Annotated in this window: 410 protein-coding genes, 5 tRNA genes, 3 rRNA genes, 8 pseudogenes, 1 riboswitch and 1 other annotated feature (2 of these 428 only partly in view); of the genes and pseudogenes, 223 read left to right on the forward strand and 203 right to left on the reverse strand. The window is 58.3% G+C overall.

The annotated features are described in order from the left end of the window. Window positions 1-150 carry the 5' portion of a 30S ribosomal protein S2 gene (rpsB, locus tag MMW58_RS23970; protein ID WP_041144128.1) on the reverse strand. Its footprint begins 576 nt before the window's first position, so the window shows 150 of its 726 coding nt (coding positions 1-150); it begins with the start codon at window positions 148-150; its stop codon lies beyond the left edge, outside the window. Between the two features lie 323 nt (window positions 151-473). Between rpsB and map the strand changes: the two genes are divergently transcribed. The 4 genes from map (at window position 474) to MMW58_RS23990 (ending at window position 5491) form a co-directional block, all read left to right on the forward strand. Further along, window positions 474-1268 (forward strand): type I methionyl aminopeptidase, encoded by a 795-nt coding sequence (map, locus tag MMW58_RS23975; RefSeq protein ID WP_041144127.1) that lies wholly within the window; start codon window positions 474-476, stop codon window positions 1266-1268. 203 nt (window positions 1269-1471) lie between these two features. Then, on the forward strand, window positions 1472-4135 hold the full coding sequence (gene glnD, locus MMW58_RS23980) for a bifunctional uridylyltransferase/uridylyl-removing protein GlnD (RefSeq protein WP_241722252.1): 2664 nt from the start codon (window positions 1472-1474) through the stop codon (window positions 4133-4135). A gap of 34 nt (window positions 4136-4169) precedes the next feature. Continuing rightward, a complete protein-coding gene (gene dapD, locus MMW58_RS23985; RefSeq protein ID WP_004872026.1) occupies window positions 4170-4994 on the forward strand; it encodes a 2,3,4,5-tetrahydropyridine-2,6-dicarboxylate N-succinyltransferase in 825 nt (274 codons plus the stop codon). A 107-nt stretch (window positions 4995-5101) separates the two neighbouring features. Continuing rightward, window positions 5102-5491, forward strand: coding sequence for a DUF3461 family protein (locus tag MMW58_RS23990; RefSeq protein WP_004858100.1), 390 nt, complete (start codon window positions 5102-5104; stop codon window positions 5489-5491). A gap of 91 nt (window positions 5492-5582) precedes the next feature. On the opposite strand, the gene MMW58_RS23995 is transcribed toward MMW58_RS23990, so the two are convergent. The 3 genes from MMW58_RS23995 to dgt form a co-directional block, all read right to left on the reverse strand. Beyond that, window positions 5583-6740: a CdaR family transcriptional regulator gene (locus MMW58_RS23995; protein WP_041144125.1), complete on the reverse strand. Its 1158-nt coding sequence runs from the start codon at window positions 6738-6740 to the stop codon at window positions 5583-5585. Between the two features lie 190 nt (window positions 6741-6930). Beyond that, window positions 6931-8370 carry a serine endoprotease DegP gene (degP, locus tag MMW58_RS24000; protein ID WP_123710056.1) on the reverse strand — a complete coding sequence of 480 codons (1440 nt, stop codon included), beginning with the start codon at window positions 8368-8370 and terminating at the stop codon, window positions 6931-6933. A 136-nt stretch (window positions 8371-8506) separates the two neighbouring features. After that, window positions 8507-10021, reverse strand: coding sequence for a dGTPase (gene dgt, locus MMW58_RS24005; RefSeq protein WP_241722253.1), 1515 nt, complete (start codon window positions 10019-10021; stop codon window positions 8507-8509). 86 nt (window positions 10022-10107) lie between these two features. Here dgt and mtnN point away from each other — a divergent pair, with 86 nt between their 5' ends. The 3 genes from mtnN to MMW58_RS24020 are packed head-to-tail and all read left to right on the forward strand — an operon-like array spanning window position 10108 to window position 12258. Continuing rightward, complete coding sequence (gene mtnN / locus MMW58_RS24010) at window positions 10108-10806, forward strand: 5'-methylthioadenosine/S-adenosylhomocysteine nucleosidase (protein WP_128879034.1); 699 nt, start codon at window positions 10108-10110, stop codon at window positions 10804-10806. After that, entirely contained in the window at window positions 10799-11599 is an 801-nt protein-coding gene (gene btuF, locus MMW58_RS24015; protein WP_241722254.1) for a vitamin B12 ABC transporter substrate-binding protein BtuF, read from the forward strand. The genes mtnN and btuF overlap by 8 nt, the downstream gene beginning before the upstream one ends. 35 nt (window positions 11600-11634) lie before the next feature. After that, window positions 11635-12258, forward strand: coding sequence for a TRIC cation channel family protein (locus MMW58_RS24020; RefSeq protein WP_041144120.1), 624 nt, complete (start codon window positions 11635-11637; stop codon window positions 12256-12258). A 101-nt stretch (window positions 12259-12359) separates the two neighbouring features. Here the strand turns inward: MMW58_RS24020 and erpA are convergent, their stop codons facing one another. Together erpA and clcA are read right to left on the reverse strand one after the other, a co-directional pair. Continuing rightward, entirely contained in the window at window positions 12360-12704 is a 345-nt protein-coding gene (gene erpA, locus MMW58_RS24025; protein ID WP_041144119.1) for an iron-sulfur cluster insertion protein ErpA, read from the reverse strand. Window positions 12705-12786: 82 nt separating this feature from the next. Further along, window positions 12787-14205, reverse strand: coding sequence for a H(+)/Cl(-) exchange transporter ClcA (gene clcA / locus MMW58_RS24030; protein WP_128879036.1), 1419 nt, complete (start codon window positions 14203-14205; stop codon window positions 12787-12789). 180 nt (window positions 14206-14385) lie between these two features. Between clcA and hemL the strand changes: the two genes are divergently transcribed. Beyond that, window positions 14386-15666, forward strand: coding sequence for a glutamate-1-semialdehyde 2,1-aminomutase (gene hemL / locus MMW58_RS24035; protein WP_241722255.1), 1281 nt, complete (start codon window positions 14386-14388; stop codon window positions 15664-15666). Window positions 15667-15727: 61 nt separating this feature from the next. On the opposite strand, the gene fhuB is transcribed toward hemL, so the two are convergent. The 5 genes from fhuB to mrcB form a co-directional block, all read right to left on the reverse strand. Then, on the reverse strand, window positions 15728-17710 hold the full coding sequence (fhuB, locus tag MMW58_RS24040; RefSeq protein WP_133600608.1) for a Fe(3+)-hydroxamate ABC transporter permease FhuB: 1983 nt from the start codon (window positions 17708-17710) through the stop codon (window positions 15728-15730). Then, the gene (fhuD, locus tag MMW58_RS24045; protein WP_241722256.1) at window positions 17707-18597 is read right to left on the reverse strand and encodes a Fe(3+)-hydroxamate ABC transporter substrate-binding protein FhuD; all 891 of its coding nucleotides are present in this window, start codon (window positions 18595-18597) and stop codon (window positions 17707-17709) included. The genes fhuB and fhuD overlap by 4 nt, the downstream gene beginning before the upstream one ends. Further along, window positions 18597-19394: a Fe3+-hydroxamate ABC transporter ATP-binding protein FhuC gene (gene fhuC, locus MMW58_RS24050; protein WP_133600610.1), complete on the reverse strand. Its 798-nt coding sequence runs from the start codon at window positions 19392-19394 to the stop codon at window positions 18597-18599. Before fhuC ends, fhuD begins: the two co-directional genes overlap by 1 nt. A gap of 47 nt (window positions 19395-19441) precedes the next feature. Further along, window positions 19442-21694 (reverse strand): ferrichrome porin FhuA, encoded by a 2253-nt coding sequence (gene fhuA / locus MMW58_RS24055; RefSeq protein ID WP_241722257.1) that lies wholly within the window; start codon window positions 21692-21694, stop codon window positions 19442-19444. A gap of 286 nt (window positions 21695-21980) precedes the next feature. Continuing rightward, window positions 21981-24527 carry a bifunctional glycosyl transferase/transpeptidase gene (gene mrcB / locus MMW58_RS24060; protein ID WP_241722258.1) on the reverse strand — a complete coding sequence of 849 codons (2547 nt, stop codon included), beginning with the start codon at window positions 24525-24527 and terminating at the stop codon, window positions 21981-21983. 614 nt (window positions 24528-25141) lie between these two features. Here mrcB and gspS point away from each other — a divergent pair. Next, window positions 25142-25516 carry a type II secretion system pilot lipoprotein GspS gene (gene gspS, locus MMW58_RS24065; protein WP_133600614.1) on the forward strand — a complete coding sequence of 125 codons (375 nt, stop codon included), beginning with the start codon at window positions 25142-25144 and terminating at the stop codon, window positions 25514-25516. A 41-nt stretch (window positions 25517-25557) separates the two neighbouring features. Here the strand turns inward: gspS and gspB are convergent, their stop codons facing one another. After that, window positions 25558-26118 (reverse strand): type II secretion system assembly factor GspB, encoded by a 561-nt coding sequence (gspB, locus tag MMW58_RS24070; protein WP_371822946.1) that lies wholly within the window; start codon window positions 26116-26118, stop codon window positions 25558-25560. A gap of 90 nt (window positions 26119-26208) precedes the next feature. Beyond that, the gene (gene pulA / locus MMW58_RS24075; protein WP_241722259.1) at window positions 26209-29481 is read right to left on the reverse strand and encodes a pullulanase-type alpha-1,6-glucosidase; all 3273 of its coding nucleotides are present in this window, start codon (window positions 29479-29481) and stop codon (window positions 26209-26211) included. Window positions 29482-29788: 307 nt separating this feature from the next. Between pulA and gspC the strand changes: the two genes are divergently transcribed. From gspC to MMW58_RS24140, 13 genes are read left to right on the forward strand one after another with little or no spacing between them, the layout of a single operon-like run. Then, window positions 29789-30640: a type II secretion system protein GspC gene (gene gspC, locus MMW58_RS24080; RefSeq protein ID WP_241723777.1), complete on the forward strand. Its 852-nt coding sequence runs from the start codon at window positions 29789-29791 to the stop codon at window positions 30638-30640. A gap of 42 nt (window positions 30641-30682) precedes the next feature. Beyond that, window positions 30683-32623: a GspD family T2SS secretin variant PulD gene (gene pulD, locus MMW58_RS24085; RefSeq protein ID WP_133600800.1), complete on the forward strand. Its 1941-nt coding sequence runs from the start codon at window positions 30683-30685 to the stop codon at window positions 32621-32623. Next, window positions 32620-34128: a type II secretion system ATPase GspE gene (gene gspE / locus MMW58_RS24090; RefSeq protein WP_159237404.1), complete on the forward strand. Its 1509-nt coding sequence runs from the start codon at window positions 32620-32622 to the stop codon at window positions 34126-34128. Before pulD ends, gspE (MMW58_RS24090) begins: the two co-directional genes overlap by 4 nt. Further along, window positions 34115-35329: a type II secretion system inner membrane protein GspF gene (gene gspF, locus MMW58_RS24095; RefSeq protein ID WP_241722260.1), complete on the forward strand. Its 1215-nt coding sequence runs from the start codon at window positions 34115-34117 to the stop codon at window positions 35327-35329. Before gspE (MMW58_RS24090) ends, gspF begins: the two co-directional genes overlap by 14 nt. 20 nt (window positions 35330-35349) lie before the next feature. Continuing rightward, complete coding sequence (gene gspG, locus MMW58_RS24100) at window positions 35350-35772, forward strand: type II secretion system major pseudopilin GspG (protein ID WP_041144105.1); 423 nt, start codon at window positions 35350-35352, stop codon at window positions 35770-35772. Next, window positions 35772-36290, forward strand: a complete 519-nt coding sequence (gene gspH / locus MMW58_RS24105) for a type II secretion system minor pseudopilin GspH (RefSeq protein ID WP_133600618.1) — start codon at window positions 35772-35774, stop codon at window positions 36288-36290. The genes gspG and gspH overlap by 1 nt, the downstream gene beginning before the upstream one ends. Beyond that, on the forward strand, window positions 36287-36652 hold the full coding sequence (gene gspI / locus MMW58_RS24110) for a type II secretion system minor pseudopilin GspI (protein ID WP_041144103.1): 366 nt from the start codon (window positions 36287-36289) through the stop codon (window positions 36650-36652). The genes gspH and gspI overlap by 4 nt, the downstream gene beginning before the upstream one ends. Window positions 36653-36663: 11 nt before the next feature. Continuing rightward, window positions 36664-37248, forward strand: a complete 585-nt coding sequence (gspJ, locus tag MMW58_RS24115) for a type II secretion system minor pseudopilin GspJ (RefSeq protein ID WP_241723778.1) — start codon at window positions 36664-36666, stop codon at window positions 37246-37248. Next, the gene (gene gspK / locus MMW58_RS24120) at window positions 37245-38225 is read left to right on the forward strand and encodes a type II secretion system minor pseudopilin GspK (protein ID WP_241722261.1); all 981 of its coding nucleotides are present in this window, start codon (window positions 37245-37247) and stop codon (window positions 38223-38225) included. The genes gspJ and gspK overlap by 4 nt, the downstream gene beginning before the upstream one ends. Further along, window positions 38218-39414, forward strand: coding sequence for a type II secretion system protein GspL (gene gspL, locus MMW58_RS24125; protein WP_241722262.1), 1197 nt, complete (start codon window positions 38218-38220; stop codon window positions 39412-39414). The genes gspK and gspL overlap by 8 nt, the downstream gene beginning before the upstream one ends. Beyond that, a complete protein-coding gene (gene gspM, locus MMW58_RS24130) occupies window positions 39407-39898 on the forward strand; it encodes a type II secretion system protein GspM (protein WP_241722263.1) in 492 nt (163 codons plus the stop codon). Before gspL ends, gspM begins: the two co-directional genes overlap by 8 nt. Beyond that, window positions 39888-40643, forward strand: coding sequence for a type II secretion system protein N (locus tag MMW58_RS24135; protein ID WP_241722264.1), 756 nt, complete (start codon window positions 39888-39890; stop codon window positions 40641-40643). Before gspM ends, MMW58_RS24135 begins: the two co-directional genes overlap by 11 nt. Next, window positions 40640-41440, forward strand: a complete 801-nt coding sequence (locus MMW58_RS24140; protein WP_241722265.1) for a prepilin peptidase — start codon at window positions 40640-40642, stop codon at window positions 41438-41440. The genes MMW58_RS24135 and MMW58_RS24140 overlap by 4 nt, the downstream gene beginning before the upstream one ends. Before the next feature lie 7 nt (window positions 41441-41447). On the opposite strand, the gene hrpB is transcribed toward MMW58_RS24140, so the two are convergent. Continuing rightward, entirely contained in the window at window positions 41448-43892 is a 2445-nt protein-coding gene (gene hrpB / locus MMW58_RS24145; RefSeq protein WP_241722266.1) for an ATP-dependent helicase HrpB, read from the reverse strand. 127 nt (window positions 43893-44019) lie between these two features. On the opposite strand from hrpB, the gene thpR reads away from it, so the two are divergent. The 9 genes from thpR to panD all read left to right on the forward strand — a co-directional run bounded on the left by thpR (window position 44020) and on the right by panD (window position 51187). Then, window positions 44020-44556, forward strand: coding sequence for an RNA 2',3'-cyclic phosphodiesterase (gene thpR, locus MMW58_RS24150; protein WP_045859802.1), 537 nt, complete (start codon window positions 44020-44022; stop codon window positions 44554-44556). Continuing rightward, window positions 44556-45284: a DNA/RNA nuclease SfsA gene (gene sfsA, locus MMW58_RS24155; RefSeq protein ID WP_241722267.1), complete on the forward strand. Its 729-nt coding sequence runs from the start codon at window positions 44556-44558 to the stop codon at window positions 45282-45284. Before thpR ends, sfsA begins: the two co-directional genes overlap by 1 nt. Before the next feature lie 152 nt (window positions 45285-45436). Beyond that, a complete protein-coding gene (gene dksA, locus MMW58_RS24160) occupies window positions 45437-45892 on the forward strand; it encodes an RNA polymerase-binding protein DksA (RefSeq protein WP_007373199.1) in 456 nt (151 codons plus the stop codon). Window positions 45893-45950: 58 nt separating this feature from the next. Next, window positions 45951-46832 (forward strand): tRNA glutamyl-Q(34) synthetase GluQRS, encoded by an 882-nt coding sequence (gene gluQRS / locus MMW58_RS24165; RefSeq protein WP_241722268.1) that lies wholly within the window; start codon window positions 45951-45953, stop codon window positions 46830-46832. A 179-nt stretch (window positions 46833-47011) separates the two neighbouring features. Next, complete coding sequence (gene pcnB, locus MMW58_RS24170; RefSeq protein ID WP_133600627.1) at window positions 47012-48406, forward strand: polynucleotide adenylyltransferase PcnB; 1395 nt, start codon at window positions 47012-47014, stop codon at window positions 48404-48406. After that, the gene (gene folK, locus MMW58_RS24175) at window positions 48403-48882 is read left to right on the forward strand and encodes a 2-amino-4-hydroxy-6-hydroxymethyldihydropteridine diphosphokinase (RefSeq protein WP_159237414.1); all 480 of its coding nucleotides are present in this window, start codon (window positions 48403-48405) and stop codon (window positions 48880-48882) included. The genes pcnB and folK overlap by 4 nt, the downstream gene beginning before the upstream one ends. A 117-nt stretch (window positions 48883-48999) precedes the next feature. Then, a complete protein-coding gene (gene panB / locus MMW58_RS24180; RefSeq protein ID WP_241722269.1) occupies window positions 49000-49791 on the forward strand; it encodes a 3-methyl-2-oxobutanoate hydroxymethyltransferase in 792 nt (263 codons plus the stop codon). Between the two features lie 11 nt (window positions 49792-49802). Then, window positions 49803-50657, forward strand: a complete 855-nt coding sequence (gene panC, locus MMW58_RS24185) for a pantoate--beta-alanine ligase (RefSeq protein WP_041144089.1) — start codon at window positions 49803-49805, stop codon at window positions 50655-50657. Window positions 50658-50806: 149 nt separating this feature from the next. After that, on the forward strand, window positions 50807-51187 hold the full coding sequence (gene panD / locus MMW58_RS24190) for an aspartate 1-decarboxylase (protein WP_095103716.1): 381 nt from the start codon (window positions 50807-50809) through the stop codon (window positions 51185-51187). Between the two features lie 36 nt (window positions 51188-51223). Here panD and MMW58_RS24195 read toward each other — a convergent pair whose 3' ends face one another. From MMW58_RS24195 to MMW58_RS24210, 4 genes are all read right to left on the reverse strand, one after another. Continuing rightward, window positions 51224-52471 carry a polysaccharide deacetylase family protein gene (locus tag MMW58_RS24195; RefSeq protein WP_241722270.1) on the reverse strand — a complete coding sequence of 416 codons (1248 nt, stop codon included), beginning with the start codon at window positions 52469-52471 and terminating at the stop codon, window positions 51224-51226. Between the two features lie 63 nt (window positions 52472-52534). Next, window positions 52535-52975, reverse strand: a complete 441-nt coding sequence (locus MMW58_RS24200; protein ID WP_133600631.1) for a PTS sugar transporter subunit IIA — start codon at window positions 52973-52975, stop codon at window positions 52535-52537. A 120-nt stretch (window positions 52976-53095) separates the two neighbouring features. After that, entirely contained in the window at window positions 53096-53866 is a 771-nt protein-coding gene (locus MMW58_RS24205) for an ABC transporter permease (RefSeq protein ID WP_045859825.1), read from the reverse strand. Next, window positions 53863-54789 carry an ABC transporter ATP-binding protein gene (locus MMW58_RS24210; RefSeq protein WP_041144085.1) on the reverse strand — a complete coding sequence of 309 codons (927 nt, stop codon included), beginning with the start codon at window positions 54787-54789 and terminating at the stop codon, window positions 53863-53865. Before MMW58_RS24210 ends, MMW58_RS24205 begins: the two co-directional genes overlap by 4 nt. A 106-nt stretch (window positions 54790-54895) precedes the next feature. Here MMW58_RS24210 and can point away from each other — a divergent pair, with 106 nt between their 5' ends. Further along, window positions 54896-55558, forward strand: a complete 663-nt coding sequence (gene can, locus MMW58_RS24215; RefSeq protein WP_045859826.1) for a carbonate dehydratase — start codon at window positions 54896-54898, stop codon at window positions 55556-55558. A gap of 95 nt (window positions 55559-55653) precedes the next feature. On the opposite strand, the gene hpt is transcribed toward can, so the two are convergent. After that, on the reverse strand, window positions 55654-56190 hold the full coding sequence (gene hpt, locus MMW58_RS24220; RefSeq protein ID WP_041147520.1) for a hypoxanthine phosphoribosyltransferase: 537 nt from the start codon (window positions 56188-56190) through the stop codon (window positions 55654-55656). A gap of 204 nt (window positions 56191-56394) precedes the next feature. On the opposite strand from hpt, the gene MMW58_RS24230 reads away from it, so the two are divergent. After that, window positions 56395-58788 (forward strand): glucose/quinate/shikimate family membrane-bound PQQ-dependent dehydrogenase, encoded by a 2394-nt coding sequence (locus tag MMW58_RS24230; protein WP_159237419.1) that lies wholly within the window; start codon window positions 56395-56397, stop codon window positions 58786-58788. A 74-nt stretch (window positions 58789-58862) separates the two neighbouring features. On the opposite strand, the gene cueO is transcribed toward MMW58_RS24230, so the two are convergent. Continuing rightward, entirely contained in the window at window positions 58863-60455 is a 1593-nt protein-coding gene (gene cueO, locus MMW58_RS24235; RefSeq protein WP_241722271.1) for a multicopper oxidase CueO, read from the reverse strand. Between the two features lie 144 nt (window positions 60456-60599). On the opposite strand from cueO, the gene MMW58_RS24240 reads away from it, so the two are divergent. The 3 genes from MMW58_RS24240 (at window position 60600) to speD (ending at window position 62791) form a co-directional block, all read left to right on the forward strand. After that, entirely contained in the window at window positions 60600-60947 is a 348-nt protein-coding gene (locus MMW58_RS24240; protein WP_095104103.1) for a YacC family pilotin-like protein, read from the forward strand. Window positions 60948-61112: 165 nt separating this feature from the next. Further along, the gene (speE, locus tag MMW58_RS24245) at window positions 61113-61982 is read left to right on the forward strand and encodes a polyamine aminopropyltransferase (RefSeq protein WP_241722272.1); all 870 of its coding nucleotides are present in this window, start codon (window positions 61113-61115) and stop codon (window positions 61980-61982) included. Window positions 61983-61996: 14 nt separating this feature from the next. Continuing rightward, window positions 61997-62791 carry an adenosylmethionine decarboxylase gene (speD, locus tag MMW58_RS24250; RefSeq protein ID WP_045859836.1) on the forward strand — a complete coding sequence of 265 codons (795 nt, stop codon included), beginning with the start codon at window positions 61997-61999 and terminating at the stop codon, window positions 62789-62791. A 37-nt stretch (window positions 62792-62828) separates the two neighbouring features. On the opposite strand, the gene MMW58_RS24255 is transcribed toward speD, so the two are convergent. The 11 genes from MMW58_RS24255 to pdhR all read right to left on the reverse strand — a co-directional run bounded on the left by MMW58_RS24255 (window position 62829) and on the right by pdhR (window position 78397). Then, complete coding sequence (locus tag MMW58_RS24255) at window positions 62829-63587, reverse strand: DeoR/GlpR family DNA-binding transcription regulator (protein WP_095103729.1); 759 nt, start codon at window positions 63585-63587, stop codon at window positions 62829-62831. Between the two features lie 127 nt (window positions 63588-63714). After that, on the reverse strand, window positions 63715-64728 hold the full coding sequence (locus MMW58_RS24260) for a D-threonate 4-phosphate dehydrogenase (RefSeq protein ID WP_371823019.1): 1014 nt from the start codon (window positions 64726-64728) through the stop codon (window positions 63715-63717). Continuing rightward, entirely contained in the window at window positions 64688-65962 is a 1275-nt protein-coding gene (gene dtnK / locus MMW58_RS24265) for a D-threonate kinase (RefSeq protein ID WP_241722274.1), read from the reverse strand. The genes MMW58_RS24260 and dtnK overlap by 41 nt, the downstream gene beginning before the upstream one ends. Then, window positions 65962-66921: a 2-keto-3-deoxygluconate permease gene (locus MMW58_RS24270; protein ID WP_045859844.1), complete on the reverse strand. Its 960-nt coding sequence runs from the start codon at window positions 66919-66921 to the stop codon at window positions 65962-65964. Before MMW58_RS24270 ends, dtnK begins: the two co-directional genes overlap by 1 nt. 174 nt (window positions 66922-67095) lie before the next feature. After that, window positions 67096-67458 (reverse strand): protein YacL, encoded by a 363-nt coding sequence (yacL, locus tag MMW58_RS24275; RefSeq protein WP_095103735.1) that lies wholly within the window; start codon window positions 67456-67458, stop codon window positions 67096-67098. A 184-nt stretch (window positions 67459-67642) separates the two neighbouring features. Continuing rightward, window positions 67643-70240, reverse strand: coding sequence for a bifunctional aconitate hydratase 2/2-methylisocitrate dehydratase (acnB, locus tag MMW58_RS24280; RefSeq protein WP_241722275.1), 2598 nt, complete (start codon window positions 70238-70240; stop codon window positions 67643-67645). Window positions 70241-70604: 364 nt separating this feature from the next. Continuing rightward, window positions 70605-70889 (reverse strand): hypothetical protein, encoded by a 285-nt coding sequence (locus tag MMW58_RS24285; protein ID WP_159237421.1) that lies wholly within the window; start codon window positions 70887-70889, stop codon window positions 70605-70607. A gap of 162 nt (window positions 70890-71051) precedes the next feature. Beyond that, a complete protein-coding gene (gene lpdA, locus MMW58_RS24290; protein WP_045859854.1) occupies window positions 71052-72476 on the reverse strand; it encodes a dihydrolipoyl dehydrogenase in 1425 nt (474 codons plus the stop codon). Window positions 72477-72801: 325 nt separating this feature from the next. Beyond that, window positions 72802-74691 (reverse strand): pyruvate dehydrogenase complex dihydrolipoyllysine-residue acetyltransferase, encoded by a 1890-nt coding sequence (gene aceF, locus MMW58_RS24295; RefSeq protein WP_241722276.1) that lies wholly within the window; start codon window positions 74689-74691, stop codon window positions 72802-72804. A 14-nt stretch (window positions 74692-74705) separates the two neighbouring features. Continuing rightward, on the reverse strand, window positions 74706-77369 hold the full coding sequence (gene aceE / locus MMW58_RS24300) for a pyruvate dehydrogenase (acetyl-transferring), homodimeric type (protein ID WP_133600641.1): 2664 nt from the start codon (window positions 77367-77369) through the stop codon (window positions 74706-74708). A 248-nt stretch (window positions 77370-77617) separates the two neighbouring features. Beyond that, a complete protein-coding gene (pdhR, locus tag MMW58_RS24305) occupies window positions 77618-78397 on the reverse strand; it encodes a pyruvate dehydrogenase complex transcriptional repressor PdhR (RefSeq protein ID WP_004857919.1) in 780 nt (259 codons plus the stop codon). 649 nt (window positions 78398-79046) lie between these two features. Here pdhR and aroP point away from each other — a divergent pair. The 3 genes from aroP to MMW58_RS24320 all read left to right on the forward strand — a co-directional run bounded on the left by aroP (window position 79047) and on the right by MMW58_RS24320 (window position 82949). Further along, on the forward strand, window positions 79047-80420 hold the full coding sequence (gene aroP / locus MMW58_RS24310) for an aromatic amino acid transporter AroP (RefSeq protein WP_159237423.1): 1374 nt from the start codon (window positions 79047-79049) through the stop codon (window positions 80418-80420). 172 nt (window positions 80421-80592) lie between these two features. Beyond that, on the forward strand, window positions 80593-81999 hold the full coding sequence (locus tag MMW58_RS24315) for a glycoside-pentoside-hexuronide (GPH):cation symporter (protein ID WP_123710096.1): 1407 nt from the start codon (window positions 80593-80595) through the stop codon (window positions 81997-81999). Next, window positions 81999-82949: a glycoside hydrolase family 43 protein gene (locus MMW58_RS24320; RefSeq protein WP_241722277.1), complete on the forward strand. Its 951-nt coding sequence runs from the start codon at window positions 81999-82001 to the stop codon at window positions 82947-82949. Before MMW58_RS24315 ends, MMW58_RS24320 begins: the two co-directional genes overlap by 1 nt. Window positions 82950-82976: 27 nt before the next feature. Here MMW58_RS24320 and ampE read toward each other — a convergent pair whose 3' ends face one another. Together ampE and ampD are read right to left on the reverse strand one after the other, a co-directional pair. After that, complete coding sequence (ampE, locus tag MMW58_RS24325; protein ID WP_133600644.1) at window positions 82977-83831, reverse strand: beta-lactamase regulator AmpE; 855 nt, start codon at window positions 83829-83831, stop codon at window positions 82977-82979. After that, entirely contained in the window at window positions 83828-84391 is a 564-nt protein-coding gene (gene ampD / locus MMW58_RS24330) for a 1,6-anhydro-N-acetylmuramyl-L-alanine amidase AmpD (RefSeq protein WP_133600645.1), read from the reverse strand. Before ampD ends, ampE begins: the two co-directional genes overlap by 4 nt. 293 nt (window positions 84392-84684) lie before the next feature. On the opposite strand from ampD, the gene nadC reads away from it, so the two are divergent. From nadC to hofC, 4 genes are all read left to right on the forward strand, one after another. Continuing rightward, window positions 84685-85578 (forward strand): carboxylating nicotinate-nucleotide diphosphorylase, encoded by an 894-nt coding sequence (nadC, locus tag MMW58_RS24335; protein WP_133600646.1) that lies wholly within the window; start codon window positions 84685-84687, stop codon window positions 85576-85578. 183 nt (window positions 85579-85761) lie between these two features. Continuing rightward, window positions 85762-86193 (forward strand): prepilin peptidase-dependent pilin, encoded by a 432-nt coding sequence (ppdD, locus tag MMW58_RS24340; RefSeq protein ID WP_133600647.1) that lies wholly within the window; start codon window positions 85762-85764, stop codon window positions 86191-86193. 10 nt (window positions 86194-86203) lie between these two features. Beyond that, entirely contained in the window at window positions 86204-87592 is a 1389-nt protein-coding gene (gene gspE, locus MMW58_RS24345) for a type II secretion system protein GspE (RefSeq protein WP_159237426.1), read from the forward strand. Further along, window positions 87582-88787: a protein transport protein HofC gene (gene hofC, locus MMW58_RS24350; RefSeq protein ID WP_133600649.1), complete on the forward strand. Its 1206-nt coding sequence runs from the start codon at window positions 87582-87584 to the stop codon at window positions 88785-88787. Before gspE (MMW58_RS24345) ends, hofC begins: the two co-directional genes overlap by 11 nt. Window positions 88788-88821: 34 nt before the next feature. Here the strand turns inward: hofC and MMW58_RS24355 are convergent, their stop codons facing one another. After that, a complete protein-coding gene (locus MMW58_RS24355; protein WP_133600650.1) occupies window positions 88822-89865 on the reverse strand; it encodes a GMP reductase in 1044 nt (347 codons plus the stop codon). Window positions 89866-90210: 345 nt separating this feature from the next. On the opposite strand from MMW58_RS24355, the gene coaE reads away from it, so the two are divergent. From coaE to yacG, 3 genes are read left to right on the forward strand one after another with little or no spacing between them, the layout of a single operon-like run. After that, complete coding sequence (gene coaE, locus MMW58_RS24360) at window positions 90211-90831, forward strand: dephospho-CoA kinase (protein WP_133600651.1); 621 nt, start codon at window positions 90211-90213, stop codon at window positions 90829-90831. After that, window positions 90831-91574 carry a cell division protein ZapD gene (gene zapD, locus MMW58_RS24365; RefSeq protein ID WP_045859881.1) on the forward strand — a complete coding sequence of 248 codons (744 nt, stop codon included), beginning with the start codon at window positions 90831-90833 and terminating at the stop codon, window positions 91572-91574. The genes coaE and zapD overlap by 1 nt, the downstream gene beginning before the upstream one ends. Window positions 91575-91583: 9 nt before the next feature. Continuing rightward, window positions 91584-91778, forward strand: a complete 195-nt coding sequence (gene yacG, locus MMW58_RS24370) for a DNA gyrase inhibitor YacG (protein ID WP_133600652.1) — start codon at window positions 91584-91586, stop codon at window positions 91776-91778. Between the two features lie 56 nt (window positions 91779-91834). Here the strand turns inward: yacG and mutT are convergent, their stop codons facing one another. The 24 genes from mutT to MMW58_RS24490 all read right to left on the reverse strand — a co-directional run bounded on the left by mutT (window position 91835) and on the right by MMW58_RS24490 (window position 119722). Next, the gene (gene mutT, locus MMW58_RS24375; RefSeq protein WP_076946387.1) at window positions 91835-92230 is read right to left on the reverse strand and encodes an 8-oxo-dGTP diphosphatase MutT; all 396 of its coding nucleotides are present in this window, start codon (window positions 92228-92230) and stop codon (window positions 91835-91837) included. A 58-nt stretch (window positions 92231-92288) separates the two neighbouring features. After that, the gene (gene secA / locus MMW58_RS24380; RefSeq protein WP_133600653.1) at window positions 92289-94994 is read right to left on the reverse strand and encodes a preprotein translocase subunit SecA; all 2706 of its coding nucleotides are present in this window, start codon (window positions 94992-94994) and stop codon (window positions 92289-92291) included. 61 nt (window positions 94995-95055) lie between these two features. Beyond that, complete coding sequence (gene secM / locus MMW58_RS24385; protein WP_200851438.1) at window positions 95056-95550, reverse strand: secA translation cis-regulator SecM; 495 nt, start codon at window positions 95548-95550, stop codon at window positions 95056-95058. Window positions 95551-95800: 250 nt separating this feature from the next. Further along, entirely contained in the window at window positions 95801-96718 is a 918-nt protein-coding gene (gene lpxC, locus MMW58_RS24390) for a UDP-3-O-acyl-N-acetylglucosamine deacetylase (RefSeq protein ID WP_041144054.1), read from the reverse strand. Between the two features lie 100 nt (window positions 96719-96818). After that, window positions 96819-97970 (reverse strand): cell division protein FtsZ, encoded by a 1152-nt coding sequence (ftsZ, locus tag MMW58_RS24395; protein WP_041144053.1) that lies wholly within the window; start codon window positions 97968-97970, stop codon window positions 96819-96821. A 62-nt stretch (window positions 97971-98032) separates the two neighbouring features. Next, window positions 98033-99295: a cell division protein FtsA gene (ftsA, locus tag MMW58_RS24400; RefSeq protein WP_004857881.1), complete on the reverse strand. Its 1263-nt coding sequence runs from the start codon at window positions 99293-99295 to the stop codon at window positions 98033-98035. Beyond that, complete coding sequence (gene ftsQ / locus MMW58_RS24405) at window positions 99292-100128, reverse strand: cell division protein FtsQ (protein ID WP_041144052.1); 837 nt, start codon at window positions 100126-100128, stop codon at window positions 99292-99294. The genes ftsA and ftsQ overlap by 4 nt, the downstream gene beginning before the upstream one ends. 1 nt (window position 100129) lies before the next feature. Next, window positions 100130-101050 (reverse strand): D-alanine--D-alanine ligase, encoded by a 921-nt coding sequence (locus MMW58_RS24410; RefSeq protein ID WP_133600655.1) that lies wholly within the window; start codon window positions 101048-101050, stop codon window positions 100130-100132. Then, window positions 101043-102518: a UDP-N-acetylmuramate--L-alanine ligase gene (gene murC, locus MMW58_RS24415; RefSeq protein WP_123710108.1), complete on the reverse strand. Its 1476-nt coding sequence runs from the start codon at window positions 102516-102518 to the stop codon at window positions 101043-101045. The genes MMW58_RS24410 and murC overlap by 8 nt, the downstream gene beginning before the upstream one ends. Window positions 102519-102565: 47 nt before the next feature. Next, complete coding sequence (murG, locus tag MMW58_RS24420) at window positions 102566-103636, reverse strand: undecaprenyldiphospho-muramoylpentapeptide beta-N-acetylglucosaminyltransferase (protein ID WP_241722278.1); 1071 nt, start codon at window positions 103634-103636, stop codon at window positions 102566-102568. Then, window positions 103633-104892: a cell division protein FtsW gene (gene ftsW, locus MMW58_RS24425; RefSeq protein ID WP_133600656.1), complete on the reverse strand. Its 1260-nt coding sequence runs from the start codon at window positions 104890-104892 to the stop codon at window positions 103633-103635. Before ftsW ends, murG begins: the two co-directional genes overlap by 4 nt. Then, a complete protein-coding gene (gene murD / locus MMW58_RS24430) occupies window positions 104892-106208 on the reverse strand; it encodes a UDP-N-acetylmuramoyl-L-alanine--D-glutamate ligase (RefSeq protein ID WP_241722279.1) in 1317 nt (438 codons plus the stop codon). Before murD ends, ftsW begins: the two co-directional genes overlap by 1 nt. 2 nt (window positions 106209-106210) lie before the next feature. After that, a complete protein-coding gene (gene mraY / locus MMW58_RS24435; protein WP_041144046.1) occupies window positions 106211-107293 on the reverse strand; it encodes a phospho-N-acetylmuramoyl-pentapeptide-transferase in 1083 nt (360 codons plus the stop codon). Further along, complete coding sequence (gene murF / locus MMW58_RS24440; protein ID WP_133600658.1) at window positions 107287-108645, reverse strand: UDP-N-acetylmuramoyl-tripeptide--D-alanyl-D-alanine ligase; 1359 nt, start codon at window positions 108643-108645, stop codon at window positions 107287-107289. The genes mraY and murF overlap by 7 nt, the downstream gene beginning before the upstream one ends. Continuing rightward, on the reverse strand, window positions 108642-110129 hold the full coding sequence (murE, locus tag MMW58_RS24445; RefSeq protein WP_133600659.1) for a UDP-N-acetylmuramoyl-L-alanyl-D-glutamate--2,6-diaminopimelate ligase: 1488 nt from the start codon (window positions 110127-110129) through the stop codon (window positions 108642-108644). Before murE ends, murF begins: the two co-directional genes overlap by 4 nt. Beyond that, the gene (locus MMW58_RS24450; RefSeq protein WP_041144043.1) at window positions 110116-111882 is read right to left on the reverse strand and encodes a peptidoglycan glycosyltransferase FtsI; all 1767 of its coding nucleotides are present in this window, start codon (window positions 111880-111882) and stop codon (window positions 110116-110118) included. The genes murE and MMW58_RS24450 overlap by 14 nt, the downstream gene beginning before the upstream one ends. A 15-nt stretch (window positions 111883-111897) precedes the next feature. Continuing rightward, on the reverse strand, window positions 111898-112263 hold the full coding sequence (ftsL, locus tag MMW58_RS24455; protein ID WP_002888550.1) for a cell division protein FtsL: 366 nt from the start codon (window positions 112261-112263) through the stop codon (window positions 111898-111900). After that, complete coding sequence (rsmH, locus tag MMW58_RS24460; protein ID WP_133600660.1) at window positions 112260-113201, reverse strand: 16S rRNA (cytosine(1402)-N(4))-methyltransferase RsmH; 942 nt, start codon at window positions 113199-113201, stop codon at window positions 112260-112262. Before rsmH ends, ftsL begins: the two co-directional genes overlap by 4 nt. A 1-nt stretch (window position 113202) precedes the next feature. Beyond that, window positions 113203-113661 (reverse strand): division/cell wall cluster transcriptional repressor MraZ, encoded by a 459-nt coding sequence (gene mraZ, locus MMW58_RS24465; protein WP_041144041.1) that lies wholly within the window; start codon window positions 113659-113661, stop codon window positions 113203-113205. A gap of 640 nt (window positions 113662-114301) precedes the next feature. Then, a complete protein-coding gene (gene cra, locus MMW58_RS24470; protein WP_041144040.1) occupies window positions 114302-115306 on the reverse strand; it encodes a catabolite repressor/activator in 1005 nt (334 codons plus the stop codon). 181 nt (window positions 115307-115487) lie between these two features. Further along, the gene (gene ilvN, locus MMW58_RS24475) at window positions 115488-115979 is read right to left on the reverse strand and encodes an acetolactate synthase small subunit (protein ID WP_041144039.1); all 492 of its coding nucleotides are present in this window, start codon (window positions 115977-115979) and stop codon (window positions 115488-115490) included. A 2-nt stretch (window positions 115980-115981) separates the two neighbouring features. After that, window positions 115982-117706, reverse strand: a complete 1725-nt coding sequence (ilvI, locus tag MMW58_RS24480) for an acetolactate synthase 3 large subunit (protein WP_133600661.1) — start codon at window positions 117704-117706, stop codon at window positions 115982-115984. A gap of 470 nt (window positions 117707-118176) precedes the next feature. After that, on the reverse strand, window positions 118177-119145 hold the full coding sequence (gene leuO / locus MMW58_RS24485) for a transcriptional regulator LeuO (RefSeq protein ID WP_133600802.1): 969 nt from the start codon (window positions 119143-119145) through the stop codon (window positions 118177-118179). 325 nt (window positions 119146-119470) lie between these two features. Next, entirely contained in the window at window positions 119471-119722 is a 252-nt protein-coding gene (locus MMW58_RS24490) for a hypothetical protein (protein ID WP_133600663.1), read from the reverse strand. A gap of 26 nt (window positions 119723-119748) precedes the next feature. On the opposite strand from MMW58_RS24490, the gene leuL reads away from it, so the two are divergent. The 6 genes from leuL (at window position 119749) to aroD (ending at window position 125461) form a co-directional block, all read left to right on the forward strand. After that, complete coding sequence (gene leuL, locus MMW58_RS24495) at window positions 119749-119835, forward strand: leu operon leader peptide (RefSeq protein ID WP_115193567.1); 87 nt, start codon at window positions 119749-119751, stop codon at window positions 119833-119835. Window positions 119836-119929: 94 nt separating this feature from the next. Beyond that, window positions 119930-121501, forward strand: a complete 1572-nt coding sequence (gene leuA, locus MMW58_RS24500) for a 2-isopropylmalate synthase (RefSeq protein ID WP_045859921.1) — start codon at window positions 119930-119932, stop codon at window positions 121499-121501. Next, window positions 121501-122592 carry a 3-isopropylmalate dehydrogenase gene (leuB, locus tag MMW58_RS24505; RefSeq protein WP_041144036.1) on the forward strand — a complete coding sequence of 364 codons (1092 nt, stop codon included), beginning with the start codon at window positions 121501-121503 and terminating at the stop codon, window positions 122590-122592. Before leuA ends, leuB begins: the two co-directional genes overlap by 1 nt. 2 nt (window positions 122593-122594) lie before the next feature. Then, window positions 122595-123995, forward strand: coding sequence for a 3-isopropylmalate dehydratase large subunit (gene leuC / locus MMW58_RS24510; RefSeq protein ID WP_045859923.1), 1401 nt, complete (start codon window positions 122595-122597; stop codon window positions 123993-123995). 10 nt (window positions 123996-124005) lie between these two features. Beyond that, entirely contained in the window at window positions 124006-124611 is a 606-nt protein-coding gene (gene leuD / locus MMW58_RS24515) for a 3-isopropylmalate dehydratase small subunit (protein WP_123710118.1), read from the forward strand. 94 nt (window positions 124612-124705) lie between these two features. After that, entirely contained in the window at window positions 124706-125461 is a 756-nt protein-coding gene (aroD, locus tag MMW58_RS24520) for a type I 3-dehydroquinate dehydratase (RefSeq protein WP_241722280.1), read from the forward strand. Window positions 125462-125499: 38 nt separating this feature from the next. Here the strand turns inward: aroD and MMW58_RS24525 are convergent, their stop codons facing one another. Both MMW58_RS24525 and sgrT read right to left on the reverse strand, forming a co-directional pair. After that, window positions 125500-126684, reverse strand: a complete 1185-nt coding sequence (locus MMW58_RS24525) for a sugar efflux transporter (protein ID WP_123710120.1) — start codon at window positions 126682-126684, stop codon at window positions 125500-125502. A gap of 185 nt (window positions 126685-126869) precedes the next feature. Next, window positions 126870-127022 (reverse strand): glucose uptake inhibitor SgrT, encoded by a 153-nt coding sequence (gene sgrT, locus MMW58_RS24530; RefSeq protein ID WP_072051895.1) that lies wholly within the window; start codon window positions 127020-127022, stop codon window positions 126870-126872. Window positions 127023-127109: 87 nt separating this feature from the next. On the opposite strand from sgrT, the gene sgrR reads away from it, so the two are divergent. The 4 genes from sgrR (at window position 127110) to thiQ (ending at window position 132260) form a co-directional block, all read left to right on the forward strand. Beyond that, on the forward strand, window positions 127110-128765 hold the full coding sequence (gene sgrR, locus MMW58_RS24535) for an HTH-type transcriptional regulator SgrR (RefSeq protein ID WP_241722281.1): 1656 nt from the start codon (window positions 127110-127112) through the stop codon (window positions 128763-128765). Window positions 128766-128826: 61 nt separating this feature from the next. Next, a riboswitch (TPP riboswitch) is annotated at window positions 128827-128973 on the forward strand. Between the two features lie 32 nt (window positions 128974-129005). After that, the gene (gene thiB / locus MMW58_RS24540; RefSeq protein ID WP_241722282.1) at window positions 129006-129989 is read left to right on the forward strand and encodes a thiamine ABC transporter substrate binding subunit; all 984 of its coding nucleotides are present in this window, start codon (window positions 129006-129008) and stop codon (window positions 129987-129989) included. Continuing rightward, on the forward strand, window positions 129965-131575 hold the full coding sequence (gene thiP, locus MMW58_RS24545; protein ID WP_241722283.1) for a thiamine/thiamine pyrophosphate ABC transporter permease ThiP: 1611 nt from the start codon (window positions 129965-129967) through the stop codon (window positions 131573-131575). The genes thiB and thiP overlap by 25 nt, the downstream gene beginning before the upstream one ends. After that, complete coding sequence (thiQ, locus tag MMW58_RS24550) at window positions 131559-132260, forward strand: thiamine ABC transporter ATP-binding protein ThiQ (RefSeq protein WP_241722284.1); 702 nt, start codon at window positions 131559-131561, stop codon at window positions 132258-132260. The genes thiP and thiQ overlap by 17 nt, the downstream gene beginning before the upstream one ends. Here thiQ and MMW58_RS24555 read toward each other — a convergent pair. Next, window positions 132247-133011 (reverse strand): DedA family protein, encoded by a 765-nt coding sequence (locus tag MMW58_RS24555; protein WP_133600670.1) that lies wholly within the window; start codon window positions 133009-133011, stop codon window positions 132247-132249. The genes thiQ and MMW58_RS24555 overlap by 14 nt on opposite strands. A 128-nt stretch (window positions 133012-133139) precedes the next feature. Continuing rightward, window positions 133140-133985, reverse strand: coding sequence for an arabinose operon transcriptional regulator AraC (gene araC, locus MMW58_RS24560; protein WP_133600671.1), 846 nt, complete (start codon window positions 133983-133985; stop codon window positions 133140-133142). A gap of 337 nt (window positions 133986-134322) precedes the next feature. On the opposite strand from araC, the gene araB reads away from it, so the two are divergent. The 6 genes from araB (at window position 134323) to rluA (ending at window position 144477) form a co-directional block, all read left to right on the forward strand. Beyond that, the gene (gene araB, locus MMW58_RS24565) at window positions 134323-136032 is read left to right on the forward strand and encodes a ribulokinase (protein WP_241722285.1); all 1710 of its coding nucleotides are present in this window, start codon (window positions 134323-134325) and stop codon (window positions 136030-136032) included. 10 nt (window positions 136033-136042) lie between these two features. After that, window positions 136043-137545: an L-arabinose isomerase gene (gene araA / locus MMW58_RS24570; RefSeq protein ID WP_241722286.1), complete on the forward strand. Its 1503-nt coding sequence runs from the start codon at window positions 136043-136045 to the stop codon at window positions 137543-137545. 83 nt (window positions 137546-137628) lie between these two features. Then, a complete protein-coding gene (gene araD, locus MMW58_RS24575) occupies window positions 137629-138324 on the forward strand; it encodes an L-ribulose-5-phosphate 4-epimerase (RefSeq protein ID WP_241722287.1) in 696 nt (231 codons plus the stop codon). Between the two features lie 83 nt (window positions 138325-138407). Beyond that, window positions 138408-140765 (forward strand): DNA polymerase II, encoded by a 2358-nt coding sequence (gene polB / locus MMW58_RS24580; protein WP_241722288.1) that lies wholly within the window; start codon window positions 138408-138410, stop codon window positions 140763-140765. Between the two features lie 133 nt (window positions 140766-140898). After that, on the forward strand, window positions 140899-143805 hold the full coding sequence (gene rapA / locus MMW58_RS24585; protein WP_241722289.1) for an RNA polymerase-associated protein RapA: 2907 nt from the start codon (window positions 140899-140901) through the stop codon (window positions 143803-143805). Window positions 143806-143817: 12 nt separating this feature from the next. Continuing rightward, entirely contained in the window at window positions 143818-144477 is a 660-nt protein-coding gene (gene rluA, locus MMW58_RS24590) for a bifunctional tRNA pseudouridine(32) synthase/23S rRNA pseudouridine(746) synthase RluA (protein ID WP_241722290.1), read from the forward strand. 109 nt (window positions 144478-144586) lie between these two features. On the opposite strand, the gene citX is transcribed toward rluA, so the two are convergent. Next, complete coding sequence (citX, locus tag MMW58_RS24595) at window positions 144587-145075, reverse strand: citrate lyase holo-[acyl-carrier protein] synthase (RefSeq protein ID WP_159237439.1); 489 nt, start codon at window positions 145073-145075, stop codon at window positions 144587-144589. Between the two features lie 168 nt (window positions 145076-145243). Continuing rightward, window positions 145244-146611, reverse strand: coding sequence for a 2-hydroxycarboxylate transporter family protein (locus tag MMW58_RS24600; protein WP_045859954.1), 1368 nt, complete (start codon window positions 146609-146611; stop codon window positions 145244-145246). 286 nt (window positions 146612-146897) lie between these two features. On the opposite strand from MMW58_RS24600, the gene MMW58_RS24605 reads away from it, so the two are divergent. Next, window positions 146898-148523, forward strand: coding sequence for an ATP-binding protein (locus MMW58_RS24605; RefSeq protein ID WP_159237440.1), 1626 nt, complete (start codon window positions 146898-146900; stop codon window positions 148521-148523). Continuing rightward, window positions 148513-149211, forward strand: a complete 699-nt coding sequence (locus tag MMW58_RS24610; protein WP_133600680.1) for a response regulator — start codon at window positions 148513-148515, stop codon at window positions 149209-149211. Before MMW58_RS24605 ends, MMW58_RS24610 begins: the two co-directional genes overlap by 11 nt. 30 nt (window positions 149212-149241) lie before the next feature. Here the strand turns inward: MMW58_RS24610 and djlA are convergent, their stop codons facing one another. Then, window positions 149242-150069 carry a co-chaperone DjlA gene (gene djlA / locus MMW58_RS24615; protein WP_133600681.1) on the reverse strand — a complete coding sequence of 276 codons (828 nt, stop codon included), beginning with the start codon at window positions 150067-150069 and terminating at the stop codon, window positions 149242-149244. 244 nt (window positions 150070-150313) lie between these two features. Between djlA and lptD the strand changes: the two genes are divergently transcribed. The 6 genes from lptD to apaH all read left to right on the forward strand — a co-directional run bounded on the left by lptD (window position 150314) and on the right by apaH (window position 157227). Beyond that, on the forward strand, window positions 150314-152659 hold the full coding sequence (lptD, locus tag MMW58_RS24620; protein ID WP_133600682.1) for an LPS assembly protein LptD: 2346 nt from the start codon (window positions 150314-150316) through the stop codon (window positions 152657-152659). A gap of 54 nt (window positions 152660-152713) precedes the next feature. Continuing rightward, window positions 152714-154000: a peptidylprolyl isomerase SurA gene (gene surA / locus MMW58_RS24625; RefSeq protein WP_128879090.1), complete on the forward strand. Its 1287-nt coding sequence runs from the start codon at window positions 152714-152716 to the stop codon at window positions 153998-154000. Between the two features lie 186 nt (window positions 154001-154186). After that, window positions 154187-155176, forward strand: a complete 990-nt coding sequence (gene pdxA / locus MMW58_RS24630; RefSeq protein ID WP_241722291.1) for a 4-hydroxythreonine-4-phosphate dehydrogenase PdxA — start codon at window positions 154187-154189, stop codon at window positions 155174-155176. Further along, window positions 155173-155994, forward strand: a complete 822-nt coding sequence (rsmA, locus tag MMW58_RS24635; protein WP_041144011.1) for a 16S rRNA (adenine(1518)-N(6)/adenine(1519)-N(6))-dimethyltransferase RsmA — start codon at window positions 155173-155175, stop codon at window positions 155992-155994. Before pdxA ends, rsmA begins: the two co-directional genes overlap by 4 nt. A 2-nt stretch (window positions 155995-155996) precedes the next feature. Then, on the forward strand, window positions 155997-156374 hold the full coding sequence (gene apaG, locus MMW58_RS24640; RefSeq protein ID WP_041144010.1) for a Co2+/Mg2+ efflux protein ApaG: 378 nt from the start codon (window positions 155997-155999) through the stop codon (window positions 156372-156374). 4 nt (window positions 156375-156378) lie between these two features. Beyond that, a complete protein-coding gene (gene apaH / locus MMW58_RS24645; protein ID WP_241722292.1) occupies window positions 156379-157227 on the forward strand; it encodes a bis(5'-nucleosyl)-tetraphosphatase (symmetrical) ApaH in 849 nt (282 codons plus the stop codon). Window positions 157228-157308: 81 nt separating this feature from the next. Here the strand turns inward: apaH and folA are convergent, their stop codons facing one another. The 6 genes from folA to MMW58_RS24675 form a co-directional block, all read right to left on the reverse strand. Further along, window positions 157309-157788, reverse strand: a complete 480-nt coding sequence (gene folA / locus MMW58_RS24650; RefSeq protein WP_041144008.1) for a type 3 dihydrofolate reductase — start codon at window positions 157786-157788, stop codon at window positions 157309-157311. Between the two features lie 155 nt (window positions 157789-157943). Further along, entirely contained in the window at window positions 157944-159809 is a 1866-nt protein-coding gene (kefC, locus tag MMW58_RS24655) for a glutathione-regulated potassium-efflux system protein KefC (protein WP_241722293.1), read from the reverse strand. Beyond that, window positions 159802-160332 (reverse strand): glutathione-regulated potassium-efflux system oxidoreductase KefF, encoded by a 531-nt coding sequence (gene kefF / locus MMW58_RS24660; protein WP_159237445.1) that lies wholly within the window; start codon window positions 160330-160332, stop codon window positions 159802-159804. Before kefF ends, kefC begins: the two co-directional genes overlap by 8 nt. 97 nt (window positions 160333-160429) lie before the next feature. Beyond that, entirely contained in the window at window positions 160430-161734 is a 1305-nt protein-coding gene (locus tag MMW58_RS24665; protein WP_133600688.1) for an MFS transporter, read from the reverse strand. Window positions 161735-161828: 94 nt separating this feature from the next. Further along, window positions 161829-162779 (reverse strand): 2-hydroxyacid dehydrogenase, encoded by a 951-nt coding sequence (locus tag MMW58_RS24670; protein ID WP_241722294.1) that lies wholly within the window; start codon window positions 162777-162779, stop codon window positions 161829-161831. Between the two features lie 210 nt (window positions 162780-162989). Then, on the reverse strand, window positions 162990-163982 hold the full coding sequence (locus tag MMW58_RS24675) for a LacI family DNA-binding transcriptional regulator (protein WP_045859976.1): 993 nt from the start codon (window positions 163980-163982) through the stop codon (window positions 162990-162992). A gap of 288 nt (window positions 163983-164270) precedes the next feature. Here MMW58_RS24675 and idnO point away from each other — a divergent pair, with 288 nt between their 5' ends. The 3 genes from idnO to MMW58_RS24690 are packed head-to-tail and all read left to right on the forward strand — an operon-like array spanning window position 164271 to window position 166044. Next, window positions 164271-165035 carry a gluconate 5-dehydrogenase gene (gene idnO / locus MMW58_RS24680; protein WP_123710145.1) on the forward strand — a complete coding sequence of 255 codons (765 nt, stop codon included), beginning with the start codon at window positions 164271-164273 and terminating at the stop codon, window positions 165033-165035. Between the two features lie 14 nt (window positions 165036-165049). Next, window positions 165050-165580 carry a gluconokinase gene (locus MMW58_RS24685; RefSeq protein ID WP_133600691.1) on the forward strand — a complete coding sequence of 177 codons (531 nt, stop codon included), beginning with the start codon at window positions 165050-165052 and terminating at the stop codon, window positions 165578-165580. Further along, window positions 165577-166044, forward strand: a complete 468-nt coding sequence (locus MMW58_RS24690; RefSeq protein WP_241722295.1) for a NanQ anomerase/TabA/YiaL family protein — start codon at window positions 165577-165579, stop codon at window positions 166042-166044. The genes MMW58_RS24685 and MMW58_RS24690 overlap by 4 nt, the downstream gene beginning before the upstream one ends. A 54-nt stretch (window positions 166045-166098) precedes the next feature. Here MMW58_RS24690 and MMW58_RS24695 read toward each other — a convergent pair whose 3' ends face one another. The 5 genes from MMW58_RS24695 to MMW58_RS24715 form a co-directional block, all read right to left on the reverse strand. After that, window positions 166099-166332, reverse strand: coding sequence for a YgdI/YgdR family lipoprotein (locus MMW58_RS24695; protein ID WP_041143999.1), 234 nt, complete (start codon window positions 166330-166332; stop codon window positions 166099-166101). A 167-nt stretch (window positions 166333-166499) separates the two neighbouring features. Continuing rightward, complete coding sequence (carB, locus tag MMW58_RS24700; protein ID WP_123710148.1) at window positions 166500-169724, reverse strand: carbamoyl-phosphate synthase large subunit; 3225 nt, start codon at window positions 169722-169724, stop codon at window positions 166500-166502. 16 nt (window positions 169725-169740) lie between these two features. Beyond that, window positions 169741-170889: a glutamine-hydrolyzing carbamoyl-phosphate synthase small subunit gene (carA, locus tag MMW58_RS24705; protein WP_128879095.1), complete on the reverse strand. Its 1149-nt coding sequence runs from the start codon at window positions 170887-170889 to the stop codon at window positions 169741-169743. A gap of 458 nt (window positions 170890-171347) precedes the next feature. Next, window positions 171348-172169, reverse strand: a complete 822-nt coding sequence (gene dapB, locus MMW58_RS24710) for a 4-hydroxy-tetrahydrodipicolinate reductase (RefSeq protein WP_241722296.1) — start codon at window positions 172167-172169, stop codon at window positions 171348-171350. Window positions 172170-172376: 207 nt separating this feature from the next. Further along, on the reverse strand, window positions 172377-173411 hold the full coding sequence (locus MMW58_RS24715; protein ID WP_133600803.1) for a LacI family DNA-binding transcriptional regulator: 1035 nt from the start codon (window positions 173409-173411) through the stop codon (window positions 172377-172379). 189 nt (window positions 173412-173600) lie between these two features. Here MMW58_RS24715 and MMW58_RS24720 point away from each other — a divergent pair, with 189 nt between their 5' ends. From MMW58_RS24720 to MMW58_RS24740, 5 genes are read left to right on the forward strand one after another with little or no spacing between them, the layout of a single operon-like run. Next, complete coding sequence (locus MMW58_RS24720; RefSeq protein ID WP_241722297.1) at window positions 173601-175346, forward strand: class I mannose-6-phosphate isomerase; 1746 nt, start codon at window positions 173601-173603, stop codon at window positions 175344-175346. Between the two features lie 3 nt (window positions 175347-175349). Next, window positions 175350-175778, forward strand: coding sequence for a PTS sugar transporter subunit IIA (locus MMW58_RS24725; protein ID WP_241722298.1), 429 nt, complete (start codon window positions 175350-175352; stop codon window positions 175776-175778). Window positions 175779-175790: 12 nt separating this feature from the next. Then, window positions 175791-176285, forward strand: a complete 495-nt coding sequence (locus MMW58_RS24730; protein ID WP_095103865.1) for a PTS sugar transporter subunit IIB — start codon at window positions 175791-175793, stop codon at window positions 176283-176285. Window positions 176286-176295: 10 nt separating this feature from the next. After that, window positions 176296-177093 carry a PTS mannose/fructose/sorbose/N-acetylgalactosamine transporter subunit IIC gene (locus MMW58_RS24735; RefSeq protein ID WP_152644044.1) on the forward strand — a complete coding sequence of 266 codons (798 nt, stop codon included), beginning with the start codon at window positions 176296-176298 and terminating at the stop codon, window positions 177091-177093. Then, window positions 177093-177911 (forward strand): PTS system mannose/fructose/sorbose family transporter subunit IID, encoded by an 819-nt coding sequence (locus tag MMW58_RS24740; protein WP_045859999.1) that lies wholly within the window; start codon window positions 177093-177095, stop codon window positions 177909-177911. Before MMW58_RS24735 ends, MMW58_RS24740 begins: the two co-directional genes overlap by 1 nt. Window positions 177912-177991: 80 nt before the next feature. Here the strand turns inward: MMW58_RS24740 and MMW58_RS24745 are convergent, their stop codons facing one another. The 3 genes from MMW58_RS24745 to MMW58_RS24755 form a co-directional block, all read right to left on the reverse strand. Beyond that, window positions 177992-178774 carry a glucose-6-phosphate isomerase family protein gene (locus tag MMW58_RS24745; RefSeq protein ID WP_241722299.1) on the reverse strand — a complete coding sequence of 261 codons (783 nt, stop codon included), beginning with the start codon at window positions 178772-178774 and terminating at the stop codon, window positions 177992-177994. Next, entirely contained in the window at window positions 178767-179330 is a 564-nt protein-coding gene (locus tag MMW58_RS24750) for a glucose-6-phosphate isomerase family protein (protein ID WP_241722300.1), read from the reverse strand. The genes MMW58_RS24745 and MMW58_RS24750 overlap by 8 nt, the downstream gene beginning before the upstream one ends. Window positions 179331-179445: 115 nt before the next feature. Then, entirely contained in the window at window positions 179446-180075 is a 630-nt protein-coding gene (locus MMW58_RS24755; protein WP_241722301.1) for an alanyl-tRNA editing protein, read from the reverse strand. 92 nt (window positions 180076-180167) lie between these two features. Between MMW58_RS24755 and MMW58_RS24760 the strand changes: the two genes are divergently transcribed. Then, the gene (locus MMW58_RS24760) at window positions 180168-181070 is read left to right on the forward strand and encodes a LysR family transcriptional regulator (protein ID WP_241722302.1); all 903 of its coding nucleotides are present in this window, start codon (window positions 180168-180170) and stop codon (window positions 181068-181070) included. A gap of 5 nt (window positions 181071-181075) precedes the next feature. On the opposite strand, the gene rihC is transcribed toward MMW58_RS24760, so the two are convergent. The 6 genes from rihC to ribF all read right to left on the reverse strand — a co-directional run bounded on the left by rihC (window position 181076) and on the right by ribF (window position 187852). Continuing rightward, window positions 181076-181990 (reverse strand): ribonucleoside hydrolase RihC, encoded by a 915-nt coding sequence (rihC, locus tag MMW58_RS24765; protein ID WP_095103879.1) that lies wholly within the window; start codon window positions 181988-181990, stop codon window positions 181076-181078. 66 nt (window positions 181991-182056) lie between these two features. Next, window positions 182057-183007 (reverse strand): 4-hydroxy-3-methylbut-2-enyl diphosphate reductase, encoded by a 951-nt coding sequence (gene ispH / locus MMW58_RS24770; protein WP_133600703.1) that lies wholly within the window; start codon window positions 183005-183007, stop codon window positions 182057-182059. A gap of 1 nt (window position 183008) precedes the next feature. Then, window positions 183009-183458 carry an FKBP-type peptidyl-prolyl cis-trans isomerase gene (gene fkpB / locus MMW58_RS24775; protein ID WP_045860016.1) on the reverse strand — a complete coding sequence of 150 codons (450 nt, stop codon included), beginning with the start codon at window positions 183456-183458 and terminating at the stop codon, window positions 183009-183011. Window positions 183459-183555: 97 nt separating this feature from the next. After that, on the reverse strand, window positions 183556-184053 hold the full coding sequence (gene lspA, locus MMW58_RS24780) for a signal peptidase II (protein ID WP_045860018.1): 498 nt from the start codon (window positions 184051-184053) through the stop codon (window positions 183556-183558). Beyond that, window positions 184053-186869 (reverse strand): isoleucine--tRNA ligase, encoded by a 2817-nt coding sequence (gene ileS / locus MMW58_RS24785; protein WP_241722303.1) that lies wholly within the window; start codon window positions 186867-186869, stop codon window positions 184053-184055. Before ileS ends, lspA begins: the two co-directional genes overlap by 1 nt. A 44-nt stretch (window positions 186870-186913) precedes the next feature. After that, entirely contained in the window at window positions 186914-187852 is a 939-nt protein-coding gene (gene ribF, locus MMW58_RS24790; RefSeq protein ID WP_095103883.1) for a bifunctional riboflavin kinase/FAD synthetase, read from the reverse strand. Window positions 187853-188182: 330 nt separating this feature from the next. On the opposite strand from ribF, the gene rpsT reads away from it, so the two are divergent. Further along, window positions 188183-188446, forward strand: coding sequence for a 30S ribosomal protein S20 (gene rpsT / locus MMW58_RS24795; protein ID WP_003018940.1), 264 nt, complete (start codon window positions 188183-188185; stop codon window positions 188444-188446). A gap of 72 nt (window positions 188447-188518) precedes the next feature. On the opposite strand, the gene nhaR is transcribed toward rpsT, so the two are convergent. The 4 genes from nhaR to dnaK form a co-directional block, all read right to left on the reverse strand. After that, window positions 188519-189418: a transcriptional activator NhaR gene (gene nhaR / locus MMW58_RS24800; RefSeq protein ID WP_241722304.1), complete on the reverse strand. Its 900-nt coding sequence runs from the start codon at window positions 189416-189418 to the stop codon at window positions 188519-188521. 52 nt (window positions 189419-189470) lie between these two features. Continuing rightward, a complete protein-coding gene (gene nhaA / locus MMW58_RS24805) occupies window positions 189471-190646 on the reverse strand; it encodes a Na+/H+ antiporter NhaA (protein WP_241722305.1) in 1176 nt (391 codons plus the stop codon). Window positions 190647-190869: 223 nt separating this feature from the next. After that, the gene (dnaJ, locus tag MMW58_RS24810; RefSeq protein ID WP_045860025.1) at window positions 190870-192006 is read right to left on the reverse strand and encodes a molecular chaperone DnaJ; all 1137 of its coding nucleotides are present in this window, start codon (window positions 192004-192006) and stop codon (window positions 190870-190872) included. Between the two features lie 87 nt (window positions 192007-192093). Then, window positions 192094-194010 carry a molecular chaperone DnaK gene (gene dnaK / locus MMW58_RS24815; protein ID WP_041143977.1) on the reverse strand — a complete coding sequence of 639 codons (1917 nt, stop codon included), beginning with the start codon at window positions 194008-194010 and terminating at the stop codon, window positions 192094-192096. A 522-nt stretch (window positions 194011-194532) separates the two neighbouring features. Between dnaK and satP the strand changes: the two genes are divergently transcribed. Then, window positions 194533-195099: an acetate uptake transporter gene (satP, locus tag MMW58_RS24820; RefSeq protein ID WP_041143976.1), complete on the forward strand. Its 567-nt coding sequence runs from the start codon at window positions 194533-194535 to the stop codon at window positions 195097-195099. A 44-nt stretch (window positions 195100-195143) separates the two neighbouring features. Here the strand turns inward: satP and MMW58_RS24825 are convergent, their stop codons facing one another. The 3 genes from MMW58_RS24825 to tal all read right to left on the reverse strand — a co-directional run bounded on the left by MMW58_RS24825 (window position 195144) and on the right by tal (window position 198227). Beyond that, window positions 195144-196454 carry an MFS transporter gene (locus MMW58_RS24825; protein WP_133600706.1) on the reverse strand — a complete coding sequence of 437 codons (1311 nt, stop codon included), beginning with the start codon at window positions 196452-196454 and terminating at the stop codon, window positions 195144-195146. Window positions 196455-196576: 122 nt separating this feature from the next. Further along, window positions 196577-197164 carry a molybdopterin adenylyltransferase gene (gene mog, locus MMW58_RS24830; RefSeq protein WP_041143974.1) on the reverse strand — a complete coding sequence of 196 codons (588 nt, stop codon included), beginning with the start codon at window positions 197162-197164 and terminating at the stop codon, window positions 196577-196579. A 109-nt stretch (window positions 197165-197273) separates the two neighbouring features. Further along, complete coding sequence (gene tal / locus MMW58_RS24835) at window positions 197274-198227, reverse strand: transaldolase (RefSeq protein WP_045860032.1); 954 nt, start codon at window positions 198225-198227, stop codon at window positions 197274-197276. A gap of 202 nt (window positions 198228-198429) precedes the next feature. Here tal and MMW58_RS24840 point away from each other — a divergent pair, with 202 nt between their 5' ends. Together MMW58_RS24840 and yaaA are read left to right on the forward strand one after the other, a co-directional pair. After that, entirely contained in the window at window positions 198430-199860 is a 1431-nt protein-coding gene (locus MMW58_RS24840) for an alanine/glycine:cation symporter family protein (RefSeq protein WP_241722306.1), read from the forward strand. Between the two features lie 77 nt (window positions 199861-199937). Beyond that, complete coding sequence (gene yaaA, locus MMW58_RS24845) at window positions 199938-200711, forward strand: peroxide stress protein YaaA (RefSeq protein WP_241722307.1); 774 nt, start codon at window positions 199938-199940, stop codon at window positions 200709-200711. A 40-nt stretch (window positions 200712-200751) separates the two neighbouring features. On the opposite strand, the gene MMW58_RS24850 is transcribed toward yaaA, so the two are convergent. From MMW58_RS24850 to yjjY, 7 genes are all read right to left on the reverse strand, one after another. Then, complete coding sequence (locus MMW58_RS24850) at window positions 200752-201036, reverse strand: DUF2502 domain-containing protein (RefSeq protein ID WP_159237542.1); 285 nt, start codon at window positions 201034-201036, stop codon at window positions 200752-200754. A gap of 203 nt (window positions 201037-201239) precedes the next feature. Further along, window positions 201240-202526, reverse strand: coding sequence for a threonine synthase (gene thrC, locus MMW58_RS24855; protein WP_241722308.1), 1287 nt, complete (start codon window positions 202524-202526; stop codon window positions 201240-201242). 3 nt (window positions 202527-202529) lie between these two features. Further along, window positions 202530-203459: a homoserine kinase gene (gene thrB / locus MMW58_RS24860; protein ID WP_041143968.1), complete on the reverse strand. Its 930-nt coding sequence runs from the start codon at window positions 203457-203459 to the stop codon at window positions 202530-202532. A 1-nt stretch (window position 203460) separates the two neighbouring features. Then, entirely contained in the window at window positions 203461-205923 is a 2463-nt protein-coding gene (gene thrA, locus MMW58_RS24865; protein WP_241722309.1) for a bifunctional aspartate kinase/homoserine dehydrogenase I, read from the reverse strand. A 25-nt stretch (window positions 205924-205948) separates the two neighbouring features. Continuing rightward, window positions 205949-206066, reverse strand: a sequence feature (Thr leader region). Then, the gene (thrL, locus tag MMW58_RS24870) at window positions 206005-206073 is read right to left on the reverse strand and encodes a thr operon leader peptide (RefSeq protein ID WP_071845000.1); all 69 of its coding nucleotides are present in this window, start codon (window positions 206071-206073) and stop codon (window positions 206005-206007) included. (Overlaps the previous feature by 62 nt.) A 212-nt stretch (window positions 206074-206285) precedes the next feature. After that, window positions 206286-206972 (reverse strand): tRNA/rRNA methyltransferase, encoded by a 687-nt coding sequence (locus MMW58_RS24875; protein ID WP_133600712.1) that lies wholly within the window; start codon window positions 206970-206972, stop codon window positions 206286-206288. Between the two features lie 397 nt (window positions 206973-207369). After that, on the reverse strand, window positions 207370-207510 hold the full coding sequence (yjjY, locus tag MMW58_RS24880; protein ID WP_049268126.1) for a YjjY family protein: 141 nt from the start codon (window positions 207508-207510) through the stop codon (window positions 207370-207372). A gap of 95 nt (window positions 207511-207605) precedes the next feature. On the opposite strand from yjjY, the gene arcA reads away from it, so the two are divergent. Next, window positions 207606-208322 (forward strand): two-component system response regulator ArcA, encoded by a 717-nt coding sequence (gene arcA, locus MMW58_RS24885; protein ID WP_002887843.1) that lies wholly within the window; start codon window positions 207606-207608, stop codon window positions 208320-208322. Between the two features lie 51 nt (window positions 208323-208373). Here arcA and creD read toward each other — a convergent pair whose 3' ends face one another. The 4 genes from creD to creA are packed head-to-tail and all read right to left on the reverse strand — an operon-like array spanning window position 208374 to window position 212389. Beyond that, a complete protein-coding gene (gene creD, locus MMW58_RS24890; protein WP_241722310.1) occupies window positions 208374-209732 on the reverse strand; it encodes a cell envelope integrity protein CreD in 1359 nt (452 codons plus the stop codon). A 57-nt stretch (window positions 209733-209789) separates the two neighbouring features. Then, on the reverse strand, window positions 209790-211214 hold the full coding sequence (creC, locus tag MMW58_RS24895; protein ID WP_241722311.1) for a two-component system sensor histidine kinase CreC: 1425 nt from the start codon (window positions 211212-211214) through the stop codon (window positions 209790-209792). Continuing rightward, window positions 211214-211903: a two-component system response regulator CreB gene (creB, locus tag MMW58_RS24900; RefSeq protein WP_045860053.1), complete on the reverse strand. Its 690-nt coding sequence runs from the start codon at window positions 211901-211903 to the stop codon at window positions 211214-211216. Before creB ends, creC begins: the two co-directional genes overlap by 1 nt. A 12-nt stretch (window positions 211904-211915) precedes the next feature. Beyond that, entirely contained in the window at window positions 211916-212389 is a 474-nt protein-coding gene (gene creA, locus MMW58_RS24905) for a protein CreA (RefSeq protein WP_041143962.1), read from the reverse strand. Between the two features lie 209 nt (window positions 212390-212598). On the opposite strand from creA, the gene robA reads away from it, so the two are divergent. After that, a complete protein-coding gene (gene robA, locus MMW58_RS24910; protein WP_241722312.1) occupies window positions 212599-213468 on the forward strand; it encodes an MDR efflux pump AcrAB transcriptional activator RobA in 870 nt (289 codons plus the stop codon). Here the strand turns inward: robA and gpmB are convergent. After that, entirely contained in the window at window positions 213465-214112 is a 648-nt protein-coding gene (gene gpmB / locus MMW58_RS24915) for a 2,3-diphosphoglycerate-dependent phosphoglycerate mutase GpmB (protein WP_128879110.1), read from the reverse strand. The genes robA and gpmB overlap by 4 nt on opposite strands. Window positions 214113-214225: 113 nt before the next feature. Between gpmB and yjjX the strand changes: the two genes are divergently transcribed. After that, window positions 214226-214741 (forward strand): inosine/xanthosine triphosphatase, encoded by a 516-nt coding sequence (gene yjjX, locus MMW58_RS24920; RefSeq protein ID WP_133600716.1) that lies wholly within the window; start codon window positions 214226-214228, stop codon window positions 214739-214741. Here yjjX and trpR read toward each other — a convergent pair. Both trpR and sltY read right to left on the reverse strand, forming a co-directional pair. Then, the gene (gene trpR, locus MMW58_RS24925) at window positions 214728-215060 is read right to left on the reverse strand and encodes a trp operon repressor (RefSeq protein ID WP_041143958.1); all 333 of its coding nucleotides are present in this window, start codon (window positions 215058-215060) and stop codon (window positions 214728-214730) included. The genes yjjX and trpR overlap by 14 nt on opposite strands. 145 nt (window positions 215061-215205) lie before the next feature. After that, window positions 215206-217143, reverse strand: coding sequence for a murein transglycosylase (gene sltY / locus MMW58_RS24930; RefSeq protein WP_133600717.1), 1938 nt, complete (start codon window positions 217141-217143; stop codon window positions 215206-215208). 269 nt (window positions 217144-217412) lie between these two features. On the opposite strand from sltY, the gene ettA reads away from it, so the two are divergent. Beyond that, window positions 217413-219080, forward strand: coding sequence for an energy-dependent translational throttle protein EttA (ettA, locus tag MMW58_RS24935; RefSeq protein WP_241722313.1), 1668 nt, complete (start codon window positions 217413-217415; stop codon window positions 219078-219080). Window positions 219081-219163: 83 nt separating this feature from the next. Here the strand turns inward: ettA and nadR are convergent, their stop codons facing one another. From nadR to serB, 3 genes are all read right to left on the reverse strand, one after another. Further along, entirely contained in the window at window positions 219164-220396 is a 1233-nt protein-coding gene (gene nadR, locus MMW58_RS24940) for a multifunctional transcriptional regulator/nicotinamide-nucleotide adenylyltransferase/ribosylnicotinamide kinase NadR (RefSeq protein ID WP_241722314.1), read from the reverse strand. A gap of 107 nt (window positions 220397-220503) precedes the next feature. Beyond that, a complete protein-coding gene (gene radA / locus MMW58_RS24945) occupies window positions 220504-221886 on the reverse strand; it encodes a DNA repair protein RadA (protein WP_133600718.1) in 1383 nt (460 codons plus the stop codon). 9 nt (window positions 221887-221895) lie between these two features. Next, window positions 221896-222867 carry a phosphoserine phosphatase gene (gene serB, locus MMW58_RS24950; RefSeq protein WP_159237545.1) on the reverse strand — a complete coding sequence of 324 codons (972 nt, stop codon included), beginning with the start codon at window positions 222865-222867 and terminating at the stop codon, window positions 221896-221898. Between the two features lie 103 nt (window positions 222868-222970). Here serB and MMW58_RS24955 point away from each other — a divergent pair, with 103 nt between their 5' ends. Beyond that, a complete protein-coding gene (locus MMW58_RS24955; RefSeq protein ID WP_241722315.1) occupies window positions 222971-223606 on the forward strand; it encodes a YtjB family periplasmic protein in 636 nt (211 codons plus the stop codon). 11 nt (window positions 223607-223617) lie between these two features. Beyond that, entirely contained in the window at window positions 223618-224634 is a 1017-nt protein-coding gene (lplA, locus tag MMW58_RS24960) for a lipoate--protein ligase LplA (RefSeq protein WP_241722316.1), read from the forward strand. Between the two features lie 86 nt (window positions 224635-224720). Here lplA and deoD read toward each other — a convergent pair whose 3' ends face one another. The 12 genes from deoD to MMW58_RS25020 all read right to left on the reverse strand — a co-directional run bounded on the left by deoD (window position 224721) and on the right by MMW58_RS25020 (window position 235778). Further along, window positions 224721-225440 carry a purine-nucleoside phosphorylase gene (gene deoD, locus MMW58_RS24965; protein WP_041143950.1) on the reverse strand — a complete coding sequence of 240 codons (720 nt, stop codon included), beginning with the start codon at window positions 225438-225440 and terminating at the stop codon, window positions 224721-224723. Window positions 225441-225497: 57 nt separating this feature from the next. After that, window positions 225498-226721 (reverse strand): phosphopentomutase, encoded by a 1224-nt coding sequence (deoB, locus tag MMW58_RS24970; protein ID WP_133600722.1) that lies wholly within the window; start codon window positions 226719-226721, stop codon window positions 225498-225500. 52 nt (window positions 226722-226773) lie between these two features. Beyond that, window positions 226774-228096 (reverse strand): thymidine phosphorylase, encoded by a 1323-nt coding sequence (gene deoA, locus MMW58_RS24975; RefSeq protein WP_241722317.1) that lies wholly within the window; start codon window positions 228094-228096, stop codon window positions 226774-226776. 156 nt (window positions 228097-228252) lie between these two features. Then, on the reverse strand, window positions 228253-229032 hold the full coding sequence (deoC, locus tag MMW58_RS24980; protein ID WP_159237547.1) for a deoxyribose-phosphate aldolase: 780 nt from the start codon (window positions 229030-229032) through the stop codon (window positions 228253-228255). 439 nt (window positions 229033-229471) lie between these two features. After that, complete coding sequence (locus tag MMW58_RS24985; protein WP_133600725.1) at window positions 229472-230248, reverse strand: TatD family hydrolase; 777 nt, start codon at window positions 230246-230248, stop codon at window positions 229472-229474. Beyond that, on the reverse strand, window positions 230248-231321 hold the full coding sequence (locus tag MMW58_RS24990) for a patatin-like phospholipase family protein (RefSeq protein ID WP_133600726.1): 1074 nt from the start codon (window positions 231319-231321) through the stop codon (window positions 230248-230250). The genes MMW58_RS24985 and MMW58_RS24990 overlap by 1 nt, the downstream gene beginning before the upstream one ends. A gap of 142 nt (window positions 231322-231463) precedes the next feature. Continuing rightward, window positions 231464-231625 (reverse strand): DUF1328 domain-containing protein, encoded by a 162-nt coding sequence (locus MMW58_RS24995; protein WP_004857650.1) that lies wholly within the window; start codon window positions 231623-231625, stop codon window positions 231464-231466. Between the two features lie 121 nt (window positions 231626-231746). Beyond that, window positions 231747-232358, reverse strand: a complete 612-nt coding sequence (gene osmY, locus MMW58_RS25000; RefSeq protein ID WP_133600727.1) for a molecular chaperone OsmY — start codon at window positions 232356-232358, stop codon at window positions 231747-231749. A 218-nt stretch (window positions 232359-232576) separates the two neighbouring features. Then, the gene (gene prfC / locus MMW58_RS25005; RefSeq protein WP_041143943.1) at window positions 232577-234166 is read right to left on the reverse strand and encodes a peptide chain release factor 3; all 1590 of its coding nucleotides are present in this window, start codon (window positions 234164-234166) and stop codon (window positions 232577-232579) included. A 91-nt stretch (window positions 234167-234257) separates the two neighbouring features. Then, a complete protein-coding gene (gene yjjG / locus MMW58_RS25010) occupies window positions 234258-234935 on the reverse strand; it encodes a pyrimidine 5'-nucleotidase (protein WP_159237548.1) in 678 nt (225 codons plus the stop codon). A gap of 14 nt (window positions 234936-234949) precedes the next feature. Continuing rightward, window positions 234950-235396: a ribosomal protein S18-alanine N-acetyltransferase gene (gene rimI, locus MMW58_RS25015; protein ID WP_159237549.1), complete on the reverse strand. Its 447-nt coding sequence runs from the start codon at window positions 235394-235396 to the stop codon at window positions 234950-234952. Next, the gene (locus tag MMW58_RS25020; RefSeq protein ID WP_041143940.1) at window positions 235365-235778 is read right to left on the reverse strand and encodes a DNA polymerase III subunit psi; all 414 of its coding nucleotides are present in this window, start codon (window positions 235776-235778) and stop codon (window positions 235365-235367) included. The genes rimI and MMW58_RS25020 overlap by 32 nt, the downstream gene beginning before the upstream one ends. A 174-nt stretch (window positions 235779-235952) precedes the next feature. On the opposite strand from MMW58_RS25020, the gene rsmC reads away from it, so the two are divergent. The 4 genes from rsmC to MMW58_RS25040 all read left to right on the forward strand — a co-directional run bounded on the left by rsmC (window position 235953) and on the right by MMW58_RS25040 (window position 237467). Beyond that, entirely contained in the window at window positions 235953-236981 is a 1029-nt protein-coding gene (gene rsmC, locus MMW58_RS25025) for a 16S rRNA (guanine(1207)-N(2))-methyltransferase RsmC (RefSeq protein WP_241722318.1), read from the forward strand. A gap of 170 nt (window positions 236982-237151) precedes the next feature. Continuing rightward, window positions 237152-237237 (forward strand) — tRNA-Leu (locus MMW58_RS25030). Between the two features lie 28 nt (window positions 237238-237265). Continuing rightward, window positions 237266-237351 (forward strand) — tRNA-Leu (locus tag MMW58_RS25035). Between the two features lie 30 nt (window positions 237352-237381). Then, window positions 237382-237467, forward strand: a tRNA-Leu gene (locus MMW58_RS25040). A 22-nt stretch (window positions 237468-237489) separates the two neighbouring features. Here MMW58_RS25040 and MMW58_RS25045 read toward each other — a convergent pair. Next, on the reverse strand, window positions 237490-237729 hold the full coding sequence (locus tag MMW58_RS25045; RefSeq protein ID WP_045860323.1) for a DUF1435 domain-containing protein: 240 nt from the start codon (window positions 237727-237729) through the stop codon (window positions 237490-237492). Between the two features lie 262 nt (window positions 237730-237991). Between MMW58_RS25045 and MMW58_RS25050 the strand changes: the two genes are divergently transcribed. Both MMW58_RS25050 and fhuF read left to right on the forward strand, forming a co-directional pair. Then, window positions 237992-239038: a GGDEF domain-containing protein gene (locus MMW58_RS25050; RefSeq protein ID WP_241722319.1), complete on the forward strand. Its 1047-nt coding sequence runs from the start codon at window positions 237992-237994 to the stop codon at window positions 239036-239038. A gap of 112 nt (window positions 239039-239150) precedes the next feature. Next, on the forward strand, window positions 239151-239939 hold the full coding sequence (gene fhuF, locus MMW58_RS25055) for a siderophore-iron reductase FhuF (protein ID WP_133600732.1): 789 nt from the start codon (window positions 239151-239153) through the stop codon (window positions 239937-239939). A 43-nt stretch (window positions 239940-239982) separates the two neighbouring features. Here the strand turns inward: fhuF and MMW58_RS25060 are convergent, their stop codons facing one another. Continuing rightward, window positions 239983-241326: a PTS sugar transporter subunit IIC gene (locus MMW58_RS25060; RefSeq protein WP_241722320.1), complete on the reverse strand. Its 1344-nt coding sequence runs from the start codon at window positions 241324-241326 to the stop codon at window positions 239983-239985. A gap of 338 nt (window positions 241327-241664) precedes the next feature. Here MMW58_RS25060 and MMW58_RS25065 point away from each other — a divergent pair, with 338 nt between their 5' ends. Next, window positions 241665-242123 carry a YbaK/EbsC family protein gene (locus tag MMW58_RS25065; protein WP_041143935.1) on the forward strand — a complete coding sequence of 153 codons (459 nt, stop codon included), beginning with the start codon at window positions 241665-241667 and terminating at the stop codon, window positions 242121-242123. 14 nt (window positions 242124-242137) lie between these two features. On the opposite strand, the gene bglJ is transcribed toward MMW58_RS25065, so the two are convergent. The 4 genes from bglJ to pobA all read right to left on the reverse strand — a co-directional run bounded on the left by bglJ (window position 242138) and on the right by pobA (window position 245801). Continuing rightward, on the reverse strand, window positions 242138-242815 hold the full coding sequence (gene bglJ / locus MMW58_RS25070; protein ID WP_241722321.1) for a DNA-binding transcriptional activator BglJ: 678 nt from the start codon (window positions 242813-242815) through the stop codon (window positions 242138-242140). Continuing rightward, entirely contained in the window at window positions 242776-243498 is a 723-nt protein-coding gene (locus MMW58_RS25075) for a helix-turn-helix domain-containing protein (RefSeq protein WP_241722322.1), read from the reverse strand. The genes bglJ and MMW58_RS25075 overlap by 40 nt, the downstream gene beginning before the upstream one ends. A 225-nt stretch (window positions 243499-243723) precedes the next feature. Continuing rightward, complete coding sequence (locus tag MMW58_RS25080; protein WP_241722323.1) at window positions 243724-244593, reverse strand: helix-turn-helix domain-containing protein; 870 nt, start codon at window positions 244591-244593, stop codon at window positions 243724-243726. 23 nt (window positions 244594-244616) lie between these two features. Next, window positions 244617-245801 (reverse strand): 4-hydroxybenzoate 3-monooxygenase, encoded by a 1185-nt coding sequence (pobA, locus tag MMW58_RS25085; protein ID WP_133600736.1) that lies wholly within the window; start codon window positions 245799-245801, stop codon window positions 244617-244619. 288 nt (window positions 245802-246089) lie between these two features. On the opposite strand from pobA, the gene MMW58_RS25090 reads away from it, so the two are divergent. The 6 genes from MMW58_RS25090 to opgB all read left to right on the forward strand — a co-directional run bounded on the left by MMW58_RS25090 (window position 246090) and on the right by opgB (window position 251826). Next, a complete protein-coding gene (locus MMW58_RS25090; protein WP_241722324.1) occupies window positions 246090-246866 on the forward strand; it encodes a threonine/serine exporter family protein in 777 nt (258 codons plus the stop codon). Then, window positions 246857-247330, forward strand: a complete 474-nt coding sequence (locus MMW58_RS25095; RefSeq protein ID WP_041143930.1) for a threonine/serine exporter — start codon at window positions 246857-246859, stop codon at window positions 247328-247330. The genes MMW58_RS25090 and MMW58_RS25095 overlap by 10 nt, the downstream gene beginning before the upstream one ends. A gap of 106 nt (window positions 247331-247436) precedes the next feature. Further along, window positions 247437-247976, forward strand: a complete 540-nt coding sequence (dnaT, locus tag MMW58_RS25100) for a primosomal protein DnaT (protein WP_133600737.1) — start codon at window positions 247437-247439, stop codon at window positions 247974-247976. A gap of 2 nt (window positions 247977-247978) precedes the next feature. After that, entirely contained in the window at window positions 247979-248716 is a 738-nt protein-coding gene (gene dnaC / locus MMW58_RS25105; RefSeq protein ID WP_095103971.1) for a DNA replication protein DnaC, read from the forward strand. Window positions 248717-248782: 66 nt separating this feature from the next. After that, the gene (locus MMW58_RS25110) at window positions 248783-249277 is read left to right on the forward strand and encodes a YjjA family protein (protein WP_133600739.1); all 495 of its coding nucleotides are present in this window, start codon (window positions 248783-248785) and stop codon (window positions 249275-249277) included. 257 nt (window positions 249278-249534) lie between these two features. Next, complete coding sequence (gene opgB, locus MMW58_RS25115) at window positions 249535-251826, forward strand: phosphatidylglycerol--membrane-oligosaccharide glycerophosphotransferase (protein ID WP_133600740.1); 2292 nt, start codon at window positions 249535-249537, stop codon at window positions 251824-251826. 62 nt (window positions 251827-251888) lie between these two features. On the opposite strand, the gene MMW58_RS25120 is transcribed toward opgB, so the two are convergent. Continuing rightward, window positions 251889-252725 (reverse strand): GNAT family N-acetyltransferase, encoded by an 837-nt coding sequence (locus MMW58_RS25120; RefSeq protein ID WP_241722325.1) that lies wholly within the window; start codon window positions 252723-252725, stop codon window positions 251889-251891. Window positions 252726-252756: 31 nt separating this feature from the next. Here MMW58_RS25120 and MMW58_RS25125 point away from each other — a divergent pair, with 31 nt between their 5' ends. Both MMW58_RS25125 and MMW58_RS25130 read left to right on the forward strand, forming a co-directional pair. Continuing rightward, window positions 252757-253290: a GNAT family N-acetyltransferase gene (locus tag MMW58_RS25125; RefSeq protein WP_241722326.1), complete on the forward strand. Its 534-nt coding sequence runs from the start codon at window positions 252757-252759 to the stop codon at window positions 253288-253290. Between the two features lie 82 nt (window positions 253291-253372). After that, the gene (locus MMW58_RS25130; RefSeq protein WP_045860118.1) at window positions 253373-254236 is read left to right on the forward strand and encodes a MurR/RpiR family transcriptional regulator; all 864 of its coding nucleotides are present in this window, start codon (window positions 253373-253375) and stop codon (window positions 254234-254236) included. On the opposite strand, the gene MMW58_RS25135 is transcribed toward MMW58_RS25130, so the two are convergent. The 5 genes from MMW58_RS25135 to MMW58_RS25155 form a co-directional block, all read right to left on the reverse strand. Beyond that, window positions 254225-254833 (reverse strand): 2-dehydro-3-deoxy-6-phosphogalactonate aldolase, encoded by a 609-nt coding sequence (locus tag MMW58_RS25135; RefSeq protein WP_241722327.1) that lies wholly within the window; start codon window positions 254831-254833, stop codon window positions 254225-254227. The genes MMW58_RS25130 and MMW58_RS25135 overlap by 12 nt on opposite strands. Next, window positions 254820-255689 carry a 2-dehydro-3-deoxygalactonokinase gene (locus tag MMW58_RS25140; protein ID WP_241722328.1) on the reverse strand — a complete coding sequence of 290 codons (870 nt, stop codon included), beginning with the start codon at window positions 255687-255689 and terminating at the stop codon, window positions 254820-254822. The genes MMW58_RS25135 and MMW58_RS25140 overlap by 14 nt, the downstream gene beginning before the upstream one ends. A gap of 10 nt (window positions 255690-255699) precedes the next feature. Further along, entirely contained in the window at window positions 255700-257187 is a 1488-nt protein-coding gene (locus MMW58_RS25145; RefSeq protein WP_241722329.1) for a sodium:solute symporter family protein, read from the reverse strand. A 173-nt stretch (window positions 257188-257360) separates the two neighbouring features. Next, window positions 257361-257753 carry a RidA family protein gene (locus MMW58_RS25150; RefSeq protein ID WP_045860126.1) on the reverse strand — a complete coding sequence of 131 codons (393 nt, stop codon included), beginning with the start codon at window positions 257751-257753 and terminating at the stop codon, window positions 257361-257363. Between the two features lie 10 nt (window positions 257754-257763). Further along, window positions 257764-259203 (reverse strand): N-acyl-D-amino-acid deacylase family protein, encoded by a 1440-nt coding sequence (locus MMW58_RS25155; RefSeq protein WP_241722330.1) that lies wholly within the window; start codon window positions 259201-259203, stop codon window positions 257764-257766. Between MMW58_RS25155 and MMW58_RS25160 the strand changes: the two are divergent. Further along, a pseudogene (locus MMW58_RS25160) lies at window positions 259166-259325 on the forward strand (hypothetical protein). The gene MMW58_RS25155 and the pseudogene MMW58_RS25160 overlap by 38 nt on opposite strands. Window positions 259326-259404: 79 nt before the next feature. Further along, window positions 259405-260625, forward strand: a complete 1221-nt coding sequence (locus tag MMW58_RS25165; protein WP_241722331.1) for an amino acid deaminase — start codon at window positions 259405-259407, stop codon at window positions 260623-260625. 61 nt (window positions 260626-260686) lie between these two features. On the opposite strand, the gene MMW58_RS25170 is transcribed toward MMW58_RS25165, so the two are convergent. From MMW58_RS25170 to MMW58_RS25190, 5 genes are all read right to left on the reverse strand, one after another. Then, entirely contained in the window at window positions 260687-261697 is a 1011-nt protein-coding gene (locus MMW58_RS25170; RefSeq protein WP_241722332.1) for an Ldh family oxidoreductase, read from the reverse strand. Between the two features lie 22 nt (window positions 261698-261719). After that, a complete protein-coding gene (locus MMW58_RS25175) occupies window positions 261720-263321 on the reverse strand; it encodes an APC family permease (protein ID WP_132513430.1) in 1602 nt (533 codons plus the stop codon). A gap of 19 nt (window positions 263322-263340) precedes the next feature. Beyond that, window positions 263341-264942, reverse strand: a complete 1602-nt coding sequence (locus MMW58_RS25180; protein WP_241723780.1) for an aldehyde dehydrogenase (NADP(+)) — start codon at window positions 264940-264942, stop codon at window positions 263341-263343. A gap of 14 nt (window positions 264943-264956) precedes the next feature. After that, complete coding sequence (locus MMW58_RS25185) at window positions 264957-265877, reverse strand: dihydrodipicolinate synthase family protein (RefSeq protein ID WP_241722333.1); 921 nt, start codon at window positions 265875-265877, stop codon at window positions 264957-264959. 151 nt (window positions 265878-266028) lie between these two features. Beyond that, on the reverse strand, window positions 266029-266856 hold the full coding sequence (locus tag MMW58_RS25190; protein WP_133600750.1) for an AraC family transcriptional regulator: 828 nt from the start codon (window positions 266854-266856) through the stop codon (window positions 266029-266031). Between the two features lie 310 nt (window positions 266857-267166). On the opposite strand from MMW58_RS25190, the gene MMW58_RS25195 reads away from it, so the two are divergent. From MMW58_RS25195 to MMW58_RS25210, 4 genes are read left to right on the forward strand one after another with little or no spacing between them, the layout of a single operon-like run. Beyond that, window positions 267167-268114, forward strand: coding sequence for a 4-hydroxyproline epimerase (locus MMW58_RS25195; RefSeq protein WP_241722334.1), 948 nt, complete (start codon window positions 267167-267169; stop codon window positions 268112-268114). After that, window positions 268111-269220 carry an NAD(P)/FAD-dependent oxidoreductase gene (locus MMW58_RS25200; protein ID WP_241722335.1) on the forward strand — a complete coding sequence of 370 codons (1110 nt, stop codon included), beginning with the start codon at window positions 268111-268113 and terminating at the stop codon, window positions 269218-269220. The genes MMW58_RS25195 and MMW58_RS25200 overlap by 4 nt, the downstream gene beginning before the upstream one ends. Continuing rightward, the gene (locus MMW58_RS25205; RefSeq protein WP_045860148.1) at window positions 269220-269480 is read left to right on the forward strand and encodes a (2Fe-2S)-binding protein; all 261 of its coding nucleotides are present in this window, start codon (window positions 269220-269222) and stop codon (window positions 269478-269480) included. Before MMW58_RS25200 ends, MMW58_RS25205 begins: the two co-directional genes overlap by 1 nt. Then, entirely contained in the window at window positions 269461-270726 is a 1266-nt protein-coding gene (locus MMW58_RS25210) for an FAD-dependent oxidoreductase (protein ID WP_241722336.1), read from the forward strand. The genes MMW58_RS25205 and MMW58_RS25210 overlap by 20 nt, the downstream gene beginning before the upstream one ends. 1 nt (window position 270727) lies before the next feature. Here the strand turns inward: MMW58_RS25210 and hpaR are convergent, their stop codons facing one another. Continuing rightward, on the reverse strand, window positions 270728-271177 hold the full coding sequence (gene hpaR / locus MMW58_RS25215; protein WP_133600754.1) for a homoprotocatechuate degradation operon regulator HpaR: 450 nt from the start codon (window positions 271175-271177) through the stop codon (window positions 270728-270730). Window positions 271178-271466: 289 nt separating this feature from the next. On the opposite strand from hpaR, the gene MMW58_RS25220 reads away from it, so the two are divergent. The 14 genes from MMW58_RS25220 to yjiA all read left to right on the forward strand — a co-directional run bounded on the left by MMW58_RS25220 (window position 271467) and on the right by yjiA (window position 285690). Further along, the gene (locus MMW58_RS25220) at window positions 271467-272099 is read left to right on the forward strand and encodes a fumarylacetoacetate hydrolase family protein (RefSeq protein WP_241722337.1); all 633 of its coding nucleotides are present in this window, start codon (window positions 271467-271469) and stop codon (window positions 272097-272099) included. After that, window positions 272096-272860, forward strand: a complete 765-nt coding sequence (locus MMW58_RS25225) for a fumarylacetoacetate hydrolase family protein (RefSeq protein WP_133600756.1) — start codon at window positions 272096-272098, stop codon at window positions 272858-272860. The genes MMW58_RS25220 and MMW58_RS25225 overlap by 4 nt, the downstream gene beginning before the upstream one ends. Continuing rightward, window positions 272857-274323: a 5-carboxymethyl-2-hydroxymuconate semialdehyde dehydrogenase gene (gene hpaE / locus MMW58_RS25230; protein WP_095103997.1), complete on the forward strand. Its 1467-nt coding sequence runs from the start codon at window positions 272857-272859 to the stop codon at window positions 274321-274323. The genes MMW58_RS25225 and hpaE overlap by 4 nt, the downstream gene beginning before the upstream one ends. 10 nt (window positions 274324-274333) lie before the next feature. Next, the gene (hpaD, locus tag MMW58_RS25235; protein ID WP_123710214.1) at window positions 274334-275191 is read left to right on the forward strand and encodes a 3,4-dihydroxyphenylacetate 2,3-dioxygenase; all 858 of its coding nucleotides are present in this window, start codon (window positions 274334-274336) and stop codon (window positions 275189-275191) included. Window positions 275192-275201: 10 nt separating this feature from the next. Beyond that, complete coding sequence (locus MMW58_RS25240; RefSeq protein WP_159237569.1) at window positions 275202-275582, forward strand: 5-carboxymethyl-2-hydroxymuconate Delta-isomerase; 381 nt, start codon at window positions 275202-275204, stop codon at window positions 275580-275582. 93 nt (window positions 275583-275675) lie between these two features. Next, on the forward strand, window positions 275676-276479 hold the full coding sequence (hpaH, locus tag MMW58_RS25245; RefSeq protein ID WP_045860163.1) for a 2-oxo-hept-4-ene-1,7-dioate hydratase: 804 nt from the start codon (window positions 275676-275678) through the stop codon (window positions 276477-276479). 13 nt (window positions 276480-276492) lie between these two features. Then, window positions 276493-277281 (forward strand): 4-hydroxy-2-oxoheptanedioate aldolase, encoded by a 789-nt coding sequence (gene hpaI / locus MMW58_RS25250; protein WP_159237570.1) that lies wholly within the window; start codon window positions 276493-276495, stop codon window positions 277279-277281. A 47-nt stretch (window positions 277282-277328) separates the two neighbouring features. After that, window positions 277329-278705, forward strand: coding sequence for a 4-hydroxyphenylacetate permease (gene hpaX / locus MMW58_RS25255; protein ID WP_133600760.1), 1377 nt, complete (start codon window positions 277329-277331; stop codon window positions 278703-278705). Between the two features lie 9 nt (window positions 278706-278714). Then, window positions 278715-279605 carry a 4-hydroxyphenylacetate catabolism regulatory protein HpaA gene (gene hpaA, locus MMW58_RS25260; RefSeq protein ID WP_241722338.1) on the forward strand — a complete coding sequence of 297 codons (891 nt, stop codon included), beginning with the start codon at window positions 278715-278717 and terminating at the stop codon, window positions 279603-279605. A gap of 300 nt (window positions 279606-279905) precedes the next feature. Then, window positions 279906-281468, forward strand: a complete 1563-nt coding sequence (hpaB, locus tag MMW58_RS25265) for a 4-hydroxyphenylacetate 3-monooxygenase, oxygenase component (RefSeq protein WP_159237572.1) — start codon at window positions 279906-279908, stop codon at window positions 281466-281468. 19 nt (window positions 281469-281487) lie between these two features. After that, complete coding sequence (locus tag MMW58_RS25270) at window positions 281488-282000, forward strand: 4-hydroxyphenylacetate 3-monooxygenase reductase subunit (protein ID WP_041143905.1); 513 nt, start codon at window positions 281488-281490, stop codon at window positions 281998-282000. Window positions 282001-282263: 263 nt separating this feature from the next. Next, window positions 282264-284414, forward strand: coding sequence for a carbon starvation CstA family protein (locus tag MMW58_RS25275; protein WP_159237573.1), 2151 nt, complete (start codon window positions 282264-282266; stop codon window positions 284412-284414). A 104-nt stretch (window positions 284415-284518) separates the two neighbouring features. Next, a complete protein-coding gene (locus MMW58_RS25280; protein ID WP_095104015.1) occupies window positions 284519-284722 on the forward strand; it encodes a YbdD/YjiX family protein in 204 nt (67 codons plus the stop codon). Window positions 284723-284733: 11 nt separating this feature from the next. Further along, a complete protein-coding gene (gene yjiA / locus MMW58_RS25285) occupies window positions 284734-285690 on the forward strand; it encodes a GTPase (RefSeq protein ID WP_041143902.1) in 957 nt (318 codons plus the stop codon). 48 nt (window positions 285691-285738) lie between these two features. On the opposite strand, the pseudogene MMW58_RS25290 reads toward yjiA, so the two are convergent. Further along, window positions 285739-285834, reverse strand: a pseudogene (locus tag MMW58_RS25290) (type VI secretion system tube protein Hcp); the annotation flags it as partial. A gap of 335 nt (window positions 285835-286169) precedes the next feature. Here MMW58_RS25290 and MMW58_RS25295 point away from each other — a divergent pair. After that, the gene (locus tag MMW58_RS25295) at window positions 286170-286715 is read left to right on the forward strand and encodes a YfaZ family outer membrane protein (RefSeq protein ID WP_241722339.1); all 546 of its coding nucleotides are present in this window, start codon (window positions 286170-286172) and stop codon (window positions 286713-286715) included. A 223-nt stretch (window positions 286716-286938) separates the two neighbouring features. Here MMW58_RS25295 and MMW58_RS25300 read toward each other — a convergent pair whose 3' ends face one another. From MMW58_RS25300 to MMW58_RS25315, 4 genes are all read right to left on the reverse strand, one after another. After that, the gene (locus MMW58_RS25300) at window positions 286939-287163 is read right to left on the reverse strand and encodes an Hcp family type VI secretion system effector (protein WP_241722340.1); all 225 of its coding nucleotides are present in this window, start codon (window positions 287161-287163) and stop codon (window positions 286939-286941) included. A 9-nt stretch (window positions 287164-287172) separates the two neighbouring features. Continuing rightward, window positions 287173-287412 carry a hypothetical protein gene (locus MMW58_RS25305; RefSeq protein ID WP_241722341.1) on the reverse strand — a complete coding sequence of 80 codons (240 nt, stop codon included), beginning with the start codon at window positions 287410-287412 and terminating at the stop codon, window positions 287173-287175. An 836-nt stretch (window positions 287413-288248) separates the two neighbouring features. Then, window positions 288249-289619, reverse strand: a complete 1371-nt coding sequence (locus MMW58_RS25310) for an NAD-dependent succinate-semialdehyde dehydrogenase (RefSeq protein WP_123710226.1) — start codon at window positions 289617-289619, stop codon at window positions 288249-288251. 210 nt (window positions 289620-289829) lie between these two features. Then, window positions 289830-290747, reverse strand: coding sequence for an Rpn family recombination-promoting nuclease/putative transposase (locus MMW58_RS25315; protein ID WP_241722342.1), 918 nt, complete (start codon window positions 290745-290747; stop codon window positions 289830-289832). Between the two features lie 218 nt (window positions 290748-290965). On the opposite strand from MMW58_RS25315, the gene MMW58_RS25320 reads away from it, so the two are divergent. The 7 genes from MMW58_RS25320 (at window position 290966) to MMW58_RS25355 (ending at window position 296551) form a co-directional block, all read left to right on the forward strand. Next, window positions 290966-291781, forward strand: coding sequence for an AraC family transcriptional regulator (locus tag MMW58_RS25320; RefSeq protein ID WP_241722343.1), 816 nt, complete (start codon window positions 290966-290968; stop codon window positions 291779-291781). A gap of 46 nt (window positions 291782-291827) precedes the next feature. Next, window positions 291828-292508 carry a LysE family translocator gene (locus MMW58_RS25325; RefSeq protein WP_241722344.1) on the forward strand — a complete coding sequence of 227 codons (681 nt, stop codon included), beginning with the start codon at window positions 291828-291830 and terminating at the stop codon, window positions 292506-292508. Then, a complete protein-coding gene (locus tag MMW58_RS25330; protein WP_241722345.1) occupies window positions 292501-293784 on the forward strand; it encodes a DUF445 domain-containing protein in 1284 nt (427 codons plus the stop codon). The genes MMW58_RS25325 and MMW58_RS25330 overlap by 8 nt, the downstream gene beginning before the upstream one ends. A gap of 244 nt (window positions 293785-294028) precedes the next feature. Then, the gene (locus MMW58_RS25340; protein ID WP_041143893.1) at window positions 294029-294268 is read left to right on the forward strand and encodes a DUF2164 domain-containing protein; all 240 of its coding nucleotides are present in this window, start codon (window positions 294029-294031) and stop codon (window positions 294266-294268) included. A gap of 109 nt (window positions 294269-294377) precedes the next feature. Further along, window positions 294378-295529, forward strand: coding sequence for a double-cubane-cluster-containing anaerobic reductase (locus tag MMW58_RS25345; protein WP_241722346.1), 1152 nt, complete (start codon window positions 294378-294380; stop codon window positions 295527-295529). Window positions 295530-295538: 9 nt separating this feature from the next. Next, complete coding sequence (yjiL, locus tag MMW58_RS25350) at window positions 295539-296306, forward strand: putative 2-hydroxyacyl-CoA dehydratase activator YjiL (RefSeq protein WP_241722347.1); 768 nt, start codon at window positions 295539-295541, stop codon at window positions 296304-296306. After that, a complete protein-coding gene (locus tag MMW58_RS25355) occupies window positions 296303-296551 on the forward strand; it encodes a putative Se/S carrier protein (protein WP_241722348.1) in 249 nt (82 codons plus the stop codon). Before yjiL ends, MMW58_RS25355 begins: the two co-directional genes overlap by 4 nt. A 2-nt stretch (window positions 296552-296553) precedes the next feature. Here the strand turns inward: MMW58_RS25355 and MMW58_RS25360 are convergent, their stop codons facing one another. The 4 genes from MMW58_RS25360 to MMW58_RS25375 form a co-directional block, all read right to left on the reverse strand. Further along, the gene (locus tag MMW58_RS25360) at window positions 296554-297618 is read right to left on the reverse strand and encodes a DUF2955 domain-containing protein (RefSeq protein ID WP_159237584.1); all 1065 of its coding nucleotides are present in this window, start codon (window positions 297616-297618) and stop codon (window positions 296554-296556) included. Then, window positions 297608-298675, reverse strand: a complete 1068-nt coding sequence (locus MMW58_RS25365) for an HlyD family secretion protein (RefSeq protein WP_241722349.1) — start codon at window positions 298673-298675, stop codon at window positions 297608-297610. The genes MMW58_RS25360 and MMW58_RS25365 overlap by 11 nt, the downstream gene beginning before the upstream one ends. A 6-nt stretch (window positions 298676-298681) precedes the next feature. Continuing rightward, the gene (locus MMW58_RS25370) at window positions 298682-299146 is read right to left on the reverse strand and encodes a MarR family transcriptional regulator (RefSeq protein ID WP_241722350.1); all 465 of its coding nucleotides are present in this window, start codon (window positions 299144-299146) and stop codon (window positions 298682-298684) included. A 452-nt stretch (window positions 299147-299598) separates the two neighbouring features. After that, window positions 299599-299763, reverse strand: a complete 165-nt coding sequence (locus MMW58_RS25375; RefSeq protein ID WP_071844881.1) for a DUF1127 domain-containing protein — start codon at window positions 299761-299763, stop codon at window positions 299599-299601. Between the two features lie 177 nt (window positions 299764-299940). Between MMW58_RS25375 and MMW58_RS25380 the strand changes: the two genes are divergently transcribed. From MMW58_RS25380 to MMW58_RS25390, 3 genes are all read left to right on the forward strand, one after another. Then, the gene (locus MMW58_RS25380; RefSeq protein ID WP_241722351.1) at window positions 299941-301353 is read left to right on the forward strand and encodes an aminotransferase-like domain-containing protein; all 1413 of its coding nucleotides are present in this window, start codon (window positions 299941-299943) and stop codon (window positions 301351-301353) included. 235 nt (window positions 301354-301588) lie between these two features. Continuing rightward, window positions 301589-303661: an McrB family protein gene (locus tag MMW58_RS25385; RefSeq protein WP_241722352.1), complete on the forward strand. Its 2073-nt coding sequence runs from the start codon at window positions 301589-301591 to the stop codon at window positions 303659-303661. Then, on the forward strand, window positions 303658-304983 hold the full coding sequence (locus tag MMW58_RS25390; RefSeq protein ID WP_371823020.1) for an McrC family protein: 1326 nt from the start codon (window positions 303658-303660) through the stop codon (window positions 304981-304983). Before MMW58_RS25385 ends, MMW58_RS25390 begins: the two co-directional genes overlap by 4 nt. 100 nt (window positions 304984-305083) lie before the next feature. Here the strand turns inward: MMW58_RS25390 and MMW58_RS25395 are convergent, their stop codons facing one another. The 4 genes from MMW58_RS25395 to MMW58_RS25410 all read right to left on the reverse strand — a co-directional run bounded on the left by MMW58_RS25395 (window position 305084) and on the right by MMW58_RS25410 (window position 307100). Next, the gene (locus tag MMW58_RS25395; RefSeq protein ID WP_241722354.1) at window positions 305084-305386 is read right to left on the reverse strand and encodes a BrnA antitoxin family protein; all 303 of its coding nucleotides are present in this window, start codon (window positions 305384-305386) and stop codon (window positions 305084-305086) included. Beyond that, complete coding sequence (locus MMW58_RS25400) at window positions 305373-305660, reverse strand: BrnT family toxin (RefSeq protein ID WP_241722355.1); 288 nt, start codon at window positions 305658-305660, stop codon at window positions 305373-305375. The genes MMW58_RS25395 and MMW58_RS25400 overlap by 14 nt, the downstream gene beginning before the upstream one ends. Window positions 305661-305777: 117 nt before the next feature. Next, the gene (locus MMW58_RS25405) at window positions 305778-306197 is read right to left on the reverse strand and encodes a FosA family fosfomycin resistance glutathione transferase (protein WP_133600779.1); all 420 of its coding nucleotides are present in this window, start codon (window positions 306195-306197) and stop codon (window positions 305778-305780) included. A 3-nt stretch (window positions 306198-306200) separates the two neighbouring features. Beyond that, complete coding sequence (locus tag MMW58_RS25410; RefSeq protein WP_133600780.1) at window positions 306201-307100, reverse strand: LysR family transcriptional regulator; 900 nt, start codon at window positions 307098-307100, stop codon at window positions 306201-306203. 87 nt (window positions 307101-307187) lie between these two features. Here MMW58_RS25410 and MMW58_RS25415 point away from each other — a divergent pair, with 87 nt between their 5' ends. From MMW58_RS25415 to trpS, 25 genes are all read left to right on the forward strand, one after another. Continuing rightward, entirely contained in the window at window positions 307188-307970 is a 783-nt protein-coding gene (locus MMW58_RS25415) for an NAD(P)H-dependent oxidoreductase (RefSeq protein ID WP_241722356.1), read from the forward strand. 191 nt (window positions 307971-308161) lie between these two features. Then, entirely contained in the window at window positions 308162-310963 is a 2802-nt protein-coding gene (gene dagR / locus MMW58_RS25420) for a transcriptional regulator DagR (RefSeq protein WP_241723781.1), read from the forward strand. 120 nt (window positions 310964-311083) lie between these two features. Further along, window positions 311084-311512, forward strand: a complete 429-nt coding sequence (locus MMW58_RS25425; protein WP_133600783.1) for a PTS sugar transporter subunit IIA — start codon at window positions 311084-311086, stop codon at window positions 311510-311512. Window positions 311513-311522: 10 nt separating this feature from the next. After that, entirely contained in the window at window positions 311523-312008 is a 486-nt protein-coding gene (locus MMW58_RS25430) for a PTS sugar transporter subunit IIB (RefSeq protein ID WP_099842683.1), read from the forward strand. 24 nt (window positions 312009-312032) lie between these two features. Then, window positions 312033-312782 (forward strand): PTS mannose/fructose/sorbose/N-acetylgalactosamine transporter subunit IIC, encoded by a 750-nt coding sequence (locus MMW58_RS25435; protein ID WP_045860234.1) that lies wholly within the window; start codon window positions 312033-312035, stop codon window positions 312780-312782. Continuing rightward, window positions 312779-313639 carry a PTS system mannose/fructose/sorbose family transporter subunit IID gene (locus tag MMW58_RS25440; protein WP_161795728.1) on the forward strand — a complete coding sequence of 287 codons (861 nt, stop codon included), beginning with the start codon at window positions 312779-312781 and terminating at the stop codon, window positions 313637-313639. The genes MMW58_RS25435 and MMW58_RS25440 overlap by 4 nt, the downstream gene beginning before the upstream one ends. Before the next feature lie 3 nt (window positions 313640-313642). Next, a complete protein-coding gene (dgaE, locus tag MMW58_RS25445; RefSeq protein WP_241722357.1) occupies window positions 313643-314752 on the forward strand; it encodes a D-glucosaminate-6-phosphate ammonia lyase in 1110 nt (369 codons plus the stop codon). Next, complete coding sequence (gene dagF / locus MMW58_RS25450) at window positions 314739-315485, forward strand: 2-dehydro-3-deoxy-phosphogluconate aldolase (RefSeq protein WP_241722358.1); 747 nt, start codon at window positions 314739-314741, stop codon at window positions 315483-315485. Before dgaE ends, dagF begins: the two co-directional genes overlap by 14 nt. 149 nt (window positions 315486-315634) lie before the next feature. After that, the gene (locus MMW58_RS25455; RefSeq protein WP_133600787.1) at window positions 315635-316219 is read left to right on the forward strand and encodes a TetR/AcrR family transcriptional regulator; all 585 of its coding nucleotides are present in this window, start codon (window positions 315635-315637) and stop codon (window positions 316217-316219) included. Between the two features lie 44 nt (window positions 316220-316263). Further along, window positions 316264-317076 carry a transcriptional regulator gene (locus MMW58_RS25460; protein ID WP_241722359.1) on the forward strand — a complete coding sequence of 271 codons (813 nt, stop codon included), beginning with the start codon at window positions 316264-316266 and terminating at the stop codon, window positions 317074-317076. Beyond that, entirely contained in the window at window positions 317073-317591 is a 519-nt protein-coding gene (locus tag MMW58_RS25465; protein ID WP_076946504.1) for a FidL-like protein, read from the forward strand. The genes MMW58_RS25460 and MMW58_RS25465 overlap by 4 nt, the downstream gene beginning before the upstream one ends. Window positions 317592-318016: 425 nt before the next feature. Further along, window positions 318017-318295: a BMC domain-containing protein gene (locus MMW58_RS25470; protein ID WP_010634659.1), complete on the forward strand. Its 279-nt coding sequence runs from the start codon at window positions 318017-318019 to the stop codon at window positions 318293-318295. 16 nt (window positions 318296-318311) lie between these two features. Further along, on the forward strand, window positions 318312-318596 hold the full coding sequence (locus MMW58_RS25475) for a BMC domain-containing protein (RefSeq protein ID WP_041143877.1): 285 nt from the start codon (window positions 318312-318314) through the stop codon (window positions 318594-318596). A gap of 14 nt (window positions 318597-318610) precedes the next feature. Next, a complete protein-coding gene (locus tag MMW58_RS25480; RefSeq protein ID WP_015585230.1) occupies window positions 318611-318889 on the forward strand; it encodes a BMC domain-containing protein in 279 nt (92 codons plus the stop codon). Between the two features lie 53 nt (window positions 318890-318942). Then, complete coding sequence (locus MMW58_RS25485) at window positions 318943-320544, forward strand: acetaldehyde dehydrogenase (acetylating) (RefSeq protein ID WP_241722360.1); 1602 nt, start codon at window positions 318943-318945, stop codon at window positions 320542-320544. Between the two features lie 26 nt (window positions 320545-320570). After that, on the forward strand, window positions 320571-320828 hold the full coding sequence (locus MMW58_RS25490) for a EutN/CcmL family microcompartment protein (RefSeq protein ID WP_045860276.1): 258 nt from the start codon (window positions 320571-320573) through the stop codon (window positions 320826-320828). Window positions 320829-320843: 15 nt separating this feature from the next. Further along, window positions 320844-321998 (forward strand): 1-propanol dehydrogenase PduQ, encoded by a 1155-nt coding sequence (locus MMW58_RS25495; protein WP_241722361.1) that lies wholly within the window; start codon window positions 320844-320846, stop codon window positions 321996-321998. A gap of 25 nt (window positions 321999-322023) precedes the next feature. Further along, complete coding sequence (cutC, locus tag MMW58_RS25500) at window positions 322024-325410, forward strand: choline trimethylamine-lyase (protein WP_133600791.1); 3387 nt, start codon at window positions 322024-322026, stop codon at window positions 325408-325410. Window positions 325411-325524: 114 nt separating this feature from the next. Further along, a complete protein-coding gene (gene cutD / locus MMW58_RS25505) occupies window positions 325525-326472 on the forward strand; it encodes a choline TMA-lyase-activating enzyme (RefSeq protein ID WP_133600792.1) in 948 nt (315 codons plus the stop codon). A 12-nt stretch (window positions 326473-326484) separates the two neighbouring features. Beyond that, the gene (locus tag MMW58_RS25510; protein ID WP_241722362.1) at window positions 326485-326916 is read left to right on the forward strand and encodes a BMC domain-containing protein; all 432 of its coding nucleotides are present in this window, start codon (window positions 326485-326487) and stop codon (window positions 326914-326916) included. Further along, window positions 326913-327539, forward strand: a complete 627-nt coding sequence (locus MMW58_RS25515) for a phosphate propanoyltransferase (RefSeq protein WP_241722363.1) — start codon at window positions 326913-326915, stop codon at window positions 327537-327539. Before MMW58_RS25510 ends, MMW58_RS25515 begins: the two co-directional genes overlap by 4 nt. Window positions 327540-327551: 12 nt before the next feature. Beyond that, the gene (locus MMW58_RS25520) at window positions 327552-328238 is read left to right on the forward strand and encodes a hypothetical protein (protein ID WP_241722364.1); all 687 of its coding nucleotides are present in this window, start codon (window positions 327552-327554) and stop codon (window positions 328236-328238) included. A gap of 14 nt (window positions 328239-328252) precedes the next feature. After that, entirely contained in the window at window positions 328253-328663 is a 411-nt protein-coding gene (locus tag MMW58_RS25525) for a DMT family transporter (RefSeq protein WP_095104079.1), read from the forward strand. A gap of 16 nt (window positions 328664-328679) precedes the next feature. Then, complete coding sequence (locus MMW58_RS25530) at window positions 328680-329009, forward strand: DMT family transporter (RefSeq protein WP_041143869.1); 330 nt, start codon at window positions 328680-328682, stop codon at window positions 329007-329009. 219 nt (window positions 329010-329228) lie between these two features. Next, entirely contained in the window at window positions 329229-330236 is a 1008-nt protein-coding gene (gene trpS, locus MMW58_RS25535; RefSeq protein ID WP_241722365.1) for a tryptophan--tRNA ligase, read from the forward strand. 52 nt (window positions 330237-330288) lie between these two features. Here trpS and MMW58_RS25540 read toward each other — a convergent pair whose 3' ends face one another. Next, window positions 330289-331689 (reverse strand): diguanylate cyclase, encoded by a 1401-nt coding sequence (locus tag MMW58_RS25540; protein WP_241722366.1) that lies wholly within the window; start codon window positions 331687-331689, stop codon window positions 330289-330291. A 408-nt stretch (window positions 331690-332097) separates the two neighbouring features. Between MMW58_RS25540 and MMW58_RS25545 the strand changes: the two genes are divergently transcribed. From MMW58_RS25545 to MMW58_RS25555, 3 genes are read left to right on the forward strand one after another with little or no spacing between them, the layout of a single operon-like run. Then, window positions 332098-333165, forward strand: coding sequence for an HlyD family secretion protein (locus tag MMW58_RS25545; protein ID WP_241722367.1), 1068 nt, complete (start codon window positions 332098-332100; stop codon window positions 333163-333165). Beyond that, entirely contained in the window at window positions 333162-335903 is a 2742-nt protein-coding gene (gene rbbA / locus MMW58_RS25550; RefSeq protein ID WP_241722368.1) for a ribosome-associated ATPase/putative transporter RbbA, read from the forward strand. Before MMW58_RS25545 ends, rbbA begins: the two co-directional genes overlap by 4 nt. Next, window positions 335903-337027: an ABC transporter permease gene (locus tag MMW58_RS25555; RefSeq protein WP_133600807.1), complete on the forward strand. Its 1125-nt coding sequence runs from the start codon at window positions 335903-335905 to the stop codon at window positions 337025-337027. Before rbbA ends, MMW58_RS25555 begins: the two co-directional genes overlap by 1 nt. A 38-nt stretch (window positions 337028-337065) precedes the next feature. On the opposite strand, the gene MMW58_RS25560 is transcribed toward MMW58_RS25555, so the two are convergent. The 5 genes from MMW58_RS25560 to MMW58_RS25580 all read right to left on the reverse strand — a co-directional run bounded on the left by MMW58_RS25560 (window position 337066) and on the right by MMW58_RS25580 (window position 343222). Next, window positions 337066-337383, reverse strand: coding sequence for a hypothetical protein (locus tag MMW58_RS25560; RefSeq protein WP_041143863.1), 318 nt, complete (start codon window positions 337381-337383; stop codon window positions 337066-337068). An 803-nt stretch (window positions 337384-338186) separates the two neighbouring features. Further along, window positions 338187-338302: ribosomal RNA gene (rrf, locus tag MMW58_RS25565) — 5S ribosomal RNA — on the reverse strand. Window positions 338303-338398: 96 nt separating this feature from the next. Beyond that, window positions 338399-341306: ribosomal RNA gene (locus tag MMW58_RS25570) — 23S ribosomal RNA — on the reverse strand. A 216-nt stretch (window positions 341307-341522) separates the two neighbouring features. Continuing rightward, window positions 341523-341598: transfer RNA gene (locus MMW58_RS25575), tRNA-Glu, on the reverse strand. Between the two features lie 84 nt (window positions 341599-341682). After that, a 16S ribosomal RNA gene (locus tag MMW58_RS25580) occupies window positions 341683-343222 on the reverse strand. Together the 16S, 23S and 5S rRNA genes with 1 tRNA gene alongside form the textbook arrangement of a ribosomal RNA operon. 603 nt (window positions 343223-343825) lie before the next feature. Here MMW58_RS25580 and MMW58_RS25585 point away from each other — a divergent pair. Next, window positions 343826-344947 (forward strand): ribosomal protein uL16 3-hydroxylase, encoded by a 1122-nt coding sequence (locus MMW58_RS25585; RefSeq protein ID WP_133600988.1) that lies wholly within the window; start codon window positions 343826-343828, stop codon window positions 344945-344947. A 62-nt stretch (window positions 344948-345009) separates the two neighbouring features. Here the strand turns inward: MMW58_RS25585 and MMW58_RS25590 are convergent, their stop codons facing one another. Together MMW58_RS25590 and MMW58_RS25595 are read right to left on the reverse strand one after the other, a co-directional pair. Beyond that, on the reverse strand, window positions 345010-346458 hold the full coding sequence (locus MMW58_RS25590; protein WP_241722369.1) for a Cu(+)/Ag(+) sensor histidine kinase: 1449 nt from the start codon (window positions 346456-346458) through the stop codon (window positions 345010-345012). Further along, window positions 346448-347131, reverse strand: a complete 684-nt coding sequence (locus tag MMW58_RS25595; RefSeq protein ID WP_045853224.1) for a copper/silver response regulator transcription factor — start codon at window positions 347129-347131, stop codon at window positions 346448-346450. The genes MMW58_RS25590 and MMW58_RS25595 overlap by 11 nt, the downstream gene beginning before the upstream one ends. Window positions 347132-347301: 170 nt before the next feature. On the opposite strand from MMW58_RS25595, the gene MMW58_RS25600 reads away from it, so the two are divergent. Genes MMW58_RS25600 through MMW58_RS25615 form a run of 4 tightly spaced genes read left to right on the forward strand, consistent with a single transcriptional unit; the run spans window position 347302 to window position 353528 of the window. Next, the gene (locus MMW58_RS25600; RefSeq protein WP_241722370.1) at window positions 347302-348687 is read left to right on the forward strand and encodes a Cu(I)/Ag(I) efflux RND transporter outer membrane protein; all 1386 of its coding nucleotides are present in this window, start codon (window positions 347302-347304) and stop codon (window positions 348685-348687) included. 29 nt (window positions 348688-348716) lie between these two features. Then, complete coding sequence (gene cusF, locus MMW58_RS25605; protein ID WP_133600991.1) at window positions 348717-349055, forward strand: cation efflux system protein CusF; 339 nt, start codon at window positions 348717-348719, stop codon at window positions 349053-349055. Window positions 349056-349080: 25 nt separating this feature from the next. Further along, window positions 349081-350364 carry an efflux RND transporter periplasmic adaptor subunit gene (locus tag MMW58_RS25610; RefSeq protein ID WP_159237940.1) on the forward strand — a complete coding sequence of 428 codons (1284 nt, stop codon included), beginning with the start codon at window positions 349081-349083 and terminating at the stop codon, window positions 350362-350364. An 11-nt stretch (window positions 350365-350375) separates the two neighbouring features. Then, on the forward strand, window positions 350376-353528 hold the full coding sequence (locus MMW58_RS25615) for a CusA/CzcA family heavy metal efflux RND transporter (RefSeq protein ID WP_241722371.1): 3153 nt from the start codon (window positions 350376-350378) through the stop codon (window positions 353526-353528). A gap of 65 nt (window positions 353529-353593) precedes the next feature. Here MMW58_RS25615 and yjeJ read toward each other — a convergent pair whose 3' ends face one another. The 4 genes from yjeJ to MMW58_RS25635 all read right to left on the reverse strand — a co-directional run bounded on the left by yjeJ (window position 353594) and on the right by MMW58_RS25635 (window position 358263). Beyond that, window positions 353594-354442, reverse strand: a complete 849-nt coding sequence (gene yjeJ / locus MMW58_RS25620) for a YjeJ family protein (RefSeq protein WP_133600994.1) — start codon at window positions 354440-354442, stop codon at window positions 353594-353596. Further along, window positions 354442-356583 carry a peptidase domain-containing ABC transporter gene (locus MMW58_RS25625; protein ID WP_241722372.1) on the reverse strand — a complete coding sequence of 714 codons (2142 nt, stop codon included), beginning with the start codon at window positions 356581-356583 and terminating at the stop codon, window positions 354442-354444. Before MMW58_RS25625 ends, yjeJ begins: the two co-directional genes overlap by 1 nt. Further along, complete coding sequence (locus MMW58_RS25630) at window positions 356576-357859, reverse strand: HlyD family secretion protein (protein ID WP_133600996.1); 1284 nt, start codon at window positions 357857-357859, stop codon at window positions 356576-356578. The genes MMW58_RS25625 and MMW58_RS25630 overlap by 8 nt, the downstream gene beginning before the upstream one ends. Before the next feature lie 62 nt (window positions 357860-357921). After that, window positions 357922-358263, reverse strand: a complete 342-nt coding sequence (locus MMW58_RS25635) for a hypothetical protein (RefSeq protein WP_133600997.1) — start codon at window positions 358261-358263, stop codon at window positions 357922-357924. A 997-nt stretch (window positions 358264-359260) separates the two neighbouring features. Between MMW58_RS25635 and MMW58_RS25640 the strand changes: the two genes are divergently transcribed. The 7 genes from MMW58_RS25640 to MMW58_RS25670 all read left to right on the forward strand — a co-directional run bounded on the left by MMW58_RS25640 (window position 359261) and on the right by MMW58_RS25670 (window position 367292). Beyond that, window positions 359261-359833 (forward strand): fimbrial protein, encoded by a 573-nt coding sequence (locus MMW58_RS25640; RefSeq protein WP_133600998.1) that lies wholly within the window; start codon window positions 359261-359263, stop codon window positions 359831-359833. 61 nt (window positions 359834-359894) lie between these two features. Further along, complete coding sequence (locus tag MMW58_RS25645) at window positions 359895-360584, forward strand: fimbrial biogenesis chaperone (RefSeq protein ID WP_133600999.1); 690 nt, start codon at window positions 359895-359897, stop codon at window positions 360582-360584. Window positions 360585-360613: 29 nt separating this feature from the next. Then, window positions 360614-363157 carry a fimbria/pilus outer membrane usher protein gene (locus MMW58_RS25650; RefSeq protein WP_241722373.1) on the forward strand — a complete coding sequence of 848 codons (2544 nt, stop codon included), beginning with the start codon at window positions 360614-360616 and terminating at the stop codon, window positions 363155-363157. Between the two features lie 22 nt (window positions 363158-363179). After that, window positions 363180-364238, forward strand: a complete 1059-nt coding sequence (locus MMW58_RS25655) for a fimbrial protein (RefSeq protein WP_166646232.1) — start codon at window positions 363180-363182, stop codon at window positions 364236-364238. A 397-nt stretch (window positions 364239-364635) separates the two neighbouring features. Beyond that, complete coding sequence (locus tag MMW58_RS25660; protein WP_241722374.1) at window positions 364636-365559, forward strand: winged helix-turn-helix domain-containing protein; 924 nt, start codon at window positions 364636-364638, stop codon at window positions 365557-365559. 364 nt (window positions 365560-365923) lie between these two features. After that, complete coding sequence (locus tag MMW58_RS25665; RefSeq protein ID WP_463351430.1) at window positions 365924-366814, forward strand: winged helix-turn-helix domain-containing protein; 891 nt, start codon at window positions 365924-365926, stop codon at window positions 366812-366814. A 1-nt stretch (window position 366815) separates the two neighbouring features. Further along, window positions 366816-367292: a hypothetical protein gene (locus MMW58_RS25670; protein ID WP_159237931.1), complete on the forward strand. Its 477-nt coding sequence runs from the start codon at window positions 366816-366818 to the stop codon at window positions 367290-367292. A gap of 71 nt (window positions 367293-367363) precedes the next feature. On the opposite strand, the gene MMW58_RS25675 is transcribed toward MMW58_RS25670, so the two are convergent. Together MMW58_RS25675 and MMW58_RS25680 are read right to left on the reverse strand one after the other, a co-directional pair. Further along, window positions 367364-367837 (reverse strand): hypothetical protein, encoded by a 474-nt coding sequence (locus MMW58_RS25675; RefSeq protein WP_241722376.1) that lies wholly within the window; start codon window positions 367835-367837, stop codon window positions 367364-367366. 86 nt (window positions 367838-367923) lie between these two features. After that, window positions 367924-368751 (reverse strand): winged helix-turn-helix domain-containing protein, encoded by an 828-nt coding sequence (locus MMW58_RS25680; protein WP_241722377.1) that lies wholly within the window; start codon window positions 368749-368751, stop codon window positions 367924-367926. A 1112-nt stretch (window positions 368752-369863) separates the two neighbouring features. Between MMW58_RS25680 and MMW58_RS25685 the strand changes: the two genes are divergently transcribed. Then, a complete protein-coding gene (locus MMW58_RS25685; protein WP_045853240.1) occupies window positions 369864-370022 on the forward strand; it encodes a YqaE/Pmp3 family membrane protein in 159 nt (52 codons plus the stop codon). Between the two features lie 63 nt (window positions 370023-370085). Here the strand turns inward: MMW58_RS25685 and MMW58_RS25690 are convergent, their stop codons facing one another. The 3 genes from MMW58_RS25690 to MMW58_RS30220 all read right to left on the reverse strand — a co-directional run bounded on the left by MMW58_RS25690 (window position 370086) and on the right by MMW58_RS30220 (window position 372061). After that, complete coding sequence (locus MMW58_RS25690) at window positions 370086-370523, reverse strand: hypothetical protein (protein ID WP_241722378.1); 438 nt, start codon at window positions 370521-370523, stop codon at window positions 370086-370088. Window positions 370524-370639: 116 nt separating this feature from the next. Next, window positions 370640-371851: an FAD-dependent oxidoreductase gene (locus MMW58_RS25695; RefSeq protein WP_241722379.1), complete on the reverse strand. Its 1212-nt coding sequence runs from the start codon at window positions 371849-371851 to the stop codon at window positions 370640-370642. Window positions 371852-371926: 75 nt separating this feature from the next. Further along, window positions 371927-372061, reverse strand: a complete 135-nt coding sequence (locus MMW58_RS30220; RefSeq protein ID WP_256464588.1) for a hypothetical protein — start codon at window positions 372059-372061, stop codon at window positions 371927-371929. Window positions 372062-372138: 77 nt separating this feature from the next. Here MMW58_RS30220 and MMW58_RS25700 point away from each other — a divergent pair, with 77 nt between their 5' ends. From MMW58_RS25700 to MMW58_RS25740, 9 genes and pseudogenes are all read left to right on the forward strand, one after another. After that, window positions 372139-374667, forward strand: coding sequence for a TonB-dependent receptor (locus tag MMW58_RS25700; RefSeq protein WP_241722380.1), 2529 nt, complete (start codon window positions 372139-372141; stop codon window positions 374665-374667). 158 nt (window positions 374668-374825) lie between these two features. Further along, entirely contained in the window at window positions 374826-375338 is a 513-nt protein-coding gene (locus MMW58_RS25705) for a sigma-70 family RNA polymerase sigma factor (protein ID WP_241722381.1), read from the forward strand. A 7-nt stretch (window positions 375339-375345) separates the two neighbouring features. Beyond that, window positions 375346-376281, forward strand: a complete 936-nt coding sequence (locus MMW58_RS25710) for a FecR domain-containing protein (RefSeq protein WP_241722382.1) — start codon at window positions 375346-375348, stop codon at window positions 376279-376281. 167 nt (window positions 376282-376448) lie between these two features. Beyond that, a complete protein-coding gene (locus MMW58_RS25715) occupies window positions 376449-377291 on the forward strand; it encodes an energy transducer TonB (protein WP_241722383.1) in 843 nt (280 codons plus the stop codon). Between the two features lie 421 nt (window positions 377292-377712). Continuing rightward, the gene (locus MMW58_RS25720) at window positions 377713-378486 is read left to right on the forward strand and encodes a type IV toxin-antitoxin system AbiEi family antitoxin (protein ID WP_241722384.1); all 774 of its coding nucleotides are present in this window, start codon (window positions 377713-377715) and stop codon (window positions 378484-378486) included. Beyond that, window positions 378479-378868 (forward strand): annotated as a pseudogene (locus tag MMW58_RS25725) (nucleotidyl transferase AbiEii/AbiGii toxin family protein); the annotation flags it as partial. The gene MMW58_RS25720 and the pseudogene MMW58_RS25725, both read left to right, overlap by 8 nt. A 71-nt stretch (window positions 378869-378939) precedes the next feature. Beyond that, window positions 378940-380060 (forward strand): IS3 family transposase gene (locus tag MMW58_RS25730; protein WP_241722119.1). Its coding sequence is split into 2 segments (ribosomal slippage): window positions 378940-379198 and window positions 379198-380060, totalling 1122 coding nucleotides; the frame shifts between segments, so codons are not numbered across the junction. 24 nt (window positions 380061-380084) lie between these two features. Beyond that, window positions 380085-380621, forward strand: a pseudogene (locus tag MMW58_RS25735) (nucleotidyl transferase AbiEii/AbiGii toxin family protein); the annotation flags it as partial. Between the two features lie 134 nt (window positions 380622-380755). Then, a pseudogene (locus MMW58_RS25740) lies at window positions 380756-380954 on the forward strand (IncC plasmid conjugative DNA transfer DtrJ family protein); the annotation flags it as partial. Here the strand turns inward: MMW58_RS25740 and MMW58_RS25745 are convergent. The 4 genes and pseudogenes from MMW58_RS25745 to MMW58_RS25760 all read right to left on the reverse strand — a co-directional run. Further along, a pseudogene (locus MMW58_RS25745) lies at window positions 380889-381227 on the reverse strand (integrase core domain-containing protein); the annotation flags it as partial. The pseudogenes MMW58_RS25740 and MMW58_RS25745 overlap by 66 nt on opposite strands. 186 nt (window positions 381228-381413) lie before the next feature. Further along, window positions 381414-381902: pseudogene (locus tag MMW58_RS25750) on the reverse strand (Hcp family type VI secretion system effector). A gap of 1 nt (window position 381903) precedes the next feature. Beyond that, window positions 381904-382182: a hypothetical protein gene (locus MMW58_RS25755; protein ID WP_241722385.1), complete on the reverse strand. Its 279-nt coding sequence runs from the start codon at window positions 382180-382182 to the stop codon at window positions 381904-381906. Then, entirely contained in the window at window positions 382157-382678 is a 522-nt protein-coding gene (locus MMW58_RS25760) for a DUF2778 domain-containing protein (RefSeq protein WP_241722386.1), read from the reverse strand. The genes MMW58_RS25755 and MMW58_RS25760 overlap by 26 nt, the downstream gene beginning before the upstream one ends. Window positions 382679-383115: 437 nt before the next feature. Here MMW58_RS25760 and MMW58_RS25765 point away from each other — a divergent pair, with 437 nt between their 5' ends. The 9 genes from MMW58_RS25765 (at window position 383116) to MMW58_RS25805 (ending at window position 395833) form a co-directional block, all read left to right on the forward strand. After that, entirely contained in the window at window positions 383116-383949 is an 834-nt protein-coding gene (locus tag MMW58_RS25765) for a TerY-P anti-phage system-associated VWA domain-containing protein (RefSeq protein ID WP_241722387.1), read from the forward strand. A gap of 7 nt (window positions 383950-383956) precedes the next feature. Beyond that, window positions 383957-384676, forward strand: coding sequence for a TerY-P anti-phage system serine/threonine phosphatase (locus MMW58_RS25770; RefSeq protein ID WP_241722388.1), 720 nt, complete (start codon window positions 383957-383959; stop codon window positions 384674-384676). A gap of 98 nt (window positions 384677-384774) precedes the next feature. Continuing rightward, window positions 384775-385922, forward strand: a protein-coding gene (locus MMW58_RS25775) for an IS3 family transposase (RefSeq protein ID WP_241722389.1) whose coding sequence is annotated in 2 segments (ribosomal slippage) — window positions 384775-385012 and window positions 385012-385922 — 1149 coding nt in all. Because the reading frame shifts where the segments join, the coding sequence is not laid out codon by codon here. Between the two features lie 41 nt (window positions 385923-385963). Beyond that, window positions 385964-387625 carry a serine/threonine protein kinase gene (locus MMW58_RS25780; protein ID WP_371823022.1) on the forward strand — a complete coding sequence of 554 codons (1662 nt, stop codon included), beginning with the start codon at window positions 385964-385966 and terminating at the stop codon, window positions 387623-387625. A gap of 65 nt (window positions 387626-387690) precedes the next feature. Next, window positions 387691-388233: a hypothetical protein gene (locus MMW58_RS25785; protein WP_241722391.1), complete on the forward strand. Its 543-nt coding sequence runs from the start codon at window positions 387691-387693 to the stop codon at window positions 388231-388233. After that, on the forward strand, window positions 388230-388511 hold the full coding sequence (locus MMW58_RS25790; protein ID WP_241722392.1) for a hypothetical protein: 282 nt from the start codon (window positions 388230-388232) through the stop codon (window positions 388509-388511). Before MMW58_RS25785 ends, MMW58_RS25790 begins: the two co-directional genes overlap by 4 nt. A 355-nt stretch (window positions 388512-388866) precedes the next feature. After that, entirely contained in the window at window positions 388867-391227 is a 2361-nt protein-coding gene (locus MMW58_RS25795) for a type I restriction-modification system subunit M (protein ID WP_241722393.1), read from the forward strand. Then, a complete protein-coding gene (locus MMW58_RS25800; RefSeq protein WP_241722394.1) occupies window positions 391227-392588 on the forward strand; it encodes a restriction endonuclease subunit S in 1362 nt (453 codons plus the stop codon). Before MMW58_RS25795 ends, MMW58_RS25800 begins: the two co-directional genes overlap by 1 nt. Then, on the forward strand, window positions 392585-395833 hold the full coding sequence (locus MMW58_RS25805) for a type I restriction endonuclease subunit R (RefSeq protein WP_241722395.1): 3249 nt from the start codon (window positions 392585-392587) through the stop codon (window positions 395831-395833). The genes MMW58_RS25800 and MMW58_RS25805 overlap by 4 nt, the downstream gene beginning before the upstream one ends. A 165-nt stretch (window positions 395834-395998) precedes the next feature. Here the strand turns inward: MMW58_RS25805 and MMW58_RS25810 are convergent. Together MMW58_RS25810 and MMW58_RS25815 are read right to left on the reverse strand one after the other, a co-directional pair. Further along, window positions 395999-396160 (reverse strand): annotated as a pseudogene (locus MMW58_RS25810) (Arm DNA-binding domain-containing protein); the annotation flags it as partial. 198 nt (window positions 396161-396358) lie between these two features. Beyond that, window positions 396359-396443: transfer RNA gene (locus MMW58_RS25815), tRNA-Leu, on the reverse strand. Between the two features lie 281 nt (window positions 396444-396724). On the opposite strand from MMW58_RS25815, the gene MMW58_RS25820 reads away from it, so the two are divergent. From MMW58_RS25820 to MMW58_RS25860, 9 genes are all read left to right on the forward strand, one after another. After that, on the forward strand, window positions 396725-397738 hold the full coding sequence (locus tag MMW58_RS25820) for an HNH endonuclease (protein WP_159237948.1): 1014 nt from the start codon (window positions 396725-396727) through the stop codon (window positions 397736-397738). Then, entirely contained in the window at window positions 397738-398316 is a 579-nt protein-coding gene (locus tag MMW58_RS25825) for a class I SAM-dependent methyltransferase (RefSeq protein WP_241722396.1), read from the forward strand. Before MMW58_RS25820 ends, MMW58_RS25825 begins: the two co-directional genes overlap by 1 nt. A 146-nt stretch (window positions 398317-398462) precedes the next feature. After that, entirely contained in the window at window positions 398463-399482 is a 1020-nt protein-coding gene (gene ahr, locus MMW58_RS25830) for an NADPH-dependent aldehyde reductase Ahr (RefSeq protein ID WP_133601026.1), read from the forward strand. 187 nt (window positions 399483-399669) lie between these two features. Continuing rightward, complete coding sequence (locus MMW58_RS25835; protein ID WP_241722397.1) at window positions 399670-400542, forward strand: carbohydrate ABC transporter permease; 873 nt, start codon at window positions 399670-399672, stop codon at window positions 400540-400542. Continuing rightward, window positions 400532-401419 carry a carbohydrate ABC transporter permease gene (locus MMW58_RS25840; protein WP_133601028.1) on the forward strand — a complete coding sequence of 296 codons (888 nt, stop codon included), beginning with the start codon at window positions 400532-400534 and terminating at the stop codon, window positions 401417-401419. The genes MMW58_RS25835 and MMW58_RS25840 overlap by 11 nt, the downstream gene beginning before the upstream one ends. 10 nt (window positions 401420-401429) lie before the next feature. After that, window positions 401430-402254: a phosphodiesterase gene (locus tag MMW58_RS25845; protein WP_241722398.1), complete on the forward strand. Its 825-nt coding sequence runs from the start codon at window positions 401430-401432 to the stop codon at window positions 402252-402254. Window positions 402255-402259: 5 nt separating this feature from the next. Continuing rightward, window positions 402260-403333: an ABC transporter ATP-binding protein gene (locus MMW58_RS25850; RefSeq protein ID WP_241722399.1), complete on the forward strand. Its 1074-nt coding sequence runs from the start codon at window positions 402260-402262 to the stop codon at window positions 403331-403333. Continuing rightward, entirely contained in the window at window positions 403326-404636 is a 1311-nt protein-coding gene (locus MMW58_RS25855; RefSeq protein WP_159237953.1) for an ABC transporter substrate-binding protein, read from the forward strand. Before MMW58_RS25850 ends, MMW58_RS25855 begins: the two co-directional genes overlap by 8 nt. Before the next feature lie 132 nt (window positions 404637-404768). Then, window positions 404769-405527 (forward strand): IclR family transcriptional regulator, encoded by a 759-nt coding sequence (locus MMW58_RS25860; RefSeq protein WP_241722400.1) that lies wholly within the window; start codon window positions 404769-404771, stop codon window positions 405525-405527. A gap of 12 nt (window positions 405528-405539) precedes the next feature. Here MMW58_RS25860 and MMW58_RS25865 read toward each other — a convergent pair whose 3' ends face one another. The 9 genes from MMW58_RS25865 to iolD all read right to left on the reverse strand — a co-directional run bounded on the left by MMW58_RS25865 (window position 405540) and on the right by iolD (window position 418647). Beyond that, entirely contained in the window at window positions 405540-407156 is a 1617-nt protein-coding gene (locus tag MMW58_RS25865; RefSeq protein ID WP_241722401.1) for a glycoside hydrolase family 43 protein, read from the reverse strand. Between the two features lie 12 nt (window positions 407157-407168). After that, window positions 407169-408548, reverse strand: a complete 1380-nt coding sequence (locus MMW58_RS25870; protein WP_241722402.1) for a glycoside-pentoside-hexuronide (GPH):cation symporter — start codon at window positions 408546-408548, stop codon at window positions 407169-407171. A 359-nt stretch (window positions 408549-408907) separates the two neighbouring features. Continuing rightward, window positions 408908-410875, reverse strand: coding sequence for a YjhG/YagF family D-xylonate dehydratase (locus MMW58_RS25875; protein ID WP_241722403.1), 1968 nt, complete (start codon window positions 410873-410875; stop codon window positions 408908-408910). A 14-nt stretch (window positions 410876-410889) separates the two neighbouring features. Next, complete coding sequence (locus MMW58_RS25880) at window positions 410890-411798, reverse strand: dihydrodipicolinate synthase family protein (protein WP_241722404.1); 909 nt, start codon at window positions 411796-411798, stop codon at window positions 410890-410892. Window positions 411799-412152: 354 nt separating this feature from the next. After that, entirely contained in the window at window positions 412153-413646 is a 1494-nt protein-coding gene (locus MMW58_RS25885; protein ID WP_159237959.1) for a sugar porter family MFS transporter, read from the reverse strand. Between the two features lie 148 nt (window positions 413647-413794). Beyond that, window positions 413795-414694, reverse strand: a complete 900-nt coding sequence (gene iolE, locus MMW58_RS25890) for a myo-inosose-2 dehydratase (protein ID WP_045853276.1) — start codon at window positions 414692-414694, stop codon at window positions 413795-413797. Between the two features lie 23 nt (window positions 414695-414717). Beyond that, on the reverse strand, window positions 414718-415602 hold the full coding sequence (locus MMW58_RS25895) for a sugar phosphate isomerase/epimerase family protein (RefSeq protein WP_045853277.1): 885 nt from the start codon (window positions 415600-415602) through the stop codon (window positions 414718-414720). Window positions 415603-415644: 42 nt separating this feature from the next. Further along, window positions 415645-416658: a bifunctional inositol 2-dehydrogenase/D-chiro-inositol 1-dehydrogenase gene (iolG, locus tag MMW58_RS25900; protein WP_133601038.1), complete on the reverse strand. Its 1014-nt coding sequence runs from the start codon at window positions 416656-416658 to the stop codon at window positions 415645-415647. 48 nt (window positions 416659-416706) lie between these two features. Continuing rightward, window positions 416707-418647, reverse strand: coding sequence for a 3D-(3,5/4)-trihydroxycyclohexane-1,2-dione acylhydrolase (decyclizing) (gene iolD, locus MMW58_RS25905; RefSeq protein ID WP_133601039.1), 1941 nt, complete (start codon window positions 418645-418647; stop codon window positions 416707-416709). 526 nt (window positions 418648-419173) lie between these two features. On the opposite strand from iolD, the gene MMW58_RS25910 reads away from it, so the two are divergent. Further along, window positions 419174-421087, forward strand: a complete 1914-nt coding sequence (locus tag MMW58_RS25910) for a bifunctional 5-dehydro-2-deoxygluconokinase/5-dehydro-2-deoxyphosphogluconate aldolase (RefSeq protein ID WP_133601040.1) — start codon at window positions 419174-419176, stop codon at window positions 421085-421087. A 149-nt stretch (window positions 421088-421236) separates the two neighbouring features. After that, a complete protein-coding gene (locus MMW58_RS25915; protein ID WP_045853281.1) occupies window positions 421237-422094 on the forward strand; it encodes a MurR/RpiR family transcriptional regulator in 858 nt (285 codons plus the stop codon). 267 nt (window positions 422095-422361) lie between these two features. Here the strand turns inward: MMW58_RS25915 and iolB are convergent, their stop codons facing one another. Both iolB and MMW58_RS25925 read right to left on the reverse strand, forming a co-directional pair. Beyond that, window positions 422362-423171, reverse strand: coding sequence for a 5-deoxy-glucuronate isomerase (iolB, locus tag MMW58_RS25920; protein WP_159237536.1), 810 nt, complete (start codon window positions 423169-423171; stop codon window positions 422362-422364). 18 nt (window positions 423172-423189) lie between these two features. Beyond that, entirely contained in the window at window positions 423190-424695 is a 1506-nt protein-coding gene (locus MMW58_RS25925) for a CoA-acylating methylmalonate-semialdehyde dehydrogenase (protein ID WP_045853283.1), read from the reverse strand. Window positions 424696-425046: 351 nt separating this feature from the next. Between MMW58_RS25925 and MMW58_RS25930 the strand changes: the two genes are divergently transcribed. Both MMW58_RS25930 and MMW58_RS25935 read left to right on the forward strand, forming a co-directional pair. Further along, complete coding sequence (locus tag MMW58_RS25930) at window positions 425047-425868, forward strand: TIM barrel protein (RefSeq protein WP_241722405.1); 822 nt, start codon at window positions 425047-425049, stop codon at window positions 425866-425868. Window positions 425869-425967: 99 nt separating this feature from the next. Then, a complete protein-coding gene (locus tag MMW58_RS25935; RefSeq protein WP_241722406.1) occupies window positions 425968-427470 on the forward strand; it encodes a helicase HerA-like C-terminal domain-containing protein in 1503 nt (500 codons plus the stop codon). Window positions 427471-427509: 39 nt separating this feature from the next. Here MMW58_RS25935 and lptG read toward each other — a convergent pair whose 3' ends face one another. Both lptG and lptF read right to left on the reverse strand, forming a co-directional pair. Further along, window positions 427510-428592, reverse strand: a complete 1083-nt coding sequence (gene lptG, locus MMW58_RS25940; RefSeq protein ID WP_095104269.1) for an LPS export ABC transporter permease LptG — start codon at window positions 428590-428592, stop codon at window positions 427510-427512. Next, the gene (lptF, locus tag MMW58_RS25945; RefSeq protein ID WP_133601043.1) at window positions 428592-429689 is read right to left on the reverse strand and encodes an LPS export ABC transporter permease LptF; all 1098 of its coding nucleotides are present in this window, start codon (window positions 429687-429689) and stop codon (window positions 428592-428594) included. The genes lptG and lptF overlap by 1 nt, the downstream gene beginning before the upstream one ends. Window positions 429690-429956: 267 nt before the next feature. Here lptF and pepA point away from each other — a divergent pair, with 267 nt between their 5' ends. The 4 genes from pepA (at window position 429957) to MMW58_RS25965 (ending at window position 435633) form a co-directional block, all read left to right on the forward strand. Beyond that, a complete protein-coding gene (pepA, locus tag MMW58_RS25950) occupies window positions 429957-431468 on the forward strand; it encodes a leucyl aminopeptidase (RefSeq protein ID WP_123709847.1) in 1512 nt (503 codons plus the stop codon). Window positions 431469-431660: 192 nt separating this feature from the next. Next, a complete protein-coding gene (gene holC, locus MMW58_RS25955) occupies window positions 431661-432104 on the forward strand; it encodes a DNA polymerase III subunit chi (RefSeq protein ID WP_041143792.1) in 444 nt (147 codons plus the stop codon). Further along, the gene (locus MMW58_RS25960) at window positions 432104-434959 is read left to right on the forward strand and encodes a valine--tRNA ligase (protein WP_241722407.1); all 2856 of its coding nucleotides are present in this window, start codon (window positions 432104-432106) and stop codon (window positions 434957-434959) included. Before holC ends, MMW58_RS25960 begins: the two co-directional genes overlap by 1 nt. A gap of 170 nt (window positions 434960-435129) precedes the next feature. Then, a complete protein-coding gene (locus MMW58_RS25965; RefSeq protein ID WP_133601045.1) occupies window positions 435130-435633 on the forward strand; it encodes a GNAT family N-acetyltransferase in 504 nt (167 codons plus the stop codon). 89 nt (window positions 435634-435722) lie between these two features. Here MMW58_RS25965 and miaE read toward each other — a convergent pair whose 3' ends face one another. Together miaE and rraB are read right to left on the reverse strand one after the other, a co-directional pair. Further along, the gene (miaE, locus tag MMW58_RS25970) at window positions 435723-436487 is read right to left on the reverse strand and encodes a tRNA isopentenyl-2-thiomethyl-A-37 hydroxylase MiaE (RefSeq protein WP_045853290.1); all 765 of its coding nucleotides are present in this window, start codon (window positions 436485-436487) and stop codon (window positions 435723-435725) included. Between the two features lie 49 nt (window positions 436488-436536). After that, window positions 436537-436962 carry a ribonuclease E inhibitor RraB gene (gene rraB / locus MMW58_RS25975; RefSeq protein ID WP_133601046.1) on the reverse strand — a complete coding sequence of 142 codons (426 nt, stop codon included), beginning with the start codon at window positions 436960-436962 and terminating at the stop codon, window positions 436537-436539. A gap of 98 nt (window positions 436963-437060) precedes the next feature. Between rraB and argL the strand changes: the two genes are divergently transcribed. After that, window positions 437061-437156, forward strand: a complete 96-nt coding sequence (gene argL / locus MMW58_RS30370; RefSeq protein ID WP_371823023.1) for a putative translational regulatory protein ArgL — start codon at window positions 437061-437063, stop codon at window positions 437154-437156. After that, window positions 437126-438130 (forward strand): ornithine carbamoyltransferase, encoded by a 1005-nt coding sequence (gene argF, locus MMW58_RS25980; protein ID WP_241722408.1) that lies wholly within the window; start codon window positions 437126-437128, stop codon window positions 438128-438130. The genes argL and argF overlap by 31 nt, the downstream gene beginning before the upstream one ends. 84 nt (window positions 438131-438214) lie before the next feature. On the opposite strand, the gene MMW58_RS25985 is transcribed toward argF, so the two are convergent. Further along, window positions 438215-438667 carry a NanQ anomerase/TabA/YiaL family protein gene (locus MMW58_RS25985; protein ID WP_133601048.1) on the reverse strand — a complete coding sequence of 151 codons (453 nt, stop codon included), beginning with the start codon at window positions 438665-438667 and terminating at the stop codon, window positions 438215-438217. Window positions 438668-438861: 194 nt separating this feature from the next. Between MMW58_RS25985 and MMW58_RS25990 the strand changes: the two genes are divergently transcribed. The 5 genes from MMW58_RS25990 (at window position 438862) to ridA (ending at window position 440957) form a co-directional block, all read left to right on the forward strand. After that, entirely contained in the window at window positions 438862-438966 is a 105-nt protein-coding gene (locus MMW58_RS25990; protein WP_080773194.1) for a pyrBI operon leader peptide, read from the forward strand. Then, window positions 438941-439000: a pyrBI operon leader peptide gene (locus tag MMW58_RS30225; protein ID WP_112150686.1), complete on the forward strand. Its 60-nt coding sequence runs from the start codon at window positions 438941-438943 to the stop codon at window positions 438998-439000. The genes MMW58_RS25990 and MMW58_RS30225 overlap by 26 nt, the downstream gene beginning before the upstream one ends. 2 nt (window positions 439001-439002) lie before the next feature. Continuing rightward, window positions 439003-439938, forward strand: a complete 936-nt coding sequence (gene pyrB, locus MMW58_RS25995) for an aspartate carbamoyltransferase (protein ID WP_045853294.1) — start codon at window positions 439003-439005, stop codon at window positions 439936-439938. Between the two features lie 12 nt (window positions 439939-439950). Continuing rightward, window positions 439951-440412: an aspartate carbamoyltransferase regulatory subunit gene (pyrI, locus tag MMW58_RS26000; protein ID WP_241722409.1), complete on the forward strand. Its 462-nt coding sequence runs from the start codon at window positions 439951-439953 to the stop codon at window positions 440410-440412. Window positions 440413-440570: 158 nt separating this feature from the next. Next, on the forward strand, window positions 440571-440957 hold the full coding sequence (gene ridA, locus MMW58_RS26005) for a 2-iminobutanoate/2-iminopropanoate deaminase (RefSeq protein WP_041143783.1): 387 nt from the start codon (window positions 440571-440573) through the stop codon (window positions 440955-440957). Between the two features lie 48 nt (window positions 440958-441005). On the opposite strand, the gene MMW58_RS26010 is transcribed toward ridA, so the two are convergent. Continuing rightward, window positions 441006-441914: a LysR family transcriptional regulator gene (locus tag MMW58_RS26010; RefSeq protein ID WP_159237530.1), complete on the reverse strand. Its 909-nt coding sequence runs from the start codon at window positions 441912-441914 to the stop codon at window positions 441006-441008. 95 nt (window positions 441915-442009) lie between these two features. Here MMW58_RS26010 and MMW58_RS26015 point away from each other — a divergent pair, with 95 nt between their 5' ends. Continuing rightward, window positions 442010-442870: an aldo/keto reductase family oxidoreductase gene (locus MMW58_RS26015; RefSeq protein ID WP_241722410.1), complete on the forward strand. Its 861-nt coding sequence runs from the start codon at window positions 442010-442012 to the stop codon at window positions 442868-442870. Window positions 442871-442941: 71 nt separating this feature from the next. Here MMW58_RS26015 and MMW58_RS26020 read toward each other — a convergent pair whose 3' ends face one another. The 8 genes from MMW58_RS26020 to MMW58_RS26050 all read right to left on the reverse strand — a co-directional run bounded on the left by MMW58_RS26020 (window position 442942) and on the right by MMW58_RS26050 (window position 453594). Continuing rightward, entirely contained in the window at window positions 442942-445335 is a 2394-nt protein-coding gene (locus MMW58_RS26020; protein WP_241722411.1) for a beta-N-acetylhexosaminidase, read from the reverse strand. A gap of 159 nt (window positions 445336-445494) precedes the next feature. Beyond that, window positions 445495-448203 (reverse strand): magnesium-translocating P-type ATPase, encoded by a 2709-nt coding sequence (gene mgtA, locus MMW58_RS26025; RefSeq protein ID WP_133601053.1) that lies wholly within the window; start codon window positions 448201-448203, stop codon window positions 445495-445497. A gap of 143 nt (window positions 448204-448346) precedes the next feature. Beyond that, a complete protein-coding gene (mgtL, locus tag MMW58_RS30375; RefSeq protein WP_220432789.1) occupies window positions 448347-448400 on the reverse strand; it encodes a mgtA regulatory leader peptide MgtL in 54 nt (17 codons plus the stop codon). A gap of 140 nt (window positions 448401-448540) precedes the next feature. After that, window positions 448541-449293, reverse strand: a complete 753-nt coding sequence (locus tag MMW58_RS26030) for an IclR family transcriptional regulator (protein ID WP_133601054.1) — start codon at window positions 449291-449293, stop codon at window positions 448541-448543. After that, window positions 449290-450627, reverse strand: coding sequence for an MFS transporter (locus MMW58_RS26035; RefSeq protein WP_159237528.1), 1338 nt, complete (start codon window positions 450625-450627; stop codon window positions 449290-449292). Before MMW58_RS26035 ends, MMW58_RS26030 begins: the two co-directional genes overlap by 4 nt. A gap of 90 nt (window positions 450628-450717) precedes the next feature. Beyond that, a complete protein-coding gene (locus tag MMW58_RS26040) occupies window positions 450718-451410 on the reverse strand; it encodes an RraA family protein (protein WP_133601056.1) in 693 nt (230 codons plus the stop codon). A gap of 17 nt (window positions 451411-451427) precedes the next feature. Further along, window positions 451428-453146 carry an IlvD/Edd family dehydratase gene (locus tag MMW58_RS26045; RefSeq protein WP_133601057.1) on the reverse strand — a complete coding sequence of 573 codons (1719 nt, stop codon included), beginning with the start codon at window positions 453144-453146 and terminating at the stop codon, window positions 451428-451430. Window positions 453147-453156: 10 nt separating this feature from the next. After that, window positions 453157-453594, reverse strand: a complete 438-nt coding sequence (locus tag MMW58_RS26050) for a hypothetical protein (RefSeq protein ID WP_241722412.1) — start codon at window positions 453592-453594, stop codon at window positions 453157-453159. On the opposite strand from MMW58_RS26050, the gene treR reads away from it, so the two are divergent. The 3 genes from treR (at window position 453593) to treC (ending at window position 457799) form a co-directional block, all read left to right on the forward strand. Further along, window positions 453593-454540, forward strand: coding sequence for a trehalose operon repressor TreR (gene treR / locus MMW58_RS26055; RefSeq protein ID WP_159237526.1), 948 nt, complete (start codon window positions 453593-453595; stop codon window positions 454538-454540). The two genes, MMW58_RS26050 and treR, sit on opposite strands and share 2 nt — an antisense overlap. A 129-nt stretch (window positions 454541-454669) precedes the next feature. Continuing rightward, a complete protein-coding gene (gene treB, locus MMW58_RS26060) occupies window positions 454670-456088 on the forward strand; it encodes a PTS trehalose transporter subunit IIBC (RefSeq protein ID WP_045853310.1) in 1419 nt (472 codons plus the stop codon). A 55-nt stretch (window positions 456089-456143) separates the two neighbouring features. After that, complete coding sequence (gene treC, locus MMW58_RS26065) at window positions 456144-457799, forward strand: alpha,alpha-phosphotrehalase (protein WP_241722413.1); 1656 nt, start codon at window positions 456144-456146, stop codon at window positions 457797-457799. A 62-nt stretch (window positions 457800-457861) separates the two neighbouring features. Here the strand turns inward: treC and celB are convergent, their stop codons facing one another. The 3 genes from celB to MMW58_RS26080 form a co-directional block, all read right to left on the reverse strand. Next, on the reverse strand, window positions 457862-459214 hold the full coding sequence (gene celB, locus MMW58_RS26070) for a PTS cellobiose transporter subunit IIC (RefSeq protein ID WP_241722414.1): 1353 nt from the start codon (window positions 459212-459214) through the stop codon (window positions 457862-457864). A 26-nt stretch (window positions 459215-459240) separates the two neighbouring features. After that, window positions 459241-460548: a 6-phospho-beta-glucosidase gene (locus tag MMW58_RS26075; RefSeq protein WP_159237524.1), complete on the reverse strand. Its 1308-nt coding sequence runs from the start codon at window positions 460546-460548 to the stop codon at window positions 459241-459243. A gap of 79 nt (window positions 460549-460627) precedes the next feature. Continuing rightward, a complete protein-coding gene (locus tag MMW58_RS26080; RefSeq protein ID WP_041143771.1) occupies window positions 460628-460936 on the reverse strand; it encodes a PTS sugar transporter subunit IIB in 309 nt (102 codons plus the stop codon). Between the two features lie 262 nt (window positions 460937-461198). Here MMW58_RS26080 and MMW58_RS26085 point away from each other — a divergent pair, with 262 nt between their 5' ends. After that, window positions 461199-461373: the beginning of a MurR/RpiR family transcriptional regulator gene (locus MMW58_RS26085; RefSeq protein WP_045853313.1), read on the forward strand. Its footprint extends 569 nt past the window's final position; the window shows 175 of its 744 coding nt (coding positions 1-175); its start codon is at window positions 461199-461201; its stop codon lies beyond the right edge, outside the window.

Here is a 461373-nt window from a genome sequence, read left to right on the forward strand (position 1 = left end):
GAACATCGGTACAGTTTTCTCAAGGTTGATGATGTGAACTTTGTTACGCGCGCCGAAGATGAAAGGCTTCATTTTCGGGTTCCAGTAACGGGTCTGGTGACCAAAGTGAACACCAGCCTTGAGCATGTCGCGCATGGAAACAGTTGCCATGTTTAAAACCTCTATAGATAAAGTTGGGGTTATGCCTCCACGTATCCCATATTACCGACCCCAAAGGGCACCCCGGAATATGTGTCGATACGTGTGTGTTATATACACAAAGTGAGATTTGTCGCTTCAGTCCATCCTGTGTAGTACGAAATGGAACGGAAGTCCGGCGCGCTTTATACCACAAAACAGGACTGGACACCAACTCTTGTTGACGCTGAGTGCTGTTAATGATTCTCAATTTGGCACCAGGTCGCCCGGACTGTTAACATTGGCGGGACTTACTCTATTATTGTCGAAAAAATCGACACAGCTGGACACAATCCATGGCTATTTCTATCAAGACATCTGAAGACATCGAAAAAATGCGCGTCGCGGGCCGCCTGGCCGCCGAAGTGCTCGAAATGATTGAACCCTATGTAAAACCGGGCGTCAGCACCGGCGAGCTGGACCGCATCTGCAACGATTACATCGTCAACGAGCAGAAAGCGATCTCCGCCTGCCTCGGCTACCACGGCTTCCCGAAATCGGTGTGTATCTCGATTAACGAAGTGGTATGCCACGGTATCCCGGACGATGAAAAACGGCTGAAAGACGGCGATATCGTCAACGTTGACGTCACGGTCATTAAGGATGAGTTCCACGGCGACACCTCCAAAATGTTTATCGTCGGCAAACCGACGATCCTCGGCGAGCGTCTGTGCCGCGTCACTCAGGAGAGCCTCTATCTGGCCCTGAAGATGGTCAAACCCGGCATCAACCTGCGGGCCATCGGTGCGGCGATTCAGAAGTTTGTCGAAGCGGAAGGTTTTTCCGTGGTGCGTGAATACTGCGGGCACGGCATTGGCCGCGGCTTCCATGAAGAGCCGCAGGTGCTGCACTACGACTCGCCGGAGACCAACGTGGTGCTCAAGCCGGGAATGACCTTTACCATCGAGCCGATGGTCAACGCCGGCAAGAAAGAGATCCGCAGCATGAAAGACGGCTGGACGGTGAAAACGAAAGACCGGAGCTTGTCTGCCCAGTACGAGCATACTATTGTGGTGACGGATAACGGCTGCGAAATTCTGACGTTACGCAAGGATGACACCATCCCGGCGATAATCTCGCATAACGAATAACGAAAAGCCGGCGCCCGCCGGCTTTTTTATGACGGGCTTCCTGCCCGTCACCCTACGGGCCGCCGCGGGCGACGTTAAAAATCGCTCCCGGCGATTTTTTATGACGGGCTTCCTGCCCGTCACCCTACGGGCCGCCGCGGGCGACGTTAAAAATCGCTCCCGGCGATTTTTTATAGGCGATATTTTTTTCTTATGGTGGCGCGATGAGCAACTCTTTACCTGACACTCTCCCCCCTGCCCTCTCGGGCCAACCTGAGAATCCGGGCGCCTGGCCGCAGGATGATTTGAACTGCGCGGCGATTAAGACCCATCTCGAGCTTTTCCAGCGCTGGCTGGGTGAGGCTTTCGATGCCGGCACCGCCGCCGAGCGGCTGATTGAAGCCCGCACCGAGTTTATCGACCAGCTGCTGCAGCGCCTGTGGGTGGAGTACGGCTTCGGCTCGGTTTGCGACACGGCTCTGGTGGCGGTAGGCGGCTACGGTCGCGGTGAACTGCACCCGCTCTCCGACGTCGACCTGCTGATCTTAAGCCGCAAAAAACTCTCCGACGAACGGGCGCAGAAGGTCGGCGAGCTGCTGACGCTGCTGTGGGACGTCAAGCTGGAGGTCGGGCACAGCGTGCGCACCCTCGAAGAGTGCCTGCTGGAAGGCTTATCCGACCTCACCGTCGCCACCAACCTGATCGAATCGCGCCTGCTGATCGGCGACGTCGCGCTGTTTCTTGAGCTGCAAAAGCACATTTTTAGCGACGGCTTCTGGCCGTCGGAGAAATTCTTCGCCGCCAAGGTAGAAGAACAGAACGAACGCCATCAGCGCTACCACGGCACCAGCTATAACCTCGAGCCGGACGTGAAAAGCAGCCCCGGCGGCCTGCGGGATATCCATACCCTGCAGTGGGTCGCCCGCCGCCACTTCGGCGCCACCTCGATGGATGAGATGGTCGGCTTCGGCTTCCTGACGGAGGCGGAGCGCAACGAGCTTAACGAATGCCTGCACCAGCTGTGGCGAATTCGATTCGCCCTGCACCTGGAGCTAACCCGCTACGATAACCGCCTGCTCTTCGACCGCCAGCTCAGCGTTGCCCGTCGCTTAGGTTATGAAGGCGAAAGAAACCAGCCCATCGAGCACATGATGAAGGATTTCTTCCGCGTCACCCGGCGAGTCAGCGAGCTGAACCATATGCTGCTGCAGCTGTTTGATGAGGCCATCCTGGCGCTGACCGAAGATGAAAAGCCGCGGCCGATTGACGATGATTTCCAGCTGCGCGGCTCGCTTATCGATCTGCGCGACGATACGCTGTTCATCCGCGAGCCGCAGGCTATTCTGCGCATGTTCTATATTATGGTGCGCAACAGCAGCATCACCGGCATCTACTCCACGACGCTGCGCCACCTGCGCCACGCGCGCCGCCACCTGACGCAGCCGCTGTGCTATATCCCGGAAGCGCGAACCATTTTTCTCAGCATGCTGCGCCACCAGGGTGCGGTGAGCCGCGGGCTGCTGCCGATGCATCGCCACAGCGTGCTGTGGGCATATATGCCGCAGTGGTCGCATATCGTCGGCCAGATGCAGTTCGATCTGTTCCACGCCTACACCGTGGACGAGCACACAATCCGCGTGCTGCTGAAGCTGGAGAGTTTTGCCAAAGAGGAAACCCGCAGCCGCCACCCGCTGTGCGTTGAGCTGTGGCCGCGCCTGACCCATCCTGAGCTGATTCTGATTGCCGCCCTGTTCCACGACATTGCTAAAGGCCGCGGCGGCGATCACTCGGTGCTGGGTGCTCAGGACGTCCTGAAGTTTGCCGAACTGCACGGCCTGAACTCGCGAGAAACTCAGATGGTCGCCTGGCTGGTTCGCCATCATCTGTTAATGTCCGTCACCGCCCAGCGCCGTGATATTCAGGATCCCGAGGTCATCAAACAGTTCGCCGAAGAGGTGCAGACGGAAAACCGCCTGCGCTACCTGGTGTGCCTGACCGTGGCCGACATCTGCGCTACCAACGAAACCCTGTGGAACAGCTGGAAGCAGAGCCTGCTGCGCGAGCTCTATTTCGCCACCGAAAAACAGCTGCGCCGCGGAATGCAAAGCACGCCGGATATGCGCGAACGGGTTCGCCATCATCAGCTGCAGGCGCTGGCGCTGCTGCGGATGGAAAACATCAATGAAGAGGCCCTGCATCAAATCTGGAACCGCTGCCGGGCCAACTACTTCGTGCGCCACACGCCAAATCAGCTCGCCTGGCACGCGCGTAATTTGCTCCGGCACGATCTCAATAAACCGATGATCCTGCTCAGCTCGCAGGCCACGCGCGGCGGTACCGAAATCTTTATCTGGAGCCCGGACCGCCCGTATCTCTTCGCCGCCGTCTGCGGTGAACTTGACCGCCGAAATCTGAGCGTGCACGACGCCCAGGTCTTTACCACCCGCGACGGGATGGCGATGGACACCTTTATCGTGCTCGAACCGGACGGCAGTCCGCTCTCCGCCGATCGCCATGAGATGATCCGCCTCGGGCTCGAGCAGACCATTACCCAGCGCAGCTGGCAGCCGCCGGCCCCGCGTCGGCAGGCGGCAAAATTACGCCATTTTTCCGTCGCCACCGAGGTCAATTTCCTGCCCACGCATACCGACCGAAAATCGTTTCTTGAGCTGATTGCGCTCGATCAGCCCGGCCTGCTGGCCCGAGTCGGCCAGGTCTTCGCCGACCTCAATATTTCCCTGCACGGGGCCAGAATTACGACAATTGGTGAGCGAGTAGAAGATTTATTTATAATCGCCACGGCAGACCGGCGTGCGCTTAATAATGAGCTGCAACAAGAAGTACAACAACGGTTGACAGAGGCCCTCAATCCAAACGATAAAGGGTAACGAACTTTTATGTGTAATAGAGAAAGAGTAAACAATGCAGCAATTACAGAATGTTATTGAGTCCGCCTTTGAGCGTCGCGCCGACATCACGCCGGCAAATGTGGATACCGTAACCCGCGAAGCGGTTAACCAGGTCATTTCCCTGCTTGATTCCGGCGCTCTGCGTGTCGCTGAAAAGATCGATGGCCAGTGGGTCACCCACCAGTGGCTGAAGAAAGCGGTTCTGCTCTCTTTCCGTATTAACGATAACCAGGTTATCGACGGTGCGGAAAGCCGCTACTTCGATAAAGTACCGATGAAATTCGCCGACTACGATGAAGCGCGTTTCCAGAAAGAGGGCTTCCGCGTGGTTCCGCCGGCAGCCGTTCGCCAGGGCGCGTTCATTGCCCGCAACACCGTGCTGATGCCGTCCTACGTCAACATCGGCGCCTACGTTGACGAAGGCAGCATGGTTGATACCTGGGCTACCGTCGGCTCCTGCGCGCAGATCGGTAAAAACGTGCACCTCTCCGGCGGCGTGGGTATCGGCGGCGTGCTGGAACCGCTGCAGGCTAACCCAACCATCATCGAAGATAACTGCTTTATCGGCGCGCGTTCTGAAGTTGTCGAAGGCGTTATCGTCGAAGAGGGCTCCGTTATCTCCATGGGCGTGTACCTGGGCCAGAGCACCAAAATCTACGACCGCGAAACCGGCGAAGTCTTCTACGGCCGCGTACCGGCCGGCTCGGTGGTGGTTTCAGGCAACCTGCCGTCGAAAGATGGCAAGTACAGCCTGTACTGCGCGGTGATCGTGAAGAAGGTTGATGCGAAAACTCGCGGCAAGGTCGGCATTAACGAACTGCTGCGTACCATCGACTAAGCAGTATAAAAAGCGGGAGATATCCCGCTTTTTTTATATTTGACGCTGGCGAAGATTGGTTTTTTCGTTAATTATTCAAAGGTTATGATGATATCAAAGGTACCGTTATGTACGATAATCTGAAAAGTCTTGGCATTACCAATCCTGATGAGATCGATCGCTATAGCCTGCGCCAGGAAGCTAACAACGACATTCTGAAAATCTATTTTCAGAAGGACAAAGGCGAGTTCTTCGCCAAAAGCGTTAAGTTTAAGTATCCGCGTCAGCGTAAGACCGTGGTCGCCGATGGCGTAGGCCAGGGCTATAAAGAAGTGCAGGAGATCAGTCCCAACCTGCGCTACGTTATCGATGAACTCGATCAGATCTGCCAGCGCGATCGCACTGAAGTCGATCTGAAGCGTAAGATCCTTGACGATCTGCGTCATCTGGAAAGCGTCGTCACCCATAAGATCAGCGAAATTGAAGCCGATCTGGAAAAACTGACCCGCAACAAGTAAGTCTGCCCCCTTCCCTGGCCGGCGATGCCCGTCGGGGCTATGTGTACAGCCGCCCGGATAAGGCGTTCTCGCCATCATCCGGGATTATTCCCTACCTCTGTTCATCCAGCTGCAGCGCAATATAGAGCAGCAGCCGATCGTCAAAACTGCCCAGATCCAGCCCCGTCAGCTCTGAAATACGATTCAGCCGATACTCCAGCGTATTACGATGAATAAACAGCGCCTTCGAGGTCGCCAGCGGCTGAACGTTATGGCGAAACCAGGCCTGCAGCGTGCGTCTCAGCAGGCCGTTATTGTCCATCGCCTTCAGGCGAACCAGCGGACGGGCCAGCTCGTTGGCCTGCCAGCCGCCGCGCAGGCTATCGAGCAGCACCGGCAGCATCAAATCCTGATAAAAATAGCTCCGGCTCTCCGGCATGCGCTCCTTGCCGACCATCATGGTGGTGCGGGCGGTACGATACGAACGCGCGATGCTCCCGGGCCCGGTAAAGAAGTTGCCTAACGCCACGCGGAAACGCAGCTGGCCGTTTTCCTTCATTCTGGCGATAAGCTGATCAACCCGTTTACAGTGATCTTCCGCATCCCAGCGGCCAAAGGCGTTGAGCGCGGGCTTAAGAACCACCATCTCCGTTAATGATACAATCGCCACCAGGTTATTGCGATCCGGGGTGGTCAGAGCCGTCTGCAGCTGCTGCAGCTCCGCCATGGCGCTATCCACGCCCAGCTGGCCGCTATCGACCTCAATCATTGCCACCACCCGCGGCTGATTCAGGTCGATTCCCAGGCGCTGCGCCCATTCGGTGAGCGCCGGGGTGTTCTCTTCCGCCTGAATCAGGTTCATCACCAGCTCTTCACGCAGGCGGCTGTCCTGAGCCAGCAGGTGCATCAGCCGGGACTGCTCCAGCATCATCTCTGCGGTCATGCATACCAGCTCGCCATACTTGCGCAGCGTTTCAGGCTCGCCGGTCAGGCCGATGACGCCGACGATTTCCCCTTCCAGACGCAGCGGCAGGTTGATCCCCTGGCGTACCCCGTGCAGGTGACGGGCCACCGCATCATCGATATCGACAATACGTCCCTGCGAGAGGACCAGCAGCGCGCCTTCGTGCAATTCACCAATACGCTCACGATCGCCGCTGCCAATAATGCGCCCACGGGCATCCATTACGTTGATATTGGTATCAATGATGCGCATGGTACGCGCCACAATATCCTGCGCCATTTTGGTATCAAGATGCCAGCCAGCCATGTAACCCTCCCGTGAGCAGGGCATCAGCATAAAAGAGTTGGGTTAGCGCTGCATTGTGCGTATGCACAAAGCGCGGGAGAGAAGTATGGAGTTGTGGAAGGAATCACAGAATGACGGTTCGCCAGCGGTACAGGGTAAAAAAAGCCCCTTCCCTCGGGCGAGGAGAAGGGGCCGGTGTAGCCGACAGAGATTACTGCATCAACAGGTAGATAGTGCTATCACCGCGCTGAATATTCAGCGCCAGCACCGACGGTTTAGCGTCGAAGATTTTGCGCAGGTCGGCAATATTCTTCACCGGCTGCTGGTTAGCGCCGACGATAATATCGCCTTTCTTCAGGCCAATCTGCGCCGCAGGGGTCCCGGCCTTGACGTTATTGACCGTCACGCCTTTATCCTGGCCCTTGTTGCTCATTTCAGCCCCTTCGATACCGTTGAAGATGCTGCTGGAGTCAACCTGGGTCTGATTGCTCTGCTGCAGCTCAACGGTCGCGGTGACCGGTTTGCCATCGCGCACCAGGCCAAGCTCGACCTTGCTGCCGATAGGCATCGTTCCGACCTGCGCACGCAGTGCGGCAAAGCTGCTGATCGGCTTACCGTTCAGCGAGGTAATCACGTCCCCGGCCTTGATACCGGCTTTCGCCGCGGCAGAGCCCGGCATCACCTGGCTGACGAAGGCACCGCGCTGGGCATCGACCTTCATCGCTTTTGCCAGCTCAGAGTTCAGCTCGGTCCCCATGATCCCCAGCTCACCGCGTTTCACCTGGCCATATTTGACCATCTGCTCGGTCAGGTTTTTCACCATGTTGCTCGGGATAGCAAAGCCGATGCCGATGTTGCCGCCGTCCGGCGCGAGGATCGCGGTATTGATACCGATCAGCTCGCCGTTCAGGTTCACCAGCGCGCCGCCGGAGTTACCGCGGTTAATCGCCGCATCGGTCTGGATAAAGTTTTCGTAGTTTTCCACGTTCAGGCCGCTGCGGCCGAGAGCGGAAACAATACCGGAGGTCACGGTTTCACCCAGACCGAACGGGTTACCGATCGCCACGGTGTAGTCGCCGACGCGCAGGGCGTCGGAGTCAGCCAGCTTGATTGCCGACAGGTTTTTCGGATCCTGAATCTGAATCAGCGCGATATCGGAACGCGGGTCTTTACCCACCACTTTGGCGTCAAACTTGCGCCCGTCGCTGAGCTGCACTTTGATGGTCGTCGCATTGTCCACAACGTGGTTATTGGTGACGACATAGCCTTTCGCCGCATCAATAATGACCCCGGAGCCCAGCGCCATAAATTTCTGCTGCTGGCCGCCGTCAGCCGGCGCGCCGCCGCCCTGCCCGCCGCCCTGACAGAACGGAGAGCTTTGGAACGGTGAACCGTCCTGGCAGAACGGCGAGTTGTCGCCGAAGAACTGCTGGAAGTTACGCGGCATCCGCGGCGTGTTCACGGTGGTGCTGCCTTCAACGTTGATGCTGACGACCGACGGCATGACTTTTTCCAGCATCGGGGCCAGACTTGGCATCTGCTGCGCATTGGTCGCCGAAGAAGCTGTTTCTGCCGCGCTCGCAGAGAGCGGGGATAACGCCAGACCTAAACTCAGAGCCAGTGCACTCATTGCTAACGTGGTTTTTTTCATATGTCTCATATCTCGATTTTAGATAACGCAGAATTGCTATGTAAGTGACTATCAGAGTCATTTTATCGCGCTAAGTTCCGGAATTAAGCACTGCCAAAAAGTAAAAAATTATTGTCCGTCTTTACAAAACCTGTACCTATTCTACCGCCATCAGCCGCCGATATTCATCCCATGCATACAGGTCCGTCATCCCGCTAATATAGTCCTGGATCAGGCGGCAGCGATAATAGTATTCCATCAGCGGAAACTCTGCGGAATCTGCCGGAATTTTGTTTACTGCCTCCACGTAGGCCAGCCGATGTCGCGTGGAAAGTTTCTGAAATAGTCGCGAAGCGATAGGCAGACTTCTCACTCTCTCTTTTTCGACTAATAAGCTGAACTCCTCCAGCGACAATTTCAGAAGCGGCTTATAGATGTCTAACAGCCCGCTAATAACGCGATAGCCCTGCAATTCCAGCTGCTCAACATCCGGATGGCTAAACACATGTTTTATCGCCACGTTTTTATATAGCTCCAGCAGCTGACTGCAGTCGCTATCATCCTCAAGCAGCGCGTGATTAAAATCACCGGTAAAAATCTTCGCGATGTTATCTATAAAGCGTCGGGCCGCATACGGCACCAGTTTATTTAGCGTATTCACCCGTAAATACATAAAGAACTGATCTTCTGTACTCCGACTTAGGGAATTAGAACGTGATTTTTCCCACGCATTTTCTACCACCTGGGAAAATAACGAACCTTTTTCATGCTGCCCCCACGCGTCGTACAGATGCTGATAGAGTTGCTCTACGCTGAAAATTCGTTTTTCTACCGCATCTTCAAGATCGGCGACGCAATATGAGATATCGTCCGCCGCTTCCATAATCCACGTTAAAGGAAAGCGATTGTAAGGAGCCAGATCCAGTTCTTTACGTAACCTCGCAATATAGCCTTCTTCGGCTAAATAATAACCAGGCTTCTTCATTAAATAGCTGTGGCTGGCAGGCGCGTCACCGCGCCACCAGGCCGGGCGGGTATATTTAAGAATACAGCCAACCTGCGCCCAGGTAAGATTCATTCGCATTAGCGTATGTACTAAACGAATCCCCTGCGCGTTGCCCTCAAACCAGCATAGATCCTGGCGGATCTTACCGCGCAGCGCGTTCAGTGACTCCTCGTCCGGCCGCAGGCGCAGCACCTCCACCGTGCAGCGATCGTTGGGCAGCGCTTCGTTAGCCGCATCCTCCGGCGCGAGGCGCTGGCTGAACCAGTCATTGATTGCCGCCTCGCCAAAATGGCCAAACGGCGGGTTGCCGATGTCGTGCATCAGGCACGCCATCTCGACGATGCTCTCGAACGGCCCGCCGAGCTCATCCAGGCCGTAGGCCGTCAGCAGCTGCTGCTCCTTCAGCCGGCTCAGCACCTCTTTGGCAATGTAGCGTCCAACCTGCTGCACTTCGAGAGAGTGGGTAAGCCGGGTGCGCACCGCCGCGTTGCGCTCCAGCGGAAAGACCTGGGTTTTCTGCTGTAAACGGCGAATGGCCGGGGAGTTAATAATGCGCCCGCGATCGCTTTCGAAAATACGCAGGATTTCACGCTCAGTTTCGACGCCCTGCGGCGAGCGATAGCGTCGGCGCCAGTTAATCTTGTTGCGAAAATCAATCTTTGCCATAGCCTCTCCCGCTCGCGAGCAATAACGTTTCCCTTTGAGTGCATGATAGACTATGCAACTAAACCTGACACATCGCGAGTAAATCTATGAAAATCGGCATTATTGGCGCTATGGAAGAAGAAGTTACCCTTCTGCGCGACAAAATCGAAAACCGCCAGACTATCACCCTTGGCGGCAGCGAAATTTATACCGGCCAGCTTCACGGTACCGACGTCGCCCTGTTGAAATCGGGGATCGGTAAAGTTGCCGCGGCGATGGGCGCGGCGCTGCTGCTGGAAGTCTGCAAGCCGGACGTGATTATCAACACCGGCTCCGCGGGCGGTCTTGAGCCAACGCTAAAAGTCGGTGATATCGTTATCTCCGACGAAACCCGCTACCATGACGCCGACGTGACCGCATTCGGCTACGAATACGGCCAGCTGCCGGGCTGCCCGGCGGGCTTCAAAGCCGACGATAAGCTGATTGCCGCCGCGCAAAGCAGCATCGAAGCGCTGAATCTTAACGCGGTACGCGGTCTGATCGTCAGCGGCGACGCGTTCATCAACGGCTCCGTCGGGCTGGCGAAAATCCGCCATAACTTCCCGCAGGCCGTAGCGGTCGAAATGGAAGCCACCGCCATCGCGCACGTCTGCCATAACTTCGGCGTCCCGTTCGTGGTGGTTCGCGCCATTTCCGACGTTGCCGATCAGCAGTCCCATCTGAGCTTCGACGAGTTCCTCGCCGTCGCCGCCAGGCAGTCCACCCTGATGGTGGAAAATCTGGTGCAGAACCTGACGCGTGGCTAAATCGCTAAAACAGGCGCTTGCCGCCCTGCTGCTGCTGGCCCCGGCGTGGCTGTTTGCCGCGCCGCGGGTGATTACGCTATCCCCGGCCAATACCGAGCTGGCGTTTGCGGCCGGCATCACGCCGGTTGGCGTCAGCAGCTATTCCGACTACCCGCCGGAGGCCGCCGGCATCGAGCAGGTTTCCAGCTGGCAGGGGATGAATCTGGAGCGCATTGTCGCCCTCAGGCCCGATCTGGTCCTGGCGTGGCGCGGAGGCAACGCCGAGCGGCAGGTTAATCAGCTAAGCGCCCTCGGTATCAAGGTCATCTGGGTCGATACCGCCACCATCGAAGAGATTATCACCACCCTGCGACAGCTGGCGCAGTGGAGCCCTCAGCCGGAAAAGGCCCGCCAGGCGGCGCAGCAGATGCAGGACGACTATCGCGCGCTGAAGGACCGCTACGCCCACCTTCCGAAGAAGCGCGTCTTTCTCCAGTTTGGCAGCAACCCTCTTTTTACCAGCAGCCAGGGATCGATTCAGGATCAGGTTCTGACGCTGTGCGGCGGGGAGAATATTTTCGCTGCCAGTAAAGCGCCCTGGCCCCAGGTCAGCCGCGAGCAGGTTCTCGCCAGGCAGCCGCAGGCTATTGTCATCACCGGCGATGCCCGCAAAATTCCCGAAGTCGAACGCTACTGGCATAATCAGTTAAAAATTTCGCTGATTGCGCTGCATAGCGACTGGTTTGAACGCGCGAGCCCACGTATTATCCTCGCCGCAAAACAACTCTGTACTGCGCTCGAGCAGGTAAAATAATCGCCTGTTAACCAGGCGCTAAGCGGGAACTGACGATGCTTGTCTATTGGCTGGATATTATTGGCACCGCCGTATTTGCGATCTCCGGCGTGTTGCTGGCCGGCAAACTGCGGATGGACCCTTTCGGCGTGCTGGTGCTGGGAGTGGTGACCGCCGTGGGCGGCGGGACGATCCGCGATATGGCGCTCGCCAACGGCCCGGTGTTCTGGGTTAAAGACCCAACGGACCTGGTGGTGGCCATGGTGACCAGCATGCTGACGATCCTGCTGGTACGCCAACCGCGCCGGCTGCCTAAATGGATACTGCCGGTGCTCGACGCCGTCGGCCTGGCGGTATTTGTCGGCATCGGCGTCAATAAGGCCTTTATCGCCCACAGCGGTCCGCTGGTTGCGGTCTGCATGGGGGTAGTTACCGGCGTCGGCGGCGGCATTATTCGCGACGTGCTGGCGCGTGAAATCCCGATGATTTTACGTACCGAAATCTATGCGACGGCCTGCATTGTCGGCGGTATCGTGCACGCAACGGCCTACGATACTTTTCACGTGTCGCTGCAAAATTCGGCGATGATGGGCATGGCCGTGACGCTGGTCATTCGGCTGGCGGCAATCCGCTGGCACCTGAAGCTGCCGACGTTTGCGCTGGATGATAACGGGCGTTAGAAAGCGGCTTCATGGCGTAAACCAGCGTCCTGCAGGCCGCAGTCGGGCAAGTTGCGCCGGCTGCGCGGCCCGTCCATGGGCCCCACTTCGGCGGGATCGAATCAAACGCTAAATGAAGATCCGCAGCCGCAGGTGCTTTTCGCATTCGGGTTGGTCACGATAAAACGTGAACCTTCGAGGCCTTCGGTGTAATCGACGGCGCCGCCGACCAGATACTGCAGGCTCATTGGGTCAACCACCAGGCCAACGCCCTGTTTCTCGATGGTCATATCCCCTTCGTTAACCTGATCGTCGAAGGTGAAGCCGTACTGGAAACCGCTGCAGCCGCCGCCGGTGATATAAACGCGCAGCTTCAGGTTCGGGTTGTCTTCATCAGAAATCAGGAATTTTACTTTTTTGGCTGCGGCTTCGGTAAACTCCAGCGGCAACACGACATCATCACTCATTTTATGCTCCCATTAATACTGCCGATCCGCTTAAAGAATAACCGGACCTTTTGAGCCATTATCTAATACCCTGGTAAATCGTTCAAGTATTCTCCCCGGCAACCGCACGCGCTTTTGCCTCCTGTTCAGCGGCCTGTTTCGCCAGCGTTCTTTCAAGGATAGTTGAATACAAGGGTTTACCCCCCAGAAATTGAGCCAGTAGTGTTGCGCCGAGGCAGGTAATAATCATTGGCAAAATGAGCTGATAGTTATCGGTCATCTCCAGCACCAGCACAATTCCGGTCAGCGGCGCGCGCACCGAGGCGGCGAGCAGCGCGCCCATTCCGGCGATGGCAAAGGTGCCCGGATCGAGATGATAGCCCGGAAACAGCGGCGTTGCCGCCATACCGAACGCCGTGCCCAGCAGGGTTCCCAGCGCCAGCATCGGCGCAAAAATCCCGCCGGGCGCGCCGGAGGAGAAGCACAGCAGCGTGGTTATCACCCTGGCGATAAAAATAAACAGCAGCAGGCCAACGGAGAAGTTACCCGCCGCGGCAATCGGAATGAGGTTAAACCCACCCCCGGCAGCCGCAGGCTGGATCAGCCCGAGAATACCGCAGCTGCCGCCGATCAGGCCGCCAATCAGCACCCACTTTTTGAGATCGCCGCCGTGAAGACGCTGGAACATATCCTGGGTACGCAGCACCAGGGTGTTAAAAAGCGGGCCAATCGCGCCGAAAATCATCCCCAGAATCAGATACAGCCACAGGGTGTTGACCGGCGCATTGCTCAGCCTACCGACCTCGATAATCGCCCCTTCCCCGTTAAAGATGCGAAATACGATGCTCGACATAATCACGCCGGTAAATACGGCCTTAATAGAGATCAGGTTGTAGCGGAACTGCGGGCGCATCTCTTCAATAATAAACAGGATCCCCGCCAGCGGCGCGTTGAACGCGGCGGAGAGGCCCGCGGCGGCGCCGGTTGCCAGCAGCGTATGGCGCGCTTCGGGGCTGCGCATGCGGAATACGTCCACCACCATGCGCCCAAGATTCCCGCCGAGCTGCACCATCGGCCCTTCACGGCCCAGCACCATGCCGGCGCCCAGGGTTCCCATCCCGCCGATAAACTTCACCGGCAGCACCCGCCACCAGCGAACCGGCCGCAGCTCTTCCAGCGCCCCTTCGATTTCCGGGATCCCGGAGCCGCCCGCCTCAGGCGCAAAGCGACGCACCAGAAAGTAGCCGACCATCGCCAGCAGCGCGGAGGTGATAAAGGCCAGCGGCCAGACCAGGAAACGGTAGTCCGCCACCTGCACCAGGGTTTCGATGCGCTGGTTCTGCACCCAGTTGACGCTTTTTTCAAAAGCGACGCCCACCAGCCCGGCCAGGGTTCCGACGACGGCGGCCATTAACAGCACCGCCAGCGGCGTTTTATCCCGCTGAACCAGGCGGCGAACGACGTCGCCGCGACGCAGGCGCACGATTTGTTTTGCTTCAAAAGAGGAGGCTTGTGCTTTCATACTCTCGTCGGTTAATAGTCATACAAATAGTACAGCGGGCATTTTAACTGCCAGAACGCCCCCCGTCGCGGAAAAAATTCACCGCTGGCGCTTTGTTTCAATTGGGCAAAACTTTCATAACTATCCTGGAATAACTTAGAATAACCGGCAAAACATTTTTCACGAATCAGGAACCAGGCAATGAGCAAATCTGAAACTCTCTATAGCGCCGCGCGTGAGCTTATCCCCGGCGGCGTTAACTCGCCGGTACGAGCCTTTAGCGGCGTTGGCGGCACGCCGCTGTTTATCGAACGTGCGGACGGCGCCTATCTGTACGACGTCGACGGTAAAGCCTATATCGATTATGTCGGTTCCTGGGGCCCGATGGTACTCGGTCACAACCATCCGGCCATTCGTAATGCGGTCATTGAAGCGGCGCAGCGCGGCCTGAGCTTCGGCGCGCCGACGGAAATGGAAGTGAAAATGGCGGCGCTGGTGACGGAGCTGGTGCCGACGATGGATATGGTGCGGATGGTTAACTCCGGCACCGAGGCTACCATGAGCGCCATTCGCCTGGCGCGTGGTTTTACCGGCCGCGATAAAATCATCAAATTTGAAGGCTGCTACCACGGCCACGCCGACTGCCTGCTGGTCAAAGCGGGCTCCGGCGCCCTGACCCTCGGCCAGCCGAACTCCCCGGGCGTACCGGCCGATTTCGCCAAACACACCCTGACCTGCACCTATAACGACCTGGCGTCGGTCCGCGCGGCGTTCGAGCAGTATCCGCACGACGTTGCCTGCATTATCGTTGAACCGGTAGCCGGTAATATGAACTGCATCCCGCCGCAGCCGGAGTTCCTGCCGGGCCTGCGCGCACTGTGCGACGAATTTGGCGCCCTGCTGATTATTGACGAAGTGATGACCGGCTTCCGCGTTGCCCTCGCCGGCGCCCAGTCTTACTACGATGTGGTCCCTGACCTGACCTGCCTGGGCAAAATCATCGGCGGCGGCATGCCGGTGGGCGCCTTCGGCGGCCGTCGCGAGGTGATGGATGCGCTGGCGCCGACCGGCCCGGTCTATCAGGCGGGCACCCTGTCCGGCAACCCGATCGCCATGGCGGCGGGCTTCGCCTGCTTAACCGAAGTGGCGCAGCCGGGAGTTCACGAGACGCTGACGGATTTAACCAACCAGCTGGCCCAGGGGCTGCTGGACGCCGCGCGCGACGCGGGTATTCCGCTGGTGGTGAATAACGTTGGCGGCATGTTCGGTATCTTCTTCACCGACGCCGAAAGCGTCACCTGCTATCAGGACGTGGTGAAGTGCGACGTTGAGCGCTTCAAGCGCTTCTTCCACCTGATGCTGGAAGAGGGCGTGTATCTGGCGCCTTCGGCGTTTGAAGCCGGATTTATGTCCGTTGCCCACGGCGAAGACGATATCAACGATACCATCGCCGCCGCGCGCCGCGCGTTCGCCAAACTGTAGCCCACGCGCTCCCGGGCGGGCATCACGCCTCGCCCGGAATAACGACCATCGCCGCGATAAGCTAGCGGCTCTGCTTCCTCAGCAAATAGATAAAGTACGGCGCGCCGATAAAGGTCGACAGCAGCCCTGCCGGGATCTGATACGGGAACATGATCATCCGCCCGCACCAGTCGGCAAACACCAGCAGCAGGCCGCCAATCAGCCCGGACATCACCATATGCGGTATCGTGCGGCGGAACCCCATCATGCGCGCAATATGCGGCGCCATCAGACCGACAAAGCTTAGCGGACCGATGGTCAGCGTTGCCGTGGCCGTCAGGCAGGCGGCCAGCAGCAGCAGGCCGATGCGCGACGGCGTCAGCGCAACCCCGACCGCACGCGCCGCCTCGCCGCCGAGCGGCAGGATCGTCAGCCAGCGGCGGCACAGCGGCGCCAGGGCCAACAGCACCAGCATCGCACAGCCGCTGTACGCCACCATCTGCGGCGTCGCGCCGTAGGTTGAGCCGGAGATCCACGTCAGAATCTGCGCCATCCGCGGATCGCCGCTGGCCTGCAGCATCATCAGCAGCATGGTGAAAGCGGTGCTCAACGCCATGCCCGCCAGCAGCATCCGGTGCGGCGAAAAGCCGCCGCGACCGGCGGCAATCAGGATCACCAGCAGCGTCGCCGCCGCGCCGAGGCTGCCGGCTGGCAGCAGCCAGCCAAAGGCGTTGCCGGGGACAAAGAACAGCATCACGACCACGCCAAACGCCGCGCCGGAGCTGATCCCCAACACTTCAGGGCTGGCCATTGGGTTACCGGTCAGGCGCTGAATAATGCAGCCCGCCACCGCCAGCATCACCCCGGCAAACAGGGCCGCCAGGATCCGCGGCCAGCGCCACGGCATCAGCTGATCCAGCAGCGTACCGCTGGCCCAGTGCCAGCTCTGCGCATCGCGGCCAAAGGCCAGCGCCGCAATCACCGCCAGCAGCAGAATTACCAGCCCGCCGAGGGCGAACCACAGCACGTTCTGCCGCTCCGCCAGCACCTTATCGCCGGCGTTCATCACCGGGGCGCTAATACTGCGCAGGCGCGGCAGCAGCCACAGCAGCAGCGGCGCGCCGACCAGCGCGGTCACCGATCCGGTTGACACCTCCATCCAGACGCGGGCAAGCCACAGAATGATTTGATCGGAGAGCCAGAGGATCAGCGCGCCAATCAGCGCCGCCAGCAGCAGGCGCGAGAGCAGGCGGCGGGCGCCGAGCATTTTTGCCAGCAGCGGGGCAAACAGGCCGATAAAGCCGATAATCCCCACCGCATTCACCAGCATCGCGCTGAGAACAATCGCCAGAGAGAGCGCCCCGAGGCGCGCCAGGGAGAGCGCCAGGCCGAGGTTGCGCGCCACGCCGTCGTCCAGCCCCATCAGGGTGAGAGGCCGCAGCAGCAGCAGCGTGAGCATCGCCCCGCCGAGCAGCTGCGGCCACAGCCGCTGCGCCACGCTCCAGTCGGTTTGCGTCAGGGTGCCGGTGCTCCACAGGAACATGCTCTGCAGCTGGTCGTGGTGGAAAATGACCATCAGCTGATTGAGCGCCCCGCAGTAAAGGCTGACCACCAGGCCGGCGAGGATCAGGGTCACCGGCGAGAGTCGTTTGCCCCAGGAGACGCCAAACACCAGCGCGCCGACCAGGCACGCGCCCGCCAGAGCGGCAAACTGCGATGCCAGCACACCGGGGATCGCCCACAGCGCGGTAACCGTCATCCCCAGCTGGGCGCCTGTGGCGACGCCAAGGGTCGTCGGCTCCGCCAGCGGGTTGCGCAGCACCTGCTGGAACAGGACGCCGACCAGCCCCAGGCCCGCTCCCACCAGCAGCGACACCGCCAGCCTCGGCAGCAGGCTGTAGTGAAACAGCATCTGGGCGATATTATCGATATCCGGCTGCCACAGCGCCTGACGCCACTCGTTCTGCGGCAGCGCGATCCTGAGATTGAAAAGGCTGAGCGCGAAGGCGGCAATCAGCAGTATGGCCAGCAGCAGGGCCGCCAGGGGAGAAATTCGCGATCTCACGCCGGGCCTCCCTGCGCTTCCGCCAGCACGCGGGCAAAGTGCATCGCCGAGAGCGTAGCGCCGTAAAACCACACCGCCGGAACGCGCTGGAAGCGCCCTTCGCGGACAAACGGCATCGCCCGCCACAGCGGGGAGCGCATCAGCTGCGCCATTTCGCTATCGTTGCCGTGGTCGAAGCAGATCACGTCTACATCCTTATAGGCCGCCAGCCGGTCGATGCCGACGGTCACGCTGCCCCAGAAGGTGCTCTCCCCGCGCCAGGCGTTTTTTATACCAAAGCGCTCAAGGATTTCCTGAAACAGGCAGTTATCACCGAAAACCAGGACGTGACGCGGGTCGAGCAGGCTAATCATCAGCAGCGGCCGATCGCCGCGGCGGGCGAAGCGCGGGCGCAGTTCGTCCATCAGCGCGTCGAACTCCGCCAGATGGCGCTTCGCGGCCTGCTGCTTGCCGATAAGCTCGGCCATCTCGTTGAGCGACTGCTGCGCCATCATCAGCGGCCGCTTACCGTCGCTGAAGGTAAATCCGCGCCCCGGCGCAATACGCGCCAGCTTCTCTGACGACGGGCCGTAGCCTGCCGACCAGACGATATATGAAGGGTTCATCTGCGTCAGCAGTTCAAGATTGGGTTCCGTGCGCAGCCCGACGTCAATGACCGAGTCCGGCAGCGCCGGTTCATTCACCCACAGGCGATAGTTCGGGATATCGGCGACGCCGTACGGCACGACGCCCAGCGCCAGCAGAAGCTCTACCGGCAGCCACTCCAGCGCCACGATGCGCTGCGGATCGACGGTCGCCGCCCGCGCGCCGCGCATCTGCCACAGCAGCGGCGATAGCGCCATCGCCGTCAGTAAACGCCGACGGGTGATCACGTTGTTTTTATCCATTAATAGACGAAGCTTACCGGCGCACTGCCCGCCGGATGCGGCAGAATTCCCATCGGGATACCGTAAATTTGTTCCAGCGTTTCGCTACGCATCAGCTCAGTCGACGTGCCCTGAGCAATCATCTCGCCGCCGCGAAGGGCCACCAGATAGTCGCAGTAGCGGGCCGCCATATTGATATCGTGCAGCACGGCAATCACCGTCAGGCCGCGCTGCTGGCTCAGGCGATGCACCAGCGCCAGCACGTCAACCTGGTGGGCGATATCCAGCGCCGAGGTGGGCTCATCCAGCAGCAGACAGCGGCTGTCCTGGGCCACCAGCATGGCAATCCACGCGCGCTGGCGCTCGCCGCCGGAGAGGCTATCAACCAGCCGATGCGCCAACGGTTTCAGTCCGACCAGCGCAATGGCCTCCTCGACCTTCTGCCGATCGGTCGCGCCAAAGCGCCCCAGCGCCCCGTGCCACGGGTAGCGTCCAATCGCCACCAGCTCGCGCACCGTCATCCCCTCCGCCGCGGGCAGCTGCTGCGGCAGATAGGCCACCTTGCGGGCAAACGCCTTGCTGCTCCAGCTATCGAGAGGCTGACCGTCGAGCAGCACCTCGCCGTCTGACGGCGGCTGATGGCGACCGAGCATTTTCAACAGCGTCGATTTGCCGGAGCCGTTATGACCAATCAGGCCGGTCACTTTTCCTGCCGGGAAGGTTAACGAAAGCGGATGCAGCAGCGTACGACCAGGTACGCGAAAGGTCACGCGATTCAACGAAAACGTGGTATCGGATTGCGGAGTGTTTTCCTGCATAGCGGCCAACTTGTTTAACGGCGCGGCGAACCGCGCCCGGTGAGTGATTAGAAACGGAAGGTTGCTGTTGCAACGACCTGACGCTCTGCGCCCCAGAAGCAGCCATAGGTGTTAAAGCAGCTTGCGACGTATTCACGATCAAACAGGTTGTTCACATGAAGCGCTACGTTGGAACCCGCCATACCGACGCGAGCCAGATCGTAACGAACTAACGCATCCACTACCGTGTAGCTACCCACCTTGAAGGAGTTCGCCGGATCGCCATAGCTGGAGCCGGTGAAACGACCGCCGGTACCCAGAGTCAGACCGGACAGCGGGCCGTCAAAGATGGTGTAATCGCCCCACAGCGCCGCCATATGTTTTGGCACCTGTGCCGGCGTATTGCCTTTGTAGTTGGTATCCGTGGTGTATTGCGCGTCGGTGTAGGTATACGAACCGACCACGTTAACGCTCGCAGAGAGCGCCGCTTTCGCTTCGATTTCGACGCCGCGTGAACGAATTTCACCCCCTTCAACCGAGAAGAACGAACCCGCAGGATCGGCCATCAGGTTGTTGGTTTTGGTCAACTGGTAGACGGCACCGGTAATCACGATTGGACGATCGTTCGGTACATATTTCACGCCGGCTTCGTACTGCTTACCCTTAGACGGAGCGAAAATATTGCCGCTTGCGCCCGTCTGTGAGGCCGGTTCAAACGATTCGCTATAGCTGAAATAAGGCGTTACGCCATTATCGAACAGATAGTTAACGCCGCCACGCCAGGTAAACTCTTTATCATTTCTGGAGTCCTGGGTTGAGGTCACGCGGTTCAGAGAGTCCTGTTTAGCCCAATCGTAACGACCGCCCAGGGTAACCAGCACTTTGTCCCACTGCATCTGATCCTGCGCGTACAGGCCGGTTTGTTTCTGTTTGTTCAGCACCTGATAGGCGCCTGACGGGCCAGGGTGCGAACCAAAGTCAAAGTCGCTGCGATCGAGGTTATAGATGTCGGACGGCGGAACGGAACCGGCATAGCCAAACCAGGAGTCGATATCGTTACGCATACGCATAAAATCAACGCCGGTCAGCAGCGTATGCTCTACGGAACCCGTATCAAACTTGCTTTGCAGCTGAGTATCGACGGAGAAGTTCTGTAATTTTTCATTATCGATAACGTACTGACGGGTCAAATAGTGACCCCAATCAGACGGTGCGACGCTGGCGCAAGGGCTGGTGCTCGGGTTGCTCGAATAGATCGGATCGGAGCACATGCCGTAGCCGTAGACGCTGTTCTGCGAGACTTTATTTTGCGCGTAACGCAGGTTCTGACGCACGGTAAAGGTATCGTTGAATGCGTGGTCGAAGCTGTAGCCAACCATTTTCTCGTTACGAGAATAGGTATTGTTGTTAGCGCCTTCATTGAAATCGGTAGAGAGACGTTTGCCGTTCGGCAACGGCGTCACCGTCCCCTCCTTCGGCAGCCAGCCGTAGTAGCCCGTCTCCGGCTCATTCTGGAAGTAGGACAGGAACGTAAAGTTGGTTTTGTCATCCGGACGCCAGGTGAAAGCTGGAGCAATAGCGTAACGCTGCTCCTCAGCCCCCTTCTGCTGGGCGTTAGCTGAACGCGCCAGACCGGTTAAGCGATAAGAGTAAACGCCGTCATCATCCAGCGAATCGCTGAAGTCAAAGCCAGTCTGGAACAGGCTGTCGGTGCCCATTTTGAACTGAATCTCTTTCAGCGGCTCCGTCGTCGGACGCTTGCTGACCATATTAAGCAGGCCGCCCGGGTTGCTCTTTCCGTAGAGAACGGAAATCGGACCGCGCATCAGTTCCGCGCGCTCCAGCATATAGGGATCGACCACCGCGTCATTGTAGAAGTTGCCCTGCATCTTCAGGCCATTCAGATAGTTATTCTGACTTTGGCCGTCGGCAGCGAAACCGCGGATAATCAGGTAGTCGTAGGTGTTAGACGCGCCACGAGTCCCGACGGCAACGCCCGGAGTGTAGCTCAGCGCTTCTTTAACCGATTTCGGCTGATGCAGCGCCATCTCCTCGGCGGTCACCACGGAAATAGACTGTGGAACCTTTTGAATAGGCGTATCCGTTTTGGTCGCCGTGGCGGACTGTCTGGCGGCGATAGTCGCTGCCGGACCCCAGGCGCTCTCCAGCGGGGCAGCCGCTGCGGTAACGGTAATGGTTTCTTCTTTTTTCGGTTCAACTGCCGCCTGTGCATAGACAGACATGCCGCTAACCGCCGTGGCTACTACGACTGCGATTTTACGCAGCGAGTGATTTGGCTGAGCAGTTTTTAGACGCGCCATTGGTAGATCTCTGATAAAGGTGAATGATAACGTAAACGAGAATTATTATTATGACGGCTGACATAATAGGCGAAACGCGAAATGCAAGGCAAGCAATATGCCCCTGCTGAGATGCTAAAGGCTGAATAAATAACCAGACGGTAATTGTGGGGTTAAGTGACTGTTAAGTAATCTACAGAAATGAAAAAGCCCTCTAATACTGAAGTATCAAAGGGCTAATGTTGTAACAACCTATTCGCACTGCTTGCAGGCCGCAGCGAGGCGGCCTGCAGAAGCTGGCGGGTCGTTAGTTACTGCCGAACATATCCTTAATCCAGCCCGCTACGCCGTCGCTTTTTTCCTGCTTCGGCGGCTGCTGGGTCGCCGGCTGCTGCTGCTGAGGCTGCTGGCCGGACTGATTAAACGGATTGTTCTGCTGCTGTTGCTCCAGCTGCTGCTGCTGCATCTGTTCGCCCTGGCGACAGAGCGCATCCGGCGCGGTGGTCCATACCGGCAGCGTACGCACTCCGCCGCTGCAGACGAAGTTGCCGCTGCCGTCGACGCCCATATCCACCACGTCTTCCGGCGCCGTCAGCACCAGCGGCGTTGGCGTCTGGTTAGCCAGATAGCGCTGATAAATCGACATCGCGCCGCTGGCACCGTACAGCTTCGTCGGCTGGTTGTTATCGCGACCCACCCAGGTAATCGTCACCTGGCTTCCGTCAATACCGGCGAACCACGTATCGACGTTGTTGTTGGTGGTCCCGGTTTTCCCTGCCAGATGCAGGCCCGGATATTTCGCCCCAAGCTGGCGACCGGTGCCGCGCTGCACAACCTGCTGCATGGTCCACAGCGTCATGTACGCGGCCTGCGCAGGAACCGCCCGCTCCGCCTGCGGATAGCTCTGATACAGAACGGTGCCATCTTCGGCGATCACCGAACGCAGCGCCGACAGCGTAGCGCGGTTACCGCCGCTGGCGATGGTCTGGAACGCCTGCGCCACTTCAATCGGCGTCAGGTTCAGCGCCCCAAGGATCATCGCCGGGACCGGGCTGAGCTGGTCTTTCGGCGCCCCCAGTTTAACCCAGGTATCGATCACCGCCGGCAGGCCCAGCGCCATCCCGAGGTTGACCGTCGGCACGTTCATCGAACGCGTCAGCGCGTCAACCAGCATCACCTGGCCGCTAAAGCGACGATCGTCGTTCTGCGGGGACCAGGTCTGGCCGTTGGAGAGGCGAATCGTCACCGGCGCATCGGCAATGGCGGTATTCAGGCGGTACTGGTTCGGCTGGCTTAACGCGGTCAGATAGGTCGCCGGCTTGGCCAGAGAACCAATCGAACGGCGGGCCTGCATCGCGCGGTTATAGCCCGCAAACTGCGGCTCCGCGCCGCCGACCATGGCCCGCACCTCGCCGGTATAGCGGTCAACCACCACCATCGCGGTTTCCAGATCCGCCAGCTTACGCTGCTTCTTCAGCGCCGGGATCCCTTCGGTGGCCGCCTTTTCCGCCGCGTCCTGCGCCACGGAATCGAAGGTCGTAAAGATCTTCACGCCGGAGAGATCTTTCACCTTATCGCCCAGCTTCGCCTGCAGCTCCTGACGCACCATCTGCATAAACGCCGGCTGCGGAGAAATGACGCCGCCGCGCGGCTGCACGCCCAGAGGACGGGCGCTCAGCATGTCGTACAGCTCCTGGTCGATAACGTTCTGCTGCTGCAGCAGGCGCAGAACCAGGTTACGACGCTCCAGCGAGAGCTTCGGATTACGCCACGGGTTGTAAATCGATGCGCCTTTTACCATCCCCACCAGCAGAGCCTGCTGGTCAAGGCTCAGCTCTTCCACCGGACGGCCAAAGTAGTAAAGGCTGGCCAGCGGGAAGCCGCGAATTTCGTTATCGCCGCTCTGGCCGAGGTAGACCTCGTTCATATACAGCTCGAGGATCCGATCCTTGCTGTAACGGGCGTCAACGATCAGCGCCATATAGGCTTCGTTGGCCTTACGCCAGTAGGAGCGCTCGCTGGAGAGGAACAGGTTTTTCACCAGCTGCTGGGTCAGGGTACTGGCGCCCTGCACCGTGCGCCCCGCCGTCAGGTTGGCCAGCACCGCACGACCGATCGAGTACAGGCTGATGCCGTCATGCTCGTAGAAGTGGCGGTCTTCGGTAGCCAGCAGGGTATCAACCAGCAGGTCCGGGAAGCCGCTGCGCTTAACGAACAGGCGCTGCTCGCCGTTGGCCGACTGCAGCATGGTGATCAGCCGCGGATCGAGGCGGAAGAAGCCAAACTGGCGGTTATTCTCCATGTTCTCGATCGTTTCCAGACGATCGCCATCAAAGGTCAGACGCGCGCGCACCTGCCCTTCTTTACTGTCCGGGAAATCAAACGGACGGCGAATCATCTCGATGCTGTTGGCCTGCACGGTATATTCGCCCGGGCGCGTCATCGCGCTCACCTGACGATACTGCGTGGCGTTCAGCAGGCGCACCATTTCGTTTTTGCTGACCTGCATATCGGGCTCAAGGTTGACCATCCGGCCATACACCGCCGCCGGAAGCTCCCAAACCTTGCCGTCAATGCGGCTGCGGATCTTCTGATCGAGGTAGACGCCATAGGCAGCAACCAGCACCGCGACAACGATACCCAGCTTGATCAACAGCCACAGCCAGGTACGTTTACGCCGAGGCTTGTTACCTTTGCCTTTCGCTTTCTTCGGCATCGGCTCTTCGTCCTCATAATCGTCGTCGTAATCATCGTCATAGTCCTCGTCCCGAACCCGACGACGAGTCACTTTTTGTTTTGCCGGACGGGAGGGTTTACCCTTACGTCCGATAGGCTCGCGGTCATCTCCCGCCATGCTTTTTCTCCGCAACTTTCAGGCGTAAAAGCCTGATTCTCAATGCTTCCCCCTGCCAGAGGAAGAAGATATCTCTCAAATTCACGCCCTTGGGGTCTTATTCCTGCAGGCGACCTTCTATTGACCGTACTTCACGCGGTCAGCGTCTCACGGCGCAGCTATGATCGATTCTCATGAGTTTAGTTAAAAAAATCATAAAATAAATCATCACCTTACATACTTCACCTGCAGAGAATTTTGGGACATAGCACGAATCGTCCAGGGAACACAGGATAGCACTAAACCAGGATATGCTTAACCAGCATTTTACCCCGTCAAAGCGTAACAAAAGAGAAAATATTATGTTTTTTAATAACATAAAAAATGCTCCCCGCCGCCCCGTGCGCTTCACACTTTTCGGCCCCCGCGCTGCGGATAAAAACGGAAGCTTCCCGCCGAACGAAATATTATATTCGGACTGTGACAATAAATATTTTTCTCGTAAGTAAAGATAAATCTTAAACCATCCGTGGATAAAAGTGAGAGGCGCTTAACTATATATAATAATATTTACTGATGACAGCGGGGAAATATTTGTTAAACTAGCCTTCAGTTAACCATTCCAGCTTAATATTATGCGAACTTTCGTTATATTTCCGCTTATCATGATCGCCGCGCTTTCAGGCTGTCAGCAGAATCGCTCCTCAACGTTAAGCCCTGGCGTCAGCAGCGAGGCGCAGCTTGAGCAGCTCTCGTCGGTGGCCGCAGGCGCCCGCTACCTGAAGAACAAATGCAATCGCAGCGATCTGCCCGCAGATGAAGCCCTCACCCAGGCCGCGTGGAATGTCGGGAAAAAAAGAGGATGGGGAAATATCGATTACGCAACCCTGGCGCAGCGCAGCGCGCAGATGTATCAACAGCTGCAGCAGGACAGCACTCCGGAAACAACCAAATGCAGTCAGTTTAATCGCCAGCTGGCACCCTTTATTGCCGGATTAGGTCGCGAATAAAATGTCGCGGCCGGTTATTTTGCGTTTTATTGGCGCCTAATTTATTGCCCCTGTGGACTATCCGCAATAATACCTCCCGGCCAGTCATCCAGCGCCGCCAGAGTAAACGTATTGCCCTTAAAGCTAAACACGGTTAAATCCTGCTGAATCTGCTCAATCACCAGATTCGGCAGCGGCGATTGCCCCTCCTGCCAGCTTTGACCGTTGATAACAATCGTGCGCTTATCCTCGCTCGAGGCGTAGATATGCGCGCTGTAGCGTAATGCCGGTAAATAATCCTCCTCCAGCAGGTTCTCCTCCTCGACCCTAGCCTGCGCCTTTTGCCTGGGCGGAGCAGATACCGGTGCGGAGGCCGCCTGCTGCGGTGCTGGCTGGCTAAGCGGCACCAGCGCCGCGTGCGCCACCGGCACCAGCGGCTTTTGCGCGACCGGCGCATTTCGCCACTGCTCGCCGCCAAACCAGCCCAGCGCGATAAATAGCGCGGCGTAGAGCGGAACGGTAAGCCAGGGAACCTGCACCATTGTACCAACCATCACCGGCGATCCCGCGTCCCGGACGCTCACTGCGGGCATCGGGCACTCTTCATCATGGCGAATCATCACACCCTTTCTCCTGATAGCGAAAGAATCGCAGCCCGACGCCGAGCGCCGGGCTGCCTGACCCCGTTAGTGCAGGTCAGCTAAAGAGATGCTTTATTTGCTGCTTACCGGCAGGCCCGCGCCCTGCACGTCGCCCTGCGGTTTTTCCAGCACCGCGACGGACCAGGCCGGCAGCGTAATCGCGCCATCGGCAGCGATCTCGACGCCGTTCGCCAGCGATCCCTCTCCCGCCGCCTGCTGAATGGCGCTCAGCTGCAGGTTTTCACCATTGAAATCATGGAGGGTCCGGCTCTCAGGCGCCGCGTTGATCGCCACGACCAGGCCATCCACCCGGCCATCGAGGCTTGCGCCCGCCTGGACGCCGTCATCGATGGTCATGATCAGCAGGCCAGCCAGCGAGTCGGCGCCGGTATTGCGGAAATCGACGCGCTTCATCACCGCGCTGCCGTCACCTAAGGTGAAGAGCGGGGATGATTTGCGCAGCTGGGTCAGCTCCTGGTAGAACGCGGTCATCTGCTGCAGCTCCGGCTCACCGGGCGTCGCCACCATCTCCTTAACGCGGGAAATCAGATCGTAATTGCTGCCGTCATCGCTGCTGCGCGGCATCCCGACGTTAAAGTTGTTGTCCTGCATGGCGTAATCGACGCGGTTAAACCAGTCACCGGAATCATAGGAGTCGCGGGTGAAGGATTTAGAGCGCAGCAGCTCCGAACCCTGCTGATCGAAGGCGATCCCCTGGCCCAGCATCACCGTCGCCAGCGATACCGCCTGCATCCGCACGCGGGTATTGAGGTCGGCCTCCTGCGCGGCTTTGTAGCTGATCATGTCCCACAGGGTCTGGTTATCGTGCTTCGACACGTAGTTAACAACCTCCGTCGGGTCAGCCGCATAGCCCCCCGGCGCGCCGTTGTAGTCGATCTCGCTGCCCTTTTTCACCGCGCCGTCTTTATCGATCATCACAAAGTCGGCAAGGTTGCCGGCCATGCCCAGACGCGTCAGATCGGCAAGGTGGCGCACCGTATCTTCGTTCTGGCTGGTGAGCTCGTTAGGCAATACGCCGGCGCCGCTGCCGATCCCCTGGTTCTGACGCAGCGCGTCGCCGGAGTCAAACGGACCGCCGCCGCGCACCGAGTCGCGCAGACGATCGGAGAAGGTCCCGATCCCGCTGCCCTTGAGATTGATCTGCGAAGCGATTTCAAAACGGTCGCTCTGCCCGGAGTCCCAGCCTTCACCGAAGAAGTAGATATCCGGATTTAAGCTCTTCATCCGCTCCCACGCCGAGAGGATCTGCGCTTTCGGGTGATAGCCCATCAGGTCGAAACGGAAGCCGTCAATTTTGTAATCGGTGGTCCATACCGCCAGCGAGTCGGCGATAAGCTTGGCGAACATCCGATGCTCCGGCGCGGAGTCCGAGCAGCAGGTCGCCGATTCCACGCTTCCGGTGGTTTCGTTCAGACGCTGATAGTACCAGGGGACGATTTTATCCAGCACCGAAGTCCGGTCAGTTGGTCCGGCGGCGTTGGTGTGGTTGTACACCACGTCCATGATCACGTTCATTCCCAGATCCTGCTTAATCGCCTGGATCATGGTCCGGAACTCTTTGATCCGCGCGGTACCTTCCGGGTTAGTGGCGTAAGAGCCTTCCGGCACCGTGTAGTGGAACGGATCGTAGCCCCAGTTGTAGGAATCGGTCTGCGCCACCAGGCTATTCAGCGCCTGAACCTGCGGGTTATCCTGGCTATCGCTTTGCTTCAGCTGATTAAGCACCTCTTCCACCGTCGAACCGCTGGCGCAGTAGGCGGCAAATTCGCTGCTCTTCACCGCGCTGTTGACTTCGCAGAGGTGGCTGAACGGCTGCTGGATGTCGGCAACTTTATCGCTGAACTCGTTGACCGTCGCCAGATCGAACACCGGCAGCAGCTCAACGTGGGTCACCCCGGAGGCGGAGAGCTTTTTCAGGTGCTGCACCATATTGCTGTCCTGAGCGGTGAGCGCCAGATACTTACCGCGCAGCTCGGCCGGAACGGTGCTGTCCCAGGCAGAAAGGTCGCGAATATGCGATTCATGAATGGTCATCTTCGCCAGATCGGCTTTGGTTTTCTGCGCGTGAGGCATCGCCAGGCTATCCCAGCCGTCGGGCTTGAGCGCGCTGTCGTTCAGATCGACAACCTGGCTGTACTCCGAATTGGTGGAGAGGCTATGGGCGTACGGGTCGGTCACTTCGTACTGTTCAACCTTGCGCGACTGCGGGTGGTAAACCGTCAGCGCATAGCGGTAGAAGGCCCCCTTCAGATCGCTTCCGCCCTGCCATGCCCAGGCGCCCGAGGCCGCGTCGCGGGTCATCGGATGGCTGGCAAGCACCTTTTTATCGGCGCTATACAGCACCAGATCGACCTGCTGCGCGGTCGGCGCCCACAGGCGGAAATTAACCCCGCCATCGCTCACCTGCGCCCCGTAGCTGAGGGCCTCCGCCGGCGGCGCGTAGACGTCGTCCAGCACGCCCGCCGTCTGCACCTGGGTGGCGGAGATCAGAATGCCGTCCTTCTCGGCGGCGATCGCCACCGTTTCGCCCTGCAGCAGCTCGTCAACCGGCGCATTATCCGGAAGCTTAAACGCGGCGTAGCTGGAGAGCTGCGGGAAGCGCATGCTCACCTGCTGGCTGACGGTGGTGGGAGTCAGGTTCAGATAGCGGTCGGTAAATTTGCCCTCGCTATCGGCGGCCACTTTGCTGCTGTGGCTGTAGTACAGGCGAACGATCGGTTTGCCCTCACCACCCGGCCACAGCAGAGTGGTCTTGTCGACCCAGTGGGCCTCGGCAAGCGCCACGCCAAACGCGGCGCGAAACGCATCCGCGCGGGTATCATACAGCGAGCTGCTGCCGGCGATAACCGAGACCGTGCGGTCGGTAAAGTCGCCGAACGACACGCGCAGATCGCTATCGATCAGCTTGTTGGTGCCGTCTCTGACGATGACGTTAATACAGCCGCTCTCTTTATTGAGCGGAATCACCCAGTACGGGCCGTATTTATCGCTGCCGCTCGGCGTGGTGCTGACATCATTCCAGTCCGCCACCGGGGCGCTTAGCGCGTCGCAGGTTTCGTTATTCCACAGATAGAGATTGCGGGTGCTGTAATCGGCGGGTGTCGTGCCGGTTATGCCAGCAATATCAACCAGATGAATGACCGCCTGCTGAGAGGAAGCCGTGGCAGCTTCACCGGGAACCGCCACATCGGGTAAACGAACGACGACGTCCTGATTATCGGGCGTGTCGGGTGAGCCAGAGGAAGAAGATGAAGAACTATTATCGCAGCCGCTAAGTAAAACCAACGAGCCAAGGAATAGGGCATTACAGGTATATCTGAGCATTCGATAGTCCCTAATATGCTTAATAAATTATGAAAGGTAAGAAAAGATGTTTATCTGTAAAGCGCCGCAATTAGATATTTTTGTTTTCAGCGATTCAATCATCCATTAGCAATTAATGGGGGGGCGTAGGCGGCCGGGGGAGTAAAAATAAAAAGGGAATGACGACCCGGATAGCGAAACTCATTATGCTTTGCGGCGACTCACCGAGAATTTCGCAATAAAAGATTTAAATATAAAAAGCCACCCACCAATACAGGTAGGGGATCGCGACCGCCCCGGGGAAAACAGGATGAGAAAAAGAATTAAAATACCTTTTTCTGTGATGAGGTTAACACTAACAAATAAAACGATAATTAACAACGCGCCTCATATTGTGATGTTCGTCATGTTATTACCTATTGCTCAGCAGCTCGCCAAATTAAGCTGGCGAATTATATTCCCTGTAGACTCTGCGGCTATGACGATTAACGCCGCGGCGGTTTTACCTTCCCCGGCGGCTATTCGGCCTGACGAATTAGCGCCGTTTACGCTATTTGGCAATGCGCAAAAAGCGCCGCCGCCAGCGGGCGGTTCAGCCGACGGTAAAACCCTGGCCGAGGCGCCACTCTCCGCCCTCAAGCTGCGGATCACCGGCCTGCTCGCCAGCAGCGATGCCGCACGTTCAATTGCCATCGTAGCGAAAGGGAATCAACAGGTTAGCCTGGGCGTTGGCGACAGCACTCCGGGTAACGAAGCCAAAATAGTCGCCATTCTTAACGATCGCCTGATCGTTAACTATCGCGGCAGGAACGAAGCGATACCGCTCTTTGACGACGCTGGCGCAGCGGTGAAATCCGCTCCGACGCCGCCGGCGAAAGAGTGGGTTAAGCAGGTACGCGAGCGGCCGCAAAATATTCTCAACTATCTCAATATTTCCCCGATTATGGTCAATGAGCAGCTCAGCGGATATCGACTTAATCCGGGAAAAGACCCCACTCTTTTTCGCCAGGCCGGATTACAGGAAAACGATCTGGCGGTCGCTCTGAACGGTCTCGATCTCCGCGATCGGCAGCAGGCTCAGCAAGCATTAAAACAGCTCCCCGAGCTTAGCGAAATAACGCTGACCGTCGAACGCGACGGCCAGCGGCAGGATATCTATTTAGCCTTGAGGGATGAATAATTGCGCAGCACCCTAATTTTCCGCCTGCTTTTTACGCTGCTGATGATATTCAGCGCGCTGTTATTCAAACCCGCCGCTGCGGAAGAATTCTCCGCCAGCTTCAAGGGTACGGATATTCAGGAATTTATTAATACCGTCAGCAAAAACCTCAATAAGACGGTCATTATCGACCCCAGCGTACGCGGCACAATTACCGTTCGCAGCTACGATATGCTCAATGAAGAACAATATTATCAGTTCTTCCTCAGCGTGCTGGACGTCTACGGCTTTGCGGTTATCAATATGAATAACGGCGTGCTGAAGGTGGTGCGCTCAAAAGATGCCAAAACCGCGGCGGTGCCGGTGGCCAGCGACGCCTCCCCGGGCGTGGGCGATGAGGTGGTGACCCGCGTGGTGCCGCTAACCAACGTTGCCGCTCGCGACCTCGCGCCGCTGCTGCGACAGCTCAACGACAACGCCGGGGCCGGCAGCGTGGTGCACTACGAGCCGTCCAACGTGCTGCTGATGACCGGGCGCGCGGCGGTGATTAAGCGCCTGCTGACCATCGTCGAGCGGGTTGATAACGCCGGCGATCGCAGCGTGGTGACGGTCCCGCTCTCCTGGGCCTCCGCCGCCGACGTGGTCAAGCTGGTGAATGAGCTGAACAAAGACACCAGCAAATCCGCGCTCCCCGGTTCGATGGTGGCGAACGTGGTCGCCGACGAGCGGACCAATTCGGTGCTGGTGAGCGGTGAACCGAACTCCCGCCAGCGCATCATCACCATGATCCGCCAGCTCGACCGCCAGCAGGCGGTGCAGGGAAACACCAAGGTTATCTACCTCAAGTATGCCAAAGCCGCCGATCTGGTGGAGGTGCTAACCGGCATCAGCAGCAGCATGCAGAGCGAAAAGCAGAGCGCAAAGCCGGTGGCGGCGCTGGATAAAAACATCATCATCAAAGCCCACGGCCAGACCAACGCGCTGATCGTGACCGCCGCCCCGGACGTCATGAACGACCTCGAGCGGGTCATCGCCCAGCTGGATATTCGCCGTCCGCAGGTGCTGGTTGAAGCGATTATTGCCGAGGTTCAGGACGCCGACGGCCTCAATCTGGGCGTGCAGTGGGCCAATAAAAATGCCGGCATGACCCAGTTCAACAACAGCGGGCTGCCGATCTCAACGGCCATTGCCGGCGCCAACCAGTACAACAAAGACGGCACGGTCACCAGCTCGCTCGCCAGCGCCCTGAGCTCCTTTAACGGCATCGCCGCCGGGTTCTACCAGGGGAACTGGGCGATGCTGCTCACCGCCCTCTCCAGCAGCAGCAAAAACGATATTCTCGCCACCCCCAGCATCGTCACCCTCGACAACATGCAGGCGACCTTTAACGTCGGCCAGGAGGTGCCGGTGCTCAGCGGCTCGCAGACCACCTCCGGCGATAACATCTTCAATACCGTCGAACGCAAAACCGTCGGCATCAAGCTGAAGGTCAAGCCGCAGATTAACGAAGGGGACTCGGTGCTGCTGGAGATCGAGCAGGAGGTCTCCAGCGTCGCCGACTCCGCTTCCAGCACCAGCTCGGATTTAGGCGCCACCTTCAATACCCGCACGGTGAACAACGCGGTGCTGGTTGGCAGCGGCGAAACCGTCGTCGTGGGCGGGCTGCTGGACAAAAGCGTCACCGACTCCGCCGATAAGGTGCCGCTGCTCGGCGATATCCCGGTGATTGGCGCCCTGTTCCGCTCCACCAGCAAAAAGGTCTCCAAACGCAACCTGATGCTGTTTATCCGTCCGACCATCATTCGCGACCGCGACGGTTACCGGCAGGCCTCTTCGGGTCAGTACACCGCCTTTAACGACGCGCAAACCAAACAGCGCGGCAAAGACGGCACGGAAGCGTCGCTGAACGATGACCTGCTGCATATCTACCCCCAGCAGGATACCGCCGCGTTTCGCCGGATCGGCGCCGCCATCGACGCCTTCAACCTGGGAGGCCAGCCGTGACGCCGCTGGCGGAGAGCCGCCCGCTGCTGCCTTTCGTCTACGCCCGCGCCCACGGCATTATCCTGCTGAGCGACGGCGAGACCTGCGCCGTCCGCTGCCTCGCCGAGGCGCCGACGGCGGCGCTGCTTGAGGCGCGCCGGGTAGCGGACAGGCCGATCGAGGTCCAGCGGCTGGCCGCCGACGAGTTCGAGAAGCTGCTGGTGCTCAGCTACCAGCGCGATTCGGCGGAAGCCCGGCGCATGATGGCCGACATCGGCAACGAGCTGGATTTATACACCCTCGCCGACGAGCTGCCCGACACCGACGATCTGCTGGATAGCGAGGACGATGCGCCGATTATCCGCCTGATCAACGCCATGCTGACGGAGGCTATCAAAGAGCAGGCCTCGGATATTCATATCGAAACCTACGAGCGCCACCTGCAGATCCGCTTTCGCGTCGATGGCGTGCTGCGGGAGATCCTCCGCCCGCAGCGTCGGCTTGCGGCCCTGCTGATTTCGCGCATTAAGGTGATGGCCAACCTCGACATCGCGGAAAAGCGTATTCCGCAGGATGGCCGCATGGCGCTGCGCATCGGCGGGCGCGCCGTTGACGTGCGCGTCTCGACGCTGCCCTCCGGCCACGGCGAGCGCGTGGTGCTGCGCCTGCTGGATAAAAACAGCGTCAACCTCGACCTGCTGACCCTCGGGATGCCGCCCGCGCTCCTGCAGCAGGTCGATGAGCTGATGGCCCGCCCGCACGGCATCATTCTGGTCACCGGCCCTACTGGTTCGGGCAAAAGCACCACCCTGTACGCCGCCCTCAGCCGGCTGGACGCTCGCGAGCGCAATATTATGACCATCGAAGACCCCGTCGAATACGAGCTGGAAGGGATCGGCCAGACCCAGGTCAACCCCAGGGTGGAGATGACCTTTGCCCGCGGGCTGCGCGCCATTTTGCGCCAGGACCCTGACGTGGTGCTGGTGGGCGAGATCCGCGACGGCGAGACGGCGCAGATTGCCGTGCAGGCCTCCCTCACCGGCCACCTGGTGCTCTCCACGCTGCATACCAACAGCGCGCTGGGAGCAATTTCGCGCCTGCAGGATATGGGCGTGGAGCCTTTTCTGCTGTCAACCTCGCTGCTGGCGGTGCTGTCGCAGCGCCTGGTGCGCCGGCTCTGCCCGCACTGCCGTCGTCCGGGGCAGGCGGATGAGGAAACGGCGATACGGATGGGCGTCCCGGCCGGTACGACCCTGTGGCACGCCGCAGGCTGCGCGGAGTGCGGCTTCACCGGCTATCGCGGGCGTACCGGGATCCACGAGCTGCTGCGGGTTGACGATCGGGTGCGGATGGCAATCCACCGCGGAGAAAACGAATTAACGCTGGGCCAGCGGCTAGGGGCGGACTATATCACCCTCCGTCGCGCCGGACTGGAGAAGGTGCTGAGCGGAATAACCAGCTGGGAAGAGGTGGTCAGGGTGACCGAGCAGCATGCGGCGCAGGGGGACCAGGATGGCCATTTTTAGCTACCGGGCGCTCGATGAGCGCGGCAGGACGCAGCGCGGCGTACAGCAGGCGGACTCCGCCCGCCACGCCCGCCAGCTGCTGCGGGAAAAGGGCTGGCTGCCCGTTGAGGTCGACGCCGCTGAAGGCCGCGCGCGCGGCGGCAGGCATTCGCTGCTGACGCGGCGCACCGGCGCCGGCGACCTCGCCCTCCTCACCCGCCAGCTGGCGACGCTGGTGGCGGCCGCGATCCCGCTGGAAAAAGCGCTGGACGCGGTGGCGCAGCAGTGTGAAAAAGCGCACCTGAAAACCCTGATGGCCGGCGTGCGCGGCAAGGTGCTGGAAGGTCATACCCTGGCGGAGGCCATGCGCGGCTATCCGGCCTGCTTCGACCGCCTGTACTGCGCGATGGTCGCCGCGGGCGAAACCTCCGGGCACCTTGCCGGCGTGCTTAACCGGCTGGCGGACTATACCGAACAGCGCCAGCAGCTTCGCGCCCGCCTGCTGCAGGCCATGATCTACCCCATCGTGCTGACGCTGGTCGCCATCAGCGTGATCGCTATTCTGCTCTCCACGGTGGTGCCGAAGGTCGTCGATCAGTTTATTCATCTCAAGCAGGCCCTGCCGTTTTCCACCCGCCTGCTGATGACCATGAGCGATATCATCCGCAGCGCCGGCCCCTGGCTACTGCTGGCGCTGCTGGCGGGCGGGCTGCTGCTGCATTACGCCCTGCGCCAGCCCGCGCGGCGGCTCATCTGGCATAGACAGCTGCTGCGCCTGCCGCTGATTGGCCGGGTGGCCCGCAGCATCAACAGCGCCCGCTACGCCCGCACCCTCAGCATTCTGAACGCCAGCGCCGTCCCGCTGCTGCCGTCGATGCGCATCAGCGCGGAGGTGTTAAGCAACACCTGGGCACGCCGCCAGTTGGAAACCGCCGCCGAGTCGGTGCGCGAAGGGATCAGCCTGCACCGCGCCCTCGAAGCCACCGCCCTCTTCCCGCCGATGATGCGCTACATGGTTGCCAGCGGCGAACAGAGCGGCGAGCTCAACGGCATGCTCGAGCGCGCCGCCGATAACCAGGACCGCGAGCTGAGCGCGCAAATTCAGATGGCGCTCAGCCTGTTTGAGCCGCTGCTGGTGGTGGCGATGGCCGGGATGGTGCTGTTTATCGTGCTGGCCATTCTGCAGCCGATCCTGCAGCTCAACACTCTTATGAGTATGTGATTGTAATAATGGAGAAAAAAATGCAACGACAGCGTGGATTCACCTTACTGGAGATTATGGTGGTGATTGTCATTCTCGGCATTCTTGCCAGCCTGGTGGTCCCTAACCTGATGGGCAATAAAGAAAAAGCGGACCGGCAAAAGGTGGTCAGCGATCTGGTGGCGCTGGAGGGCGCGCTGGATATGTACAAGCTGGATAACAGCCGCTACCCCAACACCGAGCAGGGGCTCGCGGCGCTGGTCAGCCGTCCTGCCGCCGAGCCGCAGGCGCGTAACTATCCGGAAGGTGGCTATATCCGCCGCCTGCCGCAGGACCCGTGGGGCAACGACTATCAGCTGCTCAGCCCCGGCCAGCACGGCCAGGTCGACGTGTTTAGCGTTGGGCCGGACGGCATGCCGGATACCAACGACGATCTCGGCAACTGGAATATCGGGAAAAAATAGTGCACCAGCGCGGCTTCACGTTACTGGAGATGATGCTCATTTTGCTGCTGATGGGCGTTAGCGCGGGCATGGTGATGCTGGCGTTTCCGCCATCGCGCGAGAACGACCCGGCGCAGATCCTCGAGCGCTTCCAGGCACAGCTGAGCTTTGTCCGCGACCGCGGGCTGCAGACCGGCCAGTTCTACGGTATCTCGATTCACCCCGACCGCTGGCAGTTTATGCGGCTGCTGACCCCAGACGAGAGCGGCCAGGCTGGCGAAGCGGACGGCGGCGAGGAGGGCTCCCGCTGGCAGCCGCTGCAGATCGCGCGCGTCGCCACCTCGGGCAGCGCCGCCCTGGAACCGCTGGCGCTGAGCTTTCCCGATGGCGCCGCCTGGACGCCGGGCGAGCTGCCCGACGTTCTGCTGTTCCCCGGCGGGGAAGTGACCCCCTTTCAGCTGCATATCGGCCGCGATCTGGCGCTGGAGGTTGACGCCCGCGGCGGCGTGCAGCCCGCGCAGCGGGAGGAGAGCCCATGAAATCGCAGTCCGGAATGACGCTTATCGAAGTCATGGTCGCGCTGGTGGTCTTCGCCCTCGCCGGGCTGTCCGTGATGCAGGCCACGCTGCAGCAGACGAACCATCTCGGGCGCATGGAGGAGAAAACCCTCGCCGGGTGGCTTGCCGACAATCAGCTGATCCAGCTGAAGCTGGAAAACCGCTGGCCGGCGCTGAGCCCCTCGGAAACGACGGTCCAGGCGGCAGGCGGCAGCTGGCATATCCGCTGGCAGGGCGTCGAAACCGAGCTCCCGCAGCTGCGGGCGCTGGACGTCGAGGTCCGCCATGATAAAAGCGACAAGGCCCCGGTCTCCTCGCTGCGCACCTGGGTGACCCGGCCATGAAGAATGGCACCATGCGCGGCTTTACCCTCGTTGAAATGCTGCTGGCGCTGGCGATCCTCGCCGCGCTGAGCGTGGCGGCAGTCAGCGTGCTGCAAAACGTCATTCGCGCGGATACGCTCACCAAAGAAAAAGCGCAGCAGATCCAGGCGCTGCAGCAGACCTTTAGCCAGATGGCCGCCGACTTCAACCAGATCGTTCCCCGCCGCGGGCGCAACGACGACGCCCTGTTCTCCGCCGGGCGCTTCCAGCTGGGCAGCGACGACTGGGCGATAGCCTTTAGCCGCAGCGGCTGGCCAAACCCGATGGGCATTTTGCCGCGCTCAGAGATCCAGAGCGTCAGCTACCGCCTGCGCCAGCAGCGGCTGGAGCGTCTGAGCTATGACCAGCAGGACCCGCTCACCGGCAGCCGGCCGACGACCTGGGTCCTGCAGCGCGACGTCGAGGCGTTCCGCCTGCGCTTTTACGCCAGCGGCCGCTGGCAGGATCGCTGGGAGTCCGCGCAAAATCTGCCGCAGGCGCTTGAGGTCACCTTAACGCTGAAGGGCTACGGCGACGTCACGCGCCTGTTTTTAGTTGCCCCCGGAGACCAGCCGTGAACGGCCGCCAGCGCGGCGTCGCGCTGCTGATGGTGCTGCTGATCCTCGCCCTGATGATGGTGCTGGCGAGCGCCATCACCGAAAGAACGGCGCGGATGTACCAGCAGACGGCCACCACCCTCGATAACCTGCAGGCCAAATGGTACGCGCTGGGCGCGGAGACGATGGTCGCCGCCCTGCTGCAGCGCGACGCGCTTGATTCGCCGAATCAAACCCATCTGGCGCAAAACTGGGCCCAGCAGGGACGCCGCTTTACGCTCGCAGACGGTGAGATTTACGCCAATATTACCGACGACCAGGCCTGCTTCAATCTGAACGCCATCAACCGCACCGCCGCCGATGAAAGCGAAGCGATCCCCGCCGCGGCGCGCGCCTTTACCCGCCTGCTGGAGAAGCTCGGCGCGGAGCCGCTGCGCGCCCTGCAGCTCACCGCCGCCCTGCGCGACTGGATCGATGCGGATAGCCAGCCGCTGCTTAACGGCGCGGAAGACGAGGTCTATATGGCGCAGTCGCCGGGCTACCTGACCGGCAACCAGAATATCCAGGACCTCAGCGAGCTGCACCTGCTCGCCGGGATGGACGCGGCGCTGTACCAGCGCCTGCTGCCCTACGTCTGCGCCCACCCGAACGACGCCCTGCAGATCAATATCAACACCCTGAAGCCGGCGCAGGCTGCCCTGCTGGCGGCGCTGTTCCCCGCCGATCTGAGCATTCAGCAGGCGCGCCAGCTGCTGAGCACCCGTCCGGCAAGCGGCTGGAACAGCGTCGCCGCGTTTTTAGCCCAGCAGGCGCTGCAGGACGCTGACACCACCGCCGTGCGTCCCTGGCTGACGGTCCACAGTGAACGCTTCGTCGCCTCGTTCACCGTGGTCATGGGCAGCGCGCGCTATCAGCAGCGCAGCCTCCTGCAGCGCGAAGGGCGCAGCTTCCGCGTTATCCAGCGACGTTATGGACTTTACAGAGTGGCCGATGAATAACGATAAAACGCCGCCGCGCGCGGCGCTCATTTTGCGCCTCGGCGCCCCTGACCGGCCGATCGCCTGGCGCCTGCTCTCGCCCGGACAGCCGGAGAGAGCCGGCGAATGGTCCGCCGGTGACGATGACCCGACGCTACGCGAGCTGGCGGCGCGCTATCCCGCCTGGGTATTGGTTCCGGCCAGCGACTGCGCTTTTCACAGCGTGACGCTGCCCGCCGGCCTGCGCCAGCGCCCGCAGCAGATCCTGCCCTTCCTGCTCGAAGAGCAGCTGGCAACCGACGTCGAGGAGGTTCATTTTGCGCTGCTCCGGCGGCAGAAAAATCTCTGCCACGTTGCCGCCCTGCAGCGGCAAAAAATGCGCGAGTGGCTCGCCCGCTGCGACGAGCTGGGGCTCGAGATCCTCGCCCTGACGCCGGATGCGCTGGCTCTCCCCTTCACTCCGGGCCGCTGGAGCGCGCTGCAGGTCGGCGAACAGTGGCTGATTCGCCATCAGGCCTGGGGCGGGATGGCGGCGGAAGCCGGCTGGCTGGCCGAGCTGCTCTCCCCCGGCGAGGAGCAGCCGCCGATCGACAGCTACTCTCCGCCCCCGCCGATCCCGGCGCCGTGGCGCGCGCTGGCGGCGCAGGATTTACTCCAGCTGGCGGCGGCGGATCCGGCGGCGCAGCGCATCTGCCTACGTCAGGGAGAGTTTGCGCCGAAGCGCCGCTGGCAGCCCGCCGGGCTACGCTGGCGTCCGGCGATGGTCGCTGCCGCCGCGCTGGCGCTGCTGTGGGGCACTAACGCCGTGCTCGATCATCTGGCGCTCGGCCAGCGGGCGGCCGCGGCTCAGCAGGCCAGCCGGGCGTTTTATCATCAGTGGTTTAAAACGGAGACCCGGGTGATTAACCCGCGGCTGCAGATGCAGCAGCATCTGCGCCAGCTTGAGCAGACGGCGGCGCATCCGCCGTCGGTCGTCACCATCAGCCTGGTGCAAAAGATCGTCGCCGAGACCCCGGGGATCCGCCTGCGGGCCCTGGCCTATGACGGCGCGCGCAACGCCCTGCAGCTCGACGTGTCGGCGGTATCGCCCCGGGCGCTGGAGCAGTTCACTCTCCGGGCGCAGCCCCATTTTCGCGTACGAACCGGCGAAATGAAGCCGCGAGCGGACGGCATTGAGGGGCGTCTCTCCCTGGAGGAAAACGATGCATAGCCTGCGTATTTTATGGCAGCAGCGCTCGCAGCGGGAGCAGCGCCTGCTGGTGGCGATGGCCCTCGCGCTGTTTGTCGGTATCGCGTACTACGCCTTCTGGCAGCCGTGGCTCGACCGCGAGCAGCAGTGGCGGCAAACCCTCGCCAAAGAGCAGGCCAGCCTGCGCTGGATGCAGCAGCAGGCTCCGCTCCTGCAGCAGCTAAGCCGCCAGCGGCCGGGCCCTGCGGCCACCGCCGAAGAGCCCTCGGCGGTCATCATGCGCGAGGCGGCCCGCCAGGCGCTGGCGATCGTCCGGCTGCAGCCGCAGGGGATGCGGGTCAACGTCACCCTCGAGGCCTGTACCTTTCAGGCCCTGATGTCATGGCTCGACGCCCTGGGCCGGCAGGGCATTCACGCCGCCTCCCTGGCCGTCACCGCGCATCCCCAGCGTCCCGGCTGGGTGACGGTGAATACGCTGATCCTCGAGCGTCGGCATGAGAAGTAAATCCGCCGTCGGACTGCTGCTCGGCGCCTGGCTGCTGTGGATGCTGCTCACCGCCCCCGCCAGGCTGCTGACCGCCGCGCTGCCGGCCGGGATCGGCATCGGCGAGCTTGCCGGCACCGTCTGGCAGGGCGAGGCCAGAGATATTGTCTGGCGCGGAGCCGGCCTCGCCCACCTGCGCTGGCGGCTGGCTTTCTCCGGCGCGCTTCCGGGCTGGCATATTTCGTTCAGCGATCCCAGCGGGCTGCGCGGCCAGGTCTGGCTGCAGGGGCTGAGCGCGCTGACCCTGCGCGATGGCCGCCTTATCGTCCCGGCCAGCGTGGCCGGTCGCGGGCTGGCGCAGGCCGGGTCGGTTGACGCCGAGGGCCTGATTACGCTGGAGATCGCCGAGGCGCGCTTCGGCCACGACGGCTGCCGGCAGATATCCGAGGGCCGCGCGCACTGGCAGGATGCGACGCTGAGCTCCCCCGCCGGCTCCCTGATGCTGGCCAGCGTCAGCGGCAAATTCAGCTGCACGCCCGCGGGCGCGCTGGCGCTGAACATTAGCCAGGACTCGCATCAGCTGAGCCTGAGCGGACAGGGCACCCTCGCGCCTGACGGCGGCTACGCGTTTCGCGGAACGCTACAGAGCCGGCAGTCAACGCCGACGCTGCTCGCGGCGCTTATCGCCCAGAGCGGCCGCAAGGATGAACATGGACGCACGCCCTGGCAGCTGCAGGGAAAATGGTCACCACCGGAGAAACCATGACGCTATTTGCCGCATTTTCACTGCAGTTCCCTCTGATATGGGGCGGTTTTTTGTTTATTTTCGGTCTGTGCTTCGGCAGCTTTTTTAACGTCGTTATCTACCGGCTGCCGCTGATGTTAATGGCCGAGGAGGGCCAGGCGCGGCTTAGCCTGAGCTTTCCGCCGTCGTTCTGCCCGCAGTGCCGCCAGCCCGTCGCCTGGCGGGATAACGTCCCGCTGTTCAGCTTCCTGCTGCTGAAGGGGCGCTCCCGCTGCTGCGCGCGGCCGATTTCACGCCGCTATCCGCTGACCGAGCTCTTCTGCGGGCTGCTGTTTGTGCTCGCCGGGTACCTGCTGACTCCGGGTTTCGCGCTGCTGGGCGGGCTGGGGCTGCTCTCCACCCTGCTGGTGCTGGCGCTCATCGACGCCAGGACGCAGCTGCTCCCCGATTGCCTGACGCTGCCGCTGCTGTGGGCCGGGCTGCTGTTTAATCTCAACGCCACCTTCGTGCCGCTGACGGAGGCGGTTATCGGCGCGATGGCAGGCTACCTGTCGCTCTGGGCGGTGTACTGGGTATTTCGGCTGCTGACCGGCAGGGAGGCGCTGGGGTACGGTGATTTTAAGCTGCTGGCGGCGCTCGGCGCATGGTCCGGCTGGCAGGCGCTGCCCAATACGCTGCTGCTGGCCTCGGCCAGCGGGCTTATCTGCACCCTGGTGCTGCGGCGGCTGACCCACCAGCCGCTGGATCGGCCGCTGGCCTTCGGTCCCTGGCTGGCGCTGGCCGGCGGCGGCCTGTTCCTGTGGGCCCAGGCGGCATAGCCCGGGCTCAGTTCGACCCCGGCGGCGCATACTTTTTGGTGCGCCGGGTCGCCGCGGCGTTTGCCGGATCGTCCGGCCAGACGTGTTTGGGGTAGCGTCCCTTCATCTCTTTTTGCACTTCCCGATAGGCCCCCTGCCAGAAGGCGCTGAGATCGCGGGTGATCTGCAGCGGGCGCTGGGCGGGCGACAGCAGCTCCAGCACCAGCGCCATCCGGCCCTGGGCAATGGTCGGGGTCGTCGCTTCGCCAAACATCTCCTGCATACGCACCGCCAGCGCCGGCGGGTTTTCCTCGTGGTAGCGAATGGCGATCCGGCTGCCGGTCGGCACGACGTAGTGGGTTGGCAGCTCGCTATCGAGCTTCTGGCGCAGCGGCCACGGCAGCCAGTTCTGCAGCGCCTGGCGAATATCCAGTGCCCGGAGCGCGCGCAGCGAGTGCACGCCGCCCATTTGCGGCAGCAGCCACGCCTCCAGCGTTGCCAGCAGCGAGGCCTCATCCACCGCCGGCCATGCCTCCTCCGGCAGCCACTGCGCCGCGCAGTGCAGCCGCAGACGGAGCTGCTCCGCCTCCGCCGTCCAGTTCAGCACGCTGAGGCCCTTATCGCGAATGCCGTTGAGCATCGCCCGGTGCAGCTCCTCTTCCGACGGCTTTGCCAGCGGCTGAGTTTTGATCACCAGCTGGCCGATACAGGTGCGGCGCCAGGCCTTCAGCGTTCCCTGGGCCTCATCCCACTCCACGGTATCGGAGCGCTGGGCCAGATCCGGCAGCTGCTCCAGCAGCGCGGTAACGTCCAGCGGCTGCGCAAGTAAGATGCGCGCATCCGGCGACGCGCTCCCCTGCAGCAGCAGAGGCGCAATCAGCCACTCATGGCGCCCAAGCGCGTCATCGGCGTTAAGCATCGCCCCCATGCCGTTTGCCAGCTGATAGCGCCCCTCCTGGCCGCGTCGGCGGGCGATGCGGTCGGCAAAGGCCGGTGCCAGCAGCGCCTCCACGCGCTGGGCATCGGGATGGCCCGCCCGGCCGCCGAGGCGCTTCAGCAGCTGCTGCGCCCGCTGCTGCCAGCCAGGCTGCTGGCGGGCAAACGCCGAGCCAAGATCGCTATTCGCGCCGCGCGGCGGCTCTTCGAGGATCGCCGCCAGCTTAGCCGCCGTTGCCGCCGCATCGGGAGAGTCCGCCGCGGTCAGCATGGCCGCAAGGCGCGGATCGTTGCCCAGCGCGGCCATTTTACGCCCGCGCGCCGACAGCCTGCCGCCCTCCAGCGCAGAGAGCGCCGTCAGCAGACGCCGGGCCGCTGCCAGATTGATCTCCGGCGGCAGATCCAGCCAGCGGAGTTCGGCGGGATCGTGACATCCCCACTGCAGCAGCTCCAGCAGCAGCGACGACAGATCGCTTTGCAGGATCTCGGGGTCGCTCTGCGCCGCCGCGCGCTCCGCCTGCTCTTTGGCGATCAGGTGCAGGCAAATTCCGGGCTCCAGTCGCCCGGCGCGGCCGGCGCGCTGGGTCATGGAGGCCTGGCTGATGCGCTGGGTTATCAGGCGGGTTAAGCCGGTGCGGGCGTCAAAGCGGGCAACCCGCACCTGGGCGCTATCCACCACCAGTCGAATCCCCTCAATGGTCAGGCTGGTTTCGGCAATATTGGTCGCCAGCACCACCTTACGCGTCCCCTTCGCCGCCGGCAGAATCGCCTTTCGCTGCTCGCTCAGCGGCAGCGCCCCGTACAGAGGACAGATAGCCACATCGTCAGCCACCCGCCCGGCCAGCTGCTCCTGCACCCGCTGAATTTCGCCGACGCCGGGGAGAAACAGCAGCATCGACCCGCTCTCCTGGCGCAGCAGCTCGGCGGCGGCTATCGCCACCGCCTCATCAAAGCGCTGGTGCGCGGCGAGCGCCTGATAGCGCTTCTCCACCGGGAAGGCCCGGCCGGCGGAGGTAATCACCGGCGCCTGCGGCAACATCCGCTGCAGGCGATCGTTATCCAGCGTCGCCGACATAATCAGCAGCTTGAGATCGTCGCGCAGGCCCTGCTGCACGTCGAGCAGCAGGGCGAGGGCCAGATCCGCCTGCAGGCTGCGCTCGTGGAATTCATCGAGGATCACCAGACCCACGCCCGTCAGCTCGGGGTCGTGCTGGAGCGTGCGCGTCAGGATCCCCTCGGTGACCACTTCAATTCGGGTATTTGGTCCGACGCAGGTGTCCGCACGCATCCGGTAGCCCACGGTATCGCCCGGCTTCTCGCCCAGCAGTTCGGCCAGCCGCTGCGCCACGTTGCGCGCCGCCAGCCGGCGCGGTTCCAGCAGAATAATGCGCCCGTCGATCTGGCCCGCCGCGAGGATTTGCAGCGGCAGCCAGGTCGATTTACCGGCACCGGTTGGCGCATTGAGCAGCACCTGCGGCGCCTGCTGCAGAGCGGAGAGAAGTTCGGGGAGGACGGCGGCAACCGGCAATGAGGACACGAAAGGCTCCAGGGCTTAACATTCAAGGGCAGGCATTGTAGCATCACGCCTGACTTGTCGTCTTTCGCGTTGCAGATACGCTGCAGGTTGAAATTCATCGCACTGAAATGATTACCGGGTATTTATCATGTCCGAGCCGAAAAGGCTGTTTTTCGCCCTTGAACTGCCTGAAGAGGTGCAGCAGCGGATCGTCGACTGGCGCGCCCTGAGCTTCCCGGATGACGCCGGCAGGCCGGTAGCAAAAGCCAACCTGCACCTGACGCTGGCCTTTCTTGGCGAGGTCAGCGCGGATAAGCAGCGCGCGCTGGCGGCACAGGCGGGACGCATTCGCCAGCCCGGCTTTACGCTGACCCTCGACGATGCCGGACAGTGGCTGCGTTCGCGGGTGGTGTGGCTCGGTACGCGCCAGCCGCCGCGCGGCGTGCTGCAGCTGGCCGGTATGCTGCGCGCGCAGGCGGCCCGCAGCGGCTGCTATCAAAGCCCGCAGCCGTTCCATCCGCATATCACCCTGCTGCGCGACGCCCGCAGCGCGGTACCCATCCCGCCGCCCGGCTTCAGCTGGACGTTTGCGGTGCGCGAATTTGTACTTTATGAATCCAGCTTTGCCCGCGGACGTACCCGCTATACCGCGCTGGAACGTTACCCCTTCAACGAGGAGAGCTGATGCTGTTCACCCCACCGCTACGGTCCGCCGTTCTGATTAAACGTTACAAACGATTTCTGGCCGACGTGGTGACCCCCGACGGACGCGAGCTGACCCTGCACTGCCCGAACACCGGGGCGATGACCGGCTGCGCGACCCCCGGCGATACCGTCTGGTATTCCACCTCCGATAACGTGAAGCGCAAGTATGCCCATACCTGGGAATTAACCGAAACCCAGCAGGGCGCGACGATTTGCGTGAATACTTTACGCGCCAATACGCTGGCAAAAGAGGCGATACTGGCGGGTAATATTAGCGAGCTTTATGGCTATAACACGCTGAAAAGTGAAGTAAAATATGGCGGAGAGAACAGCCGCATCGATATTATGTTACAGGCAGAAGAACGACAAAACTGCTATATTGAAGTGAAATCGGTTACGTTAGCGGAGAAAGAGAGCGGTTATTTCCCCGATGCGGTCACCGAGCGCGGCCAGAAGCACCTGCGGGAGCTGATGGGCGTGGCGGCAGCCGGCGATCGGGCGGTGATTTTGTTCGCCGTGCTGCATTCGGCGATCGACCGTTTCTCTCCCGCTCACCACATTGATGCCAGATACGCACAGCTATTGATTGAAGCGCAAACCAAGGGGGTTGAAATTCTCGCATATAAAGCGGAACTTTCTACCGAGATGATGACTCTGAATAAGCCGATTACCGTGGTGTTAACTCCCGGTAAACAAACGGCTAAATAGTGTCCGGGTCGCGAGCGCAAATACGCTTTTCTTCACAGGGTTGTCAAGTGTAACGTTTAGATAATTGCTATCCGGAAAAGCATCTGCTATTTATAGCGGCCTGATTTTTCCCCCACCATGGGGATCGATAGTGCGTGTTAAGGAGAAGCAACATGCAAGAAGGGCAAAACCGTAAAACATCGTCCCTGAGTATTCTCGCCATCGCTGGGGTGGAGCCGTACCAAGAGAAGCCGGGCGAAGAGTATATGAACGAAGCCCAGCTAGCGCACTTCAAGCGTATTCTTGAAGCATGGCGTAATCAACTCAGGGATGAAGTGGATCGCACCGTAACACACATGCAGGATGAAGCTGCTAACTTCCCGGACCCGGTAGACCGTGCCGCTCAGGAAGAGGAGTTCAGCCTGGAGCTGCGTAACCGCGATCGCGAACGTAAACTCATCAAAAAGATCGAGAAAACACTGAAGAAAGTCGAAGACGAAGATTTCGGCTTTTGTGAATCCTGTGGCGTTGAGATCGGCATTCGCCGTCTGGAAGCGCGTCCGACCGCAGATCTGTGCATCGATTGCAAAACTCTGGCGGAAATTCGCGAAAAACAGATGGCTGGCTAATCCACTTCGCTATCGTATCTCCGGCGGGAGTTTCTCCCGCCTACATGCTCTATAGACCATGAATGACTCACGCTATACAGGCCGCTTTGCCCCCTCACCCTCCGGCGAACTCCATTTCGGCTCCCTGATTGCCGCACTCGGCAGCTATCTTCAGGCGCGGGCAAAAAACGGCATCTGGCACGTACGCATTGAAGATATCGACCCGCCGCGGGAAGTTCCCGGCGCTGCCGATACCATTCTGCGCCAGCTCGAGCGTTACGGGCTGCACTGGGATGGCGAAGTGCTGTGGCAGTCGCAGCGCCACGAAGCCTACCGGGAGCACCTTGCCTGGCTGTATGAGCAGGGGCTGTGCTATTACTGCACCTGCACCCGCGCGCGTATTCACGCCGCCGGCGGCATCTATGACGGCCACTGCCGCGACCTGCGGCTGCCGGCAGAGGGCGCCGCGCTGCGCATACGCCAGACGCGACCGGTGCTTGAGTTTTATGACCAGCTGCGCGGAACCCTGGTTGCCGACGAGCCTTTGGCGCGCGAAGATTTTATTATCCACCGCCGCGACGGCCTGTTCGCCTATAATCTTGCGGTGGTAGTGGACGATCGTTTCCAGGGCGTGAGTGAGATAGTCCGCGGCGCCGATCTTATTGAGCCTACGGTGCGGCAGATTTCGCTCTATCAGCACTTTGGCTGGCAGGCGCCGGATTACCTGCATCTGCCGCTGGCGCTGAACGCCGAGGGGAATAAACTCTCCAAACAAAATCATGCCCCGGCGCTGCCGGAAGGCGATCCGCGCCCGGAAATTATACGGGCGCTAATGTTTCTTAATCAGGACGTTGAGCAGGAATGGCGAGCCTTGAGTACCGATGATTTACTCAAGCAGGCGGTAGCGAACTGGAAACCCGAAAAAATCCAGCATTCTCAAATGGCTCCCGCTGAGCTATGATTAGCCGCAATTTTTACTCGTCGCCTTACACGTTGCCGCTGCGATAGCCGCATTTGTCCGCCCAGGTTACATAGCTTTCTATGCCACCGTGAGCCCACAAGCCTGTCGCCGTGCTGCAATCTGAAGCCCATAGAGTAGCTTTTTGGTCCTGAAGTCAGTCTGACACTACGAGGTGCAACATTTTTACCCGAGTCGCTAATTTTTGCCGTAAGGTGCTAAGCCGTGAGGAGCGCGAGGCAGAAGCCGCCGTCGAACAAACGCATATGACGGTTATCCCGCGCGAACAGCATGCAATTTCCCGCAAAGATATCAGTGATAATGCCCTCAAGGTGCTCTATCGACTGAACAAGGCGGGCTACGAAGCCTATCTCGTCGGCGGTGGCGTACGCGACCTCCTGCTTGGCAAGAAGCCGAAAGATTTCGACGTCACCACCAGCGCGACCCCGGATCAGGTACGTAAACTGTTCCGCAACTGCCGCCTGGTCGGCCGCCGTTTCCGCCTGGCTCACGTCATGTTCGGGCCGGAGATTATCGAAGTCGCCACCTTCCGTGGTCACCACGAAGGGCATACCACCGATCGCGTCACCTCGCAGCTCGGCCAGAACGGCATGCTGCTGCGCGACAACATCTTCGGCTCCATCGAAGAAGATGCCCAGCGCCGCGACTTCACCATTAACAGCCTTTACTACAGCGTTGCCGACTTTACCGTCCGCGATTACGTTGGCGGCATGAAGGATATGCAGGATGGCGTTATCCGCCTGATTGGCGATCCGGAAACCCGCTACCGCGAAGATCCGGTACGCATGCTGCGCGCGGTGCGCTTTGCCGCCAAGCTCAATATGAGCATCAGCGCGGAAAGCGCCGAGCCGATCCCACGCCTGGCGGCGCTGCTGCACGACGTGCCTCCGGCGCGTCTGTTTGAAGAAGTGCTCAAGCTGCTGCAGGCGGGCTACGGTTTTGATACCTATATGCTGCTGCGCGAATACAATCTGTTCCAGCCGCTGTTCCCGACCATCACCCGCTACTTTACCGAGCACGGCGATAGCCCGATGGAGCACATCATCACCCAGGTACTGAAGAACACCGATAACCGCATCCATAACGATATGCGCGTTAACCCGGCGTTCCTGTTTGCGGTGATGTTCTGGTATCCGCTGCTGGAAATGGCGCAGAAAATTACCCAGGAAAGCGGCCTGGCGTACAACGACGCCTTCCTGCTGGCGATGAACGACGTGCTGGACGAAGCCTGCCGTACGCTGGCGATTCCGAAGCGCATCACCACCCTGGTTCGCGATATCTGGCAGCTGCAGCTGCGGATGTCCCGCCGCCAGGGCAAACGCGCGTGGAAGCTGATGGAGCATCCAAAATTCCGCGCCGCGTACGATCTGCTTGAGCTGCGCGCCGGTGCCGAAAAGAACGGCGAGCTGCTGCGCCTGACCAAATGGTGGGGCGAGTTCCAGGTTGCACCACCGCCGGATCAAAAAGATATGCTTAACGAGCTCGATGAAGAGCCGGCGCCGCGCCGCCGTCATCGTCGTCCGCGTAAACGCGCCCCGCGCCCGGGCGGCGCATGACGCTCGCCTTTATCGCCCTCGGCAGCAATCTGGCCGCTCCTCTGGAGCAGGTTAATGCTGCCGTTGCCGCGCTGGCGGAGATCCCCAACAGCCGGATCGTCGCCGTCTCCTCTTTCTACCGCACGCCGCCGCTGGGGCCGCAGGATCAGCCTGACTACCTTAACGCCGCCGTCGCGCTGGAGACCGGGCTTACCGCAGAAGAGTTGCTGGATAATACCCAGCGCATCGAGCTGCAGCAGGGCCGCGAACGCAAGGCCGAACGCTGGGGTCCGCGCACGCTCGATCTCGATATCATGCTGTTTGGCGAGCAGGTTATCGACAGCGAGCGCCTGACGGTGCCGCATTACGATATGAAAAACCGCGGCTTTATGCTGTGGCCGCTGTTTGAGATTGCCCCCGAGCTCCATTTTCCTGACGGCGTCGCGTTACGCAGCGTACTGACCCAGCTCGCTGCCGATAAACCCGTTCTCTGGTAGTCCCCGCTGCCTTTAACAATTACGGCGATCGTGGTTATCGGTTGCCTAAAACCGTTGCCCCCTCCAGTGCTGCTGTTAGAATGCCGGTTAATATGACTTTCATCATCAGGAAACGTTATGAAACCGACCACTATCGCCCTGCTGCAGAAATGCAAACAGGAGAAGAAGCGCTTCGCCACCATCACCGCCTACGACTATAGCTTCGCAAAGCTGTTTGCCGATGAGGGCATCAACGTGATGCTGGTTGGCGATTCGCTGGGCATGACGGTACAGGGCCACGACTCCACGCTGCCGGTGACGGTTGAAGACATTGCCTACCACACCCGGGCAGTACGCCGCGGCGCTCCGGCCTGCCTGCTGCTCGCCGACCTGCCGTTTATGGCCTACGCCACGCCGGAACAGACCTTTGCCAATGCCGCCGTGGTGATGCGCGCGGGGGCGAATATGGTCAAAATCGAAGGCGGCGCGTGGCTGGCTGAGACCGTAAAAATGCTGACGGAACGGGCGGTGCCGGTTTGTGGTCACCTTGGCCTGACGCCGCAGTCGGTTAACGTTTTTGGCGGCTATAAGGTTCAGGGACGCGGCGATGCGGCCCAAACGCTGCTTGACGACGCGCTGGCGCTGGAAGCCGCAGGCGCGCAGCTGCTGGTGCTGGAGTGCGTGCCGGTGGCGCTGGCCCGGCGCGTGACCGACGCGTTGACCATCCCGGTGATCGGCATCGGCGCAGGCAACGTTACCGACGGGCAAATCCTCGTTATGCATGACGCCTTCGGCATCACCGGCGGCCATATCCCTAAATTCGCTAAAAATTTCCTCGCCGCAGCAGGCGACATACGCGCGGCGGTACGGCAGTATATTGCCGAAGTGGAGTCCGGCGTCTATCCGGGCGAAGAACACAGTTTCCATTAAGGAGTCTTGTTGTGCTGATTATTGAATCCCTGCCGCTGCTGCGTCAGCATATCCGCCGTTTACGTCAGGAAGGCAAGCGCATTGCGCTGGTCCCCACCATGGGCAACCTGCATGACGGTCATATGAAGCTGGTTGATGAAGCGAAAGCCAGCGCTGACGTCGTGGTGGTCAGCATTTTCGTTAACCCGATGCAGTTCGACCGCCCTGACGATTTGACGCGCTACCCGCGCACGCTGCAGGACGATTGCGAGAAGCTGAACAAACGCAAAGTGGACTTCGTATTCGCACCGGCTCCGGCGGAAATCTATCCGCACGGTACCGAAGGTCAGACCTACGTCGATGTTCCAGGCCTGTCGACCATGCTTGAAGGGGCCAGCCGTCCGGGCCACTTCCGCGGCGTCTCCACCATCGTCAGCAAACTGTTCAACCTGGTGCAGCCGGACGTTGCCTGCTTTGGCGAGAAGGACTTCCAGCAGCTGGCGCTGATCCGCAAGATGGTTGCCGACATGGGTTACGATATCGAGATTATCGGCGTACCGATTATCCGCGCCAAAGATGGCTTAGCGCTCAGTTCACGCAACGGCTACCTTACCGCTGATCAGCGCAAGATCGCCCCAGGGCTGTATAAAGTGCTGAATAGCGTGGCGGAAAAGCTGGCGGCCGGCGATCGTAATCTGGATGAAATGATTACCCTTGCCGGGCAGGAGCTGGACGAAAAGGGCTTCCGCTCCGACGATATTCAGATCCGCGATGCGGATACGCTGCTGGAGCTGACGGAAACCAGCCAACGGGCGGTGATCCTGATGGCAGCATGGCTCGGCCAGGCGCGTCTTATCGACAACAAAATCGTCGAGCTCGGCCTGTAGACAAAGGTTAAAAACCGGGCAATACTGCCCGGCATTTGCTCAAGCGGATGCGATATCCGCTTCGTTTTCGTCAGGTAGATACCCGCAATAGTTCGAGTGCAGCCAGCCTGTATGCCGCTTGAAGTATGACGGGAATAAAGGTAGACACTATGATTCGTAATATGCTGCAGGGCAAACTCCACCGCGTAAAAGTCACCCAGGCCGATCTGCACTATGAAGGCTCCTGCGCCATTGACCAGGATTTCCTTGATGCGTCCGGGATCCTCGAAAATGAGGCGATCCATCTCTGGAACGTGACTAACGGTAACCGCTTCACCACCTACGCCATCGCCGCCGAGCGCGGTTCCAGAATCATTTCCGTTAACGGCGCGGCGGCGCACTGCGCCAGCGTCGGCGATATTCTGATCATCGCCAGCTTCGTCACCATGAGCGATGAAGAAGCCCGCAGCTGGCGGCCAAAGGTTGCCTACTTTGAAGGCGACAACGAGATGAAGCGTCAGGCCAAAGCCATTCCGGTTCAGGTTGCCTGATAGCCCTGCGACGCCCTGCTCAGGACGGGCGTCGAGCTACCCCTGCGGCTGGTTGCTGATCAGCCGCGACATCGTCTCCAGCGAATCGGTGCGCAGAATATAGAGGCGCTTCAATAAGAACGGATTATCCCCCGGTTTCACCTTCCCTCTCACCGTGGTCACCGCCATATGAAAACCGGCGTCGTTCGCGGCCTTCACCGCCGTGGCGTTATAGCCGCCAAACGGATAGGAGAGATAGAGCACGTGCGGATTAAACTGCGTCAAGGCGCGGCGCGAGTGCTCAAAATCAAACAGGATATTGTGGTAGCTGCGGCTCAGCAGAATCGGACGATGCCCGCCGTCAACCCGATGCAGAAAGTGGGTATGCGACTGCACGTCAAAGACGTCCTGAATCTGCTTCAGCTCAGAAATACTCATAAACTGCAGTGACTTAGGCGCCCATTTCTGCGGATGGCGCTTAATGCGCGAGGAGATAATAAACGCCGTAGCGTGAAAGCCATACTGCTTGAGGATCGGCCATGCGTAGCGATTGACCGACTTCAGGCCGTCATCAAAGGTGATCGCCACCGAGCGCGCCGGCAGGTTGATCTTATTGCGCACGTAGCCTTCCAGCTGATACATGTTCAGGGTGGTGTAACCCTGGTCGCGCAGCCAGGTCATCTGGTTGCTGAAGGCGCGAACGGAGGTGGTGGTCGAGGTATGGCGAAAGCGGGTGTTCTCTTCATCACGCAGGATGTGGTGATAGGTCAGGATCGGAATGCCGTTATCCTGCTGGGAGTCGAGGCTACTGATCCACGCCAGGCGATTGCCGATGCGAATTTGAAACCAGGTCTGATTGAGCCGGTCTTTTAGCTTGCTGATTATCGGATAGCGTAAATTATCCGCCAGCGTGCCGAACGGCGCGCTGCCGCTGGAGGGGGCGTCGTAGACCGGGGTATCTTTCCAGGTGAGCAGGTTTTGATTGCTCAGCGGCTTATGCAAATCACCGAGGCTGTCCTCCACCCGCTGCTTGCCCTGCACCGGCTGCAGGTGGCCTTTATCGATAAAACCGGTACCAAAGCCAAAGCTGAACTCATAATAGTCGGCGGCGGTCGGCACGACGGCAATAATTTGCCCGGCGCGGATATTGCCGACGCTGACCACCTCATTGCCTATCTGCGCCCAGATAACCGCATCTTCAGCGGTTTGCATATAGCGCGCAGGCACGCCCTGTTGGCTTAACAGGCTGGCAGAGGCGCTGAGCGACGTCAGCACAAGGAGCAGAGCAAAGATTCGGGCAAACATCGACGTCTAACCGCTGGAAAGAAACTGCCGCCATTGTAACAAAAGCGGCATCAATACCAACGCCTAATTCCCGTACGCTTCATGCAGCAGGCGGAAAGGCGGATTTTTTTGCTGCTGGTGCCAGAGGCTGCTGACCGTCGGGCCTCCGGCGCTGACTATCGCCTCGCGAAACGCTTCGCTGCTCAGGCTCTCGCGCAGCAGATACATTCGCTCTAACAATGGATAGTCGATTCCGGAGATCACTTCGCAGTGGGTGTGCTTATGGCTCATCAGCGCCGCGACCCGATACGGCGCCGCGCCGGTTTCATCGGTCAGAAAGATCGCGCCATCGCCGCTGTCGACCGCGTGCAGCGCCTCGCACATCATCCGGCTCAGCATATTGCTGCTGAGATTGCGCCAGTAGTTCACCGCCCGACACTGCGTCAGCGGCCCATATCTTTTTTCCAGACGGCCCAGCAGCTCCTGCGCCTTCTCGTCATGACACGCAATAACCCAACCTAACATCGCCTACCTCCTTAGCAGGAGGCTAATTTAACAAGGGGAATGATTGATGTCGGTGATGGCAGTCAAGATTAGCCGATGGCGCTTCGCCTAATCGCTCAGCGAAGCGCCAATAACGGTCCGCTAGCTGCGCAGACCGCGTCCGCGCTGGATCAGAGACCAGCACAGCAGGTAGAACGCGACGATAAAGACCACCAGTACGCCAAAGGTGGTAATCAGCGGAACATCGTTGATACCGAGGAAGCCGTAGCGGAAGCCGCTGATCATGTAGACGATCGGGTTCAGATGCGACAGCGCCTGCCAGAACGGCGGCAGCAGGGTCAGAGAGTAGAATACCCCGCCGAGGTAGGTCAGCGGCGTCAGCACGAAGGTCGGGATCAGGCTGATATCGTCAAAGGTTTTGGCAAATACCGCGTTCAGCAGGCCCGCCAGCGAGAAGAGGATGGCCGTCAGGATCAGCGTCAGCCCAACGAACAGCCAGGAGTGAACCTGGAACGGGACGAAGAACAGCGAGATCGCGGTGACGAGGATCCCGACAAACAGCCCGCGCGCCACGCCGCCGCCAACGTAGCCGATGATAACCACGTGCGTCGGCACCGGCGCCACCAGCAGCTCCTCAATATTGCGCTGGAATTTCGCGCTGAAGAAAGAGGAGGCCACGTTGGCGTAGGCGTTGGTGATCACCGCCATCATAATCAGGCCCGGCACGATAAACTGCATATAGGTAAAACCGTGCATTTCGCCGATGCGCGAACCGATCAGGTTGCCAAAAATGACGAAATAGAGCGTCATGGTGATCACCGGCGGCACCAGCGTCTGGATCCAGATACGCATAAAACGGTGGATCTCTTTGGCCCAGATGCTTTTCAGCGCGACCCAGTACAGCTGCATCATGCTGATTCTCCTTTCCTGTCATGTACCAGCGTGACAAACAGCTCTTCCAGGCGGTTGGCTTTGTTACGCATGCTTAAAACCTGAACGCCCTGCGCGCTCAGCTGAGAAAATACGCTGTTGATCCCCTGCTCGCGCAGCACTTCAACTTCCAGAGTCGAGGTATCCACCAGCCGATACTGATAGCCTTCGAGCACCGGCAGCGGGCTTTTCGGCGCCAGATCGAGAATAAAGGTTTCCGATTTTAGCTTCGCCAGCAGCGCCTTCATGGAGGTGTTCTCCACCAGCTCGCCGCGCTGAATAATGCCGATATTGCGGCACAGCATCTCCGCCTCTTCCAGGTAGTGGGTGGTGAGGATAATGGTGGTGCCTTTATCGTTCAAATCCTTGAGGAAGCCCCACATCGAACGGCGGAGTTCGATATCCACGCCCGCGGTTGGTTCATCGAGGATCAGCAATTTCGGCTCGTGCATCAGGGCGCGGGCGATCATCAGACGGCGCTTCATGCCGCCGGATAGCATCCGCGCGCGCTCGCCGCGCTTTTCCCATAGATCGAGCTGTTTCAGGTATTTTTCGCTGCGTATCACCGCTTCTTTACGCTCAACGCCGTAGTAGCCCGCCTGGTTGACGACGATCTGCTGCACGGTTTCGAAGGGGTTAAAGTTAAACTCCTGCGGCACCAGGCCGAGCTGGCGCTTGGCGTTAACCACGTCCTTCTGCAGGTCGTAGCCAAAGACGTTGACCTGGCCTGAGGTTTTATTGACCAGCGAGCTGATAATGCCAATCGTGGTGGATTTACCCGCGCCGTTCGGGCCCAGCAGCGCATAAAAGTCGCCTGCCTCAACCTGCAGGTCGATCCCCCGCAGCGCCTGAACCCCGCCGGGGTAGGTTTTTGTAAGCTGTTTTAGTTCCAGAGCAATGGTCATTAAATGTCTCTTCTCGTGTCGTGACACGCGATGGGTTGTTTTAAAAAACGTGAGGTTAACCTATATTAGCGCAACGCACTTACCTGGTTATAGGCCGTGAACGTCCATGAACGATATAGATACACTCATCAGCAACAATGCACTATGGTCAAAAATGCTGGTGGAAGAAGACCCCGGTTTTTTTGCAACCTTGTCTCAGGCGCAAAAACCGCGCTTTCTGTGGATTGGATGTTCTGATAGCCGCGTACCCGCTGAGCGGTTAACGGGCCTGGAGCCTGGCGAACTGTTTGTACACCGCAACGTTGCCAACCTGGTGATTCATACCGACCTGAACTGTCTTTCCGTGGTGCAGTACGCCGTTGATGTGCTGGAGGTCGAGCATATTATCATCTGCGGCCACTACGGCTGCGGCGGCGTGCAGGCGGCGATTGAAAACACCGAGCTGGGCCTTATCGACAACTGGCTGCTGCATATTCGCGATATCTGGTTTAAACACAGTTCGCTGCTGGGCGAGATGCCCGAAGAGCGTCGCCTTGATACGCTGTGCGAGCTGAACGTGATGGAGCAGGTCTATAACCTGGGTCACTCAACGATTATGCGCTCGGCGTGGAAACGCGGGCAGAAGGTGACGATCCACGGCTGGGCCTACGGCATTCACGATGGCCTGCTGCGCGATCTTGACGTGACCGCCGTCAGCCGCGAAACCCTCGAACAGCGCTACCGTCACGGCATTTCCAACCTCAAAATCAAGCACGTCAACCACAAGTAGCCGACGCGCTTCCCACATCCGGACAGGCGGCCCGCGCCGGATAAACCCGGCGGCATGCTGCTTAGCCGGGCACCGCGCAACGGCTCACCTACGTCCTACTCGTCCAGCAGCACCACTTTGCCTACGTACGGCAGATGGCGATAGCGCTGGGCGTAATCAATACCGTAACCGACAACGAACTCGTCCGGGATAGCAAAGCCGACAAACTCAACCGGTACGCTCACTTCGCGACGGCTCGGCTTATCCAGCAGCGTACAGATGGCCAGCGATTTCGGCTCGCGCAGGCTGAGGATCTCACGCACTTTAGAGAGCGTGTTGCCGGAGTCGATGATGTCTTCCACGATCAGGACATCTTTACCGCGAATGTCTTCGTCCAGATCCTTGAGGATTTTAACGTCGCGGGTCGTGGACATGCCGCTGCCGTAGCTGGAAGCGGTCATAAAATCGACTTCATGCGGCACCTGAACTTCACGGCACAGGTCGGCCATAAACATAAATGAGCCGCGCAGCAGCCCCACCAGCACCATTTCGCTGCCGCTGTCTTTGTAGCATTCGTTGATTTGACGACCCAGTTCGGCGATACGCGCTTTGATCTCGGCTTCCGGGATCATCACTTCTACAGTATGTTTCATTAAACTAACCACTTGATTCTTAATGTAAATCATCAAAGCCGCTGCTCTCACATCGACGTTGACCGGCAAGCTGACCATTATACCAGTAAAAAGAAATCTGCGGTGCAGGGAATAATAAAAGCTATTTTGTGATTCCGATCACACTTGTTAAATCCTATAATTAATTGCATCTAAAATATTAACAAACAAAACGAGTAACCTTCTATGGCAGAAACAAAACCTCAACAATCGCGGCGACTCGTCGTGACGCTGACTGCGCTCTTTGCAGCGTTCTGCGGTCTCTATCTTCTCGTTGGCGGGGTATGGCTGGCCGCTATCGGCGGCTCCTGGTACTACCCGATTGCCGGCCTGGTGATGCTCGCCGTTACCGTTATGCTGCTGCGCGGTAAGCGTTCTGCGCTCTGGCTGTACGCCGCGCTGCTTCTCGCCACCATGATTTGGGGAGTCTGGGAGGTCGGCTTTGACTTCTGGGCGCTCACCCCGCGTAGCGACATCCTGGTGTTCTTCGGCATCTGGCTGATTTTGCCCTTCGTCTGGCGTCGCCTGCCCGTCCCTTCCGCCGGCGCGGTGGCCGGGCTGGTTATCGCCCTGCTGATCAGCGGCGGGATCCTGACCTGGGCCGGATTTAACGATCCGCAGGAAGTGAACGGCACCCTGAGCGCCGACGCCACGCCTGCGGCCCCGATCTCCGCCGTTGCCGACGGCGACTGGCCGGCATATGGCCGTAACCAGGAGGGCCAACGCTATTCACCGCTGAAGCAAATCAACGCCGATAACGTGAAGAACCTCAAGGAAGCCTGGGTGTTCCGCACCGGCGACCTGAAACAGCCGAACGATCCGGGTGAGATCACTAACGAAGTGACGCCGATTAAGGTCGGCAACATGCTCTACCTGTGTACCGCCCACCAGCGTTTGTTCGCCCTGGACGCGGCGACCGGGAAAGAGAAGTGGCACTTCGATCCGCAGCTGAACGCGGACCCGTCCTTCCAGCACGTGACCTGCCGCGGCGTCTCTTACCACGAAGCGAAGGCCGACAGCGCGCCGGCTGACGTCGTCGCCAACTGTCCGCGCCGCATCATCCTGCCGGTCAACGACGGTCGCCTGTTCGCCATTAACGCCGACAACGGCCAGCTGTGTGAATCCTTTGCCAACAAAGGCATTCTCAACCTGCAGACCAACATGCCGGTGACCACTCCGGGGATGTACGAACCGACATCGCCGCCGATCGTTACCGATACCACCATTATCATCGCCGGCGCGGTGACCGATAACTTCTCTACCCGCGAGCCGTCGGGCGTGATTCGCGGTTTCGACGTCAATACCGGCAAGCTGCAGTGGGTGTTCGATCCGGGTGCCAAAGACCCGAACGCGATCCCCGACGACCAGCACCACTTTACGCTGAACTCCCCTAACTCGTGGGCGCCAGCGGCCTATGACGCGAAGCTGGATTTAGTCTATCTGCCGATGGGCGTCACCACGCCGGATATCTGGGGCGGCAACCGTACGCCGGAACAGGAGCGTTACGCCAGCTCTATCGTGGCGCTGAACGCGACCACCGGTAAACTGGTATGGAACTATCAGACCGTTCATCACGATCTGTGGGATATGGATATGCCGTCGCAGCCAACCCTCGCAGATATTGACGTCAACGGTAAAACCGTACCGGTTATCTACGCGCCGGCCAAAACCGGTAACATCTTCGTTCTGGACCGTCGTAACGGCGAGCTGGTCGTCCCGGCGCCGGAAAGACCGGTTCCGCAGGGCGCGGCGAAAGGCGATTACGTTGCCAAAACGCAGCCGTTCTCCGACCTGAGCTTCCGTCCGAAGAAAGATTTGACCGGTGCGGATATGTGGGGCGCCACCATGTTCGACCAGCTGGTGTGCCGCGTTATCTTCCACCAGCTGCGCTATGAAGGCATCTTCACCCCGCCGTCTGAGCAAGGCACGCTGGTATTCCCGGGTAACCTCGGCATGTTCGAATGGGGCGGTATCTCCGTCGATCCGAACCGTCAGGTGGCGATTGCCAACCCGATGGCGCTGCCGTTCGTCTCTAAGCTGATCCCACGCGGCCCGGGCAACCCGATGGAGCCGCCAAAGGATGCGAAAGGCTCCGGCACCGAGTCCGGCGTGCAGCCGCAGTACGGCGTGCCGTATGGCGTAACCCTCAACGCCTTCCTGTCGCCGTTTGGCCTGCCGTGCAAACAGCCGGCCTGGGGCTACATCTCCGCGCTGGATCTGAAGACTAACGAAGTGGTGTGGAAAAAACGTATCGGGACGCCGCAGGACAGCCTGCCGTTCCCGATGCCGGTCCAGGTGCCGTTTACGCTCGGTATGCCGATGCTGGGCGGCCCGATCTCCACGGCGGGTAACGTGCTGTTTATTGGCGCTACCGCGGATAACTACCTGCGCGCGTACAATATGAGCAACGGTGAGAAGCTGTGGCAGGCCCGCCTGCCGGCGGGTGGCCAGGCGACGCCGATGACCTACGAGGTTGATGGCAAGCAGTATGTTGTCATCTCCGCCGGCGGCCACGGTTCGTTCGGGACGAAGATGGGCGACTACATCGTCGCTTACGCCCTGCCGGACGAAGCGAAATAACCGCTGAAGTCAAAGAGCAAAAGGCCCGGTGAGAACCGGGCCTTTTCTTTTGTATAACAGGCCGCGCGGCCGGGCTAGACCGTAAAGCCGAGCATCATGCCGGTATCCTCATGCTCCAGCAGATGGCAGTGCGCCATATAGGCAAACTCCTTCGGCGCCTCGTGGTCAAACTTAACCAGCACTTCGCTGACGCCGCCATCGACCCGGACGGTATCTTTCCACCCCGTCCGATGCGCGGCGGGCGGCCGGCCGTTTTCCGACAGAATGCGGAACTGGGTACCGTGGATGTGGAACGGGTGCAGCATCATGTCGCCTTTGCCGGAAATCACCCAGCGCTCATACTGCCCCTTCGCCGCGGCAAACATCGGCACGTCCATGTCAAAAGCTTTGCCGTTGATACGGTTGGCGTTGTGGAAATCGAACGCGCCGTCGCCGTGGTTCATCTGCCCCATACCCGCGTGGTCCATTTTACCCATCTCGCCGTGGTTCATATTTCCCATGCCGCCGCTATCCATCATGCCGCCGTGGTGCATGCCTGACATCGCCCCATCGCCGTACTTTTGCCTTAGCGCCTGCATGCCCATCATATCCAGCATCGGATCCATCGACAGCTGCAGCGTGCGCTGGGTCAGGCCAGCCAGCGGCGGCAGCCCGGGCATCGCCGCCAGGGTATCCGGCAGCTGGCCGGATGCCTGAATCGTCAGCGGCTGGACGCGCAGCACCGGCTGCGGTTTGTCGAACGGGGCAATCGCCATGCCCATCTGGCTGACCGGCAGCGTGATCAGATCGAAGGCTTTGCCGTCGCGGGTATCCACCAGCACTTCAAAGCGTTCCCCCATCAATGCCGGCAGCTCGCTCACCTTGACCGGCTCGGCAAGCAGCCCGCCGTCGCTGGCCACCACGTACATCGGTCGGCCGTCGCTGGTTGAGAAATTGAGCGAGCGGGCGTTGCAGCCGTTAAGCAGGCGCAGGCGCAGCCAGCCGCGCGGGGCGGCGTGTTCGGGATAGAGCGCCCCGTTGGTCAGCAGCGTATCGCCAAACCAGCCGACGGCCGCGCTGATGATATCGAGCTGATAGTCAATTTCGCCGGCGGCGGTGAAGCGCTTATCCTGCACGATCACCGGCACGTCATCGATCCCCCACTGCTTGGGCAGCAGCAGGCGCTCGCTCTCCTCATCGGAAATCAGCACCAGCCCCGCCAGCCCCATCGCCACCTGGCGTCCGGTTTTACCGTGCTGATGCGGGTGGAACCAGCAGGTGGCGGCCCGCTGCGCCGGCGTGAAGCTCACGCTGCGGGAAGCCCCTGGCGCAATGACCCCCTGCGGCCCGCCGTCAACTTCGCCTGGGACCTCCAGGCCATGCCAGTGCACGGTGGTCTCTTCGGCCAGGCGGTTATGAATATCCACGGTGACCGCCTCCCCTTTTTTGAGGCGCAGCGCAGGGCCCAGCAGATTACCGTTATAGCCCCAGGTGGTGGCGCTATGGGGACCAAACTGGGTTTTCCCTGCCTGGATGGTTAACGTGATGCGATTTCGCGCGTCGGCGGCAAGCAGTTCAGGTATCGGCAATGCCGGGCGAGCGGCGGCAAACGCCGGGCGGCTCCAGAGCGGAAGCGCGCTGAACGCGCTAAGCGCGGCGGTTAATTTGATAAATTCACGACGTTGCATTTCACATCCTTTTATTCTGCTGGTGAACTTTTGAGCTTAAACCCTCCAGCAACGGGAAGGTCAAGCAGAAGAGTAAGAATAAAGCTCGGCGTCATGTAAAGAAGTATGCTAACTTTGTTCGTCCGTGATTCAATGGTAAACAAAATGAAGACGCTTTGCAGAACACTAGTGCTCGGCAGCCTGCTTGCACTATCCGCCAATAGCTACGCGTTAAGCGAGTCGGAAGCGGAAGATATGGCTGATTTAACAGCGGTATTTGTTTTTCTGAAAAACGACTGCGGTTACCAGAACCTGCCTAATACCCAGATCCGTCGCGCGCTGGTCTTTTTTGCTCAACAGAATCAATGGGATCTGAGCAACTACGACAGCTTTAATATGAAAGCGCTCGGCGAAGACAGCTACCGCGATCTCAGCGGCATCAAGATTTCGACCCCCAAAAAATGTAAAGCGCTGGCGCGCGATTCGCTCAGCCTGCTGGCTTACGTTAAATAGCGCCGCACCGCAGAATTTCCGCCCGCTATCGCCTCTATTTTCAGGCGTATTCGCCCGTACGCGCATTGCTGAAATATCCGCCGTGCATCCTCATCTATAGTTGGCTATGATGTTGCGCTCGTTTTTTACGGGTGTAACAGATGTTAACAAAGGAGGAATCAATCCGTGGCCGATAGCAAACTGTGGCATGAAACGCTGCACGACCATTTTGGTCAGTATTTTACCGTTGATAACGTGCTGTATCACGAGAAGACCGATCATCAGGATTTGATCATTTTTGACAACGCCGCTTTTGGCCGCGTGATGGCGCTGGACGGCGTGGTGCAAACCACCGAGCGCGATGAGTTTATCTATCATGAAATGATGACCCACGTTCCGCTGCTGGCCCACGGCCAGGCGAAGCACGTGCTGATCATCGGCGGCGGCGACGGCGCCATGCTGCGCGAAGTCTCCCGTCATCCGCATATCGAAACGATCACTATGGTTGAGATTGACGCGGGCGTGGTCTCTTTCTGCCGTCAGTACCTGCCAAACCACAACGCCGGCGCCTACGACGATCCGCGCTTTACGCTGGTTATCGACGACGGCGTCAATTTTGTTAACCAGACGACGCAAACGTTTGACGTCATTATCTCCGACTGCACCGACCCCATTGGTCCCGGCGAAAGCCTGTTCACTTCGGCCTTTTATGCAGGCTGCAAGCGCTGCCTGAACCCCGGCGGAATTTTCGTTGCCCAGAACGGCGTGAGCTTTCTCCAGCAGGATGAAGCTGTCGACAGCCACCGCAAGCTGGCCCACTACTTCAGCGACGTCAGCTTCTATCAGGCGGCGGTACCCACCTATTACGGCGGCATCATGACCTTCGCCTGGGCGACGGACAATGACGCCCTGCGCCATCTTTCCAGCGAAATCATCCAGGCGCGCTTCCACAAAGCAAACCTCAAGTGCCGCTATTACAACCCGGCAATTCATACGGCGGCATTCGCCCTACCGCAATATCTGCTGGATGCGCTGTCCGTCAGCGATCTTAAATAAGGGGGTGAACTAAATTGAAAAAATTGAAGCTGCACGGCTTTAACAACCTGACCAAGAGCCTGAGTTTTTGCATTTACGATATCTGCTACGCCAAAACGGCGGCAGAGCGCGACGGCTATATCGCCTATATCGATGAACTCTATAACGCCAACCGCCTGACCGAGATTTTGTCCGAGACGTGCTCAATAATCGGCGCCAATATCCTGAATATCGCGCGCCAGGATTATGAGCCGCAGGGCGCCAGCGTCACCATACTGGTCAGCGAAGAACCGATTGACCCGCAGCTTATCGATCAAAGCGAGCATCCTGGCCCGCTGCCGGAAACCGTGGTCGCCCATCTCGATAAAAGCCATATCTGCGTCCATACCTACCCGGAAAGCCATCCCGAGGGCGGGCTCTGTACCTTCCGCGCTGATATTGAAGTATCAACCTGCGGCGTCATTTCGCCGCTGAAGGCGCTGAACTACCTCATCCACCAGCTGGAATCCGATATCGTCACCATTGACTACCGCGTTCGCGGCTTTACGCGTGATATCAACGGGATGAAGCACTTTATCGATCATGAAATTAACTCGATACAGAACTTTATGTCCGACGACATCAAGTCGCTGTATGACATGGTGGACGTCAACGTGTACCAGGAAAACATCTTCCACAGCAAGATGCTGCTGAAGGAGTTCGACCTGAAGCACTACATGTTCCATACCAGGCCAGAAGATTTAAGCGAAGAGGAGCGCAGGGTCATTACCGACCTGCTGTGGAAGGAGATGCGCGAGATTTACTACGCCCGCAACATTCCGCATATCTAAGAGACGCAGGCAGGGCCGCGGCGGCGGCGCTGCCTGGTTATGCCAGGTGAAGCTGGCACGGCAGGTTGGCGAGCGCCTCCTGTGCCTGGGTCGCCAGGCCGCGATCGGTGACGATATCCGTCAGGCTGGCAAGCGGGGTGACGCAAAACAGCGACCAGGAGCCATACTTGCTGCTGTCCGCTAACAGCACCCGGCGGCTCGCATTCAGCGCCAGATCCTGCTTGAGCCCGGCCTTCTCTTCCGTGGGAGTGGTAATTCCCTTCTCCAGGCTCCACGAATTACAGCTAATAAATGCGATATCCGGGTAGATACCGCGCAGCAGCTTACGACCGTGATCGCCAATGCACGACTGGCTGCTGTCATCGATGCGACCGCCGATAATGGTCACCTCTATCTGCTTAAACTCCGAGAGAAACAGGGCGATGCGTAAATCGGATGTAATCACGCGCAGCGGCAGCGAAGTCAGGTTACGCGCCAGCTCCAGCATCGTCGTCCCGGCATCCAGCACGACCGAATCTCCGGCTTTAATCATCGACAGGGCGAGCTGGGCAATCGCGCTCTTTTCCTGGGGATGCAGCAGCTGCTTTTCATTCGTCGTCGGCTGAGCAGGGATAAAGCGGTTAAGCGCCACGCCGCCGTGGCTGCGATTAATCACGCCCTGCTCATCCAGCTTAATCAGATCGCGTCGTATGGTCGCGGGGGAAGCGTCAATAGCGCTAACCAGTTGTTCAACGGTGACCAGATTATGGCCTTTCAGATAGTCCAGAATCTGGTCTAATCGATTTTGTGACTTCATATACCTTTCATCTTTCACGTTGCGAGCCGATAGCCACGCCAGCGCTTAACCGGCGCGGGTAACCGCCTCAGGCACCGCGGACTGCCGCCTTGTGCAACCTGAATGAATCCGGATAACGATCTATAAATTAAGCAAGCTGACTGGCTAGCTGGATAGAGATCGCCATGCTCTCAGACTTAGCTTTACCTGTCCAGGCAATATCAAACGCGGTGCCGTGATCCGCTGAGGTGCGGATAAACGGCAGCCCGGCCGTGATATTGACGCCATCATAGAAGCCAAGCAGCTTCAACGGAATATGCCCCTGATCGTGGTACATCGCCACCACCATATCGTACTGCCCTTCCCAGGCCTGCAGAAAGACGGTATCCGGCGGGCAAGGGCCATAAACGGCCACTCCCCGCTGCTGCATCTGCGCTATCGCCGGGCCGACAATATTAATCTCCTCATCGCCAAAAAGACCGTTTTCACCGGCATGAGGATTAACGCCGGCTACCGCGATACGCGGAGAGCTGAACCCCACGCGCCGTAGGAAAGTGTCGGCGAGCGAGATCACCGTTTTGATACGCTCGCCGTTCAGGGTATCGAGGAATTTACGCAGCGCAATATGCGTCGAAACGTGTATGACCTTCAGCTTGTCGGTATACAGCACCATCGCATAATCGCGACTGTCCGTCAGCCGGGCCAGCAGCTCCGTATGGCCCGGATACATGTGCCCCGCCAGATGAAGCGCCTCTTTATTCAGCGGCGCGGTCGCGATGGCGGAGACCTCTCCCGCCAGCGCCATTTCGGTGGCCCGCTTAACGCAGCGGTAAGCCAGGTCGCCGGCCTGCGCCTGCACTTTTCCCGGTATGAGCATGGCAGGCTCTTTCAGGGGTTCGTCAATGACGTTAACGATCCCCGGCGCATAGCGCGCCTGGGAAACCTGCTTTATCGGGCGTAATTCTACGGGCGGGGTGACGCCGGACGCCTGCAGACGCTGTAGCGTCTGTAAACATCCCACCACGACTGCCGGCGTGCCGGAAAGCTCGCCTTCGGCCAGAGATTTGATAATGATTTCGGGCCCGATGCCTGCCGGGTCGCCCATCGTGACGGCAATTACGTTATTTGTCACTGTACATCTCCTCAATAAAATAAAGTGCATCCCGAAGCGTGGCTTCACCGCCAAATCCGCCGGCTTTGGTGATCACCGGCAGATCGTCAATTTCGCTGTTAACCAGCGTTCCGCAGGGCACGCAAGGCGCAACCTCGCTGTCGATGCGATAACCCTCAGCGCCGAGCGCTCTCGCCACGGCGATAGCAATATCTCCGCCCGTGAGGAACAGCCCCCCGATTTGCGCTCGGTTGATGATGGCGAGCGTGATATCGCCTAGCGCTGAGCTAATGCTGTCTCCTAGCTGCTGGCGTGAAAGCTGGTAGCGTTCGCACAGCGTCTCAATCATCCCGCGCGCATCGGCGTCGCGGCTGGTTCTCAGCACACAATGCTGGCGATCGCGCAAAACGGCAGTGGACTGGTGGACGATCTTTTCCTTCATGCTATCGCTGTCCGTTTGCAGCAGCGCCTCGACATCAATATCCACAATCCCCAGCGCTCTCTCTTTCGCCGCAAACACAATTTGCTGCCGGGTCGCTTCACTCATCGAACCGGCGACTACCAGCACCGGCAGCTGCTGCCGTGGGCTGAGATAGCAGCCTGCCGGCAGCGCGTTAGCAAAACCCGCCGCGCCAACGAGCAGGTAACGGTCGTGAAGCCCGGCCACCGCCTGGGCCAGCAGGGCTAAATCGCCATCATTTTCGGCATCAACGACCACAATCCCACCATCGCTCTCGCCTAAGCGCTGGAGTTCGGCGCCTGAGCCACCGCCACGTACCGTCGCCAGATCCAGCTCATAAACCGGACAGGCGGTCTGCAATTCAAGCAATGTCTTGATATGAGAAGAAATAATCGGTGTTTTTGGATCGCTGGCAAATTCTGTTTCGACGAGCGGTACGACGTGTACCAGACACTGTCCGTTCATCGTTACCCTGCCCGCCGCAGGGATCGCTGCCGCCACGATGGCCAGCCTGGTCCCGCAGGCCTGCATTGCCGCTTCGACCTCCGCGCCGACGTTACCGCGGAACGTCGAGTCTATCTTTTTGTATACCAGCGGCGGGTTATCCCGCTCGCGAAACCAGGGCGCGACGGCCGCCCTCACCTTCTCTGCCGCCTCAGCCGGCGCCAACGCCCTGCTTTCGGTATTTATCACCAGGACATCAGCCTTACGTGACGCTTGCTGTCGTTCATCGAGCATGACCTCAGTGCGCGCGCCCTTTTTGGCCAGCTGGACCCCTGTATCATTTGCTCCGGTAAAATCATCTGCGATAACAATCATCTTCATTACGGTTTCTCCCCGAGGGCGATCTTCGCCTGCTGCTGGTTACGCTTCGCCACCCACGACGTCAGCGCTGGCGTTAAGAGGGCGGTCACAATCACCGACGTGGCCACCAGCGGCGTCGCCACCGCCACGATCGCGCCCAGCGCAGGGTCCGCCTGTGCAATCGCCATCGGCGTGGCGACGGCGTTACCAGCGGTGCTGGAAGCCGCTGCGCCGGCAATACCGGTCCCGCCCAGCAGGCGATCGACTTTAATATTGAAGAAACCGCCCACCAGGGTGGTCAGCGCGCCCAGCAGGATCCCGGCAAGCCCGCCCTTCAACAGCATGGACAGGTCGATTCCGGCGCCTAGCGCAAAAGCAAAGAATGGGATCAGCAGCGGGCCGCCTTTAGTGAGGAATTCGCGCATCTGCGCATCCAGATTGCCGAGCAGCATGCCGATAAGCATGGGGATCAGCACCACCACGATCGACATCAGCGGAATATTAGCCATACCCGCCGCGCCCAGAGCGATCATCGTCAGTATCGGGCCGTCGCTCAGAGACATCAGCGGCGTTGCCCCCACCTCATTCTCGCTGCCAAACTCGCCGGCCAGAGCGGCGTACAGGCCGCCGTTAGTGTTGCTCATCGCGGCAATAATGGCGACGGAGGAGAGTCCCCACAGACCGTCGACGCCAAAAAACGTCTCGACGGTAAATCCAAGCGCTACCGCCACAACGAACTTAGTGAAGGTAATACCGCCGCCAATCAACAGAGATTTAGGGGCGGCTTTTATATGGATACCCGCCCCCATGCAGAGTAAAAACGCCCCGATAAGCGGCGCGGCGCCGTTCTTAAATAATGCCGTGGTAAAGCCCCCCACCTGCAGCGCCTCGGGGGCGAAGGTATTGAGCATAGCCCCCAGCACAAGCGGGACGACCATCATCCCTCCGGGGATTTTTTCTATTGTCGCTTTAATTTTCATACCGCCCTCCAAATTGATTTAATATAATCACACATGACTATATTAAATCAATAAAAAGAAAAATAAGGGTCAGATCTCAGTTCCGGGTCAACGTTAAGCCGTTTAATGATTATTTGATTAAATGTAATCAAGGAGGAGAGTGCGGGCAGCGCCAAAAAGAGCGCTGCCGGGGGGTTAGCGGTCTTGTAAGAAGCGACGGTAGGCGGCAACGACCTGCAAAAAGTCTTCGACGCCGCAGAGGGAGAAGCTCTCCTCGTCGTAGTAGCTCATCCCTTCTTCAATTTCATCGCCGGAGATTTCCAGCTGGTTAGCGCGGATCATCACCTCTTCGCCATCTAACCATAACGTGTACTCATGCCCGGCACGCTGCCAGGAGCGCTCGCTGCCTTTTACGGTACGCGCGGCCTGTTCCACTTCATCCAGCAGGGCGAGATTATCCTTCACCTCTTCATTAAACCAGTGCCCCACCACCTCGTGGCCCATCGCCATCCGCACCTTTACCACTCCGGTAATATCGCGCAGAAATTCGTAATCCATAGTCTCTTCCTCTGCAAGGGCAATGCGTCACGCTGCACTGTACCCATAGCGTAATTATCGCAGCACCGGGGGAGAAAAAAAGCGCGGAGGATGAAGGATTGGAAATAAAAATGCCCGGTGACGCAATGTTCACCGGGCACTGGAGACTTTACGGCCAGTTCGTCAGGCGAGCTGACGCGTGACCTTATACCGCAGTCTGGAAAATCACCCCATCCGCTTTCTCAGTGTACTGATCCAGCTGATTGAAGTTCAGGTAGCGGTAGGTATCCGCTGCCGTCTGATCGACCTGAGCGACGAAGGTCTGGTACTCCTCCGGCGTCGGCAGCTTGCCGAGCAGTGAAGCCACGGCCGCCAGCTCAGCGGAAGCCAGGTAGACGTTCGCGCCGGTCCCCAGACGGTTCGGGAAGTTACGGGTTGAGGTGGAAACCACCGTCGCGCCGTCGGCTACGCGCGCCTGGTTGCCCATGCACAGGGAGCAGCCCGGGATTTCGATCCGCGCGCCGCTCTTACCAAAGACGCTGTAGTAGCCTTCTTCGGTCAGCTGAGCCGCATCCATACGGGTTGGCGGAGCCACCCACAGACGGGTCGGCAGCTGGCCTTTGTGGCTATCCAGCAGCTTACCTGCGGCGCGGAAGTGGCCGATGTTGGTCATGCAGGAGCCGATAAAGACTTCGTCGATCTTCTCACCCTGAACGTCGGACAGCAGACGAGCGTCGTCCGGGTCGTTCGGTGCGCAGAGGATCGGCTCTTTGATATCCGCCAGATCGATGTCGATAACCGCGGCATATTCCGCATCCGCATCGGCTTCGAGCAGCTGCGGATCCGCCAGCCATTTTTCCATCCCCTGAACGCGACGCTCCAGGGTGCGGCGATCGCCGTAACCTTCGGCGATCATCCACTTCAGCAGAACGATGTTGGAGTTCAGATACTCAACGATCGGCGCCTGGTTCAGCTTGATGGTACAGCCGGCTGCAGAACGCTCGGCGGAGGCGTCGGTGAGCTCAAACGCCTGCTCAACTTTCAGATCCGGCAGGCCTTCGATTTCCAGAATGCGTCCGGAGAAGATGTTTTTCTTCCCTTTCTTCTCAACGGTCAGCAGGCCCTGCTTGATGGCGTACAGCGGGATGGCGTGAACCAGATCGCGCAGGGTGATCCCCGGCTGCATCTTCCCTTTGAAGCGCACCAGCACGGATTCCGGCATATCCAGCGGCATGACGCCGGTGGCGGCGGCAAACGCCACCAGACCAGAGCCCGCCGGGAAGGAGATACCGATTGGGAAACGGGTATGGGAGTCGCCGCCGGTACCTACGGTGTCCGGCAGCAGCATACGGTTCAGCCACGAGTGGATAACGCCATCGCCCGGACGCAGAGAGACGCCGCCGCGGTTCATAATGAAGTCAGGCAGAGTATGGTGCGTGGTCACGTCGACCGGCTTCGGATAGGCCGCGGTATGGCAGAAGGACTGCATCACCAGGTCCGCAGAGAAGCCCAGGCACGCCAGGTCTTTCAGCTCGTCACGGGTCATCGGACCGGTGGTATCCTGGGAGCCAACGGAGGTCATCTTCGGCTCACAGTAGGCGCCAGGACGAATACCGGTTACGCCACAGGCGCGGCCAACCATTTTCTGCGCCAGCGAGAAGCCGCTGGTGCTTTCGGCAACGTCTTTCGCCTGACGGAAAACGTCGCTGTGCGGCAGGCCCAGGGCGTCGCGCGCGCGGGTCGTCAGGCCACGACCGATAATCAGCGGAATACGGCCACCGGCGCGGACTTCGTCGATCAGCACGTCGGTTTTCAGCTCGAAGGTCGCCAGCAGCGCATCGGTTTCGTGGTTACGCACTTCGCCTTTGAACGGGTAAACGTCAATGACGTCGCCCATATTCAGGTCGTTGACGTCCACTTCAATCGGCAGCGCGCCCGCATCTTCCATAGTGTTAAAGAAGATTGGTGCAATTTTCCCGCCAAGGCACAGGCCGCCGCCGCGCTTGTTCGGCACGTTCGGGATATCGTCGCCCATAAACCACAGCACCGAGTTGGTGGCGGATTTACGCGAAGAGCCGGTACCGACAACGTCGCCAACGTAGGCCAGCGGGAAGCCTTTTTTCTGCAGCGCTTCAATTTGCTTGATCGGGCCAACCGCTCCCGGCTGATCCGGTTCGATGCCTTCACGGGCGTTTTTCAGCATCGCCAGCGCGTGCAGGGGGATATCCGGGCGGGACCAGGCGTCCGGCGCCGGGGAAAGGTCATCGGTGTTGGTTTCACCGGTAACTTTGAAAACGGTGACGGTGATTTTTTCCGCCAGCTGCGGGCGGCTCAGGAACCACTCGCCGTCGGCCCAGGATTGCATCACCTGCTTAGCGTGTTCGTTACCCGCTTTCGCTTTCTCTTCTACATCATAGAAGTTATCGAACATCAGCAGCGTATGGGACAGCGCTTTCGCGGCAATCGGAGCCAGTTTGGCATCGTCCAGCGCGTCAATCAGCGGATGAATGTTGTAACCGCCCTGCATGGTGCCCAGCAGTTCAACGGCTTTTTCAGGGGTAACCAGTGGGGAGGTCGCTTCACCTTTGGTGATGGCGGCAAGGAATCCGGCTTTAACGTAGGCGGCTTCGTCGACGCCCGGCGGTACGCGGTTAATTAACAGGTCTAACAGGAATTCTTCTTCACCCGCTGGCGGGTTTTTCAGCAGTTCTACCAGCGCGGCCATTTGGGTTGCATCTAAGGGTTTGGCAACAATCCCAACGGCTGCACGCTCAGCTACGTGCTTACGGTATTCTTCTAGCACGACGGTTCTCCTCGCTCTCATTGTAAAATGCGGTAGGCGATTCTCTTCACGCTCCTGTGAGACAGCAGTTTGTAGGGTAAATGCCCGATACCGCGTCGGCAGCATAGCAGGATTTTGGCGAGGTGTTAATCTGTTTACAAAAAAGCAACATTAAAAATTAGCTGAATCGTTAAGGGCAGGATTTTACAGCCTTTACACCGGTTTCCCGGTATATAAATTTCATGTTGCTGCCGGCGGCTGACCCCTCTTCCGGCAAAATCAGCCGCTTCATCCCGCCTTGCGGCTGGCGCGCCCTTTCAGGAAAAAAGCATAAAATATGCCCGGCGCCTCATCCCGCGCCGGGCGCTGAGAAGCTGAAACGATTTTAGCCCTGATGGGGCATCAGCTGCGGGTAGCCGCTAAATGCCGGCTTCGTGCTGCTCAGTGCGGCTTCATCGCTCTTGATGCTGCCCGAGTTCGCCGCCCAGACGCCTTCACTCGTTTTGCTGATCGCCTGGTGCTGCGTATTCAGGTTCTGCCCCATCGTGGCAATATGCGTATTTTCCGTGCCGCCGCTGTTGTCAGCCCACGGAATGGAAGGATCGGCGGCACAGGCCATAGCGGATGCCAGCGTTGCCGCTAACAACGTCGTTGTTAAAAAGCGTTTCATAACCCACCCCACTAATAATTAACCAGCTATAAGTTTACTTAGTAATTATTGTCAAAGTATCTATAACCTGTAGCAGGTTATTAACGCAGACACAGATCTAAACATCAGGCATAAAAAAAGCGGCTCACAGAGCCGCTTATGCTTTTTGCCGGAAAGAAAAAGTTACTTTTTCTTCGCTTTCGCGTTCGGCAGGTCGGTGATGCTACCTTCGAAGACTTCTGCCGCCAGGCCAACGGACTCGTGCAGAGTCGGGTGCGCGTGGATGGTCAGAGCGATGTCTTCTGCGTCACAACCCATTTCGATAGCCAGACCGATCTCACCCAGCAGCTCGCCGCCGTTGGTGCCGACAATCGCGCCGCCGATAACACGGTGGGTCTCTTTGTCGAAGATCAGTTTGGTCATACCGTCTGCACAATCGGAAGCGATCGCACGGCCGGATGCTGCCCACGGGAAGGTGGCAGTTTCGTAGCTGATGCCTTTCTCTTTCGCTTCTTTCTCGGTCAGACCAACCCAGGCAACTTCCGGTTCGGTATAGGCGATTGACGGGATCACTTTCGGGTCGAAGTAGTGCTTCAGGCCAGAAATAACTTCTGCGGCAACGTGACCTTCGTGAACGCCTTTGTGCGCCAGCATCGGCTGACCCACGATATCGCCGATAGCGAAGATGTGCGGTACGTTGGTACGCAGCTGCTTATCAACGCGGATGAAGCCGCGTTCGTCAACTTCAACGCCGGCTTTGCCCGCATCGAGGTTTTTACCGTTCGGTACGCGGCCGATAGCCACCAGCACGGCGTCGTAACGCTGCGCTTCAGCCGGGGCTTTTTTGCCCTCCATGGAAACGTAGATGCCGTCTTCTTTTGCTTCAACGGCGGTCACTTTAGTTTCCAGCATCAGGTTGAACTTCTTGCTGATGCGTTTAGTGAAGACTTTCACCACGTCTTTATCGGCAGCCGGGATAACCTGGTCGAACATTTCAACCACGTCAATCTCTGAACCCAGCGCATGGTAAACGGTACCCATTTCCAGACCGATGATACCGCCACCCATAACCAGCAGGCGCTTAGGTACGGATTTCAGTTCGAGGGCGTCGGTGGAGTCCCACACGCGCGGATCTTCATGCGGAATGAACGGCAGTTCGATCGGACGGGAACCCGCCGCGATGATCGCGTTGTCGAAGTTGATCACGGTTTTGCCGTTTTCGCCTTCAACTTCCAGGGTGTTAGCCCCGGTAAATTTACCCAGACCGTTTACCACTTTCACTTTACGGCCTTTGGCCATTCCGGCCAGACCGCCGGTCAGCTGAGTGATAACTTTCTCTTTCCAGGTACGAATTTTGTCGATATCGGTTTTCGGCTCACCGAAAACAATACCGTGTTCGGCCAGCGCTTTCGCTTCTTCGATAACTTTAGCAACGTGCAGCAGCGCTTTAGAAGGGATACAGCCGACGTTCAGACAAACACCGCCCAGGGTGCTGTAACGTTCGACGATGACGGTTTCCAGACCTAAGTCAGCGCAACGGAAGGCAGCAGAATAACCTGCGGGACCAGCCCCAAGTACCACGACCTGAGTTTTGATTTCAGTACTCATCATGACCTCTGTAGTTAGTATCCGGCGGTCATACCCGTCGTCTTTCAGGCCGCAACTGCGTTAGCTTCACGCCTTCCCCCCAGCCGCTTACTTGAGTAAGCTCCTGGGGATTCTGGCGCTTGCTGCCTTGCTGCATCCAGAAATCCATAGGGTATGTATATTAATACCCTTATATCCACCGGGACGTTCTATCCGCGTGCATTTTACAAAATTGTTAACAATTTTGAAACAACAAACGGCAAACGATTTTGTCCTTTATTGCCGATAACCCCAAAACGCGCGCGAGGTTACCAGAAAAAAGCCGGCCGTCAGGCCGGCTTTTCGCTTACATCACCAGGCGGCGAATATCGCTCAGGGTGTTGTTGATGATGGTAATAAAGCGAGCACCATCAGCACCGTCGATCACGCGGTGGTCGAAGGACAGAGAGATCGGCATCATCAGACGCGGAACGAACTCTTTACCATTCCATACCGGTTCCATCGCGGATTTGGACACACCGAGGATAGCCACTTCCGGCGCGTTAACAATCGGTGCGAAGTGGGTGGTACCCAGGCCGCCGATGCTGGAGATGGTAAAGCAACCGCCCTGCATTTCGCCAGCGGTCAGCTTACCGTCACGCGCTTTCTTAGAGATCACAGTCAGTTCACGAGACAGCTCGGTAATGCTCTTCTTGTTCACGTCTTTGAAGACCGGAACAACCAGACCATTAGGCGTATCAACCGCAACACCGATGTTGATGTACTTTTTCAGCGTCAGACGCTGCGCATCTTCGGACAGGGAGCTGTTGAAGCGAGGCATCTGCTCAAGCGCAGCGGCAACCGCTTTCATGATGAAGACCACCGGGGTGAATTTCACGTCCAGCTTACGCTTCTCAGCTTCCGCGTTCTGCTGCTTACGGAACGCTTCGAGGTCAGTGATGTCGGTTTTGTCGAAGTGCGTAACGTGCGGGATCATCACCCAGTTACGGCTCAGGTTAGCACCAGAGATTTTCTGGATACGGCCCAGCTCAACTTCTTCAACTTCACCAAACTTGCTGAAGTCCACTTTCGGCCACGGCAGCATGCCCGGGATACCGCCGCCGGTAGCGGCAGCAGGCGCAGACTCAGCGCGCTTAACGGCATCTTTCACGTAGGCCTGGACGTCTTCGCGCAGGATGCGGCCTTTACGACCGGAGCCTTTCACTTTCGCCAGGTTCACGCCAAATTCGCGCGCCAGGCGGCGGATCAGCGGAGTCGCATGGACGTAGGCATCATTCTCAGCGAACTCGGATTTGCCTTCAGCTTTCGCCGCAGGGGCCGCCGCTTTCGCAGCCGGAGCCGGTGCAGCCGCTGCAGGTGCCGGAGCAGCTGCCGCCGGAGCCGCAGCAGGCGCCGCGCCTTCAACTTCGAAGACCATAATCAGCGAGCCGGTGGAGACTTTGTCGCCGGTGCTGATTTTGATCTCTTTCACGGTGCCCGCGAACGGTGCCGGAACTTCCATCGAGGCTTTGTCACCCTCTACGGTGATCAGTGACTGTTCAGCGGCAACTTTGTCGCCCACTTTCACCATCACTTCGGTCACTTCAACTTCGTCACCGCCGATATCCGGTACGTTAACGTCTTTCGCGCCAGCCGGAGCCGCTGCCGCCGGAGCGGCCGCCTGTGCCGGTGCTGCCGCTGCGGCAGGTGCCGCACCCGCCACTTCGAAGACCATGATCAGCGAGCCGGTGGAGACTTTGTCGCCAGCGCTGATTTTAATCTCTTTCACGGTACCCGCGAACGGTGCCGGGACTTCCATTGACGCTTTGTCGCCTTCAACGGTAATCAGAGACTGTTCAGCCGTAACGGTGTCGCCCACTTTAACCATGATCTCGGTGACTTCTACTTCGTCGCCGCCGATATCAGGCACGTGTACGTCTTTCGCCGCGGCCACAGCCGGTGCAGCGGCCGGAGCTGGCGCTGCTGCTTTCTCTTCCTGCGCAGGTGCAGCGGCTGCTGCACCATCGGCGGAATCGAAAATCATGATAAGTTTACCGGTCTCGGTTTTGTCGCCAACGGAGACTTTAATCTCTTTAACGACGCCAGCCTGCGGAGACGGGACTTCCATAGAGGCTTTGTCACCCTCTACGGTGATCAGCGACTGTTCAGCTTCAACTTTGTCGCCAACTTTGACCAGGATTTCGGTGATTTCAACTTCATCTGCCCCGATATCCGGTACGTTGATTTCGATAGCCATTATTCTCTTACCTCTTACGCCAGACGCGGGTTAACTTTATCTGCATCGATGTTAAATTTGGCGATTGCTTCTGCCACAACTTTCTTATCGATTTCACCACGTTTAGCCAGTTCGCCCAGCGCCGCAACAACCACGTAGGAAGCATCTACTTCGAAGTGGTGACGCAGGTTTTCACGGCTGTCAGAGCGACCAAAGCCGTCGGTACCCAGTACGCGGTAATCATCAGCCGGTACATAGGTACGAACCTGCTCGGCGAACAGTTTCATATAGTCAGTAGACGCTACGGCCGGTGCGTCGTTCATCACCTGAGCGATGTACGGTACACGCGGGGTTTCCAGCGGGTGCAGCATGTTCCAACGCTCACAGTCCTGGCCATCGCGCGCCAGCTCGGTGAAGGAAGTTACGCTGTAGACGTCAGAACCTACGCCGTAGTCTTTCGCCAGAATCTCTGCTGCTTCACGCACGTGACGCAGGATAGAACCGGAGCCCAGCAGCTGAACTTTACCTTTGCTACCTTCAAGGGTGTCGAGTTTGTAGATACCTTTACGGATACCTTCCTCAACGCCTTCCGGCATGGCCGGCATGTGGTAGTTTTCGTTCAGCGTGGTGATGTAGTAGTAAACGTTCTCTTGTTTCTCACCGTACATACGCTCCAGGCCATCGTGCATGATGACGGCAACTTCGTACGCGTAAGACGGATCGTAAGAGATACAGTTCGGGATAGTCAGAGACTGAATATGGCTGTGACCATCTTCGTGCTGCAGACCTTCGCCGTTCAGCGTGGTACGACCGGAAGTCCCGCCGACCAGGAAGCCGCGAGCCTGCTGATCGCCAGCCTGCCAGCACAGGTCACCGATACGCTGGAACCCGAACATGGAGTAGTAGATGTAGAACGGGATCATCGGCAGGTTGTTGGTGCTGTAAGAGGTCGCAGCAGCCAGCCAGGATGCGCCGGCACCCAGTTCGTTGATACCTTCCTGCAGGATCTGACCTTTCTCGTCTTCTTTATAGTAAGCAACCTGCTCACGGTCCTGCGGGGTGTACTGCTGACCGTTCGGGCTGTAGATACCAATCTGACGGAACAGGCCTTCCATACCAAAGGTACGCGCTTCATCGGCGATGATCGGCACGAGGCGGTCTTTAATGGACTTGTTCTTCAGCATCACGTTCAGGGCACGAACGAAGGCGATAGTGGTAGAAATCTCTTTGTTCTGCTCTTCCAGCAGCGGACCGAAATCTCCCAGGGTCGGCAGCTCCAGCTTCTCATCGAAGTTAGGCTGACGGGTCGGCAGGTAGCCGTGGAGTTTCTCACGCTGGGCGTGCAGATAGGTATGCTCTTCGGAACCTTCCGGGAAGGTCACGTACGGCAGTTTTTCGATATCAGCATCGGCAACCGGCACGTTGAAACGATCGCGGACGTAGCGTACGCCGTCCATGTTCATTTTCTTCACCTGGTGAGCGATGTTTTTACCTTCAGCGGTATCACCCATGCCGTAACCTTTGATGGTATGGGCCAGGATAACGGTAGCTTTACCGGTGGTTTCCTGCGCTTTTTTCAGTGCAGCGAAGACTTTCTTCGGATCGTGACCACCGCGGTTCAGGGCCCAGATCTGCTCGTCAGTCCAGTCGGCAACCAGCGCTGCGGTTTCCGGATATTTACCGAAGAAGTGCTCGCGAACGTAGGCACCGTCTTTGGATTTGAAGGTCTGGTAGTCGCCATCAACGGTTTCGTTCATCAGCTGAATCAGCTTACCGCTGGTGTCTTTACGCAGCAGCTCATCCCAGCGGCCGCCCCAGATAACCTTGATAACGTTCCAGCCAGCACCGGCAAAGATGCCTTCCAGTTCGTTAATGATTTTGCCGTTACCGGTGACCGGGCCGTCCAGACGCTGCAGGTTGCAGTTGATGACGAAGACCAGGTTATCCAGTTTTTCACGGGTCGCGATGGTGATAGCGCCTTTAGATTCCGGCTCATCCATCTCGCCGTCGCCCAGGAAGGCGTAAACGGTTTGTTTGGAAGTATCTTTCAGGCCACGGTGTTCCAGATATTTCAGGAATTTAGCCTGGTAGATTGCACCGATTGGGCCCAGACCCATGGATACGGTCGGGAACTGCCAGAAGGTCGGCATCAGTTTCGGGTGCGGGTAGGAAGAGAGGCCTTTGCCATGCACTTCCTGACGGAAGTTGTTCATCTGCTCTTCAGTCAGACGACCTTCGAGGAACGCACGTGCGTAGACGCCCGGAGAGATGTGGCCCTGGAAGTAAACCAGGTCGCCGCCATCCTGCTCGTTGCGCGCACGGAAGAAGTGGTTGAAGCACACTTCATAGAAGGTCGCGGAGGACTGGAAGGAAGCCATGTGGCCGCCCAGCTCAAGATCCTTTTTCGATGCGCGCAGAACGGTCATGATGGCGTTCCAGCGAATCGCAGAACGAATGCGACGTTCCAGATCGAGATTCCCCGGGTATTCCGGTTCATCTTCAACGGCAATAGTGTTGACGTAACTGCCAGTAGATGTGCCAGCAGCAACCTTCACCCCGCCTTTGCGGGCTTCAGAAAGGAGTTGGTCAATCAGATACTGAGCGCGCTCAACACCTTCTTCACGGATGACCGATTCGATCGCCTGTAGCCAGTCGCGAGTTTCGATCGGATCCACGTCATTTGGTAAACGTTCTGACATGGGGGGTATTCCTTATCTATCTAATCGTTGATTAATCTGGAACCTGTCCCATTGCACTCTTTGCCCGTCATACTTCGGCTTGTATCATTGTTGGCTTCTCGTCCTCACCCCGGTCACATAGTTAGCTATGCTCCCGGGGATTCCGACGCTTGCCGCCGCGATACAAGCCGAATTATTTAGGGCAACTGAAACTAAAAGCGCAATAAGACAGGTTCTGCGTTTAGTTGCCGCGCTCTAAAAAATGGCGCTTAAGAACCGGAGTTCTCATCTTTCCGTTGCTGTAAACGACGCAGTGAGCGTTCTCGACGACTCTCCTCACGGCTACGATCCAGCAAAATTTCTTCAATGAATGCCAGGTGTCGATGCGACGCTTCACGCGCCTGCTCCGGCTCCCCGGCGATTATCGCCTCGAAAATACGCGTGCGATGATTGCTGACCTGCGGGAGCATTTCCCGACGGGCGTACAACAATTCAAAGTTCTGACGAACGTTTTGCGCCAGCATCGGCTCCATGCAGCGTAGCAGATGCAGCAGCACAACATTATGCGCCGCTTCGGTGACGGCAATTTGATACTGGACGACGGCATCGGATTCGGCGTCAAGATCGCCGGACTGCTGGGCCCGTTCAATGGCCTGATGCAGCTCGCGAATACGTTCGCGGTCAGCATCATTGCTGCGCAGCGCCGCGTAATAAGCCGCGATGCCTTCAAGCGCGTGACGGGTTTCCAGCAGATCGAATTGTGATTCAGGGTGATCGGACAGGAGCTCTACCAGCGGGTCGCTGAAGCTCTGCCACAGGCTGCTTTGTACAAAAGTTCCACCGCCCTGGCGACGAAGCAACAGGCCCTTGGCTTCGAGGCGTTGAATCGCCTCACGCAGCGAGGGACGGGAAACGTCGAACTGTTTAGCCAGTTCGCGTTCAGGCGGGAGTTTTTCACCGGGGCGCAACGTCCCCTCAAGGATTAAAAACTCTAGCTGCTGCTCAATCACATCAGATAGTTTTGGTTGGCGGATTTTGCTGTAGGCCATATTCCCTGTCTCTGCCATTAGCCCGGAGTCAATTGGTCTTACCAATTCGCAGTTCGTAGCGGTAAAGTAACAAAGTATTCACCTTCTGTCCATACAGGTTTTGATTGAAATCAGTAAACCCGGCATATTTTAACAACCTTACAGAAATAACATTTCAGAATTGTAACTTCTCACAAATGATGTCTTTACCCCGTTGGAGGTAGCGTTAACTTTTGTGAAACGTAAAACAGGCTATCTGAACCGATTCAACAGGCCAAAATGCGTCTTTATATTCAGTTTTATTGCGTTGTTAGTCATTAAGGGTTAAAAGCGCCCGTCGCCGACCTATTTACAAATGGTTTCTTTTTGTTCGCTTCGTCATCACCCCTTCATAAAGCAGGTGCATTCGCCCGCACTTATCACTATTCTCCATGATACAAAAGGCCTTTTAGTGATTTTATATTCCGCCTTGCGTAAAGAAATTAATACAGAAACGGAATTTCATAATTACACAACACAATAATGTTGACGCAGAATCATGCATAACAGGGCTGGTCATCAACTCTCAGCAATAGGGATAGCTATGCTATCTGGCAGGGACCGACAATGACAATAAAGCAACAGCCTGAAGGATGAAGCGTAAACGCAAAATAACCACACACGAGGTTTCATGATGGAAGGTCAACAGCAAGGCGATCGGCTAAAGCGCGGCCTGAAAAACCGCCATATACAGCTTATTGCTCTGGGCGGCGCTATCGGTACCGGCCTGTTTCTGGGCAGCGCGTCCGTTATCCAGTCAGCAGGTCCCGGTATTATCCTTGGCTATGCCATCGCCGGTTTTATTGCTTTTCTGATTATGCGCCAGCTCGGTGAGATGGTTGTGGAAGAGCCGGTGGCAGGGTCATTCAGTCATTTCGCCTATAAGTACTGGGGCGGTTTTGCCGGCTTTGCCTCCGGCTGGAACTACTGGGTGCTGTACGTTCTGGTCGCCATGGCGGAACTGACCGCGGTCGGAAAATACGTCCAGTTCTGGTGGCCCGAGATCCCAACCTGGGTTTCTGCAGCTATCTTCTTCGTTGCCATTAACGCCATCAACCTCACCAACGTGAAGGTCTTCGGCGAGATGGAGTTCTGGTTCGCCATTATTAAAGTCGTTGCCGTTGTGGCGATGATTCTGTTCGGCGGCTGGCTGCTGTTCAGCGGCAACGGCGGCCCGCAGGCAACCGTCCGCAACCTGTGGGATCAGGGCGGTTTCCTGCCGCACGGCTTCACCGGGCTGGTGATGATGATGGCCATCATCATGTTCTCGTTTGGCGGCCTGGAGCTGGTAGGGATCACCGCGGCGGAAGCGGATAACCCGGAGCAGAGCATTCCCAAAGCCACCAATCAGGTTATCTACCGTATTCTGATCTTCTACGTGGGCTCGCTGGCGGTACTGCTCTCTCTGCTGCCGTGGACCCGCGTAACCGCAGACACCAGCCCGTTTGTGCTGATCTTCCACGAACTGGGAGATACCTTCGTTGCTAACGCGCTCAACGTGGTGGTACTGACCGCCGCGCTGTCGGTGTATAACAGCTGCGTTTACTGCAACAGCCGGATGCTGTTTGGCCTTGCCCAGCAGGGCAACGCGCCGAAAGCGCTGATGAACGTCGACAAGCGCGGCGTACCGGTGAATACCATCCTGGTTTCCGCCGTGGTGACCGCGCTGTGCGTGCTGATTAACTACCTCGCTCCTGAATCAGCGTTTGGTCTGCTGATGGCGCTGGTTGTCTCTGCCCTGGTGATTAACTGGGCAATGATCAGCCTGGCGCACATCAAGTTCCGTCGCGCAAAACAGCAGCAGGGCGTGGTTTCCCGCTTCCCGGCCCTGTTCTACCCGGTCGGTAACTGGATCTGCCTGCTGTTCATGGTCGCGGTACTGGTCATCATGCTAATCACCCCGGGCATGGCCATTTCCGTCTACCTGATCCCGGTGTGGATTGCCGTTCTCGGCGTCGGCTACCTGCTCAAACAAAGAAACGCCAGCGCCGTAAAAGCACATTAATACATCTCCAAACTCTGTGCCCGCCGCATCGTTGCGGGCACAGAGCACTGTTACCCACCTCACACTTCCCCTGCATCAGTCGTTTTGTCCATATCGTTAACCTGATACTGCAACGCATTTAACAACATATCAGCAAATAATCCTTCCATACCGCAACGGGGAGGATCTCCAGATGGCAGACAATAAGCTTTCAGTTAAAGAAAAGATTGGCTATGGGATGGGCGATGCCGGATGTAACATCATTTTCGGCGCCATCATGCTGTTTGTTAACTATTTTTATACCGATATATTCGGCCTTGCTCCGGCGCTGGTCGGCGTATTGCTGCTCTCGGTGCGCGTTATTGACGCCGTGACCGACCCCATCATGGGGGCGATGGCCGACCGCACCCGCAGCAAATATGGCCGCTTTCGCCCGTGGCTGCTGTGGATAGCCTTCCCCTACGCCCTGTTTAGCGTCCTGATGTTCACCACGCCCGAGTGGACGTATAACAGCAAGGTTATCTATGCCTTCGTCACCTACTTCCTGCTATCGCTGACCTATACCGCCATCAATATTCCCTACTGCTCGCTGGGCAGCGTCATTACTAATGACCCCAGGGAGCGCGTTGCCTGCCAGTCCTACCGCTTTGTGATGGTCGGCATTGCCACGCTGCTGCTGTCGTTAACGCTCCTGCCGATGGCGGACTGGTTCGGCGGCGCCGATAAAGCCAAAGGCTACCAGATGGCGATGACCGTGCTGGCGCTTATCGGCATGTGCATGTTTTTATTCTGTTTCGCCACGGTACGTGAGCGCGTGCGTCCGGCGGTGCAAACCAATGATGAACTAAAGAAGGATTTCAAAGACGTCTGGAAAAATGACCAGTGGGTACGCATTCTGCTGCTGACGCTGTGCAACGTCTGTCCTGGCTTTATCCGTATGGCCGCCACCATGTATTACGTAACCTGGGTGATGCAGCAAAGCACCCACTTCGCGACCCTGTTTATCAGCCTCGGCGTCGTCGGGATGATGATCGGCAGTATGCTGGCCAAGGTGCTGACCGACCGCTGGTGCAAGCTGCAGGTATTTTTCTGGACCAACATCGCGCTGGCTATCTTCTCCTGCGCCTTCTACTTCTTCGACCCGCACGCCACCACGATGATTATGGTGCTCTACTTCCTGCTTAACATCCTCCATCAGATCCCATCGCCGCTGCACTGGTCGCTGATGGCCGACGTTGATGACTACGGCGAGTGGAAAACCGGCAAACGCATCACCGGCATTAGCTTCTCCGGCAACCTCTTCTTCCTGAAGGTTGGGCTGGCGGTAGCCGGGGCGATGGTCGGCTTCCTGCTCTCCTGGTACGGCTATGATTCCGGGGCCAAAGAGCAAAGCGCCTCCGCCGTAAACGGCATTGTCCTGCTGTTCAGCATTATTCCGGGCATCGGCTATCTGCTGACCGCAGGGGTGGTGAGGATGCTAAAAGTGAATCGCGAGTTTATGAGCCAAATCCAGGCCGACCTCGAGAAACGCCGCGTCAACTACGGCGAGCTGAACGAACTTCAGGACCTCAAAACCAGCGAACAGATAAGGAAAGCCTGATGAACAACTGGCCGAATCCGTTTATTGAACAGCGCGCGGACCCGTTTATTCTGCGCCATCGGCAGCACTACTATTTTATAGCTTCGGTCCCGGAGTATGACCGGCTGGAGATCCGCCGCGCCGCAACGCTGGAGGGCCTGCGCGAGGCGCCGCCGGTGGTCGTCTGGCGCAAGCCGGAAAGCGGCCCGATGAGCCAGCTGATTTGGGCGCCGGAACTGCATGAAATTGACGGGAAATGGTACATCTACTTCGCGGCGACCCATACCCACGACCTCGACGCGCTGGGCATGTTCCAGCACCGCATGTTCGTGCTTGAATGCGATGACGGCGATCCGCTGACCGGCAGGTGGAGAGAAAAAGGTCGGGTGAAAACGCCCTTTGACACCTTTGCGCTGGATGCCACCACCTTCCGTCATCAGGGAAAGCAGTGGTATCTCTGGGCGCAAAAGGCCCCGCATATCGACGGCAACTCGAACCTGTATCTGGCAGAGCTGGAAAACCCATGGACGCTGAAAGGCGATCCCGTGATGCTGAGTAAGCCGGAGTTTGGCTGGGAGTGCCGCGGTTTTCTGGTGAACGAGGGCCCGGCGGCGCTGTTTCATGAGGACAAACTGTTCGTGAGCTACTCCGCCAGCGCCACGGATGAGAACTACTGCATGGGGCTGCTGTGGATCGACCGTCAGGCCGACCCGCTGCGGCCGGAGAACTGGCATAAATCGCCGCAGCCGGTGTTTTGCACCAGCGATGAGAACCGTCAATATGGTCCCGGGCACAACGCCTTTACGCAAACGGAGGAAGGGGAAGACGTGCTGGTGTATCACGCGCGAAGCTACACCGAAATTGAAGGCGACCCGCTGTACGACCCTAATCGCCATACGCGGCTGAAGCGGATCGTCTGGCAAAAAAACGGGATGCCTGATTTTGGCATCCCGCCTGCGGATACAGACTAAGCGTCTCGCTCGCCGCCGGGCGGGCGCTTAAATCAGCGTGCCGTAAATCGTTAGCAGGGCCATAATCACCACCACCACCAGCGACGTTTTCTTGGCCATTGAGACGGCGGCCTTTGGCGTCTCGACCTTGTCGACATGCGGCTCGCGGGCGAGCGAGAACTGCGCCAGGCGCGTTAGCACCTGGTACTGCGACGAATGGCGATCGCCCAGCGAGGCGAACCAGGCGGGTAGCGCCTTCTCCCCGTGACCAACCAGCGCGTAAACCACGCCAACCAGCCGCACCGGCACCCAGTCCACGACGTGCAAAATGCCGTCAATTCCTGACTGTAAACGGTGGTGCGGCGTTTGATAGCGGGCCAGCCACGACTGCCATGCGCGCAGAACGCTGTAGCCAATCAGCGTGATCGGGCCCCACGGCCCGCCGACCACAAACCAGAACAGCGGCGCAAGGTAGTAGCGGTAGTTGATCCACAGCAGCGCATTCTGCAGTTCGCTGAGGTATTCGCGATTGTCGCAGCCCGGCGGGACGCCGTGGATAAGCGTCAGCTCGCTGGCCATCGCGTCGCAGGCATGCTTATCGTTGCGGGAAGCGGCCTTCAGGTAGGCGTGATAGTGCAGACGGACTTTGCCAGCGCCAATGCACAGCAGGCCAAGCAGGATCCAGAACACCAGCAGCGGGACGTTAAACAGCACGCCCTGCAGCAGGCGCTGAATAATGTATACCGCGACCATCGCCACCGCCGCCATCAGCAGCGTGCCGAAAAGCGAGAAGTGCTTCACGCGACGGAACAGGACCTCGAGGCGATGATCGAGCTGCCAGTGCTCGCCCAGCTTAAACAGGCGTTCGGCGATGAGAACCAGCAGCGTAGAAAACAACGTCATGGCATCTCCTTATCTGACGAAGCGGTCAGCAGACCGCGAAATTTTGCCCAGTCAAACGCCGGGCCGGGATCCGTTTTACGCACCGGCGCGATATCGCTATGGCCGGTCATGTTTTCAGCAATGGCCGGATACAGCGCGGTCAGCTGCCGCGTAACCGCGGCCAGCTGCTGATACTGCGCGTCGGTATAAGCCAGCGTATCCGTTCCTTCCAGCTCAATACCAATAGAGAAGTCGTTGCAGCGCTCGCGCCCCTGATAGCAGGAGACGCCGGCATGCCACGCGCGCTTATCGAAAGGCACATACTGCACGATTTCACCATCGCGGCGAATCAGACAATGCGCCGAAACCCGCAGCTGAGCGATCCCGGCAAAATAGGGATGCGCGGTGGGATCGAGCGTGCCGCTGAACAGAGCGTCAATCCACGGACCGCCAAATTCACCCGGCGGCAGGCTAATATTATGCACCACCAGCAGAGAGGGGGTTTCATCATCCGGGCGGCAATCATGGTGCGGCGAAGGAACCCGACGCGCGCCCACCAGCCATCCTCCGTTCAACTGCATTGCGGAGTCTCCTTTCACTAACGCATGCTCCCGGGCCGCCCATGGCCAGGGATGCCGATTATCATACACAAATTCGTTCGGGGCCGATCGCCGCTGCCGGCGGGCAGAAAATGCGCCATCCGCCAATTCGACCTGCCCGCCCTTTAGCAAAGGAGCGGTGCCGCGCCTCAACCTCTACAGCGCAGGCACGCCAACGCTGCAATAGCCTGAAGGATGAAGAGTATATGGTGTAGAAACGCCGTTCAGGTTAGCATGTTTCCCACTTCTGAATCTTATCTATCTGGAGCTTTATCATGTCGCCTCGTCGCTACAACCCCGACCGCCGCCGTGACGCGCTGCTGGAACGTATTAACCTCGATATTACCGATGCCGTAGCCCAGTCCCTGCGCGAAGATTTAGGCGGCGAAGTTGACGCTAACAACGATATTAGCGCGCAATTATTGCCGGAAAGCGCACGCTCGCACGCGGTGGTCATTACGCGCGAAGACGGCGTGTTTTGCGGCAAGCGCTGGGTGGAAGAGGTCTTTATTCAGCTGGCCGGCGATGACGTCAGCGTCACCTGGCTGGTTGACGATGGCGACGCGGTCAAGGCGGATCAGCCGCTGTTTGAGCTGCAGGGCCCTTCCCGCCTTCTTCTGACCGGCGAGCGCACCGCGCTGAACTTCGTGCAGACCCTATCCGGGGTCGCCAGCGAGGTGCGCCGCTACGTGGATCTGCTGGCGGGCACCAAAACCCAGCTGCTCGATACCCGTAAAACCCTGCCCGGCCTGCGCACCGCGCTGAAATATGCCGTCCTGTGCGGGGGCGGCGCAAACCACCGCCTGGGGCTGTTCGATGCCTTCCTGATCAAAGAGAACCACATTATTGCCTCCGGCTCCGTGCGCCAGGCCGTCGAGAAGGCCTTCTGGCTGCATCCGGACGTGCCGGTAGAAGTTGAGGTTGAATCCCTTGATGAGCTGGATGAAGCCCTGAAGGCCGGGGCCGATATCATCATGCTCGATAACTTCACCCCCGACCTGATGCGCGAAGCGGTGAAGCGCACCAGCGGCCAGGCCGCGCTGGAAGTCTCCGGCAACGTCACCTTCGAGACGATCCGTGAGTTTGCCGAAACCGGCGTCGATTACATCTCCGTTGGCGCCCTGACCAAACACGTCCGCGCGCTCGACCTGTCGATGCGTTTCCGCTAACGCTCCGCCCCGGCACGGCTCGCCTGCCGGGGCGCACGCTTTGCGAGGGCGATCTCAGCGCTTTGCCCTCACCCTGTAATAAGTAGAGAAAGCCCGGGAAGCCGCTTCCTGAGCGCTCATTTACCGCTCGTCATCCTCCCCGCAGACCGCCACAGTGCTCCCGACGCTAATAAGGAGCAAACGATGGACAAACAACGCGGCTTTACCCTTATCGAACTCATGGTGGTGATTGGCATTATCGCCATTCTCAGCGCCATCGGTATTCCCGCCTACCAGAACTATCTGCGCAAGGCGGCGCTCACCGACATGCTGCAAACCTTTATTCCCTACCGCACGGCGGTGGAGCTCTGCGCCCTTGAGCACGGCGGCCTCGCAAGCTGCGACGGCGGCAGCAACGGCATTCCCGCGCCCGCCACCACGCGCTACGTTTCCGCCCTGACCGTGGCGCAAGGCGTCGTCACGCTCAGCGGGCAGGAGAGCCTCAACGGGCTACGCGTCACCATGACGCCGGGCTGGGATAGCGCAAATGGCATTACCGGCTGGCAAAGAGAGTGCGACATCGCCAGCGGCAGCGCCCTCAAGCAGGCGTGTGAAGACGTCTTCCGCTTTAACTGAGGCCATCGCGATGAAAGCCGAAAAATTGACCGCCCTCTGCCAGCGCTACCATGCCCTGGTGCTTAACAGCGATGAGCAAACCCTCTCCATCGCGGTCGTAGACTCTCCGCCGCCTGAGCTGATGGAGGCGCTGCGCTTTGCCACGCAAAAGCGGATCGATATCGAGTGCTGGAGCCAGGAAAAAATGAATCAGCGCCAGCAGTCGTCCGCACAGCCCGGGCCATCTGCCGCCAGCGGCGAAGCACCGACCGGCGTCATCGACCAGGTTAAGCAAATTCTGGAGCAGGCGCTGCGCCAGCGCGCATCTGATATCCACGTCGAGCCTGGTGAAAGTAGCCTGCGCATACGCCTGCGGGTCGACGGGGTGCTCCATCCGCTCGCGCCGCTCGCCGCCGAACTGGCGCTGCCGATAACGGCGCGGCTTAAGGTGCTCGGGAACCTTGATATTGCCGAACACCGCCTGCCGCAGGACGGTCAGTTTACTCAGACGCTCTCGGGACAATCGGTCTCATTTCGCATCGCCACCCTGCCCTGTCGCTACGGTGAGAAAATCGTTCTGCGCCTGCTGCATCAGGTGGAGCAGGCGCTGGACCTCGAGGCGCTCGGCCTCTCACCAGAGCAGCTTGCCGCCTTTGTCTCGGCGCTCAATCAGCCCCAGGGGCTGCTGCTGGTCACCGGCCCAACCGGCAGCGGTAAGACCATCACGCTCTACAGCGCGCTGCAGAAGCGAAACCGCGATGAGGTTAATATTTGCAGCGTAGAGGATCCGCTGGAAATCCCCATCGCTGGCATGAATCAAACGCAGATCAACCCGCGATCCGGACTAACCTTTAACAGCGTTCTGCGCGCGCTGCTGCGTCAGGATCCGGACGTTGTTATGGTTGGCGAAATCCGCGATGCGGAGACCGCAGAAATTGCGATCAAAGCGGCGCAAACCGGACACCTCGTGCTCTCAACGCTGCACACCAACTCGACCAGCGAAACGCTGATTCGCCTGCAGCAGATGGGGATTGCCTGCTGGATGCTCTCATCCGCGCTATCGCTGGTCATTGCCCAGCGCCTGGTGCGCAGGCTCTGCCCGCACTGCCGCCGGAAGGCTGATGGCGGCATTGACGTGCCGCACAGCCTGTGGCCGCGTCGGCTGCCCCGCTGGCAGGCGACGGGCTGTCGGCACTGCTATCACGGCTACTATGGGCGCCTGGCGCTATTTGAGGTGCTCCCGATAGGCACCGCGCTGCAGCAGGCTATTTCCCGGGGGCTGAGCGCGGTGGAAATTGAGGCCCTGGCGCGTGAGGCCGGAATGACGACGCTGTTTGAAAGCGGCTGCCTGGCCATTGAGCAGGGGCTGACCTGCTTTGAAGAGGTGGTCCGCGTGCTGGGGCTCCCCCATGGCGACTGAACGCCTTTGGCGCTGGCGCGGGCTTGATGCTAAAGGATCGCTGTGCCACGGCTCGCTGTGGAAAAGCTCCCGCCAGGAGGCGATGCAGGCGCTGCAGCATGAACGGATTATCCCCCTCGCGCTCCGCCGCTGCGCGGTACGCAGCGCGCTTTGGCATCCGCGCTACAGCGGTCAGGTTATCCACCAGCTGGCAACCCTCCTGCAGGCGGGACTGCCGCTCGCCGAGGGGCTGGAGCTGCTGGCGCAGCAGCAGACGGGCGCCCAGTGGCAGGCGCTGCTGCGAACGCTGGCTCAGGATCTCGCGCAGGGCATCGCGCTTTCCAGCGCGCTGGAAAGATGGCCGCAGGCGTTTCCTCCGCTCTATCTGGCGATGATCCGTACCGGGGAACTTACCGGTAAGCTGGATCTTTGCTGCTTTCATCTGGCTCGTCAGCAGCAGGAACAGCTGCAGCTGAGCGAAAAGGTCAAAAAGGCGCTGCGCTATCCGCTGATCGTTCTGCTGCTGGCGCTGCTGGTGGTAATGGGTATGCTCACTTTTGTCCTGCCGGAGTTTGCCGCTATCTACCAGACGTTCAACACGCCGCTCCCTCTGCTGACCAAAGTGGTGATAAGCGCCGGAGAAGGCCTCAGCGGCAGTTGGCCGCTGCTGCTGCTGATGGCGATACTGCCGTTTCTCCTCAACCGGCTGGCCCATCGTCGCCGCTCATGGCTACTCCGACGACAAAGGCTGCTTCACGCTTTGCCGGTAGTCGGAAAGCTAATAGGCGGACAGCGGCTCAGCCAGATATTTACCGTTTTAACCCTCACGCAGAGCGCCGGCATCAGCTTTATGCAGGGCCTGGAAAGCGTCGAAGAGACGCTAAGCTGCCCGCTTTGGCGCCAGAGGATCCATCAAGTTAATACGCAGATTGCCCGCGGGACTGCCATCTGGCAGGCGCTGGCGAACTGTGAGGGATTTACCCCGCTATGCCTGCAGCTCATCCGCACCGGGGAGGCTTCAGGGTCGCTGGATATCATGCTGGAGAACCTTGCCCGCCATCATAGCGAACGCACGCACCGCCAGGCAGAGGGCCTGGCCACGCTGCTGGAACCGATGCTGCTGCTGATAACCGGCGCCGTCGTTGGCATCCTGGTGGTGGCGATGTATTTGCCCATTTTTCATCTGGGCGACGCCATTAGCGGAATGGGGGGATAGCGGCTGGCGCAGGAGGTGCGCCAGCAAAACGGCATTACAGGCTGTTGAACACGCGGTTCTCTTGTTCCTGTACGCGAATAAAGGTCGTGCGTTTGGTCAGCTCTTTTAGACGAGATGCGCCGACATAGGTGCAGGCAGAGCGCAGGCCGCCGAGAATATCGCGGGCGGTGTTCTCAACCGGGCCGCGCAGGGGCAGCTTAACGGTTTTACCTTCCGCCGCGCGGTACTGAGCAACGCCGCCAACGTGACGGGTCATCGCGGATTCGGAGCTCATGCCGTAGAACAGCATAAACTTCTCGCCGTTTTCTTCAACAACGGTGCCGCCGCTCTCTTCGTGACCTGCCAGCATACCGCCCAGCATGACGAAATCAGCGCCGCCGCCGAAGGCTTTGGCGACGTCACCCGGCGTAGTGCACCCGCCGTCGCTGACAATCTGACCGCCCAGGCCGTGGGCCGCATCGGCGCATTCGATAACCGCAGAGAGCTGCGGGTAGCCAACGCCGGTTTTCACGCGGGTAGTACAAACCGAACCCGGACCGATGCCGACCTTCACGATATCCGCACCGGACAGAATCAGCTCTTCGCACATTTCGCCGGTCACGACATTACCCGCGCAGATCGTTTTCAGCGGCCAGGCTTCGCGCGCCTTCGCCACGAACTGCACAAAATGCTCGGAATAACCGTTTGCCACATCAATACAAACGAAGCCGAGCTGCGGGTTCTGCGTCAGGATCTGTTTGGTTTTTTCGAAATCAACATCCGACGTGCCGGTAGAAACCATGACGTACTTCAGCACATCGGCGGGCGTGGTCTGCACAAAGCTGCGCCACTCTTCTACGGTGTAGTGCTTATGGACGGCAGTCAGGATCCCGAATGAGGCCAGCGCTTTTGCCATGCCAAAGGTACCGACGGTATCCATATTCGCGGCGATGATCGGCACGCCAGACCAGGAGAGACCAGAATGTTTAAAAGTGAATTCACGTTCCAGTTCAACATCAGAACGACTTTTGAGGGTAGAGCGCTTGGGGCGGATAAGAACGTCTTTAAAACCAAGCTTCAGATCTTCTTCAATACGCATGTGCGAATTCCTGGGGTTAATTGCATTATTGTGAGAGCACAACTCCAGTGACGTTATCATACGCACGAATCATGACCGCGCAAGACTGCGATTTTCACTTTTTTTACGCTACAATCGTATAAATTTACCTGGTGAATTGAGAAATGCGCGATCGCGACAATCAACGGCCAGAGCGTTATTTTTAACCATTTGATTTATATGTACAAAGCAATCCAGTATTCGTCGTAAAAGTCTCTTCCGGCTCGAAGCAGCCTGACGGGACACCCACCGCAGAGTCACGGCTCGTGAAGCGCGGGCGCTGCTGAAAAGTCAATGTGTGTATGGTCAGTTTCAGGAACGGGGTATATGAGGTATACGGTAGCGTTAACGGGCGGCATCGGTAGCGGTAAAAGCACCGTAGCCGATGCATTCTCTCACCTCGGTGTTAACGTTATTGACGCCGACGTTATCGCCCGCCAGGTGGTCGAGCCTGGAACCTCTGCGCTACTGGCGATTGCCGCTCGTTTCGGCCAACAGATGATTAACGATGACGGCACGCTGAACCGCCGCAGCCTGCGGGAACGCATCTTCGCTCACGCTGAAGATAAAACCTGGCTTAACGCGCTGCTGCATCCGCTCATTCAGCAGGAAACCCGCCGTCAAATTCAGGCGGCGTCCTCTCCCTATGTTCTCTGGGTCGTTCCCCTGTTGGTCGAAAACAATCTCGTCGCCAACGCCGACCGCGTGCTGGTCGTCGATGTTGCAAAAGAGACGCAAATAGCGCGAACCATACTGCGCGATCGGGTTAGCCGTGAGCACGCAGAACGCATTCTCGCCGCCCAGGCCACGCGTGAACAACGCCTCGCCGCTGCGGATGATGTCATTGAAAATATGGGCCCTCCAGATGCCATCGCATCGGATGTCGCCCGCCTGCACGAAAAGTATCTAATGCTGGCATCGCAGGCCGCCTCACAGGAAAAATCGTAATGCATACCCCCGTTCTATTTGAACATCCCCTCAATGAGAAAATGCGCACCTGGCTGCGTATTGAATTTTTGATTCAACAGCTCTCCGTGCACCCGACGATCGCCACCTACTCGGATGCGCTCCACTTCTTCCGTAATACGGGCGATCTGCTGGACGTTCTCGAACGCGGCGAGGTGCGGACGGATCTTCTCAAAGAGCTCGAGCGGCAGCAGCGTAAACTGCAGTCCTGGGCAGAAGTACCGGGCGTCGACCGCGGGCGTATTGACGAATTGCGCCAACAGCTGAAGCACGCCGGCAGCGCGCTGATGTCCGCTCCGCGCATCGGTCAGTTCCTGCGAGAGGATCGTTTAATTGCGCTGGTTCGCCAGCGTCTGAGCATTCCCGGCGGCTGCTGCAGTTTCGATCTGCCCACGCTGCATATCTGGCTGCATATGCCTCAGGAGTATCGCGACGAGCAGGTTGATAGATGGTTAGCGAGCCTGCAGCCGCTCACCCAGGCGCTGGTGCTGATCCTCGATTTGATCCGCAACTCTGCGCCCTTTCGCAAGCAGACCAGCCTCAACGGTTTTTATCAGGATAACGGCGATGATGCCGATCTGCTGCGCTTACGCCTCGATCTTGCCAGCCAGCTGTATCCGCAAATTTCTGGCCATAAAAGCCGCTTTGCCATTCGCTTTCTCCCGTTGGACAGCGAGCTCGGTATCGTCCCCGAGCGCTTTGATTTTGAACTGGCCTGTTGTTAAGGAGGAAAGATGTCAAAAGAGACAACCGTTAACTGCCCGACCTGCGGTAAAAATGTGGTCTGGAATGAGCGCAGCCCGTTTCGGCCATTTTGCTCAAAACGCTGTCAGCTCATTGACTTAGGTGAATGGGCGGCGGAAGAAAAACGCATTCCTAGCGCGGGCGACCTGTCCGATACCGATGACTGGAGCGAACAGCAGCAGTAGCGCCGCGGCGGCAGAAAATCCCGGAGATGACCTTGCGTCCTGTCCGGGTGATTTTCTCAGCGGGCGGCGTGCACTAATTTGCTGATAATTGGTTCGTTGGCCGGCGGAAACTCCTCGGCCAGCAGCGCCCGCTGGGCAATCCAGCGCCCCGGCTGCCCCTCTTTACCCCAGGGTTCGCCCTCCCAGTCGTCCACCAGCCAGAACCACAGCGTGATGTGCCGGTCGGGGAACTGATACTCCAGCTTATCAAACAGGCTGGACGCGCGTACGGTAATGCCGACCTCTTCCTGCAGCTCGCGCACCAGCGCCTGCTCGGCCGACTCTCCCGCTTCAATTTTGCCACCGGGAAACTCGAGCTTATTTGCCATATGCGCATCGGCGGCACGCTGGGTAATAAAGATTTCACCCTGCGGGTTACGGATGATTCCAACGGAGATTTGCAGTATTTTCATTGCGTTAATTCCATAAAAAAGGCGCAGATATCTGCGCCTTTATTTTTATTCTCTGAGCTTAGCTCAGACGACCATGGCACTGCTTATATTTTTTACCGGAACCACACGGGCAAGGATCGTTCCGGCCGACCTTACGCTCGCCGGTTTCCTCAGCCAATGCGGCCGCCGCCAGGGTATCGTCATCCTGATGGCTCAGCTGCTGCATCTGCGCCAGGCGCTCCGCCTCTTCGCGACGCTGCTGCTCCATCGCTTCAACTTCTTCCGGCATCCGCACCTGTACCTTGCTCAGGGTGCTGATCACTTCATACTTCAGGGATTCAAGCATCGCCGCAAACATCGAGAACGATTCACGCTTGTATTCCTGCTTCGGATCTTTCTGCGCGTAACCGCGCAGATGGATACCCTGACGCAGGTAGTCCATCGCCGCCAGATGCTCTTTCCACAGTGAGTCCAGAGTCTGCAGCATCACGCCTTTTTCGAAATGACGCATCATTTCGGTACCCACGACTTCTTCTTTACGCTGATAGGTTTCTACCGCGCTCTGCAGAATACGCTCACGCAGGGTTTCTTCATGCAGCTCAGGCTCTTTGTCCAACCACTCTTTGAGCGGCAGCTCGAGATCGAAGTCGTTTTTCAGACGTTCCTGCAGGCCTTCGACATCCCACATTTCCTCCAGGGACTGCGGCGGAATGTGCGCATCGATAGTCGTTTTGAAAACGTCTTCGCGAATGCTGTTGATGGTTTCGCTAACATCAGAGACGTCCAGCAGTTCGTTACGCTGGCTGTAGATGGCACGACGCTGGTCGTTAGCCACGTCATCATATTCCAGCAGCTGCTTACGAATATCAAAGTTGCGGCTTTCAACCTTACGCTGCGCGTTGGCGATCGCTTTGGTGACCCACGGGTGTTCAATCGCTTCGCCCGGCTTCATCCCCAGCTTACGCATCATGCCCGACACGCGGTCAGAGGCAAAGATGCGCATCAGGGCATCTTCCATCGACAGATAGAAACGAGAAGAACCGGCATCACCCTGACGACCTGAACGGCCGCGCAGCTGGTTATCGATGCGGCGAGATTCATGACGCTCGGTACCGATAATGTGTAAACCACCGGAGGCCAGCACCGCTTCGTGACGCACCTGCCAGTCGGCTTTGATCTGCGCGATCTGCTCTGGAGTCGGATCTTCCAGCGCGGCGACTTCCGCCTGCCAGCTGCCGCCCAGCACGATATCCGTACCACGACCGGCCATGTTGGTGGCGATGGTCACCGCGGCCGGGTAGCCGGCCTGAGCCACGATATCCGCTTCGCTGGCGTGGAACTTGGCGTTCAGGACATTGTGTTTGATGCCCGCTTTGGTCAGCTCCTGCGAAACCACTTCCGATTTTTCGATAGAAATCGTACCCACCAGAACCGGCTGGCCGGCGGCAGTACGCTCTCTGATATCTTCGATGATCGCCTGAATTTTTTCTGCTTCGGTCATATAGACCAGATCCGCCATATCCTTACGGATCATCGGACGGTTGGTCGGTACCACGACGGTATCCAGCTTATAGATAGAGCTGAATTCGAAAGCTTCGGTATCCGCAGTACCGGTCATCCCCGCCAGCTTCTCGTACAGACGGAAGTAGTTCTGGAAGGTGATGGACGCCAGCGTCTGGTTCTCGTTCTGGATATCAACGCCTTCTTTGGCTTCGACGGCCTGGTGCAGACCGTCTGACCAACGACGACCCTGCATGGTACGACCGGTGTGCTCATCGACGATAATGACTTCGCCATCTTTTACGATGTAGTCAACGTCGCGGGTAAACAGCACGTGCGCGCGCAGCGCCGCGGTCACGTGGTGCATCAGCATAATGTTAGTCGGTGAATACAGGGATTCACCTTCATCCATAATGCCTTCGTTGACCAGCAGTTCTTCAATCAGCACCAGCCCGCGTTCGGTCAGGTTCACCTGACGCGCCTTCTCGTCTACCGAGAAGTGGCCTTCACCGGTAAAGGTGTCGGAGTCCTCTTTATCCTGGCGCACCAGGTGAGGGATGATCTTATTCACTTTCTTGTACATTTCCGAACTGTCTTCAGCCGGACCGGAAATGATCAGCGGCGTACGCGCTTCATCGATAAGAATGGAGTCAACCTCATCCACCAGCGCATAGTGCAGCTTACGCTGTACGCGCTCTTCCGGGCTGAACGCCATGTTATCGCGCAGATAGTCGAAGCCGTATTCGTTGTTGGTGCCGTAAGTGATATCGGCGGCGTAAGCTTCACGCTTGGCCGGAGCTGGCAGGCCCGACATGTTGATACCGACGGTCATACCGAGGAACTCAAACAGCGGACGGTTGTTTTCAGCATCACGCTGCGCCAGGTAGTCGTTGACGGTCACGACGTGCACGCCTTTACCTGACAGCGCGTTCAGATAGGCCGGGAGGGTAGCGGTCAGCGTTTTACCTTCACCGGTACGCATTTCCGCGATGCAGCGCTCGTTGAGCACCATGCCGCCAAGCAGCTGTACGTCAAAGTGACGCATACCGAATACGCGCTTACTGGCTTCACGTACCACGGCAAAGGCTTCCGGGATCAGACTTTCTACGCTTTCGCCTTTTGCCAGACGCGCGCGGAACTCTTCTGTTTTAGCCTTCAGCTCATCATCAGAGAGCTTCTCCATGGCAGGTTCCATGGAGTTAATCAGCGTCACGGCTTTGCGCATACGGCGCAGTGTACGATCGTTACGGCTACCGAAAACTTTAGTTAATAATTTGATTAGCATAATAAAATCTCAAACGCCCCGCGATGCGGAGTCACAAAAAATAGAATGATCCGTTTTTAGTTCAGCTGAGGCGTTGGGGTCCGGCGCGTATCCCGGTGACCTGGCTAATCCAGGCGGAGACGCAAAAGGCGCGATGGGAGGGGTTGTATGTCGCCTGACGCACAATGACCGGCGGCTTGCTTTCCTGCGTCAGCAGCGCGCTGAGCGTATCGAGCAGGGCCAGATGCTGCGCCTGTAATGGCGAAGATTCTTCCGCAACCGGCAGCGCCTGGGGCGCCATGGCAAATGAGAGATGACGGATAACCGTGCGGATGGCGTGCTGATGCCAGTAGTCGACGGTAAAGTTTGGCCGGCGGTTGGCTTCCAGCAGAGCAAGCTGGGAGAAATTAACTTTATTCGGCGTGTGGCTGCTGGCCGTTGCTTTCGCCGGTGATGCCGTTTCGTGACTATTGCTTAAGGCAGGCAGGCCAAAGCTAGCCGCGACCATCCCCAACAGGAGATGCGGCCAGAAATACCGTCTGCCAAACTGTCGCCAGCGCGTCAGCAATCCACTCACGTCCATTACCTTTAGTTGAAGCAACCCCAGGAAATAATTTTGCGCCCAAATATTACCATTAATACCGCGTCACGGCAGCAGGAATGAAAGCTTTGCACAGGTAAAAGCGGTCAATTAAGCAGCGAACGCGCGGCGTCAGCGATGGTTGAATCGGGGTGAAATGAGAATCGGGAGGTAAAAAAGAAAAACGACTGGCTCCCTGGCCGGAGAGAGTACCAGGTTACCAGTCGATTTTACTGAATGGTCAGGCTTACGCCATAACCATTGATGGTGCGCGGAATGCCAGCGGCATTTCTGCTTCGTCTTCGAAGGTCACATACTCCCAGGCTTCCTGTTTTGCCAGAACGGCCTGCAGCAGTTTGTTGTTCAACGCGTGACCTGATTTGAACGCCGTGAATGCGCCGATGATATTGTGACCACACATAAACAGGTCACCAATCGCATCCAGCATTTTGTGGCGGACAAACTCATCTTCAAAGCGTAAGCCGTCTTCGTTCAGTACGCGATAATCGTCAACAACGATGGCACAATCGAAGCTGCCGCCCAGGCACAGGCCGCGGGACTGCAGATATTCGATATCACGCATAAAACCGAAGGTACGCGCACGGCTAATCTGGCGCATAAATGCATCAGCAGAGAAGTTCATCGCATAGCGCTGGTTGCTTGAGTCAATCGCCGGATGGTTAAAATCGATGGTAAAGTCCAACGAAAAACCATTGTACGGCTTAAACTCAGCCCACTTGTCGCCATCTTCAACGCGAACGGTCTCTTTAATGCGCACAAATTTCTTGGCGCAGTTCAGTTCATCGATGCCGGCATCCAGCAGCAGATAAACGAACGGAGCAGCACTGCCGTCCATAATCGGGATTTCCGGCGCATCGACTTCAATAACAATGTTGTCAATGCCCAGGCCAGCCAGTGCGGCATTCAGGTGCTCGACCGTTGAAATCCGCACGTCATGCTCGTTCACCAGGCAAGTACAGAGCATGGTATCACGCACAGATTTGGCATCAGCCGGAAAATCAACCGGTGGATTCAAGTCGGTGCGACGATAGATGACCCCGGTATTTGCCGGCGCAGGTCGTAACGTCAGTGTGACTTTCTTGCCGGTATGCAAACCGACGCCAGTCGCCTGAACGATACGTTTAAGAGTCCTTTGTTTGATCATCGTATAATCTCGCCAAGTTACCTATCCAACCGAAGTGTATAACACTTTCGGACGGGCAGTTTAGCACAAAGAGCGCTGATGCCCAACTTCCAGCCAATTCTTAATCGGCTTGCTTGCGCAGGAAGGCCGGGATATCCAGATAATCCGGCTCTTTCGCGGTTTGCGGCGTATTGTCGTTCACCACTTTCGCTGCCGGTTTCTGCTCTTGATTCAGCGGCGCCATACCGTGCTGCTGGTAGCGATCCATTACCGGCTGCTGAACCTGCTTGTTGGTTACCAGGGTAATTTCCGGACGTTTGTCCATGCCAATACCGGTCGCAACCACGGTCACGCGCAGCTCGTCGTTCATATCCGGATCCAGAGAAGTACCGATAACCACGGTGGCGTTATCCGATGCGAATGCGCGGATAGTGTTACCTACGGTTTCGAACTCATCCAGACGCAGGTCGAAGCCAGCGGTGATGTTGACCAGAACGCCGCGCGCGCCGGACAGATCGATATCTTCCAGCAGCGGAGAAGAAATCGCCATTTCAGCCGCTTCTTCCGCACGGTCTTCACCGCTCGCCACGCCGGAGCCCATCATCGCGTAGCCCATTTCGGACATCACGGTGCGCACATCCGCAAAGTCGACGTTCATCAGACCCGGACGGGTAATCAGTTCGGCGATACCCTGCACAGCGCCTTTCAGCACGTCGTTTGCTGCGCCGAAGGCGTCCAGCAGCGAAATGCCGCGGCCAAGAACTTTCAGCAGCTTGTCGTTCGGAATAGTGATCAGTGAATCGACGTGCTTGGAGAGCTCGGTGATCCCCTGCTCGGCAAAAGCCATACGCTTCTTGCCTTCAAAATTGAAGGGCTTGGTCACAACCGCGACGGTCAGGATACCAAGATCCTTCGCCACTTCTGCCACCACAGGTGCCGCACCGGTACCGGTACCGCCGCCCATACCTGCCGCGATAAACACCATGTCTGCGCCGTCGAGAGCAGCACGCAGCGCTTCACGGTCTTCATCCGCCGCATTGCGGCCGACTTCCGGGTTGGCGCCCGCGCCCAGACCTTTGGTAATACCGCTACCAATCTGAATAGTCTGGCCAACGGCCGTTTTACGCAGCGCCTGCGCGTCGGTGTTCACCGCGAAGAATTCCACACCCTCGATGCGCTCGCGCACCATGTGCTCTACGGCATTACCGCCGCCGCCACCGACGCCGATGACTTTAATCACCGCGTCGTTGGTTAATTCCATTGGTTCAAACATAGTTTCTCTCCGTCTTGTGCCTGTCGCCTGAGAACGCTAATTTTCTGCGTTCTCTTAAAAAATTAAAACTCTTTTCGCAGCCAGCTATTTAGTCGCTTAATCCACGAGCCAACTGATGCAGTTACGCGTTTTTCCACTTCTGCTTCACCACTAAGATGAGACTCCTTCCCGTAGTGCAGCAACCCAACCGCCGTTGAATAATACGGCTCCTGGGCATAATCCGTTAAACCGGTAATGTTCAGCGGTGCACCGATACGCACCTGCGTATGGAACACCCGCTGCGCACAGGCGGCAAGGCCTTCAATTTGCGCCGCGCCGCCGGTTAACACAATCCCCGCAGCCAGATGGTGCTTCACGCCCTGCTGGCGGAGCTGCTCCTGCAGCTGCAGGATCTCTTCATTGACCAGGTTGAGCAGTTCGGTATAACGCGGCTCAATAACCTCTGCCAGCGTCTGACGCTGCAGGCTGCGCGGCGGGCGTCCGCCTACGCTCGGAACTTCGACGTTTTCGTCTTTACCGACGATTGAGCCCAGCGCGCAGCCGTGGCGCACCTTGATCGCTTCGGCATCGCTCGGCGGCGTACCGAAGGCGTAGGCGATATCGCTGGTCACCACGTTGCCCGCGTACGGGATCACTTTGGTATGACGCAGCGCGCCGCCGGTATACACGGCGATATCCATTGTACCACCGCCGATGTCCACAACGCAGACACCCAGCTCACGTTCATCTTCCGTCAACACGGAATAACTGGCCGCTAAACCGGCGAAAATGAGCTGATCCACTTTCAGACCGCAGCGCTCCACCGCTTTAACAATATTTTTTGCCATATCGTTATGGCAGGTAATCAAATGTACTTTTGCCTGCATACGCACGCCAGACAGGCCAACCGGGTTTTTAATCCCCTCCTGGTAGTCAATGGCGTACTCCTGCGGGATGACGTGCAGCACGCGATGCTCATCGCGTACGCGGACCGACTTGGCGGTATGCACCACGTTCTCAACGTCGTCCAGCGTCACCTCTTCTTCTGAAATCGGCACCATACCAATTTCATTTTGACAGCTAATATGTTTACCTGAAAGCGCCAGGTACACTGACGAAATCTGGCAATCAGCCATCAGTTCGGCCTGGTCAATGGCGCGCTGTACGCATTTCACCACGGATTCCAGGTCGTTAACCCCGCCTTTATCCATACCACGCGATGGGCAGCTGCCCACGCCAATGATATTAACCACGCCGTCGGGCAGAACTTCCCCTACTAAAGCGGCAACCTTCGCGGTGCCAATCTCCAGTCCAACTACCAGCTTTCTGTCCGTCGCCTTGATCATTGTTGTTCTGCCTGTGCCTGATTCTGTTGTTGATTAGTTTCCTCAGCGGGAGCAGGCACCCAGCCTACCGCCGCGCCCGAGTCATAGCGCAAATCAACGTAGCTTATCCGTTTGCCATCGGTCTGCGCCTGCTGCTGAAGAACCGGGTAAAGTTCCATAAAGCGCTGAAGACGTTTCATGGTGTCGCCGCGGCCAAGGTTGAGCTTAATATCGTTATTAAGCGTCAGCTGCCAGGAGCGACGCGCGGTCATCGCCGCCACTTTCAACGTGAATTTATCCTTTGCCAGCACCTGCCCCATGTCGCGATATCCTTGCAACACTTCGTTCTCGCTGCCTTCCGGGCCATACAGCATCGGTAAATTCTGTTTATTGGTGCGATCCGCCGGGACGCTGAAAGAATTACCTTCTACGTCCACCATATGCTGATCATTCCAACGCGCAATCGGCACATATTCAACCAGATGAATCTTCAATTCGTCCGGCCACTGCTTTCTGACGCTCGCCTGTTTAATCCACGGCAGGCGCTCAATCTGACTTTGGATGATATTCACATCCTGGGTCATAAAGGTTCCCGGAGAACCCAGCGCCAGAATTGCCTGGCGAATATCGTCATTACGCGTGTAGTGACGCTCACCGGTTACCACCATCTTGGACAGCGGTAAACGCTGTGCGTCTTCCATCCAGCCCAGAACCATCCACCCGCTGACCAATACGGTACACAGCACCGCCAGCAGGAAGAAAATCCCCGCCAGACGAGTTCCATTACTTCGGCGCGAAGAAGACATTTCCTCTTCTTCTTCGTGGTTCCGCGTATTCAGCGCAGCCTGCGACATATCACCCCGCCAGGTCCAAAATTCGAACAACAAGCTGTGAGAAGCTCATCCCCGCCTGACGCGCCGCCATCGGCACCAGGCTATGGCTGGTCATGCCAGGAGAAGTATTCGCTTCCAACAGATAAAACTGGCCATCGCTGTCCAGCATGACGTCAATCCGTCCCCAGCCGCTACAGCCGAGAACATTCCAGGCTTTCAGTACCAGGGCCTGAATTTCTGACTCGCGGGCAGGATCCTCACAACCTGGGCAGAAATATTGCGTCTCATCAGAGAGATACTTCGCTTCATAATCATAGAAGGTTCCAGCCACATGGATACGAATTGACGGTAAAATTTCTTCACCGACGATAGCAACGGTGAATTCCGGTCCACTGAGCCATTTCTCAATCAGAACTTCATCATCATGCTGAAAAGCCAGCGCCAATGCATTGTGTAATTCACAGCTTTCGCTCACTTTCGACATGCCGACGCTTGAACCTTCACGGCTCGGCTTAATAATCAGCGGCAGCCCAAGCGCCGTAATCTGCTGCGCGACCTCCGCGGTAAGGCCCGCGCTGAACTGCGAACGGGTCAGCGCCACCCAGGGAGCAACGGGTAAGCCCGCGCCCTGCCACAGTAGTTTACTGCGCACTTTATCCATCGAGATTGCCGAAGCCATCACGCCGCTGCCGGTATATGGCAGCTCAATCAGCTCCAGCAGCCCCTGCAACGTTCCATCTTCTCCACCGCGGCCGTGCAAAGCAATAAACGCTTTCTGAAAACCCAGCTGCTTTAGCTGGGTAATGTCGACATCACGGGGATCGACAGGATGAGCATCAACGCCCGCCTCACGCAGCCCGGCAAGCACCGCCGCGCCGGAGTTGAGCGACACCTCTCGCTCGGCGGAGGTCCCGCCGAAAAGAACCGCGATCTTATCAGCCACGGCGCTCCTCCTCCGCTTTATGCGGCATGAGTTTGATTTCAGCCAGGTGGCGGGCAATTTTTCCGATATTCCCCGCGCCCTGCACCAGCACCAGATCGTTCCCGGTCAGCACCGATGCCAGCATCTCTGCCGCCTGGGCCGGGTCAGAAAGCAGAATCGGGTCCACCTTGCCGCGGCCGCGAATTGTGCGGCACAGGGAGCGGCTATCCGCCCCCGGGATCGGCGCTTCGCCGGCGGAGTAAACGTCCAGCATCAGCAGCGCGTCGACCTGGGTCAGCACGTTGGCAAAATCGTCGTACAGATCGCGCGTACGGGTAAAGCGGTGCGGCTGGAACAGCATCACCAGATTTTTATCCGGCCAGCCGGCGCGGGCCGCCTTGATGGTCGCATCCACCTCCGTCGGGTGATGGCCGTAATCATCAATCAGCATCGCGCTGCCGCTTTTACCGTTGACCTCAGCCAGCGGATATTCGCCGAGGAAATCAAAGCGACGGCCGGTGCCCTGGAAGGCTTCCAGCGCCCGCAGGATCGCGTCGTCTTCAATGCCCTCTTCCGTCGCCACCGCCACGGCCGCCGCCGCATTCAGGGCATTATGGCGACCCGGAGCGTTTAGCGTGACCTGAATAACCTCTTTGTCCTGGCGCACCAGGCGGAAATGGCCCTGCGCGCCAAGCTGGCGATACTCTTCAATACGCACGTCGGCATCGTCGCTAAAGCCGTAGGTCGTCGTCTGGCGGCCGACGCGCGGCAGCAGTTCACGAATGACCGGATCGTCCACGCACATCACCGCGCGTCCGTAGAACGGCAGGTTGTGCAGGAAGTTAACGAACGTCTGCTTTAAGTTTTCAAAATCACCGTGGTAGGTATCCATGTGATCGGCTTCGATATTGGTCACAATGGCAACCATCGGCTGCAGATGCAGGAACGATGCGTCGCTCTCATCCGCTTCCGCAATCAGATAGCGGCTGTGCCCAAGACGGGCGTGCACGCCCGCGGCCTTAACCAGCCCACCGTTGACGAAAGTCGGATCGAGGCCGGCCTCCGCATAAATACTCGAGACCATCGCGGTGGTCGTGGTTTTACCGTGCGTGCCGGCGATAGCGATGCCGTGACGAAAACGCATCAGCTCCGCCAGCATCTCTGCGCGACGGATAACCGGAATACGCGCTTCGTGAGCGGCAACAATCTCCGGATTTTCCGCAGAGATTGCGCTGGAAACCACCACCACGCTGGCATCGCGCACGTTTTCAGGACGATGGTTGAAATAGATAGTGGCGCCAAGCTTAGCCAGCTGCTGCGTAACCGGATTCGGCGCCAGGTCGGAGCCGGAAATCTGGTAGCCTTCGTTGGCCAGAACTTCGGCAATACCGCCCATACCGGCACCGCCAATGCCAACAAAGTGAATGTGCCGGACGCGACGCATCTCGGGCACTATGGAACGCAGTTTTGCCAAATCTTGTGTATTCATTCTTTACGCCATCAACTTCTCTATTCGGGCGGTGAGATTCACCGCGATTAGCGCGCCAGTGCTGCGGCGCTCACTTCTTCCGCTACCCGCTCGGTAGCATCCGGAATCGAGGCTCTACGCGCTCGTTCCGCCATATCCAGCAGCGTTTCACGATCCCAGCCGACCAGGGTTTGCGCCACGGCATCCACCGTGAACTGGGGCTGTTCGAGAATTTTCGCGGCTCCCGCTTTTTCCAGCGGCAGCGCGTTCCAGTACTGCTGACGATCCTTATGCTGAAACGGCACAAACAGCGCCGGTAATCCTGCGGCGGCGATTTCGCTCACCGTCAGCGCGCCGGAACGACATACCACCACGTCGGCCCAGGCATATGCTGCCGCCATGTCATCAATAAATTCGGTCACCTTGTGCTGCGGCTGCCCGGCATCAGCGTACGCCTGCTGTACCGTCTGCTGGGCGCCTTTGCCGCTCTGGTGCCAGATGGTGACCGCGCCGTTCAGCTTCCCGGCCACCAGCGGCATAGTCTGGTTCAGTACGCGGGCACCCTGCGAGCCGCCAACCACTAAAACGCGGGTCGGCCCCTGACGCCCAACCAGCCGCTGCTCCGGCAGAGGCAGCGCGAGCACATCGGTGCGCACCGGGTTTCCCACCACGTCAGCGTGGGGGAACGCGCCGGGAAACGCCTGCATCACTTTCTTCGCAATTTTTGCCAGCCATTTATTGGTCAGGCCGGCAATACCATTCTGTTCGTGCAGCACCACCGGAATGCCCAGCGACCATGCCGCCAGCCCGCCGGGGCCGGAAACGTATCCGCCCATCCCCAGCACGACGTCCGGCTTGAAACGCTGCATAATCGCGCGCGCCTGACGCCAGGCGTTGAAAATACGCACCGGCGCCAGCAGCTGCGCCTTCAGGCCTTTGCCACGCAGGCCGGAGATGCGGATAAAATCGATCTCAATACCGTGCTTCGGCACTAAGTCCGCTTCCATACGATCGGCGGTACCCAGCCAGCGAACCTGCCAGCCCTGGTCCATTAAATGGTGCGCGACCGCCAGTCCCGGGAACACATGCCCGCCGGTACCGCCCGCCATCACCATTAACCGCTTTTCCTGACCGCTCATCGAACACCCCGTGTAAACGCCTGGGCTTTTTCCAGACGCGTTTCATAATCAATACGCAACAGCAGCATAATCGCCGTCGACATAATCAGCAGGCTGGAGCCGCCGTAGCTGATCAGCGGCAGCGTCAGGCCCTTGGTCGGCAGCATGCCCGCAGCCGCGCCGACGTTAACCAGCGCCTGGAAGCTAAACCAGATCCCGATCGCACAGGCCAGAAAGCCGGAGAAACGGTGGTCAATCTCCAGCGCTTTGCGGCCGATGGACATGGCGCGAAAAGCGACGAAGAATACCATTAAAAGGGCCAGTACCACACCGATATAACCGAGTTCTTCGCCGATGATGGCGAAGATGAAGTCAGTGTGCGCCTCCGGTAAATACTCCAGTTTTTGTACCGAGTTGCCTAAGCCCTGGCCCCACATTTCGCCGCGGCCAAAGGCCATCAGCGACTGGGTCAGCTGGTAGCCGCTGCCAAACGGATCCTCCCACGGGTTCCAGAAGGAGGTTACGCGGCGAATACGATACGGCTCGGCGAGGATCAGCAGCACCACCGCCGAGATCCCCATACCGATAATGGCAATGAACTGCCACAGCTTGGCGCCGGCGAGGAACAGCATCGCCAGAGTCGTCACGAACAGCACCACCACCGTTCCGAGGTCCGGCTGCGCCAGCAGCAGGATCGCCAGCACGAAAATCACGCCCATCGGTTTCAGGAAGCCGCGCAGGTTATTACGCACCTCATCGCCCTTACGCACCAGGTAGTTGGCGATGTAGCAGAACAGCGACAGCTTGGTAAACTCCGCGGGCTGAATGCGCAGCGGGCCCAGCGCAATCCAGCGCGATGCCCCGTTTACCGAGCTGCCGACCACCAGCACGATCAGCAGCATCACGATCGAGGCGATCAGCATCGCGGTACTGTGCCGCTGCCAAAATTCCATCGGCAGGCGCAGGGTCACCAGCGCAAGCCCCAGCGCCAGCAGAATGTAGAGTCCGTCGCGCTTGGCAAACAAAAACGGATCGTTTGCCAGACGCTGGCCCACCGGCATCGAGGCCGAGGTCACCATGATGAAACCGACCGCCGCCAGGCCAAACGTCAGCCACAGCAGCATCCGGTCATACATCACCAGGCTGTCGTTATCTTTCTGCCGCGAGCCCATCACCCAGCCCTTCAGCGCGGCAAACAGCCAGGAGAAGATACGCATTCCCGGCAAACGCGGCAGCGTCAGTCGGGGCATTCTCAGGCGCGGGAGAGAGAGACGCATCAGCCTAACTCCTTCGCCAGGCGGGTAAAGATATCCCCCCGTTGTTCAAAGCTTTTAAACTGATCGAGGCTGGCGCAGGCCGGTGACAGCAGCACCATATCGCCCGGCTTCAGCAGCGGCGCAATCTGACGCATCGCCTGCTCCATGGTTTCCGTCTGCGTCGCCGCCTCAGGGCGCAGCGCCGCCAGCTGCTCGCCGTCGCGACCGAAGCAGTACAGGCGGATATTATCCCTGGCCAGATAGCGCTTCAGCGGCGCGAAATCAGCGGATTTGCCGTCACCGCCGAGCAGCAGATACAGCGTGCCCTCCAGATGCAGGCCGTTCAGCGCCGCTTCGGTGCTGCCAACGTTGGTGGCTTTGGAATCGTTTATCCAGCGCACGCCGTTATGGTCCAGCGCCAGCTGGAAACGGTGCGCCAGGCCGGTAAAGGTGGTCAACGCCTTGAGGCTGCTGGCTCGCGGCAGACCCGCGGCATCCGCCAGCGCCAGCGCCGCCAGGGCGTTGCTGTAGTTATGCTGGCCGGTTATCGGCATCTCTTTGACGTTCAGCACTTTCTCACCCTTCACCCTCAGCCAGGTTTCTCCCTGCTGGCGGTTAAGGTGGTAGTCGCCGACGTCAACGCCAAAGCTAATGCAGCGGTCATCGGCCCCGCGCACCGGCATCGTCAATCCGTCATCGGCATTCACAATGCAGCTCTTCGCATTTTCATAGACGCGCAGCTTGGCCGCCCGATACTGCTGCAGGCCGAGCGGGTAGCGGTCCATATGATCTTCGGTCACGTTGAGGATCGTCGCGGCAACCGCCCGCAGGCTGGAGGTGGTTTCCAGCTGGAAGCTGGAAAGTTCGAGAACGTACAGCTCGCGTTCAGCATCCAGCAGCATCAGGGCCGGCAGGCCAATATTGCCGCCGACGCCGACGTTTACGCCGGCCGCTTTCGCCATTTCACCCACCAGGGTGGTGACGGTACTTTTACCGTTTGAACCGGTAATCGCCACAATCGGCGCCTGCGCCTCGCGGCAGAACAGCTCGATGTCGCCAACAATTTCCACGCCGGCGTCCATCGCCGCGCTCAGAGAGGGGTGCGCCAGGGCGATACCCGGGCTTGCCACGATCAGATCGGCCGCCAGCAGCCAATCCTCGTTCAGGCCGCCAACGTAGCGCTCCACTTCTTCCGGCAGCTTATCCAGGCCGGAAGGCGCAGCGCGAGTATCCATGACGCGCGGCGTCACGCCGCGGGCCATGAAAAAGTCCACGCAAGACAGGCCGGTCATACCCAGCCCAATAATGACGACTTTCTTACCCTGATAATCTGCCATGATTAACGTACCTTCAGCGTCGCCAGGCCAATCAGCACCAGCATCAGCGAAATAATCCAGAAGCGCACGATCACGCGCGGTTCCGGCCAGCCTTTCAGTTCATAGTGGTGATGAATCGGCGCCATTCGGAAGATGCGCTGACCGCGCAGCTTGAAGGAGCCGACCTGCAGAATGACCGACAGGGTCTCAACAACAAAAACGCCACCCATAATAACCAGCAGGAATTCCTGACGCAGCAGCACGGCAATGATGCCCAGCGCGCCGCCGAGGGCCAGTGAACCCACGTCGCCCATAAAGACCTGAGCCGGATAGGTGTTAAACCACAGGAAGCCAAGGCCCGCACCGACGATCGCCGTACAGACGATAACCAGCTCGCCGGCGTGACGCAGATAGGGAATATGCAGGTAGTTGGCGAAGTTCATGTTGCCCGACGCCCACGCCACCAGCGCGAAACCGGCGGCCACAAACACGGTTGGCATAATCGCCAGGCCGTCGAGACCATCGGTGAGGTTAACCGCGTTGCCGGTACCGACAATCACGAAGTAGGCCAGCAGAATGTACAGCAGCCCCAGCTGCGGCATGATGTCCTTGAAGAACGGCACCACCAGCTGAGTAGCCGGCGTGTCTTTCCCGGCCATATAGAGCGCAAAGGCAACGCCCAGCGCAATCACCGACATCCAGAAGTATTTCCAGCGGGCAATCAGGCCCTTGGTGTCTTTGCGCACCACTTTGCGATAGTCATCAACGAAGCCAATGATGCCGTAGCCTATCAGCACCGTCAGAACGCACCAGACGTACGGGTTAGAGGGATAAGCCCACAGCAGGACCGATACCACAATCGCGGTGAGGATCATGATCCCGCCCATGGTCGGCGTACCGCGTTTGCTGAAGTGAGATTCCGGACCGTCGTTGCGCACAACCTGGCCGAAAGCGAGTTTTTGCAGACGAGCGATCATACGCGGGCCCATCCACAAAGAGATGAACAGCGCGGTCAGCAGGCTGACGATGGCGCGAAACGTCAGGTAGGAAAAGACGTTAAAGCCTGAATAATATTTGACCAAATGTTCGGCCAGCCATACTAACATGTTCCATTCTCCTGTAATGCGCGTACTACCTCTTCCATGGCGGCACTACGTGAACCCTTCACTAAAACGGTCAGAATTTTATGCTCTGCGATAAGCTCGCGCAGACGAGCCACCAGCGCGGATTTCTCGCTAAAGTGCTCACCCACGCCGCTGGCGGAGCTGATATCAGCGCTCAGCGCGCCGACGCTCAGTACGCGATCGAGCCCTGCCGCCTTCGCCGCTTCGCCAACCTGGCGATGGCAGGCGGCGCTTTCCGCGCCGAGCTCGGCCATATCGCCAACCACCAGCACCCGGTAGCCCGGCATTTCGGACAGTACCTGCACCGCGGCGGTCATCGAGCCGACGTTGGCGTTATAGGAATCATCAAGCAGCAGCTGATTTTCCGTAAGCCGGATCGGGAACAGGCGCCCCGGCACCGCGGTAAGCTGAGCCAGTCCGGCCTTCACCGCGGCTAAATCAGCGCCGACCGCCATTGCCAGCGAGGCTGCTGCCAGCGCGTTGGCGATATTGTGGCGGCCCGGCAGCGGCAGCAGAACGTCCACGCTCCCCGTTGGGGTTTGCAGGGTAAATTCCGTACCGTGGCTGGTGACATGAATATTGGTCGCCGTAAAGTCGCTGTTGGCGGCGTTGGGCGAGAAGCGCCAAACCTTACGATCGCCAATGACGCTCTGCCAGTTCAGCCAGTCGTTATTGTCGGCGTTGAGAATGGCGATGCCGTTTGCCGGCAGGCCGGTAAAGATTTCGCCTTTCGCCTTCGCCACGCCCGCCAGCGAGCCGAAGCCCTCAAGGTGCGCGGCGGCCAGGTTATTCACCAGCGCGGCTTCCGGACGCGTCAAACTCACGGTCCAGGCAATTTCACCCTGGTGGTTGGCGCCCAGCTCAATCACCGCATACCGGTGCTCGTGAGTCAGGCGCAGCAGCGTCATCGGGACGCCAATATCGTTATTCAGGTTGCCGGCGGTATACAGCGTGGTGCCGCACTGCCCGAGGATCGCCGCGGTCATCTCTTTCACCGAGGTTTTCCCGGAGGAGCCAGTCAGCGCGACCACGCGGGTCGGTACCTGCTGGCGAACCCACGCGGCCAGCTCGCCGAAAGCCTGCCGGGTATCCTTCACCACCACCTGGGGTAAATCGCACTCCAGCCTGCGGCTGACCAGCAGCGCGCCGGCGCCGGCCTGTTTTGCCTGCGCGGCAAAGTCGTGGGCGTCAAAGCGCTCGCCTTTGAGGGCTACAAACAGGCAGCCCGCCGTTATTTTGCGGGTATCCGATGTGACCTCATCGATGGCCAGATCGCTACCCTGCAGTTCGCCGCTGGCGATGTCGGCAAGCTGAGAAAGCGTAAAGCGAATCATGCTACCGTCCCCAGTAAACGCGCGACGGTCACGCGATCGGAGTAGTCCAGGCGGCGATTGCCGACAATCTGGTAATCCTCGTGGCCCTTACCGGCGACCAGCACCACGTCACCCTCTTTCGCCAGCATAACGGCATTGGTCACGGCTTCCGCCCGACCTTCCATCACCTTCGCGTGCCCGGCATCAAGCATGCCGGCCAGGATATCGTTGATAATGGCGCGAGGATCTTCGGTACGCGGGTTATCGTCGGTGACAACGGCAATATCGGCGAACTCTTCGGCGATAGCGCCCATCAGCGGACGTTTGCCCTTATCGCGATCGCCGCCGCAGCCAAATACGCACCACAGCTTGCCGTTGCAGTGCAGACGCGCGGCCTGCAGCGCTTTTTCAAGCGCATCAGGCGTATGAGCGTAATCCACCACCACGGTCGCTTTGCCCGGCGCGCTAAACACTTCCATACGCCCGCAAACCGGCTGCAGACGAGAAGCCGTTTTCAGCAGCTCGGCCAGCGGATAGCCCAGCGCCAGCAGGGTAGCCAGCGCCAGCAGCAGGTTGCTGACGTTAAAGGCGCCCATCAGGCGACTTTCGACTTCGCCCTTGCCCCAGCTGGAGTCAAACTGAACGGTCGCCCCGCTGTCGTGATAGCTCACCGCGGTTGCCTTCAGCCAGCGGCCGTGGCAGTTCGGATTAATATGGTCTTCCATCGATACCGCAACCGCATCCGGCAGCTTCGCCAGCCAGCGACGGCCCACTTCATCATCGGCGTTGACGATCGCCTGACCGCAGTGGTGGGTGGAATAGAGCAGCCATTTCGCCGCTTCGTAGTGCGCCATATCACCGTGATAGTCCAGGTGATCGCGGCTCAGGTTGGTAAACACCGAGGCGGCAAACTGCAGCGCGGCTACGCGGTGCTGAACCAGACCGTGGGAAGAGACCTCCATCGCCGCCAGGGTCGCGCCCTGCCCTGCCAGACCGGACAGCACGTGCTGAACGTCTACCGCAGAGCCGGTGGTATTTTCCGTCGGGATAACCTTGTCCAGCAGGCCGTTACCTACCGTACCCATGACCGCACTGGTTTCGCCGAGCAGCTGGCCCCACTGCGCCAGTAGCTGAGTGGTGGTGGTTTTGCCGTTGGTCCCGGTTACGCCGATCAGGCGCAGCTGCTGCGAAGGCTGATGGTAAAAACGCCCGGCCAGCGCCGACAGGCGCTCGTTGAGCTGGCTAAGATAAATGACCGGCACGCCGTGCATTTCACGGATTTCACCGTCGCCAGCCTCATCTTTGGCCTCAGCTATAATGGCAGCAACACCTTGCGCTATCGCCTGCGGGATATAACGACGCCCGTCCGCCTGATGACCTAATACCGCGATAAAGAGATCCCCGGAAGCAGCCACCCGGCTGTCCAGCGTCATCTCTCGCAGAATTCGCTCCGGCGCATTTGGCACCCACGGAGCGAGAAGGTCGCGCAAATTACGATCTGCCACCTGTTCCCTCGCCTTGATTAATCACAAATTCACTTTTTTCGCCCGTTGCCAGCGCATCCGGTTCGATGTTCATGGTGCGCAGAACGCCGCCCATGATGGCACCGAAGACCGGCGCGGAAACGGCGCCGCCGTAGTATTTACCCGCCTGCGGGTCGTTGATCACCACCACCAGCGCGAAACGCGGGTGGCTGGCGGGCGCAACGCCTGCGGTGTAAGCAATATATTTGTTGATGTAGCGACCGTCTGGCCCCACTTTTTTCGCCGTACCGGTTTTGATCGCGATGCGATAGCCCTTAATCGCCGCCTTCACGCCGCCGCCTCCAGGCAGCGCCACGCTTTCCATCATGTGCACAACGGTACGAACGAGAGGTTCCGGGAAGACTCGCTCGCCCGGAACCGGTGGATCAACTTTAGTAATCGACAGCGGGCGATACACGCCGTAGCTGCCGATCGTTGCGTAGACTCGCGCTAACTGTAACGGGGTTACCATTAGCCCATAGCCGAAAGAAAAGGTGGCCCTCTCTATGTCAGACCACCGTTGTTTTTGAGGGTATAAGCCACTGCGTTCTCCGACCAACCCCAAATTGGTCGCTTTTCCGAGCCCAAAACGTGAGTAAGTATCTACTAACGCTGAGGACGGCATCGCTAACGCCAGCTTGGAAACACCGACGTTACTCGACTTCTGTAGTACCCCGGTCAGGGTCAATTCGCTATAGCGCGCCACGTCTTTGATTTCGTGGCCGTTAATACGGTAAGGAATGGTATTCAGCACGGTGTTTTCGTTGACGATCCCGCGCTGGAGCGCCGTCATCACCACCATCGGCTTCACCGTGGAACCCGGCTCGAAGACGTCGGTGATGGCGCGGTTACGCATGATATCTTTTGCCGTGCCGGAGAAATTATTCGGGTTGTAGGACGGGCTGTTGGCCATCGCCAGCACTTCGCCGGTGCTGACGTCAACCAGCACCGCGCTTCCCGACTCCGCCTTGTTAAACGCCACCGCGTTGTTCAGTTCGCGATAAACCAGCGCCTGCAGGCGCTCGTCGATGCTCAGCGCGAGGTTATGCGCGGCCTGGCTGTCGGTGGAAGAGATATCCTCGATGACGCGGCCATAGCGGTCTTTACGCACGATACGCTCGCCCGGCTGGCCGGTAAGCCATTTATCAAAGCTCTTCTCAACGCCCTCAATGCCCTGGCTATCGACGTTGGTAAAACCGATAAGGTGAGAGGTAACTTCGCCTGACGGGTAGTAGCGGCGCGACTCTTCGCGCAGGTGGATCCCCGGCAGCTTGAGCTTTCTGATGTAGTCGGCCATATCAGGATTGACCTGACGAGCCAGATAGATAAAGCGCATTCTCGGGTTGGTGTTGATGCGCGATGCCAGCTGATCCAGCGGCATATTCAGCGCATCCGCCAGCGCTTTCCAGCGGTTGTCGAGGGTGACGCCGCCGGCATCGTGCAGCTCTTTCGGATCGGCCCAGATCGCCTTCACCGGCACGCTCACCGCCAGCGGGCGGCCCGAGCGGTCGGTAATCATCCCGCGCGCGGTCGACACTTCCTGCACGCGCAGGGAGCGCATATCGCCCTGACGCACCAGCATGTCCGGACTGATAACCTGCAGCCACGCCACGCGGCCCAGCAGGAAAGTCAGAGCCAGCAGAATACAGCCGCACAGCAACGCAAAACGCCAACTGATAAAGTTGGCCTGTTCTTCCTGACGTTTTGGTCTTGGCGTTTTCGGCGCTGCTTTCATGCGTCGCAATAATCCTTATTTTTGTACAACGATATTTTCTTGTGATGGATCGACGTGTTGCATCTGCAACTTCTCGGTCGCGATCCGCTCAACCCGACTGTGATCGCCCAGGGCGTTCTCTTCGAGGATCAGGTTGCGCCATTCAATATCCAGCGCGTCACGTTCCAGAACTAACTGCTCGCGCTGGGCGGTTAACAGGCGGGTATGGTGCGCCGTCGTTACCACCGTAATCGCCGTAATGATGATGCAAATGAACAGACAGAGTGGCAGCTTCCCAAACCGCAGAAGGTCGTCTCCGATCACGCCAGGCAAGGCATGGCGCTCGTTGCTTCCTATCGACCCTTTAACCTTGCTTAGGGCTTCTGTCACTCTGCCGATCATGCGTTCGTCCTCTCTGCAATGCGCAGAACTGAACTACGGGCACGAGGATTTTCAGCTACCTCTTCTTCGCCCGGCATCAACTTGCCTAATGCTCGCAGCTCACGGCCGCCCAGTTTACGCAGCTGCTCTTCGGTCATCGGTAGCCCTGCCGGAACCTGCGGACCGCGGCTTTGCTCGCGCATAAAGCGCTTCACAATACGGTCTTCCAGCGAGTGGAAACTGATGATCGAAAGCCGCCCGCCCGGGGCCAGCACGCTGAGCGAGCTTTTTAGCGCCTGCTCTATCTCCTCCAGTTCACTGTTCACCCAAATGCGTACCGCCTGGAAGGTACGGGTCGCGGGATGTTTGAACTTATCCTTCACCGGCGTTGCCGCCGTCACCACTTCCGCCAGCTCTTTGGTGCGGGTCATCGGCTCAATGCGGTTGCGCTCGACGATGGCGCGCGCGATGCGCTTACCGAAGCGCTCTTCGCCAAAGGTCTTAATCACCCAGGCGATATCGGCCTCTTCGGCCGTCTGCAGCCATTCGGCGGCCGACTGGCCGCGCGTCGGATCCATGCGCATATCCAGCGGGCCGTCGCGCATAAACGAGAAGCCGCGCTCCGCGTCATCCAGCTGCGGCGACGAGACGCCAAGATCGAGAAGAATCCCGTCGATCTTGCCCGTCAGTTCGCGCTCACTAACATAATCTGCAAGCGCAGAAAAAGGTCCGTGTACGATGGAAAAACGGGGGTCATCAATGGTCTTCGCCACGGCGATTGCCTGCGGATCGCGATCGATTGCCAGCAGACGACCTTCCGCTCCCAGCTGGGAGAGGATCAGGCGCGAGTGACCACCGCGACCAAAAGTGCCATCAATGTAGATACCATCCGGGCGAATATTCAGGCCGTTAACGGCTTCATCCAGAAGTACCGAAGTATGTTTAAAATTTTCCATCATTTTATAAAGACAAATCCTGCAGTCGCTCCGGCAGTTCCCCGGTTGCGGACTGCTCAGCGTCGATATCTTCCTTGACCCGTTGATACCAGGTCGTTTCATCCCACAGCTCAAACTTATTGAACTGCCCGACCAGCATCACTTCTTTTGTCAGCCCGGCATGCTGCCGTAACACCGGAGCGATCAATAGCCGCCCGGCATTATCCATCTGACATTCGCTGGCATGTCCCAGAAGCAGACGCTGTACGCGCCGCTCAGCGGGATTCATGCTCGACAAACGCGACAATTTTTGCTCGATGATTTCCCATTCAGGCAAGGGGTAAAGCAGCAGGCACGGGTGATGAATGTCAATGGTGCAAACCAATTGACCGGAAGCGCTCTCAATCAGCCCGTCGCGGTAACGCGTCGGTACGGCCAGACGGCCTTTGCTGTCGAGATTGACTAACGTTGCCCCACGGAACATGCCAGCCTCACCCCTTTTCGCCACTTTAACCCACAAATTCCCACCAGAAGGAGTTTACGGAGCGGAGGAAAAGCTTGTCAAGCCAGCACGAATACCAACGAAGCTTAAAAACCCATTATTTGCCGCCGATATTAGGCCTGATGATAAAATCACCAACAAACGAGGCAAATTAACGTCATGAATACGTGTAAGAAAACAACCAACAAATTCGTAACAGTTAAAAGCAACAAAATATCTTCGGCGGGAAAATATAAAGTGTCAGTTTGCGACGCGAGCGGCATTTTAGGCGATTCTGATGCCCGTTAACAGTGCCTGATGTCTGCGGAGAGGCTCTCTTGTCGCGGGGTAGAGAAGATTGGGGGTATTGTCTGCGATAAAATGAGTGTTAATTCAGCGATTAACTTAGTGAATGTAACAAAATAATACAAATATCGGCCGGGAGATCTTTTCTTATACCCATCAGGTGCAAGAAAGCCCCTACTCCAGAATAAAACAAAATAATGCGTAAAGAAGTTTAGGGATTTGTCTGAAAGATATTCAGTTTTGCATTTTTAAGGCAATTTGTATGGATTATCGCCAGACGTGCATCCGTCTGGCGAGCGGCGGCAGAATTATCCCGGCAGCCCGCTGCCGGAAATATTCAACGACGGTTCAGGCTCCCGCGGCGATACAAATTCCGGCGAATCCGGCTTAGGCCAGGCTTTGGCTTGCGCGGTTCGTCGAGGCTGGCGAGAACGATCTCCAGCACGCGCTCGGCAACGTCACGGTGGCGCTGAGCCACCGCCAGTACAGGACACTGGAGGAAATCCAGCAGTTCGTTATCGCCGAAGGTCGCAATCGCCAGCTCGGAGGGCAGCTTGCCTTCCCGACGCAGCGTCACGTCCATCACGCCCTGCAGCAGCGGGAAGGAGGTGGTAAACAGCGCCTGCGGCATCGGATGGGTTTCCAGCCACTTCTCGAACAGCTGACCCGCCGCTTCGCGCTCGTAGCTGTTAGCGTAGAGATACTGCACCTCACGCGGATCGTCCTGCCACGCGGTCCGGAAGCCCTGCTCGCGCAGGAAGCTCACCGACAGCTCCGGCAGAGCGCCAAGATACAGCACGCTGTCGCCGGGGAATTTACGCAGCTCGGCGCCGAGCATTTCCGCATCGTCGCGATCGGCGCCGACAACGCTGGTGAAGTGTTCGCGATCGAGCGCGCGATCGAGCGCGACTATCGGGAACGGATCGTTGGCCCAGCGCTGATAGAACGGGTGCTCGGGCGGTAATGAGGTCGACACGATAATCGCATCGACCTGGCGCTGCAGCAGGTGCTCAATGCAGCGCATCTCGTTATCGGGCTGATCTTCCGAACAGGCGATCAGCAGCTGATAGCCGCGCTGGCGCGCCTGCCGCTCGAGGTAGTTAGCAATGCGGGTATAGCTGGTGTTTTCCAGATCCGGAATGACCAGACCAATAGATCGCGTGCGTCCTGCACGCAGGCCGGCAGCGACCGCATTCGGATGATAGTTGTGTTCACGAACCACAGCCATCACCTTTTCGACCGTTTTATCGCTCACGCGGTACTGCTTCGCTTTACCGTTAATCACATAGCTAGCGGTGGTTCGCGAGACACCGGCCAGCCGGGCGATTTCATCCAGTTTCACAATTGCCCCTTGGGTAATTTAGTACAGAACATAACCTTTCTTCAGGTATGGATTCATTTTCATAACATCTAAACGCAGAACAGTTAGCACAGCAACCGGTTTTGTCTCCAGTTCCTACCGATTTCGCAAAAAAATAGCCCGACAGTTTGTGCCGGGCTATTTTTAGCTCAATTTCAGCGACTCAGCGCATTATTTTGTCGCCGCGCGACAGGCCAACGACGCCCGAGCGCGCAACTTCAACGATTCTCGCAACGTCACGCAGCGAGGCGATGAATGCATCCAGCTTATCGCTGGTGCCAACCAGCTGAACGGTGTAGATAGACGGGGTGACGTCAATAATCTGCCCGCGGAAGATCTCGGTGTTACGCTTGACCTCCTCGCGGCCAAAACCGCTGGCCTGCACCTTCACCAGCATGATCTCGCGCTCAACGTGCGAGTTTTGTCCGAGCTCGCTGACGCGCAGCACGTCCACCAGCTTATGCAGCTGCTTTTCGATCTGCTCGATCGCTTTCTCATCGCCCACGGTCTGAATCGTCATCCGCGAGAGCGTCGGGTCATCGGTGGGTGCCACCGTCAGGCTTTCAATGTTATACCCACGCTGCGCAAAGAGACCAATAACGCGCGATAAGGCGCCCGATTCGTTTTCCAGTAATACCGATAATATCCGGCGCATAATCAGGTTCTCTCCGTTTTGCTCAACCACATCTCGTCCATCCCGCCGCCGCGGATATGCATCGGATACACGTGCTCGCTGCCGTCAACCGTTACGTCGACGAAGACCAGACGATTATTACGCACCTGCTCCAGCGCTTCGGTCAGCTTCGACTCCAGCTCTTGCGGCTCGTTAATGCGAATTCCTACGTGACCATACGCTTCTGCGAGGCGGACAAAATCCGGGAGCGACTCCATATACGACTGCGAGTGGCGGCCGGAATAGATCATGTCCTGCCACTGTTTCACCATTCCGAGATAGCGATTGTTCAGGTTCAGCACCAGAACCGGCAGTTCGTACTGCAGCGCGGTGGAAAGCTCCTGGATATTCATCTGAATACTGCCGTCGCCGGTGACGCAAATAACGGTCTCATCCGGCAGCGCCATCTTCACGCCGAGCGCCGCGGGCAGGCCAAAGCCCATCGTGCCCAGGCCGCCGGAGTTGATCCAGCGTCTCGGCTTATCAAAGGGATAATAGAGCGCGGCAAACATCTGATGCTGACCGACGTCAGAGGTGACGTAGGCATCCCCGTTGGTCAGACGCCAGATGGTCTCGATCACCGCCTGCGGTTTGATCTTGCCGCTTTGCGTATCGTATTGCAGACAGTGACGCGCGCGCCACTGCTCGATCTGCCGCCACCAGTCGCGAAGCTCATCCAGCGGCTGCAGCGCCTCTTCCTGCTCCAGCAGCTCCAGCATCTGCTCCAGCACCAGGCGAGCATCGCCAACGATCGGCACGTCTGCCGGCACCGTTTTCGAAATTGACGTCGGATCGATGTCGATATGCAGCACCGTGGCATTCGGGCAGTATTTTGCCAGATTGTTGGTCGTGCGATCGTCAAAGCGGACGCCAACGGCGAAAATCACGTCGGAGTGATGCATCGTCATGTTGGCTTCATAGGTGCCGTGCATGCCCAGCATGCCCAGCGCCTGCTGGTGCGAGGCCGGGAAAGCGCCCAGCCCCATCAGCGACGACGCGACCGGCAGATTCAGTTTCTCCACCAGGCTATACAGCTGCTCTTCGCATTGAGCGTTAATCGCCCCGCCGCCAACGTATACCACCGGGTGTTTGGCCGCGATCAGCGTTTGCAGAGCGCGTTTAATTTGTCCTTTATGCCCGCTGGTTGTCGGGTTATAGGAGCGCATGCTGACCGCATCCGGCCAGACGTACGGCAGCTTGTTCGCCGGGTTGAGGATATCTTTCGGCAGATCGACGACAACCGGGCCGGGACGGCCGCTGGCCGCCAGCCAGAAGGCTTTCTTCAGGACGCCGGGGATATCTTCGGTTTGCTTAACCAGGAAGCTGTGCTTCACCACCGGTCGGGAAATACCGACCATGTCGCACTCCTGGAAAGCGTCGTAACCAATCAGGGAAGTCGCCACCTGTCCGGAGAGGATCACCAGAGGGATAGAGTCCATGTACGCCGTCGCAATGCCGGTAATGGCGTTCGTGGCCCCGGGCCCGGAGGTCACCAGCACGACCCCGACCTCGCCCGTTGCGCGGGCGAGACCGTCCGCCATATGCACCGCGGCCTGCTCGTGGCGGACCAAAATATGATCGATACCGCCGAGGGTATGTAGAGCATCATAGATATCGAGGACCGCCCCCCCTGGATAACCGAATACTTGCTTGACGCCCTGATCGACAAGCGACTGGACGACCATCTCGGCTCCTGACAACATCTCCATGGTTTGCCTCCCGGCTTATTGTTTTTAACGACAGCGGAACTCAATTTCCGCGCGCTCGCACAATGCGCAGAGTTTCGTCTTCGCATTGAGGTGAATGGACTGCGTGCCTTTACCATAACTGGTCGCTAACGGGCAGGCAATTCGCCACCGCAGGTACATGAGAGGTATTAAAAGAATAAAAAAGAGGATTTGATAAAAAATCAGGTGGAAAACTTCACCGACAGGAATTGACGCAAATCATTACTCGGACAAATTGCCACACCGCAGGAAATCATCCATTTTTCATCTGAATCTACCGCCAGCCGCCGCAGCTAAACAGAATAAAATTCTGGATTATTACTTAATAATAGATAAAACAATCCGAAAAGCGCCGCGGCGTTAGCCCCGGTCAGCGGCAGGCCCAAATATCCCCTGCAGCCCGCTCACAAAGCAGGAGCCGCGGCTCCCGTTTGTGGTGATATACGCACAGATTAGCGCCGGCAGATACTGACCAGCAGTTCTTCCATCCACTGGTGGCCTTTATCGCGACCCGCGGCTTCGTGCCATGAGAGATAGCAGGTCCGGCTATTAACCTGCAGCGGCAGCGTGACCAGCTGCAGGTTAAGCTTATCCGCGAATTCAGCCGCCAGCCAACGCGGCGCAATAGCCACCATTTGCGTTTGCGAAATCACGTTTAATACGCTGACCATCGCATTGCCCTGATAGGCAATTCGCGCCTGTTTATCGAGAGTGTCATACCAGGGCTGGCTGAATGAAGCATAGCGATCCAGGGCCACAACCGCGTGCTCTTCCCGATAAATGTCCTCTTCCGCCAGCAATCCGCTAATACGCGGATGCTGGCGACTGGCGACTAATACCATCTCATCGTTAAACAGCGGCACGCAGGCAAATTCAGGACGACGAAACTCTTCATAGCCCACCACGAATTCAATTTCCTGATAACGTAATTGATGGTCGGTATTTTGATTCAGCGCCGATTTAAAAATCAAATGAATATTTGGCGCGGTTTCGCTAACTTTATTGAGGATTGTGGCGGTCAAATAGTTATCCAGCGGGCTGCACACGCATAAATTAAACACCCGCTCGCTGCTTATTGGCTCAAAGCCGGAGCCCGGCAGCTCGTTCTGCACCAGCTGCAGAGCCTGGCGTACCGAGCCAAACAGCTGGAACGCACGCGCCGTTGGCTGAATTCCGCGGCCGTAGCGAACGAACAGCTCGTCATTAAACATCACCTTCAGACGCGATACGGCGTTGCTGACCGCCGGCTGCGACATCCCCAGAGAATGCGCCGCGCGAGTGATATTCTGCTCCTGCATCACCGCATCAAAGACGGTGAGCAGATTGAGATCGACCATGCGTAGCTGAGGTTTCGTCACCTCCGCCGCCGGGGCTGCTTGATATTCAATACTTTCAATTATCATATCTAATTTCACCATCAGGCTAAATTCCCTTTGCACAAGTACAGTAATTAATGCTGAAAATATCATTTAGCACGCATATGAAATTTGCAAAAGGGTAAAAATGAATTTTAGGAATATATCAAAGTTATGATTTCAGCAAAAATAAGCAGAATTAGAAAATGGCCGTTTCATTTTAACTATATCGATTACTTGATGGCGCTCAGTTTACTCATAAGTTATAAGGATAAACAACGGCAGGAATAGTTAACTTAAATTTAAGCGGTATTAAAGTATCGTTCGAATACGCTATTAAAATTAACATGTCGTTATCATAGATAATTAGCCTGAACTCATTTAAATATATTCACATGGCAAATATCCTCAGTCTTTTCATTAAGATGGCTGCCGTTGCCACCCCGCCAGCGTGAGGCCTTGAATGAAAAGGAAATTGTGCGAATGTTTTAAATGGCCTCGCCCCTGCCGCGGCGCTAAAAACGATTGTCGGCAAAAAAGCGCGATCTTCAGCACAATTAGCTAATTCAGTGACAAGGTAAAAAGGCGTTTTTCCCCCTCCGGGGTTGACATCAAAAGGCGTATCCAGTAACTCTAAGAGCATATCGATTTCATCTGGAGCATGACGCAATGATTCGCAGCACTCGTTTCACCAGCCTACTACTACTAAACGCATCCAATTTGCGCGGTAGGCTGCTGGGCGACGTTAAGCGTTAGTCATCTTCCAGTAAGACTATAAAACCCGCGCCATTGCGCGGGTTTTTTTATGCTCGTCAGCAAGGCGCCCAGGACACCGATTAAGGATTTAACCATGAGCCAGCAAGTCATTATTTTCGATACGACCTTACGTGACGGGGAACAAGCGTTACAGGCCAGCCTGAGCGTTAAAGAGAAGCTGCAGATTGCCCTGGCCCTTGAGCGTATGGGCGTAGACGTGATGGAAGTCGGCTTCCCTGTCTCATCTCCGGGCGACTTTGAATCCGTACAGACCATCGCGCGCACCATCAAAAACAGCCGCGTCTGCGCCCTGGCGCGCTGCGTAGAGAAAGATATCGATGTCGCGGCCGAATCCTTAAAAATCGCCGAAGCGTTCCGTATTCATACGTTTATCGCCACCTCGCCGATGCACATCGCCACCAAGCTGCGCAGCACCCTCGATGAGGTGATTGAGCGTTCGATCTATATGATTAAACGCGCCCGTAACTATACCGACGACGTTGAGTTCTCCTGCGAAGATGCCGGCCGTACGCCGATTGCTGACCTGGCGCGCGTCGTTGAAGCCGCCATCCGCGCCGGCGCTACCACCATTAACATCCCGGATACCGTCGGCTATACCATGCCGTTCGAATTCTCCAACATCATTACCGGCCTGTACGAGCGCGTGCCGAACATCGACAAAGCGATCATTTCAGTTCACACCCATGACGATTTGGGCTTAGCCGTCGGCAACGCCATTGCCGCCGTCCACGCCGGCGCGCGCCAGGTTGAAGGCGCCATGAACGGCATCGGCGAACGTGCGGGCAACTGTTCGCTGGAAGAAGTGATCATGGCCATCAAGGTGCGTAAAGATATTATGGACGTACGCACCCGCATCAATCACAGCGAAATCTGGCGCACCAGCCAGACCGTCAGCCAGATTTGCAACATGCCGATCCCGGCGAACAAAGCCATCGTCGGCACCGGCGCTTTCGCCCACTCTTCCGGTATTCACCAGGACGGCGTGCTGAAGAACCGCGAAAACTACGAAATCATGACCCCGGAATCCATCGGCCTGAATCAGGTGCAGCTGAACCTGACCTCCCGCTCCGGCCGCGCGGCGGTGAAGCACCGCATGGAAGAGATGGGCTACAAGGAAAGCGACTACAACATGGACCACCTGTATGACGCCTTCCTGAAGCTGGCGGACAAAAAAGGTCAGGTCTTCGACTACGACCTGGAGGCGCTGGCCTTTATTAACAAGCAGCAGGAAGAGCCTGAGCATTTCCGCCTGGACTACTTCAGCGTGCAGTCCGGCTCCAATGCCATCGCCACCGCCTCCGTCAAGCTGGCCTGCGGCGATGAAGTGAAGTCCGAAGCGGCTAACGGCAACGGCCCGGTCGATGCCGTATATCAGGCCATCAACCGCGTTACGGCGTATGACATCGAGCTGGTTAAGTATGGTTTAAGCGCCAAGGGCCACGGTAAAGACGCGCTGGGCCAGGTGGATATCGTCGTTAACTACAACGGCCGCCGCTTCCACGGCGTCGGGCTGGCGACGGATATCGTGGAGTCCTCGGCGAAGGCGATGGTTCACGTCCTGAACAACATCTGGCGCGCCGCTGAAGTCGAAAAAGAGTTGCAACGCAAAGCTCAGAATAACGAGAACAATAAGGAAACCGTGTAATGTCGAAGAATTATCATATTGCTGTTTTGCCAGGTGATGGCATTGGCCCGGAAGTCATGAACCAGGCGATGAAAGTACTGGAAGCCGTCCGTAACCGTTTTGATATGCGCATTACCACCAGCCAGTATGACGTTGGCGGCATCGCCATCGACCGCCAGGGCACCCCGCTGCCGCAGGCAACCGTAGACGGCTGCGAGCAGGCAGACGCCATTCTGTTCGGCTCGGTCGGTGGCCCAAAATGGGAGCACCTGCCGCCCGCAGAGCAGCCGGAGCGCGGCGCGCTGCTGCCGCTGCGTAAACATTTCAAGCTGTTCAGCAACCTGCGTCCGGCGAAGCTGTATCAGGGGCTGGAAGAGTTTTGCCCGCTGCGCGCGGATATCGCCGCCAACGGCTTCGATATCCTGTGCGTCCGTGAACTGACCGGCGGCATTTACTTCGGCCAGCCGAAGGGTCGTGAAGGCAGCGGCCATCACGAGAAAGCGTTTGATACCGAGGTTTACCACCGCTTTGAGATCGAGCGCATTGCGCACATCGCGTTTGAATCGGCCCGCAAGCGCCGGAGCAAAGTGACCTCTATCGACAAAGCCAACGTGCTGCAGTCCTCCATTCTGTGGCGAGAAATCGTCGGCGAAATCGCCAAAGAGTACCCGGACGTTGAGCTGGCGCACATGTATATCGACAACGCCACCATGCAGCTGATTAAAGACCCGTCCCAGTTCGACGTGCTGCTGTGCTCCAACCTGTTCGGCGACATCCTGTCCGACGAATGCGCGATGATCACCGGCTCAATGGGCATGCTGCCCTCCGCCAGCCTCAATGAACAAGGCTTTGGCCTGTACGAGCCGGCAGGCGGCTCGGCGCCGGATATCGCCGGCAAGAACATCGCTAACCCGATAGCCCAAATCCTGTCGCTGGCGCTGCTGCTGCGCTACAGCCTCGACGCGGACGCGGCGGCAACGGCTATCGAAAGCGCGATCAACCGCGCATTAGAAGAAGGCATCCGTACCGGCGATTTAGCGCGCGGCGCGGCGGCTGTCAGTACCGATGAAATGGGCGACATCATTGCCCGCTATGTCGCTGAAGGGGTGTAATCATGGCGAAGACGTTGTATGAAAAATTGTTTGATGCTCACGTGGTTTATGAAGCGCAAAACGAAACCCCGCTGCTGTACATCGACCGTCATCTGGTACACGAAGTAACCTCCCCGCAGGCGTTTGACGGCCTGCGCGCGCACAACCGCCAGGTTCGCCAGCCGGGGAAAACCTTCGCCACCATGGATCATAACGTTTCGACTCAGACCAAAGACATCAACGCGTCCGGCGAAATGGCGCGTATCCAGATGCAGGAGCTGATTAAGAACTGTAACGAATTCGGCGTTGAGCTGTATGACCTGAACCACCCGTATCAGGGGATCGTTCACGTAATGGGCCCCGAGCAGGGCGTAACCCTGCCGGGGATGACCATCGTCTGCGGCGACTCCCATACCGCGACCCACGGCGCGTTCGGCGCGCTGGCTTTCGGCATCGGGACCTCCGAAGTCGAGCACGTGCTGGCCACCCAGACCCTGAAGCAGGGCCGCGCCAAAACGATGAAGATTGAAGTTCAGGGCCAGGCGGCGCCAGGGATCACCGCGAAGGATATCGTGCTGGCGATCATCGGCAAAACCGGCAGCGCCGGCGGTACCGGCCACGTGGTTGAATTCTGCGGCGAAGCCATTCGCAACCTGAGCATGGAAGGTCGCATGACCCTGTGCAATATGGCCATCGAGATGGGCGCGAAAGCGGGCCTGGTGGCGCCGGACGCGACCACCTTTGATTACGTGAAGGGCCGTCTGCACGCGCCTAAAGGCCAGGACTTTAGCGACGCGGTCGCCTATTGGGAAACCCTGACCACCGACGCCGACGCTACCTTTGACACCGTCGTCACCTTACAGGCCGCAGAGATTGCTCCGCAGGTCACCTGGGGAACCAACCCGGGCCAGGTTATCTCCGTCACCGACATGATTCCCGACCCGGCCTCTTTCGCCGATCCGGTAGAGCGCGCAAGCGCGGAAAAAGCGCTGGCCTATATGGGCCTGAAGCCGGGCATCCCGCTGACCGACGTCGCGATTGATAAAGTCTTTATCGGCTCCTGTACCAACTCGCGTATTGAAGACTTACGCGCGGCGGCGGAAATTGCCAAAGGGCGTAAAGTTGCGCCGGGCGTGCAGGCGCTGGTTGTCCCAGGCTCCGGCCCGGTGAAGGCGCAGGCGGAAGCGGAAGGCCTGGATAAGATCTTTATCGAAGCCGGCTTTGAATGGCGTCTGCCGGGCTGCTCCATGTGCCTGGCGATGAACAACGACCGCCTGAACCCCGGCGAGCGCTGCGCATCCACCAGCAACCGTAACTTTGAAGGCCGTCAGGGCCGCGGCGGACGTACCCACTTAGTCAGCCCGGCCATGGCCGCAGCGGCGGCCGTCAGCGGCCATTTCGCCGACATTCGCGACATTAAATAAGGAGACCATCATGGCAGAGAAATTTACCCAACATACTGGCCTGGTGGTTCCGCTGGATGCCGCAAACGTCGATACCGATGCGATCATTCCCAAGCAGTTCCTGCAGAAAGTGACCCGCACCGGTTTTGGCGCGCATCTGTTCAACGACTGGCGCTTCCTCGATGACCAGGGGCAGCAGCCGAATCCGGAATTCGTCCTCAACTTCCCGGAGTACAAGGGCGCCTCTATTCTGCTGGCGCGGGAAAACTTCGGCTGCGGCTCATCGCGCGAACACGCGCCCTGGGCTTTGACCGATTACGGCTTTAAGGTGGTTATCGCCCCCAGCTTTGCCGACATCTTCTACGGCAACAGCTTTAACAACCAGCTGCTGCCGGTGACCCTGAGCGACGAGCAGGTCGACGAGATGTTTAAGCTGGTGCAGGCCAACCCGGGCATTACCTTCGAGGTGGATCTGGAATCCGAAGTGGTGAAAGCGGGCGACAAATCGTACAGCTTTAAAATCGACGCCTTCCGCCGCCACTGCATGCTGAACGGCCTCGATAGCATCGGCCTGACGCTGCAGCACGAAGAGGCGATCTCCGCCTATGAGAACAAGCAGCCGGCCTTTATGAACTAAAGCCGCCAGCGGCTCCCCTGCCCGGTCCATGACCGGGCGTTTTTTTATGCCTTCTGAGCTGAGAAGTCCTCAGGAAATTCGCACAGGCGCCGATATGACGACAACCGTAACGGTTAAGAACCTCACCTTCCAGGAAGGTACCACCCGAATCTGCGTCCCGCTGATGGGCCAAACCCTCGATGAGCTGAAGGCTCGTGCCCGGGCGCTGGTAGAAGTCGACGCCGATATTATCGAATGGCGCGCCGACGGCTTTGCCCAGGCCGGCAGGAGCGAACAGGTACTGCTGGCGCTGGCTGAAGTTCGCCAGATCCTCGCCGATACGCCGCTGCTGTTCACCTTCCGCAGCCAGAAGGAGGGCGGCGAGGCGCAGCTCGACGAGGCGGAGTACTTTGCCCTTAATCGTCAGGTCGCGCTCAGCGGGCTGGTCGAGATGATTGATATCGAGCTCTTTAACGATGAGACGCAGATCCGCGCCCTGATCGACGATGCCCACGCCGCCGGCGTGAAGGCGATCGTCAGCAATCATGATTTCCAGAAAACACCGCCCGAAGAGGAGATTATTCGCCGCCTCTGCCGCATGCAGGAGCTGGGCGCCGACCTGCCGAAAATAGCGGTCATGCCGCAGTCTCCGCAGGATGTGCTGACGCTCCTCTCCGCCACGCTGGCGATGAAGGAGAAGCACGCTACCGGCCCGATCGTCACCATGTCGATGGGCAAAATGGGCGGCATCAGCCGGGTTACCGGGCGACTGTTTGGTTCAGCGATGACGTTCGGCAGCGCGGGCCAGGCCTCTGCGCCGGGGCAAATCGCCATCCGCCAGCTGCGGGAAACGATCGATATCCTCTCCTGAACTCGCCCGCCCGCGGCGATCCGCGGGCGGGTAACGGGCTAAATATCTTTCACTTTGCCGGTTAAAAACAGGGTCACCAGCGAAATCGCCGCGATCGCCCAGTAAACGCTGGCGTGGCCGTAGCTCTGCGACAGCGCCCCCTGCAGCACGCCGGCCAGGATCACGCCAGTGGAAATACTGTTGGTAAACAGCGTGGTGGCCGCTCCCGCGCGTCCCGGCATCAGGTCCTGGAACCACAGCATACCGATCCCGGCGACAATACCGATAAAAATCGCATTAAACAGCTGCAGCGCCAGCAGCGCCGTACGGTCGTGGAACAGGATCAGTCCGGCGTAGAACAGCACCCCGGCGGCCACGGCGGCGACCATCATGCGACGCTTGCCCCAGCGTTTGACGTAGTAGCCCGCCAGAATCATCGCCGGGATCTCCAGACCGGCCGCGGTGCCCATGAGGATCCCCGCCAGGCTATCCGGCAGGCCGAGATCGCTGCTGATCCACAGCGGCATATCGATGATGTACATGGTGTTGCAGGTCCACATCAGCGTCGAGGCGATAAACAGCATGCGCACGTTTTTATCCTGCCAGCCGCCGGCCTGCGCCAACGCACCTGCCGCCTCCGAAGGCTGCTCCACCCGCGCCACCGACGGCAGCTTGCAGGCGATCAGCACCAGGCTAATCACAAAAATAGCGGCCGCAATGGAGAACATGGTGGTAAAGCCGTAGTTCAGCGCCAGCATAAAGGCCAGCGGCGGGCCGATAACCCACGCCAGCGACAGCTGGGCGCGCATGATCGAACTGAACATCACCACTTCCCGCGCCGAGCTGTCGGCATACTCCCGCGCCAGGGCGAACAGCTGCGGCATCGCGGCATTGGCGATGGATGCCAACATCACGCCGCAGGTAATCAGGGTTAAGTAGTGGCGATTGAAGGCAAACAGCAGCGCGTTGCCCACGGCCATCAGGCAGCAGAACATAATCAGCCGGCGGCGGTCGCCCTGGCTGTCGGAGCGCTTCGCCAGCGCCAGGCTGACCGCGATCCCGGCAATGGCGTTAACGGTGTAAAACAGACCGACCCAGAAAGGCTGCGCGCCCACCTCACGGCTGAGAAACAGGCTGAGCGTCGGGGCCTGCAGCGCACCGGCAATCCCCATCATAAAAGCGACCAGCATAAAAGCCGCATAGACGCCGTTAAGCCGCCGTCCCATCGTCATTAACCACAGCATGTCATGTCCTTAGCACGCGAAGAAAACGAAAAAAGCCAGCAGAAGTCATCTGCTGGCGGGTGATTTTATACGCTATCTGCTTCAGGTTACAGGCCGGCGGCCGCTACAAGCAGGCCGCGCTAATGCCGGGAACGCGAAAGCGGACAGGTACGCACCAATACTCAGTCACACATGATATCGGCAAGTTAACGATCGGAGGTCGGCGACGTAACTCCCCACTGCATCAGCTCGCCGAGTATTTCCTGCTGTCGTCCTGCCATCAGGCGGGCTAGCCATGACGCATCCTGCGTCGCAGAAAAGTAGCGTTGGTAGAACTGTTTAGCGGTTGACCTCGTCATATTCATCTCCTCGCTTCATCGAAATCTATTATTGGCCTAATATGAGGATTAATAAATTGCTGAGTTTTCATCAGGAGTTCCCCTTTTATGTCTTCTGCCCGTCTGCAACAACAGTTCATCCGCCTGTGGCAATGCTGCGAAGGGAGGTCGCAGGAGACGACGCTCAACGAGCTGGCTGAGATGCTAAGCTGCTCGCGCCGCCATATGCGAACCCTGCTGAACATGATGGAAGAGCGCGGCTGGCTAACCTGGGAGGCGGAAGCAGGTCGCGGTAAGCGCTCGAAGCTGGCTTTCCTCTACACCGGCCTGGCGCTGCAGCAGCAGCGGGCGGAAGATCTGCTGGAGCAGGATCGCATCGATCAGCTGGTGCAGCTGGTCGGCGATAAGGCCGCCGTGCGCCAGATGCTGGTCTCCCACCTCGGACGGAGCTTTCGCCAGGGGCGGCATATTCTGCGCGTGCTCTACTACCGGCCGATGAAAAATCTGCTCCCCGGCAGCGCGCTGCGCCGCTCGGAAAACCATATCGCCCGGCAAATCTTTAGCGCCCTGACGCGGGTAAATGAGGAAAACGGGGAACTGGAAGCCGATATTGCCCACCACTGGCAGCAGCTATCGGCCACCCACTGGCGCTTTTTTTTGCGTCCCGGCATCCACTTTCACCACGGGCGCGAGCTGGAAATGGAGGACGTGATCGCCTCTTTGCTGCGCAGCAACGCCCTGCCGCTGTACGCCCATATTGAGCGCATCGTCTCGCCGACCGCCTGGACGCTGGATATCCATCTGACGCAGCCGGATCGCTGGCTACCGTGGCTGCTGGGCCAGGTTTCGGCGGTGATACTGCCGCGCGAATGGCAGTCGATGGAGAACTACTCCGCGATGCCGATCGGCACCGGCCCCTATGCCGTCGCGCGCAATAACCAAAATCAGCTGAAGATCCACGCCTTCGACGACTACTTCGGCTATCGGGCATTAATTGACGAGGTCAACGTCTGGGTGCTGCCGGAGATTGGCGAAGAGTCGAACGGCGGCTTAACCCTGCAGGGCACCACCCAGAGCGAGAAAGCCGTCGAAAGCCGCCTGGAAGAGGGCTGCTACTACCTGCTGTTTGATTCCCGCAGCCCGCTTGGCGCCAATGCCGCCGTCCGCCAGTGGCTGAGCTACCTGTTCCAGCCGGCGAACCTGCTCTACCACGCGGGCGAACATTACCAGGGCAACTGGTTCCCGGCCTACGGCCTGCTGCCGCGCTGGCACCACGCGCGCAGCCACGCCTGCGAGAAGCCCGCGGGCCTCGAGTCGGTGACGCTGACCTATTATCAGGACCACATTGAGCATCGCGCGATCGGCGGCATTATGGCGACGCTGTTAGCCGAGCATCAGGTCAGGCTGGAGATCCGCGAGCTGGAATACGCGGAGTGGCACCGCGGCGAGGTGGTCAGCGACATCTGGCTAAACAGCGCCAACTTTACCCTGCCGATCGACTTCTCCCTCTTCGCCTGGCTGTATGAAGTCCCGCTCATTCGTCACTGCATCCCAATTGACTGGGAGGACGCCGCCGGCCGCTGGCATGCGGGCGAGTTAAACCCTGCGACCTGGAGCCAGCAGCTGCTGGCCAACCAAACGATCGTCCCGTTGATCCACCACTGGCTGATGATCCAGGGCCAGCGCAGCATGCGCGGCGTGAGGATGAACACCCTCGGCTGGTTTGATTTTAAATCGGCGTGGTTTGCGCCGCCGGAACCCTAGCGCCTTCCCCGGCGGGCGCTTAAGCACTTTCGGTCCGCTAACAAAATCATTACACTGGTCGCCGTTCTCAACGGGGTGCTAATAAACATACGCCGCTTCATTCAGGTTGCATTGAGACAGCCTGCAGGAGGAAGCGTATGGGCTGAGAAAATACCCGTCGAACCTGATCCGGATAACGCCGGCGAAGGGATTTGAGGCTCACTCAAAATCCTTTGCCACCCCTTTTTTGTGAGGTGCAAAGTGTTGAAAAAATTACTCCCGCTGCTGGTGCTGGTCGCCGCTCCCGCGTTGGCAAAACCCGTTCTCACCGTCTATACCTACGACTCCTTTTCCGCGGACTGGGGTCCGGGTCCGGCCGTCAAAAAGGCTTTTGAAGCCGACTGCGGCTGCGAGCTGAAGTTCGTGGCGCTGGAGGACGGCGTCTCGCTGCTGAATCGCCTGCGCATGGAAGGCAAAAACAGCAAAGCCGACGTGGTGCTCGGACTGGACAACAACCTGCTGGAAGCGGCGGCGCAAAGCAAGCTGTTCGTCAAAAGCAACGTGCCGACCGACGCGCTTACGGTCCCTGGCGGCTGGAACAACGATACCTTCGTCCCCTTTGATTACGGCTATTTCGCCTTCGTCTACGATAAAAACAAGCTCAAAAATCCGCCCAAAAGCCTGAAGGAGCTGGTTGAGAGCGACCAAAAATGGCGGGTGATCTATGAAGATCCGCGCACCAGCACGCCGGGGCTCGGCCTGCTGCTGTGGATGCAGAAAGTGTACGGCGACAAATCCCCGCAGGCGTGGGAGAAGCTGGCGGCGAAAACCGTCACCGTGACCAAGGGCTGGAGCGAGGCCTACGGCCTGTTCCTGAAGGGGGAAAGCGACCTGGTGCTGAGCTATACCACTTCTCCGGCCTATCACATCATCGAAGAGAAAAAAGATAACTACGCGGCGGCCGGCTTCAGCGAAGGCCACTACCTGCAGGTCGAAGTGGCGGCCCGCACCGCGGCCAGCAAGCAGCCGGAGCTGGCGGAGAAGTTCCTTAAGTTTATGGTCTCTCCGGGATTCCAGAATGCGATTCCGGCGGGCAACTGGATGTACCCGGTCACCCAGGTGACGCTCCCTGCCGGCTTTGACTCGCTGATCAAACCGCAGACCACCCTGGAGTTCACTCCGCAGCAGGTCGCTGGCGAACGGCAGAACTGGATTAACGCATGGCAACGCGCCGTCAGCCGCTAACTATCGGCTGGCTGCTGCCGGGCCTGACGGCCGCCGCCGTGCTGGTCGTGGTGGCGCTGGCCGCTTTTCTGGCGCTCTGGAGCAGCGCGCCGGAGGCGGCCTGGCTGGCGATCGTTCGCGACAGCTATCTCTGGCACGTCGTCCGCTTCTCCTTCTGGCAGGCGTTTCTCTCGGCGCTGCTTTCGGTGGTGCCGGCTATTTTTCTTGCCCGCGCCCTTTACCGGCGCCGCTTTCCCGGCCGCACGCTGCTGCTGCGCCTGTGCGCGATGACGCTCATCCTGCCGGTACTGGTGGCGGTATTTGGCATCCTGAGCGTTTACGGCCGCCAGGGCTGGCTGGCGGCGGCATTTAGCGCGCTGGGATGGCGGTGGGATTTCTCCCCTTACGGGCTGCAGGGAATTCTGCTGGCGCACGTCTTCTTCAATATGCCGATGGCGACCCGCCTGCTGCTGCAGGCGCTGGAGAATATCCCCGGCGAACAGCGGCAAATAGCGGCCCAGCTTGGCATGCGCGGCTTTCACTTTTTCCGCTTCGTCGAGTGGCCGTGGCTGCGGCGGCAAATTCCTCCGGTGGCGGCGCTAATCTTTATGCTCTGCTTTGCCAGCTTCGCGACCGTCCTCTCTCTTGGCGGCGGCCCGCGGGCCACCACCATCGAGCTGGCGATCTATCAGGCGCTGAGCTTTGATTACGATCCGGCCCGCGCGGCGATGCTGGCGCTGATCCAGATGAGCTGCTGCCTCGGGCTGGTGCTGCTCAGCCAGCGCCTGAGCAAGGCCGTGGCGATCGGCGTGACCCACGTGCGCGGCTGGCGCGACCCCGACGATCGCCTGCACAGCCGCCTGACCGATTTCGTGCTCATCGCGATCGCGCTGCTGCTGCTGCTGCCGCCGCTGCTGGCGGTCATCATCGATGGGCTGAATAACAATCTGCCGCGGGTGCTGGCCCAGCCTGAGCTATGGCAAGCCTTATCGACCTCCCTGCGCATCGCGCTGGCCGCCGGCATACTCAGCGTTGTTCTGACGATGATGCTGCTGTGGAGCAGCCGCGAGCTGCGCATCCGCAGCCGACCGCTGGCCGGCCAGGCGCTGGAGCTCAGCGGAATGCTGATCCTCGCCATGCCGGGAATTGTGCTCGCGACCGGCTTCTTTTTACTGCTCAATAATAGCGTTGGCCTGCCCGACTCCGCCGACGGCATCGTTATCTTCACCAATGCGCTGATGGCAATCCCCTATGCGCTGAAGGTGCTGGAAAACCCGATGCGCGACGTCGCCGTGCGCTACGGCATGCTCTGCCACTCGCTGGGAATCAGCGGCTTTACCCGCCTGAGGGTCGTTGAACTGCGCGCCCTGAAGCGTCCGCTGGCCCAGGCGCTGGCCTTTGCCTGCGTGCTGTCGATCGGTGATTTCGGCGTGGTGGCGCTGTTCGGCAACGACGATTTCCGCACCCTGCCGTTCTATCTGTATCAGCAGATTGGCGCCTATCGTAGCCAGGACGGTGCCGTGACCGCCCTGCTGCTGCTGGCGCTGTGCTTTGTCCTCTTTACCGTGATTGAGAAGCTACCGGGGCGTGATGTTAAAACTGAATGATGTAACCTGGCTGTATCAGCACCTGCCGATGCGTTTCACCCTTTCCGTACGGCGCGGCGAACGCATTGCGGTGCTCGGCCCCAGCGGGGCGGGGAAAAGCACGCTGCTGAACCTGATTGCTGGCTTTTTGCCGCCGGCGAGCGGCAGCATCGTCATCGACGGCGAGCCGCATACCGCGACGCCGCCCGCCCGTCGCCCGGTATCAATGCTGTTTCAGGAAAATAACCTCTTCAACCATCTCACCATCCGCCAGAACATCGGCCTCGGCATGCACCCCGGCCTTAAGCTGAGCGCCGGGCAAAACGCCAGCCTGCTGGCCATTGCCGAACAGATGGGCATCGATTCCCTGCTGGAGAGGCTTCCCGGCGAGCTCTCCGGCGGCCAGCGCCAGCGCGCGGCGCTGGCGCGCTGTCTGGTCCGCGAGCAGCCGATACTGCTGCTGGATGAGCCGTTTTCCGCGCTCGATCCGGCGCTACGCCAGGAGATGCTGATTTTGGTTGCGGAGGTTTGCCAGCGCCGGAATTTGACGCTGCTGATGGTGTCGCATAGCGTGGAGGATGCCGCCCGCATCGCCCCTCGGTCGCTGGTGGTGGCCGACGGGCGCATCGCCTGGGATGGCGCCACCGATGCGCTCTTAAGCGGCAGCAGCAGCGCCTCGCATCTGCTCGGGATCAGCGCGCGATAACGTGGTGCAGAATATTGAGATAGACCGGCATCAGCGGGTGGCGAATCACCAGGGTTAACGCCACGCCCGCCAGCACCAGCGCCAGCGGCGACAGCCACAGCAGACGCGTACGCGGCAGCAGCCGGGTCAGACGATCGCTTGTTTTCGCGCTACGCCACAGGCGCCAGCAGAGCCAGCCCGCCAGCCACGCCAGCAGCGCGGCGCCCAGCAGCAGCCACTTAAAGCTGGCGCTGTTCTCATCGGCGGGAATATCAATGGCCGCGCCGGCAAGAATGCCCGGCAAAAAGTAGAGCGGCGGCCACAGCAGGCAGCCGATAATATTCGGCAGAATAAATTTCGCCACCGGCAGGTCAAGCATTCCGGCAACCATCGGCACCAGCGGCCGCGTCGGCCCGACGAAGCGTCCGATCAGGATCGTGACCATGCTGTGCTGGTGCAGCGCGTGCTCGGTCTTATCAAGCAGCGCCTTGTTTTTCTTCATAAACGACCAGCGATGCAGCGGTTTTTTAAACCGCCAGCCAAGCCAGAATGAGATCCAGTCGCCGAATAAACAGCCGACAATCCCCGCCAGCCACGCCTGCCAGAAGTTAACCTCACCGCTGCCGATCAGCGCGCCCAGCCCGGCCATCATCACCGTGCCCGGCAGTATCAGCCCGACCAGCGCCAGCGATTCAAGAAAGGCGACCAGCATCACGGCTATCAGCGAGTAGACCGTGGATTGGGTGATAAAATGTTCCAGCAATGCTTGCATAGTGTGCCCGGTTTAAAAACGAAGCACGGATTCTCCAGAGCCGTCGCGCCTTCGTCAAGCCATCAATTGTCTGAATAGTTTACCGGTTGTGACAATTTTCCGGGGCATCATTTCACTTTATTTACGTTTTATTCACATCCTGCGCGGAATTCGCTCGGGCTGGCGCCGGTGCATTTTTTAAATACCCGCGAGAAATAGAGCTGATCTTCAAAGCCAACGTTGCGTCCCACCGTCGCGATGGGCATTCGCGTGGTGCTCAGCAGCAGCTTGGCCTGGCTGATCCGCTGATCTTCCCGCCACCCCAGCACGCTGATGCCCAGCTGCTGGCGGAACAGGTGCGACAGCCGCGACGGCGACAGGCAGACGTGCTGGGCGACGCTGGCAATATCAAAATGGCTGTCCGCCAGGCGATCGCTAATGTACTGGCAGGCGTCGCGAACCCGGTTATCCAGCGGCGGATAGAGGGATTCGTTAATCGCCTCCATGCGCCGCAGCAGCAGCTGTTCCAGCAGATTGATCGCCAGCAGCTCAGAGTAGCGCCCGGCCCCCTGTCCGGCGTCGACGATCTGGCCGAAAAGCTCGCCAAAGCGCGCCTGCCACTGCTCATCGGGACGGAAAAATCCGGTGTGGGCGAAAATCGTCGGCCAGTTCAGCCACTCATGCCAGTAGGCCCGCGGGCGGAAGTAGACCCACTGGTGATACCACTCGCGGGCATCAGGGTGGCGGCCGTAGTGATGAATTTCCCCCGGAGGGAAGAGTAGAATATCGCCAGGCCGGCAGACAAACTGCTCGTCCTGGTTGTTGATCACCCCTTCCCCGCGGATCGTCAGATTGAGGATGAAGCCCTTCATGCCGAGCGGGCGGTCAATAAAGAAATCCAGATAGCCTTCCGCATCAATCGGCGTCAGCCCCGTCACCAGGTGGGCGTTAAAAGAGTAGCCCGGTAGCAAAGGATCGTTTTGTGTTTCAGCCATAAACTCAGCTCTCCCGGAGAGGTACTGGACACCAATTGTCCATATTCTTTATTTTATCGCTAAGCGCGCTTCCCGTAATGGGATGCGGGTTGAAATTTGAATTAAAACCCGCCTGACTTCAGCAAAAATCGACAACAACGCTCAATGTAAGCCATTCCAGCGCATAACAAAAGTGTCTATAAATACGGCAGGAAAGTCCACATTGAATATTTGCACGGCGTCACACTTTGCGATGGCATAGCAATATAATCCATAAGATTAGCGAATACGGCCTGACGGTTTTTCCTGAGGATATCTACTGTTTCACCATGAATGGTTTTCAGCATGGAGTAACAGCATGGCAATTGCGATTGGCCTCGATTTTGGTAGTGATTCAGTTCGCGCTCTGGCGGTGGAATGCGCCACCGGCGAAGAGCTCGCCTCCGGCGTAGAGTGGTACCCGCGCTGGCAGGAGGGGCTGTTTTGCGACGCCCCGAATAATCAGTTTCGCCACCACCCGCGTGATTACATTGAATCAATGGAAGCCGCGCTGAAAAGCGTGCTGGCGCTGCTGAGCCCCGAGCAGCGCGCCGCCGTCGTCGGTATCGGCGTTGACAGCACCGGCTCGACGCCGGCGCCGATTGACGCCGACGGCAACGTGCTGGCCCTGCGGGAAGAGTTCGCTAACAACCCGAATGCGATGTTCGTGCTGTGGAAAGACCATACCTCGGTGGAAGAGGCGGAGGCCATCACCCGCCTGTGCCACCAGCCGGGCAAAGAGGACTACTCCCGCTATATCGGCGGCATCTACTCCAGCGAATGGTTCTGGGCCAAGATCCTCCACGTCACCCGTCAGGATAGCGCCATTGCGCAGGCAGCATCCTCATGGATTGAGCTGTGCGACTGGGTTCCGGCGCTGCTCTCCGCGACCACCCGCCCGCAGGATATTCGTCGCGGCCGCTGCAGCGCCGGGCACAAATCCCTGTGGCACGCCGACTGGGGCGGCCTGCCGCCGGCTAGCTTCTTCGACGAACTCGACCCGATTATCAATCAGCACCTCAGCTGGCCGCTGTTTAGCGACACCTGGACCGCCGACGTGCCGGTCGGCACGCTCAGCGCCGAATGGGCGCAGCGCCTGGGTCTGGCGGAAACGGTGACCATCTCCGGCGGCGCCTTCGACTGCCATATGGGCGCGGTGGGCGCCGGCGCGCAGCCGAATACGCTGGTTAAGGTTATCGGCACCTCCACCTGCGACATTCTGATCGCCGATAAGCACAGCGTTGGCTCCCGCACGGTGAAAGGCATCTGCGGCCAGGTCGACGGCAGCGTGGTGCCCGATTTTATCGGTCTGGAGGCCGGGCAGTCGGCCTTTGGCGATATCTACGCCTGGTTTGGCCGCATTCTCGGCTGGCCGCTGGAGCAGCTGGCGCTTGCCCATCCGGAGCTGAAAGAGCCGATCCGCGCCAGCCAGAAGCAGCTGCTGCCGGCGCTGACCGAGGCGTGGGCGAAAAATCCCTCCCTCGACCATCTGCCGGTGGTGCTGGACTGGTTCAACGGACGGCGCACCCCAAACGCTAACCAGCGCCTGAAAGGCGTAATAACCGATCTGAATCTCGCCACCGATGCGCCGGCGCTGTTTGGCGGCCTGGTGGCGGCAACCGCCTTCGGCGCGCGCGCCATTATGGAGTGCTTCACCGACCAGGGGATCCCGGTCAACAACGTGATGGCGCTGGGCGGCATCGCGCGCAAAAACCCGGTCATCATGCAGGCCTGCTGCGACGTGCTGAACCGCCCGCTGCAGATTGTCGCCTCCGATCAGTGCTGTGCGCTGGGTGCGGCCATCTTTGCCGCCGTCTCCGCCGGCGTGTATCGCGATATTCCAACGGCCCAGCAGCATATGGCAAGCCGGGTCGAAAGCACCCTGCAGCCGCGCCCGGCCGAGGCTCAGCGCTTCGAACAGCTCTATCAGCGCTACCAGCAATGGTCAGTCAGCGCTGAACAACAGTATCTCCCTTCGGCTGCACGGGCGGAAAAAGCCTCGCAATCTCAGCCAGCTCTCACCCATTAAGGACACCAAAATGACGATTTTTGCTAACTATGAAGTCTGGTTCGTGATTGGCAGCCAGCATCTGTACGGCGCGGAAGCGCTGCGTCAGGTCACAAAGCATGCCGAGCACGTGGTGAACAGCCTGAACGCCGAGGCAAAACTGCCGTGCCGGCTGGTATTAAAGCCGCTGGGCACCACGCCGGACGAAATCACCCACATCTGCCGCGACGCTAACTACGATGATAAATGCGCCGGCATGGTGGTGTGGCTGCACACCTTCTCTCCGGCCAAGATGTGGATTAACGGCCTGACCATCCTCAATAAACCGCTGCTGCAGTTCCACACCCAGTACAACGCGTCGCTGCCGTGGGACAGCATCGATATGGACTTTATGAACCTCAACCAGACCGCGCACGGCGGCCGCGAGTTCGGCTTTATTGGCGCCCGTATGCGCCAGCAGCATAGCGTGGTGACCGGCCACTGGCAGGATCGCGACGCCCATCAGCGCATCGGCTCGTGGATGCGCCAGGCGGTCTCGAAGCAGGATACCCGTCATCTGAAGGTCTGCCGCTTTGGCGATAACATGCGCGAAGTCGCGGTCACCGATGGCGATAAGGTCGCCGCGCAGATCAAATTCGGCTTCTCGGTCAATACCTGGCCGGTGGGCGATCTGGTGCAGGTGGTCAACGACGTCAGCGAAGGCGATATCAGCGCCCTGGTTGATGAGTATGAAAGCAGCTACCGCCTGACCGCGGCGGCGCAGGTCCGCGGCGATAAGCGGCAGAACGTTCTCGATGCCGCGCGTATCGAGCTGGGAATGCAGCGCTTCCTGCAGCAGGGCGGCTTCCACGCCTTCACCACTACCTTTGAAGATTTACACGGCCTGAAGCAGCTTCCGGGTCTCGCCGTGCAGCGTCTGATGCAGCAGGGCTACGGCTTTGCGGGCGAAGGCGACTGGAAAACCGCCGCCCTGCTTCGCATCATGAAGGTGATGTCAACCGGTCTGCAGGGCGGCACCTCCTTTATGGAGGATTACACCTACCACTTCGACAACGGCAACGATCTGGTGCTCGGCTCGCATATGCTGGAGGTCTGCCCAACCATCTCCACGGCGGAAAAACCGATCCTCGACGTTCAGCCGCTGGGCATTGGCGGTAAAGCCGACCCTGCGCGCCTGATCTTCAACACCCAAACCGGCCCGGCGATCGTCGCCAGCCTGATCGATCTCGGCGATCGCTATCGCCTGCTGGTTAACACCGTTGAAACGGTGCCTACCCCGCACGCTCTGCCGAAGCTGCCGGTAGCCAACGCGCTGTGGAAAGCGCAGCCGGATCTCCGCACCGCGTCCGAAGCCTGGATCATTGCCGGCGGCGCGCACCATACCGTCTTCAGCCACGCCCTGACTCTCGAAGATATGCGCCAGTTTGCGGAGCTGCAGGATATCGAGCTGACCGTCATTGATAGCGAAACCCGCCTGCCTTCCTTCAAAGATGCGCTGCGCTGGAACGAAGTTTATTACGCCGGCAAACGTTAAGAGGTCGCCCCCTCTTCTCCCTCTCCGCCGCTAAGGAGAGGAGAAGAGGGGAAACCGTACTGACCCGCTATTCGGAGTACACAATGTTAGAAGATCTGAAACGTCAGGTTCTGGAAGCCAATCTCGCGCTGCCCAGGCACAACCTGGTGACCTTAACCTGGGGCAACGTCAGCGCCGTCGACCGCGAGCGGGGCCTGCTGGTGATCAAGCCTTCGGGCGTCGACTACAGCGCGATGAGCGCTGAGGATATGGTGGTGGTGAGCCTGGAAACCGGCGAAGTGGTGGAAGGGAAAAAGAAACCCTCGTCGGATACCCCAACCCATCGCCTGCTGTATCAGGCCTTCCCGACCCTCGGCGGTATCGTCCATACCCATTCGCGCCACGCGACCATCTGGGCGCAGGCGGGCCAGCCCATCCCGGCAACCGGCACCACCCACGCCGACTACTTCTACGGCGCGGTTCCCTGCACCCGCCTGATGACCGACGGCGAAATCAACGGGGAGTATGAGTGGGAAACCGGGCGCGTTATCGTCGAAACCTTCCGCGAGAACGCCATCGACCCGGCGCAAATGCCCGGCGTGCTGGTGCACTCCCACGGCCCGTTCGCATGGGGCAAAAACGCGGAAGACGCGGTGCATAACGCCATCGTGCTGGAAGAGATCGCCTATATGGGGATTTTCTGCCGCCAGCTGGTGCCGCAGCTGCCGGAGATGCAGCAAACCCTGCTGGATAAGCACTATTTGCGCAAGCACGGCGCGAAGGCCTATTACGGGCAGTAGCGTCAAACGCCTGTATAAAACCCCAGCACCTTGTCATCAACCAGGCTATACTCAGGCCTGGTTTGACTTGATGAGAGCGCGGCGTGACTCAGCCACGAGAAGGTTTTTTATTGACCCGTCACTGGCGGGATACCCCCCAGGGCACGGAGCTGACCTTTTGGCTGGCAACCGACGACGGTCCCCTTCAGGTCACCCTGCCGCCGCAGGAGTCCGTGGCCTTTATCCCCGAAGCGCAGCGTGCCCAGGCTGAGCGCCTGCTGCAGGGCGAAAACGGCCTGCGCCTCGCCCCGCTAAGCCTAAAAGACTTTCACCGCCAGCCGGTTTTTGGCCTTTACTGCCGCGCCCATCGCCAGCTGATGCGCCTGGAAAAGAAGCTGCGCGAACAGGGCGTCACCGTCTACGAAGGCGATATCCGCCCCCCGGAACGCTATCTGATGGAGCGCTTTATTACCGCTCCGGTTTGGGTCGAAGGCGAAGCGCGCGGCGCAGGGTTGATCAACGCCCGCATGAAGGCCAGCCCGCACTACCGGCCGCCGCTGAAGTGGGTCTCGCTGGATATCGAAACCAGCCGCCACGGCGAGCTGTACTGCATCGGCCTGGAGGGCTGCGGCCAGCGGGTTGTCTACATGCTCGGTCCAGAGCCGGCGGCCGCTCCCGCGGTTGATTTTCAGCTGGAGTATGTCGCCAGCCGCCCGCAGCTGCTGGAAAAGCTCAACGCCTGGTTTGCCGCCCACGACCCGGACATCCTGATCGGCTGGAACGTGGTGCAGTTCGACCTGCGCGTGCTGCAAAAACACGCCGAGCGCTACCGTATTCCGCTGCTGCTCGGCCGCGGCAACAGTGAGCTGGAGTGGCGCGAGCACGGTTTTAAAAATGGCGTATTCTTCGCCCAGGCCAGCGGGCGGCTGATTATCGACGGCATTGAGGCGCTGAAATCCGCGTTCTGGAGCTTCCCCTCTTTTTCACTTGAGGCGGTAGCGCGCGAGCTGCTGGGTGAAGGCAAAGCCATCGATAATCCCTGGGATCGGATGGACGAAATCGACCGCCGCTTCAGCGAGGATAAGCCGGCGCTGGCAACCTACAACCTGCAGGACTGCGAGCTGGTGACGCGCATCTTCCAGAAAACGGAGATCGTGCCCTTTCTGCTGGAGCGCGCCACGGTTAACGGCCTGCCTGCCGACCGCCACGGCGGGTCGGTGGCCGCCTTTAGCCACCTCTATTTTCCACGCATGCACCGGCTGGGCTACGTTGCGCCCAATCTCGGCGAAGTGCCGCCGCAGGCCAGCCCCGGCGGCTACGTGATGGACTCCCGCCCCGGCCTGTACGATTCGGTGCTGGTGCTGGACTACAAAAGCCTGTACCCCTCGATTATTCGCACCTTTCTGATTGACCCGGTGGGGCTCGTCGAAGGCGGCGCCCTGCCCGACGACGAGCACAGCACCGAAGGCTTTCTCGGCGCGCGCTTCTCCCGCGAGAAGCACTGTCTGCCGGATATCGTCGGCCAGATTTGGCACGGGCGCGACGACGCCAAGCGGCATAAAAACAAGCCGCTGTCGCAGGCGTTGAAGATCATTATGAACGCCTTTTACGGCGTGCTCGGCACCAGCGCCTGCCGCTTTTTCGACCCGCGCCTGGCCTCGTCAATCACCATGCGCGGCCACGCCATCATGCGCCAGACCAAAGCGCTGATTGAGTCGCAGGGCTATGACGTTATCTACGGCGACACCGACTCCACCTTTGTCTGGCTCAGGCGCGCCCATGATGAACAAGAGGCGGCGAATATCGGCCGGTCGCTGGTGGCTTACGTCAACAGCTGGTGGACCGCCGAGCTGGGGAAATCGCGCCTCACCAGCACCCTCGAGCTGGAGTTTGAAACCCACTTCTGCCGCTTTTTAATGCCGACCATCCGCGGCGCCGATACCGGCAGCAAAAAGCGCTACGCCGGAATGATTCAGGAGGCGCAGGAGCAGAGAATGGTCTTTAAAGGGCTGGAGACGGTGCGAACCGACTGGACGCCGCTGGCCCAGCAGTTTCAGCAGGAGCTGTACCTGCGCATTTTCCGCAACCAGCCCTATCGCGACTACGTCCTGGAGACGATTAATCGGCTGATGAACGGCGAGCTCGACGATCGGCTGATCTACCGTAAGCGGCTGCGCCGGCCGCTGGCGGAATATCAGCGCAACGTTCCGCCGCACGTCCGCGCGGCAAGGCTCGCCGACGAGCACAACGTCAGGCTGGGCAGGCCGCAGCAGTACCAGCAGCGCGGCAGCATCAAATATGTCTGGACCACCGGCGGGCCGGAGCCGGTCGATTATCAGCAGTCGCCGCTCGATTACGAGCACTATTTGTCGAAACAATTACAGCCGGTCGCGGAAGGAATACTTCCCTTTGTCGACGATGATTTTGCTACAATAGTGACAGGGCAGCTGGGGCTATTTTGACAGGTGACTATCACCGCGGCATCCAGTACCATAGCGCCCTTTCCACTCCTGGACCCAATCTTGATCCCTCTCCAGCCTATTCGGAGATGATCAACTATTGCCTGCAATTTAAGAACTAAAGAGCCGAACACATATGCCTTTTACACTTGGTCAACGCTGGATTAGCGACACAGAGAGCGAACTGGGATTAGGGACGGTCGTAGCGCTGGATGCGCGCATGGTTACCCTTCTTTTCCCCGCCATCGGCGAAAATCGTCTGTACGCACGCAACGACTCCCCGATCACCCGCGTGATGTTTAATCCGGGCGACACCATCACCAGCCACGAAGGCTGGCAGCTCCAGGTTGACGAAGTTAATGAAGAGAACGGCCTGCTGGCCTATACCGGTACCCGTCTGGATACCGAGGAAGCCAACGTTGTTCTGCGTGAAGTGCTGCTCGACAGCAAGCTGGTTTTCAGCAAGCCGCAGGACCGCCTGTTCGCCGGGCAGATCGACCGTATGGACCGCTTTGCGCTGCGCTACCGCGCGCGTAAATATCAGAGCGAGCAGTACCGGATGCCGTGGAGCGGCCTGCGCGGCCAGCGCACCAGCCTGATCCCGCACCAGCTGCACATCGCCCACGACGTTGGCCGTCGCCACGCCCCGCGCGTGCTGCTGGCGGATGAGGTCGGGCTCGGTAAAACCATCGAAGCCGGGATGATCCTGCATCAGCAGCTGCTGGCCGGCGCCGCCGAGCGCGTGCTGATCGTCGTCCCGGAAACCCTGCAGCACCAGTGGCTGGTCGAAATGCTGCGCCGCTTCAACCTGCGCTTCTCGCTGTTTGACGACGAGCGCTACGCCGAAGCGCAGCACGACGCTTATAATCCGTTTGAAACCGAGCAGCTGGTGATCTGCTCCCTGGACTTCGTGCGCCGCAGCAAGCAGCGCCTGGAGCACCTGTGCGATGCCGAGTGGGACATCATGGTGGTCGACGAAGCGCACCACCTGGTGTGGAGCGAAGATGCGCCGAGCCGTGAATACCAGGCCATTGAACAGCTGGCCGAGCGCGTGCCGGGGATCCTCCTGCTGACCGCCACGCCGGAGCAGCTGGGAATGGAGAGCCATTTCGCCCGTTTGCGCCTGCTGGATCCAAACCGTTTCCACGACTTTGCCCAGTTCGTTGAAGAGCAGCAGAACTACCGCCCGGTGGCCGACGCCGTCGCCCTGCTGCTGGCAGGCAACAGGCTGAGCGATGCCGATCTGAATATGCTCGGCGAGCTGATCGGCGAGCAGGATATCGAGCCGCTGCTGCAGACCGCCAACAGCGATCGCGACGGAGCCCAGTCCGCGCGTCAGGAGCTGGTCTCCATGCTCATGGACCGCCACGGCACCAGCCGCGTTCTGTTCCGTAACACCCGTAACGGCGTGAAAGGCTTCCCGAAACGCGAACTGCACACCATTCGCCTGCCGCTGCCGATGCAGTACCAGACGGCCATCAAGGTCTCCGGCATTATGGGCGCGCGTAAAACCGCCGAAGAGCGCGCTCGCGACATGCTCTATCCGGAGCAGATCTATCAGGAGTTTGAAGGCGATAGCGGAACCTGGTGGAACTTCGACCCGCGCGTCGAGTGGCTGATGGGCCACCTGACCAGCCACCGTTCGCAGAAGGTGCTGGTGATCTGCGCGAAAGCCGCCACCGCGCTGCAGCTGGAACAGGTGCTGCGCGAGCGTGAAGGTATTCGCGCCGCGGTCTTCCACGAAGGCATGTCGATCATCGAACGCGACCGCGCCGCCGCATGGTTTGCCGAAGAGGACACCGGCGCGCAGGTGCTGCTGTGTTCTGAAATTGGCTCCGAAGGCCGCAACTTCCAGTTCGCCAGCAACCTGGTGATGTTCGATCTGCCGTTTAACCCGGATCTGCTGGAGCAGCGTATTGGCCGTCTGGACCGTATCGGCCAGGCGCACGATATTCAGATCCACGTGCCGTACCTGGAAAGAACCGCCCAGTCGGTGCTGGTCCGCTGGTATCACGAAGGGCTTGATGCCTTCGAGCACACCTGCCCGACCGGCCGTACCGTTTACGATAGCGTCCATGATCAGCTGATTAACTATCTTGCCGCGCCGGAAACCACCGACGGCTTCGACGAGCTGATTAAATCCTGCCGCCAGCAGCACGATGCGCTGAAAGCGCAGCTGGAGCAGGGCCGCGACCGCCTGCTGGAGATCCACTCTAACGGCGGCGAAGGGGCGCTGGCGCTCGCCGAAAGCATTGAAGAGCAGGATGACGACACCAGCCTGATCGCCTTTGCCATGAACCTGTTTGATATCGTCGGCGTCAACCAGGACGATCGCGGCGAGAACCTGATCGTGCTGACCCCGTCCGATCATATGCTGGTTCCGGACTTCCCGGGCCTGCCGGAAGACGGCTGCACCATCACCTTTGAGCGCGACGTCGCCCTCTCCCGCGAAGACGCGCAGTTCGTCACTTGGGAGCATCCGCTGATTATCAACGGCCTGGACCTGATCCTCTCCGGCGATACCGGCAGCAGCACCATCTCGCTGCTGAAGAACAAGGCGCTGCCGGTCGGCACGCTGCTGCTCGAGCTGATTTACGTCGTCGAAGCGCAGGCGCCGAAGCAGCTGCAGCTTAATCGCTTCCTGCCGGCCACGCCGGTGCGTATGCTGCTGGATAAGAACGGCAACAACCTCGCCGGCCAGGTGGAGTTCGAGAGCTTCAACCGCCAGCTGAGCGCCGTTAACCGCCATACCGGCAGCAAGCTGGTCAACGCGGTGCAGCAGGACGTTCACGCGATCCTCCAGCTCGGCGAAGCGCAGGTCGCTAAAGCCGCTCAGGCGCTAATCGACGCGGCGCGCGATGAGGCTAACGACAAGCTGTCGGCGGAGCTGTCGCGTCTGGAAGCGCTTAAGGCGGTGAACCCGAACATCCGCGATGACGAACTGTCGGCCATTGAGAGCAACCGTCAACAGGTGATGGATGCGCTGGCCCAGGCCGGCTGGCGTCTCGATGCGCTGCGCTTAATCGTCGTCACTCACCAGTAACGGAACGCGAATATGGCGATGGAAAACTACAATCCGCCGCAGGATCCCTGGCTGGTTATCCTCTATCAGGATGAGCACATTATGGTGGTCAACAAGCCGAGCGGCCTGTTGTCCGTGCCGGGGCGCCTGGAGGAGCATAAAGACAGCGTGATGACGCGCGTGCAGCGCGACTTTCCGCAGGCCGAGTCGGTTCACCGGCTGGATATGGCCACCAGCGGCGTGATTGTGGTGGCGCTGACCAAAGCCGCGGAGCGCGAGCTGAAGCGTCAGTTTCGCGAGCGTGAGCCGAAGAAGCAGTACGTCGCCCGCGTGTGGGGTCACCCGCAGAAAGCAGAAGGCCTGGTGGATTTTCCGCTGATTTGCGACTGGCCGAACCGGCCAAAGCAGAAGGTGTGCTACGAAACCGGCAAGGCGGCGCAAACCGAGTATGAGGTGCTGGAGTACGCGGACGATAACAGCGCCCGCGTGCGCCTGAAACCGATTACCGGGCGTTCGCACCAGCTGCGCGTGCATATGCTGGCCCTCGGTCACCCGATTCTCGGCGACCGCTTTTATGCGACGCCGGAAGCGCTGGCTATGGCCCCGCGCCTGCTGCTGCACGCGGAGATGCTGACCATCACCCATCCCGCTTTCGGCAACGCGATGACCTTCCGCGCGCCGGTCGACTTCTGACGGCGGGTTTCTGACTTCAGGTTTCCCGGGCCGGCTTAAACGCCTTGCCCGGGAAACCCCGCCCCTGCGCTAAGCGCAGCAGGAACGGGGCTCCTCAGGCTATCATCCGTTAGTCGCGGGCAAACCACGCGTCAATCATCTGCTCTACGTGAGCGGCCGACGGCTGCGGCTGGCGATCGTTGCTCTCAGCGGCGGACGGGCGGCCCTGCAGGCCCTCCGTCGGGCAAATCACTTCGATATTCCATAAACGCCCCAGCGGATGGGATTGCGTCAGCTCCGCGCACAGCGCGTTAATTTCACTGGCCGAGTGCTCAACGCACCACAGCGCTTCCGGCCCGGTTGGCAGCCACTTCACCTGACGGTCCAGCGTTTGCCAGCGGTGTTTCCACAGCAGCTGATCGAAAGCCTGCAGCGCCACGCCCATCATGTTGCGATAGCGGATGCTGTCTTTCTCCGCGCCCGGCGTCACCAGGGTGAGCGAAATAACCGGCTGCTGATAATGGGTTAACAACTCGCTCTGACGAGCTTCACGCTGCGCTTTCACCGCCAGCAGGTTTTCAACGCTGGCGCCCGCACGGGCGGGAGTATCCACGGACATTAATTCCTCTCCTTCACTGAATAAAATAACGGCGGCAGGGGCCGTCGCGATAACGGATTTCGCTGCTGATTGTATCGCTAAATGCACAGAATTTAGGATACAGGACAAAGAAATTTTCTTCGTCCCGTGGTGGGAAATAGCAGTTTTTCCTGTTAGCGCAGAACTAAATCACGCCATAAAGTGGCTCAGAAACAGCAGGCCCAAAGAGACATTGATCGCGCCGCCGATGCGGGTAGCGATTTGGGCGAACGGCATCAGGTTCATGCGGTTGCCGGAGGTGAGGATCGCCACGTCGCCGGTCCCACCCTGGCCGCTCTGGCAGCAGGAGACGATCGCCACGTCGATCGGATGCATGCCGATTTTTTTACCGACAAAGAATCCGGTCGCCACCAGCGCTGAGACGGTGCTGATAATCACCAGCAGATTGGTGATAGTAAAAGCGTTAACCAGCTCCTGCCACGGCGTAATGGCGACGCCAACGGCAAACAGAATCGGATAGGTCACCGCCGTGCGGAAGAACTTATACACCACCTGCGAGCCCTCCTGCAGGCGCGGCGATACGCCGTTAGCCAGCTTCAGCAGCACCGCCAGGAACAGCATCCCCACCGGCGCCGGCAGGCCAATCATCTTTTGCCCCAGCATCCCGAGCATATAGAGCAGTACCGCCAGCAGCGCTCCGGACGCCAGCGTCGCCACGTCCGTTTTGCCGTCAGAGCTTTCGTCGCCGACCCTTTCATGATGCGTTTCGTTGCTACGGTTCGGCATCAGCTGGCCTTCGCCGGTCAGATGCGGGAAGCGCTTGCCCAGCTGATTCAGGCTGCCGGAGATGACAATCGCCGTCAGGCTGCCCAGCATGACCATCGGCAGGACGCGGCCCAGCGCAACGCCCTGATCCATATGCATCAGCGCGGCGTAGCCAATCGACAGCGGTATCGCCCCTTCCCCTACGCCGCCGGCCATAATCGGCAGGACGATAAAGAAGAAGACCTGGAACGGCTCCAGGCCCAGCGCGGTCCCGACGCCAACGCCAACCAGCATGCCGACAACTTCACCGCACAGCATCGGGAAGAAAATGCGCAGGAACCCCTGAATCAGCGTGGTGCGGTTCATGCTCATAATGCTGCCGACGATAATGCAGCAGATGTAGAGATAGAGAATATTGGTCGACTTGTAGAATTTGGTGGTGGATTCCACCACCACGTCCGGCAGCAGGCCGTAATGAACCAGCGCCGAGGGAATAAAGGTCGCGCAGATCGCCGCCGCGCCGAGCTTGCCGAGAACCGGCAGGCGCTTGCCAAACTCGCCGCAGGCGAAGCCAAAAAAGGCCAGCGTCGCCACCATCACCACAATGTCGCTCGGCAGCTTGCCGCCCAGACAGTCCAGGGCAATTAAGCCCCCGGCCAGCAGGAACAGCGGCAGCGGGATAATCCCGACTTTGCGGTTGTCCATAACGTGCCACCAGCGCTGCTTCAGCGTGGCTTTTGGGGTATCGATGGGGTCGAGGGTCGCAGAGAATGCATCGTCAGTGGTGCTCATAGGTTTAGCCCTTTAGTTATTATTCATCTTCAGACTAGGGGGGAATAAGCCGACTTAATGTGAGGGTTGCCAGATTAAAAATGAAGTTTTAATGGGCACTATGGTTTTTATGGTTTCTATTCCCGGCGTGATATATCTCTGATTTATTAGCGTGGTTTTTATGGTTTTTTGTCGCAGCCCTGGAGATCATTTATAAATAGGCTTCGCGGATCGATTCTGTTCCCTGACCCCGGCGTAAGCGGCCGCTCGTGACTTGCCCGCCTTACTGAGACTCTGTACGAGGCCTATGAAAGTTTCCTTTCAATTTAAGCTGTTTATTTCCCTGGTGGCATTTTTCTCGATCCTCTTTGCCCTGCTGGGCGTGTATTACTATTTCGATGCCAGCCATCAGCTTTATCAGGAAATGAGCACCCGCGCCAAAATACAGGCCGAAGAGATTGCTCTGATGCCCAATTTACGCCAGCAGGTTGCCCGCAGGGATCCGCAGGCGATAAACGCCTTTATGCAGGAAATCGCCGCCCACAGCGACGCCAGCTTTATTGTTGTTGGCGACGCGCGGGGCGTGCATCTGTTCCACTCCGTGCACCCGGAGTGGGTCGGCACCCGGCTGGTTGGCGGCGATAATCAGGCGGTGCTGGATGGGAAAACCATTACCACCATCCGCAAAGGCGGGCTCGGGATTTCGCTGCGCAGCAAGGCGCCGGTGCGTGACGACGCGGGTCGGGTGGTGGGGATTGTTTCCGTCGGCTATCTGACCAGCTACCTCGACAGCATCACGCTGCAAAAAGTCATCAATATCTTCGTCGCCGCCGTGCTGCTGCTGGTTGCGCTGTTTATCTTCTCCTGGTACTTCACCCGCAGCATCAAGAAGCAGATCTTCTCCCTCGAGCCGCGGGAAATCGGCCTGCTGGTGCGCCAGCAAAAGGCGATGATGGAATCAATCTATGAAGGGGTTATCGTTATCGACCACACCCGCCGCATCAAGGTCATTAACCACGCCGCCCGCAGCCTGCTCGGCCTGACCCAGCCCGCGCACCGGCTGCGCGGGCAGTCGATCGATAGCGTCATCGTGCCGCAGCCGTTTTTCGCCAGCGGCGAGATGCTGGAAAGCGACACGCACGACGAGCTATGCCGCTTCAACCAGCTCACCGTCCTCGCCAGCCGGGTGCGCATCATGCTGGAGAACTCGCTGCAGGGCTGGGTGATCACCTTCCGCGACCGGGACGAAATCAACTCCCTTAGCGCCCAGCTCAGCCAGGTGAAACGCTATGTGGATAACCTGCGCATCATGCGCCATGAGCAGCTGAACCGCATGACGACGCTTTCCGGCCTGCTGCACATGGGCCACTACGACGAGGCCATTCGCTATATTCAGGCGCAGTCGGAGCATGCCCAGGAGCTGCTGGACTTTATTTCATCCCGCTTTAGCTCACCGACGCTCTGCGGCCTGCTGCTGGGTAAGGCCGCCAGGGCGCGGGAGAAAGGCGTCGAGCTGAGCTTCGACCCCGCCTGCCACATCGACCGGCCGCTGCCGTCGTTAATTGAATCGGAGCTCATCTCTATCATCGGCAACCTGCTGGATAACGCCATCGAAGCCACCCAGCGCGCCGAACTGCCGCACGAGCCGGTTGAAGTGCTGATCCAGCTCAACGCCCGGGAGCTGATGATTGAAGTGGCCGATCGCGGCGTCGGCATTCGCCCGGAGATCCGCGATCGAATCTTTGAACGCGGCGTCACCACTAAAACCCGCGGCGATCACGGCATCGGCCTGTATCTTATTGAACACTATGTCACTCAGGCTGGCGGCACCATCGAGGTTGCCGATAACTCGCCGCGCGGGGCCATCTTTACGCTGTTTATTCCCGCCGACGGTCCGGCCCACCCGCCACAAGGGGCACACTATGCATCATGACCTGGTCGATGTACTGATCGTCGAAGATGAGAGCGAGCTGGCGCGTCTGCACGCCGAGCTGATTCAAAAACACCCGCGCATGCGGCTGGCAGGCATGGCCGCCTCGCTCACCCAGGCGCGGCAGATGCTCAACGCCAGCCCGCCGCAGCTGGTGCTGCTCGACAACTATTTACCCGACGGTAAGGGGGTGACGCTGATGACCGACCCGCTGCTGGCAAGCGCCAACTGCTCGGTTATCTTTATTACCGCCGCCAGCGACATGGAAACCTGCAGCCTGGCCATTCGCAACGGGGCCTTCGACTACATCCTGAAGCCAGTCTCCTGGAAACGGCTGAGCCAGTCTCTCGAGCGCTTCGTTCAGTTTTACGACCAGCAGCGGGAGTGGAAGATTGTCGATCAGCAAAACGTCGATTCGCTGTACCAGCTACAGGCGAAAAACTTTCGCGCCGATAGCGGCAGCAAAGGGATTGAGGAAAAAACGCTGGCGCTGGTGCAGAACCTGTTTAGCGGGCGGGAAGAACACTGCTTTTCGGTCGATGAGGTGGTGAACGATGCCGGCCTGAGTAAAACGACCGCCCGCCGCTACCTGGAGCACTGCGTGGAAACGGGCTTTCTGGAAGTGGAAATGCTGTACGGTAAAATTGGCCATCCGCGGCGGATGTACCGCCGCGCCAGGAGCCCGTCCTGAAACCTCTCCCCGGCGGGAGAGGCCGGCAAATCAGAAGCCGCGCTGCTCTTTGACCAGCTCCCAGGCCTTCTGAATATCCTGAGCCTTCTGCTTCGCCATCTCCATCATTTCCGGCGGCAGGCCCTTCGCCACCAGCTTATCCGGATGGTGCTCGCTCATCAGCTTGCGGTAGGCGCGCTTGACGGTTGCCGCGTCGTCGGTCGGCTTCACGCCAAGCACGTTGCAGGCGTCCTCAAGGGTCGGCCCGCGCTGCGCCTGCTGCCAGCCGCCCTGGCCGCGGCCCTGGTACCCGGAGTGCTGCTGCGAACCGCCGCCGAACTGGGCCCCGCCCTGCATCATGCGCAGGAACTGCTCAAACTGGGCGCGAGAGATCCCCAGCTCGTCGGCAATAACGAACAGAACCTCGCGTTCATTAGGGTGTAATTCGCCGTCGGCGAAGGCCGCCTGCAGCTGAATTTCCAGAAACATCCGAATCAAATCAAAGCGGCCGAAACAGACGCTGCGCAGCTGACGCATTTTCTCGCGCAGTGGGTAATCGTCTGATTTCCCTACGCGAAACGCCTGCTGTGCCGCCGTACGCGACTCGCCATGCAAATTCATGCGATCCATCAGGATGCTGGCAACATGAATATCGGCTTCGGTCACGCGACCTTTCGATTTTGTCAGATGGCCCATCACCTCAAAGGTGGTGGAAAAGAACAGCGACTGCCGCTCCTGCTGGTTAGCAAAAACGTTAATTCGCCGACGGCGCGCGCGATCGAATATATGACCGACCAGTAAGCCCAGCACCACACCCCAGAAGCCCGCGCCCATCATCAGCGCAACCGCAACCCCAATTATTTTTCCCAAATACTGCATAGACTCCCCAATCTTTATGCCGCCAGTTAAGCTATATATGACCGCACGTTACAAAGCACTGACGCTTCGGTCAATTGTGGGACATAGCCTATAATTTGCTTTATCATACTCGTCATTCTACACGGTGCCTAACGCTCGGGATTGAAACGGGCAGGATTAACACTAGCGCGATGAAGATGAGTACGTTAGGCTCTGACCGTTTGCAAGCCGCTGCCACAAGATGACGGAACAACAAATACAACGTATGAAAAAACGTATTCCCAGCCTCCTGGCCACCATGATTGCCAGCGCCTTGTATAGCCAACAGGGCCTCGCTGCCGATCTCGCCACGCAGTGTATGCTTGGCGTCCCAAGCTATAATCGACCCCTCGTTGAAGGTAAAACTAACGAGCTGCCGGTGACGATCGATGCCGATCATGCGAAGGGCAACTACCCGGATAATGCCACATTCACCGGTAACGTCGATATTAACCAGGGGAATAGCCGTCTTCAGGCGGATGAGGTTCAGCTTCATCAGCAGCAGGCAGCGGGCCAGCCTCAGCCCGTGCGCACCGTCGATGCCTTGGGCAACGTTCACTATGACGATAATCAGGTGATCCTGAAAGGCCCGAAAGGCTGGTCAAACCTGAATACCAAAGATACCAATATCTGGGAAGGTGATTACCAGATGGTCGGCCGCCAGGGCCGCGGCAAGGCCGATCTGATGAAGCAGCGCGGTGAAAACCGCTACACCATTCTGGAAAACGGCAGCTTTACCTCCTGTCTGCCGGGTTCTGACACCTGGAGCGTCGTCGGCAGCGAAGTTATCCACGACCGCGAAGAGCAGGTGGCGGAGATCTGGAACGCGCGTTTTAAGCTCGGCTCCGTGCCTATTTTCTACAGCCCTTACCTGCAGCTGCCGGTCGGGGATAAGCGTCGTTCCGGCTTCCTGATCCCTAACGCCAAATACAGCACCAAAAATGGCGTGGAGTTCTCGCTCCCCTACTACTGGAATATCGCGCCTAACTTCGACGCCACCCTGACGCCGCACTATATGAACAAGCGCGGCGGCGTGATGTGGGAAAACGAATTCCGCTATCTGACCAAAGCCGGCACGGGCCTGTTCGAGTTTGACTACCTGCCGTCCGACAAGGTCTACCAGGACGATCACTCCAGCGACAGCAACAGCCGCCGCTGGCTGTTTTACTGGAACCATTCCGGGGTCATCGACCAGGTGTGGCGCCTTAACGCCGACTACACCAAGGTCAGCGATCCGGACTACTTTAACGATTTCAGCTCGAAATACGGTTCCAGCACCGACGGCTACGCCACGCAGAAATTCAGCGCCGGCTACGTTAACCAGAACTTCGACGCCACCGTGTCGACCAAACAGTTCCAGGTCTTTAACCGCGATTCGAGCAACTCCTATGCCGCTCAGCCGCAGCTGGACGTTAACTACTACCAGAACGACGTCGGTCCGTTTGATACCCATCTTTACGGTCAGGCGGTGCACTTCGTTAATACTAACGCCAACATGCCGGAAGCGACCCGCGTCCACTTTGAGCCGACGATCAATCTGCCGCTGTCTAACGGCTGGGGCAGCATCAATACCGAAGCCAAGCTGCTGGCGACCCACTACCAGCAGAGCAACCTCGACGACTACAACGCGGCGAATAACGCGGACTACAAAGAGTCCGTTAACCGCGTGATGCCGCAGTTTAAAATCGACGGCAAAATGGTCTTCGAGCGCGATATGCAGGAGAGCTTTACCCAGACTCTGGAACCGCGCGTGCAGTACCTGTACATCCCGTATCGCGACCAGAGCCACATCGGTTCTTACGACTCCACCCTGCTGCAATCGGACTACAGCGGCCTGTTCCGCGACCGCTCCTACAGCGGCCTGGACCGTATTGCATCCGCAAACCAGGTATCTACCGGCGTCACGTCTCGCGTATATGATGCAGCCGCCGTTGAACGTTTTAATATTTCCGTTGGTCAAATCTATTATTTCACCGAGTCACGTACCGGTGATGACAACATCAACTGGGAGAATAACGACACAAGGGGTTCACTGGTTTGGGCCGGAGATACTTACTGGCGCATCGCCGATGACTGGGGTTTACGCGGGGGAATTCAGTACGATACGCGTCTGGATAACGTCGCAACCGGTAACGGCACCGTTGAATACCGTCGCGACGAAAACCGCTTAGTCCAACTTAACTATCGTTACGCCAGCCCGGAATACATTCAGGCCACGCTGCCTTCGTATTCAACCGCTGAGCAGTACAAAAACGGTATTTCTCAGGTGGGTATGACCGCCAGCTGGCCGGTAGTCGATCGCTGGTCCGTCGTCGGCGCATACTACTTTGATACCAATACCAAAAAGAGCGCCAACCAGATGTTAGGGGTGCAGTATAACTCCTGCTGCTACGCGATTCGTCTCGGCTATGAACGTAAGATCAACGGCTGGGATAACAACGGCAACGGCGAGAGTAAATACGACAATACCTTTGGCATCAACATTGAGCTACGCGGTCTGAGCTCCAACTACGGTCTCGGCACCCAGCAGATGCTGCGTTCGAACATTCTACCGTACCAGAACTCCCTGTGATGTGGCTGGTTTAAAACGTAATCCGCCTTTGCGGTTAATTGAAATGGAAAAAGTATGAAGAACTGGAAAACGCTGCTTCTCGGTATCGCCATGATCGCGAATACCAGTTTCGCTGCCCCACAGGTTGTCGATAAAGTAGCGGCTGTCGTCAATAATGGCGTTGTTCTTGAAAGCGACGTCAATGGCCTGATGCAATCGGTTAAGCTTAACGCCGGCCAGGCCGGCCAGCAGCTGCCGGATGATGCCACCCTACGTCATCAGATCCTCGAAAGACTGATTATGGACCAGATTGTTTTGCAGATGGGCCAGAAGATGGGCGTAAAAATCTCTGACGACCAGGTCGATCAGGCGATTGCCAACATCGCGAAGCAGAACAATATGACCATGGATCAGATGCGCAGCCGTCTGGCCTATGACGGTCTGAACTACGCCACCTACCGCAATCAGATCCGCAAAGAGATGCTGATTTCAGAAGTGCGTAATAACGAAGTGCGTCGCCGCATTACCGTGCTGCCGCAGGAAGTTGAATCTCTGGCAAAACAGATTGGCGATCAGAACGATGCCAGCACCGAGCTGAACCTGAGCCACATCCTGGTTCCGCTGTCGGAAAACCCAACCTCTGACCAGGTTGCTGCAGCGCAGGAGCAGGCGAACTCTATCGTTGAGCAGGCGCGCAGCGGCGCGGACTTCGGCAAGCTGGCGATCAGCTACTCTGCCGACCAGCAGGCGCTGAAAGGCGGCCAGATGGGCTGGGGTCGTATTCAGGAGCTGCCGGGGATCTTCGCCCAGGCGCTGAGCACCGCGAAGAAAGGCGACATCGTCGGCCCGATCCGCTCCGGCGTTGGCTTCCATATCCTGAAAATTAACGATATGCGCGGCGAAAGCAAAAATATCTCCGTTACCGAAGTCCACGCTCGCCACATTCTGCTGAAGTCGTCGCCGATCATGAACGATGCCCAGGCGAAGGCCAAGCTGGAGCAGATTGCAGCGGACATTAAGAGCGGGAAAACCACCTTCGCTAAAGCAGCGAAAGAGTTTTCTGAAGATCCGGGCTCTGCTAACCAGGGCGGCGATTTGGGCTGGGCAACCACCGATATCTTCGACCCGGCGTTCCGCGATGCGCTGATGCACATGAGCAAAGGCCAGACCAGCGCTCCGGTGCACTCCTCCTTCGGCTGGCACCTGATTGAGCTGCTGGACACCCGTCAGGTTGACAGAACCGACGCGGCGCAGAAAGATCGCGCCTACCGGATGCTGATGAACCGTAAGTTCTCGGAAGAAGCGGCGACCTGGATGCAGGAACAGCGCGCCAGCGCTTACGTCAAAGTTCTGAGTAACTAATTTACCGCCCGATACGCCAGACGTTCCACGCGTATCGGGCGGCAAGCGCATAGCGCTCCCAGGCCCACCGATGATGAGCCCGCGGGGCGATGCCGCTGACCCTAACGTTGCCTGCGACGGCCCAAAACGGGCGAGGCTCATGGATGAACCGCCAACGGCGTAGCCAACCAGGAAATTGCCTGAAGGATGAAGTGTATGAATCGTGTTGTCATCACTCCCGGGGAACCTGCCGGGATTGGCCCTGACCTCGTCGCGCAGCTTGCGCAGCGCGACTGGCCGGTTGAACTGGTGGTTTGCGCCGATGGCGCACTGTTATCTGACCGAGCCCAGCGGCTCGGTCTTCCTTTATTGCTTCAGCCCTGGGACCCGTCCCGCCCCGCCGCCCCGCAGCGCGCCGGCACCCTGACCCTGCTTCCCGTCCCGCTGAACGCCCCGGTAACGCCCGGCGTGCTGGACGTGCACAACGGTAGCTACGTGGTGGAAACCCTGGCGCGCGCCTGCGACGGCTGCCTTAACGGCGAGTTTGCGGCCTTAATTACCGGGCCGGTCCATAAAGGCAATATCAACGACGCCGGGATCGCCTTCACCGGACATACTGAGTTCTTCGAAGAGCGGGCGCAGGCCAGTAAAGTGGTGATGATGCTGGCAACGGAGGAGCTTCGCGTCGCGCTGGCGACCACCCATCTGCCGCTGAAAGCGATCAGTGACGCCATTACCCCCGACCTGCTGCGTGAAGTCATCACCATCCTTGACCACGATCTGCGGCACAAGTTTGGTATTGCCCATCCGCACGTGCTGGTCTGCGGCCTGAACCCGCACGCGGGAGAAGGCGGCCACATGGGCACGGAAGAGATCGACACCATCATTCCGGTGCTGGAAGAGATGCGCGCCCTGGGGATGAATCTCAGCGGGCCGCTGCCGGCTGATACCCTTTTTCAGCCTAAATATCTCGACCACGCCGATGCGGTGCTCGCGATGTACCACGATCAGGGTCTTCCCGTGCTAAAATACCAGGGCTTCGGCCGCGGCGTTAACATTACGCTCGGTTTACCCTTTATTCGAACCTCCGTTGACCACGGTACCGCGCTGGAACTGGCGGGCCTGGGAAAAGCGGATGTCGGCAGTTTTATCACGGCGCTTAATCTCGCCATTAAAATGATTGTTAATACGCAATGAATAATCGAGTCCATCAGGGCCACTTAGCCCGTAAACGCTTCGGGCAAAACTTTCTCAACGATCGGTTTGTGATTGACAGTATTGTCTCGGCCATTAATCCACAGAAAGGTCAGGCGATTGTCGAAATCGGCCCGGGCCTGGCCGCGCTGACCGAGCCGGTAGGCGAACGTCTGGACGAGCTCACCGTTATCGAGCTGGACCGCGACCTGGCCGCCCGCCTGAAAACGCACCCGTTCTTAGGGCCAAAGCTGACCATTTATCAGCAGGATGCCATGACCATGAACTTCGGCGAGCTGTCGCAGAACATGGGTCAGCCGCTGCGCGTGTTCGGCAACCTGCCTTACAACATCTCCACGCCGCTGATGTTCCACCTGTTCAGCTATACTGATGCCATTGCCGACATGCACTTTATGCTGCAAAAAGAGGTCGTCAATCGCCTGGTTGCCGGTCCGAACAGCAAGGCGTATGGTCGACTGAGCGTTATGGCGCAGTATTACTGCCAGATAATCCCGGTGCTTGAAGTCCCGCCGACCGCCTTTACGCCGCCGCCTAAAGTCGATTCCGCCGTGGTGCGCCTGGTGCCCTATCGCACGCTGCCGCATCCGGTCAAAGAGGTCCGCGTACTGAGCCGAATCACCACCGAAGCGTTCAACCAGCGCCGGAAAACAATTCGCAACAGCCTCGGCAATCTGTTCAGCGTTGAAGTGCTGACCGAGCTGGGCATCGACCCGGCTAAGCGTGCAGAGAATATTTCCGTGGCGCAGTATTGTCAGCTAGCTAACTGGTTAACTGAAAACTCGCCCACCAAGGAGAGCTAACCATGATCAATTCGCCCCGAGTTTGTGTACAGGTACAGAGCGTCTATATCGAATCGCAGTCTTCTCCGGAAAACGATCGTTACGTCTTCGCTTATACCGTCACCATCCGCAACCTGGGGCGGAGTCAGGTTCAGCTACTTGGCCGCTACTGGCTTATCACCAACGGTCACGGTCGTGAGACTGAGGTTCAGGGTGAAGGGGTTGTCGGCGAGCAGCCGCATATTCCCGCTGGCGGGGAGTTTCAATACACCAGCGGCGCGGTTATTGAAACGCCGCTGGGCACCATGCAGGGACATTACGCTATGATCGACGTGAACGGTGCGCCGTTCTCCGTCGACATCCCTGTTTTCCGTCTCGCAGTACCAACGCTCATTCACTAAAACCATGTCTACATACCTTATTGGCGACGTTCACGGTTGCTACGATGAACTGATCGCATTATTAAAGCAGGTTGCGTTTACTCCCGGCAGCGATACGCTGTGGCTCACCGGCGATTTAGTCGCCCGCGGCCCGGGCTCGCTGGAGGTTTTACGCTACGTAAAATCCCTGGGCGACAGCGTGCGTATTGTCCTCGGCAATCACGATCTCCATCTGCTGGCGGTCTTCGCCGGCATTAGCCGCAACAAGCCGAAAGATCGGCTCAAGCCGCTGCTGGAAGCGCCGGATGCCGATGATCTTCTCAACTGGCTGCGTCGCCAGCCGCTGATGCAGATTGATGAAGAGAAAAAGCTGGTGATGGCCCATGCCGGCATCACGCCGCAGTGGGATCTGCCAACGGCGCAGCAGTGCGCGCGCGATGTTGAAGCGGTGCTCTCCAGCGACTCCTATCCGTTCTTCCTCGACGCCATGTATGGCGACATGCCCAACAACTGGAGCAGCGAGCTGAGCGGCCTGGCGCGACTGCGTTTTATCTCCAACGCCTTCACCCGCATGCGCTACTGCTTCCCTAACGGGCAGCTGGATATGTATGCCAAAGAAGCGCCGGAGGACGCCCCGGCGCCCCTGAAGCCGTGGTTTACCATCCCCGGACCGGTAGCGAACGAGTACAGCATTGCCTTTGGCCACTGGGCTTCGCTGGAGGGGCGCGGGACGCCTGAGGGCATTTATGCCCTGGATACCGGCTGCTGCTGGGGGGGAGATCTCACCTGCCTGCGCTGGGAAGACAAGGCGTACTTCATCCAGCCGTCGAACCGGCAGAAGGATCTGGGTGAAGGTGAGGCGGTCGCCTCCTGAGAAAGATCCCGGATAGCTGCGCGCTATCCGGGTAATCTGAGAAGCCCTGTTCCCGGAAGCTCGGCGCTACCGGGGACGGACTTAGCGACGTTCGAGAACTTCGAAACAGTAGCTGTGCGAGTTCTGCGCGTCGGCGTCGTGGAATTCGCTGAATACCGACTCCCACTGGTCCGGATCGTAATCCGGGAAGTGGGTATCGCCTTCCACTTCAGCATCAATATGCGTCAAATAGAGCTTCTGGGCTTTCGGCAGGAACTGCTCGTACACGCGGCCGCCGCCGATCACCATCATCTCTTCAACGTCGCCGCAGGCGGCAATCGCTTCATCAACCGATTTAACCCACTGCACGCGATCGTCGCTCCCGGGCTGGCTGCTGATGACGATATTTTTACGGCCAGGCAGCGGACGACCGATAGATTCCCAGGTCAGGCGACCCATAATCACCGGCTTGTTTAACGTATTACGTTTAAACCAGGCGAGATCGGCAGGCAGGTTCCATGGCATGGCGTTTTCCATACCAATGACGCGATCCACCGCTAACGCCGCAATCAGACTGATCATTGAATATTTCCCAAATACAAAAAATTGCCGCCACTATACGGAAAGCATAATACTTCGTCGACTGGACGGAGGGTAAAGAATACGAAAATTTTCGGATTTGCTGGCGAGCCCACGTCAGCCTCGTGGGCCGCCAGATTAGAACGACGCGCTATACCTTAAGCTGAAGGCTTATTCTCCGGCTCATCGGCGATATCACCCGTGTGCCTGCCCTCTTCCGTACCCTGCCAGCCGTGGCGCTGGACCAGCGACAGATGGGTGCGGTCTTCATTGATGATGCCGGTCAGCATATCGCTGGTGCGCTTAAAGACCGCCACGCGGGAAGCCGAATCGTTTTCCGCCATCTCCACCATCTCTTCCACCATTTTGATATTGAAGCGGCGGAACAGATCGGCGCGCTCGCGCGCCTCGTAGGCACCGAGGCCGAGGGCCTCCAGCGCCATGCGCCCGGATTTCAGCGCCGCCTCGAAGGTTTCACGTTCGGGCGCCTCGACCCCGGCCTGGCGCAGCTGAATATAGTGATCGATATCGCGGGCCCGCGAGATAATTTGCAGATGCGGGAAGTGCTCTTTCGCCAGCTCAACCAGCTGCAGGCTGGCCTGCGGATCGTCGATGGCGTTGATCAGCACTTCCGCTTTTGCCGCTCCCGCCGACTCCAGCAGATCGGCCCGCGTCGCGTCGCCGTAGAACACCTTCATATCAAATTTGCGCAGCGTCTCAACGTGGTCAGGATCGTGGTCGAGGATGACCATCTTCACGCCGCCGGAGAGCAGCACGCGGCCGGCAATCTGCCCGTAGCGGCCAAAGCCGGCGACAATCACCCGCGGCTGCTCCTCATCAATCTCATCGGCCTCGCGCGCCTGGCCGGAGGATGATTTTTCCAGCCGGGTCAGCAGCACCAGCAGAATCGGCGTCGCCGCCATCGACAGCGCCACCGCCAGGGTCAGCGCCCTGGCCCACTCGCTATCCAGCACCTCGGCCATTTGCGCGGCGCCGAACACCACGAAGGCAAACTCGCTCCCCTGCCCCAGCAGCACCGCAAACCAGCGGCGCTGGGCGCGCGGTACGCCGAGCGGTTTCGCAATCAGCCACAGCATGACGCCTTTAATAACCAGGAAACCGACCAGAAGAATCAAAATGCGCAGCGGATGACTCACCAGGGTACCAAAATCTACCGACATCCCGACGCCAATAAAGAACAGCCCCAGCAGCAGGCCTTTGAACGGTTCAATGTCGCTTTCCAGCGCATGACGGTACTCAGAGCTGGCCAGCAGCACCCCGGCCAGGAAGGCGCCCATCGCCATCGATAGCCCGACCTCCTCCAGCAGCAGCCCAAAACCAAAGACCAGGAACAGGGCTACGGCGCTGAACACCTCCCGCAGGCCGGAGCGGGCAACGAAGCGCAGCACCGGTCGGGTCAGGTAGCGACCCAGCACCACCACCAGCGCCAGCGCGCCCGCCACCTTCAGCGCCGACAGGGCGAACGCCCACAGCGTGGTTGAGCCGCCGCTGCTGGCGAGCAGCGGGATCATCGCCACCAGCGGGATGGCCGCGATATCCTGAAACAGCAGCACCGCAAAGGCGCTACGCCCCATTTGAGAAACCGTCAGGTTACGTTCATTCATGGCCTGCATCGCGATCGCCGTGGACGACAGCGCCAGCGTCATGCCGATAAGCTCCGCCACCTGCCAGCGCATTCCCAGCAGCATGCAGAACAGGCCAATCAGCGCCCCGCAGGCCACCATCTGCAGCGCCCCGCCGCCAAATACCGAGGCCCGCAGCTTCCACAGGCGCTGCGGATCAAGCTCGAGGCCGATAACGAACAGCATCAGCACCACGCCGATTTCGGCGAAGTGGAGGATCGTCTCGGCGTCGGTCACCAGCTTCAGGCCCCACGGGCCGATAATACAGCCGGCGATCAAATATCCCAGCACCGATCCGAGTCCAAGGCGGACGGCAATCGGTACGATAAGCGCGGCAGAGCCGAGATAGATCAGCGCCTGTATCAGCGTATGGCTATCCATTGTGCGCCTCCTGCCATTCGATTAAGCGTTGTCGATAGTGGCGCGCCTGCGCCTGGAGGGTTTCATCGTCGCAGATAAAAGTGCAGTGCATCGCAAACGGCGGCAGCCACTTCATCCCGCAATACAGGCCGGTGGCCTGCAGCGGCTGGGCCAGCACGTCAAAACCGGGGAAGGAGCCAATATCGAAGTGGCTTTCGCCGCCGCCGGTGGTGACCGCCCACATCAGCGATTTACCGTGCAGCGCGATGCCGTTGTGGCCGTAGGCCCAGCCGTGCGACAGCACCTTATCCATCCACAGCTTCAGCAGCGGCGGGACGCTGTACCACTGTAAGGGGTGCTGCCAGATAACCAGATCCGCGCGGGCCAGCGCCGCCTGTTCGGCGGCGACGTCGATATTAAAGTCGGGGTAAAGTTGATAAAGAGAGCGTATTTCTACGCCGTCCAGCGTCCCTGCCTGCTCAAGCATCCGCTTATTCGCATGCGAGTGATGCGGATAGGGATGGGCGTAAATTATCAGAATCATTGATTAGCCTGCGTTAACTCTTGTTGTAATCTGCAAGAGTGTAGTCAGTTAATCGAAGCGCTTACAATGATAACTGTGATTTATGTCGCCTTAGCTCTTACGCGTTCCGCGGCTGCTTGCCGACGCTGACCTCAGGCTCGCTGACGACAAGGTCGCAGCGTTTCGGCAGCAGGAAGGTCATGGTTCCGGCAATGAGTAACGATCCGGCAAGAGCGCAGACCGCCACGTTTTGCCCGTAGAAATAGATCATCACGCCCACCAGGTAGGGACCGCAGAAGCCGCCGAGATTCCCGAGGCCGTTAATCACCCCGCGCGCGCTGCCGGCCACTTCCGCTGAGGCAATCCGCCCCGGCATCGACCAGAACGGACTGGTGGCCGATTTCAGGAAGAAGCCGCAGATAACCAGCGCGATATAGGCGGCGACCACGTGGTCGCGCAGCACTACCGACGCCACCAGCGCAGCGGCAAAGCTGTAGAGCGAGAAGCGAACCCACAGCCGGCGCTTGCCGCTGCGATCGCTAAACAGTGAAATCACGTAGATCCCGGCGAGGGTGGCGACGAACGGCAGCACCGCCAGCAGGCCGACGCTGGCCATGTTGCCGCCGGTCAGCCCTTTAAGAATGGTCGGCAGCCACAGGGTGTAGCCGTAATCGCCGGTCTGGTAGAAGAAGTTGAGGATCACCAGCTTCATCAGCCCGGAATTGCGGAACACGTCTTTTACCGGCGCGTTGCTCACCGCATCTTCAGCAAGTTTTGCCGCCCGCTCGGCGGCGAGGGTGGTGACCAGATAGTCGCGCTCCTTCTCCGGCAGCCAGCGGGCCTCTTCCGGACGGTCGCTAATCATGAACCACCACACCGCCAGCACCACCAGCGACAGCAGCCCTTCGATAATAAACAGCCAGCGCCAGTCGAGCGCGGCAATAATGGCGCCGGAGACCGGAGCGGTCAGCATGCCGCCCAGCGGAGCAAACATCATGACAAAGGCGTTGGCCCGGCCCAGCTCTTTTTCCGGGAACCAGTTGCTGACCATCGTCAGGACCACCGGCAGCATCCCGCCCTCGGAAACGCCGAGAATAAAGCGCAGAACCAGCAGCTGATATTCGTGGGTCACAAAGCCGGTCGCCACCGACACGATCGCCCAGGCCACCAGCGACCAGGCAATAAAACGTTTTCCGCTGCCGTTAACCGCAATCCGCCCACCGGGTATTTGCAGGAATAAATAGCCAATAAAAAATATACCGCTGGCAACGCCGGCCATCTGGCTGGTAATACCTAAATCCTCTTCCATACCGCCGGGCAAAGCAAAACTAATATTAACCCGATCCATAAACGAAATAATACAGGCGATCAACACCGGCGTAATAATACGCAGCCAGCGGGTGCTGGGAATTTTATCATTCATATTTCGCACTCTCTATGCAGAGGTTATCGTTGTCATTTAAGAACCTGTCCCACCAGGTTCTTATTGGCGCTGGGTACAAAAATAAGAGCGCTAATTAATTAATAGCGTTAGGCAGCGGCTTGCCGGAAAAATAAGCGGCGACGTTAGCAAAAACCACATCGCTCATTTTCTGGCGGGTCTCATGGGTTGCGCTGGCCACGTGCGGTTGCAGGACCACGTTGTCGAGCGCAATCAGCTCGGCGGGAACCCGCGGTTCATCCTCAAAAACGTCGAGAGCGGCCCCGGCGATAACACCGTCCTGTAACGCCTGAATCAGCGCCTTTTCATCGACCAGCGATCCGCGGGCGATGTTGATAAGCCACGCCCGTTTCGGCATCACGTTAAAGACCGAGGCATCGATAATCCCGCGGTTGGCCTCACCGCCGGAGGCGGCGATCACCAAAAAGTCGCTTTCATGGGCCAGGGTATGCAGGTCGGCGCACCACTGATAATCGAGTCCGGCAACCTGCTTACGGTCGGTATAGAGCACCTGCATATCAAAACCGCGGGCGCGGCGGGCAATGGCCTGGCCAATATTGCCCATCCCCAGAATGCCGATACGCTTGCCGCTGACCTGAGTTGCCAGCGGCAGGCCGCCGTTCAGCCAGCGGCCTTCACGCACAAAACGGTCGCCCTGACAGAGCTGGCGCGAGCCGGCCAGCAGCAGCCCCATCGCCAGGTCGGCGACATCGTTGGTCAGCACGCCGGAGGTAATGGAGACGGCAATCTGCCGGGAGCGGACGTACTCTAAATCCACCGCGTCGGTGCCGACGCCGAAGATAGCAATCAGGCCAGCGTGCGGCAGCAGCTCAAGCACCCCGTTCTGCACGCCGACGTCCCCGCGGGTCACCACAGCCGCCACGTTCTCCCCCTGCTCGCGCAAAAAGGCGATCGGATCGTCCTGCTCGTACAGGCGCAGCAGCGGGAATTCGGCGGCCAGCTGTGCCTGTAAGGTCTCAATAACGGGGGCGACTAAAAGGACGGATCGGGTAATAGCACTATTCATCGGATCACCTGTTTGAAGTTTCATAACGACTGTAGCCACTATCAAACGGGTTTTTGTCGCAGCGTTTTGCGATCTGCATCACGCTGAATCGTGTTAAAAATAGCTGTTACACCGTCCGTGATCGATAAGACAAAACCCGCGGATTGCGGGCCTGGGGCGGATCGTACGTTAACTTTCTGCTAACACGGCGCCATCGCCACGCCGCAGGCGCTATATGGTCTCCCCCATCGACAGGCGATAGTGCAGATCGACCTTCTCAATGGTCGGCAGCCCTTTGATTTTTTTGATTAATATTTCGGTTGCTACCTTGCCCATTTCAAAGCGCGGCGTCAGGACGCTCGCCAGACGCGGGGAGATAATCTGGCCGATTTCCAGGCCATGAAAACCGGCTATCGCCAGCTCTTCCGGCACGTTGATACCTGATGCCAGGCACTCCTGTAACACGCCAACCGCCAGATCGTCATTGGTGCACAGAATACCGTCCATGCGGGCATACATCTGACGCGCCAGGGTCATCATCCCGGTACCGATCGATACCGACGACACCTTGTTCGGCGCGATGCGTCCCACCGTCAGCCCGGCATTTTCCATCGCCTGGCAGTAGCCGGCGTAGCGCTGCTCGTCGCGCACGTCGGACATCGCGCCAAAATAGACGATCTGCCGTTTACCGCTCGCCAGCAGCATATTGGTCATATCGAAACCGGCCTTGAAGTTGTCAAAGCCCACGTTGATACGCCCCGGGTTGTCCGTCAGGCCCATCACTTCCGCAACGGGAATTTTCGCCGCATTGAGGTACTTATCGGCCCGCAGGGTGTGAGCCGATTCGGTCAGCAGCAGGCCCTTGACGTTAAAGGCCAGCACGGCGGCTATCTGCTCCTCTTCGCGCTGGCGGTCATAATCATAGTTCACCACCAGCGTCTGATAGCCGTGCGCGGCGGTAACCGATTCAATACCGGCCAGCAGGTCGGCAAAGATTTGGTTATGAAAGGAGGGGATCAGTACGCCAATGCGCGGCACGACGACGCCGATCATCGCCGGGTTGTCGGGGTCGGGCTCGTAGCCAATTTCCGCAATCACGCTGGCGATGCGCTCTGCCGTCTCCGGTTTAACTTTATCCGGCGTACGTAAATAGCGGCTGACGGTCATTTTGGTTACGCCAGCCAGCGCTGCAATATCATTGAGCGTTATGCGTTGTGCTTTCATCTACCTGCCCGTCAAATACGTCCACTGCATCAGGTTATTATGCCTGCCGATGAACAAAAAGAGAATCGAACCTCACTCTCGTTAACCCTTTGAGTAACGGTAATTTACACCCGGCTTCACGTTTAATGTAACCCCTTTTCGTAACACCGTTTTGAGTGATCTCGATCACGGTTTTACCCGGCAAAAATCCGTGAGATAGAGCACAGGTTCTTCCGCTTTACCTTTTCGTGAATCAGGAATAAAAGCGCACACCGTCATTTATATTCAGCCGTTAATCAGGATATCAAGATGAAAGATCTTTTCAGCTTACAGGGCAAACGAATTTTAATTACTGGCGCCGGGCAAGGTATTGGTTTTGTCATGGCCCAGGGCCTTGCACAATATGGCGCAGAAATTATTATCAACGATATTTCTGCCCCCCGTGCAGATGATGCGGTCATGAAATTACGTGATGAAGGCGCCATCGCTCATGCGGCGGTATTTAATGTTACCGATGCTGATTCCGTCGAGCAGGCGATTGGTAAAATCGAAGAGGAAATTGGCGCTATCGACGTGTTATTTAATAATGCGGGCATTCAGCGGCGCCATCCGTTTACCGAATTTCCGCTGCAGGAATGGAACGATGTTATTTCCGTGAACCAAACCGCGGTATTTCTCGTCTCCCAGGCGGTGGCTAAGCGGATGGTCGCTCGCCAGCGCGGGAAAATCGTCAATATCTGCTCAATGCAGAGCGAGCTTGGCCGCGACACCATCACGCCGTACGCCGCCGCCAAAGGTGCGGTAAAAATGCTGACCCGCGGCATGTGCGTCGAACTGGCGCGCTATAACGTCCAGGTCAACGGCATCGCGCCGGGCTACTTTAAAACCGCCATGACCCAGGCGCTGGTTGATGATAAAGCCTTCACCGACTGGCTGTGCAAGCGCACGCCGGCCGCCCGCTGGGGCGATCCGCAGGAGCTGGTTGGCGCCGCGGTGTTCCTGTCCTCTAAAGCCTCTGATTTCGTCAACGGCCATCTGCTGTTCGTCGACGGCGGTATGCTGGTTGCAGTCTAAATAAGGAGCGCATTATGGCAGGGCAATGCATTATTTTGATGGGTGTCTCAGGCACCGGAAAGACCACCGTCGGCCAGGCGTTAGCCCAGGCGCTCGGCGCAAAATTTATCGACGGAGACGATCTTCACCCGCGGCAGAACATCGTCAAAATGGCCGCCAGCCAGCCGCTCAATGACGAAGACCGGGGGCCGTGGCTGGAGCGGATCGCGGACGTGATTTTTAGCCTTGAGCAGAAGAATGAGTCGGGCGTGCTGGTGTGCTCGGCGCTGAAGAAGCGCTACCGCGATCGGCTGCGCGAAGGCAGCGGCAACCTGCGCTTTCTGTGGCTGACCGGCGAGTACGAATGCATTCTGCAGCGGATGCAGCAGCGTAAGGGGCACTTTATGCCGGAGGCGCTGCTGCGCAGCCAGTTTGCCGCCCTGGAGGCACCGGACGCCAGCGAGCGCGATATTTTAGCCGTTGATATTGCCCCCGACGTCGCCAGCATCGTGGCGCAGTCGTTAAATTTACTTGAGCCTCAATCACTACAGGGAATGCCGGCATGATTATTGATACCTTAGCCGCCGCGGCCAAAAATACGTTCTATCCGTCGGTTATTCGTCAGGCGCTGCAGGCCGTCGCCCAGCAGGACCCGCACTCCCTGCCGCCGGGAAAATATACGGTCGATGGCGATAACCTGTTTTTCACCGTCGTCGAAGGCCAGACGCGCCCGCTGGCGGAACAGCGCCCGGAATACCATCGTCAGTACATCGATATTCATATCGTGCTGGCAGGCATTGAGATTATTGGGGCGGGAAATAAAGGGCTGACCATCACCGCGGACGGGCCGTTTAAGGACGCCCATGATATTGGCTTTTGCACAGAAATTAGCAGCGAAACGCTGATTCACTTACATCCTGAGGAGCTGGCGATTCTGTTTCCCGGCGAGCTTCATCGGCCGATGGGCGCCAAGGATGCCGGCGCGCCGCTGCGTAAAATTATCGTCAAAATAGACCACGCCCTGCTGTAAAACCGGTAACGATAACCGGCCCCGCATTCACCCTCGCGGGGCCCTGGATAACGATTAGTTATCCAGCTCGTCCATCGATTTCACCTGATCGCGATTGATCTGCTCGGTGCGGCCGGTTGCGGCATTTTTGTACGAGACCATGCCGGTATCGCTATCCACCTGCGGCTTGCCGTCGGTGACGATGGTTCTGCCATCGGTGGTTTTCAGCGACTGATTTGATGAGCACCCCGCCACAAACAACACCGCCGTCGCTGCCAGCGCGGATGCCACCAGAATTTTGTTCCGCATTGTATCCTCCTGTTTTTCCGTCAATGAGTATTGTTATCGTGCTAATTATAGTTAGCCCGAGCCGGGAGGAAGTTAAAAGCAGAACTCTCCGAAGATGGCCGACATAAAAAAACGGGCCGACGATAACGTCAGCCCGTTTGGTTCGCAGCCGGCAGCGCCGGCACGGCTTATTTTTTGATTTGTGCGTGCATTTCCTGAACCGAGGTCACCTTCTCCATGGCGTTGGCGTTCAGCGCCATCGCCGTGGCGAAGCCGCCGTTCAGGGTGGTATCGTAATGCACCTTGTACTGCAGGGCGCTGCGGCGAATCAGCTTGGAGTCTTCAATCGCCTGGCGGCCTTCGGTGGTGTTGATGATGTAGGTGTATTCGCCATTCTTGATGCGGTCCTGAATATGCGGACGACCTTCATGCACCTTGTTCACCAGACGCGGGTTGATCCCGGCTTCACCGAGGACAATCGCGGTCCCGTGGGTAGCATCCAGTTCGAAACCAAACTTCAGCAGCTTAGCCGCGAGGTCCACCACGCGCTCTTTGTCGCCTTCACGAACGGAGAGCAGCGCCCGGCCCTGTTTTTTCATCGTCGAGCTGCTGCCCAGCTGCGCCTTGGCGAACGCTTCCGCAAAGGTGCGGCCGACGCCCATCACTTCCCCGGTAGAGCGCATTTCTGGCCCTAACAGCGGGTCAACGCCCGGGAACTTGTTGAACGGCAGCACCACCTCTTTTACCGAGTAATACGGCGGGATAATCTCTTTGGTCACGCCCTGCTGCGCCAGCGTTTGGCCGGCCATTACGCGTGCCGCCACTTTCGCCAGTGGAACGCCGGTGGCCTTGGAGACAAAGGGCACGGTACGCGCCGCGCGCGGGTTCACTTCAATCAGATACACTTCGTTGTTTTTGACCGCGAACTGGACGTTCATCAGGCCGCGTACCTGCAGCTCGAAGGCCAGCTTCTGCACCTGCTCGCGCATCACGTTCTGGATGTCCTGGCTTAGGGTGTAGGCCGGCAGCGAGCATGCGGAGTCGCCGGAGTGAACGCCGGCCTGCTCGATGTGCTCCATAATGCCGCCAATCAGCACCATCTCGCCGTCGCAGATAGCGTCAACGTCGACTTCTACCGCATCGTCAAGGAAACGGTCCAGCAGCACCGGCGCATCGTTAGAGACGCTTACCGCGGTCTGGAAGTAGCGACGCAGGTCGACTTCGTCGTAAACGATTTCCATCGCCCGACCGCCAAGAACGTAGGACGGACGCACCACCAGCGGGTAGCCAATCTCTTTGGCCTTCTCAACGGCCATCTCAATCGCGGTCACGGTGGCGTTCGCCGGCTGCTTCAGCTTCAGACGGTCAACCGCCTGCTGGAAACGCTCGCGGTCTTCCGCACGGTCAATCGCGTCCGGGCTGGTGCCGATAACCGGTACGCCGGCCGCTTCCAGCGCGCGCGCCAGCTTCAGCGGAGTCTGGCCGCCGTACTGGACGATAACGCCCTTCGGCTTCTCGATACGCACGATTTCCAGCACGTCTTCGAGGGTCACCGGCTCAAAGTACAGGCGGTCAGAGGTGTCGTAGTCGGTGGACACGGTTTCCGGGTTACAGTTAACCATAATGGTTTCGTAACCATCTTCGCGCAGCGCCAGCGAGGCGTGCACGCAGCAGTAATCGAATTCGATACCCTGGCCGATACGGTTCGGGCCGCCGCCAAGCACCATAATTTTATCGCGGTCAACCGACGGGTTCGCTTCACACTCGTCTTCATAGGTGGAGTACATGTAGGCGGTATCCGTTGCGAACTCCGCCGCACAGGTATCCACGCGCTTGTAGACCGGGTGCAGGTTGTACTGGTCGCGCAGCTTGCGGATTTCCGCTTCGCGCACGCCCGCCAGCTTAGCCAGACGCGCGTCGGCAAAGCCTTTACGCTTAAGCATCCGCAGGAAGTCAGCGTCAAGGCCGTTGATGCCGGCCTCCTCCACTTTCTCTTCCAGGCGCACCAGCTCTTCAATCTGCACCAGGAACCAGCGATCGATGTTGGTCAGGTTGAAGACGCCGTCAACGGACAGGCCCGCGCGGAAGGCGTCGGCGATGTACCAGATACGCTCGGCGCCGGCGTCTTTCAGCTCGCGGCGAATTTTGGTCAGCGCTTCCGGGTCGTCGAGGCTCACTTTAGGGTCAAAACCGGTTGCGCCCACTTCCAGGCCGCGCAGCGCTTTCTGCAGCGACTCCTGCTGGGTGCGGCCAATCGCCATCACTTCGCCGACCGATTTCATCTGCGTGGTCAGGCGGTCGTTAGCGCCGACGAACTTCTCGAAGTTGAAGCGCGGGATCTTGGTGACGACGTAGTCGATAGAGGGTTCGAACGATGCCGGGGTACGGCCGCCGGTAATGTCGTTCATCAGCTCGTCAAGGGTGTAGCCCACCGCCAGCTTCGCCGCCACTTTGGCAATCGGGAAGCCGGTCGCTTTCGAAGCCAGCGCCGAAGAGCGTGATACGCGCGGGTTCATTTCGATAACAATCAGGCGACCGTCTTTCGGGTTCACCGAGAACTGGACGTTGGAACCGCCGGTTTCAACGCCGATTTCGCGCAGCACCGCCATCGAGGCGTTACGCATCACCTGGTACTCTTTATCGGTCAGGGTCTGCGCCGGGGCCACGGTGATGGAGTCGCCGGTATGGATGCCCATCGCGTCGAAGTTTTCGATGGAGCAGACGATGATGCAGTTATCGTTCTTATCGCGTACAACTTCCATCTCGTACTCTTTCCAGCCGATCAGCGATTCATCGATCAGCAGTTCGTTGGTCGGAGAGAGATCGAGGCCGCGGGTACAAATTTCTTCAAACTCTTCGCGGTTATAGGCGATACCGCCGCCGGTTCCGCCCATGGTGAAGGAGGGACGGATGATGCACGGATAGCCCACGTCAGCGGCAACCGCCAGCGCTTCTTCCATGGTGTGCGCGATACCGGAACGTGCGGTGTCGAGGCCAATTTTCTTCATCGCCACGTCGAAGCGACGACGGTCTTCCGCTTTATCAATCGCATCGGCGGTGGCGCCAATCATGGTCACGCCGAATTCGGCCAGCACGCCCTGACGTTCCAGCTCCAGCGCGCAGTTCAGCGCGGTCTGGCCGCCCATGGTCGGTAGCACGGCGTCCGGACGCTCTTTTTCGATGATTTTGCGTACCACTTCCCAGTGGATCGGCTCAATATAGGTGGCATCGGCCATTTCCGGGTCGGTCATGATGGTGGCCGGGTTAGAGTTCACCAGAATGACGCGGTAACCCTCTTCGCGCAGGGCTTTACAGGCCTGGGCGCCAGAGTAGTCAAATTCACAAGCCTGGCCGATAACGATCGGGCCAGCGCCAAGAATCAGGATGCTTTTTATGTCTGTACGTTTTGGCATGGCTTTTTTCTCCTGATTATTTCGCGGACTGGCGGTACTGCTCAATTAACTCGATGAAATGGTCGAACAACGGCGCGGCATCGTGCGGGCCTGGGCTCGCCTCCGGGTGTCCCTGGAAGCTGAAGGCCGGCTTATCGGTGCGGTGAATGCCCTGCAGCGTACCGTCGAACAGGGACTTGTGGGTCACCCGCAGGTTAGCCGGCATGGAGGCTTCGTCTACCGCAAAACCGTGGTTCTGCGCGGTAATCATCACCACGTTATTATCAAGATCTTTAACCGGGTGGTTGCCGCCGTGGTGGCCGAACTTCATCTTAACGGTCTTCGCTCCGCTCGCCAGCGCCAGCAGCTGATGGCCAAGGCAGATGCCGAATACCGGAATATCGGTGGTGAGGAATTGCTCAATGGCCTCAATCGCATAGTCGCACGGCGCCGGGTCACCTGGGCCGTTGGAGAGGAAGATGCCGTCCGGATTCATTTTCAGAACCTCTTCTGCAGAGGTTTTTGCCGGCACGACCGTCAGGCGGCAGCCGCGATCCACCAGCATGCGCAGGATGTTGCGCTTAGCGCCGAAATCGTAGGCCACCACGTGGAACGGCAGCTCGCTTTCCGCCTTCGCTTCCGGCAGGTCGCCCTCCAGAGTCCAGCTCCCCTGCGTCCAGCCGTAGGTTTCTGAGGTGGTGACTTCCTTCGCCAGGTCCATCCCGTTGAGGCCCGGGAATGCTTTTGCCTTTTCCAGCGCCAGCTGCGCGTCGAGGCTATCGCCAACGATGATGCAGCCGTTCTGCGCGCCTTTTTCACGCAGCAGGCGGGTCAGCTTACGGGTATCGATATCGGCAATCGCCACGATGTTATGGCGCTTGAGGTAAGAAGAGAGGTCTTCGGTATTACGGAAGTTGCTGGCAATCAGCGGCAGGTCGCGAATAACCAGACCCTGAGCATGCACCTGGGAAGACTCTTCGTCGGCGGCGTTGGTGCCGACATTACCGATATGGGGATAAGTAAGGGTGACAATTTGGCGAGAATAGGAAGGATCAGTGAGGATTTCTTGATAACCGGTCATTGAAGTATTGAAAACGACTTCCCCAACCGCCGTGCCCGTTGCCCCGATGGCCCGACCGTGAAACTGGGTTCCGTCTTCCAGAACCAATAGCGCTGACTTAATCAAAACACCCTCCAGAGAATATTCACTCACTTTATTTGCATATTAATGCATTCGCGTAGCATGAATCAATGCAAATTTGCTTACCTATGGATTTCTGGCAAACGGCGGCATTCTGGAGAGATGTCGGGGAAAAGTCAACTTAAAGCGCATATTTTTAATATCATTTTGCGCCACTGGCCTATCAGCGCTGCTTTAACAGCTAAAAAGATCAACAAAGTAGCGTTAGAAAACGCTTGCGCAGCGTCGGGATTGTAAAACATGGCTTATTAATATGAAAAAGTAGACCAAATGGTCAAAATTTACATAAAAATAACAGTAACAGGGATGATAAGCGTCGATTATAGCGATCTTAATTAAAAACAGATAAAAAAAGGCTGAAAATAAAAAGGGCAATAAAATATTGCCCCCTGCAATCAATTACTTATTGAATGCCATAACCACATCACGATGGGTAATAAACCTTATAAAGAGTTCAGTTCAAGGACGTCACGCATATCAAAGAGGCCGCTTTTCTTGCCTTTCAGCCATAATGCCGAGCGAACCGCGCCGTTGGCAAAGGTCATCCGGCTTGATGCCTTATGACTGATCTCAATACGTTCGCCAATATCGGCGAACATCGCCGTATGTTCGCCGACGATATCCCCCGCGCGCACCGTGGCAAAGCCGATCGTTCCCGGAACGCGTTCGCCGGTGTAGCCTTCGCGACTGTAGACCGCGCAATCTTTCAGATCTTTGTTCAGCGCACCGGCAATCGCCTCGCCCATCGCCAGCGCAGTCCCCGACGGGGCATCCACTTTATGCCGATGGTGCGCTTCGATAATTTCAATATCAGTGTAGTCACCCATCACCTGCGCCGCCTTTTCCAGCAGCTTGAGCATGACGTTGACGCCGACGCTGAAGTTGGCCGCGAAGACGATAGCAATCTCCTGCGCCGCATCGCGAATGGCCTGTTTCCCCGCGTCATCAAAACCGGTGGTGCCGATCACCATCCCTTTACCGTGCTCGCGGCAGAATGCTAGGTGGGTCAGCGTCCCTTCCGGGCGGGTGAAATCGATCAGCACATCAAAATCATCTTTGACCGCCGTCAGGCTGCTTTGCACCGTGACGCCCATGTTGCCTGCGCCCGCCAGTTCGCCGGCGTCGCTGCCGATCAGGGAGGAGCCGTCGCGCTCCAGCGCCGCGCCAAGCGCCACGCCGTCCATCTGCTGTACCGCCTGGATTAACTGGCGTCCCATCCGGCCGCCCGCGCCGGCGATGGCCACGCGGATTTGTGCATCATGCATAGCTATTCTCTTTTGTTAACTTTACGTAAATTGTTTTCAGAGTAACCAGCCCATCGATGGGCCGCTACTCAAAAACGCCGATAATTAGAAATTTATGACAAACCGCGGTCGATATCAGTAAAAACTATATATTTGTCATCGCCCAATGCAGCGATATCGTCTGGCGAAAGCGCCGTTCCCCCAGCAGATAGCGCGCGAAACACGCCGCTAACGGCCTGATATCGCTGATTCTTCCCGGCGAAATCCGCATGATTCACGGATGACCAGCGCCGGCGGCAGGATTATCCGTTTCGGCGGCTCATCGTTACCCTGAATACGGCTATACAGCAGCTCCCCCGCTTTACGGCCGATCTCTTTCGCCGCCACCGATACGGTGGTCAGCGCCGGCTGGACCAGCGCCGCTTCGGTAATATCATCGAAGCCCACCAGCGCAAAATCCCGCCCCGGCTCTCGGCCCGTTTTGCGCAGCGCCTGCATCACTCCCAGCGCCACGATATCCTGATAGCAGACCGCCGCAGTAATCTCCGGATAGCGGGACAGCAGATCCTCCGCCACCTTTGCACCGTCAATCTGGCTGGCCTGCGCGGTAACAATCCACTGCGGATTGGGCGAGATCCCGCTTTCCAGCAGCGTGCTGGTAAAGCCGCCGATACGCTGCGCCCGGGTGCCTGAGCTCGGGCTGCCGCCGATAAAGGCAATATTCTGATGGCCCATTTTCAGCAAATGCCGCGTCGCCATCTGGGTACCGAGGAAGTTGTCGGTGCCGACGAAATCAAAATCCGGATCGCTGAGCGGGCGAACCACCATAATGGCCGGAATATTGCGCCGCTTCAGGGCTTCAAAAAATGAGGCCGGCGTCTCCCGCGCGGCGCACAGCACCATGCCACAGGCATTGTTGCGCATCAGCGAGTCGACAAATTTTTGCTGGCGTTCGCCGGACTCTTCGCTGTTAGCCAGAAACAGCAGCAGATCGTGCCGCTCCATCTCATGGCTCAGCCCCGCCGTCATCTCGCCGTAAAAGGGGTTGGTAATATCGTGCAACAGCAGCCCGACCTGATTGCTGCTGCGGTTGCGCAGATTGGCGGCGGTCTGGTTGTAGACATAGCCCGCGTCATCCAGCGCCTTGAGTACCCTTTCGCGCGTGGCCTGCGAAATCCGCCCCCGGTTACGCAGCACCATCGAGACGGTTGCCGTTGATACCCCTGCTCTCTCTGCCACCTGCGCCAGCGTCACTGTCGTCATCATCCCTCCCGTTTATTCGCCTCAGGTTAATCGAATAACCTAAATTTTGGTTTTTTCCCTGTGACTGCCTTCACATTAAAGGCCATTCCACCCCCTGACTTGTCGATTATGGCGGGTTAATCGCGTTAACCACGCTGTCAAAACAAGGTTAATCGATTAATCTTCATTTAGCCAATATGGAGAATGAAAATGCACACCACCTATAACAAATACCCTGAGGTTGCGGTTCGGGGCTATGACGACCACGCCTGCCGGGGCTGGGAGTCCATCCGTACCGCGCTTAGCGCCAGAGCCTCGACGGCCGCGAAAACCGTGCTGGTTATCGACTGCTATCCGGGCGTGCGGCTGGAAGAGCTGGAACAGCATCTGCTGCCGGCGCTCGGCGCCGCGCTGACCCTTAACGTCGAATCCGCCCGCCGCGACGAGCAGGCCATCCACACTCTGCTGGCGCGCAATCTTACCGACGACCGCGTGTTTGGCGTGCTCTCCTGCCACCATCTTGAGGAGTTTTTTGATCCCAATAAGCTGGAGCAGCTGCGCCAGCAGGTTACCGCCGAAGCCGAGGGCGTGGTGGTCATCTACGGGCCCGGCGCGGCGCTGGTTCATCCCGGCGATCTGCTGGTGTACGCCGACATGCCGCGCTGGGAGATCCAGCAGCGCATGCGCCACAGCGGGCTGGGGAACTGGGGCGCGGATAACCAGGATGAAGATATCCTCCGCCGCTACAAGCGCGCCTTTTTCATTGAGTGGCGCGTCTTCGATCGCCATAAGGTGCCGCTGCTCAAGCGCGCCGATTTTTTACTCGATACCACGGTAAAAGAGGCTCCGGCCCTGGTCAGCGGCGAAGCGCTGCGCGCCGGGCTGCAGCAGACCACCGCTCAACCGTTCCGCGTCGCCCCCTTCTTCGATCCCGGCGTCTGGGGCGGGCAGTGGATGAAGCAACGATTCGATCTCGATCCTACGGCCGCCAACTACGCGTGGTGTTTTGATTGCGTGCCCGAGGAAAACAGCCTGTTACTGCGTTTTGGTGACGTACGGATCGAGATCCCCTCTCAGGACCTGGTGCTGCTGCACCCCCGCGCGCTGCTGGGTGAAAAAGTCCACGCCCGCTTCGGCGCCGAGTTCCCGATCCGTTTCGATTTTCTCGACACTATCGGCGGGCAAAACCTGAGTTTCCAGGTTCATCCGGTAACCGAATATATCCAGCAGCAGTTTGGCATGCACTACACCCAGGATGAGAGCTACTACATCCTTGAGGCAGAACCGGAAGCCGTCGTCTACCTGGGGACGAAAACGGGGATCGAACCGCAGGAGATGCTCGCCGATCTGCAGGCCGCCGGCCGCGGCGAGAAGGCCTTTGACGATCGGCGCTTCGTTAACCAAATCCCGGCGCGTAAGCACGATCACTTTCTTATCCCTGCCGGTACGGTGCACTGCTCGGGAAGCGGCACAATGGTGCTCGAAATCAGCGCGACGCCGTATATTTTCACCTTCAAGCTCTGGGACTGGGGGCGTTTAGGTTTAGACGGATTGCCTCGCCCGGTGCATCTGCAGCACGGCGAACGGGTCATTGACTGGCAGCGCGATACGCAGTGGGTCAACGACAACCTGGTTAACCGCATTGAGCCCCTTGCCGAAGGTGAAGGCTGGCGGGAGGAGCGCACGGGCATGCACGAGCGCGAGTTTATCGAAACCCGCCGCCACTGGTTCAGCGCGCCGGTCACGCACCATACCCACGGCGGGGTTAACGTTCTGAACCTGGTAGAGGGCGCGGAAGCCGTGGTCGACAGCCCGAGCGGCGCCTTTGCCCCCTTCACCGTGCACTACGCCGAGACCTTTATCATTCCGGCCGCCGTCGGGGAGTACCGTATTTCGCCGGCGGGTCAAGGCAGCGGACAGCAGCTGGCCACCATCAAAGCCTGGGTAAGAGGATAAAAAATGATTAACGTTATTGTTGCCACTCATGGCCCGCTGGCTGACGCCCTGCTGGCCAGCGGGCGGATGGTGTACGGCGAGCTGCCCTATATCTCAACCGTCACCCTCGATGAGCAGGCGGGTATTGAGGGCTTTAAGCAGGATTTTTCCCGCGCGCTGGAGTGGGCCGGACGACAGGCCGACGGCGTACTGGTGCTGTGCGATATGCAAAGCGGAACGCCGTGGAACGTCGCCTGCCTGCACGCCTTCTCTGCGCAGACCACGCCCCCCGTCGCCGTGCTGGCGGGGGTGAATTTCCCGATGCTGCTGCAGTGTGAAGAGATTCTCCACCTGACGGATGTCCACGCCGCTGCCGAACGGCTGCTGGCGTTAACCGTCCCCACCCTGATTAAAGCCACCCCGATTTTAGCCGTTCAGCCAGATGATTTTTAGAGGAAAACGCTTATGAGTATCTCTTTTGTACGTATTGACGACCGGGTGATCCATGGGCAGCTCGTGACGCGCTGGGCCAAAGAGCTGCCCTGCGACGGTATCGTGGCGATTGACGACGCCGTCGCGGCCGACCCGCTCCTCTCATCGGTGATGAAAGGCGCCGTGCAGGACCTCAAGGTCTGGCTGTTCGACACCGCCACGGCCATTGAAAAATTACCCAAAGTCATCGCCAGCGAGAAACGCTATTTCGTGATAGGCAAATCCCCGGTCACCTTACAGCGCCTGGAAGCGGCGGGGATCAGCCTGAAAAATGCCAACGGTAAAATCAACGTTGGCCCGATGAGCGCCCGCGCCGACACCACCACCATTGGGCCCAATCAGTCGGTTAACGCCGCCGAGATTGCCGCCTTTGACTGGCTGGTGCAGCGCGGGCATCACGTTGAATTCCGTCTGGTGCCGGATGCCAGCTGCTACAGCTGGCAGGACGCGCGGCAGAAGCTGAAATAAGGAGCGGATGATGATTATCGAAGCGACGCTGATTGGCATTCTTTGCTACCTGGGGGCCCTCAGCAGCCCCTGGCTTTTAGGCCTGACCGGCGGCTGGTATCTGATTACCCGGCCGCTGGTCTCCGGCATGCTGGTCGGCCTGATTTTAGGCGACCTGAAGACCGGGATCGTGATAGGCGTTGCGGTCCAGGCGGTGTATATCGCCATGGTGACGCCGGGCGGCTCAATGCCCGCCGACCTTAACTTCGTCGCATATCCGGCGATTGCGCTGGGTATTTTGTCGGGTAAAGGGCCGGAAGTGGCGGTGGCGCTGGCGGCGACTATCGGTATCGCCGGCACGATTTTATTCAACGCGATGATGGTGCTGAACTCCTTCTGGAACCATCGCGCCGACGTGGCGCTGGATCGCGGCGATGAGCGCGGCCTTTACCTGAACAGCGCGATCTGGCCGCAGGTCAGTAACTTCGTGCTGCGCTTTGTTCCCACCTTTATTGCGGTCTATTTTGGCGCCCAGTACATCAGCGGCTTTATGGACAGCCTGCCGAGAATCGTGCTCTCCACGATGAACGTGCTGGGCGGCATTCTGCCGGCGGTAGGGATCGCGATTCTGCTTAAACAGATCATCAAGAACTACAGCATGCTGATCTATTTTCTCGTCGGCTTCGTCTGCATCGTCTTTTTAAAGCTCAATATGGTCGCGCTGGTGATCGTGGGCTCGCTGCTGGCGCTGATCCACTACAACTATAAGCCGGAACCGCAGCAGGCCGCGGGCAACAGGCCGGCCGTCGATGATGAGGATGAATTCTGATGGAAGAACGTACCCTGAACCGTAAAGATCTGCGCCGCTGCTGGCGGGCGTGGATGATGCACAACCTCTCGTCGATGAGCTTTGAGCGTCTGGAGTCGTTCGGCTTCTGCCTGAGCATGCTGCCGGTGGCGAAAAAGCTCTATCCGGACGCGGCCCAGCGCACGGAAATGCTGCGCCGCCACGCCTCTTTCTACAACACCGAGCCGCAGATCGGCGCGATCGTCAACGGAATGGTGCTCGGGCTGGAAGAGAAAAAGGCCAACGGCGAGCCCATCGACGGTGAGACCATCAACACCCTGAAGGTTGGCCTGATGGGGCCGATCGCCGGGATCGGCGACTCGATGATCCCGGGCATGCTGATCCCTATTCTGCTGAGTATCGGCATGGCGCTGGCGGCGGGCGGCAACGTCCTCGGGCCGCTGTTTTATATCGTCGCCTGGCTGGCGATTATTATCCCCGGCTCGTGGTTCCTGTTTTTAAAAGGCTACAAAATGGGCTCCGGCTCGGTGGAGATGCTGGTCAGCAGCCGCTCCACCCGCCTGCGTGAAGCCCTGTCGCTGCTCGGCGTCTTCGTGATGGGCGGCGTCGCGGCGAGCTACGTGAAGCTGGGAACCGGGCTGGAGTTCATTACCCGCGACGGCGTCAATATCCACGTGCAGCAGATGCTGGACGGCATATTCCCGCAGCTCCTGCCGCTGGTGGTGGTGCTGGGGACCTGGTATTTAATGGCGAAGCGCGGCGTTTCGCCGGTGAAGGCGATGGTCATGCTGCTGTTGCTGGCCGCGGCGGGCGTCGCCAGCGGTCTGTTTGCCGGCTAGCCGCGAAGAATACCCCGATTCGCAAACCGGGGCGCCACCTTAGTCGTTAATCTCGCAACCGGGGCATCGCCCCGGTTTTTTTATGGATGAAAGTTGTGCCACAGATCCGCCGTCCTGTCCGGGCTGGAGATAAACTGCAGGCGGGCGGGATCGTCGATAAACTGCTGATAAATCGGCGCGGAGGTGAGGCCAAACTCGACGTACCGGCGCGGCGTAATCGCCTGCAGGCGGCCGGGAAGATAGCGTGAATTATGCTGCCAGACGACGTGGTTATCCTGCAGCAGCGGGTACCACGCCAGCCCCTTATACGCCCGCACGGCATCATATTCAAAGCCGTACTCCCGATCGCACCAGGCGCCGAAGGTGAGCGGCACCTCGGGATCGGCGGAAATCGTCGCGTGCCCCCAGCCCGGCGGCACCAGCACCTTATCGCCGGGTTCGGCAATCACCGCAAAGCAGCGGCCGGGGTCGTCCTCCACCCGCTCCTGCATATAGATAATCGCCTTCCCCTGCCAGATTTCATACAGCTCCGGCGGCGACCAGCCGCTGTGCTGGCTGATGCGGTGGATATGGCCCTGGCTGCGCACCGGCTCTTCCCCCAGCCTTCCGGCGGCGTAGGTCACGACGCCAAACAGCAGCATGCGTTTTTTTAGCTCATCGCGATCCTGCATACGCGCCACGTCCATGGCGATCGCGTAGACCTCGTCCGGCCCTTCGCAGCGCGGATCGCGCAGCGAGGCGCGGATCTGATCGAGACGACGGATCTCCGGCATCGGTCCGGTCACATCATTGCCGTAGCCGAAACCAAGCGGGCGCTGGTGAATGGTCATATCCAGGCCCCAGGCGCGAGCAGAATTAGCCATTCTGCACCTCCTTTGCCTGAATGGTCCGGTTCTCCTCGACGACCCGCAGCCTGAAGCCGCCGTCCAGCGTCGCATAATCATGTCCCGCAGCGGCGGGCCACACCGCCAGCGCCGACAGCGTATCGGCCCCGGTGTTTATCAGGCGGTGGGCGCTATAGCCGGGGATAACGTGCACCGAGCCGGTGAAAACCAGCTCCAGACGGGTTTCCCCGCGCTCGTTTTGCAGCAGCAGCAGGCCGCTGCCGCGAAGGCCGAAGTAAACTTCGCCCTGCTCGCGGCGGGCGTGAAAGTGCCCGCGGGTCATAAAAAACTCATCCCCGACCTTACCGGGATAGAGGTGGGTGACGCCGGTATAGAGCTCGCCCGATGCGGAGGAGGTATCGAGCATTTCAACCTCGTACACCACCCGGTCGCCCGCCATCGTCAGACGGGTTCGCTCATCGGCAAAAACGCCGTTCAGATCCGCAATACGCGTCAACTTGCGCAGCAGCGGACCGTCCGAAAACAGGCCACTGGCCCACGCCACCTGAGGTGGCTGGAAAAAGATAGGATTCATATTGGTCTCCGGCCCAAGGAGAACAGCAGAATCAGCTTAGCAGATTAATCGATTAACCCAAGAGCGGGCGGATGACTTTGTAGCGGATGTCACAGCCGGCACCGCAAATGTACCTTCACGCCAGCGTGTAGCTCACGACAAGCTGGCCCTTTTTCATTTTCACCTGAGTTATCACCACCTCGCCCAGCTCAGAGAGGCTGGCAACGTGGGTCCCGCCGCAGGGATAATCAGGCAGCGAACCAAACCCTACCCTGCGCAGCCCGCCGGCCACGGTGATATGGCGCGGCAGGTTTTCCGCCCGCCAGCCGGAAACTTTTGCCTGCAGCGCGCTGGCCTCCGGCAGGGCCGCGTTAGCGCCTGAAGTGAAGGTAATCCGCCCCTCTCCGGGCCAGTGATGGGCCTTCGTCGGCTGCCAGCCGCACTGCTCTCCCGCGAGGCCAATCAGGTGGCCAGCCGAGTGCAGGCGGGCATGCTGCTGCCGCGCTGCGCCATCAATGCGGATAGTCACCTCGCCCAGGGCCAGCGGCTGCAGGACAAGGTGCAGAATGCTGTCGCCAAACGCCGTTACCCCTTCAACGGCGATCTCCGCTATCCAGCCGCGATCCGCCGGCTGCCCCCCGCCCTGAGGATGAAATAGCGTTTGGTCCAGCTCGATTGCGTAGCGTCCATCGGCCTGTTCTATGCAGCTCACCACCCGCGCGCGCCCTTCGGTGGCATCGCTGGTGTAATAAAGACGTTCGGTCATGGTTGTTCTCCTCTCTTTGCGCACAGTATATTGGTAATACGCACAGCGATAATCCCGTCCTGCGTCAATGCACCTTTGCTTAGAGGGCACAAATGAACTTAAGCTTACTTCCCGATTTGGCCCTCTTCGTGCAAATCGTCGAGCAGGGCAGCTTTTCTGCGGTCGCCCGGCTTGCGGGAACCACGCCCTCCGCGGTCAGCCGCAGCGTCTCGCGCCTTGAACAGGAGATGGGCAGCAAGCTGCTGCACCGCTCCACGCGCAAACTCCGCCTGAGCGATGCCGGAAAGACGGTTTACGCCCATGCGCTGGAGATGCTGGAAGCCGCACGCCTGGCGATGGATGCCGCCGGCAGCGCCCAGCAGGTGGCGCAGGGCAAGCTGACGCTCAGCGTGCCGAAGGCCGTCGGACGGTTTGTTATCCATCCGCTGATGAGCGAGTTTCTGACCCGCTTTCCGCAGGTTGACGTCTGCCTGCGTCTTGAAGATCGCTATCTTGACCTGATTGATGACGGGATCGATCTGGCGCTGCGCATCACCCATTCGCCTTCGCCGGGGCTCCACGGCAAGCCGCTGATGCCGGTCAGCCACGTGATCTGCGCCACCCCGCACTATTTACGCCAGCACGGCGTGCCGCAAAATCCGCAGGATCTGCGCGACCATAGCTGCATCAGCCTCGGCGAAACGCCCGCCGATGCGCGCTGGAAATTTCGTCGTGAAGGAAAAACAGAGACCGTTCAGACCCGAGGACGCTACGCCGCCAACCACACCGCCGTGCGGCTGGATGCGGTGAAGCAGAATTTAGGCATTGGCAGCCTGCCGCTGTTTACCGCCCGCGAAGCGCTGGAGCGCGGGGAGATCGTCCAGGTGCTGGCAGAGTGGGAGTTTATCAGCAGCTACTCCGGCGAGCTGTGGCTGCTGTGGGCGGGAAATAAGCATATGCCCGCCAGAATGCGGGCCATGATTGACTATCTCAGCGAGAAAATTTATCGCCGCTAAAGGACCTATGGCGCCAGCGCCAGAACTTCGGCTACCCAGCGCTGGAAGCCTGCGACGTCCAGATCCAGCGCCACGCTGGCGTTGGCCGGCTGGCCAAGGCGGCCTTCGATATCCACGACCGTGGTGCCCGCCGTCCAGCTCCCCTGCGTTTCGACCGCCACAAAGCACGATTTAAGGGTAAACAGCTCGGGACGAACCAGCCAGGCGATCGCGCACAGGTCATGCATGCGCAGCCCGCTCTCCATGCTGCCGCTGCGGTAGTGGCTGAACAGCGCGTGGAGCATTTTCCCGGTCCTGTTGAGCGTCGGCAGCGTGGCGAGGTACTCCGGCGCGAGCATTGCCTGATTGGTGACGTCCAGCCCGCACATCACAATCTCCAGCCCGCTCTGAAACACTTTGGCCGCGGCTTCCGGGTCGATGGCAATGTTGAACTCCGCATTGGGGGTGAAGTTACCTCGCCCGGCGGACCCGCCCATAATGACCAGACGACGAATGTTAAACCGACACTCCGGATACTGCGTCAGCAGCAGCGCAATGTTGGTCAGCGGGCCAATCGCCACCAGCGTCATCGGCTCCGGGGCATGCATCAGCGCATCGCGAATGGCCTGAAACGCCGGTTTCGGCAGCGGCTGGCAGCGATGCTCGACAAACTCATACCCTTCCATCCCCGACTCGCCGTGCACGGAGGCCGCATCGCGCAGCGGGCGCAGCAGGGGCATTGAGGCGCCCTGGGCCAGCGGCACGTCGGCGTTCCAGAAATGCAGCAGCTGCAGCGCATTGCGGGTGGTTTTTTCCACCGACACGTTGCCGGCCACCGTGGTCATCAGCTGCAGATCCAGCTCGGGCGCGAACAGCGCCGCGGCGATCGCCGCCGCATCATCAATGCCGGGATCGGTATCAAGAACGATCGGTAAGCGCATAAACTCTCCAAAAAAAAATGCCAGACGTTAAGTCTGGCATCTTCGCATACTGACGGCGTAAAGAACTTATTCTACTTCACGGACATCGACCCGCAGCTCTTTCGGCACTTCAAAGACGATGTTCTCTTCGCGCCCTTCCAGCGGCACCGCGTCGCCGCCGCCAAGCTCCTGCAGGCGAGCAATCACGTTCTGCACCAGAATATCCGGCGCCGATGCGCCGGCGGTTACGCCCACGCATTTGGCCGCTTTGACCCACGGCTCCTGGATATCGGCCGCATCATCGATCAGATACGCCGCTTTCCCCATGCGCTGTGCGAGTTCGGCCAGACGGTTGGAGTTGGAGGAGTTCTTCGACCCCACCACCAGCACCACGTCCGCCTGCTCCGCCAGCGCGCGTACCGCTTCCTGGCGATTGGTGGTGGCGTAGCAAATATCGTCTTTACGCGGCCCGACGATTTTCGGGAAGCGCTCGCGCAGGGCGTCAATGACGTCGGAGGTGTCATCAACGGAGAGCGTAGTCTGGGTCATAAACGACAGCCTGGCGTCGTTTTTCACTTCCAGCGTCCAGACGTCATCCGGCGACTCCACCAGGTACATGCCCCCCTGCGGGTTGCTGTACTGGCCCATCGTCCCCTCAACTTCCGGGTGACCGGCGTGACCAATCAGAATCGACTCTTCGCCGCGGCGGCTGGCGCGAGCCACTTCCATATGGACCTTGGTCACCAGCGGACAGGTGGCATCGAAAACCGTCAGGTCGCGGTTTTTCGCTTCGTTGCGTACCGCCTGAGAGACACCGTGGGCGGAGAAAATCAGGATCGCGCCGTCCGGCACTTCACTGATTTGCTCGATAAAAATAGCGCCGCGCTTGCGCAGGCTATCGACCACATAGCGGTTATGCACCACCTCATGACGAACATAGATCGGCGCGCCGTACAGCGTCAGCGCGTTTTCGACAATGCTGATAGCGCGGTCAACGCCGGCGCAGAAGCCGCGCGGGTTAGCCAACAGGATCTGCATTTTACTCCTCCAGCGCCGGATCGACTTCCAGCACTTCAATATCAAAATGAACGGTGCGCCCGGCCAGCGGATGGTTGAAATCAACGGTGATGGAATCGCCGTTAACTTCCCGAATCACGCCGGGCATTTCGCTGCCATCCATTGCGGTAAAGAGCATAATTGCGCCAATTTCCGGCTCGCCCGCATCGATAAATTCGCGGCGGGAGAAGTACTGAATCAGGTCCGGGCTGGGTACGCCAAACGCGGCATCAGGCTCGAGGGAGAAGTTGGTTTTATCCCCCGCCTTCAGCCCCAGCAGGTGCTGTTCGAGCCCCTCGGAGAGCGAAGCGTCGCCGAGACGGAACAGCGCCGGCTTGCCGTTATTGCGCGTAGACTCCGCGGTGGAGCCATCATCAAGTTTCAGCGTGAAGTGCACCAGCACCCCGCTGTTGCTCTGTACAGAGTTTGACATGCAGGTTTGCTCTAAGTTGGTTCTGCGTTTCCCCCGCGCGGCGGCGGGGTACGCTTATAATGTAGGCCGGGCCGGCGAAAACGCCACCCGGCAGGGATTACGCGGTTTTCTTCGCAGCGCCGGGCAAAAAGCCCTCCAGCACAATCAGCGCCGCGCCGATACAAATGGCGGTATCGGCCAGGTTGAAGGTGGCGAAATGCCACTCACCGACGTAGAAATCAATCATATCGACGACAAAACCGTGCCACAGCCGGTCAAACAGGTTGCCTAACGCCCCGCCAATAATCAGCGCGTAGGCGATGTTATTCAGCTTCTGCGTCGCCTTCGAGCGGTACATCAGTACCGTCAGAATCACGCAGATGCCGAGGGCGATCCCCGCAAAGAACCAGCGCTGCCAGCCGCCGCTATCGGCGAGGAAGCTAAAAGCCGCGCCGTAGTTGCGCGCATAGTGCAGGTTCAGCGATGGGAACAGCGAAACCGTATCCCCCAGAGCAAAGTTCTGGAGGATCAGGAATTTGCTGCCCAGATCGATAATCAGCACGGCGACGACGACCCACAGCCAGCGTAGCCCGGTTGAACAAACAGATTTACTCATCAGGCAAACTTACGTTGTTCGCCGTCACCGGCGACGTTGCTGACACAGCGACCGCAGATTTCCGCGTGTTCCGCCACCTTGCCGACGTCGCTGGTGTAGTGCCAGCAGCGTGGGCACTTATCGCCTTCCGCTTTGCTCAGCACAACCCGCAGACCCTTCAGCAGTTCGCTCTGCCAGGCATCGGCCGGCGCCTGCGCGTAATCGGCCACTTTCGCCCCGGAGGTTAACAGGACAAAGCGCAGCTCGTCGCCCAGCGCGTTCAGCTTGGTCGCCAGCTCGCTATCCGCATACAGCGTGACCGCCGCCTCAAGGGAGCCGCCCACCAGCTTGTCGGCGCGCGCCTGTTCGATAACCTTGTTGACTTCGCCGCGCACTTTCAGCAGTTCGTCCCAGAAGCCGTCGTTCATCGCTTCATCGTCGGCCAGGCCAAACAGGCCTTCATACCACTCGCCGGTGAAGACGTATTTCTCGCGGGAACCCGGCAGGTAGCCCCAGATTTCGTCGGCGGTGAAGGACATGATCGGCGCCATCCAGCGCACCAGCGCTTCCACGATGTGGAACAGCGCGGTCTGGCAGCTGCGACGCGCCACGCTGTCCGCTTTCGCGGTGTACTGGCGGTCTTTGATGATGTCAAGGTAGAACGAACCCATCTCGATGGAGCAGAAGCGCATCAGGCGCTGCACCACTTCGTGGAAATCGTAGGACTCGTAGGCTTTGAGGATATCTTCCTGCGCCGCTTTCGCGCAGCTCACCGCCCAGCGATCCAGAACCACCATCTCTTCCGGTTTCACCATGTCGGTCAGCGGGTCGAAACCGTTAAGGTTCGCCAGCAGGAAGCGCGCGGTGTTGCGGATACGACGATAGCTGTCGGCGGCGCGTTTGAGGATCTCATCGGAGACCGCCATTTCACCGGTATAGTCGGTGGAAGCCACCCACAGGCGCAGGATATCCGCGCCCAGCTTGTTCATCACGTCCTGCGGAGAGACGGTATTACCGATGGATTTGGACATCTTGCGGCCCTGGCCATCAACGGTAAAGCCGTGGGTCAGCACCTGGCGATACGGCGCTTTGCCCTTCATCGCCGTGGAGATCATCAGCGAGGACATGAACCAGCCGCGGTGCTGGTCGGAACCTTCCAGATACATATCGGCGGCGTGTCCGGAAAACTCCGGACGCACGTCAACCACCGAGGAGTGGGTAGAGCCAGAGTCGAACCACACGTCGAGGGTATCCGGCACTTTCTCGTAGATGTCGGCATCGGCACCGAGGATGTCGCGGGAGTCGAGATCCCACCACGCCTGAATACCGTCCACCTCAACGCGCTTCGCCACTTCTTCCATCAGCTCCAGGGTGCGCGGATGCAGCTCCTGGGTCTCTTTGTGCACGAACAGGGACATCGGAACGCCCCAGGTACGCTGACGGGAGATACACCAGTCAGGGCGGTTGGCCACCATTGATTCGATACGCGCCTGGCCCCAGTCCGGGATCCACTGTACGCCTTTAATCTCTTTCAGCGACTGCGCGCGCAGGCCTTTCTGATCCATGCTGACGAACCACTGCGGCGTGGCGCGGAAGATGATCGGCGACTTGTGGCGCCAGCAGCACGGATAGCTGTGCTGCATTTTTTCAACGTGCAGCAGCGCGCCGCCGTCACGCAGCAGCTCAACGATGATGTCGTTGGCCTTGAAGACGTTGATGCCGTCCAGCGACGGATAGGTTCCCGGCAGGTAGGCGCCGTCCGGGCCGACCGGATTGGCGATTTCCAGGCCATATTTCTGGCTGATGGTGTAGTCGTCAGGGCCGTGGCCGCCGGCGGTATGCACCGCGCCGGTACCCGCATCGAGGGTAACGTGGTCGCCGAGGATCGCCGGAACGTCGAAATCGAGGAACGGATGCTTAAAGCGCATCAGCTCCAGCTCGGCGCCGTTGACCACCGCAAGGATGGTGTAATCCGCAACGCCCGTACGCTTCATGACGCTTTCAACCAGGTCTTTCGCCAGGATCAGCGCCTGGCCGTCAACCTGCACCAGCGCATAGTCGAACTCCGGCGACAGGGAGATCGCGCGGTTAGCCGGCAGGGTCCACGGGGTGGTGGTCCAGATAACCAGGGAGACCGGACCGCTGACGTCAGCAACGCCGAACTTCGCCAGCACCGCCGCTTTATCGACCGCGTGGAACGCTACGTCGATAGACGGGGAAGTTTTGTCGTAATACTCAACTTCCGCTTCCGCCAGCGCGGAGCGGCAGTCGACGCACCAGTGCACCGGCTTCGCGCCTTTGTGCAGGTGGCCGTTGCCGATGATTTTACCCAGCGCGCGGATGATATTGGCTTCGGTTTTGAAGTCCATGGTCAGATACGGACGCGACCAGTCGCCCAGCACGCCAAGACGGATAAAGTCTTTACGCTGGCCGTCAACCTGGGTCGCGGCGTATTCGCGGCACTTAGCGCGGAACTCGGCAGCGGTGAACTTCTCGCCAGGTTTGCCGTACTCCTGCTCCACTTTCAGCTCGATCGGCAGACCGTGGCAGTCCCAGCCCGGCACGTAGGGAGAATCATAGCCCGTCAGCCCTTTGGACTTAACGATAATGTCTTTCAGAATCTTGTTAACCGAGTGACCAATATGAATGCTGCCATTCGCATAAGGAGGGCCATCATGCAGAATGAAGGTTTTTTTGCCTTTTTTCGCCGCACGGATGATGCCGTACAGATCATCATCGGTCCAACGCGCCAGCATTCCCGGTTCGCGTTTGGCGAGATCGCCACGCATCGGGAACCCTGTTTCCGGCAAATTCAGGGTGGATTTATAGTCACTCATCAGATTCTCGGTTCCGTATTTCGGTTTGATAAACACCAACAGGTTTATGCCTGGCTGGTCAGCCCAAAAAGCTCGCGGGCCGTTAACTCATCACGTGCAATTTGCGCCTTCAGCTCATCAAGCGACGCAAACCGCTGTTCGTTACGTATTTTTTTACGCAGTATTACATCTATATGGCGACCGTAGAGGTCCATTACAACGTCCAGCAGATGCACTTCCAGCTGTTGACGGACGCCGGCGACCGTTGGGCGAGTGCCAATATTGGCGACACCCGGCAAAGGTTTGTCGCCAAGCCCCGTTACTTCTACCGCATAGACCCCTTTAACCGGGGAAACTTGACGACGTAGCGGTAAGTTCGCCGTCGGGAAGCCAATGGTGCGCCCCAGCTCATCGCCGTGCACCACGCGCCCGGAGATGGTAAACGGATGGCCCAGCAGGGTTTCTGCCAGGGCAAGATCGTCGTCCGCCAGCGCCTGCCGCACCGCGGTACTGCTGATGCGGACGCCGCCTTCACAGAAGGTCTGGGTGCTGGTGATGTCGAACCCAAACTCCACCCCGGCTTTCTGTAATAACAAGAAATCCCCCTGACGACCAGCGCCAAAGCGGAAATCATCGCCCACGGCGAGGAACTGCACGCCCAGCCGGCGGACCAGCAGCTCGCTGATAAAGTCCTGAGCGGTCAGGGCGGCAAAGCGTCGGTCGAACCGCACGCACAGCACGTAGTCGACGCCGCTTTCGGCCAAATAGCGCAGCTTTTCACGCAGGCGCGTCAGGCGTGCAGGCGCCTTATCGGCGGCAAACAGCTCCAGCGGCTGCGGTTCGAAAATCATCACTACCACCGGTAAGCCACGCTGGCGGCCCTCTGCGCGCAAGCGCTGCAGCAGCGCCTGATGCCCGCGGTGCACACCGTCAAAATTACCAATGGTCAGCACGCACCCGCGCGGGGCCTGGCTGAGATTATGTATGCCGCGTATCAGCTTCATGTCTGGCTCAAAACAGTGAAAATCGTCCGAGTATACCTTGTACAACTGGCGACGTTAACCAGCGATTGCACCTCTTCGTTGAAAGATCCCGAGAATTCATCAACTCAGCGCTGGAACGCGGGGAAAACTACGCGCGCCCGTCGATTTTTATGGTGGAAAGGCTGTATTCGCCCGCAACAAGCTGGTAGAATCTTGCGCCATCACTACGTAATAAAGCGTCGTTGTTTTAAGCGCCGCTTATTTGCACAAATCCATTGACAAAAGAAGGCTAAACGGGCATTCTCCTCGGCCTTTGAATTGTCCATATAGAACACATTTGGGAGTTGGACCTTGGCTAATATCAAATCAGCTAAGAAGCGCGCCGTTCAGTCTGAAAAGGCCCGCAAGCACAACGCTAGCCGTCGCTCTATGATGCGTACTTTCATCAAGAAAGTATACGCAGCCATCGAAGCTGGCGACAAAGCTACTGCACTGAAAGCATTTAACGAAATGCAACCAATCGTGGACCGTCAGGCTGCTAAAGGTCTGATCCACAAAAACAAAGCTGCGCGTCATAAAGCAAACCTGACCGCTCAGATCAACAAACTGGCTTAATCGCCTGCTTGTTATCGCTTTGTAGAAAAACCCGCGAAAGCGGGTTTTTTTATGCCTGAAATCTGCCGCCCGTCAGCGCGGCGGCGAGGTAAAGAGCGCCGAGTAGTCGCGGTTGCAGATACGCTGTACCGCCGGATGCTGGATCATGCGCTCGGCAAAGATGGCGTGATACTCCTCCATCACGTTCTCCATCCGGCCGATCTCAATAATCGACTCGTCGTGGTAGAAATCATGCGCGTAGAGCGTCGGCGCGACAAAAATCGCGTTGTGCGCCGCGCCGAACGCCTTCATCAGCGCCGCGTCGTCAAACTCCCCGAGGATCTCAACCTTGAGCCCCTGCGAATTAAACCAGTTCAGCAGCTTGCGGCCAAGCATCGAACGCCGGCCGGGGATCAGCAGGCGACGCTCCTCAAGGCAGGCGGGAAACGGCTTCTCCGGCGGCGGATTCATGCACCAGAAGCTCACGCAGCATTCGCCGATGCGCACCGAAAACAGCCCCTCCTGCTGGGTTGAGTCGATGGGGCAGTCGGAGATAATCATATCGAGCTTATGCTGGCTCAGCTGCTCCAGCAGCATCTCGTGGGTCGATTCAAAGCAGCGCAGGTGGATCTGCTCATCCTCAACCACCGCCGCATCCAGCACGCCGCTCACCAGCCGCTTCGACAGCGCATCCGCCACGCCAACGTCGAACAGCAGATTCGACTCCTTGCGGTAGTTGACGATATCCAGCATCTCCTGGCTGAGCGTGAACATGCGGTCGGCGTAGCGGAACACCAGCTCGCCCAGCTCGCTCGGCTCCAGCCCCCTGCCCTTACGCTTAAAAAGCTTGCCCTGCAGGCGCTCTTCAAGCGCTTTAATTTGTCCGGTGATGGTCTGCGGCGTCAGAAACAGCGCTTCCGCCGCCCCGACCACGGAGCCTTCCTTGTAGACGTGCCAGAAGTAGTACAGATGGTTGTAGTTAATATGCGACATGCTTCTCTCCCTGATAATGTCCTGGAGAGCCTCTGCAGGCTCTCCGAAAGTATTACGCCGAGTGGACGGGAACCGTTATGCGCTTGCGCAGCAGCAGATATCCGCTGACGGCCGATAGTACCGAGCCGGTCAGAATGCCAAGCTTGGCCCAGTTGATTAAGCCAGGGTCAGTGCTGGCAAACGCCAGGCTGGCGATAAAAATCGACATCGTAAAGCCGATCCCGCAGAGCACGCCGACCGCCATAATCTGCGGGAAATGAGTCCCTTCCGGCAGCGAAGCCCACTTCAGCTTCAGCGCCAGCCAGCAGAACAGGCCGATCCCCAGCGGCTTGCCAATAAACAGCCCGGCAATAATCCCCAGCGGCAGCAGCGACGTCAGCCCCTCAGGCGTTACCCCTTGCAGCGAGACGCCCGCATTAGCAAAGGCAAAGAGCGGCAGGATAAGCCAGGCAACCCACGGGTGCAGAACGTGCTCAAGCTCCTTCGCCGGCGATTTGCCATCCTGCGCCTTCAGCGGGATCATAAAGCCGACAATGACCCCCGCTAAGGTGGCGTGAACCCCGGACTTCAGCACCGCGGTCCACAACACGGCGCCAACCAGAATATAGATACCGGTGCGCCGCACCCCGCTCAGGTTCAGCAGCGCCAGCACCCCAATGGCCCCCGCCGCCACCGCGAGCGACAGCACGGAAAGGTCGTTGGTGTAGAACAGCGCGATAATCACGATCGCGCCCAGGTCATCAATGATAGCCAGCGCCATCAGGAAAATCTTCAGCGCCACAGGCACGCGGCTGCCGAGCAGCGCCAGCACGCCCAGCGCGAACGCAATATCGGTTGCCGCCGGGATAGCCCAGCCCCCTCTGGCAATCGGGTCCTGGGCGTTAAACGCAAGATAGATAAGCGCCGGGACGATCATCCCGCCCAGGGCGGCCAACACCGGGAACACCGCCTGACGACGGCTGGCCAGCGCCCCTTGCATCATCTCGCGCTTCACTTCGAGGCCGATCAGCAGGAAGAAGACGGCCATCAGCGCGTCGTTAATCCACAGCAGCATGTTCTTGTTGATTTCCAGCGCGCCAACGCGTAGCTGAACGGGCGTTTCCAGAAAGGAGTGATACAGACCGCTGGTGGCGTCGGTATTCGCCAACAGCATCGCCAGCACGGCGGCAAAAATGAGGATGATGCCCCCGGAAGCATCGCTACTTAAAAAACGCTGCAGATGTTTCACTTTTTATTCTCTCTATCAGGATTATTCATCGTTTAAACTATTCTAATCGCCATAACAGCTCGAAAAAATAAGTTTATTATTGCTCTGTCATTCGGTTTTTACGAAATGAGAAGAGAAGGGTCAGAAAGGGTCCGAACGAGAAATTCAGGCAGCATTAACGGAGAGACGGCGAGAAATAAAAAAGCCACTTCGCAATAAAGTGGCTTTTTACACGGCACAATGATTAGCGCGTCAAATCATCGAAGAATTTCTTCACGCCGTCAAAGAAGCTTTTGGAGCGCGGGCTGTTGTTCTCACCCGTCGGGCCACCGAAGCTTTCCTGAAGTTCTTTCAACAGCTGCCGCTGCTTGTCGTTGAGGCCAACCGGCGTCTCAACCACCACGCGGCACAGCAGATCGCCCTGCGCGCCGCCGCGTACGGACTTGACGCCTTTACCACGCATGCGGAACAGCTTGCCGGTCTGCGTTTCGCCAGGCACCTTCAGATTCACGCGGCCGTCCAGGGTCGGGACTTCAATCTCGCCGCCCAGCGCCGCCATGGTGAAGTTAATCGGCACTTCGCAGTACAGGTTATTGCCTTCGCGCTCAAAGATGGCGTGCTGCTTCACCTGAACCTGAACGTACAGATCGCCGGCCGGAGCGCCGTGCTCGCCGGCTTCACCTTCGCCAGACAGACGAATGCGATCGCCGGTGTCTACGCCTGCCGGGATTTTAACCGACAGCGTTTTAGTTTTCTCTACGCGACCGTGACCGTGGCATTTATTGCACGGGTCTTTGATCAGCGTACCGCGTCCCTGACAGTGCGGACAGGTCTGCTGAACGGCGAAGAAGCCCTGGCGCATCTGCACCTGGCCAGCGCCGTGACAGGTCGGACAGGTCTGCGGCTTGCTGCCCGATTTCGCGCCGCTGCCGTGGCAGACGTCGCACTCTTCCAGCGTCGGGATGCGGATCTCTTTCGTTACGCCGCGAACCGCTTCTTCCAGCGTCAGATCCATGTTGTAGCGCAGGTCAGCCCCGCGCGACGCGCGCTGACGACCGCGGCCACCGCCGAAGATGTCGCCGAAAACATCGCCAAAGATATCGCTGAAATCCGCGCCACCGCCGAAACCACCGCCGCCGCCGCCCATGCCGCCCTGCTCAAACGCGGCGTGGCCGTACTGATCGTAGGCCGCACGCTTCTGGTCATCCGTCAGGATTTCGTAGGCTTCTTTGATTTCTTTAAATTTAGCTTCGGCCTCTTTATCGCCCTGGTTGCGGTCCGGGTGATATTTCATGGCCAGGCGCTTGTACGCCTTTTTGATTTCACGCTCTTCCGCTGTTTTGGAAACGCCTAAAATCTCGTAATAATCTTGCTTTGCCATTGGTGTTTTTCAGCCCCTTAACATGCGTGCACGGGCGGAGAGGAAACCTCTTCGCCCGTGCCAGTGTTTTACCCGTTCAAAGGGCGATTATTTTTTGTCTTTCACTTCTTCAAACTCAGCGTCAACGACATCGTCGTCTTTCGCGTTGCTTTCGGAAGCTTCAGCACCGCCAGCCTGCTGCTGAGCATGCTGCTGCTGGGCAATCTCCATCAGCTTCTGGGAAGCCTGGGCCAGCGCCTGCATTTTCGCTTCGATATCGGCTTTGTCTTCACCTTTCAGGGAAGTTTCCAGCGCGGTCAGCGCAGACTCGATAGCGGTTTTGTCGTCAGCCGGCAGCTTGTCGCCCGCTTCTTCAACCTGCTTACGCGTGCTGTGCAGCAGATGGTCGCCCTGGTTGCGGGTCTGAACCAGCTCTTCGAACTTACGGTCAGATTCCGCGTTCGCTTCTGCTTCACGGACCATTTTAGCGATTTCTTCTTCGTTCAGACCGGAAGACGCTTTAATGGTAATTTTCTGCTCTTTACCGCTGTTCTTATCTTTCGCGGAGACGTGCAGGATACCATCGGCATCGATATCGAAGGTCACTTCGATCTGCGGCATGCCGCGCGGTGCCGGGTTGATGCCGTCGAGGTTAAACTGACCCAGTGATTTGTTATCGGAGGCGCGTTTACGCTCGCCCTGAATCACGTGGATAGTTACCGCAGACTGGTTATCTTCCGCCGTCGAGAACACCTGGCTGTGCTTGGTCGGGATAGTGGTGTTCTTGTTGATCAGCGCAGTCATCACGCCGCCCATGGTTTCGATACCCAGCGACAGCGGGGTAACGTCGAGCAGCAGAACGTCTTTAACTTCACCAGTCAGTACGCCGCCCTGAACCGCTGCGCCGATAGCAACAGCTTCATCCGGGTTAACGTCTTTACGCGGCTCTTTACCAAAGAACTCGGCAACTTTCTTCTGCACCATCGGCATACGAGTCTGACCACCGACCAGGATAACGTCCTGAACGTCGGATACGGACAGACCAGCATCCTGCAGCGCAACTTTCAGCGGCTCGATAGAGCGGTTAACCAGGTCTTCTACCAGGCTTTCCAGCTTCGCACGGGTCACTTTAATGTTCATGTGTTTCGGACCGGTAGCATCTGCGGTGATGTACGGCAGATTCACGTCGGTCTGCTGAGCGGAAGAAAGCTCGATTTTCGCTTTTTCTGCCGCTTCTTTCAGGCGCTGCATGGCCAGCGGGTCGTTACGCAGGTCAATGCCCTGATCTTTCTTAAACTCGTCAACGAGGTAGTTGATCATACGGCTATCGAAGTCTTCGCCACCCAGGTGAGTATCACCGTTGGTTGCCAGAACTTCGAAGGTTTTCTCGCCGTCAACTTCGTCGATTTCGATAATAGAGATATCGAAGGTACCACCGCCGAGGTCGTAAACCGCGATAGTACGGTTGCCGACTTCTTTATCCAGACCGTAAGCCAGCGCGGCTGCGGTTGGTTCGTTGATGATACGCTTAACTTCCAGACCCGCGATACGACCGGCGTCTTTCGTCGCCTGACGCTGAGCATCGTTGAAGTATGCCGGTACGGTGATAACGGCTTCAGTTACCGGCTCACCCAGGTAATCTTCCGCGGTTTTCTTCATTTTCTTCAGCACTTCAGCAGAGATCTGCGGCGGTGCGGTGCGGGTACCTTTCACATCAAGCCATGCGTCGCCATTGTCTGCGGCAACGATTTTGTACGGCATGATAGAAACGTCACGCTGAACTTCTTCATCCTGGAAGCGGCGACCAATCAGGCGTTTAATCGCAAACAGGGTGTTTTGCGGGTTTGTCACTGCCTGACGTTTAGCCGGCTGACCAACCAGAGTTTCACCATCCTGGGTATAAGCAATGATAGAAGGCGTGGTGCGATCGCCTTCGGCGTTTTCCAGCACGCGAGCAGTAGTGCCATCCATAATCGCTACACAAGAGTTGGTAGTACCCAGGTCGATACCAATAATTTTACCCATCTAAACGTCTCCACTAAAAATTCAGTCAACATGTGGTTGTGAACCTGTAATAAGGGCGAAACGTGCGGTTTCAACTGCCCAACATCTTTTTTTTTCAGGTTCATTCACTGCGGTTGACTACAAGATGGGGTCGTCCACAGCTTCATCAAGGGGGGAGGCAAAAAAATTTTTATCTTCATCACCCCACGAAGCCGGCCGTCGGCGAGGGCGTTTTCCCGATATGACGCAAAAAAGCGCGCTTCACGGCGTTCATCCGCTGGGGTCCCCGTAAAGGGACGATGAGTCTGCTTAGGCGAGTCCGCCCGCGTTGAAAGACCAGAAGTTCGACGGATCATAGCCTTACGAACGCCTTTGCCCGCCTGGCCTCAGGCAAATGCCCGACATCGTTTAGAGAGTGCGTAAAATTGGTGAAAAATACCTCGCCAGATCATAGACAGCCTGACGACTCCTCATTATTATGCCGCGCCCCACCGCTGAGCGACGGGGTAATGCTTCCCTTTCTAATCATTATTTTGAGGAATTATGGGCAACACTAAGTTGGCTAATCCGGCACCGCTGGGCCTTATGGGCTTCGGCATGACCACTATTCTGCTTAACCTGGCGAATAGCGGCCTTTTCGCGTTTGATGTAGCTATCCTGGCGATGGGCATTTTTTACGGCGGTATTGCGCAGATTTTCGCAGGCCTGCTGGAATTTAAAAAGGGTAACACCTTTGGTTTAACCGCTTTTACGTCCTACGGCGCCTTCTGGCTGACGTTGGTCGCAATTCTTCTCATGCCGAAAATGGGCCTGGCAGAGGCGCCGAACGCGCACTTCCTGGGCATGTATCTCGGACTGTGGGGAGTGTTCACGCTGTTTATGTTCTTCGGTACCCTGAAAGCCGCACGGATGCTGCAGTTCGTCTTCCTCAGCCTGACCGTCCTGTTTGCCCTGCTGGCAATTGGTCACCTGGTCGATAACGAAGGCATCGTTAGAATCGCGGGCTGGATTGGTTTAGTCTGCGGCGGTAGCGCGATTTATCTGGCGATGGGTGAAGTACTCAACGAGCAGTTTGGTCGCACCGTTCTGCCAATCGGCGCGCCTCATTGATAGAAGATACCCTCGCCTTACGGCGAGGGTATTGAGCCGTCGCGCTAAGGCAGACGCTGCAGTTCGCCAGCCGCGGCGGCGCTATTTCCCCCCAGCCCCTGACGCAGCCAAATCCCCAGCCCCAGCCCCATCAGCGACAGCGCCAGCACGTACCACGCCGGAGCCATCGGCGATACGCCCATCAGCATAGTGACGGCAATCGGCGTCAGGCCGCCGAAAATGGCGTAGGAGACGTTGTACGAGAATGAGATTCCGGTAAAACGCACCTCCGCCGGGAAGGCGCGAACCATCACGTAAGGCACCGCCCCGACCACGCCAACGCACAGCCCAACGGTGCCGTACAGCAGGAAAAGCTGTTCAGGCGAGGTGCCGGAAAGGTGGTAGAACGCCCAGCTGGAAACCGCCAGCAGAAGGCTGCCGACGATAAACGTCCGGCTGGCACCAAAGCGATCGGCCGCCAGGCCTGCCAGCAGGCAGCCGACACACAGCATAATCGTCGCAATACTGTTCGCCTGCAGGGTCACCGCCGGGGCAAAGCCGTAATGCTTTTGCAGCCACACCGGCGACATCAAAATGACCACCACCACGCCAGCGGACAGGAGCCAGGTCAGCAGCATTGAAACCACCACGGCCTTCTGATGCTTGAGCACCACCGATTTAACCGGCAGCTCCTGGGCTAATGCTTTGCGCTGCTGCATCTCGAGGAATATCGGCGTTTCCTGCAGCCAGCGGCGTAAATACATCGCCACCAGGCCGAACACGCCGCCCAGCAGGAAAGGAATACGCCAGCCGCCGTCGTGGATGCCCTGCGGCGTCAGGCTGGTATTAATCAGCGTCGCCACCACCGACCCCAGCAGGATCCCCACCGTTAGGCCCGCCGTTAGCGTGCCGCAGGCGATACCGATTTTTTTCTCCGGCACGTGCTCCGCAACAAACACCCAGGCGCCGGGGACTTCCCCCCCAATCGCCGCGCCCTGCAGCACGCGCATCAGCAGCAGCAGCAGCGGGGCAACGATCCCCATCGATGCATAGGTCGGCAGCAGGCCGATCGCCAGCGTCGGCAGCGCCATCAGTAAAATACTCAGGGTGAACATTTTCTTGCGCCCGACCAAATCACCAAAGTGGGCCATGATAATGCCGCCGAGAGGACGCGCCAGATAGCCGGCGGCGAAAATGCCGAAGGTCTGCACCTGGCGCAGCCACTCCGGAATATCGGCCGGGAAGAAGAGCTCGCCGACAACGGCGGCAAAGAAGACGAAGATAATGAAGTCGTAAAACTCCAGCGCCCCGCCAAGGGCGGCCAGCGTCAGAGTTTTATAGTCTTGTCGATTCAGAGGTCGGGTATGTTGTGACATAACGAGCTGTTCATCCAGAGGTTTGTAGGTGTTATCACGCAGTGTGTAAAGTAAAAAACACTATATCGTAAATAAAACAGCACACCACCAGGATTGCAGGTTATGTCAGGAAAGCATCAAATTCAGGATAAACTTTCGCGTCTCGCGCTTTTTGGCCGAAAAGCCGCTACCACTTCCGGCGCAGTCTCGACATAAGGCCCCTCAAGCAGCTGTACACAATACGGTACACTTGCAAAGACGCCGTGCACCAGCACCTGGCCATCGGCATCTTTGACCCCTTCGAGGGTTTCCTCAATCGCCTTCGGCTGACCGGGCAGATTGAGGATCAGCGCCTGCTTACGGATCACCCCAACCTGGCGGGAGAGAATGGCCGTCGGGACGAAGTGCAGGCTCACCTGACGCATCTGCTCGCCAAAGCCCGGCATGACGCGATCGGCAACCGCCAGCGTCGCATCCGGCGTCACGTCTCGTCGCGCAGGGCCGGTACCGCCGGTAGTTAACACCAGATGGCAGCCCATTTCGTCCACCAGCTCGCACAGCGTTTGCTCGATAATCACCTGCTCATCGGGGATCAGGCGGGTCTGGAGCTCAAAAGGGGTCGTCAGCGCACGCGCCAGCCACTCTTCAAGTGCCGGGATGCCTTTATCCTGATAAACGCCGCTGGAGGCGCGATCGGAGATGGAAACTAAGCCGATTCGTAAGGTATTCATCGTTATTCCGTTCAAATAGTGCAGTTAGACGGAATAATACACGCTGGAAGGAGATACAGACAGGGCTCAAAAGAAGTAGCGTGACCGGAAGCCCGGCCACGCGCAATGATTACAGCAGATCGCCGATCATTTTTTCCAGTTTTTCCTGGTCGATAGCAAACTTACGGATGCCTTCCGCCAGTTTGTCTACCGCCATCGGATCCTGGTTGTGCTGCCACAGGAACTGAGATTCGGTGATGCGTTCCGGACGGGCTTTCACTTCGCCGCTGAAGGTCAGCTTGCGTTCGATAGCGCCTTCGCTTTCTGCCAGCTCTTTCAGCAGTGCCGGAGCGATGGTCAGACGGTCACAGCCGGCCAGCTCGAGGATTTCGCCGACGTTACGGAAGCTTGCGCCCATTACGACGGTTTCATAGCCGTGCTGCTTGTAGTACTCGTAGATTTCGCTGACGGAAACCACGCCCGGATCTTCCGCCGGCGCATACTCTTTCTTATCCGTGTTCGCTTTGTACCAGTCGAGGATACGGCCTACGAACGGAGAAATCAGGAATACGCCCGCTTCCGCACAGGCGCGTGCCTGAGCGAAGGAGAACAGCAGGGTCAGGTTACAGTTGATGCCTTCTTTTTCCAGCTGCTCGGCGGCGCAGATGCCCTGCCAGGTAGAAGCCAGCTTGATCAGAATGCGATCGTTGCCGATGCCCGCATCGTTGTACAGCTTGATGATGCGTTTAGCTTTCGCGATGGATGCCGTGGTGTCATAGGAGAGACGGGCATCAACTTCGGTAGAAATACGGCCTGGAATCAGCTTAAGGATTTCGAGACCAATGTTCACCGCCAGCTTATCGGAAGCGTCGATAACCTGCTGCGCGCGATCGCTGCTCTGAGCGCGGGCCCAGACGATAGCGTCATCAATCAGCTTACGGTACTCAGGGATCTGAGCAGCGCCAAGAATCAAAGAAGGGTTAGTCGTGGCGTCCTGAGGCTGATACAGCTTCATTGCCGCAATATCTCCGGTATCAGCTACGACAGTGGTGTACTGACGCAGAGAAGTCAATTTATCCGTCATGATAGTGTTCTCTTAAACAGCAGTTAAGGGGATGTAACCGGTCTGCCAAGATGATAACACGCTGCCGGGTCAGCGCAACTGCGGACCATGCAAGAGCGCAGAGTGTGATAAACTGAACGAATTAATTCTCTGAATGTTAAAGGATTGTCACTAAAATGGTAACGCTTACACAAGCTTACCAACATGGACAAGAGGATGCTTAATGCCTGATTTTTTCTCATTTATCAATGAAATACTCTGGGGTTCGGTAATGATTTATTTATTACTGGGTGCCGGCGTATGGTTTACCTGGCGGACGAAATGTATTCAGTTCCGTTATGTTAGCCAGTTTGGGAAAAGTTTGCGCAAAAGCCTCCTGCCCCAGCCCGACGGCTTAACCTCTTTTCAGGCCCTGTGCACCAGCCTGGCCGCCCGCGTCGGGAGCGGCAACCTGGCCGGCGTGGCGCTGGCGATCGCCGCCGGCGGTCCGGGCGCCGTCTTCTGGATGTGGGTCTCTGCGCTGCTCGGGATGGCCAGCAGCTTCGCCGAATGCTCCCTTGCCCAGCTCTATAAAGAACGCGATGCGCAGGGGCAATTTCGCGGCGGGCCCGCGTGGTATATGTCCCGAGGCTTAGGGATGCGCTGGATGGGCGTGCTGTTTTCAATCCTGCTGCTGCTCGCTTATGGCGTTATTTTTAACACCGTCCAGGCCAACTCGGTGGCGCATGCGATGACCTATGCCTTCGATCTGCCCGGCGTTATCACCGGCGGTGTGCTGGCGGCGCTCACCCTGCTGGTTATCGTTCGCGGCTTGCGCAACGTGGCAAAGATCCTGCAATGGTTCGTCCCGCTGATGGCAGTGCTGTGGGTTGCCGCCAGCCTGCTCATCGGCCTGTGGCACATCACCGCCCTGCCGGCAATTTTTAACACCATTATCCGCTGCGCGTTCGGCTGGCAGGAAGCCGCCGCCGGCGCGGTGGGCTATACCATCAGCCAGGCGCTAACCAGCGGTTTCCAGCGCGGAATGTTCTCTAACGAAGCGGGTATGGGCTCAACGCCTAACGCCGCCGCGGCCGCCGCCTCCTGGCCTCCGCACCCGGCGGCTCAGGGGATCGTCCAGATGCTTGGCGTTTTTATCGATACCGTTGTTATCTGCACCGCCAGCGCGGTGATTATCATGCTGGCGCCGCGCGGAGGCGGAGAGGACGCCGCTAACGGTATCCAGGCCATTCAGCATGCGATGAGCGGGCTTGTCGGCGGCTGGGGCGCCGGCTTTGTCGCCGTCATCGTGCTGCTTTTTGCCTTTAGCTCCATCGTGGCAAACTACATTTACGCTGAAAATAACCTTATTTTTCTGCGTTTTAATAGCCCCCGCTGCATCTGGGGACTGCGGATTATCACCATCCTGATGGTCTTAACGGGAACGATGATGAGCCTCCCGGTCGTCTGGCGGCTGGCGGATATTATTATGGCGCTGATGGCCATTACCAACCTGACGGCGATCCTCCTGCTGTCACCCACGGTACGCCTGCTTGCCAGCGACTATCTCCACCAGCGAAGGCTGGGCGTACAGCCCACGTTCGACGCCGCGCGCTATCCGGAAATTCGCCAGCAGCTGGCGCCGGGAACCTGGGACGGGCCGTCGCGCGAATAGCGCAGCAATCGCAGCTATCGATCCCTCCGCGGTCTTTTTTTGCTAAAATCGCCGAAAATCTCCTGCAAGGACTGGATATGCTGATTCTGATTTCACCTGCTAAGACGCTCGATTATCAAAGCCCGCTGGCGACGACGCGCTACACCCAGCCCGAGCTGCTGGAGTATTCCCAACAGCTTATCGGCGTGGCGCGCCAGCTTTCAGCGCCGCAGATAGGCAAGCTGATGGGCATCAGCGATAAGCTGGCGGATCTGAACGCCACCCGTTTTCACGACTGGCATCCCGAGTTCACGCCGAAAAACGCCCGCCAGGCCATTCTGGCCTTTAAGGGCGACGTCTACACCGGGCTGCAGGCGGAAACCTTCGACGAGGCGGATTTTGATTTCGCCCAGCAGCACCTGCGTATGCTCTCCGGCCTGTACGGCGTGCTGCGCCCGCTGGATCTGATGCAGCCCTATCGTCTGGAGATGGGCATTAAGCTGGAAAACGCCAGGGGCAAGGATCTCTATCAGTTCTGGGGGGAGACGATTACCGATACGCTGAATCAGGCGCTGAAGGCCCAGGGCGACGACGTGGTGATTAACCTCGCCTCCGACGAATACTTCCGGTCGGTCAAAACGAAACGGCTGCAGGGGCAGATTATTAAGCCGGTGTTCCTCGATGAGAAAAACGGCCAGTTTAAGGTGATCAGCTTCTACGCCAAGAAAGCGCGCGGCTTGATGAGCCGCTATATCATTGAGAACCGCTTAACCCAGCCGGAGCAGCTCACGCGTTTCGACAGCGACGGGTACTTCTTTGACGCCGACGCTTCCGATAAAGGCGAGATGGTCTTTAAACGTCACGAGCGCTAACCCGCTTCCCGGCCGCCAGCCTGCCGGCCGGGAACGTCGCTTAGCGGTGGTGCCAGTCGCGATCCGGACCGTGGTCGCGATCGCGTTCGCGCTGGTGATAACGGCGATCGTCATGCGGATGCCAGCGATCGTCGCGCCAGTCGTAATGGCGTCCCCACCACTCACGATCGCGCCAGTGGCCACCGTCCCAATAGTTGCCGGAGTTATCGCGATCGCCGATCTGCAGTTTTACGGCCGGAATCAGCGTAATTTCAGCGGCGTGGACGGCCGCAGGAGCCACCAGCAGCATCGAAAGCGCAAGGATCACAGATTTCAGCTTTGACATAGGTTTCCCCTTTGTTAACAGTGCCCGTGATGGGTCGATAGCCCAAGGTTAACCCTGCACAACGGCGCTTGTTATTCTCCGCAATCCTATTCTTCAGCCCCCGGCATTTATTGATAATTCATGCATAATTTCTCCTTTTTTGGGCGTAAAAAAACCGGGCGCCCTGGCCCGGTTTGAGAAATAAACAACGTCTGTAGACGCCGTTACGCTTTCGCCATCATCAGCTCGCGCAGCGCCGCATAGTCCGCAGGCAGGTTATGCGACAGCAGCGGCAGGTCAGCGCGGTCCGCCAGCTCTTTCGGCAGCGGCAGCGTCTCCTGCAGGATCTCTTCAACGCTCTCCTTGAACTTCGCCGGATGCGCGGTACCGAGGAACAGGCCGTATTCGCCCGGCTGCAGCTGGTCGCGCAGCGCGCGCCAGGCGATAGCCGCATGCGGCTCCGAGGTGTAGCCGATGGCTTTCAGCTCGCGCATCGCCTCTTTGGTCGTCTCGTCGTCCACGGTCGCGTAGCCCAGCTCGTTCAGACGCCAGGTTTTACGGCGGAACAGCTCTTCCACGCGCGGCCAGTTGTTTGGCTGGCTGACATCCATCGCGTTGGACAGCGTCGCCTGGGTGACCTTCGGCGCCCAGTTGCCGTCCTGCAGGAAGCGAGGAACGGTATCGTTGGCGTTGGTGGCGGCGATAAAGCGCTTAACCGGCAGGCCCAAAGACTTCGCCAGCAGGCCGGCGGTGAGGTCGCCGAAGTTGCCGCTTGGCACCGAAATCACCAGCTGATTACGCGCTTCCTGAGGCAGCTGCGCGACCGCTTCAAAGTAGTAGCAAATCTGCGCCAGCAGACGGCTGATGTTAATCGAGTTCGCGGAGTTCAGGCCCAGCGCCGCTTTCAGCTCTTCGTCGTCGAAGGCCTGCTTAACCAGCGCCTGGCAGGCGTCGAAGTCGCCGTCGATAGCCACGGTTTCAATGTTGCCGCCCAGGGTGCAGAACAGCTTCTCCTGCAGCGGGCTAATCTTGCCGCGCGGATAGAGAATCACCACCTTCACGTTTGGCAGACCGTAGAACGCGTGGGCTACCGCCGCGCCGGTATCGCCAGAGGTCGCCGTCAGGATAGTTACCGGCTTGTCGCCCGCGATATGGGTCAGCATCTGGGCCATGAAGCGGCCGCCGAAGTCTTTAAACGCCAGCGTCGGGCCGTGGAACAGCTCGAGGCAGCCGACGTCATCCTGCACCTTGCTGACCGGAGCCGGGAAGGTGAAGGCCGCGCCGATGCGCTCCTGCAGGACCGCCTGCGGGATCTCATCGGCAATAAATGCCGACAGGATCTTAGCGCTGCGGGTGACAAAATCCAGCGCCAGCATCTCATCGATTTCGGTCAGGCTAAATTCCGGCAGGTCGTGCGGGAAGAACAGCCCCTGATGCTTGCCAAGCCCCTGCGTGACGGCCTGCGCAAAGCTGACCTGTTCGTTATGATCTTTTAAGTTATAGAGTTTCATTGGTTATCCCACTACTCGTGCGCCCGCCGTGTCCAGCCGGCAAATATGAACAAAGCCTTCGTGATTCTGCAGATAATGCGTCCCCAGCCAGTCGGCGACGCGCTGCGCGGTTTCCGGCTTATCGCACAGCGCAAACAGCGTCGGGCCAGAGCCGGAGATCCCACAGGCCTGCGCGCCGATCTCCATCGCCGCCTGCCGCGCTTCGCTGAAGCCCGGCAGCAGTTTGGTGCGATAGGGTTCGGCAATCACATCTTTCATCAATTTCGCTGCCAGCTGCGGCTGGCGGGTATAGCAGGCGTGAATAAAGCCCGCCAGATGGCGGCCGTGCGCAATACAATCCTGCCGCCGATACTGGGCCGGCAGGATGGCGCGCGCTTCCGCCGTCGAAACTTTAATTCCAGGGTACGCCAGCACCCACAGCCATTCGTCAAAGCCGGGCACCTGCTGGCTGATGATGTCGTTCTCTTCGATCATCAGCTGCATGCCGCCCAGATAGCACGGGGCGACGTTGTCGTAGTGGATACTGCCGGAGATGCGCCCTTCCATCTCGCCCATCAGCGCCAGCATCCGGGTTTCGTTCAGCGGCTTGCCGCAGAATTCATTCATCGCCACCAGCGCCGCTACTACTGAACAGGCGCTGGAGCCGAGGCCGGAGCCAATCGGCATATTTTTTTCCAGCACCATCGCCACCGGAACCTTTCTGCCAATCTCTTCGCAAAAACGCTCCCAGCATTGATAAACGATATTCTCCTGCGCCGCCGCCGGCAGCTTGCTGGCAAAGCGACCCACGTTTTGCAGGCTGAAGCTTGCGGCCGCCTCAACCGAGACGTTGTCCCCCAGCAGCGTACCGTCAACCGGCGTCACCGCCGCGCCCAGGACATCAAACCCGACGCTCATATTGGCACTGGAAGCCGGGGCATATACTTTGACCATCTTAAACTCCTAACTTCCATGACAGGGTACGCAGCAGGTCGGCGAATACGCCGGCCGCGGTCACATCGTTACCCGCGCCATAGCCGCGCAGCACCAGCGGCAGCGGCTGATAATAGTGGCTGTAAAAGGCCAGCGCGTTCTCACCGTTTTTGACTTTAAACAGCGGATCGTTCCCGTCCACCGCGGCAATTTTCACGCGGCAGGTTCCATCCTCTTCGATATTGCCGACGTAACGCAAGACTTTACCTTCATCGCGCGCTTTCGCCACCCGGGAAGCAAATTCGTTATCCAGCGCTGGCAGACGTGCCATAAAGCTCCCGACGTCGCCGCTGGCATCAAACGCTTCAGGCAGAGCCGACTCAACGATAATGTCCGACAGCTCCAGCTCACGTCCGGTCTCACGGGCCAGGATCAGCAGCTTGCGGGCAACATCGACGCCGGAAAGATCGTCGCGCGGATCCGGTTCGGTATAGCCCATATCCCGCGCCAGCGTCGTCGCCGCGGAGAGCGTCATCCCCTCGTCCAGCTTGCCGAAGATAAACGACAGCGAACCGGAGAGGATGCCGGAGAAGTGCAGCAGTTCGTCGCCGGCATTGAGCAGGTTCTGCAGGTTCTCGATAACCGGCAGGCCGGCGCCGACGTTGGTGTCGTAGAGGAATTTGCGTCGGGAGCTGCTCGCCGCGTGGCGCAGCTGATGGTAGTAATCCAGCGATGAGGTGTTGGCCTTTTTGTTCGGCGTCACCACGTGGAAACCTTCGCGCAGGAAATCGGCGTACTGATCGGCGACCGCCTGGCTGGAGGTACAGTCAACGATCACCGGGTTGAGCAGGTGATACTCTTTCACCAGGCGGATCAGGCGGCCCAGGTTAAGCGACTCTTTCGCTTCGGCCAGCTCAGCGCGCCAGTTTTCCAGATTCAGACCGTGGACGTTGGTCAGCAGGGCCTGGGAATTGGCGACACCGCACACGCGCAGGTCGATATGCTTGTTCTTCAGCCAGCCCTGCTGACGCTTGATTTGCTCGATCAGCGCGCCGCCAACGCCGCCGACGCCGATAACGAACACCTCAATGACCTGGTCGGTATTGAACAGCATCTGGTGGGTGACGCGTACCCCGGTAGTGGCGTCGTCATTGCTGACCACTACGGAGATAGAGCGTTCGGAAGAGCCCTGGGCAATCGCCACGATATTGATATTGGCGCGCGCCAGCGCCGCGAAGAACTTGGCCGAAATACCGCGCAGGGTGCGCATACCGTCGCCGACGACGGAAATGATCGCCAGGCGATCCATGATCGACAGCGGCTCCAGCTGCCCCTCTTTCAGCTCCAGATAGAACTCCTCTTCCATCACCCGTTTTGCCCGGGCGCAGTCGCTTTGCGGCACGCAGAAGCTGATGCTGTACTCAGAAGAGGACTGGGTGATCAGGACCACCGAAATACCGGCGCGGGACATGGTGGCGAAAACGCGGGCGGCCATGCCGACCATCCCCTTCATCCCCGGACCGGAGACGTTGAACATCGCCATATTATTGAGGTTGGAGATCCCCTTAACCGGCAGGCCGTCTTCATCAAGGCTGGCGCCGATAAGCGTACCCGGCGCCTGCGGATTGCCGGTATTTTTAATCAGGCAGGGGATCTGGAACTGAGCGATAGGCGCAATGGTGCGCGGGTGCAGAACCTTAGCGCCGAAGTAAGAGAGCTCCATCGCTTCCTGATAGGACATCGATTTCAGCAGGCGGGCGTCAGGTACCTGGCGCGGATCGCAGGTGTAAACGCCGTCGACGTCGGTCCAGATTTCACAGCAGTCGGCGCGCAGGCAGGCGGCGAGTACGGCGGCAGAATAGTCGGAGCCGTTACGGCCAAGAACCACCAGCTCGCCCTTTTCGTTGCCGGCAGTAAAACCGGCCATCAGCACCATATGGTCCGCTGGGATCTGGCTGGCGGCAATACGGCGGGTTGATTCGGCAATATCGACGGTGGATTCGAGGTAGTGGCCCACGGCCAGCAGTTTTTCAACGGGGTTAATCACGCTGACCTTATGGCCACGCGCTTCAAGAAGGCCGGCCATGATCGCGATGGAGAGCTTCTCTCCGCGGCAAATCAGCGCAGCGTTAACGCTATCCGGGCACTGGCCAAGCAGGCTGATGCCGTGCAGCACGTGCTTTATCTGGGAAAACTCCTGCTCGACGAAGGTTTTCAGCTGCGCCAGCGCAAAGCCCGGCTGAGCATCGGCGAGACCCTGCAGCAGTTCAGCAAAAATGCGTTCAGCGTCAGCGATATTGGTGAGCGCATCCTGGCCGCCGATGGTTTTTTCAATCATCGCGACCAGATGGTTGGTAATTTTCGCCGGGGCAGACAGTACGGTCGCTACCTGCCCCTGCCTGGCATTGCTCTCCAGAATATCGGCAACACGCAGAAAACGTTCTGCATTTGCCACTGATGTACCGCCGAACTTCAACACGCGCATGGTTGTTACCCCTAGATTTTTTGTCGAAAAAAAAGCCCGCACTGTTCAGGTGCGGGCTTTTTTCTGTGTTTCCTGTACGCGTCAGCCCGCACCGTTACCTGTGGTAATAGTGGTGGTGATAATCGTTGTAATCATGCCGATGCGTTTCATGGATGTTGTGTACTCTGTAATTTTTATCTGTCTGTGTCCTGTGCCTATATTGGTTAAAGTATCTGCCGGCTTAAGTCAATGAATTTCTGTTTTTCGCCGGTTTTTACGCACCTGGCCAATGCGCCAGAATGCACCGGTCATTCATCCCTGTTCACGCAGTCTCACGCCATCAATCAGCATAAAAAACCATACATAAAACTTATGACAGAACTTTACTCCGGGAGGTTTTTTTCAATATCGTGCAGCAAACGATGGAGCATTGCCGTATCCCGCTGCTGCAAAAGTCCAATCCGCTGCTGTAACCAATCGGTGAGTTTGACGTCTTCAGCAACGCCAAGCCGGGTCAACAGATCGAGGGTTCGCAAACGCAGCGCCTGCAGCTGGTTTTCATCGACGCTCGCGTAAACGGCAGACGCCTGCTGAACCAGGGAAGTCAGCTGATAGCAGTAAACCATCACCGACTGGCCGAGGTTGAGCGACGGATAGTCGGCGACCATCGGCACGCCGGTCAACACGTCGGCAAGGGCCAGCTCCTCGTTGGTCAGGCCGGAATCTTCCCGACCAAACACCAGCGCCGCGTGGTTCATCCACTGCGCCTTTTCCTCCATCAGCGGCAGGAGCTGCTGCGGGGTGGCGTAGTAATGGAAGCGCGCCCGGCTGCGGGCCGTGGTGGCGACCGTAAAATCGACATCGTGCAGCGCCTGCTCCAGCGTTGAATAAGTGTTTATATTATCGAGAATATCTCCGGATCCATGGGCGACCCAGCGCGCGGCAGGCTGCAAATGGGCATCGCTTTCGACGATCCGCAGATCGCTAAAGCCCATCGTTTTCATCGCTCGCGCGGCCGCGCCAACGTTCTCTGCCCGAGCCGGGGATACTAATACAATAGATACGCGCATTGTGGTTCTCTTCTACTCTCTCAGGGGGCGAAAATGAAAGTTATCCCTCATTTTACGCGGTGAAAATTTACAAATTTGCAACAAATATCACTAAAATTGCGTTCGAACACCCATAAAAAAAACTAAACTATTTCCAACCAGCCGCGACACGAGGTATGTTAACAGAACGCTTTTATCCATATGTTTGCCAATGATATTTCGCTCCGGATACCGTTTCAGGCGTTGGATTCAGCATATTTATCAGTTTCCCCACGCAACCATTTGAGCTGTGTAAGATTTGTAACTACAAATAGCATTTCAATACGATGATTTCACAAGACTGTTAACGTGCTACAATTGAACTTGATATATGTCAACGAAGCGTAGTTTTATTGGGTGTTCAGCCTCTCTTAGCCTGTTATATTGCTGTTAAAATGGTTAGGATGACAGCCGTTTTTGACACCGTCGGGTCCAGAGGGAAAGTACCCACGACCAAGCTAATGATGTTGTTGACGTTGATGGAAAGTGCATCAAGAACGCAATTACGTACTTTAGTCATGTTACGCCGGACATGTTAATTTGCGACATGTACCAGGCAGGTCAGGGACTTTGGTACTTCCTGTTTCGATTTAGTTGGCAATTTAGGTAGCAAACATGCAGACCCCGCACATTCTTATCGTTGAAGACGAGTTGGTAACACGCAACACGTTAAAAAGTATTTTCGAAGCAGAAGGTTATGATGTGTTCGAAGCGACCGATGGCGCGGAAATGCATCAGATCCTGTCTGAAAATGATATCAACCTGGTAATCATGGATATTAACCTGCCGGGTAAAAATGGTCTCCTGCTGGCGCGTGAACTGCGCGAACAGGCGGACGTCGCGCTGATGTTCCTTACCGGCCGCGATAATGAAGTTGATAAGATTTTGGGCCTCGAAATTGGCGCAGATGACTATATCACCAAGCCATTCAACCCCCGTGAACTGACTATTCGCGCGCGCAACCTGCTCTCCCGTACCATGAATCTGGGTACCGTAAGCGAAGAGCGTCGCAGCGTAGAAAGCTACAAGTTCAACGGCTGGGAGCTGGATATCAACAGCCGTTCTCTGGTCAGCCCGAACGGTGAGCAGTACAAGCTGCCGCGCAGTGAATTCCGCGCAATGCTGCACTTCTGCGAAAACCCGGGCAAAATCCAGTCACGCGCTGAACTGCTGAAGAAAATGACCGGCCGTGAGCTTAAGCCGCACGACCGTACCGTAGACGTGACCATCCGTCGCATTCGTAAGCACTTTGAATCTACTCCGGATACGCCGGAAATCATCGCTACCATTCACGGTGAAGGTTACCGCTTCTGTGGCGATCTGCAGGAATAATTAACTATTCCCGCAGCAACAACGTAAAACGGCGCTCAAGGCGCCGTTTTTTTATTTCCAGATCCTGAACGTATCGTCGCCCTCACCGCCGGGCTGCTCCGCCTTTTTTGGCTTCTGAGACGATAGCGCATACCAGTCAACGTGGCGGGTTAGCAGCATCAGCGCGCTTAGCGCCAGCAGCAGCACGCCGGTCCCGAGCAGCAGCGCGCTATCTTCCGAACGCAGCAGCATCCACATAACGCTATCCAGCAATAATAGCGCGCAGACGAAGAGCAGGCTATTGCGCCATCCTTTCAGCACGGCGTGCAGATACACGGCGTTGATCAGCGCGCCGATGACGCTGGCGGCAATCCATGATGGCGTAAAGCCAATGTGTTCCGAGAGCGCCAGCAATACCAGATAGAACATCACCAGCGACAGGCCAACCAGCAGATACTGCAGCGGATGCAGGCGGTACATCGTTAAACTTTCGAAGACAAAGAAAGCCATAAAGGTTAGCGCAATCAAAAGAATGGCATATTTAGTCGCCCGATCGGTCAGCTGATACTGATCGGCTGGCGTAGTGACGTTGACGTTGAAGGCCGGCAGCTCCCGCCACTCAACCTCCCGATCGTCAACGAAGAACTTCACCATGTTGTTGGCAAACCAGCTGCTTTGCCAGCGGGCGCTATAGCCGGAGGCGCTGACCTCGCGGCTAACGGGAAGAAAATCGCCAAGAAAACCGGGGTGCGCCCAGTTGCTTGCCAGCTGCAGCTCGCTATTGCGCCCAACGGGCACCACCGAGAAGCTCCCCGTTCCGTTCAGGTTGAGAGTGAACGCAAGGTCCAGCGTTTTCTGCTGCGCTGACAGCGGCGGTAGCGGCATATGAATCCCCTCTCCGCTGCCGCTGAGGCCAAGCCCAGGCTCCACGGGCAGCGTCGCGCCGCCTATCTCCGGCGCTTCAATAGCGCCAATTCCGCGCGCATCGCTAACGCCGACCACCACGAAGGGTCTGCCCAGCGTAATATTATCTTTTTGGAGTTCAGCCAGGCGGGAGGTATCGAACTGCGCCCTGATCCCAAGCGTGTTGTGCCAGATTTGGCCCTCATAAATGCCTATCTGTCGGGATTCCACGTTCTGCTTGCCGCTTATCGCCAGCGATTCCGGTAGCCAGTAGTGCACCCAGGTCTGCTGATACTCGACCTCTTTTTTATCCTCAAGACGGGTCAACGTCTCGGTGACCGGGATTGCGATCAGCGGCCCGGTCAGCTTTTGCGCGCCGCTGGTGCTTTTCTCCAGCGCATCAACAACGTCGCTACGATAGTCCGCCCGCTCGACAATCAGCTGTCGGACCATCATCAGGGGGATAGATAACAACAGGATGCACCCCAGCAGGGTGCTCATTTTCCAGAATAGCGGTGATTTCAACATAGCGTCCTCCTCAGTGAAGCGCTCACCTTAGCCGGGCTATGTGGGGGGAGTTTGAAGCTATGTGAAGGGACGGTGAAGTATCAGCACGGCGCGCACTCCGCCCTGCGGGCGATTGCTGAGCTGAATATCGCCCTGATGCAGCCGCGCCACTTCGCGGACAAAAGCCAGCCCAAGGCCGCTGCTTTTATGGCCGTTTTCACGCGGCAGCGAATAGAAACGTTCGAAGATGCGTCCAAGCGCATAATCCGGGATGCCGCTGCCGCTATCGCTGATGGTCAGCGCCAGGCCCGCCTGCTGCTGCTCTGCGCTCATGACGATCTCCCCTTGCGCAGGGGTAAAATCGATGGCGTTATCCAGCAGATTGCCCAGGGCCTGCGCCAGCAGCTCGCCGTCGGCCTCCGCCGTCAGGCCACTCTCCTGCCAGCGTAAGCGGATTTTCTTTACCGCCAGTACCGCCTCGCGCTCCTCGGCTAAGCGACGGAAAAGGCTATCAATTGCGAGCGGCTCAAGGGCGATCTCCAGTCGGTTCTCCAGCCTCGCCTGGCGTAACAGCTTCTCAACCAGCGACTGCATCCGCGCATTCTGCGTCAGGATATTGCCGGTAAAACGCGCGGCGACCTCCGGCGGGGGGCCTTCACGCAGGATCTCTGCGGCGCCTCGAATAGCGGCCAGCGGGCTTTTTAGCTCATGCGTCAGGGCGTGAACGTAGTTTTCAATGGTATTCTTACCCTCCAGCTTGACGCGCATGCTTTCCAGCGCCAGCGCCAGCTTGCGCAGCTCGCTGCTGCCAACGTCCGGCAGCGGAAGCGGCCGGTCGGCCGTCACCGAATCAGCGTAGCGCACCAGCTTGCCGATCGAGAAGTTGATCCACCAGACCATCAGCGAGCCTATCAGCAGCGCGATCCCCAGCAGCGCCCCGCTGGCCCACAGCATTCGCCGTTCGCTGCGCTTAATCACCGGCGCCATCGCCTGGTTGGGTTTACTGACGCTCAGCACCCCAATAATACGGCCGCCATCGGTGACCGGCGCGGCGACGTACATCACCGAACTGCCCGCGTCGTTAGGGTCGGCCAGGGTGCTGCGCGCGCCGTACTGGCCGCGCAGGGTCAGCCACACGTCATTCCAGCGGGAATAGTCATGCCCCACCGCTTCTCCCGCCGAATCGAATACCACCTTGCCCTTCTCATCGGTCAGGTAGACGCGATACTCGTTACGCGTTTTGCTGATGCCCGCGATATTCGCCTCGATCGGCCGCTGATGCAGCGTCTGAAACGCCCTTGCCAGGCGCCCCTGCTGCGGCTGAGTGGAAAGCAGATCTTCTCGCGCCAGCTCCGCCAGCAGCGTGGCGGTATCAATCAGCGTACCTTCCGTCGCCCGACGTACCCCGGGTTTGATTTCCTGGACGAAAATGAAAAGCACGAACCATGCCGCAATCGCGACAATCAGAAAGTAGCCCAGCAGCAGCCGCATGCCGATGCGCATCAGGCGCCTCCCAGGCTATATCCCATGCCGCGATGCGTATTAACCGGTGAGAGGTGAGGATTGACCTCGCGCAGCTTGGCGCGCAGGGTTTTGATATGGGTATCAACGGTGCGGTCGAAGCTTTCATGCGCATCCCCCCACACCGCGTCCATCAGCTGCTGGCGGGAAAAGACCCGCCCCGGCGAGCGCAGGAGCGTTTTTAGCAGCAGAAATTCATAGCGCGTCAGGGTTAACGGCTGGCCGCACCAGGTGACCCGCGCCGCGGCCTCGTTGAGCTGAAATTCGCCCACCTGCAGCACTGCGCCAGAGGCCGCAAACTTTTGCACCCGCCGCAGAACGGTGCGCACCCGGGCGCACACTTCGCGCGGCGAGAAGGGCTTCGCGATGTAGTCATCGGCGCCTATTTCAAGGCCCAGCAGCTTATCCACCTCTTCGCTACGGGCGGTGAGAAACAGAACCGGGAGCGTCGGATAGCGGCCCAGCAGCTGACGGCACAGCTCAAAGCCGCTGATGTCGGGCAGGCCCACGTCCAGAATGGCCAGGTCCGGCATCCGGTGGCGGGCGGCATCGAGCGCGGGCAGCCCACGCGCAAAAACGCTCACCACAAAGCCTTCCTGCTGTAGCATGTAGACCAGCGTGTCGGCAATACTCTGCTCATCCTCCACCAACCAGATCTGCGGCTGCTGCATCGTCGTTCCCTGTTATTTATTCCACGGCATGATCGGCACGGCGCTGATCGCATTCTTCGGCGATCCGTCAACGACCTTATCGGAATAGCTCATGTAGATCAGAGCGTTACGCTTGCTATCGTAAAAACGGACAACCTGCAGCTTTTTAAACACCAGCGAAGTACGTTTCTGGAACACAACGTCTCCCTGCGACTTGCCGTTTTTAATCTTATCGGTCACTTCAATCGGCCCTACCTGCTGGCAGGAGATCGCCGCGTCAGAGGTGTCTTCAGCCAGTCCCAGACCGCCCTTAATGCCGCCGGTTTTCGCCCGGCTGATATAGCAGGTCACGTTCTGCACGTCCGGATCGTCAAAGGCTTCAACGACGATCTTATGGTCCGGGCCGAAGAATTTGAAGACGGTATCTACCGAGCCAATCTGTTCCGCCTGAGCCGCCTGGCCGCCGGCTAATAAAAGCAGTCCGATCATTAACTTCTTGTATTTCATATTGTTACCATTTTTTAGAATTTCCCCGAGCGATGATTATCTGCTCAATGGAAAAGGTTTATAGATCACAGCTTTACAAAAATAGCGGAGAGATTCGCTGACAAATCGCATTTAAAAGCAAAAAAAACACTGAATGCTAAAACATCAAAAAATGCTATTATCCGCTACCTTAAGTAGCAGGCACCTAAGTTTAAGGATGAGGACATTTTATGGATCAAGCAGGGATTATTCGCGATCTCCTTAGCTGGCTGGAAGGTCACCTGGATCAGCCGCTGTCGTTGGACAATGTGGCAGCGAAGGCGGGTTATTCCAAGTGGCATTTGCAAAGAATGTTCAAAGACGTAACCGGCCATGCCATAGGTGCCTATATCCGCGCGCGCCGTTTATCAAAATCGGCGGTGGCTCTACGCCTGACCGCGCGTCCGATCCTCGACATTGCGCTACAGTACCGCTTCGACTCTCAGCAAACCTTTACCCGGGCGTTTAAAAAGCAGTTCTCCCTGACGCCTGCGCTCTACCGCCGCTCCCCTGACTGGAGCGCTTACGGTATGCGTCCTCCGCTGCGTCTGGGCGAATTCACCATGCCGCAGCATGAGTTTATCACCCTGAGCAATACGCCGCTGATTGGCGTTACCCAGAGCTATACCTGTAAGCTGGAGGAGATCTCTGACTTCCGTAACCAGATGCGCGTGCAGTTCTGGCGAGACTTCCTCGGCAACTCGCCGTCGATTCCGCCCACGCTCTACGGCCTGCATGAACCGCGTCCAAGTCTTGAGAAAGATGACGAGCAGGAGGTCTTCTATACCACCGCCGTGACGCCGGAGATGGCCAACGGTCACCTGCACAATTCGCATCCGATCGCTCTGGAAGGCGGTGAGTACGTGATGTTCATCTATGAAGGATTGGGGTCCGGGCTGCAGGAGTTTATCCTGACGGTGTACGGCACCTGTATGCCGATGCTGAACCTCACCCGCCGCAAGGGCCTGGATATCGAACGCTTCTTCCCTGAGGATGAAAGCCGGGATCAGGATACGCCGATTCAGCTGCGCTGCGAGTACCTGATCCCGATCCGCCGCTAGCGCTGCAGTTCGTCCATCGCGGGGGCATCAAGATGCGAAATATCCCCCGCGGTCTCCACCACCCAGCCTGAAGCCAGCCACGGGCTTTGCTGATAGTCAACGCGCGAAATGGAACAGTTACGCAGGCGCAGCCGACGTTCGGCGTGCGCGGGCAGGCCAAGAATCGTGCTCACCAGACAGCCCAACGCCATGCCGTGACTCACCAGCAGCGGCCGACTCCCCTCAGGCAGCTCCAGACAGGAGGTCAGCGCCGCGTGCATACGCTGGCTGAGCTCCTGCATCGACTCGCCTTGCGGAATACGTCCGTCCGGGGTGCCGTTAACCAGCCGACGACGCCAGCCCTCCTCCTCCGCGCTCAGCGAATCGATATGGCGTTTCTCAAGAACCCCCATATCCAGCTCGCGCAGGCGTGAGTCGAGGACGATGCTGCAGCCGCAGGCTTCCGCGATAATTTCTGCTGTTCGCCGCGTACGGCCTAAATCGCTGGCAATAATATGCGTAATGTTCAGCGTTCTGGCGCGTTCGCCAACCTGCCAGGCCTGGCGCTCACCGTGGGCGGTTAGCGGACTGTCGGACTGGCCCTGAATACGTCGCTCGGCGTTCCACTGCGTTTCACCGTGGCGAACAAGGTGTACCTGTAACATGCTTTTTATCCGTTCTGTGCTCTTCACAATTTCGGCTGACGGGCCGGTGGCCTGCAGCGAAAACGATTTGGAGTATACTGCGATGACGTTAATTTATTCTGAGTTGTTTGATTATGCACCATGTTGTCTCAGCTACCACTAATCCCGCCAAAATTCAGGCAATTCTGCAGGCTTTTAACGAGATCTTCGGCGAAGGATCCTGCCACATTGAGTCCGTCTCCGTCGAGAGCGGCGTGCCGGAACAGCCGTTTGGCAACGACGAAACGCGCGCTGGCGCACGAAATCGGGTCGAAAACGCGCGGGCCGCGCGCCCGGATGCCGATTTCTGGGTCGCCATTGAGGCCGGGATCGACGACGGCAGTACGTTTAGCTGGGTCGTTATCGAAAATAGCCTGCAGCGCGGCGAAGCGCGCTCGGCCACGCTGCCGCTGCCGGCGGCGATCCTCGAACAGGTCCGCGCCGGCGAAGCCTTAGGACCGGTGATGTCACAGCATACCGGCATCGATGAAATTGGCCGTAAAGAGGGAGCTATCGGCATTTTTACCGCCGGTAAGCTGACGCGCAGCAGCGTTTATCATCAGGCGGTAGTGCTGGCGCTTAGCCCGTTTCATAACGCTATTTATCGTTAACGTTCAGCAGCGCCTGCTCCAGCCACTGTCGCAGCTCGGGGGGCGCCGATTTCAGGCTATTTGAGCCGCGGGTAATGGTGGCAATCCCGGCGCCGAGCTCGCTTTTCAGCTCGCGCTGGCTCATCTCTCCGCGCAGCAGCTCTTCAATAATCCGCACGCGGGTGCCCAGCGCCTCGCGCTCATCGGGCGTCAGCATCAGCTGCAGCAGCGGCAGGTGCAAATCGTCGGCGTACGCCTGCTGAAGCAGGGCCACGAAACGAAGCCACTCCTGATGACGTTGTTCGGCCACCGCCGCTGAATAAGGGGATTGTTGGGTCATGTTGCGCCGCCATGTTAAGGCCGACGGCTCGAGCCGCCGAGCGTGTGTACTCATTAACGAGTACAAAGCATAGCATACTCCGGTTAATACTCTATGGATTTCGGGCGGCATAGCAAAATGCTATGCCGCCCGCAGGCCGTCGGCGCTAGTAACGCTGCTGCCACTCCGCATCGCTGAGCATTCCCGCTTTCTCACCCATGAAGTAGCGATAGTAGGCGTCATAGGAGAGCACGTTCTTCACGTAGCCGCGCGTTTCCGAGAACGGAATGCTCTCGATAAACGCCACCGCGTCGATCCGCCCGGCGCTATTGCTTCGCCAGGTGCGCACCCGTCCAGGCCCGGCGTTGTAGGCGGCGGATGCGTAAATGCGGTTATTGCCGAACTGCTGATAAACGTACTGCAGATAGCTGGTGCCAATATTGATGTTGGTTTCCGGATCCAGCAGCTGCGACGGGCCGCCGTAGCCGGCAATATTAAACATCCCAACCGTATGGGTAGCGGTACCCGGCATAATCTGCATCAGGCCGCTGGCGCCAACCGGCGAGCGGACCTTCGGATTCCAGGCGCTCTCCTGACGGGCAATCGCCATAGCGTAGCTTTGCGTAATATCCTTGCCGCTGATATAGCGGGAGAAAAGATCGTTCCAGGCCAGCGGGAAGCGCTCTTCCAGCTGATCCCACAGCTTCCCGGCGATCGTTGCCTGAACGCTCAGATCCCACCAGTGCTGGTTGAAGGCATAGCGCGCCAGCTGCGCCTGCTGATCTTTGGTTCGGCTGGTCACCAGGTTGGCCCACTCGCTGCGCGCGGTGTTGTCCATATTCCAGTACATCAGCTCGCGTACCCTGGCCATTTCCGGCCCCGAGGTCAGCGCCGAATCGAGGGTGGCGGGCGCCTTATCGATACGGAAGGTGAACTCTTCGCCCAGCCGCTGGGCGGCAATCATCGGGTAGAAACCGCGCTGCTGCATCAGCGAACGGAGGATGGCTTTCGCTTCATCATCACGCCCGCGCTCCAGCAGCAAATCCGCCTGCCAGTAGCGCCACTCGTCTTTCTCTTTTGCCTCCATCGGCAGGCGCGACAGCCAGGTGTTCAGGCCGTGGCGATCGCCGGTCCCCAGCGCCATGCGCACGCGGCGCTCCACCAGCGGCGTGGACTGCGAGCGCATAATGGCGTCATCGCGCCAGACCGCCTGCTCGTCGGTCACGTCGGTGCCCATCAGGCGCCAGGCCACGATATCGCGCAGCGCCTGGGTTTGATCGTCATTGAGCTGCTGCGCCTGGACCAGCGATGGGATCATCAGCCGGGCGTTTTCAACGTCCTGGCGCGCCACGCTCTCAAAGGCCACCGCCGCCATCTGGCGGGTGAAATCGGTGGCTCCGGTGGTGCGGGCAAAATTCATCACGGTATTCGGATCGTTGGCCAGCGCCACGATAGCCGAAGAGATGGTCTGATACTCAGGCGGCATCTGCTGCGCCAGCGATCGCACCAGGCTGGTGTTGCCCGCCTTCATCGCCAGGCGGATGCGTTCGAGCCAGGCCAGCGGGTCCTGCTGGCCGGAGGCGCGCCAGGCGCTAAACAGCGCATCGCACGCGTTGGGCTGGCTTTTACCGGTAAGCCACAGCGTTTTTGCACCGTCCCAGGCCTCCTGCGCCTGACCCACGCTCAGCTTCGCATAGTAATAGTTACACTGCGCCTCGGTGCTGGCGGGCTTATCGGGGCTAAACGCCAGCAGCCCTTGCCAGTCGCTGCGGCGGGCCAGCTCGTTGACGAAGCGGGATTTCAGGGAGCGCGCGGGTGGAAGCGTGGGGTTAGCCTCAATAAAATTCTTCACCACCAGCGCCGGCTGGTTCATCAGGTCATCGGTTATCTGCCGGTACTGGAGGTACGGGTATAACGGATAGGTCGACAGCGTGGGCATCAGCTCGTCGACGACCGACATCTGCCGGCTATCCCACGCCTGCTTAATTTGGGCGTAGCGGCTGCGCTGTTCATCCAGTGAATCCGCATGCGCCAGCTGGCTAAGCGTCAGCAGGCTTACGCCGGCAGCCAGAAGACGCCATGCCGTAGTTTTGGCCTTTTCCACAAGCTATTCCCCTATTTAAGTCCATCAGAGCAGCATCGTGCCGCTTTTAAAATATTCCGGTATCGCTTTAGATATGCTAACCAGACAACGCCAAACGCGCCACGTCCTGAACATTTTTTTACTCTTCTGTGAATCCCATCGCCTCTCTGGGATTAAAGCGCGAAAAAGGCTACACTTCGCCTTTGAAAACTATTCACTACCCTACTCAAAATCATTCTCGCTAATGCAGCCTGAAGGATGAAGAGTATATAAAAGAGGCGAAGTCCAACGTGGCTCAATTCGTTTATACCATGCATCGTGTCGGCAAAGTGGTTCCGCCGAAACGTCATATTTTGAAAAATATCTCCCTGAGCTTCTTCCCTGGCGCGAAGATCGGCGTTCTCGGCCTGAACGGCGCCGGTAAGTCCACCCTGCTGCGCATTATGGCCGGTATCGATACCGATATCGAAGGCGAAGCCCGCCCGCAGCCGGGCCTTAAGATTGGCTACCTGCCGCAGGAGCCGAAGCTCAACCCGGAGCAGACCGTTCGCGAGTCCGTGGAAGAGGCGGTTGCCGAAGTGGTTAACGCCCTGAAAGGTCTCGATGAGGTGTACGCTAAGTACGCCGAGCCGGACGCCGACTTCGATAAGCTCGCCGCACAGCAGGGCAAGTTCGAGGAGATAATCCAGGCGCACGACGGCCATAACCTGAACGTCCAGCTCGAGCGTGCGGCCGACGCCCTGCGCCTGCCGGACTGGGATGCCAAAATCGCCAACCTCTCCGGTGGTGAACGCCGCCGCGTGGCGCTGTGCCGCCTGCTGCTTGAAAAACCGGACATGCTGCTGCTCGACGAACCAACCAACCACCTGGATGCCGAATCCGTGGCCTGGCTGGAACGCTTCCTGCACGACTTCGAAGGCACCGTTGTGGCCATTACCCACGACCGTTACTTCCTTGATAACGTCGCCGGCTGGATCCTCGAGCTCGACCGCGGTGAAGGCATTCCGTGGGAAGGCAACTACTCCTCCTGGCTGGAGCAGAAAGATCAGCGTCTGGCCCAGGAAGCCTCTCAGGAAGCGGCGCGCCGCAAGTCCATTGAGAAAGAGCTGGAGTGGGTCCGCCAGGGCGCCAAAGGCCGTCAGTCTAAGGGCAAAGCCCGTCTGGCGCGCTTCGAAGAACTCAATAGCGTTGAATACCAGAAACGTAACGAAACCAACGAACTGTTTATTCCGCCTGGAGCACGTCTGGGGGATAAAGTCGTTGAGGTTACCAGCCTGCGTAAATCCTACGGCGATCGCCTGCTGATTGACGACCTGAACTTCTCGGTACCGAAAGGGGCCATCGTCGGGATCATCGGGCCAAACGGCGCGGGTAAATCCACCCTGTTCCGCATGATGTCCGGTCAGGAGCAGCCTGACGCCGGTTCTATCACCCTGGGTGATACCGTCAAGCTGGCCTCCGTCGATCAGTTCCGTGACGCGATGGATAACAGCAAAACCGTGTGGGAAGAGGTCTCCGGCGGGCTGGATATCATGAAGATCGGCAACACCGAGATGCCGAGCCGCGCCTACGTTGGCCGCTTTAACTTCAAGGGCGTCGATCAGGGCAAACGCGTCGGCGAGCTGTCCGGCGGTGAGCGCGGTCGTCTGCACCTGGCGAAACTGCTGCAGGTTGGCGGTAACGTTCTGCTGCTCGATGAACCAACCAACGACCTGGATATCGAAACCCTGCGCGCGTTAGAAAACGCCCTGCTGGAGTTCCCGGGCTGCGCGATGGTTATCTCGCACGACCGCTGGTTCCTTGACCGCGTCGCGACCCACATTCTGGATTACCAGGATGAAGGCAAGGTGGAGTTCTTCGAAGGTAACTTTACCGAATACGAAGAGTACAAGAAGCGCACCCTCGGCGCCGATGCGCTGGAGCCGAAGCGCATCAAGTACAAACGTATTGCCAAGTAATAAGAACAGGTAATAAAAAACGGGTGGCCCAGGCCACCCGTTTTTCTGTTCATCGCCGCCGCATAATGCGGCCATCGCGCCCGTTAGTCCGGCTCGCCCATCAGCTGCTTCACCAGCTCAACGCAGCGCAGAAAGCGCGTATCGTAGTCCGCCTCTTTCACGTGCACGAAGTTTATTTCGTTCTCTTTCAGCAATGACACCAGCAGGGTCTGGAACTCCGTACGATCCACCGAGCTTCCCAGACTGCGTAAACCGTCGGCCACCCACGGCGTGTTGTTCTCCAGCAGGATAACCAGGTCAAAACGGTACTCGTCGATCAGCGCCTGGACGAAGGGATGCTCGCGGCCTTCGTACTTCAGACAGAACGCCTGGGTACTGACAAAATCGGTATCGATGAACGCCACTTTATTGGCATATTTCACAGCGAAATCAATGTACTGAGCGTGTCCGAGCGCAATTTTATCATAGTCAGAATACTGCAGCGCCATCTCGTCGCCGCCCAGATGCGAGAAGACGTAGTCCCGACCGTACTCCCAGGCGCTGGTGGTATTGAAGATGTTGGCCAGCTTATTGACCAGCGTCGATTTACCGCTCGATTCGCCGCCGAGGATCGCCACCGTGCGCACGAAGAACGGCTTCACTTCGGTGGGAATATATTCCCAGTAGCGGAACGGGTTTTCGCGAATCTGCCCGCCGCTGATGTTCATAAAGGTTCGCTTAGGATCGATCAGTACCGTTTCGATCCCCAGCTGCTCCAGATACTGCGGCGCGTCGGACTCTTCTGAGGAATAGATCCAGTTTGGCTGAATGCCCTTCTCGTCCATAAAGGCGCGGATCCCTCGGCTCCAGACGTCCCAGCCGTGCGGATAAGGCTCCATCCCCTCTTCATTAAAGGCGTGAATGCGGATGTTTTTCTGATACTTGAACGTTTGCAGCAGCCAGCGCAGACGGTCGGGCACCGTCGGCTGCTGCGACATGGCGCTCTCTTCAAACAGCTGGCGGTCGCGGGTATCGTCATAGCCCATGATGATATGCAGCTCGTCGACCTGGCTGCAGGCGCGCTGGATCAAATAGATATGGCCGGTATGCAGCGGGTAAAACTTACCAAACACCACGCCGACGCTTTTCTGCCGACGCGGGAACTCAAGGCCGAGAAAGCGGTGCAGAGCTTCCAGCTTCTGCGCGCTCGGGCTTTTAATTTTCGCATTCAGCAGCTGGCTCAGATAGCCTTTGGTCATCCCGCTGGCTTCAGCCACCTGCTGTAGCGTGCAGCCTTTTTGCTTAATCGCGGTTTTGAGATAGTCGAACGATGACACAAGAGCCTCCTGCTTGAGCAATACTGAAAAAATATCCTGTGGGTTTCTGATGGCGGCAAGCGAACGCCGCCAACACACCTGCCGCCGGAAAGACGACGGATATTTAATTATAAGTCGTCAAAAACGCTTAGCGCATCCGCAAGCTTTTTCACGCCAAAGATTTGCATCCCTTCCGGTACTTTTTTCGGCACGTTGGCGGCCGGGACTATGGCGCGGCGGAACCCGTGCTTGGCCGCCTCGGAGATGCGCTCCTGGCCGCTGGGCACCGGGCGGATCTCGCCGGACAGGCCCACTTCGCCAAACACCACCAGATCGTGCGGCAGCGGACGATCCCGCAGGCTCGACACCATCGCCAGCAGCAGCGCCAGGTCCGCGCTGGTTTCCGCAACCTTCACCCCGCCAACGACGTTGACGAAGACGTCCTGGTCGGACATCTGCAGGCCGCCGTGACGGTGCAGCACCGCCAGCAGTATCGCCAGCCGGTTCTGCTCCAGCCCCACGGCCACCCGGCGCGGGTTGGACATCATGGAGTGATCGACCAGCGCCTGAATCTCCACCAGCAGCGGACGGGTGCCTTCCCAGACCACCATCACCGAGCTACCGGAAGTGACCTCATCGCCGCGGCTGAGGAAAATAGCCGAAGGGTTGCTGATTTCGCGCAGCCCCTGCTCGGTCATCGCGAAGACCCCCAGCTCATTCACCGCACCGAAGCGGTTTTTATGGCTGCGCAGGGTGCGAAAGCGGGAATCGGCGTCGCCATCCAGCAGCACAGAGCAGTCAATACAGTGTTCGAGCACCTTCGGCCCGGCCAGCGAGCCGTCTTTGGTGACGTGACCCACCATAATAATCGCCACGTCGCGGGTTTTGGCAAACCGCGTCAGGTAGGCGGCGGTCTCACGCACCTGGGCCACGCTGCCCGGCGAGGACTGCACGTCGGCCATATGCATCACCTGGATCGAGTCAATAACCATCAGCTGCGGCTTTTCTTCGTCGGCGATCTGGCAAATTTGCTCAATGCTGGTTTCGGAGAGCATGTTGAGATTGGCCGTCGGCAGCCCCAGACGATGCGCGCGCATCGCCACCTGCTGCAGCGACTCTTCCCCGGTGACGTACAGGGTTTTCATGCCTTCCGCCAGCCGGCACAGCGTCTGGAGCAGCAGCGTCGATTTCCCCGCACCCGGGCTGCCGCCAATCAGAATCGCGCTCCCCGGCACCACGCCGCCGCCAAGCACGCGGTCAAACTCTTTAAAGCCGGTGGAAAAGCGCGGCAGCGCCTCAAGGCTGATCTCCGAAAGTTTCTGCACCTTCGACGCGCCGGCATTACCGGCGTAGCCCGTCAGACGCTCGTTTCTCGCCACCTGCGGCGAAGCGGCAATACGCACCTCGGTGATGGTATTCCAGGCATGGCAGGCGCTGCACTGCCCCTGCCAGCGGGGGTAATCCGCACCACATTCATTACAGACAAATGCGCGTTTTGGAGCTTTCGCCACGTTAACCTCTTACTTTTGGTTCATGCTGCCCGAGAGAATACAGAATACCCCCATCAGGTCAGCGTGGCGGATCGTTACTTCCGCCAGCTCGTTCACTTTCGGTTTCGCATGATAGGCGATACCGAGGCCCGCGGCCTTGATCATCGGCAGATCGTTGGCGCCGTCGCCGATCGCCACGGTTTGCGCCGGCGGAATTTCATATTTTTCCGCCAGCTTGCGCAGCGTCGCGGCTTTGTATTTAGCATCAACGATATCACCAATCACGTTGCCGGTTAGCCTGCCGTCCATGATTTCCAGCTCATTAGCGAACACGGCGTCAAGATGCAGCTTGTCGCGCAGGTATTCCGCAAAGAACGTGAAGCCGCCGGAGGCGATAGCCACCTTCCAGCCCAGCGCTTCCAGCTTCAGCACCAGCTGGGTCAGCCCCGGCATCAGCGGCAGCGCGTCACGCACCTGCAGCAAAATATTGGCATCGGCATCTTTCAGCGTCGCCACCCGCTGGCGCAGGCTGGCGGTAAAGTCCAGCTCGCCGCGCATCGCGCGTTCGGTCACTTCCGATACCAGCTCGCCGGTTCCCGCAAGCTTGGCGATTTCATCGATACACTCAATCTGAATGGCGGTGGAGTCCATATCCATTACCAGCAGCCCCGGCGAGCGCAGGTGCGGGATTTTACCCAGCGGCGCGACGTCCAGCCCGGCTTCATGCGCCAGTCGGGTCGCGCGCAGGGTCAGAGAGCCGGCCAGACGAATAACCTGATAGTCTTCAACGACCCAGGAGGCGACGATAACCAGCGCCGCGCCCAGCTCACGCTGCCAGTCGGTTAAACGGCGCTTATCAAGGCCCCGGCCGTAGAGCAGCCAGCCGCTGCGTCCGGCGTGATAATCCAGCGGCATGACCTCATCACCGCTCAGCGAAAGCGGTAATCCAGGCCACAGGGAAACATCTTCGGGCAGATCGCACCAGGTCAAACTGTTTGGCATTACGGCTCCAGGTTTCTTCATTCAGGCGAGGAAAATAACGCATGAGGCTACCTTGTAACCAGCGCTTCTGGCAACATTAAGCTGCAAATATTAAAGGTGGAATATGGTACGCGCAAAACTGAAATTCCGACTGCATCGCGCCGTCATCGTTCTGATCTGTCTGGCGCTTCTTGTCGCCCTGATGCAGGGCGCCTCGTGGTTCAGCCAGAACAGCCAAAAGCAGCGTAACCCGCAGCTGGAAGAACTGGCCCGCACGCTTGCCCAGCAGGTTTCGCTAAATGTAGCGCCGCTGATGCGCAGCGAAACGCCCGATGAGAAGCGCATCGGTCAGCTGCTGGAGCAGCTGACCCGACAGAGCCGCATCCTGGATGCCGGGGTCTATGACGACCAGGGCGACCTGGTGGCGCGCTCCGGCGAAGGCGTCAACGTCCGCGACAGGCTCGCCCTCGACGGCAAAAAGGCCGGCGGCTACTTTAATCAGCAAATCGTCGAACCTATTCAGGGCAAAAACGGTCCGCTCGGCTACCTGCGCCTGACGCTGGATACCCATACGTTAGCGACCGAGGCGAAACAGGTGGATAATACCACCAATATTCTCCGCCTGATGCTGCTGCTATCGCTGGCTATCGGCGTCGTGCTAACCCGCACCCTGCTGCAGGGTAAACGCACCCGCTGGCAGCAGTCGCCATTCCTGCTTACCGCTAATAAGCCGGTACAGGACGAAGATAAAGATGAATAAGGAAATTGCCAATGTCGACGCTACGCCTGCTGCTTTCCGACTCCTACGATCCGTGGTTCAACCTCGCGGTTGAGGAGTCTATTTTCCGCCAGATGCCGGCAACCCAGAGAGTGCTGTTCCTGTGGCGCAATGCCGATACGGTGGTGATTGGCCGGGCGCAAAACCCGTGGAAAGAGTGCAACACCCGCCGGATGGAGGAGGATAACGTGCGTCTGGCCCGCCGCAGCAGCGGCGGTGGCGCCGTTTTTCACGATCTGGGCAACACCTGCTTTACCTTTATGGCGGGCAAGCCCGAGTACGATAAAACCGTCTCCACGCGTATCGTCCTCGAGGCGCTTAACGCGCTGGGCGTCGCGGCGGAAGCCTCCGGGCGCAACGATCTGGTGGTGAAAACCGCCGAAGGCGACCGCAAGATCTCCGGCTCCGCCTACCGTGAAACCATGGATCGCGGTTTTCACCACGGCACGCTGCTGCTGAACGCCGATTTAAGCCGTCTCGCCAACTACCTCAATCCGGACCAAAAAAAGCTGCAGGCCAAGGGGATAACCTCGGTACGCGGCCGGGTTGCCAATCTGGTGGAGCTGCTGCCTGGCATTACGCACCGTCAGGTTTGCGCCGCCATTGAAGAGGCTTTTTTCAAACATTACGGCGAGCGGGTGGAAGCCGAAGTCATTTCGCCGGATAAAACCCCCGATCTGCCGAACTTTGCCGAAACCTTTGCCCGTCAGAGCAGCTGGGAGTGGAATTTTGGCCAGGCGCCGGCCTTCTCTCACCTGCTGGATGAGCGCTTTCGCTGGGGAGGCGTCGAGCTGCATTTTGACGTCGAGAAGGGGCATATCACCCGCACGCAGGTGTTTACCGACAGCCTGAACCCGGCGCCGCTGGAAGCGCTGGCCGCGCGGCTGCAGGGCTGTGCGTATCGCGCCGAGGCGCTACAGCAGGCATGCGAGGCGCTACGGGTCGATTTCCCCGAGCAGGAACAGGAGCTAGGCGAGCTGTCCGCATGGATAGCGGGTGCGGTACGGTAATGGCAGGAGGCGGCTATCCGGCAGCGGCGTTCGTGCCTTAGCCGGAAACTGCGGCCCTCCCCGCATCGGGGGGAGAGCCGCTCATCTTACTCTTGATCGCCCAGCAGAACGGATTCCAGCGCGATTTTGATCATATCGTTGAAGGTGGTCTGACGCTCGGCAGCGGTGGTCTGCTCGTGCGTACGGATATGGTCAGAGACGGTGCAGATAGTCAGCGCTTTTGCACCGAACTCCGCCGCCACGCCGTAGATACCGGCCGCTTCCATTTCCACGCCCAGAATGCCGTATTTTTCCATCACGTCAAACATCGACGGGTCCGGCGTATAGAACAGATCGGCGGAGAAGATGTTACCAACGCGCGCGTCAACGCCCAGCGCTTTCGCGGCATCAACGGCGTTGCGCACCATGCCAAAGTCGGCGATAGCGGCAAAGTCATGGTCTTTAAAACGCAGGCGGTTCACTTTGGAATCGGTGCAGGCGCCCATACCGATAACCACGTCGCGCAACTTCACGTCAGCGCGTACCGCGCCGCAGGAACCGACGCGAATGATTTTCTTCACGCCGAAATCGGTGATCAGCTCTTTGGTATAGATGGAGCAGGATGGGATACCCATACCGTGGCCCATAACGGAGATTTTGCGGCCTTTGTAGGTCCCGGTGAAGCCCAGCATGCCGCGCACGTTGTTCACTTCGCGCACGTCTTCAAGGAAAGTTTCCGCAATGTGCTTCGCGCGCAGCGGGTCGCCCGGCATCAGCACGACGTCAGCGAAATCACCCATCTCGGCGTTAATATGTGGAGTTGCCATCGTTTTATCCTTTTATATTTAAATGCATGAAGGGCGGGAAGTTCCCGCCCAAATCCATCAGAACATAGCTTTGCCGTAGTCCATCGCGGAAGTGCCGAAGTAGCTCGCCAGCGTTTGGCCGATATCCGCGAAGGTTTCGCGGTGGCCAAGCGAACCGGGTTTAACCTTCGGACCGTAAACCAGTACCGGAATATGTTCCCGGGTATGGTCGGTGCCCTGCCAGCTTGGGTCACAGCCGTGATCGGCGGTCAGGATCAGAACGTCATCTTCCCCGACCAGCGCCATCAGCTCAGGCAGGCGGCGGTCGAACAGCTCCAGGCCCGCGGCGTAGCCGGCGATATCGCGACGGTGGCCCCATGAAGAGTCGAAATCGACGAAGTTGGTGAAGACGATTGTCTTGTCGCCCGCTTCTTTCATCTCTTTGATGGTCGCGTCAAACAGCGCGTCCAGGCCGGTCGCCTTCACTTTTTTGGTGATCCCGCAGTTCGCGTAGATATCGGCAATTTTACCCACCGACACCACGTGGCCGTCTTTCTCATCCACCAGCTTCTGCAGCACGGTGGCGGCAGGCGGCTCAACGGCGAGGTCATGGCGGTTACCGGTGCGCTGGAAGTTGCCCGCCTTGTCGCCGATAAACGGACGCGCAATCACGCGGCCGATGTTGTAGCCGCCTTCGGTCAGCTCTTCGCGCGCAATTTCGCACAGCTCATACAGCTTATCGAGACCGTAGGTCTCTTCGTGACAGGCAATCTGAAACACCGAGTCAGCGGAGGTGTAGAAAATCGGCTTGCCGGTTTTCATATGCTCTTCGCCGAGCTGATCCAGAATGACGGTACCGGAAGAGTGGCAGTTGCCGAGGTAGCCCGGCAGGTTTGCGCGCTTAACCAGCTTGTCCAGCAGCTCCTGCGGGAAGCTGTTCTCGTGTTCCGGGAAGTAGCCCCAGTCGAACAGCACCGGCACGCCGGCGATTTCCCAGTGGCCTGACGGCGTATCTTTACCGGAAGAGAGTTCGTGCGCCCACGCATAGGCGCCGACAACTTCCGCATTTCCATCCATTCCAGCCGCGATGGAACCCGTAGAACCTTCATGCGCTTTTACCAGACCGAGACGGGTCAGGTTTGGTAAATTCAGCGGGCCTTTGCGGCCGATGTCGGCTTCCCCTTTGGCACAGGCTTGCGCAATGTGCCCGAGGGTATCTGCGCCAACGTCGCCAAAGCGAGCAGCATCTTCAGTCGCACCGATGCCGAAGGAGTCCAGCACCATAATAAATGCACGTTTCATATTATTCTCCGTACCTTTTGCGCTGCAAAAAAGCGATCAGATCAGTATACAGCTATTCAGTAATGCGACGATAGACCGTCGTCGTTTCTTTCGGTGCGGTATCGTCCAGTTTTATTGCCGCCTTCACGGCTTTGGCGGCCTCCTGCCAGCTGGATTCATCTTTCGCATGAATCACCGCCAGCGGCCGCTGCCCGTCAACGCTATCGCCAAGGCGGGCCATATCGGTAAAGCCGACGCTGTAGTCAATCGGGTCGGATGCCTGGCGACGACCGCCGCCCATCGACACCACCGCCATGCCCAGCGCGCGGGTGTCCATTTCAGCGACAAACCCTTCGCCATCGGCATAAACCGCCTTGCTCAGCATCGCGGTCGGCAGATATTTATCATAGTTTTCAACGAAATCGTTCGGGCCTTTCTGCGCAGCCACCATTCGGCCAAAGACCTCGGCCGCTTTACCGTTATCCAGCACCGCCTGCAGCTTCGCCCGCGCGTCGGCGTCGTCCTGGGCCAGCTTGCCGGAAATCAGCATTTCGACGCACAGCGCCATGGTCACGTCAAACAGACGCGGATTGCGGTATTCGCCGGTCAGGAACCGCACCGCTTCGCGGACTTCGACGGCGTTACCGGCGCTGGAGGCCAGCACCTGATTCATATCGGTCAGCAGCGCGGTGGTGCGCACGCCCGCGCCGTTGGAGACGCCAACGATCGCTTCGGCCAGCGCCGCAGAGAGTTCGTAGGTCGGCATAAAGGCGCCGCTGCCCACCTTCACGTCCATCACCAGCGCATCCAGGCCTTCAGCCAGCTTTTTCGCCAGAATAGAGGCGGTGATCAGCGGAATCGAGTCCACCGTCGCGGTAATATCGCGGGTGGCGTAGAAGCGCTTGTCGGCAGGCGCCAGCGAGCTGGTCTGCCCGATGATAGCCACGCCGACATCCTTAATGATGTCGCGGAAACGGCCGTCGTCCGGGAAAATATCAAAACCGGGGATCGCTTCCAGCTTGTCGAGCGTTCCGCCGGTATGCCCCAGTCCGCGACCGGAGATCATCGGCACGTAGCCGCCGCATGCGGCGACCATCGGGCCAAGCATCAGCGACGTGACGTCGCCCACGCCGCCGGTGGAGTGCTTATCCACGATCGGCCCGTTAAGATTGAGGCTTTTCCAGTTCAGTACGGTTCCTGAATCCCGCATCGCCATCGTCAGCGAAACGCGTTCTGGCATAGTCATATCGTGGAAAAAAATGGTCATCGCCAGGGCGGCGATCTGCCCTTCGGAGACGGTATTATCGCGGATCCCGTTGATGAAAAAGCGGATTTCATCATCGCTCAGCGCGTGACCATCACGTTTTTTACGAATAATTTCTTGTGCGAGAAACAAGGTAACCCCCTGAGGAATAAGGTCAAACACGACGGGCGGCGTTATCTGCGCCCGTGCTAAAATCCTGAAGCCCGGCCGCACGTTGCGGCACCGGGGATCTCCCGGCCTCGGCGCTGGCGCGCTTCGTCCGGGATACGGTTATGTCACCGTTACGTCTTAGTAGCTGCTGGCGCTCTTACCGTCGCCGTGGCCCAGCGCTTTCAGCAGGCTAGCCAGCAGGCTTGACGCGCCAAAACGATAGTGACGCGAGTCAGCCCACTGTGCGCCGAACAGCTCATCGGCAATCGCCAGGAACTGCTGCGCGTCTTCCGCGCTGCGCACGCCGCCCGCTGGCTTAAAGCCTACGGTTTCCTGTACGCCCATATCGCGGATAACTTCCAGCATGATGCGCGCGCTTTCCGGCGTGGCGTTTACCGGCACTTTACCGGTAGAGGTCTTGATGAAATCCGCGCCCGCTTTGATGGAAATTTCGGAGGCTTTGCGGATCAGCGCTTCTTCTTTCAGCTCGCCGGTTTCGATAATCACTTTGAGCAGAACGTTAGCCGCCGCGCAGGCCTCTTTACAGGCTTTAACCAGGTCGAATCCAACCTGCTCGTTGCCGGCAATCAGCGCCCGGTACGGGAATACCACGTCAACTTCATCGGCGCCGTAGGCGATCGCGGCGCGGGTTTCCGCCAGGGCGATATCGATATCGTCATTACCGTGCGGGAAGTTGGTCACCGTGGCGATATGGATATCCGGCGTGCCCTGCTCATTCAAGGTTTTACGAGCAATCGGAATAAAGCGTGGGTAGATGCAGATAGCGGCCGTGTTACCGACCGGCGTTTTTGCCTGATGACACAGCGCAATCACCTTCTCATTGGTGTCGTCGTCATTCAGGGTGGTCAGGTCCATCAGTTTCAATGCGCGCAGGCTGCTTGCAGATAAATCAGTCATTTCATACTCCGACGGCGTATTGCCGGTTGAATAGTTTGTCACCTTGCGAGTCTGTTACTATTGTAACATCACCTCGCCGCTACACTTCGACATCCATCACAGTTAATGAAAACTAATTACTAACTTGCATAACCATAATGAGATGTAAATCACATAAAAATGCCAGTACTCACCGTCTCAGCGACAAGTTTTCTTTAAGCATAATCAGAATTCCTCATCGTGCGACAATGTTATTATTATAACATACAGGCGACGTAAAACTCGACACCAGCGCGCATGTATTGTGCTAAAGAAAGAGGGTTTATGCGATTATAGATTGAAAAATAACGATTTTAATCAACACCAGGGAATGATGGAATTTTCACAAACAAGGGAGCCGTAGCGTGAGTTTTGCCGCCGCCACGGCCCAGAGGGCGGGTTTCGCTTGTTAAGCGAGGTGTTATAGCCTGCCAAACAGCGCTTCGGTGTTGCTCAGGAGAGCCTCGGCGATAGCATCCGCCGGCTCCTGGCGCAGCTCGCACAGAGTGGCAAAGACCCGAGCCGCCTGCTCCGGGCGGTTTGGCTCTCCCTGAAAGCCGTTTAGCGGCATATCCGGAGCGTCCGTTTCCAGCAGCAGCGCCGACAGCGGCAGACGCGACATGACCTCACGCGTTTTGCTGGCGCGGGGATAGGTAATGGTTCCGCCAACGCCAATTTTGTATCCTGACTGCACGAAACGCTCCGCCTGCTGCAGGCTGCCGGCAAAGCCATGCACCACCCCGGTACGCGCCAGAGCGTGCTTTTTCAGCAGCATCGCCAGCTTATCGTGGGTGCGTCGCGAATGAAGGATAACCGGCAAATCATAGCGTTTTGCCAGCCGCAGCTGCGCCTCAAGAACCGCCTGCTGGCGATCGAACTGCGGGTCCTCACGATAGAGATCGAGGCCAATTTCCCCAATCGCTACCACCTTCGCGCTGCGCTGCTGCAGGCACGCCTCAAGCCGCTGAAGGCTGCTCTCGTCATGACGCTCAATCACTATCGGATGCAGGCCCAGCGCGGCATACAGCGCATCATGCTGTGCAGCCAGGGCCAGCACGCGGGGAAAATTGTCCGCCTCGGTGGCGGGAACAATAATCCGCATCACTCCTTCACGCGCGGCCCGGGCGATGCTGTCCGTTTCATCATCGGCAAACGGCGGGAAATCGAAATGACAGTGGGTATCGATAAACTGCCGCATTACGCCAGATCCTCATTATCGAAGCTGGCATCGTTGGCCTGCGCGGCGTCAATCAGGGTTGCCTGGTGCGCATCGTTGGCCACGGAAGCCGGCGGCACCACCACCGGCGCGGGCACCGCGAGACGCGGCATATGCCGCAGCAGCGGCGGGCGGTCGGCCAGCAGCTTGCCCACCGTTGCCAGGAAATAGCGACCGCACTGACGGCCGGTTTTATAATCCTCCAGCAGCGCCGGCAGCCGGCTCCCCAGGGCCATGCTTTTTAACGGCTTCTGCGGGTAGATTTCGAGGATCCGCAGCTTATCCGGCGGCTTATCAATAAACTGCTGGGTGGCGCGGTAGGTGGCCTCATGGTGCTGGACCAGATTGACAAACGGCTGCAGGCTGCTTTCGCCGAGCCAGCGCTCCATACGTTTAAACCACTGCGGGGTATAGTACATCTGCGACGGAACCGTGCGGATCACCACAATCGTCTGCGCGCCGCGTTTTGCCGCCTCCTGCACCGGGATCGCGTCGCTGACGCCGCCGTCGAGATAGCTGATACCGTCAAGCATCACGCCGCTGCGATAAAATCCGGGGATCGCGCTGGAGGCGCGGATCTGATCGAGCCAGGTGGACTGCGTCGGGGAAAAGTAGTTAGGGGTATAGTCATCGCCGCGGCAGGCGCACATCCACAGCTCTTTGCCCTGCGCAAACCGATCTTCGGCGTAGCTCATCGCCAGAGGCATTTTTTGCGCCGTGGTTCCTACCAGCCAGTCGAGGTCGATAAGATTCCCGCCGCGCACGAAGCGCATCGGGTCAAAAAACTCGCGGGAGGTAGTGTAACGCGTGATCACCTTGCGCGCGTAGCCCTGCTGGTTGCACATATAGGCGGAGAGATTTTGCGCCCCGGCAGAGGTGCCGAGCATAATGTCAAAAGGGTTAAATCCGGCGCGCATGAACTCATCCAGCACCCCGGCGGTAAAAATCCCCCGTTGTCCTCCCCCCTCACACACCAGGCCAAGCTTGCCCGGGTGAAAAGGTTTAACCGATAATGGCGCAATGTTGCCAAGCGTGACGGGAATTCGATGCCCCACTCTGTCTTCCTGTTTGCTTATTCTATCGCCTCAAGGTAACGCAATTTTTAACCCCCTGATACAGCAAAAGCCAGTCATATAGACTGGCTTTATGTAAAACACTATTTCATCAATACGCTTACTGCCGTTCTGGCCTTAGCATCTACGGGCGCCGGCGCCCGGTAAACAGGCTGACAAGGAACAGAATAATACCGACGACAAAGACAATTTTTGCCGCCCAGGCTGCCGTACCCGCCAGGCTACCGAATCCTAAAGCGGCGGCAATTAAGGCGATGACCAGAAAAATAATGCCCCATCGAAACATAATGCTCTCCTTACCATAGTGGATAACGGTCGCTTTTCTACGCGCTCAGGTCGCGCAGGCACCAACCCTGTCGTGCTCTATTAAACGGCAGTCGCCGAAAAAATTTATTTATTGAACGGTGTTATTGGACGCTGAGGTCATTTTTCACGGTTTTTACGCCGGTGACGGCTTTGGCTATCTCAACGGCGCGTTCTGCCTGCTGACGAGATGCCACCGTCCCGGACAGACGCACGGTGCCAGCGCTGGTTTCAACCGTCACCTTTCGCGAAGGGACAATATCGTCGGCCAGCAGCTTAGCTTTGATTTCGCTGGTAATCGCCGTATCGCCAGCGTAGCCCTTCAGGCTTGCAGGCTGCTCGTTGGCGACGCTCAGCTTGTCGTTGACCGTCGAGACGCCTTTAACCTCCTTCGCTATTTTGACCGCCTGCTCTTTCTGCTCGGTGCTCTCTACCGAGCCGCTCAGGGTGACCGCTTTGTTCTCAGTTTTCACCGAGATATCCGTGCTGCGGATGCTTTTATCATCGATCAGCGCCGCCTTAACTCTGGCAGTAATGGTGCTGTCGTCCATAAAGTCGCCGACTTTATTCATCGAGCTATCGACAGCCTGCCCGGCGCTGTTGGCAACGGACTTTGCGCTGTCCGTCGTTGAGTTGTCCGCATATGCCGAGGCGCTGATCATAGCCGAGCCCAAGAAGAGCGCCAGCAGCTTGCTGGTATTCTTTCGTCTTGTCATGGTGATCTCCTCGTTATTTCTATATCGGTAAAGCAAAATAAGTAGTTTATTAAGCCAGCATTTTGAAAATTGCTTATTAAATATAGTAGAAGGTCGTAAGGAAGGAGGGAAATATGCATAAAAAAACGGGACAACGGAAAAAATTAAGAACTTTCTTTAGCGGTGGGAACGGCAGGGAAATCGAGCAGAGCGCGGCTCAGACCGCGCTCCAGAAGGGATTAGTGCTCGCGCGTTTTGCGGAACATCACTTCAGGGTAACGCTCCTGAGTCAGGTTAAGGTTCACCATCGTCGGGGCAATATAGGTCAAATTATCGCCGCCATCGAGAGCCAGCTGAATTTCGTTTTTACGCTTAAACTCTTCGAATTTCTTCACGTCGGTCGATTCGACCCAGCGAGCGGTCGCCACGTTGACCGATTCGTAAATCGCTTCCACGTTATATTCGCTCTTCAGGCGCGCAACCACCACGTCAAACTGCAGCACCCCGACGGCCCCGACGATCAGATCGTTATTAGCGATCGGACGGAAGACCTGTACCGCGCCCTCTTCAGAGAGCTGAACCAGCCCTTTGAGCAGCTGTTTCTGCTTCAGCGGATCCTTCAGACGAATACGACGGAACAGCTCCGGCGCGAAGTTCGGAATGCCGGTGAACTTCATCATCTCGCCCTGGGTGAAGGTATCGCCAATCTGAATGGTGCCGTGGTTATGTAAGCCGATAATATCGCCAGGGTAGGCTTCTTCAACGTGCGAGCGATCGCCGGCCATAAAGGTTAGCGCGTCGGAAATCACCACGTCTTTGCCAATACGCACCTGACGCAGCTTCATACCCTTTTCATACTGCCCGGAAACCACGCGCATAAAGGCCACGCGGTCGCGGTGTTTCGGATCCATGTTGGCCTGAATTTTAAACACAAAGCCGGTGAACTTCTCTTCTTCCGCGCGGACTTCGCGCGTATCGGTCTTGCGCGGCATCGGTGCGGGCGCCCAATCCACCAGGCCATCCAGCATATGATCGACGCCGAAGTTACCTAAAGCCGTCCCGAAGAAGACCGGGGTGATTTCCCCAGCCAGGAACAGCTCTTTATCAAACTCGTTGGAGGCACCCTGCACCAGCTCCAGCTCATCGCGCAGCTGCTGCGCGAGGTCTTCACCGACCGCGCTGTCGAGATCCGGGTTATTCAGGCCCTTAATAATGCGGACTTCCTGAATAGTATGGCCTTTGCCGGTCTGATAGAGATACGTTTCATCTTTATAGAGATGGTACACGCCCTTAAACAGCTTCCCGCAGCCAATCGGCCAGGTGATCGGCGCGCAGGCGATGCGCAGCTCGTTTTCAACTTCGTCCAGCAGCTCCATCGGATCGCGAATATCGCGATCGAGCTTGTTCATAAACGTCAGGATCGGCGTGTCGCGCAGACGGGTTACTTCCATCAGCTTACGGGTACGATCTTCGACGCCTTTGGCCGCATCGATAACCATCAGGCAGCAGTCCACCGCCGTCAGCGTACGATAGGTATCTTCAGAGAAGTCTTCGTGGCCCGGGGTATCCAGCAGGTTAACCAGGCTACCGTGATACGGGAACTGCATCACCGACGTGGTAATAGAGATACCACGCTGCTTTTCCATCTCCATCCAGTCCGATTTCGCGTGCTGGTTGGAACCGCGGCCTTTAACGGTACCGGCGGTTTGAATCGCCTGTCCGAACAGCAGCACCTTTTCGGTGATGGTAGTTTTACCGGCATCCGGGTGAGAAATAATGGCAAAAGTGCGGCGCTTGGCCACCTCCTGCAGATAAGGAGACAACGTCATAATTGAATCTTCTTAGTAAACGCGGCAACCGGCCACGCATGTTAAATACGAAAAATTGCGGCTATTTTACCCATCAACGGGGGGGAGGCAATCAGTGTTTACACAGGAGCTGCTCCAGTTCGCTTAACGAGGTTACCGTCCAGTCCGGGCGGAGATCCTCAGGCAGCTCGCGCTGATGGGCGTTGAGCCAGCAGGTCGCGAGGCCGGCGTTGACGCCGCCGCGGATATCAGACTCCGCGGTGTCCCCCACCATCAGCACGCGGGAACGATCCGCAACGCCCGCCTGCGCCAGGGCGTAGTCAAAGATCCGCGCATCCGGTTTTGCGACGCCGACTTGTTCAGAAATAATCAATAAATCAAAGTGATCGCGCAAACCGGTTCGTTCCAGACGGATCTGCTGCAGCGAGGTGAAGCCGTTGGTAATAATCCCCATCTTCACCTTGCCCTGCAGCGCATTTAGCAGCGATACCGCCCCGGGAAGCGGCGAACAAATCTCGGCCATGGCGTTCATAAACGCATCGTTAAGCTCGCCCGGCGGCACGCTCAGGCGGCTGGCCCAGCTATCAAAACGCTGGTGCTGCAGCTGAAGCGAGGTGATAGCGCCGTTTTGGTAGTCCACCCACAGCGGCTTATTCACGGCCTGATAGTCCTGAAAATCTTCAGCGGTAAACGTCACGCTATAGTCGAGGAACATCCGCTGTAAACCGGTGAAGGAGTCAAACGTAAACAGCGTTTCATCGGCATCAAAGAAAATCCAGTCCCACTTCATCGTATCACCTTGTCTTACATGCTTAGCGGTAGAGCCATAATGAGTGCATCCTCACGGCCGTCGGCGGTGGGGTAGTAGTTGCGGCGGATGGTCGCCTCGTTAAAGCCCAGGCTTTCATACAGCGCAATGGCCGCAGCGTTAGAGGCGCGAACCTCCAGCCACAGCGTGGCAACGCCGCGTTTTTCAACCTCATCAATCACCCGTTCCAGCAGCTCGCGACCCAGGCCGCGCCGCTGGAAGGACGGATCGACGGCGATGTTAAACAGCGTCGCCTCGTCCAGCACAATTTGCGTAATGGCAAAGGCCGCCATTTCACCATCGACCGCCAGCCGGAGATTCAGGTAGCGTTCTCCCTGATTGCTGGCGAAGGTTTGCTCGCTCCACGGAAAAGCGTGGGCGCGGGTTTCTATTTGCCAGGCTCGGGGCAAATCAGCCGTGTTGAGGGTAGAAATCGTGTTCATGTGCGCAGATTTGTTGCCAGAGCGCCATACGGGCAGGCGCGCTGGTCTGAAGTTCATCAAAAGCGGGCGAGGTTACCTGTGCGCCCGCCAGCAGCAACGGTGCGTCCGTGCCTAGCCGCCAGCTGTTACAGCGGCCGTTCTGCGGCAGCATCGCCACGCGGTCTGGCGTCAGCTGCAGCACCTGATCCGGCGTCAGCGCCAGCGCGCGTAGAACGTCGCCGATTAGCGGTTCGCTGAGCGACGGCGGATTTTCCGCCACCATCACCAGACGAATATGCCCAGCCAGTGAGATAGCGATTTCGCCCTGCAACGCCCCGGGGCGACGCAGCGACCACTGGGTAATGCCCAGCTGCTGTAATTGCCAGTCTCGTCGGGATGTCATAGCGAAACACTCCTGTTAATCAAGCGCGCAATATAGCAAATCCGTCGTATTTGCGCCAACAAACTCCGCCCTGTCGGCGGCGGAATACGGCGACGCTCGCAGGGACAGCCAACAAAGAGGCAGCGCTAAGGATAACGTGTATAATCGGCGCCAGTCTTAATGAAGGAGTGTTTCATGTCTGCTTTTACCCCGGCAAGTGAAGTCTTGCTGCGCCACAGTGATGATTTCGAGTCCGCCCGCGTTCTGTTTGCCGGTGACCTGCAGGATGACCTGCCCGCACGTCTGGACACCGCTGCCAGCCGCGTTCACACCCAGCAGTTTCACCACTGGCAGGTGCTGAGCCGCCAGATGGGCGAGAGCGCCAGCTTTGGCCTGGTGGCGCAGGCCAGCGACGTCGCCGATTGCGATACGCTGATTTACTACTGGCCGAAGAACAAGCCGGAAGCCCAGTTCCAGCTGATGAACCTGCTGTCGCTGCTGCCGACCGGTATCGATATTTTCGTGGTCGGTGAAAACCGCAGCGGCGTGCGCAGCGCCGAGCCGATGCTGGCCGACTACGCGCCGCTGACCAAAGTTGACAGCGCCCGCCGCTGTGGACTGTATCACGGTCGCCTGGAAAAACAGCCGACCTTCGACCCTGAGCAGTACTGGGGCGAATATCCGCTCGATAACCTGACGATTAAAACCCTGCCGGGCGTATTCAGCCGCGACGGGCTGGACGTCGGTAGCCAGCTGCTGCTCTCAACGCTGACGCCGCATACCAAGGGCAAAGTGCTCGACGTCGGCTGCGGCGCGGGCGTGCTGGCGACCGTACTGGCAAGCCATTCGCCGAAGGTCCGCTTAACCCTCTGTGACGTCAGCGCACCGGCGGTAGAGGCCAGCCGCGCCACCCTCGCCGCCAACGGCATTGAAGGTGAAGTCTTCGCCAGCAACGTGTTCTCCGAAGTTAACGGCCGGTTTGACATGATCATTTCCAACCCGCCGTTCCATGACGGCCTGCAGACCAGCCAGGAAGCGGCGCAAACCCTGATTCGCGGGGCGGTACGCCACCTCGGCAGCGGCGGCGAGCTGCGCATTGTCGCTAACGCCTTCCTGCCTTATCCGGACGTGCTTGACGAAATCTTCGGCTTCCACGAAGTTCTCGCGCAGACCGGCCGCTTTAAGGTCTACCGCACCGTGATGACCCGCCAGGCGAAGAAATAGCGCCTCGCTACCGCCCGGCGACGTAACCACGCGTCGCCGGCCTTTTACCGCCTCCCGCCGCGCCTTTTTGCAACAATCAATTCCGCCAGCACAATTAACTATTGACGAATAGCTGAAAACCACTAGAATGCGCCTCCGTGGTAACGATACTTTCATAGTGTCGATGGTATGCGAAGGTGGCGGAATTGGTAGACGCGCTAGCTTCAGGTGTTAGTGTCCTTAGGATGTGGGGGTTCGAGTCCCCCCCCTCGCACCATCATCCACGTAGATATCGCTCGCACTGTGCGAAGGTGGCGGAATTGGTAGACGCGCTAGCTTCAGGTGTTAGTGTCCTTAGGATGTGGGGGTTCGAGTCCCCCCCCTCGCACCAACGAGGCGATATCGAAATTAAGAATACTGTGCGAAGGTGGCGGAATTGGTAGACGCGCTAGCTTCAGGTGTTAGTGTCCTTAGGATGTGGGGGTTCGAGTCCCCCCCCTCGCACCAATATTCTTACTCTCCCTCTGAATTACCCCATCAGCCTTAAATTCAACGTCATCAGCATAATCCCGCTGACCAACGCCACGCATGACGGCAGCAATACGAAATGACGTAGCTGTCGGTGCCAGATCATCACCGCAGACATCAGCAGTCCCAGGGTTACCAACCCGCGCCAGGCATCCAGCGACAAATCAGCAAATCCAAGAGCAGCAATGACTGCGCCCGGAAGCAGCATGCCCCACCCGCTGCCTAAAGTCCGCTGCAACATCTTTTCACCTCTCATAACGATAATGATAACCAATATCATATGATAGCTTTTATCATTTGTCATGTTAACCAGAGCGGATACTTTATTCTTTACGTTTGCGGTAATGACATACATTCATGAAGGTGATAAATTAAGCGCGAAACGCTTATATATTAAAACATTTGATTATTTCGCAAAAACCTTATATTGCGCATTGCTTTTTATTGTTCATTTTTGGCAGCCATCATTTTGAAATTTAACGACTAATAATGATATCCCCCATATGACTGCACAATCCTGGCGAGCTCATTACGAAAAAAAATATCAGTATTCCTTACGGCTTTTTTTAGTCCTTAATTTGATTTCAGCACTCTTATCCCTGGCCAGCCCGCTCTTTACCGTCGTGAGCATAACCCTGCCCTGCACCCTGATTTTCGCCTGCAGCGCCGGTTTAATGTTATGGCACTGGAAATTCGCCCAGCGCAGAATAAATATTTCCTTTATTTCTCTGATATTTGGTCTTCTGTGGGCCTGGCACGTTTGCGAAAAATCATCAATGATGCCACCGCCGCATTTTAACTTTCTGGTGATCGCCCTGTTAAGCGTCCTGTTTATTGGCGCAATCGCTTTTTCCAATAATATCATTGCCTTTACCCTGCACTCCTTCCCCACTTTTGTCGCCTGCCTAATCCTTGCGGAAGGCGAGCAGTGGCTGCGCATGCTCTACTGCTTCGTGCTGCCCATTGTCGGCATCACGATGCAAAACCTGATTCAGAAACGCAGCGATACCTTTACCCAGGGGCTGATGGATAAGCTGCTGAAGGAGCGTAATACGCTGAACGACCTGAGCATGCTCGACCCGCTTACCGGACTGTACAATCGCCGCGGTTTGCAAAACCGGCTGGATACCCTCCTGGCCCTGGATGGGAATAGCCATCATGTGCTGCTGCTGGATATCGATCACTTTAAAGCCTACAACGATCACTACGGGCACATGATGGGCGACCAGGCGCTGATTCAGGTCTCTGCCGCGATCCGTAACGCCGTTCGTTCACGGGATATTGTGGCCCGTTTTGGCGGGGAGGAGTTCATGGTGCTGCTGACCAACAGCACGGCGGAAACCGCTCAGCAGGCAGCAGAACGGATCCGCCAGCGGGTCTACGATCTGAAAATCGCCCATATGTTTAATGAAAGCGTCGCCACCAACGTTACCATCAGCATCGGGTTGACGCCGCTCATCGACGCCGATATCGACGGCGCCCTGAAGCGAGCCGACAGCGCGCTCTATGAAGCCAAAAACCTGGGCCGTAATATTATCCTCGCCAGCTGACCCCACCTCCGCGCCGCCAGGGAAGCGCCGCGCGGACAAAGATCTTGCCATCTTTTACGCAAGCAACTAGTATCAGCAATCATTATCATTTAGATTTGTATCTGGCGATCTGATGGCTTACCGTTCAATTCCATTCAGCAACGACATTATCTGGCAGGCCCCGTTTCAGCCGGCTGAGCGTGCGCTGGCGGATGCCATACGGGAAAAAATCACCGCCTTGCGCCCGCATCTGCTGGACTTTCTCCGTCTGGATGAAGAGGCCCCGTCCTGCGCGCTGACGCTTGCAGAGTGGTCCTCACCGGTTACCCTGAGCTCCCTGCTGGCCACCTACTCCGATCATATCTATCGCAATCAGCCAACGCTGCCGCGGGAACAAAAACCGCTGCTCTCACTGTGGGCGCAATGGTATATCGGCCTGCTGGTGCCGCCGCTGATGCTGGCCGTGTTAAGCGAAGAGCAAACCATCAGCCTGGCGCCGGAGCATTTCCGCGTCGAGTTCCATGAAACCGGCCGGGCGGCCTGCTTTTGGATCGACGTCCACTCCGCCACCGCCGGTAGCGGGCAGTCGCCGCAGTCGCGGATAGAAACGCTGGTCAATGACGCCCTGCAGCCGGTCATTCAGGCGCTGGAAGCGACCGGAGATATCAACGCGAAGCTTATCTGGAGCAATACCGGCTATTTGATTAACTGGTATCTGGGTGAGATGAAGACGCTGCTGGGAGAGGAGCGGGTGGCGGTTCTGCGCCAGCACTGCTTCTTTGAAAAGCAGTTTGCCGATGGCCGGGATAACCCGCTATGGCGTACGGTCGTTATCCGTGAAGGCGCGCTGGTACGGCGTACCTGCTGCCAGCGCTACCGCCTGCCGGACGTCCAGCAGTGCGGAGACTGTACGCTAAAATAATCCCCTTTTTCACGCGGGCGGCCTTAGCGCCGCCCGCCTGCTTTTATGCCGTTTGCTGGCTCTCTTCCGCCACGCGCTGGGCTTCTTCCGCCTCCTGCTCTAACAGCTGTTTCTCGTATACCTTAAAGAACGGGAAATAGATGATGGCTGAAACGCAGGCCAGAAGAATCACCAGGATCGCCGCGCGGAAATCCCAGCCCAGCGCCCATGCTGCGCCAATCGGCGCCGGCGCAGTCCAGGGGACAACCGAAATAACCCGGCCGATCAGATCCAGCTTCATTGCCGCCCAGGCGAGCACGGCGTTCACCATCGGCGACAGCAGGAACGGAATAAAGAATACCGGGTTCATGACGATTGGCGTGCCGAAAATAACCGGTTCGTTAATGTTAAACAGGCTCGGTACCACGCTCAGACGGCCAATAGACCGCAGATGGGCCGAGCGGCTGCGCAGATAGCAGATAACCAGTCCCATGGTGGCGCCAGAGCCACCTATCACAATGAAGAACGTCCAGAACGCCTCCATAAAGATGTGCGGTAACGGCGCACCATGTGCCAGAGCCTGCTGGTTCATACCCAGGTTGGTCAGCCAGAACATCTGCAGCATGCCGGAGACGATTGCCGCTCCGTGGATCCCTGCAAACCACAGCAGATGACCGATCAGTACCGCCAGTAAAATTGCCGGCAGTGAATCCGCGGCGGACACCAGCGGCTTAAAGACGGACATAATGGCCTGCGGAATAAGCATGTCAAACTGATGCTGAATAAACAGGCTGAGCGGATAGAGCGTCAGCACCACCACCAGCACCGGGATCAGCAGGTCAAACGAGTTTTTGATCATCGGTGGAACCTGATCCGGCAGGCGGATCCCGATGTTATGCGCCTTCAGAAAGCGCATCATCTCGACGCAATAGATCGCGACCAGGATCGCGGTAAAGATCCCCGTTCCGCCGAGGCTATCCACCGGTAAAGTGCCGCTCGTTTTCGGTGCTGCTACCAGCAGGAATGCCATAATTGACAGCATGCTGCACATAAAGGGATCGAGCTGGTGAGATTTTACGTAATGCTTGCCGAGGTTATAAGAAATCGCCGCGCAGATGTAGATAGACATAATGCCCATCGTCATATCGAACGGCGTCAGAATTCGTCCTTCAAACTCTTTTGCCAAATCCAGCCAGGCGCGCGCGAAGCCCCAGGTGGTATCAGGGGAAAACGGCGGATAGGCAAACACCAGCAGAAATGAGCCGACGATCATAAACGGCATGGCCGAGATGAAGCCGTCACGAATAGCCATCACGTGGCGCTGCGACGAGATTCGCCCGGCTACAGGGCTAATATAATTTTCTACAAAGCGGAATATCAGATTAAACGCAGCATGGTTAGCAGACATAGCAGCCCTCCTGACAGGCTATAGAAACAGGCCCAACAACGATTATCCTGCCGTTGTGATGAAACATGTTCTGTGAGCGAAAAAGCACATTAGCCATTCGCCCAGCTATACTGCTCAAGTCAGTACGATTCATACACGGCTCTTTGTTATAAGTGACGCAGGGAAGTTACCCATTCAGTATTCATCTGAGCGACCATAACCGCAACCGGTTACAGTAACCGGTTGCGGTGATTGTGAAGAAGATCCAGAAATTGGAAAAATTCTCGATTATCAGCCGGCAATATTACACTCCGCGAGGCTTATGCCAGATTAAAACGGGCATTAATCAGGAGATCCTAATGAGTCTGCAGTCCGTACGGCAGTTTTTTGCCGAACACGCCCCCGATATCGAAATCATCGAGCTCACGCAAAGTACTGCCACCGTGGCCCTCGCCGCCGCCGCGCATCACGTTGAGCCGGGACAAATCGCCAGGACCCTGTCGTTAAAGGTGAAAGACCGGGTGATACTTGTCGTCTCTCGCGGCGACGTGCGTCTGGATAATAAAAAGCTGAAGGACGCATTTGGGGCGAAGGCCCGCATGCTGAGCAGCGATGAGGTCGTCACTCTAACCGGGCATCCCGTTGGCGGCGTATGCCCTTTCGGCCTGGAAAACCCGCTGACGGTCTATTGCGATATTTCGCTGAAGCAGTATCAGGAAGTCCTGCCCGCGGCCGGCGCCATCCACAGCGCGGTGCGTATTTCTCCTGACCGAATGGCCCAGCTCACCGGCGCGACCTGGGTTGACGTTTGCCTGTAAAAACGGGCGGAGGGTTACTCGAGGCACTCCTCCGCCGCATCCTCGTCAAAAGCCGATAAATGCATCAGGATATCGGCCGCGCTCAGCAGGCCGAGATCTGAGCTGACGCCGAGCTTGGTCATGGCGTTGAACTTATGGGCGCGGATGGTTTTGATATTACGATCCAGCCGGGCCGCTATTTCTGGCAACGAATAGCCGTAGGTCATATAGCGAAGAATATGCTGTTCCGTTGGGCTCAGAATTTGGCTGCCGAGGCCCGGCCCTGGGTTAATCAGCGCCTCGTCCGCCTGCAGCGTCGGGTTAATCAGCTGAATAAGCTGCTCCTGCAAGCGCAGGCGGCAGATCGATTTATTCAGCACGCCGTGCAGCATGGAGGGCGTCAGCTGGCAGACTAAACGCGCTTCAGCGCTATCATGCGCTAAAACGATGCGCCGTATTTCAGGACTGGAACAGGCGATTTCATGAAGAAAAAGCAGGCTCTCCATGCGGAAGAGGCGATTGCTGAAAAGTGAAAAAATAACGGCGATAGCTTTTGTCGACTGCAGCGTCTGGCGCAGCGATTGGGTATCTTTAAAAAACCGCACAATATAATTACCTGCTCCCGCGCCGGTTAATATATGGCGCAGCGCCAGCTCGGTCAGCATACATTTTTCTACAACAGCGATATATCGAGGTGAGGTGTTTTTTCCCATTGCTTTTGTTCTCCAAAAGCGGCGTAGATATTCAGCTCCTTCATTCCCTGAGCGCTATTAATCCAGGCGTACATCTGCGCATTGCTGCGCAAAGAGAGGCGGCGCATAGCGCTATTTTTCTGCGCGCTAATCGTTTTATTACTCTTTTTCAGCAGCGCGGCAATTTGGTTAATTCCCCAGCCTTTCGCCAGCAAACGTAAAACCTTACGTTCAGAAAGCGTCAGAAAAATTGCCGTTGGCCAATTTTCTTCACTATTTCCTGACGCGGCGGATAAGAGCGTCTGGCTGATTCTCTCCCGCGTCGTGCCGTCCGCGTGAATAACCTCAAGCAGATGTTTTACGGACTCGTGGCTGGAAACGAGGGTGCTTTGCGCACAGACTAATATCTCCATGGCCTGGAGATCGCAGGCATGGCCAACCATATAGACCCAATGAATATCGCTATATTGGGTCATCAATGAGTGATACTCCCCGCACACCTCGCGGAGCTGATGGCTTTCACCTGATAAATCAGCGATAACCAGCACCGCCTGCCGCAGCTGAAGCAGAGTCAGCTCCTCCGGAGAGCCGCAAACGCCGAAGGCGTATTCGGGAAGGTGCTCCCCGGCAATTGCCTTCAGCCCACGCTGCATAACCGGTATTTTACTGATAATAATGCCGTATTTACCCTGTCCCGGTAACATAAACCCTCCGCTTCCCATCGAAGACTCGCGCCTTTAACAATAAAGATGAATAATTTGGCGGCCGTTATATTACTGTGCCAGATAGATCTTTATTAGTCTGGCGAGGAATTGAGCCTGACCTTGCCAACCATCAACGCTAACACAGGCAATAACGCTCAATAAGTTAGAAAAATTTAAAATCAAAGTTAGGAAAGGTAATTTATTACGGAGCAGAATAACGCTATTTCATTTGATGCTATTTCTGAAGGCCTTTGGCGACACGCCGCTGTAGCGTCGGAAAAAACGAGAGAAGTAGGTTGAATCGGAAAAGCCTAAATAATCAGATAGTTGAGCTATCGTCATCCCGGTATACTGCAGATTACGCCGCGCTTCAAGCATCAGCCGATGGTGCAACACCTCCAGCGCGCTGCGGCCATGAAATTCACGGCACAAATAATTAAGGTGCGTCGCCGATATACCCACCCGCCTGGCGTACTCTGCCAGCGGGAGATGTTCGCGATAGTGGCTCTCAATCAGACGAGAAAAGTGACGCATGGCGCTGCGTTTCCTCTCCGCTCTGTCTGCCGCTACCGGAGCCGGGAGGCAGCGTCGGTTCAGCCACACCAGCAGCGCGCCGAGCAGCGAATGGAGCATCATTTCGCGCGCATCAAGATCTTCACAGTACTCCTCGCGCAGCGCCGTAAACAGCGCCCGAACGTGGCCTCGGGAGCGCCTGACCGGCACGCACTGCGGCTGGCTAAGCACATCAAGCTGGCGGCCAAACTGGTTTTCAAAACGGCTGAGCAGCGGCAGCGCCAGCGAGAGCACGAATCCCTGGGTGCCCGGTGAAAAGCGAAATCCGTGAACGCACAGCGCCGGTACCACCTGGATGCAGGCTTCCGTCATCACGGTGGTCACGCCCTCAATCTCGATCTCAGCGCTTCCCTTATGGAGATACAGCAGCTGTACCAGCTCGGCGTGCTGATGCATACGGATATGCCATTCGTACAGGCTGCTGCGCTGCAAAATAGACTCGCAGTGCAGGAGATCCGGCGTCGGCCAGTCTCGTTCTTCCCCATACAGCTTAAACACGGGAACGCTATTCGCTGTCTGCATCGCGACTCCTGCCCTTTTCAACGCTACGCCACGCGCTCCATTGGCAGACCGACATAGTTTTCCGCAATGGTGGTCAGCCCGGCACGTGAGCCAAAATAATAGCGGCGATCGGCCGCCTGCATTTTTTTATCAAACTCGCTCTGCTGCGGGAAATCATGCAGCAGGCGGGTCATAAACCAGCTGAATCGCTCGCCTTTCCACACGCGATCCAGCGCAAAACGCGAGTAGCTGGCCAGCAGGTCGTCACGACCGTGGTGATAGTATTCGCGCAGGATCCGCCACAAATAGTTGACGTCTGAGGCGGCGAGATTCAGCCCTTTCGCCCCGGTTGGCGGCACGATATGCGCCGCATCCCCGACGAGGAAAAGCCTGCCGTACTGCATCGGCTCCACCACGTAGCTGCGCAAAGGCGCGATGCTCTTCTCAAGTGAGTGACCAGTCACTAACTTTGTAGAGAGCTCGTCCGGCAGGCGGTTCTTCAGCTCTTCCCAGAAGCGTTCGTCCGACCACTGCTCCACCTTATCGCTGAGCGGTACCTGTAAATAGTAGCGGCTACGAGTGAGTGAGCGCTGACTACAGAGAACAAATCCGCGTTGATGATGGGCATAAATCAGCTCGGGATTCACCGGCGGCGTATCGGCCAGCATCCCCAGCCAGCCAAACGGCCAGACGCTTTCATACTCTTTAAGAAGCTCACGCGGAATGCTTTGCCGCGACACGCCGTGAAAGCCATCGCAGCCGGCGATGAAATCGCAGCTCAGCCGGTGCGTTTCCCCGCCGCTGACGAAGGTGATGGCCGGCCGATCGCTTTTCGCATCGTGAATCACCACGTCGCTGACGCCGTAAACGATCGGCGCCCCGCAGTCGGCGCGGGCCGCCATTAAATCCCGGGTCACCTCGGTCTGGCCGTACACCATCACGCTTTTCCCGCCGCTGAGCGCCGTCAGGTCGAGCGGAACGCGCTGCCCCTCAAACAAAAACTCAACCCCGTGATGCACCAGCCCTTCCGCGTCCATCCGCTGCGCCACGCCTGCTTCACGAAGCAGATCGACGGTCCCGCTTTCGAGGATACCGGCCCGGATCCGCCCGAGGACATATTCAGGCGTCTGCCTTTCGAGGATAAGGGTTCGAATCCCCGCATTATGCAACAGCTGCCCCAGCAGCAGCCCGGAGGGGCCGGCACCGATTATCGCGACCTGAGTTTTCATAAGAGTGTCTCGCTCTCGAATGGTTAATTATTTGTTTGTTTTTTGTTTATTAAAAGTTCTCATGTGCATTTTTGATAAGTCAGGCGGCAAAAAGAAGGCAATAACGGCGGCAAAAACTGCACTTTTCAACAGTTTTAGCAAAGTGTGGTGCGGTTCAAAATTTATCCATGCCGCCGGGAGGCGGCTTTTTGCACATTGTTTGATCCCGACCCCCTCAGGCAAAGCGAGAGTTCAGGTTAAAGTAGCGACGGACACTACGGCATCGGGCGTTACTGACGGCAGGTATTTATGCAAGCAGATCGGACAGTTCAGCGCGCAATTACGCGATTGTGCATTCAGTGTGGTCTTTTCTTACTGCAACACGGGGCGGAGAGCGCGCTGGTTGAGGAGCTTTCTACTCGCCTGGGGCGGGCGTTAGGCATGGACAGCGTCGAGAGCGCCATTTCATCGAATGCGATTGTCCTCACCACCATCAAAGACGGCGAATGCCTGACCTCGACGCGCAAGAATACCGATCGCGGTATTAATATGCACGTGGTGACCGAAGTGCAGCATATTGTGATCCTTGCCGAGCATAAGCTGCTGGATTATAAAGATGTGGAAAAGCGTTTCACCCAGATAAAACCGCTGCGCTACCCGCGCTGGCTGCTGGTGCTGATGGTCGGGCTCTCCTGCGCGTGCTTCTGCAAATTAAACAACGGCGGCTGGGACGGGGCGCTGGTCACCTTCTGCGCCAGCACTATCGCCATGTATATCCGCCAGCTGCTGACCCACCGCTCGATGCATCCGCAGATTAACTTTTGCATTACCGCCTTTGTGGCCACCACTATCTCCGGGCTGATGCTACGCTTGCCGACGTTTGCCAGCACGTCCACCGTCGCGATGGCCGCCAGCGTGCTGCTGCTGGTGCCCGGCTTTCCGCTGATCAACGCCGTGGCGGATATGTTCAAAGGACATATCAACACCGGCCTTGCGCGCTGGGCGCTCGCCAGCCTGCTGACCCTTGCTACCTGCATTGGCGTGGTGATGGCGATGACCATGTGGGGGCTGCGCGGATGGGCATAATCACATATCTGTTTGCGCTGGCTCAGGACATGGCGCTGGCGGCCATCCCTGCCGTTGGCTTCGCGATGGTCTTTAACGTCCCGCAGCGGGCGCTGCGCTGGTGCGCGCTGCTGGGCGCCATTGGCCACGGTTCACGAATGGTGATGATGACGGCGGGCTTTAACATCGAGTGGGCCACCTTCCTTGCCGCCCTGCTGATTGGCTGTATCGGCATTCAGTGGTCGCGCTGGTACCTGGCCCACCCGAAGATCTTTACCGTTGCCGCGGTGATCCCGATGTTCCCCGGCATATCCGCCTATACGGCGATGATCTCGGCGGTCAAAATCAGTCATTTTGGTTATTCTGAAGAGATGATGATTATGCTGTTAAGCAACTTTTTAAAGGCATCGTCTATCGTGGGTGCGCTCTCTATCGGCCTTTCTATTCCTGGCCTGTGGCTGTACCGCAAGCGTCCGCGGGTATAGCAAGCCGCGCCGCCGGGATGGGTCAGCCGCTCCATCCCGGCCGGGCGCTGTGCTACTATGTGTGCTATTCCCCCTCTCTATCGTTGTTCAGAGTTGAGATAGTGTTATGTCTTCGCGAATTTTAACTACCGATTTTAGCGGCCTGGATGATTTCATTCAGGATCCTGCGGCCATTCTCGCAAAATCGGCCGGCGGTGCCGTTGCCGTTTTTGCCAACAATGCTCCCGCCTTCTACGCGCTGACGCCGGAACGTCTGGCCCAGCTGCTTGAGCTGGAGAGTAAGCTGGCACGCCCCGGCAGCGATATCGCGCTTGATACGCAGTTCTTTGACGAGCCGACCGCCGCGCCGGCCGCGATCCCTATGGGCAAATTCGCCATGTACGCCGACTGGCAGCCGGACGCCGATTTTCAGCGCCTCGCGGCGCTGTGGGGGATCGCCCTCAGCCAGCCGGTGACGCCGGAAGAGCTGGCGGCATTCGTTGCCTACTGGCAGGCGGAAGGCAAAGTCTTTCATCACGTGCAGTGGCAGCAGAAGCTGGCGCGTAGCGTGCAAATCGGTCGTGCCGGCAACGGCGGCCAGCCGCGTCGTGATGTGAATACGGTCAGCGAGCCGGATAACCATATTCCACGAGGGTTCCGAGGATGAGCATGAAAAACGTTGGCGAGCTGATGAAGCGCCTGCAAAAAATGATGCCTGCTCATATCGAACCGGCGTTTAAAACCGGCGAAGAGCTGCTGGCGTGGCAGAAAGAGCAGGGCAAGCTGCGTTCTGAAGCCCTCGAGCGGGAGAACCGGGCGATGAAAATGCAGCGGACGTTTAACCGCTCCGGCATCCGCCCGCTGCACCAGAACTGCTCGTTTGAGAACTACCGGGTAGAGTGCGAAGGCCAGATGAACGCGCTCTCCAGAGCGCGCCAGTACGTTGAAGAGTTCGACGGCAACATCGCCAGCTTTATCTTTTCCGGCAAGCCCGGCACCGGTAAAAACCACCTTGCGGCCGCCATTTGTAACGAGCTGCTGCTGCGCGGTAAATCGGTGCTGATCATTACCGTCGCCGACATCATGTCGGCAATGAAGGATACCTTCGGCAACCGGGAGATCAGCGAGGAGCAGCTGCTGAACGATCTCAGCCGGGTCGATCTGCTGGTGATCGATGAGATCGGCATGCAAACCGAATCGCGCTATGAAAAGGTGATCATCAATCAGATCGTCGATCGCCGCTCCTCATCAAAGCGCCCGACCGGGATGTTAACCAACAGCAATATGGATGAGATGAACAAACTGCTCGGCGAGCGCGTGATGGACCGCATGCGCCTCGGCAACAGCCTGTGGGTGATTTTCAACTGGGATAGCTATCGTCACCGGGTTACCGGCAAAGAGTATTAAGATATTTCCGATCTCAGGCGGCGTTATACTCGAGAAATTCTTATATAACGACGAAGAGTACCGTTTATGAAATCTGCTAAATCCCTGTTCCGCTGCAGCATCGCTGCCGCAGCATTTCTTGTCACCGGCGCGCAGGCTGCCTCGTGGCAGGACTCTCTCTCCAGCGCCGCCAGCGAGCTCAGCAGCCAAAGCGGCTCGCAGCAAAGCGGCGCGCTGTCGATGTCCTCGCTGACCGGCCTGCTGAACGGCGGGAGCCAGTCGCTGACCGCCAGCAGCATGAATAATGCCGCCGGCATTATGTCGTACTGCGCGAAGCAGAAGCTCTCCTCGGTGACCAACACCGAAAACGTCAAAAACCAGGTGCTGGATAAGCTCGGCCTCGGCACTCCGGAAAAACAGAAAGAGGACACCGGCTATCTTGAAGGTTTACAGGGTCTGCTGAACAGCAATAACGGCCAGCAGCTTAACCTGAGCACCCTCGGCAGCAGCCCGCTGGCGGAAAAAGTCAAAACGCAGGCCTGCGATCTGGTTCTCAAACAGGGCGCGAAATTCCTCTCCTGATCCTCTCCCCAGATGCCGCGTTTGGCGCCTTTGCCTGGCCAACGCGGCCGCAGCCCCATTTTTTAACATTGATGGTCTCATTTTCCCCCGTCGGGAAGGATGAGACGTCGCTCAAAAATACCGATTTATAAACCAATTCTGAACCACAGCACAGTTTCATGACTCTACAATTGCAGCAATATGGCGCTGCCATTACAGTATATCGTGGAAAGTGATCTATTCGGCTAGCGGTCAGCTGGCGCTAATGAGGGTAAGCTGTGTCAGAGTTGTTATCCATCGCCCTGTTTCTCACCTCGGTGGTGATTTATGCCTTGAAGGCCGGTCGCAATACCTGGTGGTTTGCCGCTACGCTAACGGTGCTGGGCCTGTTTGTGGTCCTCAACATCACCCTCTACGCCAGCGATTATTTCACCGGCGACGGCATTAATGACGCGGTGCTTTATACCCTGACCAACAGCCTGACCGGCGCGGGCGTCGGCAAATATATCCTTCCCGGCGCCGGGATTGTCGTGGCGCTGGTGAGCGTTTTCAGCGCCCTGGGCTGGATACTCCGTCGACGCCGTCATCATCCTCACCACTTCGGCTATAGCCTGCTGGCGCTGGTTCTCGCGCTGGCCTCCGTTGACGCCAGCCCGGCGTTCCGCCAGATTAGCGAGCTGGTGAAATCCCAGTCCCGCGACGGCGATCCGGATTTTGTCGCCTACTATAAAGAGCCGTCGAAAAGCATCGCTAACCCCCAGCTCAACCTGGTCTATATCTACGGCGAAAGCCTTGAGCGCACCTATTTTGATAACGAGGCGTTTCCCAACCTGACGCCCGAGCTCGGCAAACTGAAAAGCGAAGGCCTCGATTTCAGCAACACCGTGCAGCTGCCGGGTACCGACTACACTATCGCCGGGATGGTCGCCTCGCAGTGCGGTATTCCGCTATTTGCGCCGTTTGAAGGCAACGCCTCGGCCTCGGTCTCCAGCTTCTTCCCGCAGAATATCTGCCTCGGCGACATTCTGAAAAACTCCGGCTACGAAAACTATTTTGTGCAGGGCGCCAACCTGCGCTTCGCCGGAAAAGACGTGTTCCTGAAGTCCCACGGCTTCGATCACCTGTACGGCGCTGAAGAGCTGAAAACCACCGTTGCCGACCCCGCCTACCGCAACGACTGGGGCTTCTACGACGACACCGTGCTGGATGAAACCTGGAAAAAATTCGAACAGCTTTCGCAGTCCGGTAAACGCTTCTCGCTCTTTGCGCTGACGGTGGATACCCACCATCCTGACGGCTTTATTTCCCGCACCTGCCAGCGAAAAAGCTATGAAATGGGCGGTAAAAAGAACCTCTCCTTTAGCGCGGTAAGCTGCAGCCAGGAGCATATCGCGGCGCTTATCGAGAAGATCAAAGCCTCGCCCTATTTCAAAAACACGGTGATCGTGGTCTCTTCCGATCACCTGGCGATGAAAAACACCGCCTGGGAATACCTGAACAAGCAGGATCGCAGCAACCTGTTCTTTGTGCTGCGCGGCGACCAGCCGCAGCAGGATACGCTGGCGGTGAAGCGTAATACTATGGACAACGGCGCCACGGTGCTGGATATCCTCGGCGGCGATAACTACATCGGCCTCGGCCGCAGCAGCCTCTCCGGGCAGTCGCTTTCCGGCATCTTCCTCAATATGAAAGATAAGGTGCTGGCCTGGAAGCCTGACGTCATCCGCCTGTGGAACTTCCCGAAAGAGATGAAAAACTTCACCGTCGACGCGCAGAAGAGCATGGTCTCCTTCTCCGGCAGCCACTTCCGCCTGCCGCTGCTGCTGCGGGTCTCCGATAAACGCGTCGAGCCGCTGCCGGAGAGCGAATACTCCGCGCCGCTGCGCTATCAGCTGGCCGATTTTGCCCCGCGCGATAACTTTGTCTGGATCGACCGCTGCTACAAGATGGGCCAGCTGTGGTCCAGCGAGCTGGCGCTCTCTACCGACTGGTGCGTATCGCAGGGCCAGCTCGGCGGCGAGCAGACCGTCCAGCGCGTCGATAAGGCCCAGTGGCAGGGGAAAACGGCGTTTAAAGATACCCTTATCGATATGGAGCGCTACAAAGGCAACGTCGACACGCTGAAAATTGTCGATAACGATATTCGCTACAAGGCCGACAGCTTCGTGTTTAACGTCGCCGGCGCGCCGGAGGAGGTAAAGCAGTTTAGCGGCATCTCCCGGCCGGAATCCTGGGGCCGCTGGTCCAACGCGCAGCTGGGTAGCGAAGTCAAAATCGAGTTTAAGAACCCGCTGCCGGAGAAATTCGATCTGGTGATCACCGCCAAGGCCTACGGGCCCAACGCCAATAAGCCGATCCCGGTTCGCGTTGGGGATAGCGAACAGACGCTAACGCTGGCCAACGACGTATCCACCACCACGCTGCATTTCGACAACCCGTCGCGCAGCGATACGCTGATTATCGTTCCGCCGGACCCGCAGTCCACCAACGAAGGCAATATTCTCGGCCACGCGCCGCGCCAGCTGGGAATTGGCATGGTGGATATAAAAATCGTCAAGCGCGAAGGCTAAACCCGCTCGTCCGGCTCTCTGAGGGCCGGACGCCGCGACGCAAAACCGCCCGATCCCCTATCTTACCGCCCGGCAGAAGCCGCGGCGGGGAACTCCACGCTCATTTCATACTGCTGCAGCGCCAGGGCCGCATACCCCGCCGCGCTGAACAGCGGCGTAAACGACTGCGGAACGCTGACCGAGGTGCCAAGACCGGGGAACTGCCGGGCAAGGGCAATAAGCAGCTCGCGCGCCAGGCCGCGGCTGCGGGCGGCAGGTTCGACCCACAGCAGCTGGAGCTGCGGCTTCGCGGTGAGCGTCGCCAGCACCGCGAACGCCTGCTGATTAAGCGTCAACGCGCGGCACGGCAGCGTATTGAAGGTCACTGGGTCCATCAGCCACGGCAGCCGACCGTTAATTTCCGCCCCCGCCCTGCGCGTCAGCGCCAGCACATCGCACTGCTCCAGCACCGGCGCGCTCTCGCCCTCCGGCCGCGAGCTCAGATAGCCGCAAAGCCCGTGACGAACGCGAAAGCCCAGCGATTGATACAGCGCGACCGCGGCATGATTATCGCGAATCACCTCCAGCCACATCCGCCGCACGCCCTGGGCCTGTAGTGAGGCCATCAGCGATACCATCAGCGAGCGGCCGGTTCCTTTTCCCCGCCAGGCCGGCCGCACGGCAAACGCCGCCAGCCTGGCCGCATCGCCGCGACGGGTGATAATGGCGATTGCCGCCGGCGTGTCCCCCGCCAGCCAGACGCAAGAATCCAGCAGGCTCAGCCCTTCAGAGCTGAAGCGCTGCACAAACACCTCTACCGACAGCGCAACGGGTACCAGATAATCTTCGAAGCAGTCGCTGAGGATCGTCGTCAGCTGTTCGCTGCTAAAGCAGGTGGCGGGGACGGCGGTCAACTCCATACGTTTCTCCCAAAAGTGCTATGCTGAAGCGATGAAAACTAACACTATAACTGCCGAAGTGACATTGCGCCTGACCGGGGAGAGCGATATTCCCCGGCTGCCCGCTATCGAGCGATCGGCGGCGCAGGCTTTTCGTCAGATCCCCGCTCTCGCCTGGCTGGCAGACAGCGCGGCCATCAGCGCCCGGGAGCATTATCAGTATCTCGAAACGGACCACAGCCTGCTGGCCATCGGCGGCGGCGAGCCCGTTGGCTTTCTGCTGAGCGAGCCGCTCGATGATGCGCTGTTTATCGTGGAGATCGCCGTCCATCAGCAGTGGCAGGGGCGCGGCATTGGCCGGATGATGCTGACGCGGGTCGCCGACACCGCCCGCAGCATGGGCTATCCGGCGCTGACGCTTACCACCTTCCGCGAAGTTCCGTGGAACGCCCCGTTCTACACCCGCCTGGGATTCTGCATGCTCGATGAGCAGCACCTGCCGTCCGGGCTGGCGGCTAAAAGGGAGCGGGAAACAAGCCACGGCCTGCTGCCGGAGACCCGCTGCACCATGCGCCTGGCGCTGTAGCCCACATTGCCGCTCCGGCGCTGCTTTTTCCACCCTGAATATGGTACAAAGTATCATTACACATTTAGCGACTGATACCCGTATGGCCTACTCGATTGATATCATCTCCTGCATCACCGATCGCTTTCTCGAGCTGACCGTTACCGAAAAGCGGATTGCCCAGTTTATTCTCGACGACGTCGCCGCCGCGGCCGAGCTGCCGATTGCCGAAATTGCCCGCCTGACCAGCACCAGCCAGGCCTCCGTCACCCGCTTTGCGCGGGCGCTGGGGTGCAAGGACGTCCGCGAGCTGAAAATGAAGCTCGCGCAGTCGCTGGCGGTCGGGCAGCGCTTTATCCTGGATGTCCCGGACCTTGAGGGCGTACAGGGGATCTACGAGTCAATTATTGGCGTCCTGGAGACCAACCGCCGGGCGCTGGATATTAACGCGCTGAAGCGCGCCGTCTCCTGGCTTAGCGATGCCCGGCAAATACTGGCGCTCGGCATGGGCGGCGGCTCGACCATCTGCGCGCAGGAGATCCAGTATCGCCTGTTTCGCCTCGGCCTGCCGGTCGTCAGCCAGAACGACGGCCTGCTGGTACGCATGATGAGCTCGGCGGTGACGCCGAAGGACGTGGTCATCGTGCTGTCGCTGGGGGGCTATACCAAAGAGATTATTGAAAGCGCGGCAATCGCCAGACAGTACGGGGCGAAGGTGATTGCCATCGCTCCGGCGGGTACGCCGCTGGCGGAGCAGGCGGATCTGCTGCTGCCGCTGCTGGTGCGCGAAAACGACTATATTTTCAAACCCAGCACCTCGCGCTACGCCATGCTGGCGATGGTCGACGTGTTAGCCACCGAGCTGGCGATGGCCAACAAGCCGCAGGCCAAAGACCGCCTGCGGCGCATCAAGCTGGCGCTCGACAGCCACCGCGGCGGCGTCGACCGCCAGCCGCTAGGCGACTAGCTCCCGGCCGGCGGCAATAAAGCGATCCGCCTGCTCGCGGGTGCGCGCCGGCGACTGCCCGGCGCGGTAGAGATCGCTCCCCAGCCCCGCGCCGGCGCACCCGGCCCGCACCCAGGCGGCGAGGTTATCCGGCGTCACGCCCCCCACCGCCAGCACCGGCACCTCCGGGGGCAGCACCGCCTTCAGCGCCCGAATATAGTCCGGGCCGAACGCGGAGGAGGGAAAGATTTTCAGCCACTGCGCGCCGGCGTCCAGGGCGTTAAACGCCTCGGTCGCGGTAGCGCACCCGGCGCAGACCAGCATCCCCTGCGCCACCGCCCGGCGGATCACCGCCGGCTGGGTATTGGGCGTCACTACCAGCTTCGCCCCCGCCGCGGCAAGAAAATCCACCTGTTCGACGTTAAGTACCGTCCCCGCACCAATCACCGCCCGGTCGGCAAAGCGGCCTACCGTCTGCGGAATACTGTGCCGCCAGTCCGGTGAATTCAGCGGGATTTCAATATAGCGAAAACCGGCGCCAATCAGCGTCTCAACGTGTTCCGCCGCCTCTGCGGGGCCAATACCGCGCAAAATCGCGATCAGTTTAACTGCGTTCATCTATTATCCTCGCCATACCGCTCAAAAATGCCTCATCGCCGCTGCAGCTCTGCACGACCCGACCTTGCGCCGACATTGCCCGCTGGTAGCGGGCAGTCAGCGCCGGATCGCCCACCAGGGTGACGGCGGCGCTGCGGTAGCGATCGCCAAAGGCCGCCACCTCGGCACCAATCAGCAGCCCGGAGAGATAGTCGCTGACCGAAGCCGGCGCCAGCGCCCCCAGCAGCCGGGCGGCACGGGCGGTAAACAGCTCGCCCGCCAGCGGCGAGGCCATGCCTTTTTCCAGCCCCAGCTCAAAAGCGGCGTCGTCCGGCCGCTGCTCGGGAAGCTGCCTGCCAATCAGCGACTGGCTCAGCAGCAGATGATGCAGCTCGCCGGTCATGGCGGTGGAGAAATGCTGCACGACTCCGCGCTCTACCCGCACCCACTTACTGTGGGTGCCCGGCATGATGTAGCAATCGGCGGGGGCGATTTGCCCGGCGCCCAGCAGCTGGGTCTCTTCACCGCGCATCACGCCGTAGTCCCCGGCCCGTTCGACCTTGAGACCGGGCACAATCCACACGTTTTCAGCGACGCTGAACAGCTGGCGGCCCGGCGCGTCGATGGCGACGGGGCAGGCCAGATACGGCACCGGGTACCAGCCGGCGTCGCTGCCGATCATCCCGGCCATCACCACCGGCAGCGCCCGATCGCCGCGCCAGGGCGCCAGGTGCTGGCGGAATATCTCCGCCGGCGCCTGCCCGTTAAGCCGGGAGATCCCCAACGGCAGCTGTTTCGTTTCAACGCACTCCCCGTCGCGTATCAGCCAGCCGCGCAGCTGGGTGGAGCCCCAGTCGACGGCAATATAGTCCTGCATCTGCGCCTCCTTAGCCCTGCGACGTATTGCGTTTGCCGATGGCCAGCGGCGGTGCCGACGGGGTGCTTTCCCGCTCGCGGGTAATCATCTCCAGCGCCTCTTCACGGCTCATGCTGCTCGCCGGCGTCAGCAGCGTGACGATCACCGAAGCCACCAGGCTGGTGAGCACCGACGGAATACACGGGTTGCCCCAGAACGCCAGCCAGTCGCTGTCCATCAGCACGGCGACCGATGCGCCGGCACCGCCGGCCAGCGCGGCGACCGCTCCCTGCCAGTTAAAGCGCGTCCAGAAGCGGCCGAGCATGGTGCAGATAAACATCCCGGACATAATCATCGAGATCATTTTGGTGATGTAGCTAATGATGTCGTTGGAGGTCAGGGCGAACACCAGCGCCAGGGCGATAACCAGCACGAGGAACATCCGCGACAGGCGAATCGCCCTCTCCGGCGCGGGCATATGGCCGGTCACCAGGGTGTAAAGGTCGCGCAGCATAATCGAGACGGCGGCAATGGCGTCAGAGCTGCCGGAGGACATGTTGGCCGACATCCCGGCGATCAGAATCGCCATCGCCAGCACCGGCGGCAGGACCTGGGTGGCAAACAGGAAGGCAAAGCCGCTGTTTTCGAGATTGGCGTTCATCGTCCACACCGCCATGCCGATAATCGCCGGCAGGAACGAAAAGCCGAGATAGAGCAGGCCGGTGATGGTGAACGACTGGCGCACGGAGGAGACGGTTTTTGCCGAGTAAATACGCTGGCGGTAGGACGGCGTTGCCAGAACCCCCACGCCAATCACCACCGCCAGAGAGAGCGCGGGAAGCACGCCGAGCTTATCGACGGCAAACAGGCTCTGGGCCGCCGGGTCAACCGCCTGCTGAATATGGCTCCAGCCGCCGACGTGATGGACCGCGAGGATCGCCATTAAAATAAAGCCGACGAACAGGACAATCGATTGAATGGTGTCGATCCACACCACCGCCGAATAGCCGCCGATGCCGACGTAAACCACAAAGGCCAGCGCAATAATAACTTTGGCGACGTTGATATCAATGCCGCTGGCCCACGCGAGGTACAGACCGCCGCCCAATATATGGGCACCGAGCCAGCCGATCGAGGCAATAAAAATAAGGATCGCCACCAGGTTTTTAATAATTTTGCTGCCGCCGGTGTAATACGACATCTCTTCGCTCATGGTCATAAAGCGAAATTTACGCACCGGGGCAAAGAGCCACGCCACCAGCAAAATGCCGACCGCGCCGCCGAGGCCGTACAGCATTCCCGCCCAGCCGTTGCTGTAGCCAAAGCCCACGGCGCCGACGCTGGAGCCGGTGCCGACCATGGTGCCGACCGTCGACCCCAGCGTCAGGAACATCGGCAGGGAGCGCCCGCCCAGCAGAAAGTCGTCGCCGTTCTTTTGCTTGCGCGAAACGTACCAGCCTAAGGCGATCATCGCGCAGGCATAAACGGAAAACCAAATCAGGAATGACATATTATTCATTGCTCACATCCAGGCGTAATAAATAATATTCGTACCGCTGAATATTATGAGTTAATAGTAACGATGCCGAAAAAAGGCAAAGCAATCCTGGTCGCGCCGGCCGATGTATTCGGCCTGGCGCTACTCTCACATTGTTATGGGCTGCTCCCCGGCCAGCGGCGGGGAGCTATTATTTACACGCGGGCAGCGTTATAGCAGGTCACATCCACTTCAACTTTGCAGTCCACCACCAGATCGGCCACGCAGCAGATCCGCGCCGGCGGATTATCGCCAAAGAACTCGCGGAACACTTTGTTGAAAGACTGGAAATAGCGCGAGTCGGTGAGGATCACCTTCACGTGCACCACGTCGGCAAGGGTATAGTCCGCTTCATTCATGATATCGACGCAGTTCTGAATCGCCAGCCGGGACTGATCGACAATGCCGCCCTCCACCACTTCGCCGTTTTTCATCGGCGTCTGGCCGGAGACATACAGCCAGCCGCCCGCTTCCACCGCGCGGGCAAACGGCAGATGCTGCCCGCCGGTGCCGGTTCCACCTTCCACGCCGTAACGTTTAATGCTCATATTCAACTCCTTAGTCCATCCGGCGGCGCAGGAAACGCCCCGCTCGCCCGGTAATTTTTTTATCGCTGCCGTAGCTCATGACGCCGTTGACCATCACCGCCTCAATGCCGTCCGCCGGCTGCTTGGGATCGGAGAAGCTGGCCACGTCGCGCACCGTCTGTGGGTCAAACAGTACCAGATCGGCAAAGTAACCGATTTTCACCAGCCCACGTTCCGGCAGCTGGAAACGCGCCGCCGACAGCCCGGTCATTTTGTGAATGGCGGTGGTCAGCGGGAAAAGCTGCTCGTCGCGGCTGTAGTGCCCCAGCACCCGCGGGAAAGCGCCCCACAGCCGCGGATGCGGCATCGGATCGTTCGGCAGGCCGTCGGAGCCGATCATGGTCACCGGATAGCGCATCACCCGCCGCACGTCCTGTTCGTCCATGTTGTAGTAGATAGCGCCGGCCGGCATCAGCTGCGCCGCGGCGTCGTGCAGGCTCACCTGCCACTCGTCGGCGATCTGCCGGAGCGTTTTTCCCGCCTGTTCCGGCCGGGACTCGGACCAGGTGATCACGATGTCGAACTCGTCGGTCACCTGCTTCATATCCAGCGTCGAGGAGCTGGCGGAATAGGGATAGCAGTCGCAGGCGATCTCCTGGCGCTGGCGCATCTCGTCGAAGAAGGCCAGCGTCTCGCGCGTGCGCCCCCAGTTCTTCGCCCCGGCGCACTTGTGATGAGACACCACCACCGGAACGTTGCCGTGACGGCCGATGCGAAACGCTTCGTCGAGAGCCTCGAGGATAGGCTCAAATTCAGACCGCAGATGGGTGGTGTAGATCCCCTTCTCCGCCGCCAGCTCTTCCGCCAGCGTCATCACCTCTTCGGTGGTGGAGTGGAACGCGCTGGCGTAGGCCAGGCCGGTGCTCAGGCCCAGCGCCCCCTGGCGTAGAGCATCGCGCAGCTGGACGCGCATTCCGGCAATCTCCGTTTGTGTCGCCGGGCGGAACAGATCGTCCATATGGTTATTACGCAGCGCGGTATGGCCAATCAGCGTGCCGACGTTGAGCGACGGCCGGGCCGCTTCCACCGCGTGGGCATAGGCCTGCACGGTGGGATAGATAAAGTGCTCCTGCTCGCCCAGCAGGTTCATCGGATCGGGCACCGCGCCGCGCATGGTCGCCATTGCCGCGCTGATCCCGCAGTTGCCGACTATCACCGTCGTCACGCCCTGGCTGAGCTTGGGCAGATATTCCGGCATCCGGATAACGTTAATATCGTCATGGGTATGCACATCGATAAAGCCGGGTGCCAGCACGCGCCCCTGGCCTTCGATTTCGCGCTCTGCCGCCACCTGCAGCGCCGGAGCGATAGCCACAATACGATCGCCCTTCACCGCCACGTCGCCGCGATACTGCGGCCCGCCGCCGCCGTCAATGACCGTGACGTTCTTAAAAAGCCAGTCAACCTTCATAGCAATTACTCCCTTTCGACTATGCCGACAAGTTAACCATTTACACGGCGTAAAAACAGTGGAAAACTACGCAAAACCCAGATCGTTTTGTGATACTTTTATTCACAACGAATAATGATTAAGTATTAAAATAATATTTATCAAACAGTTATAACTGATACCCATTACAAATCCGAACGTAAAACCTGAAAGGATAGTGTTATGAAATACCACCACACAACGCTTGTCCCGCATAAATCAGCGCCGATGACATCGCCGGCAAACCTGCTGGCGGAAGAGGTCTGCCTGCCCGCCGCGCTGCTGAAAAAAAGCGCGCTGGAAAACAATATTGCCTGGATGCAGCGCTACGCCGACGCCCGCGGCGTCTCGCTGGCGCCGCACGGCAAAACGACGATGACGCCGTGGATTTTTCAGGCCCAGCAGCGGGCCGGCGCCTGGGGCATCGGGGTCGGCAGCGCCTGGCAGGCCGCCGCCGCGATGGCCAGCGGCGTTCAGCGCGTGTTGATGGTTAATCAGCTGGTCGGCAAGGCCAACATGCAGGCCGTTTCGCAGCTGAAAGCCCACTACCGCAGCGTCGATTTCATCTGCTGCATCGATAGCCTCGCTAATGCCCGCGCGCTGTCGGCCTTTTTTGCCGAACGCCGGCAAACCCTGGACGTGCTGATTGAGCTTGGGGTACCCGGTGGGCGCTGCGGCTGCCGAAGCGTAGAGGACGCGCTGGCGCTGGCGCAGGCCGCGGCGGAGCTGCCGGGCCTGACGCTGCGCGGGCTGGAGCTGTATGAAGGGGTGCTGCACGGGGACGATCCGCAGCCGCAGGTTGAAGCGCTGCTGCGCCAGGCCGCCGACCTCGCCTGCCGGATGGAGCCGCTGGTTAACGGCGAGTTTATCCTCACCGGCGCGGGCACCGTGTGGTATGACGTGGTGTGCAACATCTGGCTGGCGACCAAAAAGCCGGCGCGCTGCCGGATTGCGATCCGCCCCGGCTGCTACATCACGCACGACAGGGGGATCTACGATGACGCTCAGCAGGCGCTGATCGCCCGGGATCCGATCGCCTGCGATCTGGCCGGCGATCTGACCTCAGCCCTCGAGCTGATGGCGATGGTGCAGTCGGTTCCGGAAGCGGATCGCGCGGTGGTTAACTTCGGCAAGCGCGACTGCGCTTTCGATGCCGGACTGCCGCAGCCTATCGCCCACTATCGCAACGGCGAGCCGCTGGCGCTGCGCGCGGAGGAGATCGTCAGCGTCGGGATCATGGATCAGCACTGCATGCTGCGCCTGGCGCCGGGCAGCGACGTGCAGGTTGGCGATATCCTGGTCTTCGGCACCTCGCATCCGTGTCTGACCTTCGACAAATGGAAGGCGCTGCTGCTGGTCGACGACGACTACAACCTGCTGGAAGAGCTGGATACCCTGTTCTGATTCAGCCCGGATGACGGCCCGCGCCCGGCGCAGCTAAGCGCCGGATCGCCGGATAAATCGCCTAACGCCGCAGGGCGACAATCTCCTCGTACAGCGAACGCCCGATCGTCACCCCCTGGCGTTCGCTGACCTGACGACGGTCGAAGCGGCGCTCGCCGGGAAGCCGGGCGCCCTGCGAGCGCATGGCGTCAAACAGCGTCTCCGCCCGCGCCAGGTGCTCGTCCGCCTGCGGCCCGAGAAAGCGCTGCGGATCGAGCGCCAGGATCAGCTCGCCGCCGTACGGTAGCCCGCCCGCGCCCTTATCCCACGCCAGCGACTCCGCGCTGGTCATATCGCCGATCAGCGGCCCGGCGATCAGCTCCACCATCGCCGCCAGCGCCGATCCCTTATGGCCGCCAAAGGTCAGCATCGCCCCGTCGAGAACGGCGGCGGCATCGGTGGTGGGCTCTCCTTCGGCGTCGATTCCCCAGCCTTCCGGCAAGGCCTTCCCGGCGCGCTGATGCAGCTGGATCTCACCGCGCGCCGCCACGCTGGTTGCCATATCAAAAATAAACGGCGGCCTGTCGCCGCGCGGCCAGCCAAAGGCGATAGGGTTGGTGCCGAAGAGCGGCCGGCTGCCGCCCGCCGGCGCGACCCACGCGTGGCCCGGCGTGCAGGCCAGCCCCACCAGCCCCGCCTCGGTGAGCGGCTCAACGTCGGCAAACAGGGCCGAGAAGTGCACGCAGCGGTTAATCGCCAGCGCGGCAATACCGCTGTGGCGCGCCTTAGCGCACAGCAGCGGCAGCGCGCGCTCAAAGGCCAGCAGCGAAAAGGCGCCGTTGGCGTCCGCCCGCACCACCGCCGGCGCGCGGTCGTCAATCTGCGGCTCGGCGTCAGGCGAAACCTTCCCCTTGCGCAGGGTATCGACGATCCCCAGCAGCCGCCACAGGCCGTGGGAAGCGCAGCCGTCGCGCTCCCCGGCGGTCACGTTACGCGCCACGGCCGCCGCGTGGCTCTCGCTGAAGCCATTATCGCTGAGCACCTCGCGGGAAAGCGCCTCAGCCTCTGGCAACGTCAGCGTTACCGTCTCCATACTCTTCTCCTTTGCCGTTGTTCTACTCTTCTTCATCGCCATTAAAGTTAGCCTGAGGAAGGCAGCTGCGCGCGCCCCAGTAATAAATACCCAGCGACATCGCCGCCACTATTATCGTATCCCAGGGATGAGGTAAGGCGTTAGTGCCGCCAAAGCTCCCCAGCCACGAGCAGAGCATAATCAGGGCGTAGAAGACAATCAGCCACAGCGAGGATTTCACCTGCTGCGCGAAGCTCACCGCATGAACCGGCACCTTGCTTTTGCACAGCACGTACACCGCAAACATCACGATTTGCAGCCCCAGCAGCCAGGAGAGGGTCGTCCAGCCGGACCAGTAGACGATCAGCGCCGAAACCATAAACGACACCGGGCCAATAACAGAGAACGCGCGCACGCGGAACGGACGCGGCATATCCGGGGCGTTGCGGCGCAGGCCGGCGGCGGTCACCGGGGCGATAGCGTAGCTCAGCACCAGCGCCGCCGACACCACGCTAATTAACTGCTCCCATGACGGGAACGGCAGGGTCCAGAAAATAGAGAGGCCGAAGGTCAGCCACAGCGCCGGACGCGGAATACCGGACTCTTTATCGATATGGGTAAAGGCCTTAAAAAAGGTCCCGCTTTTCGCCCAGCCGTAAATCACCCGCGGCGTGGCGTTCATATAGATATTGCCGGTTCCGCTCGGGGAAACAATCGCATCGCTAATCACCATAAACGCCAGCCAGCCCATGCCGAGGGTGATGGCGATATCGCGATACGGCAGCGAGAACTGCTTGCTGACCTCGGCCCAGCCGCCGCTCAGCATATCGGTCGGGATGCTGCCGAGAAACGCCACCTGCAGCAGCACGTAGATAATCGTCGACAGCACCACCGAGAGGATCAGCGCCACCGGGATCGTGCGCTGGGGGTTTTGCACCTCGCTGGCCACCGAGATAATCGGCGTCAGCCCGAGATAGGCAAAAATAATGCCGCCGGCGCTGATTGCCGCCTCCACTCCCGACATGCCGAACGGCGCAAATCCCTGAGTATGCAGGTTTTCCGGTTTGAAGAAGGCGAACAGGGTGATGACCACCAGCAGCGGTACCAGAAACTTCAGCACGCTGATGGCGTTGTTCGAGCGGGCGAAGGTTTTGACGCTGTAGTAGTTGAGGCCGAAGAAAAAGCACAGCAGCAGGAACTGCACGACCCAGCCCAGCAGCGTCGGCGAGCTGGAGCCCGGCTGGGTCAGCATCGGGAACCACGCCGCGGCGTACTGGCGCGCGGCGACAATCTCGATAGAGATCAGGCTGGAAAAGGCGATGAGGGTAATAAATCCCAGCAAATAGCCCATCAGCTCGCCGTGGGAAAATACCGGATAGCGGATAATCCCGCCGGCGCGCGGCAGCGCCGCCCCCAGTTCGCAGTAGACGATCCCCAGCAGCAGCACCGCAAACCCGCCGATCGCCCAGGAGGCGATCCCCGCCGGTCCGGCAATCGACGCCACGTGGCTGGCGGCGAACAGCCAGCCGGAGCCAAAAATCGCCCCCAGGCCAATAAACGTCAGGTCGGTTAAGGTCAGCTGCTTTTTAAACTTACCCGACTCAGCAACGCGGGTTTGACTGCTATGCGTAGTATGAATGGTCATGGTGTTGCCCTTTCATCAATCAGAGTGGGGAAATCGCTTCCCGGGTCCACTGCCCGTTCACCAGGCGCAGCAGGTTTAAAGGATTCGCATCCTGCAGGGCCGGCGGCAGCAGCGCGGCGGGCGCGTTCTGCAGGCAAACCGGGCGCAGAAAGCGCTCAATCGCCCGGGTGCCGACCGAGGTACCGCGCGCGTCGGTGGTGGCCGGCCAGGGCCCGCCGTGGACCATCGCATCGCACACCTCGACCCCGGTGGGATAGCCGTTGAACAGCACCCGTCCCGCCTTTTCGCTAAGCAACGGCAGCAGGCGCGACGCCAGCTGACGATCGTCAGCCTCCGCGTGCAGCGTGGCGGTGAGCTGCCCCTGCAGGCCCTGCAGCAGAGCCTGCAGCTGGGCCTCATCGGCCGCTTCCACCAGCACCGACAGCGGGCCAAAGACTTCGCGCTGGAGCAGAGAGTCGGCGGCCATCACCTGTTCCGCCGTCGCCTGATACAGCAGGGCCTGCGCCTGCACGCCCTCTGCGGCCTGGCCAGCGGCCAGACGCTGCACGCCGGGACAGGCGTCGAGCGCCGCAACGCCCGCGTGATAGTGCTCGCGCGTCGGCGCATTCAGCAGCACCTGCGCGGCGGCGGCGCGCACCTGCTCGCAGAGGGCCGCCCGGAAGCGCTCGCTGTCCGCACTCCTGAGCACGAGGATCAGGCCGGGACGGGTACAAAACTGGCCGCCGCCAAGGGTAAAGGATGCCACCAGCTCCTGTGCCAGCAGCGGCGCGCGGGAGGCCAGCGCCTGCGGCAGAATAATCAGCGGATTGATGGCCGACATTTCGGCAAACATCGGAATCGGCTGGGGGCGCTGCTGCACCCGCTGGTAGAGCGCGCGTCCGCCCTCCAGCGAGCCGGTAAAGCCCACCGCCTGAATCGCCGGATGGCTCACCAGCTCCGCGCCGATATCGGTGCCAAAAATCAGGTTAAACACGCCGCCGGGCAGGCCGCACGCTTCTACCGCGCGGACCACCGCCTGCGCCGTCTGCTCGGCGGTCGCCATATGTCCGGGATGCGCTTTGACCACCACCGGACAGCCGGCCGCCAACGCCGAGGCGGTGTCGCCGCCGGCGGTGGAAAACGCCAGCGGGAAGTTGCTGGCGCCGAAGACCGCCACCGGGCCGAGCGCGGTCTGGTACTGGCGTAGGTCGGGCCGCGGGGCCGGCTTGCGCTCCGCCAGGGCAGTATCGATGCGCGCCCCGAACAGATCGCCGCGGGCCATCAGGTCGGCAAACATCCGCAGCTGGCCGCTGGTGCGCGCCCGCTCGCCCTGCAGGCGCGCCGGCGGCAGCGCCGTCTCTTCGTGGGCAATCGCAAAAAAATCCTCCCCGAGAGCGTCCAGCTCGTCGGCAATACGCCGCAGGAAACGCGCCCGCAGCTCGGGCGAAGTCTGAGAAAAGGCGCTGAACGCCTGCTGTGCCGCCTGCGCCGCCTGCGCCGCCTCCTCGCGGGAGGCCGGGTAGAAGCGGTGGCCGGTGGCCGCGCCATCCGCCGCCCGCAGGCTTAGCAGCGTCGCTTCACCGCTGGCTACGCGGCGGCCGGCGATAAACTGTTGCCCCGCCGTTATCTGTTTTTCGCTCATCATCGCTCCCCGGCCTACAGGCCCACGTCCGGCAGCGCCGGGCGCGTCGCCATGGCCTGCTCGACTATCGCGATCACCTGCCGGCGGGTCTCCCCTTCCAGCGCCAGGCGCGGCGGACGGGTCACTTCGCTCCCGCGGCCCAGCAGCTCTTCGCAGAGCTTGATGCACTGCACCAGATCGGGACGCGCGTCGAGGTGCAGCAGCGGCATAAACCAGCGGTAGAGCGCCATCGCTTCGTCATAGCGTTTCTGGATAGCCAGGCGGAACAGCGTCTCGCCTTCGCGCGGGAAGGCGTTCGACATCCCCGAAATCCACCCCTCGGCGCCGACGGCAATGCTCTCAACCACCACGTCATCAAGGCCGGCAAACAGCACGAAGCGATCGCCCACGGTATTGCGCAGGTCGGTGAAGCGGCGGGTATCGCCCGATGAATCCTTAAAGCAGACGATGTTGTCGCAGTCGGTTAGGGTCGCGAGGATCTCCGGCGTGACGTCGTTTTTGTAAATCGGCGGGTTGTTGTAGACCATTATCGGCAGGTCGGTGGCGGTGGCGACGCTGCGGAAATGGGCGGCGGTTTCATGCGGCTTTGACGAGTAGACCAGCGCGGGCATGACCATAATTCCGTCGACGCCCACGCGCTCCGCCTCTTGCGCCATCTTCTGGGCGAAGGCGGTGGTGAATTCAGCGACGCCGGCGATAACCGGGATTTTTCCCCCCGCCGCGTCCTTCGCCGCTTCAATGATTTGCAGCTTTTCCTGGGTGCTCAGGGAGGTGTTTTCCCCGACGCTGCCGCACACCACCAGCCCGGAAACGCCATCTTTCACCAGGTTTTTCATCACCGCGTGGGTGGCGTCTAAATCGAGAGAATAGTCACCACGAAACTGCGTGCTGACTGCCGGAAATACGCCGCTCCAGTGAATCGCTTTTTTGCTCATGCTCGGTTCCTTGTCGTCATTTTGTTAAGTCAAAGTGAATGATTGGTGAATATTCACTGACAGATTGACGCGTCATGGTCCCGGCGGCTTGTGGGTTTTCTGCCAATACGATGACGAAATTAGCACAGTCGCCAAAAGCGTGAGCCGGCGGTTAGCCCGCCAGGGTTATGCGGAAATCGCGGGGAGTCGAGCCGGTCATCGCCTTAAACTGGCGGCTGAAGGCGCTGTGATCGGTATAGCCGCACTGCAGCGCAATATCGGTAATCGGCGTATCTCCCGCCAGCAGCTCGGTGGCTTTTTCGAGCCGGACCTTATGGATCATCTGCCGCGGCGTGAGGTGAAAGATCCGCTTACAGTAGCGTTCGATCTGCGCCACCGACATGCCGCTGAGCCCGGTCAGCTCATCCATCGGGATCGGCCGATGATAGTGGCGTCGAATATGATCGTCGACGATCGCCAGCCGCTGCCACGCCGGATGGCGGGCGTGGGCCTCCTGCAGATCGTGCGAGATCCCGGCCATCCCGATCACCTGCCCGTGGATATCGCGCAGCGCCAGCTTCTGCGTCAGGCACCAGCCGCGTTCGCGGCCGTTGTAGAGGTGCATCTCCAGCTGGTCGCGCAGCATCACCCCTTCGCGCAGAACCCGCAGATCCTGCTCGGTGTAGCCCTGGCCGAGCGCCGAGGGAAAGACGTCGGCCGAGGTTTTGCCCAGCAGCATCGAGACGGTTTTAAACCCGCAGCGGCGGGCCAGCGTCAGGTTGGCCAGCAGATAGCGCGCCTGGTGGTCTTTAATAAAAAAGACGACGTTGGGAATGGCATTCAGCAGGGGGGCAATCAGCGCCAGCGCGTTGAGCAGCGCCGGCATATTCTCCGGACGCTGGCGCGCCAGCCCTTCACAAATCTGGCTCAGCTCGTCCACGGCCAGGCTCGTTTCATCCACCGGCTCGCGCGCCGGATCTGCCTCAGTAACACACAACATAACGCTTCCTCATGGCGGGTGACGGGAGGATATTTATTCACCTTTTATTAACACATCAAGCGGCAGCACCGCGTTTTGCGATCCTGGCTGCGGTTTAAATTTTCCGCTCAATTGCCGGCTGGCGTAATGGCGACTTTCGGTTTACCACATCGTTAATGGAATGATTAATAAGAAATAAATATGAATTTCAAATAATAACCTCACCGCCGACTGTGCTGATTTCGTCATTTCGCCTGGCGAAAGCGCTCAAGCCGCAGGCGTCGTCTTGCGCCAGCATTGTGAAACATCTTATTAACCTCCGGAGAGATTCATGACCGTGCCACGCCAACCTGCTGAACTGAGGGCCATTGATTCACATACCGGCGGCGAGCCGACCCGCCTGATCGTCGAGGGTTTTCCGGATCTCGGCCGGGGCAGCATGGCGGAACGTCGCGAACGCTTTGCCGCTGAATTCGACCGCTGGCGTCAGGCGATTATCCTCGAGCCGCGCGGCAACGACGTGCTGGTAGGCGCGCTGCTGTGCGAGCCGGTTTCGCCGGCCGCCACCGCCGGGGTGATCTTCTTCAACAACGCCGGCTTCCTCAATATGTGCGGCCACGGCACGATCGGGCTTATCGCCTCGCTGGCGTGGCTGGGCCGCATTCAGCCCGGCAGGCATCTGATTGAGACCCCGGTCGGCGACGTGAGCGCGACGCTGTACGAAGACGGCAGCGTGTCGGTGGAGAACGTCCCGGCCCGGCGCTGGAAAAAGGGGATCGGCGTGGAAACCGCCTTCGGCACCGTAACCGGCGACATCGCCTGGGGCGGCAACTGGTTCTTTCTCATCAGCGATCACCCCTTCAGCATTGAGCCCGCTCAGATCCCCCAGCTCACCGAATACGCCTGGGCGGTACGCGAAGGGCTGGCTGCTGTCGGGATCCGCGGCGATAACGGCGGCGAGATCGACCACGTTGAGCTGTTTGCCGACGATGAGACCGCCGACAGCCGCAGCTTCGTGCTGTGCCCCGGCAAGGCCTGGGATCGCTCGCCGTGCGGGACTGGAACCAGCGCCAAGCTGGCCTGCCTGGCGGAAGACGGCAAGCTGCGGCCCGGCGAGATCTGGCAGCAGGCCAGCATCATCGGCAGCCGCTTTACCGCCAGCTACGCGCGCGAGGCCGCCGGCATTATCCCGACCATTCGCGGCGAAGCCTGGGTATGCGCCGATAGCCGCCTGATCCTCAATCCTGAGGATCCCTTCTGCTGGGGGATCGTGCCGTGAGCAGCAGCGACGTCATCGTCATCGGCGCGGGGATCGTCGGCGCCGCCTGCGCCTGGCAGCTGGCAAAGCGCGGGCAAAAGGTCACCCTGATCGACGACGGCCAGCCGGGAGCAACCGCCGCCGGAATGGGCCATCTGGTATGCATGGACGATAACCCCGCCGAGCTGGCCCTCTCCGCCTGGTCGCTCGAACGCTGGCGCGCAATCACGCCGCGCATGCCGGAGAGCTGCGCCTGGCGCGGCTGCGGCACCCTGTGGCTGGCGGAAACGACCCAGGAGCTGGAGATTGCCCGGGAAAAGCAGCGGCGGATGGCGGAGCATCAGGTCACCACGCGGATGCAGAGCGCGGAGCAGCTGGCGCAGCGCGAGCCCCTGCTGCGCGCCGGCCTGCCGGGCGGGCTGTGGGTTCCCGGCGACGGGATTATCTACGCCCCTAACGCCGCCCGCTGGTTTATCGCCGACGCGGGCGCCGGGCTGACCCACCTGCGGGAAGCCGCCCAAACGCTGGAGGAGCCGACGGTGACCCTGACCAGCGGCAGGCGGCTGCGGGCGCCGGCCATCGTGGTCGCCTGCGGCCTTGATGCCAACACGCTGCTGGGAGAGAGCTGGCTGCGGGCGAAAAAGGGCCAGCTGGCAATTACCGATCGCTACGGCCCCCTGCTCCGGCATCAGCTGGTCGAGCTCGGCTACGGCGCTAGCGCCCACGGCAGCGGCACCTCCGTGGCCTTTAACGTCCAGCCGCGCCCCACCGGGCAGCTGCTGATCGGCTCTTCCCGCCAGTTTGATACCATCGATCGCCCGCTGGATTTACCCCTGCTGGCGCAAATGCTGGACCGCGCGCGGCAGTTTCTACCGACCCTCGGCGGGCTGAATATCATCCGCTGCTGGAGCGGATTTCGCGCCGCGTCGCAGGACGGCAATCCGCTGATAGGCCCTCACCCCTCGCGCCGCGGCCTGTGGCTGGCGCTGGGCCACGAAGGGCTCGGCGTGACCACCGCCCCCGCCAGCGCGGAGCTCCTCTGCGCCCAGCTGATGGGCGAGCGCGGGCCGCTGGCTCCCGATGCCTGGCTGCCCGCTCGCCTGCAAAAACAGGAGGCCATCGCCTGATGCCCACGATCCAGATAATCATTGAAGGCGCCAGCCTCGAGGTGCCGGCGGGTATCAGCATCGCCGCCGCGCTGGCGCTCACCGCCGACCCCACGACGCGGATCGCCGTCGGCGGCGATCCGCGCGCGCCATTTTGCGGCATGGGCGTCTGCCAGGAGTGCCGGGTGACCGCCAACGGCCGTCGGGTGCTGGCCTGCCAGACGCTGTGCCTGCCGGGAATGAACATTGAAAGGAGCCGCCATGCAAACGCTACGCTGTGAGGTACTGATCCTCGGGGCGGGCCCCGCCGGCCTCGCCGCCGCGCTGGCCGCCGCCTCCTGCGGTAAGCGAACGATCGTGCTTGATGATAATCCGCGCCCCGGAGGCCAGATCTGGCGCGATGGACCGCAGGTCGAACTCCCTCCCCTCGCGCGCCGCTATCGCGAAGCCGTCGCCGCGGCTGAAAACATCACCCTGCTCAGCGGCGCGCGCCTCATCGCCCGACCGACCGCCCGCAGCGTGATGTTTGAAACCGCCGAGGCCTGCGGGATCGTGGAGTGGCAGAAGCTGATTCTGTGCTGCGGGGCGCGCGAGCTCTCGCTGCCGTTTCCCGGCTGGACGCTGCCCGGCGTGACCGCAGCGGGCGGCCTGCAGGCGCAAATCAAGCACGGCCTGGCGCTGAAAGGCGGCGAGCGGGTCGTGGTGGCCGGCAGCGGTCCGCTGCTGCTGGCGGTGGCCGACACGGTGAAAAAAAGCGGCGGCGAGATAGTGCAGATTGTCGAGCAGGCGCCGCTCTCCGCCCTGGTGCGCTTTGGCAGCCGGCTGTGGCGCTGGCCGGAAAAGCTGCGTCAGCTCGCCAGCCTCGCCCCGCGGCGCTACCTGAGCGACAGCCGGATTATTCGCGCCCACGGCAAAACGCGCCTTGAGGCGGTAACGCTCCGCCGGCGCGGCGTTGAACGCACCCTGGCGTGCGATCGGCTGGCGATTGGCTACGGACTGGTGCCGAGCCTCGAGAGCGCGCTATTTTTCGGCTGCGCAGTGGCGAACGAGGCGGTGAAGGTGGATTGCTGGCAGCAAACCAGCGTCGCGGACGTGTATGCCGCCGGAGAGTGCACCGGCTTCGGCGGCAGCGAGCTGGCGCTGGCCGAAGGAGAGATTGCCGGCTTTGCGGCGGCGGATGCCGGCGACCGGGTGCAGGCCCTGTTTGCCCGTCGCGCGCGCTGGCAGGACTTTGCCGACGCCGTCAGGCGGGCGTTTATCCTGCCGGAAAGCCTGAAAACCCTCGCCACGCCGGAGAGCCTGCTGTGCCGCTGCGAGGACGTCCGCTGCGGCGAGGTGGCGAACGCCGAGGGCTGGCAGCAGGCAAAGCTGGCACAGCGCTGCGGAATGGGCGCCTGCCAGGGGAAAACCTGCGCCACGACCGCCCGCTGGCTGTACGGCTGGCCGCTGGTGGCCCCGCGCGAACCGCTCTCCCCCGCCCGGGCGGAGACGCTTATCGCCCTCGCGCAGGAGAGCGGCGAGCGCTGAGCTACTCCTCCTGCCGATCGTCGCGCACGGCGCCGTTACGGTTGCCGAGCGCGATAAACTCCTCCAGCAGCGCGGTCAGCTGGCGCATTTTTTCGCTGGTAAACTCTTCTTCGATCAGCCGATAGGCCTCTTCAACCTGGGCCTGGGCGCTTTGATACAGCTTTGTCCCTTCCGCCGTCAGCGAAACGTACAGCTTGCGCTGATCGCTGACCGGCTTTAAGCGCAGCACCAGGCCGTCGCGCTCCATGCGGGTCAAAATACCGGTCAGGCTCGGGCGCAGAATGCAGGCGCGGAAGGCGAGATCGTGGAAATCCATCGACGGGCTTTCGGCAAGGATGCGCACAATACGCCACTGCTGCTCGGTGAGATTATGGCGTTTGACGATCGGCCGGAAATGGCCCATCGCCGCTTCCCGCGCCTGCAACAGCGCAATGGTTAACGAATCATGCATCACATACCCTCTACATCACATTTCAGAATCTATTAACAAGTTAATAATTAGCGCTTATTTGCCGATGGCGCAACCGGTTTCTGCTGCTGAAAAGTACCAGCCCTTTCATAAAATATCGATAATCATATGATTATAAACAATTAAAATTTATACGTGTAAATTTATTGTTAATCAGATCACAAAACATTCACTTCTGTTTGCCAAACCCGTCCGCAAGGAATAAAAGGTAATCATTAACATATTAATGAAATCCCTTAAGCTTCAGAAATCAGTACCAGAGGAGTGGTGAATGAAAGGTACCATCTTCGCCGTTGCGCTTAACCACGGCAGCCAGCTCGACGCCTGGCGCGAAGCGTTCCAACAGGCCCCGTACAAAACGCCGCCGCAAACTGCGGTCTGGTTTATCAAACCGCGCAATACCGTTATCGGCAGCGGCGACGCAATCCCTCACCCGCAGGGCGAAACCGTGCACAGCGGCGCCACCGTGGCGCTGATCGTCGGTAAAACCGCCCGCGGCGTCTCCGTCGAAGAGGCCGCCTCCTGCATCGCCGGCTACGCGCTGGCCAACGACGTCAGCCTGCCGGAAGAGAGCTTTTACCGCCCGGCGATCAAGGCGAAATGTCGCGACGGTTTCTGCCCGCTGGGCGACCTCGTCCCGCTACGGAGCGTCGATAACCTGACCATTATCACCGAAATCAACGGCCGCGAAGCGGATAGCTGGAACACCGCCGACCTGCAGCGCGGCGCCGCCGAGCTGCTGAGCGCCCTGAGCGAGTTCGCTACCCTCACCCCCGGCGATGCCATTCTGATCGGCACTCCGCACGCCCGCGTCACGCTGCGCCCCGGCGATCGCGTACGCATTCTCGCCGAGGGTTTCCCGGCGCTGGAAAACCCGGTCGTCGCAGAAGGAGAGCCGGCATGAAACAGGCACGTATTGAGTGGCAGGGCCAGGTACGCAGCGCGCAGGTCGACGATCGCGAGCAGGTCATTCTCGATGACGGCACCCGGCTGCAGGAGGGTGAATTCCGCTGGCTGCCGCCCGCCGAGGGCACCCTGTTCGCGCTGGGGCTGAACTACGCCGACCACGCCAGCGAGCTGGAATTCAAGCCGCCGGAAGAGCCGCTGGTGTTTATCAAAGCGCCGAACACCTTCCTCGGCCACCGCCAGGAGTCGGTGCGTCCGGATAACGTCGAATATATGCACTACGAAGCCGAGCTGGTGGTGGTGATTGGCAAAACCGCGCGCAGGGTCAGCGAGGCCGACGCCCTGGACTACGTCGCCGGCTATACCGTCTGCAACGACTACGCCATTCGCGACTATCTCGAGAACTACTATCGGCCGAATCTGCGGGTAAAAAGCCGCGACACCCTGACCCCCATCGGCCCGTGGATCGTCAGTAAAGAGACGGTTCCGGACCCGCACAACCTGACCCTGAGCACCTGGGTCAACGGCGAGCTGCGCCAGCAGGGCACCACCGCCGATCTGATCTTCAGCATCCCGTTCCTGATCGCGTACCTGAGCGAGTTTATGACCCTGCAGCCCGGCGACATGATCGCCACCGGCACGCCGAAGGGGCTGTCTGACGTGGTGCCGGGTGACGAAGTGATCGTCGAAGTCGAGGGCGTGGGCCGCCTGGTCAACCGCATCATCAGCCAGCAAGCGTATGAGGAGAAGCTGTCATGAAAAAAATTAACCACTGGATCAACGGCGAAAGCGTGGCTAGCGCGGAGTACTTCCACACCACCAACCCGGCCACCGGCGAAGTGCTGGCAGAGGTCGCCTCCGGCGGTGAAGCCGAGGTGAATCAGGCGGTCGCGGCAGCCAAAGCGGCGTTCCCGAAATGGGCCAACCTGCCGATGAAGGAGCGCGCGCGCCTGATGCGCCGTCTGGGCGATCTGATAGACCAGAACGTTCCGCAGATCGCCGCCATGGAGACCGCCGATACCGGCCTGCCGATCCACCAGACCAAAAACGTGCTGATCCCACGCGCCTCGCACAACTTCGAGTTCTTCGCCGAAGTGTGCCAGCAGATGAACGGCAAGACCTATCCGGTTGATGACAAGATGCTCAACTACACCCTCGTGCAGCCGGTCGGCGTCTGCGCGCTGGTGTCGCCGTGGAACGTGCCGTTTATGACCGCCACCTGGAAGGTGGCGCCGTGCCTGGCGCTGGGCAACACCGCGGTGCTGAAGATGTCCGAGCTGTCGCCGCTCACCGCCGACCGCCTCGGCGAGCTGGCGCTGGAAGCCGGTATTCCGCCGGGCGTGCTGAACGTGGTGCAGGGCTACGGCGCGAACGCCGGCGACGCGCTGGTGCGTCATCACGACGTGCGCGCGGTCTCGTTTACCGGCGGCACCGCCACCGGGCGCAACATCATGAAAAACGCCGGGCTGAAGAAGTACTCGATGGAGCTGGGCGGCAAATCGCCGGTGCTGATTTTTGAAGATGCCGATATCGAGCGCGCGCTGGATGCCGCCCTGTTCACCATCTTCTCCATCAACGGCGAACGCTGCACCGCCGGCTCGCGCATCTTCATTCAGCAGAGCATTTACCCGGAGTTCGTCAAGCGCTTCGCCGAACGCGCCAGCCGCCTGCGCGTCGGTGACCCGACCGATCCCAACACCCAGGTCGGGGCGCTGATAAGCCAGCAGCACTGGGAAAAAGTCTCCGGCTATATCCGCCTCGGCATCGAGGAAGGCGCCACGCTGCTGGCCGGCGGCCCGGATAAACCCACCGACCTGCCGGCGCATCTTCGCGGCGGCAACTTCCTGCGCCCGACGGTGCTGGCGGACGTCGATAACCGCATGCGGGTTGCCCAGGAAGAGATTTTTGGCCCGGTGGCCTGTCTGCTGCCGTTTAAAGACGAAGCCGAAGGTCTGCGCCTCGCCAACGATATCGAATACGGCCTCGCCTCCTATATCTGGACCCAGGACATCAGCAAGGTCCTGCGCCTCGCGCGCGGGATTGAAGCCGGCATGGTCTTCGTCAATACCCAGAACGTCCGCGACCTGCGCCAGCCGTTCGGCGGCGTGAAGGCCTCCGGTACCGGCCGCGAAGGCGGCGAGTACAGCTTCGAGGTGTTCGCCGAAATGAAAAACGTCTGTATTTCCATGGGTGACCATCCGATCCCGAAATGGGGCTTATAAGGAGCACAAAATGGGCAAATTAGCGTTAGCCGCCAAGATTACTCACGTACCGTCAATGTATCTCTCCGAGCTGCCGGGGAAAAACCACGGCTGCCGCCAGTCGGCGATCGACGGCCATAAGGAGATCGGTAAACGGTGCCGGGAGATGGGCGTCGATACGATTATCGTCTTTGATACCCACTGGCTGGTGAACAGCGCCTACCACATTAACTGCGCCGACCATTTTAAAGGGGTCTATACCAGCAACGAGCTGCCGCACTTTATTCGCGACATGACCTACGACTACGACGGCAACCCGGAGCTGGGCCAGCTGATCGCCGACGAAGCTGTCAAGCTGGGCGTGCGCGCCAAGGCGCACAACATTCCGAGCCTCAAGCTGGAGTACGGCACCCTGGTGCCGATGCGCTATATGAACAGCGATAAGCATTTCAAAGTGGTCTCGATCTCCGCTTTTTGCACCGTTCACGACTTCGCCGACAGCCGCAGGCTGGGGGAAGCCATCGTTAAGGCGATTGAGAAATATGACGGTACCGTGGCGGTCTTCGCCAGCGGATCGCTGTCGCACCGCTTTATCGACGACCAGCGCGCTGAAGAGGGGATGAACAGCTACACCCGCGAGTTTGACCATCAGATGGATGAGCGGGTGGTGAAGCTGTGGCGCGAGGGCAAATTCAAAGAGTTCTGCACCATGCTGCCGGAGTACGCCGACTACTGCTACGGCGAAGGCAATATGCACGATACGGTGATGCTGCTCGGGGTCCTCGGCTGGGATAAATACGACGGCAAGGTCGAGTTTATCACCGACCTGTTCGCCAGCTCCGGGACCGGCCAGGTCAACGCCGTCTTCCCGCTGCCGGCTCAGGCGTAAGGGGTCCGCGATGCCACATTTTATCGCCGAGTGTACCAGCAACATCCGCGAGCAGGCCGACCTGCCGGGCCTGTTCGCCGAGGTTAATCAGGCGCTGGCCGCCACCGGTATTTTCCCGATCGGCGGCATCCGCAGCCGCGCCATCTGGCTGGATACCTGGCAGATGGCCGACGGCAGGCACGATTATGCCTTCGTGCATATGACGCTGAAAATCGGCAGCGGGCGCAGCCTGGAAAGCCGCCAGCAAACGGGAGAGATGCTCTTTGCCCTGATCAAAGCGCATTTCGCCGCGCTGATGGAGAGCCGCTACCTGGCGCTGTCGTTCGAGATTGCGGAGCTGCACCCAACCCTGAACTACAAGCAGAACAACGTCCACGCGCTGTTTAAATAATTGACGTTATCCGGACGCGGGCTCCCCGACCTCGGCGCTCTCGTCCGGGAGACCCGATAGTACAAATTTGCAGGCAATGTCACAGGAAGCCCTATGCTCGATAAACAGACCCGCACCCTGATCGCCCGGCGGCTGAACCAGGCCGAAAAGCAGCGTGAACAGATCCGCGCCATCTCCCTCGATTATCCCTCGATCACCATTGAGGACGCCTACGCCGTCCAGCGCGAGTGGGTTGAGCTGAAAATTGCTGAAGGCCGGGTGCTGAAGGGCCATAAGATCGGCCTGACCTCGAAGGCGATGCAGGCCAGCTCGCAGATTAGCGAGCCGGACTACGGCGCGCTGCTCGACGATATGTTTTTCCACGACGGCGGCGATATTCCCACCGACCGCTTTATCGTTCCACGCATCGAGGTCGAGCTGGCCTTCGTGCTGGCCAAACCGCTGCGCGGCCCGAACTGTACGCTGTTCGACGTCTATAACGCCACCGACTACGTGATCCCGGCGCTGGAGCTGATCGACGCCCGCTGCCACAACGTCGATCCCGAAACCCAGCGCCCGCGTAAGGTGTTCGACACTATCTCCGATAACGCCGCCAACGCCGGGGTGATCCTCGGCGGCCGGCCGGTTAAGCCCGATGAGCTGGATCTGCGCTGGATCTCCGCCCTGCTGTACCGCAACGGGGTCATCGAAGAGACCGGCGTCGCCGCCGGCGTGCTGAATCATCCGGCCAACGGCGTTGCCTGGCTGGCGAACAAGCTGGCGGCGCACGATGTGCAGCTGGAGGCCGGGCAAATTATCCTCGGCGGCTCGTTTACCCGTCCGGTGGCGGCGCGCAAAGGCGATACCTTCCACGTCGATTACGGCAACATGGGCGCGATTAGCTGCCGCTTTGTCTAGGGGAAAGAAGAAGATGAATAATGCCTTTAAAGATGCGCTGCAGGCCGGACGCCCGCAAATCGGCCTGTGGCTGGGACTCTGCAGCAGCTACAGCGCCGAGCTACTGGCCGGTGCCGGATTCGACTGGCTGCTGATTGACGGCGAACACGCGCCGAACAGCGTGCAGACGGTGCTGACCCAGCTGCAGGCGGTGGCGCCTTACGCCAGCCAGCCGGTGGTTCGCCCTTCGTGGAATGACCCGGTGCAGATTAAGCAGCTGCTGGACGTCGGGGCGCAAACCCTGCTGGTGCCGATGGTGCAGAACGCCGACGAAGCGCGGCTGGCGGTGAAAGCCACGCGCTATCCGCCGGCCGGCATTCGCGGCGTCGGCAGCGCCCTGGCCCGCGCTTCGCGCTGGAACCGCATCCCGGATTATCTCCATCAGGCCAACGACGCCATGTGCGTGCTGGTGCAGATTGAGACCCGCGAGGCGCTGAAGAACCTGCCGCAGATCCTCGAGGTTGAGGGGGTGGACGGCGTGTTTATCGGCCCGGCGGATCTCAGCGCCGATATGGGCTTCGGCGGCAATCCGCAGCACCCGGAAGTGCAGGCGGCAATTGAAAGCGCCATCGTGCAAATCCGGCGGGCGGGCAAAGCGCCGGGCATTCTGATGGCCAATGAGCAGCTGGCAAAACGCTATCTTGAGCTCGGCGCGCTGTTTGTCGCCGTCGGCGTCGACACCACCCTGCTCGCCCGCGCCGCCGAAGCCTTAGCCGAGCGCTTTGGCGCCGGCGGAACGACAGCCCAGCCCGGCGTCTATTAAGAACGCCACATCGCGACCCTACAAAAATTCCCATTAGAGGAAAGACCATGAGCGACACATCATCAGCCATTCCGGAGACGCGCGATCCCGCCAATCAGCACAAGCAGCTGACGGCGCAGCAGCAGTCGGTTATCAATAAGCTGTTTCGCCGCCTGATCGTATTTTTGTTCGTGCTGTTTATCTTTTCATTTCTCGACCGCATCAATATCGGCTTCGCCGGGCTGACGATGGGCCAGGATCTGGGGCTCAACGCCACCATGTTCGGCCTGGCCACCACGCTGTTCTACGCCACCTACGTCATCTTCGGTATTCCGAGCAATATCATGCTCAGCATCGTCGGCGCCCGCCGCTGGATAGCCACCATCATGGTGCTGTGGGGGATCGCCTCCACCGCCACGATGTTCGCCACCGGCCCTAATAGCCTGTACGTGCTGCGCATGCTGGTCGGGATCACCGAGGCCGGCTTTCTGCCCGGCATCCTGCTCTATTTAACCTACTGGTTTCCGGCATTTTTCCGCGCCCGCGCCAACGCCCTGTTTATGATTGCCATGCCGGTGACCACCGCCATCGGTTCGATTGTATCCGGCTATATTCTGTCGCTGGACGGCCTCTTCAATCTCCACGGCTGGCAGTGGCTGTTTTTGCTCGAAGGGTTCCCGTCGGTGCTGCTGGGCATTATGGTCTGGTACTGGCTGGATGACTCCCCGGCAAAAGCCAAATGGCTGACCGCGGAGGACAAAAAGTGCCTGCAGGAGATGATGGATAACGACCGGCTGACGCTGGTACAGCCGGAAGGCGCCGTCAGCCACCGCGCGATGCAGCAGCGCAGCCTGTGGCGCGAAGTCTTCACGCCGATCGTGCTGATGTACACCCTGGCCTATTTTTGCCTGACCAATACGCTCAGCGCGATCAGCATCTGGACGCCGCAGATCCTCAAAAGCTTTAACGAGGGAAGCAGCAATATCACCATCGGTCTGCTGGCGGCGATCCCGCAGATCTGCACCATTCTGGGGATGATTTACTGGAGCCGACACTCGGATAAATGCCAGGAGCGCAGGCACCATACCGCCCTGCCTTTCCTGTTTGCCGCCGCCGGCTGGCTGCTGGCCTCGGCGACCGATCACAACCTGATCCAGATGCTGGGGATCGTCATGGCTTCGACCGGATCGTTCAGCGCAATGGCCATTTTCTGGACCACGCCGGATCAGTCGATCAGCCTGCGCGCCAGGGCGATCGGTATCGCCGTGATCAACGCCACCGGCAATATTGGCTCGGCGCTAAGCCCGTTTATGATCGGCTGGCTGAAGGATCTGACCGGCAGCTTTAACAGCGGCCTGTGGTTCGTCGCCAGCCTGCTGGTGATTGGCGCCGTGATTATCTGGGCTATTCCGATGAAAGCCTCGCGCCCGCGCGCCACGCCTTAAGGAGCGGCTATGCCCCAGCGTTCGATCGCCAATATCGATATCAATAAAGAGTACGATGAAAGCCTGGGCACGGAAGACGTGCACTACCAGTCGTTTGCCCGCATGGCGGCCTTTTTTGGCCGCGACATGCAGGCCCATCGCCACGACCAGTATTTTCAGATGCACTTTCTCGATACCGGCCAGATTGAGCTGCAGCTCGACGATCACCGCTACTCGGTGCAGGCGCCGCTGTTCGTCCTGACGCCGCCGTCGGTGCCGCACGCGTTTATCACCGGCTCCGACAGCGATGGCCACGTGCTGACCGTGCGGGAGGATCTGATCTGGCCGCTGCTGGAGGTGCTCTATCCCGGCACCCGGGAGGCCTTTGGCCTGCCGGGGATGTGCCTGTCGCTGGCCGATAAGCCGGATGAGCTCGCGGCGCTGGCCCACTACTGGCGGCTGATTGAGCGCGAATCGACCGCGCAGCTGGCGGGGCGCGAGCATACGCTGGTGCTGCTGGCGCAGGCGGTGTTCACCCTGCTGTTGCGCAACGCCAGGCTCGACGACCACGCTGCCAGCGGCATCCGCGGCGAGCTCAAGCTATTCCAGCGCTTTAACCAGACCATCGACGGCCACTACCACCAGCACTGGACGGTGCCGGATTACGCCAATGAGCTGCACATTACCGAATCAAGACTGACCGACATCTGCCGGCGCTTTGCCAACCGGCCGCCGAAGCGCCTTATCTTCGACCGGCAGCTGCGCGAGGCCAAGCGGCTACTGCTGTTCTCCGATAGCGCGGTCAACGAAATCGCCTGGCAGCTGGGGTTTAAGGACCCGGCCTATTTTGCCCGTTTTTTTCATCGCCTGGTCGGCTGCTCGCCCAGCGCCTTCAGAACGCAAAAAGTACCGGTATCCTGAGTTTTTCCCGGCAGCGGTGCGCGGGCGCCAGGCGCGGCCGGGGAAATCCGCTGCCGCAATCCCCGGCGTGCGGCGGCAAAACAGCAAAAAACCAACCCGGATCACAGAACGCCATCCCGCCTGAAAAGTACCCGCCGTTGACCTAAAAGTCTCTTCACGGAACCCACGTAAACCGCTTCAATTAAACAACAAAAAGAAAACATAAATTTAACCTTTATACCCTGAATGCTTCGAGCCGCAGCCGAAAAGGCGCCGCCCGAAGCATGACGGGATATGCCGCTTAATACTGAAGAGGTCCCGATGAAACCTGAAGATTTCCGCGCAGACGCTAAACGCCCGTTAACCGGGGAAGAGTACCTGAAGAGCCTGCAGGACGGCCGCGAAATTTATATCTACGGCGAGCGCGTCAAGGACGTTACCACCCACCCGGCGTTCCGCAACGCCGCCGCCTCCGTCGGCCAGCTGTACGATGCCCTGCACAAACCGGCGCTGCAGGACTCCCTGTGCTGGAATACCGATACCGGCAGCGGCGGCTATACGCATAAGTTCTTCCGCGTGGCGAAAAGCGCCGACGATCTGCGCCAGCAGCGCGACGCCATCGCCGAGTGGTCGCGCCTGAGCTACGGCTGGATGGGCCGCACCCCGGACTACAAGGCCGCCTTCGGCTGCGCGCTGGGCGCCAATCCGGCGTTTTACGGCCAGTTCGAACAGAACGCCCGCAGCTGGTACACCCGCATTCAGGAAACCGGCCTGTACTTTAACCACGCCATCGTCAACCCGCCGATCGACCGCCACAAGCCGGCCGATGAGGTGAAAGACGTCTACATCAAGCTGGAAAAAGAGACCGACGCCGGGATCATCGTCAGCGGGGCGAAAGTCGTCGCCACCAACTCGGCGCTGACCCACTACAACATGATTGGCTTCGGCTCCGCGCAGGTGATGGGGGAAAACCCAGACTTCGCGCTGATGTTCGTGGCCCCGATGGATGCCGAAGGGGTGAAGCTTATCTCCCGCGCCTCCTATGAAATGGTCGCCGGCGCTACCGGATCGCCGTATGACTACCCGCTCTCCAGCCGCTTCGACGAGAACGACGCGATCCTGGTGATGGATAAGGTGCTGATCCCGTGGGAAAACGTGCTGATCTATCGCGATTTCGATCGCTGCCGCCGCTGGACGATGGAGGGCGGCTTCGCCCGCATGTACCCGCTGCAGGCCTGCGTGCGTCTGGCGGTTAAGCTCGACTTTATCACCGCCCTGCTCAAGCGCTCGCTGGAGTGTACCGGCACCCTGGAGTTCCGCGGCGTGCAGGCGGATCTCGGTGAGGTAGTGGCCTGGCGCAACATGTTCTGGGCGCTGAGCGATTCGATGTGCTCCGAGGCGACGCCGTGGGTTAACGGCGCGTACCTGCCGGATCACGCCGCGCTGCAAACCTACCGCGTGATGGCGCCGATGGCCTACGCCAAAATCAAAAACATCATCGAGCGTAACGTCACCAGCGGCCTGATCTATCTCCCGTCCAGCGCGCGCGATCTCAATAATCCGCAGATCGACCAGTATCTGGCGAAATACGTGCGCGGATCGAACGGGATGGATCACGTCGAACGCATCAAAATCCTCAAGCTGATGTGGGACGCGATCGGCAGCGAATTCGGCGGCCGTCACGAGCTGTATGAAATCAACTACTCCGGTAGCCAGGATGAAATCCGCCTGCAGTGCCTTCGCCAGGCGCAGAGCTCCGGCAACATGGACAAAATGATGGCGATGGTCGATCGCTGCCTTTCCGAGTACGACCAGCACGGCTGGACGGTGCCGCATCTGCACAATAACTCTGATATCAATATCCTGGATAAGCTGCTGAAGTAATTCACAGCGGGAGGTCACAATGCAATTAGATGAACAACGCCTGCGCTTTCGCGATGCCATGTCCAGCCTGTCGGCTGCGGTGAACGTGATCACCACCGAAGGCGATGCCGGCCGCTGCGGCATCACCGCCACCGCGGTGTGCTCGGTAACCGATACCCCGCCGTCGGTGATGGTGTGTATCAACGCCAACAGCGCAATGAACCCGGTATTCCAGGGCAACGGCAGGCTGTGCATTAACGTCCTGAACCATGAGCAGGAGGTGATGGCGCGCCACTTCGCCGGAATGACCGGGGTGACGATGGAGGAGCGCTTCAGCCTCTCGTGCTGGCAAAAAGGCGTGCTCGGGCAGCCGGTGCTGAAGGATTCGCTGGCCAGCCTCGAAGGCGATATCAGCCAGGTGCAGACCATCGGCAGCCACCTGGTCTATCTGGTCGAGATCAAGAACATCACCCTCAGCCAGGAAGGCCACGGGCTGATTTACTTTAAACGTCGCTTCCATCCGGTGATGATGGAGATGGCGGCCGCCGTCTAGCCAGGCTCATTCTCCCCCCTGCCGCCAGGGGGGAGAAATTCTTGTGATCTCAATCACATATTACCCCACTGTTCATTTCCTGCCCAACCGCTTACTTCCGCAAGTGACCGCTTAATCCGCCATACAACCACTCGTTGATTTACCCAACTTTACGCGCGCAAAGTTCTGGCAAGATCGTCCCCAGCATAGTGACTCAATACCTCCGCAAAATTACGTTCAGACGGCTTCGGCCAATTATTCAACTCATAACGCCAGGTTTTACTATGGATACTAAAAAACTATTCAAGCACATACCCTGGGTGATTCTTGGAATCATCGGGGCATTTTGCCTCTCGGTCGTCGCCCTGCGTCGCGGGGAGCACGTCAGCGCCCTGTGGATTGTCGTCGCATCGGTATCGGTCTATCTGGTGGCCTACCGCTACTACAGCCTGTACATCGCCCAAAAGGTGATGAAGCTCGACCCAACCCGCGCGACGCCGGCGGTCATTAACAACGATGGCCTGAACTACGTGCCGACCAACCGCTACGTGCTGTTCGGCCACCACTTTGCCGCTATCGCCGGCGCGGGCCCGCTGGTTGGCCCGGTGCTGGCCGCGCAGATGGGCTACCTGCCCGGCACGCTGTGGCTGCTGGCCGGCGTGGTTCTGGCGGGGGCAGTGCAGGACTTTATGGTGCTGTTTATCTCCTCACGCCGTAACGGTTCATCGCTGGGTGAAATGATCAAAGAAGAGATGGGCCCGATTCCGGGGTCGATCGCCCTGTTCGGCTGCTTCCTGATTATGATAATCATCCTTGCGGTGCTGGCGCTGATCGTCGTGAAGGCGCTGGCGGAAAGCCCGTGGGGCGTCTTTACCGTCTGTTCAACCGTACCGATCGCGCTGTTTATGGGGATCTACATGCGCTTCCTGCGCCCGGGACGCGTGGGCGAAATTTCGGTTATCGGTATCGTGCTGCTGGTGGCTTCCATCTACTTCGGCGGCGTGATTGCCCACGACCCGTACTGGGGCCCGGCGCTGACCTTTAAAGACACCACCATCACCTTCACCCTGATCGGCTACGCGTTTATCTCCGCGCTGCTGCCGGTATGGCTGATTCTGGCGCCGCGCGACTACCTGGCGACGTTCCTGAAAATCGGCGTTATCGTCGGCCTGGCGCTGGGCATCGTTATCCTTAATCCGGATCTGAAAATGCCGGCGGTCACCCAGTACATCGACGGTACCGGGCCGCTGTGGAAAGGTGCCCTGTTCCCGTTCCTGTTTATCACCATCGCCTGCGGCGCGGTCTCCGGCTTCCATGCGCTGATCGCTTCCGGCACCACGCCGAAGCTGCTGGCTAACGAAACCGACGCGCGCTTTATCGGCTATGGCGCAATGCTGATGGAGTCCTTCGTGGCGGTCATGGCGCTGGTGGCAGCGTCTATCATCGAACCGGGCCTCTATTTTGCGATGAACACCCCGCCGGCCGGCCTCGGTATCGTGATGCCGAACCTGCATGAGATGGGCGGCGAAAACGCCGCGATGATTGCTGCGCAGCTGAAAGAAGTCACCGTCCATGCGGCGGCTACCGTCAGCTCATGGGGCTTTGTGATTTCGCCTGAGCAGATCCTGCAAACGGCGAAAGACATCGGTGAACCGTCGGTGCTGAACCGCGCGGGCGGCGCCCCGACCCTGGCCGTCGGTATCGCACACGTGTTCCACAAAATCATCCCGATGGCGGATATGGGCTTCTGGTACCACTTCGGTATTCTGTTTGAGGCGCTGTTTATCCTTACTGCCCTCGATGCCGGTACCCGTGCAGGCCGCTTTATGCTCCAGGATCTGCTGGGCAACTTCGTGCCATTCCTGAAGAAAACCGATTCGCTGGTTGCCGGTATCGTGGGGACCGCGGGCTGCGTAGGCCTGTGGGGCTACCTGCTGTATCAGGGCGTGGTCGACCCGCTGGGCGGCGTGAAGAGCCTGTGGCCGCTGTTCGGCATCTCTAACCAGATGCTGGCCGCCGTGGCGCTGGTTCTTGGCACCGTGGTGCTGGTCAAAATGCAGCGTACCAAATACATCTGGGTCACCGTGATCCCGGCCGCGTGGCTGCTGCTGTGCACCACCTGGGCGCTGGGTCTGAAACTGTTCAGCACCAACCCGCAGATGGAAGGCTTCTTCTTTATGGCCCAGCAGTACAAAGAGAAGATTGCCGCCGGCGGCGAGCTTAGCGCGCAGCAGATTGCCAACATGAACCATATCGTGGTGAACAACTACACCAACGCCGGTTTAAGCATTCTGTTCCTGGTGGTGGTCTACAGCATCATCTTCTACGGCATCAAAACGTGGCTCAACGTGCGTAACAATAAGATACGTACCGACAAAGAGACCCCGTATGTGCCGGTGCCGGAAGGCGGCGTGAAGACCTCTTCACACCACTAATCCAGCTCCGTTCAGCCCCGCTTCGGCGGGGCTTTTCCGTAAATGACGCAACCCGGCATTAAAATAGCCCGCTCGACGGGCTCAACACATATCTGGAACGAGCAATGTTTGGTAACTTAGGTCAGGCTAAAAAGTACCTGGGTCAGGCGGCGAAGATGCTGATTGGCATTCCGGACTACGACAATTACGTCGAACATATGCAGACCAACCATCCGGATAAACCGTATATGACCTACAACGAATTCTTCCGCGAGCGCCAGGAAGCGCGCTACGGCGGGAGCGGCGAAGGCGGCGTACGCTGCTGTTAATGGAGGCACACATGACACCGATTGCAGTTACCCTGCTGACCGGTTTTCTTGGCGCAGGCAAAACCACCCTGCTGCGGCATATTCTCAATGCGCAGCACGGCTTTAAAATCGCGGTGATCGAAAACGAATTTGGTGAAGTCTCCGTTGATGACCAGCTGATTGGCGATCGCGCCACCCAGATCAAAACCCTGACCAACGGCTGCATCTGCTGCACTCGTTCCAACGAGCTGGAAGACGCCCTGCTCGACCTGCTCGACAGCCGCGATCGCGGTGAGATTGCCTTCGACCGGCTGGTGATCGAGTGCACCGGCATGGCCGATCCCGGCCCGATTATTCAGACCTTTTTCTCCCATGAGATCCTCTGTGAACGCTACCTGCTGGATGGGGTGATTGCGCTGGTTGATGCGGTCCACGCCGACCAGCAGATGAACCAGTTCACCATCGCCCAGTCGCAGGTGGGCTACGCCGACCGTATTCTGCTGACCAAAACCGACGTCGCGGGCAGCAGCGAAGCGCTGCGCGAACGGCTGGCGCGCATCAACGCCCGCGCGCCGATTTACGCCGTCACCCACGGCGATATCGATCTGAGCCAGCTGTTTAATACCGGCGGCTTTATGCTGGAGGAGCGGGTGGTAAGCGCTAAGCCGCGCTTCCATTTTATTGCCGACCAGCAAAACGACGTTTCGTCGATTGTGGTGGAGCTGGACTACCCGGTCGATATCAGCGAGGTGTCGCGGGTTATGGAAAACCTGCTGCTCTCATTCGCCGAGCAGCTGATGCGCTACAAAGGGATGCTGTGGATTGACGGCGAGCCTAACCGCCTGCTGTTCCAGGGCGTCCAGCGCCTGTACAGCGCCGACTGGGACCGACCCTGGGGCGACGACCAGCCGCACAGCACGCTGGTGTTTATCGGCATTAACCTGCCGGAAGAGGAGATTCGGGCGGCGTTTGCCGGATTGCGGAAGTAGCGGTTCGCAGGAGCCCTCTTCCCGTGGAAGAGGGCTAGCGTGAAGGCATCAGGAAGTGCAGAACTCATTCCAGGTATCACGATAAATAACGTTTCCTTCGGTGTACTTCCAGACGATCGCCTCATAACGCAGTTCAAGAGTTTCTCTTAGGTATTAGAGTCATTTTTAATCACAAAAATGTAAATTTAAGTTTTTGCTTGTTACTGTAGAAACATTTTCGGAAATTATTAGAAAGCGAATTAGTTCAGCCCCAATCGATATCTCCCGCCCCGTTCAATTGCTGTTTAGGCAAAAAATTAAACTTACCCTAAACGGCAAAACGTTAATCATTGACGCTGCGACAAGGTAACCAATTCACAACATCAAAAGAGCGTTTTAATAACAGTTCCGGCATAAAACCTCGACCCATATCAAATTTGCAGTCGTAAATATCACCTGTTAGGGTGTCCTCAGATTAATTTAATGACGAGGCATAAACCATGAGAAAGCTCAATATCCTTATCCTTTCTGCTCTGACCGCCGTTTCCGGCTCAGCAATGGCGATGGGCTTTACCGTCGAACAGGGGAAAAACTTTACCAACCTCAATATGGAACTGGGTAAATCCTCCTCCGGTGTTTATGCCGAAAGCAACTGGCTCAAAAATATCGACGACGGTACCCAGACCGGAGGCGTTGGCGCGGGTTATAACCTGGAAGTTGGTCCGGTGATGTTCAATGCCGGCGCAAAAGCCATCTACCTTGGGCCGAAAAAAGGCGATAACGGCGTGGCGTTCCCAATCGGTGGCGGCGTTAACGTTGCGCTGACCGACAGTATCCACGTATTCGGTGAAGGCTATGCCGCACCGGAAGGACTGAACAACAGCGTGAAAAACTACGTTGAAGCCAACGGCGGCGTGAGCTGGACCCCGATTACCCCGGTGACGCTGAAAGTGGGTTACCGCCACGTGAGCGTCGACGGGAAAGACGGTCGTCCGAACCATACCCTGATCGATGGCGCCTATGTTGGCGGCGGCGTTACCTTCTAATAACCCCGATAAAAGCACAAAAAAACCTGCCGGACGGCAGGTTTTTCTTTTTGCATCCTAATCTTACCGGCGGATCACCACCAGCTTCTGGTTCACAAACTCTAATCCCCAGATCCGCCCGCTATTGATGCTGTATCTAAAACGCGTCCTACTGAGATACCCCGTTCAACTCTAAGAGACAAACAAGACCCGGAAGTCCGAGTCTATGATAGCCAGCATCCCATTAGGCAGTGGCTCGCTCGTTCCAGCCATCTTTAAAGATAATGTTCCCATCCCTATACTTCCACTGGATGGTTTCATAACACCCGATGTTACGGTCAGTCGGAGTAGTCAGGTGATGAGAGAGCGATTTTACCTCAATTGAATCTTCACCCCCGAGTACCATGGAACCTCCAACAATTGGAGATCCATTTTCATCGATAAACCACAAATAGGCTGGATTTGACATGCGATATCCTTAATTTATATTTTTACCTTTTTTACGATACTCATCTAAACGATCGACGAGCTTTGATATGGCCCAGGCAGTAATGAACCATACGACCATATAGACAAATTTCATCGACCACACCACAGGCAGCATGATGCAGACAATAAAGCCGCCGATAAAAATGATTGACTGGACAACGTCCCAGGCATTTACGATGGCAAACAGCAGCATGTCTAACAAGACGCGTGATACCTTATTGAAGGACATATAGTTTCTCTCCAACCATATTTATTATTTTTTTAAATTCGTGCTGTCCGCGGATAACGGCAATATGAATCGCATCCACGAAAGGTTTGACGGCAGGCTCAATGAGGAAATATATTGTATCTGGCGGCAGAAAAAAATTAACAATCCTGTCGGCTATTTTTCACTACTTCCGGTTTCCATCATGCCTCCCTCATATTGTTCTGACCATCCCGATAGCCTGCCTTTACCGCGCATGCTCAGTAATAGAAATATCATCCTCCACACCAGACTCATCATTTAATACTGGACTATTTAAAGGGTTACATTTTTCGCTTCAATGCATACACAGTTTGGCATTGACCAAATGACATAAGATCATCCATTCCACTTTCATCAGCTATAGTGACCTGTAATATTAACTGAATCATGGTACATACCATAAAACATATTGAAGCAGACACAGTTATTCTTTTTAAGAATGACACCTTATGATATCGACCATTATTATGTATCCACAAGCATCTTTTTTAATATACAAAACTGCATCACGCCAACTTACACAATAAAAGTTCACACTTGCAAACATCATTTACACAGTACTAATTTGACAGTTAATCGTTTATATTCCGGATAAAAACTCTCGTTTCACATAACTTTTAATAGATCGTTCTAAAAAGACACAACCCGCATTAAATAAGATCTAAGTTGATGTATATCAATTAATCAAATATCAATAAAACTCTTAACAAAGAGACAGATTGATGGCGCCTGTGTTGGCGATGGAGTTACCTTCCGATCTTCCCAACAGGCGCAAAAAAACCTGCCGGGCGGCAGGTTTTTCTTATTGCATCCTAATCTTACCGGCGGATCACCACCAGCTTCTGGTTCACAAACTCTCGAATCCCCAGATCCGCCAGCTCGCGGCCAAAACCGGAGCGCTTCACGCCGCCAAACGGCAGCTCCGGCGCGGTATCGGTCAGCCAGTTGATATAGACCATCCCGGTCTCAATTCGTGACGCCATTCGCTTCGCCCGCTCGGTATCCTGGCTGAATATCGCGCCGCCGAGCCCGTAGTGCGAATCGTTCGCCAGGCGGATCGCCTCATCGTCATCCTTCACCACATAAATTTGCGCTACCGGGCCGAAGAACTCTTCAAAGTACGCCGGATTATCGCGGGTGATGCCGGTCAGAATGGTCGGTGCAAAATAGTTGCCCTCGCACTGCGCCGGCTTGCCGCCAAGATGCAGCCTGGCGCCATGCTTCACCGCCTCATCAACCTGTTTAGTCAGCGTCTCCAGGGCATCTTTGGAGGAGAGCGGCCCCAGCGTGGTGCTCTCATCCAGCGGATCGCCGATCTTCACCTGACGGAACGCCTCGGTAAACTGGCTCAGGAAGCGCTCGGCGATTTTTTCATGCAGGATAAAACGCTTCGCCGCGGTACAAACCTGACCGGCATTGTTGAGCCGCGCCTGTACGCCAGTCTTCACCGCCTTGTCGAGGCTGGCATCATCCAGCACCACAAAGACATCGTTACCGCCCAGCTCGAGGGTCGATTTCTTGATGTGCTTCGCCGCCTGCGCCGCCACGACGCCACCCGCTTTTTCCGAGCCGGTCAGCGCCGCTCCCCGCACGCGATCGTCGGCAATAATCTTCGCCACCTGATCCTGGGAGATAAACAGATTAGTCCACGCCCCCTCCGGCGCACCGGCCTCACGAACCAGATGAGCGAAGGTTTCCGCGCAGTGTGGGACGATGCTGGCGTGCTTGGCGAGAACCGGATTCCCCGCCGCCAGGTTCGGCGCCAGCACGCGCATCAGCTGGTAATAGGGGAAGTTCCACGGCTCCACCGCCATCAGCACGCCGATCGGATGGTGTTCAACCCACGCCTCGCCGAGCTCAGAGGGATACTTCACCGGGGCGAGAAAGCGCTCGGCGTTATCGGCGTAATAACGGGCGATCTGCGCGCAGAGCTTCACCTCACCGCGGCTTTGGCCGATGAGCTTGCCCATCTCCTGGCTGGCAATTTTCGCCAGCTCCTCAACCCGGCTATCGATGAGGTCCGCCAGCCTGTGCAGGATAGGTAAGCGCTGGGCAATATCACCCTTCGACCATGCGGAGTGGTAGAGCGCATCCGCTTTCTGCAGCGCCGCCTCCACGTCGGCATCGCTGTGCGGGGCGTACTCTTTAATAAGCCGATTATTTGCAGGATTCACCGTCTGATAGGCCATGTCGTATGTCTCCTTAGTATCGTCATTAATGCAGTCATAAATACTACTCAGGACATTAAGGTTAGTAGAGATAGCTGACCGTAAAGGTAAAGTTAGGTATTTACGGAGGATTCCGGCCGGAGATCGTCAGGTGATATCCGGCGCAGAGCGGGATTAAGAGAAATGAATCATCGCGGCCAGGCCGCCTGATAAAGCCATGCCGCGGCACAATCAACGCTTCGCGGCGGTAACCTCCTCTTCTGACAGACCGGTGATGCGCAGCACCGTCTCCAGAGCGATGCCGTTCGCCAGCATCATACGGGCAATACGCAGCCCTTCGATTCTCTGGCCCGCAAGCCGGCCTTCAATCTTACCTTTTCTACGCCCAACTTCCTGGAGTCTTTCCGCAATAGTCATCAGTTCCTCCTTATGATGTTGCGGCGCCCGCCGGGCAAGCTCACGAATAAACCTGCCAAAACGAGGGGCATCGCCGGAATATACCAGGTAATTAAACAGCGTTTTTAGCTGGCTGTCATTAGTGTATTCCTTAACCAAAATGGCGATTATCTGTTCGACCAGCTTCGTCAAATCGCGCTGGCGGACATGCTTTTGCATGAACTCCAGCAACGCTACGCGTCGGTGCTGCACGATTTCGTCATCCGGGATCGCCGTAATATCCACCAGCGGAAAAGCGGTCGCATATAACCTGCGGGCATGCGCCGGATGGGTAAAGCCATCCAGCCAGCACAGCGAGTAAGGGTAAGGCGTGGCGATGCCGTGATAGAACAGCATGGGCACCACCAGCGGCAGGCGCTTGTGGCCGGCATCCAGATGGCGCTGCATCGCCGCAATGGCATAGCGCATCAGCCTGAAGGCCATATGGGCGTCCGGCGAACTTTGGTGCTCAATAACGACGTAAATATAGCCCTCACCGGCGGTGGTTTTCAGCGACCAAAGCACATCGGAGTAGCAGGCACGCAGGTCCTCCTCAATAAAACTTGCGGATTCCAGCCGCAGCGTCTCCAGATCGCAGAGCGGGCGTAGCGAGGACGGCAGGTGGATGTCCAGAAAATCTCGCGCGGTATCCCCATGCCGGAGAAACTTTTTAAAAACCGCATCATGCGGCGTCGACGTCGGGCTTTTTTTCATTGCAGTCGGCCTACGCGGAGGAGTACAAAAGCGACTCTACCTGCCGGTCACCCCGCCTACACGCTGCCGTTTATCTCTTTGCGTGCCGGGACGGAGGATATTTTTATCCAGCGGTAATAACGACATTTTTTCGCCTGCCCGCTCGCAAAACGCCCGCCGGAGACAGCCGCCAGCGGGCGTGCTATAAATTCTTAATCCCTTTCGCCGCAGGAGCTTTTGTGAACCACACGCGCGATATCCCACAAACCTTCTGGCGCGACGCAACGCTCCCCTGGCTGGAGCTGCGCAGCACCTGGGACAGCCGCCGGGCGTATAAGCGCCACAGCCACCCGCAGCTTTCGCTGGGGGCCATTATTGCGGGTGAAACGCGCTGCATCTGCAACGGACGGGAGTACCTGCTGCGCCCCGGTGACCTGATAGCGATCCCGCCCGGCGCGCCGCACAGCTGTAATCCCCTTGCCGGACGGCCGCGCAGCTACCACATGCTCTATCTCGACGTTGACTGGTGTCGGGCGCAGCTTCCTGCCCTTTCCGGCGCCGTGCGGCTTGCCGCGCCGCAACCGATACTGCGCGACGCCGATCTTTTCCTTCAGTATCAGCATATCGTCCAGCTGACGCTGCAGCAGCGGACCGCCGAGCTGCCCGCCGCCATCGCGTGGCTGCTGCGGGAGCTGCCGCTATGCCCGATGCCGCCGGAACGCCTTCACGACAGCAGTGAACGGCTGCTCGACAGGGTGACCGCAAGCCTGCCGGTACCGCTTTCGCTGGATGCGCTGGCCGACGAATTTGCGCTGCGCAAAGAGACCCTGATCCGCACCTTTAAGCAGGATACCGGCCTGACGCCGGCCAGCTTTATCAATATGGCGCGGATCGAGTACGCCAGGCGCCGCCTGCGCGCCGGGGATGAGATAGCCGACGTCGGCTATCAGGCCGGATTTGCCGATCAGAGCCACTTCCATAAAACCTTCGTCAGCTACACCGCCGCCACGCCGCGCCAGTACGCCCTTGGCCGATCAATATCAGACAATAATTAGCGCCGAGCCTTGCGTAGGGTGATCTCAGATTTATTCCGAGGTCACTATGAACATGCTTACTGCACTTTTCCCGGCCGCGTTTCCGGCGCTGGCGCTCTCCCACTTCGTTGCCCTGCTCAGTCCCGGGCCAGATTTCTTTCTCCTGATGGGCTACGCCATCCGCTATCGCCTGCGCGGTAGCGCCGGCCTGTGCATCGGCATCGCGCTGGGTAACGGGCTGTATATTGCAGTCGCCATCGTCGGCTGGAGCATGGTGCGCCACGCCCCGCAGCTGTTTAGCGCAATCGCGCTGCTGGGGGCGGCCTGGCTGCTGTGGCTCGGCGGCCAGCTGTGGCTCGGCGGCCAGCTGTGGCGGAGTCGGCCCGGCGCATTCACCCTGGAAGCAGCGGCAGCCCGCTGCCCTTCGCTTGCCAGACAGCTGCTGCTGGGGCTGGCCTCGGCGCTGCTTAACCCCAAAAATGCCCTGTTTTACCTCGCGCTGATGACCTCCCTGCTTGGCCCGCAGGTGACTCTCGCCCAGCAGATAACCAGCGGAGTGTGGATGACCAGCGTCGTGCTGCTGTGGGATTTACTGCTGGTATCTCTGATCGCCCTGCCGCAGGTGCAGCGCCGCCTCGGCGCCGTCATCTGGCGGGTTGAACGGGCGGCGGGCGCAGTACTGATGGGCTTTGGCGGCTGGATTATCTGGCAGTTTTTGCATGAGTTAGCCGTCAGGTTATATGCTTAAGGCTATGGAAAAACTTGCTGAACTAAAACGGGCCAAACTGCTGGCCCTGTCGCTGCTGCTCGTGGCGGCCGCGATTTTTGTCGCTACCCTGCTGCTGCCGCCGACGCCGTGGGTCAGCGCGCTGAAGGCTATCTCCGAAGCGGCAATGGTCGGCGCCCTGGCGGACTGGTTTGCGGTGGTGGCGCTATTTCGCCGCATTCCGCTGCCGTTTGTCTCCCGACATACGGCGATTATCCCGCGTAATAAGGACCGAATTGCCGACAATCTCGGCTTTTTCGTGCAGGAAAAATTCCTCGATACCCCTTCGCTGGTGGCGCTGATCCGCCGCTATGAGCCGGCGCTGATGCTCGGCAACTGGTTCAGCCAGCCGGCGAACGCCCGGCGGGTGGGCCAGCATCTGCTGCAGGTAATGAGCGGCTTCCTCGAGCTCACCGACGATGCGCGCATTCAACGCCTGCTGCGCCGCGCGGTGCACAAGGCCATCGACAAGGTCGACCTGACGCAAACCAGCGCCATGATGCTCGAAGGATTAACCCGCGATAACCGGCACCAGAAGCTGCTGGATTCCCTTATCGGCCAGCTTATCGCCCTGCTGCAGCGCGACAGTTCCCGCGCCTTTATTGCCCGCGGCATCATCCGCTGGCTGGAGACCGAGCATCCGCTCAAGGCCAAAATTCTCCCCACCGAATGGTTGGGCGAGCACAGCGCCGAAATGGTCACCGATGCGGTCAATACGCTTCTTGACGAGGTGAGCCAGGATCGCACCCACCAGATCCGTCAGGCCTTCGATCGCGCGGCGCAGAAGCTGATCGATAGCCTGAAAACCGATCCGCTGATGGCGGAAAAAGCGGACAACATGAAGGCCTATCTGAAAAACGACGAGACGTTTAACCGCTATCTTGGCGAGGTGTGGGCCGACCTGCGCGGATGGATTAAAAATGACGTTAATAGCGACGATTCGCGGATCAAGCAGCGGATCGCCGAGGCCGGGCAGTGGTTTGGGGAAACGCTGCTCCACGATGACGCCCTTCGCGAGTCGCTGAATGAGCATCTGGAGCAGGCGGCGCACCGGGTGGCGCCGGAGTTTGCCACCTTCCTGACCCGTCATATTAGCGATACGGTGAAGAGCTGGGACTCCCGCGATATGTCGCGGCAGATCGAGCTGAATATCGGTAAGGATCTGCAGTTTATCCGCATTAACGGTACCCTCGTTGGGGGTACCATCGGCCTGCTGCTGTGGCTGCTCTCGCAGATCCCGTCGCTGTTTTTACGCTAAGCGACCCCGCGCTTGCGGCGGGGCCTGCGGTTAGCCGATGCGGGTAAAGCCGGCAGCGCGAATGCTGCCTGAGACGAATCGCCAGTAAAACGCATGCGCTCGATTTTCCCGGCAAATACGGCAATCCTAAGGTAGGATCGTTTATCGACTTTCTGGCGGCAGAGCCAGGCCCGTTACCGGCGTGGGATCGTGGGATCCCCCGCTGAGCTTGCCGCGGATCCAGAGCACTTTTTAAGGAGTAAAAATGGCTGAAATCAACCTGAGCCCCGGCGAGCGCGAGCAGCTTCGCGAAAAGCTATGTACCTACTGCGAAAGAAATTTTGACCTTGAGCTTGAGCAGTTTGATGCCGAGTTCTTCGTGGATTTTATCGCCGAACAGCTGGGGCCCCTGTTTTATAACGCCGGAATTGAGGAAGCCATTCGCACCCACGTGGCCTACAGCGAGCGGATCCAGGAAGAGATGGACGCGAAGAAAGTGTTCTGATTGCGCCCCGCAATATGTCGGCATCGGCGGGAGATCAATAAACACACACTATTGACATGGTTATAATGCGGGCTCTTTCATTATCTCCCGTGTACGGGGAAGGAAAACCATGTCGCTAATTACCGATCTACCCGCCATTTTTGACCAGTTCTCCGAGGCCCGCCAGAAGGGCTTTCTCACGGTGATGGACCTGAAAGAGCAAAATATCCCCCTGGTCGGAACCTACTGCACCTTTATGCCCCAGGAGATCCCGATGGCGGCAGGCGCCGTGGTCGTCTCGCTGTGCTCAACCTCCGATGAAACCATCGAAGAGGCGGAAAAAGATCTGCCGCGTAATCTCTGCCCGCTGATTAAAAGCAGCTACGGATTTGGCAAAACGGATAAATGCCCCTACTTCTATTTTTCCGACCTGGTGGTGGGTGAAACCACCTGCGACGGCAAAAAGAAAATGTATGAGTACATGGCCGAATTCAAGCCGGTGCACGTAATGCAGCTGCCGAACAGCGCCAACGACGATGCCTCCCGCGCGCTGTGGAAAGCCGAGATCCTGCGCCTGCAGCGGGTGATCGAAGCCCGCTTTGGCCGCACAATCAGCGAAGCCGCGCTGCGCGACGCCGTGCGCCTCAAGAACCGCGAGCGGCGGGCGCTGGCCAACTTCTATCGCGTCGGGCAGCTCAATCCTCCCGCCCTCAGCGGCAGCGATATCCTGAAAGTGGTGTACGGCGCGACCTTCCGCTTTGATAAAGCCGCGCTAAGCGATGAGCTCAGCGCGATGGCCGATCGCGTGCGCCAGCAGTGGCAGGATGGCCAGCGGCTGGCGGCTCGTCCGCGCATTCTGATCACCGGCTGCCCGATTGGCGGCGCGGCGGAAAAAGTCGTGCGCGCCATTGAAGAGAACGGCGGCTGGGTGGTGGGCTTTGAAAACTGCACCGGCGCCAAGGCGACCGAGCGCTGCGTGGAGGAGACGGGCGACGTCTACGATGCGCTGACCGATAAGTATCTCGCCATCGGCTGCTCGTGCATCTCGCCAAACGACCAGCGCTTAGCCCTGCTTAGCCAGATGGTGGACGAGTATCAGGCCGACGGCGTGGTGGATGTCATCCTGCAGGCCTGTCATACCTATGCGGTTGAATCAATGGCGATCAAGCGCCACGTTCGCCAGCGGCATAACCTCCCCTACATCGCGATTGAGACCGACTATTCGACGGCGGACATCGGCCAGCTCAGCACCCGCGTCGCGGCCTTTATTGAAATGCTGTAAGGAGCGCGCGTGACTTTTACGGTAGGTATTGATTCCGGCTCCACCGCCACGAAAGGCATCCTGCTGAAAGAGGGCGTTATCCAGCGACGTTTTCTCTGCCCGACGCCCTTTCGCCCCGCCGACGCCATCAGCGAGGCGTGGCAAACCCTCAGCGCCGGCCTTGCCGAGCGGCCATTTTTAACCTTAACCGGCTACGGCCGCCAGCTGGTGGATTTTGCCGATAAGCAGGTGACGGAGATCTCCTGCCACGGCCTCGGCGCACGTCTTCTGGCACCCGCCACCCGCATGGTTATCGATATTGGCGGCCAGGATAGCAAGGTCATCCAGCTCGACGAAGACGGCAATCTCACCGACTTCCTGATGAACGATAAATGCGCCGCAGGCACCGGGCGCTTTCTGGAGGTTATCTCGCGCACCCTCGGCGCCAGCGTCGGGCAGCTGGATAGCATCACCGAAGGCGTCGAGCCGCATGCGATCACCAGTATGTGCACGGTATTTGCCGAATCCGAAGTGATTAGCCTGCGCTCGGCGGGCGTCGCGCCGGAAGCGATTCTGGCCGGCGTGATCAACGCTATGGCCCGCCGCAGCGCCAACTTTATCGCCCGCCTTTCAGCCCAGGGACCGCTGCTGTTTACCGGCGGCGTCAGCCGCTGCACGGCCTTTGCGCGCATGCTCGAAGGCCACGCGGGGATCGCGGTACACACCCATCCTGATGCCCAGTTTGCCGGCGCGGTTGGCGCGGCGCTGATTGGCCTGCGCCAGAGGCGTCGCGGATGACGGAGTATCTGTTTTTATTTCACTCGACGCCGGGCGTCGTGCGTACCCGCAAGGCCCTGCAGGCGGCGGGGATCGCCTTCCAGGTGAAAGATATTCCGCGCCAGCTGCGCGGCGGCTGCGGCCTGTGCATCTATCTCAGCTGCCTGCCGGGAGAGGAGCTACGGTGGGTTATTCCCGGCGCCACGGAGGCGATTTATCGCTACGTTGCCGAAGAGTGGTGCTGCATCGCCACCTTCCCGGCCTGATCCTATTCGGTAATAACGAACCGCGTCGGCGCAAAGCAGTTCAGAATGCGGTGGACGAGAAACACCAGCGTCAGGGTGACGATAAGCGAGATAGTGACCGAGCTTATCCGGTACAGATCGCTGAAGATCAGGTCCTGATCCGGGTGCAGATTCTGACCAAACATGATGCCGATGGTGGTGATGCTGGCGAAGCCCACGCCGGCCCCCACTTTCTCCATCACGTGGAGGCGCGCGCTGAAGGCTAGGCCGAGCGCAATCAGCGGCATCATCAGCACCATATGGTTGCTAAAATCATAAATAAGCAGCTGCACCACCAGAATGTAGAGACAGGCCAGCACCACGCCCACCACGCGCCAGATGGAGCTGATCACCGCGCCGCGGTAGTGCATCGGGAAGAGGATCAGGATCCCGGCCATCAGCGCTGACAGCGAATCGCTGAGATCGCAGATCTGGAAAACCACGAAAATCATTGTCGCGACGGTGCCGGAAAGCAGAGATTCATGGCGAATGCGGGCGGCATCCTTCTCAATCCGCGGCGGCGGCCGGCGCGGCTCAACGTCCGGGATCAGATAGTTCAGCAGCGCGCTGAGGGCCACCGCCATCACGCAGGCTTCGATATTGGAAAACATCAGCGTATGCCAGTTGCTGGTGGGATAGCTCATAAAGTTGAGCATCGTGCTTTGACAGACCACCCCCATCGAGCCCAGCAGAAACAGCGGCCCCTGACTCATAAAGCGAAAACGCATCACGTAGAGGCCGAAGACCACCAGCGTCATAATCACCGGCCACTGCGACAGATAGCCGACGATCAGCACCATTTCCACGCAGTTTACCGCCGCGCTGAACAGAAACTGCCGCGCGACGTGGCGGTTAAACACCGGCACCAGCGACAGCAGCATCAGCGGATAGACCACGAAGAAAACCCCGTACTGCACGTCATAGAAGGTCGAAATGCTCAGGGCGATAGTCCCGGCGACGGCGATGCGCAGCGTCTGGCGAAAATCATTCGCCGTATAGACGATATTGTCGTGCGGCGTAAAAACCCGGGCCAGCGTATTAATAGACATAGTGCAGCAGGCTCACCAGATGGATCTGCACGCCGGCAAAGGTGCGGGCAAACGGACCGTCGCTGTTGTAAAGCTGTACCGTCGCGCGGGCGCCGGTCGGCAGCGGTTTGTCGAGCGGCTCATCAAGCTCGACGTGAATGCGCATCCGCTGGGCGTCACGCACCCAGCGCGTGGACTGCTCCGGCTGCGACAGCTGGCCGTTAACCTGCTCCTGGCCGGCCAAAATCCCGGCGTCGCTGCTGGTGACGTGCGCCGGGTAAACTTTGCCCGGCAGCGCATCAAAGACCACCGCGGCGTCGGTGTTCACGCCGGTATGGCGCAGGCTCTTCTCGCGAAAATCGGCGACGATATCCGTATGGTTGCTCACCAGCGCCAGCAGCGGCGTGGCGGCGGTGGCATACAGGCCGGGGCTAAGCTGGAGGTTGCTGACCATGCCGTCGGTTTCGGCGTAGATCCGGCTCCAGGCGAGGTTCAGCTGCGCCTCTTCCAGGGCGTTGCGGTACTTTTGCAGCGTGACGTTGCGCTTATCATCGCGTTCGCCGCGCTGGATCAGCAGATTCTGGATGCTGGCGTTGAGCGCGCTGACCGACTGCTCGCTGGTCTGCCAGGTGGTGCGCACCTTATCCAGATCCGACTGCGAGACGTTCTGCATCGCGCTCAGGCGCTGATAGCGATCGAGCGTAACTTTGTCGTTACGGGCGGTGAACTGCGCGGTGCGCAGGTTAGCGCGAGCGGCGGCGATCTGCGCGTCCAGCTGCTGGTTGCTCAGCCTGGCCTGCTCAAAGGCGATTTGCGCCGCCTGCACTTTATTGGTAAACGGCGTCGGGTCCAGCTCGTAGAGCAGATCCCCTTTCTTCACCTGGCTGTTGTTGTGCACATAGACCTGTGCGACATAGCCGGAAACGCGCGGCGATACCGGCGTCACCACGCGCATCACCGTGGAGTCCGGCGTGAGCGGGATCCAGATATCGGCAACGATAAACCAGGCGAAGATCGCCAGGAAAGCGGCAATACTCACCCTTACCCAGCGGGCAAATTTTTGTTCTGGCGTCATCATAGTTTTTTAGATCTTGTTATCTTCTTCGCGGATTGTCCGCAAATTGCAGGCGATTTGATTTAAGGTAGTACTGAAGGTGGCGAGGTCTGCTTCCGGGATGGTCCGGGTGACGCGGGATTGATAAGTTTCAATCACGCGATTCAGATCCTCCAGTTTCGTCAGGCCTTCCGTCGTCAGCGTCAGCAGGCGTATGCGTTTGTCATAGGGTGACGTGTAACGCAGCAGATAGCCCTGCTTTTCCAGCTGTGCGAGGGTGCGCATCAGCGGCGGCAGTTCAATGCCCTGCACCTCCGCCAGTTCGCTAACCGAGACGTTGTCCCCCAGCTGATACAGCTGCATCAGCACCGTCCAGCTTGACTGGGTCATACCGGTATCGTTGAGAGCGGCATCGATAGTCGCGCGCCACTGGCGGACCACCATCGCCATGCGCATCCCCATCGGGCGGCGGGCAAACAGTTCGTCTTCGGTCATCTTTCTTTCCTCATCTAGCGCCTATCCCACCAGGCGTTATCGGCGCGGGCAGTTTGAACGCGGACAGCGCGGAGAAACCGGAACGTACAGATAGTACGTGAGGGGTTACTCCCTGCGCTCACCCTCCGGGCCGCCCTGAAGGGCGTGCAAAATAGTTTCGTATTTTGTCGGGCACAGCCCTGGTTCAAAATGACAGGCAAAATAGCCCTGGTGGCGAGGCTTGTCGCTGTGAGGAAAATAATACTTATCAGGGTAAGTATCAAGAAACGAGGAGAGAAGAAGCATTAATTGATAAATACGGTGAATGTAACAATCCCGGATGACGCCAGCTCCTCGCCCACGCCAGGCCAGGCAGACTGCTGGACTGGACGGATACGGCTCGCAGCCTGCGGGGAGCAGGCCGGTCGCCCGGACAGCACGTTTGCGCCGCAGTCCGGGGACAAGCGCATTTTTTAATTGAGCTGATCCCGCCGCAGCCCGACGTCTTTCAGCTGTTCGTCGCTCATTCGCTGCAAAACCCGCCGCGTTTGTCTGCGCAGCCACCATTTTTTGATCGCTCTGCCCGCCAGGACAAACCCAATAAACGGCTGTCTTACCCGGTTCTCATGAAATTCCATACTCCACCTCCTCACCTTGCCAGAGGCTTTATCTTCGCGGATTCGAGGGCAAACAATACAGATTCAAAAAACGCTTTTCTTTAACATACAGATTGGCTAAAACAGTATCTGCGTGGGATCTTCACCGCCCATCTGTACTGGTTTATCAATCTGTATGGCGACAATAAGGGATACAGCATGACGCGTTACCAACATCTGGCCAGCCTGCTGGCGGAGCGTATTGAGCAAGGGCTGTATCGCCACGGGGAGAAGCTGCCTTCGGTTCGCAGCCTGAGTCAGGAGCACGGGGTGAGCATCAGCACCGTGCAGCAGGCCTATCAGACGCTGGAACAGCAGCAGATGATCGTCCCCCAGCCGCGCTCCGGCTACTTTGTCGCCCCGCGTAAAGCCCAGCCGCCGGTACCGCCGATGTCGCGCCCGGTCCAGCGCCCGGTGGAAATCACCCAGTGGGATCAGGTGCTGACCATGCTCGACGCGCGCAATGATAAAAGCATTATCCCTTTCGGCGGCGGCTCGCCGGACGTCACCCAGCCGAGCCTGAAGCCCATCTGGCGCGAGCTGAGCCGGGTTATCCAGCATAATCTCAGCGAGGTGCTGAACTACGACGAGCTGGCCGGACGCCGCGAGCTGCGCGAACAAATCGCCCGCCTGATGCTCGACGGCGGCTCGGTGGTCACCGCCGACGATCTGATCATCACCAGCGGCTGCCACAGCGCGCTATCGCTGGCGCTGCTCTCGGTATGCCAGCCCGGCGATATCGTCGCCGTCGAATCCCCGTCCTATTACGGCACCATGCAGCTGCTGCGCGGTTTGGGGCTCAAGGCCATTGAGATCCCCACCGATCCGGACAGCGGGATCAGCGTAGAAGCCCTGGAGCTGGCGCTGGAGCAGTGGCCGATCAAGGGCGTTATCCTGGTGCCGAACTGCAACAATCCGCAGGGCTTTATCATGCCTGACGCCCGCAAGCGCGCGGTGCTGACTCTTGCCCAGCGCCACGATATCGTCATTTTCGAAGATGATATTTACGGCGAGCTGGCCATCGACTACCCGCGCCCGCGCACCATTCATTCGTGGGATATCGACGGCCGGGTGATGCTCTGCAGCTCGTTTACCAAAACTATCGCGCCGGGCCTGCGCATCGGCTGGATCGCGCCGGGCCGCTACTACGATCGCCTGCTGCAGATGAAATACGCCGCCAGTGGGACCAACGTGCCCTCAACCCAGCTGGCCGCCTGTAACTTTATTCGCGAAGGCCACTACCACCGCCACCTGCGGCGGATGAGGCAGATCTACCAGCGCAATATGGAAATTTACACCTGCTGGCTGCGGGAATACTTCCCCTGCGGCATCTGCGTTACCCGGCCGAAGGGCGGCTATATGCTGTGGGTCGAGCTCCCCGAGCACGTCGATATGGTCTGCGTCGCGAAGCAGCTGTGCCAGCTGAAAATCCAGGTCGCGCCGGGCTCGCTGTTTTCAGCCTCAGGAAAATATCGCAACTGCTTAAGGATCAACTGCGCCCTGCCGCCAATCGATAAGCACCGGGAGGTGATGGTGAAGCTGGGAGAGGCGGTGAAGGTGGCGATGGAGTGAATTCTTCGCCGTAGCGAACTGGCTTGTCCCCCGTCGGCGCTGCGCTGGCCGGGGCTGCGGGCCGGTAGCCCGAATAGGGCGCGACAAGCGCGGCCAGCGGGAAGCCTGGTTTCCTTTGGCTGAAGCTCGTATATCCCTCCGCTGACACAACGAGCGCTTTTTCTTTTTTTCCTAAAGGGTATGCTTCGTATGATAAAAACCATTTGTAAAACGGATATCACTCGGGGAGAACGGAATGGAGTCACATCAGCAGACTTTGGCACTATTTTTTAAGTCACTGACTCAGAAAAATAGTGAGTTTGACCCCGAATGGGGAGCTGGATACCGGGACATAACCTCCCGGGTGCGGCGTGAAAATCCAGATTTTAGCCACCGGGCCATCCAGGATTTGTGGTACACCCGCGACAACAGAGTGGCCAGCCTAAAACAGGGTGGTATGTCTTATGAAGAATTTACTCAAGCACAGGACCCGCTTCGCGAATTAACAAAAATTATTGCCTCAGGCTGTACAGCGGAAAATTTTGATCGTGCCTATCAGTTTTTACAACAGCTAAAAGAATATGGCATCGTGAAGAAGTTTTATCGTGCGCTTCTTTGCCGCACCTTTTCCGCATTTTACCCTGACCAACTAACCAGTATCATTAAGGAAGATGTTTTCTTCCGGGTTTATAATTACTGCAACAATAAATTCAGTCTCGGACTCCCGGAAGACTATAACTGGGATACGGCAACCTGGTTCAGGTTAAACCTGTTACTAAAAAAAGAGCTTCAGCAGCAGCTCCATGATGAGCAGGATGATATTGAGTTAAATATGTCTCTCTGGCATCTGTATAACGTGGAAATTGCCGAAGAAAGCAATGTTGCAATCGAAGCAAGTATTACAGAATCGACGACGGCAGAGCAAGATGATGAGCCAATCGATATTTTACCGCCAAAAAACTTAATCCTTTACGGCCCTCCGGGAACCGGTAAAACCTACAAGACCATTGAAATTGCGGTACGTGCCTGCGAACCTCAGGCATTCTCCCGCCTTGATGGTAAAGAAAGAACCGAACGTCGGGTAGAGCTCAAAAAACTCTACGACGCGCTGGTTGAAGAGAAGCGAATTCGCTTTATCACATTCCATCAAAGCTTTGGTTATGAAGAATTTATTGAAGGATTAAGAGCGGAAACCAGCGACGATGGCAGCGTACGCTATGATATTAAACCGGGCGTGTTTAAGCAGATCTGTGAAGACGCCTCTTTCGGTGACTCTGGAATGCAGCTCGCGCTGGACGAAGCCGTAGAAAAGCTTAAAGAGCAATGCGCCGAGCAAAATGGCGTGACGCTCAAAACGACAAATGGCAGTATGTTCAAAGTGACCTACGCCAATAACAGCACCTTCCGTATCTTTCCTTCACAATCGAAGAACGACCGACTTGAAAGCGGCTACCCGGCGTCTATCGAGAATATTCGTCGCTTATATCATGGTGAGACCGAAAATATTTACAACATCTCCTACGTTCGCGGTATTCTGAATTATCTCATTCATCATTTCAACATTCCCGCCACGCCGCTGGCAATAACAGAAAAGAAAAAACAAAACTACGTCCTCATTATTGATGAAATAAACCGCGGGAATATTTCTAAGATTTTCGGCGAGCTCATTACGCTGATTGAGACATCAAAACGAGCGGGAGAAGCCGAAGCGCTGAGCGTAAGTCTCCCCTACTCCGCTAAACCGTTTTCTGTTCCTGGCAATCTCTTCATTGTTGGCACCATGAATACCGCAGACCGTTCTCTAACCGCTTTGGATACAGCGCTGCGTCGACGCTTTGAATTTGAAGCGCTGATGCCCGATGCCTCGGTGCTGAATGATACTCATATTCATGGTATCGACCTCAAAGCGCTGCTGATTACCCTGAACGCACGTATCCAGGCCCTCTACGACAGTGAACATACGCTAGGGCATGCCTTTTTCATTCCGGTGGTGCAGGCAAAAGATAATCCCGTCGAGGCGCTAAAAAGATTAAAACGCGTAATGAAAAATAAGGTTCTTCCGTTACTGGAAGAGTATTTCTACAACGACTGGCAGAAAATCCGTCTGGTCCTTGGCGATAATCAAAAAGCGGACCAGACGCTGCGCTTCATCCGTTCCGTCGCTAATCAGAACGACGTGTCAACGCTGTTTGGCCAGACGGCAATTGAGGACCTTGAAGAAGCAGGCGTGAGCTATCAGCTATGCAAGGATAATGACCCGGTATGGGATAACCCGCAGGCTTACCAGCAGATTTACCAACCGCAGGCTAAAGCCGCGGAGCAGCGCTGATGGCGGGCACTTCGTACTCCATTTTCGAATACGGCTACCTGGTTAATGAAGAGGACAGCGGCAAATTAACCGATTCGGTGTCTTTACCCGCATCGGCGTTTCATTGGTTGGAACAACGCTGCCTGAACGATGAAGACAGTGAGGATCGGCGTTTGCTATCCTTACGCGCCCTGAACGGCATCAAAGTCATCCAGGTGAAGAATTATGTTGGCGTCATCGCACTCCCCCAGCAGAGAATGATTGAAGTTCTGCCAAAGGCGGATAAGAGACAGGAAAACGCATCGCACGCGCGTTCTCGACTGCTGATGATGCTGTCGACATTACAAAATTTTCGTCATATCGAGACCACGACAGCGAGCATCATGACGTCGAAGATGACCTTAATGGATATCTTCGTTCAGCAATTTGTGACCAGTCTCGAAGCTATCGTCCGCAAAGGTCTCAAACACGATTATCTTCGTCAGCAGAACAATTTGCCGTGGCTGAAGGGAAAACTCCTGGTCAGCGAGCAGCTGAAAAAAAACAGCGTCCGCCGCGATCGTTTTTATGTCGAATATGATGAATACCGCGTCGAGCGGCTTGAAAACAGATTGCTAAAAACCGCGATCGATAAGGTGTATGGCTACACCAGTAGCCCCGCGCTGCTGCAGAAATTGAATCGTCTACAAGCGCTATTTGAGCCCATCCCCGGGATCGGCAATATTGATATGGCTTTCCGACAGATTCACCTCGATCGCCACATGCAACATTATTCTCCGGCGCTGGAGTGGGCCAGGCTCATTCTAAAAGGTCATTCACCGCACTGTATGCAGGGGCATGCTCAGGCCATTTCACTTCTCTTTCCTATGGAGGCAGTGTTTGAATCCTTTGTCACTGCCTGGCTGCGCTATCGTTGCCATGCTCACTGGCAGGTGAAGCCGCAATCAAAGTCACATTATCTTGTCCACCAGGGTGAAACGCCCAGATTTCAGCTCCGGCCAGATGTATGGCTTATCCCGCGTAACGGCCCGGAGGCCTCTGCCGTCATTTGCGATATGAAATGGAAAATAGTGGATGCCACGCAGGATAAGCTTAACCTCGCGCAAAGCGATTTGTACCAGATGCTGGCATACGGGATAAATCATCTACGCGGCGAGGGGGATATGTTGCTGATCTACCCGCACCATAAAGGCTTCACGGCGCCGCCGATTCATCCGTATGAGTTCCGCCATTCCGAGAGTAAAACGCTACGGCTGTGGGTCGTTCCCTTTGAAACAGGAACCAGCCTGAATACCTCAACGCTGCATATGCCTGAAAATTTTACCCTTGCGGGCATAAACTAACCCCGGCGCCGCCGTGCTTACCGGGGCACGCGGGTTGCTCGTCCGGATAAGGCGCGACAGGCTCAAGCACCGGGAACGCACAGGCCTGGCCGGTAGAGGCTTATTTCTCACCCAGATCGCGGTTCATCGCTTCTCTTAAAATCGCATTCAGCCGGGTTTGATAGCCTTTTCCCGGGCGTTTAAGCCACTCCATCACATCAGCGTCGATGCGGACAGAGGCCTGGGTTTTCAACGGTCGGTAGAATTTACCGCGCACCGCGTCCGGCCACCGTTCATCACCTGAAGCGGGGATATCGCTGTAATCAATTTCGCCATCCGCTTTGTTCGCCAGCGCTCTGAGCTCGTCTTCACGCTGAGCGCTAAGCCCGGCCGGATTGCCGCGCTTGTATTTAACTGTGCTCATAACGACTCCTCTCTTTGCCGTCCGCCTTCCGGGCGCTGATGATACGAATCACCTCAGCCCCGCTTTCAAAGCGGACCGAATGCACCACAAGAATAACGATAATTCCATGAGCGAGGCCGATGGTTTGCCATCGATGCTCACCGTTTTCATAACGATCCTGGCGGGAAAGATGCCGCGGATCGTCAAAAACCAGTACCGCCTCCTCGAACCGAATCCCATGTTTTCTTAGATTGCTTGCTGCCTTGTTTGCATCCCATTCAAACTCCATTGGCATAGCATTTATCCCGATTGTATATACAAAAACGTATATACAATTATCAGGCAAGTATACGATCAATGTTGGAAAAAACCTCACATTTTCAGGGGCTGATTTGTAAAGGTTATGCCCTGTTCACTCGTCGAAAAACACCATCCCCTTATACGGCTGCTCGCGACATGCCGCCAGCCGCCGGGCGAGGCTGCCGACATGCAGCTCCAGCTTGTGGCCGTCCGGGTCGAGGAAATAATATGACGCCCCTTCGCTGCGGTTCACCTTCCACACCGCCACGCCGGCCGTTTCCAGCCGCGCGCTGAACCCGGCGAAATCGGCTTCGGCGACGCTAAACGCGTAGTGGGTGTAGTCGCTCTCCTCCGGCGGGGTAATGCGCCGCTGCGGATCGAGGGACAGGCACAGCCACAGGTCGCCGCAGGAGAGATAGGCGCCGCTATCCCAGCGCGCGTGCAGCCTCATCCCCAGCAGCTGCTGATAAAACGCCACGCTCGGCGCCAGGCTGCTGACCGCCAGGGTCAGGTGATTCAATCCGCTTAACATGGCTCAATCCTCCAGTGAACTCACAATTTGCTGGCGCAGCCAGCGGTGCGCCGGGTCGCGGTGCCAGCGCTCGTGCCACAGCATCAGCATATCAAACCCGGCAATCGCCAGCGGCGGCTCGATAACCGTCAGCCCGCTCATCCCGCGCAGCAGCCGCTCCGGCAGCATGGCGACCAGATCGCTGCTGCGCAGCGTTTCCAGCATAAACAGGAAATGTGGCACCGAGAGGACAACCCGCCGAGAAAGCCCAAGGTTGGCCAGCGCGATATCGGTCGCGGCGCTGAAGCCGCCGCCGTCCGGGGAGACCATAACCTGATCCAGCTGGCAAAACTGCGCCAGGCTCAACGACGCCCGCAGCGCCGGATGCCCCGCTCTGCCCGCCAGCACGTAGCGCTCGCTGAACAGCAGCCGCTGATGCAGCTCCGGCGGAGCGCCGTCGCGGGTATGAAAGAACAGATCGACCTCGTCCCTCTCCGCCTGCTGCACCAGGCGCGAAGGCTGGAGATCGAAGACCGCCAGCCGGCTCGACGGGGACGCGCGACGCAGAATATTCAGCGCCGGCAGCAGGATCGCCGAGGCCATATAGTCCGTCGCCGCTATGCGCCAGGTCTGCGCCGCCGTCAGCGGGTCGAAACTGTCGGCGGGGGCGACCGCCAGCTCCAGCGCCTGCAGGGCATCACGCAATGGCCCGCGTAGCGCATCGGCGCGGGCGGTGGGCAGCATCCCGCGCGGACCGGGCAGCAGCAGCGGGTCGGCAAAAATTTCCCGCAGGCGCGCCAGCTGGATGCTGACCGACGGCTGCGACAGGTTCAGCCGCTGCGCCGCTCGGGTGACGTTATTCTCGCTCAGCAGCACGTCGAGGGTGCGCAGCAGGTTGAGATCCAGACGATGTAAATTAATCACGGCTATACCTGGGATTTAAGTAATTAATTTCTACTATAGCGTCCAGCCGCCTACTCTGCAGCTCTCCATGACTCAGAGGTGATTCTCATGAAAGTACTGCTGATTTACGCCCATCCGGAACCCCGCTCCCTGAACGGCACGCTAAAAGATTTTGCCGTCCAGCATCTGCACGATGCCGGCCACGAGGTGCAGGTTTCCGATCTCTACGCCATGCGCTGGAAAGCGGGCTTTGATGCTGACGACAGCAGCGCCCCGCCGGTCGGCGAGTTCTGGCGCTCGACGCTCGATTCAAAGCAGGCCTTTGAACAGGGAACCCAAAGCGCGGATATCGTTGCGGAACAGGAGAAGCTGCTGTGGGCGGATACGGTGATTTTCCAGTTCCCGCTGTGGTGGTTCTCGATGCCCGCCATTATGAAGGGCTGGATCGACCGGGTTTACGCCTATGGTTTTGCCTACGGCGTCGGGGAGCACAGCGACCACCACTGGGGCGACCGCTACGGCGAAGGCACCCTGGCGGGCAAACGGGCGATGCTGATTGTCACCACCGGCGGCTGGGAGGAGCACTACGCCCCGCGCGGCATTAACGGACCGATTAACGATATCCTGTTTCCGATCCAGCACGGGATGCTGTTTTATCCCGGCTTCGAGGTGCTGCCGCCGCTGGTGTTCTACCGCACCGAGAAAACGGACGAGCAGCGCTTTGCGCAGCAGTGCCGGGAACTCGGGCAGCGGCTGGATACGCTGGCGAGCACCGCGCCAATCCCCTTCCGCCGGCAAAACCACGGCGACTATCTGATCCCCTCCCTGACGCTGCGCCCGGATCTGGCGGTCGGTGAGAGCGGGCTGGCAATCCATCAGCGGGTGGATTAAGCGCAGCGGGCGACGTATGGCCAACCCGGCGTCGCCGCTCAAATAGGCTGATTTAGTCCCTGACGCGCTGATTTATCCCGAAACGGCTATTTGTTGTAGTCAGTCGCCCGCAACTTCGTTTCCCGTCTCTTTCTCATCGGGCAGGATGGTGTATGTTCTCAAGCATCACCTTTAAGCAATCCGGTAACGAGATGAGACGTATTGAGGTAGTACTGCGTGAACTGGAGCGGCTGACGCAGACCATCAGCCGGGACGACCTGGCCGCCGGCGCCGGCGCCTTCACCGCGGAGCAAATCGGTTTTAACCTCGGCCTGGCGCGCAACTCCGTTAGTAAAGATTTAAACCAGCTGTGGAGCGACGGGCTGGTTATCAAAACCCGCGGGCGCCCGGTATTCTTTCTGCATCTGCAGGCCACGCAAACCCTGCTGGCTCGGCCGCTGGCTGAGTCGGAGCGCGAGATCGGCGCCATTAGCGACCTGCTGCCCGACCGGGATCTGCCGTCGGTCAGCGATCCGTTAACGCTGTTAATCGGCCACGATCGCAGCCTGCGGGATGCGGTGGAAAAAGGCAAAGCGGCGGTGCTCTATCCGCAGGGGCTGCACGTGCTGCTGACCGGCCCCTCCGGCGTCGGAAAGACTTTTTTCGCCGAGCTGATGCACCGCTACGCCTGCGAGCACACCGACGATAGCCCTCCGCCGCTCGTGTACTTTAACTGCGCCGAGTACGCCAACAACCCGGAGCTGCTCTCTTCCCACCTCTTTGGCCATCGGCAGGGCGCGTTTACCGGCGCAACGGAGAGCAAGACGGGCCTGGTTGAACAGGCCGACGGCGGCTACCTGCTGCTCGACGAAGTCCACCGCCTGCCCTATGAAGGCCAGGAGAAGCTCTTCTCGCTGCTGGATAAAGGCGAGTATCGCCCGCTGGGCGCCAGCGGCCCGGCGCGAAGCATCACCGTACGCCTGATCTGCGCCACCACCGAACCGGTGAGCTCGTCGCTGCTGCGCACTTTTCAACGGCGCATTCAGGTCGCCATCGATCTTCCCGGCATCCGCCAGCGTTCGCTGGAGGAGCAGATCGAACTGATTATCGGCTTCCTGCAGCGGGAGAGCCGCAAGATCGAGCGCTCGGCAAGCATCGATAAAACGCTGCTGCTGTGGCTGCTGAATAAGCCGCTGGAAGGCAATATCGGTCAGCTAAAAAGCGACATCCAGTTTTTATGCGCCCAGGCCTGGGCATCGGGGATGGCGGCGCAGCACGATGTCCTGCTGCTGGATGGCAAGCTGGCGGACGGCGCCATAAACCCCACGCAGGAGCAGCGGATGCTGGTCGACGCGCTGTTCAATGGTAAAACCCTGCTCAGTATTGACGCCCGCACGCTGCCGCAGCTTAAAAGCCCGGCGGGCGGCGATGGCGGCATCGAAGAGAGCGATCTGTTCTACAGCTTTCTGACCCGGGAATACGTCAATCTGCGCAACAGTAACGTTCCGCCCGCAGAGACGCTGGCCATTCTCAAAAACAAGCTCAGCTCCATTTTCGAATATGGTCTCTACAGCCGCGACAGCGGCACGCGTTCGCCCCGCTATGGCGACCAGATTGAAGAGCGCGTCGCTCTGCTGATTAGCTATGTCGAGCAGATCCTGGGCTTTTCCCTGCCGGAAAATCTGGTCAATCCCCTGCGCAAGCACCTGCTGGCGCTGATCGGCTACGTCCAGCGGGGGCTGATCCCGCAGCTCTACTCCTCAAGTTTGATTCTCGATCGCTGCAAAGATGAGTATGAGAACGCCACCCAGCTATGTAGGAAAATCAACGACCTGCTAAATATCCAGTGCCCGGCGACGGAGGTGGTCTGGCTGTGCCTGTTCCTCAAGGAGTGCCGCCATTACCGCCAGCGGATCGGCGTCAGCCCCGACTGCGGGGTGATACTGATCGCCCACGGCGCCACCACCGCCACCAGCATGGCGCAGTACGTCAATCGGGTGCTGGAACGCGAGCTGTTCAACGCCATCGATATGCCGTTCGAACAGTCGGTGCACGACACCCTGGATGCGTTGATCCGCCTGATGCAGGCGCGGAGCTGGCAGCGGCTGATTCTGATCGTCGATATCGGCTCGCTGGTGCATTTCGGCAGCACCATCAGCAAGCTATTCCAGATAGACGTCCTGCTGATGCCGGATATCACCCTGACCAGCCTGCTGGAGATTGGCCTCGATCTGAGCTACGAGACCAGCGACCTGCCGCGGCTGGCGGCGCTTATGCAGGAAAAAGGCATCCCCAGCCAGCTGTGCACCCCGCAGCAGGAAAACGTCGGCAAGGTGCTGGTCATCTCCTGCATTACCGGCATGGGCACGGCGGAGAAAATCAAAACGGTGCTGGAGGAGAGCTTCGGCGAGCTGATGTCGCAGGACACCCGCATGGTGATCCTCGACTATAACGAAGTGCGCAGCCCGGAGCGCGTGCAGCAGGCCATTAGCGCCCACGAGCGGCTGGCGGGCATCGTCGGGACCTTCCAGCCCGGGCTGCCGGATATTCCGTTTATCTCACTGGAGGAGCTGTTTTCCGAGCAGGGCCCGGAGCTGGTGTTAAGCCTGCTGACCCCCGATCTCTCCAGCGCCGAGCGGCGGCTGGAGATGGAGCGCAGCGCGTCCCGATTTATCAGCGCCCTGACCATGGAGAGCATCATCAACCATATTTCGGTGCTCAACCCGCAGCGCATCCTCAAAGAGATGGAGGGCGTCCTCAGCCAGCTGCGCGCGACCCTGGCGATCGCCCCCAGCCGCCAGGTGACACTACGCTTCCTGATCCACTGCTGCTGTATGGTCGAGCGTATCGTGATTAACCGCAAACCGTTACAGATGGCGCTGGAAATGAAGCCCGATATGGATACTCACGCCTTTAGTGTCATTAAATCCGCCTTCCACCCGGTGGAGGAGGCCTACGCCATCCGCTTATCGGATGCGGAATATATTTATATCTACGAATTATTGTATAGCTAATCCCTTTGCTGGCGCGGCCCATCGGCCCGCCAGCCCTCCTCATCTCCCGCAGATGACACTAATGCTGGCACGGCCTTTGCTCTATCCATAGCGTCTATAAAACGGCGCCAGGAGGCCACCTTGTCATCTACTGTACCTGCACACCCATTACCGCAAATTCTGCTGCTGACGCACGGCGGCTGGGGTACGCCGCTTTGCAACAGCCTGCGCATGGTCACGGGCGAAATTGAAGGCGTGACGGAAATCGCCCTGATGCCCGTCGATACCCTCGGCGAGTATTACCAGCGCGTTGAGGCGACGGTGAAGTCGATGCCGGAAGGCTCGCTGATCCTCACCGACTTTATCGGCGGCACCACCTCTAACGTCGCCGCCCGCCTGAGCGCCGATTATCCGATCGCCGTGATTTGCGGCCTCAACGCTTCGCTGCTGCTGGAAGCGCTGGATAAGCGCGAACAGGGACCGCTGACCCGCTGCGTTAACGAGCTGGTGGAAGCCGGACGCAGCAGCTGCCGCGACGTCGTCGCCCACGTGAACCAGTTAAACCATTAAGGAGCCCATCATGGCAAAAATCGTTTTATGTCGTATCGATAGCCGTCTGATTCACGGCCAGGTTGTCACCAAATGGGTCGGCCAGTCGCAGGCTAACCGTATCGCCGTGGTCAGCGACGAGCTCGACGCCGATCCGTTTATGAAAAATATCTACCTGATGGCGGCGCCGCCGAATATCAAAGTCGACTGTTTCAGCAACGCCAGCTTTACCGCGGCCTGGCGGGAGAACCAGCTCGGCGAGGGGAACGTGCTGGTGCTGTTTCCTTCCCTCAGTGCCATCCAGCAGGCCGTGCTGCAGGGTTTCGACGTCGCCTCGATTCAGGTCGGCGGACTTGGCGGCGGGCCAAACCGGAAAGCGGTATTTCAGAACATCACCCTCGATGAAAAAGACGTCGGCATCCTGGGTGAGCTGAAAAATAGCGGAATTCAGGTGTTCTTCCAGACGATCCCGGAAGATAAGCCCCAGTCACTGGACGACATCCTGAAAAAATTCTAACCAGTTGATAAGCAGGTAAAAACTATGGACACATTACTTTTTGCGAGCCTGATGGGACTCTATTACTGGTTCGCTCGATTACGTTTAGGCTATACCTTCTCCGCCATGCTGCTGCAGCCCGTGGTGATTGCCGTTTTCGTCGGCCTGCTGCTGGGCGATATGAAAACCGCGATGATCATCGGCGCAGGTATGCAGCTGGTCTATCTGGGCGTTACCTCCACCCCGGGCGGTAACGTCCCGTCGGATCCGGCGTTGGCCGCCTGTATCGCCATCCCGATTGCCGTGAAGGCGGGGATGGAGCCGAACCTGGCGATCGCCCTGGCGATTCCGTTCGGCGTGATCGGGGTATTCCTCGATCAGCTGCGCCGGACGCTGAACGCGGCGTGGGTGCACATGGCCGATAAGCACGCCGAAAGCGCCAACATGACGGGGATCATGCGCTGCGCCTTCATCTACCCGGCCCTGCTTGGGCTGCTGCTGCGCTTCCCGGTGGTCTTTGCCGCCAACTACTTCGGGCAGAGCGTGGTCGAGAAGTTCCTCAAGCTGATGCCGCACTGGCTGACCCACTCGTTTGAAATTATGGGCGGCATCCTGCCCGCGCTGGGCTTCGCCATCACCATCATGGTGATTGGCAAGAAGAGCCTGCTGCCGTGGTTTATCGGCGGATTCTTTGCGGTGCTCTACCTGAAGGTGGACATCATGGCGATGGCGATTTTCGGTACCTGCGTGGCCTTCCTGATTAAAGGCCTCGCCAAAAATGAAGGGGCGGCATAATGAGTAGCGATGTCATGCAACATGAGCTGGTTGAACGGGCCCGCGAAAGCCGGGCGCTGAGCAAGGCCGATATCACCAAGGCCTGGCTGATTTACTGGCTGGGGGCGGAAGTCTCCAGCTCCTACGAGCGTCTGCAAAGCCTGGTGTTCTGCGCCTCGATGACGCCGATTATCAAAAAGCTCTATCCGGAGAAAGAGGAGCAGGCCGAGGCCCTGAAGCGCCACCTCAACTTCTTTAACTCCGAGCAAACCTTCGGCGCGGTTATCCAGGGGATCGCTATCGCCATGGAGGAGCAGAAAACCCGCGGCGAACCGATTAGCGACGCCTCCATTACCGGTATCAAAACCGGCCTGATGGGGCCGCTGGCCGGGATGGGCGACTCCATCATCTGGGCCGCGGTCATGCCGCTGCTGATCGCGATCTTTATCCCCTTTGCCGCCAGCGGCAGCGCCTTTGGCGGTATCGCGCCGCTGATCCTCTACCCGGCGATCACCATGGCGATAAGCTACGGGCTGGTGCATAAAGGCTACACCCTCGGACGAGATTCGATAATCGGCCTGCTGCAGGGAGGGCGCATCAAGGAGCTGATCTACGGCGCCAACGTGCTGGGGCTGATCATGATGGGCGCGCTGTCGGCAAGCTACGTCAAAATCACCACCCCGCTGAAAATCAGCGCGCTGAAAGGCTCCGAGGTGGTGGTGCAGCAGATCCTCGACTCTATTGCCCCGGGCCTGCTGCCGCTGGCGGCAGTCTTTGCCGTCTACTTCTATCTGCTGAAAAAGGGTCCGCGCTACACCACGATTTTACTGTCGATTGTCGCGATCAGCATCGTTTGCTCGCTGACGGGAGTGCTGTAGGCCATGAACGATAATATTTATCAACGGCTTGGGCTAAAGCGGGTGATTAACGCCTGCGGCAAAATGACGATCCTCGGCGTCTCGTCCGTTGACCCGGAGGTCATGCACGCCGCCGCCGAAGCCGCCGCAGCGTTCGTTGAAATCGACAGGCTCACCGAGCGCGCCGGGGAGCTTATCTCCACCCACACCGGCGCCGAGGATAGCTACCTGACGTCCTGCGCCTCGGCGGGGATTGCCATCGCGGTGGCCGCGGCGATCACTCGCGGCGAGCCGGATAAGGTGGCGCTGATGCCGGACAGCAGCGGCATGGCCAACGAAATCATCATCCTGCGCGGCCACAACGTCGATTACGGCGCGCCGATAACCAGCGCGATCCGCCTCGGCGGCGGACGGGTTATCGAGGTCGGCTCCAGCAATCTCGCCGCGCGCTGGCAGCTGGAGAGCGCCGTCAGCGACCGTACAGCGGCGCTGCTGTTTGTGAAATCGCACCACTGCGTGCAAAAAGGGATGCTCGCCATCGACGACTTTGTGCAGGTCGCCCGGCGGCACAACCTGCCGCTGATTGTCGATGCCGCCGCCGAAGAGGATCTTCGCCGCTGGGTCGCCACCGGCGCGGATATGGTGATTTACAGCGGCGCCAAGGCCTTCAACGCCCCCACTTCCGGATTTATTAGCGGAAAACGCACCTGGATCGCGGCCTGCAGGGCACAGCATAACGGCATCGCCAGGGCGATGAAGGTAGGCAAAGAGAATATGGTGGGCCTGGTGTACGCCCTCAACCGCTATCAGGCGGCCGCGCCGGCCCCCGATGCGGCCGCCCTGCGCCCCTTCGCCGAGGCGATATCCGCCTTGCGCGGGCTGAAGGCGGATATCGAACAGGATGAGGCCGGGCGGGCCATCTGGCGCATTCGGGTCAGGGTCAATAAAGAAGCCCTGGGCCTCGACGCCGGCGAAGTTGAAGCCCGGCTGCGCGGCGGCGAAATCGCCATCTATGCCCGCCGCTACGCCCTGCACCAGGGTGCGTTTAGCCTCGACCCGCGGACCATTGCCGAAGGTGAGATGCCGCTTATTATCGCGCGACTCAAGGAGATTACCGAACATGCAGCAGATTAACTTTTACCGCCGACGGGTCGCGATTAACGTTCTGGCAAAAGATATCGCCAACGCCCGGGAGATTCACGACGCCGCCGAAGGCCATGCGGTAATTGGCGTTTTATCCGCACAGTTTTCTGACGTCGATGAGGGCGTGGCGGAAGTGCGCCGCTGGATGACGGACATTCCCGCTATTTCCGTCGGCCTGGGGGCGGGCGATCCGGCCCAGTTCTATAAAGCGGCGATGATTTCGGCGAAGCTTCATCCCGCCCACGTCAATCAGACCTTTACCGGCTGCGGCTTTGCGGCAGGCGCGCTGGCCGCCACCGGCGGACAGAACACGCGGATTAACGCGCTGATAAGCCCCACCGGCAGGCCCGGAGAGGTGCTTATCTCGACCGGAGTCAGCAGCGCGCAGGGAACGCCGGCCAGGGTCTCCGCCGATGCGGCGGTGAGGATGATTCAGGATATGGGCGCGCACGCCGCTAAGTTCTTTCCCATGGGCGGCGAACGCTCGCTGGATGAGCTAAAGGTTCTCGCCCAAAGCGCCGCGCACAACGGCATGACGCTGATTGAACCCACCGGCGGTATCGACCTGAATAACTTCGCCGCCATTCTGCAGGCCTGCCTGCAGGCCGGCGTTGCGCAGGTGATGCCGCATATCTACAGCTCAATCATCGACCCGCAGAGCGGGAATACCCGCCCGGAAGATATTCGCCAGCTGATGAGTATCGTGAAGGATCTTGTCGATTAAAGACCCGCCCTCGTGCGGCAGCGACTGCCGCACGCCACGCGCTGATTTATATGACGAATTGTGAGCCTCCGCGCAATAACGGCATTCCACCGCCGCCCACTCCCCCTCACATTGATAGCGATCAAGAATAATCATACCGTCTGGTCGGTATGATTCAGGCCATGAACATGGAAGCCCAACACCGAAAAAAAGACCCCGTCCGTTTATATCAGCAGCTGCTGGAATCCGCGGCGATGATTGCCGGCAGAGACGGCATCGCCTCGCTGTCGCTGAACGCCGTGGCGCGCGAAGCCGGGGTGAGCAAAGGCGGTCTTTTGCACCACTTCCCCAACAAGCAGGCGCTGATTTTTGCCCTCTTCGCCCGCCTGCTGGCGATTATGGAAGAGGCGATCGCCGAGCTGATGGCCGCGGATAACGTCTCTTACGGCCGCTTTACCCGCGCCTATTTGCACTATTTGTCGGCCCCTGAGCTGACGGACACCCAGGAGAGCCGCCAGCTGATGGTGCTGTCGCTGGCGATGCCGGATGAGCCGGTGCTGCGAAAATGCTGGCGAGACTGGATGCTGGATCACCTCGCGCAGGGCGACGCGCTGGACAACGGCCACACCGGCACCCTGGTACGCTACGCGGCGGACGGCATCTGGCTATCGGAGCTAACCGAGGGGCGCACCATGAGCGCCGAACACCGGCGATCGCTGGTCAGCGATCTGACGAGGATGACGCTTCCCGCGTGAAGCACGTTGAGCCTGACAGGTCAGGCGATTAGATTGAGGCCGCGATGCGCTACAACATCAATGGCCGTCTCATTTATGATGCAACGGACGGCACACTAATCCTACCGGGAAGCGATGAGGCGGACAGCCAGCTGTCGATCACCGCCAGCGCGCTGCTGTGGTTTTTTCTGCGTAACCCGGAGATTGTCAGCCGCGATGAGGTGCTCAAAAAGGTCTGGGATGACAACGGCTTAACCTCCTCGAACAGCAACCTCAATCAGTACCTGAGCATGCTGCGCAAAACCTTCCGCCACTATGAGATCGACAATATTATCGTCACCGTCTCGCGCGGACTGCTGCAGCTGAACCCGGAAATCACCGTTCATCAGCTGGACGCTCCCGTGCCGTCGGAGCCGCAGGCGGAACCGCCGTCGCTGCCGCCCGAGGAGCCGGACGCCGTGCCGCCGGCCGCGGCGCAGAGTCCGAAGCCAACCCGACACGCGCGCGGCACCTGCTGGTATATCGCCGGCGTCTGCCTGATGACCATCGCCCTGCTGCTGGTGCTTTTCAGCTTTTTCGGCAGCAGCGAATCGCGCCCCATTACCCTGACGCAGATGACCCACAGCCAGTGCGAACTGCTGGCCAGCGATGAGATGCTGCGCTCGGTGGCCGGCACCGCCTACGGCAAAAACTTTGACGCCGTGCGCCAGCGGCTGAAGCTGGAGTGCAAACCCGGCGAACGTTTTGTCTTCTTCTACGGCGATCGGCTGGAGACCAACGGCCTGGGCCGCGTCTTCCTCGCCCACTGCGCGATGCATGAAGACAACCCCTTCAGCTACTGCGACAACTATTTCTACTACTCCTGGAAACCGCAATGAGACTCGCACCCCGGCCTTTTTTCGCCCTCTCAGCCCTGGCGTTTATCACCGCCGCCGGGCTCAGCGCCTGGAAGCTGCTGCCGGCGGAAAACGACGGGGCGATGAGCTGCTCGACCAAAGCCATCATGCGCTTTGAAAACATGGATAAAGAGAACGTTAACGGCAACATTCACTTCAATTTTGCCGCCCACGGCAAAGGCTCGATGGTCGTTGAAGGCTATACCGACTCCGCCGCCGGCTGGCTCTACCTGCAGCGCTACGTTAAATTCAGCTATACCAGTAAACGCATCTCCTCAACCGAGCGCCACTACCGCATCAGCCGGTGGGAATCCAGCGCCTCATCGATCGACGAATCTCCTGACGTGATCTTCGCCTACTTTATGCGCGAGATGTCCGACAGCCACGACGGGCTATTTCTCAACGCCCAGAAGCTCAACGAGAAGGCGATTCTGCTCAGCTCGATCAATTCGCCGCTCTACGTTTGTACCCTCAAGTCCGGCAGCAAGCTTGACTGACGGCCTGCCCCGCCCGCGCCGGCCCCATCCCATTTTTTCCCCGCGCCGCCTCATGCTGTAAAACCGCACTTTTTGCGTTTAGCTCCCGGCGGAAAACATGACCATAACCACACTTAAACGATGGGTATATTACCCGACCCCAGCATTAAATTAGCAACCCATTAACATTTACCGCCGCCCGTCAGGACGGCGAAAAACGCGCCGCATCCGCAGCCAATTCCATCGCCCCATCTCAGCACAAAGAGATAAATACAGGCCCTTCGAACGCTAAATCACAGAGTAAAAAACTAAAAACATAGCTCTCACGGATTTAAATTTCACTTCTCCCGCCATTCCCTATAGTGAACCCCGAACGCCGCTACCGCGTGTTGACGCCGTTACGCGGACGGTTTTCCCGAATCACAAACCTGTCTGGAGGAACAACCATGGGTGATGCATTGGGGCTTATTGAAACCAAAGGCCTGGTAGCCTGCATTGAAGCAGCGGATGCGATGTGCAAATCCGCCAACGTCGAGCTGATTAGCTATGAAAACATCGGCTCCGGGCTGGTCACCGTGATGGTGAAAGGCGACGTCGGGGCGGTAAAAGCGGCGGTGGATTCCGGCGTGGAATCGGCGCAGCGCATCGGCGAGGTGGTGACCTCGCTGGTTATCGCGCGTCCGCATAACGACATCAACAAAATTGTTATTAAACACAAGGCTTAAGGCCAGGAGAACGCAAATGGGTGATGCATTAGGTCTGATCGAAACCAAAGGTCTGGTGGCCTGCATTGAAGCGGCGGATGCGATGTGTAAAGCCGCCAACGTCGAGCTGATTGGCTATGAAAACGTCGGCTCCGGGCTGGTCACCGCGATGGTGAAAGGCGACGTCGGCGCGGTGAAAGCGGCGGTGGACTCCGGCGTGGAATCGGCGCAGCGCATCGGCGAAGTGGTGACCTCGCTGGTTATCGCGCGTCCGCATAACGACATCAACAAAATCGTCGCGCATTACAAAGTCGCGGAATAACGGGAGACAACATGATGAAAGAAGCGCTTGGTCTGATCGAAACCAAAGGTCTGGTGGCCTGTATTGAAGCCGCCGATGCGATGTGTAAAGCCGCCAACGTCGAGCTGATTGGCTATGAAAACGTCGGCTCCGGGCTGGTCACCGCGATGGTGAAAGGCGACGTCGGCGCGGTGAACGCGGCGGTGGACTCCGGCGTGGAAGCGGCGAAACGCATCGGCGAAGTCGTCACCTCTCGCGTCATTGCGCGACCGCATAACGATATCGAGAAAATCGCGTCGCAGCACAAAGCATGACCTGACAGGGCGCGCCCCGTCTCCACTCTTTTCGTCTGATGAAGGATAGACTCATGATTGAACTGGATAACGATTTGCAGTCCCGCCAGAACGCGCGGGAACTGGTGCGCAGCGCCAAAAAGGCCCAGGCGATTCTGGCCACCTTTTCGCAGCAGCAAATCGACGCCATCGTGAAAAACGTGGCCCAGGAAGCGGCGCACCACGCCGAAGCGCTGGCGAAAATGGCCTCGGAAGAGACCGGATTTGGCAACTGGCAGGACAAGGTGCTGAAGAACCGTTTTGCCTCGCTGCGCGTCTACGACGCCATCAAAGATATGAAGACCGTCGGCATCATTCATGACGATCCGCTAAAAAAAGTGATGGACGTGGGCGTGCCGCTGGGGGTGATTTGTGCGCTGGTGCCGTCAACCAACCCGACCTCAACCGTTATCTATAAAACGCTGATTGCCCTCAAGGCCGGCAACGCGATTATCTTTTCCCCGCATCCCGGCGCGCGCGAGTGCAGCTGGAAAGCGATAGAGATCGTTAAGCGCGCCGCCGAAGCCGCAGGCGCCCCGGCGGGCAGCGTCGGCGCGATCACCCAGCTGACCCTCGAAGCCACCTCCGAACTGATGCACAGCAAAGAGGTCTCATTGATCCTCGCCACCGGCGGCGAAGGCATGGTGCGCGCGGCCTATGCTTCCGGCACCCCGACCATCAGCGGCGGCCCGGGCAACGGCCCGGCGTTTATCGAACGCAGCGCCGATATCCACCACGCGGTGAAAGATATCATCACCAGCAAAACCTTCGATAATGGGGTGATCTGCGCCTCCGAGCAGTCGATCATCGTCGAACGCTGCATTTACGACGAAGTCCATCGCGAGCTGGAAGCCCAGGGCGCGTACTTTATGAACGAGGGCGAAGCGGCGAAAATGGCGGCCCTGCTGCTGCGCGCCAACGGCACCATCAACCCGAAAGTGGTTGGCAAAACCGCGCTGTATCTGAGCCAAATGGCCGGCTTCAGCGTCCCGGCCAGCACCCGGGTGCTGATCGCCGAGCAAACCACCGTCTCGCACAAAAACCCCTACTCTCGCGAAAAGCTGTGTCCGGTACTCGGCCTGTACGTGGAAGAGGACTGGAAGGCGGCCTGCAACCGGGTGATGGAGCTGCTGACCAACGAAGGCCTCGGCCACACCCTGGTGATCCACACCCGTAACCAGGACGTCATCCGCCAGTTCTGCCTCGAAAAACCGGTGAACCGCATTCTGATCAACACCCCGGCGGCGCTGGGCGGCATCGGGGCGACCACCAATATCACCCCGGCATTAACCCTTGGCTGCGGCGCCGTCGGCGGCGGTTCCAGCTCCGATAACGTCGGGCCAATGAACCTGCTCAACATCCGCAGGGTCGGCTACGGCGTGCGCTCCATTGATGAACTGCGCGCTCCGGGCAGCCGCCCTGAACCGCAGCCCACCATCGTCGCCCCGGTCGATAACCCGCACCGCAGCATTGTTGACGACCAGCGCTTCACCGCCCCTGCCGCCGCCGCGGCGACCCTTAGCGCGACGGCGGACGATCGCTTTGCGGTCCGCGCCGCCGTCGAGGCGGAAGGCGACATCAGCGAGCAAAACGTGGAGCGCGTTATCCGCCAGGTGCTGGAGCGCCTCGGTAAGTAATGCATTGAGATAAGGCGATAAAAACAATGATTCTCGCAAAGGTAGTCGGACATGTGGTCGCCACGCAGAAATGCGCTGAGCTACGCGGCAGCAACCTGCTGTTAATCGCCAGGTTAGACGATGAACAGCGGCCAATGAAGGACCAGACCTGGGTCGCCATCGATAGCGTCGGCGCAGGCATGCACGACATCGTGCTGGCTGAAGAGTATTTAGCGCTCAACCGGGACCGCTACAAGGCCATGTCGGTGGTTGCCATTGTCGAGAACGTGTTTCGGGACGCTTAAGGAGTGAATAGTCCAATGAGTGAATTTTTACTGAAACCTCGGATCCGCTTTGGTCAGGACGCGCTTGCGGTCCTGAGCGAGCTTCCCGCCCGCAGCGTCCTGCTGGTCACCGATAAGGCGATGGTGAAATTTGGTCTCGCCGAACGCGTGACCCGGATCCTGCAGCAGCGCGGCATCACCTTCCAGGTCTGGGACGACGTGGTGGCCGACCCGGATATCGCCACTATCGTGCGCGGTATGAAGCTGATGGACGACAGCTACCCGGATCTGGTTATCGCCCTCGGCGGCGGTTCGGTGATTGATGCCGCCAAAGCGGTTATTTTCGCCCTGGCGCAAACCCGTCCGGACGCCCGCCGCGAGCGCCCCTGCTTCGTGGCGATCCCCACCACCAGCGGCACCGGCTCTGAAGTGACCGCCTTTTCGGTGGTGAAAGCCGGCGCCGAAAAGCTGGTGCTGGTGGACCCGTCCCTGCTGCCGGATATCGCCATTCTCGACCCGGCGCTGGTGACTTCGGTGCCGCCGGCGATCACCGCCGATACCGGGATGGACGTGCTGTGCCACGCGCTGGAAGCCTACGTCTCTCTCAATGCCAGCGACTTTTCCGACGCGCTGGCGGAAAAAGTGGTGCAGCAGGTGTTTCGCTACCTGCCGACCTGCTGGCGCAGCGGCGATAACCTGCTGGCGCGGGAAAAGATGCATAACGCCTCCTGCATGGCGGGAATGGCCTTTACCAACGCCTCGCTCGGCATCACCCACAGCCTCGCCCACGCGCTCGGCGGCGTCTTCCGCGTCCCGCACGGCCGCGCCAACGCGCTGCTGATGGCGGAAGTCGTGGCGTGGAACGCCGATTATCAGGGACGGTGCGATACCGACGCCGCGTGCAAATACGCTCGCCTGGCTCATCTGCTGGATCTGCCGGCCGCCAGCCCCCGCGAGGGCGTCGCCAGCCTGCTGATCGCCATTCAGGCATTAAAAGACGAAATGACCATGCCGGCCGGCATCCGCGATACCGGCGTCGATGCCGCTGATTTTGACCGCCGGCTGGCGGAAATGGTCGGTCAGGCGCTGCGCGATGGCTGTACCCCAACCAACCCGCGCACGCCGGACGCTCACGCTTTAACCGAACTCTATCGCCGGGCGTGGACCGGCGGCGCCGTTCAGGGCCACTGATAACAAGAACTGGAGAACCTTACCCATGGCACACTACAGCTTAACGCCGCGCGTCAACGTGCTGGCAAAACGTTTACTCGCACAAAAAAGCACCCTGTGCACCGAACATGCCACGACGCTCAACGCCCTTGATGGCGATATCGCAGGCGTTCCCGCCGCCGTTAAACCGGCGCGCCGCTTCTATGAACTGATGCGCCAGCTGCCGGTGTGCATCAGCGCCGACGAGCTGATCGTCGGCAACCAGACCCGCAAACCGCACGGCGCCATCTTTCACGATGAAAGCGCGGCCCATCGCCCGTCGGCGTTCCAGTTTCTCAATCTGAACGGCGACCTCGACTCCCCGGACTATAAGCTGGTCATCGAGAAAGGCGTGCTGGCGATAAAACACCAGCTTGAAGAGAAGACCCGCAGCCTGGGCAGCGCCGTCAGCCGCAGCGGCATGGATGAAGTCAACGGCTGCCGCGCGGCGATTTACGCCTGCGACGGGCTGCTGAGCCTGGCGCAAAATCTCGCTACCAGCGCGGAGACCCTGGCCGCCGGCGAAAGCAACGCTTACCGCCAGAGCGAACTGCGCGACAGCGCCGCCATCCTGCACCAGGTTCCGGCCCACCCGGCGCGCAATTTTAAAGAAGCCTGCCAGGCCTTTTATCTGTTCCAGCTCGCGCTGCAGCTCGATAACGGCAGCTATTCGGTGAACCCGGAGGGCGCCGATAAGGCCCTGCTGCCGTGGTACCAGCGCGATATCGACAGCGGCGCCCTGACGCCACAGCAGGCCTATGAGATCGTCGAATGCCTGTGGTTCAAGCTGGCGGAGCTGAGCGAAGTCCGCGCCGCCTGCGCCATCGACGGCTACCCGATGTTTGACGCCCTGCTGCACGGCGCGAGCCTCGAGAACGCCAGCATCAATGCGCTCTCCGACATGTTCCTCAGCGCCCAGCACAACCTCAGCGCGCTGAACCTGCCGGTGCGCCTGTTCCGCGGCGCGCAGCAGGTCTCTGCCGCCCCGTTCGCCGCCTGCGCCGATACGCCGGTGATGGAAGGCCTGACCCCGCGCATGCAGCGCCTGCGTAACCACTACCTGACCGTGCGCCCGAGCGTCTCCATCTACCGCGCGCTGGCCTTTACCGAAGTGGTCAAAGCCAACCCGGGCATGCCAACCATTCTGCTGCGCGCCAAAGCGTTCCGTCACGCCTGCGAAACCGCGCCGATCCTGATTCAGGATGACGAGCTGATCGTCGGCCATCCGTGCGGCAAACCGCGCGCGGGCGCCTTCTCGCCGGATATCGCCTGGCGCTGGGTGCGCGACGAGCTCGACACCATGAGCACCCGCCCGCAGGATCCGTTTGAGATTAGCGAAGAAGATAAAAAAACTATCCGCGAGGAGATCGTCCCGTTCTGGGAAGGCCGTTCGCTGGATGAGATTTGCGAAGCGCAGTATCGCGAAGCCGGCGTCTGGGCGTTCAGCGGCGAGACCTTCGTCAGCGACCTCTCCTATCACCAGATCAACGGCGGGGGCGATACCTGCCCGGGCTACGACGTCCTGCTGTTCACCAAAGGGATGAACGGCATTAAGGCCGATGCGCAGGCCCGCCTCGAGCAGCTGAGCATGGAGAACCCGGAAGATATCGACCGCATTTACTACTACAAGGCGGCGATCGAAACCTGCGAAGGCGTCATTAACTACTCCCACCGCATCGCCGCCCACGCCCGGGAGCTGGCGGCCAGGGAGCAGAACGCCCGGCGTCGCGCCGAGCTGCTGACCATCGCCGAGGTTAACCAGAACGTGCCGGCCAACCCGCCGAAAACCCTGCAGGAAGCGCTGCAGAGCATCTGGACCGTGGAGTCGCTGTTCGAAGTCGAAGAGAACCAGACCGGCCTCTCCCTCGGCCGCGTTGACCAGTACTGCTACCCGATGTTTGAGGCCGATATTCGCGAAGGGCGCCTGACCCACGAGTCCGCGCTGGAGATGATGCAGGCCTTTATCATCAAGTGCGCCGAGCTGATGTGGATGTCCAGCGAGCTGGGGGCGAAATACTTCGCCGGCTATCAGCCGTTTATCAACCTGACCGTCGGCGGTCAGAAGCGCTCCGGCGGCGATGCCTGCAACGATCTCACCTATCTGATTATGGACGCCGTGCGCTTCGTGAAGGTTTACCAGCCGTCGCTGGCCTGCCGCATTCACAACCAGTCGCCGCAGAAGTACATGGAAAAAATCGTCGACGTGGTGAAAGCGGGCATGGGCTTCCCGGCCTGCCACTTCGATGACTCCCATATCAAGATGATGCTGCGTAAAGGCTTCGATTTCGAAGACGCCCGCGACTACTGCCTGATGGGCTGCGTCGAGCCGCAGAAATCCGGTCGTATCTACCAGTGGACCTCCACCGGCTACACCCAGTGGCCCATCGCCATCGAGTTCGTGCTGAACCGCGGCCGGATGGTGCTGTTCGATAGCTATCAGGGGCTGGATACCGGCGATCTGCGCGACCTGCACACCTTCGAAGCGTTCGACGCGGCGGTGAAACAGCAGATTGCCCATATCGTGCGCCTGTCGGCAATCGGGACGGTGATCAGCCAGCGCGTGCACCGCGACGTGGCGCCGAAACCGCTGATGTCGCTGCTGGTGGAAGGCTGCATGGAGAGCGGTAAAGACGTGGCGGCCGGCGGCGCGATGGTCAACCACGGGCCGGGTCTGATCTTCTCGGGCCTGGCGACCTACGTCGACTCCCTAGCCGCGATCCGCAAGCTGGTGTATGAAGATAAAAAATATACCCTCGAGCAGATCCGCGACGCGATGCTGGCGAACTTTGAAGGCTTCGAAGGGCTGCGCCGCGACTGCCTGAACGCGCCGAAATACGGCAACGACGACAACTACGTTGACCAGTACGCGCTGGATATCACCGAATGGACCGAGCGCGAGTGCCGTAAGTACCAGATGCTCTACTCCACCCTCAGCCACGGCACCCTGTCGATCTCCAACAACACGCCGATCGGCGAGCTGACCAACGCCACGCCGAACGGTCGCCTGGCGTGGATGCCGCTCTCGGACGGCATCAGCCCGACCCAGGGCGCCGATAAGCAGGGTCCGACGGCGATAATCAAGTCGGTCAGCAAGATGAACGTGGAGACCATGAACATCGGCATGGTGCACAACTTCAAGTTCCTCAAAGGGTTGCTGGATACTCCCGAAGGACGCCATGGCCTGATCACGCTGCTGCGTACTGCATCAATTCTCGGCAACGGCCAGATGCAGTTCAGCTACGTCGATAACGAAGTGCTGAAAAAAGCCCAGCAGGAGCCGGAAAAATACCGCGACCTGATCGTCCGCGTAGCGGGCTACAGCGCCTACTTCGTCGAGCTGTGCAAAGAAGTTCAGGACGAAATCATCAGCCGTACGGTGATTGAAAAGTTCTAGGCATCATTTGAGAAATATTTGAGCCCTATTTGAGAAATAACAGGAAGTTCTTCACCGAGGGCGGGCCGCAGATAAGGTTGCTGCGGCCTGCCGGAGGACGGGGAGGAGGCAAACGTGATCGCAACACAAGAATTAACCGGCCGCATCTTCAATATTCAGAAGTATTCGATCTACGACGGGGACGGTATTCGCACGCTGGTTTTTTTCAAAGGCTGCAATATCCGCTGCCCGTGGTGCGCGAACCCGGAAGGGCTTACCAGCCAGTTTCAGGTGATGTTCTCGCAGGATAAATGCGTTAACTGCGGCGACTGCGTCAGCGTCTGCCCGGCGGGTATTCATTACCGGGCAGAGGAAAACGGCGAAATGAAGCACTTCGTCGACCGCAATAAAGACTGCATCGGCTGCCGTAAATGCGAAGAGATTTGCACCCGGAACGCGCTGGATATTATGGGTAAAGACGTCACCGTCAGCGAGCTGATGGAGATAATCATGCAGGATTACGATTTTTATATCGCCTCCGGCGGCGGCGTGACTATCGGCGGCGGCGAAATGAGCCTGCAGACCGATTTTGCCGTCGCCTTATTTAGCGAATGCAAAAAGATGATGCTCAATACCGCTATCGAAACTCAGGGCACCACCCCGCTGGCTAATTACCAGAAGCTCGCGCCGGTCACCGACACCTTCTTATTCGATATTAAGCAAATCAATAGCGCGCACCATAAAGCGTTATTCGGCATTGGCAACGAAGGGATCCGCCGCAATCTGGAGTGGCTGGTGGACTCCGGCGCCAACGTGATTGTCAGGATGCCGCTGGTACGCGGATATAACGACTCCTGGGAAGCCATTACCGGCGCCATTGATTACGTACAGAAGCTAGCAAAACGCGGAAATATCCGCCGCATCGATATGCTGCCGTACCACCAGCTGGGGCGTAAAAAATATGAACGCCTGGATATGCCGTACCCGATTACTCAGGACCCGTCTTATTCGGCAGAAGAGTTAGACCGGCTGGAAACGTTCTTCGCGCAGTTTGATTTTGATATTCGTTTAGTCCGCCATTAACAGGAGCTGACAATGAAAAGTTTAGGCGTAATTGAAACGCGAGGGCTGGTCGCCGCCATTCAGGCCGTCGACGCCGCCTGCAAAGCCGCAGGCGTGAGCTGCATCGGCTACCGTAAAATCGGATCGGGGCTGGTCAGCGTCTGCTTTGAAGGCGAAATCAGCGCCATCCACACCGCGATTGAGCGCGGTGTCGAAGTCGTCGCCGCGGGCCAGGTCGTCGGCTCGCTGGTCATCGCCCGTCCGGAACGCAGCGTGGTCGATGCGCTGGGTAAATTAAAAGGCCGCCCGTCGCGTCCTGCGGCCCAGGCCGGGGCGCCGGCGGCTAAAGCCGACGCCTCGCTCCCGCCACAAGAAAAAGAGCCGGCCGCGCCCTACGCCGCAGAGCCGGTAGCGGACCAGGCGGAAGACAAAAACGCCGCGCAGAGGAGAGGGAAGAAGGCATGATCGACGCTCTGCTCCATGAAAAAATTGCCACCCGCCTGAACCGCGTCGCCCCGGAGATCCCGGTCGGCATCTCTAACCGCCACGTTCATCTGGCGCAGCAGGATGTCGAGGCGCTGTTCGGCAAGGGCTACGCGCTAACCCCGCTGAAGCCGCTGCGTCAGCCGGGGCAGTTCGCCGCCGAAGAGTGCGTCACCGTGGTCGGGCCTAAGGGCTCGCTGACCCAGGTGCGCGTCCTCGGCCCCACCCGGCCCTGCAGCCAGCTGGAAATTTCCCGCGCCGACTGCTTCACTCTCGGTATCAGGGCGCCGGTGCGCGAGTCCGGCCAGCTGGAGAACGCCGGCAGCGCGCTGCTGATCGGCCCGGCGGGCCACGTTGAGCTTCGTTCGCAGGTGATCTGCGCCTGGCGGCATATTCATATGTCGCCGCAGGACGCCCGCCGACTGAACGTCAGCAACGGGCAGAAGGTCAGCGTCCGCAGCAACGGCGAGCGCCGGCTGACGTTTGATGAGGTGGTGATTCGGGTGCGCGATGATTTTGTGCTTGAGTTCCATATCGATACCGAAGAGGCCAACGCCGCCGGGCTGAAAAACGGCGCGCAGGTCGTCATCACCCAGCCCGCTTAACGGAGACCGGCCATGACCGACGAAGAGATCGAACGCCTGGTGACGCGGATTATCCAGCGGCTACAGCCGCCGGTTCTGGTAATGGTCGCCGCCGCCGACGGCTACCGGCAGGCGATCCGCCGCCGCCTGATGGGCTGCGGGCATCCGCTGCATATCGTACTGGACGAAGGCACCCCGGACGCCGCATGCTGGCAGGAAACCGGCACAATCGTCCCGGCGTCAGCCTGGCAGGAAGCGCTGCCGGCAATGGCCTGGCGCGCGGCGATCGTGCCGTTTCTTGACTATCCGCTGGCGGCAGACCTGGCGAACGGCAACCTGCGAAGCCCGTTCGCCAGACGCCTGCACGAGGCGCTGCTTAGCGGCCTGCCGGTGCTGGCGCTGCGCTACCACTGCGATCCCGACAGCGAGCTCAATCAGCTGTACGGCGCGGCGGCCGACTCGGCCTACGCCGGGCAGATGCGCTCGACGCTGGCCCGCCTGACGGAGTGCGGCGTTACGCTGTGCGATATGAACGAGCTGCTGGAGCGGCTGACGTCGGGCAGCGCAGCGCCGCCGCCGGTGAATGCAACGCGGCGTTATCTTACCGTCACAGACGTGGTGAATAATCCGGCGCTAGCCTCCGCGCCCGATGCCGAGCTGACCGATGCCGCCATCGATTTTTTAAAAAACAGAAAAAAAGAACCTTACCTTAATAAATAGACCCGGAGTTTATTATGTCTTCCAAAACAAAATGTTGGCTATGGATGCTGCTGGTTATCCTCTCCGAAACCTCAGCCACTTCGACGCTTAAAATGTTCGGCAGCAGCGAAGGCTCGACCAAAATGATGCTGCTCGCGCTGCTGATTGTTCTCTACTGCACCTGCTACTACTCGCTCTCCCGCGCGGTGAAAGATATCCCCGTCGGCCTGGCGTATGCCACCTGGTCCGGCACCGGCATCCTGGTCGTTTCCACCCTGGGCATGGCGTTTTACGGCCAGCATCCGGATACCGCGGCCATTATCGGCATGGCGATTATCGCCAGCGGTATCGTCATCATGAACCTGTTCTCGAAAATGGGCAGCGAGGAGAGCGCCGCGGCGCCCGCCGAGCCGGTTACGCCTCTCGACAAAAAGATCGCCAACTGACTGAAAGGAATAGCATATGTTTAATCTCGGATTTTTATGGCTGGCGCTGTCAATCGGCTCCGAAATCACCGGCACTTCGATGATCAAAAAGACCAACGGCTTTAGCAAGCTGGCGCCGTCGGTGCTGGTAGTCTGCGCCTACGGGCTGTGCTATTTCGCCCTCACCCGCGCGATGAGCACCATCCCGGTGGGCGTGGCCTACTCGCTGTGGTGCGGCTTTGGTATCGTCGGCGTCACCATCTGCTCAATGATCCTCTACAAGCAGAAACCGGATCTGCCGGCCATCTTCGCGATGGTGCTGATTATCTCCGGCGGCATCATCATGAACGTCTTCTCGACGATGTAAGTACGCCGCCAGGGTAAACGGAGCGTGGGTTTACCCCATGCCCGTTTCGTGGCAGGATAGTCCGATGAACAGAAACGTTGTCGTTACCCGCTCCCTTCGCTGGTGGCTGCCTGCATAAAGGCGGCACGATTGACGTTTCCATTTTCAAAGCCGCCGGAAGGCGGCTTTGTCATTTCTCAGCGACGCCTTTCGGCTTAACCGCATCGTAAGGAGTTTCTGATGAACGCAAACCACACCATTCTCACCGGCGATCGCCCGACCGGTCAGCTGCACCTCGGCCATTACGTGGGGTCGCTGCGCCAGCGCGTGCAGCTGCAGCATGATCACCAGCAGTTTATTCTGGTCGCCGACCTGCAGGGATTAACGGACAACGGCAGCAACCCGCAAAAGATAAGCAGCAATATCTTTGAAGTGATGGCCGACTATCTGGCCGTCGGCATCGATCCGCAGAAAACCACGATTTGCCTGCAGTCTGCCCTCCCGGCGCTGGCGGAGCTGAGCACCCTGTACATGAACATCGTCACCGTTGCCCGCGTCGAGCGCAATCCCACCGTCAAGCATGAAATTGCGCAGAAAGGCTTCGCCCGCTCGCTGCCGGTGGGGTTTCTGGCCTACCCCATCAGCCAGGCCGCCGATATCACCGCCTTTAAGGCCGGGCTGGTGCCGGTCGGCGACGATCAGCTGCCGATGATCGAACAGACCAACGAAATCGTACATAAGATGAATAGCCTGACGACGGCGCCGGTGCTGCAGCACTGCCGGGCGCTGCTCAGCGAGGTTGGCCGCCTGCCGGGCGTTGACGGCAGCGCAAAAATGTCAAAATCGCTGGGCAATACGCTGACGCTTTCGGCCAGCGAAGAGGAGATCCATCGCGCGGTCAGCGCCATGTATACCGACCCGGGCCACCTGCGCGTTGCTGACCCGGGCCGGGTGGAAGGTAACGTCGTCTTTACCTATCTCGATGCCTTCCACCCCGATAAGCCGCTGGTTGCCGAAATGAAGGCGCACTATCAGCGTGGCGGACTGGGCGACCGGCAGTGTAAAAACGCGCTGGAGGCGTGTTTGCAGACGCTGCTGGCGCCGATCCGCGAGCGCCGGGCGCGGTTTATTGCCGATAAAGGCATGCTGCAGGAGCTGCTGCGTCAGGGCAGCGAGCGGGCGAACGACCTCACGCAGCGGACGCTGCATGAGGTAAAACGAGGTCTGGGATTACCGATCCTGTTCTGAACGAGGCGACTCGCCATCGCGCTTCGCCTGCGGAGCCTGTCCGGCAGACGGCCTAGCCGCCGCTGCCGCCTTCGTGCATCTTCACGCAGTTGCGTCCGTCGCGCTTGGCGGCATAGAGCGCGCTATCGGCGTCGCGCAGCAGCAGGTTGTAATCAGGGTGACCGGTATGGATGGCGTAGCCGATGCTGGCGGTAATGGCGATTTCGGTCTCGCCGCCCACGTTGAAGGCGAGCTGGCTGATATTTTTGCGCAGGCGCTCAAGGAGCACGTGGGCCTCGTGGGGACCGGTTTCCACCAGCACCAGCAGAAACTCTTCGCCACCGTAGCGGAAGATATAGTCGCTGGAGCGGATATTATCGCCGAGCAGATCGGCAACGTGCTTAATCGCCCGGTCGCCCACCTGATGGCCCCAGCTATCGTTAATCTCTTTAAAATGGTCGATATCGACGATCGCCACCGTCATCGGCCGCTCATACTCGATGGCAAGCGTGACCTCATGCTTGAGGACCACCGGCAGATAGCGACGGTTGAGCAGGCTGGTGAGCGCATCTTTGCCGTTTTGCATTTGCGTCAGGCTGCTAAAAATCACCCCCAGCTGGCTGCCGATCTGCTGGCAATGAATATGAATCCCCTGCAGCAGGTTTTGCGTCTCTTTATATCCCGTATGGCTATCCGCTGATTTCCAACCGCTAATCAGGCTATCGACCTCAGCGATTAATCCGCCAATCTCTTCCATCTGCGCGTTCTTATTAAAATAGCGCACGCATTTATGGCGGAACCACAGGCCAAATTCGGATTCAGATAATAACGTAGCGTTAATATCGTTTTTATTTTCGCTAACGATATTAAAAATAACGGTATTCTCCCAGCCGGAGAGCGCGGCCTGCTGTTTACCGTATTCCATCGGTACGTTATCCATCAGGCTGTAGAGGCGATAGGCCTCTTCGTTTTTGGTGGCCCGATAGTGCGACAGAGTGTAGGCATGGCACATCATCTCGATCGCCATATTAAACGCCATAATCGCATAGTAGATCGCGGCCACGCCGGTTTGGCGGTCTATCGCGCTGTCGCGAATATATTCGATCACCCCGGCCTTGAGCTGCCTGGCGCCGCGCAGCACGGCCTCGGCAGGAATGCCGATCCGCGAGTGAATGCTGCCAATATGGTATTGCCGTTCCGCCAGCGCCTGCAGGCCGTCCTTCTCGCAGGTCAAAATGTCTTTGACCCAGCCGGCCAGCGAGCGGCTCAGACGTTCCTGAACCAGGTCATAGGTAAGGTGCCTGGCAATATCCGGGTCCTGAAAAATAAAGTCATAAAAGCGGGCCGCCAGCGCTTCAGCCTGCTCGGAGGCAATATTATTAAGAACCGCCTTCACTTCCGGCGTCAGGCCGTCGTGCAGCGGCAGCCATTCCTTAAAAATAACCGCGATATATTTTTTGCTTTCATCTTTCATTGAATAAAGCACTCGCTGACGTTTGTCTCTTTTCAGGGCCGCAGATCATACAACAGTTAACTATGACCAACCAGATTGAAAATGCAGCAACCGCCTTTTACGCCAGGCCGACGACGGGCGGTTGGCGACGCGGCGTCAGTACCCCACACTTATCGTATGGACATACTCAATACAAATGCTAGTATCCCATAGACAGTAGCTATATTTATGCGTGTTTCATTTAAGGCCAGGATTGCTGATGATGACCACATTCGTAGCACATCTTTCTCACCGGTTAGCCGCGCAGCTGGATCCGCGCGCCGGTCGGCCTTGCCCCTCCACTCCCCTGTCTTTCAACGAGAGAATGCTCCTTATGGCGGAGGAAAGAAACGCGCATCACTCAGCAATATGGAACAGAGCGAGTAGCGTATGGACAAAATCAAACAGCACTGGGCCTGGTGCCTTGTCGGCCTGCTGGCGGTCGTCGCCGCCCTGATAGTATGGGCGCTGCGTCCGCCGGGACTTCCGCAGGGTTTTGCCGGCAGCAACGGCAGGATCGAAGCCACCGAGGTGGATATCGCCAGCAAAACCGCCGGACGCATCGACGCGATTCTGGTCAAAGAGGGGCAGTTCGTTCGCAAGGGCGAGGTGCTGGCGCGGATGGATATTCGGGTACTTAACGAACAGCGCCTCGAGGCCGCCGCCCAGATCAAAGAGGCTGAAAGCGCGGTCGCCGCCGCGAAAGCGCTGCTGGATCAGCGGCAGAGCGAAATGCGCGCCACCGAAGCGGTGGTCAAACAGCGGCAGGCGGAGCTCAACTCCACCGCCAAACGGCACGTGCGATCCAGCGCGCTGTCGCAGCGCGGCGCGGTTTCGGCCCAGCAGCTCGACGATGACCAGGCGGCAGCGGAAAGCGCCAGGGCGGCGCTCGAATCTGCCAGAGCCCAGGTGTCTGCGGCGAGGGCGGCAATTGAAGCCGCCCGCACCAGCATTATTCAGGCGCAAACCCGCGTTGATGCCGCGCAGGCGACGGAGCGACGCATCCTCGCCGATATCGACGATAGCGAGCTCAAAGCGCCGCGCGACGGCCGAATTCAGTATCGCGTCGCCGAGCCGGGCGAAGTCCTGGCGGCCGGCGGCCGGGTGCTGAATATGGTCGACCTCTCCGATGTCTATATGACCTTCTTCCTGCCAACCGAGCAGGCGGGCCTGCTGGCGCTGGGCAGCGAGGCGCGCATCGTGCTGGACGCGGCGCCAAACATGGTCGTTCCCGCCCATATCAGCTTTGTCGCCAGCGTCGCGCAGTTTACGCCGAAAACGGTAGAAACCAGCGATGAGCGCCTGAAGCTGATGTTCCGCGTGAAGGCCCGCATTCCGCCGGAGCTGCTGGAGCAGCACCTGGAGTATGTCAAAACCGGCCTGCCCGGCATGGCATACGTTCGCCTGGATAGCCAGCAGGCCTGGCCCGATACGCTCACGGTGAGGTTGCCGCAATGAGAGGATCTCAGCAGGATACTTATCCACCGGTCGCCCTGCTGGAACACGTTGGCCAGCGCTTTGGCGCCACCGTCGCGCTGCGGGATATCACGCTAAGCATTCCCGCTCGTCGGATGGTGGGCCTGATTGGCCCTGACGGCGTCGGCAAATCCAGCCTGCTGTCGCTGATTTCCGGAGCGCGGGCGATTGAGCAGGGCAACGTGATGGTCCTCGGCGGCGATATGCGCGACGCCCGGCACCGGCGGGATGTCTGCCCCAAAATCGCCTGGATGCCGCAGGGGCTGGGCAAAAACCTCTATCACACCCTGTCGGTGTATGAAAACGTCGATTTCTTTGCCCGCCTGTTCGGTCACGACAGGGCCGAGCGAGAGAACCGCATCGATGAGCTCCTGCACAGCACCGGTCTGGCCCCTTTCCGCGATCGTCCTGCCGGGAAGCTGTCCGGCGGGATGAAGCAGAAGCTCGGCCTGTGCTGCGCGCTGATCCACGATCCGCAGCTGCTGATCCTTGATGAGCCCACTACCGGCGTTGATCCGCTGTCTCGCGCCCAGTTCTGGGAGCTGATTGACAGCATTCGCCAGCGCCAGCCGGAGATGAGCGTGCTGGTGGCGACGGCCTATATGGAAGAAGCGGAGCGCTTCGACTGGCTGGTGGCGATGAACGCCGGGGAGGTGCTGGCGACCGGCAGCGCCGAAGAGCTCAAAGCGCAAACCCGCAGCCAGACGCTGGAGCAGGCGTTTATCGCCCTGCTGCCGGAAGCCCAGCGCGAGGCGCACAAAGAGGTCATCATCCCGCCGCGCAGCGCGCAGGACGATGACATCGCCATTGAGGCCCGCGACCTGACCATGCGCTTTGGCAGCTTCGTGGCGGTCGATCGCGTGAATCTCCGCATCGCCCGCGGCGAGATTTTTGGTTTCCTCGGCTCAAACGGCTGCGGTAAATCAACCACCATGAAGATGCTTACCGGCCTGCTGCCCGCCAGCGAAGGCGAGGCCTGGCTATTCGGTCAGCCGGTCGATCCGAAGGACATCGACACCCGCCGCCGCGTCGGCTATATGTCGCAGGCCTTCTCCCTCTACAGCGAGCTGACCGTCAGGCAGAACCTCGAGCTGCACGCCCGCCTGTTCCACATCCCTGATGCTGAGATCCCTGCTCGGGTGGCGGAAATGAGCCAGCGCTTTATGTTAACGGAGGTCGAAGATACCCTGCCCGCCGCTCTGCCGCTGGGTATTCGTCAGCGGCTCTCTCTCGCCGTGGCGGTGATCCATCGCCCGGAAATGCTGATCCTCGATGAGCCAACTTCCGGCGTCGATCCGGTCGCCAGGGATATGTTCTGGCAGCTGATGGTCGATCTCGCCCGTCAGGATCGGGTGACCATTTTTATCTCGACCCACTTTATGAACGAAGCCGAACGCTGCGATCGTATTTCGCTGATGCATGCCGGGAAGGTGCTGGCCAGCGATACGCCGCAGGCGCTGGTGGCCCGGCGCGGCGCGGCAACGCTCGAAGAGGCGTTTATCGGCTGGCTGCAGGATGCCCAGCAGCCCGTCGCTGAAACAGCGCCCGCTCCGCCGGCTAGCGCTTCGTCCGTGACGACGGCGGCGCAGCAGGCGTTCAGCCCTGGCCGGCTCTTTAGCTACAGCCGGCGCGAAGCGCTGGAGCTGCGGCGCGATCCGGTACGATCGACCCTCGCCCTGCTGGGTACCGTTATTCTGATGTTCATCATGGGATACGGCATCAGCATGGACGTGGAAGATCTGCGCTTCGCGGTACTCGATCGCGACCAGACCCTCAGCAGCCAGGGCTGGTCGCAGAATATTGCTGGCTCGCGCTACTTTATCGAGCAGCCGCCGCTGCAGAGCTATGACGAGCTGGACAGGCGGATGCGCAGCGGCGAGCTGGCCGTGGCCGTTGAAATCCCGCCTAATTTTGGCCGCGATATTGCCCGCGGCACGCCGGTGAAAATTGGCGTCTGGGTGGACGGCGCCATGCCTAATCGTGCCGAGACGGTGCGCGGCTACGTTCAGGCCATGCATCTGGCGTGGCTACAGGAGATGGCCGGGCGGCAGGCCTCTCCCGCCCGCGATACGTCGCTGATATCCATCGAGACGCGCTATCGCTATAACCCGGACGTGAAAAGCCTGCCGGCCATCGTTCCGGCGGTGATCCCGCTGCTGCTGATGATGATCCCGGCGATGCTCAGCGCGCTGAGCGTGGTACGCGAAAAAGAGCTTGGCTCAATCATTAATCTGTACGTCACCCCGACGACCCGCAGCGAGTTTCTGCTCGGCAAGCAGCTGCCCTATATCGTGCTGGGAATGTTTAACTTTTTCCTGCTGTGCGCGCTGTCGGTGTTGGTGTTTGGCGTAGCGCACAAGGGCAGTTTTCTCACCCTGACCCTGGCGGCGCTGCTCTATGTCACCATCGCCACCGGGCTGGGGCTGCTGATCTCCACCTTTATGAAAAGCCAGATTGCGGCCATCTTCGGTACCGCCATTATTACGCTGATACCGGCCACGCAGTTTTCCGGCATGATTGACCCGGTCGCTTCGCTGGAGGGGCCCGGCCGCTGGATTGGTCAGATCTACCCGACCAGCCATTTTCTGACCATCGCCCGCGGCACATTCTCAAAAGCCCTGAGCCTGACGGACCTGTGGGCGTCCTTTATACCGCTGCTGATTGCCGTCCCGCTGGTGCTCGGCCTCAGCGTGTGGCTGCTGAAAAAACAGGAGGGATGATGCGCGGATTACGCAATATTTATAATCTCGGCGTCAAGGAGCTGCGCAGTCTGCTCGGCGATAAGGCGATGCTGACCTTAATCCTCTTCGCCTTTACCGTGTCGGTCTATTCCTCTGCGACCGTGATGCCAGGCTCGCTGCATCTGGCGCCTGTGGCGATTGCCGACATGGATAAATCGCAGCTCTCTTCGCGTATTATCAACGGCTTTTATCGGCCGTGGTTTTTACCGCCGGAGCTGATTAACGAAGATGAGATGGATGCCGGGCTGGATGCCGGGAGCTATACCTTTGCCATTAATATTCCCCCTAACTTTCAGCGCGACGTGCTCGCCGGGCGGCAGCCGGAAATACAGGTTAACGTCGACGCCACGCGGATGAGCCAGGCCTTTACCGGCAACGGCTATATCCAGAATATTATCAGCGGGGAGGTGAACGGCTTCGTTGCCCGCTATCGGGATAACGCCACTCTGCCGGTAGAGCTGGCGGTGCGCATGCGCTTTAACCCCAATCTTGAGCAGGAGCGCTTTGGCGCGGTCATGGCCATCATCAACAACATCACCATGCTGGCGATCGTGCTGACCGGCTCGGCGCTGATCCGCGAGCGGGAGCACGGCACGGTCGAACACCTGCTGGTTATGCCGGTGACGCCGTTTGAAATTATGCTGGCAAAAATCTGGTCGATGGGGCTGGTGGTGCTGGTCGTTTCCGGGCTTTCGCTGCTGCTGATGGTTCAGGGGGTGCTGCAGGTGCCGATTGAAGGCTCGATCCCGCTGTTTATGCTGGGCGTGGCCCTGAGCCTGTTCGCAACCACCTCCATCGGGATCTTTATGGGGACGGTGGCGCGCTCGATGCCGCAGCTGGGGCTGCTGATGATTCTCGTACTGCTGCCGCTGCAGATGCTTTCAGGCGGCTCAACCCCGCGGGAAAGCATGCCCCAGGCGGTACAGGATATTATGTTAACCATGCCGACCACCCACTTCGTCAGCCTCGCGCAGGCGATTCTGTATCGCGGTGCCGGATTTGCCATTGTCTGGCCGCAGTTTTTAACCCTGATGGCGATTGGCGCCGCGTTTTTTGCCATCGCCCTGCTGCGGTTTCGTAAGACCATCGGCGCGATGGCGTGAATGAGCCGTACCGGTCGTCACTTTAGGCGGCCGGTGGACTATTTTTTGCTGTTTATCACCCGGCGCAGCAGCCAGGTAAAGCCCATCGCCATGCTAAACAGAATGAACAGCAGCACGACCCAGCTCACCGAGATGCGGACCAGCGTGCCGAAGGTCATCAGCGGCTGTAGATAGACGGTAAACGAGTCGCTTAACGGCTTATCCATCAGCATATAGGCGCTATCGGCCAGCCAGACGCAGACGCGACACGCCAGCCAGATAATTGCCGGCCAGCAGAGCAGGACCAAAAAGGTAAGGCGTTCTTGTACGTAGCGGGTGAGCCGGCGCAAAGGGGGCCAGCCAAGCAGGATTTTCATTTATATTCTCATATTGCCACCCGGTGACAGGGGTTATTTAGCCCCGGGAGTGACCGAAACAGGCATTAATATCGGCAGTACGCTTGATATTTTATATCACAATTCGGTTAATCCGAACCCGATCAAGTTAACAAAGTGTTAAGGACAGTAAATCATTTTATTGGTAAAGTCCAGTTATTACTATTTTACGTCTGGAATAGCGAAGCGTTATTTTGTAAATAATTGATAATATTAATTAAATATAATTAAGGCGTGAATTAAAGATATTCAGAGAATTAATTAAAAACCGTGGTTTTATATTTAAAACATAGCTGATTTATATTTTAAATATAGTATCAGGGGCGGCAAGGCGTTGTGCTTATCAGAAGAGTGCGGATTGCGGGGGAGGCCCGCGCGGCGTGGGGCCATTGTTTGTTTCAGGGGATGGTTTTCAGGGGTAGGCTTGATTGATGCCAGGTAGTATATAGCGGGCATTCTGCGACCTATTGCTCCGGATCCGCCGGCGTTTTCGCGGCTAAAGGGGCATGGATCGCGGCGCGCAGCGCCCGATCCGGGCGGCGTCCGGCCGCTTTTCATGAACCGCAGACAACAAAAAAACCCCATGCCTGCGCATGAGGTTTTTCTGTTTGTTTGATGCCTGGCCGTTGTATGCCGGGCCTCCTGCCCCCCACCCTCCGGGCAGCACGGCGTGCTGTGCAAATTCGTTCCCGACGAATTTGTCCTCCTCAGGAGAGCGCTTACCGACAAACAACAGATAAAACAAAAGGCCCAGTCTTTCGACTGGGCCTTTTGTTTTATTTGATGCCTGGCAGTTCCCTACTCTCACATGGGGAGACCCCACACTACCATCGGCGCTACGGCGTTTCACTTCTGAGTTCGGCATGGGGTCAGGTGGGACCACCGCGCTGTTGCCGCCAGGCAAATTCTGTTTACCAACACGCCTTAAGGCATGTCAGTTAATCTGTATCAGCTGAAAATCTCTCAAATTCACCACACCAAACAGCTTTGGCGTTGTAAGGTTAAGCCTCACGGTTCATTAGTATCGGTTAGCTCAACGTATCGCTACGCTTACACACCCGACCTATCAACGTCGTCGTCTTCAACGTTCCTTCAGGACTCTCAAGGAGTCAGGGAGAACTCATCTCGGGGCAAGTTTCGTGCTTAGATGCTTTCAGCACTTATCTTTTCCGCATTTAGCTACCGGGCAATGCCATTGGCATGACAACCCGAACACCAGTGATGCGTCCACTCCGGTCCTCTCGTACTAGGAGCAGCCCCCCTCAATTCTCCAGCGCCCACGGCAGATAGGGACCGAACTGTCTCACGACGTTCTAAACCCAGCTCGCGTACCACTTTAAACGGCGAACAGCCGTACCCTTGGGACCTACTTCAGCCCCAGGATGTGATGAGCCGACATCGAGGTGCCAAACACCGCCGTCGATATGAACTCTTGGGCGGTATCAGCCTGTTATCCCCGGAGTACCTTTTATCCGTTGAGCGATGGCCCTTCCATTCAGAACCACCGGATCACTATGACCTGCTTTCGCACCTGCTCGCGCCGTCACGCTCGCAGTCAAGCTAGCTTATGCCATTGCACTAACCTCCTGATGTCCGACCAGGATTAGCTAACCTTCGTGCTCCTCCGTTACTCTTTGGGAGGAGACCGCCCCAGTCAAACTACCCACCAGACACTGTCCGCAACCCGGATCACGGGTCTACGTTAGAACATCAAACATTAAAGGGTGGTATTTCAAGGTTGGCTCCACGCAGACTGGCGTCCACGCTTCAAAGCCTCCCACCTATCCTACACATCAAGGCTCAATGTTCAGTGTCAAGCTATAGTAAAGGTTCACGGGGTCTTTCCGTCTTGCCGCGGGTACACTGCATCTTCACAGCGAGTTCAATTTCACTGAGTCTCGGGTGGAGACAGCCTGGCCATCATTACGCCATTCGTGCAGGTCGGAACTTACCCGACAAGGAATTTCGCTACCTTAGGACCGTTATAGTTACGGCCGCCGTTTACCGGGGCTTCGATCAAGAGCTTCTCCTTACGGATAACCCCATCAATTAACCTTCCGGCACCGGGCAGGCGTCACACCGTATACGTCCACTTTCGTGTTTGCACAGTGCTGTGTTTTTAATAAACAGTTGCAGCCAGCTGGTATCTTCGACTGATTTCAGCTCCACGAGCAAGTCGCTTCACTTACCATCAGCGTGCCTTCTCCCGAAGTTACGGCACCATTTTGCCTAGTTCCTTCACCCGAGTTCTCTCAAGCGCCTTGGTATTCTCTACCTGACCACCTGTGTCGGTTTGGGGTACGATTTGATGTTACCTGATGCTTAGAGGCTTTTCCTGGAAGCAGGGCATTTGTTACTTCAGCACCGTAGTGCCTCGTCGTCACACCTCAGCGTTAACAAGAGTCCGGATTTACCTAAACTCTCCGCCTACATGCTTAAACCGGGACAACCGTCGCCCGGCTAACATAGCCTTCTCCGTCCCCCCTTCGCAGTAACACCGAGTACAGGAATATTAACCTGTTTCCCATCGACTACGCCTTTCGGCCTCGCCTTAGGGGTCGACTCACCCTGCCCCGATTAACGTTGGACAGGAACCCTTGGTCTTCCGGCGAGCGGGCTTTTCACCCGCTTTATCGTTACTTATGTCAGCATTCGCACTTCTGATACCTCCAGCAACCCTCACAGGCCACCTTCAACGGCTTACAGAACGCTCCCCTACCCAACAACGCCTAAGCGTCGCTGCCGCAGCTTCGGTGCATGGTTTAGCCCCGTTACATCTTCCGCGCAGGCCGACTCGACCAGTGAGCTATTACGCTTTCTTTAAATGATGGCTGCTTCTAAGCCAACATCCTGGCTGTCTGTGCCTTCCCACATCGTTTCCCACTTAACCATGACTTTGGGACCTTAGCTGGCGGTCTGGGTTGTTTCCCTCTTCACGACGGACGTTAGCACCCGCCGTGTGTCTCCCGTGATAACATTCTTCGGTATTCGTAGTTTGCATCGGGTTGGTAAGTCGGGATGACCCCCTAGCCGAAACAGTGCTCTACCCCCGAAGATGAATTCACGAGGCGCTACCTAAATAGCTTTCGGGGAGAACCAGCTATCTCCCGGTTTGATTGGCCTTTCACCCCCAGCCACAAGTCATCCGCTAATTTTTCAACATTAGTCGGTTCGGTCCTCCAGTTAGTGTTACCCAACCTTCAACCTGCCCATGGCTAGATCACCGGGTTTCGGGTCTATACCCTGCAACTTAACGCCCAGTTAAGACTCGGTTTCCCTGCGGCTCCCCTATACGGTTAACCTTGCTACAGAATATAAGTCGCTGACCCATTATACAAAAGGTACGCAGTCACCTGACAAATCAGGCTCCCACTGCTTGTACGTACACGGTTTCAGGTTCTGTTTCACTCCCCTCGCCGGGGTTCTTTTCGCCTTTCCCTCACGGTACTGGTTCACTATCGGTCAGTCAGGAGTATTTAGCCTTGGAGGATGGTCCCCCCATATTCAGACAGGATACCACGTGTCCCGCCCTACTCTTCGAACTCACAGAATGTGCATTTTAGTGTACGGGAGTATCACCCTGTACCCTGCGACTTTCCAGACGCTTCCACTAACACACAAACTGATTCAGGTTCTGGGCTGCTCCCCGTTCGCTCGCCGCTACTGGGGGAATCTCGGTTGATTTCTTTTCCTCGGGGTACTTAGATGTTTCAGTTCCCCCGGTTCGCTTCGTTAAGCTATGTATTCACTTAACGATAGTGTGTCGAAACACACTGGGTTTCCCCATTCGGAAATCGCCGGTTATAACGGTTCATATCACCTTACCGACGCTTATCGCAGATTAGCACGTCCTTCATCGCCTCTGACTGCCAGGGCATCCACCGTGTACGCTTAGTCGCTTAACCTCACAACCCGAAGCTGTTTCGTAAAACAGTCGTGTTGTGAAAATTTGAGAGACTCGAACACACCGCTTTTCCTTTCTTATTACGGAGAAAGGAAACAGTGTGTCGTTTCAATTTTCAGCTTGATCCAGATTTTTAAAGAGCAAATATCTCAAACATAACTCACTGAGTTAGTTTTGAGATATGGAGGTCGGCGACTTTCACTCACAAACCAGCAAGTGGCGTCCCCTAGGGGATTCGAACCCCTGTTACCGCCGTGAAAGGGCGGTGTCCTGGGCCTCTAGACGAAGGGGACACTGAAGTCTCAATCGCAAGACGCCTTGCTATTTACTTTTCATCAGACAATCTGTGTGAGCACTACAAAGGCAGGTTCTTCAGGTAAGGAGGTGATCCAACCGCAGGTTCCCCTACGGTTACCTTGTTACGACTTCACCCCAGTCATGAATCACAAAGTGGTAAGCGCCCTCCCGAAGGTTAAGCTACCTACTTCTTTTGCAACCCACTCCCATGGTGTGACGGGCGGTGTGTACAAGGCCCGGGAACGTATTCACCGTGGCATTCTGATCCACGATTACTAGCGATTCCGACTTCACGGAGTCGAGTTGCAGACTCCGATCCGGACTACGACATACTTTATGAGGTCCGCTTGCTCTCGCGAGGTCGCTTCTCTTTGTATATGCCATTGTAGCACGTGTGTAGCCCTACTCGTAAGGGCCATGATGACTTGACGTCATCCCCACCTTCCTCCAGTTTATCACTGGCAGTCTCCTTTGAGTTCCCGGCCGAACCGCTGGCAACAAAGGATAAGGGTTGCGCTCGTTGCGGGACTTAACCCAACATTTCACAACACGAGCTGACGACAGCCATGCAGCACCTGTCTCAGAGTTCCCGAAGGCACCAAAGCATCTCTGCTAAGTTCTCTGGATGTCAAGAGTAGGTAAGGTTCTTCGCGTTGCATCGAATTAAACCACATGCTCCACCGCTTGTGCGGGCCCCCGTCAATTCATTTGAGTTTTAACCTTGCGGCCGTACTCCCCAGGCGGTCGACTTAACGCGTTAGCTCCGGAAGCCACTCCTCAAGGGAACAACCTCCAAGTCGACATCGTTTACAGCGTGGACTACCAGGGTATCTAATCCTGTTTGCTCCCCACGCTTTCGCACCTGAGCGTCAGTCTTTGTCCAGGGGGCCGCCTTCGCCACCGGTATTCCTCCAGATCTCTACGCATTTCACCGCTACACCTGGAATTCTACCCCCCTCTACAAGACTCTAGCCTGCCAGTTTCGGATGCAGTTCCCAGGTTGAGCCCGGGGATTTCACATCCGACTTGACAGACCGCCTGCGTGCGCTTTACGCCCAGTAATTCCGATTAACGCTTGCACCCTCCGTATTACCGCGGCTGCTGGCACGGAGTTAGCCGGTGCTTCTTCTGCGAGTAACGTCAATCGACAAGGTTATTAACCTTATCGCCTTCCTCCTCGCTGAAAGTACTTTACAACCCGAAGGCCTTCTTCATACACGCGGCATGGCTGCATCAGGCTTGCGCCCATTGTGCAATATTCCCCACTGCTGCCTCCCGTAGGAGTCTGGACCGTGTCTCAGTTCCAGTGTGGCTGGTCATCCTCTCAGACCAGCTAGGGATCGTCGCCTAGGTGAGCCATTACCTCACCTACTAGCTAATCCCATCTGGGCACATCTGATGGCATGAGGCCCGAAGGTCCCCCACTTTGGTCTTGCGACGTTATGCGGTATTAGCTACCGTTTCCAGTAGTTATCCCCCTCCATCAGGCAGTTTCCCAGACATTACTCACCCGTCCGCCGCTCGTCACCCGAGAGCAAGCTCTCTGTGCTACCGCTCGACTTGCATGTGTTAGGCCTGCCGCCAGCGTTCAATCTGAGCCATGATCAAACTCTTCAATTTAAGTTTGATGCTCGTGAATTAAACTTCGTAATGAATTACGTATGTTCACTCAGAGACTTGGTATTCATTTTTCGTCCGAGGACGTTAAGAATCCATGTCACTTTGAGTGCCCACACAGATTGTCTGATAAATTGTTAAAGAGCAGTGCAACGCGGCTTTCGCTCACCGTTGCGAGGTGGCGTATATTACGCTTTCCTCTTTCAGAGTCAACCCTTAATTTAGGATTTTTCTCTTCACCTTAACCGGCTTAATCTGTGAAGTTGTTCACATTTGCCGTGTCAGTGGGAGCGCATTATAGGGAGTTCTTTTGGTATGGCAAGCCTTAAAATACAAAAAACCTATCAAGCGCTCATTATTTGAACTTTCCTGTTCATCTCTCGAATAGCTGATACCGCTAAAATCCAGGACTGGCGCGGCCTGCGGCCTATTTTCGTCTTAAGGCAGTTTTTTCAAAAAATGTATGGCGTCCCGCACGCAGACGGCAGCCGCTGGCGTAGAGGAGCCATAAACGGCGGATTAAGCAGCCGCTTTGACTCACGACAAGGCGCCCTCGGTTCACACCTTTCTATAATCAGGACCGTTTCTCCTTACTGGTGTGAATCTATGGCTTATCAACTGAACATTAACTGGCCTGAGTTTTTAGAGAAGTACTGGCAAAAGCGGCCGGTAGTATTAAAGAATGCTTTCCCGAACTTCGTCGATCCGATCACCCCGGACGAGCTGGCGGGTCTGGCCATGGAACCGGAAGTCGACAGCCGGCTGGTCAGCCTGGTGAACGAGCAGTGGCAGGCCAGCAACGGGCCGTTCGAACATTTTGACGGCCTGGGCGAAACCGGCTGGTCGCTGCTGGCGCAGGCGGTCAACCACTGGCATATGCCTGCCGCCGAGCTGGTTCGCCCGTTCCGCGTGCTGCCTGACTGGCGCCTTGATGACCTGATGATCTCCTTCTCGGTCCCGGGCGGCGGCGTTGGCCCGCACATCGACCAGTATGATGTCTTCATTATTCAGGGCATGGGCAGCCGCCGCTGGCGCGTGGGCGACAAGCTGCCGATGCGTCAGTTCTGCCCGCACCCGGCGCTGCTGCACGTCGATCCTTTCCCACCGATTATTGATGAAGACCTCGAACCGGGCGATATCCTTTATATCCCACCGGGATTCCCGCACGACGGTATCACCCACGAAACGGCGCTCAACTACTCCGTTGGCTTCCGCGGGCCGAACGGTCGCGACCTGATCAGCAGCTTTGCCGACTACGCGCTGGAAAACGATCTCGGCGGCGAGCACTACAGCGATCCGGACCTGACCTGTCGCGAACATCCCGGTCGGGTTGAAGAGTATGAGCTCGACCGTCTGCGCGGGATGATGATCGACATGATTAGCCAGCCGGAGGACTTTACCCAGTGGTTTGGCCGCTTTGCCACCACCCCGCGTCACGATCTGGACATCGCGCCGGCCGAGCCGCCTTATGCAGAAGAAGAGGTTGTTGATGCCCTCAACGGCGGCGAAACGCTGGCCCGTCTGAGCGGCCTGCGCGTCCTGCATATCGGCGACAGCTTCTTTGTGAACAGCGAAGCGCTGGCAGTCACCGATGCCGACGCCCTGGATGCGCTGTGCCGCTACACCTCGCTGAGTAAAGATGAGCTGGGCAAGGGGCTGCATAACCCGGACTTTATCGCCGAGCTAACGCGCCTTATCAACCAGGGTTACTGGTACTTCGAAGAGTAAGCCTCCCAAAGCCTGGCACCGCCAGGCTTCTTTTTATGGCCTGCTTTTATTACCTGCTTTTATTACGCCCGTTTTGACAGCGTCAGAATAAAGCGGGTTGAGCGCGCGTCGGACTCTACCGCCACGCTGCCGCGGTGCGCTGTGACGATCGATTTAACGATAGCCAGGCCAATGCCGCTCCCCTCGCCTTTACGCTGGCGGGAGGGATCGACGCGGTAGAAGCGGTCGAAAAGCCGCGACAGATGTTCCGCAGGGATCGGCGTTCCCGGATTCTCAACGATCAGCTGAACCTGGTCATTGGCCTCCGTCAGATGAACGGTGACCGCCCGGCCGCCCGGCGTGTAGCGAATGGCGTTAGAGAGCAAATTACTCATCGCCCGGCGCAGCATCAGCGGGTCGCCAACCACCCAGCAGGCGCTGCCGCTAAGGTGCAGGGCCACTTCTCGCTCCTCGGCCCAGGCCTCAAAGAAGTCGAAAACCTTGCTGACCTCGTCGGCCAGATTTAGCGCTTTTAGCTCCGGAATCAGCTGATTGTTGTCGGCCTGCGCCAGAAACAGCATATCGCTGACCATCCGCGACATCCGCGAGAACTCTTCCAGATTGGAGTACAGCACATCCTCCAGCTCTTTCTGACTGCGGGTCTGACTGAGCGCGATCTCCGTCTGGGTCACCAGGTTGGTTATCGGCGTGCGGATCTCATGGGCAATATCCGCGGAAAAGTTGGACTGACGGGTAAACACATCCTCGATACGTTCCAGCATATGGTTAAACGACAGCACCAGCCGCTCCAGCTCAATCGGCACCGACTGCGGGTTTAAGCGCACGTCGAGATCGCGGGAGGTAATGTTTTGAATCTGTCGGCTGACCCGGCGAATCGGCTTATGTCCGTGATAGACCACGAACAGCACAATAAAGAAGATAAGGATGCTGATAATCGTCGCCGCCGAAATCAGCCTCGCCTTCAGCTCGTTAATATAGTGGAGATGAAAATCGATCGACAGGGCCATCAGCAGGCGGTAGGCTGGCCTGCCGTCCGCTGCGCGTCCAAGCGGCAGCATAATCAGCCGCCAGGAGCGGGTCTGCATCTGGTGGTTATCGTGGGTCAACGCCCGCGGATGCGGATCCACCCACGAGATAACGTTGCCATCCTGCAGCCTGGCGACAATGCCCGGCGTGCTCATAATATGGCTGAGATCCGGGCCGTTCGGTGACTGGAAAAGGGTCTGGCCGCTGCCGTCATCGAGGCAAATAAAGACGTTGGCGTAGCCATCGATCACGTTCTTTAAGATCTCCAGCCGCCGCGCCTGAGGAGAGTCGGCGTGGTTGAGCACCGTCTCAAGGGTGGTGGCCAGCTGCCTGAGGTCGTGGGCGTCGCGCTCTTCAAAGTGCGCCTTTACCGAGTGGATCATTATCCAGGTGAAGGCGAAAAAGGCCACTATCGTCGCCAGGCTGATAAAAAAGGTCAGCCGCGTCGCCAGCGAAAAGGGCCGCCGCAGCAGCTTAATCGCCATCCGGCACCTCGAGCACGTAGCCGACGCCGCGCACGGTCTGGATAAGCTTAGGTTCAAAATCATTATCGATTTTACCCCGCAGCCGCTTCACCGCCACGTCGATGGCGTTGGTGTCGCTGTCAAAATTCATGTCCCAAACCTGAGAGGCGATCAGCGAACGGGGCAGCACTTCCCCCTGATGGCGGATAAAGAACTCCAGCAGCGTAAACTCTTTGCTGGTCAGCGTGATGCGCGCGCCCGCGCGGGTCACCCTGCGGCTGACCAGATCGAGCGTTAAATCCGCCACCTGGAACTGGCTCTCGACGATCGTCGCCGCCCCGCGGCGCAGGAGCGTCCTTACGCGCGCCAGCAGCTCGGCGAAGGCAAAGGGCTTGACCAGATAATCATCGGCCCCGAGTTCCAGCCCCTTCACCCGATGCTCAACGGTCCCCAGCGCGGTCAGCAGCAGGATCGGCATGCCCTTATCGGCGGATCGCAGCATTCTGACGATATCCCAGCCGTTCACATCCGGCAGCATGATGTCGAGGATCAGCAGGTCATAATCGCTGGTCATCGCCAGGTGATAGCCGTTCAGACCGTTATCCGCCAGATCGACAACAAAACCGGCTTCCGTCAGCCCTTTCGTCAGGTACTCGCCGGTTTTCATCTCATCTTCGACGATCAAAATCTTCATCACCTGCTCCTTCACGCGACTGTGGTGCGGGTTTCCAATTTTAGAGGAGCCCAACCGGATAGCAATGAATTCTCAGGAAAATGACAGCTTTGTCATTTTCCCGTCACGCGTCAAACAGACGCCGTTGCGTAAAGTACAGGCATTCCCTGATAGCCGATAAACCTGCCACTATGCGCCAGTTAAAGCTTATTTCTCTCAGCGTTATTTTTATTCTGACGGGCTGTATCTCCTTAGCCCCGGACTACCGCCAGCCGCCCTCGCCGGTGCCGCAGCAGTTCTCTCTCAGCCAGAACCAGCTGGTGACGCCGCCTGCGGGCTATCAGGACACCGGCTGGCGCGCCTTTTTCGCCGATCCGCAGATTAAATCGCTGATTGCCACCGCGCTTGTCAATAACCGGGACCTGCGCATGGCGACCCTGAAAGTGCAGGAAGCGCGGGCGCAGTACGCCGTGACCGATGCCGACCGCTATCCGCAGCTCGACGCCTCCGCCAGCACCACCTACGGCGGAAAGCTTAAAGGCGATACTACCACCAGCAGCGACTATCAGGCCGGACTGAACCTCAGCTTCGATCTCGACTTCTTCGGCCGCCTGAAAAACATGAGCGAGGCGCAGCGACAGACCTTTTTCGCCAGCGTAGAAGCCCAGCGCGCGGTGCACATCTTATTAATTTCAAACGTTTCGCAGAGCTACTTCAACCAGCGGCTGGCCGCAGCGCAGCTCGCCGTGGCGCGCGAGACGCTACAAAACTACCGCCAGTCCTACGCTTTTGTAGAGAAACAGCTGCTGACCGGCAGCAGCAGCGTGCTGGCGCTGGAGCAGGCGCGCGGGGTGATTGAAAGCACCCGCGCCGACATCGCCAGGCGGGAAGGCGAGCTGGCGCAGGCCAACAACGCCCTGCAGCTGCTGCTGGGCAGCTATCAGCGCCTGCCGGACGACACGGCCGACGCCGAGGGGGATATTCACAGCGTCAGGCTGCCGCCCGCCCTCTCCTCGCAGATCCTGCTCCAGCGCCCCGATATTTTAGAGGCCGAGCACGGGCTGCGGGCGGCGAACGCCAATATCGGCGCCGCGCGGGCGGCCTTCTTCCCGTCGATTACGCTAACCAGCTCGCTTTCCGGCAGCAGCGCCGACCTCTCCAGCCTGTTTAATCCGGCCAGCGGGATGTGGAACTTCATCCCTAAAATCGAGCTGCCGATATTCAACGCCGGGCGTAATCAGGCCAATCTCGATGTCGCCGAAATCCGCCAGCAGCAGTCGGTGGTGAATTACGAACAGAAAATCCAGAACGCCTTTAAAGAGGTGGCCGACGCCCTGGCCCTGCGCCAGAGCCTGGCGGATCAAATCAGCGCCCAGCAGCGCTATTTCACCTCCCTGCAAATCACCCGCCAGCGTGCCGGCACGCTCTATCAGCACGGCGCGGTCAGCTATATCGAAGTGCTGGACGCCGAACGTTCGCTGTTCGCCACGCAGCAAACCCTGCTGGATCTCAACTACGCCCGCCAGGTGAACGAAATTCAGCTCTTTACCGCCCTCGGCGGCGGCTGGCTGGAATAAACCATTATTGAATATCAGGAGCGTTAATCATGAATCATGTCGCAAAAACGGTCATTTTGGGCCTTCTTCTGTCTGCAGCGATCTCCGGCGCCCAGGCTGCCGGACATCAGCATGGCGAAATGATGCCCGCCGCCGGGCAGGCGCAGGCCATCAGCGCCACCGGCGAAGTCAAAATCATTGATATGGAGGGTAAAAAAGTCACCATCGACCATGACGCCATCCCGGCGGTGAACTGGCCGCCGATGACCATGCGCTTCACCATCACTCCGCAAACCCAGCTTAACGCGGTTAAGCCCGGCGATAAGGTCGCCTTCACCTTTATTCAGCAGGGCAATCTCTCCTTATTACAGGATATCCACGTTAACTAATAAGGTGTTCACGGAGCGCATTACGATGGTCTCTCTAAAACTTAAAACCGCTGCGCTCATTATCAGCAGTATGTGTCTTGGCGGCGTTATTGCAGCGGGCCTCTATATCGGGCTTTCGCCCGCTCACCCTGCGGGCGATGCGGAGCCTGCCGCCGGACAGGCGCGTAAAGTCCTGTTCTGGTATGACCCGATGTACCCCAATACGCGGTTTGATAAGCCGGGGAAATCGCCGTTTATGGATATGGACCTGGTAGCCAAATACGCCGATGAAGAGGCGCCGCCCTCAGCCGCGCCGGGCGTACGCATCGACCCGACGCAAACCCAGAATCTGGGCGTCAAAACCGCCGCCGTCGTCCGCGGCCCGCTCAGCTACGCCCGGACCTTCCCGGCCAACGTCAGCTATAACGAATACCAGTTTGTCATCGTTCAGGCGCGCTCGGCGGGCTTTATCGATAGGGTCTACCCGCTGACCGTCGGGGATAAAATAAAGAAAGGCACCCCGCTTATCGACCTGACCATCCCCGACTGGGTCGAGGCGCAGAGCGAATATCTGCTGCTGCAGGAAACCGGCGGCACCGCCACCCAGGTGGAAGGGATCCTCGAGCGGCTGCGCCTCGCCGGAATGCCGGATGAGGATATCCGCCGCCTGAAGGCGACGCGCAAAATTCAGACCCGCTTCACCCTTAAAGCGCCGATTGACGGCGTGATTACCGCCTTTGATCTTCGCACCGGCATGAACATCGCCAAAGATAACGTGGTGGCCAAAATTCAGGGCATGGACCCGGTGTGGATTAGCGCCTCGGTGCCGGAATCCATCGCCTGGCTGATTAAAGACGCCTCGCAGTTTGCCCTTTCCGTTCCGGCATGGCCGGACAAAGCCTTCACCATCAGCAAATGGAGCATGCTGCCCGGCGTGGATGCGGCTACCCGCACGCTGCAGCTGCGTCTGCAGGTCGATAATCCGGACGAGGCGCTGAAGCCGGGAATGACCGCCTGGCTGAAGCTGAACGCGCAGAGTCAGCCGATGCTGCTGATCCCGTCGAAAGCGCTGATCGACAGCGGCGCGGAGCAGCGGGTTATCACCGTGGGCGACGACGGCCGCTTCGTGCCGAAACGGGTCGCGGTCTTCCAGCAGTCCGGCGATATGACGGCGATCCGCTCCGGCATTCATGAAGGAGAGAAGGTGGTCGCCAGCGGTCTGTTCCTGATTGATTCCGAGGCCAATATCTCCGGCGCGCTGGATCGGATGCGCGCCAGGCCGGCCGCCGCGACGCCGAACGTGCCGAATAGCGCGGCGCATGCGCACTGAGGAGATGACAAATGATTGAATGGATTATCCGTCGCTCGGTGGCCAACCGCTTTCTGGTGATGATGGGGGCGCTGTTCCTCAGCATCTGGGGGGCGTGGACCATCGTCCATACGCCAGTGGACGCCCTGCCGGATCTCTCTGACGTGCAGGTGATCGTCAAGACCAGCTACCCCGGCCAGGCGCCGCAAATCGTCGAAAACCAGGTCACCTGGCCGCTGACCACCACCATGCTCTCGGTGCCGGGCGCCAAAACGGTACGCGGCTTCTCGCAGTTCGGCGCCTCCTACGTCTACGTGATTTTTGCCGACGGCACCGATCCCTACTGGGCGCGCTCGCGGGTGCTGGAGTACCTCAACCAGGTGCAGGGCAAGCTTCCGGCCGGCGTCAGCGCCGAGATGGGCCCGGATGCCACCGGCGTCGGCTGGATCTACGAATACGCGCTGGTCGACCGCAGCGGCAGGCACGACCTCGCGGAGCTGCGCTCGCTGCAGGACTGGTTTTTAAAATATGAGCTAAAAACGATTCCGGACGTTTCGGAAGTGGCCTCGGTGGGCGGCGTGGTCAAAGAGTATCAGGTTGTGGTCGACCCGCTGAAGCTGACCCAGTACGGCATTACCCTGGCGGCGGTGAAATCGGCGCTGGAGACCTCCAACCAGGAGGCCGGCGGCTCTTCCGTCGAGCTGGCTGAAGCCGAGTATATGGTGCGCGCCAGCGGCTATCTGCAAAGCCTCGACGATTTTAACAACATCGTGCTGACAACCGGCGACAGCGGCGTGCCGGTCTATCTGCGCGACGTCGCCAGGGTACAAATTGGCCCGGAGATGCGCCGCGGCATTGCCGAACTGAACGGCGAAGGCGAAGTGGCCGGCGGCGTGGTGATCCTGCGCTCCGGCAAAAACGCCCGCGAAGTGATTTCGGCCGTAAGGGCCAAACTGGCGTCCCTGCAGGGCAGCCTGCCGGAAGGGGTTGAGGTGGTCACCACCTATGACCGCAGCCAGCTGATCGACCGGGCCATCGACAACCTCAGCATGAAGCTGCTGGAGGAGTTTATCGTCGTCGCGCTGGTCTGCGCCCTGTTCCTGTGGCACATACGCTCGGCGCTGGTCGCCATTATCTCTCTCCCGCTCGGCCTGTGCTTCGCCTTTATCATGATGCATTTCCAGGGGCTAAACGCCAACATCATGTCGCTGGGCGGCATTGCGATTGCGGTGGGGGCGATGGTCGATGCCGCCATCGTGATGATAGAAAACGCCCACAAGCGGCTGGAAGAGTGGGATCACCTGCATCCCGGAGAGCGGCCCGATAACGACACGCGCTGGAAAATCATCACCGACGCCTCGGTAGAGGTCGGCCCGGCGCTGTTTATCAGCCTGCTGATTATCACCCTGTCGTTTATCCCGATTTTCACCCTCGAAGGGCAGGAAGGTAAGCTGTTCGGCCCGCTGGCGTTTACCAAAACCTGGTCGATGGCCGGGGCGGCGCTGCTGGCGATAGTGGCGATCCCGATCCTGATGGGGTTGTGGATCCGAGGCAGGATCCCGGCGGAGAGCAGCAACCCGCTCAACCGTTTCCTGATCCGCCTTTATCACCCCCTGCTGCTGAAGGTGCTGCGCTGGCCGAAGGCGACCCTGCTGGTCGCGGCGCTAACGATCCTGACGGTCATCTGGCCGCTCAGCCGGGTGGGCGGCGAGTTCCTGCCGCAGATCAACGAAGGCGATCTGCTGTATATGCCGTCAACCCTGCCGGGAATTTCCGCCTCGCAGGCGGCGGATATGCTGCAGAAGACCGATAAGCTGATCATGACGGTGCCGGAAGTGGCCCGCGTGTTCGGCAAAACCGGTAAGGCCGAGACCGCCACCGATTCCGCGCCGCTGGAGATGGTCGAGACCACCATTCAGCTCAAGCCGCAGAATCAGTGGCGCCCGGGGATGACCATGGAAAGGATCGTCGAGGAGCTGGATAAAGCCGTACGCCTGCCGGGACTCGCCAACCTGTGGGTGCCGCCGATCCGCAACCGGATCGATATGCTCTCCACCGGGATCAAGAGCCCGATCGGCATTAAGGTCTCCGGCACTAACCTCGCCGATATCGACGAGAGCGCCGAGCAGATTGAAGCGGTGGCGCGCACCGTGCCGGGCGTCACCTCGGCGCTGGCGGAGCGGCTGGTCGGCGGACGCTATCTCAACATTAATATCAACCGCGAGCAGGCCGCCCGCTACGGCATGAGCGTCGGCGACGTGCAGCTGTTCGTCTCCTCGGCCATCGGCGGCGCGATGGTGGGCGAAACGGTAGAAGGCGTCGAACGCTACCCAATCAACATCCGCTACCCGCAGAGCTATCGCGATAGCCCGCAGGCCCTGCGCCAGCTGCCGATCCTCACTCCGCTGAAGCAGCAGATAGTCCTCGGCGACGTGGCGGAGGTGAAGGTGGTGACCGGTCCGTCGATGCTGAAAACCGAAAACGCCCGCCCGACCAGCTGGATCTATATCGACGCCCGGGATCGCGACATGGTTTCGGTGGTTCACGATCTGCAGCAGGCCATCGCCCAGGGCGTGAAGCTGAAGCCGGGGACCAGCGTCTCCTACTCCGGTCAGTTTGAGCTGCTCGAACGCGCCAACCATAAGCTGAAGCTGATGGTCCCCATGACGCTGATGATCATTTTCGTCCTGCTGTACCTGGCGTTCCGTCGCTTTGGCGAAGCGCTGCTGATCGTCGCCAGCGTGCCGTTCGCGCTGGTCGGCGGCATCTGGTTCCTCTACTGGATGGGATTCCATCTGTCGGTGGCGACCGGCACCGGCTTTATCGCTCTCGCCGGGGTGGCGGCGGAGTTTGGCGTGGTAATGCTGATGTACCTGCGCCACGCCATTGAAGCGGAGCCGTCGCTGGAGAACGTGGAAACCTTCAGCGCTGATAAACTTGACGAGGCGCTGTACCGCGGCGCGGTGCTGCGCGTGCGGCCAAAGGCGATGACCGTGGCGGTCATTATCGCCGGCCTGCTGCCGATTTTATGGGGTACCGGCGCCGGTTCGGAGGTGATGAGCCGCATCGCCGCGCCGATGATTGGCGGGATGATCACCGCCCCGCTGCTGTCGCTGTTTATCATTCCGGCGGCCTATAAGCTGATGTGGCTGTACCGGCACCGGCGCCCGGCGCAGCGGGCATAACCGAGCGGCGAGCGGGCCGGATCGCTATCCGCCCCGCTCGCCCTCGCGCACTCTGCCAGGAGGAGCTAGCACGTTGATGGCGACATCTTCGTGGCTCGATGCTGAATATGCGCCCGCAGCAGCTTCTCCATCTCCTCTTCTCTCACCTGGGGATCGAGCTTTTGATACTCAAAGGTCAGCGCTCGCTGCCGGTAGGGAGCCAGCAGCGGGTTATGATGTAGTAATAATTCGCCGATCGCCTTAATCCGGCTCGCTTCAAGCCCCGGCAGTGCTTTAATGATGGCCCCGCACGGAATATCGCCGTCGTCGCCGATCATAACCAGTGAATAAAAATCGCTGAAGGCGGAGAGTTTCCACGCCGGCACGTTAAATTTATTGTAGTTAATCCCGCTGCTGTCGATATTGGCAAAATTGACGGTATAGAACGGAATAAAATCGTTTGCCTGCAGGGCCAGAGAAATAAACGCCGCGTCCTCGCTCTTGTGTATCGTTGCCAGCAAAAGGTTGAGCAGAAACTCCATCTGCGTAACCGTCAGATCGACGGATATCACCTCCTCATTTTGCAAAAAGAACAGAAATGTGATCTTCTCCTGATGATATTTCATCACAAAATCGGTCACCCGCAGCGCGACGTTAGGGTTCTGTATCTCATCAAGGGTGACGGCTAGCGTACGGCTGTTTAACCGCTCGGTATCGGCGATGGTGCGGGCTCTGATGCTCTCGGGGTCCTCGCGAAACAGCATTTGTAGCCTGCGGTAGCCGCTGAAAACGGCAAATACCAGGTCCTGCACCCGATCGGGCGGAAGGTACATCAGCGTTTCCGCACTCAGGACGCTTTGCATCTTCAGGACTAACGCCAGCACGGCGTTAGGGGATTTAATTATTCCGGTATTAATACCCGTTAAGATGTTCATCAAATAGTCTCCGTAGTAAGCTGCTGTGGCAACGAGGTCAGTTTCGCTAAATCAATAATCCGATCGGCGCTGGCGATGGTTGAAGGACGGTGGGCAATAATAATTCGGGTGATGTTTAAAGATTCAATCGCCGCGTTGACCATCTTTTCATTATTAATATCGAGATGGCTGGTCGCTTCATCCATAAATAGAATTTTCGGCTTTTGGTAGAGCGCCCGCGCAATGAGCAAGCGCTGCTTTTGACCACCGGAGATCCCGGCGCCAAGCTCGCCGATAATCGTTTCATAGCCCATCGGCATGCGCAGGATCTCTTCATGGATATTGCATCTCATGGCGCAGTCAACGAGCAGCGCCCGATCCATCTCCTCATCAAAGCCCGAAATATTATCGGCAATAGACCCGGAAAATAGGCGGTCCTCCTGTAATACGCAGGCGATATTGCTGCGGAAGTTATTAATGCCGATTTTGTTAATATCAAAACCGCCGATAAAGATATCCCCGCGCTCCGGCGTCAGCAGGCCAGACATGACTTTGAGTAACGTTGTTTTACCGATGCCTGACGCACCGATCAGCGCGACGGACTCTCCAGCGGCCACGCTAATATTGACGTTAGAAAACACGGGTTTTGACAGCAGGTCGTACTGATAGGCCAAATTCTGCACGTCTAAAGACACGCCGACATCATCGGCAAAAATCTTTCTTACCGGCGACTCGGCCTCCGGTTCGCTGTAGACAATTTCAGATATACGCTCGTTGTGTAGCGACAGCATTTTCAGCTGCATCGTAAGATCGATAAGCGACGCGGCGCGCTGGGCAAACTGGCCGCGATAGGCGTTAAATGCCATATACATACCGATGGTCATCGTGTTATCCATAACCATCTGCGCGCCCAGCCATAAAATGACAACCTGATCGGCCGAGTTAATGAAGGTATTAATCCCACCGAACAGCATATCGAAACGCGTTTGCTTCAGACCGGCGTTGCTGACATCGATATTGGTATTCAGCCAGTGCTGGGAGCGTCTGTTTTTCAGGTTAAGCGATTTTATCGTCGCGATGCCGTACAGCGACTCCATAAAATGCGAGCCCGAGCGCGCACGTTTGACGATCAGCTCTTCATTGATGGCGCGATAAAATTTATAGGTGATCGCGCGCATCGCGGCGTAGCACAGGGTGAACCCCAACACGACCCACACCAGCCAGCCGCCGTACAGGCTCAGCATAACAAGCAGGCCGATGGTCATGATGGAGTCAATAATTCCGCTGACGATGCTGTTGGTAAAGGTCGAGCGGATGGTATCGAGAGAAGCAAACCGCGACTGTATGTCCCCCAGCTGGCGCTTCTCAAAGAACGCGAGCGGCAGGCCGATCAGATGATCGAAAAAGCTCGTTTTCCACTGCACGTCGGTCAGCGTATTCAGCTTTAGCGAAACCCACGCGCGAAGCATACTGACCCAGGTTTTAAAAATCGTAAAAAACATTAGCCCGACGCAGATGACCAGCAGCAGGTTTTCATCATGTGCGGTAATAACATGGTCGGTAACAACCTGCGTGCCCATAGGCAGCAGCAAATTCACCGTTTCAATGACTACCGACAGCATCAATATTTTCGTCAGCGCTGACTTCAGGCCAACAATGTTGTGCATTAACTCCCGCAGCTTCAGCCGCGAGCGCTGCTTTTCCTGAACGAAGCCGCTATCCGGCCATGCCTCAAGCGCGATGCCGCTGAAGTTTTCTGATAATTCCTTACGATGAACCACGCGTCGGCCAAGCGCCGGATCGTTAATAACAAAACGCTTACCTTTTACCGCAACCAGCACGACAAAGTGATTTAATGACCAGTGCAGTACGCAGGGCAGGCGGAGCTCGCCGATCTCTTCAATATCCAGGGATAGCGCCCGCGTTTTCAGGCCAGCCTTCTGCGCAACCGTCGCCAGGGCATTTAACGTCGTCCCGTGGGATGAGGAGCCGTAGATATTGCGAAAGTTGAACAGATCGATATCTTTGCCGTAGAACCCACAAATCATTGCTAAGCAGGCATTGCCGCACTCCGTTGATTCGGACTGTATAATAACCGGGACTTTGTTCCTGATTGAAAAGTTAATCCTTCTAAAAATTAAATCAAGCACGTCTTTATTCATCGTTGGGTCCCTTCAGGCTCTGTACTACTTTATATACTGGTGAGAACAGCCACTGATACAGCGGCCTTTCCTCGGTAAACACAATGCTCTTCGCCTTAAGGCCGTTCGATAGCACAAGCGTTCTGTTCTTATAAATAAACTCTTTTTCTTTAACGTTGATAATAGCTTTGTAGAGCGTCGGCGACGTATTGCTGTTAGCCTGGCTATTACCATAGTCAGATAATTCCCGGCGGGTAACCGGCATTGATGAGATTGACATCACCTTGCCAGAAAATTGACCAAACTTGTCTGAAGGAAAGGCGTCGTAGCGGATATTTACGGTATCGCCGATTTTGACATAAGGTAAACTGTTATCGGGTAGCCACAGCAGTAAATAATAGTTAATACCGGTAAGCTGCTTAACCTGAGCCAGGCTGCTGCCGGCCTCTATCATTTGACCCCGGGTAACGGCTATCGACTCCACCCGGCCGTCAATCGTAGACTTCACTAAAATTCTTCCGCTCGCGCTGTTTTCAATCAGCTGGGTTTGCAGATCTCTCAGCTGGCTATATTGTGAAGTAATCTGATTATCAAGCTCAGCGGTCTTTACCGTTAAATCACTCCGGGTCTGGGTGAGCTGCAGCTCTATCTGCATTTTCTGCGATGATAATGATTGAAACGCATTTTGCTGCTGGACGAAAAGAGAGTGCTGATTATTGTACTGATCTTTATTGATCAGCCCTCGCTGCAGGTAGCTACTATAGCTCTGGAGCGACGTCTCAATATGTAAAAGACCTTTTTTAGCCGTCGTCAGCATTTTCTCGGTTTCATCGAGGGAGCGCTCGTAGCGCTGAATCTGGCGACGCGTGGTGCCAATAAAATCATCTTTGTTAGCTTTTAGTTTTTTGATGATATCTTCAGCATTGACAATCTTGGCTTTCACCATTGAAACATTGGTATCACTGACGTTGCCGACGTCGGTGTTTTTGGATACATCAAGCTCAAATAACACGGCGCCTTTCTTAACAACGTCACCCACCTGGACATACTGTTTCGAGATCGAGCCAAGCTGCGGTGAGGAGATATTAAGAGGATGCGGCAGAGTAATAACCTCGCCGACGACATCAATTCTTTTGGTATATTTGAAAAAACAAAGCATGGCAATAATGACAGCTAAAAAAGCAAGACAGCATGCGGAAACGATCAGCGGAGAAACGCCGCCGAACAGAATCACGCGTCCTTTCCAGTAGCTTCGCTGATGTTCTATCGCTTCCTGTCTGAACAATCTTTTACCCATGAGTACCTGACCTGATATAAAAAGGCCCGACGCATCGGGCCAGAAGAGGAATCAATTCAAAATCATGGTTTAAAGGTGCCGTCGAGGTAACCTTCGATCAGCGTTTGGGTATATTTCCAGGTATCCTCATAACCCACAATCGCGCCACCGATACCGCAGGTAATGCCGCCGATAATGCCGCCGACGATCATACCAACGCCCTGACCAATCGACCCAACACCCAGGATCCCGCCGCCGTCGCCGCCATGCGTGCCACCAATAACGGCTCCCGCAGCAAAACCGGCAACCGCGCCAAGCGTTGCGCTGACTACCGCTTCACCAATATTGCCAAAAATATCCCACGGGCTGCTCCAGGAGTAGGCACCCGAAACGGCATTCATTTCTTCAAGAGAAAGTACTTTCATCACTATTCCTTATATATTTAATTTGTATGTTCCAGATGGTATAAATTTATCAATCACATATGCTGTGTTGATGGGAGGCTATTTTCGGCACTTCCCGTAAAAAAACAACTTTAGTTTCATGAATAATCCAGGCTTCAGATCTAAATAAGAAATAAAAATATGAATAAGAAAATCGCCGGTCAACAGGGGGCCTCATTATCAGGGCTTAATCCGCTCTCAACAACCTTTGAGAACAGGTATGGCGTTCCCGGCTTACCGCGGCTCGGATGACGAAGCAGGTCAGGCGAATTCTCGCGCCAGGGGCGCAGCGATAGGCGCTATTAATTTTCCTTAATCATAAAAATAAAGATATTTTCTCTATCATTAACAATCATATAGAAAGTAAACAATAAAGAAAATGACCGCATCGCCGGCACCTTCACAGCCCCAGGACAGGGCACTAAAGTCGCGCCAGTGGTCATCTCAACTTTTTATCTGCCGGATGAGAGAACCGCCAACGCACTGCCGCAGGCAATAACGGCGATATTACCGCTACCGTGAATAATAAACATCAGGATAATAATCTTACCTCGCTTATTATAAGCGTTTCACTAATACCTTCGCTAAAAAAAATAGTGCCGCCGATTCTTTCCGTATGATGAAACCGTACAGAATCTTTGTAGATATTAACTTTGTTTAACCTGCCCGTTTATCTATGAGGATAACCCCTCACGTTAACCAGCCCGCCAGAGCCCGCCATAAGCCACCTTGCCATCGTTAAGAAAAACCATCACTCACCCTCACCGAACGCTGCTTTGTGTGTATTAAGTTTTATTGAAAAAAAATCAGATGAGTATTTTAACAGACCGGGATTAATATAGCGGCACTTACCCATACAAGCCGTAAGGGTTGCGGAGTAAGTATATAAGGATACATACGGGATTAAGCTGCTGAAGCCTATATTCAGCCTCTTTTTCCGGTAATTAATATTTTAACTTTAAATGAATGGATTAAACGGATGAAAAAAACAATTCTGGCTATGGTTATTACTGCCGCTACCGCTTTCAGTGCTCAGGCTTTGGCAACGAACCAGGCTGAAGTGACTATCCTGGGTGAAGTAGCAGACTCTCAGACTTCCTGCGTCGTGACTCCGACCGGTACCCTCAACAACGGTATCGTTAAGTTAATGACCGTGACCACTAATGAAGCAACCGGTCAGTCTGCTAATACCTTATTTAAAACCCAGAAGTTTGGCTTTCAGGTTAAAGACTGTGCGATCGGCGGCACGGATGAAAACAACGTTACCGGCCTGAGCGTGAAAGTTACCGGTACATCCTCTTCAAATCCTGAGATTCTGGACAACGCTATTACTGGTGCCGATGCAGCTACAAACATCGGTATCGGTATTCAGAAGCTGCTCAACAGCACCCGCATCAAGTTCGATGGCACTCCGGTTGCTGAAGCCTATACCCCACATCAGACGACTAACCTGGAATATCTTGCTGGCTACGTAAAAGTCAACGCGGCGAACCCTGTAGGTGAAGGCCAGGTTAAAGGTGTTGCAACCTTTACCATTGATTACACCATCTAATTAATGTTTAAGGGGCCTGCTGATCCAGCGGGCCCTTTTAATTAAATGCTGAAGGAATCTAATGTACCAGATGATGATCAAGGCAATCATTGCCTTCGCCATGATACTGAGCGGCTTTGCGCATGCAGGAATTGTTATCGAATCAACCCGCTATCTTTATAAAGAAGGCGCTCGTGAGATATCTGCGCAAATTGAGAATAAAGACGAGATGCCTTATCTGATCAAATCATGGGTTGAAGCACCAGAGGGAAAAACGCCGGCATTTATGGTCACACCTCCCCTTTTCCGCCTGGAGATGAAACAGAAAAATACCGTCCGTATATTCTCCACTGGCAACATCAGCGCTCCCACCGATCGCGAATCGTCTTACTTTTTTAATATTATGGCCATTCCGCCGTCGGATGATACCTATGTGAACAACAATACCATTCAGCTCGCTGTTCGCCATCGCATGCGGCTGATTTACCGGCCAAAAGCGTTAGCCGAGCTGTCCAATAATACCGAAGCCGAAAAAATAGAATGGCGCAGGGCCGGAAAGCAGCTCACCATAAAAAATCCAACGCCATTTTTCTTCTATTTTAGAAGTGTCCAGATTGGCGCCAGCGAATACCAGGCAGAAATTAAATATATTGAGCCCTTCTCCTCAAAAGCTATAACGCTAAAAGATAACGGCAATGCTACCAAAGTAACGTGGAAAATAGTCAATGATTATGGAGGTGCAGGTTCCCTCTATTCATCGAAATTGCCATAAACAGTTCGCATTTATAAATGGATGTTTTTATGCCAATAGAACACAGAGATGGCTTCAGGCTATCTACGCTCTGCATAGCGATTATTACTATAATGACGGCGAGCATTCACACTACGGTGAATGCGCGTGAATTCTTTGATCCCGCATTTATTACATCTGCCAACGGAGGTGACGCATCCAGCGTTCCCGACCTGTCGATTTATCAATCGGTCAACGCTCAGGCTCCGGGAGACTATCGGGTCGACGTCGTTTTTAATGGCCGCTACCTGGAAACTAAAAACGTTAAATTTGTTACGACCGAGCGCAGCAGGCTTGATAAACAGCTAAACCTGATCCCCTGCTTTACGTTGGACGCACTCTCCCAGTATGGCGTCAGGGTTAAATCATTCCCCGAGCTGAAAGAGAATGAACAAGGCTGCGCCAACTTCGATATTATTCCAGACAGCAAAACAATTTTCGATTTCACCGCCCAGCGCCTGGATATATCCACGCCTCAGGCCGCGATGAGCACGGTGGCCAACGACTATATCCCGCCGGAAAAGTTTGATGACGGCATAAACGCCATGTTTGTGAACTACCAGTTTAACGGTTCGCAGGATTTTAAAAGCGATAATGAATACTACGGCCTGAATCTGGAGTCCGGGATAAACCTCGGCCCCTGGCGCATCAGGAACCTTGGCATGTGGAACAAAAGTAAGGGGGAATCAGCTCATTTTGATTCCGCCTATCTTTATCTCCAGCGCAGCTTGCGCTCCATCAGCAGCGACCTGATCATCGGTGAAAGCTCTTCTCTATCCGGCATATTTGATAGCGTCCCCTTCTCCGGCGTGCAGCTGGCGACGGATACCAGCATGCTGCCGGAGAGCATGCGCGGCTACGCCCCGGTGATCCGCGGTATTGCGAAAACCAACGCCCGCGTGGTGATCAAGCAGAATGGCTATCAGGTTTACCAGACCTACGTCGCGCCGGGCGCGTTTGAAATTACGGATATGTACCCCAGCGGCGGGAGTGGCGATCTGTACGTGACGGTTGAAGAGTCCGACGGCTCGAGGCAGAACTTTATCGTGCCCTTTGCGGCTCTGCCGGTGATGCTGAGGGAGAACCAGTTCGAATATGAAATCACCTCGGGGAAATACCGCCCTTACGTCGGCACCATTGATGAAACCCCTTTTACCCAGGCCACGGCCAAATACGGCTTATCAACCAGCGCCACCATTTTTGGCGGCGTGCAGGCATCGGCAAAATATCAGGCTCTCTCCAGCGGACTGGGGTATAACCTCGCCAACCTGGGCGCTCTGTCGGCCGACGTGACCCAGGCATGGTCGAAAAAACGCTATGAAGATAAAACGTCCGGCCAGTCGTGGCGCATACGCTACGGTAAAAATATTATCGAAACCGGAACCAATTTCACTATTGCCGGCTATCGCTACTCGACAAAAGGGTTTAACACCCTTTCCGAAGTGCTTAATACCTATTCCGATGACGGACGGTATTACTCGGCGCGCTCTTTACGCAATCGTACTAACCTGACGCTTAACCAGAGCCTGGGAAAATCGCGAGGTAGCCTGTCCATCAGCGCCCTCATCGAAGATTACTGGGATAACAAGCGTACAAATAAATCATTGAGCCTCGGCTATAACGGCGGCTGGCGGGGTGTTAACTATTATCTGGGCTATAGCTATAACCGCTATACCTGGGGTACGCTCAGCTCCAGCCATGAGGTGCGAAACGATCAGCGCCTCGCGCTCACCATCTCCATCCCGCTGAGCAACTGGCTGCCCAATACCTATGCCAGCTATCAGGTCACCGAAAGTACCCCAGGCTCTACGGATCAGTACGTTTCTTTAGGCGGCATCGGGCTGGAAAACAATAATCTCGACTGGGACATCCAGCAGGGTTACAGCAACCGTGAGCACTATAGCGGCGACCTCAGGGGAACCTATAACGGCTCGCGCGGCAGCGTCAACGCCGGCTACAGCTACGACAACAACAGCCGGCGGTTCGACTACGGCGCCAGCGGCAGCCTGATCGCGCATGCGAACGGAATAACGTTTGGCCAGAATATCAGCAACGCGGCCGTGCTAATCCAGGCCCCAGGTCTGGACAACGTCAGGCTCAGCTCGGATTCAACGATCGTCACGGACAGTCGCGGCTACGCCATCGTTCCCTATCTTACCCCCTACCGCAGTACCGATATCACTCTGGACAGCACATCCTTTGGCGACGATATGGAGCTGATGCAGACCACGCAGCAGGTCGTTCCCACCCGCGGCGCCATCGTGCGCGCAAACTATGCCGGGAATATTGGGCAGCGGGCATTTATTCGGCTTAAAACTCCCGCAGGCCGCGAGGTGCCTTTTGGCGCAATGGTCACGCTTGCCGGCGCGGCTAAATCCCAGGCCAGCATCGTGAGCGACGCCGGCATGGTTTATATGACCGGCCTGCAGCCAACGGGTGCGCTGACGGTCAGCTGGGGTAAAAATGCGGGCCAGAAATGTACCGCCATCTATACCTTGCCTGCCGGCCAGAAGAAAAACTCCGGAGTCAGCCAGACTGAAGCCCTGTGTCGATAATAATCATAAAGAGATAAGTGAAATGAAAAAAATGATTGTACTGCTGGCCGGAATATTTTTCTGCGGCGGGGTTTCGGCTGCACGGCTATGCTCTTATACCAATTCTGCGGGTAATGAGGGTCCTAATGGTGGCGTAGAAGAGCGTCAGGGTATGACGATGTACCCCAAGATATCAGCCGATCCGACTCTTCCGGTTGGTGCAATCCTTTATAGCCGAACGATAGGCGGGATGAATCTACATCACCGACTCTATACCTGCGGACCGGGAGCAAATTATATCGTCGCCGTGAGCAGGCCAGAGGTTCCGGGGATGAGCCTTCGCGGCATGCCCGTTTATGAAACCGGCGTTGACGGTATCGGTATTCAGTTCAGCGATATATTCTCGAGCCGGATCGGTAAACAGATCGTCGGACAGGCAGGAACCTGGCCAACGCCTTATGATAAATCCGCGCAGTTTCTCGCAACGCCGTACTTTTCTGCCTGGTTAGTTAAAACGGGCCCCATTGATACCAGCGGGGCGACCAACATCAACGTCGAAATTGAGTTTCGCGTGGCAGACCCGGCCGACCCGGGATATGCAAGAAAAGGCGCTATCTACTGGGTAAACCCCAAAACAAATAGAGCAATTTCCTTTCGTAATGAGAGCTGCAATATTTCTCTTAAAGGGCCGACCACGGTCAATCTGCAAAGAATTGCCAAAAGCGATCTGCTGGCGCTTGCTCGCGGTGCGACAACCGGTAAAGGTAAAGCAATTGATATGAATATTTCCTGCCCAACGGATATGCAAGGTAAGAAACTCACCTACTGGTTTAACCCGAAGGGAGCGGTTGCCGCCGATCCAGGGGTACTGGAAAATACCATCCCCGTCATACCGGGCGGTGGCGGTGGCGCCAATAACGTTGGGATTATTTTGAAAAAAGATAACTCTCCGGTGAAGTTTTTCGATACCGATGCCTACACTATTTCATCCCTGAGTCTTAATCAGGACATCAGCTTTACCGCTGATTATTTCCGCATGAATAATGATATTTCTGACGGACTGGTGAAAGCGGTTCTGGAAGTCGTTATCCAGGAGGATTAATCCCGGTATTCAGAGTATAAAATGCCCTCAGCAAGAGGGCTTAAACGATTGGTGTAGATACGGGTATTTTGAATAACGTTGCCAACGCCTGCCGCATGAACCTCCGCATTCGGACGTTAACAGCCTGCCCGACTCAGCAACCAAACGACTCGCGAGGCCCTTATCATTAATTAGGCCAGCCCTGAAGTTCAGGAGACCTTATGCCGCCCTGGCTCATTGCCGCTTTTTTATATATCTGGCCTGTGCGCTCCCTTGAAAGGCTCAGGACGAAGGGGCTAACGGGCCTTAACCGGACGTCACGAAAGAGTATGTTTAAATAATATAATAATAACAAAATTCATTTTACAGTTATTACGTTCACGTGCTTATGCTTGTCTTTTACCAGGAGATAAATAAAATGGCAAACGACAGCAATAAATCATATAAATTAATAACGGACTTGCGCACCAATTATATCATTAATGAATGCGTAGAGTTCCAGCCAGCGACAAGCACTTTACGTAATATCCACACACCTGACCTTAAGGTTACGCTGAATTTACCCGCCGGACGCTGTTTGCTGCTATTAATTAATCACGCAGGTAGTGTCGTCTCGCAGCAGGATTTTATGGATATCGTCTGGAAACAGAGCGGCATGCGAGTCACCGCCAACGCCTATTACCAGAATATCTCGATTCTCCGCAGAGGCCTTATCCATGCCGGGCTGGAGGATAATGTGATCATCACCCTTCCCCGGATTGGGCTAACTCTGGCCTCCGGCACGCAAATCCGTCAATCAGTCGCGGACGCATCCCCTGGCTCAGGAGGCACAAAGAAACTGTTCCACAGTACATCGATCGCCGTGGTTAAAGACACTAGCCACGAGGAGATCGAACGCGCATCAATGAGCATCGGCGAATATGGCTTAAAAAATGAGCCGGCATGGCCGGGAGATGGCAGTAAGCCCCTTCCAGCCACGCTTATCAGCGTTAAGAGACGCAGGCCGGTTTTCACGATAAAAAATAGCGTTCTTCTGGCGGCAGGCATCGCCGCGATGGCCACACTTCTCTCATACATGGCGGGTATAAAAGAAAGCTATTTTTCTGGCTATGAAACGATAACCTCGACCCAACGCTGCCATGTTTTATCGGCAGAACCGACATCCGACAGCCAGAAAAAAGCAATGCTCAGCAAATATGGCGAACATATCACCCGCGATTGTCGGAACTACCCTTGGGTATACGTGACGACAGGTGCAGACCTCCCCAGAACCTCGATCATCCGCTGCAATAAACCCTTCGCACAATCGACCTCGTGTATTTCCGAATACTTTATTGAATGATGGCAAAAGCGTTGCGCCATCATTCACCGCATCGCCGGGTTAAAACATAAAGTAAAAGTCATGTCGGGATCGATCTTAACTTAATCTTATTTCAGACAATCTGCTGTCAGGCCCATGCAGACGCGTAATGGTAAGCCGATGATTCACTTCTGTTATTGATGGAAGGAATATCCTGCCCGCGATAGCCCGACCAGACAGGCTCGTTGATTCAAAGCAATTATATAAATAAGAATTTTCGCCAGGGGCCAGAGTATGCAGCGCTTAATCTATCACTTATACTTTTATCTAAATGTGAAAATATCTTAATTTTATCTGCATCTACCGGATAAATCTCACCTGCTGCTGAATGAGTTCTATATAATTAATGCATAGATATTACGTTATTAACAATACTGTTGAATTCCACCCAACGACCCGCAAGTTAAGGAATATTATCACCCCCACGAATATGGTCGTTCTGAACTCTCCGGCAAGCCGTTGTTTATTATTATTAATCGAGAGATCCGGCACAATTGTGACGCAGCAAGAGTTTATGTATAACGTTTGGGAAAAACTCGGGCTCGTTGTGTCAGCAAATACCTACTATCAAAACATTTGTCTACTCAGAAAGGGGATGAAAGAAATTGGGTTTACCAGCGACCCCATCACAACGATACCGCGTATTGGCTTAACGCTGGCCCTTGATACACAGATTCAAGCCATGGAATCCACGGACCCGCCAGCGTCAGACAATGATGACGGACAGGCAGCCGATGAAACGGTATTGTCCGCATCTTATGAAGAGTTGAACAAGGCGGACTCTGGCCATGCCAGCAGCCCGCAGGAGACAGTCGAGTCCGTTGCCGATATACCGGCCTCAGCCCCCAACATCCCCGCTCCGCTGTACCTGCAAAAGAGAGACGTCGGCAGATTCAGTAAGCTTTTTTTTCTCATCACGATTCTTATCTTTTCTATCCTGCTGACGGATCTCAAGGTTATAGTGACCCACTTCCAGGACCAGCGTTACTTCGAAAACTATCAGCTCACCGTCAACACCAATGGCTGCCACCTGTTCCTCAATAAAGATATTCATAATACTGATGAACGAAAGAAAGCGCTTAACTACGGCGTTCAGTTCAAATCTGACTGCCAAAAGTTCCCATGGGTATATATCAGTAGATACGCCATGCTGCCCAGGGCTTCGGTGATTCGCTGTAATAAACCCATGTCCAGCCCGAACTACTGTATTTCAAACTATTTTATCGAGGATCATTAGAATGAGACATTACCGTGCATCGGTGTATGTGCTTTGTGTATGCTTATTTTTAACTTTAATACTGGCTGGTTATTCGTTGTGGCAGCGCTATCAGCCGCTTGAATTCACATGTAAAGCAAACTTTGTTCAGCACCACGCGGACGAGAATCTCTATGTCTCGTTAACGTACAGAATTAGCCAGGATAGCGGCATGCTCAGCATGAATGGCCGCTCCATGACTAATGGGGCGAACAAATTCAATCGAAAAATATTTTTCAACATTGAAAAGCACAACAACGTTTATCACCTGCACTCGGTTAACAATGTGGTCTTCCCTGATGAAACCGTTAACAACAGCTGGTTAGAGAAATATGAGCCTTTGTTTTTCGTTTACCCCAAAAAGGATATTTACGTGAAAATACTTGAACAACAGAACAGCTATTTATTTATATTCTCGACCTTGCCAGCCTACGTATGCCATAAGCAAAAAACTCTCTGAGCCGTCATCGTCCTTTCAGGCCGCAGCGATCTTTGACCACCGACCATGACGGCAGATTCCTACCTGATGATTTAAACGTGATTGTATTTCTTACAGTAGAACATCGGCATATTATGTAAGTAGATGACAGGATTATGATACTTATCGTACTCAATCTTCAGCGCAAGCTCTTTTCCTGCTTCATAAAAGAATGCAGGAAAGTGAAAATCCACATTGCTGCCTTTGCTGTTATCGGTACTCAGATACTCGACATACTGATTTTTAAGTATGTAAACATCATTATTTTTCACGTATGTAAAATTAATGACTCTGCCAACCTGCGACTGCACGCCATTCTCAGCGGCGATGGCGTGCACCGTGAGCTCACCTTTATCATTGGCCAGGGTGAAGCCAAAATTTGAATCCAGACGAAAACCATCATGCAGTAAGGTATGACGACTCTGGCATACAACTTTATTATTTGAATCATCCACATTAAAAAAATAGACTGCAGCAAACACCGCCACGATCGGTAAAGTTGCCAGGTAATATAACTTTGTTCGCATCACTTTACCTTTATGTTTTTCATTACCGTCAGCGAGCGGCAGTTTTGATTTTTTTTATCGTAAGCCAGGCAATACATTAAGTTTAATCACGTATTCATAGGTGACGCGGTAAAATAAACGACTTCGTTATTCGTACATGACAGCCCCAGAGTGCCGAGGATTGCCTTAATCTCAGAGGATGAATATGTCCGGTTTGCCGAAAATAGGCTACAGCCATCGGAAGAGATCTTGATATAGTCAGAAAAAGCGTCGCCGCCAGCCCCGGAGCGATGATTAAGCATCATCAATCCAGCCATCACGACTATGAGGGCAATCCCTGCATGTCTTAACCATTTATTTCCGTTATTACTACCACTATTTTGTGAATTACCGACTGGTTTGCTTTCATCTACCGCCGGAGCGTGTAATACCCCAGCCGTGCGATTAAACACCGCCAGAGTATCATCAACCTCTGCCAGCGCTGGATTTTCACCCGTGATATTATTCAGCTCCAGGGCCTCTTTGCCGTCAGGGTCGATTTTTACACTGTTGTCAATTTGTAGCTCAATATCTCCATCCGGATACAGATATGCTACTTTTACGCTATTATTAAACCTCAATCCGTGCCTTGGCACCGTATCAATAACGTCTGAAAACCCTATAATTGCAAGGGACTTTCGGAGATGTAAAATACACTGGTAATAAGTGTTATGGCTCACGCCGGCATTGCGCTTGCTCCCCCATCCGCAGAGGATCAGCTCTTCCTGAGAAACAATCTCTCCCTGGTGACGAAGTAACTTTTCCAGACAGCAGCTCGCAGGAAGATGTAGCTTAATTTCTTTTGCATTTAGCCTATCAACAATCACCCGCCGGGAAGGGACGAACGCAGCCCTCTCCCCAATAATAAAGCTTTGGATGTCATCTGAGCGATCCATATTACTACACCCTTAGCTACCAGTGTCTTTGAAATCAGTGAGTTAGATATTCTGCGAATGAAGAAAATTTTTCGCGCAAATATTAACCGATCAAATAAAGATTAACAAACGGAATTTAACTATGTTCCGATGTAGAAAATCCATATCGCAATACGCAAAATGCGAGGGATATCTATTTATTTCAGCAACATCCATAGACAGATTATCAACTTGTTTCTAAGTTGATACTGATGTAACTAATTATAAATTTAAATGCATCCCGTCAGGTTTTAAAACGTTGCCGGGCTGATTAATTTATTAATAATTTCAGCCGATAAATCATACCATTATGAATTCGGATCGTTATCTGCCGGCGAACTATTCAGCCTGTATCCGTCCCTGCGCCTTCATTTTGGATGGCTAAGATGCATAGAAGTGGCGAACGCAAATGATAAAAGAAGCTGGAGTATTGCGACACCGGACGCCGTACTCGCCAGAAACATATTAAAACATTCAATAACCTTCTGAAAATATCAGCCAGCTTCGGCATCCTGAAAATATTACCTGATAGCAGGCGATCTCATAAAGCGGGGATGTTACGAAGCGACGCCAACCTTTAACTATTATCAAACACATAATTTACACCAGGCAAGCACTTCATTTACGCCATCCGCCTTCAGGTTTAAAAGACGCGATACTTTTATACCGACGTGTCTCATAAATATAAGCTCCCCGAATATTCAGCCATGCGAATTAATGGCAGATTAATTTTCACAATAAGGCAAACTGCGCCTGGTGAGGAAAAGATTGAGCGAACCGCCGATATGGAGAACGGATGGCAAAAACATCCAGGCAAAATCGGCGACCTGACCGACCGCACAGTACAATGGGATGCCTTCGCGCGAATGCGATTAAAGCGGTTAAGGATGTATCCGCTATCGTGGGCGCTGACCGCATCCGCTGTAATTCACGTGCTACGGGCCGGACAAGGGCCCCTGTTCCGATGAATACGAAGGGCCGCAGGCCATATGCCAAAGGCCCGAGAGCGTAACCCCCAGGGCAAACTGGCACTCTCGGGCAGAATTACTAAGCTTAATCAGGGAAACGGTTAATTTTACTTAGAGGGAGCGTATATGGGATTCTGGAGAATTGTTTTAACGATTATTCTGCCGCCGCTTGGCGTGCTGCTGGGTAAAGGATTCGGCTGGGCGTTTATTCTTAACATCGTGCTGACGCTGCTGGGCTATATTCCCGGCCTGATTCACGCGTTCTGGGTGCAAAGCCGCGATTAACCGACCGCACCAAACGGCGCCCAGGCGCCGTTTGGTGTATTAAGCCCGGCACAAAAATAGTGACTATCTATTTTCGGGCTTAAAATGATAGGTTTCTTGAGCCGTTTGCAGCCATTCCCGATCGGAAATGATATTGTTCCTTTCAATCACGCTGAGCCAGCCGCCGTCGCCGGGCATGGTAATCAGTGCACTCCCCGTCGACGCAACCACCGTATTGACCGAATCATTTTGCACCCTGAAAAGTGGGAATCCTTTACTATCCACGCACCAGTTTCCCTCCATCTTATTGTTGTTCGCCACGCAATAATTCACGACCATCGGATATAAATAGGGCCGCATATTGACGTACATAGCCCCGCCGATAAAAGGCGTTCTGGTTGCCGTGCTGTAGTGTTTTTCAAAGTATTCAATTGCGCCTCCTTTTAGCAATTTTTCATCCCCGACTCTTAACGTGCAGGAGATCTGTGACAAAGAAGCGATTATCAAAAGCAGCCATCTCATTATGGAATCCCTATCATTAGCGCTGGCCGAAATACGGCTATATGGTCAACCTCTGACTACAACGTGCCGCGACGCCCGCGTATCTATTCCGCCGACGCGGGGCAATCCGCCTGCCGCTAAAACCCACGCGGCGTTTCGCGACGAAACCCGAGGCCGATGATGCGCCCCGCCAGCCGCGGCAGCCAGCGGCGGCGGCTGAGCCAGTTCATCAGACCGGAGCCGCCCGCCGCGCGGCGTTTTTTCGTCCGGCGCTGGCTCATTTTAATTTGTAAAAACTGCGTGGCTTTGGTGGGAAAATCGCGCCGCCGCTGCACGCGCCGCAGATGCTTTAGCTGCAAACGCCGCTGGCGCAGCGGCAGGCTAACGGCGTTAGCCGCGGCCACCGCATCCTGAATCGCCAGATTGACGCCCACTCCGCCGATAGGCGACATGGCGTGCGCCGCGTCGCCGATGCACAGCACCCCCGGCTTCGCCCACTGCTCCAGCCTGTCGATGCGGATGCTCAGCAGCTTCACCTGCTGCCAGCCGGCAATCTCCTGAAAGCGATCGTCCTGAAACGGAGCCACCTCGGCCACCTGCAGCAGGAATTTCTCCAGCCCGCTCTCCCGGATCGCATCGAAGCTTCCCTTCTCGATCGCATACCCGCACTGCCAGTAATCGCCGCGATCGATCATGATGAAGTTGCGCCTTGGCCCGGTATGACCCATCGACCACTGCGGATCCCCCGGTCGCTTAGTGAGCTTCATCCACAGCAGATCCCGCGGCATACCGAACGATCGGCTGCTGAGCCCCGCCTTTTCCCGCACCACGGAACCCCGTCCGTCGGCGCCGACAACCAGCTGACAGGAAACGTCGATCGGCCCTTCCGGGGTCTCCGCCAGCACGCCGCACGCCCGGCCCTGCTCATAGCACAGCTCGGTCACCCGCGCCGACTTTATCAGGGTGAAATGGGGAAAAGCGGCGGCGCGTTCGGCGAGGAAAGTGAGGAATTCCCACTGCGGCATAAAGGCGATGAATTTGCAGCGCGTCGGCAGGCGGGAGAAGTCCGCCAGCATCACGTTGCGCCCGGCGATCTCCGCCCACAGGGTTTCCGCGCGCTGGTGCGGCAGCGCCAGGAGCTCGTCGAGCAGACCGAGCTGGTGCATCAGCTCCAGCGTGGAAGGGTGAATGGTATCGCCGCGGAAATCACGCAGAAAATCATCGTGCTTCTCCAGTACCGTCACGCTGACGCCCGCCCGGGCTAACAGATAGCCGAGCATCAGCCCGGCGGGGCCGCCGCCTACGATACAGCAGTCGGTGGCGCAGGACGCGATCGAGGGTGATGACATGTTCTTAACTCCCCCTGGAACGACCCGCCGCCGTGAGTCGACGCGTCGTGGAATAATTGATAATGATTGTCAATATCAGATAAAACTGTCAACCCGTTGCACCATACGGATCGTCCCCTGTTCAAGCGTCCGGCAGGCCGCCGTACGGGAAAATTGCCGGCGGATAGCGTCGGCCCCGCAGGTTTGCCGCCAGATGAGAATTTTTTTCATTAAATCTCTGCCCGATTTTGTCGCCCGCGTGACCTCTCTACTGAGATTTCAGTTTCACACTTTCAGGGAACCAGTCGATGTCTATAAAAAACAAAAACGCCGCAAATCATCTATCCGGCAGAAAGCGGGCCGCCGGCAGAGTGCTCAGGCCCGCCTGCGGGCTGCTGGTCTTTGCCACCTGCGCGACCGCCGTCTTCTCCGCCCAGGCGCAGCCGCAGCCGACGCAGCAGGCCGATGTTCAGACTTTCGCCATTCCGGCGGGGGATCTGACCCCGGCGTTACAAAGTCTTGCCAGCAGCGCCCGGGTCATTCTGACCTTTACGCCGGAGCAAACCCGGGGGAAAAGCACCGCCGGCCTGCAGGGGCGATACGGCCTCTCAGAAGCCTTTAGCCGCCTGCTGGCGGGGAGCGGTCTCAGCGCCCGGCAGACGGCAAACGGCTACCGCCTGGTGGCGGCTGAACCGCTTGAGGATCTGGTGATCCCGGAGCTGTCGGTAGTCAGCGGCTTAAGCGATAGCGTCTCCGCCGGCCGCTCGACCCTGAATCAGGAAGACATCGCGCGCGTACAGGCCGATAACGTCGCCAGCCTGCTCGATCGCCTGCCCGGCGTCTCGATGGCCGGCTCGCCTCGCCCCGGCGGACAGAGTCTGAACATCTGGGGGATGGGCGATATGGAAGATGTCAACGTGGTGCTGGACGGCGCGCCCAAAGGGTTCGAGAAATACCGTCAGGGCTCGGTGTTCATCGAGCCGGAGCTGCTCAAGCGCGTTGACGTCGATAAAGGTCCGCACAACCTGCTGAACGGCAACGGCGGGTTTGGCGGCACCATTACGATGGAAACCAAAGACGCCGGCGATATGCTGCAGCCCGGAGAGAACTTTGGCGGCTTGCTGAAATATAGCTATCACACCAACGACCGCCAGGGAATTTACAGCGGCGCGCTATATGGCCGCACCGAGGAAGGGTTCGCCGACGGGCTGGTCTATTTCAGCAAGCGCGACGGGGGCAACATCAAGCGGCCTGACGGCACGCGCTTTGCCTACTCCTCCAACGATCAGGCCTCGTGGCTGGTGAAGTCGAACCTCTATCTGACCGATGCGCAGACGTTAACCCTGTCGGCAATGCGCTCCGAGTCCGACGGCTGGCAGCCTTTTGCCGCCAAGCGCGACGATATTAGCGCCCCCAGCCAGACGGATATCGACCGCTACGGCCGGGACGAGGCGTGGCGGCGGATCCTGGTCTACCGCGATCAGGTGGACACCAACTATTCGGTAAAATGGAACCTGGCGCCGGAAGAGCAGCCGCTGCTGAACCTGACGGTATCTTACGCCCACTCGAAAACCGAGCAGCATGATAAGCGGCCGGACTCCGCGTCGCAGTACAGCTACCTGGGCTCGCTGGGGAACGAAAGCTGGGTGAGCTATGTCGATCAGCAGCTCGATATGAACAACGAGAGCCGCTTCAGCAGCGGCCCGCTCGATCATAAGCTGCTGTTCGGCGTGCGCTGGCATAAGCATAAGCGCGATACGCTGATGTACTACCCGGCGCAGAAGAACAGCGCCAGCTACAACTACGGTTATTTCCAGCCCTACTATATGCCGGCGGGCGAGCAGGAAACCCGCAGCGCTTACCTGCAGGACGCGATCAGCTACGGCAGCCTGACCGTTACCCCCGGCGTACGCTTCGATCACGTCACCAATACGGGCCAGCCCAACCGCGCGCCGCGCTATAACGATAGCGATCCTGCCGCCGGGCATGATTACAGCAGCGTCACCTACACCGGCTGGTCTCCGCATCTGGGGGCGATCTGGAAAGCCACGCCCAACCTGTCGCTGTTTGCCGACGTCAGCCGCACCTGGCGCGCGCCGGTCATTGATGAACAGTACGAAGTTCAGTCGGCCAGCTCCAACGTTCCCGGCACCAGCCGCAACCTGAAGGTGGAGCGAATTACCGGGATTCGGCTAGGCGCGGTGCTGGATTTCAACAACTTGCTGACGGAAAAAGACAGCCTGCAAATTCGTACGACCCTGTTCCGCAACCGCGGCAAGGATGAAATCTTCTATCGTCGCGGGGTGCTGTGCGACGCCGCCAGAAGCGGCGGGGAGTGCGGCCAGCCGCTGTCGAACTACCGTAACCTGCCGGGCTACACCATTGAAGGCGTGGAAATTGAATCCTTCTACGACAGCGATCGCCTGTTCGGCAGCTTCGCGTACTCCGCGATCCGCGGCAAGCGCGATGCCTCCCCGCGCGATCCTTGGGGCAACCAGACCTGGATCGCGGAAATCCCGCCGGTCACCGCCCACGCGGTGCTGGGGATAAAAGTGCCGCAGTGGGATGCGGCGTTTGGCTGGACCGGCGACTTCGTGCGTAAACAGGATCGCTCCCCGGCCGACGGCGATCCGCTCGCCTCAGTATGGGCGCTGCCGAAAACCGCCGGCTACTCCCTGCACGGCCTGTTCGCCTCCTGGCAGCCCACGTCACTGAAGGGGTTTGAGGCCAGGGTGGCGGTGGATAATCTCTTCAACCACGAATATTACCCCTACCTCGGCGAATCCGTGTCCGGCGTCGGGCGGAATATTAAATTCAGCGTCAGCCAGCGTTTCTGACCTTTTACCCATGGGGGAGCCGCCGGCTCCCCTGCTTCCCTCCGCCTGAATCCCCCGTCTAATGTAAATAATCAGCAATCTCTTGACACATAACTTACATTATCTTAATTAGTAATGATTCTTATTTTCATTTAAAGCTCTTACGTTTGGTATGCCGCATGGCCAGGAAAGATATTGCAATCGCTAACGGGTTTGCCCGGCAGCTCTACAGTGAACATCACGGCTGGCTGTGCCACTGGCTACGGCAAAAGGTCGGCTGCGCCTGGCATGCCGAAGATTTGGCGCAGGATACCTTTATCAGCATCCTGCTCAGCCCGCAGCTCACCGCCATTCGCCACCCTCGCCCCTTCTTAGCCACGGTGGCGCGCCGGCTGGTAGCCAACTACTACCGCCGCAAGCATATTGAAGAGCGCTATTTACAGGCCCTGAGCGAGCTGCCGGAGGCCGAATCGCCGTCGGCAGAAATCCGCCTGCAGGCGATCGAGATGCTGGAAAAGCTCGACCAGGCGCTGGACGGCCTGCCTGCGCCGGTACGCGAAGCCTTCCTGCTGGCCCATCTGCAGGGCATGCGCTACTGCGATATTGCCGAGCGGCTGCGGGTCTCCGCCAGCTCGGTCAAACAGTATTTGCAGCGCGCGAACCTGCAATGTTTCTTTGCCTTATCATCATGATAGCAGCATGAGTCCTTCATCCACTCTCAATGAACAAAGCGCCCGCGAAGCCGCCATCTGGCTGACGCAGCTGATGTCGGAAGACGCCAGCCAGCAGGATCGGGAAAACTGGCAGCGCTGGTATCAGTCGCGGCCGGAAAACGCCCAGGCCTGGCAGCAGATCGGCGCCTTTTCCTCCGGTTTCTCCCTGCTTAACGGCATGGCTGCGCAGCAAAGCCTGTCCCGTCTGGACAACCCCCAGCGCCGTCGGCTGCTGAAGAGCATTGCCGTGATCGGGCTGACCGGCGCGGTGGGGATCGGCGCCGGCAACAGCCTCTGGCGGCCCTGGCTGGCGGACTATCGCACGGCGATCGGCGAACAGAAAAAGGTGACCCTGGCGGATGGCACGCAGCTGATGCTGAACACGCAAACGGCGGTCAACGTCACCTCTCACGACGACGGCCAGCGGGTGGCGCTGCTGAACGGAGAAATGATGGTGACGTCGCCGCAAAACGCCGGATTGCTGCGGCTGCGGCTGCCGCAGGGCGAGCTCGCCGCGCACAACGGCCGGTTCGCGGTCCGGCTGGGCGATACGCAAAGCGATATTGCGGTGTACCGCGGCCGGCTGATCGCCCGTCCGGCGGCAGGCAGCCAGAGCGTGACCGTCAGCGCGGGCTATGGTCTGTGGCTCAATGAACGCGGGTACGGCGCGCTGCACCGGGTGCCGGCGGAACCGGCCTGGCTACAAGGGCTGATCGTCGCCGATGATATGCGGCTGGCAGATTTCCTCGCCGAGCTGGGCCGCTATCGCCGGGGCTATATCCGCTGCCGGCCGGAGATCGCCAACCTGCGGCTGTCGGGCGTTTTCCCGCTCAATAACACCGACCGCATTCTTGATTCGCTGCCTGACAGCCTGCCGGTCCAGATAAACTATCTGTCAAAGTACTTTGTCAGCGTCTCCTGAAGTCCTTTACTCTAATAATGATATTTTTATGGCGTTATATCCCGTTATTCCCACCAGACATGCCCTTTCCTGCCGGGCAGCGTGTCCTGTTTGTTATCCGACGCTGATTAACGTCGCGGCATTGCGCTCGCGACGACACGCTCTCCTGTACCGGTGGTAACTTTTCCATGTTAAATAAAAACGCACTCTCCGCTGTCCCGCTTTTCCCCCAGGAATGGGAGCGGGGAGCGGGAAGGCGGTGGACTTTCGCAGGTCTGCTGACGCTGCTCCTTCACGTGATGCTGCTGGGCTGGCTTTGCTATCAGTCCAGCCCGCCGCCGCCGCTACCGGCGGCCGCGCCGATGGTGGTGTTAATGCTGTCCAGCCAGACGCAGTCCGTCGCCAGCCCGGAGAAAATGCCGACCGGGGTACTCCAGACGCACGCCCTCCCCAGCAGCCGGCCCGTGGCGCAGAAGGAGGAGGTGAAAGAGGAGACCCGCCCAGCCCTGACCCAGGCTCCGCAGGGCACGGAGCCGAAGACGCCCCCGGCGGTCAAAAAGAACAAGCCCGCGAAGCGCAAAGACCCGACGCCGCCTAAAACAGCGGCGGAACGGGAGGTGACGCCGTCGAAAACGTCTGCCGCAGCGGATACCAGCGCGCCGCCTTCGATGAACGACAGGCAGGTTGCGGCGCCGCAGAACATGGCGGCGCCGCAGGCGAACCCGATGAGCTCGGACTGGAGCGGGCAGCTGCTGGCGCACCTGAGCCGCTTTAAGCGCTACCCCGCCGTGGCGCTCCGCCAGCAGCGACAGGGGGTGGTGTATATCAGCATCACCCTGGATCGCCAGGGCAACGTGCTGGCGGCAAAGTTACTCCGCTCAAGCGGGGTGGATTCGCTGGACCGGGAAGCGGAGCAGCTGGCGAAGCGGGCCGCCCCGCTGCCTCCGCCGCCGGATGATATCCGGGCGGGACAGCCGTCGTTCAGCGTGACGCTCCCGATCCGTTTCGATCTCAGAGAGATGCGTCGGTGAAGAACGTACCGACACGCATACGAGAAGCAGCAGCGCCCGGAGTACCCGGGCTACATCTTCGCAAGCGGATCGTTCAGAACTTTGTACGAATCAGCTTCTTTCTGTCGATCGGGTTGCCCTGCCGATCGAAGTGATGCTTTCCCTTGATAACCGCTCCGGTAACTTCTTCACCTGGTAAACTCATGCCATGGGAGATAGCTAATCATACTTAAATCGATATGCATTTCTCGATCACATAGACCAGAGGAATGATTCTGTCGGACCGATGTTATTACTGATTTTTTGCTTTATTAGACTTGAATAGACGTGGACTGATACAACTCTCGCGGGCAACATTTATGCTGTGACAGACGCCGTACATTGACTTTTCACTCACTAAATAGTTTACTTTTTTTATTATAGTTACACCATGAGTGAATCTATGGCATCAAAAATAAACTGGCTATTGCAAAATACCTCTCCAGGAAGCCTGGTTTTGCAATCCTGGCTAACCCGGAACAACATATCGCCTTCTCTGGCCTTTAAATACGCGCAAAATGGCTGGTTAATAAAACTGCGGGCTGGCGTTTATGCGCGCGCAGGACGAGAACCAGACTGGAGTGATGCGCTATGGTGTCTGCAAAACCAGCTTGAAGCGCCGGTGCATCTGGCCGGACTGAGCAGTCTCTCCTGGCAGGGCCGTTCCCATTACCTACAGCTTAAGCAGAGTCAATGCTGGCTTAGCGTTGAAAACAAAGCGATATTGCCCAAATGGTTTAAAGAATTTCCCGACGTTGAGTGGTTGGTGGTATCGGCTCTGAAGCTCCCTGAATTGGATGAAAAATACCGAACTGAGCTTGAGGTTAAAGGAAAAAGAATAACCGCCAGTACGCCAGAACTGGCAGCCTACGAGCTATTAAGCGCAGTACCTCAGGAAATCTCATTTGAGCACGCTGCCGAGCTTTTTCAGGGACTAGTCAATCTCAACCCACGTAAAGTTGAGAAGCTGCTTACGCTCAGCCAGTCCGTACAAACCAAGCGCCTGTATCTGTTTTTCGCCAGTTTCTATGAACATGCATGGTTCAAACGGGTAGATACCAGCAAAATCGACCTGGGATCGGGCAACCGACAAATCGTTGTTAATGGCAAGCTGAACACGCAATACCAGATTACCGTGCCCGAAAATTTTACCAGGAAGGGAATAAACCATGGATAAAACCTCTCCCTACTACCGCCAGGTCGCCCTGCTGGTGCGAGCATTACCCTATGTCGCTAACGAGCCCTGTTTTGCGCTGAAAGGCGGAACGGCGATCAACTTATTCATCCGTGATTTTCCCCGATTGTCCGTTGATATCGATCTGGCATGGATCCCGCTGGAAAGCAGAGAGGTTGCGTTGCCCAAGGTGCGCGAGGCGCTCACCCGTATTGCCGCTGAACTGGAAGCGCAAGCCGGGATCCGTGCAGTGCTGCAAACCCATAATCCCGATGAGATGCGCATCATTGTCACCACTGGCGACGCGCAAATTAAAATTGAAGTCTCGCCGGTTGCCCGGGGAACACTATATCCACCGCAAGAACGCGACGTCGTCGAATCCGTGTGACCTGCTCCCTGTTGATTAACACACTGCGATGCTAGTAATGTCTTCATAAGCCACATGAGGACATCCCCATGAAGAAGCGTTTTTCCGACGAACAGATCATCAGTATTCTCCGCGAGGCCGAGGCTGGCATTCCCGCCCGTGAGCTTTGCCGTAAGCATGCTATTTCTGACGCGACCTTTTACACCTGGCGTAAGAAGTTTGGTGGCATGGAAGTACCGGAAGTAAAACGCCTTAAGTCGCTTGAAGAAGAGAACGCCCGTCTCAAGAAGTTGCTTGCAGAAGCCATGCTGGATAAGGAGGCGTTACAGGTGGCGTTGAGCCGAAAGTACTGACGACAGACCACAAGCGGGAAGCTGCTGTAGTGATGTGTGAAGCGACGGGTCTGTCGCAACGCCGAGCCTGCAGGCTGGTTGGTTTGTCCCTGTCGACCTGCCGCTATGAGGCGCAGCGTCCGGCGGCTGATGTGCATTTATCCGGACGCATCACTGAGCTGGCGCTTGAGCGCAGGCGTTTCGGTTACCGCCGTATATGGCAACTACTGCGTCGGGAAGGCCTGCATGTTAATCACAAGCGCGTGTACCGCCTTTATCACCTCAGTGGCCTGGGTGTTAAGCGCAGACGACGTCGTAAAGGACTGGCAACAGAACGTCTGCCACTGCTCCGTCCGGCTGCTCCTAACCTGACGTGGTCGATGGATTTCGTCATGGACGCACTGGCTACCGGACGCAGAATAAAGTGCCTGACCTGCATCGATGATTTCACGAAGGAATGCCTGACAGTCACTGCCGCCTTCGGTATATCAGGAGCTCAGGTCACACGCATTCTGGACAGTATTGCGTTATTTCGTGGCTATCCGGCAACGATCAGAACAGATCAGGGACCAGAATTTACCTGCCGGGCACTGGACCAGTGGGCTTTTGAGCATGGCGTTGAGCTTCGGCTTATTCAGCCGGGTAAGCCGACACAGAACGGGTTTATCGAAAGCTTTAATGGTCGATTTCGGGATGAGTGTCTGAACGAGCACTGGTTCAGCGATATCGTTCACGCCAGGAAAATCATTAACGACTGGCGGCAGGACTATAACGAGTGCCGGCCTCATTCCTCACTGAATTATCGGACGCCAGCGGAATTTGCAGCGGGCTGGCGAAATGGAAAAATTGAAGGTAAACAAACCGACATTACTAACTGACGATTGTGTTTAATACTGGGGGCAGGTCACGTGGAGGAAGAATTTGGTTTTGCCGCGATCCCGGTTGTCTCACTGCCCGATTTATACGGTGGCAAGCTATGTGCTGCGTTAGATCGCCAGCATCCCAGAGATTTCTACGACGTCAAAATGCTCCTTGATACACAAGGAATCGACCGCGCTATTTTCAATGGTTTTATCGCTTACTTGCTCAGCCATAATCGCCCATTGTCCGAAGTGCTTAACCCACGCTGGAAGGATATTACCGAACCCTTTCAAAATGAATTCAGCGGTATGACTTTTGAGGAGGTATCACTGGAAGAGTTAAGAGAGGTCCCGGAAAGAATGCTCAGCGCGTTGAAAGCACATTTCACTCAACAGGATTTCGACTTCCTGATGTCATTTAAACGCGGCGAGCCTGACTGGAGTTTAGCGCCAGAGCCCCATATTCAGAATTTGCCAGCCGTTCAATGGAAGCTGCGCAATATTGGCCGGATGTCGGAGGAAAAGCGCGCGCAGTCCCTGGATACACTGGAAAAGGTCATGACAGAATGGCTAAGTTAGTTTATTAAATTTAGTATAGTTACACCAATAGTGAAACTATACCATCTTTTATAAACAAGCAAAGCCATCTCAGAATCCATTGTCTTCCAGCACTTAAAACCAGGATTGCTATTGACCTCGTAGGCGATCTGGCTTGTCAGGACCTGCGGCGCTTTGGCGCAGGCCATGAATCCGGGTTTGTTTATCATCACGCCAGGCGTATGCACAGCTCCGGCCTGGCGGCAACGGAATTGGTGTGGTTAGCGTTGCCGTTTTCAGTATTTGTTGTTACCAGGAGCTGTTGGGATGGATTGGGCTAGCAATGTCAATGGCGCTGGGGTCAGTCCAAGCTAGTAGTGAACTTCTGTACTCTCTCGGTGACTGCATTTTCAGACCTTTATGGGGATGCCAGTTATTATAGTCTTCCATCCATTCCGTCAGTTTTTCCATTACGGTCACCGCATTCGGCAGGTCATTTACATACAAGTAATCACGCCTGAACGTTTTCACGAACGATTCAGCCATCCCATTGCTCTTCGGACTGCGCACTGGCGTCGTACACACGATGAACCCGAGTGAGGCGGCGAACGTTCTTGTTGAGTCCGCTATGTAGCAACTGCCGTTATCCGGCTACGCTCTCGAGTATCATAATGAACCCTCACTGTTTGGACTGACCCCACATCCGTAAAACCGTTCGAATCTCGGCCATGACAGGAAGCCAGCGACACCTGTTAATGATGTGGCTCAGGCTTTAAGAGGATTATACGAAGGGGCACAACGCCCCCGTTTTCATTATGCTGTTGGGCGCTCGTTCTAGGCATCAGTAAACTGAACGTTCCCATCGTGAATCTTCCAGATAATCTTCTCGTACTGCAAGCTGACGCTTTCAACGTGGTTCATTTTGTCATTGGCTGCAAGTTTGCAGGTCATTGGCTGCAAGTTTGCAGTTAGGTACACCACAGTTAACGCCTGTGATTTTCACGTTGTCCATCAGTACAGAGTAATAAGGCACTTCTTGCACTGCGTCGTTGATGTGGTAGAAACGGATCTCCGCACTTTTCAGTGTCTGACCAGTTGCGGCGGCTTTGTAAAGATAAGGTGTAGAGCTATCAACTTCTTTTTCAATCATCATTGATGAATGCTGACGTGTACCAGTAATTTTACCGTTGGTATTATCTACAGGTAAGTTACGTGGCTCAGTCCGATAATCTCAATAGAACCATCACGATCCTTAACCTCTACAGATCCTTTAATGTCTGCGCCGCCATCATCTTTTAACCACATGTATGGAGGGATTGGCATTTCATTTGCTCCTTATTTTTCTGATCAATTTCATCGTTATGAAATAAATAACAGTAGTGGTAATAACGACCGTTAGAACGTCAAGGTAAAAATAAGTGTCATACATGGTTTCTGCGTTAATATCGCCGTAAACAAGGTCACTTATCTTTGATGCAATAGCATGATTAATGTAAATCCCTGGATTGCCTAATATTCTCCCTACAGCCATACCGATCAGCAGAAATAGAGCCGTCTTTAGCAATCTTACGCCCCATCTACGGGCAAGTGTTGGTGTTGCCATTAGCCACTACCTCAACCCAACCACGAGCCATAAGAGAGCTCATACACGGAACCTGAATAAGCGATGTGTTCATCAATGCATTGCGAATTTGCGCGAAGTCGGAGTTATGACCAATAGTTATGCAGCCCTCGGATAATGTTCTAGGATGAAGCCGGAATAATCCACGGTAAACATCGTTAATCCAGGTTCCGTCATCAATGCCCCAATCATCTTTATACAGAGCAAACCATTCATCACGTCCAAACTCTGCGCCATGCCTAACCTTGTTCCATGTATCCTGTCCTTTGGCTTTCAATCCTGAAAGAAAACCCCCAGCACCACGATCAACTATCCAATATTTGCCAGGAGGCAACGGGCCATCTCCTTTTACAGCTCCACACGCTCCTTTATTTCGATAAACACCATTACCGGAAAAAGCCATGAACACGCCCACGCCGTACAGATTGAAAGGTGCATAGTCTGCCCCGTTCAATATCAACTTTCCTTGTAGAGCCATAGTAACCATTTAGTAAGCAAGGGTATTGATCGTTAATCGTACGCCCAAGCAATTAGATAGAGGAAAGTTTTCTTCCGCGAAATTTCTGATTTTTAGGCATAACAAACCTAATGCCCGTTGGTGGTAAGACAACGTACGGGCCCGTTAGGCGATTACATAAGGGTGTGTAATACAGTGCAGCTTTTCAGGATGACAATGTATGTGGGATGGTTACACCTTTACCTACTACTATGAATGCGCATGAGCTGTCAATTTATAGAACTCAACTATTAAAACACTAAAAATCATATATTTATGAAATTATTTCTCGTCAAGAAAGTTTCTTAGTGTGATTTTTGTCAAGACTCGACTAAAAATTTAAACTGTTCTTCGGGCATTTCTCGCAATTGTCTAACAAATTGATACGATGGAAATAGTCTCAATGAGGAAAATGACATATGGCATACGAAGCTCAGATCAGCCGTACTAATCCAGCAGCATTTCTTTTCGTCGTCGATCAGTCAGGTTCAATGTCCGACAAAATGTCTTCCGGCCGAAGCAAGGCTGAATTCGTCTCCGATGCGCTTAATCGAACTTTAATGAACCTAATCACTCGCTGTACCAAGTCTGAAGGCGTACGTGACTATTTCGAAATTGGTGTCTTAGGCTATGGTGGTCAAGGAGTTACTAATGGTTTCTCTGGCCCTCTGGGAGGACAAATCCTCAATCCAATTTCTGCTCTCGAACAGAATCCAGCCAGAGTAGAAGACCGCAAACGGAAGATGGATGATGGTGCTGGCGGAATCATCGAGACAGAAATTAAGTTTCCAGTATGGTTTGATCCTATTGCTAGCGGCGGCACACCTATGCGTGAAGCCCTAACAAGAGCCGCCGAAGAGTTGGTGACTTGGTGTGACTCTCATCCGGATTGCTACCCTCCAACGATCCTGCATGTTACTGACGGCGAATCAAACGACGGTGACCCTGAAGAGATTGCCAATCATTTACGGCAAATTCGTACCAATGACGGTGAAGTTCTGATTCTTAATATCCACGTCAGCTCCCTCGGAAATGATCCAATTAGATTTCCCTCGTCTGACTCATGTTTACCAGATGCATATGCTAAGTTACTTTTCCGCATGTCCAGCCCTCTTCCGGAGCACCTGGTACGTTTCGCGCAGGAAAAAGGCCATACAGTGGGGCTCGAATCTCGTGGTTTCATGTTCAACGCTGAGGCAGCCGAACTTGTCGATTTCTTCGACATCGGAACTCGTGCTTCTCAATTACGTTGAATCAGCAATGAAACTGGAATTTTCAGGGACAGTTCCAAAAGATCCTGAATGCCCTGAGGCAAATGAGGATAAATTTGCCTTCTCCGAAGACGGGAGAAGGCTTGCTCTCTGTGATGGGGCGAGCGAGTCCTTTAACTCAAAGTTATGGGCTGATCTTCTTGCTCGTAAATTTAATGAAGATCCGAGAGTAAATCCTGAGTGGATAGCATCTGCTTTGGCTGAATATTCTGCCGTCCATGATTTCCCGTCTATGTCCTGGTCCAAACAAGCAGCATTCGAACGAGGAAGCTTTGCAACACTCATAGGTGTAGAGCAATTTGAAGAGCATCAGACGGTAGATATTCTTGCTATTGGAGATAGCATCACCATGCTGGTTGATTGCGGGAAACTCATTCGCGCATGGCCTTTCGATAATCCACAAAAATTTAATGAGCGGCCAACACTGCTTGCTACGCTCACCGCTCATAACGATTTCGTCGGCGGAAGCAGTTTCTGGACACAACATGGGAAAACTTTTTACCTTGAAAAACTCACCCAACCCAAACTCCTCTGTATGACAGATGCGCTCGGCGAATGGGCACTGAAACAAGCGCTGGCAGAGGATTCTGGTTTTATCGAATTACTTTCGTTGCAAACTGAGGAACAGCTTGCAGAGCTAGTACTGAGAGAGCGTGCAGCAAAACGTATGCATATCGACGACTCAACGCTGCTTGTACTTTCGTTCTAACGCGGAAATAAAGATGCCTTACCCGTCACTCGAACTGAATCGCCACGGGTTTAACAGACACCTCAGAGTCATTTAAGATGGCTTAAAGAGAGGTGCCCATGAGCGGTAAGCGTTATCCCGAAGAGTTTAAAACTGAAGCAGTCAAACAGGTTGTTGATCGCGGTTATTCTGTTTCCAGCGTTGCAACACGTCTCGATATCACCACCCACAGCCTTTATGCCTGGATAAAGAAGTACGGTCCGGATTCTTCCACTAATAAAGAACAGTCAGATGCTCAGGCCGAGATCCGCCGTCTCCAGAAAGAGCTGAAACGGGTTACCGACGAACGGGACATATTAAAAAAAGCCGCGGCGTACTTCGCAAAGCTGTCCGACTGAGGTACGCCTTTATCCGTGACAACTCCTGTTGCTGGCCTGTTCGCCTGCTCTGTCGGGTGCTGGATGTTCATCCCAGTGGTTTTTACGCCTGGCTTCAGCAGCCGCATTCACAACGCCATCAGGCAGACCTGAGACTGACAGGACAGATTAAACAGTTCTGGCTGGAATCGGGATGCGTCTATGGTTATCGCAAAATCCATCTGGATCTGCGGGACAGCGGGCAACAGTGCGGAGTGAACAGAGTCTGGCGACTGATGAAACGTGTCGGGATAAAGGCTCAGGTCGGATACCGGAGCCCGCGGGCACGTAAAGGCGAGGCCAGTATCGTGTCGCCCAACAGGCTCCAGCGACAGTTCAATCCGGATGCTCCGGATAAGCGTTGGGTAACGGACATAACCTACATCAGGACCCGCGAAGGCTGGCTGTATCTTGCCGTGGTTGTTGATCTGTTCTCACGCAAAATTATCGGCTGGTCCATGCAATCCCGGATGACAAAGGACATTGTCCTGAACGCACTGCTGATGGCTGTATGGCGCCGTAATCCCCAAAAACAGGTGCTGGTTCATTCGGATCAGGGCAGTCAGTACACAAGCCATGAGTGGCAGTCGTTCCTGAAATCACACGGCCTGGAGGGCAGCATGAGCCGTCGCGGTAACTGCCATGATAATGCGGTTGCAGAAAGCTTTTTCCAGTTGTTGAAACGCGAACGGATAAAGAAAAAGATCTACGGAACGCGGGAAGAAGCCCGCAGCGATATTTTTGATTACATCGAAATGTTTTATAACAGTAAGCGTCGGCATGGTTCCAGCGATCAGATGTCACCGACAGAATATGAAAACCAGTATTATCAACGGCTAGGAAGTGTCTAGATTATCCGTGGCGATTCAAACAATATAATCAAGCATTTCAGCTGCATAGTAAGCTGTTAATCGATCCTGAATTAAAATCTGGCTCTGTTGCCACAACAGGGTTGGGTCTACCCCTAGCCATCAGCGGTGGCTTTGCACTGACCTATACGATCAAATCAGGCATTAAGAAATACGCCGTTCGTTGCTTTCATAGAGAGTCAAAGGCTTTAGAACGCCGTTATGAGGCTATCTCGAGGAAAATTTCTAGCCTTCGCTCCCCCTATTTTCTCGACTTCCAGTTTCAGCCCCAAGGGATCAAAGTAGAAGGAATATCTTACCCTATTGTCAAAATGGCATGGGCCAAGGGAGAGACACTTGGAGAATTCCTTGAGGTCAACAGGCGTTCTGCGCAAGCAATAGCGAAACTATCTGCATCGATTGAATCACTTGCTGCCTACCTTGAAAAAGAAAAAATAGCACATGGTGATTTCCAGACCGGAAACCTGATGGTTTCCGATGGAGGTGCAACCGTCCAGTTAATCGACTATGACGGAATGTTCGTTGATGAGATTAAGACATTAGGAAGCTCGGAGCTGGGGCATGTCAATTTTCAACATCCTCGCCGTAAAGCAACGAATCCGTTCAATCACACTCTGGACCGTTTCTCACTCATTACGCTCTGGTTAGCTCTTAAAACCTTGCAAATCGATCCGTCCATTTGGGATAAATCAAATTCGGAACTTGATGCAATCATTTTTCGAGCTAATGACTTTGTAGATCCTAGTTCATCTTCTATCTTAGGGATGCTTGCGGGCATTCAACAGCTTTCCCCCCATGTAAAGAATTTTGCCGCAGTATGCGCTTCAGCAATGGAAAAAACACCTTCCCTTGATGACTTCATTGCTGGCAGAAACATTCCTGTATCCCTGGCAACTATTAGTATAAATGGAGATATACCAAGCAGCAGACTGAAACCTGGTTACATTGGTGCCTACACCGTCCTGTCAGCCATGGATTACAGTGCTTGCCTTCAGCGAGTTGGTGATAAAGTTGAAGTTATCGGTAAAATTATTGACGTCAAACTTAGTAATGCCCGAAATGGAAAACCATACATCTTCGTTAATTTCGGCGATTGGCGCGGTAATATATTCAAAATATCAATATGGAACGAAGGCATTAGCGCTTTGCCTTCAAAACCTGATGCCTCATGGATCGGGAAATGGATTAGTGTAATCGGTCTTATGGAACCGCCCTACGTCAGTGGGAAATACAAATATTCACATATCTCAATAACAGTTACGACCATCGGGCAAATGACCGTTCTTTCAGAAACAAATGCCCGTTGGCGTCTTGCTGGACCAAACGATAGTCGACAAACATCAACTTCTACTAGAAATAATCAGAAAGCCCTTGAGCGGATTAAGGGTAATAGCACCAGTGCAACACCTCAACCTATGAGCACTAACGTCACAACTGCAAACCAGGCAATCCTCAACAAGTTACGGGGTTCTACACAAACTGCATCGCCAGCAAGAGCGCAAACTCAGAATGTAGTACCTAATAAATCATCAACGCATTATGTGGCACCGACGAGAACACCAGCTTCACAGCCGGTATCACCAATTCAAAACATCCCGAGTAAGGCTGTTACTTCAAATCAACAGACTTCTAAGACAAATGTAATCATAAAGATTCTCAAATGGCTTTCGAGATTGTTGCATTAGTCAGCAAGGCGGGCGATCCGCTTACCAAATGCTTGTTTCCTAACTATCGAAAAATAAGGTAAAAAATGGACGTAGAGAAAATTCAGTCAGATATAGATGCTCTTTTGACATATATGAACGATGACATGGAGAACCTCGGAGAAACGATCAAAACGGTTTCATTTGGATTTGATATGGACCAGAACGATCGCATTGCTATTGACGAGCGGCTTCACTGGTCGGAAGAGTATTTGTTCAAAATCATCAACATCTGCCATTCCCGTTCTCTTTTGCGCAAGGACTATGGAGATTTTGAACATGTATCCCTGACAGAAGAAGGTCAAAGCCGGGCTATATCAGTCAAACATGGGAAAAACCGTTCTTACGAGTTAGGAGCCAGCATGCAAATAGCGACGCTAAATGTTCATGGGCCAGCGCAGGTTGGTAATGGTAATACACAAAACATTCACAATGTATTTAATCAATTACTTCAGCAGATCGAGGAATCTTCAGCTTCTGACGAAGAAAAGCAGGAAGCCAAAAACCGTCTGGCGAAATTTTTGGAACATCCTTTGGTTGGCTCTATTGTCGGAGGTCTTGCTGGTTCTCTTCCTGGTCTAGTGGGATGATGGAAGACCTTAAAAAAACGATCCGGCTGCGCTGTGCATTCTGCCGTTCGGAACAGTTCGCCTTACCTTACGAGGGTTACTCCCCCCCAGGTCATAGCTTTGTCGTTTGTGCTAACTGCGGGAGGGAAAACGACGTCACATCTCTGCTCATCGTTGCTAAATCGAAAGGGATGGAAATAGCTGAAGAGTATGCTGATGAACTAGTTGAACAGATGACGAAAGATCTGTTTAAAACTTTTAAAAACAGTAAATTCATAAAGATAAAGCGATTATGCTAAAATCAGCATGGAGGACGTATGTCGAAGACGAAAGTACTGTTTGCTTATTGTCATGAATTAGAACGATGCATATCCATTGATGAGGCAAGAACAGAATTCTTTTCAAGAAAGCCGTACGACAGACAACGACTCATTTTCTCCTGCATCGATCGCAACTGCACAACGCTTCCATTTCTGAATAGCCTTTTGCTACACGTTTTGCCACATATTGGATTGCCCTCCTAAGACTGGGCATTTCTTTGTCCCATATCGGTTGCGATAGTCCCTGTAGCAGGTATTATTTTACGCACTATATTCCAAAACGTTTTTTTGCCGGAGCATTTTGCTTCATGGCTGCGATCTCCCCGAGGGTTTCATGACTAACACTAACTTTTCTCAAACGGCTGCGTTTATCTGGTCGGTGGCTGACTTGCTGCGCGGTGACTTCAAACAGTCCCAGTACGGGCGCGTGATCCTGCCCTTTACGCTGCTGCGTCGCCTTGAGTGTGTGTTGGCGGAGACCAAAGACGCGGTTGTGGCGAAATATGATGAATTAAAAACCAGCCCACTGTCGGAAGATGCCCAAGAGAAGTTTCTGCTGCGCGCCAGTGGCCTTTCCTTCTTCAACACCTCGAAGATGGATCTGGGCAAGATGGGGCAGAACGACATCAAAGCCAACCTGGAAAGCTACGTACAGGCGTTCTCTCCGGACGCGCGTGAAATCTTCGAGCACTTCAAATTCAGCGAGTTTGTCGGCCTGCTCGAAGATGCCAACCTGCTGTTTAAAGTGGTGAAGAAATTCGCCACCACTGATTTGAGCCCGAAAGCGATTTCCAACTATGAGATGGGCCTGGTGTTCGAAGAGCTTATCCGCCGTTTCGCGGAAAGCTCTAACGAGACAGCTGGTGAGCACTTCACTCCACGCGATATCGTGCGTCTGACAACTTCGCTGGTGTTTATGGAAGATGACGAAGCGCTGACGCAGGACGGTATCATCCGCACCATTTATGACCCGACGGCCGGGACCGGCGGCTTCCTCTCTTCGGGAATGGAATATGTGCACGAACTGAACCCTAAAGCAGTTATGCGTGCCTTTGGTCAGGAGCTGAACCCAGAATCCTACGCAATCTGTAAAGCCGACATGCTGATTAAAGGCCAGGACGTCAGCCGCATTAAGCTGGGTAACACCCTCTCTAACGACCAGCTGCCGCTGGATCAGTTCGACTACATGCTCTCTAACCCACCGTTTGGCGTAGACTGGAAAAAGATTGAGGGCGAGATCAACGACGAACATACGCAGAAAGGCTTTAACGGTCGCTTTGGCCCGGGCCTGCCGCGTGTTTCCGACGGCTCGCTGCTGTTCCTGATGCATCTGATCAGCAAAATGCGCGACAACCACAATTTGGATGGCACCGTGAGCAACGGCGGGCGTATCGGGATTATCCTTAACGGTTCGCCACTGTTTACCGGTGGTGCGGGCAGCGGTGAGAGCGAAATCCGCCGCTACATTCTGGAAGCCGATTTGCTGGAAGGTATAGTCGCGCTGCCAACGGATATGTTCTACAACACCGGCATTGCCACCTACGTCTGGATCCTCTCCAACAAGAAAGCGCCTGAGCGTAAAGGTAAAGTACAGCTGATTGATGGCACTAACCTGTGCGGCAAGATGCGTAAATCGCTGGGTTCCAAGCGCAACCTGATGGGTGAAGACGATATCAAGCTTATCACGCAGACCTTCGGTGATTTTGAGGTAGTGGACGCCATTACCCTGGAAGAGCTTGGTCTGGAAAAAGCCGCCGAGCAAAAATCCAGCCGTGGCCGTCAGCCAGCCTCTGCCAAAACCGAAGCACCGAAAACCTTCGCCAGCAAAATCTTCAACAGCACTGACTTTGGCTATCGTCGCCTGACCATTGAACGCCCGCTGCGGTTATCCGCACAGGTGGCCGATGAAGCGATTACGACTCTGCGCTTTGCGCCGAAGCCGTTTAACGCGCCGATGGAACGTCTTTATGAAGAGTTCGCATCCCAATGGCAGGAGGACACCTACGGTGATTTCTCCGAACTGGAGGCAGAAGCGCGCGCCATCATCAAAGCCGAATTTGCCGAGCTGAAAGAGAAGCAGATTAAAGATCTGCTCGACAGCAAACTGTGGCTGGCACAACGCGGGTTAATGGAAAAGGCACAGCAGATTCAGACGGCTCTGGGTACACAGGCGGGTGGCAAAACGCTGGTGAGCAATGACTTCAACCAGTTCCAACTGACCCTGAAAGGGGCCATCAAAACGGCCGGCGTGAAGCTGGATGCGAAAGAGAACAAACAGTTTATCGACGCTATCGCCACGAAAAATCCGGATGCCGAGCCGGTGGTGAAGAAGGCGCTGAAAGAAGCCGCTCAGCCGCTGTACGGTGCGTTTGAATATAAAGGCAAGGTCGTTGAGTTTGAACAAGATGGTGAACTGCGCGATAACGAAAACGTGCCGCTGAATCCGGCATTGTCCACCAGCGACCTGATTGAAAACTACTTCAAAGCAGAAGTCCTGCCACATGTGAATGACGCCTGGATCAACGCCGATAAGCGTGATGCGAAAGACGGTGAGGTGGGGATTGTTGGTTACGAGATTCCGTTTAACCGTCATTTCTACGTCTATCAGCCGCCGCGGCCGCTATCCGAGATTGATGCCGATCTGGATGTGGTCAGTGCCGAGATTATGAAACTGCTACAGGAGGTACATTCCTGATGGCTAAGTATAAGGCGTATCCGGAGTATAAGGATTCAGATATTGAGTGGCTGGGAAAAGTTCCTAGTGGCTGGTTATTGAAAAAAGCTAAATACATTTTTCAGAGAGTACAGCGTCCTCTTCGAGATATTGATGGTGTGGTGACTGCATTCCGTGATGGGCAGGTTACTCTCAGGACTAATCGACGAACCGATGGATTCACAAATTCTGTTAAAGAGATTGGTTATCAAGGTGTACGTCGTAACGATTTAGTAATCCACGCGATGGATGGATTTGCTGGTGCTATAGGTGTTAGTGATTCTGACGGAAAATGCTCTCCTGTTTGTTCGGTATGCATTCCTTGGCAAGATCAACCTCTAAATATGCGCTTTTATGGGTATTTAGTTCGACAGTTGGCTGTGACTGACTTTATTCTTTCTTTGGCGAAAGGTATACGTGAGCGTTCAACAGAATTCAGGTTTAATGAATTCTCGGGGTTGATGTTGCCCATCCCTCCAGTATATGAGCAAGACCAAATCGCCAAATTTCTCGACCACGAAACTGCAAAAATCGACAACCTGATCGAGAAACAACAGCAGTTGATTGAACTGCTGAAAGAAAAACGTCAGGCAGTGATTAGCCATGCCGTTACCAAAGGGCTAAACCCTGATGTGACGATGAAAAATTCTGGTGTTGAATGGTTGGGGGTGGTGCCGGAGCATTGGACGGTTTGTAGACTTAAGCAAATCATTAAAAGTGGCACTTCGATATCTTATGGAATTGTTCAGCCTGGTGACTCTTTAGATGAGGGAGTTCCCTTTATACAAACAACCAATATTTCACAAGGGAATTTGCAATTAGAAAGCCTCCCAAAAACCTCAAGGAAAATTGAACAGAATTATCATCGATCACGACTTGATGGGGGCGAGGTTATCTTAGGTATAAGGGCGTCTATAGGTTCCGCGTATGTAGTCCCGCTTGAATTAAAAGGTGCCAATTTATCACGTGGTGTTGCTAGAATTCAGCCGGGGAGTAGTATTACTTCTGATTATTTGGTTTGGTACTTAAAAACCAATGCAGTTGAACAATATTGGGCGTTAAGTAAGCAAGGAAGTACTTTCAGCGAAGTTTCAATAGAGACTGTTAGAGAATTAGCTGTCTGTGTTCCCCCTAAAGATGAACAATACAACATTGCGTCTCGTTTAGAGGGGGTACTAGATAGAATTCATAAGCTAATTGTTAAATCAGAAATAAAAATGAGTTTGCTTAGAGAACGCCGCACCGCCCTTATCTCCGCCGCCGTCACCGGAAAATTCGACGTCCGCGACTGGGTTGCCCCTGATACGCAGGAAATTGAGGAGCCACAGGAGGCTACCGTATGAGCATGGACAGCACCAAAGAGCTGATTTTTCAGGATGAGATAATCGCTCAGATGCTCGAAAGAGGCTGGGTTCGTGGCAAAACAGACGGCTACGATCGCGAACGTGCGCTTTACTCGCAGGATGCGCTGACCTTTGTGCAGACCACGCAGCCGCAGGAGTGGGAGAAGTTTGCCAAAATTTATCCTAGCGATACCGAACGTCATTTCCTCGATGCGCTGGTGGCTCAACTGAAAAAAGCGGATATCAATGCCACCGATATGCTGTCGCGCACTTACGGCACCCTCGGCGTGCTGCGTCATGGTATCAAAAGCCATAATGCGCGTTTTTCGCTGTGCCAGTTTAAGCCGGAGCATAACCTCAATCCGGAAACCCTGACGCGCTATAAACAGAATATCTGCCGTATCGTGCCGGAGCTGGTTTACAGCCCGCACGCCTCGAAAGCCGCATTTGAAGAAACAGGTATAAAAGCGAAGAAGTGGCGTATCGACCTGGTGTTATTCGTTAATGGCTTGCCGATAGCGACTCTGGAGCTGAAGTCTGAATTTAAGCAGGCGGTACAAAACGCCATTACGCAGTATAAGAAAACGCGTTTGCCGAAAGATCCAGGCACCAATAAACCTGAGCCACTGCTGACCTTTAAACGCGGAGCGCTGGTGCACTTTGCCGTCAGCCAATACGAAGTGTTTATGGCCACCAAACTCGAGGGCGATAAAACTTTCTTCCTGCCGTTTAACAAAGGCACCCATGACGGCGGTGCGGGGAACGACATCCCGGAAGATGCCAACGACTACGCCACCAGCTACCTGTGGAATGAGGTGCTGCTGCCGGACAATCTGCTAAAAATTCTCGCCAGTTTTGTGCATCTACAAATCGTCGAAAAAGAAAACGCCATTGGCCTGAAGTACAAAAGCGAGAGCCTGATTTTCCCGCGCTACCACCAGTGGGACGTGGTGAACAAACTGATTACCGCCGCAACGGTGGAAGGGACCGGCAATAAATACCTGATTCAGCACAGCGCGGGGTCGGGCAAATCGAACTCTATCGCCTGGACGGCCCATCAGCTTTCCCGCCTGTACGATGAAAATGGCGAGAAGCAGTTTCACTCGGTGATTGTGGTGACAGACCGCACCGTGCTCGACGATCAGCTGCAGGACACCATCTATCAGTTTGAACATCAGGACGGCGTGGTTGGACGTATCAATAACAAAGAAGGCGACGGTTCTAAATCGGAAAAGCTAGCCAGCGCGTTGGAAAACTCGCAGCCGATCATTATCGTCACCATCCAAACCTTCCCGTTTGTCCTGAAAGCCATCGAAAACAGCGTCAGCCTCAAGCAGCGTAAATACGCGGTGATTGCGGATGAAGCGCACTCCTCGCAGAGCGGCTCTACCGCGCGCCAGCTGAAAGAAGTACTGATGACCGAAGAGACGGATGACGATGTGGAGATGTCTTCAGAAGATATTCTGGACGCAACCGTCGCCGTGCGTAAAGGTAGTAACAACCTCAACTATTACGCCTTCACCGCTACGCCGAAAGCCAAAACGCTGGAGCTGTTTGGCCGTCGCCCGAATCCGCAGGAACCAGCGTCGAAAACGAACAAACCGGAAGCGTTCCACGTTTACTCCATGCGCCAGGCCATCGAAGAAGGCTTTATTCTTGATGTGCTGAAGAACTACACCAACTACAAGGTAGCCTACAAGCTGCTGCAAAAGCTGGACGATCCTGACCGGGAAGTGGACAGCAAAAAAGCTAAGATCAAACTCAACCAGTGGGTCTCGCTGCACGACCATAACGTGTCGCAGAAAGTGAAAGTGATTGTTGAGCACTTCCGTAAGCATGTGATGCATTTACTGGCCGGCCAGGCCAAAGCGATGGTGGTGACCAGTTCGCGCAAAGCGGCGGTGCGTTACAAACTGGCGTTTGATAAATACATCGCTGAGCAAAAGTACGACAAGATAAGCGCGATGGTGGCGTTCTCCGGGGAAGTGGAATTCAACGAAGATGACCATGACAGCCTTGCGCTACTTAACCAGAAGTTCACCGAGATCAACATGAATCCAGGCCTCAAAGGCCGGGATATGCGTAAAGCGTTTGATACCGACGACTACCAGGTAATGCTGGTGGCCAACAAATTCCAGACCGGTTTTGACCAGCCTAAGCTGTGCGCCATGTACGTGGATAAAAAGCTGGGCGGCGTGGAGTGCGTACAGACGCTGTCACGCCTGAACCGCACCTATCCCGGAAAGGCGCAGTCCGGCACCTTTGTGCTCGATTTTTACAACGAACCCGACGAGATTTTGGCTGCTTTCCAACCGTACTACCAGACAGCGGAACTGACGGATGTTAGTGACCCACAGCTGGTCTTTGAGCTGTTTGAAAAGCTGCGTACCAGCGGCATTTTTCTGTGGAACGAAGTGGAGCAATTCTGCGAGGCGTTCTTTAGCAAAAACAAATCCAACGCAGCCATTAGCAATATCTGCAAACCTGCGGTGGAGCGCTGGAAGCATCGCTACACCTCTGCGATTGAGGCGTATGTTCAGGCCAAAGAGATATTTGAACGCACCAAAAAAACAGGCGATATTGTTCTGATTACCAATGCGGAAAACACCTTCAAAGAGTGCGAGAAAGAAAAAAGTAAGCTGGATATCTTCAAGAAAGATCTCGGCAGCTTTGTTCGCTTTTACGAGTTTATGTCGCAAATCGTCGATTACGATGACAAGAACTTAGAAAAACTAAGCCTGTTTGCCCGTCATCTGCGTCCGTTGTTGCATGAGCAGCGTATCGAAGAAGACGAGATTGATTTAAGCAACGTGGAGATGAGTCATTACCGCCTGTCGAAGCTCCATGAACAGCACCTGAAGCTGCAGGAAGATGCGGCGGACTACAAAATCAAACCGGGTAATGATGTCGGTACGGCGAAGCCAAAGGACAAGAAAGAAGAGTTTCTGTCGAATATTCTGGCTCGATTGAATGAGCTGTTCGTCACCGATAATCTGTCCGATAAAGACATGATTAATTATGCCTTTGCGGTGCGCGATAAGTTGTCAGAAAACCAGGCGGTGATGACCCAGATTGCGAACAATACGCGCGAACAGGTGATGCTGGGCGATTTCCCGAAAGCCATTGATGATGCCGTGATGGACAGCAACGATGCCCAGCAGGAGATGATGGTGCAGTACCTCTCTAACCCTGAACTGGCGAAAGGCTTTGCTCGGGTGGTGTTTGATATGCTGAAAGGGGCTTAACGCTTTTTTATCAAGGGGGTGGACTGACCCCACCCCGACGAGCAGGAGTTAAAGGGCGGCGGAAAGCGGCTTTGTACTTACGAATTGTCACAGTACTTGTTTACACTGGTGATTCGTTCACAGTCATGCCCCTTTTCGAAGACGTTCGACACCTCGTGACCGGCCCCCCAGCGCCAGCATGTTCTCCTTACTGCCAAAACGATAACGAAGCCGCCAGTATTTTGAGCCGTTAGGGTGAACCAGCAAAACCATACCGTCGCCGTCAGTAAGTTTATAGGCTTTTGCTTCCGGCTTAGCCGAACGAACCTTCACATCACTCAGAGCCATGATGAGTATCCTTTCAAGGGTTCTGTGTGGGTACAAACATTATCGAACCGGGAAATACCCGCAGTTGTACCCGCATCAGTAAGTTGATGTAGATTGAATCAGGTTGACTTAGGTTGAGTGAAAAAGCGAGGAAAGCCTTGCGGATACTGGATTTCAGGCACAAAAAAAGACGTCCGTTGACGTCTATTGATGTTCCGATGGTGCCGAAGGCCGGACTCGAACCGGCACGTATTTCTACGGTTGATTTTGAATCAACTGCGTCTACCGATTTCGCCACTCCGGCACAGAAGGGATACGGAAACGTTGTGGATTATACCTGTCGTTGGCTGCCATGCAAGCAACAGCGTATGCCGGCTACGCTAAGTGTCGAAAAAAACAGCGTAACCCGCCTTTTACCGCGCTAACCCGCGCGCTCCCCTGCTCTCTCAGGCACTTATCTCCGAACCTGCTCGCAAAAACCTGCAAACGCTTCAGGGCGGTTTACATTTCCAGCCATTTGTTATCAGATCCTGTTATTGGTTCGCGTAATAACGCCGATACTTTCCCAATAACAGGGTGCCCGCTATGCGTTTCTATCAGATCGAACCCACGCTGGAGAACTACTGGCGCGGCATTATTCTGTTTGGCAAGAACGTCGCCTCCTATAAGTTCGCGCTGGCCCACGCCCTGTACGACGTCCGCCGCGACGGCAGCGACCTGATCCTGCTCGAGGACCTGGCGCTGCCCTTCAGCCAGCATCTGTGCCGCCATCTGCAGCAGGCGCCGAAGCAGATCACCTCCGCCAGAAGCCAGTTCCTTAATACCTGCGACAGCTTTAACCGCCGGGAGATAAGCCAGGATCGGCTCACCGCCGCCACGGTGAAGCTCGGCTTTAGCGTGGTGCTGGATAAGTTTCATAACGTCAATCAGGGCGAAATCGATAAGCGCTTTTTTATCGACGAGCGCAAGACGCACAAGGGCATCCGCCTGACCGACAGCTTTTACCGGCTGACGGAGCGCCAGCAGTACCCGAACCTGATCCATGAAACCGAGGCCCGCTGGCGGCTGGTCGAGCAGGCGTGGGCGATGAACGTCTCCCGCAGCCTGATCGCCATCGAGTACGATGCGGCCGAACAGCAGCTGTTCAGCGCCAGCAGCGCCCGTCGGGTAGCCATCTCCAGCTGTCGCGACAGCCTCAACGGCTACCAAAAAGGGCGATGCTTCTACTGCTACGCGCCGGTTAGCCTCGATAGCGGCGACGAGAACCTGGCCGACGTCGACCACTTTATCCCGTGGAGCGCCCGTCATGAGGTGGGCAATATCAACGGCGTCTGGAATCTGGTCCTCGCCTGCCGGAGCTGCAACCGCGGCGAACGGGGCAAGTTTATGCGGGTGCCGTCGCAAAAATTACTCTACCGGTTGCGCGACAGGAACGAATATTTTATTACCAGCCACCTGCCGCTGCGCGAAACACTCATCCGTCAGACCGGGAGCACGCCGGCGCGCCGGCATGATTTTTTAAACAACGCCTGGAATACCGCGCGTATTACCCTGCTTCATGAATGGGAGCCCCAGGCCGCCGGGCCGGATATCTTCTGATGACCATCAACTATTACCAACACAACGCCGACAGCTTTTTTACCGCCACCGTCGCTGTCGATATGTCCTCCCTGTACGCTCTCTTCGTTGAGGCGCTAACCCCGCCGGAGCTGATCCTCGATGCCGGCTGCGGTTCCGGGCGCGATGCGAAAGCTTTCGCAGAGATGGGCTATCGGGTCGAGGCCTTTGACGCCTCCTCGGAAATGGTGGCGCGGGCAGCGCGCTACAGCGGGCTGCCGGTCCGCCAGCGCAGCTTTACCGACATCAGCGAAACCGCGCGCTACGATGGGATCTGGTGCTGCGCATCGCTGCTGCACGTGCCTGGCGATGAGCTGCCCGGCGTGATGCAGCGGCTGGCGACGGCGCTTAAACCCGGCGGCGTCTGGTACGTCTCGTTTAAATACGGAACCGGCGAGCGCGAAAAAGAGGGGCGACGCTTTACCGACCTCGATGAAGCGGGCCTCGCGGCGCTGGTCGCCGCTCTGGCAGATATCGATATCACGCGGATGTGGCAAACCCAGGATAAGCGCCCGGACCGCAGCGAAACCTGGCTGAATGCGCTGCTGCTGAAGGCCTGAGCCTGCGCGCCCTTCCCCTCGCCGCCGAGGGGAACTCTGGCCGCTCTTCGTTTCTCGCCCCTCTCCCACACCTCCTTCTGCCAGGCGGTGCCATCCCCAATGCTCTACACTTCCTGATTATCTACGCCAAACCCAAGGAAACCGTCATGAGCATAATTAAAAGCTACGCCGCCAAAGAAGCGGGCGCCGATCTGTCGCTGTGGGAATACGACGCCGGCGAACTCCGGCCGGAAGATGTCGAGGTCCAGGTGGAGTACTGCGGCATCTGCCACTCGGACCTGTCGATGATCGACAACGAATGGGGCATGTCGAGCTACCCGCTGGTTGCCGGGCATGAAATCATTGGTCGCGTCGCGGCGCTGGGCAGCGCGGCGCAGGAGAAAGGGCTGAAGGTCGGCCAGAAGGTCGGCATCGGCTGGACGGCGCGCAGCTGCGGGCACTGCGACGCCTGTATCAGCGGCCACCAGATCAAATGTCTGGAAGGCTCGGTGCCAACCATTGCCAACCGCGGCGGCTTCGCCGATAAGCTGCGCGCCGACTGGCAGTGGGTGATCCCGCTACCGGAAAGTATTGATATCGCCTCCGCCGGCCCGATGCTCTGCGGCGGGATCACGGTGTTTAAACCGCTGCTGATGCACAACGTCACCGCCACCAGCCGCGTCGGCGTCATCGGTATCGGCGGCCTCGGCCACATCGCCATCAAGCTGCTGCGCGCGATGGGCGCGGAGGTCACCGCCTTCAGCTCCAACCCGGCGAAAGAGCAGGAAGTACTGGCGATGGGCGCCGATCGCGTAGTCAACAGCCGCGATCCCGAAGCCCTAAAAGCGCTGGCCGGCCAGTTCGACCTGATCATTAACACCGTGGCGGTGGATCTCGAATGGCAGCCGTACTTCGAAGCCCTGGCTTACAGCGGCAAATTCCATACCGTCGGCGCGGTGATGAAGCCGTTCCCGGTACCCGCCTTTACCCTGATCCGCGGCGACCTCAGCATCTCCGGTTCGGCGACCGGCAACCCGTCCGAGCTGCGCGCGCTGATGAAGTTCGCCGGGCGCAGCAAGGTCGCGCCGATCACCGAGCAGTTCCCGATGTCGCAAATCAACGAGGCGCTCAAGCACGTGCGCGAAGGCAAGGCCCGCTATCGGGTGGTGCTGAAGGCCGACTTCTGACGATCTCCGCCGCGCTCAGGCCGCATATACGCTGCCTGAGCACCGGTCTGTAACCTCTCAGCCGGGCGGCCCGTCTGCCCGGCAGCTGCGCCCCCGGTCATTAAATAGTCATCTTCCCGCCATACTTTTGCAGTCAAAGCTTCTCACAATCCGTGCTTCGACAATGCCCGATTGAGACGTCGCCGTTATGAGAAAAAGCTGGCTCCCCTGGCTGATACTGTCACCTTCGCTGCTGTTTTTGCTGCTGTTTACCTGGTTCCCGCTGGGGCGATCGGTCTACGACAGCCTGTTCGATACCCGGATGGTCAGCGACGGCGCGCAGTTCGTCGGCCTCGATAACTTCACCCGCCTGTTCGCCGACGGCGTCTTCTGGCAATCGCTGGTCAATAACCTGCTCTATATCCTGCTGACGGTGGTGCCCGGCGTGACCCTCGCCCTGCTGCTGGCCGTCGCGCTGAGCGAAAACCACCGCGTCAACCGCTGGCTGCGCACCGCCTTCTTCTTCCCGATGATTATCCCGATGGTCAGCGCCGCCGCGCTGTGGCTGTTTATCTTTATGCCCGGCCTCGGCCTGCTCGACCACTACCTGGCGAAGATCGTCGGCCCGATGAACAACAACTGGCTGGGGCGCAGCAACACCGCCCTGCTGGCGCTGGCGCTGATTGGGGTGTGGAAGTTTGCCGGCTACTACATGCTGTTTTTCCTCGCCGGCCTGCAGAGCATCCCGGCCTCGGCCCGCGAAGCGGCGATTATGGAAGGCGCCACCCGCAGCCAGGTGTTCTTTAAGGTCACCCTGCCGCTGCTGCGCCCAACTCTGAGCTTCGTCATCACCACGGCGCTGATCTACTCCATCACCCAGATTGACCACGTGGCGGTGATGACCCGCGGCGGGCCGGACAACGCCACCACCGTGCTGCTCTACTACATCCAGAACCTGGCCTGGGATACCCACGACCTCGGCAAAGCCTCCGCCGCCACCTTCCTGACGCTGGCCGGGCTGTTCGCCTTCTCGCTGCTTAACCTCAGACTGCTGGAAAAAGGAGCCCACCATGAGCGCTGAAATCTCGCCCCTGGCCGTGCGCTCGTCGGGTGCCTCGCGTCCGCTGTGGCTGCGCCTGCGCCGTTCGCAGCCCTTCACCCTCAGCGTGCTGATGTGCTGCCTGGCGCTGCTGTGGGTGAGCCCGTTTATCTGGATGCTGGCAACCTCGTTCAGCGCCACCACCTTCGGCGAGGATATGGCCTCGCTGCTCCCCAGACTGCCGCTGACCCTCGATAACTTCCGCGACGCCTGGGCCAGCGCCGACTGGCTGAGCCTCTACGCCAACACCATTATCTTCACCTTCGGCACCTTCTGCGTGCAGCTGCTGACCATCACCACCGCCGGCTACGTCTTCGCATGCCACGAGTTCCGCGGCAAGCAGACCCTGTTCCTGCTGTTTCTGGTGCAGCTGATGATCATGCCGGTGGTGATGATGGTGCCGAACATGCTGACCCTGAAAACCTTCGGCCTGCTCAACACCCTCACCGGGGTGATGATGCCCTACTTCACCTCGGCGTTCGGCGTGTTCCTGATGCGCCAGGCGTTCCTCGCCATCCCCAAAGAGCTGGAGGAGGCCGCGCTGATGGAGGGCTGCCGCTGGTGGCAGGTGCTGTTCCGCGTGCTGCTGCCGATGTCCTGGCCGTCGGTGCTGGCCTTCGCCACCGTCAGCATTACCTACCACTGGAACGAATACCTGTGGCCGCTGATGATGCTCAACGATCCCGATAAGCAGGTGCTGACCGTGGGGCTGGTCTCCTTCGCCATGGGCGCCGAATCCGGCGGCCAGTGGGGCACCATCGGCGCCGGGACGCTGATGGTCTGCCTGCCGCTGATGCTGGCGTTCATCCTTTTCCAGAAACAGTTCCTGCGAAGCTTCGGCTTCTCCGGGATCAAATAAGGAGTTATTGATGCTGTTAGCGCAAATTTCCGATACCCACTTCCGCAGCCACGGCCAGAAGCTGTACGGCTTTATCGACGTTAATGCCGCCAACGCCGACGTGGTTTCCCAGCTCAACGCCCTGCAGGAGCGTCCGGACGCGGTGGTGGTCAGCGGCGATATCGTCAACTGCGGCCGCCCGGAGGAGTACGAGGCGGCCCGCCAGATCCTCAGCGGCCTGAACTACCCGCTGTATCTGATCCCCGGCAACCACGACGATAAAGCGCTATTTCTCGAATACCTGCATCCGCTGTGCCCGCAGCTCGGCAGCGATCCGCAGAACATGCGCTATGCGGTGGACGATTTTGCCACCCGCCTGCTGTTTATCGACTCCAGCCGCGCCGGCACCTCCAGCGGCTGGCTGACCGACGAGACCATTAAATGGCTGGAAGCCCAGCTGTTCGACGGCGGCGATAAGCCCGCGACGGTATTTATGCATCACCCGCCGCTGCCGCTGGGCAACGCCCAGATGGACCCCATCGCCTGTGAAAACGGCTATCGCCTGCTGGCGCTGGTGGAGCGCTTCCCGTCGCTGACGCGCATTTTCTGCGGCCACAACCACAGCCTGACCCTGACCCAGCACCGCCAGGCGATTATCTCCACCGTGCCGGGAACCGTCCATCAGGTGCCCTATTTCCACGAAGATACCCGCCCGTACTACGACCTGTCGCCGGCCTCCTGCCTGATGCACCGCCAGGTGGGCGAGCAGTGGGTGAGCTACCAGCACTCGCTGGCGCACTATGCCGGGCCGTGGCTGTATGACGAAAACATCAGCTGCCCGACGCAAGAGCGCTAATCACGATGCTGAGCCTGCAAAATATCACCAAACGCTTCGACGGCAAGCCGGCCCTCAGCACCCTGTCGCTGGATATTCACGAAGGCGAGTTCGTGGTGCTGGTCGGCCCCTCCGGCTGCGGTAAAAGCACCCTGCTGCGCCTGCTGGCCGGGCTCGATCGGGTCAGCGACGGTGAAATCTGGCTGCACGAGCAGAACATCACCGATATGTCGCCGCGCGAGCGCAACTTCGCGATGATCTTCCAGAACTACGCCCTGTTTCCGCATCTGTCGGTGCGCGACAACATCACCTTTGGCATGAAAGTGCGCAAGGAGGAGAAGGCCAGCTGGCAGCCGCGGGTGGATAACGTCGCGCAGATGCTGCAGCTGGACGCCCTGCTGGATCGCAAGCCAGCGAAGCTCTCCGGCGGCCAGCGCCAGCGGGTGGCGATGGCCCGCGCCATCGTGCGCAATCCGCGGCTGTTCCTGATGGATGAGCCGCTCTCCAACCTTGACGCCCGCCTGCGCAGCGAGGTGCGCGACAGCATTATGGACCTCCACCAGCAGTTGAAAACCAGCACCGTGTACGTCACCCATGACCAGACCGAGGCGATGTCGATGGCCGACCGCATCGTGGTGATGAACGCCGGCCACGTGCAGCAGGTCGGGCGTCCGGAACACCTCTACGCCCACCCGGCCAATCTGTTTGTCGCCGGGTTTATCGGCTCCCCGGCGATGAACCTGCTGTCGCTACCCTGCGCCGACGGCGAGGTGCGGCTCGGCGAGCTGCGCCATCCGCTGCCGCCGGGCTATCGCGACGAGTCCCGCGTCTGGCTGGGCATCCGCCCGGAACATATCAGCGATCGCGTGGAAGAGGGCCACCTGCGCCTGCCCGCCACCGTGCTGCAACGAGAACTGATGGGGGCCGATTACCTGCTCCACGTCAGCACCCCCATCGGCACCCTGCGCTTTAGCCGCCGGCACCGCGGCGCGGTGCCGGAGAAAGGCGATTCGCTGATCCTCGGCTTCTCGCCCGGGGATATTCATCTTTTTCATGCTGAGAAACAGCATAATTTACTCCAGGAGATTGACCATGCTTAAGCCCTTAGCGGCCATCACCGTCAGCCTTAGCCTTGCCCTTTGCGGCGCGGCGCTGGCGAAAGAGAAGATCGATTTCATGTTCCCGGCGCCGGTAGACGGCAAGCTGACCATGGAGATGACCCGCGTCATCAAGGCCTTTAACGACTCGCAGCAGGACGTCGAAGTGCGCGGGATCTTTACCGGCAACTACGACACCACCAAGATCAAAGCCGAGTCGGCGCAGAAGGCCGGGCAGCCGCCGGCGCTGGTGATTATGTCCGCTAACTTCACCACCGACCTCGCGCTCAAAGATGAGATCCTGCCGATGGACGAGCTGTTCAAATACGGCGACCAGAAGGCCGGGGATTTCCTGGTCAAAGAGTTCTGGCCGGCGATGCACAAAAACGCCCAGGTGATGGGCACCACCTACGCCATTCCGTTCCATAACTCGACGCCGATCCTGTACTACAACAAAACCCTGTTCGAGCAGGCCGGGATCAAGCAGCCGCCGCAGACCTGGGCCGAGCTGCTGGCGGATGCCAAAAAGCTGACCGACGAGAGCAAAGGCCAGTGGGGCATTATGCTGCCGTCCACCAACGACGACTACGGCGGTTGGATCTTCTCGGCGCTGGTGCGTGCCAACGGCGGGAAATACTTTAACGAAGACTATCCAGGCGAGGTGTATTACAACGCCCCGACCACCATCGGCGCCCTGCGCTTCTGGCAGAACCTGGTCTATCAGGACAAGGTGATGCCCTCCGGCGTGCTCAACTCGAAGCAGATCAGCGCGTCGTTCTTCTCCGGCAAGGTCGGGATGGCGATGCTGAGCACCGGCGCGCTGGGCTTTATGCGCGAGAACAGCAAAGACTTCGAGCTCGGCGTGGCGATGCTGCCGGCCAAAGAGCAGCGCGCGGTACCGATCGGCGGCGCCAGCCTGGTGAGCTTTAAAGGCATTTCCGACGAGCAGAAAAAGGCGGCCTATCAGTTCCTCACTTACCTCGTCAGCCCGCAGGTCAACGGCGAGTGGAGCCGCTTCACCGGCTACTTCTCCCCGCGCAAAGCCGCCTACGATACGCCGGAAATGAAGGCCTATCTGCAGCAGGACCCGCGCGCGGCCATCGCCCTGGAGCAGCTGAAATACGCCCATCCGTGGTACTCCACCTGGGAAACCGTCGCCGTACGTAAGGCGATGGAAAACCAGCTGGCGGCGGTCGTCAACGATGCGAAGGTCACCCCGGAAGCGGCGGCCCAGGCCGCGCAGAAAGAGGCCGATGCCCTGATGAAGCCGTATGTCGATAAAACCGCTCTCGCGGAGATAAAGTAAGCCCCCACCTCGTCGCCCCGACGGCCGCACCGCGCCGAGCGGGGCGACGAGGCATTTTCACCCCAGCCGTTTGATTTTTCAGCGCAAAAAAGGTACTTTTTCACCCTCTCCCCGCGCGAATGGTCGTACATAATGCCTATTATTCAGTCTGTTGAACGTGCCTTGACGATCCTCGATCTGTTTAACGACCAGGCGAAGGAGCTCAAAATCACCGACATCAGCAAGCAAATGGGCCTGAGCAAAAGTACGCTCCATTCGCTGCTCAAAACTCTGCAGCTGCACGGCTATATCGATCAGAACCCGGAAAACGGCAAATACCGCCTCGGCATGAAGCTGGTGGAGCGCGGCCACTTTGTGGTGGGCTCAATGGATATCCGCCAGAAGGCGAAGGGCTGGCTGACGGAGCTCTCCCAACATACCGGGCAGACCACCCATCTCGGTATCCTCGACGGCCGCGAAGGGGTCTATATAGAAAAGATTGAAGGCCGGCTCGCCGCCATCGCCTACTCGCGCATTGGCCGCCGCCTGCCGGTGCACGCCACCGCCATCGGCAAGGTGCTGATTGCCTGGCTGAGCGACGCCGAGCTGAATACCCTGCTGGATGGCTATCAGTACACCGCCTTCACGCCCGCGACCATCACCTCCCGCGAGGCGCTGCTGGATGTCCTGGCGCAAACCCGCTCCCGGGGCTACGCCCTGGATAGCGAAGAGAACGAACAGGGCGTGCGCTGCGTGGCGGTGCCGGTGTGGAATCATGAATCGCGGGTGATTGCCGCCCTGAGCCTCTCCACCCTCACCTCACGGGTGGACGACGACGAGCTCACCCGCTACCGGCAGCAGCTGGAAGAGGCCGGGCGCCAGCTGTCAAAAGCGCTGGGCTACCCGGCCTGATGGCCTGGTCCTCTACCGGCAGGGCAGGTAGCGGAAGTAGTCAAAATCAGCGTAGCAGCCGTCGCCGCTGATATCCTCGCAGTGCAGGCCGACGAACGCCCCGGTAAAGAACCCGCGGCCGCCGATATAGTCGTCCGACAGCTTCCACGCCGCGTAGTCGATCGGCACCCGGTGCCAGTTCTCGCCGTCAAACGAATAGCTGTAGCGGTACACCAGATGGTCAACGTCCACCCGCAGCCACAGGCTCTGCGCCTCGTCTGGCACCGGGATCGGCTGCTCGTGCAGCGGCCAGGAAGGCACGTTGTGGTCGAGCTGCAGCACCTTCAGCGTTCTGCCCCGCCCCTCTTCGAAATCGACAAAACAGTAGCTCCAGTTTTTGCTGTTGTAATAGCAGGTTAAACCGGCGCTCTGCTGGAAGTTCTCCGGCGCAAACTCCATCCGCGTTTCGGCGCGGAAGGCAAAGTGCTGCCAGCGCCGCGCCACGGTGGACTGGGTAAAGGTGGAGTTAAGCGAATCGTTGCCGTACAGGCGCAGATAGCCCGGCCGGGCGCTGAGGGAGCCGAGCGTCTCATCGAAGGGAATGCGCAGGGTTTGTAGCTCCGGGTCGAGGGTCGCGCCGTCGAACTCGTCGCACCACGCCGGCTCAGCCGGCGCCTGGCTTTCGATCATCTGCGGCCCCGCCACCGTCAGCGCCGCGTGCTTGCCGCCCTCGATAACCGGCCAGCCGTCGCGCCAGGCGACGGGCGTAATGCCGGTTTCACGCCCCAGCGAGCAGTAGCCGCGCCCGCCGGATGCCAGCAGCGGCACGCCGGGCAGGCGCTGCGGGCGGCTGACGAGGTACGCCATATACCACTCGCCGGTATGCGTCTCCAGCAGCGAACCGTGGCCGCTTTTCTGCAGCGGGTTCTCCGGCAGGTGCCAGCTGCTCATCAGCGTCACCTCCGGAGAGAGCTCGTAGGGCCCGTCGATATTTTTCGCCCGCAGCACCACCACCGCGTGCTCGTAGCCGGTGCCGCCCTCCGCGACTAGCAGGTAGTACCAGCCCTCTTTGCGGTACAGGTGCGCCCCTTCGGTATAGCGCAGGTCGGTGCCGGTAAACAGGGTTTTGCGCGTCTTCGCCAGGGTTTGCGTCTGCGGGAAGTACTCCTGCATGACGATGCTACAGTGCGGATCGCTGTGGTGGCGCGGCCCCCACGGGCGATAGATGTAGTATTTGCGGCCGTCGCTATCGTGAAACAGCGACGGGTCAAAGCCGCCGTTGCCCATCGCAATCGGCTCGCTCCACGGGCCTTCGACGGACGGGGCGGTCACCAGATAGTTGCGGCCGTTTTTCCACGGCGAGTCGACGATTTTGACATCGGTATACAGCAGCCAGAACAGGCCGTCGGCGTAGCTCAGGCACGGCGCCCAGATGCCGCCGGAGTCGGGGTTGCCTTTCATATCCAGCATCGACACGCGATCCAGAGGCGTGCTGGCCAGCGACCAGTTTTTCAAATCCCGAGAGTGGTAAATGCGCACGCCCGGAAACCACTCAAAGGTGGACGTCGCGATGTAGTAATCCTCGCCCTGCCGGCACAGCGACGGGTCGGGGTTGAAGCCGGTCAAAATCGGGTTAGTAATCGTGTACATATTGCCTCCCTCTTAGTTGGATGCTGCGGCCGCGGCGCCGGGAACGTCTTCACTCTGCGCCGCGCGATGCTTAAGCAGCTGCCGGCTGATGGCCTCAACGCGCTCGTCGCTCAGCTTATAAAGTGAGAGCATGATGAACATGCCGACGTAGAGCACCACCGGCACCACGCAGAACAGGATTTTAATGGTGGTGAGCACTTCCACCGGCTGCACGCTGCTGCTGGCGGAGTAGTTCACAAAGGCGAGAACCCAGCCCACCACCGCGCCGCCGATCGCCAGGCCAATCTTCAGGCTGAACAGATAGGTGGAGAACACCAGGCCGTCGAGGCGGCGGCCGCTGCGGCTCTCTTCGTAATCCACCACGTCGGAGGCCATCAGCCACTGCAGCGGCGTGGTGGTGTTAAAGATGAACAGGAAAACGATGTTGAGCGCGAAAATCAGCCCAATCTGTTCGGCAGGGATAAAGAACAGCAGCAGGCTTAACAGCGAATAGACGACGATAATCCCTTTGAAGGCCTTCACCCGATCGAAGCGCCCTAGCAGGCGCGACGAGGCCAGCGAGCCGAACATGGTGGCGATGCTGCCGTACAGCAGAAACTGCATCGCCATCTCCGGGTGATCCATCACGTATTTGACGAAGTAGAGCGTCGCCCCGCCGCGCACCACGTTGGAACAGGTCGCCATCATTTTGAAGGTGCACATGATCCGCCATTGGGTATTGCCGAACAGCAGCCGGAGATCTTTCATCACCGAAGCGCCCGGCTGCACCTCAAAGGTGTAGCGCTCTTTGGTGGTAAAGAAGCAGACGTACAGCAGCACCACGCCGGTCAGCCCCAGCACGCACATCGCGCCAAAGTAGCCCACCTGCTCGTTGCCCTTGCCGATGATCCCCACCAGCGGCAGCGCGATACCGCTGATCGCCAGCGATCCGGCGGCGGCGAGGAAAAAGCGCCACGACTGCAGCGTGTGGCGCTCTTTCGGATCGGCGGTGATCACCCCCGGCATCGCGCAGTAGGGCACGTTGACGAAGGTGTACACCAGCGTCAGCAGGATATAGGTGATGCTGGCATAGATGATTTTACCCTGCGCGGAGAAGTCCGGCGTGTAGAAGGTCAGCATGCAGACGAGGCCAAACGGGATCGCCCCCCACAACAGGAACGGGCGGAACTGACCGTAGCGGGTGCGGGTGCGATCCACCAGCAGCCCCATCAGCGGATCGGTAACGGCATCCAGCACGCGCGAAATTAAGAACAGCGTGCCCATCACCCCGGCGGAAAGCCCAAAGACGTCGGTATAGAAATAGGCCAGCAAGAACATCGTCGCCTGCCAGACAAAGCCGCAGGCGGTGTCGCCCAGCCCGTAGCCAATTTTATCTTTCATGGTTAATTGCATATTTATCCCCAACCCCAGAGAGTGGAATGATGCAAACGTCAGGGGCCTGAAGAGGGCAAAAAAATACCCGCAGCGTCGTCAGGAAAACACCCGTGATGCGTGTGCCTAATTCACGTTGTCGTGTTAATAGAGTGTAATGAGCCGCTCGTTTTTACGGCAATGACCATTTTTAATTTATGAATTATGTTTTTTTGTTTTTGTGATTAGGGTTGGGATAAAGAGGAAGCTGAATAAATATTTTTAGCTTTTATTTTTAACGGCTTATTGAATAACAAAATCCTCAATAAATAGACTTTTTAGGGCAACGAAAATTCGCCCGCGGAATATTTTCCGCAGGCTAAAATTAACCGCTTAATTATTTATAGGTCGAGGGCTTTTTTCCCGGCGTTAATAACCTCAATAATTTTATCGGTATCATAAATACAGCCTTTCCAGGTGCCGCCGCTCACCGACTGCAGCGCGGCCCAGAGGCGCGTATCGTCCGGTAAAAAATCGTGAGGGTGCAGATCCGGATGCGGCGCTCTCGCCGCCAGCGCCAGGGCGCCCTCCTCCGGCGTCAGGCGCGCCTCCGCCGTGCCGATAAAGTTCACGCTGCCGGTCAGGGCAAGACGGTCAACCACGATCTCGATGATATCGTTATCGCGCAGCCTGCCGATGGGCCCGCCCGCCAGCGCCTCGGGCGCCACGTGGCCAAAACAGGCGCCGGTCGAGACGCCGGAGAAGCGCGCGTCGGTGATCAGCGAAACCGTTTTGCCCCACGACACGTGCTTCAGCGCCGAGGTGAGCTGGTAGGTCTCCTCCATGCCGGTGCCGGACGGCCCGCCGCCGATCACCACCATGATATCGCCCCGCTCAATCTCGCCGTTTTTAATCGCCCCGATCGCCCGCGCCTCCGAGACAAATACCCGCGCCCGGCCGGTATGGCGGTATACGCCGTCGTCGTCCACCACCGACGGGTCAATGGCCGTGGCTTTGACTACCGAACCTTCCGGCGCGATGTTGCCCACCGGGAAGGCCACCGTCGAGGTGAGCCCTTTCGCCCTGGCGCGCTCCGGCGGCAGGATCACGTCATCCGGATCGACGCCGTCCTGCTCCAGCAGGCACTGGCGGAACTTCTGCCGACGCTCAGAGGCCTGCCACCAGTCGAGGTTTTCCCCGACCGTCTGGCCCGTGACCGTCATGGCGTCGAGGTGCAGCAGGCCGAGATCGCGCAGGTGCAGCATCACTTCCGGCACGCCGCCGGCGAGGAACGCGCGCACCGTCGGATGGTAGTCCGGGCCGTTGGGCAGCACGCTGACCAGCCGCGGGACCTTGCGGTTGATGCGCGTCCAGTGCTCGACGTCGGGAATGGTGCAGCCCGCCGCGTGGGCAACGGCCGGAATATGCAGCAGCAGATTGGTTGAGCCGCCAAACGCGGCGTGGAGCACCATCGCGTTTTCGATGGCCTTATCGGTCAGGATATCGCGGGTGGTAATGCCGCGATTATCCAGCTCGCTCACCGCCCTTGCCGACTGGCGGGAGATCTCCAGCCACACGTCCTGCCCGGACGGGGCCAGCGCCGAGTGCGGCAGCGCCATGCCCAGCGCTTCTGCCACCACCTGCGAGGTCCCGGCGGTGCCTAAAAACTGGCAGCCGCCGCCCGGCGACGCGCAGGCCCGGCAGCCGAGTTCCGCCGCTTCCTGCAGCGACAGCTCGTGGTTGGCGTAGCGCGCGCCAATGGTCTGCACCTTTCCGGCATCTTCGCCAAAGGTTGGCGGCAGCGTCGCCCCGCCGGGCACGAGGATCGTCGGCAGATTATGCATCGCCGCCAGGGCGATCATCGTCGCCGGCAGCCCCTTGTCGCAGGTGGCGACGCCGATCACCGCCCGCCGGGTTGGCAGGGAGCGGATCAGGCGGCGAAACACGATCGCCGCGTCGTTGCGGTACGGCAGGGAGTCGAACATCCCGTGGGTGCCCTGGGAGCGTCCGTCGCACGGATCGCTGACGAAGGCGGCGAAGGGAATGCCGCCACTGCGGGTGATCTCCTTTGCCGCCGCCTGCATCTGCAGGCCAATCTCCCAGTGCCCGGTATGGTAGCCCAGCGCGATCGGCCGGCCGTCGCCGGCGCGAATGCCGCCCTGGGTGCCGACGATCAGCACCTCTTTCCCCGTCAGCTTGTTGGCGTCCCAGCCCATGCCAGCGTTCTGCGTCATGCCGAACAGGTTGCCGCTCGGCGACTCCATCAGCATCTGCGGCGTCAGCGGCAGCGCGCCCTGAGGGCCGGCGGCGTGGGTAGTGACCGCATAGAATGCATCGTCCTGCGGAGTGAAAATCTTGTCGATGGTCATCGTCTTTTTCCGTATCAGCAGAGCTTGAGCCGTTGCAGCAGCGCTTTGAGCTGCGCCTTGCCGGCCTCACTCAGCGGCGAGGCCGGCGGCAGCACGTGCGTTGACAGCGGCCGGCCGCACAGGACCGTCGCCTCTTTAATCACGTTCACGAACGGCGTATCGAGCTGGTAGATCTGCGGGATTTGCAGCAGCGTCTGATGATAGCTTGCCGCCTGCGCCAGGTCGCCGTCGCGGAAGGCCTGCAGCAGCTTCACCGACAGCTGCGGCGCAAAGTTAGCGCTGGCCGAGATCGCCCCGTCGCCGCCCAGCAGCAGCGTATTGAACAGGTGATCGTCGTAGCCGCAGAGCACCGAGAAGTTCGGGTGCGCCGATTTTACGGTCAGGATCATGCTGCGCAGGTGGGCAACAGAATCGATGGTGTCTTTGATGCCGACGATATTGCTGCGTGAATCCGCCAGGGTTTTGACCAGCACCGGCGTCAGGTCCTGGCCGCTGAGCGCCGGGAAGTTATACAGGATCACCGGCAGCGTGACGCAGTCCGCCACCTGCTGGTAGTAACGGATCAGGTTCTGTTCCGACACTTTCCAGTAGTAGGGGTTAATCACCACAATGCCGTCAGCTCCCGCCGCCTGCGCATGCTGGCTGAGCTCAACGGTCTCCCGCGCGTTGGTGCCGCCGGTGCCAATCAGAACCGGCACCCGCCGATCGACGTGGCCAATGGCGAACGCCGCAACCGCCTTGCGCTCTTCGGTGCCGAGCTGCGAGAACTCCCCGCCGCTGCCGAGGAAGAACAGGCCGTCAACGCCCGCGGCGATCGTATCGTCAATAAGCGCCGCGAAGCCCGGCTTATCAAGCTGGCCGTCGACGGTAAAGATGGTGGAAACAGGCGGAATAATCCCCGAGAACTGCACGGTCTGCTGCATGAGATCTCCTTGCTGATGCATTGCTCGACATTTTTGTTCTATATTATAGAACAGCGTTCGTTTATTTACCGATCATACTATGCTGCCGGGAAAGGGAAGGTAAATGGGGTTGCGGACGCAGGTGCCGATTTTTCAGGCTGGATCACATAATGCTGCAACGGCGCTGATCTATAGCGCCGCTAAGCGCAGCGGAGGCGGAGAAAATCCTCCGGCCGTCGTTCTTGCAGGGGCGGCGCGAGAGGAGAAAATACCCGAGGTGGCGCGTGGCGTCCGACAGGGCTGCAGGAGCGCGGGCCCGCAGCCCCGTCTCCCCGCCAGGCCCGGGCCTGACGGGATGCTTGGGTTAACGCTAACTCAGGCCTTATCCGCCTGGGATTCGGCCCACATCTTACGCGCGGCCCTGCGCTCTTCGCTGGTATCAAGCCGGTCCTGCAGATAGTGCTCAATCTGCTCGAGGCTGCGGTTGCGGGTTTCCGGCACGCATTTAATGACGAACAGCGCGCCAAACACGCCGATCCCGGCGAAGATAAAGAAGGTTCCGGAGAGGCCAATCCACGACAGCAGTATCGGGAAGAAGAGCGAAATCAGGAAGTTGGCGATCCACATTGAGAACACCGCCCCGCCCATAAAGATCCCGCGCAGGCGGGTGGGGAAAATCTCCGACAGCAGCAGCCAGGTCACCGGCGACAGCGCCCCCTGCTGGAAGCTGAGGAACAGCAGCATGCCCACCAGCACCATATAGGCCCGCAGCGCGTCCGGCTGGCCGTTGACGGTTTCCGGCAGCAAATAGCTCACCGCGCCGATAAACACCAGGCAGGCGGTACAGCCAAACTGGCCGATCATGGTCATCGTCCGGCGGCCAATTTTACCCAGCATCCAGATGCCGACAAAGGTCATCAATACCGACACAACCCCGTTGGCGATGGTGGCAAACAGCGCGGCGTTATCGCTCATCCCCACCGACGTCAGCACCGTTGGCGCGTAGTACATAATGGTGTTTACGCCGGTAAGCTGCTGAATAACGGCAATACCGATACCAATCATAAACAGCTTAAACAGCCACGGGGTCATAATTTCGCGGAACCGCGGCTTGCCGAGACTGCGCTGCTCGTCGAGGGTTTCGCTAATCTCCATCAGCTCCCATTCGACGTCCTCTTTGCGGCGGGTGCGCTCCAGAACCCGGCGCGCTTCCGCCAGGCGCCCTTTCATCGCGTACCAGCGCGGCGAATCCGGCATAAACATCATGCCAAACCACAGCAGCACGGCGGGCAGCGTGGCGACCGCCAGCATCCAGCGCCAGGTACTCTCCCCGCCCCACACGGCGTGGAAACCCGCGTTCGAGATATAGGCCAGCAGCTGGCCCGAGACAATCATCAGCTCCTGCAGCGTCACCAGCTGACCGCGCCTGTTCGCCGGCGCCATTTCGGCGATATAGACCGGCACGGTCGCCGCCGCGCCGCCAACCGCCACGCCGAGCACCAGGCGAAAGAAAATCATCCAGCTCACGTCGGGCGCCAGCGCGGTACCGATGGCGCCAATGGCGAAGATAACCGCCAGCCAGAGGATGATTTTCTTTCTACCCGCCGCGCTGGCCATATAGCCGGAAAGCAGCGCGCCGAACGCGGCACCGAACAGCAGCGAGCTGGTCACCAGGCCGGTGGTGAACGGGGTGAGATGCAGCTCATTGCCCATAAACAGCAATGCGCCGGAGATAACGCCGGTATCGTAGCCGAACAGCAAACCGCCGAGCGTTGCTATCAGCGCAACGACCTTCACAAACGGCGTGGTCGGGGCGTCGCTATTGGGCCCCGAGGCCCTGTTGAGGGTGAGATATTGTTCCTTTGACATAAAAGACTCCAGTAACCTGCCTTGTAGGGGGAGATCCGCTCTGGTCTGAATGCAGAGGCGATGGCCTCACTGACGTGTTTATTTGATTAGCGCACAGCGCCGGGAAAAAGCAGGCCACGCTGCTGCATGGCCTGAAGTGAAGCAACGATTAAATTCCTGCCGTTTCGCGAATATATTTCCGCGCCTTCAGCGCATATTCGAAGGGGTTGGCCAGCGCAGGATCCTGCTCGGCTTCCACCACCATCCAGCCCTTGTAGCCAAAATCATCCAGCAGCTTAAATACCGGACGGAAATCAATTGTGCCGTCGCCGGGCACGGTAAAGGTGCCCTTCTTCACGCCGTCGAGGAAGGAAAGCCCCTCGCGGCGCACCTGCTCAATCACCGCCGGGCGCACGTCCTTCAGGTGCACGTGGTTGATACGCGGCAGATATTTTTTGAGGATCGCCAGCATCGGCTCTTCGCCGCCTTCGGAGTACCAGGCGTGGCCGGTGTCGTACAGCAGGAAGACGCCGTCATCCACCAGCGACATAAACTTATCGATCTCTGCCGTCGTTTGAACGCCGGTTCCCATGTGGTGGTGCAGGCAAACCTGCATCCCTTTTTCCGCGGCCAGGCGCCCCAGGGTGTTGTAGCCCTCGGCAACCCGCTGCCACTCCTCTTCGCTAAAGCACGGCTTGGCGTCGGCCAGAATCGGCTTGTCCAGCCCCTGGATGCTGCCGCTCTGCTCGGAGCAGCCGATCACCTTCGCCCCCATCGCATGGAGGAAATTCATATGGTTAACGAATTCATCAATGGTTTTCTCGCGCTGCCCGTCGGCAAAAAAGGTGCTAAACCAGGCGTTGCAGATCTGGATACCGCGGATCGCCAGCATCGGCTGCAGCACCGCCGGATCGCGGGGATATTTACTGCCGACTTCGCTGCCGCTAAAGCCCGCCAGCGCCATTTCGCTGACGATCTGCTGGAAGGTATTTTCGCCGCCCAGCTCCGGCATGTCGTCGTTAGTCCAGCCGATCGGGGCGATAGCGAGTTTGATATTATCTTTGTTCATTAGGTTGCTCCTGCCGCCGCGCCTTAACGACGCAGCAATTCACGTTCGATGAGTTCACGGGTTTCCACTGCCTGGTACTTCATCTTCTCCGGGTAGCCGAACAGGGAGGCGGCCACAATCGGCTCGCCGCCGACTTTGAACGTCCGTTCGGCAAATTTCATCTCGCGCAGCGTGCGGAACAGCGCGTTGAAATCTACGTCCCCTTCGCCGACGCCCACGTGCTGGTGCACGGCGGCATCAACGCCCGGCGGGTTAACGATGTAACGGCAGTGCCTGGTATGGTTGCGGGTATCGGCGATCAGCACGTGGGAGAGATCGTCGCCGGCGTAGCGCAGCATCTTCTCCACGTCGCCTTTCCCTTTGTCATAAAAGAAGGTGTGCGGCACGCTGTACACGTACTTCACGTTGTCGCTGCGGAACGACTTCACGATATCGACGGTTTCGTTGTTCTCTTCGCAGAAGTCCCACGGATGGGCCTGGATCTCGACGCGAATGCCTTCGCGCTCAAAGATCGGCAGCAGCTCCTCCATCGAGCGATAGAACATCTCTTCGCAGATCTCCGGCTGGTTGGGATCGCCGGAGAACTCGGTGTTGATCACCTGGACGCCCATCTCCACCGCGACTTCGATCAGCCGCTTCCAGTTTTTTACCGCCGCCTGGCGACGCGCTTCATCCGGACCCGACCAGCGATAGACGCAGATAAATGAAGAGAGCTCAACGCCGGTGTCGCGCAGCGCCTGCCTGTACTCGGCAATCACTTCGCGACCGGCGCGCGGGTGCTTATAGAACGGGTTAATCTGCGGGTGCGGCGACTGCTCAATATAGCGGTAGCCCCACTCCGCTACCTGATGCACCATCCCGCTAATCCCGAGGTCTTTAATCACATCCACATCAAAGGCAATTTTCATCGTCGAGTCCTGTTTGCAGAGGTTGCGCAGACGCGGCCGCGCTTAGCGCTGATAGAAAGCCGGGCACTCCGGCAGCGCGACCGCGACCGGCCCGGTGCTTTCCTGCGCCTGCAGGCAGGCGTCGGCGGCGACGGAGGCGGCATAGCCATCCCACGCCGACGGGCCCTGCAGCCTGCCGGCCTGCACGTCGTTGATAAAGGCCTGCAGCTCGACATCGTAGGCTTTGATAAAGCGGTCTTTCCAGTCGGTGAGGATCGGGGTTGAGAGGTTCGCCGCCTTGCGCATCTGCACCGCCGAGGGTTCCGGCAGGCGCGCAATCCCGGTTTCGCCCACCACTTCGCACTGAATGTCATAGCCGTACTGGCAGTTGACGAAAACCTCGACGTCGATCAGGGCGCCTTTTTTGGTTTCAAACGAGACGATCTGCGGATCTCTCAGCCGGGCGTGGGTGTGGGAAGTGGCGCGCGGGAAGCGAACCTGCACCGAGCGATAGTCATCGTTCAGCAGCCAGCGCAGCACGTCCAGCTCGTGGATCAGGGTGTTGGTGATCGCCATATCGGTGGTGTAGTTCTCGCCGACGCTCTGGTTGCGGTGCGCGCACTTCAGCATCAGCGGCGCGCCAATGTCGCCGTCATCAATTACTTTTTTCAGCGCCAGGTAGCCTTCATCGTACGGACGCATAAAGCCGACCTGTACCAGCCTGCGGCCGGCTTTTATTTCGGCATCGACAATGCGGCGGCAGCCTTCGGCGCTCATCGCCAGCGGCTTTTCGCAAAATACCGGCTTGCCGGCGGCAATCGCCGCGAGGGTGTACTCTTCGTGGGTCGGGTCCCATGAGGTCACCAGGATAGCGTCAACGTCGCTGGCGTTAATCACGTCGTGGCCGTCGGCGTAGACTTCAGCGTGAACGCCGGGCAGCGCAACCGCCGCCCGCGCGTTGTCGGCATTGATGTCCGAAACGGCCACCACCGTGGCCCCCTGTAATACCTGCGTGCAGCGACGGATATGCTCTTTACCAATGGCGCCTGCGCCGATGACGCCTAATCTGAGTGACATAATAGTGTTCTCCCGCGGTTCTGTAGGGTTCAGGGTAAGTGTTCTGTTTTAGTAATCCCGCGCCTCGGCGCGTTTTTCATTAATCTGCTCTGCGACTTTGCGGATCCGCTCGGACAGCGCCGTCTGGGCCACGCCGACGTTCCACCAGCTGCCGTACTTATGCACCATGGTTTTCGGCAGCACTTTAATATCAATCAGCGTGCTGACCGTTTCGCGACGCGCGGCGTCCAGCGCCTGGCGCAGTTCATCAAGGGTGGTGACGCGCCAGGTTTTGCAGCCGTAGCCCGCGGCGATGGTCGCGAAATCGACCGGCACCAGGCCGCCCTGCAGCCGCCCGCTCTCCGCCGAGCGGTAGCGGAACTCGGTGCCGAAGCTGTCCATACCGTGCTCGATCTGCAGGTTGTTAATACAGCCGTTGGCCATGTTATCGAGCAGCACGATGTTGATCTTGGCGCGCTCCTGTAAAGAGGTGACCAGCTCGGAGTGCAGCATCATGAATGAGCCGTCGCCCACCAGCGAATAGACCTCGCTTTGCGGCTGCGCCAGCTTCACGCCCAGCGCGGCATTCACCTCGTAGCCCATGCAGGAGTAGCCGTACTCAACGTGATAGGTGTTGGTCGCCCGGTTGCGCCAGACGCGCTGCAGATCGCCGGGCAGGCTGCCCGCCGCCGCCACGATCACCGCGTCGGAGGCCAGCGTTTCGTTCAGCACGCCCAGCACGCTGCACTGCGTTAAGGTTGAATCCGTGATCTGGCGGAATTCGCGGTACACCGCATCGCGATCCAGGCGGTCGTCAATTTCCGGGACGAAGGACTCCTCCTGCCATACCGCCTGATAGACGCGCTGGGTCTCTTTCAGCTGGCGGCTCTGAACGCTGTCGATCTGCGCTCCCCATTCCGCCTGCCAGGACTCTCCCGCCAGCGCGTCGTCCAGCGCGGTGAGCGCTTCGCGGGCATCGGCCAGCAGCGGGATCCCGTCCAGCTTCCAGGCGTCAAAATTGCTGACGTTGACGTTGAGGAAGCGCACGCCGGGATGCTGGAAAAGCCATTTTGAGGCGGTGGTGAAATCGCTGAAGCGGGTGCCGACACCGATCACTAAGTCGGCCTCTTTCGCCAGCAGGTTGGCCGCCAGGCAGCCGGTTTCGCCCACCCCGCCAACGTTCAGCGGATGGGAGGAGACCACCGAGCCTTTCCCGGCCTGCGTTTCCGCAAAGGGGATGCCGTAGCGTTCGGCAAAGCGGGACAGCGCCTCGCCGGCACCGGCGTACTTCACCCCGCCGCCGCAGATAATCAGCGGCTTGCGGCTGGCCTTAATCGCCGCCAGCGCGTCCGCCAGCTGCGCGGCGCTGGCCGGGCGACGATCGAGCCGATGCACGCGTCGGGCAAAGAAAGAGAGCGGATAATCCCAGGCTTCGCCCTGAACGTCCTGCGGCAGACAGAGGGTCACGGCGCCGGTCTCTGCCGGGTCGGTCAGAACGCGCATCGCGTTAATACAGGCGCTCATCAGCTGCTCCGGGCGCGTAATACGGTCCCAGTATTTGCTCACCGCGCGAAACGCGTCGTTGGTGCTGATGCTCAGGTCATAGCTCTGTTCAACCTGCTGCAGGACGGGGTCGGGCTGACGGGTCGCAAAGACGTCGCCGGGCAGCAGCAGCAGAGGAATACGGTTGGCGGTCGCGGTGGCCGCGGCGGTAATCATGTTGGCGGCACCCGGCCCCACGGAGGAGGTGCAGGCGATGATCTGCCGGCGCAGAGACTGTCTGGCAAAGCCGGTCGCCGCGTGCGCCATCCCCTGCTCGTTACGCCCCTGGAATACCCGCATTTCGCCGCTGTCCTGCTCCAGCGCCTGGCCCAGCCCCAGCACGTTGCCGTGGCCGAAGATGGCAAAAATACCTTTGACGAATTTATGCTCTTCGCCATCGACTTCCAGATACTGGTTATCAAGGAACTTCACCAGCGCCTGCGCCATTGTCAGTCTCAGTTTGCCCATGTTGCACAATCCTTATTGTTCAGTATTTGTGTGTGGGTTAGCGCTTTTGCCCCTGCGGCGATACCGGAAGAGGTAGAGGGAAATCGTTAACGGCCACTGGAATACTGTTGGATTATAGGCAAACATTTTTTTCATTAAACATAAATACAGAAAAAACATTTCATTTTGCGAGAAGGATCAAACTCTCGGCGCATTTCACTCGTTTCATCGACATCGGCGCGCAACCCGCCTCCCATTCCACGTCGTGCCACAGGCAAATATCCTTTTAAAAATCAGGTATAAAGATGCTTATTACTCACCCTTTTTCATGCAAGAGCAGCCGGCACCGGCAAACCTTTGTATAATGGTGCCCGGCGCCGCAGAGTGGTAGATCCCTCACACTTTTGGTTTTTTAATTTCGATCCAATTTGCAAATGAAATATTTATTTCTCAAACTAAGGGGAATCGTTCACTCTCAGGCTGTTTGTGGAGACCTCGTCGATATCGACCCTTCCGTACAGCAGACATGCAAAAGGAAACCCTAGCTATGAATGCAGCAGTAAAGCGGCTCGACGTCATCTGTATTGGCCGGGTGGCTGTCGACCTCTATGCCCAGCAGATTGGCGCAAGGCTGGAAGATGTCGCCAGTTTCTCTAAATATCTGGGCGGCTCCTCGGGCAACGTGGCCTTTGGCACCGCCATTCAGGGATTAAAATCGGCAATGCTTGCCCGCGTGGGTGATGAGCACAATGGCCGCTTTTTACGGGAAACGCTAAGCCGTGCCGGGGTCGATACCGAATACCTGATAACCGACCAGCAGCGCCTTACCGCGCTGGTGATGCTGGGGATTAAAGATCAGGAAACCTTCCCGCTCATTTTTTACCGCGACAACTGCGCCGATATGGCGCTGACGCCGGAAGATATTAAGGAAGAGTACATCGCCTCCTCCCGGGCGCTGGCGATCACCGGTACGCACCTTTCGCATGCCAACACCCGCGCAGCGGTGCTGAAAGCGCTGGAGTACGCCCGCCGCCACGGCCTGCGGACGGCGCTGGATATCGACTATCGCCCGGTTCTTTGGGGATTAACCTCGCCCGGCGACGGTGAAACGCGTTTCATTGCTTCCGGTTCCGTCACCCGTCAGCTGCAGGAAGTGCTACATCTGTTCGATTTAGTGGTCGGTACAGAAGAAGAGTTTCATATTGCCGGCGGCAGCACCGATACGCTGACGGCGCTGAAAAACGTCCGCCACGCCACCAAAGCCACCCTGGTGTGCAAGCGCGGCCCGATGGGCTGCGTGGTGCTGGAAGGCGAGATCCCCGACGGCTGGGACAGCGTGCCGCTGCAGCAGGGCGTGCGGGTGGAGGTGCTCAACGTACTGGGCGCCGGCGATGCCTTTATGTCCGGCCTGCTGCGCGGCTGGCTGAACGATGAGGGCTGGGAGCAGGCCTGCCGCTACGCTAACGCCTGCGGGGCGCTGGTGGTCTCTCGCCACGGCTGCGCGCCGGCGATGCCGACGAAAGTGGAGCTGGATGACTATCTGCTGCGCGCGGAATCGGTCCCGCGCCCGGACCTCGACGCGCGCCTGAACCATCTCCATCGGGTGACCAGCCGCCGCCAGCAGTGGCCTGAGCTGTGCATCTTCGCCTTTGACCACCGCAAGCAGCTGGCGGAGCTGGTGCAGGAAACCGGTCGCGACACGGCCTGCATCCCGCAGCTCAAGCTGCTGCTGCTGGCCGCCGCCGAAGCGGCGGCGCAGGAGGCCGGGCTCGATCGGCGCAGCGGTATCCTCGCCGATGGCACCTACGGCCAGCGCGCGCTGAACGCCATTACCGGCAAAGGCTGGTGGATCGGGCGGCCAATCGAGCTGCCGGGCTCTCGCCCGCTGCGTCTTGAGCACGGTAATATCGGCTCCCAGCTGATCGACTGGCCGCTGGAACAGGTGGTTAAGTGCCTGGTCTTCTATCATCCGGCCGACCCGGCGGCGCTGCGCGCCGAGCAGGATGCGCTGCTGCTGGAGGTCTGGCAGGCCTGCAATAAGTCCGGGCACGAGCTGCTGCTGGAAGTGATCCTGCCGGAAAGCGGTCCGGATAAGGACGAGCGCCACTATTACGCCATGCTGGAACATTTTTACCGGCTCGGTATCCAGCCCGACTGGTGGAAACTGCCGCCGCTCTCCAGCGCGAACTGGGAGAAGATCGCCGCGCTGATCGAACGCGAAGATAGCCTGTGCCGCGGGATCCTGATCCTTGGCCTCGACGCGCCGCCCGATCGCCTGCGCGCCGGATTCGCCGAGGCCGCGAACCACCCTATCATCAAAGGCTTTGCCGTCGGGCGTACCATCTTTGGTCAGCCTTCACGCCGCTGGATGCAGGGCGAGCTTAGCGATGAGGCGCTGATCGATGAGGTGAAACGCAACTACCTGGCGCTTATCGGCTACTGGCGCGAAGCCCGCGGCTAATCCTGTTCAGCCCGCACCTTCCCCCTCCGGTGCGGGCTTTTTCGCTTTCTTCGTGAAATGAATCGCGTATTTCATCGCAAAAAATGAAAAATTCGCTTCATTTGGTACACTGGAAGTTATATTTCTTTCATTTCATCAGAGCGCAATTTATGGCCAATAATCCAACCCAACTTACCATCCTGCAGGATGAGATCAGGCGTCGCTACGAGACGTTAAGCAAACGCTTAAAACAGGTGGCGCGCTATATTCTGGATAACAGCAATAGCGTGGCTTTCGATACCGTAGCCTCTATTGCCCAGCAGGCCGACGTTCCGCCATCCACCCTGATTCGTTTCGCTAATGCTTTTGGCTTCAGCGGCTTTAACGAAATGAAGCAGATGTTCAGACAGCATCTGATGGAAGAGACCGCCAACTATACCGAGCGCGCGCGCCTGTTCCGCCAGACCACCAGCGATGAGAGCTCGCCGCCGGAAACGCCGACCGAAATTCTCAATATGTTTACCATGGTCAACACCCAGGCGCTGCAGCAGCTTGCCATGCAGACCTCGGGCGACGATCTTGAGCGCGCGGTAGCCCTGCTGGCGGAAGCGGAGAATATCTACGTTATCGGCCTGCGCCGCTCGTTTAGCGTCGCCTCCTATCTGACCTACGCCCTGCGCCACCTTGACCGCAAGGCCTTCCTGATCGACGGACTCGGCGGCATGTTTACCGAACAGCTGAGCCTGGTCGGCCCGAAAGACGTGGTGGTGGCGGTCAGCTTCTCGCCTTACGCCCGCGAGGTGGTTGAGCTGGTTGAGCTCGGCGCTCAGCGCAAGGCGCGGCAGATTGCCATCACCGACAGCCAGGTTAGCCCGCTCGCGGCCTTCAGCGACGTCTGCTTCGTGGTGCGCGAGGCCCAGGTTGACGGGTTCCGCTCGCAGGTGGCTTCGCTCTGTCTCGCCCAGACGCTGGCGGTTTCGCTGGCCCTCAACAGCAGTAAAGATCCGCAGGCCCAGCAGCAGGCCTGAGGCGCCGCCTCCCCGGAGGCGGCGCGCTCGCCCGTCCGGGCGACCACGACCAAACGTTCTCTCTTCTCCCCGGATGGCGGCGTCGGCGCCTTATCCGGGCTGGCGCCGCACGCCTTGTCATCCCGTCCAGTCAGGCGACGTTGTGCAAATTCGCCCCGCCCGCCCCGACGGCCCGTTGTCGGCCCGGGTCGCGCGACCGGGAACGCTCAGGCAACAAAAAAGGCCGGTTAGCAAATCTAACCGGCCCTGCGTCGCGTTGATGGCGTATCAGTCGTGGCGAGGATAGTCGGGGCTATTGATCCACGCGTGATCCTCTTCCCAGCTAAACAGCCACCGGCGATCCGGCCCGGCCATCACGTTCAGATAGTAGCTGTCATAGCCGGCAATCGCCGCCACCGGATGATAGCCGCGCGGCACCATCACCACGTCGTGGTTGTAGGGCGCCATGCAGGCGTCCAGGCTGCGGTCATCGGTATAGACGCGCTGGAAGGCAAAGCCCTGCGGCGGGTCGAAGCGGTGATAGTAGGTCTCCTCCAGCTGGGTCTCGCGGCCCGGAAGCGCGGTATCGTGCTTGTGCGACGGCCACGAGCTGGTGGCCCCCTCATCGGTGTAGACCTCGACCACCAGCAGGCAGTCAGCCTGCGCGCTGTCCGGCAGAATATTATGCACCCGGCGCTGGTTGCGCCCTTTGCCGCGATGCTCAACGCCAACCTCCTGCGGGCGAATCACCCGCGCCGGGAAGCTCCCCTTACCCGGCGCGCTGCAGACCGCCAGCTCGAGATCGGAATCGGCGGTAACCTCGACTTTATCCTGCGGCGGCACGTAGACCGACCACGGCGGCGTGCGCTCAAACGGCGACATCCGCTGCCCGAGGTCCGGGAAGTCGGCCTTCGTCGTTTTGACCGAAGCAAGCCCGGCAACCAGCACCAGGCACAGCTCGCGTTCGCCGCTTTCCAGCGTCACGCTCTGCCCCTTTTTCAGCATCCAGACGTCAAAGCCGATATAGCGCCAGCCGGCGCTTTGCGGCGTAATGTGCTGGATCTGCCCCTCTTTTTGCGATTTAGCCAGTAACGACATGGCGCTCTCCTTCGCCGATTAGCCTAACGTCGGCATGCTGAATTCAGATACGGTTTGCTGCCCTTCCGGCCAGCGGACGGTGGCGGTTTTCATGCGCGTGTAGAAACGCACGCCGTCCGGCCCGTGGACGTTCAGGGCGCCGAAGACCGAGCGCTTCCAGCCGCCAAAGCTGTGGAACGCCATCGGTACCGGCACCGGCACGTTGACCCCGACCATCCCGGCCTGCACGTCATGGACGAATTCACGCGCGGTGTGGCCGCTGCTGGTAAAGACGGCGCTGCCGTTGCCAAACTCGTGGCTGTTCACCAGCTCCAGCGCGCTGTGATAGTCGGCGACGCGCACAATCCCCAGCACCGGCCCGAAAATCTCTTCCCGCCAGATAGTCATCTCCGGCGTCACGTTATCAAACAGCGTCCCGCCAACATAGTAACCCTCATCGTAACCAGGCACCCGCGGCTTACGGCCGTCGACGACCAGCGTCGCGCCTTCGCTGACGCCCTTATCAATATAGCCCAGCACTTTTTTCTGATGGCTGTCGGAAACTACCGGGCCCATTTCGTTCTCTTCTTTACCGCGCATGCAGCCAGGGCCGACCTTCAGCGCCTGCACCAGCGGCTGGAGGCGGGCAATCAGCTTGTCCGCGGTTTCATCGCCGACGGCAACCACCACCGGCAGCGCCATGCAGCGTTCTCCCGCCGACCCAAACGCGCCGCCCATAATCGCGTTCACCGTGGCATCGAGGTCCGCATCCGGCATGACGATCGCATGGTTTTTCGCCGCGCCGAAGGCCTGCACGCGCTTGCCGTGAGCGCTGGCGGTTTTGTAGATATACTCCGCCACGCCGGAGGAGCCGACAAAGCTGACCGCCGCAATGCGCGGGTCGGTGTAAAGCTGCCCGGCATCTTCGTTGCTGCAATGGATCACGTTAAAGACGCCATCCGGCAGGCCCGCCTCTTTGAGCAGCTCCGCAAGACGTACCGCCGCGGTAGGCGCCAGCGCAGGCGGCTTGAGGATAAAGCTGTTGCCGCAGGCCAGCGCCAGCGGGAACATCCACATCGGCACCATTGCCGGGAAGTTAAACGGCGTAATCCCCGCCACCACGCCCAGCGGCTGCATCAGGGAGTAGCTGTCGACGCCGGTACCGACGTCGGATGAATACTCGCCTTTAATCAGGTGCGGGATCCCGCAGGCAAACTCAACCACTTCCAGGCCGCGGGTCAGCTCGCCCAGCGCATCCGACCACACTTTACCGTGCTCGCTCACGATGATCCCCGCCAGCTCTTCGGCATGTTGTTCCAGCAGCATTTTAAAGTTGAACAGCACCCGGGCACGGCGCAGGGGCGTAGTACGCGACCAGCCTTCAAACGCGTCGCGCGCGACCTGAATGGCGTCAGAGACCTCCTGGGCGGTGGAGAGCGTGACTTCGCGCACCACTTTGCCCGTCGCCGGGTCAAACACCGGCATCGTTTCATTGCTGCTGCTGGTAACGGTCTGCCCGCCAATAAAGTTTCCTGTGATCGTCATGTTCTCGCCTCATGGTGTGGAAGGCCAACGCTGCGGCCCATCTCCGATTTTGCTGTGCTATAACCGTAGTAAAATGAAATTTATATTTCAACACAGATATAAAATGAAATTCTAATTTGGTGATGATGGTCGCAATTTTCAGCAATAACGCTTCTGTTCCTGCAAGAAAGCGCGATCGCACGGAAACAGACGCTGCGGCACTTCGGCCCGGCACGTATCGTCCCTTTTGCGCACGCTATTTTGCGAGGCGGCTCAAACAATCACTATTTCACGCATTGCCAATTTTGGAATAAACGTTTTGACTAGAGGGTAATCGAACGAAGCCACTTCATCCTGTTCCCGGAGAGTAAAATGACCATTGCCCAGCACCGCTTCTGCATTAATCGCAAGATCGCCCCTTCGCTGAATATCGAGTCCTTCTTTCGCCTGGTGAACAGCCTCGGGCTGAACAAGGTCGAGCTGCGCAACGATCTCCCCGGCGCAAAGGTGACGGACGACCTCAGCGCCCGCCAGGTGCGCGAACTGGCCGAGCGCTACCATATTGAGATTCTGACCATCAATGCGGTTTATCCCTTCAACTGCCGTACGCCGGAGGTACGCAGCCTGACCGAATCCCTGCTGAAGGAGGCGCAGGCCGTTGGCGCGAAGTCGCTGGTGCTCTGCCCGCTCAACGACGGCCGCGCGGTCTCCACCGACGAGACGCTGAGCGCGCTTCGCGAGCTGGCGCCGCTGTTCTCTTTTTACGGCATCAACGGGCTGGTTGAGCCGCTGGGCTTTCCGCAAAGCTCGCTGCGCTCGGCGGCGCAGGCGCAAACGCTTATTCACGATGCCCGCGTGCCGTTTAAGCTGCTGATCGATACCTTCCACCACCATCTCTACCCGCAGGCGGATGAGGAGTTTAGCCAGCTGGAGATCGACGCTATCGGCCTGGTCCACCTCTCCGGCGTCGAGGATACCCGCCCGCGCGAGGAGCTCACCGACGATGAGCGCATCATGCTGACGCCGCGCGACAGACTGCAGACCTGCGAGCAGGTCAAAAACCTCGAGGCGCGCGGCTATCGGGGCGTTTACGCCTTCGAGCCGTTTGCCCCGGAGCTGGCAAACTGGCGTGAAGAGGATATCCGTCGTGAGGTTGAGCAGAGCATCGCGCTGATCCAGCAGCGCTGCGCCTGAAGAAAATAAACGCCGACTCCGCCCTAAAGTGGCGATTCCCTGCGTCTTTTTGCGGCCAGGTTGCCTATAATCGACGCAGGATAAATGGAGGAATCGACCATGAGCTCACCCCTGCTGATTGCGCGTACGCTGGAAAAACAGCTGCATCTACTCCCCGGAATGGCCAACCGTCACGGCCTGATCACCGGGGCTACCGGGACCGGTAAAACCGTCACGCTGCAGAAGCTGGCGGAGTCCTTTTCCGAAATCGGCGTGCCGGTATTTATGGCCGACGTGAAGGGTGACCTCACCGGTATCGCCGAGGCGGGCCAGAGCAGCGAAAAGCTGCAGGCGCGGCTGGAAAAAATCGGCGTCAGCGACTGGCAGCCGCACGCTAACCCGGTGGTAGTGTGGGATATTTTCGGCGAGAAAGGCCACCCGCTTCGCGCCACGGTCTCCGACCTCGGCCCGCTGCTGCTGGCGCGCCTGCTGAACCTCAACGAGGTCCAGTCCGGGGTGCTGAATATCATTTTCCGCATCGCCGACGACCGCGGCCTGCTGCTGCTCGACTTTAAAGATCTGCGCGCCATTACCCAGTACATCGGCGATAACGCGAAAAGCTTCCAGAACCAGTACGGCAACATCAGCAGCGCCTCGGTGGGAGCTATCCAGCGCGGCCTGCTGACGCTTGAGCAGCAGGGGGCGGAGCACTTCTTCGGCGAGCCGATGCTGGATATCGCGGACTGGATGCGCGTTGATGCCAGCGGCAAAGGGGTGATTAATATCCTCAGCGCTGAAAAGCTGTATCAGATGCCGAAGCTGTACGCGGCCAGCCTGCTGTGGATGCTCTCGGAGCTCTACGAGCGCCTGCCGGAAGCCGGCGATCTGGACAAACCGAAGCTGGTCTTTTTCTTCGACGAGGCGCACCTGCTGTTTAACGACGCGCCGCAGGTTTTACTCGATAAAATTGAACAGGTTATCCGCCTTATTCGCTCCAAGGCTGTGGGGGTTTACTTCGTTTCGCAAAACCCGGCGGATATCCCCGACGCGGTGCTCGGCCAGCTGGGTAACCGGGTGCAGCACGCCCTGCGCGCCTTCACGCCAAAGGATCAGAAGGCGGTAAAAACGGCGGCGCAAACCATGCGCGCCAATCCGGCGTTCAGTACCGAACAGGCGATTCAGGAGCTGGGCACCGGCGAGGCGCTGGTTTCCTTCCTCGACGAAAAAGGCAGCCCTTCGGTGGTAGAGCGCGCGATGGTTATCGCCCCCTGCTCGCGGATGGGGCCGGTGACGGACGACGAGCGTAACGGGCTGATTAACCACTCCGCGCTGTACGGAAAATACGAGGAGGAGGTCGATCGCGAGTCGGCGTTTGAAATGCTGCAAAAAGGGGTACAGGCCACCACCGAGCAGCAGGATGCGCCGCCGGCCAGCGGCCAGCAGAGCAGCGCCGACGACGGCCTGCTCGGCGGCCTGAAGGATATTCTGTTTGGCACCACCGGCCCGCGCGGCGGCAAGCGCGACGGTATTGTGCAAACGGCGGCCAAAAGCGCGGTGCGTCAGGTGACGAATCAGATAGTGAGGGGGATGCTGGGAAGCTTGCTCGGCGGGCGAAAACGGTAGGTTAGTGCCCCCTCTCCGCGCCGGAGAGGGGGAAGTGCGCTAGCTTTTTCTCATCATCAGCCAGAGGCTTATCAGGAAGAAGCTGGCGCTCGGCAGCAGCGCGCCGATGATCGGCGGAATGCCGTAGACCAGGGTCAGCGGACCGAAAATCTGGTCCAGAACGTAGAAGATAAAGCCGAAGCTAATCCCCGTCACCACCCTCACGCCCATCGCCACGCTGCGCAGCGGACCAAAGATAAACGACAGCGCCATCAGCATCATTACCGCTACCGACAGCGGCTGGAAGATCTTGCTCCACATATTGAGCTGGTAGCGGCCAGGGTCCTGACCGCTGGACTTCAGATAGGTGACGTAGTTATGCAGGCCGCTAATCGACAGCGCGTCGGGATCCAGCGCCACCACGCCCAGCTTGTCCGGCGTCAGCTTGGTATTCCAGGTGCCGCTGACCATCTGCGAACCGGTAATCTGTTTCGGGTCGGTGAGGTTGGACTCATCGACCTGCGACAGGCGCCAGACCTTATTCTCGCTATCAAATTTCGCCGACGCGGCGTAGCGGACCGACTGCAGACGACGCGCATCGTTGAAGGCGTAAATGCTCACGCCGCCCAGCTCGTCGTTACCTTTAACCCGTTCGATATAGACAAAATTGTGGCCGTCTTTCGCCCACAGGCCCTGCTGAGTGGAAAGCAGCGAGCCGCCGTACATCTGCTGAGCGCGGTAGTTACGCGCCATCTGCTCGCCCTGCGGCGCAACCCATTCCCCCATCGCCATCGTCAGCAGAACCAGCGGGATAGCGGTTTTCATTACCGCCAGCGCCACCTGCAGACGGGTGAAGCCTGAGGCCTGCATCACCACCAGTTCGCTGCGCTGTGCCAGCGCGCCGAGGCCAAGCAGCGCCCCGAGCAGCGCCGCCATCGGGAAGAATATCTGCACGTCTTTCGGCACGCTGAGCAGGGTATAGAGCCCGGCGCCCAGCGCGTCGTAGCTGCCCTGCCCGGCTTTTTTCAGCTGATCGACAAACTTGATAATGCCCGACAGCGAAACCAGCATGAACAGCGTCATCATGATGGTGTTGAAAATCGTCTTACCGATGTAACGGTCAAGTACGCCAAACGCCTGCATCACGCCGCTCCTTTGTTAAAACGGGCACGGAAGCGACGCATTGGCACCGTATCCCACAGGTTCAACAGCACCGCCAGCGCGAAATAGAGCAGGTTGATGCCCCACATCCAGATCATCGGGTCCATTTTACCTTTGCCGCCGTTCGACTTAATCGAGGTTTGCAGCAGGAAGAAGACCAGGTAAAGCAGCATTGCCGGCAGCATCGACAGCACGCGGCCCTGGCGCGGGTTGACGACGCTCAGCGGAACCACCATCAGCGCCATGATAAAGACGGTCGCCACCAGCGTGAAGCGCCAGTGCAGCTCGGCGCGAGCGCGATCGGTCTGGGTATGCCACAGCGTGCGCATATCCATCTGTTCGGTGTCATCGGGATCCGACGCCACCGCCTGGTGGCCGACAATCGCCTGATAGTTTTTGAAATCGGTGATGCGGAAATCGCGCAGCATCGCGGTACCCTCAAAGCGGGTACCCTGATTCATGGTCACCACCTGCGAGCCGTCTTTCTGCTGCGAGAGTTCGCCCGAATCGGCGACCACCACCGACGGACGGGCGTTGCCTTTCGGCCGCAGCTGCGCGAGGAATACGTCCTGGAAACGCTTGCCGTTAACGCTTTCAATAAACAGCACCGCGCTACCGTCGCTGGCCTGCTGGAACTGGCCCTGGGCCAGCGCGGCCATGCCGGGGTTAGCTTTTGCTTCCGACAGCACTTCGTCCTGATGCCGGGACGACCACGGCCCCGCCCACATCACGTTGACCGCCGCGACCGCGCCGGTGAACAGCGCGAGGATCATCGCCGCCTTCACCAGTACCGCTTTGCTCAGGCCGCAGGCGTGCATCACCGTGATTTCGCTTTCAGTATAGAGTTTGCCCAGCGTCATCAGCAGCCCGAGGAACAGGCTCAGGGGCAGGATCAGCTGCGCCATTTCCGGAATGCCCAGCCCTAACAGCGAGAGCACCAGATTTGTCGGGATATCGCCATCTACCGCAGCGCCGAGGATCCTGACCAGTTTCTGACAAAAGAAAATGAGCAGCAGGATGAATAGGATCGCCAACTGGCTTTTCAGCGTCTCACGAACCAGATATCTTATGATTATCACTATAAATACGCCCGTAAAAACCCGTCTTATTGCAGGAAAATTGCTTGTTTCATGGCTTAAACGTCATTTATTCTCTTTGGTCGTCGAAAACATCGCTAAGATTAAATGACTCATCGGTTCTGCGTATCAGGTTTTTTTCTGACGAACCAAGGCCGTAATAACGTTAAGATTAACACGAAGTCACCACAACAGCGGACATGAGTTACGAAAGCTTTCAATTCTATCCGTAGCCACCGTCGTTGTCTTTAAGATTCAGGAGCGTAGTGCATGGAGTTCAGTGTAAAAAGCGGTAGCCCGGAGAAGCAGCGGAGTGCCTGTATCGTGGTCGGCGTCTTCGAACCGCGTCGCCTCTCCCCCATTGCCGAACAACTCGATAAAATCAGTGACGGCTATATCAGCGCCCTGCTGCGTCGCGGTGAACTGGAAGGTAAGCCAGGCCAGACGCTGCTGCTCCACCATGTGCCAAATATTCTGTCAGAGCGCATTCTGCTGATTGGATGTGGCAAAGAGCGCGAGCTGGATGAGCGCCAGTACAAGCAGGTGATTCAAAAAACCATTAATACCCTGAATGATACCGGGTCGATGGAAGCAGTCTGTTTCCTGACCGAGCTGCACGTCAAAGGGCGCAACAACTACTGGAAAGTTCGCCAGGCCGTTGAGACCGCGAAAGAGACGCTGTACAGCTTCGATCAGCTGAAGACCAACAAAAGCGAACCGCGTCGTCCGCTGCGTAAAATGGTCTTCAACGTGCCCACCCGCCGCGAGCTGACCAGCGGCGAGCGCGCAATCCAGCACGGCCTGGCCATCGCCTCCGGGATCAAAGCAGCAAAAGATCTCGGCAACATGCCGCCGAATATCTGCAACGCGGCCTATCTGGCCTCGCAGGCGCGCCAGCTGGCGGATACTTACAGCAAAAACGTCGTCACCCGCGTGATCGGCGAGCAGCAGATGCGCGAGCTGGGGATGAACTCCTACCTCGCGGTCGGCAACGGTTCGCAGAACGAATCGCTGATGTCGGTGATTGAGTACAAAGGCAACCCGGCGGAAGACGCCCGCCCGATCGTACTGGTCGGTAAAGGCCTGACCTTCGACTCCGGCGGTATCTCCATCAAGCCTGCCGAAGGCATGGACGAGATGAAGTACGACATGTGCGGCGCGGCGGCGGTGTACGGCGTGATGCGTATGGTGGCCGAGCTGCAGCTGCCGCTGAACGTCATCGGCGTGCTGGCGGGCTGTGAAAACATGCCCGGCGGTCGCGCCTATCGCCCGGGCGACGTCCTGACCACCATGTCCGGCCAGACGGTCGAAGTGCTGAATACCGATGCCGAAGGCCGCCTGGTGCTCTGCGACGTCCTGACCTACGTTGAGCGCTTCGAACCGGAAGCGGTGATTGACGTGGCGACGCTGACCGGCGCCTGCGTGATTGCCCTCGGCCACCATATCACCGGCCTGATGTCGAACCACAATCCGCTGGCCCATGAGCTGATTGGCGCATCCGAGCTGGCGGGGGACCGCGCGTGGCGTCTGCCGCTGGGCGACGAGTTCCAGGATCAGCTGGAGTCCAACTTCGCGGATATGGCCAACATCGGCGGCCGTCCGGGCGGAGCCATTACCGCCGGCTGCTTCCTGTCGCGCTTCGCCCGCAAGTACAACTGGGCGCACCTCGATATCGCCGGCACCGCATGGCGTTCGGGTAAAGCCAAAGGCGCGACCGGTCGTCCGGTGGCGCTGCTGTCGCAGTTCCTGCTCAACCGCGCCGGCTTTACCGGCGAAGAGTAATCTTGCAGGCCGGATGGCGCGACGCTTATCCGGCCCGTAAGTTCGAGCAATTAGAATTCAGTACCCTATGGATTTCGAGTTGCATCGCGGCGGCAGAGCGGCGCACACTTCCGTCAGCATAGTTCACTCTGCGGTCGGGGGTGCCCAAAGGCGGCCAACCAAGAGGCAACGGGAAAGACAACGGGTAGAGATATGAAGAACGCAACCTTTTATCTGCTGGACAACGACGCGCAGCAGGACGGTTTAAGCGCCGTCGAACAGCTGGTGTGTGAAATTGCCGCGGAGCGCTGGCGCAGCGGCAAGCGTGTGCTGATCGCCTGTGAAGATGAGCAGCAGGCGGTTCGCCTCGACGAAGCGCTGTGGACGCGGCCACCGGAGAGTTTTGTCCCGCATAATCTGGCGGGAGAAGGCCCCAGAGGTGGCGCGCCGGTGGAGGTCGCCTGGCCGCAAAAGCGCAACAGCAGCCCGCGGGACATCCTGATCAGTCTGCGGGTAAACTTTGCAGATTTTGCCACCGCTTTCACAGAAGTGATAGACTTTGTCCCTTACGAAGACTCTTTGAAACAACTGGCGCGCGAACGCTATAAAGCGTACCGCATGGCTGGTTTCAACCTGAACACGGCAACCTGGAAATAATGGAAAAGACATACAACCCACAAGATATCGAACAGCCGCTTTACGAGCACTGGGAAAAGCAGGGCTATTTCAAACCGAATGGTGATGAAAGCCAGGAGAGCTTCTGCATCATGATCCCACCGCCGAACGTCACCGGCAGTTTGCATATGGGTCATGCCTTCCAGCAAACCATCATGGATACCATGATTCGCTACCAGCGCATGCAGGGTAAAAATACTCTGTGGCAGGCCGGTACCGACCATGCGGGTATCGCAACCCAGATGGTGGTTGAACGTAAGATTGCCGCCGAAGAAGGTAAAACCCGCCACGATTACGGTCGCGACGCCTTTATCGATAAAATCTGGCAGTGGAAAGCGGAATCCGGCGGCACCATTACCCGTCAGATGCGCCGCCTGGGCAACTCCGTGGACTGGGAGCGCGAGCGCTTCACCATGGACGAAGGCCTCTCCAACGCCGTGAAGGAAGTCTTTGTCCGCCTGTACAAAGAGGACCTGATCTACCGCGGCAAGCGCCTGGTCAACTGGGATCCGAAGCTGCGCACCGCGATTTCCGATCTCGAAGTGGAAAACCGCGAGTCTAAAGGCTCCATGTGGCACATCCGCTACCCGCTGGCCGACGGCGCGAAAACCGCCGACGGCAAAGATTACCTGGTGGTGGCCACCACCCGTCCGGAAACCGTACTCGGCGATACCGGCGTGGCGGTTAACCCGGAAGATCCGCGCTATAAGGACCTGATCGGCAAATTCGTTATTCTGCCGCTGGTTGACCGCCGCATTCCCATCGTCGGCGACGAACACGCCGATATGGAAAAGGGCACCGGCTGCGTGAAGATCACCCCGGCGCACGACTTTAACGACTACGAAGTCGGTAAACGTCACGGCCTGCCGATGATCAACATCCTGACCTTTGACGGCGATATCCGCGAAACCGCGGAGGTGTACGACACCAAAGGCAATGAATCTGACGCCTACCCTAACGCGATCCCGGCTCAGTTCCAGAATCTGGAACGCTTTGCCGCGCGTAAAGCGGTGGTTGCCGCCGTCGACGCGCTGGGCCTGTTAGAAGAGATTAAACCGCACGACCTGACCGTCCCGTACGGCGATCGCGGCGGCGTGGTTATCGAACCGATGCTGACCGACCAGTGGTACGTTCGTGCCGACGTGCTGGCAAAACCGGCGGTGGAAGCGGTTGAGAACGGCGACATTCAGTTCGTGCCGAAGCAGTACGAAAACATGTATTTCTCCTGGATGCGCGATATTCAGGACTGGTGTATCTCCCGTCAGCTGTGGTGGGGTCACCGCATCCCGGCATGGTACGACAACGAAGGCAACGTCTACGTTGGCCGCACCGAAGAAGAAGTGCGCAGCGAAAACAACCTGAGCGCAGACGTCGCGCTGCGCCAGGACGACGACGTTCTCGATACCTGGTTCTCCTCCGCGCTGTGGACCTTCTCCACCCTCGGCTGGCCGGAAAACACCGACGCGCTGCGTCAGTTCCACCCAACCAGCGTGATGGTCTCCGGCTTCGACATCATCTTCTTCTGGATTGCCCGCATGATCATGATGACCATGCACTTCATCAAAGATGAAAACGGCAAGCCGCAGGTTCCGTTTAAGACCGTCTACATGACCGGCCTGATCCGCGATGACGAAGGCCAGAAGATGTCCAAATCCAAGGGTAACGTCATTGACCCGCTGGATATGGTCGACGGTATTTCCCTGGCCGACCTGCTGGAGAAACGCACCGGCAACATGATGCAGCCGCAGCTGGCGGAAAAAATCGCTAAGCGCACCGAAAAACAGTTCCCGGACGGCATCGAGCCGCACGGTACCGACGCCCTGCGCTTCACCCTGGCGGCGCTGGCCTCAACCGGCCGCGACATCAACTGGGACATGAAGCGCCTGGAAGGCTACCGCAACTTCTGTAACAAGCTGTGGAACGCCAGCCGCTTCGTGCTGATGAATACCGAAGATCAGGACTGCGGCTTCAACGGCGGCGCCATGGAGCTCTCTCTGGCCGATCGCTGGATCCTGGCTGAATTCAACCAGACCATCAAAGCGTACCGCGAAGCGCTGGATAACTTCCGCTTCGATATCGCCGCGGGCATTCTGTACGAGTTCACCTGGAACCAGTTCTGCGACTGGTATCTGGAGCTGACCAAGCCGGTAATGAACGGCGGCAGCGAGGCCGAGCTGCGCGGCACCCGCCATACGCTGGTCACCGTGCTGGAAGGCCTGCTGCGCCTGGCGCACCCGATCATTCCGTTTATCACCGAAACCATCTGGCAGCGCGTGAAGGTCATTTGCGGCGTAACCGCCGATACCATCATGCTGCAGCCGTTCCCGCAGTACGATGCGTCCCAGGTTGATGAAGCCGCGGCTTCCGATACCGAGTGGCTGAAGCAGGCCATCATCGCCGTGCGTAACATTCGCGCGGAAATGAACATTGCCCCAGGCAAACCGCTGGAGCTTCTGCTGCGCGGTTGCAGCAACGACGCCATTCGTCGCGTAAACGACAACCGCAGCTTCCTGCTGAACCTGGCGCGCCTGGAAAGCATCACCGTGCTGGCTGCCGATGATAAAGGTCCGGTTTCCGTCACCAAGATCATCGACGGCGCAGAGCTGCTGATCCCGATGGCCGGCCTTATCGACAAGGACGCCGAGCTGGCGCGTCTGGCGAAAGAAGTGGCGAAAGTCGAAGCGGAAATTGGCCGTATCGAAAGCAAGCTTTCCAACGAAGGCTTTGTCGCCCGCGCGCCGGAAGCGGTCATTGCTAAAGAGCGTGAAAAGCTGGAAGGTTACGCGGAAGCGAAAACCAAGCTGGTTGAGCAGCAGGCCGTCATCGCCGCGCTGTAACCCTCTGCCCCTTGCCTGACCGGGCAAGGGGCCCAATCACCGCGTATTCCCACGCGCTAACGACCAGGTTGCAGCACAAACGCCCGTCGCGTTGAACAGCGCTTGCGCTGCCCCCTTTTCCGATGTTATTAACAACAGCATCATCCGCCATTTTTGCTATGAGTAATCGTATGAATACCATCGCGACCATCACGGTGTCGCTGCGCCGGATCACCGCGCAAGACAATGCGGCTATCGCCGGCGTTATTCGCCAGGTTTCAGCCGAATACGGGCTGACCGCCGATAAAGGCTATACGGTAGCCGACCCTAATCTGGATGAGCTTTTCCAGCTCTACAGCCAGCCGGGTTCCGCATACTGGGTGGTGGAGCAGAATGGTCAGGTGGTCGGCGGCGGCGGCGTGGCGCCATTAGCCCACAGCGAGCCCGATATCTGCGAGCTGCAGAAAATGTACTTTATGACTTCGGCCCGCGGACAGGGGCTGGCGAAAAAGCTGGCGCTGCTCGCGCTGGATCATGCCCGCGAGCAGGGATTCAGGCGCTGCTATCTGGAAACCACCGCCTTCCTCAAGGAAGCGGTAGGCCTATACGAGCACCTTGGCTTCGAGCATATCGACGGGCCGCTGGGCCATACCGGCCACGTTGACTGCGAAGTGCGGATGCTTAAAACGCTGTAGTTAGTCTTGTTGTTTACGCTTCCCCGGCCGCGCTGCGCTTACCGGGGACCCGCCTCAGCATATTCCGCCGCGGCTGCGGGAGCGCCGCCTTAAGCGGCCACCGGCACCCCGCTATGAAAGCGAATCTCCGCCTCCGGCGCGTTGATCAGCGCGGCTTCCGCAGCGCCAAGCTGACGCACGCGCTCGCTGATATCTTCCCCGGCAATCTGCTGCGCCAGGCGCAGGTAATCTTCGAAGTGGCGCGCTTCGGAGCGCAGCAGCGACAGGTAGAACTTCTGCAGACTCTCCTCCAGCCACGGCGCCAGGGCGGCAAAGCGCTCGCAGGAGCGCGCTTCGATATAGGCCCCGCAGATCAGCTTATCGATCAGCATCGCCGGCTCATGGGATCGCACCTCCCGGCGCAGCCCGCGGGCGTAGCTGCTGGCGGTCATTTTGACGTAGGGAATATCGTGCGCCTGCATGATCTCGCGCACCTGCCAAAAGTGGTGCAGCTCTTCTTTAATCAGCAGCACCATGCTGTCAATCAGCTGGCGTCCCCACGGGTCGTCCGTATGCGGCATGGTGCTTTTATTGATCCGCTTATGCAGCGCGACGAAATCCGGCTCCGGGCCCCAGCGGTAGGTAAAGTCCTCGTACGGCTTCAGGCAGGCCAGCAGCTCGTCGGCGCCCTCTTTATCCGCCACATATTTACGCACCAGCAGCATGGCGTTCTGCGCCGCTTTCAGCTCGCAGACCATATGATCGGTGAGCAGCAGCGGCAGGTTTTCCGGCTTACGGGCTTCATCAATCCACGCTTGCGGGGTGGTGCAGTGCAGGAAGTTGAGTACGGGGGAGAGTATTTGCGGGTAGTCCATCGAGATTCCTTGCTATACGGCGGCAGATACCGCCGTATCCATCAGCGGCTTAGTGACGTACGCCGTCGTCATCTTCATCGACGAAATCTTCGTCATCGTCTTCGTCGCCATCTTCACCGTTAGGGTCTTCGTAGTAGGTGCCCCAACCGTCATACTCGACGCCAAACTTTTCTGCCAGCGTCAGCAGCTGTTCAACCTGGGCATCAATCAGCTCAACCTTCAGCGCGCTCTCGCTCAGGATGTCGCAGCAGATAACGGTTTCGCCCTCTTCGACTTCCAGCTCTTCCGGCTCGGTCACTTCGTAACCCATCTTGAAGGCTTCGACCGCAACTTTTTCCAGCGTTTCGAAGTCGTCGGCGGAGAGATGATGCTCAATGGTGTACAGCGCGTCCGGATCGCTGCCGTCTTCGAGCAGCTCTTCGATAATCAGACGCGTTTCTTCACGCTGTTCTTCCAGTAGTTCCGGGTTTGCCATGGCTCGTTCCTCATAATGTGCGGCAGTTACTTCTATTGTCACATACCGCCGTGATTGCCTCCACCTTTGCGCGAAAGATTTGTGCGGCGGGGTTGCAAATGAATATTCATACATATAAAGTGAATTTTAATTCAATAAGTAGCTTAAGCCATGCGAGGGAACCATGTCGACGTTTTATCAGAAGCATTTTTTGAAGTTGCTTGATTTTACACCTGCAGAAATCACCGCCCTGCTCAAGCTAGCGACCCGGCTCAAAACCGATAAAAAAAACAGCATTGAAATCCAGCATCTCGCTGGCAAAAACATCGCGCTCATCTTCGAAAAAGACTCTACCCGCACACGATGCTCTTTCGAAGTTGCCGCATTCGATCAGGGCGCGCGCGTCACCTACCTCGGGCCAAGCGGCAGCCAGATCGGCCATAAAGAGTCCATCAAAGATACCGCCCGCGTGCTGGGCCGGATGTATGACGGTATTCAGTACCGCGGCCACGGCCAGGAAGTGGTTGAAACCCTCGCCCAATACGCCGGCGTGCCGGTGTGGAACGGCCTGACCAACGAATTTCACCCTACCCAGCTGCTGGCGGATCTGCTGACCATGCAGGAACATCTGCCGGGGAAAGCGTTCAACGAGATGACCCTCGCCTACGCCGGCGACGCGCGTAATAACATGGGCAATTCGATGCTGGAAGCGGCGGCCCTTACCGGGCTGGATCTGCGCCTCGTCGCGCCGGCGGCCTGCTGGCCGGAAGAGAGCCTGGTGGCCGAGTGCCAAGCGCTGGCGCAAAAGCACGGCGGCAACATCACCCTGACCGAAGATATCGCCGCCGGCGTGAAGGGCGCGGACTTTATCTATACCGACGTTTGGGTATCGATGGGCGAAGCCAAAGAGAAATGGGCCGAGCGTATCGCCCAGCTGCGTGACTATCAGGTGAACAGCAGCATGATGGCGCTGACCGGCAATCCGCAGGTGAAGTTCCTCCACTGCCTGCCGGCGTTCCACGACGATCAGACCGCGCTTGGCCAGCAGATGGCCGCCGAGTTCGGCCTGCATGGCGGGATGGAAGTCACCGACGAGGTGTTTGAATCCGCGGCGAGCATCGTCTTCGATCAGGCCGAAAACCGCATGCATACCATCAAGGCGGTAATGGTCGCGACCCTGAGTAAATAACCCGCGAAGACTCCCGGAGGCGCCGCGTGCGCCCTGTCCGGGCCACTCCCCGGCAAGCGCAGCGCGGCCGGGGAGCGATGGCCCTTAGCCCATCAGCATCTTCACCACCGCTTTGCGCACTTTGGCGGGCGAGCCCACCGCGCACAGCGGCTTATGCACCTCTCCCGGATAAAACACCACAAAATCTCCCGCGCTGAGAATCATGGTTTTCTCCTGTTCGCCGGCGGCGAGGAACGCAATGTCTTTATCCGCCAGCCAGTCGATATCCGGCGTCCCGGCGGGCCGGGTGCTGAAGGTCATCCCCTCCTCGCCCTGCAGCACAATCTGGATATCCAGGTAGCGCGCGTGATACTCGGCGCGGCGCTCGCTGAGCGCTTCGGTGGTATCCTGCGAAATCAGATAAAACAGGTTGTTGCCGTCAATATCGTGTTTACCGAGCGGCGTCTGCTCGCTGACGTGAGCCTTAACGTATTCGATAGCGTGACGCAGCGGCTCCGGTAGCCAGGCCTGCAGATGGTGAATGTTGCCGACGATCATAATAACCCTCAAATATAAAACAGCTTTTCATTTCCGGTTTTTATACGCCCCTTGCGACTGCCATACCACCACTTTTTAACGCTTTTTTGCGCTGGCGCAGCGATATCGAAGCAAACGTTTACCTGTTTGTGGACTAATCGCTTGATCCGAAATTTGAGCTGCGTATAATGCCGGTCGATTTGCCGGGAGGAAGCATGGTCTATTGCGTACGACATTCTGTCTTACCGCGTCTGAAAACAGGCGCTGGCGTAGCGTTTTTCTTTCCGTTGCTCAATGAATTCTCGAAGCCCCTTATTTAAGGGGCTTTTTTTTTGCCCAGGCGTCAGGAGATAAACATGGCTAACCCGCTATATCAAAAACATATCATTTCCATAAACGATCTCAGCCGCGAAGACCTTGAACTGGTCCTGGCGACCGCTGCAAAGCTGAAAGCGCACCCGCAGCCGGAACTGCTGAAGCACAAGGTTATCGCCAGCTGTTTTTTTGAAGCCTCTACCCGCACCCGTCTGTCGTTCGAAACCTCGATGCACCGCCTCGGCGCCAGCGTGGTCGGCTTCTCCGACAGCAGCAACACCTCGCTGGGCAAAAAGGGCGAAACCCTCGCCGACACCATTTCGGTCATCAGCACCTACGTTGACGCCATCGTGATGCGTCATCCGCAGGAAGGCGCGTCGCGGCTGGCAACCGAATTCTCCGGCGGCATTCCGGTGCTCAACGCCGGCGACGGCGCCAACCAGCACCCGACGCAAACCCTGCTGGATCTGTTCACCATCCAGGAAACCCAGGGCCGCCTGGAAAACCTTAACGTGGCGATGGTCGGCGACCTTAAATACGGCCGCACCGTGCACTCCCTGACCCAGGCGCTGGCGAAATTTAACGGCAACCGCTTCTACTTTATCGCCCCTGACGCGCTGGCCATGCCGCAGTACATCCTCGATATGCTCGACGAGAAAGGGATTGCCTGGAGCGTCCATAGCGCCATTGATGAGGTCATGGAGGAGGTCGATATTCTCTATATGACCCGCGTCCAGAAGGAGCGCCTCGACCCGTCGGAATATGCCAACGTGAAGGCGCAGTTTGTGCTGCGCGCCGCCGATCTGGAAGGCGCCCGCGACAATATGAAAGTGCTGCACCCGCTGCCGCGCATTGACGAAATCACCACCGATGTTGATAAAACGCCGCACGCCTGGTACTTCCAGCAGGCCGGCAACGGCATCTTCGCACGCCAGGCGTTACTGGCACTGGTACTGACTAGCGAGCTGGCTCTGTAAGGGGAAACGACCATGACACATGATAATAAACTGCAGGTAGAAGCCATTAAGCGTGGCACCGTCATCGACCACATCCCCGCGCAGGTGGGCTTTAAGCTGCTGACGCTGTTCAAGCTGACCGAAACCGACCAGCGCATCACCATTGGCCTGAACCTGCCATCGGGCGAAATGGGCCGCAAGGATCTGATTAAAATCGAGAATACCTTCCTCACCGACGAGCAGGTCAACCAGCTGTCGCTGTACGCCCCGCTTGCGACGGTCAACCGTATCGACGATTACGAAGTGGTCGGCAAATCGCGGCCTAACCTGCCGGATCGGATTAACAACGTGCTGGTGTGCCCGAACAGCAACTGTATCAGCCACGCCGAGCCCGTTTCATCCAGTTTTACGGTGAAAAAACGCGAAAACGACATCGCTCTGAAGTGCAAATATTGTGAAAAAGAGTTTTCACATTATGTGGTTCTGGCCAACTAATTGAGGTTGGTATTGGCAACCCGGCTCCCTATAATGGCCGGGTCCTTACGCGCTATCCTTCAAGCTGCTTCCTTGACGGCGACTCGCCCCCTGCCGCGTCGATGCAACTCGAAGGATTTCGCGTCACTTCTTAATTAAGCTGTTATTCAGGAGAACTCATGTCTAAAACTATCGCGACGGAAAATGCACCCGCAGCTATCGGCCCGTACGTTCAGGGTGTTGATCTGGGTAGCATGATCATCACTTCCGGCCAGATCCCGGTTGATCCTAAAACGGGCAGCGTACCGGAAGAGGTTGCCGCTCAGGCGCGCCAGTCTCTGGACAACGTAAAGGCTATCGTTGAAGCGGCAGGCCTGAAAGTGGGCGATATCGTTAAAACCACCGTCTTCGTCAAAGACCTGAACGACTTCGCCACCGTGAACGCCGCGTATGAAGCGTTTTTCACCGAGCATGATGCGACCTTCCCGGCACGCTCCTGCGTCGAAGTTGCACGTCTGCCGAAAGACGTGAAGATTGAGATTGAAGCGATCGCGATTCGCCGCTGATTGTTCAGCCCTCTCCGCTGCGGGGAGGGTTATCTTCGGCGATTCATCTCATGACGACGCATTCATCTCGCGCACAAAATCAATAAACGCCTGCAGGGGCACCGGGATCAGCCGACGATCGTTGTAGTAAAGATAGGGACCGGAGAACGACAGCCACCACGGCTGTAATATTGGTTCGAGCTGGCCGCTGGCGATGGCGGGCTGCAGCCACTCTTCAAACAGGTAGATAACGCCGGTACCGGCAATCGCAGAGTCAACCGCCAGGTCGACTGCGCTACCGACGCTCACCACCAGCGGGCCATTCACCTGTACGCTGTAGCTCTCTCCCTCACGCTCAAACTCCCACGCCGGCATGACGCCCGTGGCGTAGCGGCCGCGAATACATTGATGGTGCATCAGATCGCGTGGATGCGTAGGCCTGCCGTGCTGGCTTAAATACGCCGGCGCGGCGGCTACGGCAAATCGCTGGCGGCGCGGCCCGATAGGCAGAGCAATCACATCCTGCTCGAGCCGCTCGTCATAGCGAATGCCGGCATCGCAGCCGTCACGAAACACATCCTGGACGTTACTTTCGGCGACGATCTCCAGCTGAATATTGGGATAACGGCGGATAAACTCCGGCACCAGAGAGGGCAATACCAGCCGCGCGGCGCTGACCGGCACGTTCAGCCGCAGCGTGCCGCCGGGAGTATTACGATAGCGATTGAGTGAATCCAGCGCGGCGTCCACTTCGTTCATGGCCGGAAGCAGGCGCTCAATCAGCGCCCTGCCGGCCTCGGTCAACACCACGGTGCGCGTGGTGCGATGAAACAGCCTGATGCCAAGCTGCTCTTCCGCACGACGTACCGCATCGCTTAGCCGCGACGCGCTGCTGCCGGTGATCCTTGCGGCCTCGCGAAATCCCCCGGCCTTCGCCACTTCTACCACCGCATGCAGCAAACCCATATCCATCGACACTGTGCGCCACCTCGTACAGGTTGTCCTCATTTAGCTGGATAGTTGCACAGCGCATTCATCGATACAATCGAAACACACTCATACAGGAGAGCACCATGTCAAAACCCACAATGACTTACCGCCTCGGCGACCGCGAAGTGAACCGTTTAGGCTATGGCGCCATGCAGCTGGCAGGTCCGGGCGTTTTTGGCCCGGTGAAGGATGAAGCGCGGGCCATTCAGGTTCTTCGTGATGCCGTCGCCTCCGGCGTTAACCACATTGATACCAGCGATTTTTACGGCCCGCATGAGACCAACCGGCTGATTAAAAAAGCGCTGCATCCCTATTCCGACGACCTGAGCATCGTCACTAAGGTTGGCGCTCGTCGGGATGAAAAGGGCGGATGGATCCCGGCCTTCAGCCCGCAGGAGCTGACCCGTGCGGTAGAAGAGAACTTACAGAATCTGGGGCTGGACGCCATGCAGGTGGTGAATCTGCGCAGCATGCATGACGTCCACACGCCGAAGGAAGGTTCGCTGGAAAAAGAGCTGGAAACGCTGATTCAGCTGAAAGAGCGCGGATTAATCCGTCATATTGGCCTGAGTAACGTGACCGCCAAACAGATCGTCGATGCGCAAAAAATGACGCCGATTGTCTGCGTTCAGAATATGTATAACCTTGCCAACCGCCAGGACGACGAGCTGGTCGATAGCCTGGCCGCGCAGGACATCGCCTACGTGCCGTTCTTCCCGCTCGGCGGTTTCTCGCCGCTGCAGTCCGCGCGGCTCGATGAGGTCGCCGGCGAATTACAGGCAACGCCCATGCAGGTCGCCCTCGCCTGGCTGCTCAAGCGCTCGGCCAATATTCTGCTGATCCCCGGCACGTCATCGCCGCAGCATTTGCAGGAGAACCTGGCCAGCGCGCAAATAGTATTGTCCGATGAAGTGATGGAAAAGCTGAACGGGATCGCTGGCTAAGCCGCTGGTCTCTACGGCAAGAGTCTTCTGCCACAGTGCCGGCCCTTAAGGCCGGCACTGGCATATCTCCCCTACTCGACCTTCGTTGCCCGCAGCAGTTTCTCCAGCGGATAGACCGCCGCAATCACCAGCTCATCCTGGGTTTTCGCCGCCTCATCCAGCTGCGCCTGCACCGACGCATACTCCTTATCATCCAGCGTACCCTGACGGGCCACCAGGTCCGTCAGCCGCAGCCCCAGCGTCGCCAGCTTATCAACCTGCTGCACCACCGGGCCGATCGCCGCCAGCTGATAGCTATTTTCCGTTAGCGCCAGCGCATCGGCGGTATTATTTTGCCAGCGGGTAAAGACGTGGCGCAGCGCGTCCGCGCTTTCGTTATCTTCCGCATCGCTAATCAGCCTTTCGGCCCAGCGGTCAAGGCTGCGCACGGTGTCGCTCTCCGGCGGCAGCGCGTCGGCCAGGCGGTTCAGCGGCTCAAACTGATGATAGTTATTGGCCTGGAACTTCAGATGCTGGCGCGTGTAATAGTGCGCCGGCTCGATGGCCTGGGCGAGGATCTGCAGCGCCAGGGGGCTGCCGCCGTTTGCCAGCCGGGTGAACTGCACCAGCTGCTGGCCGTGCTGCTGCAGGCCGACCGAGACCGTTGACCAGCCGTCCATGGCCTGCAGGCGCTGGTACATATTGTCGCTGTCTTTGACATCCTGCGCCGACCACAGCCGCTCGGCGACCGCGAAGGCCCGCGGCCACAGCTTGATATCCAGCACCGGCGCCGCCACGTTTTCCGCCCACAGCGCCGCTTCGCCGCCGAGCAGGTTCTTCTGCTGTTCGGCATCGGGAACCACCGGCGGGGTTCCCTCCGGCACCTCGTCCAGCCGCTGCCCGCTCACCGGATAGCGGGCATTGCCCAGCAGGAAGTAGCCGCCAAGCTTATCGTCGTTGACGGTGAGCACCGGCCGGGTTTCCCCCATCCAGGTATCGACGCTGAAGGTTATCTGGTTATCGTTCAGCCACGCGATATCCTGCACCGCCCGACGTGATTTACCCTTAAAATCAATAAACCCGCGCCAGCCGCTCTCGCTTTTTATCAGCGTGAAGCTGCCTTCCACCGCGCTCCCCTTCAACCGCGGCATCACGAAGCTCCAGCTTTGGGCGCTGTCGTTATCGGTAATGGTGTCGACGCCGTTCAGCCCCTGCGGCACGATTTCATTGCGGTAGTGATAGGCGGTGTACTGCGGCTGATCGAGATAAAACCCGGTAGAGAGGATCCCGCGATAGCCGTTCTTCGCCACCTCCCCCAGCGCATCCTGCCCCTGCCACGACTGGATCAAAATGCTTTTCGGCAGATCGGGATGATAGATTTCGTCCCAGCCCACCATCTGGCGATGGTGCTTTTCGAGGATCGTCTCCAGCCGGCGGTTGAAGTACGCCTGCAGCGCGTGGCTGTCCGCCAGCCCCTTATCGCGCATAAACTTCTGGATCGCCGGATTCGCCCGCCACTGGCTGTCGTCAACCTCATCCCCGCCAATGTGCAGATAGGGATCGGGGAAGATCGCCGCCAGCTCGCCGATCATCGCCTCGGCAAAGGTGTAAGTGGCCTCTTTGGTCGGGTCAAGCACCGGCTTAAGCACGCCCCAGTGACGCTCCATTTGATAGGGGCCCGGCGCGCTCATCAGCTCCGGATAGGCCACCGCAATGGCCGAGGCGTGTCCCGGCATGTCGATTTCCGGCACCACGCGGATGCCGCGATCCGTCGCGTAGCGCACGATCTCTTTCATCTGCGCCTGGGTGTAGAACAGCCCGTCGCTGGCCTGCTGCTGCAGCTTTGGATAGCGCGTGGAGGCAAAGCGCCAGCCCTGATCGTCGGTCAGGTGCCAGTGGAAGACGTTGAGCTTGGCGGCCGCCATGCCGTCAATTTGCCGCTTAATGGCCTCCAGCGGCATAAAGTGGCGCGCGGAGTCCAGCAGCAGCCCGCGCCACGGGAAGCGCGGCGCATCGTCGATCGTGACGTAAGGAATGGCGGTATTCTCCGCGCCGTTCTGGATCAGCTGGAGCAGAGTTTCCATCCCGCGCAGGGCGCCGAAACGGGTGTTCGCCCTGAGGGTCACGCCCTCGGCGGTCACCTTCAGCTGGTAGCTTTCATCGCTGTCGGGGCGCGGAATGGCCGGGACCTTTTTGGTAATCACCACGTTAATCGTCGGCGCTTTCGCCGGCGCCAGCTGCGGTTCCAACGTCCAGCCGGTCTGGCGGGCGATGCGCTCGCGCCAGCGGCCGGCGGCATCCCCCACATCGTCGCCGCTGACGTTTAGCGTCAGCTGATTATTCAGCACCAGCGCGCCCTGCGCCTGCGGACGTTCGACGTGAGCCGGCCAGGGCATAAGCGGCAGATCGCCCGCCGGGGCGGCGCAGGCCAGGCCGCTGAGAATTAATCCGCTGGTAAGCAGTCCATAGCGCAGGGTGTTAAGCATGAGTTTTCCTTTTGATGACGGGCCAAAAAAAAGCAAAACATTTGGTTAACATGCGCCAAAAAAAGCGTCAAGGAAATGACATGACGGGCTTCACAACTTGATGAAGTTTAAGATAAATGCCCTCTCCCATGAACGGGAGAGGGGCGGAGGAAGCCAGGGTTACTGCCAGCCGTAGCGACGGCTGTAGAAGCCTTTGACCATCTGGGTCAGCGTCATATAGCCCGCCAGAATCGCAATCAGCCACGGGAAGTAGCTCAGCGGCAGCGCCTGCAGCTGTAGATAGCCCGCCAGCGGCGAGAACGGCAGCGCGATGCCGACCACCATCACCACCAGGGTCATGGCGAACAGCGGCCACGCGGCGCGGCTCTGGACAAACGGAATGCGTCGGGTGCGGATCATATGCACAATCAGCGTTTGCGACAGCAGCCCTTCAATAAACCAGCCCGACTGGAACAGCGTCTGCGCTTCCGGCACGTTGGCGTGGAACACCCACCACATCAGGCAGAAGGTGAGGATATCGAAGATTGAGCTAATCGGGCCGAAGAAGACCATAAAGCGCCCCAGCTCGGCCGGGTTCCAGCGCTGCGGCTTACGGATCTGCTCATCGTCCACGTTATCAAACGGGATCGCCACCTGGGATACATCGTACAGCAGGTTCTGAATCAGCAAGTGCAGCGGCAGCATCGGCAGAAACGGCAGAAATGCGCTCGCCACCAGCACGCTGAAGACGTTCCCGAAGTTCGAGCTGGCGGTCATTTTGATGTACTTGAGCATGTTGGCAAAAGTGCGGCGCCCTTCGATAACCCCCTCTTCCAGCACCATCAGGCTCTTTTCCAGCAGGATGATATCCGCCGCCTCGCGGGCGATATCCACCGCCCCGTCGACGGAAATCCCGATGTCCGCCGCGCGCAGCGCCGGGGCGTCGTTAATCCCGTCGCCCATAAAGCCCACCACGTGCCCCTCGCGTTTGAGCAGCGTCACGATGCGCTCTTTATGCAGCGGCGCAAGGCGCGCAAACAGGGTGGTTCGTTTCGCCAGCGCCGCCAGCTCGTCGTCGCTGAGCGCTTCAATCTGGCTGCCGACAACCACCTCTCCCGCGTCGAGGCCCACCTCATGGCACACCTTCGCCGCCACCAGCTCGCTATCGCCGGTGAGGATTTTGACGGTAATGCCGCTGGCCTTCAGCGCTTTCAGCGCCGGGGCGGTGGTCTCTTTCGGCGGATCGAGGAACGCGATATAGCCTTCGAGGATCAGATCCGACTCGTCGGCCCGCTGATAGTCCCCTTCCCGCGCCGGCAGATAGCGGGTCGCTACCGCCACCACGCGCAGCCCCTGACGGTTAAGCGTGTCGGTTACCCGGCGGATGCGGCGCAGCATGGTCTCGTCCAGCGGCACGATGTCGCCGTTGTAGCGGACCTGGGTCGAGACGTTGAGGATCTCCTGCAGCGCGCCTTTGCAGATAAGCTGATGGACGCCCTCCTGCTCGCTCACCACCACCGACATCCGGCGGCGCTCAAAGTCGAACGGGATCTCGTCCACTTTCTGCCAGCGCTCGGCCAGCTGGCGGGCGGCGTCCAGCTCCACGCCCTCCAGCACCGCGGTATCGAGCAGGTTTTTCAGCCCGGTCTGGTAGTGGCTGTTAAGCCAGGCGGCGTTCAGCACCAGCTCGCTCACCTTGCCGGAAACGTCGGTATGGTTTTCCAGCACGATTTTATCCTGGGTCAGGGTGCCGGTTTTATCGGTACACAGGATATCCATCGCGCCAAAGTTCTGGATGGCGTCGAGGTGTTTGACGATAACCTTCTGTTTCGACAGCTTCACCGCCCCGCGCGCCAGGGTCGAGGTGACGATCATCGGCAGCATTTCCGGCGTCAGGCCAACCGCCACCGACAGGGCGAACAGCGCCGCTTCCCACCAGTCGCCTTTGGTAAAGCCGTTGATCAGCAGCACCACCGGTGCCATCACCAGCATAAAGCGGATCAGCAGCATGCTGACGCGGCTGATGCCCTTCTGGAAGGCGTTGGGTTCGCTCTCCTGCTCGCTCACCCGCCCGGCCAGCTGGCCGAACCAGGTGCCGCCGCCGGTGGCGAAGACGATCGCCTGCGCCGTGCCGCTCACCACGTTGGTGCCCATAAAGCACAGGGTATCGCACTCCAGCGGGTTGCTCTGCAGCGGGTCGCGGCTGCGGGCCACTTTTTCCACCGGCAGCGATTCGCCGGTCAGCGACGCCTGGGCGACAAAAAGATCGCGCGCCTGGAGAATGCGCAGGTCCGCCGGGATCATATCTCCCGCCGAGAGCTTAACGATATCCCCCGGCACCAGCCGGTCGATAGGCAGCTCGCACCAGCGGCTTTCGCCCTGCTCGTTGACCACCCGCAGCACCGTGGCGGTGTTGCTGACCATCGCCTTCAGCGCATCCGCCGCCCTGGTGGAGCGGGCTTCCTGAATAAAGTTGAGCAGCGTGGAGATCCCGACCATCAGCGCGATCACGCCCGCGGCAAACAGATCCTCCGTAGAGTAGGAGACGACGCCCAGCACGGTTAGCAGCAGGTTGAAGGGGTTGCGATAGCAGGTCCACAGATGCACCCACCACGGCGAAGGCTTCTGGGCGGGGATTTGGTTGTCGCCGTGCGCCGCAACTTTCTGCGCCACTTCGGCGGCGTTGAGCCCTTCCGGGTGGCTGTCGAAGGCGCGCCAGATTTCGTTTTCATCCATGGCCGCCACGTTCAGGCAGCGCTTGCCCAGCGAGTCCGGGATCGGCGCGCTGGCCAGATTGCGGGCATCGGGCAGCGGATCGCGCTGCACCAGGCGGTGTGGCAGGTGGCGGCTAAGCTGCGCAAACAGCTGCCGGGTAAAATTTTTCAGCATAAACAGTCCCTCCGCGCTCGCACGGCGAACGCAGCAAATCGACGGGCACGGTAAAACCCTACCTGTCAGGCATTATTTTTTTATGGCAGGGACATCAAAGACGTCACTGCTTTACGCTTCCGGTAAAGCAGTGCTAAGCAGGCTTACCGGAAAGGGGTATAACTCCATCGAGGATGAGGAGTGGGATCGGGGTCCATAAAATCTCCGGTAAGTGAGTAAAAAACGGCGCGGATTGTACCGCGGCCAGCGATCTATTTGTAGCAATTATGGCTATGGTAACCCCGCGTAACTAAACCAAACGTATACGCGCAGCCGTTCAGGCCTTTTTATCACGCGTTCAGCATCGCGAACGCATTAGCGCGGCAAGCGCATCCCCCAGCGCCGTCGCCATTTCTCCCAGGGCCTGCTTTGTCTCTTCATAGTCTCCCGGCAGCCGATCGAACCACGGGCAGGTAATCACCGCGTGGGCGTAGCTATCCGGTCCGAAAACGGGCCACGAGGCCGACGTCAGTCCAATAATGCGATCGTGGGGGATTTCGGCAAAGCCCTGGGATTTTATGCGCGCAAGCTGCTCGGCCATCTCCCCGCGTAATGCCGTATCCAGCGCGTGATGGCGGATCAAACGCCAGCTATCCTGGTCGCTGGCGAAGGCCAAAAGCACCAGCGATGAACTTGAGCGGATGGTATGCAGCAGCGACCCTTCTCTGGCGCTAATCGCCGGGGTGAAGTCCGGGTGACGATGGGCGATAACGACCACCCGATCGTCCCGCAGTCCGGCCAGGTGGCAGGGTTGATTGGTACGCCAGGTAAAGTCTTTCATCAGCTGCTGGCAGCGTTCCGACTGCGCCAGCTGCTCGATATAGCGGTACTGGCCGGTGAGGGGGAGTTTATCGGTCAAATGATAATAGCGTCGGGCATCCTGCCTGAGGTACCCCTCCTCTTCCAGGCACTGAATAATCCGGAATAGCTGGTTAAAGGAAAGGCTGAGCGCCAGGCTAATCTCCCCCATCGTCATGGGGACGCCCGACGCCGACAAATATTCCAGTACGCGTAAACCCCGGCTTAGCGCCGGGGCTCGATAATCGGTCATAACGCTCCTTTCTGTGGCGCATCGGTATGATGCAGCGGATCCTGGTCATCGCTGCGCCGGTGCAGATAGCGAATCGTCAATAGCGTCACCACGCAGCCGATGGCCATACACCCGCCTAAATAGTACATCGGGGCGCTGACGCTTCCCGTCAGATCGCGTACTGCCGGAACGGTATTCTGCGCAAAGAAGCCGCCGAGGTTAGCCAGCGAGTTTATCGCCGCTAATCCGGCCGCTGCCGCCGAGCCGCCTAAAAACCGCGTCAGGGTCCAGAAGCAGGGCTGAATTGAGAATATAGCCATAATAACCAGGGTTATGCATAAAAAACTCAGCCAGGGCGTGGCGATAAACAGCGCGCTGCCGGCAAGAAAAAACGCGGCCACCAGCATCGGCAGGGCAATATTTTTCACCGGATCGGAGGTCCGCGCCGGGTTGCGCGTCATCCACCAGAGCAGCAGCATCGCCATCAGCCAGGGGATCATGTTGATCAGCCCGTTGGTCATATCGGATACGCCAAACCCTTTCACAATAGTTGGCATCCAGTAGCTCAGACCATAGGCGCCAAAGGAAATAAAGCCCAGCACCAGCGCCAGCAGCAGCACCCGCGCGTCTTTCAACGTTTTCAGCACGCCGTTCACCTGGCGATCCCGGTCCCGGCTCTGCTCCTGCTGCAGCATCGCCCCAAGCCAGGCCTTTTCCTCCGCGCTCAGAAAGCGGGCTTTTTCCGGCGTATCGGGCAGCCAAAAAAGGACCGGAATAATAAACAGCAGCGCCGGCAGGCCGGTGCCAATGAAAATCCACTGCCAGCCCTCAAGATTCAATATGCCATGAATGCTTAACAGCGCGCCGTTAAGCGGCGCTCCGATCAGGTTCGCCGCGAGGCTGGCCATAATCAGATAGCCAACAACCCGGGGACGATACGCCAAAGGAAACCAGCGGGTCATGTAATAAAGCAGGCCGGGATAGAGGCCCGCCTCGGCGGCGCCCAGGCAAAAGCGTAAAACGTAAAACATGCTGGCGCTGGTGGTAAACGCCATTAAAACCGTAATGGCGCCCCACGTCAGCATTATCCTGGCAAACCACAGGCGGGCGCCCACTTTATGCAGCATGATATTGCCCGGGACTTCAAATAATAAATAGCCAATAAAGAATAACGATGCGCCAAGGCCGTAGGCGGTTTCACTCAGCGACAGGCTTTCCGCCATATGGAGCTTGGCAAAACCGATATTCTGCCGATCGATATAGGCAATCACGTAGAGCATCACCATGATCGGTATTATTTTGGCGGAAATTTTCTTTATCGTCGCCCTTTCCATACGACCGTCTGCAGAACACATAATTGCATCCTTAATTTAGTTCATCAAATAATGATGGTGCGATATAACCGTGTTCGAAGAATAAAAGCGTGAGGCCCCCTGAAATAACGCTTACATAATACCGAACTTATCAAAGGCCTCGACGGTACTCATGCCTTTTCTCAGCGCGTGCAGCACTTCATTTTCACCTTTAGCCTTTTCAAACGCCCCGTGGAAGGCTTCGTCCACCGCCTGCGCCGGGATCACCAGCACGCCGTCGCGGTCGCCAAAAATCACGTCGCCAGGCGCAACCCGCACGCCGTCCAGTTCAATAGGCACGCGCCAGTCAACCACCTTGCCGCGCGGTCCCTGATCCTGCGCGTAGCTGCCGAAGGAGGCCACCGGGAAACCGAGGTTCAAAATTTCATTGCTGTCCCGATGGTAGCCATGAATAACGGCTCCGGCCGCCCCGCACTGCATGGCGCGGGTCGACATTAGCCCGCCCCATTGCGCATAGCGTAGCGAGCCGCCCGCACAAATATAAACTTCATTCTTTTGCAGATCGTCCAGCGCGTGAAACATTAAGCCGAACGGCTTTTCGCTGAGCGTATTATGGCCTGGAGCGCTTTGCTGGAAATAATCAGCTTCGAGTACCGGCATCGCCCGGCCAATAATAACCATATTGGCATCAATCGGTTTTAACTGCGGCGATAAAAACTGATGAAGCAATCCCATTGAATCCAGAATATCCCCCACTAATGCAACAAAGAGCTTTTCTTTTGCTAATGCAAATAACGTTTCATCATCTGACCAGGCGTGGCTCATAATATTTCCTCTGTGTATTATTCAGGATGGGGTTCACGTTTAATGTCACTACCTGACTTACCCGGTAAAAAGTTCAGGTCGGCGCCGGTGTGCGCCTGCTGCACCGTCTGGATATAAAGGCTGGCGTAGCCGCGGGGATAATCAGGATATTCCTGCGGTCGGTTTTCTTTACGCCTGCTCAGTTCGCTATCGCTGACGTGCAGCGTCAGCCGGCGCTCGCGGCAGTTCAGCTCAATCATGTCGCCGTTTTCCACCACCGCCAGGGTTCCGCCGATGGTCGATTCCGGGCTGACGTGCAGGACAATCGTGCCAAATGCGGTGCCCGACATGCGCCCGTCCGAGATGCGCACCATATCGCGCACGCCCTGCTGTAGGATCTTCAGCGGCAGGCCAAAGTTACCGACTTCCGGCATGCCCGGATAGCCCTTTGGCCCCACGCCCTTCAGCACCAGAATATCGTCGGGCCGCACGTCCAGATCCGGGTCATTGATGCGCCGGTTATAATCTTCGATGTTCTCGAAAACGACCGCTCGCGCGGTATGGTTGAGCAGCGCCGGCGTCGCAGCCGAAGGCTTTATCACCGCGCCGTCGGCGCAAAGGTTGCCCTTCAGCACAATCGTTCCGGCGTCATCCAGCAGCGCATTGTGCCGCTGCGCAATGACGCGCTCGTTTAAAATCGCCGCCTCGCGGTAGTTTTCATCCAGGGTTTTGCCATTGCACTGCAGCACCTGGCTATGCAGCTTGTCGGTAAGCTGGCCGATCACCGCCGGAACGCCGCCCGCGTAGTAGAAATCCTCCATCAGAAACTCCCCCGACGGCTTCAGGTTTGCCAGCAGGGGAACGTTCTGGCTAAAGCGGTCAAAATCCTCCAGCGTCAGCGGCACCTCGATCCGCCCGGCAAGCGCCAGAAGATGCAGGATAAAGTTGGTTGAACCGCCGATTGCCGCATTGACGACGATGGCATTCTGAAAAGCCTCGCGGGTCAGGATCTGCGACATGCACAAATCCTCTTTCACCATCTCGACAATACGCCGGCCGGACAGCCGGGAGACCCGACGACGCGCGGCGTCAACGGCGGGAATGGCGGCCGAACCCGGCAGCGACATGCCCAGCGCCTCGACCATGCAGGAGAGCGTGGACGCGGTACCCATCGTATTGCAGGCGCCGGGGCTGCGCGACATGGCGTTTTCCACCTCGTCAAACTCGGCCTGGCTCATCAGGCCCGCACGCAGGTCCTCGCTAAATTTCCACAAGTCGGTGCCGGAACCGATATCCGCCCCGCGGTATTTACCGTTGAGCATCGGTCCTCCGCTCACGACCAGCGTCGGTAAATCCACGCTGGCGGCCCCCATCAGGCAGGATGGCGTCGTTTTGTCGCAGTTGGTGAGCAGCACCACGCCGTCAATGGGATTCCCACGAATCGACTCTTCAACGTCCATGCTGGCAAGGTTGCGGAACAGCATGGTCGTCGGCTTCATCAGCGCTTCGCCGAGCGACATCACCGGAAACTCAAAAGCCACGCCGCCGGCTTCGAGAACGCCCATTTTGACCTGCTCGGCAAGATCGCGTAGATGCGCGTTGCAGGGGGTTAATTCAGACCAGGTATTACAAATCCCGATAACCGGTCGACCATCAAAAATATCATTGGGCAGCCCCTGATTTTTTAACCAGCTTCTGGCAATAAACCCTGATTTATCCTTGCGTCCAAACCACGTCTGGCTACGATATTTTTTCATTACGTTGCGCTCATTTTCCAGAAAAGGTGGGTGTTAGCGGCAGTGTAATTGATGTGGCGATCCCGTCAATTCGCCGCAAGATGCCGGCAAAAGCCGCCGTTTGTGAGTGAGTAAATAGAATCTTCGCTCCCGCCCGTCCCGTGCTTTTACAGGTAAAAGTCAAAAAGGCCGCACGGCTATTGATGGCAAAAATATTATTTAATATCAGCGCAATATAGTTAGGTTGCTTTTTGCTGGTTTCATATATAAAAGTTAAATTCCCGCAAAGAAATCGCGAAAATGTGATCTGTATCGGAATAGCCGCCGCGGCCTGGCACTGCGGCTGCTTCGACAGGCGGCGCAAAGGGGCAGCCGATCCGCTGCCGGACGTAAACCAGACTTTGCTCATTGCGGTCTGGTTGAGTAGCATTAGGCTCAATTTAATCGGACCACCGCGAGAATCCTGCATGCAAAACCGGCTGACCATCAAAGATATCGCGCGCTTGAGCGGCGTCGGCAAATCGACGGTATCGCGCGTGCTCAACAATGAAAGCGGCGTCAACGAGCGCACCCGCGAACGGGTGGAGGCGGTCATGCTGCAGCACGGCTTCTCGCCCTCCCGCTCCGCGCGCGCGATGCGCGGCCAGAGCGACAAGGTGGTGGCGATTATCGTCACCCGTCTGGACTCGCTGTCGGAAAACCTCGCCGTGCAGACCATGCTGCCCGCTTTTTACGAGCAGGGTTACGATCCGATTATGATGGAGAGCCAGTTCTCCCCGGCGCTGGTTGGCGAGCACCTCAGGATCCTCGCCCGCCGCCATGTCGACGGCGTGGTGCTGTTTGGCTTTACCGGCATTACCGAAGAGATGCTCACGCCGTGGCGCGAAACGCTGGTGCTGCTGGCCCGCGACGCGCCGGGCTTTGCCTCGGTCTGCTACGACGACGACGGGGCGGTGAGGATGCTGATGCAGCGCCTCTACGATCGCGGCCATCGCCATATCAGTTTCCTCGGGGTGCCGCACAGCGACGTCACCACCGGCCAGCGCCGCCATCAGGCCTACCTCGATTTCTGCCAGCAGCACCGGCTCACGCCCACCGCCGCGCTGCCGGGCCTGGCGATGAAGCAGGGCTATGAAAACGTCGCCGGCGTCCTCAACCCCGACACCAGCGCCCTGCTTTGCGCCACCGATACCCTCGCCCTTGGCGCCAGCAAGTACCTGCAGGAGCAGCGCATCGACAGCCTGCAGATCGCCAGCGTCGGCAGCACGCCGCTGATGAAGTTCCTGCACCCGGAAATTCTCACCGTCGATCCGGGCTACGCCGAGGCCGGACGCCAGGCGGCGCGGCAGCTGATCGAACAGATCGCCGGCAACGCTAACCCTCGTCAAATCGTCATTCCCGCGGCGCTGATTTAGTCCCGCCGGCAGGATTTATGTGATCGTGGCTGCGTTTCGGGAACGTTCCCATTTTGCAAATGAAGCGGAGCGGTTAGGATTCGTCTCAGTTCATTACGCAATCTCTTCCCTCTGTTTTGAGGCCTCACAATGAGTAAAGTAAATCAGCAGGACATCGATAAATTAATCGAACTGGTGGGCGGGCGCGACAACATCGCCACCGTCAGCCACTGTATTACCCGTCTGCGCTTTGTGCTGAATAACCCGGCCATCGCCAGGCCGAAAGATATTGAGCAGCTGCGCATGGTAAAGGGCTGCTTTACCAACGCCGGTCAGTTCCAGGTGGTGATCGGCACGGACGTGGACGACTACTACAAGGCGCTGCTGGCCACCACCGGCCAGGCCTCTGCGGATAAAGAGCAGGCCAAACAGGCCGCGCGGCAGAACATGAAGTGGCACGAGCAGCTGATCTCGCACTTTGCCGAGATCTTCTTCCCGCTGCTGCCGGCGCTGATCAGCGGCGGCCTGATCCTCGGTTTCCGCAACGTAATCGGCGATCTGCCGATGAGCAACGGCCAGACGCTGGCGCAAATGCACCCGTCGCTGAAAACGATTTATGACTTCCTGTGGCTGATTGGCGAAGCCATCTTCTTCTACCTGCCGGTCGGCATCTGCTGGTCAGCGGTGAAGAAAATGGGCGGCACGCCGATCCTCGGCATCGTGCTGGGCGTCACGCTGGTTTCTCCCCAGCTGATGAACGCCTATATGCTCGGCCAGCAGGTACCGGAAGTGTGGAACTTTGGCCTGTTTACCATCGCCAAAGTGGGCTATCAGGCGCAGGTGATCCCGGCGCTGCTGGCGGGCCTGGCGCTGGGCTTTATCGAAACGCGCATGAAGCGCATCGTGCCTGACTACCTCTACCTGGTCATCGTCCCGGTGTGCTCCCTGATCCTGGCGGTGTTCCTTGCTCACGCCTTTATCGGCCCGTTTGGCCGCATGATCGGCGACGGCGTGGCCTTTGCGGTGCGCCACCTGATGACCGGTAGCTTCGCGCCGATTGGCGCCGCGCTGTTCGGCTTCCTGTATGCGCCGCTGGTGATCACCGGCGTCCATCAGACCACGCTGGCTATCGATATGCAGATGATTCAGAGCATGGGCGGTACGCCGGTGTGGCCGCTGATTGCGCTCTCCAACATCGCCCAGGCCTCGGCGGTAGTCGGCATTATTATCGCCAGCCGCAAGCAGAATGAGCGTGAAATCTCCGTCCCGGCGGCGATCTCCGCCTACCTGGGCGTCACCGAGCCGGCAATGTACGGCATCAACCTCAAGTACCGCTTCCCGATGCTCTGCGCCATGATCGGCTCCGGCCTCGCCGGGCTGCTGTGCGGCCTGAACGGCGTGATGGCCAACGGGATCGGCGTCGGCGGCCTGCCGGGCATCCTCTCCATCCAGCCGACCTACTGGCAGGTTTACGGCCTGGCAATGGCTATCGCCGTCGTCGTGCCGATTGTTCTCACGACCTTCGTGTACCAGCGCAAATTCCGCCAGGGCACCTTGCAGATTGTCTGATTTTATCTTCCTTCCGGGGCGCGAATGCGCCCCCTCGTTGTAGCAGGAAAGCACTATGAATACCCTTCCCCTCTGGTGGCAAAACGGCGTTATTTACCAAATCTATCCGAAGAGTTTCCAGGATACGACCGGCAGCGGTACCGGCGATCTGCGTGGAGTCACCGCGCGCCTCGACTACCTGCACAAGCTCGGCGTGGACGCCATCTGGCTGACCCCGTTCTACGTCTCGCCGCAGGTGGATAACGGCTACGATGTGGCGAACTACACCGCCATCGATCCGACCTATGGCACGCTCGATGATTTTGACGAGCTGGTGGCCGAGGCGAAAGCGCGCGGCATCCGCATCGTGCTGGATATGGTGCTTAACCACACCTCAACCGCCCACGCCTGGTTCCGCGAGTCGTTAAAGAGAGAGAGCCCGTACCGCCAGTTTTATATCTGGCGCGACGGCGAGCCCACCACCCCGCCGAACAACTGGCGCTCCAAATTCGGCGGCAACGCCTGGCAGTGGCACGCCGAAAGCGGCCAGTACTATCTGCACCTCTTCGCCGCCGAGCAGGCGGACCTCAACTGGGAAAATCCGGCCGTGCGCGCGGAGCTAAAAAAGGTCTGCGAATTCTGGGCCGACCGCGGCGTTGACGGCCTGCGCCTCGACGTCGTCAACCTGATCTCGAAAGACCAGACCTTCCCGTCCGACGCCGAAGGCGACGGCCGCCGCTTCTATACCGACGGCCCGCGCGCGCACGAATTCCTGCAGGAGATGAGCCGCGACGTCTTCACCCCGCGCAATCTGATGACGGTCGGGGAAATGTCCTCCACCACCCTGGAACACTGCCAGCAGTACGCGGCGCAGGACGGCCGCGAGCTGTCGATGACCTTTAACTTCCACCACCTGAAGGTAGATTATCCCGGCGGCGAAAAATGGAGCCTCGCGCGTCCTGACTACGTGGCGCTAAAGGCGCTGTTCAGCCACTGGCAGCAGGGGATGCACAATCGGGCGTGGAACGCGCTGTTCTGGTGTAACCACGATCAGCCGCGCATCGTTTCGCGCTTCGGCGACGAGGGCGAATATCGGGTTCCGGCGGCCAAAATGCTGGCGATGGTGCTGCACGGGATGCAGGGCACCCCCTATATCTACCAGGGGGAAGAGATTGGCATGACCAACCCGCACTTCTCGCGAATCAGCGACTATCGCGACGTCGAAAGCCACAACATGTTTATTGAGCGTGCGGCTCAGGGGCAGGCGCCCGACGAGCTGCTGGCGATTCTGGCCAGCAAATCCCGCGACAACAGCCGGACGCCGATGCAGTGGAGCGGCCGCGAGAACGGCGGCTTCAGCGAAGGCGAGCCGTGGATTGCATTGTGCGATAACTATCGCCACATCAACGCCGAGTCGGCGCTGGCCGATCCTGATTCGGTGTTTTATGCCTATCAGCAGCTGATCGCGCTGCGCAAAAGCACGCCGGTGCTGACCTGGGGCGACTATCTCGATCTTTGCGCGGAGCATCCGTCTCTGTGGTGCTATCGCCGGCAGTGGCAGGGGCAAACGCTGGTGGTGGTGGCCAACCTGAGCCGTGAATTCCAGACCTGGCAGCCGGATGAGATGAAAGGCGACTGGCGGGTATTAATGAGCAACTACGCGGAAGCGGCGAATCGCCCGGCGGCCATGACCCTGCGTCCGTTTGAAGCCGTGTGGTGGCTGCAGGAGTAAGGCGACGCCGCGCTTAGCCGGGCTACCTTAGGGTAGCCCGAGCTGGCGACGCGCCTTTGTCGTCAGGCCCTGTCGGCCGTTGACAGCGCGCTGCCGGCCTCCTCGCGGGTCGAAGCGTGCTCCTCTTTCGCCTTCAGGCGATCCCACGCCCGGAAGAACGGATAGTAAACCACCAGCGAAATCGTCAGGTTCACCACCTGCAGAAGGGTCCCGGAAATATGCCCGCCGGTTGCCAGATAGCCGCTCATAAAAATCGGCGTGGTAAACGGCAGCGCAATCCCCGCCGGCGGAGCGACCAGCCCGGTCGCCATCGCGGTGTACGAGACAATCACCAGCAGAACCGGCGTCAGAATAAACGGCAGGAAGAAATAGGGGTTCATCACCAGCGGGATGCCGAACACCATCGGTTCGCTGATATTAAACAGCGCGCCGGGCGCGGCGATTTTCCCCAGCTGCTTCATCTGCTGGCTGCGGCTTCTGAACAGCATAAAGAGCACCAGCCCCAGCAGCGCCCCGGTGCCGCCGGGGGCAATCCACAGATCGTAAAACTGCTGCGTAATGATGTGCGGGATCGGCTGGCCGTTCTGGAAGGCGGTGAGGTTTTCCGACATATTCGACAGCCACACCGGCTGAATAAACACCAGCACGATGGCATCCCCGTGCAGCCCCAGCGTCCACAGAATGCCGATCAGGATAACCGAGAAGATCATCCCCGGCAGCGTACCGCCGACGTGGTGCATCGGGATGCCGATAATGGTGGCGATCATGCTGTTAATGTCGCCGAACGGCGAGGCTTCGACGATCAAGCGCAGCGCCAGCACCACCGCCAGCACGCAGAATCCGGGGATCAGCGCGAGGAAGGATTTCGCCACCGCCGGCGGCACGCCATCCGGCATGCGGATAACCAGGTTACGGCCGGCGACAAAGCGGTAAATCTCGGTGGAGAGCAGCGAAATCACGATGGCAACAAACAGCCCCTGGCTGCCCACCAGCCCGACCGGGATCACCCCTTTGACCACTTCCGCCGCGCCGTGCACCGGCGTAAACAGGGTACTTTGCGGGATCGTCATCACGAAGGCGACCAGCGACATCGCCCCGGCGGTCAGCGGATCGAGCGTGCGGTACTTCTCCGCCAGCCGGTAGGCGATGCCGAAGCTCGATATCAGCGCCATAATGTCGTAGGTCGCTTTGACCGGATAAAGAATTTTATCGCGCCAGACGTCGCCGAACAGGCCGCTCATCATATCGGCATAGCCGGGAATGGGCAGGTAGGCGAAAATCAGGAAAAATGAGCCAATCAGCATAAACGGCATATTCAAAATAATGCCGTCGCGCACCGACAGGACGTGCTTTTGCCCGGCGATTTTCAGCGCCGCAGGCATGACGTAACGTTCAATCCACGTAGTGTTCGACATAAGACGATCCCCAAAGGAAATAACGGTCAGTTAAATTGCGTCAGCCATTGACGGTTGATGGTTAAGACTTCGTCCAGCAGCGCCTGCGCGTCGGTGACGTTGCCCACCAGCGGGTTGGTCACCAGCGCCAGCAGCGCGCTATCGCGACAGCCGTGTACCGCGGCTTCAATGGTCAGCCGCTCAAAGGCCTTCACCTGCTGCGTCAGGCCGTTCATCGCCGGCGGCAGCGCGCCAAAGGTCAGCGGGCGGGCGCCCTGGGCATCAATAATGCTGTTGGTTTCCACCACCGCATCATCGTCCAGGCCGTGAATCGCCCCGTTGTTGCGGGTATTCACCACCATCTCTTTGCCGAGATTGTTATGAATCGCGTTGATGAGCTCCACGGCCACTTCCGAGTAGTAAGCGCCGCCGCGGAAGCTGAGCTGCTCCGGCTTCTCATCGAGGGCCGGATTGGCGTACAGCGCGAACAGCTCCTGCTCGACCTTCATCACCTGCTCGGCGCGAGTACCCTTGGTTTTTGCCGCCGCGATCTCCTCCGCCAGCATCGCCGGCGTCAGCCAAAAATAGCGGTGATAGGGGCAGGGAATGGCGTTCAGCGCGCGCAGGAACGGCGCCGGCCACGGCAGCTCTTTGATATTGTTCATCGACAGCGCCTGGCCATCGCACAGCATATCGATAACCTTGCGGGTCACGTCTTCGCGCCCCTGCATCACTTTATGCACCCATACCATATGGTTGAGCCCGGCAAAGCGCAGGTTAACCTCTTCTTCTTTCGCGCCCAGCATGCCGGTAATCATGTGCTGCATATTAATCGGCACGTTGCACAGGCCGATAATCTTCGCCTTGCTGTAGCGGCTCACCGCCTCGGTGACAATCCCGGCCGGGTTGGTAAAGTTGAGGATAAACGCCTGCGGCGCCAGCTGCTCGACCTTGCGCGCCACCTCAAGGATCGCCGGGATGGTGCGCAGCGCTTTAGCGAATCCGCCCACGCCGGTGGTTTCCTGGCCCAGCAGGTTGTACTTCAGCCCGAGACGCTCGTCGCCGGCCCGCGCCGCCAGCTGGCCGACGCGCAGCTGAGTCAGGACGAAGCTGGCCCCGCGGATCGCCTCGTCCAGCGCAAAGTGGACGCTGACGATGACGTGCTCCAGACCTTTGCGGGTGAGCATTCGGCGCGTCAGCGCGGCGATAATTTCCACCTTCTCCCTGCCTGATTCAACGTCAACCAGCGCCAGCTCCGTAACCGGAAGCTGTTCATAACGAACGATAATTCCTTCAATAAGCTCCGGCGTATAGCTACTGCCGCCGCCAATGACGGCAATTTTTAGTGCTTGCATAGAGACCTCTTTCGGCATGCAGAGAGCCGCGCGCGGTCGACGTGAGCGCGCGTGATGGTTCAGGTATATGAGAGAAAAATCAGGAATTAAGCAGCGCGAGCGCCTTATCAAGCACCGCCGCGCCGCGCATCATGCCGTAGTCGGCCATATCGATCACCGCGACCGCTTTTCCGTGCGGGGCGGCCAGCGCGCTCAGGCGTCCGGCCTCATACTTCACCTGCGGTCCCAGCAGGATCACGTCGGCGTTGGCCAGCTCGCGCTCAAATTCCGCCACCGCCACCGCGTAGATATCCAGCGACAGCGCGCGCTGCTGCGCCTCGGCTTTCATCTTCGTGACCAGCATGCTGGTTGACATACCTGCTGCACAGCACAGAACGATTCGTTGCATGACCTCTCCCCCAGATGGATTTATGACCTCGCCCGTTAGGGCCTCAGCGAATATATTGTTAAGATTGTGTGAAAGTGAAGGCTATATGAAAATAATTTTCACCGATGTGATCGAAACGTAATTTTTGATCATTATTGCTCGCACCGTTTGCCCGATTAACGGCGAAACCATAGGAAATACCTTGGGCTGGTGCTATAAATAGCCACAGGCGGTAAGTGAAAAATATTTTCAACGTGATGTTCTGGGGAAAGGGACGGTCAGGATGGATATCGTAGGTCAGTTGCAGCAAGGGCTGGTGCGCTTTAGCGCCCAGGAGTCGCGCGTTGCGGCGTTTATTCTGGAAAATTTGAGCTTTACCGCCAGCGCGTCCATCGATGAACTGGCCGCCAGCGCCGGGGTCAGCCCGGCCACCATCACCCGCTTCGCCCGCTCCGTTG

The sequence above is a fragment of the Klebsiella sp. HC6 genome (assembly GCF_022605325.1).
Classification (GTDB): domain Bacteria; phylum Pseudomonadota; class Gammaproteobacteria; order Enterobacterales; family Enterobacteriaceae; genus Klebsiella; species Klebsiella terrigena.

Excerpts from the sequence above, each read along its gene's own strand:
- iolB (WP_159237536.1), bottom strand. The coding sequence starts at position 423,171 with ATGTCGTTACTGGCTAAATCGCAAAAAGAGGGGCAGATCCAGCACATT.
- MMW58_RS24690 (WP_241722295.1), top strand. The coding sequence starts at position 165,577 with ATGATTATTGATACCTTAGCCGCCGCGGCCAAAAATACGTTCTATCCG.
- ftsL (WP_002888550.1), bottom strand. The coding sequence starts at position 112,263 with ATGATCGGCAGAGTGACAGAAGCCCTAAGCAAGGTTAAAGGGTCGATA.
- araB (WP_241722285.1), top strand. The coding sequence starts at position 134,323 with ATGGCAATTGCGATTGGCCTCGATTTTGGTAGTGATTCAGTTCGCGCT.
- iolG (WP_133601038.1), bottom strand. The coding sequence starts at position 416,658 with ATGTCACTCAGATTAGGCGTCATCGGCGCAGGCGCCATTGGTAAAGAG.
- hpaB (WP_159237572.1), top strand. The coding sequence starts at position 279,906 with ATGAAACCTGAAGATTTCCGCGCAGACGCTAAACGCCCGTTAACCGGG.
- ampE (WP_133600644.1), bottom strand. The coding sequence starts at position 83,831 with ATGACGTTGTTTTCTACGCTGCTGGTTCTCATCGCCGAACGCCTGTTT.
- MMW58_RS25480 (WP_015585230.1), top strand. The coding sequence starts at position 318,611 with ATGAAAGAAGCGCTTGGTCTGATCGAAACCAAAGGTCTGGTGGCCTGT.
- rbbA (WP_241722368.1), top strand. The coding sequence starts at position 333,162 with ATGAGAGGATCTCAGCAGGATACTTATCCACCGGTCGCCCTGCTGGAA.
- MMW58_RS25145 (WP_241722329.1), bottom strand. The coding sequence starts at position 257,187 with ATGAATAATATGTCATTCCTGATTTGGTTTTCCGTTTATGCCTGCGCG.
- deoC (WP_159237547.1), bottom strand. The coding sequence starts at position 229,032 with ATGACTGATTTATCTGCAAGCAGCCTGCGCGCATTGAAACTGATGGAC.
- treR (WP_159237526.1), top strand. The coding sequence starts at position 453,593 with ATGCAAAACCGGCTGACCATCAAAGATATCGCGCGCTTGAGCGGCGTC.
- MMW58_RS24210 (WP_041144085.1), bottom strand. The coding sequence starts at position 54,789 with ATGACCATTGCTCTGGAACTAAAACAGCTTACAAAAACCTACCCCGGC.
- bglJ (WP_241722321.1), bottom strand. The coding sequence starts at position 242,815 with ATGGGAAAAAACACCTCACCTCGATATATCGCTGTTGTAGAAAAATGT.
- MMW58_RS25195 (WP_241722334.1), top strand. The coding sequence starts at position 267,167 with ATGACCGTGCCACGCCAACCTGCTGAACTGAGGGCCATTGATTCACAT.
- iolD (WP_133601039.1), bottom strand. The coding sequence starts at position 418,647 with ATGGGCAAACTGAGACTGACAATGGCGCAGGCGCTGGTGAAGTTCCTT.
- arcA (WP_002887843.1), top strand. The coding sequence starts at position 207,606 with ATGCAGACCCCGCACATTCTTATCGTTGAAGACGAGTTGGTAACACGC.
- ilvI (WP_133600661.1), bottom strand. The coding sequence starts at position 117,706 with ATGGAGATGTTGTCAGGAGCCGAGATGGTCGTCCAGTCGCTTGTCGAT.
- gspE (WP_159237426.1), top strand. The coding sequence starts at position 86,204 with ATGAAAGCCGAAAAATTGACCGCCCTCTGCCAGCGCTACCATGCCCTG.
- MMW58_RS25395 (WP_241722354.1), bottom strand. The coding sequence starts at position 305,386 with ATGAGCACAGTTAAATACAAGCGCGGCAATCCGGCCGGGCTTAGCGCT.
- ispH (WP_133600703.1), bottom strand. The coding sequence starts at position 183,007 with ATGCAGATCCTGTTGGCTAACCCGCGCGGCTTCTGCGCCGGCGTTGAC.
- ftsZ (WP_041144053.1), bottom strand. The coding sequence starts at position 97,970 with ATGTTTGAACCAATGGAATTAACCAACGACGCGGTGATTAAAGTCATC.
- sgrR (WP_241722281.1), top strand. The coding sequence starts at position 127,110 with ATGTCTTCTGCCCGTCTGCAACAACAGTTCATCCGCCTGTGGCAATGC.
- folA (WP_041144008.1), bottom strand. The coding sequence starts at position 157,788 with ATGATCAGTCTGATTGCGGCGTTAGCGGTGGATCGCGTCATTGGTATG.
- MMW58_RS24955 (WP_241722315.1), top strand. The coding sequence starts at position 222,971 with ATGGTACGCGCAAAACTGAAATTCCGACTGCATCGCGCCGTCATCGTT.
- pyrB (WP_045853294.1), top strand. The coding sequence starts at position 439,003 with ATGGCTAACCCGCTATATCAAAAACATATCATTTCCATAAACGATCTC.
- hpaX (WP_133600760.1), top strand. The coding sequence starts at position 277,329 with ATGAGCGACACATCATCAGCCATTCCGGAGACGCGCGATCCCGCCAAT.
- MMW58_RS25495 (WP_241722361.1), top strand. The coding sequence starts at position 320,844 with ATGAGTGAATTTTTACTGAAACCTCGGATCCGCTTTGGTCAGGACGCG.
- thrC (WP_241722308.1), bottom strand. The coding sequence starts at position 202,526 with ATGAAACTCTATAACTTAAAAGATCATAACGAACAGGTCAGCTTTGCG.
- leuA (WP_045859921.1), top strand. The coding sequence starts at position 119,930 with ATGAGCCAGCAAGTCATTATTTTCGATACGACCTTACGTGACGGGGAA.
- MMW58_RS25140 (WP_241722328.1), bottom strand. The coding sequence starts at position 255,689 with ATGCAGGACTATATTGCCGTCGACTGGGGCTCCACCCAGCTGCGCGGC.
- MMW58_RS24725 (WP_241722298.1), top strand. The coding sequence starts at position 175,350 with ATGATTAACGTTATTGTTGCCACTCATGGCCCGCTGGCTGACGCCCTG.
- MMW58_RS25205 (WP_045860148.1), top strand. The coding sequence starts at position 269,220 with ATGCCCACGATCCAGATAATCATTGAAGGCGCCAGCCTCGAGGTGCCG.
- MMW58_RS25080 (WP_241722323.1), bottom strand. The coding sequence starts at position 244,593 with ATGCAGACAGCGAATAGCGTTCCCGTGTTTAAGCTGTATGGGGAAGAA.
- MMW58_RS26075 (WP_159237524.1), bottom strand. The coding sequence starts at position 460,548 with ATGCAAGCACTAAAAATTGCCGTCATTGGCGGCGGCAGTAGCTATACG.
- MMW58_RS25675 (WP_241722376.1), bottom strand. The coding sequence starts at position 367,837 with ATGCGAACAAAGTTATATTACCTGGCAACTTTACCGATCGTGGCGGTG.
- MMW58_RS25110 (WP_133600739.1), top strand. The coding sequence starts at position 248,783 with ATGAAATCTGCTAAATCCCTGTTCCGCTGCAGCATCGCTGCCGCAGCA.
- MMW58_RS26050 (WP_241722412.1), bottom strand. The coding sequence starts at position 453,594 with ATGCAGGATTCTCGCGGTGGTCCGATTAAATTGAGCCTAATGCTACTC.
- MMW58_RS25430 (WP_099842683.1), top strand. The coding sequence starts at position 311,523 with ATGGCAAAAATCGTTTTATGTCGTATCGATAGCCGTCTGATTCACGGC.
- dgaE (WP_241722357.1), top strand. The coding sequence starts at position 313,643 with ATGAACGATAATATTTATCAACGGCTTGGGCTAAAGCGGGTGATTAAC.
- MMW58_RS25985 (WP_133601048.1), bottom strand. The coding sequence starts at position 438,667 with ATGATCGTCGGCAACATTCACCATCTGCAGGCCTGGCTACCGGAGCCG.
- creC (WP_241722311.1), bottom strand. The coding sequence starts at position 211,214 with ATGCGCATCGGCATGCGGCTGCTGCTGGGCTACTTTCTGATTGTCGCG.
- MMW58_RS25930 (WP_241722405.1), top strand. The coding sequence starts at position 425,047 with ATGACCATTGCCCAGCACCGCTTCTGCATTAATCGCAAGATCGCCCCT.
- MMW58_RS25615 (WP_241722371.1), top strand. The coding sequence starts at position 350,376 with ATGATTGAATGGATTATCCGTCGCTCGGTGGCCAACCGCTTTCTGGTG.
- MMW58_RS25825 (WP_241722396.1), top strand. The coding sequence starts at position 397,738 with ATGACCATCAACTATTACCAACACAACGCCGACAGCTTTTTTACCGCC.
- mog (WP_041143974.1), bottom strand. The coding sequence starts at position 197,164 with ATGAATACCTTACGAATCGGCTTAGTTTCCATCTCCGATCGCGCCTCC.
- ftsQ (WP_041144052.1), bottom strand. The coding sequence starts at position 100,128 with ATGTCGCAGGCTGCGCTGAATACGCGGAACCACGAAGAAGAAGAGGAA.
- nadC (WP_133600646.1), top strand. The coding sequence starts at position 84,685 with ATGTCGCCTCGTCGCTACAACCCCGACCGCCGCCGTGACGCGCTGCTG.
- MMW58_RS25595 (WP_045853224.1), bottom strand. The coding sequence starts at position 347,131 with ATGAAGATTTTGATCGTCGAAGATGAGATGAAAACCGGCGAGTACCTG.
- pulA (WP_241722259.1), bottom strand. The coding sequence starts at position 29,481 with ATGCTCAGATATACCTGTAATGCCCTATTCCTTGGCTCGTTGGTTTTA.
- MMW58_RS25755 (WP_241722385.1), bottom strand. The coding sequence starts at position 382,182 with ATGGCAACACCAACACTTGCCCGTAGATGGGGCGTAAGATTGCTAAAG.
- MMW58_RS25695 (WP_241722379.1), bottom strand. The coding sequence starts at position 371,851 with ATGTCATCACCCTCGATCGCGTCCTGCGCCACCGACTGCTGTATCGTA.
- MMW58_RS25020 (WP_041143940.1), bottom strand. The coding sequence starts at position 235,778 with ATGACATCCCGACGAGACTGGCAATTACAGCAGCTGGGCATTACCCAG.
- MMW58_RS25910 (WP_133601040.1), top strand. The coding sequence starts at position 419,174 with ATGAATGCAGCAGTAAAGCGGCTCGACGTCATCTGTATTGGCCGGGTG.
- miaE (WP_045853290.1), bottom strand. The coding sequence starts at position 436,487 with ATGGACTACCCGCAAATACTCTCCCCCGTACTCAACTTCCTGCACTGC.
- MMW58_RS24525 (WP_123710120.1), bottom strand. The coding sequence starts at position 126,684 with ATGCTGTGGTTAATGACGATGGGACGGCGGCTTAACGGCGTCTATGCG.
- thiQ (WP_241722284.1), top strand. The coding sequence starts at position 131,559 with ATGTTAAAACTGAATGATGTAACCTGGCTGTATCAGCACCTGCCGATG.
- leuB (WP_041144036.1), top strand. The coding sequence starts at position 121,501 with ATGTCGAAGAATTATCATATTGCTGTTTTGCCAGGTGATGGCATTGGC.
- mrcB (WP_241722258.1), bottom strand. The coding sequence starts at position 24,527 with ATGGCGGGAGATGACCGCGAGCCTATCGGACGTAAGGGTAAACCCTCC.
- MMW58_RS25645 (WP_133600999.1), top strand. The coding sequence starts at position 359,895 with ATGTACCAGATGATGATCAAGGCAATCATTGCCTTCGCCATGATACTG.
- MMW58_RS25180 (WP_241723780.1), bottom strand. The coding sequence starts at position 264,942 with ATGAGCGAAAAACAGATAACGGCGGGGCAACAGTTTATCGCCGGCCGC.
- creA (WP_041143962.1), bottom strand. The coding sequence starts at position 212,389 with ATGAAATACAAGAAGTTAATGATCGGACTGCTTTTATTAGCCGGCGGC.
- MMW58_RS25095 (WP_041143930.1), top strand. The coding sequence starts at position 246,857 with ATGGGCATAATCACATATCTGTTTGCGCTGGCTCAGGACATGGCGCTG.
- ftsA (WP_004857881.1), bottom strand. The coding sequence starts at position 99,295 with ATGATCAAGGCGACGGACAGAAAGCTGGTAGTTGGACTGGAGATTGGC.
- leuC (WP_045859923.1), top strand. The coding sequence starts at position 122,595 with ATGGCGAAGACGTTGTATGAAAAATTGTTTGATGCTCACGTGGTTTAT.
- MMW58_RS24675 (WP_045859976.1), bottom strand. The coding sequence starts at position 163,982 with ATGAAAGCACAACGCATAACGCTCAATGATATTGCAGCGCTGGCTGGC.
- MMW58_RS24320 (WP_241722277.1), top strand. The coding sequence starts at position 81,999 with ATGAACAACTGGCCGAATCCGTTTATTGAACAGCGCGCGGACCCGTTT.
- dagF (WP_241722358.1), top strand. The coding sequence starts at position 314,739 with ATGCAGCAGATTAACTTTTACCGCCGACGGGTCGCGATTAACGTTCTG.
- fhuA (WP_241722257.1), bottom strand. The coding sequence starts at position 21,694 with ATGGCGCGTCTAAAAACTGCTCAGCCAAATCACTCGCTGCGTAAAATC.
- MMW58_RS25065 (WP_041143935.1), top strand. The coding sequence starts at position 241,665 with ATGAGTCTGCAGTCCGTACGGCAGTTTTTTGCCGAACACGCCCCCGAT.
- idnO (WP_123710145.1), top strand. The coding sequence starts at position 164,271 with ATGAAAGATCTTTTCAGCTTACAGGGCAAACGAATTTTAATTACTGGC.
- MMW58_RS25475 (WP_041143877.1), top strand. The coding sequence starts at position 318,312 with ATGGGTGATGCATTAGGTCTGATCGAAACCAAAGGTCTGGTGGCCTGC.
- MMW58_RS25590 (WP_241722369.1), bottom strand. The coding sequence starts at position 346,458 with ATGGCGATTAAGCTGCTGCGGCGGCCCTTTTCGCTGGCGACGCGGCTG.
- MMW58_RS24140 (WP_241722265.1), top strand. The coding sequence starts at position 40,640 with ATGACGCTATTTGCCGCATTTTCACTGCAGTTCCCTCTGATATGGGGC.
- MMW58_RS25370 (WP_241722350.1), bottom strand. The coding sequence starts at position 299,146 with ATGACCGAAGACGAACTGTTTGCCCGCCGCCCGATGGGGATGCGCATG.
- MMW58_RS25895 (WP_045853277.1), bottom strand. The coding sequence starts at position 415,602 with ATGAAAATTGCCTTTGATGTGGATGTGATTAAAGACCTCGGGATTAGC.
- MMW58_RS25680 (WP_241722377.1), bottom strand. The coding sequence starts at position 368,751 with ATGGATCGCTCAGATGACATCCAAAGCTTTATTATTGGGGAGAGGGCT.
- MMW58_RS25385 (WP_241722352.1), top strand. The coding sequence starts at position 301,589 with ATGGAGTCACATCAGCAGACTTTGGCACTATTTTTTAAGTCACTGACT.
- MMW58_RS25465 (WP_076946504.1), top strand. The coding sequence starts at position 317,073 with ATGAGACTCGCACCCCGGCCTTTTTTCGCCCTCTCAGCCCTGGCGTTT.
- osmY (WP_133600727.1), bottom strand. The coding sequence starts at position 232,358 with ATGACAAGACGAAAGAATACCAGCAAGCTGCTGGCGCTCTTCTTGGGC.
- leuL (WP_115193567.1), top strand. The coding sequence starts at position 119,749 with ATGATTCGCAGCACTCGTTTCACCAGCCTACTACTACTAAACGCATCC.
- MMW58_RS25360 (WP_159237584.1), bottom strand. The coding sequence starts at position 297,618 with ATGTCTATTAATACGCTGGCCCGGGTTTTTACGCCGCACGACAATATC.
- MMW58_RS25225 (WP_133600756.1), top strand. The coding sequence starts at position 272,096 with ATGAAACAGGCACGTATTGAGTGGCAGGGCCAGGTACGCAGCGCGCAG.
- cutC (WP_133600791.1), top strand. The coding sequence starts at position 322,024 with ATGGCACACTACAGCTTAACGCCGCGCGTCAACGTGCTGGCAAAACGT.
- deoB (WP_133600722.1), bottom strand. The coding sequence starts at position 226,721 with ATGAAACGTGCATTTATTATGGTGCTGGACTCCTTCGGCATCGGTGCG.
- MMW58_RS24720 (WP_241722297.1), top strand. The coding sequence starts at position 173,601 with ATGCACACCACCTATAACAAATACCCTGAGGTTGCGGTTCGGGGCTAT.
- hofC (WP_133600649.1), top strand. The coding sequence starts at position 87,582 with ATGGCGACTGAACGCCTTTGGCGCTGGCGCGGGCTTGATGCTAAAGGA.
- MMW58_RS24135 (WP_241722264.1), top strand. The coding sequence starts at position 39,888 with ATGAGAAGTAAATCCGCCGTCGGACTGCTGCTCGGCGCCTGGCTGCTG.
- MMW58_RS25510 (WP_241722362.1), top strand. The coding sequence starts at position 326,485 with ATGAAAAGTTTAGGCGTAATTGAAACGCGAGGGCTGGTCGCCGCCATT.
- MMW58_RS25885 (WP_159237959.1), bottom strand. The coding sequence starts at position 413,646 with ATGTCAAAGGAACAATATCTCACCCTCAACAGGGCCTCGGGGCCCAAT.
- MMW58_RS24985 (WP_133600725.1), bottom strand. The coding sequence starts at position 230,248 with ATGCGGCAGTTTATCGATACCCACTGTCATTTCGATTTCCCGCCGTTT.
- gspI (WP_041144103.1), top strand. The coding sequence starts at position 36,287 with ATGAAATCGCAGTCCGGAATGACGCTTATCGAAGTCATGGTCGCGCTG.
- MMW58_RS26045 (WP_133601057.1), bottom strand. The coding sequence starts at position 453,146 with ATGAAAAAATATCGTAGCCAGACGTGGTTTGGACGCAAGGATAAATCA.
- thiP (WP_241722283.1), top strand. The coding sequence starts at position 129,965 with ATGGCAACGCGCCGTCAGCCGCTAACTATCGGCTGGCTGCTGCCGGGC.
- MMW58_RS25760 (WP_241722386.1), bottom strand. The coding sequence starts at position 382,678 with ATGGCTCTACAAGGAAAGTTGATATTGAACGGGGCAGACTATGCACCT.
- lpxC (WP_041144054.1), bottom strand. The coding sequence starts at position 96,718 with ATGATCAAACAAAGGACTCTTAAACGTATCGTTCAGGCGACTGGCGTC.
- clcA (WP_128879036.1), bottom strand. The coding sequence starts at position 14,205 with ATGAAAGCACAAGCCTCCTCTTTTGAAGCAAAACAAATCGTGCGCCTG.
- surA (WP_128879090.1), top strand. The coding sequence starts at position 152,714 with ATGAAGAACTGGAAAACGCTGCTTCTCGGTATCGCCATGATCGCGAAT.
- MMW58_RS25280 (WP_095104015.1), top strand. The coding sequence starts at position 284,519 with ATGTTTGGTAACTTAGGTCAGGCTAAAAAGTACCTGGGTCAGGCGGCG.
- fhuD (WP_241722256.1), bottom strand. The coding sequence starts at position 18,597 with ATGGATAAAAACAACGTGATCACCCGTCGGCGTTTACTGACGGCGATG.
- MMW58_RS25415 (WP_241722356.1), top strand. The coding sequence starts at position 307,188 with ATGAAAGTACTGCTGATTTACGCCCATCCGGAACCCCGCTCCCTGAAC.
- MMW58_RS25305 (WP_241722341.1), bottom strand. The coding sequence starts at position 287,412 with ATGTCCTTCAATAAGGTATCACGCGTCTTGTTAGACATGCTGCTGTTT.
- MMW58_RS25720 (WP_241722384.1), top strand. The coding sequence starts at position 377,713 with ATGGCATCAAAAATAAACTGGCTATTGCAAAATACCTCTCCAGGAAGC.
- rsmC (WP_241722318.1), top strand. The coding sequence starts at position 235,953 with ATGTCTGCTTTTACCCCGGCAAGTGAAGTCTTGCTGCGCCACAGTGAT.
- MMW58_RS25715 (WP_241722383.1), top strand. The coding sequence starts at position 376,449 with ATGTTAAATAAAAACGCACTCTCCGCTGTCCCGCTTTTCCCCCAGGAA.
- MMW58_RS24840 (WP_241722306.1), top strand. The coding sequence starts at position 198,430 with ATGCCTGATTTTTTCTCATTTATCAATGAAATACTCTGGGGTTCGGTA.
- MMW58_RS24750 (WP_241722300.1), bottom strand. The coding sequence starts at position 179,330 with ATGAATCCTATCTTTTTCCAGCCACCTCAGGTGGCGTGGGCCAGTGGC.
- dtnK (WP_241722274.1), bottom strand. The coding sequence starts at position 65,962 with ATGAAGATGATTGTTATCGCAGATGATTTTACCGGAGCAAATGATACA.
- argF (WP_241722408.1), top strand. The coding sequence starts at position 437,126 with ATGTCGACGTTTTATCAGAAGCATTTTTTGAAGTTGCTTGATTTTACA.
- MMW58_RS26080 (WP_041143771.1), bottom strand. The coding sequence starts at position 460,936 with ATGCAACGAATCGTTCTGTGCTGTGCAGCAGGTATGTCAACCAGCATG.
- MMW58_RS25555 (WP_133600807.1), top strand. The coding sequence starts at position 335,903 with ATGCGCGGATTACGCAATATTTATAATCTCGGCGTCAAGGAGCTGCGC.
- thrA (WP_241722309.1), bottom strand. The coding sequence starts at position 205,923 with ATGCGCGTGTTGAAGTTCGGCGGTACATCAGTGGCAAATGCAGAACGT.
- MMW58_RS25700 (WP_241722380.1), top strand. The coding sequence starts at position 372,139 with ATGTCTATAAAAAACAAAAACGCCGCAAATCATCTATCCGGCAGAAAG.
- degP (WP_123710056.1), bottom strand. The coding sequence starts at position 8,370 with ATGAAAAAAACCACGTTAGCAATGAGTGCACTGGCTCTGAGTTTAGGT.
- MMW58_RS24195 (WP_241722270.1), bottom strand. The coding sequence starts at position 52,471 with ATGTTTGCCCGAATCTTTGCTCTGCTCCTTGTGCTGACGTCGCTCAGC.
- MMW58_RS25915 (WP_045853281.1), top strand. The coding sequence starts at position 421,237 with ATGGCCAATAATCCAACCCAACTTACCATCCTGCAGGATGAGATCAGG.
- cusF (WP_133600991.1), top strand. The coding sequence starts at position 348,717 with ATGAATCATGTCGCAAAAACGGTCATTTTGGGCCTTCTTCTGTCTGCA.
- prfC (WP_041143943.1), bottom strand. The coding sequence starts at position 234,166 with ATGACGTTGTCTCCTTATCTGCAGGAGGTGGCCAAGCGCCGCACTTTT.
- MMW58_RS24490 (WP_133600663.1), bottom strand. The coding sequence starts at position 119,722 with ATGCTCTTAGAGTTACTGGATACGCCTTTTGATGTCAACCCCGGAGGG.
- pdhR (WP_004857919.1), bottom strand. The coding sequence starts at position 78,397 with ATGGCCTACAGCAAAATCCGCCAACCAAAACTATCTGATGTGATTGAG.
- dnaJ (WP_045860025.1), bottom strand. The coding sequence starts at position 192,006 with ATGGCAAAGCAAGATTATTACGAGATTTTAGGCGTTTCCAAAACAGCG.
- MMW58_RS25275 (WP_159237573.1), top strand. The coding sequence starts at position 282,264 with ATGGATACTAAAAAACTATTCAAGCACATACCCTGGGTGATTCTTGGA.
- creB (WP_045860053.1), bottom strand. The coding sequence starts at position 211,903 with ATGCAGCAGCCGCAGATCTGGTTGGTGGAGGATGAGCAGAGTATTGCC.
- celB (WP_241722414.1), bottom strand. The coding sequence starts at position 459,214 with ATGTCGAACACTACGTGGATTGAACGTTACGTCATGCCTGCGGCGCTG.
- MMW58_RS25270 (WP_041143905.1), top strand. The coding sequence starts at position 281,488 with ATGCAATTAGATGAACAACGCCTGCGCTTTCGCGATGCCATGTCCAGC.
- MMW58_RS24735 (WP_152644044.1), top strand. The coding sequence starts at position 176,296 with ATGATTATCGAAGCGACGCTGATTGGCATTCTTTGCTACCTGGGGGCC.
- hpt (WP_041147520.1), bottom strand. The coding sequence starts at position 56,190 with ATGAAACATACTGTAGAAGTGATGATCCCGGAAGCCGAGATCAAAGCG.
- lpdA (WP_045859854.1), bottom strand. The coding sequence starts at position 72,476 with ATGAGTACTGAAATCAAAACTCAGGTCGTGGTACTTGGGGCTGGTCCC.
- treB (WP_045853310.1), top strand. The coding sequence starts at position 454,670 with ATGAGTAAAGTAAATCAGCAGGACATCGATAAATTAATCGAACTGGTG.
- MMW58_RS24555 (WP_133600670.1), bottom strand. The coding sequence starts at position 133,011 with ATGCAAGCATTGCTGGAACATTTTATCACCCAATCCACGGTCTACTCG.
- MMW58_RS25310 (WP_123710226.1), bottom strand. The coding sequence starts at position 289,619 with ATGGCCTATCAGACGGTGAATCCTGCAAATAATCGGCTTATTAAAGAG.
- pdxA (WP_241722291.1), top strand. The coding sequence starts at position 154,187 with ATGAAGTGTATGAATCGTGTTGTCATCACTCCCGGGGAACCTGCCGGG.
- MMW58_RS25855 (WP_159237953.1), top strand. The coding sequence starts at position 403,326 with ATGCTTAAGCCCTTAGCGGCCATCACCGTCAGCCTTAGCCTTGCCCTT.
- panD (WP_095103716.1), top strand. The coding sequence starts at position 50,807 with ATGATTCGTAATATGCTGCAGGGCAAACTCCACCGCGTAAAAGTCACC.
- MMW58_RS25800 (WP_241722394.1), top strand. The coding sequence starts at position 391,227 with ATGGCTAAGTATAAGGCGTATCCGGAGTATAAGGATTCAGATATTGAG.
- MMW58_RS25345 (WP_241722346.1), top strand. The coding sequence starts at position 294,378 with ATGTCGCTAATTACCGATCTACCCGCCATTTTTGACCAGTTCTCCGAG.
- MMW58_RS25525 (WP_095104079.1), top strand. The coding sequence starts at position 328,253 with ATGTCTTCCAAAACAAAATGTTGGCTATGGATGCTGCTGGTTATCCTC.
- MMW58_RS25540 (WP_241722366.1), bottom strand. The coding sequence starts at position 331,689 with ATGAAAGATGAAAGCAAAAAATATATCGCGGTTATTTTTAAGGAATGG.
- yjjG (WP_159237548.1), bottom strand. The coding sequence starts at position 234,935 with ATGAAGTGGGACTGGATTTTCTTTGATGCCGATGAAACGCTGTTTACG.
- apaH (WP_241722292.1), top strand. The coding sequence starts at position 156,379 with ATGTCTACATACCTTATTGGCGACGTTCACGGTTGCTACGATGAACTG.
- MMW58_RS24020 (WP_041144120.1), top strand. The coding sequence starts at position 11,635 with ATGCTTGTCTATTGGCTGGATATTATTGGCACCGCCGTATTTGCGATC.
- cueO (WP_241722271.1), bottom strand. The coding sequence starts at position 60,455 with ATGCAACGTCGTGAATTTATCAAATTAACCGCCGCGCTTAGCGCGTTC.
- MMW58_RS23995 (WP_041144125.1), bottom strand. The coding sequence starts at position 6,740 with ATGGCTGGCTGGCATCTTGATACCAAAATGGCGCAGGATATTGTGGCG.
- MMW58_RS25435 (WP_045860234.1), top strand. The coding sequence starts at position 312,033 with ATGGACACATTACTTTTTGCGAGCCTGATGGGACTCTATTACTGGTTC.
- MMW58_RS25685 (WP_045853240.1), top strand. The coding sequence starts at position 369,864 with ATGGGATTCTGGAGAATTGTTTTAACGATTATTCTGCCGCCGCTTGGC.
- gspJ (WP_241723778.1), top strand. The coding sequence starts at position 36,664 with ATGCGCGGCTTTACCCTCGTTGAAATGCTGCTGGCGCTGGCGATCCTC.
- MMW58_RS30220 (WP_256464588.1), bottom strand. The coding sequence starts at position 372,061 with ATGAAAAAAATTCTCATCTGGCGGCAAACCTGCGGGGCCGACGCTATC.
- ileS (WP_241722303.1), bottom strand. The coding sequence starts at position 186,869 with ATGAGTGACTATAAATCCACCCTGAATTTGCCGGAAACAGGGTTCCCG.
- hpaI (WP_159237570.1), top strand. The coding sequence starts at position 276,493 with ATGAATAATGCCTTTAAAGATGCGCTGCAGGCCGGACGCCCGCAAATC.
- dgt (WP_241722253.1), bottom strand. The coding sequence starts at position 10,021 with ATGGCAAAGATTGATTTTCGCAACAAGATTAACTGGCGCCGACGCTAT.
- can (WP_045859826.1), top strand. The coding sequence starts at position 54,896 with ATGAACGATATAGATACACTCATCAGCAACAATGCACTATGGTCAAAA.
- tal (WP_045860032.1), bottom strand. The coding sequence starts at position 198,227 with ATGACGGATAAATTGACTTCTCTGCGTCAGTACACCACTGTCGTAGCT.
- MMW58_RS26020 (WP_241722411.1), bottom strand. The coding sequence starts at position 445,335 with ATGCTTAACACCCTGCGCTATGGACTGCTTACCAGCGGATTAATTCTC.
- MMW58_RS24715 (WP_133600803.1), bottom strand. The coding sequence starts at position 173,411 with ATGACGACAGTGACGCTGGCGCAGGTGGCAGAGAGAGCAGGGGTATCA.
- MMW58_RS24610 (WP_133600680.1), top strand. The coding sequence starts at position 148,513 with ATGCATCATGACCTGGTCGATGTACTGATCGTCGAAGATGAGAGCGAG.
- MMW58_RS25485 (WP_241722360.1), top strand. The coding sequence starts at position 318,943 with ATGATTGAACTGGATAACGATTTGCAGTCCCGCCAGAACGCGCGGGAA.
- leuD (WP_123710118.1), top strand. The coding sequence starts at position 124,006 with ATGGCAGAGAAATTTACCCAACATACTGGCCTGGTGGTTCCGCTGGAT.
- MMW58_RS25630 (WP_133600996.1), bottom strand. The coding sequence starts at position 357,859 with ATGGGTAAAAGATTGTTCAGACAGGAAGCGATAGAACATCAGCGAAGC.
- MMW58_RS25625 (WP_241722372.1), bottom strand. The coding sequence starts at position 356,583 with ATGAATAAAGACGTGCTTGATTTAATTTTTAGAAGGATTAACTTTTCA.
- MMW58_RS24255 (WP_095103729.1), bottom strand. The coding sequence starts at position 63,587 with ATGAAGTCACAAAATCGATTAGACCAGATTCTGGACTATCTGAAAGGC.
- MMW58_RS25860 (WP_241722400.1), top strand. The coding sequence starts at position 404,769 with ATGCCTATTATTCAGTCTGTTGAACGTGCCTTGACGATCCTCGATCTG.
- MMW58_RS25705 (WP_241722381.1), top strand. The coding sequence starts at position 374,826 with ATGGCCAGGAAAGATATTGCAATCGCTAACGGGTTTGCCCGGCAGCTC.
- dksA (WP_007373199.1), top strand. The coding sequence starts at position 45,437 with ATGCAAGAAGGGCAAAACCGTAAAACATCGTCCCTGAGTATTCTCGCC.
- trpR (WP_041143958.1), bottom strand. The coding sequence starts at position 215,060 with ATGACCCAACAATCCCCTTATTCAGCGGCGGTGGCCGAACAACGTCAT.
- hpaA (WP_241722338.1), top strand. The coding sequence starts at position 278,715 with ATGCCCCAGCGTTCGATCGCCAATATCGATATCAATAAAGAGTACGAT.
- MMW58_RS25795 (WP_241722393.1), top strand. The coding sequence starts at position 388,867 with ATGACTAACACTAACTTTTCTCAAACGGCTGCGTTTATCTGGTCGGTG.
- gspL (WP_241722262.1), top strand. The coding sequence starts at position 38,218 with ATGAATAACGATAAAACGCCGCCGCGCGCGGCGCTCATTTTGCGCCTC.
- serB (WP_159237545.1), bottom strand. The coding sequence starts at position 222,867 with ATGCCAAACAGTTTGACCTGGTGCGATCTGCCCGAAGATGTTTCCCTG.
- deoD (WP_041143950.1), bottom strand. The coding sequence starts at position 225,440 with ATGGCAACTCCACATATTAACGCCGAGATGGGTGATTTCGCTGACGTC.
- MMW58_RS25640 (WP_133600998.1), top strand. The coding sequence starts at position 359,261 with ATGAAAAAAACAATTCTGGCTATGGTTATTACTGCCGCTACCGCTTTC.
- argL (WP_371823023.1), top strand. The coding sequence starts at position 437,061 with ATGAATATTCATACATATAAAGTGAATTTTAATTCAATAAGTAGCTTA.
- ribF (WP_095103883.1), bottom strand. The coding sequence starts at position 187,852 with ATGAAGCTGATACGCGGCATACATAATCTCAGCCAGGCCCCGCGCGGG.
- hpaH (WP_045860163.1), top strand. The coding sequence starts at position 275,676 with ATGCTCGATAAACAGACCCGCACCCTGATCGCCCGGCGGCTGAACCAG.
- MMW58_RS24730 (WP_095103865.1), top strand. The coding sequence starts at position 175,791 with ATGAGTATCTCTTTTGTACGTATTGACGACCGGGTGATCCATGGGCAG.
- yacL (WP_095103735.1), bottom strand. The coding sequence starts at position 67,458 with ATGGATTACGAATTTCTGCGCGATATTACCGGAGTGGTAAAGGTGCGG.
- MMW58_RS25875 (WP_241722403.1), bottom strand. The coding sequence starts at position 410,875 with ATGACCATCGACAAGATTTTCACTCCGCAGGACGATGCATTCTATGCG.
- rsmH (WP_133600660.1), bottom strand. The coding sequence starts at position 113,201 with ATGATGGAAAATTTTAAACATACTTCGGTACTTCTGGATGAAGCCGTT.
- map (WP_041144127.1), top strand. The coding sequence starts at position 474 with ATGGCTATTTCTATCAAGACATCTGAAGACATCGAAAAAATGCGCGTC.
- MMW58_RS25585 (WP_133600988.1), top strand. The coding sequence starts at position 343,826 with ATGGCTTATCAACTGAACATTAACTGGCCTGAGTTTTTAGAGAAGTAC.
- aceE (WP_133600641.1), bottom strand. The coding sequence starts at position 77,369 with ATGTCAGAACGTTTACCAAATGACGTGGATCCGATCGAAACTCGCGAC.
- MMW58_RS25840 (WP_133601028.1), top strand. The coding sequence starts at position 400,532 with ATGAGCGCTGAAATCTCGCCCCTGGCCGTGCGCTCGTCGGGTGCCTCG.
- dnaC (WP_095103971.1), top strand. The coding sequence starts at position 247,979 with ATGAAAAACGTTGGCGAGCTGATGAAGCGCCTGCAAAAAATGATGCCT.
- MMW58_RS25850 (WP_241722399.1), top strand. The coding sequence starts at position 402,260 with ATGCTGAGCCTGCAAAATATCACCAAACGCTTCGACGGCAAGCCGGCC.
- nhaR (WP_241722304.1), bottom strand. The coding sequence starts at position 189,418 with ATGTCGCATATTAACTACAACCATCTGTACTACTTCTGGCACGTCTAC.
- MMW58_RS24760 (WP_241722302.1), top strand. The coding sequence starts at position 180,168 with ATGAACTTAAGCTTACTTCCCGATTTGGCCCTCTTCGTGCAAATCGTC.
- MMW58_RS25665 (WP_463351430.1), top strand. The coding sequence starts at position 365,924 with ATGCATAGATATTACGTTATTAACAATACTGTTGAATTCCACCCAACG.
- araA (WP_241722286.1), top strand. The coding sequence starts at position 136,043 with ATGACGATTTTTGCTAACTATGAAGTCTGGTTCGTGATTGGCAGCCAG.
- MMW58_RS24825 (WP_133600706.1), bottom strand. The coding sequence starts at position 196,454 with ATGTCACAACATACCCGACCTCTGAATCGACAAGACTATAAAACTCTG.
- MMW58_RS26030 (WP_133601054.1), bottom strand. The coding sequence starts at position 449,293 with ATGACCGATTATCGAGCCCCGGCGCTAAGCCGGGGTTTACGCGTACTG.
- yacG (WP_133600652.1), top strand. The coding sequence starts at position 91,584 with ATGTCAAAAGAGACAACCGTTAACTGCCCGACCTGCGGTAAAAATGTG.
- MMW58_RS24745 (WP_241722299.1), bottom strand. The coding sequence starts at position 178,774 with ATGGCTAATTCTGCTCGCGCCTGGGGCCTGGATATGACCATTCACCAG.
- ampD (WP_133600645.1), bottom strand. The coding sequence starts at position 84,391 with ATGCAGTTGAACGGAGGATGGCTGGTGGGCGCGCGTCGGGTTCCTTCG.
- ppdD (WP_133600647.1), top strand. The coding sequence starts at position 85,762 with ATGGACAAACAACGCGGCTTTACCCTTATCGAACTCATGGTGGTGATT.
- MMW58_RS25365 (WP_241722349.1), bottom strand. The coding sequence starts at position 298,675 with ATGATGACGCCAGAACAAAAATTTGCCCGCTGGGTAAGGGTGAGTATT.
- apaG (WP_041144010.1), top strand. The coding sequence starts at position 155,997 with ATGATCAATTCGCCCCGAGTTTGTGTACAGGTACAGAGCGTCTATATC.
- satP (WP_041143976.1), top strand. The coding sequence starts at position 194,533 with ATGGGCAACACTAAGTTGGCTAATCCGGCACCGCTGGGCCTTATGGGC.
- MMW58_RS24755 (WP_241722301.1), bottom strand. The coding sequence starts at position 180,075 with ATGACCGAACGTCTTTATTACACCAGCGATGCCACCGAAGGGCGCGCG.
- MMW58_RS25765 (WP_241722387.1), top strand. The coding sequence starts at position 383,116 with ATGGCATACGAAGCTCAGATCAGCCGTACTAATCCAGCAGCATTTCTT.
- gspG (WP_041144105.1), top strand. The coding sequence starts at position 35,350 with ATGCAACGACAGCGTGGATTCACCTTACTGGAGATTATGGTGGTGATT.
- MMW58_RS25710 (WP_241722382.1), top strand. The coding sequence starts at position 375,346 with ATGAGTCCTTCATCCACTCTCAATGAACAAAGCGCCCGCGAAGCCGCC.
- MMW58_RS26040 (WP_133601056.1), bottom strand. The coding sequence starts at position 451,410 with ATGAGCCACGCCTGGTCAGATGATGAAACGTTATTTGCATTAGCAAAA.
- MMW58_RS25240 (WP_159237569.1), top strand. The coding sequence starts at position 275,202 with ATGCCACATTTTATCGCCGAGTGTACCAGCAACATCCGCGAGCAGGCC.
- MMW58_RS25490 (WP_045860276.1), top strand. The coding sequence starts at position 320,571 with ATGATTCTCGCAAAGGTAGTCGGACATGTGGTCGCCACGCAGAAATGC.
- mutT (WP_076946387.1), bottom strand. The coding sequence starts at position 92,230 with ATGAAAATACTGCAAATCTCCGTTGGAATCATCCGTAACCCGCAGGGT.
- ilvN (WP_041144039.1), bottom strand. The coding sequence starts at position 115,979 with ATGCGCCGGATATTATCGGTATTACTGGAAAACGAATCGGGCGCCTTA.
- MMW58_RS25220 (WP_241722337.1), top strand. The coding sequence starts at position 271,467 with ATGAAAGGTACCATCTTCGCCGTTGCGCTTAACCACGGCAGCCAGCTC.
- lspA (WP_045860018.1), bottom strand. The coding sequence starts at position 184,053 with ATGAGTAAATCTGTTTGTTCAACCGGGCTACGCTGGCTGTGGGTCGTC.
- murF (WP_133600658.1), bottom strand. The coding sequence starts at position 108,645 with ATGATTCGCTTTACGCTTTCTCAGCTTGCCGACATCGCCAGCGGCGAA.
- yjjX (WP_133600716.1), top strand. The coding sequence starts at position 214,226 with ATGCACCATGTTGTCTCAGCTACCACTAATCCCGCCAAAATTCAGGCA.
- hpaE (WP_095103997.1), top strand. The coding sequence starts at position 272,857 with ATGAAAAAAATTAACCACTGGATCAACGGCGAAAGCGTGGCTAGCGCG.
- carB (WP_123710148.1), bottom strand. The coding sequence starts at position 169,724 with ATGCCAAAACGTACAGACATAAAAAGCATCCTGATTCTTGGCGCTGGC.
- MMW58_RS25340 (WP_041143893.1), top strand. The coding sequence starts at position 294,029 with ATGGCTGAAATCAACCTGAGCCCCGGCGAGCGCGAGCAGCTTCGCGAA.
- coaE (WP_133600651.1), top strand. The coding sequence starts at position 90,211 with ATGAGGTATACGGTAGCGTTAACGGGCGGCATCGGTAGCGGTAAAAGC.
- robA (WP_241722312.1), top strand. The coding sequence starts at position 212,599 with ATGGATCAAGCAGGGATTATTCGCGATCTCCTTAGCTGGCTGGAAGGT.
- fhuF (WP_133600732.1), top strand. The coding sequence starts at position 239,151 with ATGGCTTACCGTTCAATTCCATTCAGCAACGACATTATCTGGCAGGCC.
- yjiA (WP_041143902.1), top strand. The coding sequence starts at position 284,734 with ATGACACCGATTGCAGTTACCCTGCTGACCGGTTTTCTTGGCGCAGGC.
- MMW58_RS24285 (WP_159237421.1), bottom strand. The coding sequence starts at position 70,889 with ATGAAACGCTTTTTAACAACGACGTTGTTAGCGGCAACGCTGGCATCC.
- MMW58_RS25455 (WP_133600787.1), top strand. The coding sequence starts at position 315,635 with ATGATTCAGGCCATGAACATGGAAGCCCAACACCGAAAAAAAGACCCC.
- MMW58_RS25560 (WP_041143863.1), bottom strand. The coding sequence starts at position 337,383 with ATGAAAATCCTGCTTGGCTGGCCCCCTTTGCGCCGGCTCACCCGCTAC.
- MMW58_RS25125 (WP_241722326.1), top strand. The coding sequence starts at position 252,757 with ATGAAAACTAACACTATAACTGCCGAAGTGACATTGCGCCTGACCGGG.
- pulD (WP_133600800.1), top strand. The coding sequence starts at position 30,683 with ATGATATTCAGCGCGCTGTTATTCAAACCCGCCGCTGCGGAAGAATTC.
- MMW58_RS25150 (WP_045860126.1), bottom strand. The coding sequence starts at position 257,753 with ATGAGCATTAAACGTTACGGCGTGGAAGGTGGAACCGGCACCGGCGGG.
- MMW58_RS25165 (WP_241722331.1), top strand. The coding sequence starts at position 259,405 with ATGAAATACCACCACACAACGCTTGTCCCGCATAAATCAGCGCCGATG.
- thpR (WP_045859802.1), top strand. The coding sequence starts at position 44,020 with ATGTCCGAGCCGAAAAGGCTGTTTTTCGCCCTTGAACTGCCTGAAGAG.
- creD (WP_241722310.1), bottom strand. The coding sequence starts at position 209,732 with ATGTTGAAATCACCGCTATTCTGGAAAATGAGCACCCTGCTGGGGTGC.
- secA (WP_133600653.1), bottom strand. The coding sequence starts at position 94,994 with ATGCTAATCAAATTATTAACTAAAGTTTTCGGTAGCCGTAACGATCGT.
- MMW58_RS25600 (WP_241722370.1), top strand. The coding sequence starts at position 347,302 with ATGCGCCAGTTAAAGCTTATTTCTCTCAGCGTTATTTTTATTCTGACG.
- MMW58_RS25050 (WP_241722319.1), top strand. The coding sequence starts at position 237,992 with ATGACTGCACAATCCTGGCGAGCTCATTACGAAAAAAAATATCAGTAT.
- MMW58_RS25530 (WP_041143869.1), top strand. The coding sequence starts at position 328,680 with ATGTTTAATCTCGGATTTTTATGGCTGGCGCTGTCAATCGGCTCCGAA.
- MMW58_RS24665 (WP_133600688.1), bottom strand. The coding sequence starts at position 161,734 with ATGAATGATAAAATTCCCAGCACCCGCTGGCTGCGTATTATTACGCCG.
- MMW58_RS24605 (WP_159237440.1), top strand. The coding sequence starts at position 146,898 with ATGAAAGTTTCCTTTCAATTTAAGCTGTTTATTTCCCTGGTGGCATTT.
- murG (WP_241722278.1), bottom strand. The coding sequence starts at position 103,636 with ATGAGCGGTCAGGAAAAGCGGTTAATGGTGATGGCGGGCGGTACCGGC.
- rraB (WP_133601046.1), bottom strand. The coding sequence starts at position 436,962 with ATGGCAAACCCGGAACTACTGGAAGAACAGCGTGAAGAAACGCGTCTG.
- MMW58_RS24270 (WP_045859844.1), bottom strand. The coding sequence starts at position 66,921 with ATGAAAATTAAAGCGACAATAGAAAAAATCCCCGGAGGGATGATGGTC.
- MMW58_RS25470 (WP_010634659.1), top strand. The coding sequence starts at position 318,017 with ATGGGTGATGCATTGGGGCTTATTGAAACCAAAGGCCTGGTAGCCTGC.
- araC (WP_133600671.1), bottom strand. The coding sequence starts at position 133,985 with ATGGCTGAAACACAAAACGATCCTTTGCTACCGGGCTACTCTTTTAAC.
- iolE (WP_045853276.1), bottom strand. The coding sequence starts at position 414,694 with ATGAACAAAGATAATATCAAACTCGCTATCGCCCCGATCGGCTGGACT.
- MMW58_RS24670 (WP_241722294.1), bottom strand. The coding sequence starts at position 162,779 with ATGAATAGTGCTATTACCCGATCCGTCCTTTTAGTCGCCCCCGTTATT.
- MMW58_RS25785 (WP_241722391.1), top strand. The coding sequence starts at position 387,691 with ATGGACGTAGAGAAAATTCAGTCAGATATAGATGCTCTTTTGACATAT.
- MMW58_RS24450 (WP_041144043.1), bottom strand. The coding sequence starts at position 111,882 with ATGAAAGCAGCGCCGAAAACGCCAAGACCAAAACGTCAGGAAGAACAG.
- MMW58_RS25325 (WP_241722344.1), top strand. The coding sequence starts at position 291,828 with ATGAACATGCTTACTGCACTTTTCCCGGCCGCGTTTCCGGCGCTGGCG.
- gspS (WP_133600614.1), top strand. The coding sequence starts at position 25,142 with ATGCGAACTTTCGTTATATTTCCGCTTATCATGATCGCCGCGCTTTCA.
- gpmB (WP_128879110.1), bottom strand. The coding sequence starts at position 214,112 with ATGTTACAGGTACACCTTGTTCGCCACGGTGAAACGCAGTGGAACGCC.
- MMW58_RS25155 (WP_241722330.1), bottom strand. The coding sequence starts at position 259,203 with ATGAAGGTTGACTGGCTTTTTAAGAACGTCACGGTCATTGACGGCGGC.
- yjjY (WP_049268126.1), bottom strand. The coding sequence starts at position 207,510 with ATGACTAAAGTACGTAATTGCGTTCTTGATGCACTTTCCATCAACGTC.
- rluA (WP_241722290.1), top strand. The coding sequence starts at position 143,818 with ATGGCGATGGAAAACTACAATCCGCCGCAGGATCCCTGGCTGGTTATC.
- MMW58_RS25210 (WP_241722336.1), top strand. The coding sequence starts at position 269,461 with ATGCAAACGCTACGCTGTGAGGTACTGATCCTCGGGGCGGGCCCCGCC.
- hpaD (WP_123710214.1), top strand. The coding sequence starts at position 274,334 with ATGGGCAAATTAGCGTTAGCCGCCAAGATTACTCACGTACCGTCAATG.
- MMW58_RS25655 (WP_166646232.1), top strand. The coding sequence starts at position 363,180 with ATGAAAAAAATGATTGTACTGCTGGCCGGAATATTTTTCTGCGGCGGG.
- MMW58_RS24600 (WP_045859954.1), bottom strand. The coding sequence starts at position 146,611 with ATGAGCACCACTGACGATGCATTCTCTGCGACCCTCGACCCCATCGAT.
- dagR (WP_241723781.1), top strand. The coding sequence starts at position 308,162 with ATGAGACGTATTGAGGTAGTACTGCGTGAACTGGAGCGGCTGACGCAG.
- lplA (WP_241722316.1), top strand. The coding sequence starts at position 223,618 with ATGTCGACGCTACGCCTGCTGCTTTCCGACTCCTACGATCCGTGGTTC.
- MMW58_RS25355 (WP_241722348.1), top strand. The coding sequence starts at position 296,303 with ATGACGGAGTATCTGTTTTTATTTCACTCGACGCCGGGCGTCGTGCGT.
- fhuC (WP_133600610.1), bottom strand. The coding sequence starts at position 19,394 with ATGCAGGAAAACACTCCGCAATCCGATACCACGTTTTCGTTGAATCGC.
- MMW58_RS25965 (WP_133601045.1), top strand. The coding sequence starts at position 435,130 with ATGAATACCATCGCGACCATCACGGTGTCGCTGCGCCGGATCACCGCG.
- MMW58_RS25960 (WP_241722407.1), top strand. The coding sequence starts at position 432,104 with ATGGAAAAGACATACAACCCACAAGATATCGAACAGCCGCTTTACGAG.
- MMW58_RS24355 (WP_133600650.1), bottom strand. The coding sequence starts at position 89,865 with ATGCGTATTGAAGAAGATCTGAAGCTTGGTTTTAAAGACGTTCTTATC.
- MMW58_RS25170 (WP_241722332.1), bottom strand. The coding sequence starts at position 261,697 with ATGGAGACGGTAACGCTGACGTTGCCAGAGGCTGAGGCGCTTTCCCGC.
- MMW58_RS25045 (WP_045860323.1), bottom strand. The coding sequence starts at position 237,729 with ATGTTGCAGCGGACTTTAGGCAGCGGGTGGGGCATGCTGCTTCCGGGC.
- mtnN (WP_128879034.1), top strand. The coding sequence starts at position 10,108 with ATGAAAATCGGCATTATTGGCGCTATGGAAGAAGAAGTTACCCTTCTG.
- yjeJ (WP_133600994.1), bottom strand. The coding sequence starts at position 354,442 with ATGAACATCTTAACGGGTATTAATACCGGAATAATTAAATCCCCTAAC.
- gspM (WP_241722263.1), top strand. The coding sequence starts at position 39,407 with ATGCATAGCCTGCGTATTTTATGGCAGCAGCGCTCGCAGCGGGAGCAG.
- MMW58_RS25075 (WP_241722322.1), bottom strand. The coding sequence starts at position 243,498 with ATGTTACCGGGACAGGGTAAATACGGCATTATTATCAGTAAAATACCG.
- MMW58_RS25460 (WP_241722359.1), top strand. The coding sequence starts at position 316,264 with ATGCGCTACAACATCAATGGCCGTCTCATTTATGATGCAACGGACGGC.
- araD (WP_241722287.1), top strand. The coding sequence starts at position 137,629 with ATGTTAGAAGATCTGAAACGTCAGGTTCTGGAAGCCAATCTCGCGCTG.
- MMW58_RS25120 (WP_241722325.1), bottom strand. The coding sequence starts at position 252,725 with ATGGAGTTGACCGCCGTCCCCGCCACCTGCTTTAGCAGCGAACAGCTG.
- erpA (WP_041144119.1), bottom strand. The coding sequence starts at position 12,704 with ATGAGTGATGATGTCGTGTTGCCGCTGGAGTTTACCGAAGCCGCAGCC.
- pepA (WP_123709847.1), top strand. The coding sequence starts at position 429,957 with ATGGAGTTCAGTGTAAAAAGCGGTAGCCCGGAGAAGCAGCGGAGTGCC.
- MMW58_RS23990 (WP_004858100.1), top strand. The coding sequence starts at position 5,102 with ATGTACGATAATCTGAAAAGTCTTGGCATTACCAATCCTGATGAGATC.
- sfsA (WP_241722267.1), top strand. The coding sequence starts at position 44,556 with ATGCTGTTCACCCCACCGCTACGGTCCGCCGTTCTGATTAAACGTTAC.
- MMW58_RS25400 (WP_241722355.1), bottom strand. The coding sequence starts at position 305,660 with ATGCCAATGGAGTTTGAATGGGATGCAAACAAGGCAGCAAGCAATCTA.
- gspF (WP_241722260.1), top strand. The coding sequence starts at position 34,115 with ATGGCCATTTTTAGCTACCGGGCGCTCGATGAGCGCGGCAGGACGCAG.
- MMW58_RS25315 (WP_241722342.1), bottom strand. The coding sequence starts at position 290,747 with ATGAAAAAAAGCCCGACGTCGACGCCGCATGATGCGGTTTTTAAAAAG.
- MMW58_RS24875 (WP_133600712.1), bottom strand. The coding sequence starts at position 206,972 with ATGCGCGTATCTATTGTATTAGTATCCCCGGCTCGGGCAGAGAACGTT.
- MMW58_RS25175 (WP_132513430.1), bottom strand. The coding sequence starts at position 263,321 with ATGACCATTCATACTACGCATAGCAGTCAAACCCGCGTTGCTGAGTCG.
- MMW58_RS25845 (WP_241722398.1), top strand. The coding sequence starts at position 401,430 with ATGCTGTTAGCGCAAATTTCCGATACCCACTTCCGCAGCCACGGCCAG.
- mraY (WP_041144046.1), bottom strand. The coding sequence starts at position 107,293 with ATGTTAGTATGGCTGGCCGAACATTTGGTCAAATATTATTCAGGCTTT.
- MMW58_RS25835 (WP_241722397.1), top strand. The coding sequence starts at position 399,670 with ATGAGAAAAAGCTGGCTCCCCTGGCTGATACTGTCACCTTCGCTGCTG.
- MMW58_RS25820 (WP_159237948.1), top strand. The coding sequence starts at position 396,725 with ATGCGTTTCTATCAGATCGAACCCACGCTGGAGAACTACTGGCGCGGC.
- holC (WP_041143792.1), top strand. The coding sequence starts at position 431,661 with ATGAAGAACGCAACCTTTTATCTGCTGGACAACGACGCGCAGCAGGAC.
- mgtA (WP_133601053.1), bottom strand. The coding sequence starts at position 448,203 with ATGCTGAAAAATTTTACCCGGCAGCTGTTTGCGCAGCTTAGCCGCCAC.
- MMW58_RS25300 (WP_241722340.1), bottom strand. The coding sequence starts at position 287,163 with ATGTCAAATCCAGCCTATTTGTGGTTTATCGATGAAAATGGATCTCCA.
- MMW58_RS24995 (WP_004857650.1), bottom strand. The coding sequence starts at position 231,625 with ATGTTTCGATGGGGCATTATTTTTCTGGTCATCGCCTTAATTGCCGCC.
- MMW58_RS25515 (WP_241722363.1), top strand. The coding sequence starts at position 326,913 with ATGATCGACGCTCTGCTCCATGAAAAAATTGCCACCCGCCTGAACCGC.
- MMW58_RS26035 (WP_159237528.1), bottom strand. The coding sequence starts at position 450,627 with ATGTGTTCTGCAGACGGTCGTATGGAAAGGGCGACGATAAAGAAAATT.
- MMW58_RS24850 (WP_159237542.1), bottom strand. The coding sequence starts at position 201,036 with ATGTCAAAGCTGAAATCTGTGATCCTTGCGCTTTCGATGCTGCTGGTG.
- MMW58_RS24260 (WP_371823019.1), bottom strand. The coding sequence starts at position 64,728 with ATGCACTTTATTTTATTGAGGAGATGTACAGTGACAAATAACGTAATT.
- MMW58_RS24240 (WP_095104103.1), top strand. The coding sequence starts at position 60,600 with ATGAAGACGCTTTGCAGAACACTAGTGCTCGGCAGCCTGCTTGCACTA.
- ftsW (WP_133600656.1), bottom strand. The coding sequence starts at position 104,892 with ATGCGTCTCTCTCTCCCGCGCCTGAGAATGCCCCGACTGACGCTGCCG.
- panB (WP_241722269.1), top strand. The coding sequence starts at position 49,000 with ATGAAACCGACCACTATCGCCCTGCTGCAGAAATGCAAACAGGAGAAG.
- MMW58_RS25690 (WP_241722378.1), bottom strand. The coding sequence starts at position 370,523 with ATGAGATGGCTGCTTTTGATAATCGCTTCTTTGTCACAGATCTCCTGC.
- MMW58_RS25135 (WP_241722327.1), bottom strand. The coding sequence starts at position 254,833 with ATGAACGCAGTTAAACTGATCGCGATTTTGCGCGGTATTGGCCCCGCA.
- MMW58_RS25090 (WP_241722324.1), top strand. The coding sequence starts at position 246,090 with ATGCAAGCAGATCGGACAGTTCAGCGCGCAATTACGCGATTGTGCATT.
- MMW58_RS25880 (WP_241722404.1), bottom strand. The coding sequence starts at position 411,798 with ATGCAGCAGACCGTGCAGTTCTCGGGGATTATTCCGCCTGTTTCCACC.
- MMW58_RS25375 (WP_071844881.1), bottom strand. The coding sequence starts at position 299,763 with ATGGAATTTCATGAGAACCGGGTAAGACAGCCGTTTATTGGGTTTGTC.
- MMW58_RS25060 (WP_241722320.1), bottom strand. The coding sequence starts at position 241,326 with ATGTCTGCTAACCATGCTGCGTTTAATCTGATATTCCGCTTTGTAGAA.
- dnaT (WP_133600737.1), top strand. The coding sequence starts at position 247,437 with ATGTCTTCGCGAATTTTAACTACCGATTTTAGCGGCCTGGATGATTTC.
- MMW58_RS24200 (WP_133600631.1), bottom strand. The coding sequence starts at position 52,975 with ATGTTAGGTTGGGTTATTGCGTGTCATGACGAGAAGGCGCAGGAGCTG.
- MMW58_RS24695 (WP_041143999.1), bottom strand. The coding sequence starts at position 166,332 with ATGCGGAACAAAATTCTGGTGGCATCCGCGCTGGCAGCGACGGCGGTG.
- MMW58_RS25790 (WP_241722392.1), top strand. The coding sequence starts at position 388,230 with ATGATGGAAGACCTTAAAAAAACGATCCGGCTGCGCTGTGCATTCTGC.
- ridA (WP_041143783.1), top strand. The coding sequence starts at position 440,571 with ATGTCTAAAACTATCGCGACGGAAAATGCACCCGCAGCTATCGGCCCG.
- MMW58_RS25670 (WP_159237931.1), top strand. The coding sequence starts at position 366,816 with ATGAGACATTACCGTGCATCGGTGTATGTGCTTTGTGTATGCTTATTT.
- djlA (WP_133600681.1), bottom strand. The coding sequence starts at position 150,069 with ATGCAGTATTTGGGAAAAATAATTGGGGTTGCGGTTGCGCTGATGATG.
- MMW58_RS25805 (WP_241722395.1), top strand. The coding sequence starts at position 392,585 with ATGAGCATGGACAGCACCAAAGAGCTGATTTTTCAGGATGAGATAATC.
- MMW58_RS24205 (WP_045859825.1), bottom strand. The coding sequence starts at position 53,866 with ATGATGCAGCTGTACTGGGTCGCGCTGAAAAGCATCTGGGCCAAAGAG.
- MMW58_RS26015 (WP_241722410.1), top strand. The coding sequence starts at position 442,010 with ATGTCAAAACCCACAATGACTTACCGCCTCGGCGACCGCGAAGTGAAC.
- MMW58_RS25610 (WP_159237940.1), top strand. The coding sequence starts at position 349,081 with ATGGTCTCTCTAAAACTTAAAACCGCTGCGCTCATTATCAGCAGTATG.
- MMW58_RS25990 (WP_080773194.1), top strand. The coding sequence starts at position 438,862 with ATGGTCTATTGCGTACGACATTCTGTCTTACCGCGTCTGAAAACAGGC.
- aroD (WP_241722280.1), top strand. The coding sequence starts at position 124,706 with ATGACGACAACCGTAACGGTTAAGAACCTCACCTTCCAGGAAGGTACC.
- murC (WP_123710108.1), bottom strand. The coding sequence starts at position 102,518 with ATGAATACACAAGATTTGGCAAAACTGCGTTCCATAGTGCCCGAGATG.
- thrB (WP_041143968.1), bottom strand. The coding sequence starts at position 203,459 with ATGGTCAAAGTATATGCCCCGGCTTCCAGTGCCAATATGAGCGTCGGG.
- citX (WP_159237439.1), bottom strand. The coding sequence starts at position 145,075 with ATGTCCGTGGATACTCCCGCCCGTGCGGGCGCCAGCGTTGAAAACCTG.
- MMW58_RS25295 (WP_241722339.1), top strand. The coding sequence starts at position 286,170 with ATGAGAAAGCTCAATATCCTTATCCTTTCTGCTCTGACCGCCGTTTCC.
- MMW58_RS25865 (WP_241722401.1), bottom strand. The coding sequence starts at position 407,156 with ATGTACACGATTACTAACCCGATTTTGACCGGCTTCAACCCCGACCCG.
- glnD (WP_241722252.1), top strand. The coding sequence starts at position 1,472 with ATGAGCAACTCTTTACCTGACACTCTCCCCCCTGCCCTCTCGGGCCAA.
- dapD (WP_004872026.1), top strand. The coding sequence starts at position 4,170 with ATGCAGCAATTACAGAATGTTATTGAGTCCGCCTTTGAGCGTCGCGCC.
- rihC (WP_095103879.1), bottom strand. The coding sequence starts at position 181,990 with ATGCGCTTACCGATCGTTCTTGATACCGATCCCGGCATTGATGATGCG.
- rapA (WP_241722289.1), top strand. The coding sequence starts at position 140,899 with ATGCCTTTTACACTTGGTCAACGCTGGATTAGCGACACAGAGAGCGAA.
- MMW58_RS25870 (WP_241722402.1), bottom strand. The coding sequence starts at position 408,548 with ATGCAATTAACCATGAAAGATAAAATTGGCTACGGGCTGGGCGACACC.
- MMW58_RS24315 (WP_123710096.1), top strand. The coding sequence starts at position 80,593 with ATGGCAGACAATAAGCTTTCAGTTAAAGAAAAGATTGGCTATGGGATG.
- MMW58_RS25545 (WP_241722367.1), top strand. The coding sequence starts at position 332,098 with ATGGACAAAATCAAACAGCACTGGGCCTGGTGCCTTGTCGGCCTGCTG.
- MMW58_RS25185 (WP_241722333.1), bottom strand. The coding sequence starts at position 265,877 with ATGAGCAAAAAAGCGATTCACTGGAGCGGCGTATTTCCGGCAGTCAGC.
- ahr (WP_133601026.1), top strand. The coding sequence starts at position 398,463 with ATGAGCATAATTAAAAGCTACGCCGCCAAAGAAGCGGGCGCCGATCTG.
- pobA (WP_133600736.1), bottom strand. The coding sequence starts at position 245,801 with ATGAAAACTCAGGTCGCGATAATCGGTGCCGGCCCCTCCGGGCTGCTG.
- gluQRS (WP_241722268.1), top strand. The coding sequence starts at position 45,951 with ATGAATGACTCACGCTATACAGGCCGCTTTGCCCCCTCACCCTCCGGC.
- MMW58_RS25190 (WP_133600750.1), bottom strand. The coding sequence starts at position 266,856 with ATGTTGTGTGTTACTGAGGCAGATCCGGCGCGCGAGCCGGTGGATGAA.
- folK (WP_159237414.1), top strand. The coding sequence starts at position 48,403 with ATGACGCTCGCCTTTATCGCCCTCGGCAGCAATCTGGCCGCTCCTCTG.
- MMW58_RS25130 (WP_045860118.1), top strand. The coding sequence starts at position 253,373 with ATGGCCTACTCGATTGATATCATCTCCTGCATCACCGATCGCTTTCTC.
- MMW58_RS25635 (WP_133600997.1), bottom strand. The coding sequence starts at position 358,263 with ATGAAAGTACTTTCTCTTGAAGAAATGAATGCCGTTTCGGGTGCCTAC.
- aceF (WP_241722276.1), bottom strand. The coding sequence starts at position 74,691 with ATGGCTATCGAAATCAACGTACCGGATATCGGGGCAGATGAAGTTGAA.
- sgrT (WP_072051895.1), bottom strand. The coding sequence starts at position 127,022 with ATGACGAGGTCAACCGCTAAACAGTTCTACCAACGCTACTTTTCTGCG.
- MMW58_RS25660 (WP_241722374.1), top strand. The coding sequence starts at position 364,636 with ATGGCAAACGACAGCAATAAATCATATAAATTAATAACGGACTTGCGC.
- kefF (WP_159237445.1), bottom strand. The coding sequence starts at position 160,332 with ATGATTCTGATAATTTACGCCCATCCCTATCCGCATCACTCGCATGCG.
- MMW58_RS25330 (WP_241722345.1), top strand. The coding sequence starts at position 292,501 with ATGCTTAAGGCTATGGAAAAACTTGCTGAACTAAAACGGGCCAAACTG.
- MMW58_RS24740 (WP_045859999.1), top strand. The coding sequence starts at position 177,093 with ATGGAAGAACGTACCCTGAACCGTAAAGATCTGCGCCGCTGCTGGCGG.
- treC (WP_241722413.1), top strand. The coding sequence starts at position 456,144 with ATGAATACCCTTCCCCTCTGGTGGCAAAACGGCGTTATTTACCAAATC.
- mraZ (WP_041144041.1), bottom strand. The coding sequence starts at position 113,661 with ATGTTCCGTGGGGCAACGTTAGTCAATCTCGACAGCAAAGGCCGTCTG.
- yaaA (WP_241722307.1), top strand. The coding sequence starts at position 199,938 with ATGCTGATTCTGATTTCACCTGCTAAGACGCTCGATTATCAAAGCCCG.
- MMW58_RS25770 (WP_241722388.1), top strand. The coding sequence starts at position 383,957 with ATGAAACTGGAATTTTCAGGGACAGTTCCAAAAGATCCTGAATGCCCT.
- MMW58_RS25405 (WP_133600779.1), bottom strand. The coding sequence starts at position 306,197 with ATGTTAAGCGGATTGAATCACCTGACCCTGGCGGTCAGCAGCCTGGCG.
- MMW58_RS25650 (WP_241722373.1), top strand. The coding sequence starts at position 360,614 with ATGCCAATAGAACACAGAGATGGCTTCAGGCTATCTACGCTCTGCATA.
- MMW58_RS25935 (WP_241722406.1), top strand. The coding sequence starts at position 425,968 with ATGAGCTCACCCCTGCTGATTGCGCGTACGCTGGAAAAACAGCTGCAT.
- MMW58_RS25380 (WP_241722351.1), top strand. The coding sequence starts at position 299,941 with ATGACGCGTTACCAACATCTGGCCAGCCTGCTGGCGGAGCGTATTGAG.
- lptG (WP_095104269.1), bottom strand. The coding sequence starts at position 428,592 with ATGCAGGCGTTTGGCGTACTTGACCGTTACATCGGTAAGACGATTTTC.
- zapD (WP_045859881.1), top strand. The coding sequence starts at position 90,831 with ATGCATACCCCCGTTCTATTTGAACATCCCCTCAATGAGAAAATGCGC.
- MMW58_RS25925 (WP_045853283.1), bottom strand. The coding sequence starts at position 424,695 with ATGACGATCACAGGAAACTTTATTGGCGGGCAGACCGTTACCAGCAGC.
- hpaR (WP_133600754.1), bottom strand. The coding sequence starts at position 271,177 with ATGCATGATTCGTTAACCATTGCGCTGTTGCAGGCGCGGGAAGCGGCG.
- MMW58_RS24685 (WP_133600691.1), top strand. The coding sequence starts at position 165,050 with ATGGCAGGGCAATGCATTATTTTGATGGGTGTCTCAGGCACCGGAAAG.
- MMW58_RS24230 (WP_159237419.1), top strand. The coding sequence starts at position 56,395 with ATGGCAGAAACAAAACCTCAACAATCGCGGCGACTCGTCGTGACGCTG.
- murD (WP_241722279.1), bottom strand. The coding sequence starts at position 106,208 with ATGGCAGATTATCAGGGTAAGAAAGTCGTCATTATTGGGCTGGGTATG.
- aroP (WP_159237423.1), top strand. The coding sequence starts at position 79,047 with ATGATGGAAGGTCAACAGCAAGGCGATCGGCTAAAGCGCGGCCTGAAA.
- hemL (WP_241722255.1), top strand. The coding sequence starts at position 14,386 with ATGAGCAAATCTGAAACTCTCTATAGCGCCGCGCGTGAGCTTATCCCC.
- MMW58_RS25520 (WP_241722364.1), top strand. The coding sequence starts at position 327,552 with ATGACCGACGAAGAGATCGAACGCCTGGTGACGCGGATTATCCAGCGG.
- lptD (WP_133600682.1), top strand. The coding sequence starts at position 150,314 with ATGAAAAAACGTATTCCCAGCCTCCTGGCCACCATGATTGCCAGCGCC.
- fkpB (WP_045860016.1), bottom strand. The coding sequence starts at position 183,458 with ATGTCAAACTCTGTACAGAGCAACAGCGGGGTGCTGGTGCACTTCACG.
- rsmA (WP_041144011.1), top strand. The coding sequence starts at position 155,173 with ATGAATAATCGAGTCCATCAGGGCCACTTAGCCCGTAAACGCTTCGGG.
- dnaK (WP_041143977.1), bottom strand. The coding sequence starts at position 194,010 with ATGGGTAAAATTATTGGTATCGACCTGGGTACTACCAACTCTTGTGTA.
- pyrI (WP_241722409.1), top strand. The coding sequence starts at position 439,951 with ATGACACATGATAATAAACTGCAGGTAGAAGCCATTAAGCGTGGCACC.
- kefC (WP_241722293.1), bottom strand. The coding sequence starts at position 159,809 with ATGGATAGCCATACGCTGATACAGGCGCTGATCTATCTCGGCTCTGCC.
- trpS (WP_241722365.1), top strand. The coding sequence starts at position 329,229 with ATGAACGCAAACCACACCATTCTCACCGGCGATCGCCCGACCGGTCAG.
- rimI (WP_159237549.1), bottom strand. The coding sequence starts at position 235,396 with ATGAACACGATTTCTACCCTCAACACGGCTGATTTGCCCCGAGCCTGG.
- dapB (WP_241722296.1), bottom strand. The coding sequence starts at position 172,169 with ATGCATGATGCACAAATCCGCGTGGCCATCGCCGGCGCGGGCGGCCGG.